The organism is Streptomyces sp. SGAir0957 (assembly GCF_043523415.1).
This window is the reverse complement of record NZ_CP027293.1, coordinates 921,183-1,370,972: the sequence shown is the minus strand read 5'-3', so window position 1 is coordinate 1,370,972 and position 449,790 is coordinate 921,183. Positions and strand designations below refer to the sequence as shown.

The following is a 449,790-nucleotide window of genomic DNA, read 5'->3' as shown; positions in this document are numbered from 1 at the left end:
CACGAGCTTCGACCCGCTGGACCACGTGCGGATCGCGGAGCCCGTCGCCGACTTCCACGCCGCCGCGGGCGCGCTGATGCAGCGGCCGCTCGACCGGGCCCGGCCCCCGTGGGAGGCGCACGTCCTGCCTTCGGCGGACGGCGCGTCCTTCGCCGTGCTCTTCAAGTTCCACCACGCCCTCGCCGACGGACTGCGCGCGCTGACGCTCGCCGCCGCCGTCATGGACCCCGTGGACCTGCCCGCCGCACGGGCGCCGAAGGAGGAGCCCGCGCCCCGGCGCGGCCTGCGCCTGCCCTTCCCCGGCCTGCGCGACCTCACCCTCGGCGATCTCGACCCGCGCCGCTACCCCGGCCACGTCCGCTCCCTGGTGACCAGCACCACACAGGCCGTCTCGATCGGCGCCTCCGTGGCCCGCGCCACCTGGGGCGTGCACACCTCGCCCGCGCTGACCTCCCGGGCCAGCGGCGAGCGGGCCACCGCGGGCGTCGTCCTCGACCTCGACGACGTGCACCGGATCCGCAAGAGCGCGGGCGGCACCGTCAACGACGTCCTCATCGCGATCGTCGCCGGGGCCGTGCGGCGCTGGCTCGACGAGCGCGGCGACGGCAGCGAGGGCGTCGAACCGCGCGCCCTGATCCCCGTCTCGCGGCGCCGCCCGCGCACCGCCCACCCGCAGGGCAACCGGCTCTCCGGCTACCTCCTGCGCCTGCCGGTCGCCGAGCCCGACCCCCGGGCGCGGCTGCGCGTCGTACGGACCGCCATGGACCGGCGCAAGAATTCCGGGCCGAACCGGGGCGCCGGGGCCGTCGCCCTGCTCGCCGACCACGTGCCGCCCCTCGGGCACCGGCTCGGCGGCTCGTTCGTCGGGCAGAACGCGCGCCTCCTCTTCGACCTGCTCGTCACCAGCGTGCCGCTGCCCAGCCTCGGCCTGCGGCTCGGCGGCTGCCCCCTCACCGAGGTCTTCCCGCTGGCGCCGCTCGCCCAGGGCCAGTCCCTGGCCGTCGCGGTCTCGACGTACCGGGGGCGCGTCCACTACGGGCTCGTGGCCGACGCACGGGCCGTCCCGGACCTGGCGACGCTGGCCCGCGCCGTGACGGAGGAGCTGCGCGCGCTGACCGCCGCCTGTGCTCCGTAGGAGGGGAGCGAACCGTACGGGTTTGGAGACTGGACCGGGGCGTTTGTAAAATTTCGCTTTCATAGTTCTCGGCAGCGAGCGCGGACCCCGCGCGGCGCCCGGGATCCACTCCAGAAACGGCAGCGGCGATGACGGTGACAGACGACAACCAGGCCCCGGGGGCCTCTGACCTCTCCGGGGAGAACCCCGGTCCGGGCATCGACCCCGAGCGGCTCGCCGTCTGCCTCAGCGTGCTCGACGAGCTGGACCGGCTCGACGTGGACCACCCCGACGCGATCGCCGTGCGGCGCGCCACCGCCGGGATCTACCGGACCGTGAAGCAGCGCCGCCGCCAGGAGCGCCGCGCCGCCAAGACCGCCCACGACAAGGCCGTCACCGAGGCGACCGCGACGGGCTCCGCGCAGCGCATCGACGACGAGACCGAGGGCCTGCTGCCCCAGTCCCGCACCGAGGAGGGCACCCTCGCGGGGATCCTCCAGCGCCCGCGCTCCTGCTACACCTGCAAGAAGCGGTACGTCGAGGTCGACTACTTCTACCACCAGCTCTGTCCGGACTGCGCCCGCCTGAACCGGACCAAGCGCGACGCCCGCACCGACCTCACCGGCAAGCGGGCCCTGCTCACCGGCGGCCGCGCCAAGATCGGCATGTACATCGCGCTGCGCCTGCTGCGGGACGGCGCGCACACGACGATCACGACGCGCTTCCCCAAGGACGCCATCCGCCGCTTCAAGGCGATGGAGGACTCCGCGGACTGGATCCACCGCCTGGAGGTCGTCGGCATCGACCTGCGCGACCCGGCGCAGTCCGTCGAGCTGGCCGAGCGCCTCGCCGCGCAGGGCCCGCTCGACATCCTCATCAACAACGCCACGCAGACCGTGCGCCGCCTGCCCTCCGCCTACGCCGCCCTGGTCGACGGCGAGAGCGCGCCGCTGCCCGCCGGTGAACTGCCCGCCCACTCCGTCATCGGCGCCTTCAACTCCGGCGCGGTCGACGGCATAGCGGCCCTGCCGATCGGCACCAGCGGCCTCGACGCGCAGAAGGTCGCCGACCTGGCGCTCGTCGCGGGCAACGCGAGCGTCGAGCGGCACCTGGCCGGCACCGCGATCGACGCGGGCGGCCTCGTCCCCGACGTCGTCGACTCCAACACCTGGGTGCAGACCATCGACCAGATCTCCCCGGTCGAGCTGCTCGAGACCCAGCTGTGCAACTACACGTCGCCGTTCATCCTGATCAGCGCCCTGCGCCCGGCCATGGCCGACGCCGCGAAGAAGGCGTCGAGCGGGCGCGCCTACGTCGTCAACGTCTCCGCGATGGAGGGCGTCTTCGGCCGCGGCTACAAGGGCGCGGGCCACCCGAACACCAACGCCGCCAAGGCCGCGATGAACATGGTGACCCGCACCAGCGCCCAGGAGATGTTCCAGAGCGACGGCATCCTCATGACCTCCGTCGACACCGGCTGGATCACCGACGAGCGCCCGCACTACGACAAGCTGCGCCTCGCCGAGGAGGGCTTCCACGCCCCGCTCGACCTGATCGACGGCGCCGCCCGCGTCTACGACCCGGTCGTCCGCGGCGAGGCGGGCGACGACGTGTACGGCGTCTTCCTGAAGGACTACGAACCCGGCAAGTGGTAGCGGAGCCGGCGGCGGACGGCGCCCGCCTCGCCGGCCGGCGAGGCGGCCCGCACCCGAACGCCGTCCGCCGCCCGGCCGGGCCGGCGTCCGCTCAGCCGCTGTGCACGGCAGCCGCGTGCCGCGCCGCGACCAGCTCCAGCACCGGGCGCCAGTCCTCCATGACCCCCGCGTCCAAACCCACCACCTTGCCCGCGTCGTCCGCCTGGCGCAGGGTCACCGCGTCCTCGGCCAGCGGGTCCGCCTCGAACGCGGCGATCTCGCGCGCCGACATCGGGCCGCCCTGCGCGGCGAGGGTCCGGGCGCTCTGCGCCGACAGGCCGCGGCCCGGTTCGAGCGCGCTCAGGTAGCGCTTCGCGGGGACGTGCAGTCGCACCAGGCGCGCCACCCGCTCCCCGAGCAGCCCGCGCACCGCGTCGGCGCCCCGGTCCGCGTGCCCGGCGTCGTCTCCCGGGTACAGCAGATGGCCCAGATCGTGCACAAGCCCCGCGACCTGCAACTCCTTGTCGCTGGGCCGGCCGCGCCTGAGCAGCGCCGCGGTCTGCAGCGCGTGGTCGTGCAGGTCGACCGGGTCGCCGCTGCGGTCCGGGGTGTCCCACGCGCCCCGGCAGGCGTGCAGCGCCGCCATCAGCTCCTCGACGGTGCGCGGTCCGACGCGTTCCCCGCGGTCCATGGACGACTCCTCCCGAAGCTCCTGCGCTGCCCGTGCGTCTGTCCGGAAGGAGACCAGGGGGAGGCCATGCGCAGCGGACCGGCAGTCGACGCGACGGTCAACGGGGCGTTAACGGTCCTTCTTGCGCCGCGGGGCTGAACATCCCGGCCGCCCCGCGCGTATCTTCCCGTACCAGCCACCGGCTCGTCGTACGGGCACCGTACGGGCGGGCCGACGTCGGTCACCAGGAGGACCGCTTGCGTCGCGTGAACGGCACCACCCTCATCCTCGCCGCCCTGGTCGCCACCCTCGGCGCCCTGGCGTTCCCGATCTGGTCGTACGCCGACCGGTCGGGAACCGGCCAGGCCAACCTGGCGGCGGGCACCGTGTCCACCCAGTGGGGCCCGCTGTCGGCGACGGACCGGGACTTCCTCGTCAAGGTCAGGCTCGCCGGGCTCTGGGAGATCCCGGCGGGGCAGCAGGCGATGGAGCGCGCCCCGACGCAGGCGATCCGCGACGCGGGGGACCACCTCGTCATCGGCCACACCGACCTCGACCAGCGGGTCCGCTCGGTGGCCGCGCGGCTCGGCGTCGAACTGCCGAACCAGCCGTCCGCGCAGCAGCAGGGCTGGCTCCGGGAGATGTCCGCGGCGAGCGGCAAGGACTACGAGCGCAAGTTCGCCAATCTGCTCCGGGACTCGCACGGCAAGGTGTTCGCGCTCGTCGCCCAGGTCCGGCACACCACGCGCAACAGTCTCGTACGGGACCTGGCCACCGACGCCAACCAGACGGTCCTGGACCACATCACCATGCTGGAGAACACCGGCGACGTGGACTTCGACGCGATCGCCGACGAGGCCGCGGGCGCCGCCACCGCCAGCCCGTCGGGTCCGCCCCCGCCGGACGGGCAGGCCCCGCGGGACCCGGCCCCCGCCCAGCCCACGGGCTCGCCGGACGCGACGTCCCGCCCGTCGGCGCAGCCCACCGACGGGCCGGGACGCACCATCACCACGGACCGGCCCGCCCCGGACTACTGAGAAAACACCTAAGCGGCCCGAAAACCGCTCGCGCGGCCCGCCCCCACGTGGCTGAATGAACACCCGGCGACCTCTGCGGGACGCACGGGTTTCAGCCCCATCGAGCGGACCCTCGCTCATTTGGTTACTCTGTAGCCGGACGGTTACTGCAAGTGGGTTCCACCCGTACCCACGGAACCGCCCGGGGAGAGGCCGGCCACCACGGTCGATCCCACCAGCGGCAACCGGCGCCACCGCGCCCGAACTGGCCCTCTACCCAAGCCCGATCGGGCGTCCGGTGCCCAGCGCGACGCTGGGCCGGTCACGCCGGAGCGGGTTACCCGACACATGAGGAGTGCGCGGTGACACCAGAGAAGACGAACCACGAACAGCGCCCGAAGGAACGTACGGAGCGCGTCGGCCGCCGCCTGCCGGAGAAGCTCGGCAGTCTCGACGTCTGGGCCCGCTCGGCCCCGATCCGTCTCGCCGGGTACGAGGACGACCTCGCCGAGCCGCACATCCTGCCCAGCGTCGACTGAACCCCGCGGCCCGTCCGGCCGTCCGCCCGTATCCCGAGCCCTGCCTCGGGGTGCGGGCACACGTCTGCCCTCACCCCGGCCCGAACCCCCTGCCGCCCCGTGCGAAGATCGGTTCGCACCACCCCGTTTCGCGCAGGAGGCACAGATGACCGCGCAGGAGCCGACCGTGTCCGCGTGCTGCGCGGCGCCGCGCGGAGCCGGTCCGGCCGCGCCGGTGGTCCTCCCGCCCGCGCCCAGGCGCGCCAAGCCGCTCGGCAAGGGCATGGTCACGCTGCCCGGCGGCACCTTCCTCATGGGCAACGAGGACGAGCGGGCCAACCCGGGCGACGGCGAGGGGCCGGTCAGGGAGGTCACCGTCGCCGCGTTCCGCATCGACGAACACGCCGTCACCAACGCCCAGTTCGCCACCTTCGTGAAGGAGACGGGGTACGTCACCGCCGCCGAGCGGTTCGGCTGGTCGTACGTCTTCGCCGGGTTCCTCGCCCCCGAGCTGGTCCGGGCGACGCAGGCCCCGGCCGGCACCCCGTGGTGGCGCGGCGTCGAGGGCGCGACCTGGCGGGCGCCCGAGGGCCCCGGCTCCGGCGTCGGCGACCGGGCCCGCCACCCCGTCACCCATGTGAGCTGGGACGACGCGAGCACGTACGCGGCCTGGGCGGGCAAGCGGCTGCCGACCGAGGCCGAGTGGGAGTACGCGGCGCGCGGCGGCCTCGAACAGGCCCGCTACCCGTGGGGCGACGAGCTGACCCCGCGCGGCCACTGGCGCTGCAACATCTGGCAGGGCGAGTTCCCCCGCGTCAACACCGGCGAGGACGGGCACGTCGGCACCGCCCCGGTCGACGCCTACCGGCCCAACGCCTACGGCCTGCACAACGTCGTCGGCAACGTGTGGGAGTGGGTCGCCGACCGCTTCACGGCGACCCACGACGCTGCCCCCGCCACCGACCCGAAGGGCCCGGCGGTGGGCGGGAACCGCGTCATGCGCGGCGGCTCGTACCTGTGCCACGACTCGTACTGCAACCGCTACCGGGTCGCCGCCCGCACCGCCAACACCCCGGATTCGAGCAGCGGGAACTGCGGTTTCCGGTGCGCGGCCGACGCCTGACGCCACCGGTTCAGCGGCCGAACACCCGCCGGCCGCCGACGAACGTCTGCTCCACCTTTGTCGCCCCGATCTCCTCCGCCGGGCCCGCGAACGGGTCCCGGTCCAGGACCGCCAGGTCCGCCAGGCGGCCCGGGGCGATGGTCCCGGTCTCCGCGTCCAGACCGTTCACGTACGCGCTGCCCGCCGTGTACGCCGCGAGCGCGTCATGGAGGCCGATCCGCTGTCCGGGCAGGAACACCGGCGTCCCGGCGGGCGCGTCCGGGGCCACCCTGTTCACCGCGACGTGGATGCCCTGCAGCGGGTCCGGGCTGCTCACCGGCCAGTCGCTGCCCGCCGCGAGGGTCGCGCCCGACCGCAGCAGCGCCGCGAACGGATACTGCCGCGCCGCCCGCTCCTCGCCCAGGAACGGGACGGTCAGCTCGTCCATCTGCGGCTCGTGCGCGGCCCACAGCGGCTGGATGTTGGCGGTCGCGCCGAGCGCCCGGAACCGGGGGATGTCGTCCGGGTGCACGACCTGGAGATGGGCGAGGTGCGGCCGGGTGTCGGTCCAGCCGTTGGCCCGCCGCGCCGCCTCCACCGCGTCGAGCGCCTCGCGCACGGCACGGTCGCCGAGCGCGTGGAAGTGCACCTGGAACCCGTGGGCGTCGAGCGCGGTGACGTACGTCCTCAGGTCGCGGGGCTCGACGAAGCTGATGCCGCTGTTGTCGGTGCGGCAGCCGCACGCGTCGAGGTAGGGGTTAAGCAGCGCGGCCGTGCCGTTCTCGGCGACCCCGTCCTGCATGATCTTCACCGTCGTCGAGCGCAGCCGCCCGCGCGTGCCCGCCTCGCGCCGCGCGAGCAGCTCCTCGATCTGCTCGGTGCCGCGCGCCCGGTCCCACCACAGGGCGCCCACCACGCGCGCGGTCAGCCGGCCGTCGTCCGCGCACGCCAGGTAGGCGTCCGTGGGGTCGGTGAGGTTGGCGTGCGAGCCGAGCAGCGCGTCCTGCCAGGCGGTGATGCCGAGCGAGTGCAGCAGCTCCTGGGCGCGCAGCAGACCGGCGATCCGCTCCTCCCGGGTCAGCGGCGGCAGCAGGGCGGCGACCAGATTGGCGGCGCCCTCCTGCAACATGCCGGTGGGCGCGCCGGCGGCGTCGCGCTCGATACGGCCGTCGCCCGGGTCGGGCGTCCGGGCGTCGATCCCCGCGCGGCGCAGGGCCACGGAGTTGACCCACGCCCCGTGATGATCTCGGTTGACGAGGTACACCGGACGGTCCGGCACGAGCGCGTCCAGCTCGGCGGCGGTCGGCAGCCCGCCGGGGAACGCCTCCATCGCCCAGCCGCCCCCGGTGATCCACTCCAGCTCCGGGTGGCGCCCCGCGTACGCGGCGATCCGCTCCCGGTACTCGGCGGGCGTCGTCGCCCCGCTGAGATCGCACTGCCCGAGTTCGAGCCCGCCGCCGACCGGATGCGCGTGCGCGTCCTGGAACCCGGGGATCAGCAACCTGCCCGCCAGGTCGACGACTTCGGTCCGCGGCCCGATCAGCTCCCGTACCTCGTCGTGGCCGACGGCGACGACGCGCTCGCCGCGCACGGCGACGGAGGTGGCGCGGGACCGGGCGGGGGAGCCGGTGTGGACGGGGCCGCCGGTGAGGACGAGGTCGGCGGGGCCGGTGGAGCGGGTGTCGGACATGTGCGGTGACTCCTTGGGGTGGTGGGGTGCTACGGCGCTTCGAGCGCGGTCGGCGGCGGGACGGCGTCGGCGTCGGTGCCACGCCGGGTCGTGAAGTACGGGGAGCGGCGCCGGTACTTGGCGACTGCCGCCATCACGAGACCGGAGACGAGGACGGCCACCGGCACGGACAGCATGAACCAGCCGTTGTCCGGGCCGAGGGCGAAATGGTCGGTCATCGTCGCGTAGTCCCGGGCCAGATAGACGCCGACGCCGAGCAGGACGAGCGCGCTCAGGCCCGGCGCGACGACCGCGCGCAACGCCTCGCCCGGAGAGCCGCGCAGCGCCGTGCGGAACCTGACCGCGCAGGCCAGCGCCGTCAGGCCGTAGTACAGGGCGACGGTCAGACCGATCGAGTTCACCGCCGCCAGGATCATCTCGTTCAGCTTCGGGATGGCGAGGGCGAGGAGCGCGACCGCCGCCGCGACGGCGATGACGAGCACCGTGCCGAGCGCGGGGGAGCCGTACCGGGGGCTGACGCGTGTCCACACGCGGCCCATCGTGCGGTCCCGGCCCATCGCGTACAGGCCGCGCGCCGTCGGGATCACGCTCGACTGCAAGGACGCCACCGCCGAGAACAGCAGCGCGAGCAGCGGCAGACTGGCGACCGGTTCGTCCGCCAGCTTCGCCCCGAGGTACGTGAGCGCCGTCGGACCCTGCTCGATCAGTTCGGGCAGGGACATCTCGCGCTGGAAGGCCATCGACCCGTACAGGAACAGGGCGAGCATCGTGAACAGGGCGATGAAGCCGCCGCGGCCCACGTCCCGGACGTCCTTCGTCTCCTCGGTGACGCTGAACGCGGCGTCCCAGCCCCAGAAGAAGAACACGGCGAGGACGAGGCCCTGCGCGAACGCCGTGCCGTCGTGCACGGCGAAGGGGTTCAGCCATGACCACTGGAAGCCGTGCGCCCCGGTGACCAGACACCAGCCGCAGAACCCGAGCAGCACCGCGTACTCGAAGACGAGCAGCCACGCCTGGAGCCGGGTCGCCTTGCGGACGCCGGTGACCGCCGTGACGGTGACGGCGGCGAGGACGAGGAGCCCGACGACCGTGCTCAGTGCGGTCGAGTTCGGGTCGAGGCCGAGGCCGAACAGGGTGTGCAGATGGGCCTTGTCGGCGAACTGGAGGAAGACCGAGCCGGTCACCGCGCTCGTGTACGCCATGAAGATCACGGTGCCGACGAGGGTGACCCAGCCGGTGAGGAAACCGAGCCACGGGCCGAGCGACGAGGCGACCCACACATAACCGCTGCCCATGTTCGGCTCGTCCCGGTTCAGCCGCGCGTACGCCGTCGCGATGCCCAGGATCGGCAGGAACGCGATCAGCAGCACGGCCGGCGCCTGGAGGCCGACCGTCGCCGCGAGCGTGCCCATCCCGATGCCGATGCTCGTGGTCGCGGCGGTGCTCGACGCGGCGATGGCGACTCCGTCGACGACACCGAGGGAACGGCGCAGACCTGGAGGTTCGCTTCTGGGTGCGCTTCTCATGGGCAGGCTCCTGTGGCCGGAAGGGTGAGGGGTGGGGCGAGGAGGCTGCGATCAAACCGGGGTTGTCAGTGGTGCGTCAATGGTGTTGACATAAGGGGTCGCGTCACCGAGGGAGGGAGCGGACGGATGACGGAAGGACGTGTTCCGCAGGAGCGGCGGCGTCGTCGGCCCACCAAGTCCGGGGTGGTGCTGTCCGAGGACGTGATCGTCGACTGCGCGCTGCGGCTCGTCGAACAGCACGGGGCGGAAGCGCTCAGCGTGCGGCGGCTCGGCGCGGCGCTCGGCTGCGATCCGAGCGCCCTCTACCGGTACTTCCACCACACCGACGACCTCCTCCTCGCCCTCGCGGACCGGATCATCGGCGAGGCGCAGGCGGGGTTCGAACCGGGCGGAATGGCGTGGGACGACGCGCTGCGGGAGATGGGGCGGCGGGTCCACGCGGGGTACCGGCGCCACCCCCGGGTCGCGGCGCTCGCGGCGTACCGCGTCACGCGGCGGCTCAACGAGTTCCGGGCGGTCGACACGGGGCTCGGGCTGTTGCGGCGGGCGGGGTTCGACGGGGCGTCGGCCGTGCGCTACTACGCGGCGTTCATCGACACGGTGCTGGGTCATGCCGCCCTCGACGCCGCGCAGATGGCTCTGCCCGTGGAGCGGCGCGGGGCGGATGATCTGGCGTGGGGCGGGGTGTACGCGGGGCTGTCCGCGGGGGAGTACCCCGAGGTTGCCGCCGTGCGGGGGCACTTGCCGTTGATGGGCGGGAGTTCGTTCGAGGTCGCCTTGGAGCTGATGCTGCGGGCGCTGGTCGCGGCGTCACACGAGGTGCACCCGCGCCCCTGAGAGCGGGCCTCCCGTCGTGGCTGGTCGCGCCGTTCCCCGCGCCCCTGCGGCAAGGGCACCATGTTCGGCGTGCCGACCGGCGTGCTTCTGCTCGGCGTCGTCCGGACCCTGCCCGCCCTGATGATCGCCCGCGTCACCACCGGCCACGCCCAGGACTGATCCGCGTCACCACCGGCCGCGCCCAGGACCGATCCGAGGCCCACCGGCCCCGCCCGAAAGGCATCACGTGTCCGCAACCACCCCGCGCGTCACCGCGGTCGACACCTATGACATCCGGTTCCCGACCTCCCGGGAGCTGGACGGATCCGACGCCATGAACCCCGACCCCGACTACTCCGCCGCCTACGTCGTGCTGCGCACGGACGCCGCCGACGGGCACGAGGGGCACGGCTTCGCGTTCACCATCGGCCGCGGCAACGACGTCCAGGTCGCCGCGATCCGTGCGCTCGTCCCGTACCTCGTCGGCCGCTCCGTCGACGCCCTGTGCGCCGACCCGGGCTCCCTCAGCCGCGACCTGATCGGCGACAGTCAACTCCGCTGGCTGGGACCGGAGAAGGGCGTGATGCACATGGCGATCGGCGCCGTCGTCAACGCGGCCTGGGACCTCGCGGCCAAGCGCGCCGGGAAACCGGTGTGGCGGCTGCTCGCCGAGGCGGAGCCCGCCTGGCTCGTCCGGCAGATCGACTTCCGGTACATCGCGGACGTCCTCACCCCGGAGGAGGCCCTGCGGATGCTGGAGGAGGGCCGGGCGGGCGCCGCCGAGCGCACCGCCCGCCTCCTGGAGCGCGGCTACCCCGCCTACGCCACCTCGCCCGGCTGGCTCGGCTACTCCGACGAGAAGCTCACCCGCCTCGCCCGCCGCGCCGTCGCCGACGGCTTCACCCAGATCAAGCTGAAGGTCGGCGCGGACCTCGCCGACGACGTCCGGCGCTGCCGCACCGCCCGCGAGGCCGTCGGCCCCGGCATCCGGCTGGCCGTCGACGCCAACCAGCGCTGGAACGTCGACGAGGCGATCCGGTGGACGAACGCCCTCGCACCGTTCGACCCCTACTGGATCGAGGAGCCCACGAGCCCCGACGACATCCTCGGCCACGCCGCGATCCGCGCGGCCGTCGCCCCGGTCAGGGTCGCCACCGGCGAACACGTCCAGAACCGCGTCGTGTTCAAGCAGCTCCTCCAGGCCGGCGCCCTCGACGTCCTCCAGATCGACGCCGCCCGCGTCGGCGGCGTCAACGAGAACCTGGCGATCCTGCTGCTCGCCGCGAAGTTCGGCGTCCCCGTCTGCCCGCACGCGGGCGGTGTGGGCCTGTGCGAGCTGGTCCAGCACCTGTCGATGTTCGACTACGTCGCCCTGACGGGGACGACAGAGGACCGTGTCATCGAGTACGTCGACCATCTGCACGACCACTTCCTCGACCCGGTCGTCCTGCGCGAAGGTCACTACACGGCCCCGACCGCACCCGGCTTCTCCGCCACCATGCGCCCGGAGTCCATCGCCGAGTTCACCTGTCCGGACGGCGCGTTCTGGTCGAAGGACCTGGCCGCGCCCGAACCGCCCCACACGAACGGAGCCACAGCATGACCCGTGTTCAGGACTTCGCCGGGCTCAAGGCGCTCGTCACCGGCGGCGCCTCCGGCATCGGCCGCGCCACCGCCGAACTGCTCCTCGCGCGCGGCGCCGACGTCGCCGTCCTCGACCGCGACATCTCCGCCGTGGACAAGCCGCTGCGCGGATACGCCGCCGACGTCACCGACGACGTGAGCGTACGGGCCGCGGTGGCCGCCGCCATCGGCGACCTCGGCGGGCTCGACGTCCTGGTCAACAACGCGGGCATCGGCGCCCAGGGCACCGTCGCCGACAACGACGACGCCGAATGGCACCGCGTCCTGGACGTCAACGTCGTCGGCATGGTGCGCGTGGCCCGCGCCGCCCTGCCCGCGCTGCGGGATTCCGCCCACGCCGCGATCGTCCACACCTGCTCCATCGCCGCCACCGCCGGACTGCCGCAGCGCGCCCTGTACTCCGCGTCGAAGGGCGCCGTGTACTCCCTGACGCTCGCCATGGCCGCCGACCACGTCCGCGAGGGCATCCGCGTCAACTGCGTCAACCCGGGCACGGCGGACACGCCCTGGATCGGGCGGCTCCTCGACAAGGCCGACGACCCGGCCGCCGAACGCGCCGCCCTCGAAGCACGGCAGCCTACCGGACGGCTCGTCTGCGCCGACGAGGTCGCGGGCGCCGTCGCCTATCTGGCGAGCCCGCTCTCCGGCGCGACCACCGGCACCTCCCTCGCCGTCGACGGCGGCATGCAGGGCCTGCGCCCGCGGCCCGCGGGACAGTGACGCCGATGCGGACCCGCACCCTGGGCCGGAGCGACGTCCCGGTCACCGCGCTCGGCTTCGGCGCTGCGGGCATCGGCAACCTGTTCACCCCGGTCCGCGACGACGAGGCGTACGAGGCGCTCGACGCCGCCTGGGACGCCGGGATCCGCTACTTCGACACCGCCCCGCACTACGGCATCGGCCTCTCGGAGCGCCGTCTCGGCGAGTTCCTGCGCTCCCGCCCCACCGGCTCGTACACCCTGTCCACCAAGGTCGGCCGCCGCCTGGAACCGTACGAGGGCGGCGGCGACGACCTGGCCGACGGATTCGCCGTGCCCGCCACACACCGCCGCGTGTGGGACTTCAGCGCGGACGGGGTGCGCCGCTCCATCGAGGAGAGCCTCGGCCGGCTCGGCGTCGACAAGATCGACGTCGTCTACCTGCACGACCCGGACCACCACGCGCGGCAGGCGTTCGGTGAGGCCTGCCCCGAGCTGGAGCGGCTGCGCGGCGAAGGGCTCGTCGGCGCCGTCGGCGCGGGCATGAACCAGGCGCGGATGCTGACCCGGTTCGTCGGCGACACCGACGTCGACGTGGTCCTGTGCGCGGGCCGCTACAGCCTCCTCGACCAGGGCGCCCTGCCCCGGCTGCTGCCCGCGGCGGCCGCGCGCGGCGTCTCCGTCGTCATCGGCGGCGTCTTCAACTCGGGCCTCCTCGCCGACCCGCGCCAAGGTGGCACCTTCGACTACACGCTCGCCGCGCCCGTCATGGTCCGCAAGGCGCTGAAGCTGAAAGAGCTGGCCGAACGGCACGGCACGACCCTGCGGGCCGCCGCGCTCGCCTTCCCGTTCGGCCATCCCGCCGTCACGGGGGTCCTGGTCGGCACCCGCTCGGCGGCCGAAGTCCTGGACACGGTGCAGCAGTTCGAGACCCCGGTGCCGGACGGCTTCTGGGCCGACGCCCGCGCCCGCCACCTCCTCGACCCCGACGCCCCCACCCCCGAACAGAAGGAGCGCGCGTGAGAGTCGCCCTGCACACCAAGGTCCGCGCCGACCGCGACGTGTTCGCCGGGACCGCCCGGCGCGTCTACCTCAGCCGGGTCGGCGCCAGGAACTCCCGTACATAGGTCCGCTCCCACCACGCCCCCGTCGCCCGCAGCTCGCGCCACGTCGAGAAGCGGTAGCGGTACACCAGGACCCGGATGTGGGCGGGCGGCGCGTCGGGGAAGGGGCAGTGGCGCAGCAGGCGGAGCGTGTCCCGGTCGCCTTCGAGGAGGCGCTCCACGAGCCCGTCGAACCACGGCCCGGCGTACGCGGGGGACAGCGCGGCGAACCACATCATCCAGTCGAGCCGCAGATGGTAGGGGGCGAACTGGCGCGGGAGGCGGCGCGGATCGCCCGGCTTGCCCTTGAACTCGTAGGCCCGCCAGTCCGAGTCGGTCCGGGGTGTCGTGTCCGCCGTGCCCTCGATCACCAGCTCCTGCCGGACCCGGCCGACCGTGCCGAAGGCCCCGTACGCGTTGACGAGGTGCAGGGAGTCGTAGGAGCGGTTCATGGACTGGCGGCGGGAGAGCAGATTGCGGGCGGGGCGCCGGCTGAGCACGGCGACCAGGACGGTGAGGGCGAGTACGAGGACCTCGTACCAGAGGGGAGCCTTCGGCAGGTCGGGCGGCGTGTGCAGCGGGGTGAGGTCGAGCGCGGCGGCGGCGATCACCACCGTCAGCCAGTTCAGCCAGGCGAAGTTGCCGGACAGGATCAGCCACAGCTGCGTGACGATCATGATGGCGGCCGCGACGGTCGCGATCGGCTGCGGCGTGAAGAGGAGGAACGGCACGACGAGCTGGGTGACATGGTTCGCCGCCGCCTCCACCCGGTGCACCGGGCGCGGCAGGCGGTGGAAGAACCAGGTCAGCGGTCCCGGCATCGGCTGCGTCTCGTGGTGGAAGTACAGGCAGGTCAGCTTCCGCCAGCAGGCGTCGCCGCGCCACTTGATCAGCCCCGCGCCGAACTCCAGGCGGAACAGCAGCCAGCGCAGCAGGAACAGGACGAGGACCGGCGGCGCCACCTCGTCGTTCCCCAGGAACACCGCGAGGAAGCCGGTCTCCAGGAGCAGGGACTCCCAGCCGAAGCCGTACCAGGTCTGGCCGACGTTCACGATCGACAGATACAGCGCCCAGGGCGCCAGCCAGAGGAGCATCGCGGCCCACAGCGGCAGCAGCCCGTCCGCGCCCGCGAGCAGCGCCACGGCGAGCGCGGCCCCGGCCCAGGCACACCCCGCGAAGAACCGGTCCGAGTAGTGCAGCCGGAACAGCGTCGGCGCCCGCCGCCACGGGACCCGCGCCAGGAACCGCGGCACCGGCTGCATGCCGCGCTCCCCGATCAGGGCGCGGAACTGCAGCGCGGCCCCGACGAACGCGGTCAGATAGACCGCGGCGAGCCCGCGCTGGAAGACCAGGCGGCTCAGCCAGTACTCCCCGTCACCGAACCAGTTCACGCCCCTCAGTGTGCGCCGCGCCGCCCGCGCCCCGCATGCGGCTCTCCGGGGCCCGGCCTAGCGTGGGCTGCATGGACGCGGGTGACGGGGACGGTGTGGAGTCCGGGGAGGGAGCGGAGGACCACCCGCGCGGATTCCTGGAGGCGTACGGGCGCAGCCTGCGCATGGGCGGCTTCGAGTGGGACCTCGACTCCGGGCTCATGCACATGGACAGCAACGCGCACGTCGTCTTCGACATCAGCCCCGAGGAGTACGACGGCCGCCCGGAGAGCCTCGGCGCCCGTGTCCCGCCCGGTGAAGGGGGCCGCCTCGACGCGCTCGTCGCCCAGGCGCTCAAGAGCGGCGAGGAGAACTACGGCGCGTACTTCCGCATCCGCACGCGCGCGGGGGAGCTGCGCTGGACCCACACGCGCGGGTACATCCGCCGCGACGACAGCGGCCGCCCGCGCCGCATCGTCGGCATCGTGCGCGACGCCACCGACGAGCTGAACGACGCCACCGTCCAGCGCGAACGGGCGGCCCGCGAGGCGCTGCGGCGGCGCGAGACCAGCGTCGTGCAGTCCACCACCGCCGCCCTCGCCCACGCCCGCACCGTCACCGAGGTCATCGACGTGCTGCGCGAGACGCACGGCATCGAACACCTCGGCGCGACCAGCTTCGTCATGGGCCTGCTCCGCGCCGGCCGCATCCACCTCGTCGCCGAAGGGCCCGCGGGCAGCTTCGTGCCCGGCACGCACGTCACCCGCGTCGACGACCCGTACCCGATGGGCGAGGTCGTGCGCACCCTCAAGCCGCGCTTCATCGAGTCGCCTGAGGACTTCGCCGCGTCCTTCCCGGTCCTGTGGCCGCACATCACGCACCTGAACATCCGCTCGGCCGCCTACCTGCCGCTCATCGCGCAGGCCCGCCCCATCGGCGCCGTCGGCCTGCTCTACCACGACCGCCAGGGCTTCACGCAGTCCGAACGCAACGTGCTCGTGGCCCTCGGCAGCAGCATCGCGCAGAGCCTCCAGCGCGCCATGTTCTACGAGCAGGAGAAGGACCTCGCCCAGCACCTCCAGCAGGCGATGCTGCCGCGCACCATCCCGGCCGTGCCCGGCGCCGACATCGCCGTTCGTTATCGGGCCGCCTCCGGGCACGCACTCGGCCGCGACATCGGCGGCGACTGGTACGACGTCATCCCGCTGCCCGGCGGCCGTGTCGGCGTCGTCATCGGCGACGTCCAGGGCCACGACCCGCACGCCGCCGCCGTCATGGGCCAGCTCCGCATCGTCCTGCGCGCCTACGCCGCCGAGGGCCACACCCCCGCCACCGTCATGGCCCGCGCCTCGGTCTTCCTGCACGAACTCGACACCCAGCGCTTCGCGACCTGCCTGTACGCGGAGGCCGACCTGTCGACCGGCGTCGTCCAGATCGTCCGCGCCGGACACCTCGACCCGCTGCTCCGCCTGACCGACGGGACCTGCCGCAGACTGCCCGTCGACGGCGGCCTGCCGCTCGGCCTGTCCGCCGAGTTCGGCCGCCTCGCCTACCCGGTCACCACCGCCGAACTCGACCCCGGACAGACCCTGTTGCTCTGCACCGACGGCCTCGTCGAACAGCCGGGCGCCGACCTCGACGACGGCCTCGACGCCCTCACCGCGCTCATCGCCACCGGGCCCGCCGACGTCGACCAGCTCGCCGACCGGCTGTGCGCCTCCGTCGCCGACGGCGGCGGCGAGGACGACGTGGCCCTGCTCCTGCTGCGCCGCCGCGAGGAGGACACCCCGCTCAGCGGCAGCCGCCTCACCGAGCACGTGCCGCCCGGCGACCCGGAGGCGCTGCGGGCGGCCCGGCACATGATCCGCGCCGCCGTCCGCGCCTGGGGCGCACGGGACAGCGCCGACGAGATCGAACTCGTCGCCGACGAACTCGTCACCAACGCCCTCATGCACACCGAGGGCCCGGCCGTGATCACCCTGCGCGTGCTGACCGGCCCCGAGCGCAGGCTCCGCGTCGACGTGGAGGACACCTCCAGCGCCCTGCCCCGCCGCCGCGACGCCGGTGACGCGGGCGTGTCCGGACGCGGCCTCCTCCTCGTCGACCGGCTCGCCGACGTGTGGGGCGTCGAGGCGCGCGGTGGCGGCAAGTGTGTGTGGTGCGAGTTCGTCATGCCCGCCCGGGTGTCACCCGTATGGCGTAATCCGTGAAATGCCCGTGTGCGGGGCCACACCCCCGCTGCCGCACCGCCGACGCCCGTCCCGCTGCTCCGTTCGGCTACCCGCAGTGATGCCCCTTGTTGCACACGAGCGGACGAGGCCGCGCCATGGAGACGAGGCACATGGTCGAAGCGGCGACCTCCGTTCGCCCCCATGTTCCCGGAGGGAGTGATCACGCATGACGCAGGGCGAGACCTTCAACACCCCCGATGCCCTCGTGGGACTCACGGCGTACGACCGCACGGGAGAGAAGATCGGCAGCGTTGAGCGGGTCTATCTCGACGACGCCACGGGCCGCGCCGACTGGGTGACGGTGAAGACCGGCCTCTTCGGCATGAAGGAGAGCTTCGTGCCGCTGGCGGGTGCCAGCCGCGCGGAGGACCAGCTGAAGGTGGCGTACACCAAGGAGGCGGTCAAGGACGCGCCCCGCGTCGATGCCGACCAGCACCTCGACCAGGACGAGAAGCAGGAGCTGTACCGCCACTACGGCCTCTCCTCGCCGTCCGCCGCCCCGACGAACACCGGGCGCACCGGTATGCGGGGCGACGCCGCCGCCGGTACGGCCGCCGGTGCCGGAACGGGCACGAACATGCGCGGCGACGAGCACCACGGGCGCCACGCGGCCGCCGCGGGTGCGGGTGCGGGTGCCGGGCAGCGTGAGCCCGCCATGCGCTCCGGCGCCGACATGGACCGCAAGGACGAGATGATCCGCTCCGAGGAGCGGCTGCGTGTCGGCACCGAGGAGCACGAGGTGGGCCAGGCCCACCTGCGCAAGGTCGTCGAGACGGAGGACGTCACCACGTCCGTGCCGGTCTCCCACGAGGAGGTCCGCGTCGTCCGCGAGCCCATCCGCGAGGGCGACGTGCGGCGGGCCGACATCGGCGAGGCCGAGACCGAGGTGACGCTCCACGAGGAGCGGGCCGTCGTCAGCAAGGAGACGGTCCCGGTCGAGCGCGTCCGCCTGGAGACCGAGAAGGTCACCGAGACGGACGAGGTCTCCGACACCGTCCGCAAGGAGCGGATCGTGTACGACACCCCCGAGAAGACCGACCGCAAGGGCATGCCGCGCGACGGCAAGTCCGGCCCGGGCCAGGGCCCGCGCCACTGACGCCTCCCTCCGGCGGTACGGCGGGCCCGGTCGGAATCTCCGGCCGGGCCCGCCGGCGTCCGCCGTGGCACTCTTGGACGTATGCCGGAATTGCCCGAGGTCGAAGCGTTGACGGACTTCCTCAGCGACCATCTGGTGGGGCACGAGATCACCCGCGTCCTGCCGGTCGCCATCAACGTCCTGAAGACGTACGACCCTCCGCCCATGGCCCTCGAACGCCGCACCGTGACCTCCGTGGCCCGGCACGGCAAGTTCCTCGACATCGACACGGGCGGCCTCCACCTCGTCACGCATCTGGCCCGCGCGGGCTGGCTGCACTGGCGCGACCGGCTGCCCGACGGACCGCCCAAGCCCGGCAAGGGCCCGCTGGCGCTGCGCGTCGCCCTGGAGACGGGGGAGGGCTTCGACCTCACGGAGGCCGGCACGAAAAAGGGCCTGGCCGTCTACGTCGTCGCGGACCCCGCCGACGTCCCCGGCGTCGCCCGCCTCGGCCCCGACCCCCTCGCCGACGACTTCGACGAGGCCACGTTCGCCGGGCTGCTCGGCGGTGTACGCCGCCAGATCAAGGGCGCCCTGCGCGACCAGAGCCTCATCGCGGGCGTCGGCAACGCGTACAGCGACGAGATCCTGCACGTGGCCCGGATGTCCCCCTTCAAGCAGACGGCGGCCCTCACCCCCGAGGACGTCCACACCCTGTACGAGGCGCTGCGCGCCACCCTCAAGGACGCCGTGGAACGCTCCCGCGGCGTCGCGGCCGGCCGCCTCAAGGCCGAGAAGAAGACGGGCCTGCGCGTCCACGGCCGCACCGGCGAACCCTGCCCCGTCTGCGGTGACACCATCCGCGAGGTCAGCTTCAGCGACAGCTCCCTCCAGTACTGCCCGACGTGCCAGACGGGCGGCAAGCCCCTGGCCGACCGGCGCTTGTCACGGCTGTTGAAGTAGGCGGCCCGGTTCTCGTGGCACGCGTCCGGGCCGCCTCAGTCAGCCACCGGCAACGCCAGCAACCGGCCCCCGCCCGCGGCCCGCACCTCGAACCTCCGGATCTCGCCGGGGCGGTCCGCCGCGCCGCCCTGGACCTCCACCCGGCCCCCGCCCCGCACCGTCCAGCTCGCCACCGTCTGCTCGGAGCCGTCGCGGCCCACCGCCACCAGTTCGCAGACGCGGGGCCCGTCCGGGTCGCTGATGTCCAGGGCGACCTGCGAGCCCCAGCCGCGCTCCCGCGCGGTGAGCGTGGCGGCGACCCCGCTCGACGGATCGCGGCCGCGCAGGGTCAGAGGCGCCGGACCCTCACCCGCGCCCTCGGAGAGCAGCGCCGCGCCCTGCCCCGCCGCGCCGAGCAGCAGCACCGCCGCCACGGCCGCGCCCCACAACCGCCGGCGCGTCCGGCGATGCAGCGCCGCGAGCCGGTCCACGGCCCGCTCCACCAGGGTCGGCGCCGGGCGCGCGAACAGCTCCACACAGCGCGGCGTCGCCCGCGCGTACACGTCGAGCACGCTCGCGGCGGGCCCGAGTTCACGCAGGCGCGCCGCACACGTCCCGCACTCGGCGAGATGGTCCTCGAAGCGGAACCGGTCCGCCGCGTCCAGGACCCCCAGCGCGTAGGCGCCGGCGTCGCGATGCCGTTCCAGGGACCTCATGCGTTCCTCCCGCTCTCGCCCACCGGTACGCACCCGACGCCCGAATCACTCAAGCGACCGCCCGGCGAGCACCCGGTTACACTCCGCCGCATGTTGCGCGTACTGGCCGTCGACGACGAGGAACCCGCCCTCGCCGAACTCCTCTACCTCCTGCGCGCCGACCCGCGCGTGCGCACCGCCGAGGGCGCCACCGACGCCACCGAGGCGCTGCGCCGCATCGGCCGCGCCCTGGAGGAGGGGCCCGGCGGCGACGACGCCGTCGACGTCCTCTTCCTCGACATCCAGATGGCGGGCCTGACGGGGCTCGACGTGGCCCGCCTCCTCGCCGGGTTCGCACGCCCGCCGCTCGTCGTCTTCGTCACCGCCCACGAGGACTTCGCCGTCCAGGCCTTCGACCTCAAGGCCGTCGACTACCTGCTCAAACCGGTCCGCAGGGAGCGCCTCGCCGAAGCCCTCCGCCGCGTCGCCGAACGCGTGGCCAGCGCCCCGCCCCCGGCCACCGTCGCCGACCGCATCCCCGTCGAACTCGGCGGCGTGACCCGCCTCGTGGCCGTCTCCGACATCACGTACGCCGAGGCCCAGGGCGACTACGCCCGCCTGCACACCACGGACGGCGCCGGCCACCTGGTCCGTATCCCGCTGAGCACCCTCGAGGAGCGCTGGCAGCCGCTCGGCTTCGTCCGCGTCCACCGCAGCCACCTCGTCTCCCTGCACCGCATCGACGAACTCCGCCTCGACGGCACCGGCATGACCCTGCGCGTCGGCACCGCCGAGATAGCGGTGAGCCGCCGCCACGCCAGCCGCGTACGGGAGCTGCTGATGCGCCGGGCCACCGGCTGACCTGCGCACCCCTTCCTTCGGCGCGCCGCGCCTGCCTACACTCCGCCCGTGTCCGAACCACGGCGGCAGGTGGTGACCGGCGAGCCGCGCACCGTGCACGGCGCGACCGGTCCGCCCGGGCTGCGCACCCAGGGCGAGATCGACGAACAGACCCCGCTCGGCGCGGCCTACGTACGGTCGTTGATGCGCGGCCAGCTGCGCGCGGCGACGGCGGCGTTCGCGGTCCTGGCGCTGCCCGTGGCGGTCCTGCCCCTCATCTTCGACGCCCTGCGCAGCACGGCCGTCCAATGGCTGGTCCTCGGCGTCGGCTGCTACCCCTTCCTCGTGCTCATCGCCTGGTGGTACGTGCGCCGGGCCGAGCGCAACGAACGCGACTTCGCCGACCTCGTGCGCGGCCGCGACGGCGGAGCGCCGTGAACGAGGCGTACGCGATCCCCGCGGTGGCCGTCGTCGTCCTCGCCACCGTCCTCATCGGCGGCTTCGGCCTGCGCATCTCCCGTACGACCTCCGACTTCTACGTGGCCTCGCGCACCGTCGGACCCCGGCTCAACGCGGCGGCGATCAGCGGCGAGTACCTCTCCGCGGCGTCCTTCCTCGGCATCGCGGGCCTGCTCCTGGTGCACGGGCCCGACATGCTCTGGTACCCCGTCGGCTACACGGCGGGCTACCTCGTCCTCCTCGTCTTCGTCGCGGCCCCGCTGCGCCGCTCGGGCGCGTACACGCTGCCCGACTTCGCCGAGGGCCGCCTGGAGTCGCGGCAGGTGCGCCGCGTGGTCAGCGTGTTCGTCGTCGGAGCGGGCTGGCTGTACCTGGTGCCGCAGCTCCAGGGCGCGGGCCTGACCCTGCAGATCCTGACGGGGGCGCCGCGCTGGTTCGGGGGCGCGCTGGTCGCCGCCGTGGTCGTGCTCGCGGTGGCGGCGGGCGGCATGCGCTCGATCACCTTCGTGCAGGCGTTCCAGTACTGGCTGAAGCTGACGGCGCTGCTCGTCCCGGCGTTCTTCCTGCTCCTCGTCTGGCGGGGGAGCGGTGCGCCGGGCGGCGTGGTCCCGGCCGACCTGCCCTCGGCGGGCGTCGGCGCGGGCCAGCCCCTCGCCACCAGCCGCGCCGACCATCCGCTCTACGCCACGTACGGGCTGATCGTCGCCACGTTCCTCGGCACGATGGGGCTTCCGCACGTCGTGGTCCGCTTCTACACGAGCCCCAACGGCCGCGCGGCCCGCCGCACGACGGTGGTGGTCCTCGCCCTGATCGGCGCGTTCTACCTGCTGCCTCCCCTCTACGGCTGGCTGGGCCGCCTCTACGCGCCCGGCCTCGCCGCCACCCACGACGCGGACGCGACCGTGCTGCTGCTGCCGGGCCTGGTGGTGGACGGCGTGGCGGGCGACCTGCTGGGCGCGCTGGTGGCGGGCGGCGCGTTCGCCGCGTTCCTGTCGACGGCGTCCGGTCTGACGATGGCGGTGGCCGGTGTGGTCAGCCAGGACGTGCTGCCGAGGCGCGGAGTACGGCGCGGGGTGCGCCATTTCCGGCTCGCGGTGGCGCTGGCGATGGCGGTGCCGCTGGCCGGGGCGCTCCTGGTGGACGGGGTGCCGGTGGCGGACGCGGTCGGCATGGCGTTCGCGGTCTCGGCGTCCTCCTTCTGCCCCCTGCTGATCCTCGGCATCTGGTGGCGCGGCCTGACCCCGCCGGGTGCCCTGGCCGGGCTGTTCCTGGGCGGCGGCTCGGCGTTCGTCGCGGTGACGTCGACGGTCGCGGGCGCGGCCACGGACGGCTGGCTCCACACGCTCCTGGCCTGGCCGGCCCTCTGGTCGGTCCCGGTCGGCTTCCTGACGATGATCCTGGTCTCCCTGGCCACCCCGCACACGATCCCACCCCACACGACAGCGACGATGACCCGCCTGCACCTCCCTGAATCGCTGTGGTCAGGAGAGCTGAGAGGGCGCGAGCAACGAGGAGTGGGCGGTGCCCCCCAGGGGCGCGGGGAACGGCGCGAGCAACCCGACACGACCCGCACCAGCGAACCCACCACACCTCCCTCGACGGAAGGCCACGCCCGGTGACCGGCACTGTCACAGCCGCCCTCCTGGCCCTCTGCCCCCTCCTCCTCGCGGCCGGCTTCACCGTCGGCAGACGCACCGCCCATCCGGCAGGCCGCAGCGACGTGGGCACCCCCGTGGAACGCGCCACCTTCGAAACCCTGCACACCGCCTCCCTGGCGGCCCCGGCGCTCCGCGCGGGCCTCACGGAGGAAACGGCCCGCAAGTCCGCCCGCCGCCTGCGCACGCTCCTCGGCACGGACGCCCTCGCCGTCACCAACCGCTCGACGGTCCTGGCGTGGGACGGCGCCGCCGAGCACCCGCACACCGACCACGTCATGCCGCACATCGCCCCCGCCCTGGCCGGAGGCCGCTCCGTCGCGTTCGACTGCGGCTGCGACGACCTCGACTGCACGCTCCGCTGGGCGGTGGCCGCCCCGGTGGTGGCGGACGGCCGGGTCCTCGGCGCGGTCGTCGCCTACGCGCCCCGCGAGTCCGCCGTGCTCGCGCGGGCCACGGACGAGGTGGCCCGCTGGGTCTCCGTCCAGCTCGAACTCGCCGAACTGGACCGCTCCCGCACCCGTCTGATCGAGGCCGAGATCAAGGCGCTGCGGGCGCAGATCTCCCCGCACTTCATCTTCAACTCGCTCGCGGCGATCGCCTCGTTCGTCCGGACGGACCCGGAGCGCGCCCGCGAACTGCTCCTGGAGTTCGCCGACTTCACCCGGTACTCGTTCCGCCGCCACGGCGAGTTCACGACGCTGGCCGACGAACTCCACTCCATCGACCAGTATCTGGCCCTGGTCCGCGCCCGCTTCGGCGACCGTCTCTCCGTAACGCTGCAGATAGCCCCGGAGGTCCTCCCGGTCACGCTCCCGTTCCTGTGCCTGCAGCCCCTCGTGGAGAACGCGGTGAAGCACGGCCTGGAGGGCGCCGTGACGAACAGCCGCATCACGATCGGGGCGAAGGACGCGGGCGCCGAGGCCGAGGTGGTCATCGAGGACGACGGCGTCGGCATGGACCCCGACGAGCTGCGGGCGATCCTGCGCGGCGAGGGCGGCGCCTCGCACGGCATCGGCCTGTCGAACGTCGACGAACGCCTGCGCCAGGTCTTCGGCGACGCCTACGGCCTGGTCATCGAGACGGGCATCGGCGCGGGCACGAAGATCACGATCCGCATCCCGAAGTACCGGGCGGGCGTGTACGCGCCCTGAAGGCGCCCGGGGTCAGAACAGGTGGATGGCCAAGTGCCCGAGCGGCAGCCCCAGTTGCCAGGCCGGGGTCCACACCTTCGGCCCGTCCTCCTCCTCCGGCACCGGTACGGCGTCGAGATCGGGCGCGAGCAGTTCGGTCTCCTCCAGCCAGCGCCACGCGGCGGTGGCCAGCTCCAGGTCGGCGGAGGGGGAGCCCGCCGCGCACTGCCGGTCCCGCTCGGCGAACCGCTCCCGGACCCACTCCTGCCACGGCTGGTCGTACGCGGTCAGCGACGACCACGTGTCCAGCTGCGACACCACCCGGATCCCGGACAGTTCGTCGTCCGAGTCGGACAGGAAGATCGTCAGGGCGAGCGCGTCGCGCCCGGCCCGGAACTCGAAGGACGTGGGGGGCATCAGATCCCCGGTACGCAACAGTTCGTCCGCGATGTACTCGGCGTACAACCACGCCATGGGAACGTCGAGTTCCCCGCCGTCGGCGCCCGAGGCACCGCCCTGGCTCTCGTGCAACATCCCTTCCTGCCTTCCTCCGGTCCGTGCGCTTCGCCGGCCCCCGGGCCCCACCCGTGCAACTCGTCCAACTCGCCGGGGAGGACAGCGGATTACTCAACCGAGGAAACACCGCGCCGGGCAAGGCGCTTTACCGATACTTGACCCGACCCACAGTTTCACCGCAGGTCAGGCGCGTATCCCGGAAGCACCCTGCGCAGCGCGCGCAACGCGTAGTACGCGCGGGACTTCACGGTACCCGGGGGGATGCCGAGCGCTCCCGCGGCCTCCGCGACGCTGGCGCCCTTGAAGTAGACCTCCAGGAGCACGGCCCGGTGCTCGGGGCTGAGCGTCGCCACCGCCTCGCGCACGTCGAGCGCGGCGGCGGACCGCTCCGCGTGGTCGGCGCAGACCCGTGCGCTGTCCAGGACGGCGTCGCCGACCTCGGCGGGCCGGGCGAGCCGGGCGCGGCGGGCGTCGATGGCGAGGCGCCGCCCGACCGTGAAGAGCCAGGGCCGCACCGACCCGTAGCGCGAGTCGAGCGCCTCCGGATGCTGCCAGGCCCGTACGTACGTCTCCTGGACCAGGTCCTCCGCGCGCTGGCGGTCCCCGTCGCACAGCCGCAGCAGGAACGAGAACAGCGGTCCGCCGTGCTCCCGCTGGACCTGCGCGAGGTCCTCCTCAGGGGTCGTGGGTGTCGTGAGCGCCGTCGTCATGCGCGTATGCCAGCGCAGGCCGCCGGTCCCGCCCAGAGGGCACGCGCGGCTCTGCGGCAGGCGGTCGATGCCGTCGACGAACGGTGCGGTGAACGGGCCGGGTGGCGCAGCGCGGCACCACCCGTTCCGGGGAGGTGCCCGGTACGGGTGCTTGTGTCCGCCCTTACTCCTCTCCCTAGATACGTACGGCGACGAAGCACCCGGGGCGCGCCCGCGGCCGGGCCCCGCCCCCCCCGAAAGGTCAGACCCATGACACGGAGTACGCGCAGGACGGCCGGAGCGTGCCTGGCCGCGCTGCTCGCCCTCGGCGCCGCCTGCGCCGCCCCGCCGGCCACCCCGCCCCGCACCCCGGGCGTGGCCCCCGCGCCACCCGAGCGGGGCTTCACCCTGGCCGCGTCCGGCGACGTCCTGCCGCACACCTCGATCATCCGGCGGGCCCGCGCCGACGCGGAAGGGCGCGGCTACGACTTCCGCCCCATGCTCGCGGGCGCCAGGTCGGTCGTCGCCCCGGCCGACCTGGCGATCTGCCACATGGAGACGGTGTACGGGGCGCGCGGCGACTACAGCGGCTACCCGGCGTTCAAGTCCCCGCCGCAGGTCGCCGCGGGCCTGCGCGCCACCGGCTACGACTCCTGTTCCACCGCCTCCAACCACACCCTCGACGCGGGCACCGCCGGAGTCGCCCGCACCCTCGGCGCGCTCGACCGCGCCGGGATCGCGCACGCGGGCTCGGGCCGGACGGAGGCCGAGGGGCGCGGCCCGGCGAGGCTGCGCGCGGGCGGGGCCGAGGTCGCCCAGCTCGCGTACACCTACGACACGAACGGCTACGCCCAGCCGCCGGGCCGCCCCTGGACGGTCAACCTGATCGACCGCGGGCGGATCGTCGCCGACGCCCGAGCCGCCCGGCGGGCAGGCGCCGACGTGGTCGTCGTCTCCGTCCACTGGGGCACCGAATGGCAGGACGAGCCGAACGCGCAGCAACTGGCCCTGGGCAGGGAACTCACCGCCTCCCGCACGCACGGCCGCCCCGACATCGACCTGATCCTGGGCACCCACGCCCACGTCCCGCAGGCCTACGAGAAGGTCAACGGCGTCTGGATCGTCTACGGCATGGGCGACCAGATCGCGGGCGAGATGTACGACCCCGAGGGCGCCGTGGACGTCCGGGGCAACCTGGGCACGATCGGCCGCTTCACCTTCACCCGCCCGGCCCGCCCCGGCGAGCGCTGGCGGGTGACGAAGGCGGAGTTCGTCCCGATGCGCTTCGACCTGCGCACCGACCGCGTCGTGAACCTGAACGACGCCCTGGCCCGGGGAGCGGGCCGTGACGTACGAGCCCTGCGGGACAGAATCCGCCGCGTCGTCCTGAGCCGGGACGCCGCCGAGGACGGCCTGACGATGAGCAAGTAACAACCGTGCGGGGGGCCTTGAAGGCACACTGACGCGCATGCCCCTCGCCCTGCACCACATCGTCATCGACGCCCATGACGGCCGCCGCCGGCGATCAGGACGCGGCTAGGCCCTGTCGTCCGGCCGTTCCGTGGCGCGCGCCAGTTCCGACCTCTTGTACGAGTAGCCGAAGTAGACGACCAGGCCGATCAGGAACCACACGGCGAACCGCACCCAGGTTTGCCACTGCAGGAACGTGATCAGCCAGATCGAGAAGACCACGCCCAGCGCGGGTACGAGCGGCATGCCCGGGGTGCGGAACGTGCGGGGCAGGTCCGGCTGGCGGTAGCGGAGCACGATCACCGCGACGCAGACCACGACGAACGCCAACAGGATGCCGATGTTGGTCAGTTCGGCCGCCTCGCCGATGGGGAGGAAACCCGCGATGGCGGCCGACGCGACACCGACGATCCACGTCACACGTGTGGGCACGTGCCGCGTCGGGTGTGTCTTCGCGAACCACTTCGGCAGCAGCCCGTCGCGGGACATGGAGAACCAGACACGTGTGACACCCAGCATGAAGGTGAACATGACGGTGAGGATGCCGATGATGGCGCCCACCGCGATCACGTCCGCGAGCCCGCTGAGGCCGGCCGCCTTGAACGCCGTCGAGAACCCGCTCTCCGGGTCGATGTCCTTGTAGTTCTGCATACCGGTCAGGACCAGGCAGGCGAGGACGTAGAGCACCATCGAGATGGCGAGCGAGTAGAGGATCGCCTTCGGCATGTGGCGCTGCGCGTCCTTGGACTCCTCCGCCGCCGTCGACATGGCGTCGTAGCCGAAGACAGCGAAGAACACGGTCGCCGCACCCGTGAACGCGCCGCTCACCCCGAACGGGAAGAACGGCGTGTAGTTCCCCGTGTTGATGTGGAAGACGCCCACACCGATGACGAGCAGGACCACGAGCACCTTGAGGACGACGACGACCGTCTCGAAGCGGGCCGCGTTGCGGATGCCCAGGGTCAGCAGGTAGGCGATGAGCAGGCACAGTACGGCGGCGAACAGGTCGACCTTGTGGCCGTCGCCGGTGCCGGGCGCGCCCAGCATCCACTTCGGCAGGTCGAGCCCCATCTCACCGAGCAGGAAGCTGAAGTACCCCGAGATGCCGATGGCGACGACCGCGACGATCGCCGTGTACTCCAGGAGCAGGTCCCAGCCGATGAACCAGCCCGCCAGCTCGCCGAGGACCGCGTAGCCGTAGGTGTACGCCGATCCGGCCTTCGGGATGAGGCCCGCGAACTCGGCGTAGGAGAGGGCGGCCGCCGCGCTGGCGACGCCCGCGATGAGGAAGGAGATCAGGACGGCGGGCCCCGCGGTGCCGTTGGCGACCGTTCCCGCGAGCGTGAAGATGCCCGCCCCGATGATGCCGCCGACGCCGATCGCGGTGAGCTGCCACAGGCCGAGCGAGCGGGTGAGCTGCGAGCCGCCCGCCCCGCCCTCGGTGTCCTCGATCTGTTCGATGGGTTTGCGGCGCAGCACGCCCTGTCCCATGCGCGGACGTGGGGGAACGGCCATGAGCTCACCTCTTCGCGGACACGACGGCTGACGGCCGATCATGATGCCCCCGCGACGGCGGTGACGGAAGACGCCGCGCGCTCCCGCGTACTGGCCCGTTATGGCACGACCGTGACCGGCCAGCGCCCCGCCTTCACCAGACGGATCGCGACCGAGCCGACGATGCGGTGACCGGCCTGCTCGGAGGCGCCGACGACGACCGCGTCCGCCTTGAGCTCGTCCGCGGCGGTGACCAGGCCGTTGAACGGGTCGCCCCGGAAGGTGTGGAACTCCCAGCGCACGTCGTATATGTCCTTGACCCGCTCGGTGGCCTCGCGGATCTCCGCGATGAGGCTCTCGGCGATCTCGTCGGTCGTCTCGGCGACGGGGACGCCGAGCGCGGCACCGCCCGCGAGGACGGGCTGCACGTAGACGACGGCGAGCAGCGCACGCTGGCGCCGGGCCAGCCCTCCGGCGTACGCGGCGGCGCGGAAGGAGGAGTCGGAGCCGTCGACCCCGACCACGATCACCTTGGGCCCGTCGGTGCCCCGCTCGAACTGGTGTGGCTGCTGATCGGTCACGCGCAGAGGCTAACGGAAACACCCGGTGAGGTAAGCGGCGGGGCGCCTTCCGGATCGGCCCGGGGTCAGCGCGCGGAGACCAGGCGGGCGAAGACCACCACGTTGCCGTCGTAGCCGTGCTGCTTCGAGTAGCCGCCGCCGCAGGTGATGACCCGCAACTCCGGTACGCCCTTGGACCCGTAGACCTTCCGTCCCGGGAAGTGCGCCTTGTCGAACACCTCGATCCCGTAGACCTCGAAGACGGCGGTGCTGCCGTCCTCGCGCGCGACCTCGACGTGGTTGCCCTTCTTCAGGGAGCCGAGGCCGTAGAAGACGGCGGGGCCCTGCTGGTTGTCGACGTGGCCGACGACGACCGAGGTGCCCTTCTCGCCGGGGGAGACCGCCCCGGTGAACCAGCCCGCCAGGTTCGGGTCCTCGGGCGGCGGCGCGTCCACCCAGCCGTCCGCGTCGAGCCCGACCTGTGTGATCGGCGCGTCCACCTGTATCGCCGGGACCCGGACGCGCTCGGCGGGCGAGAACGGCAGCGCCTCCGCGGCCGCCGGCGCGTCCCGTGCCGCCGTGTGCGCCTCCGCGGCGGCGGCCGACGCGGGTTGCGGCGGCCCGGTGTCGGTCTCGCCCGAGCCGTTGCGGATCAGCGCGAGACCGGCGAGCAGCACCAGGGCGAGGACGCCCCACGGCGCACGCCCCCGGGGCCGCTCCGTCTCCTCGTCGGTCCCTGTGTCGGACATCGGCTCATCCCCTTCCGAGCGTGGCGCTTGCGAGCGTGGCGGCGCGGCGGCGCGGGCCAGGGCCGGTGCGCCATCCGGCCCAGCCCCGAAATGCGGGACCGGGAACGCCGTCTGATGGTGCGTCTGACAACTGTTCGCTGGAGCTGTACTCGCCCCGTCCCCGTGGCCGTCGCCCGGGTTCGCTTTCCCGTGGAGGATCCACATGCGCCGCACCCGTGTCCTGGCGGTGTCCGCCGTCGCCGCCGTCGCGTTCACCCTGGCCGCCCCCGTCGCGTCCGTCGCGTCCGTCGCGTCCGTCGCGTCTGCCGCGTCTGCCGCGTCTGCCGCGTCTGTCGCGTCCGAGCCGCGCGAGCACGTCCGGCACGGCCGTGACAGTGACGACTCCGACGGCGCGCGCCGCCCGGAGGCCACCCCCACCGACATGGCGATCGGCGGCGCCCTCGTCGCCTCCGGTCTGATCGGCGGTGGCGCGTTCTGCCTGCGCCGCCGCGCGGAGGGCAGACGGTGACGGGCAGGGGCCGACGGGCGCAGCCGTACGGGCGCGTGGGTGCCGTCAGCCCTTGTCGTCGCCGGTGCGGCGGCGCGCGAAGTAGTAGGCGGTGCCGAACGCGCCGGTGAGCAGGGCCGCGCCGAGGCCGATCTCGCGCAGGTCGAAACCGCCGACGCTGCCGCCGGCACCCGCGTGGACGCCGTGGTCTGCGGGCTGGTGCGTGGGCTCGTCGGGCTTGCCGCCCGCGATGGTGAGGTCCACGGACCGGTCGGGGCGGCCCTCGCAGGAGAACGTCACGGAGTACATGGCGCCCTGCTTGGCGTCCCAGTCGACGGTGACCGATTTCGAACCGCTTCCGCCGCCCAGCTTCACCGTGTCGAAGATCCCGGCGCTCACCGTGGTCTTGCCGGGGCAGCCGTCCTGCGTGAGCAGCACCTGGCCGCCCGCCGAGATCGTGGTCGGCGAGGCGCTGACGTCGAACTGGCGGTCGTCCCCCGCCGCGGCGGACGGCGCGGCGAGGGTGAGCGCGGTGAGGCCGAGCACGGCGGCGGAAGCGGCGCGTATCGCGTGCATGGGGTTCCTCCGGGTCCACAAGGGGCAGCCGCGGACCGTTTCCGTCCGCTGGGGACAAGCACCTCGATGGTCGAAACCCTATGGATTGCCCCAAATGGGCGCGAGATTTGTCGGGCGAACGGGGGACGCCCCGGCTCCCCGGGGGTCAGTGGGCCCCCGGGAAGAGCATCAGGAACGGTTCCGCGGTGGCCGCCGCGCCACGGCTGTAGGGGGCGTCGAAGTCCCAGATGAGGAAGAGCAGGAACGCGATCAAGGACGAGAAGAGGCCGGCCAGGACGATCTCGCGGCGCGTACGCCGGATCTGCAGCGCGAAGATCATGCCGATGGTCACCAGGCCGCCGGCGATCAGGCCGAACCAGACGACGCCCGGCATCGTCGCCCCGGTCGAGTCCGCGCGGGCGTTGCGCGCGTCGTCCGCCGCCGTCACCTGGTCCAGGAGCGGCTGGTAGGCCTGGGCCTGGAAGTCGTTCTCGGGCTCGAAGTCCGTGACGTCGTGGCGCACCTTGTCGAACAGCTCGGTGCCCTTGTCCGTCAGCTCGCCCTTGGACCGCATCGCATGCCACTCGGTGGTCACGACATGGCTGACATAGGTGTCGACATCCGCCCGGATCCGGTCGCGGACACCGTCGGGGTAGACGCGGACCCGCTCATGGATCTCGTGCAGCGCCTGCGCCTCGTTGCGCACGTGGTCCTCGGCCGCGCTGCGCGCCTCCCAGGCACCCGCGATGGCCAGGCCGAGAACGATCGCGTAGACCACGCCGATCATCATCGTCATGTACTCGATGACGTCCGGGGTCTCGGACGGATCGTCGTCCTCACCGATTCTCCGTTGTTGCAGCACCTGGACGACGAGCACGACCCCGCACACGGCGATCATCGCGAGGGCGAGAACAAGCCATTCCGACATCGAATCTCCACACAGGGTCAGCGGGGGCGCAGCGCGGCGACCGCGAGGATCGCGGGCGCGGTGATGAGCAGGGTGAGCGTGACGAGGGACGGCCCGCCACGAGGCGGCGCGCGGTGCACCGTGGGCCGGTAGGCGGGGTAATGGACGGCCTTCGGCTTCGGGTCCGGTTCCGGGGTCGGCTTGGGTGTCGGTGTCGGTGTCGGTGTCGGTGTCGGTGTCGGCTTCGGGTCCGGCCTGGGTGGGGGCTTCGGCGCGGGTGGCGGCGGGGGAGCGGGCCGCGCGGGCGCGGCGTGCGTCGGCGGCGGGGGCGGAGCGGGGGCCGGCGGTGGCGGCGGAGCCGGCTCGGGCGGGGGAGCGGGCGGCGGCGGCGCCGGTTTCGGCGGGGGCGGCTTCGGGGTCGGCTTCGGCGGGGGCGTACTGGGCCCCGCGCTGCAGTCGACGTCGGAGCCCGCGACCGCGACGCCGCCGCTCGCCCCGCCGTCGACCGAGGCCCACGCGCAGCTGTCGGCCGGGGCGAGAGCGGTCGCGGCCCCGGCCGGCGCGCCGCAGAGCCAGGCGGCGGCCACCACCGCGAGGACTCGGGTGAGCAGGGCGGACCTGGCCCGCTGGGTTCGATGCACGACGAGATGATGAGCAGCCGCGCGGGACGGCACGCCGTATGCGCCCCGCAATGCCCCGAACGGGCGGATCGGTTGCGTTCGAGGTTTGCGCCCTGCCCTGTCCCTCGTCCGTGTGAGCGCGGCCGTCGGACCCGCCGCGCGAGAATTCTGGGCCCGCGTTGAACGCACCCACCGTCCCCGCCCGTACCTAGGGCCATGTGCGGACCCGGCCGGGCCCCCACAACACCCCAGCAACACACGGGAGTTGACGATGAAGACCTCCTGGCGGAACGCCTCGCTCGTAGCGACAGCCGCTGCCCTGCTCGCGCTGACGACGGCGTGCGGTCAGGACAAGGCCGACGGAACCGCGAACGGACAGAACGTGGGCAACGCCGCCCCGGCGCAGGGCGGTTACGGCTCGGACGGCTACGGGTCCGACGGGTACGGCTCGTCGGGCAAGGAGGGGGCCGGCGCGGCCGCCGCGCCCAAGGCCAAGGCCGCCGGGCAGCTGGCCGTGTGGGACAGCAAGAAGCTCGGCAAGGTCGTCACGGACAGCGCCGGGTTCACGCTCTACCGCTTCGACAAGGACACGGCGCAGCCGCCCAAGTCGAACTGCGACGCCACCTGCCTCAAGGCGTGGCCGGCGGTTCCGGCGAGCGGCGCGAAGGCCGCGCCCGGCGTCGACGACGCCCTGATCGGCGAGGTCACCGCGGCCGACGGCACGAAACAGCTGACCGTCGACGGCTGGCCGATGTACCGCTACGCCATGGACACCGCACCCGGCGACGCCAAGGGCCAGGGCGTGGGCGGCACCTGGTACGCCGCCGCGCCCGACGGCAAGAAGGCGAGCCCGGCCGCCGCCGCGCAACCCGCCGACCTCGCGGGCCTGTCCACCCGCAAGGACCCGAAGCTCGGCGAGATCGTCGTCGACAAGAACGGGATGACCGTCTACCGCTTCCTGAAGGACTCGGCCTGGCCGATCAAGTCCAACTGCGTCGGCGCCTGCGCGAAGAAGTGGCCGGCCGTTGCACCCGTCGCCAAGAACGACACCGAGAACATTCCGCTCAAGGGCTACATGACCTTCGACCGGCCCGACGGCACCCAGCAGCAGACGCTGAACTGCTGGCCCGTGTACACCTTCTCCGGCGACAAGAAGCCCGGTGACACCAACGGGCAGGGCGTGGGCGGCACCTGGTACGCGGCCGCGCCCGACGGCAAGCCGGTGGGCCGCCCCGCCCAGTAGGACGCTGGAGAACCGGTCGAGGCCGGTCCGTTCCCCGTACGGCCATGAGAAGGTCGTGCGCCGGGAACGGACCGGCCTCTTCTCGTTCGGGAAAGAGGCGGTTTCGGGGTGGTTTCGGAGCCTCCTCTCATGGCACGTGCCGCAGGCAGTGACCGAGAACGGATGGTCAATTTCCGTTTTGGCTCGTACCTTTGGCGGCTGATCAGTAGCCTCTGCTCGAACACCGGCACGCCTACGCCTTGGAGAGAGTGATGGAGCGTCCTGCCTGGGCCCCGCAGGGCATCGACATCTCGGTGCCCAGCGTGTCCCGGATCTACGACTACTACCTGGGCGGTTCGCACAACTTCGAGGTCGACCGGGAGGCCGCCCGCAGGGCCATGGAGTTCCTGCCGGGCCTGCCGAAGATCATGCAGGCGAACCGGGCGTTCATGCGGCGCGCCGTGCGGTACGCCGTCGACGAGGGCATCACCCAGTTCCTCGACATCGGCTCCGGCATCCCGACCTTCGGCAACGTCCACGAGGTGGCGCAGCGGGCGAGCCCCGGCGCCCGCGTGGTCTACGTCGACCACGACCCGGTCGCCGTCGCCCACAGCCGGGCCGTCCTCGACGGCAACCCGGACACCGCCGTCGTCGCCGCCGACCTGCGCAAGCCGCGCGATATCCTGCGCAGCCCCGACGTCACAGGACTGCTCGACCTGGAGCGCCCCGTGGCGCTCCTCCTCGTCGCCGTCCTGCACTTCATCGAGGACGCCGACGACCCGTACGGGGCGGTCGCCGCACTCGGTGAGGCGCTCGCCCCGGGCTCCATGCTGATCGTCACGCACGCCACCTACGAAGGCATGCCGATACCCGAGGAACAGGCCGGCGGGGCGGTCGACGTCTACCGCGACGACGTCCGCAACCCGCTCATCATGCGCGGCCGCGAGGAGATCGAACGGTTCTTCCAGGGGTACGAGGTGGTCGAGCCGGGCATCGTGCCCATGCCGGTGTGGCGGCCACAGACCGCGCCCGAGGACGAGGACCCGTTCACCTTCGCGGGCTATGTGGGAGTGGGGCGCAAGCCGTGAGCACAGAGCCGGGTGGACCGGAGGACAGACTGCGCAGGTTCGCCACCATCTGGAGCCGGGCCATCTACCCGGTGACGGCGACCTCGCTGACCAGGCCGGAGTTCGAGCAGGTACTCGTGCCGCTCGCCCGCACGATGCGCGACGTGCTCGCCGCACGGGCCCTGGACGCCGCACAGGGCCAGGCCGTCGGCGCGGCCCTCGTCGACGTGCACTGCACCGACCCCGAGGCGCTCAGCCGCACCCTCGACGTCGTCGACGCGTACCTCGTCCTCTACTGCGGCGAAGAGGCGCGCACCGCCGAGCGCGAGGACGACCTGCGGGCCCGCTGCGCCCGCCTCCAGCACACCGTCGCCGCGGGCTTCGCCGCCGCGCTGCGGGAGCGGACGCTCGCCGAGCAGGAGGCCATCTCGGTGGCCGCGCTCAACGCCCGCAGCGCCGTCGCCGAGGCGCTGCACGCCAGCGAGGCCCGGTTCCGCGCCGTCTTCCACGGCGCCGCCATCGGCATCAGCATCGCCTCCCTCGACGGCACCGTCCTGGAGGTCAACGACGCCCTCGTCCGGATGTTCGGCGGCGCCGAGGGCATGCTGCGCGGGCGCAACGTCGCCGAGTGGACCCACCCCGACGACGCCCCCCAGGTCTGGCACCTCTACCACGAGCTGGTGCGCGGCGACCGCGAGCACTACCGCGTCGAGAAGGCGTTCCACCGCCCCGACGGCACGGCCCTGTGGACCAACCTCACGGTCTCCCTGCTCCGCGACGCCGACGGCGTGCCCCAGTACCAGCTGGCGCTCCTGGAGGACACCACCGAGCGCCGCCTGCTCAACCTCCGGCTCCGCTACGAGGCCACGCACGACGCGCTCACCGGCCTGCCCAACCGCACCCTGTTCTTCGAACGCCTGGAGAAGGTGCTCGGCGCGGGCGAAGGCATGCGCTTCGGCCTCTGCTACCTCGACCTCGACGGCTTCAAGACCATCAACGACAGCCTCGGCCACGCGGTCGGCGACCGGCTCCTCGTCGAGGTCGCCGACCGGCTCCAGGCCTGCGCCACCGCCCCCGGCGAGATGGTCGCCCGGCTCGGCGGCGACGAGTTCGTGGCCCTCACCACAGGGCGCGACACCGAGGCCGAGGTCGACGAGCTCGCCGACCGCATCATGGGAGCGCTCGCCACCCCGATCCGCATCGACAACCGCGAGCTGACCGTGCGCGGCTCCATCGGCATCGTCGAAGGCCCCGTCGGCGACCGCAGCCCCGCGGAAGTGCTCCGCAGCGCCGACATCACCATGTACCGGGCCAAGTCCGCGGGCGGCAACCGCTACGAGCTCGCCGACCCCGAGGCCGACGCCCGCGCCATCACCCGGCACGGCCTCACCACCGCGCTGCCCGCCGCGCTCGACCGCGGCGAGTTCTTCATCGAGTACCAGCCGCTCGTCCACCTCGGCGACGGCAGCGTGCGCGGCGCCGAGGCGCTCGTACGGTGGCGCCATCCGCAGCACGGGGTCCTCGGGCCCGACCGGTTCATCCCGCTCGCCGAACACACCGGGCTCATCGTGCCGCTCGGGCGGTGGGTCCTGGAGGAGTCCGTACGCCAGGCCCGCGCCTGGCAGCAGCGCCACGTCGACGCGGGGCCGCTCCGCATCAACGTGAACCTCTCCCCGATGCAGCTCACCCACCCCGGGCTCGTCTCCGACACGGTCGACATCCTCGAACGGTCCGGGCTCGCGCCCGGGGCGTTGTGCCTGGAGGTGACGGAGTCGGCGCTCATCGGGGCGGACGACGACCTCTTGAAGCCGCTGCGTCGCCTCTCGGAGATGGGGGTCGACATAGCCCTCGACGACTTCGGTACGGGGTACTCGAACCTGGCGAACCTGCGGCGGCTGCCGGTGAACGTGCTCAAGCTCGACCGGTCCTTCACGCAGGGCATGCAGCAGTTCCCGGCGGATCCGGTGGACCTGAAGATCGTCGAGGGCATCGTCTCGCTGGCCCACAGCCTTGATCTGGCGGTCACGGTGGAGGGGGTCGAGACGGGGGCTCAGGCCGAGCAGTTGCGGGAGCTGGGGTGCGACACGGCCCAGGGCTGGTACTACGCCCGCCCTGGCCCGCCGGACCGGCTCCACGAGCTGGCACTCGCCGACGCCACCGGCTAGCCGCCGCGGATCGGGTGCCGGGTGCGGGTACGTCGTGGCCGGTCGCGCAGTTCCCCGCGCCCCTGAGCATGCGGCTTCGCCGCGATGCCCTGGGTCGTCGCCACACGTCCCGCCGTCGTGGCCGGTCGCGCAGTTCCCCGCGCCCCTGGGGCGCTGAGATGGCGCACGCAGTGCGCATCTCAGGGGCGCGGGGAACTGCGCGAGCAACCACGACGCGGCGTGCACCCGGCGACGGACGGTGCGGTCCCGCGCTAGGACCCGCCCCGCTCCACAAGCATCCGCTGCAGCTCACGTGCCGCCCGAGGCGGAGCCACATCGGTGCGATGGGCCAGCGCGATCGTCCGGTGCAGGCCGGGCCGGGCCAGCGGCGTGACGTGGAGGTCGAGCCCCGCTCGCAGCGCGACCATGTGCGGAACCACCGCGACCCCGAGCCCGGCCCGGACAAACCCCAGGACCGCGTCCATCTCACCCCCCTCCACCGCGAAATCCGGCTCGAACCCTTCCGCCCGGCACGCCGCGACCGTAAGTTCCCGCAGGTCGTACCCGTGCCGGAACATGACGAGCCGCTCGCCCTCCAGGTCGCAGACGCGGACCGACTTCCGCCCCCGGCCCGGCCGGGGCGCGCTCGGCGAGGAGACCACCACCAGCTCCTCCCGCAACAGCTCCACCGTCGTCAGCGCGGGCGCGGGCGCCGGCAGCGGAAGCACGACGAGGGCCAGATCCACCGCCCCGCGCGCCAGCTCCCGTACGAGGTCGTGCGAGCCGCCTTCCTCGATGAGCAGCTGGATGCCGGGGTAGCGGTCGTGGAAGGCGCGGAGGACGTCCGGGAGGAGGCCCGTGCACAGGGACGGGGTGGCCCCGAGCCGGACCCGCCCGCGCCGCAGCTGCGCCAGTTCCTGGACCTCGTAGCGCGCGGTGTCCGCGTCCGCGAGGATCCGCCGGGCGAGCGGCAGCAGCGCCTCACCGGCGTCGGTGAGCGTGATGTTGCCCCGGGCGCGGTGGAAGAGGTCGGCGCCCAGTTCCCGTTCGAGGGCCCGGATCTGCTGGGACAGCGACGGCTGGGCCACATGGACCAGTTCCGCCGCGTGCGTGAAGTGCCGCGTCTCCGCCACCGCGACGAAGTACTGGAGCTGCTGGAACTGCATGTACACCACGATAGTTCCCTACATAGGCAATGCCTATGGAAATGAGCTGCTCAATGTCTTGGACCGATCGGCCTCCGCCCGCCTACCGTCTGGTGCCATGGCTCTGGCAACGCGGACGGACCGACGACCGTCCATGACGCGCACGCTCTGGGACAGCTCTCTCGGCAAGAAGACCGTGATGGCTGTCAGCGGCATCGTGATGCTGCTGTACCTGGTCGCGCACATGATCGGCAACCTCAAGATCTTCTTCGGTCCCGGGGAGATCAACCACTACGCCCACTGGCTGCGCACCATGGGCGAGCCGGTCCTCCACTACGAGTGGGGCCTGTGGCTCGTGCGCATCGTGCTCGTCGTCGCCGTCGTGGCCCACGCGACCTCCGCGTACCAGCTGAGCCGCCGCGACATCAAGGCGCGCCCCAGCAAGTACGTGCACAAGAAGCCCGGCGCGAGCTACGCCACCCGCACCATGCGCTGGGGCGGCGTCATCCTCGGCCTGTTCATCGTCTGGCACATCCTGGACCTGACGACGGGCACCGTGCACCCGGACGGGTACGAGCACCTGCACCCGTACCAGAACATCATCGACACGTTCTCGACCTGGTACGGGAACGTCATCTACATCGTCGCGATGCTCGCCCTCGGACTCCACGTCCAGCACGGGTTCTGGAGCGCCGCGCAGACTCTCGGTGTCGGCAGCCGGACCCGTGACCGCGTCCTGAAGACGATCGGCAACGTCCTCGCCGTACTGCTCACCCTCGGCTTCATCGCCGTGCCCGTGGGCGTCATGACCGGATTGGTGAGCTGAGGAACGACATGAGCGCCTACACCGACTACTCGACCGGCGAGCCGATCGTCGACACCAAAGCCCCCACCGGGCCCGTCGCCGAGCGCTGGGACACCCGCCGCTTCGAGGCCAAGCTGGTCAACCCCGCGAACCGGCGCAAGCACACCGTCATCGTCGTCGGGACGGGGCTCGCCGGCGGCAGCGCGGGGGCCACGCTCGCCGAGCAGGGGTACCACGTCGTCCAGTTCTGCTACCAGGACTCGCCGCGCCGCGCGCACTCGATCGCCGCGCAGGGCGGTATCAACGCCGCGAAGAACTACCGCAACGACGGCGACTCCGTGCACCGCCTCTTCTACGACACGGTCAAGGGCGGCGACTTCCGCGCCCGCGAGTCGAACGTGCACCGGCTCGCCCAGATCTCCGTCGAGATCATCGACCAGTGCGTGGCGCAGGGCGTGCCGTTCGCCCGCGAGTACGGCGGTCTCCTCGACACCCGGTCCTTCGGCGGCGTCCAGGTGTCGCGCACCTTCTACGCCCGCGGCCAGACGGGGCAGCAGCTGCTGCTCGGCGCCTACCAGGCGCTCAGCCGCCAGGTCGCCGCGGGGAACATCGAGCTGCATCCCCGTACCGAGATGCTCGACCTGATCATCGTCGACGGGAAGGCGCGCGGCATCGTCGCCCGTGACCTCGTCACCGGGAAGATCGACACATACTTCGCGGACGCCGTCGTCCTCGCCTCCGGCGGCTACGGCAACGTCTTCTACCTCTCCACCAACGCGATGAACTCCAACGCGACCGCCGTCTGGCGGGCGCACCGGCGCGGCGCCTATTTCGCCAACCCCTGCTTCACGCAGATCCACCCCACCTGCATCCCGCGCACCGGCGACCACCAGTCGAAGCTGACGCTGATGAGCGAGTCGCTGCGCAACGACGGGCGGATCTGGGTGCCGAAGGCCAAGGGCGACGACCGTCCGGCCAACAAGATCCCCGAGGACGAGCGCGACTACTACCTGGAGCGCATCTACCCGTCCTTCGGCAACCTCGTGCCCCGCGACATCGCCTCCCGCGCCGCGAAGAACGTGTGTGATGAGGGGAGGGGCGTCGGGCCCGGCGGGCAGGGTGTCTACCTCGACTTCGCCGACGCCATCCAGCGCCTGGGCCGCAAGGCCGTCGAGACGAAGTACGGCAACCTCTTCGACATGTACCAGCGGATCACCGACGAGGATCCGTACAAGGTGCCCATGCGGATCTACCCGGCCGTGCACTACACGATGGGCGGCCTGTGGGTCGATTACGACCTTCAGACCACCGTCCCGGGGCTCTTCGCCATCGGTGAGGCCAACTTCTCCGACCACGGTGCCAACCGGCTCGGCGCCTCCGCGCTGATGCAGGGGCTCGCCGACGGCTACTTCGTCCTCCCCGCCACCATCAACGACTACCTCGCCAAGAACCCGCACACCGAGAACGTGGACGCCGCGCACCCCGCGACCGTCGAGGTGGTGCGCGAGACCGAGGAGCGGCTCGCGAAGCTGCTCGCCGTCGACGGGGACCGCACCCCGGACTCCTTCCACCGCGAACTCGGCGAACTCATGTGGGAGTTCTGCGGCATGGCCCGCACCGAGACCGGTCTGCGCAAGGCCCTTGAGCGCATCCCGCAGATCCGCGAGGAGTTCTGGCGCCGCATCAAGGTGCCGGGCACCGGCGAGGAGTTCAACCAGTCCCTGGAGAAGGCCAACCGCATCGTCGACTACATCGAGCTGGCCGAGCTGATGTGCCTCGACGCCCTGCACCGCGCCGAGTCCTGCGGCGGCCACTTCCGCGAGGAGTCGCAGACCCCGGACGGCGAGGCCGAACGCCGCGACGAGGAGTTCTCCTACGCCGCCGCCTGGGAGTTCACCGGCACCGGGGCGGCCCCCGCCCTGCACAAGGAAGACCTCGTCTTCGAGTACGTCCACCCCACTCAGCGGAGCTACGCATGAAGCTCACCCTGCGCGTCTGGCGCCAGAAGAACGCCGGTGCCGAAGGCGCCATGTCCACGTACGAGGTGGACGGGATCTCCCAGGACATGTCGTTCCTGGAGATGCTCGACACCCTCAACGAGGAACTCATCGTCAAGGGCGAGGACCCCGTCGCCTTCGACCACGACTGCCGCGAGGGCATCTGCGGCGCCTGCTCGCTCGTCATCAACGGCGACGCGCACGGCCCGGAGCGCACCACCACCTGCCAGCTCCACATGCGGTCCTTCAAGGACGGCGACACGATCGACATCGAGCCGTGGCGCGCCTCCGCGTTCCCCGTCATCAAGGACCTCGTCGTCGACCGCTCGGCCTTCGACCGGATCATTCAGTCCGGCGGCTACATCACCGCCCCGACCGGCGCCGCCCCGGAGGCCCACTCCACCCCGGTGCCCAAGCCGGACGCGGACTTCGCCTTCGAGAACGCCGAGTGCATCGGCTGCGGCGCCTGCGTGGCCGCCTGCCCGAACGGCGCGGCCATGCTCTTCACCTCCGCCAAGATCAACCACCTGAACGTCCTCCCGCAGGGCGCGCCCGAGCGCGAGACCCGCGTCCTGGACATGGTGGCGCAGATGGACGAGGAGGGCTTCGGCGGCTGCACGCTCACCGGCGAGTGCGCGACGGCCTGCCCGAAGGGCATCCCGCTGTTCTCCATCACCAGCATGAACAAGGAGTGGCTGCGCGCGAACCGCAAGGTCAGCCGCTGAGTCACTGACAGCGTCCCGCGAACAGCGCGGGGTGGGCGGGGCCGGGAGCCGGTGCTCTCCCGGTCCCGTCATCCATCGGGCCGTCGCACAGGTCCGGGCCGCACACATCTGACGTAGCGTCATGCCGGGGCGGTACCGTCGCCGTCATGTACCCGGGAGCGTACGACCGAGCCAGGCCGGCCGTCGTCACGGCGGACGGCGCACACACCCTCACCTACGGCGCGCTGGAGGAGAACTCCCTGCGCCTCGCCGACCATCTGCGCACGGCCGGGCTGCGCAGAGGCGACCATCTCGCCCTGCTGTCCGACAACGACCCGCGGGTGATGGAGGTGTACTGGGCGGCGGTCCGCTCGGGCCTCTACCTCACCGCCGTCAACCACCATCTGACCGCCGGGGAAGCCGCATACATCGTGCGGGACTGCGGCGCCACCGCACTGATCGTCGCCGACGGCACACTCGGCGAACTGGCCATAGCCGTCGCGGAGTTGGCGCCCGAGGTGACACACCGGCTCGGCTTCGACGACGGGACGTACGACGCCGCCCTCGCCGCCGCCTCGCCCGAACCGCCCGCGCACCAGCCGCGCGGCACCGACATGCTCTACTCGTCCGGTACGACGGGCCGCCCCAAAGGGGTTCGGCCGGCACTGCCCGAGGGCGACATCCGCACCGACCCCTCCACGTACCAACTGCTCTTCCAGCCCATGTACGGCTTCGGCGAGGACAGCGTCTACCTCTGCCCGGCGCCGCTCTACCACGCGGCGCCGCTGCGGTTCTGCCACACGGTCACCGCGACGGGCGGCACGGTCGTCCTCATGGAGTCCTTCGACGCGGAGGGCGCGCTGGCGGCGATCGAGCGCCACCGCGTCACCCACAGCCAGTGGGTGCCGACGATGTTCGTGCGCATGCTCAAGCTGCCCGAGGTGGTGCGCGAGCGCTACGACACCGCGTCGCTGAAGGTCGCCGTCCACGCGGCCGCGCCGTGTCCCGTCGAGGTGAAGCGGCGGATGATGGACTGGTGGGGACCCGTCCTGTACGAGTACTACGCCGCGACCGAGGGCAACGGCATCACCTTCATCGGCCCCGAGGAGTGGCTGCGCAGACCCGGCTCCGTGGGCCGCGCCGGGCTCCTCGGTGAGCTGCGGATCTGCGACGAGGAAGGGAAGGTGCTGGCGCCGGGGGAGACCGGCATCGTCTACTTCGAGCGGGACGAGCTGCCGTTCCGCTACCACCACGACGACGACCGCACCCGCGAGGCGCAGCACCCCGTCCACCCCCACTGGACGACGACGGGCGACATCGGCCACGTCGACGAGGACGGCTACCTCTTCCTCACCGACCGCCGGGCCTTCACGATCATCTCCGGCGGCGTCAACATCTACCCGCAGGAGATCGAGGACTGCCTGGTCCTGCACCCGGCCGTCGCCGACGTCGCGGTCGTCGGGGTGCCGGACGAGGAGATGGGGGAGGCGGTACGGGCGTATGTCCAGCCGGCCGAAGGGGCAAGCCCTGGAGCGCAGTTGGCCGCTGACCTAACCGCGTACGTACGTGCCCGCATAGCGAGCTACAAGGTGCCGAGGCAGGTGGACTTCGTGCCCGCCCTCCCGCGCACCCCCACGGGGAAACTGGCCAAGGGAAAGCTCCGCCCGCCCGGGGGCGCGGGGAACCGCGCGACCAGCCACGACGCACCCGCAGTCGAAAAGGCTCAGCCACCCAGCAGACGCTGAAGGTAGGGGGCCGTGCGGCTGACGGGATCGGCCGCCACCACCGCGGGCGGCCCCGCGGCCACCACCCGCCCGCCGGCATGGCCCCCGCCGGGCCCCATGTCGACCACCCAGTCCGCCCCGGCGACCACCGCCATGTCGTGCTCCACGACCACCACGGAGTGCCCCGCGTCGACGAGCCCGTGCAACTGGCGGAGCAGTACCTCCACGTCGGCCGGGTGCAGCCCGGTGGTCGGCTCGTCGAGGAGGTAGAGGGTGTGGCCGCGGCGCACTCGCTGCAGCTCGCTCGCCAGCTTGATGCGCTGGGCCTCGCCGCCGGACAGCTCGGTGGCGGGCTGGCCGAGCCGCAGGTAGCCGAGGCCCACGTCGAGCAGGGTGTGCAGGGAGCGCAGGACCGCCTTGGCCGCGTCGTCGTCGGCGAAGAACGCGGCGGCGGACTCCACGGTCAGGTCGAGCACCTCGGCGATGTTCCGTCCCCGGTACGTCACCTCCAGGGTTTGCGGGTTGTAGCGCGCGCCGCCGCAGTCCGGGCACGGCGCGTACGTGCTCGGCAGGAAGAGGAGTTCGACGCTGACGAAGCCCTCGCCCTGGCAGGTCTCGCAGCGGCCGCCCGCGACGTTGAAGGAGAAGCGGCCGACGCCGTAGCCGCGCTCCTTCGCCTCGGCGGTGCTCGCGAACACCTTGCGGACGATGTCGAAGAGGCCGGTGTACGTGGCCAGGTTGGAGCGCGGGGTGCGGCCGATCGGCTTCTGGTCGACGACCACGAGCCGGCCGACGCCCGGAAGGTCCTCGGTGATCGCGCCGAGCAGCGTCGACTTGCCGGACCCGGAGACCCCGGTGACGGCCGTGAACGCGCCCACCGGCAGTTCGGCCGTCACACCGCGCAGGTTGTGCCGGGTGACCGGGCCGACCTTCAGCCGGCCGCGCGGCTCACGCACCCGGCGCCCGGCGCGGGGCCCGTCGTCGAACAGGTAGCGGGCGGTCGCCGAGGTCTCCACCCCGCGCAGCTCTTCCACCGGGCCGCTGTGCAGCACCTGCCCGCCGTGCTCCCCGGCCAGCGGCCCGACGTCGACGAGCCAGTCCGCGTGCCGCATGACGTCGAGCTGGTGCTCGACGACGAAGACGGAGTTGCCCGCTTCCTTCAGCCGGTCGAGGACGGTCAGGAGGGATTCGGTGTCGGCCGGGTGCAGTCCGGCGGACGGTTCGTCGAGCACGTACACGACGCCGAACAGGCCCGACCGCAACTGCGTGGCCAGGCGCAGGCGTTGCAGCTCCCCGGAGGAGAGGGTGGGCGTCGGGCGGTCGGGGCTCAGGTAGCCGAGGCCCAGCTCGGTGATGGTGGCGATGCGGGCCCGCAGGTCGTCGGTGAGCACCCGCGCCGTCTCGGAGTCGCTCTCGTGCGCCGCCAGGATCTCCGCGAGCTCCGTCAGCGGCAGGCGGGCAAGGTCCGCGATGGTCCGGCCGCCGAACGTCACGGCGAGCGCCTCCGCCCGCAGCCGCGCGCCGCCGCACACCGGGCACGCCTCGCTGCGCAGGAACGTCTCCGCCTTCGCGCGCAGCGCCTGGGACTTGGAGTCGGCGAACGTCTTCAGCACGTACCGGTTGGCGCTCATGTAGGTGCCCTGGTACGGGCGCTGGATGCGGTCCGCGTCCCGTACGGGGTGCACGGTGACCACCGGCTGCTCGTCGGTGAACAGGATCCAGTCGCGGTCCTCCTGGGCCAGGTCGCGCCAGGGGCGGTCCACGTCGTACCCGAGGGCGTCGAGGACGTCGCGCAGGTTCTTGCCCTGCCAGGCGCCCGGCCACGCGGCGATCGCGCCCTCCCGGATCGACAGGGACGGGTCGGGGACCAGAAGTTCCTCGGTCGTGCGGTGCACCTTGCCGAGTCCGTGGCAGTGCGGGCAGGCGCCGGCGGCCGTGTTGGGGGAGAAGGCGTCGGAGTCGAGCCGCTCCGCGCCCGGCGGGTAGGCGCCGGCCCGCGAGAACAGCATCCGCAGGGAGTTGGAGAGCGTGGTGAGCGTGCCGACGGAGGAGCGGGACGTGGGCGCGGAGCGGCTCTGCTGGAGCGACACCGCCGGGGGCAGCCCGCTGATCGCGCCCACCTTCGGGGCGCCGACCTGGTGGATGAGGCGGCGCGCGTACGGGGCGACCGACTCGAAGTAGCGGCGCTGCGCCTCCGCGTAGATCGTGCCGAACGCGAGCGACGACTTGCCCGAGCCCGACACCCCCGTGAAGACCGCGAGGACGTCGCGGGGGACATCCACGTCGACGCCCCTGAGGTTGTGCTCGCGGGCCCCGCGGACCCGGACGAAGCCGTCGTGGCGCGGGTCGGACGGGGACGGCGGCAGCGACATGGGGGCGGCTCCTGAGGTGCGGAGGGGGCGCTTGTGCCGGGGCGGCACAAGGGAGGCGGGCAAATCACACGATTCTAGGCCGCCGCACTCCGGAGTCCGGACGCGGCGTCGCCGAAGCCGGACTCCAGTACCGCTATTGATACTGCGGTGCTATTCTCCGTATCATCGAGACGAGGGAGAGGCCATGCCCGCTGACCGTGCGTTGCCCGGCCCCGACGCCGTCGAGCTGATCGGCCGCGTCCGGGAACTGGCCGCCGATGCGCTCACGCCGTATGCCGCCGAGGCCGAGGCCGCGAGCGCCTTTCCCCGCGACGCCTTCCGCGCCCTCGGCCGCGCCGGACTGCTCGGCCTGGCCTACGGCAGGGAGTACGGGGGCGGCGGCCAGAGCTACGAGGTGTACCTCCAGGCCCTCGAAGAGGTGGCGTCCGCCTGGGCGAGCGTCGGTGTCGGCGTCTCCGTGCACGCCATGTCCTGCTTCCCGCTCGCCGTCTACGGCACCGAGCAGCAGCGCCGCCGCTGGCTGCCCGACATGCTCGGCGGCGACCTCCTCGGCGCCTACTGCCTGTCCGAGCCCGAGGCGGGCTCCGACCCGGCCGCCATGCGCACCCGCGCGGTCCTCGACGGCGACCACTATGTGCTGAACGGCGTGAAGGCCTGGACGACGCACGGCGGCCACGCCGACTTCTACACGGTGATGGCCCGCACCTCCGACGACCGCTCGCACGGCATCTCCTGCTTCCTCGTCCCCGCCACCACGCCGGGCCTGAGCGCCGACCCGCCCGAGCGGAAGATGGGCCTCACCGGCTCCGCCACGGCGGCGATGCGCTTCGAGAACGTCCGCATCCCCGTCGAGCGGCGCATCGGCCGCGAGGGCCAGGGCCTGCAGATCGCCCTCGCCGCGCTCGACTGCGGCCGCATGGGCATCGCCGCCGTCGCCACCGGCCTCGCCCAGGCGGCCCTGGACGAGGCGGTCGCCTACACCCGCGGCCACGAGTTCGCCGGGCAGCCGCTCATCGCCCAGCAGGGCCCGGCCTTCGCCCTCGCCGACCTCGCCGCGTCGGTCGCCGCCGCCCGCGCCACCACGCTCGCCGCCGCCCGCCGCAAGGACCAGGGCCTCCCCTTCGGGCAGGAGGCGTCCATCGCCAAGCTGGTCGCCACCGACCAGGCCATGAAGGTCACCGGCGGCGCCGTGGACCTCCTGGGCGCCGACGGCTGGTCGAGCCGGTACCCGGTCGAGCGCTACCTGCGCGAGGCCAAGGTCATGCAGATCTTCGAGGGCACCAACCAGATCCAGCGCCTCGTCATCAGCCGCGCCCTCGCCAAGGCCGCGCCGGGCGCGCTGACCGCCCCGCCCGTGCGCCGGGAACCGCGTCAGGAAGCGACGGCGTGGACGATGAGCGAGGCCAGCTCGGCGTAGGCCTCGGAGTCGCTGAGCCCGGTGCGGTGGGTGACCTCGCCGCGCTGGATCGCCTGCATGGTGGCGGCGGCGACCTCGCCCACGAACGCCGCGTGCACCTCGCGGAAGGCGCCCGCGGTGACGCCCTCGGTGATGAGCTGCCGGATGCGGTCGGCGGCGAGGCGCGTGTTGGCCTCGTAGACCTCGCGTGTGGCGTCGAACTCGGCCATGTCGTCGAGGAACCGCCGGGACAGCGGCCGCAGTTGCTCCGCCACCGCCGTCAGGTACACGACGACCCGCTCGGCCGGGGCCGTGGTGTCGGCGACCTGCTTCTCGACCGCGGCCGTCGCGTTCTTGAAGTAGTGCTTCACCGCCTCGCGCACCAGGCCCTGCTTGCTCCGCGCGAGCTGGTACAGCGTCGTCTTCGAGCAGCGCAGGCGCTCCGCCAGGTCGTCGAGGGTGAAGGAGGCGAACCCCTCCGCGACGAGGAGCGTCACCAACCGTTCGAGCAGGTCTGTCTGGCGTGCTGTACGGCGGGCGGCTGGCGGCATGTCCCCAGAATATCCGGCCCGCCCGCGCCCACGATCACGGGCCGGACGAGGGCTGCGCCGGACTCAGGCGCGCGACCCGCGCGAGCCGCCGGTAGGACTCCAGCAGATCCTCGCGGTCGTACGTACTGGTCGTGACCAGGACCTCCTGCGCGCCGCTCTCCTTGATGACGCGCTCCAGCTCGTCCGCGACCTGCTGCTCGGTGCCCGCGATGTGGCCGCGCAGCCCCGACTCGTACAGCTCGCGCTCCTTGGCGGTCATCTCCAGGCCGGTGACGCGCTCGGCGGGCGGCAGCGGCGGGAAGGTGCCGTGGGTGCGGGAGTACGCCATCGACCACGCCTCGGGGATCAGCAGGCGCCGGGCCTCCGGTTCGCTGCCCGCGACGGCGACCGTCCCGGAGATCACGACGTACGGTTCCGCGGCCCAGGGCGAGGGGCGGAACCCGGCGCGGTAGCGGTCGATGCCGCGCAGCATCCGCTCCCGGTCGCGGAGGTCGCCGATGACCATGGGCAGGCCGGCGCGGGCCGCGATCGAGGCGCCCTCGCCCATGGCCAGGAGGTACGGCGGCACGGCCAGGCCCTCGCTCGGGCGGGCGTGGGCGTGGGTCGGGGACGTGCCGGTGAAGAAGGCGAGCAGTTCGTCGAGCTGCTCGGCGAAGCCCTCCGCGTCGGCGGCGTCCTTCTCGCGGCCCAGCGCCTTGCGGACGCCGTCCGTGAACCCGACGGAGCGGCCGAGCCCCATGTCGATCCGCCCGGGGAACAGGGACTCCAGGACCCCGAACTGCTCGGCGACGACGAGCGGCCGGTGGTTGGGCAGCATCACGCCGCCGGTGCCGACGCGGAGCGTGCGGGTCGCCGCCGCGACGGCCGCCGCGAGGACGGTCGGGGCGGAGCCCGCGACCCCGGGCACGCCGTGATGCTCGGCGACCCACAGGCGGTGGTAGCCGAGGCGCTCCAGGTCCTGGGCGAGCGCGACGGTGTCGCGCAGCGCCTGCGGGGCGGTTGCGCCCTCCCGGACGCGGGAGCGGTCCAGGACGGAGAAGCGGGTCGACTCGATCACGGTGGTCACGTTCGTTCCAACACGGTGGCTCCGCAGGGATTCCCGGTCGCGCGCCATAGGGTGCCGTCATGACCCGGGACGCGCGGCCGCTGGCCGTCTTCGATCTGGACAACACGCTCGCCGACACCGCCCACCGGCAGCGGTTCCTGGAGCGCAGGCCGCGAGACTGGGACGCGTTCTTCGCCGCGGCGCCCGCCGATCCGCCGCTCGCGCAGGGCGTCGCCATGGTCCTCGACAGCGCCCGCGAGTGCGAGATCGTCTACCTGACGGGGCGCCCCGAGCGGTGCCGTGCCGACACCGAGGCGTGGCTGGCCGCCCAGGGGTTGCCGGCCGCGACGCTGAAGATGCGGCGCGACGACGACCGCAGGCCCGCCCGCCGCACCAAGCTGGACGTGTTGCGCCGCCTTGCGCGCGGCCGCACCGTGCGCATGCTCGTCGACGACGACGAACTGGTCTGCGACGAGGCGGAGCGCGCCGGGTTCCGCGTCGTGCGGGCCCGCTGGGCGAGCACGTCGGCGGCGCTGAAGGACGCCCAGGAGCGCGAGGGGCGGACCTGAGCGGCCGGCGGGCGGCCTCAGACGTCGCCGTCCAGGCGGAAGCCCACCTTGAGGCCCACCTGGTAGTGCTCGACGTCGCCGTCGACGATCTGGCCGCGGACCTGCGTGACCTCGAACCAGTCGAGGTTGCGCAGCGTCTGTGAGGCGCGCGCGATCCCGTTGCGGATCGCCTGGTCGACACCCTCGTGGGAGGTGCCGACGATCTCGGTGACGCGGTAGGTGTGATTCGACATGGTTCCACCGTGCCCCAGGGTGCCCGCGCGCGCGAGGGGGCGGAGAGCGGGCGGGCCGGACGCACGGCTTCCGCCGGACCGCGACTTACTTTCCGGTAACCCTTGACCGCCTCATTGGTACATACCAAAATCCAGCCACATACCCGTACGAGCTGACTGCTCCTCCCCCCACGTCGGGCGATCCGACCTGTTCGCAGGCAGAAAGTGACCCCCCGTGAGATCCCGTCGTGGCGCGCTGTCCCTCTGTTCCCTCGTCGTCGTGACCGGCACACTCGTCACCGCGTGCGGCGTCCTGCCGGGCGGCGGCCCCGAGCGGCGCACGGTCACCGTGTGGCTGATGCGCAACAGCGCGTCGGACGCCTTCGTCGAGCGCTTCACCAAGCAGTTCGAAACCGAGCACACCGACCTCCGCCTCGACGTCCGCGTCCAGGAGTGGACCGGGATCGGCGAGAAGGTCTCCGCCGCCCTGAAGAGCGACAAGGGCGGCGACGACGCCCCCGACGTCATCGAGGTCGGCAACACCCAGGTCCCGCAGTACATCGACCAGGGCGGCCTGACCGACCTGTCCCTGGAGTCCGCCCGCGACCTCGGCATGCAGGACTGGCTGCCCGGCCTCGCCGAACCCGGCGTCGACAACTCCCGCCAGTTCGGCATCCCCTGGTACGCCGCCAACCGCGTCGTCATCTACAACAAGGACCTCTTCGAGCAGGCCGGCGTGAAGAAGCCGCCGAAGACCCGCGACGAGTGGCTGGACGTGACGAGCCGCCTGAGCACCGGCGGAACCCAGGGCATCTACCTCGCCGGACAGGACTGGTACAGCCTCTCCGGATTCATCTGGGACGAGGGCGGCGAACTGGCCCACGAATCGGGCGGCACCTGGACCGGCGCCCTCGACTCACCGGCCGCGCTGCGCGCCATGGACTTCTACGAGCGGCTCCAGGCGCTCGGCGACGGACCGAAGGACGCCGACGAGGAACACCCCTCCCAGGCCGACCAGTTCGCGAAGGGCGACATCGCCCAGATCATCTCGGTCCCCGGCGCCGCCCAGCAGATCGTCGACAAGAACCCGGAGCTGAAGGGCAGGCTCGGCTACTTCCCGATCCCCGGCAGGACGGCCGCGCGGGCGGGCGCCGTCTTCACCGGCGGCTCGGACCTCGTCGTGCCGGGCAACACCGACGACCGGTCCGGCGCGGTGGAGGTCGTGAAGGCCCTGGCGGGCGAGAAGTGGAACACCGACCTCGCCAAGACCATGAACTACGTGCCGAACAAGACGACCCTGGCCGACGCCGTCAGCGGCGAGCCGGGCGTCGCCGCGATGGCGGTCGGCGCCGCGCACGGCAAGGCGACCCCCGCGTCACCGCTCTGGGCCAACGTGGAGGCCGCCGACAACCCCATCAAGTCCTACATGTCCCGGGTCCTGTCCGGGGCGGACCCGGCCACCGAGGCGAAGAGCGCCGCCCGGGAGATCACCCGCCGCCTCGACGACAGCGGCGTGTGACCCCGGGGCCGCAGACCTCTCAGGTGGACGGCACGGTGCTCAGCGACAGGGCGAACCTGCCCTCCGTGTCCGTCCACCACCGCGTCAACTCAAGGTCCGCTGCGGCCAGTTCGCTTCTCACGCCTTCGCGCCGGAACTTCGCCGACACCTCCGTGCGCAGCTCCTCGCCCGCCGCGAAGGTCACCGCGAGATCGAGGGCGGGGATCTTCACGGTCTGCGTGACGGTCGAGCGCAGCCGCATCTCGATCCACTCGCGCTCGGCGTCCCACACGGCCACGTGCCGGTACGCGTCGAGGTCGAAGTCGGCGCCGAGTTCGCGGTTGACCACGCTCAGCACGTTCTTGTCGAACGCCGCGGTGACGCCCGCCGCGTCGTCGTAGGCGGCGACGAGCGTCGCCTCGTCCTTGACCAGATCCGTGCCCAGCAGGAAGAAGTCGCCGGGGGAGAGCAGACCCCGTACGGACGTCAGGAACGCGGCGCGCTCCTCGGGCAGCAGGTTGCCGATGGTGCCGCCGAAGAACGCGACGAGGCGCGGGCCGGGTGTCTCCGGCAGCGCCAGTGCGCGTGTGAAGTCCGCGACCAGGGCGTGGATGGCGAGCGACGGGTGCTCGGTGAGCAGCAGCTTCGCCGCGCCCCGCAGCGCGCTCTCGCTCACGTCCACCGGCACGTAGTGCGTCAGCTCCGTGAACGAGTCGAGGAGGTGGCGGGTCTTGTCGGAGGAGCCCGAACCCAGCTCGACCAGGGTCCGCGCCCCCGTCGCCGCCGCGATCTCCGGTGCGCGCGCGAGGAGGATCTCGCGCTCGGCGCGGGTCGGGTAGTACTCGGGCAGGGTGGTGATCTCGTCGAACAGGTCGCTGCCGCGTGCGTCGTAGAACCACTTCGGCGGCAGCGTCTTGGGGGTGCCGGTCAGGCCGTTCAGGACGTCGGCGCGCAGCGCGGCGTCGGTGGCGTCCTCGGGAAGAGTGCGGGTCAGTGCGTACGGGCTCACGCGGGAGGCTCCTTGAGCGGGGTCAGGAGGACGTCGGTGCGGCTCGCCGCGAGCAGCGTGCGGTCGGGCACCTCGGTCCAGCGCGGGTCGTCGTCGTACGGCTCCGAGGCGACGACGGTGCGCCGCCCCGGCTCGGAGAGGTACCAGAGGGTGTCGCCCCAGGCGGTCGCGGCGATCGTCTCGCCGTCACAGAGCAGGAGGTTGAGGCGGGCGTTCGGCGTGACCTCGGCGACGTCGAGGACGGTGTCGGCCAGGGCCTGCGCCACACCGGTCTCGCGGGCGCCGTCGCGCAGCCGGTGCAGGACGAGGGCCCACAGGAACGCCGCGTCGCAGCGGGCCTCCATGGACAGCAGATCGGCGGCGGGCAGCGCGGAGACCAGCGACGTCAGGGAGCGCGGCCAGCCGGGCACCGCGCCGTTGTGGCTGAACAGCCACGGTCCCGAGGCGTACGGCGCCGCCGCGGCCTCCTGGTCGGCGCCCGGGACGGTGGCGTCCCTGACCGCCGCGAGCAGCGCGCCCGAGCGGACCACGCGGGCCAGGTCCGCGTAGGACGGATCGGCCCAGATGGGCCCGGCCCGGCGGTAGCGGGCGGGCACCGGGTCGCCGTCCGCGTACCAGCCGACGCCGAACCCGTCCGCGTTGACCGTGCCGTGCCGCTGTCTGCGCGGCGCCCAGGACTGCTGGAACAGGCTGTGCGGCGGCGCGTCGAGCACCTCGCCGAGCGCGACGGGCGGTCCGAGATAGGCCAGGTGGCGGCACATCAGACGGCCTCCCGGTGCGCGGCGTCGCGGGCGGTGCGGAAGCCCGCGAAGATCTGCCGCCGCACCGGCAGGTCCCAGTTGCGGAACGTGCCCCGGCACGCCACCGCGTCGACCGCGAACGAGCCGCCGCGCAGCACCTTGTGGCCAGGGCCGAAGAACACCTCCGAGTACTCGCGGTAGGGGTAGGCGACGAAGCCGGGGTAGGGCAGGAAGTCGCTCGCCGTCCACTCCCACACGTCGCCGATCAACTGCCGTACGCCGAGCGGGGAGGCGCCGAGCGGGTAGCTGCCCGCCGGGGCCGGGCGCAGATGGCGCTGGCCGAGGTTGGCGCGCTCCGGCGTCGGGTCGGTGTCGCCCCACGGATAGCGCAGGGAGCGGCCCGTCGCGGGGTCGAAGCGGGCCGCCTTCTCCCACTCCTCCTCGCTCGGCAGGCGGCGCCCCGCCCAGCGGGCGTAGGCGTCGGCCTCGTACCAGCTGACGTGCAGGACGGGCTCGTCGGCGGGGACGACCTCCGTCACCCCGAACCGGCGGCGCAGCCACTGGCCCGCCTCGCGCCGCCAGAACCGGGGCGCCTCGAAACCGCCCTCCTGGACCATCGCCCAGCCGGCCGGGTCCCACCAGCGGGGGTCGCGGTAGCCGCCGTCGGCGATGAACTCCAGGTAGGCGCCGTTCGTCACCGGGGTCGTGTCGATGTGGAAGGCCGGGACGATGCGGGCGTGCGCGGGCCGCTCATTGTCGAGCGCCCAGGGTTCGGCCGTCGTGCCCATGGTGAACGGGCCGCCCGGGACGAGGACCTCGGCCGGGCCGTCGAACGGCTCGGCCGTACGTTCCGGGTCGGGCGCGGTGAGCGCGGCGGCGCCGGTCCGCAGCTGGTGCGTGATCAGCATGGTCTCGTCGTGCTGCTGCTCGTGCTGGGCGATCATCCCGAAGGCGAAGCCCGACCGGGTCAGCCGCTCCGCGCCGTCCGCCTCGAACGACGCACCGCCCAGGATGTCGAGCGCCCGGCCGCGCACCTCGGCCGCGTAACCGCGCGCCTCCCGCGGCTTGAGCAGCGGCAGTCGCGGTCGCTCGGAGCGCGGGTGCTCGAAGGCGTCGTACAGCGGGTCGATCTCGGGCCGCATCGCCTCGCGGCCCGCGACCGCCCGCAGCAGCCACTGCTCCTCCTGGTTGCCGATGTGCGCGAGGTCCCACACCAGCGGTGACATCAACGGTGAGTGCTGCGCGGTGAGTTCGGGCTCCTCCACGCAACTGGTCAGGAGTGTGGTGCGGCGGCGCGCGGTCAGGAGCGCGTCCGCCGCGCGACGGCGCAACGCCTCCGGATCCGTGGTGACGTTCTCCTCGATGGTCATGAGCGGACGGACCTCCCCGGAGCGGGTTCAGGAAGCGGATCGAGCACGTCGTCGGCGGGACATCGGCCGCGCACGACCTGGCGGTGCGTGAAATCCGCGACCGCCTCCAGTACGCGGGCGTCCGCGCCGAGTCTGGGCAGCGCGTCAAGGGCCGTCGTGAAGCAGGCCGTGGCCGCCTCACGCAGCTCGGGGTCGGCGAGGCCCACTCTGGCCGCGTCCCGCCACAGCGGATTGTGCGGCGCCGGAGTCGCGCCGGCCCGCTCGGCGAGCGGTTTGACGGCCCGGTACGCGGTCTCGGCCGCCTGCGGATCGTCGAACAGCGCCGTCGTGACGGCGAGGGGCAGGATCCACCCGTCGTCGCCCGGCTGCGCGTCGATCATCCGCAGTTCGAGGTGCCCGCGCGGCCGCACCGGCGGGAACAGGGTGGTGAGGTGGTAGTCGAGGTCGGCACGGGTCGGTGGCCGCGGCCCCGCGCCCCGGGTCCACTCCCGGAACGACATCGCCTCCGGGACGTGCCACGGGCCGCTGTCCGTGCGCACGCACATCACCGGCGCGTCCAGGACGTGCCGCGCCCACGTCGCGCGCGGCTCACCGTCCAGCGGCGGCGCGCCGGAGCGGCCCACCGCGATGCGGTCCCACAGCAGCTGCCGCGTGGAGCGCCAGCCCGTCGAACGCCCGGACAAAAGCGGTGAGTTGGCGAACGCGGCGACGAGGACGGGCCCGAGCAGATGCGCCAGGCGCCAGCGCCTGCCGAAGCCCAGCGGGCCCGGCTCCTCGTACCCCGCGTCCAGGCACACCTGCACCGAGGCGGACGAGCACATCATGGACCGGCCGGCGGGACCCGCACGGTCGAGGGACGCCTCCAGGGCGTCGTAGCGGGGCTGACGCAGGACGCGTCGCGGAGGACGCCACGGATCGGTGCCGTGGCCGGACAGGACGAGTCCGTGGCCGCGGAGCGCGGCGCGGACGGCGGTCAGATCGGCCCGCATGGCCGAGACACATTCCATCAGCGAGGCGGCGGGGAGCGAGCTGAGCTCCAGCTGGCCGCCGGGTTCCACGGTGAGCGCCGAGCGCAGCGGCAGGGCGCGCAGTGCGGCATACGCCGCGTCGAGCCGTTCGGGAGGTATCGGGAGCCGCGGCCGGCGCGGCTCGTGGACGATCCACTCCAGCTCCACACCCACCGTGCGGGGCGGTCCCGTCTTGAAACAGATGCCCTGAACCAGAGCCTCGGTGCCGGCCTCGGTGATCAGCTCACCGAGCGCCGTACAGTCTCCCTCACCCATGTCGGGCCTCCAGTCCTCGTGGACTCCATGGTCGCCGGTGGCGGCCATGCCGTCATGTCGGTCCGGCGCGGAGCCGTCCCGGGCGGCGGTCGTACCACCCAAGACGCTCGCGGCGGTCCGCACAAGAGTGCCCCGGCGCGCTGCCGGTAAAGCCTCGGAGACGCGGACGTGGACGGGGAGGGATCAGTTCCAGCCGTAGCGCTCCCGCAGCCGGAGCACGACCAGGTTGAAGCGGCCCCGGTCCAGGGCGCACGCCTCGCGCCGCATCCCGCGCTCGTGCACGCGCAGCACCCGGTCGACGTTCACCCACGAATCCCGGCCGCTGCGGTCCCACGGCCCCGCGCCGATCGCGACCCATTCGCGGTCGGCGTCGTGGCGCTTGCTGGACAGCTGCACGGCGAGCAGTGTGCCTGCCGCCTCCCGCGCCACCACGAGGACCGGCCGGTCCTTGCCGCGCCCGTCGTTCTCTTCGTAGGGCACCCACGTCCAGACGATCTCGCCCGGGTCCGGGTCGCCGTCGTGCTCGGGCGCGTACTCGGTCCGCACCCGCCCGACCTGGCGCGGATCGGCCTCGACCGTGGCCGTCGAGCCGTGGCGGCCGGGGTTCTCTTCTGTGGCGTTGTCATCCGTGAAGGCAGTCACGCGGGTCACGTTAGAGCCTGGACGGCGCAATCCGCGCGGCGGGTGCGCCGGACGCCCCGGAGGCTCACCTCATGGCACGACACTTATCCCGAGGCATGGCCTCCGTCCTGGGCGTTCTGGGCGTACTGCTCACCCTGAGCGCCGCCGCCCCCGCGCCTGCGGCGCCGCCCCCGCGCACCGTCTCCGCCTGGCTGCCCTACTGGGACCAGGACGCCGCCCACAAGGACGCGCTCGCCCACGCCGCGCAGCTGCGCACCGTCAGCCCCTTCTGGTACGCGATGAAATCGGCGACCCGCGTCGACGGCTACCCGGGCGCGGGGGAGCGGCGCGTCGTCGACGGCCTGCGCGCCAAGGGCGTCCAGGTCGTCCCGACCGTCAACGACGCGGTGAAGCCCGGCGCCCTGGCGGCCGTCCTGACCCACCCCGACCAGCGCGCGGCCCACGTCAAGGCGCTGCTCGCCGTCGTCCGCGGCCGGGACTACGACGGCCTCGACCTCGACTACGAGACCATCGCGCCGACCCCGGACGCCACGTACGCGGCCGTCCGCGACGGCTACGCCGCCTTCGTCACCGACCTGTGCGCGCGGCTGCACGCCCTGCGCAAGCAGTGCTTCGTCACCGTCACCCCCAAGACCCGCATCAGCGGCCGTGTCTGGGACTACAAGAAGCTCGGCGCCGCCGCCGACCGGCTGCGCATCATGGCGTACAACCTGCACCACGCCCAAGGCGCACCGGGCCCGCTGGCCTCACCCTCCTGGTACGACGAGATCCTGACCCGGGCGACGGCCGAAGTGCCGCCCGCCAAGCTGGAGTTGGGGCTCCCGGCGTACGGGTGGGACTGGGCCGTCGGCAGCAAGGCGCGGGCGAAGGCCGTGACGACGAGAGAGGCCGAGGCGCTGCGCCGCAAGGTCAAGGCGCCCTACGCGCTCGACCCGGACTCCCGCACCCCGCACTTCACCTACAAGGACGGTGGGACGAAGCGCGTCGTCTGGTACCAGGACGCCCGCGGCACCGCCGCCCACCTGCCCGTTCTGCGCAAGCACAAGGTGGCCCACACGGTGCTCTGGGCGCTGGGCTTCGAGCAGCCCGAACTGTGGAAGACACTGGCGACGCCCTAGGCCGTAGGCAGCTGTATGGCCCTCGGACCCGTCTGGAAGGATGCCGGGGGTCATGGTGCAGATACCCGAGCAGCAACCCGTCCCGCCGTCCCCGCCCGCTGACGCCCCCGGCCCCGCCACCGCCCTCGGCGCCACCGGCCCCGCCGACCCCACCGCCCCGGTCAGGCCCGCCCGGGGCACCGTGCCGACCAGCGCCGACGTCGCGCGCCTGGCCGGGGTCTCCCGCGCCACCGTCAGCTACGTGCTGAACAACACCAGCGCCGTCCGCATCAGCGAACCCACCCGCCGCCGCGTCCACGAGGCCGCCAAGGAACTCGGCTACGTCCCGCACGCCGCCGCCCGCAGCCTGCGCGCCGGGCACAGCCGCATCGTCCTGATGCCGACCCCCGACGTCCCCGTCGGCCCGCTCTACAGCGGCTTCCTCAACGCGCTGCAATGGGCGCTCAGCCGCCTCGACTACACCGTGGTGCAGTACGGGAGCGTCGGCCTCGGCGGCGAGGAAGCGGCCCGCGCCTGGGCCGAGCTGCGCCCGGTCGCCGTGCTCGCCCCGGCCGGGATGGGCGCGGGCGGCGTCGACCTGCTGCGCCGGTCGGGTGCGCGGGCCGTCATCACGCTCGGCCCCGAACCCGTCGAGGGCGCCCACGCGCTGATCATGGACCACCGGGAGGTGGGCCGCGCCGCCGGTGCCCACCTGCTGGCCCGCGGCCACACCAGGACCGGCGTCGTCATGCCCCGCGAACAGGGCCTCGGCACCTTCGCCCTGCCCCGCCTCGCGGGCGTCCAGGACAGCGGCGCGGACGCCGTGCCCCTGCCGCTCGCGTACGAGGAGGAGGACGCGGCCCGCGTCGCCGCCCACCTGCGCGACCTGGGCCTGCGCGCCGTGTTCGCCTACAACGACGAGTACGCGATGCTGCTCATGCGCGCACTCCAGGACGCCGGCGCCGACATCCCAGGCGACGTCGCCGTCATCGGCGCCGACGACCTGATGCTCGGCCGCCTGCTGCGGCCCCGCCTCAGCACCGTACGGATCGCCCTGCCGTCGGGCGAGGAGCTGGCCGACCTGGTGGACGGCCTCGTGCGCGACCCGGCGGCCCGGCCGGAGGTGCGCCAGGTGCTCGGCGCGACGGCGGTACCCCGCGACTCCAGTTGAGTCGCGGACCTGGTCCCCTCCACGTGAGTCGCGGACCTGGTCCGCCAGGTCGGCGGCGGCGACGCCGGTACCCCGCGCACCGCACGGGAAAGGGGGCGGCCGCCCCCGGCGACCGCCCCCTTTCCTCGCGCGAGGGGCCTCAGCCCTGCTCGGGCTGCTGTCCTTCCTGCGCCTGCGCCTGTGCCTGCTGCTCGGCGACGGACTTGCGGACCTCGTCCATGTCGAGCCGGCGGGCCTGGCCGATCACGTCGTCCAGAGCCTCCTGCGGCAGCGCGCCGGGCTGGGCGAACACGGCCACCTGGTCACGGACGATCATCAGCGTGGGGATCGACTGGATGCCGAAGGCGGCGGCCAGCTCGGGCTGCGCCTCCGTGTCGACCTTGCCGAAGACGAGGTCGGGGTTGGCCTCGGCCGACTTCTCGTAGACCGGGGCGAACTGCTTGCACGGACCGCACCAGGACGCCCAGAAGTCGATCAGCACGAACTCGTTCTCCGTGACCATCTGATCGAAGTTGTCCTTGGTCAGCTCCACGGTGGTGCTGCTCATGGTGTGTTCCCTCTTCCTGCTTCCTGGATTTCGGGGCGAAGCCGCAAGGGGCAAAGCCGCTGGGCACAACGATCCGTGACACGGACGTATTCCGCGCGCGTACCCATGTGGCCCACCGGCACACCTGCGGTCACACTGACGGGTATGACGGAAGCTATCGAGTACGACGTTGTTGTGGTGGGAGCGGGACCGGTCGGCGAAAATGTCGCGGACCGGGCACGAGCGGGCGGGCTGAGCGCCGCGATCGTGGAGAGCGAACTCGTGGGCGGCGAGTGCTCGTACTGGGCCTGCATGCCCAGCAAGGCCCTGCTGCGCCCCGTGATCGCCCGCGCGGACGCCCGCCGCGTACCGGGGCTGCGCCAGTCGGTGCAGGGCCCCCTCGACACCACCGCCGTGCTCGCCCACCGCGACTACTTCACCTCCCACTGGAAGGACGACGGCCAGGTCGGCTGGCTGGAGTCCATCGGCGTCGACCTCTACCGCGGCCACGGCCGCCTCGCCGGACCCCGCCGTGTCACGGTCACCGCCGACGACGGCACGGTCACCACGCTGGTGGCCCGGCACGCCGTCGCCGTGTGCACCGGCACCCGCGCCGCCCTGCCCGACCTGCCGGGCCTCGCCGACGCCAAGCCCTGGACCAGCCGCGAGGCCACCAGCGCCGACCACGCGCCCGGCCGCCTCGTCGTGGTCGGCGGCGGCGTCGTCGCCACCGAGATGGCCACGGCCTGGCAGGCGCTCGGCTCCCAGGTCACCCTGCTCGTACGCGGCGACGGCCTGCTGAACCGGATGGAGCCGTTCGCCAGTGAGCTGGTCTCGGACGCGCTGCGCGAGGCGGGCGCTGACGTCCGTACGGGCGTCTCCGTGAAGGCCGTGCACCGCCAGGGCGCCACGGTCACCGTCACCCTCGACGACGACTCCACCCTCGAGGCCGACGAGATCCTCTTCGCCACCGGCCGCGCCCCGCGCACCGAGGACATCGGCCTGGACACGGTGGACCTGAAGCCCGGCTCTTGGCTGGAGGTCGACGACACCCTGCGCGTGAAGGGCCACGACTGGCTCTACGCCGTCGGCGACGCCAACCACCGCGCCCTCCTCACCCACCAGGGCAAGTACCAGGCCCGTATCGCGGGCGCCGCCATCACCGCGCGGGCCGCCGGGGTGCCGCTCCTGGAGACCGACCGCTGGGGCGCCCATGTCGCCACCGCCGACATCTCCGCCGTCCCCCAGGTCGTCTTCACCGACCCGGAGGCGGCCAGCGCCGGCCTCACCCTCGCCGAGGCCGAACAGGCGGGCCACCGTGTCCGCGCCGTCGACTACGACATGGCGGGCGTCGCCGGGGCGGGCCTGTACGCCGACGGCTACACCGGCCGCGCCCGCATGATCGTCGACCTCGACCGGGAGATCCTCCTCGGCGTCACCTTCGTCGGCCCCGGCGTCGGCGAACTCATCCACTCGGCGACGATCGCCGTCGCGGGCGAGGTCCCCATCGACCGGCTGTGGCACGCGGTCCCCGCGTACCCGACGGTGAGCGAGGTGTGGCTGCGGCTCCTCGAGACGTACCGGGACCAGAGCAGCTAGGCAGGTGACGGTCCCCGGCACTCCTCAGCCGATCGTGACGACGCGCGCCCAGGGCGGCGGGGCGTCGGGGACGTAGCCGGACCCGCAGCGCGCGTGCGAACCCGGCCCGCAGGTCCGTTCCGCAGCGCACGCCGCGTCAGCACATTGTTCTCGTCAGCCCCTCAGTGCTGCTGCGGCTTCTGCGCGGTGGCCTCGCTCGGGCGGACCACCACGAACCCCTCGCCCTCCAGCATGAGTTGCACCGCCTCGCCGGAGCCGCCGCGCAGCATCGAGCCGACGGACTGGGAGCGGTGCAGGGAGGTGCGCAGGTTGGCGCTCCAGCCGACCACCGCGTCCGTGTCGACGTAGACCGGCTGCTGCGGGGAGACGGGCAGGACGAGCGGGTTGCCCTCGCAGACCAGGCCGAGCTTGCCGTGGCCGGTGAAGACGCTGTTGAACAGGCCGCCGCCGGTCATGCCGGCGCCCTTCACCGTCTTGATCTCGTAGGACAGGGTGGCGTCGAAGCACAGGACGTTGCGGCCGTTGACGGTGAAGACGTCGCCGGGCTCGATGTCGACGACGAAGACGTTCTGCGCTTCCTGCGCGAACCACGCCTCGCCCTGGCCCGTCACCTTCATCAGGGCCAGGCCCTCTCCGGTGACGGCCCGCTTCAGCATGCCGCCGACGCCCTGGCCCTTCCGTTCGAACTGCAGATTCCCCCGGTAGGCGATCATCGATCCCTGGCGGGCCAGCATCTCGCCGTTGACCACGTAACGGATCGACTTGGCGTTCTGGACGGTCATGCCGGGCGCGACAGCGGCCTGCACCATGTACTCACTCGCGAAAAGATCACCCTTCATAGGGGCATCGTCGCCCGGAGGGATTCGTTCCAGCAAGCACGGGGATGCGTCGGCTCGGGAGACCGGCCGCGTCGGCACGGTGGATCCGTCATGGCGGCGCGGCGGATCAGCCGCGCCGGGCCCCCCGCGCGCGGGTGTCCTCGCGCCTCACCGCCCGCAGGACCACGAACTTCGGGTCGCTCGCGACGAGTTCACAGCTGCCGAACAGGCGCCGCAGCTTCAGGTGGTAGCCGAGGTGCCGGTTGCCGACGACCCACAGTTCGCCGCCGGGGCGCAGCGCCGCGTGGGCCTGGCGGAACATGCGCCACGCCGTCGCGTCCGTCGTCGCCTGGTGCGAGTGGAAGGGCGGGTTGTTGAGGACGAGGTCCACGCTCGCGCGGGGCACGTCCGCGAGACCGTCGCCGACGCGGAAGACGGCCTTGCCGGGGCGGTCGGCGCAGTTGTGCGCGTACGTCGCCTCGGCCGACGCCACGGCCTGGTGCGACTCGTCGGTGAACAGGATCTCCGCGCCCGGGGCGGTGAGCGCGGCGCTCGTCCCGACGACGCCGTTGCCGCACCCCAGGTCGACGATCCGGGCGGCGCCGGTGGCCGCCGGAAGGTGCTGGAGGAAGAACCGGGTCCCGATGTCCAGGCGCTCGGCGCAGAACACGCCCGCGTGGTTGACGACCGTACGTCCCGCCAACACGCCGACGTCGTCGGGGAGTCGGTACGAGCGCGGCCAGGGATCGGGGCCGGGCGAGAGGGTGGTCGGGTCCGGTGTGCTGAAGATGAGCCGCGCCTTCTTCTCGGCGAGGGAGGTGCGGGTCGGGCCGATGATCCGCTCGAAGAGGTTCAGCGTCGAGGTGTGGATCTCCTTGACCATGCCGGTGCCGACGACCACGGTGCCCTCGTGCAGGGCGGGCCGCAGCCGGTGCAGCTGGTCCTCCAGGAGCGCCAGGCTCTTCGGTACGCGGACGAGCAGGACGTCCACGCGGTCCGGCGGGGTGTCCTGAGTGGTGAGCAGCCGGGTCCCGCCGGGGGCGGCTCCCGCGCGGGCCAGGTTCTCCTCCGTCGCCCGCTGCCCCAGGTACGAGTCCGAGATCAGCGTCGGCGTGCAGCCCTCGGCCTCGCTGAGGGCCGTGCCGAGCGCGCCCCACCGGTCGCCGACCACCACGACCGCGCCGGACAGCCCGGTGCCGCTCTCGGCCAGGTGCTTCAGCAGATAGGAGTCGGCGGCGTCCCAGGCGCGCAGGGGGTCGCGGGGGTCCGCGGGGAAGCGGGTGAGGTGCGGCTCGCCCCAGGGCGTGCTCATGCGCTGGGCGGGGGCGGGGGTGGTCGGCTCGGTGCGGTTCATCGTCCGACCAGGCTAACCGAGCGGCCGGGCGGCCTCATGGGAGGAGCCGCAGCTCACAGCGGTGTACGCGGTGAGCTGCGGCTCCTGTGGCGCGGGTCCGGACCGGCTCAGTCCTGCGGGAAGTCACCCGCGAGGGCCGACGCCATCCGCAGGTGCGGAGACGCCTCCGCGTCCCGGCCCTGGCGCTCGAGCGTCCGGCCGAGCATCAGGCGGGCGTAGTGCTCGACGGGGTCGCGCTCGACGACGATCCGCAGCTGGTCCTCGGCGCGCCGCAGCTGGGCCGAGTGGTAGTAGGAGCGGGCGAGCAGCAGTCGCGGACCGACCTGCTCGGGAGCCTCCTCGACCAGCCCGTCCAGGATGTGGGCGGCCTTGGTGTACTCCTTCGCGTCGAAGAACATCCGCGCCCGCTCCCACCGCTCGGCGGCCGTCCCGTGCGTGTAGTACTTCTGCTCCACGATTGCCTCCTCGTCGTTCGGGGGCGTCAACCCGGGGTGCGTGCGGCATATTCCCCGGGCTCGGCGGGGGCTCGGCCGGGGCTCGGGCGGGGCTCAACCGGGGCCTTCCCGGACTCGTGCCGGGTGGTCGCAAGGATCCGGCCGTCCCCGCGCGGGGCATCCCCCTCCGCCGCTGCGACCCCTATGTTGCTCTCAGTCCCCTCTACGTCCCGCGCATCGTCCGGTCCCGCACCCCCCCTCTGCGCCCTGGGAGCCCCATGGACACGCCCCGCCTCACCGGTTCCGCCCTCTCGCGCCGCCGTTTCCTCCAGAGCGGCACCGTCGCGGCGGGCGCCGTCGCCGGGGGCGGTGTGCTCGAACTGCCGTCGCTCGCGGCGGTCGGCGCGCGGCCCGCCGTGCTGTCGTTCACCGAGGCCACCAACGGCGCCGCGACCCTCTCCCCGTCCGGTGACCGGCTCGTCGCGGAGGTCCAGAACGTCCTGTGGTCGGTCCCGCGCGACGGCGGCGCCGCGACCGCGCTCACGACACCCGGACTGGAGCCCACCAGGCCGCAGTTCAGCCCGGACGGGGAGCGGATCGTCGTCTGCGCGTACCGGGGCGGCGGGTTCCATCTCTGGCTGCTCGACGCCGACGGGTCCGCGCCGCGGCAGCTCACCGACGGGCCCTGGGACGATCGCGGGCCCGCCTGGTCGCCGGACGGCACCCGGGTCGCGTTCGCCTCCGAGCGCGGGGGCGATCCGGTCGCCGGGAGCCCGTACCGCGTCTGGATCGTCGACGTACGGGACGGGAGCCTGACGCGGCTGACCGGTCTGCCCGGCCAGTCGGGACCCGGGCAGGGCGGCGCGTGGGAGGACTTCGACCCCGCCTGGTCGCCGGACGGGGCCCGGGTCCTCTTCGTCCGCGGTGTCGTACCCGCCGCCGGAGCCGCCTTGCGGGCCTCGACCATCGCCTCCGTCGGCGCGGACGGCACCGGGCCCGTCGTCGTCGAGCGCGTGGACGACTCGGGCGCCCAGGTCATGACCCCGGCGCTGTCGCCGCGCGGCCGCCTCGCCCACCTCCGCACCACCCCGGCACCCGCCGCCGGCTGCACCCTCGTGGTCGACGGGAAACCGGTCGATGTCGGCGGTGACCTGGCGCCCGTGCCGCCGCGCTGGACCGGGGACGACACGCTGCTGCTCACGGTCGACGGCACGTTCCGCATCGTGCGCCCCGACGCGCCCGGGGACGCCGAACGCATCCCCTTCCTCGCCCGCCACACCGTCGACCGGCCGCGCTACCGCGTCAAGCGCTACGACGTCGAGGCCGGGGGAGTGCACCCGGTGCGCGCCCCGCACCTGCCCGCGCTCTCTCCCGACGGCCGCTCGGTCGCCTTCGCCGCCCTCAACTCCCTTTATGTGGCTGCCACTTCGGGCGGCAAGGCGCCCCGCCGCATCGTCCGGGCGCCCGTGACGCGCTACCTCCTCGCCCCCGCCTGGACCCCCGAGGGCGACGCCGTCGTCTACGCGGACGACCGCGCGGGCCTCTTCGCCGTGCGCCGCCACTCCCTCACCACCGGCGAGGAGACCGTCCTGGCGGAGGGCGGCCGGGTCTTTCCGGCGCTGTCGCCGGACGGCACCCGCCTCGCCTGCCTCGACATGTCGGGGAACCTCGTGGTCCGCGACCTCGCGGCGGGCACCGACCGGGTCCTCGCCGCACCGCTCGGCGGCGGCGGACTGCCCGGCCGGCCCTCCTGGTCGCCCGACGGCCGCTATGTCGCCCTGTGCGACCGCAACCGCCTCAACCAGCGCTTCCGCGAGGGCTACAACCTCATCCGCGTCGTCGACACCACCACCGGCACGGCCGTGCTGCACCCGGTCGCCCCGCACGTGTCGCTCGCCGACCGGTACGACTCCGGGCCCGTCTGGTCCCCCGGAGGCCGCACCATGGCCGTCGTCGTCGAGTCCGCGCTGTGGCTGCTGCCCGTCCGCCCCGACGGCACCCCGGACGGGCCGCCCCGCCAGATCACCGAGGAGGCCGCGGACCATCCGAGCTGGGCCGCCGACGGCCGCCGCCTGCTCTACCTGTCGGCGGGGCGGCTCCGCCTCCTGGACGTGGAGCGCGGCATCGCCCGTACCGTCCGCGTCCCGCTCGACCAGCGCCGCCCGCGCCCCGCCGACACCGTGGTGCACGCGGGCCGCCTCTGGGACGGGACGGGGGGCGCCGTCCGCGACGACGTCGACCTCACGATCGAGCGTGGCCGGATCGTCGGCGTGGCCCCGCACCGCGCGGGCGCCCGGCGCCCCGCCGCGCACCGGATCGACGCCTCCGACCGGACGGTCCTGCCGGGCCTGTGGGACGCCCACACCCATCCCTGGCAGTCCACCTACGGCGGCCGTCAGACCGTCCTGCAACTCGCCTACGGCATCACCACCGCGGTCTCCCTCGGCGGATTCGCCTACGAACAGGCCCGCGTCCGGGAAGCGGTGAACGCCGGGGCGCTCGCCGGACCCCGCCTCCTCGCCACCGGCGAACTCCTTGACGGGGCCCGCGTCGCGTACAGCATGTGCCGCGCCCACCGCACCCGCGCGGGCCTGCGCCGCTCCCTCGACCGGGCCGCCGCGCTCGACTGGGACTTCGTGAAGACCTACGTACGGGCGCCGGGCTGGGTGATGGAGGAGGCGGCGCGCTTCGCGCACGAACGGCTCGGGGTGCGCAGCGGAAGCCACCTGTGCACGCCCGGCGTCCAGCTCGGCCAGGATCTGACGACCCATCTGCAGGCGACGCAGCGCCTGGAGTTCGGGCACGCCACGACGGCGGGCGGCCGGTCCTGCGAGGACGTGCGGGAGATCTACACCCGGGCGGGCTTCCACCTCGTCGCGACGCCGTTCACGGCGGCGCCGCTGCTCGGCGCCGACCCCGCCCTCGCGGACGACCCGCGCGTCACGACGCTGATGCCGCCGTGGGACACGGTCGTCGTGGACCAGCTGGCGGCGGCCCCGCCCACGGATGCGCAACTCGCCACCCTGCGCCGGGAAACCGACACCTACCGGCGCGTCCTCGCCGACGGGGGACTGGTCGCCCTGGGCACCGACCAGCCCCTCGTCCCGGTCGGCCTGCACCTGCATCTCGCGCTGCGCGCCCTGCACCGCGGCGGCCTCACCCCGGCCGAGGCGCTGCGCACCGCGACCGTCCTGCCCGCCCGCGTCTTCGGCGCGGACGCCGACCTCGGCACCGTCGAGGAGGGAAAACTCGCCGACCTCACCCTCGTCGACGGCGACCCGTTCACCGACTTCGACGACCTGGTCCGGACGGCCGAAGTCCTGCGCGGCGGACTCCTGTTCCGCCAGGCCGACCTCGTCGGCGCCTTCGAGCCGCTCACCCCGGGCGCCCACGACGACCACTGGCTGGAGGTGAGCCGCCACATGAGGAAGGACGGTTGCTGCGACCCCGGATTCTGACGCCGCCCGGAGGACGGGGGAGAGTAGGGCCATGGACCGTCCCGCCCACCGGCTCCTGCCCGGTGATCCCGCCTCGCCCGTCCTCCTCCACGTCCCGCACGGCTCCCGTACCGTCCCGGCCGATGTCCGCGCCGGCATCCTGCTCGACGACGCCGCCCTGGAGCGCGAGCTGGACCTCATCACCGACGCCCGCACCCAGGACATCGCCGCGCACGCCGCGCGCGCCGCCGCCGTGACCCCGTGGCGGTTCGTCAACGAGCGGTCGCGGCTCGTCGTCGACCCCGAGCGGTTCCCCGACGAACGGGAGGAGATGCGGGCCGTCGGCATGGGCGCCGTCTACACCCGCACCACGCGGCGCGCGCCCCTGCGCCCCGAGCCGCCCGCCGACGAGGCCGACCTCCTCGCCACGTACTTCCACCCCTACGCGGAGGCGATGACCCGGGCCGTCGAGGACCGCCTCGCCGCGACGGGCCGGGCCGTGATCATCGACGTCCACTCCTATCCGAGCCGGGCCCTGCCCTACGAACTGCACGGCACGGACCCGCGCCCCGCCGTCTGCCTGGGCACGGACCCCTTCCACACTCCGGAGGCGCTGGTCGCCCTGGCCCGCGAGGCGTTCGCGCCGCTCGGCGGGCACGGCCTCGACACCCCCTTCGCCGGGGTCTACGTGCCCCTGCGCCACTACGGCAAGGACCCCCGCGTCCACGCCCTGATGCTGGAGCTGCGCCGCGACACCTACCTCGACGAACCCGTCACCCCGGACGACGCGGGGCTGCGCAAGGCCGCGGAGTGCCTCGCCGCGCTGATCGAGGGGGCGCACCATGGCTGAGCCGTTCCTGTACGTCGTCGTCAGCGCGGCCGGGGCCGCCGACGGGGTCGGCGCGCTGATCGGGGAGGCGCGGGCCACGGGCTGGGAGGTCGGCGTGATCGCGACGCCGACCGCGCTCGGCGGCTTCTTCGACCGGGCCGACGCCGAGGAGCGGACCGGGCGTCCGGTGCGGTCCGCCTGGCGGTCGCCCGCGACGCCGCGCCCGTTCCCGCCGGCCGACGCGATCCTGGCCGCGCCCGCCACGTTCAACACGGTCAACAAGTGGGCGGCGGGCATCGCCGACACCCTGGCCGTGGCGACCCTCTGCGAGGCGTACGGCGCGGGCATCCCCGTCGCCGTCGCCCCCTGCGTGAACGGACAACTGGCCCGCCACCCGGCCTACCAGGACAGCGTGCGCCGTTTGAAGGGGATGGGCGTACGGTTCGCCCCCGGCGACTTCAGCTGGCCCGCAGCGACGCGACTCCTCGCGGCGCTGCGGGAGGACGGCTGACGCCGCGACCCGAGGCCGTCAGGCCCCCGCAACCCTGACCAGCGTCCGCGGCGTCAGGTCCGCGAGCGTCGGATATCCGTCCACGGCCATCAGCAGGTCCGCCTCCGCAAGCAGCGTCCGCAGGACGTGGACCAGGCCGTCCTCCCCGCCGACGGCGAGCCCGTACGCGTACGGGCGTCCGACGCCGACCGCCGTCGCGCCGAGCGCCAGCGCCTTGACGACGTCCGTGCCGGAGCGGATGCCGGAGTCGAAGAGGACCGGGAGGCCGTCGGCGGCCTCGACGACGCCGGGGAGGGCGTCGAGCGCGGGCAGGCCGCCGTTGGCCTGCCGGCCGCCGTGGTTGGAGCAGTAGATCCCGTCGACGCCGCCGTCCCGGGCCCGGCGTACGTCCTCCGGATGGCAGATGCCCTTGAGGAGCAGCGGCAGGTCCGTGAGGGAGCGCAGCCAGGGCAGGTCGTCCCAGGTGAGCGGGTTGCCGAAGAGGCCGACCCAGGTGGAGACGGTGTCCATCGGGTCGGTGCCGGGGACCAGTGCGCGAAAGCGCGGGTCCGAGGTGTAGTTGGCGAGGCAGTGGCCGCGCAGCTGCGGGAAGTTGGACGTGGACAGGTCGCGCGGGCGCCAGCCGGTGATGAACGTGTCGAGCGTGACGACGATGCCCTTGTACCCCGCCGCCTCGGCCCGCTTGACGAGGCTCTCGGCGAGCTCCCGGTCGGTCGGCGTGTAGAGCTGGAAGAAGCCGGGCGTGTCACCGAACTCGGCGGCCACGTCCTCCATCGGGTCCACCGACAGGGTCGAGGCGACCATCGGAACGCCCGTGCGCGCGGCGGCCCGCGCCGTCGCCAGATCCCCGTGCCCGTCCTGCGCGCACAGCCCGATCACGCCGACCGGCGCCATGAAGAGGGGCGACGGCAGGCGCAGGCCGAACAGGTCGACCGACAGGTCCCGCCGGGCCGCGCCGACCATCATGCGCGGCATCAGCCCGTACCGCCGGAACGCCTCGACGTTGGCCCGCTGGGTGTGCTCGTCGCCCGCGCCCCCGGCCACGTACGACCACACGGACTCGGGCAGCGCCGCCCGCGCCCGCGCCGCGAGGGCGTCGTACTCCATCGGCATGGTGGGCACGACGCCCCGCAGTCCGTCGAGGTAGATCTCGTACTGGTAGTCGCCGAACTGCGGGCTCATGCGCACACCTCGTCATCGGGGGTATCGGGTCGCGTTTCCTCTGGCGCACCCCAATCTGCCAGCACTTTCGTGCCCGGTACAGAGACGAGGATCATGCGGTCGCGCGCACGAACCCCAGCGACGCCCGGAAGATCTCCGCGACCTCCGCCTCCCCGACGCCGACCCAGCCGTGCTCCGCCCCGGGCACGATGCGCAGCTCGGCGTCCGCCCCGGCCGCCCGCAGCGCCCGCGCCAGATCCCGGCCGTGTCCGCAGGGCACCATGGTGTCGGCGTCGCCGTGCACGACGAGGAACGGGGGCGCGCCCGCGTGGGCGCGGCGGACGGGGCTCGCAGCGGAAGCGCGCTCCGGGACGGTCGCGGGCGCGGCGCCGAGCAGGAGCGCCTCCATCGACGACGGATCGGCCGGGTCGAAGGGCGGCCGCGGCGTCTCCAGGTCCGACGGGCCGTACCAGACGACGGCCCCCGCTAGCGGCGGCTCCGGGTGCGTGAGCGCGAGCAGCGACGCCAGATGGCCGCCCGCGGACTCGCCCCACACCACGACCCGCTCCGGGTCGATGCCCAGCTCCCGCGCCCGCACGCCCAGCCAGCGCAACGCCGCCCGCACGTCGTCCAGTTGCGCGGGGAACACCGCCTCGCCGCTCAGCCGGTAGTCGACGCAGGCGACGGCGAGCCCGGTTGCCGCGATCCGCTCGAACGGGCCCGGCTCCCAGGACCGGGTGCGCACCCCCATGTCGTCCCGGCGGCCGCGTCGCCACGCACCGCCGTGCAGGAAGAGGACGAGGGGAGCGGGGCGTTCGGCCGCCGGCGCGGGCAGCCACAGGTCGAGCTCCAGCGGGCGGCCACCCTCCACCACCCCGTGCGGGACACCGCGCAGCACCCGTACGCCGGCCGCGCGCCCGGCCGCCGGGGGCAGCGGTGCGACGTCCGGGTGCGGGGCGGCGATCAGCGCCCGCAGGCCGGCCGGTGTCACGAGGTCCGCCACTGCTGGCCGGGCAGGAAGCGGACGTCGTACTCCTGGGGCACGGCGGCGAACCGGTGCGGCTCCGGGACGAACGGCCGGTGCGGCAGGCCGTGTTCCTCGGCCGGGGTGCCGAGGCTCTCGAAGAACCGCTCGAAGGTGCCGCCGGGTCCGGCGGCGACGCCGACGATCTGCGTGTGGTGGCGCTCCATGCGGTAGGCGTGCGGGCAGTTCTTGGGCACGAAGCCGAAGTCGCCCGGGGTGAGGAGGCGTTCGGTCTGTGCGCCGTCGGTGTCCTCGACGAAGAGGCGGACCGCGCCGTGCGTGACGTAGAAGACCTCGTAGGTGTCGGCGTGCAGGTGGGCCGGGATGATGTCGCCCTTGGGGCCTTCGCAGGTGAAGAAGTTGAAGGTGTTCTCGGTCTGCTCGCCGCCCGCGTAGACGGTGATCAGGTCGCCGAAGAGGTGGGCCCGGTCGCCCTCGCCCTTCTCGATGACGTAGGGCTTGCCCGGCTCGGGCGGGATGCGGGACGCGTCCCGGTAGCGTGTCGCGAACTCGATGGTCATGTGGGGCCCACCTTCACGTGCCGATCTGCGCTTTGTCAGGTCGCCTGACGATGTACGTCAGGTAGCCTGACATTTGGATGAGGAAGAAGGCAAGACGATGACCGGGGTCCGGCGTGACCGGCGTGATCTGCCGCAGCTGCTCGGCGAGGCCCGGCGCTGGTTCGAGGAGGGGCTGCTCGCCGAGGTGGGCGGCGACGGCGGGCCCGCGGTGACGCCGCCGCAGGTGCAGCTCTTCGCACAGCTCGACGAGGACGGCACCACCGTCGCCGAGCTGGCGCGGCGCATGGGCGTGACCCGGCAGACGGTGCACCAGGCCGTGCACGCGCTCGTCGCCGCCGGGCTGCTGGAGCAGGTGCCGCACCCATCCTCGGCCCGGCAGCGGCTGATCCGCCGCACGGCCGAGGGGCGCCGCGCCCACGAGCGGGCCCGCCACGCCCTCGACCGCCTGGAGAAGCGGCTCGCCGAACGGATCGGCGCGGAGGCGGTCACGGCGCTGCGGTCCGCGCTGGAGGCGGAGTGGGGCGAGCCGCCCCTGAAGCAACCGTAGGGGACTGCTCCCGACTGTCGACCGCTTTCTGCCAACAAGATTGTTGACAATCTTGTTGGCCTAGATTTAGCGTCGACACGCACTCACTCAGGGAGGGCAGATGCCGAAGGACGCCCGTCCAGGCTCCGGAGAGCAGGCCAAGCAGTACGCGCTGGACCGGCTCAGGCAGGCGATCGCGCGCGGCGAGATGGCGCCGGCCCAGCGGCTGGTGGAGAACGAACTCGCCGAGCAGTACGACGTCACCCGCGCCAGCATCAGGGCGGCGCTGCTCGACCTCGCCGCCGAAGGTCTGGTCGAGCGGGTCCGCAACCGCGGATCACGGGTGCGCGTGGTCACGGTCGAGGAGGCCGTGGAGATCACGGAGTGCCGGATGGCGCTCGAAGGGCTGTGCGCGGCCAAAGCGGCGAGGGACGCCACCGACGCGCAACTCGACGAGCTGACCGCGCTGGGCGAGGCCATGTCCAAGGCGGTCGCCGACGGTGATCCGCTCTCCTACTCCGACCTCAACCACGACCTGCACGCCCGCATCCGGGAGATCTCCGGCCAGTACACGGCCCTCGGCCTCCTGGAACGGCTCAACGCCCAACTGGTGCGCCACCGCTTCCAGTTGGCGCTGCGCCCGGGGCGTCCGCAGCAGTCCTTGAGTGAGCACCTGGCGATGATCGAGGCGATCCGCGCCAGGGACCCCGAGGCGGCCGAACGGGCCGTCCGCGCCCACCTCGGCAGCGTGATCGACGCCTTGCGCGCCGGCTGACGCCGCCAAGGGCGGGCGCCTTCCTCGCAGTCAAGGAGACGCAGCATGACCCGAGGCATCCCGCCCGCCGCCCCTCCACGCTCCACACTGGTGATCACCGCCCACGCGGGGGACTTCGTGTGGCGGGCCGGTGGCGCCATCGCCCTGGCCGCCTCCCGGGGCGAGAAGGTCACCCTCGCGTGCCTCACGTTCGGCGAGCGCGGCGAGTCCGCGAAGGCCTGGCGCGAGGGGAAGAAGCTCGACGAGATCAAGGCGCTGCGCCGCGACGAGGCCGAGCGCGCCGCCGCCGAACTCGGCGCCGCCATCCGCTTCTTCGACGCCGGCGACTACCCCCTCGTGCCCACCGCCGAACTGACCGACCGGCTCGTCACGGTCTACCGCGAGACCCAGCCGGACGTCGTCCTGACCCACCCCGCCGAGGACCCGTACAACGGCGACCACCCGGCGGCGCACCGCATGGCCCTGGAGGCGCGCGTCCTCGCGCAGGCCATCGGCTATCCCGGCGAGGGCGAGATCATCGGCGCGCCGCCCGTCTTCTGCTTCGAGCCGCACCAGCCGGAGATGAGCGGTTTCCGGCCCGAGGTGCTGCTCGACATCACCGAGGTGTGGGAGACCAAGCGCCGCGCCATGGAGTGCCTGGCCGCGCAGCGGCACCTCTGGGACTACTACACCGACCTGGCCGTGCGCCGGGGCGTGCAGCTCAGGCGGAACGCGGGCCCGAACCTCGGCCTCGCCCACCACACCCTGGCCGAGGCGTACATGCGCCCGTACCCGCAGATCGCGAAGGAGCTCGCCTGATGCCCGGCGTCATCGTCACCAACCCGCCCAAGGCCACCCGCGAGGAGGTCGAGGATCTTGCCCGGTACGGCGTCGCCACCGTCCACGAGGCGAGGGGCCGCACCGGCCTCCTCGGCAGCCACCTGCGCCCCAACCAGCAGGACACACGGGTCGCCGGGACCGCCGTCACGGTGCTGTCCTGGCCCGGCGACAACCTCATGATCCACGCGGCGGTCGAGCAGTGCGGCGAGGGCGACCTCCTTGTCGTCACCACCACCTCGCCGTCCACGGACGGCATGTTCGGCGAGCTGTTCGCCACCGCCCTCCAGCAGCGCGGGGTACGCGGCATCGTCACGAACGCGGGCATCCGTGACACCGCCGAACTGCGCGAGATGGGCTTTCCCGCCTGGTCGGCGGCCGTGTCCGCGCAAGGCACCGTCAAGGCGACCGGCGGCAGCGTGAACGTCCCCGTCGTGATCGGCGGCGAGATCATCCGGCCCGGCGACGTGATCGTCGCCGACGACGACGGGGTCGTGGTCGTCCCCCGCGAGGAAGCGGCCGAAGCCGCCCGGGCGTCGCAGGCCCGCGAGGAGAAGGAGGCCGCCACCCGCGCCGCCTTCCTGGAGGGCCAACTCGGCCTCGACCGATACGGGTTGCGCAAGACGCTGGCCGATCTCGGCGTCGAGTACCGCACCTACGACGAGCACACCGGGGACGCCTCGTGACCGCGCCCGGCGAGGTGCGCTGCATGCTCATGCGCGGCGGCACCTCCAAGGGCGCCTACTTCCTGGCCGACGACCTCCCCGCCGAACCGGCCGCCCGTGACGACCTGCTGCTGCGGATCATGGGCAGCCCCGACCCGCGCCAGATCGACGGCCTCGGCGGCGCCCACCCCCTGACCAGCAAGGTCGCGGTCGTCGCCCCCGCGGCCGACCCCGGGACGGCCGACGTCGACTACCTCTTCCTCCAGGTCGACGTCGACAAGTCCGAGGTGTCCGACCGGCAGAACTGCGGGAACCTGCTCGCGGGCGTCGGACCGTTCGCCGTCGAACGCGGACTGGTCACCCCCGCGTCCGACGAGACCTCGGTCCGCATCCGCATGGTCAACTCCGGGGACCTCGCCACGGCGACGTTCCCGACCCCAGGCGGGCGCGTCGCCTACGACGGCGACACGGAGATCTCCGGCGTCCCCGGCACCGCCGCCCCGGTCGTCGTCGACTTCCCGCCCGGCGGCGCGCCGTTGCTGCCCACCGGGCACGTCCGCGACACCGTCGGCGGCACCGAGGTGACGTGCGTGGACAACGGGATGCCGACCGTCCTCGTCGACGCCAGGTCCCTCGGCGTCACCGGATACGAGGAGCCGGAGGAGCTGGAGGCGAACGCGGAGCTGGCGGAGCGGGTGCGGCAACTGCGTTACGCGGCAGGGGAATTGATGGGCCTCGGCGACGTCTCCGCGACCACCGTGCCCAAGGTGACCCTGCTCGCCCCGCCCCGGCACGGCGGCGCCGTCACCACCCGCACCTTCATCCCCGTACGCTGCCACACCTCGATCGGCGTCCTCGGCGCCGCGAGCGTGGCCGCCGGGCTGCTCCTGGACCAGGGCGTCGCCGCGAACGTCGTCCGGCCCCCCGCCACGGACCGGGTGCGCATCGAGCACCCCACCGGCTTCACCGACATCGAGAGCAGCCTCACCGCCGGGCCCGACGGGCTGCCGCGCGCCCGCCGCACCGCCGTCGTCCGCACCGCCCGCAAGATCTTCGACGGCGCCGTCTTCCCCCGCCCCGCCACCGCGCCCCCGTCAGGAGGTCCCCGATGACTCCGCCGCTCGGCGACATCGCCCACATCGGCCATGCCCAGCTCTTCACCCCGGACCTGGACGCCAGCGTCGCCTTCTTCACCGACTTCCTCGGCCTCACCGTCGACGGCGAGCACGGGGACACGGTCTATCTGCGGACCTTCGACGACTACGAGCACCACAGCCTCGTCCTCACCGCCCGCGACCGTCCCGGACTCGGCCGGCTCGCCCTGCGCACCTCCAGCGAGGAGGCGCTCCGGCGCCGGGTGCGGGCACTCGAGGCGGCGGGCGGCACAGGGCGGTGGGTCGAGGACGAACCCGGCCTCGGCAAGCTGTACGTCACCACCGACCCCGACGGCCACGAACACGCCCTGTACTGGGAGAGCGAGCACTACCAGGCGCCCGACGAGCTGAAGCCCGCCCTGAAGAACCAGCCGCAGGCCAAACCCGACAAGGGCGTCGGCGTACGCCGCCTGGACCACGTCAACTTCCTCGCCGCCGACGTCCTCACCAACGCCGAGTGGCAGCAGAACGTGCTCGGCGCCCGGCCCACCGAACAGATCCGCCTCGACACCGGACGCGTCGCGGCACGCTGGCTGACCTTCACCGACAAGTCGTACGACGTCGTCTACACCGAGGACTGGACCGGCAGCGCGGGCCGCCTGCACCACATCGCCTTCGCCGCCGACACCCGCGAGGACATCCTCCGCGCCGCCGACCTCGCCATCGACTCCGGCGTCTTCATCGAGACGGGCCCGCACAAGCACGCCATCCAGCAGACGTTCTTCCTCTACGTCTACGAGCCCGGCGGCAACCGCGTCGAACTGTGCAACCCGCTCACGCGCCTCGTCCTCGCGCCCGACTGGCCGCTGATCACCTGGACCGAGGCGGAGCGGGCCAAGGGCCAGGCCTGGGGCCTCAAGACGATCCAGTCGTTCCACACGCACGGCACGCCGCCCGTCGAGACGGTCCGACCCGTCCCACCCGCCCGGACCGCCTGATCCGCCTGGCCGCCTGATCCACCTGGTCCGCGGAGATCTGTATCGGCCCCTTCCGATCGGCCCCGATCGGCCCCGATCGGCCCCGAGAGGAAACAACGATGTCCTCCTCCGTTCCGCACCCACCCGTCCGCCGCGGCATGCGCATGGCCCGGCTCGTCTTCGCCCTGTGCTGGCTCGCCGTCCTCTTCGACGGCCTCGACATGTTCATCTACGGCTCCGTGCTGCCGCACATGCTGGAGTCGAAGGCGCTCGGCCTCGACCCGGACCGGGCCGGCGACCTGGGCAGCTACGCCACCTTCGGCATGTTGATAGGCGCCCTCACCGCGGGCACGGTCTCCGACCGGATCGGCCGCAAGAAGATGATGGTCGGCTGCGTCACCGTCTTCTCCCTCGCCTCCGGACTGTGCGCGCTCGCCCCGGACGTCACGACGTTCGGCCTCGGCCGCACCCTCGCCGGTCTCGGGCTCGGCGGTCTGCTCCCCACCGCGATCACGATGGTCTGCGACTACGCGCCGCGCGGACGCGGCGCCCTGATCGTCGGCGGCCTGATGACCGCGCACCACGCGGGCGGCATCCTCTCCGCGTACGTGGCGACCTGGGTGGTCGAACCCCTCGGCTGGCGCGCCGCGTTCTGGTTCTGCGTCGTCCCGCTGCTGTTCGTGCCGGTCATCGCCAAGGTCATGCCGGAGTCCCTGAGCTTCCTCGTCGCGCGGGGCCGCACCGAGGAGGCCCAGCGGCTCTCCACCACGTACGACGTGGAACTGCCCGCCGTGAAGGCGCGGCGGGCGCAGGGTGCGGGCCGCTGGGACGCGCTGAGCGACCTGTTCCGCGCCCACCAGTGGGTGCAGACGCTGCTGTACTGGCTGGCCTCGTTCGGCGGGCTGCTCCTCGTCTACGGCGTCGCGACCTGGCTGCCCACGCTGATGCGCGCCGAGGGCTACGAGCTGGGCTCCTCGCTCCAGTTCGTCGTCGTCTTCAACCTGGGCGGCATCATCGGGATGCTCGTCGCGGGCCGCGCCTCCGACCGCTTCGGCGCCCCGCGCATCTCGGCGATCTGGTTCCTGCTCACCGCGGTCAGCGTCTACCTGCTGAGCATTCACATGGCGCTCGCGCTCACCTTCGTGGTGGTCTTCCTCGCCGGGGTCTTCCTCAACAGCGCCCAGACCATGATCTACGCGACGGTGTCGATCCGCTCCGCGCCCGAGAGCCGGGCCACGGCGGTCGGCTGGACCTCCGGCATGGGCCGCTTCGGCGCCGTCTTCGGACCCTGGCTCGGCGGCCGGCTCCTCGCCTCCGGCAACGGCGATCGGGGGTTCACCGTCTTCGCCCTGACCGGGCTCTTCTCGATGGTGTTCATCGGCATCGCGTCGCTGCGCAAGGCGCCGCAGGCCGCGCCCCGGGCCACGGACCGGCCGGTGGCCGCCGCGTAGTCGTGGCCGCCGAGTAGTCTGCGGATCATGACGCGCGCCTTGATCCTGCCGACCGTTCTGGTGCTCTGCGGCGCCCTCGCCGCGATCGGCCCGGCTCTGCGGGGAGACGCCGGGCGGGCCGTGGCGTACGCGCTGGTGTTCCTCGCCCTCGCGGCGGTGTTCTCGCCGCTGATCTTCCCGAGGTCGGTCGGCTCCGACGAGGCGCGACGGCGCGGCGCGGCCGACGGGCGGCCCGTCGTCGACTGGCGCCCCGGCTGCACGTACTGCCTGCGGCTCCGCCTCCGACTCGGGCGCAGGGCACGCCAGTTGCACTGGGTGAACATCTGGCGCGACCCGGCGGGCGCGGCGGCCGTGCGGGCGGTCAACGACGGCAACGAGACGGTGCCGACCGTCTTCGTCGCGGACCGCCCGCACACCAACCCGGATCCGCGCTGGGTACGGGAACAGCTCTGAGAGAGCGGTGCTCTTTGTGCTCTTCGGGGGCGGTGCTTCGAGAGCGGTGCTCTGTGCGGGCGGTGCTCCGAGAGCACTGCTCCCACAGAGCACTGCTCTCTCAGAGCACCGCTCCGATCCTCAGTGCCGGACGGCCGCGCCCCGCGTGCGCAGCACCGCCGCCGACGCCACCGCGCCGAGCGCGCACAGCACACCCATCACCAGGACCGCCAGGTGCACGCCGGACATGAACGCCGCGTGGCTGCCCTCGACGACCGCCGCCTTCAGCTGCGCGGGCATCGACTCCGAGACGGGCGCCGCGCCCATCGCCACCGCGTCCTTCGCCTCCGCGAGCTGCCCGGCGGCCCGCTCGGGAACGCCCGCCGAGGTCAGCTCCGTACCGAGCGTCGAGCCGACCCGGCTGCTGATCAGCGACACGAGGACGGACGTGCCGAGCGCGCCGCCCACCTGGAGCGCGGTCGCCTGGAGGCCGCCGGCCACGCCCGCGTCCTCGACCGGCGCGTTGCCCACGATCGCGGCGGACGACGCCGACATCACCATGCCGACACCGAGACCCAGCGCGACGAACGGCGGCCACAGCGCCCCGTACCCGGACTCCGCCGACCAGGTCAGCATCAGGAACGACGCCGCGCCCTGGAGCACCATGCCGAGCGGCATCGTCAGGCGCGGCCCGAACCGGTCGGTGAGCGCCGCGCCCAGCGGTGAGGCGACGACGGACGCGAGGCTCAGCGGCAGCGTGCGGACACCGGCCTCGACGGGGGAGAACCCGCGCACGTTCTGCAGGTACAGCATGACGAAGAAGATGCCGCCGAGCAGGACGAAGAAGTTCAGCGCGGTGACGATCGTGCCGACGGTCACCGCCGGGCTGCGGAACAGGCGCATCGGGAGCAGCGGGTGCGCGACCCGGGACTCATGCGCGCCGAACACGACGAGCAGCACCACACCGGCGGCGATCGCGCCGAGCGTGCCCGCCGAACTCCAGCCCCACGTCTCGCCCTTGACCACGCCGAACACCACGACCAGCATGCCGAGCGCGAGCAGCACGACACCGGCGACGTCGAACTTCTCCCCCGCCGCCGCCGTGTTCCTGCTCTGCGGCAGCACCAGCGCGCTCACGACGATCGCGAGGACGCCGACGGGCGCGTTGATGTAGAAGACGGACTCCCAGTTGACGTGCTCGACGAGCAGGCCGCCCACGATCGGGCCGAGCGCCGTGGACACCGAGGAGACCATGGCCCAGATGCCGACGGCCATGCCGAACTTGCGCGGCGGGAAGACCGCGCGCAGCAGGCCGAGCGTGTTCGGCATGAGCAGCGCGCCGAAGAAGCCCTGCGCGGCGCGGAACGTGATGACGAGCTCGATCGACCCGGACAGACCGATGGCGACCGACGCCACGGTGAAGCCCGCGACGCCGACGAGGTACACGGTGCGCCGGCCGAACCGGTCACCGAGCTTGCCGCCGAGGATCAGCGCGGCGGCGAGCGCCAGCAGGTAGGAGTTGGTCACCCATTGCAGGCCCGCGGTGGAGGCGTTCAGGTCGCGGCCGATCGCCGGGTTCGCGATGGAGACGACGGAACCGTCGAGCCCGACCATGAACAGGCCGAAGGCGACGGCGATCAGTGTCAGCCAGGGGTTGGCGCGCCGCCCCGACGGGGCCGGGTCCGGCGGCGCGGACACCTGGGCGGCGGAGGGGGCGACAGAGGGGGAGGACATACGTGTGCCTTGTCTGGGACGGGGGTGTGAATACGTGAGGGTGCCGGTGGGCACGGAAAGCGCCCCGCCCCGGCACAGGTGTGACGGGAGCAGGGCGCGTGCGCGGCGGACCGGCGGGCGTCAGCCCGCGGTCGGCCGCAGCGACGTGTCGAGCGAGTTCAGCGCGCCGAGGGCGGAGCCGAGCGCGTCCAGCTCGCCGCCGGTCAGACGGCGCAGCGCCGCGGCGAGGTGGCGCCGGGCGATCCCCTCGGCCTCGGCGATCCGCTCCCGGGCCACGGCGGTGGTGTGCAGATGGGCCACACGCCGGTCGGCCGGGTCACCGCGCCGTTCGAGCAGCCCGGAGCGTGTGAGCTGGGAGACGAGCGCGCTGACGTTGTTCGGCTGCATCAGCAGTTCGTGCGCCGCCTCGCGCACGGTGATGCCGTCCCGCTCCGCCACGAGGCGGAGCAGCGCGATCTGCGCCTCGGGCAGCCGGTCGTGCGGGAAGTCCCCGAGGATCCGGCGGTCGAGGGTCCGGTGCAGCGTCGGCAGGGACACCGCGAGCGCGGAGGCCACGCGGTCGACGTCCTGGCGGGCGGCACGGGAGGTGGGCATCAGGCCAAGATAGGTATGAGTTCATAGGTATGTCAAAGCAGCTACCTGGAGGCAGGTACCGGACTGACACGTGTCCTGCCTGCGTCTGCGGGGTGTGGGGTGTACACAAGGCTGCTCCCGGGGTTCTACACACACCACACATCACTCCTCCCCGGGTATGACACACGCCGTCGGCCGCTACCGCGAACGTGGGCCCGTACTCCGGCTCAGAGGCTTACCCGGCGGCCCGGGACGGCGGAGACGATGGAAGCCGATCCTGCCTCACGACCCCGACGGGAGCCCTCTTCGCCGTGGCTACGTTCTTGTACAAGCTCGGGCGGCTGTCCTTCCGGCGCCGCTTCTTCGTGGTGCCGTTGTGGCTGCTGCTCCTCGTCGGGATCGGAGTCGGGGCGTCGTTCGCGCCCGCGCCGCCCGCCGACACGTTCGCGATGCCGGGCACGGAGGCGCAGAAGGCCTTCGACCTGCTCGACGAGAAGTTCCCGGCGGCCGGCGCCGAGGGGGCGACCGCCCGTGTCGTCATCCGCGCCCCGAAGGGCGAGAAGCTGACCGACCCGGCGCCCAAGGCCGACGTCGGAAAGCTGGTGACCGCGCTCGGCAAGGGCGAGGAGGTCTCCTCGGTCGCCGACCCGTTCAAGGCGAACGCCGTCAGCAAGGACGGCTCGACCGCCTACGCCTCCGTCTCCTACAAGGTCCCCTCGACCGAGCTGACGGACGCGTCGCACGAGGCGCTGACCAAGGCCATCGACGACGCCCGCGCCGAGGGCTTCACCGTCGAGGCAGGCGGTGACGCCGTCGAGGCCGAGCAGGAGATGGGCGGCAGCGCCGAGCTGATCGGCATCGCGATCTCCGCCGTCGTCCTGCTCATCACCTTCGGTTCGCTGGTCGCGGCGGGCATGCCGCTGCTCACCGCCATCATCGGCGTCGGTATCGGCATCTCCGGGATCACGGCGCTCGGCAGCGTCCTCGAACTGTCCAGCACCACGTCCACGCTCGCGACGATGATCGGTCTCGCGGTCGGCATCGACTACGCCCTGTTCATCGTGAGCCGCTACCGCGCCGAGATAGCCGAAGGACGCGAACGCGAGGAAGCCGCGGGCCGCGCGGTCGGCACGGCCGGGTCCGCGGTCGTCTTCGCCGGGCTCACCGTGATCGTCGCTCTCGCGGGCCTGTCCGTCGTGAACATCCCGCTCCTGACGAAGATGGGGCTGGCCGCGGCGGCGACCGTCGCCGTCTCCGTCGTCATCGCGCTCACCATGATCCCGGCGCTGCTCGGCTTCGCGGGCAAGAAGGTCCTTCGCCGCAAGGACCGCACGGCCGCGGCCTCCTCGCCGGACACGCCCGAGGGCAGGCCGAACCTGGGCACCCGCTGGTCCCGCTTCGTGATGCGCCGTCCGCTGACCGTCCTGCTCGTCGCCGTCATCGGCCTCGGTACCGTCGCCGTCCCGGCCACGAGCCTCGAACTCGGCCTGCCCGACGAGGGCACCTCCGCGCCGGACAGCACGCAGCGCAAGGCGTACGACATGCTGTCCGAGTCGTTCGGCGCCGGGTTTAACGGCCCGCTGATGGTGACCGTCGACGGCAAGGGCGCGGCGGCGGCCGCCAAGTCGGTGGGCGCCTCGCTCGCCAAGGTCGACGGGGTCGCCGCGGTCGCCCCCGCGCAGGTCAACGAGGCGGGTGACACCGCCATCATGTCCGTCGTCCCGTCCACCGGTCCGAGCGACCACAAGACGGAGGAACTGGTCAAGGAGATCCGCTCCGAGGCCGGGGGCTGGGGCGCGGAGACGGACTCGGACGTCCTGGTCACCGGCCAGACGGCCATGACGATCGACTTCTCGCAGACCCTCAACGACGCGCTCGTGCCGTACCTGCTGCTCGTCGTCGGCCTGGCGTTCCTGCTCCTGATGCTGGTGTTCCGCTCGGTCCTCGTCCCGCTGAAGGCGGCGCTCGGCTTCCTCCTGTCGGTGGCGGCGGCGCTCGGCGCCGTGGTCGCGGTCTTCCAGTGGGGCTGGCTCGCGGACCTGGTCGGCGTCGACCAGCCGGGCCCGATCATGTCGATGATGCCGATCTTCCTGATCGGCGTGGTCTTCGGCCTGGCCATGGACTACGAGGTCTTCCTCGTGACCCGGATGCGCGAGGCGTACGTCCACGGGGCGCGGCCCGGCGAGGCGATCGTGACCGGGTTCCGGCACGGCGGCCGGGTCGTCGGCGCCGCCGCGATCATCATGATCAGCGTCTTCTCCGGCTTCATCATGGAGGACAACGACATGATCAAGATGATGGGCTTCGGCCTCGCCGTCGCCGTGCTCTTCGACGCGTTCGTGGTCCGCATGGCGATCGTGCCCGCGGTCATGGCGCTGCTCGGCAAGGCCGCGTGGTGGCTGCCGCGCTGGCTGGACAAGGCGCTGCCGAACGTCGACGTCGAGGGCGAGAAGCTGCGGCAGTCCCTGGCGCAGGCCCCGTCGGCCGGTGACGAGGACCGGGAGCTGGAGCCCGCGCGGGGCTGAGCCCCGCGGCCTCTTGTAAGCGGCGGCCACGTCGAACACACCCGCACAGTGCCGTGGCCGCCGCTCAGGACGCGCACACCCGGCGTCGCCGGGGCGCGTACACGGACCTCAACTGGCGTGCCGGGCCCGGGGTGACGGGTGTGCGGCGCATCCCCTCAAACGGTTGTCCACTCGCTCGGGTGTCCGAGCGAGTGGACATGGAAGGACAAGCATTCAGTCCGTGTAGACCTCGGCCCGGTCCACGCTGACGAACGCGGCGCCGGACGACGCGTTCCGCTCACCCGTCACCCGCACCTTCAGCGTGTGCGTGCCGCGCGCGAGGCGCGGGCTGAGGTACTGGAGCGTCTCCCCGGTGCGGATCGCGCTGTAGAGGTCGACCCGCTGCTCGGGGCCGCCGTCGACGCTGATCCCCGCGATCCCGTTGCCGGTGTCACGCACCGAGAGCAGTGCGATCCGGGTGCCGGTGAAGGTGAACGTGGCGGTGTTGCCCGCCCGGTCGCTCCAGTGGTCGTCGCTCCAGAAGCACTGGGCGGCGCAGCCGGTCCCGGAGTTCCAGGTGCCGGTGTACGCGACCGATCCGGCGCCGCTGGAGCGGCCGTCGTCGTTGATCCAGTAGTTGCCCGAACCGGGGTCGCCGGAGGGCAGGTCCTGGGTCGCGCCCATCGCGAGCGGCACCCCGAGGTTCGGGCTGCCGTCCGCGTTCCAGGAGATCTTCTGGGCGCGGGTCGTGCGGTTGGAGTAGGTGTTCACCGACGTCGTCTTGGCGTGGTAGATCAGCCAGTCCTGGGTGCCGTCGGGGGACTTGAAGAACGCGTGGTGGCCGGGGCCGAAGACGCCGCGGTCGTCCGCGCGGGAGAAGACGGGCCCCGAGCGCTGCACCCAGTTCCCCGGCACGAGCGGGTCGGCGCCATTGGCCAGGGACAGCTGCCAGACCTGGTAGTCGGGCTTGCCGGTGTCACACGTGGAGTACGTCATCCACGTACGCCCGTTGCGGTTGAGGAACTCGGGGCCTTCGCGGACCTCGGGGCAGCCCCCGGCCGCGTTGATCGCGACCGCGTCGCCGGAGACGGTGTACGGGTTCGACATCGGCGCGATGTTCAGCCCGTTGTGCTGGTACGGGTTGATGCCGCTGTACGCGAGGTAGAGCTTGCCGTTGTGCTGGAGGATGCCCGGGTCGATGGCGAAGTCGTCTCCGTGGTTGGGCGGGGCGAGCTTCGCCTTGAAGTGGTACGGGCCCGCCGGATCGTCCCGGTCCGACTCCAGGACGAACAGGCGGTGATGGTCGTCGGTGCCGTCGTCGGCGGTGTAGTAGAGGTACCAGCGGGAGTTGAAGCGGTAGAACTCCGGCGCCCAGATGTGCTGGTTGCGCGAGGCGTTGGTGTCCGTCCACACCGTGATCGGATCGGCGTCGAGCAGCGTGGCCAGGGACGGCGAGCGCCACATCTTGATGCTGTCGCCTTGCGTGGTGGTGAGGTGGTAGGCCCCGTTCGCGTAGGCCAGGAACGGGTCGGGTCCGGTGTTCAGCGGGTTCCGGAAGGTACCCGAGGCAGCCGCCGCCGCTTCGGGCGCCTGTCTCGCCGCGCCGGCCTGCGGCGCGCAGACCAGTCCGACGAGCAGCGCCAGAAGTGCGGTGACCAGAGCAGTACGGGGCCGGGTGCGCATGAGCGGCTCCTTACATCGATGTAAGTCTCACGGCTTTCAGGACGGTAGGGAAGGGGCGCGGGGCTGTCAACGGGGCGCCCGTGCCGAGGAGTTGCGGGTCACCTCACTGGCCGCCGAGGCCGGTGGTCGCCACCGACTTCACGATGTGCCGCTGGAAGAAGAGGAAGACCACGACGAGCGGCAGCGCGGCGAGCACGGCCGACGCCATCGACTGCGCGTACTGGATGCCGTACGCGTCCTTCACCGTGGTGATGCCGACGGGCAGCGTCATCAAGGACGGGTCGGAGGTCGACACGAACGGCCACAGGAAGTTGTTCCAGGCGCCGATGAACACGAAGATCGCGACGGCGGCGAGCATCGGCCGCGACAGCGGGAGCAGCACCGACCAGAAGATCCGCCAGTGCCCGGCGCCGTCGATCCGGGCGGCCTCCTCCAACTCCTTCGGCAGCGAGTCGAAGTGCTTCTTCAGGATGAACACCATCACGGGCGCGACCGTCTGCGGCAGGATCACCGCCGCGTACGTGTCGAGCAGGTGCAGCGTCAGCATCTGCTGGAACCACGGCACGATCAGGATCTGCGGCGGCACGAGGACCGCCGCGATCGTCAGCACGAACAGCCAGCGGCGCCCGGCGAACACCGTGCGCGAGAACGCGTAGCCGGCCATCGCGGAGACGAGCACCGTGATCACGGTGACGGCGGCCGAGATGAGAAGGCTGTTCAGCATCCACAGCGGCAGGTCGCCGCGCTCCCACACGGCGCTGAACCCGTCGAACGTGAACCCGTGCTCCGGCCAGAACCAGGCCAGCGGATCGCTCGCGTCCTGCTCGGTCTTGAACGCCGTGAGGAGCGCCCACGCCATCGGCAGCAGCCAGATCAGCGCGCCGATCGTGAGCACGGCGAGCGCGAGCACGCGGGCGACGCGGCTCTCGCCGAGCGTCAGGTTCGTGCGCGAGCGCTCGGTGCGCCGGGGCGGTCTCGGTGGCGTGACCGGCCTGCGCCCGTGCGGCTTGGCGGTCGTACGGGCCGGTGCGTCGGTTGCGGTCATGGTCACTTCTCCCGGCTGCGGAGTGCGAAGAACTGAGCGGCGGAGGCGAGGACGACGAGGGCGAAGAAGATGTAGCTGATCGCCGAGGCGTAACCGAGCCGGTAGCCGGTGAAGCCGACGTCGTAGACGTACTCCACGATGGGCCGCGTCGAGTTGTTCGGGCCGCCCTTGGTGAGCAGATAGACCTGGTCGAAGACCTTCAGGGACGCCAGGAGCTGGAGCACGGTGATCACCACGGTGATCCGGCTCAGCTGCGGCAGCGTGATCGAGAACAGGCGCCGCCACGCCCCCGCGCCGTCGATCGCCGCGGCCTCGTAGAGGTGGTCGGGGATCGACTGGAGCGCGGCCAGGTACAGCAGGAAGTTGAAGCCGACCGTCCACCACAGGGTCGCGAGGGCGATGGCCCAGATGGCCACCGACTCGTCGCTCAGCCAGGCGACTTGGCCTAGGCCCAGCTTGTCCAGGAGGTGGTTGTAGAGGCCGAGGTCGGGCTGGTACAGCCAGATCCACAGCAGGCCGACCACGCCGACGGGGAGCAGATACGGGGCGAAGAACGCGAGCCGCCACACCCACTGGCCCGGCACCCCGGTGTGGACGAGCAGCGCCATCCCGAGCGCGACCACGACCAGCGGGACCGTCGAGATGAGGGTGAAGAGGACCGTGTGCCAGAGCGCCTTCCACATCTCGGCGTCCTGGAACGCCTCGGTGAAGTTGTCGACGCCGATGAAGGAGGGCGTGTGCGCGGACAGTGCCCGGTCCGTCAGGGACATCCACAGGCCCTGGCCGAGCGGCCAGATCATGAACACGGCGAACAGGACGAGGAAGGGCAGCGCGAAGAGCAGGCCGGGGGGAAGCAGCCGGCGCACCGCGGGCGCCCCTGGCCGGGGCGAGGCGTGGGGAGAAGAGGACATCGTTGTGCCTCCTAGGGGTGGCGGCGGATCAGGCCGGGCTGGGCTTGGCGAGGAACGTGTCGAGGCGCCGCACCATCGCGCGCGCCGCACGGTCGGGGGCGAGACCGTCGAGCAGGGCCTGCTGGAGCACCTGCGACATGGCGTTCTGGAAGTCGGACCCGGCTCCGGCGAACCAGGCCGCCGGGTCGAGGACGACATGGTCGGCGGCCGCCTTGTAGTGCGCCTGAGGCAGCAGCTTCGCGTACTCCTCGGTCTTGGTGACCGGCACATAGGCGGGGATGTGGCCCGCCGTGCCCCAGATCTGTCCGGCCTTCAGGAGCGCGGCCACCGCGCGGTGCGTACGGCGCCGGTGCTCGGCGTCGGGGCTCGGGTGGTGCGGGAGCACGAAGGAGTGCGAGTCGGCGTAGACGGCCGGGGTGCCGAAGACGGTGGGGAACGGGGCGGCGCCGACGTTCTTGTCCGCGCCGCGGAACGTGCCCAGCTCCCATTCACCGGAGAGGATCATCGCGGTCTGCTTGTTGTTGAAGGCCGCCATGCCCGCCGCGTAGTCGAGCCGCTTGGGGTTCACACGGCCGTCGACCAGCTTGGCCATGAACGCGATGACCTCGGCCATCCGGTCCACGTCCACCTTGGCCGGGCCGCCCTGCGGCACCTCGAAGACACCGCCGGTCTGCTTGTAGAGGCCGTAGAAGAGCCGCCAGCCCTGCGCGGTGTCGGTGACGTAGCCGAAGGCGACACCCTGCTTCCCGGACGCCTTCGCCAGCTCCTTGCTCGCCGCGAGGAATGCGTCCGGCGAGGAGAACGCGTCGGCGTCCAGCGTGCCGTCCGCCGTGAGCAGCCCCGCCTTCTTCACCGGCTCCGGGTGGAAGAACACGATGAACGGGTGGGTGTCGAGCGGGATCGCGTACGTCTTCCCCTCGTACTGCGTACGGGACCACACCGCGTCGGTGAAGTCCTCGCGCCGCACGCCGTACTCGGCCAGGAGGCTCAGGTCCCACGGGTCGACGAGCCCGGTGGGCGCGTAACCGGCCAGCCGCGACATGTGCGAGACCGCGACATCGGGGCCGCGTCCGCCCGCCGAGGCCATGGCGAGCTTCGTGTAATAGGGGGTGCCCCACTCCAGGACGGTGCGTTCGATGCGGGTGCCCGGCATGTCGGGCCCCGCCTTCTTCACCATGTCGTTGAGCAGGCCGCCGTCGGCCCCGCTGAACAGGTCCCACAGGCGGACGGTCGACTCGTCGGCCGCCAGCGCGCTGCCGCAGCCACTGAGCGCTCCGGCGCCGAGGACCGTCGCCCCGGCGGCGAGCGCGGCCGTCAGCGCGCGTCGTCTGGTGAGTGCGGGGCGACCGACGGGTGCGGGTGTGCCGGTCATCTGGCTCCTTCCCCGGGCGACGGCGGCGGCGTCATTCGGCCGCCGCCGTCACCTCGGAACATACATCGATGTAAACAACGGGTACGACGGAATCAGCGCGGGCCCTCGAAGGCCGAGGGGCGGAGCTGGGCGTCGCGCAGCAGCTTCGTGTCGACCTTCTCGGTGCGGTCGAAGCCGTAGACGCCGTTGCGCTCCTGGAAGACGTCCGTGAGCTGCGTGTAGCAGTAGCCGAACATGTCCGGATCGGCGAGCAGCACGCCCGTCAGACCGACGAACCGCTCCACGAACTCCCCGGCGCTGCGCGGCCGTTCGCCATAGCCCCACGACTCGTCGCGGGCCTCGCCCGACACCTCGGCGGCGGCCTGCGCGTCCCACCAGATGCCGCCGAACTCGCTGCAGAAGTACGGCTGCCCGGCGTACGGCACGGACCACGGACGCCCGTCGGGACCGGCGTTCACATAGGGCTTGTCCTCGGCGAGACCGTCCATGATCTTGGCGAACTCGGCGGGGTCCTGCTCGTAGCAGTGCGAGTCGTACACGTCGGTGTGCGGCACCCGGTGCGCGTAGCCGGAGGCGTCGATGACCGGGCGGGTGCCGTCGGCCTGCTTGGTGGCGAGGAACATCGCCTGCGTGACGTCGTCGAGCTGGGTGATGCGGTCGTGCAGGTGCTGGTACGTCTCGTTGAGCGGGCACCAGCCGATGATCGAGGGGTGCGAGTAGTCGCGCTCCACGGCCTCCAGCCACTGGGTGACGTAGGAGGCGTCGGGCCGCTGGTTGTCGTCGCGGACGCCGACCTCGCAGCCCCAGTCGCCGAACTCGCCCCACACCAGGTAGCCGAGCCGGTCCGCGTGGTACAGGAACCGCTCCTCGAAGACCTTCTGGTGCAGGCGCGCCCCGTTGAACCCGGCGGCCAGACCCAGCTCGATGTCGCGGACGAGGGCGGCGTCGCTCGGCGCGGTCATCAGGCCGTCCGGGTAGTAGCCCTGGTCGAGGACGAGCCGCTGGAAGACGGGCTCGCCGTTGAGGAGGAGCCGCTTGCCGTCGATGGAGACGGAGCGCAGACCCGCGTAGGACCGCACCTCGTCCACCACCCCGCCCTGCGCGTCGAGGACCTCGAAGGTGAGGTCGTACAGGTGCGGGTCCTCGGGCGACCACACGCGCTGCCGGTCGGCGGGCACGGCGAGGGCCAGGCGCGGAGTGAGGTCGAGGTCGGCGCGGGCCTCGGCGGTGACGACCGTGCCCCGCTCGTTGGAGAGGGTCGCGCGGACCCGGTGGCCCGGCGCCTTCCCGGTCAGCGGCAGCTCCAGGAAGAAGGAGCCGGAGGCCAGGTCGGGCGTGATGCGCGGGCGCTTCAGGGCGACGGTGCGCGGCACCGGCTCCAGCCACACCGTCTGCCAGATGCCGGTGGTCCGGGTGTAGTGGCAGTGCGTGTTGGCGTACCAGGTGGCCTGCTTGCCGCGGGCCTGCGGGCCGTGCCGGGTGTCCCGGGCCCGCACGACGAGCGTCACCTCGCGCCCCGGCGCGGCGATCTCGCCCAGGTCGGCGGTGAACGGGGTGAAGCCGCCGCGGTGCCGCGCCACCTCCACGCCGTCGGCCCACACGGTGGTGTCGTGGTCGACGGCCCCGAAGTGCAGGAGCACCCGGGAGTCGGTCCACTCGGCCGGCACGGTCACGGTCCTGCGGTACCAGACGGCCTCCAGGAAGTCGGTGTCGCCGATCCCGGACAGCTCCGACTCGGGGCAGAACGGCACGGTGATCCGCCCGCTGAGGTCGCGCTCGCGCAGACCGCGTTCGAGCCCGGTGTCGGCGCGGTCGATCTCGAACTGCCACTCACCGTTGAGATTGAGCCAGGCCTCACGGGCGAACTGCGGCCTCGGGTACTCGGGCCGCGGCAGGTCCTGGTGGTGCGGGACGGGCATGGTGCTCCTTGCCTCCGGGGGCTGCTGCTGTCGTGCGGGGCTCATGGCACCATGGCGATTACATCGTTGTAAATATCCGGGGCGGTGCCAGATCCGGCCCGAAACCGATTCGTGATGCTCGATACGATCGCGGGTGGCAGACGGAAGGAATGAACAGCGTGGCGGCCAGACCCAGGATCAAGGACGTGGCGGAGTACGCGGGCGTCTCGCCCAAGACCGTCTCCAACGTGATCAACGACTACGAGCACGTCTCCGACCGCACCCGTGAAGTGGTGCGGGAGGCGATCGACGCCCTCGGCTACCGCGTCAACATCGCCGGACGCCAGCTCCGCCAGGGCCGCACCGGCATGATCACCCTGGCCGTGCCCGAGCTGGACGTCGCCTACTTCTCCGAGCTGGCCAAGCACGTCATGACCGAGGCCGACAAGCGCGGCCAGACCGTCCTCCTGCACCAGACCGGCGGCGTCCGCGAGCGCGAGCTGGCCGCGCTGCACGGCTTCGACGCCCGCTTCACCGACGGCGTCATCCTCAGCCCGCTCGCCCTGCACCCCCGCGACCTCGCCACCCGCGACCGCGCGCTCCCGGTCGTCCTGCTCGGCGAGCGCCCCGCCGAGGGCACCACGGACCACGTCGCCGTCGACAACGTACGGGCGGCGCGCGAGGCCACCGAACACCTCCTTGCCCGGGGGCGGCGCCGGATCGCCGTCATCGGCGGCCGGGTGCGCGGGCGCCAGGGCACCGACCGGCTGCGCACCGACGGCTACCGCGAAGCGCTGAAGGAGGCCGGGATCCCCTTCGACAGCGCCCTGGTGGTACCGGTGGACGCCTACCACTGGCGGGACGGGGCGCGGGCCGCCGCCGCCCTCGTCGACGCGGGGGACGAACCCGACGCCCTGCTCTGCCTCAACGACCACCTCGCCCTCGGCGCGCTGCGCGCCCTGCACGAGCGGGGCCGCGCCGTCCCCAAGGATCTCGACGTGGTCGGCTTCGACGACATCGAGGCGTCCCGGTTCAGCGTCCCGAGCCTCACCACCGTCGCCCCGGACAAGCGGGAGATCGCACGGGCCGCCGTCGCCCTCCTCCTGGACCGCATCGAGGCCCCGGCGGCCGACGCGCTCCAGGACCACGTCGTGGGCCACGAACTCAAGGTGCGCGAGAGCAGCGGAGGTTGAGCGCCGGGGAGGCTGATCAACGGCTGTTCGGCGGACCCCGCGCGGCGGTACGATGCGGAACTGAGTGAGCCTCACTTTCCGTGGCTTGCGGGGGAGTTCGCGGAGGACGATTGACGAGCGTGCTGTTCATCCACGGCACAGGGGTGCGCGCGCCGGGCTACGCGGAGGCGTTGCGGGCGGTCCGCGCGGGCCTGGCCGCAGTGCGGCCCGACGTGAGCGTGGCGGAGTGCGACTGGGGCTCCGCGCTCGGCGCCTACCTGCGGGCCGACGGCGCGTCCATCCCGGGGTACGTACCCGGGCAGCCGGCGCCCGCGCCGCGCCCGCGCGACGAGGAGCGCGCCCGCTGGGCCCTCCTCTACGTCGACCCGGCCGCGGAACTGCACCTGTTCGCGCTGGCCGGACAGCAGACGACCGCCCCCTTCCTGCCGGGCGCGCTGCCCGCGGGACGACAGCTGTGGGCCTGGACGCGGGAACTCGTCGAGGCACCCGCCGTGCGCGCGGCGTGGCGGGCGGCCGGCCTCGACGCCGGCCTGGCCGCCGACGTGAGCGCGCTGCTCGCCTCCGACGTCTTCCGGCGCGCCTGCGACGCGGCGGACGGCGCCGGCGCGGCGGGCCTCGCCCGGCTGACCGCCCGCGCGCTCACCGCCCGCGCCCTCGCCGGGCACCCCGGCGGCCCCGGCGCGGTCCCCGCCGACGCGCGGGACGCCATGGTCGCCGCCGTCGTCGACCACCTCGGCGGCGAGGAGCGCGGGCTGGCGGACGGGATCGGCCGGGCGCTCGGCGCCACCGCCCGCCTCCTGGAACGGGCGGGCGGCTCCCGGTTCGTCGTGGGCCGCCGCAGCCGCATCAGCGAGCGCTCCCTCGGCTTCGCCGGGGACATCCTCAGCTACCTCGTCCGCGGCGAGGCCGTCCGCGCCTACGTGGCCGACCTCGCCCGGCAGCTCGCGCCCCCGGTCGTGCTGCTCGGGCACAGCCTCGGCGGCATCGTCGCCTTCGACCTCCTCGCGGGCGGCGCGGCCGGCGACCCGCCCGACGTGGCCCAGCTGGTGACCGTCGGCTCCCAGGCCCCGGTCCTCTACGAACTGGACGCGCTCCCCTCACGCCCGTACGGCACCGGGCTCCCGGCCCGCTTCCCGCGCTGGCTCAACATCTACGACCGGCGCGACCTGCTCTCCTTCGTCGGCGCGGACGTCTTCGGGCCCGGCGTGCGCGACATCGAGGTGGACAACGGGCAGCCGGTGTCGGCCGCCCACAGCGCCTACTGGACCAACCGGCACCTGTACGAGGTGCTCGCCCAAGAACTCCCCGGGTGACGCCAGATGGGACGCAGTGCCCGGGGGGCGCACGTGCCGCGGGGCACAGGAGAGCGGCAGGAGCGGCAGCGGATGCTGCGCGAGATGGTCGAGGCGCTCGCCGCCTCCACCCCGCTCGCCGACGAACGCGGCCGCCTGCAGTGGGCCCGTGAACTGGCCGACGAGTTCCCCGACCTCGACCTGGAGGGGTTCCGCACCGCACGGCAGGCGTTCGCCGAGGCGATCCGGCACTGCAGCCGCGTCGAGGAGGACGGGCTCGAACGGCTCGTGGAGGCAACCGAGTTCGTGGCCCCCGCCGTCGCCGGACGGCTGCGGCCGCTGCTCGACGAGTGGCACGCCCTCGACGTCTACCGCGGCCGCGACTGGACCGCCCTGCGCGAAGGGCTCGACCTCGCCCTGCCCGAACTGCCCACCCTCGTCGCCGCCGCCACCCAGGACCGCGTACGGCTGCCCCGATATTGCCGTACGGCCTGGCACGCCTTCACCCATCTGGCCTGCCACAACGCCCCGGTCGGCGGTCTCGAACCCAGCATGGTCCTCCTGGAGCACCTGATGCTGCGCGGCGAGGCCGCGCACGTGATCGGTGAGATACGCGCGTGGAACGACCACTTCGCCCAGGAGTGGGACGCGAGCGAGGGGGCGCAGGGGTTGCGGGCCCTGCGCGCGCGACTCACCGGGCGCCCCGACCCGGCCGCGCGGAGCCGCCCGGAGCCCGCCACGGCGACGGGAGCCGACGCGCTGGGCGAGCCGCGCGTACCGGTCATACGCCTGTTCATCAAGGTCGTCCCGGACCTGCGGCCCTCGGACGCACAGGTCGCCCGGCAAGGGAGGCACGAGGCGCACTACCGGATCTCGTCCCGCGTCCGCTACGCCGAATCCGTAAGACTGCACCGGGAGGACTGCGACCCCGTCGAACCCGTGCCACGGGGCAGGCTCCCGTACGCCGTCGCCGACCTCCTGTCCGCGACGGCCGAGCTGTGGCAGTCTCGGGACGAGAACGTGGTCCTGGAATTCTTCCTGCCGGCGGAGTTGCTCACGGAACCCGTCGAATGGTGGGACCGGAATCCCCGCCTCGGGCATTCCAACCCGCTGTTGAGCAAGTACCCGTGGGTGTACGTGCACAGCCTCGAACGGATGCAGCGGCGCGATCTGCACCACGCCTGGCGCAGACGGTGGACGCGCTTCAGGAGCGACCCGGCCCGCGGGCGCGCCCACTGGTGCGACCCGGAGGGCCGGCCGGACCCCGAGCACCTCGCACTGCTGGATGCCCGGGTCGGCAAGGAGGAGGGGGTGGTCTGCATGGTCCTCAGCGACACTCCGCGGGCCGGTGACGGCACGGGCGCGCGCGAGCTGCGGCTCGGCCTGGACCTCGGCGTGCCGGTGGTGATCTTCCACCGGGCACCCGACGCGGCCGGAACGTCCGACGCGGCCGAGGCCGCCGAGGGTTTCCGGGGTCTTGTGAAGGAGTTGTTGGCCGGTGAGGGTCTGGCGAACCTTCCCGCCGCTGCCCGACAGTGGAGGAGCGACGCGGCGGCGGGGACCGCGGACGTGCGCGACAAGGCGTTGATCCAGCAACTGGGCGTGGTCTGGGACGATCCGCAGCAGCTCCTCGACGGTGACGCATGCGCCCCCGCCGCCTTCGTAGGGGGTACCGAGTGAACGCGCAGGAGACGAACGGACTGCCGTACCGGGGCAGCGGAGCCCCGCGTCCGCAGGGACCGTACGAGGAGCGCGACTGGCCCGAGGGGCCGCGCTGGCGCAGTTTCGACGGGGGGCCGGTCCAGCCCGAGCCGCCGGACGAGGACGAGGCGGACCGCAGGCTCGGCCCGGCCGACGCGCCGCGCACACCCCCGCCGGACGAGGTGCGCCTGGTGAACGCGGCGCTCCTGCTGCGCCGCCCGCTCCTGGTCACGGGCCGCCCCGGCGTCGGCAAATCGGCCCTCGCCTTCCGCATCGCCCGCGAGCTGCAGCTCGGCCGGGTCCTGCAGTGGCCGGTCACCAGCCGCACCACCCTCACCTCCGGCCTGTTCGAGTACGACGTGATCGGCAGGGCGCAGGCAGGTCAGGCGTGGTACCTGGCGCAACAGCAACAGCAACAGCAACAGCAACAGCAACAGCAACAGCGGTCGGCGGACGAACGGCCGGTTGACGAGGGGAAGCCGACGAGCGCGGCGGCTGAACTTGTCGACGATGTAGGGGAGTTCGTGCAGCTGGGGCCCCTGGGGACGGCGTTGCTCCCGCACCGCATCCCGCGCGTGCTGCTCATCGACGAGATCGACAAGTGTGACGTGGACCTGCCGCACGACCTGCTCTCACTGTTCGAGGACGGCCGGTACGCCGTGCCCCCGCTGGTCCGGGTCAGCAAAAAACAACCCCAGGTCACCGTGCACACCGCCGATCCGCGGGGAACCGCTCAGATCACGGACGGCATCGTTCACACGCGCGCGTTTCCGGTCGTGATCATGACCTCCAACGGGGAACAGGAGTTCCCCGAGGCGTTTTTGCGCCGCTGTCTGCGTTTGGACATGCCGGACCCCGATGCGGAAGGCTTGGGCGAACTGCTCTCCGCCCACTTCTCCGACCGACTCGGTGACATGCACTCCCAGTTGATCCAGGACTTCACGTCCCGCAGCGAGCGCACCGACGGTCTGGCCGCCGACATGCTGCTGAACGCGGCACATCTGGCGACCTCGGGCGCCTACACCTACGAGCACGGCGACGACGCCGAATGGCAAGCGGTCCTGCGCGCCATCTGGCACTCGCTGAGGGCCGACGGGGCAGAGATCGGTGACTGAAGGCCCGCCCGCTCCCGAGGGCCGGGGGCCGGACGCGCGCGGCCCGCGTCCGCCCTCCGACCCCGCACGCCTGTCCGTGGGCGAGCTGCGCTGGTGGGAGGTGGCGGACGCGCTGTGGATGGCCGAGCACCACCCCGAACTCCTCGACCCGCACAAGGAGTCCGCGCCGCCGCCCGCCGCGCAGCGGCCCGCGCCGCCGCCGGAGCCGCCGCGGACCCCCGAGCGGCCGGCGCCGGACGTCGCCGGACCCGGACAAGAACCCGGGCGCGAAGCGGTGCTGGACTCCGGTGTGCCGCCACCCCCCGGTCGCGGAGGCCCGGCCGGCGCCGCGCGAGGAGCAGGAGGCGTCCGGAACCGGCGATCCCGGCGCGGCGCCGCGCAGGAGGCGTTCCGCGCGCGTGCGGCGACGGCGCGGGCCCTCGGCCAGGAACCTGGGGCGCGCGTTACGGCCCCTGCGGCAGATCCGCAGGACCTCGCCCGCCGAGGAGGTCGACGAGGAGCGCACGGGGGAGCAGTTCGCCGAGGCGCCCTGGCTGCCCCCGGCCATGCGGCCCTCGCCCGAGGCGCGCTGGGACGTCGTCCTCGTCGTCGACAGCGCCCCCCAGATGGCGGTCTGGCGGGCCACCGCCGACCGGCTCGCCGCCGTGTTGCGCCGCTACGGCGGATTCCGCGACATCGTGCTGCGCCGCCTCGACACCGACGCCACCGGCGGCGTCGTGCTGCGCGCCCCCGGACGGCGCGGCGCCACCCAGCCGGTGCGCAGCCTCGTCGACCAGTCGGGCCGGCGGATCGTCCTCGTCCTCACCGACGGTGTCGCCGCCGCCTGGCGCAGCGGGGCCGTGCACACCGCGCTCGCCCTGTGGGCCAGACATCAGCCGCTCGCCGTCCTGAGCACCCTGCCGCAGCGCCTCTGGCACCGCACCGGCCTGCGGCCCGAACGGGTCCGGCTGCACCTGTCAGGGCGCGGGGCCGCGGGCGAGGCCGTGGACTGGGAGCCCGCGCAGCCCTACGGGGCGGACGCGTGGGCGGTGCCGTTGCGCCGGGCGCGCGCGCTGCCGGTGCCCGTCCTGGAGGTGTCGGGGGAGTGGCTGTCGCCCTGGGCCCGGTTCGTGGCCGGGGAGCAGCCGCGCTGGACCGAGGTCGCCGCCCTGATGGTGCGGCCGGGCGCGGGCCCCGTGGAACCCGAGCCGGCGCCCCGGGACGCCTCGGCGGCCGAGCAGGTCGCCCAGTTCCGCGTGTGGGCCTCGGCGGAGGGCTTCGAGCTGGCCGTGCGCCTTGCCGCCGTGCAGCTGGATCTTCCCGTGATCGCCGCCGTGCAGCGCGCGATGCTGCCCGAGTCGGAGCCCGTGCACCTGGCGGAGCTGCTGATGAGCGGCCTGGTCGAGGCGGTCCCGGGGGACGAGAGCGCGTACGTGTTCCGGCCGGGCGTGCGCGAGGAGCTGCTCGCCGCCGGGACGAAGCGCACCACCTTGCAGGCCTCGCGCCGGGCGGCGGAAGTGCTCGCCTCCCGCAGCGGCGCGGCCCGTGAGCTGCTCGCCCACTACGAAGGGCGGGGCCAGGAGCCCGAACCGGAAGTGACGGCGGAGAACGCGCGCTTCCGGGCGGTCGAGCACGCGGTCCTGAGCGTGCTCGCGGGAGAACACCTGCCGAGGGCGCGACGGCTGGGGCAGCTGATCGCGGCCCACACAAGAACGGCACCACCGACGGACGCTGGGGAGCGTGGCGGAGTGATATCGGACGAATCATCGCAAGGCAGAATGAGTCAAGACAATTCGCTCGAAAGTCCGCGTCGCACCGATCCCCCGTATCCCCCGCAGTCCGCGTCCGCCGAAACCGGCGGCCGGGGACCGGGTGCGCCCGGCCCGCACCAAGGAGGCACGCCAGTGACCACGGTCGTCCCCGGGACCGCCGCCCCCGCCACCCCCGCCTGGGAGGGGCCGGCGGGCGCCGCGCCGCAGACGCGCGCGGTCCGCCCCGCGATCCTCGGCAACATGCCGCCGCGCAACCTGGTCTTCACCGGCCGCGACGACCTTCTGCTACGCCTGGAGGCGGACCTGGGCGAGGGCCCGACCGCCGTGCTGCCGCACACCCTGCACGGCATGGGCGGCGTCGGGAAGTCGCAGCTCGCGCTGGAGTACGTCTACCGCAACGCCGACCGCTACGACGTCGTGTGGTGGATCCCCGCCGAGCGCCCCACCCAGATCGCGCAGGCCCTCGTCGAACTCGCGCTGCGACTGAACCTGCCGGTCACCGCCGAGGCGAGCACCGCCGTTCCCGCTGTCCTGGAGGCGCTGCGAACGGGTGTTCCCTACGCCAATTGGCTCCTCGTCTTCGACAATGCGGAGAGCCCCGAATCGGTGCAGAGCTACTTCCCGCTCACCTCGGGCGGCGGCTCCGCGGGAGCCATCCTCGTCACCTCGCGCAACCCGCAGTGGAACACCCTCGCCCACCCGCTCGAGGTCGACGTCTTCAAGCGCGCCGAATCCATCCAGCTCCTCCAGCGCCGCAACCCGGACCTGCCCGAGGCCGAGGCCGACCAACTCGCGTCCGTCCTCGGCGACTTGCCGCTCGCCGTCGAGCAGGCTTCGGCCTGGCGCGCCGAGACGGGGATGCCCGCCGAGGAATACCTGCGCCTCTTCGAGGAGAAGCGGGCCGAGCTGATGGCGGTGTCCCCGCCCACCCAGTACGAACAGACCGTGGCCACCGCCTGGAACGTCTCGCTCGACCACCTGGAGGGCAAGAACTCCGCGGCTCTCCAACTGCTCCAAGTGTGCTCGTACTTCGCCCCGGAGCCGATCGCGCGCTCGCTCTTCTCCGGCGCCCCCGTCGAGCCGATCGCGCCCGACCTGGACCGCTCGCTGACCGATCCGCTGCGCCTGGGCCGCGCCATCCGCGAGATCAACCGATACTCCCTCGCCAAGATCGACCACCGCACCAACTCGATCCAGATGCACCGTCTGGTCCAGGCCGTGCTCAACGCCCGTATGTCGCAGGAGCAGCGCGAGAGGATGCAGCACGGGGCGCACCTGCTGCTCGCCGCCGCCACTCCGCGCGACCCGCAGGACCCCTCGCACTGGGCGCGGTTCGGCGAGCTGTACCCGCACGTCGTCGTCTCCGACGCGATGCGCTCGCCCTCGCGCCACGTGCGGCAGATGGTCCACGCCGTGGCCGAGTACCTCTACTACTGGGGCGATCACGAGGGATCGCGGGACTTCTCCCAGCGCGCCTACGACGCCTGGACCGAGCTGCACGGCGAGGACGACCGGCAGACCCTGCAGCTCGGCCGCCACCTGCGGTACGTGCTGTGGGTGCTCGGCCGGTTCGGCGAGGCCGCCGCCCTCAGCCGCCGGATGCTCGCCGTTCTGGAGGCCCGGCCCGGCTCCGACGTCGACGACGAGTTCCTGCGCGTACGCGGCCTCGCCGCCTCCGACAGCCGCGCAGGCGGCAAGTTCCCCACCGCCCGCGAGATCAACGCGGAGGTCCACGAGCGCGCCGTGCGGGCCTACGGCGACGACGACCCCGAGACGCTGATGCACGCCCACAACCTCGGCGTGAGCCTGCGCGTCAACGGCGACTTCCGCGGCGCCCTCGAACTGGACCGGCAGACCTGGCAGCGCAAGACGCAGATGTACGGCGAGGACTCGCTGTCCAGCATGCTCACCGAGTCCAGCGTCGCGCTGGACCGCCGTGAGCTGGGCGAGTACATCGAGGCGGTCCGGCTCTTCGAGGACATCACGGAGCGCTACCGGCTGCGGATCGGCGCCAACCACCCCAACACCTTGCGCAATGTGGCCCGGCTCGGGGTCTCCCTGCGCAAGGCGGGGCATCACGCGGAGGCCGCCGAGCTGACCCGGCGCTCCCGCAAGGAGCTGATCGGCCGCTACGGGCCCGAGCACCCGGACTCCCTCGTCGCCTCCCTCAACCTCTCGGTCGACCTGCGCCAGTCCGGTGAACTGACCGACTCGATGAAGCTCGGCGAGGCGACACGCGACCTGTTCGCGCAGGTCTTCGGCGCGGACCACCCGCACACCCTGGAAGCCGAGATGAACCTCGCCATCACCTACCGGCTCCTCGGCAAGGTGGACGAGGCCCGCGCGCTCAACGAGTCGGCCCTTGCGCGGTGTTCGGCTCTGCTGGGCGAGGGGCACCCCGACACCCTGGTGTGCCGGATCAACCTGGCCAGCGACCTGTTCGCGCAGGGTGACACGGCCGGGGCCCTCGCCCTGGACGAGGCGACCCTGGCGGCGGCCGAGGACATCCTGGGCGCGGACCACCCGACCGTCCTCGTGCTGACCAGCAACCTTTCCCAGGACCTGCGGGCGCTGGGCCGCCTCACGGAGTCCGAGGAGCTGCGCCAGGCAGCTGTCCAGGGGATCGGCCGGGTCCTCGGCGAGCAACACCCCGCCTTCGCCGACGCGGTGGCCTCGCGCCGGGCCAACTGCGACATCGACCCGATGCCGATCTAGCCGACGCCGGCCGGGCTCTCAGAGGGCGGGCGCGAGCCCGTCGAGCCAGGCCGGGCGGGCTTTCAGAGAGCGGGCGCGAGCCCGTCGAGCCAGGTGACGAACGCGACGGGGCCCGGCCCCGCCCCGTCGCGGCGGCCCAGGGCGCGGTGCACGGCCCGCGCCAGCTCCGGCTGCTCGCGCGCGACACGGCCGGGCGCCCCGGCTCCCTCCGCGCGCAGGGCCAGCAGGAGATCCGCCCACGAGGACCGCTCGGCGCCGCCGCTCACCAGCGCGGCGACGGCGGCCCCCACCGCTCCCGCCGCGTCCCCGTCCACGTGCAGGGTGTGGGCCGGGCGGGTGCCGCAGGGCGGCTTGGCCGCCGGACCGTCGGACCCGGCCAGACGCGAGCGGTACAGCGCGGCCACGACATCCAGGCGCGGCACCTCGCTGTCCGGGCACAGCCGGGCGGCGGCGGCCGGCATCGGGGTGAGCGGAGCGGGCCAGGCGTCGGCGAGCGCGGCCACCGTGGCGGGGTCGGGCTTCAGGTGGTGCAGCCGCCAGCTCATCGTGTGGTGGTCGGCGGCGTCCCGCGCCATCGCGTCCACCGGGTCGAACCGCGCCGGATGCTCCCCTTCCGCCACGTTCTCCGCGAGCCGTCGCACCAGCCGCCGGCCGAGTTCGGTCAGCCCTTTATGCGTCTCCAAGTCTCCGAGCACACGCAGCAGTTGACGGCGCCACAGGGCGTACTCGAAACGGGCCGGGGCGTGGTCGCGTACGGGGGAGAGGGCGCGGCCGCGCCAGAAACGGGTCACCGCCGTGAACGCGTAGACGCCCTGGAGCAGCCCGCGCAGCGGCCGTGGCTCGTCGCGCCAGGGCGTGTAGAACAGGGTGGTGTCGTCGGGCTCGTACAGCTGGTACAGGTGCATGAGCATGCTCAGCTTGGTGTGCTGGATCTCGTGCGCGAGGACCGCGGCGAGCTGCTCCGCGTCCGGCGGCCGGGCGGCGGCCAGCCGTCCGGCGCCGTCCCCCGCCGTGGCGCTCGGCAGACGTTCGCCGCCCTTGCGCTCCACCGGTTCGAGGCTGCGCAGGAGCACCCCGACATCTGTGGCGGACTGCGCGTCGGCCGACGCGAGCAGGGGAGCGGCCTCGTGCAGCAGCTCGGTCCAGCGCTCCGCCTCCTCCGGGGACAGCCGTCCCGGCGGCCGCCCACCGGCGGTCGGCACGATGCGGTGCGGGCCGAGATCGTCGAGGAGGACGGGGCGGGGGGCGCCCGGCGAGACGAGCGTGATCCGGCGGGCCGGTTCCCAGCCGGGGCCCGGCGCCGTGTACGGGGCCGCGACCCGGACCGTCCGCCCCTCGACCTCGACGGTGACCTCGGCCGCCCCGGCCGTGACGCGGGCCCTGCCCCACGGAGCGCCGCCGGGCACGACGGCGCGGCCGACGCCGGGCAGCGACACCGTGCCGTGCCGCGCGGGCACCCCGAGCGTGAACGCGGCGCCGGTGCGCAGGGCCGCCGCCGCGGCCAGGGCGTGGAAGTGCCCGGTCTCCACCCAGAGTGGCGCGGAAGCCGGCGGCGCGGTGCCGCGCAGGGTGCGCAGGGCGCCACCGAGCCACAGGCCGGTCTCGGGCGCCATGAGCAGCTCCTCGACCGTGTCGTGCGCGCAGCGGTCCGCCTCGACGAGCAGGCGCCACGGCTCGTCCGCCGGGTCGAGGGGGCCGACCAGCCAGGGGCTGTCGCGCAGCAGGTCGAGGAAGAGGTCGATCATGAGGAGGCGGTGGCTGCGCTCGGCCTGCCACAAGCCTTGCAACACGCGGGAGCTGCCGCCACCGCCGGCCAGGGCGTCGAAGTCGGCCTCGGAGAACCCGTGTCGCCGCAGCGGGGCGGCGGGGCGCACGGGCTCAGCGGACATCGTCCGGCCCCGGCCTCCCGCCCGGCGTGTCTAAGGGCGGCTCAACTCTCCTCGCCACCGAAGTTGACGTCGGGGTCGTCGAGCTTGCGCAGAAGACGTCGTTTGCCCAGCGCCCGTTCGGCACCGGTATGCGCGCGTAGCTGCTCAAGCGTCCATCCCCCGAGGTCCACAAGCTCCGACTCGACCGCAGTGTCGGCGTGATCCATGGTGCCCTTGCCCTCCCGGCGTCCGGGCCGCCGGTGACGCCGACGCCGACCCCTGTGCTTCATCATGTCCCCTGCACTCATGCTCGGGAACCCCGTGTCTCAGACATCCTTTCCGGACAACTCGCGTGCTCTGGCCGAGAATTCGTTGTACGCGCGCGTCCCCGCGTCGACCATCTCGACGGCCGCGCACAGCTCATCGAGGCCCCCGGGAAACTCCAGGCACGTGTCGACGAGGTCGAGCAGGGCGGGCCTGGTGATCGTCGACTGGGGCACGCTCGCGGCGATCTCGGACGGCAGCTGCCGGATCACCCGCGCCCGCGCCTCCGGCTCCCGCATCGCCGGTACCCGCTCCAGCGCCACCACCAGCTCCCGGCGCTCGGCCCGCGTCGGCGCGGCCCCCGTCCCGGCGGGCCGTCGCCACTGCTCGCCCTGCCCCTCGGGCCCGGAGTGCCAGAAGTAGGTGGGGCTCTGCGCGCCGCCGCCGCGCGCCACGACCCGCTCCCGCAGCCGCTCGGTGAACCCGCGCGGATCGGCGAACCAGCCGCCTCCGGAGCCCTCCTCGTCCCACACCTCGTGCACGGCGGCGGTGAAGACGCCGGGTCCGCCGGTGCGGCCGCCCCGCGCGGACTGGCCCGGCGCGCACGCGAACAAGGCGTGCTGGCCCGGCCGTTCCCGCAGGGGCCGTACGGGGACGGGGTCGGGCGCGAGGGCGCCGTCGAGGCGGGCCGGGTCCGCGAACAGCTGGCAGGCGTCGAGCAGCCACAGCTGGTGCGGGAAGGCCGGGACGAGGTCGGAGCGCCAGGCGGCGAGCGCCGCGTCGAGGTCCAGGCTGCGCAGGTCGTGGCCGGTGGCGTCGGCGTACAGCAGGCGGCGGTGCCCGTCGGTGTCCACGAGCCCGTGCCCGGACCAGGCGAGGAACAGCAACTCACCGCTTTCGCGCGGCAGTTCGCGGAACAGGGCGCGGTGCACGTCCTCCCGTCCGGCCTCGCGGACCGTGAGCCCCGTCGCCCGGGCGAGCCCCTCGTTGTGCGGGGCGGGGGAGAGGAGCAGGGTGATCCGCTCGGGGGCCACCCCTGCCTTCAGCAGGCGTCGCGCATGTCCGACGGCGTCGCGCACGGGGCCGTCGAGGTCCCAGTCGGCGCCGCCGTCGTAGCGCTCCACTCCCACGATGACGGCGTGCGTCGACGGTGTCCGGTCCGGCATGGAGGGTTCCTCCCCGGGAAAGGGCGGGGCGAACCGTGCGCCGCCCGCCCCGGGCCCGGCCCTGGGCTGCCTCAGGAGCGAGGCGCGGGGCCCGCCCCGCCGTTCCTGACCGGCCTGGTGTGGATCTTCGTGATGCACGCCGGGACCGCGAGCGCGTCGTCATGGACGCGCGCCCGGTACGCGCTCGGCGTCTCCCCGACCAGCTCGGTGAAGCGCGAGCTGAACGAGCCGAGCGAGGTGCATCCCACCTCGAAGCACACCTCGGTCACCGTGAGGTCGCCGCGGCGCAGCAGCGCCTTCGCCCGCTCGATGCGGCGCGTCATCAGGTAGCCGTACGGCGTCTCCCCGTACGCGGCGCGGAAGCTGCGGGAGAAGTGGCCCGGGGACATGAGCGCGATCCGCGCGAGCGCCGTCACGTCGAGCGGCTCGGCGTAGTCCCGGTCCATCCGGTCCCTGGCCCGCCGCAGGCGCACGAGATCGTCCAGCTCAAGCCGTTTCACCCCACGAGTCTCGCACAGGGGGCGCGCACGGGCGCGTGCGCGCTTATGGCACAGTTCGCTGACCGATCGACGTACGGGGGAGCGGTGACGGACGACGCGACCAGGGGCACCTGGGGCCTGATGATGACGTGCCTGGGCGGCGGGCTCGGCGGGGTGCGGATGGTGACCCGGCCCGCGGGGCACGTGAGCGGCACGCGCGCGGAGGCGCACGACGCACTGCGCCGCCATGTCCTCGCCTTCGCGCCGAGACACCCGGCCAACCTGCAGCGCCGCACCGTCTACGAGCACGGCGACGGCTACCTCGTCCTCGCCGAGGGGCTGACCCAGACCTTCGAGTACGAGTTCCACCTCGCCCGGGTCGTGCACGACACCCGCCCCGACATGCCGGTGGTGCCGCCACAGCCGGTCGCACCACCACCCCCCGCCGCGCCGCCGCACCACTGACGCGACGGTGTGCGCCGCCCCGTGCCTCAACCGCCGCCCAGGCGCTTCGCGCCCTCTCTCTGCGCGTGCTGTGCGCCCCCGCGAAGAGGTTCGCTCCCGTCGGACCCTGGTCATAACCGTGGTGACACGGGTCCGGTGGACGGGGTGATGAAAGGAATCGGCATGGCATCTCAGGCAGTGCTGGAGGCGGGGCGGCTGTCCGCCATAGCGAAGATCCTGGACCGGGCGGGCGGTCATCTGAGCGCCGCGGTCCACGACGACGCGGAGACGTCGGGGGTCCAGTCGCTCCTCGCGCTCTCGCGCAGCGCGTCCTACGACGTGACGTGCGCGGTGCGGCACACCGTCACCGGTGAACTCCATCTGGCGCACGCCCATCTGGAGGCGGCACGGACCGCCCCCGCCCAGCACGCGGTGGCGGCCGAGGGGATGCCGACGCCGCTGCCCGCGAAGGTGCGTACCGCGCTGCAACTCCTGCGCGGCATCAAGGGCTTCTTCAGCACGGAGACCGAGGACGCCTTCGTGCGCGCCCTGAGCCTGGACGCCGGCGGGAGCCGCGTCTAGAGCGGCGTGCCGGGGCCCCTGGCGGGCCCTCCCATGACCCGGAGACCTCCACGTGGTGTGGCGGTGGACTACCACCACGCGGAGGTCTTCGCCATGTCCGGGCGCCGGGCGCTCGTCCGCACGGGTCTCTTGACAGGGGCACGGCCGCTTGTATGGTCTAGGCCAAGCAGTAACGGCCGTTCCGCTTACGGGAATTCGCGCTGCGTTCACGTACGCGTGCTGTTCCCCTGTCCCTTCGCGCCTCTTGGCCCCACCCACGAGAGGCCGACCTGACCGCGCGCCCCCACATCTCGCGCGCTGCCAGGAAGACCTGAGTGAAGGAAGTACACATGAACGCCAGAAGGAAGACCGCTGCGCTCATCGGCGCGGCCCTGGCCCCGGCCCTCGCCCTCACCCTTCCCGCCTCCTCGGCGAGCGCTCACGGCTACATCAACACCCCGCCGAGCCGCCAGGCCCAGTGCGCGGCGGGCACGGTGTCCTGCGGGGACATCACCTACGAGCCGCAGAGCGTCGAGGGCCCGAAGGGGCTGACGAGCTGCAGCGGCGGCAACAGCCGGTTCGCCGAGCTCGACGACGACTCCAAGGGCTGGGTCGCCACCTCCGTCCCGAAGAACGCCACGTTCCAGTGGAAGCTGACCGCGCAGCACGCGACCAGCACCTGGCAGTACTTCGTGGGCGGCCAGGAGATCGCCGAGTTCAACGACAACGGTGCCAAGCCGGGCGCGACCGTCACCCACCAGGTCGACTTCGGCTCGCTGACCGGCAAGCAGAAGGTGCTCGCCGTCTGGAACGTCGCGGACACGACGAACGCGTTCTACGCCTGCATCGACGTGAACGTCGGCGGCTGACCCGCGCTCACGACCGGTGGCGCCGCGAGCCACCCCCCCACGGCGCGCCCCCACGCGTCCGGCCCGCGGCGCCCCGCAACCCCCCACCACCGCACCGAACAGGAGCGCTTCATGCGCCGCCGCATCCTCGCCCTGCTGACCGCCACCGCGTCCGCCGCCACCCTCGGCTTCACCCTGGCCGCCCCCGCCTCCGCCGAGAAGGCCGACGCCCAGGCGGACTTCGTGGTCAGCCAGGCCCAGTTCGACCAGATGTTCCCGGGCCGCAACAGCTTCTACACGTACGAGGGCCTGAACGCCGCCCTCGGCGCCTACCCGGGCTTCGCCAACTCCGGCAGCGACACGGTGAAGAAGCAGGAGGCCGCCGCCTTCCTCGCCAACGTCGGCCACGAAACCGGCGGCCTCGTCTACGTCGTCGAGCAGAACACCGCCAACTACCCGCACTACTGCGACACCTCGCAGTCCTACGGCTGCCCCGCGGGCAACGACAAGTACTACGGGCGCGGGCCGATCCAGCTCAGCTGGAACTTCAACTACAAGGCGGCGGGCGACGCCCTCGGCATCGACCTCCTCAACAACCCCGACCTCGTCCAGAACGACGCGGCGGTCGCCTGGAAGACCGGCCTCTGGTACTGGAACACCCAGACCGGCCCCGGCACCATGACGCCGCACAACGCCATGGTCAACGGCTCCGGTTTCGGGGAGACCATCCGCAGCATCAACGGCAGCATCGAGTGCAACGGCGGCAACCCCGGCCAGGTCCAGAGCCGGATCGACAACTACCAGAAGTTCGCGCAGATCCTCGGCGTCGACCCCGGCGCCAACCTGAGCTGCTGACGGCGGGTCACACGTGTGAGGGCCGGACCGGCCCTCACACACCACCCCGTTCATACCTCCGCACCCGGAAAACGCGTGGGCGATTCGTCCGGGTGTGATGTGATCGACCACTATGAGCGCGCAGCAGGACACCTGTGACATGACCGACCTGGCGGGCCGGGCCGAGCGGAACCTCGCCGAGCACGCCGCCCACCTGCACCGCGGCCTCCCCGGCGCGACGGTCACCGAGACCGACGACCTCGTGGTCGCGGACAGCGGCCTCGACGACGACACCTTCAACATCGTCGCCGGGGCCCGCTTCACCCCCGACACCGCACCCGCGCGGATCACGGCGACGACCGCCGCCCTGGCCGCCACTGGCCGCCCCTTCACCTGGTGGGTGGGGCCCGCCTCGACCCCGCCCGACCTGTCGGCCCGGCTGGCGTCCGCCGGTCTGCCGCCCGCCCAGATCGGGACGGCGATGTGGGCCGGGCTGACCGACAGCCTGCCGCAGCCCTATGTGACCGGCCTGGACATCCACCCCGTGACGACACCGGAGCGGCTGCGCGACTACGCCGCCGTCCTCGCCGCGAACTGGGAGCCGCCCGCCGCGACGGTCCGCCGCTTCTTCGAGCTCGTCGCACCGCGGGCACTGGCCGCGGACTGCCCAGCCCGCCTCCTGGTCGGATACGCGGACGGCCGCCCGGTCAGCACGGCCGAGGTCTTCCTGCACGCCGACGTCGCCGGGATCTTCAACATCAGCACGCTGACCGCCCACCGCCGCCGCGGCTACGGCGGCGCCATGACGCTCGCCGCCCTGCACACGGCCCGCAGGAACGGTCATCCGCTCGCCGTCCTCCAGGCCTCGGCCGAGGGCGAACCCGTCTACCGGCGCCTCGGCTTCCGCGCCTTCGGTCACGTCACCGAGCACGCCCTCGTGCCCGGAACCATGCCTTCCGTCAGTGTCGGACCCAGGCTCTAAACTGGGGCGTCGGTCAGCGCGGAAGGGACGGAGAACCACAGTGGCGGCAGGTGCAGGAGGGTCGGCCGAGGCCGGTTACAGCGATCCCTCCGCCGAGGTCCTCGACCGTGCGGCCGAGGCGTTCGGGCTGCTCGCCGCCCCCACGCGGCTGCACATGATGTGGGCCCTCGCCGAGGGCGAGTGCGATGTGACCGGGCTCGCCGAGCGGGTCGGCGGCGCGCTGCCCGCCGTGAGCCAGCACCTGTCCAAACTCAAGCTCGCCGGTCTCGTCCGGGCCCGCCGCGAGGGCCGCCGCCAGGTCTACTACGTCGACGACCCGGACATCGTGACCGTGGTCCGCCTCATGGTCGGCCAGCTCACCGAACGCGCCGAGCAGGCCGAACAGGCCGACGCGACCGTCCGCCGGCTGCGCGGCACCGGCACCTGAAAGACCCCGTGTCCCTCCACGACCCCGCCGTCCCCCGCACCACCGAGGCGCCCGCCCTGAGCCCCGCCCCGGGCGATCTGTCCGCGCTGCAGGTGCTGCGCGCCCTGGACGGCTCGCCGCGCGGGCTCACCGAGGCGGAGGCGGGGGAGCGCCTCGCCCGGCACGGCTCGAACGCCCTGCCCCGCAACCGTCCGCCGTCCCGGGCCGCCCGCCTGTGGCGCAGCCTGCGCGATCCGTTCACCGCCGTCCTGTTCACCCTGGGCCTCGTCTCCGCCCTCGTCGCGGCGTGGGGCACCGCCTGTGTGATCCTCGCCCTGGTCGCCGTCAGCTGTGCGCTGCGCGCGCAGGGTGAGCACCGCGCGGACCGCTCCATGGACCGCCTGCGCGGACTCGTCGCCACCACCGCGAGCGTGCAGCGCCGCACCGCGCCCGACGCCGCGCCCCGGGTCCGCGAGATCCCCGTCGACGACCTCGTCCCCGGCGACGTGATCCGCCTCGCCCCCGGCGACCTGGTCCCCGCCGACGTACGGCTGCTCAGGGCGCGCGGCCTGACCGTGCACCAGGCAGCCCTGACCGGTGAGTCCGCGCCCGTGTCCAAGCGGCCGGCGGACCTTCCCGGCGCGGGGGACAGCGGGCACCTGCTCTTCCAGGGCAGCAGCGTGGCCTCCGGCGCGGCCACCGGGATCGTCGTGGCGACCGGTGCCGACACCCGCTTCGCCGCCGTGCGCACGGCGGGGCGCCGGAGCGCGCCGAGCGCCTTCGACCGCTCCGTGCACGGCATCTCCTGGGTGCTGATCCGCTTCATGCTGCTCACTCCGCCGCTGGTCCTCATGGCCGACGCGGCGCTGCGCGGCCGGGGCCTGGAGACCCTCCCGTTCGCGGTCGCCGTCGCCGTCGGGCTCACTCCGGAGATGCTGCCGGTCATCGTCACCACGTGCCTGGCGCGCGGCGCGGCCCTGCTCGCCCGCGCCCATGGCGTGATCGTCCGGCGGCTGCCCGCCCTGCACGACCTCGGCGCCGTCGACGTCCTGTGCGTCGACAAGACCGGCACCCTCACCCAGGACCGCCCCGTCGTGGACCCCGCCCGGACCGACGCCGAGGCCCTGCACTGGGCGGGCGTCTCCGCCTGGTGGACGCTCCAGACCGCGGGGCCCGCCGACCCCGACCCGCTCGACGAGGCGCTCCTGGCGGCCACCGGGCCCGCGGACTGGGAGGCCTGCGACGGCGTCGACGCGCTCCCCTTCGACCCGGTACGCCGCCTGGCCACCGCCGTCGTACGGGAACCCGGCGCCCTCGGCACCCACACCCTCGCCGTGAAGGGCGCGGTCCCCGACGTCCTGGAGCGCTGCGCCCTCGACGCCGACGAGCGGACCGAGCTGCTGCGCCGGGCCGCCGACCGCGCGGGCGACGGCGTCCGCCTCCTGGCCGTCGCCACCTCGCGCCGCACCGCGCGCACGCGCGCGTACACGCCCGCCGACGAGCGCGGGCTGACCTTCCGCGGCTTCGTCGCCTTCCACGACGCCCCGGCCGACACCGCGCGGGACGCCGTTCGCGCCCTCGCCGCGCGGGGCGTCGAGGTCAAGGTGGTGACCGGCGACGACCCGGCGACCGCCGCCCGCGTCTGCCGCGACCTGGGCATCGACCCGGGTGAGCCCGTCCCGGGCGAGCGGATCAAGGACCTCGGCGAAGAGCGGCTCGGCGCGCTCGCGGCCCGTACGACCGTCTTCGCCCGCTGCACCCCCGAGGACAAGGCCCGCGTCGTCGCGGCCCTGCGCGCGAGCGGCCGCACCACCGGCTACCTCGGCGACGGCGTCAACGACCTGCCCGCCCTGCACGCCGCCGACGTCGGCATCTGCCCCCGCGACGGCGTCGACGTGGCCCGCGAGAGCGCCGACGTCGTCCTCGCGGGCAAGGACCTCACGGCCATCGAGCACGCCGTCGTCGCGGGCCGGCACAGCAGCGCCAACATCGCCTCGTACCTGCGCATCACGCTCTCCAGCAACCTCGGCAACGTGATCGCGATGCTGGTGGCCGCGCTCCTGCTGCCGTTCCTGCCGATGCTGCCCGCGCAGGTCCTCGTGCAGAACCTGTGCTTCGACGGGGCGCAGCTCGCCCTCGCCCACGACCGCCCCGACCCGGCCGCGCTGCGCCGCCCGACCGTCCTGCGGCCGCGCGCCTTCCTGCGCTTCATCACCGGGTTCGGCGCGCTCGGCGCCCTCGCGGACCTCGCCACCTTCGCGGTGCTCGCCCTGTGTCTGCCGGGCGCTCTCGGCCCGCGCGACGAGTCCGCCTTCCATGGGGGCTGGTTCACCGAGAACCTGCTGACCCAGGCGCTCGTCATGCTCCTGCTGCGCACCGGCCGCCGCGCGGCCGAGGGCCGCGCCCCGGGCCCCGTGCGCTGGGCCGCCACCGTGCTCGCGGTCATCGGCGTCCTGCTCCCGCTGACCCCGGCGGGGCCCCTCCTCGGGATGACGGGCCTGCCCGTCCTGTACTACCTGCTGCTCGCCGCCGTCCTCGCGATGTACGCCGGGGCGCTGCGGCTGCTCAGCTCTCCTCCTCCTTCATGGCCCTGGTCTCGCTCTTGAGGATGCGCAGGGACTTGCCCAGGGAGCGGGCGGTGTCCGGGAGTTTCTTCGAGCCGAAGACCAGGATGATGACGAGCCCCAGGATGAGCAGATGCCAGGGCTCCAGTGCGTTGCGGAACATGGTGGGCCTTCCCTTTCGTTGACATGAGGGTGCGTCTTCGCTGACATGGAGTGCCGCGCCGACGTGCCGAGGTCGCTCCCCGGGGCGAGGTGCCCGCACGACGCAGGTACCGCATCCTCAGCATTACTTGCTACATTGCGCAACCGTACAACCCTTCGGACCGACAGAGGGACGCAGAGGATGAGGGCACGTCGATGACGCAGACTCCCGAGGCGCCGACCGGGCGCAGCCGCCACAAGGGGCGGACAGCGCCGGGCGAAGCGCCCCGTCGCGACGGGCGCCGCCGCAAGCGACGCCGCAGCAAGCTGCGCGTCGGCCTCGCCATAGGCCTGTCGTTCCTCGTCCTCCTGGGCGCCGGCGCCGGCTGGCTGTACCTGCGGTTCAACGGCAACATCGACACGTTCTCCGGCGACGGCGTCTCCAAGAACCGGCCCGACGCCGAGGCGTCCAAGGGCGAGAACGTCCTCGTCATCGGCACGGACGCGCGCACCGGCGGCAACAGCGAACTGGGCGGCGGCGACAAGGACGACATCGGCCGCTCCGACACCGCGTTCCTGCTGCACGTCTACGCGGATCACCAGCACGCGGTGGGTGTCTCCGTCCCGCGCGACAGCCTGGTCACCATCCCGCCGTGCAAGCTCCCCGACGGATCATGGAGCGAGACGCGGACCAACACGATGTTCAACGCCGCCTACTCGACGGGCGAGACCGCCGAGGGCAACCCGGCGTGCACCCAGAACACCATCGAGAAGTTGACGGGGCTCCGCGTCGACCACACGGTCGTCGTCGACTTCAAGGGCTTCTCGCAACTGACCGAGGTGGTCAACGGGGTGAAGGTCTGCGTCCCGAACGACGTCTACCAGAACGACCTCAACCCCAAGCGCCCCACCCGCGGCAAGCTCATCTTCAAGAAGGGCGAGCAGGAGGTCGCCGGGCAGCAGGCTTTGGACTACGTCCGCCTCCGGCACGGCATCGGCGACGGCTCCGACATCGGCCGCATCAAGCGCCAGCAGGCGTTCGTCTCCAGCCTCATCAAGAAGATCAAGGACGACGGGTTCACGCCCACCAAGCTGCTGCCGCTGGCCGACGCCGCCACCGAGTCCATGACCGTCGACCCCGGCCTCGGCTCGGCGGACAAGCTGCTCAAGTTCGCGATGAGCCTGAAGAACGTGGACCTGCACAACACCAAGTTCGTCACCGTCCCGTGGCGCTACGAGGGCAGCCGCGTCGCCATCGTGCAGCCCGACGCCGACGCGCTGTGGGCCGCCCTCAAGAACGACCGCACCCTCGACGGCAAGGACGCGGGCGGCAAGAAGGACGGGCAGGACGAGAAGGGCGGGCAGAAAGCTTCCGCCTCGCCCGCTCCGCAGGAGGCCACGAAGGTCTCCGGCGCGGGCGTGGCCGTCGCCGTCTACAACGGCACCACGACCAAGGGCCTGGCCTCCGCCGCCGCCAAGACGCTGGCCGGCCACGACTTCACCGTCACCAGCACCGGCAACGCCAAGGCGCAGGACCACACCACCACCGCCATCGAGTACGGCGCCGGGCGCGAGGCCGATGCCGCCGCGGTCGCCCGACTCTTCCCCGGCGCCGAACTGCGCACAGTAAGTACTGCGGGCGTCGCCGTCGTCCTGGGGTCGGACTACACCGGCGCCGAACCACCGGCGGCCGCCTCCCCGGCCCCCACGAGCGTCCCCTCCGGCGTCGCCGACGACGCCCGCTCGGCCGACGAGGATCTCTGCTCCAACCTCTCCTACGGATAGCCGCCCACCGCCGCTACCAGGGGGAGGGCCAGGTGCCCGGTCCGCCCCCGCGCCAGTCGATGAGGGCCGACGACTCCACGTCGGTCTCGTCCATGTCGAGCCCGGCCCGCCGCAGCAACTCGGCGACGTCGCGCACGTCATGGGCGAGTCCGAGGATCTCGCCGTCCACACGGACCCGGCGGCCGCCCGAGGTCGACGGCTGGTAGACGGTGATCGGTTTGTCCATGCCCCCACGGTCGGGCGTACGGGCGCCGCGTGCATCCCGGGGCGCGGGCCCGGGTGGGCACCGGGCGCGGTCGCCGCGCGGGGCTGGGCGTTTCGGGTGACCCGCCGCGCGTGGCGTCACACGCGGCGAAGCGGCGTTTCCACAATGAGCCGGTGGCCGTCACCCTCGTGCACAACGATCCCGCTCCCGCACCCGAGTCCCGGCGCACGGGCCCACGCCACGAAGCGCTCGCCACCCTGACCGCCGTGGCCCTGCCCGCCCTGGTGATGGCCGCCCTCGGCCTGTGGGGGCTCGACCGGGACGCGGTCTGGGGCGACGAGGGCGTCACCCTGCAGATGGCGCACCGCTCCCTGCCGCAGATCGGCCACCTGGTGTCGCACATCGACGCCGTGCACGGCCTCTACTACACGCTGATGCACTTCGTCCTCGCCCCCTGCCCCGGCGAGACGCTGCTGCGCCTGCCCTCGGTCCTCGGCGCCACCGTGGCGGCCGGTCTGGTGGGCCTCATCGGCGCCCGCCTCGCCCGCCCGCGCGTGGGCCTGTGGGCCGGGCTGCTCTACGCGGTCACCCCCTTCGTCGGCCGCTATGCGCAGGAGGGCCGGTCCTACGCCCTAGTCGCAGCCGGGGCGCTCGCCGCCACCGTCGCCCTCGTCGGCGCCGTGCAAGGCGGGGGCCGCCGACGCTGGCTCCTGTACGCCCTGTCGGCCGCCGGTACGGCATGGCTGCACGAGCTGTCGGTGCTCGTCCTCGCGGCCCACGCGTGCACCCTGTGCTGGGCGCGGGCGCCCTGGAGGGTGTGGCGGGCGTGGCTGGCGGCGGCGGCGTGTGTCCTGGTGTCGCTGGTGCCGCTCGTCCACCTCTCGCGGACCCAGAGCGCCCAGGTCGGCTGGCTCGCCAAGCCCGGCCGCGACCAGGTGCGGGGGCTGGTCGAGGCGTTCGCCGGTCCCGCCGAGGGGGTCTGCGCGGTGGTCCTCGCGCTCGCGCTGCTGGGGGCGTGCGCGCGGACGCCGCATCCGGGGCGTGTGTCGCTGCGCGCGGTGGCGCTGCCCCTTGCGGTGGTGCCGCCCGCGCTCCTGCTCGGCGTGTCCCGGTACGAACCGCTCTACTACGACCGCTACGTCCTGTTCTGTCTGGCCGGGGTGCCCCTGCTCGCCGCCGCGGGCGCGGACCGCGTCGTGCGCCTGCTGCCCGCCGGGCGTAGCTCCCGTACCCCCGGGGCGCGCGGCTTCCTCGCGGCGGGCGGCGCCGCCCTCGCCGGGGTCGCGTTCGCCGCGCAACTGCCGGTGTACGCGCACGAACGCGGGCCGCACGCCCGCTCCGACGACCTGACCGGCCTCGCGGTCCTGGCCGCGCGCGAGCTGGAGCCGGGCGGCGCGCTGCTGTTCCTGCCGTCGCCGGGCGCCCGCCGCGCCGAGGCCGCGTACCCCGCCGACTTCAAGCACCCGTACGACGTCGCGCTGGCCCGCAGCGGCGCGCGGGCGGGCCAGTTGTACGGCGAGGAGACCGACGCGGCGACGCTGGAGCGCAGGCTGCGGAGGGTGGACCGGGTGTGGGTGGTCGTGGACTCCCGCGCCCTGCGCCAAGGCTGGACCCCGTGGGGCGAGACGGAGCGGATGAAGGACGGCATCCTGCGGCGCGACTTCGTCCGGCGCGCCGAGTACCCCGCGCGCAGCGGCGTCCTGCGGCTCTACGAGCGCCGGTTCGCGGCCGGTGTTGGGACGCGGCGAGTGCCGCTGTAGAGCGTCGGCACGCGCGTGCAGTGGTGGCCCGGGTCCTGGGAGGCGTCAGTCGGGCGTGACCGGGAGCAGGCCGCGCTCGGCGAACACCTTCTTCGCCACGGCGGTGGCGTTCAGCGCTTTCGGGAAGCCGCAGTAGCCGGCCGCGTGCAACAGCGTCTCCACGATCTGCTCCGGTGTGAGGCCCGCATTGAGCGAGGTGTGCACATGCACCTCCAGCTGGGCCTCGCAGCCGCCGAGGGCGGTCAGGATGCCGAGCGTCACCAGCTGCCGGTCGCGCGGCGGCAGGGCGGGGCGCCGGTAGATCTCCCCGAACCCCCAGGCCACGATCTGGTGCGCGAGTTCGGGGCTGACGTCCGCGAGCGACTCGACAAGCCGGGGGCCGACCTCGGCGTTGACCTCGTTCAACACTTCCATGCCGCGCTCGAAGCGGGCGTCGCGGCTCTCGCCGCCGGGCGTGCTGCTCATGTCGGGTCCGTCCGTTCCGGTGAGAGGGCGGTGGGGCGGGCGCGTAAGAAGGGGCGCCATGGGAAACCGTAGGGCCATGACAGCGACGCTCGGTGCCTTCGTCCTCGGTACGCCCGATCCGCCCGCCCTGGCCGACTTCTACCGCGCCCTCCTCGGCTGGGAGGAAGTGGTCCGCTCACCCGAGTGGGTCCGGCTGCGCGCCCCGGAGAAGGAGCGGCCCAGCCTCAGCTTCCAGCTGGAGGCGGACCACACGCCCCCGGTGTGGCCGCAGGCCCCCGGTACCCAGCAGATGCAGGCCCACCTCGATCTGGAGGTCGAGGATCTGCGGGCGGAGACGGAGCGTGCCCGCGCGCTCGGCGCGACGCTCGAGGACCATCAGCCGCAGGACGGCGTACGCGTGCTGCGGGACCCGCACGGCCACCCGTTCTGCCTCTTCCTGCCGGGCGCCTGAGCCGCTCTCAGCCCTGGTCGGCGCTCTCCCGCCGCTCGGGGCGGTGCAGGTCCGCGCGGTGCGCCTCGTCCTGGGCCAGCAGGGCGAGGAGGGAGGCGACGGTCAGGCCCGCCTCGGCCTCGGCGGGGTGGCGCAGGGTCTTGCCCGGCGTGATGCGGTAGGCGTTGCCCCGGCCCTCGCGCGTGTGGGAGAGGAAGCTGCTGGCCTCCAGGTCCGCGATGATCTTCTGGACGGCCCGCTCGGTCAGTCTGCAATGCGCGGCGATGTCGCGGATCCGTGCGTTCTGATCGTCGGCGATAACGGCCAGCACCCGTGCGTGATTGGTGATGAACGTCCATCCAGCGTGCGGTTCCGGCACTCCATCCATAGGCGAATCGTAGGCCCATGGGTTCGTGACTTAGAACCCCTGAACTTCGTTTCAGGTATCGCTTGACGTATGTTGCCGCAGGGCGGGAATCTGAGAGCGGACCGCCGGGCCGCAGTGAGGGAGAGGCCATGCCAGAGTCTGCACAGCCCGGGAGCGGGGCGGCCGCCACCTGCGCCGATCCGTCCCCCCAGGCCGGTGCTCACCGGCTGACCGGGCTCACGCTCTTCCACCACTGGGACGGTGAGCAGATGGTCGTCAGCGTGCGCGGCGACCTTCACCTGCACGAGGACCAGGGGCTGAACAGCGTCCTGCGGCCCCTGCTGCTCGCCTCGGACGGCAGCGTCGGCCTCGACCTGAGCCGCGTCGAGACCTGCGGCTGCTCGGCCGTCAACGTCTTCCTGAGCGTCGACCCCCACGCGGCGGACCCGTCCGGCGAGGAGGCCGACGGACACCACGCGGATCTGGGCCGGGAGGTCTCGCAGCTGCGGCGGGCGATGCGGAGCCGCGGCACCATCGACATGGCCCGCGGCGTCCTCGTGGCCGCGTTCGGCATCAGCCCCCACGACGCCTGGGAGGCGCTGGTCGACGTGTCCCAGCGCACCAACATGAAGCTGCACCTGGTCGCCCAGCACCTGGTCGACTCCACCGCGGGCGACCGCGCCCTGCCCAAGAGCGTGCAGAGCCAGCTGTCCGCCGTGATCGCCCGCATCGAGGCCAGGGCCGCCCGCGGGGACACCGCCGACGTCGACCCGGTCGACCCCGAGGCATGGAGCTGGGACGGAACGGGTGAGCCCACGCCCGCGGCGGTCATCGCGGGTCTTGCGGACGCGGCCACGGACCACGGGGACGATGCGTCACGGTAGGGGGACACACCGACGCCGCACCGCTCCACGAGAGAGGCCACGCTCCTGCCGACCCCTGACTGCACCGCCCACCACGCCGTCGCGCATCTGATCGCCACCTACGCGGAACTCGTGGACGACGGCGACTTCGCTGGGCTCGGCCGGCTCTTCGCGGACGCCGACTTCGTCGGCAGCGGCGCCACCTTCAGCGGCGCGGCCGCCGTCGAGCAGATGTTCCGCGACACCCTCGTCGTATATCCCGACGGCACCCCGCGCACCCATCACGTCACGACCAACCTCGTCGTCGACGCCGACGAGGCGACCGGCACCGCCACCGCCCGCTCGTACGTCACCGTCTTCCAGGCGGTGGACGGGCCGGCACTGCGGGCGGTCGCGGCGGGCCGCTACCACGACCGGTTCGCCCGCGGGGACGGCGCGTGGCACTTCACCGAACGGCGCGTGCACATCCGCCTCGTCGGCGACACCAGCCGCCATCTGCGCTGACACCCGAATGGGAACAGGCGCGGCGCGGTAGTCATGCGGCGTGCAGACCTTTCTCCCGTACCCCGAGTTCACCCGGTCCGCCGCCGTCCTGGACCGCGCCCGCCTGGGCAAGCAGCGGGTCGAGGCGCTCCAGGTGCTGCGCGGTCTCACCGTGCCCGGCTACGGATGGCGCAACCACCCCGCCGTCCGCATGTGGATCGGCTACGACGAGGCCCTCGTCCGCTACGGCCTGGACATGTGCGCGGCCTGGGTCGCCGAGGGCCGGGCCGACACCTGCGCCACCACCATGATCACCGACTTCACCCGGCACCACCCCGGCGTCCCCGTCCGCGCACAGGAACAGCTCGCCGCCGCCGGGGAACTGCCGCCCTGGCTGGGCGAGCCCGCCTTCCACCGCAGCCACCAGTCGGCGCTGCTGCGCAAGGCGCCGGAGATCTACGCCCCGGTCTTCCCCGACGTCCCCGACGACATGCCCTACTATTGGCCGGCCTCCGACCGCGACCCCGCGGCCTCCTGAGACCGGCCCCGACGCGGCGGAGCTACGCGGCGGGCGCCGTGCGGACGCCGCCCGGTACGGGCGTCAGGTCCGCGACCCGGGCGGGGCGCGGGCGCAGCAGGGCGTGGGCCGCTCGCCGCGCTTCCGCCACGCCGTGCGTCCCGGTGAGGACGCACAGCGTGTAGGCGCTGTCCTCGCGGGCGCGGGCCGTCTCCGGCGTGGACCGGCGCTCGTCGTCGCCGCAGGTCTCGTCGTGGCGGATCAGCGCCCGGCGCAGCTCGGAAGCGGTGGGAAGCAGCATGGCCATGTCTTTTTCTCCCTGTTTCATCGCCTTTTGCTCCCTCCGTTGTGCCCGCCGGGACGGACGCGTACCGGGACTTTCGTCCCGCCGTTCAGCGGGCCGCCGGACGCCACTCGAACATGACGATGGTCGCGTCGTCGCGCAGCCGGTTGTCCTGGGAGTCGACGACGGAGTGGATGAGGCGGCGCAGCGTCTCCGCCGCCAGCTCGCCCGCGGCGGTGGCCCGGATGACGTACTCGGCGAACCGGTCGAGGCCGAGTTCGCCGCCGCCTCGCGTGCGCGCCTCGGTGACGCCGTCGGTGTACATCAGGACCCGGTCGCCGGGCTCCAGGTCGATCTCGTGCACCCGGCGCGGGGTGGCCGCGAGGGAGGCCGGAAGGCCCAGGGGCGGGTCGGCGTCGCGCTCCATCGCGGCGGGCACCAGCCGGTCGTCGCGGAGGAGGAGCGGCGCGGGATGCCCGCAGTTGACCCAGCGCAGGCCGCCGGTCGCGAGGTCGAGCTGGGCGAGGATCGCGGTGCAGAACTGGTCGGGCAGCCACTGCGTCAGGGCCGCGTCCACGGACTGCACCAGGTCGGGCAGGTCGGCGCCGGTACGCCGGGCGTTGCGGCAGGCGGCGAGGGAGACCACCGTCGTCAGGCCCGACGCCAGGTCGTGCCCCATGGCGTCCATGATCCCGGCGTGCAGCGTCGTCTCGGTCAGCGCGTGGTCGAAGGCGTCGCCCCCGACCTCGTAGGCCGGTTCCATGACGGCGGTCGACACGGCGTGCGTCGTACCGATCGTGCGGGGCGGCAGATAGGCGCGCAGCATCTCGGCGGGCAGTTGCATGGGCTTGGTCCGGGCCCTGCGGACGTAGGTGTCCTTGAACGCCCGCTTCGAGGTGATCATCATGGCGCACAGATGGGCCAGGGTCCGTCCGCGCCGCAGGACGAGCGGGTCGAGGGCGGGGGAGCGCACGGCGAGGACACCGATCCGCTCGGCCCCGTCCACCAGCGGCAGCCAGGCCGTCATCCCGCCGAGGTCGGACTCCTCCACGCGCAGGGACTCCGTGCGGTAGGTCCAGCCGGCCAGTGAACCGTCGATGGGCAGGGTCGGCGCCACCTCGTTCAGCGGGGCCAGCTGGCGCTGCTGCAGATCGGCGAGGTAGATCACGGCGCCCTGCAGACCGAGCGCCTTGGAGCAGCGGGCGACCGTGGTGGTCAGGTCGAGGGGCAGGTTGCGCGGATCGGCCAGGAACTCGCCGAGGGCGCTGTCCCCCGTGCTCGTGGCCTCGGGTGCCGTCACCTCATCACTCCTTGCTCGGCCCGCGCGGACGACTCCCCGGGCAGTCTCGCACCGCCCTGCCGCGACCGCCTCCGCTGACGGCCCGGCCGGGCGGCCTTCGCGCGGGTGGGCGTACGCGAGGTGTGGGACCGGGCCCCACGGGACACCCGATGTCCTGAGATGGGTGCGTTCGCGCAGGTCGGCCCCGGCGAGCAGGGGTGGGACGCGCGGTCGCGCACCGCTCGGACCGGACAGCGCGCACGAAAGGAACACCACCCGATGGGCGGCACCCCGCAGGACCCCACGACGAAGCACCCGCGGCCGGACTTCCCGCAGCAGGACCAGGAACACCCGGGCACCGGCAGGGAGATGGACCCGCGCCCCGACCACGGCGAGGACTCCTACCGGGGCAGCGGCCTGCTGCGCGACCGGGCCGCGGTCGTCACCGGCGGCGACTCCGGGATCGGCCGCGCCGTCGTGCTCGCCTACGCCCGCGAAGGCGCCGATGTCCTCTTCACCCACCTGCCCGAGGAGGCGGAGGACGCCAAGGAGACGGCGCGCCTGGTGGAGGAGGCGGGGCGCAGGGCCGTGCCCGTGGAGTGCGACATCCGCGAGGAGGAGCAGTGCCGGCGGCTCGTCGAGCGGGCCGTCGCCGAGTTCGGCCGGATCGACGTCCTGGTCAACAACGCGGCCTACCAGATGGCGCAGCCGGGCGGCATCGAGGACATCACGACCGAGCAGTTCGACCGCGTCGTGCGCACCAACCTGTACGGCATGTTCTGGCTGTCCAAGATGGCCGTGCCGCACATCCCCGAGGGCGGCTCCATCATCAACACCACCTCGGTGCAGGCGTACAAGCCGAGCCCCCAGCTGCTCGACTACGCCACGACCAAGGGCGCCATCGTCACCTTCACGCAGGGCCTCGCGCAGATGCTGGCCGAGAAGGGCATCCGGGTCAACGCGGTCGCGCCCGGACCGGTGTGGACCCCGCTCATCCCCGCGACGCTCCCCGACACCGAGGAGTTCGGCAAACAGGCGCCGCTCGGCCGCCCGGCGCAGCCCGCGGAGATGGCGCCCGCGTACGTGTTCCTCGCCTCGGAGCACGCGAGCTACATCACCGCCGAGATCATGAACGCCACCGGGGGCACACCGCTCCCGTAGACCGGCGGGCGCCCGGGGGAACCAGTGGGAAGGAGACGGTCACGTGAGTTCCGACGCCGAACTACGGATCGGCCGCCGCACGATCACGATGAAGCGGCCCGACAAGGAGCTGTTCCCGCAGGACGGCATCACCAAGGCCGACCTCGTCGAGCACTACCGCCGGGTCGCCCCGCGGATGGTGCCCGAGCTGCGCGGCCGGCCCCTCATGCTGGAGCGGATGCCGGACGGGATCGACGGGCAGCGCTTCTACCAGAAGGAGGTCGGCGACTACTTCCCCGACTGGATCCATCGCGCGTCGGTGCCCAAGGAGGGCGGCGAGGTGACCCATGTGGTCGGCGACGACGCCGCCACGCTGGTCTACCTCGCGAGCCAGGCGTGCATCACCCCGCACCGCTGGCTCAGCCGCGCCGACCGGCCCCGCCACCCCGACCGGCTGGTCTTCGACCTCGACCCGCCCGCCGACGACTTCGAGCCGGTGCGCCGCGCCGCGCACCAGCTGCGCGAACTGCTCGACGAGCTGGAACTCTCCTCGGGCCTGATGACCACGGGCTCGCGCGGCCTGCACGTCGTGGTGCCGCTCAACCGGCGCGACGACGCCGACGACGTCCTCGCGTTCGCCCGTGCCGCCGCCCGGGAACTCGCCGCGCGCCACCCGGAGGAGCTGACGGTCGAGCCCCGCAAGGACGCCCGCAAGGGCCGGCTCTACCTGGACGTCGCCCGCAACGGCTACGCCCAGACCGTCGTCGCCCCGTTCGCCGTCAGGTCCCGGCCGGGCGCCCCGGTGGCCGCGCCGCTCGGCTGGGACGAGCTGGACGAGCCCGGACTGACCGCGCGCCGCTGGACGGTGGCCGACCTCGGCGACCGTCTGGACACCGACCCGTGGGCGGGGCTCGGCCGCCACGGCAGCGGGGTGGCGGCGGCCGCACGGCGCCTGGAGAAGCTGTCCTGACGCGGCGCGGCCCTACGCCGCCTCCTCCCGCTGCCGCGTCAGCGCCTCGACGAGTTCGTCCCGGGTCATGGCGGAGCGGCCCGGGACGCCGGCGTCGGTGGCGCGACGGTACAGCTCGGCCTTGGTCAGCCCGTCCAGCTCCGCCCTGGCGGACGAACGACCGCTCTTGCCGCCGCCCTTCGTGGATGTGCCGCGCTGCGCGGACTTGCCGGACCCGGTCGATCCGGTCGACTTGGCGGACTTGGCGGACTTGGCGGACTTGGCTGGCTTGGCGGGCTTGGCCGACTTGCCGGGCCTCTTGGGCTTCTTCGCCCGGTCGACGCTCGCCCGCAGCGCGTCCATCAGGTCGACCACATTGGTCGACTCGGCCGGCGGCTCCGCCTTCTCCACCGTCTTGCCGCTCCGCTTGGCCTCGATGAGCGCGTTCACCTGCTCCTGATACGTGTCGTGGAAGTCCTCGGGCTTCCACTCCATGCCGAGCGTGTCGACGAGCTGCCGGGCCATCTTCAGCTCGCGGTCGGTGACCTTCGTGCGGCCCGGCAGGTTGTCGATCTCGCGGCGCGGGTCGCGGATCTCGTCGGCCCAGTGCAGCGTGTGCAGGGTCAGCAGCCCCGCCTCCGCCTTCACCGCGACCAGGTACTGGTGGTTGCGCATGACGAACGTGGCGATCCCGGCCCGGCCCGCCTCCGCGAGCGCCTTCTCCAGGAGTGCGTAGACCTTCGTGTACTGCTCGCCCTTCGGGCCGAGGTAGTACGTCTTGTCGAAGAAGACCGGCTCGACGTCCTCCAGGTCCACGAAGCCCGTGATCTCCAGCGACTTGGAGCGGCCGGGCGCGATGTCGTCCAGCTCGTCCGGCTCGACCATCACGTACTGGTCGCCGTCGTCGAACGCCTTGACCACCTCGTCGAGCGGCACCTCCTCGCCGGTCCGCTCGTTCACCCGCTTGTTGCGCACGCGGTCGCTGGTCCCGCGCTGCACCTGGTGGAACCGCACGGTGTGGTTCTCCGTGGCGGTGTACATCTGTACGGGCAAGGACACGAGACCGAAGGTCAGCGTGCCGCTCCACACCGGACGCGCCATGCGCGGATCCCCTTCCTGCTCCACTCGGTGCCGCTTCCCCTCATGGCACCCCGGCCGGCGCCAAGCCGCATCCCGGGACCGCGTCAGCGCGGTCCAGGCCACCGCCTGGGCGCCGGCGCCGGCGCAGGCGCCCGCGGCCCGGCTCAGCGGGCCGGACGCCAGTCCACGTTGACGGCGAACCGTGCCCCGTCGGGGTCGCACAGCACCGCCTCCGTGCCGTCCTCGGCCATCCGCAGGACGCTGCCGCCCCGGGCGCGGGCCGCCTCGGCGCACGCCTGGACGTCGGGGACCGAGAAGTGCACCTGCCAGCGCGGGCGGATCGACGGGTCGGGCGCGGCCTCCACCGCCCCGGAGTGGATACGGGCCACGATGTCGCCCCGGCTGCGCAGCACGACCTCCTCGTCCTCGTACTGCACGTCGCAGGAGTTGGGGGCGTCGGAGGCCCAGCCGAGCACCTCGCCGTAGAAGATCGCCGCGTCGAACGCGTTGCGGGTGTAGAGCGCCACGAAGGCGGGGGCGGCGCGGCGCCACTCCTCCCAGCCCGCGACCAGCGCGCCCTCCCAGATGCCGAAGACCGCCCCGTCGCGGTCGGCGAGCAGCGCGGCACGGCCGGGCGGGAAGGAGATCGGCCCGACCGCCGTGGTCCCGCCGCGCTCATGGCTGCGGGCCACCGTCTCGTTGGCGCTGGACGCGGCGAAGAACGGGGTCCAGGCGACGGACGTCTGCCCCATGCTCTTGGCCTCGGACACACCCGCCACCGGCACCCCGTTGACGCTCGCGAAGCGGTACTGCTCGCCCATCGCCCCGGTGTGCCACTCCCAGCCGAGCACGGTGCTGTAGAAGTCCTCCGCGACCCGCAGGTCGTACGTGGAAAGGCTGACCCAGCAGGGGGCGCCGAACACCGACCTGCTGGCCGGGGTCTCGCTCACGGGTGTGTTCTCGCTGCTCATGTGCGTACCGTTCCGAGGTCGAAGGAGGCCCCCGCCCTTGTCCCGGTCACCGGCGCCCCGCCCACGGCTGCCCGGACCCCCTCCATTAGACACTGGCGGCCCGCCGGGCGCCCTCAGGCTCATCCTTTCGGTCACCGCCCGCTCGCACCTTCGCCGCGCCCCACGTGGGATGGGAGTAATCCGGGCCCGGGTGGGACACCCGCCGGAGGGTACGCGGAGGTCATCGCAGAGCGGGGCGGACGAGAGTGCCGCGCCCGGTCCGGAAGGAGAACATCCATGCCCCGAGGTTCCAGCCCGAAGCGTGAGCGCCAGTACGAGCACATCAAGGAGGGCGCGGAGAAGCACGGCACCTCCGAGGGGCGCGCGAAGGAGATCGCGGCCCGCACGGTGAACAAGGAGCGGGCCCGCTCCGGCGAGTCGAAGCAGGCGAGCAAGGTCTCGACCCGGGACAAGAAGTCCGCGCCGCAGCGCGGCGGCGAGCGCTCCCACCAGGGGGCCCAGGGGCCGACGAGGGACCAGCTGTACGAAGAGGCGAAGAAGAAGAACGTCGAGGGCCGGTCCTCCATGAACAAGGAGCAGCTGGCGAAGGCCGTCGGCCGCTGAGGCGCCACGGCACGCAGCGCACAGGGGCCGGGCCCCGCGGAACGCGATCCGCGGGGCCCGGCCCCTGTCATGGCGCTGGTGTCACACTGTGGTGCCGAACCGCTCCCAGACGCGGTGCTTGGCGAGCAGTTCCTTCATCCGGGTGAGGACGGCGGGGCCGCTGTCGCCGAGCACGATGCCGGGGTCGGTGGTGGGCAGGCCCGCGGCCTCGATGGTCTGCTCGGCGCCCGCCCAGCCGCCGATGGCCTTGCCGTGGCGGTACGCCTCCTCCAGGAGGAGCCGCACGCGCGGGTCGAGGTCGGCGGTGGCGCTGTCCGCCTTGGCGTCCCGCGCCGGGATGGCGTCGGCGCCCGCGGCGGGCACCCCGACCACGAGGAGCGCGTCGAACTCGATGGAGCGGGCCGTGGCGAACGTCCGCTGGACCGTGACGGGGTCGCCGTCCGCGTCGAGCTTGCCGCCCGCCGGAGCGATGACGAGCGGCACCATCCCGCCGTCGAGCAGGGTCCGGCGGACCGCACGCACCCCGTCGAGGTCGCCCGTCCCGTCGGTCACGATGCCGATGAGCCGGCCGTCCGTCGGCCACTCCTGGCCGATCTGGGAGAGCGCGGGGCTCGGCCGCGGGTCCCGCAGCGGCTCGGTCGGCGCGGGCGCGGGCAGCCCGAGCGAGGCGGCGACCTGCGCGCACAGCTCCGCGTCGATGTTGGCGAGGACCTGCAGGCCGCGCTCCTTGACGGCCTGCTCGTAGCACTTGCCGAGCTCGAAGGAGTAGGCGTTGACGATGTGTTCGCGCTCGGGCGGTGTCATGCTCAGCCAGAACAGCCGGGCCTGGCTGAAGTGGTCGTCGTAGGAGGCGGGCGCCTCCCGGACCTTGCGGGACGCGGGCAGTGCGGCCGGGACCTCGATGTCGGCTCCGTCGGCCGCGCCCGCCAGGAACGGGCAGCCCCCGTCGAGCGAGTTGGGGTGGTACGGGGCGACGCCGCGGTGCACGGCCGTCTGGTGCATGCCGTCGCGGAGCATGTCGTTGACGGGGGCGTGCGGCCGGTTGATGGGCAGCTGGCCGAAGTTGGGGCCGCCGAGCCGGCTGATCTGGGTGTCCAGGTAGGAGAAGAGGCGGCCCTGGAACAGCGGGTCGTCGGTGACGTCGATGCCGGGGACGAGGTGGCCGAGGTGGAAGGCGACCTGCTCGGTCTCGGCGAAGTAGTTGGAGGGGTTGCGGTCGAGGGTGAGCAGGCCGATCGGCTGCACCGGGGCCAGCTCCTCCGGCACGATCTTCGTCGAGTCGAGCAGGTCGATGCCCTCGAAGGTCTGCTCGGGGGTGTCGGGGAAGGTCTGGATGCCCAGCTCCCACTGCGGGTGGGCGCCCGCCTCGATCGCGTCGGCGAGGTCGCGGCGGTGGAAGTCGGGGTCGACGCCGCCCGCGATCTGTGCCTCCTCCCAGACGAGGGAGTGCACGCCGAGCTTCGGCTTCCAGTGGAACTTCACCAGCGTCGTCTCACCGGCCGCGTTCTCCAGGCGGAACGTGTGGACGCCGAAGCCCTCCATCATCCGGTAGGAGCGGGGGATGCCCCGGTCGGACATGTTCCACAGCGTGTGGTGCGTGGCCTCGGTGTGCAGGGTGACGAAGTCCCAGAACGTGTCGTGCGCGCTCTGCGCCTGCGGGATCTCCCGGTCCGGGTGCGGCTTGCCCGCGTGGATGATGTCCGGGAACTTGATGGCGTCCTGGATGAAGAAGACCGGGATGTTGTTGCCGACGAGGTCGAAGGTGCCCTCGGAGGTGTAGAACTTCGTCGCGAAGCCGCGGGTGTCACGGACCGTGTCCGCCGAGCCGCGCGAGCCGAGGACGGTGGAGAACCGGACGAAGACATCGGTCTCGACGTCCTTGCCGAGGAACGCGGCCTTGGTGACGTTCGCCGCGTTGCCGTACCCCTTGAACACCCCGTGGGCGGCGGCGCCGCGCGCGTGGACGACCCGCTCCGGGATCCGCTCGTGGTCGAAGTGGGTGATCTTCTCCCGGAGGTGGTGGTCCTGGAGGAGGACAGGGCCGCGCGGGCCCGCCTTCAGCGAGTGGTCCGTGTCGTAGAGGCGGTCGCCCTGCGCGGTGGTGAGGAACGCGTCCTGCTGGGCGACGGCGTCCTGGCTGTCGCGGGACGGCGCGCCGGTGGGGCTGGTCGGCCGGGGACCGCTCTGGTCGGCTTTGGGCGGCAGGGGCGCGCGGGGCTCGGTGGGCTCGGCGAGCGTCGGCGACTCGACGCCGGGCTTGCCGGGGACGCCGTCCTCCGGGCCTTCGGGGGCCGTCGCGCCGGTCACGGTCTCCTTGACCTTCTCCGCCGCGTCCCGGAAGGGGTGGCCGTCGTCCATCTCAGTCTCTCCTTCGATTGCGCCGCGCGTGTGGTGCGGAGGCGGCCGTCGTGGGGCGAACGGAACAGGGGTACCCGAATCCGTACGTATCGCACGGGGCTGTTCAGTTAGCTTTCGCCCGGCGCCGGTGCAGGGCCGCGACACACCCCAGGACCACGCCGACCGCCAGGACGATCAGGCCCCGGAGCCACACCTCGCCCTCGATCCGCGTGGCCAGGACCACGCAGGAGGCGGCGCCGAGGACGGGGATCACCGTCCACGCGCGAAAGTGCGGCGGCGTCGAGGTTTCGCGGCGCAGCACGAGCACGGCCGTGTTGACGAGGAAGAACACCACGAGCAGCAGCAGGACGAGCGTGGAGGCGAGGGTCTCCACGTCGCCGGTGAGGGCGAGGAGGAAGGACAGCAGCGTCGTGACGGCGATCGCGACCCAGGGGGTGCCGCGGCCGGGCAGGACCTGGGTGAGGACGCGCGGCAGCAGGCCGTCCCGCGCCATGCCGAAGGCGAGCCGTGAACTCATGATGCCGGTGAGCAGCGCGCCGTTGGCGACGGCGACGAGCGCGATGGCGCTGAACAGCTTCGGCGGCACCCCGCCCGCCTCCTTCACCACTTCGAGCAGCGGCCCGCTGGAGTGGGCGAGGGTGTCGGTGGGGACGGCGGCCGAGGCGACGATCCCGACGAGGGCGTAGACGGCGCCCGCCGTGATCAGGGCGCCGAAGAGCGCGCGCGGATAGGAACGGCGCGGATCGCGGGTCTCCTCGGCGACGTTGACGGAGGTCTCGAAGCCGACGAAGGAGTAGTAGGCGAGCACGGTCGCGCTCAGGACACCGGCGGCGGCGCCCGTCCCGGGGGTACCGAGTTGGACGAGCCGTCCCGCGTCACCGTCCCCGCGCACGAAGAGGACCACGCCGAGGGCGACCACGAGGAGCAGGCCGCCCACCTCGATGACGGTCGCGGCGACGTTGGCACGGGTGGACTCGCTGATCCCGCGCGCGTTGAGCAGCGCGAGGGCGCACAGGAAGACGGCGGCCACCAGGACGACGGGCAGGCTGACGAAGGCCGTCAGATAGTCACCGGCGAACCCCCGGGCCAGCGCGGCCACCGAGACGATCCCGGCGGCCAGCATGCAGAACCCCGCGAGGAACCCGGCGAAGGGACCGTAGGCGAGCGTCGTGTAGTGCGAGGCGCCCCCGGCCCTCGGGTACTTGGTGGCCAGTTCGGCGTACGAGGCGGCCGTGAGCAGGGACAGCAGGAGCGCGAGGACGAGCGGCACCCACACGGCGCCGCCCGATTTGGCGGCGACCTGCCCGACGAGGACGTAGACGCCCGCCCCGAGCACGTCCCCGAGGATGAAGAAGTAGAGCAGCGGTGTCGTCAGGGTCTTCTTCAGCCCGCCGCCTTGCGCCGCGCCGGTGGACGAGCCGGCCGGGGCCGTCACCGCTGGGCCTCATCACGTACGTCCATGGTGATCACCCTGCGCCCGTTTCCCGGCGGCGGCCACACGAAACGATCAACGTCGGTGTGCGGTTTCGGCGCGGAACGGGGTACAGGAGCGGCATGCACACTCACAGCCGAATCGTTCTGGCCGCCGAGGGCGGTGGCTCACTCGTGTTCATCGTCGTCGGCCTCGTCGTGGTCCTCGGCCTGCTCGCCATGTTCATCAGCGGGCGCCGCCGCGCGGCCCGCAGGACCCAGCCCAGCAGGCCCGCGCCGGGGACGCCCGTCGAGGGCGCGGAGGCGCAGCGCGGCACCACCTGGCAGACCCCCGGGGACGACCCCGACCAGGGCCATCCTCACCGGTGACGGCGGGTGGGGCGGTGCGTCAGGCGGTTGATGGCCGGCCCCATCTCCTCCAGGGTGAGGACGTGATCGACCTTGCCCGTGCCGATGGCGGACTTCGGCATGCCGAGGAAGTCGGCGGTCTGCGGGTCCTGCACCAGGACCGTCCCGCCGCGCGCCTTGACCGCCTCGATGCCGCGCGCGCCGTCGCTGTCGGAACCCGTGAGGACGCAGCCGACGAGCGGCCCGAGCGCCTCGGCCGCCGACTCGAAGAGCGGGTCGGCGGCGGGGCGGGCGAAGTTGACCCGCTCCTCGCGGGTGAGGGCGAGCGTGCCGTCGCCGCGCACACACAGGTGCCGGTCGGGCGGGGCGATGTGGATCGTCGCGGGGCGCGGGCGCTCCCCGTCCTCGGCGAGCTTGACCCCGAGGGGGGTGACGCGGGACAGGATGGCGACGATGCTCGTCTCGCGGGCCCGGTTGAGGTGCTGGGCGATCAGGACCGGCACCGGTAGCGCGGGGTCGAGGCCGCGCAGGAGGATGCCGAGACCCTGGACGCCGCCCGCGGACGACGCGATGAGGACGGCCTCGTACGGGGCACCGGTCTTCTCCCACGAGCCTGTCTGCACCTGGGCAGACTAACGCGCCTCCCCGTCCCGGCACGGCTCGGCCGCCCCGGGTGAGCGGTGGAAACGGGCCAGTGTCCCCGCGAACTCCTCGGCGCGGGCCAGCTGGGTGCGCAGGTCCGCGATCCGGTCCAGGGTCGCCCGCTCGAACTCCCTTACGCGGGCGAGCAGTTGCTCGTGCTCGGCGCCGGTGGGGCCGTCGGCGGCGTCGAGCCGGTCGGTGACCGCGAGGAGGTCGCGCATCTCGTCGAGGGCGAAGCCGAGCGGTTTCATGCGGCGGATCACCATGAGCCGGGCGACGTCGTCCTCGGTGTAGAGCCGGAAGCCGCCCCGGGAGCGGGCGGAGGGGATGACCAGGCCGGTTTCCTCGTAGTGCCGGATGGTGCGCAGGGACAGCTCGGTCCGTGCGGCGACCTCGCCGATCTGCATGTGCCCGCCGCTCACGCGCCTGCCTCTCCTCGTCGTGTTCGCCCGAACCCTACTCTAACGTTAGGGTAGAGTTCTGTGCTCTTCCCGCACGCCCCGCTGTCGCCGGGCGTGCCCGACCCGACGGGTAGCCGCTTCCCTTGTCCTCCGCCGTTGCCGCCGCGCGCCTGCGCGCCCTCAAGCCCGACTGGCTCTCCGACCCGAAGGTGTGGCGCACCGAGGTGCTCGCCGGTCTCGTCGTCGGGCTCGCGCTGATCCCCGAGGCGATCTCCTTCTCCATCATCGCGGGCGTCGACCCGGCGATCGGCCTCTTCGCCGCGTTCACCATGGCCGTGACGATCTCGGTCGTCGGCGGGCGGCGCGCGATGATCTCCGCCGCCACCGGCGCCGTCGCCCTGGTGATCGCGCCGCTCAACCGTGAGCACGGCTTCGGCTACCTCGTCGCGGCCGTGATCCTCGCCGGGGTCTTCCAGATCGTGCTCGGCGCACTCGGCGTCGCGAAGCTGATGCGGTTCGTGCCGCGCTCGGTGATGGTCGGGTTCGTCAACGCCCTCGCCATCCTGATCTTCATGGCGCAGGTCCCGGAGATGCGCGACGTGCCCTGGGCCGTCTATCCGCTGATCGTCGGCGGTCTGCTGCTCATGGTGTTCTTCCCCAAGGTCACCAAGGTGGTCCCGGCGCCGCTCGTCTCGATCGTCGTCCTCACCGTGATCACCGTCGCCGCCGGGATCTCCGTGCCGACCGTCGGCGACAAGGGCGAGCTGCCCTCCTCGCTGCCGGTGCCGGGCCTGCCCGACGTGCCGTTCACCCTGTCCACGCTGACCACCGTCGCCCCGTACGCGCTCGCCATGGCGCTCGTCGGGCTCATGGAGTCGCTGATGACCGCGCAGCTCGTCGACGACATCACCGACACCCGCTCCAACAAGACCCGCGAGTCGATCGGGCAGGGCATCGCCAACATCGTCACCGGGTTCTTCGGCGGCATGGGCGGCTGCGCCATGATCGGCCAGACGATGATCAACGTACGGGTCTCCGGGGCGCGGACCCGGCTCTCCACCTTCCTCGCGGGCGTCTTCCTGATGGTGCTCTGCGTCGTCTTCGGCCCGGTCGTCTCCGACATCCCGATGGCCGCGCTCGTCGCGGTGATGGTGATGGTCTGCTTCGCGACGTTCGACTGGCACTCCGTCGCGCCGAGGACGCTGAAGCGGATGCCCGCGGGCGAGATCGCCGTCATGGTGATCACCGTCGCCCTCGTGGTCGCCACGTCCAACCTCGCCGTCGGCGTGGTCGTCGGCTCGGTCACCGCCATGGTGATCTTCGCCCGCCGCGTCGCCCACCTCGCCCAGGTCACCCCGGTCCGCGACCCGGACGGCGACCGGATCGTCTACGCGGTCACCGGCGAGCTGTTCTTCGCCTCGTCCAACGACCTGGTGACACAGTTCGACTACGCGGCCGATCCGGACAAGGTCGTCATCGACCTCTCCGCGACCCACATCTGGGACGCCTCCTCGGTCGCGGCGCTCGACGCCATCGAGACCAAGTACGCCCAGCGCGGCAAGAGCGTCGAGATCGTCGGCCTCAACGCACCCAGCGCCGACCTGCACAAAACCCTCAGCGGCACGCTCGGCGGGGGCCACTGAACCGCTCGGATAACATGATCGGTCGCACAGGCGACGCCAAGCCACCTCTCACCAGACGGCCAGTTACGTGAACACGAGCACCCCGCACATATCCTCGCGCCCCGAAGACACCACCTCGCCGTCCTGGTGGCAGCGGCCGCGGGTCCTGCTGTGGGGCGCGGCGGGGGCGGCGACCCTCGTCTTCCTCGTCGCCCTGGAGATCGCCGCCCGCCGCTACGGCATGGCGGGCCCGATCACCCACCAGGCACGCGAAGTGATCTTCGCTCCCGAGTCGGGGCCGCTGCTCTACGCCGGAATGGCGCTGATGCTGGTGGTGCTCACCTGGCGGCAGCGGTTCATCGCGGTCGGCGCCGCCGTCGGCATCGACCTCGTCCTCCTCCTCGTCCGGTGGCTGGCGGGCGCCCGCGTCGAGTTCGGCAACGGCGCGCTGTGGGTGATCATCGGCTGCGCCGTACTCGCCGTCACCCGCCGCACGGGAGCCGAGCGGACCCTGCTCCTCAAGGGCGCCGGCCTCGGCCTCCTCCTCATCGCCGGGCACAAGACCGGCGACACCTGGCTGCTCATCACGTCCAAGGAGCGCCCGAACGTCCTCGACCCGTACGTGGCCACCGCCGACCACGCCCTCGGCAACCCGTCCTGGCTCGTCGGGCAGTTCGTCGACGCGACGGGCCCGGTCGGCGAGGGCATCCTGCACGCCGTCTACGGGCAGCTCCCGCTCGCGGCGGCCATCATCGCCCTGTACCAGCTGCGCCACGTGGGGACCGAGCGCCGCTTCCCGGGCCACCACCTCGTGCGGACCTTCCTGGTCATCGGCCTGGTCGGCCCCGCCATCTACATGATCTTCCCGGTGGTCGGCCCGGTCTTCGCCTACGGCGCCGACGGCGGACAATGGGCCGTCGCCGAGCTGTGGCCCCACACGGCGACGGCGATCGCCGCCCCGCACCCCGTCCCGTTCGACGGCATCACCCCGCGCAACTGCATGCCCAGCCTGCACACCGCCTGGGCCGTCACGATCTTCATCCACTCCCGCAAGGGGGCCCGCTGGCTGCGGTACGCCGGCACCTTCTGGCTCGTCGCCACGCTCACCGCGACCCTCGGCTTCGGCTACCACTACGGCGTGGACCTCGTCGCCGGTGTCGTCTTCGCCCTCACCATCGAGGCGGCCATGCGGGCGTTCGAGCGCGGCTGGGACGCCGACGCCGTCCGCCTGATCTGCCACGGCACGGCCGTCTTCGCCCTGCTCCTGGCGGCCTACCGCTACCTGCCGCTGCAGATGGCCGAGCACCGCTGGCTCTTCGGCCCGCTGCTCCTGCTCGCCATGGGCTCCGTGATCTACGAATACGCCCGCACCACCAGGCGGTGGCAGCCCGAGGCCGCCCCCGCCCCGCTCCCGGAGCCCCAGCTCGCGCAGGCGTGAGCGCCGCTACCCCCGCGCCACCGCGATCGCCCCGGACAGCCGCTCGCCCGCCTCGTACACCATGTACGGCACCCCGCCCATCGTGCCGAACGAGGGGGCGGCGGCGCGGCCGTTCTCCGGTGCCCCGGAACGGGAGTCGTAGAAGACGCCCAGGTGCTTGCGGAGCGAGAAGTCCGCGCCCACCTCGGTGATCATGAGGTCGCCGCCGCTCTCCTTGTCCTTGTTGTAGACGACGTACGCGGAGCCGCCTCGGGTGAGCAGGTGCGGCCCGCCGACGTTCACCGCGCCGACGTCGGAGTGGCGCACGAGCGGCGTCTGGTCGAACGTCCAGGACCGCCCGTCGGCCGACCAGCCCCAGCAGATGTCCCGGTGGTTGCTCGTGTTGTTCAGCATGAACAGCATCACGTAGTGCGCCCCGCGCGCGGGCAGGTCGTGCAGGAAGACGCGGGCGTAGGACGTCTCCGTCGTGCCGGACGGCATCATCGACGTCGACAGGACGACCTTGTCGTAGGTGAAGTGGACGCCGTCCTTGGAGCGGGCGAGCCGCGTCGTGGTGTTCTCGCCGTGGAAGTACAGCCAGAACTCCTTCAGGTCGTCCCGCCACAGCACGTGCGGCGAGGAGACGTGGCTGACCGAGTAGTGCGGGTCCCACTTGTTCGACACGATCGGGTTCGCCGGGTACTCGGTGAAGGGGCCTTCGAGGGAGTCGCCGTACGCGAGGCAGATGCCGCCGGGCGCGTCGTGCGGCGCGTAGTAGAGGTAGTAGCGGCCGAGCGGTGACGCCAGCTTGTCGTAGACGCCGCGCATCGTCGGGAAGATGATCTCGCCCGTCGGGTTGTACTTCAGCTGGTCCGGCGTGAGCAGCGTACGGACGTAGGTGTAGTCCGGGAAGCCGCCGGGGGCGGCCGACGCGGACGGGGCCGGGACGCCGCCGACGGCGAGCGCGGCGCCCGAGACGGCGGTGGCGCGCAGGAACGTACGACGGTCGAGGCCGGACTGCGGCTCATGCATGACAGGCTCCTGGGGTCGGTGATCGTGCGGTGCGGGATCAGAGGCAGGTCGCGGCCGTGACGCACAGGCCGCCCAGCGCCACCGCCCACACATAGGGCAGCGTCCTGACCATCACCTGCTGCGGGGAGACGCCCGCGTACTGCGCGCTCCACACCGTCTGGGTGCTGGTCGGGTCGGCGACGCCGAAGACCTGGTTGTACGAGGTGGCCATGCCGAGGACGGCGACGGCCGGGTAGATGCCGGTGGCGATGAGGACGCCGGCGATGCCCGCGCCGAGGCCGAAGACGTTCAGCGGGCCCCGGTACAGGCACAGCGGCACGAGGAGGGTGAAGACGAGGACGAACAGGACCGCGTTCTGCGGACTGACCGCCTTGACGAGCGGTTCGAGCGCGTCGACCGCGCCGGGCAGCTTCACCGCGGCGAGCAGCACGCCGATCGCGACGAACAAAGTGAGGGGCGGGGCCGCCACCTCGAAGCCGCCGTACAGGGTGCGCAGCAGCCGCCGGTTCATGTCGCGCGGCCGCGTGGTCGTCACGAGGGCGTAGAGCACACCCGCGAGGAGCGAGGGGATGATGGCCAGTTCGAGGCCGAGCGCCAGGACGAGCGGGACCACCGGGGTGAGCAGCGCGTACCAGGGGGCGTCGCCGAGGAGCTGACGGCGGTTCCGCGCGCCCGGCGGCTTCTCCTGCACCGACTTCAGCGACCAGGTGTGCTCCACGCCCCGCCGCCGCGACTCCACCAGGACGTACGCGACCGCCGCGACCAGCGCGAACGGGAACAGCTTGACCATGAAGCCGCGCACCGTGTCGACGGGCAGTTCGAGGGCGGTGGAGAAGAACTGCCACACCGGCAGCTCGAAGGGGATGCCGACCGCGATGCCCATCAGGATCGTGCCCGCGGCCGTCACCTTAGGGATGCCGACCGCGATCATCGCGGGGATGCCGATGAGCCCGGCGAGCATCGCCGCGGGCGCCGAGCCCGTCACCGTGCCGACCAGCGCGGACACCGCGAGGACACCGAGCGCGACGACCACCGGCCGGTCGCCGCCGAACTCGACGATCTTGCGGACGAGGGTGCCCGCGATACCGGTCTCCTCCAGGAGCTTGCCGAGCCACGAGCCGAGCAGAATGGCGATCATCGTCGCGGCGAGCGCGGGCGCGCCCTCCTGGAGCACCGTGTCGAGCACACTGTTCTCGCCGGTCAGCGGCGCGCCCGAGACGAACGCGATGACGACGGCGAGCAGTACGAGCGCGAACGCGGTGGGCAGCTTGCGGCTGAGCATGGCGGCGACTCCCGCCGCCATGACGAGCAGGATGACGACACCCATGGGTCACTTCTCGCTTTCGGAGGGCACATCGGAAGGCACATCGGAGGGCACGGCAGGCACGGAGGGCACGGCAGGCACCGGGTACGCGGCGGCCGCCAGCGCCTCCGTGAGCAGCAGGGGGCTGCGGCCGAGGCCGCAGGCGGCGCGGGCGTAGGCGTGCGCCGCGAGTTCGTCGGCGCCCGCCACATGGGCGTACACGCGGTGCCGTCCGACGCGCAGCGCCGTGTGGCCGAGCGCCCGCTTGAACGCGGCCCGCACGGGGGCCCGGTGCAGCCAGGCGTGCGCCTGTTCATGGGCCAGGGCGGCGGCCCGTACGGAGCCCTCGGGGAACCAGTGGCGCCAGCCCCGCTCGTCGATGAGCCGCTCGGCGCGGGCGACGGTGTCGACGTAGACCTCGACGACCGGCGGCCGGGACCGGTAGCGGGCGAGGAGCCCGGCGGCGAGTCCGCCGTCACGCTCGACGACGCGGACGGAGACCGGACCGGGTGTCATCCGCGCCCCGAAGTCCTGCGCGGCCAGCGCCCACTGACGCAGCGTCAGCGGATCCCGCGCCTCGTGCGTGGGCGTACCCGCGAGGAGCCGTACCGCCAGCTCCAGATCGTGGTCGTCGCTCATGCGCGGGACTCCACGACCGCGACCACCGGCTCCTCGGCGCCCCGGGCGCGCAGTTCGCCGCGCGCCAGGGCGAGCAGCGCCTCCGGTTCCAGGACACCGGACAGGTCGGCGATCCGGCCGCCCACCAGGAGCCGTACCGCGGGGGCCCGGACGCCGCCGTCGCCGTACGTCGTGGCGTCCCGCACCAGCGCCGCGAGCGTCTCGCCCGCCGCGCCGACCGTCGTCGTCTCGACCCGCGCGTCGGCCACCCCGAGCCGCACCACGCCGTCGGCGTCCACGACCCGTACGGGGCGCCGGTCCGCACGCAGTCTCCGGCGCACCTCCGTGCCGTACACCGTGTACGCGTCCGTGCCCGCGAGGACGTCGACCCGCTCCTCGCGGGCCTTCAGGCTGCTCGCGGCGGCCCGCAGCCGCTCCGCGTCGTCGGCGCGGTGGGACCTGTCCTGGGTGCGCAGTTCGGTGGCGCCGGTGGCGACCGCCCGTACGGTGCTGGTCTGCGGGTCGACGGTCACCTCCACCTCTACGCCGTCGGCCGCCGCGCCCTGGGCGACCACCGCCCGCTCGGCCTCCGCGCGGACCGCGAGGATCTGCTCCTGGGTGGCGCCGGGGACGATCCGTTCGACCTGTTCGCGGACGAGGGCGAGGGCCACACCGACCGGGCTGATCACCTCGCTGTGCCGGGCGATACGCCCTTCGAGCCCGGCGCCGGCGGCCAGGTGCGGGGTGACCGAGGCCGCCCCGCCGCCCCCGCCGACCAGGACGGCCGTGTCGCGGTCGAGCCGGTAGTCCTTGATCATCGTGTCCACGACCGACCTCACCCGCGCCGTCCCCGCGTCGAGGACGGCCCGCGCCGCACCGGCCACCTCCGTGCCGAGGGCGGCGGCGAGCGGGGCCATCGCTGCCCGCGCCACCTCCTGGTCGCAGCGGGCGAAGTCGCCCTCGGGGACGCGGCCGAGCGCGTTGGCGGCGCACGTCAGCGTCACCGCGAACCGGCCGCCCGCTGCGTCGAGCACCACGTGATCGGCCGGGTCGCCGTCCATCGGGCGCACCGTCGCGAGCCGCGCGTCCCGCAGGTCGTCGGGCGTGGCGAAGCACGCGTACGGCAGGCCCGCGATGTGCGCGCTGCGCGGCCCGACCCCGACGACCCGGCCACCGGAGATCCGCACCATGGAGCCGCCGCCGACACCGACGGTCCGTACGTCGAGCGCGTTGAGGTAGGAGGACCTGCCGAGGATCGTCGCGTGCCGCACCGTCACCTTGCCGCGCCGCACCACGCTGATGTCGGTCGACGTACCGCCCGTCTCCAGGAACACGCCCTCGCTGATCCGCTCCTGCATGAGCGCGCCCGCGACACCGGCCGCCGGGCCCGACAGAACCGTGAGCAGCGGGCGGCGCCGCATCTCGTCGAGGGACATGACACCGCCGTCGCAGCGCATCACCATCAGCGGCGCCGTGACACCCGCCTTGGTGATGGACGCGTCGACGAGGTCGGCCGTCGCCAGCATCCGGGGCAGGATCGCCGCGTTCACGACGGCGGTCCTGGTCCGCTTCCGCAGCCCGTACAGGGAGGTGATCTCGTGCGCCGCCGCCACGGGCAGCCCGGTGGCCCTGGCCGCTTCGAGCACGGCCCGCTCGCCCTCGGGCCGGTCCACGGCGAACGGCTCGGTGGCGACGACGACCTGGGCGCCCTCCGCCACGACGTGGTCCACGGCCGCGCGCACGGCATCGGCGTCGAACGGGTCGGCCACATGCGCGTAGGCCACGGGAAGGCGTCTGCCCGGGGTGAGTTCGAGCGTGCCGAGGGAGGCGAGCCGGCGCGTGAACAGCGCGCCCGCGCCGCCGCCGACCCCGATCAGACCGACCTTCGCCACATCGCCTTCGAGCAGCGCGTTCGTGGCCTGTGTCGTGCCGTGCGCCAGGAAGGTGACGTCGGCGGCGGTGCGGCCGACCTGGTCCAGGAGCCGTTCGAGGGCCGCGACGATGCCGTGCGCGACACCGTCCTCGTGGTGGTGGCTCGTGGGCACCTTCACCTGGCCCACGAGGGCGAGCGTCGCGGCGTCGACCGCCACGGCGTCGGTGAACGTGCCGCCCACGTCGATGCCGACGCGGACGCGACGGTCAGGGTTCATGTCAGGGCACCTCCTTGTGCGTTGACGTGCGTACGGTGCTGTTGACGTGCGTACGGTGCTGGGGACTGCCTTGTACGAAGGGGGGCGGGCCGGTCAGTAGCCGCGCACGTCGGGCCAGTGCCGCTGCACGCCCGCCCGGTCCAGGACCCGCCCGAACTCCTCGAACCGCTTCTCCTCGGCCTGCACCTGCGCGGGCTCCAGGCCCTCGTCGAGGCAGTGGGCGGCGAGGGCGCCCGCGGCCTCGCCGATGTTCCACTCGACGGGGTGCAGCCGGTAGCAGCCGTTGGTGATGTGCGTGGTGCCGATGTTCTTGCCGGCGGGCAGCAGGTTGCGCACACGCCGGGGCACGAGCGCGCCCAGCGGGATCTCGAACGGCACGGAGCCGATGTCGACGTAGGAGTCGCCGCCCGTGGAGGGGTGCAGGTCGATGCGGTAGCCGCCGACGCCGACCGCGTCGCGGTAGCGGGTCCTGCCGTAGGGGCCGACCACGTCGATGGCGACGTCCTGCTCCACGATCGTCGTCACCGCCTTGATGCGGCGCGACTCACGCACGTACGCCGCCTTGGCGAGGCCGTCCGCCGTCCCCGTCACGTCGGGGCGGATGCGCAGGCCGGGGAAGCCGGTGCCGCCGTCGGCCCGCGGGGCCTCGGTCTGCAGCCAGTACAGGACGGAGAGCGACAACTGCCGTGCCTCGCGCAGCGCTTCCTCCTCCTGGCCGATGTACGGCTTCAGCCAGTAGTCGTTCAGCGGCCAGTTGACGAGCGTGACGTCCGAGTCGAAGGCGCCCGCCCGGTGCATCTTGCGGGCCAGGATGCGGCGGAACCCCCACAGCTCCTTGTCCCCGGCGTCCGCGCTCTGGTCGGCGCTGACGGCGAGCGGGTCCAGCTCCGGGTTCGGCTCGAAGGTGCGCGGCACCGGTTCGAGGGTGCGCGGGTCGGGCGCCTCGAAGCCGAGCAGCGGGCCCGGCCAGAAGTCCGGCCGGTAAGAGCGCCAGAAGGCGTAGTCCTCGGGCCGGTCGATCGTGTGGTCCTGGCCCGCGTGGTGCGAGAGCGCGAAGCAGACGGTGATGCCCTGCTGGTTGCCGGGGTCGGCCTCGGCGGGCGCGTGCGGTTCCAGGAACTCGCCGTACGCCTCAGCCCCGCTCGCGTGCTCCACGTCCGCGAGCGGGAGGAGTTCCCCGGTCTCCGTGGCGTCGACGACGTAGCGGGCGGCGAAGGTGCGCTCGGCCCCGGAGCGCAGGTCGCGGACGGTGACCGCGGTGACGACATCGTTGTCGGCCTCGGCGGAGACCGCCCGGTGCTCGGTCAGGACGGTCAGCAGCCCGGACACCCGGTGCGGGGCGAGCATCGCCTCCAGGACGGCGAGCGCCACCCGCGGCTCGTGGCACAGCTTGCTGACGCGCCCCGCGCCCGGATTGAGGTCCGTGAGGGCCAGCGCCTCCCCGCGCAGCGGATACCACTGCCGGTAGTAGGAGCGGATGCCCTCGCGCAGCGCCCGGTAGGACGCCGTGGTGCCGAACCGCTCCACCCACGGATGCTCGTCCGGCGGCACCGCCTGCGAGGTGAGCTGGCCGCCGATCCAGTCGGTCTCCTCGGTCAGGACGACCCGCCGGCCCGCGCGGCAGGCGGCGAGGGCGGCGGCGACCCCGCCGAGTCCGCCGCCGACGATGAGGATGTCCGGTTCGGATATCACTGTGCTCCCTGTGCTCGTACGTACGTGAACCGCCGTGCGGCTAAACCGGGTTGGTCAAGGTGCTGGGGTGTCGGCGGGGTGTTCAGGTGCTGAGCTGTTGATGGGGTGTTCAGGTGCTGAGCTGTTGATCAGTTGTTCAGGTGCTGAGGTGTCGGATCATGTGCGCGGCCCCGCGGTCCTTCCGCTCCGGAACTCGCACGCCACCAGCGGCTCCTCCGCCTCCTCGCCCGCCACCAGCGCGGCGAGCAGCCGTACGGCCGCCGCGCCGAGCCGGTGCCGGGGGATGTCGAAGCCCATCGGCACCGGCTCCCCGGCCAGGTCCGCGGGCGGGTCCCCGAGCAGCCCGAGCGAGACGTCCCGCGGGCAGGCGAGCCCCGCCTTCCGGACGGCCGCGCTCAGCGCCCGCCACGCGGCGCCGGTGTCGGTCTCCTCGGCGACGAACGCCGTCACGCCCGCGTCGACGAGGGCCCGCACCCGCTCCGCCGTGATCTCCCGCGCCGGGTCCGCGCACCGCAGCACGGCACCGGCCCCGTCCGCCAGGCCCGCCTCCGCGAGCCCGTCGAGGAAGCCCCGCTGGCGGTCGGCGGAGGCGGGGGCGTCGTCGTCCTCCCGTACGAGGACGATGCGGCGGTGGCCCAGACCGGCGAGGTGGGCGATGACCTGGCGGCTGGCGCTCACATAGTCGGCGCCGACCCAGGCGAGCCCCTCCAGCTCCTCGCGGCGGCCCAGGTGCACCACCGGGAAGCCGTCGGCGACGAGCCGTTTCAGCTCGGCGCGCGGAACGTGGCGGCCGAGGAAGAGACACCCGTCGGCCAGGCGGACGCGGCCGAGCGCGTCCGGACCCGTGGCGCCCGCGCCGCCGGTGCTCGACCCGGTGAAGAGGACCAGGTCGTAGCCGCGCGCCGCCGCCTCCCGCTCCACGCCCACCAGGAACGGGTAGTAGGAGTGCTGCACATCGGTCGGGAACGTCGCCGTGAAGCTGAAGACGCCGAGCAGGTTGTTGCGGGCGGCGGCGAGACGCCGGGCGGCCGGGTCGGGGACGTAGCCGAGGTCGCGGGCCGCGTCGAGGACCCGCTGCCGGGTCTCCTCGGAGATGACCGGCCCCTTGCCGTCGGCGCGCGCCGACAGGACCAGGGACACCGTCGCCTGCGAGACCCCCGCGAGCCGCGCCACCTCCGCCTGCCGGGGGCGCGACGTACGGCCCGCGGGCGCCGGGTTGCGCCCCGGCTTCGCCCGCTTCCTCGGTTGCTCCACGCCCGCCGCTCCTTCGCTCACGCTGCCGTTGACGCACTGCTAATGGGCACTGCTAATGCGCATTACTAATGCGCATTAACGAGCACTGTGAGGGTGCCTGCCCGGCGCAGTCAAGAGACGTGACGCGACTTTTCCGTGTTCCTCCGCGCGGATGGCGGAGGGGGTGCTACCGGCCTAGCGTGGAGCTCCAAGGCGCCGGTCCGCCGTCGCGCGGCCCCGGCGGACCCGGCCGAGGGAAGGGGTCCGAGTCATGCCCGCACCACCTGAGGGCGCGCCCGTCTGGGCCGATGCCATGTACCCGGACCTGGAGGCGGCGAAGGCCTTCTACGCCGAGCTGTTCGGCTGGTCCTACGACACGGGCGCCGAGGAGTTCGGCGACTACACGCAGGCGAAGACCGCGGCGGGCAAGCGGGTCGCCGCCCTCATGCCGCAGATGCCCGGCGGGGAGGAGATCCGGCCCGCCTGGAACCTGTACTTCGCCGCTTCGGACGTCGCGGCCACCGCCGAGCGGATCAAGGAGGCCGGCGGCGTCCTCGCGATGGAGCCCATGCGGGTCGGCGACTTCGGCACGATGGTCACCGCGCAGGACCCGGCGGGCTGCTCCTTCAGCGTCTGGCAGCCCGACCGGCACGAGGGGTTCGAGACGGTCAACGAGCCCGGCGCGTTCTGCTGGGCCGAGGTCAACACCCGGGACGCCGCGAAGACCGACGCGTTCTTCACCGCCGTCTTCCCGTACGAGGTGAAGAAGGTCGAGGACGAGCACGTCGACTTCCACGTCTGGCAGCTCGGCGGCCACCCGGCCCTGGGCCGCATGAAGATGACCGACGCGTTCCCCGAACAGGTGCCGTCCTACGTCAACGTGTACTTCGTCGTCGCGGACTGCGACGCGGCGCTCGACACCGTGCGGCGCCTCGGCGGCACGCTGCACTTCGGGCCGGTGGACAGCCCCTTCGGCCGGTTCGCGGCGGTCGCCGACCCGCAGGGCGCGGCGTTCACCGTCATCGACGTCACCGCCGCCAAGGGGCAGATGCCGGACTTCCGCTGACCGCCGCCCCTCAGCCCTCGTCCGGCAGCGTGAAGCCCAGCTCCCGCGCGGCGCGGTGCGGCGTGGGCTGCGCCCACCGCTCCACGGCCTCCTGCGTGAGCGTCGAGGAGAGGGAGCGGGGCTCGGCGCGGTCCAGGTAGAGCGTGCCGTTCAGGTGGTCCGTCTCGTGCTGCACGATCCGCGCGGGCCAGCCGGTGACCTCCTCGTCGACCGCGCGCCCCCGCTCGTCGAGGGCGCGCAGCCGCACCCGCTCGTGCCGGGCGACCACCGCCTGGTACCCCGGCACGCTCAGGCACCCCTCGTAGAACGCCACGTCGCGTCCGCCCGCGTCCTCGTAGACCGGATTGACCAGTACCCGGAACGGCTGCGGGGTGCGGCCGCGCGCGGTGCGGACCTCCTCCGGCACCGTCGCCGGGTCCTCGATCACCGCGATCCGCAGCGCCAGGCCGATCTGCGGCGCGGCGAGCCCGACGCCGGGCGCCGCGTGCATCGTGCGCCGCATCGCCTCGATCAGGCGGGCGAGGAGCGCGTCGGAGAGCTGGCCGTCGTACGGCTCGGCGGGGCGGCGCAGGACGGGGTCGCCCGCGGCGACGATCGGCAGCGGGGCCTCGTCGGCGAGCAGGGCCTCGACGTGGTCGGTCAGTGGCGTGGACGGCATCGCGCCAGCATGCCAACACCGCGCGCCGCCCGGCAACGCGGACCCGCGCCGCGACGCCCACGGATGTGTTGCGCACGTGTGAACACGTTGCGACCTCATGAACACCGTGTGTGTTCGGGAATGTCGGTCCTGACCTGGGGGTTTCATGGCTCGGTAAGGCGAGGGCCGAGGCGTGGGAGAAGGGTCCGGATGACCGGGACGCAGACATACGAGGGGCTCGGGGCGGGGAACGGTGGGCCGCACCCGCTCGACAATCCGGCGTACGCGGCGCTCACCGGGCCGCACGCCCGTTTCGCCGAGCGGCGCGGCCGGGTCCTGCGCTATCCCCTCGACGTCTCGCCCTGGCTGGCGATGCCCGACGACCCGGGGCCCGCGGACTGGACGGACCTCGCCGCGTTCGCGGGGCCCGACGCGGAGGTGCCGCTGCCGGGCACGACCCGCGACCTGCCCGACGGCTGGGAGCTGACGCAGGACATCGCGGGCGTGCAGCTCGTCGACGTGACGGTGGACGCGGCGCACGACCCCGAGGCGGTCCGGATGACCCCGGCCGACGTGCCGGAGATGCTCGACCTCGTCGCCCGTACCCGCCCGGGACCGTTCCTGCCGCGCACCATCGAGCTGGGCACCTACCTCGGCATCCGGCGCGGCGGTGTCCTCGTGGCGATGGCGGGGGAGCGGCTGCACCCGCCGGGCTGGACCGAGATCAGCGCCGTGTGCACGGACGCGGGTCAGCGCGGCCAGGGGCTCGCCGGGCGGCTCGTCCGGGCCGTCGCCGCCGGGATCAGGGAGCGCGGCGAGACCCCGTTCCTGCACACCGGCGAGCACAACACGACGGCGATCCGGCTCTACGAGTCGCTCGGCTTCGAGCTGCGCCGCAGGACCCGCTTCCGCGCGGCGCGGGTACCCGAACTCGTCGCGCAGGTCTAGGAGTTCATCGGGTCCGAAGTCCGAAGTCCGGGGCCCGGGGCCCGGATCCAGGGTCGCGCGGTCCCGGTTCCGGGCGTTCAGTCCTCGCGCGAGGCCTCGTTGTAGCGCGTGAGGTACGCGGCGAACTGCGCGAGGTCCCGCTCGGGCCAGTCCGCGAGGCGCTCGCCGAACATCTTCCGGCGGCTGACGGTCACCTGCTCCAGGATCTCCGCGCCCGCGGGCGTCGGGAGCAGGACCTGGACGCGGTGGTCCTCCGGGTCGACGCGGCGCATGACGAGCCCGGCCCGCTCCAGGGCCGCGACCTGCCGGCTGACGGTGGACTTGTCGAGGGCGTAGTGCGCGGCGAGATCGGTGGCGCGGCAGCCCCCCTGCTCGTCGAGATGGCTGAGCAGGGTGAACGAGACGAGGGACAGTTCGGGGTGCATCCGGGCCGCCGTCGCGCGGGCCCGCCGGGCGAAGGACGTCAGCTCCCGCTGGATGGTCTCCACGGCCGACGCGCGGTCGGCGGAGCGGTCGGGGTCTGCCACGTGCGGTTCCTTTCAGACGCTCACGCGCTGGGCGCTGGTTGCACTCTACAACCCCATCGCCGGCCCGGAGCCGACGGCGGGCGCGGCCCCGCCCCGCGCATTAGCCTCCGGAGCATGAGCCACATCAGTGAGACGCCCGAAGCGCCCACCCGGTACACCGTCGTCCTCAAGCCGCAGATCGCCGACGCGCAGGGCCGCCCGGACCACGGCGACCCGCTGCGGTCCGTGCAGGTGACCGCCACGGGCGAGGAGGGCGCGTCCGGTTATCCGCGGTACGCGGGCGAGGGGGTGCAGGCCGACATCGACCCGCGCACGCGCACGGTGGAGGCGGTGACCGTCGACGGCGAGGAGCTGCCGATCGGGTGGGTGGCCGAGGTCGCCGACGAGTGATCACGACGAGTGATCGGTGACGAGTGATCGCTGACGAGTGGGGGGCCGGCGGAGAAGTCGGGTAAGGGTCGCCTTCCGTGGCGCAGCTCTCTTATGCAACTTGTTGCAAAAGAGTGGTGGCGTCGTCTACAACAGTGACGACGTTCGCCGCGCTCGGAGGGCCCCATGACCCGTTACCCGCACCTGCTCGCCCCGCTCGACCTGGGCTTCACCACCCTGCCCAACCGCGTCCTGATGGGCTCGATGCACGTCGGTCTCGAGGAGGCGGAGAACGGCTTCGCCCGCATGGCCGAGTTCTACGCCACCCGTGCCCGCGGCGGCGTCGGCCTCATGGTCACCGGCGGTATCGCCCCCAACGAGGCGGGGCGCCCCTACGACGGCGGCGCCAAGCTCACCACCGAGGCGGAGGCGGAGCAGCACCGCGAGGTCACCGACGCCGTGCACGCGGCGGGCGGCAGGATCGCGATGCAGATCCTGCACTTCGGCCGCTACGCCTACCACGAGAACCTCGTCGCGCCGAGCCCGCTCCAGGCGCCCATCAGCCCCTTCGTGCCGAACGAGCTGAGCGACGCCGAGGTCGAGCAGACCATCGAGGACTTCGCGCGCGCAGCCGGACTCGCCAAGGCGGCGGGCTACGACGGCGTCGAGGTGATGGGCTCCGAGGGCTACCTCATCAACGAGTTCATCGCCGCCCCGACCAACCGGCGCACCGACCGCTGGGGCGGCTCCTACGAGAACCGCATCCGCTTCCCCGTCGAGATCGTGCGGCGCGTGCGCGAGCGCGTCGGCGCCGACTTCATCGTCATCTACCGGCTCTCCATGCTGGACCTGGTGCCCGGCGGCTCGACCCTCGAAGAGGTCGTGCACCTGGCCAAGGAGATCGAGGCGGCCGGCGCCACGATCATCAACACCGGCATCGGCTGGCACGAGGCCCGTATCCCGACCATCGCGACGTCCGTGCCGCGCGGCGCCTACACCTGGGTCACCAAGAAGGTCATGGGCGAGGTGTCCGTGCCCCTCGTGACCACCAACCGCATCAACACCCCGGAACTGGCCGAGGAGTTGCTCGCCGACGGCGCCGCCGACATGGTCTCCCTCGCGCGGCCGATGCTCGCCGACCCCGACTTCGTGAACAAGGCAGCCGCGGGCCGCTCCGAGGCGATCAACACCTGCATCGGCTGCAACCAGGCCTGCCTCGACCACACCTTCAGCGGCAAGATCACTTCCTGTCTGGTCAACCCGCGCGCCTGCCACGAGACCGAGCTCGTCCTCTCGCCGACCCGGCTGCGCAAGCGCGTCGCCGTCGTCGGCGCCGGACCGGCCGGGCTCGCCTGCGCTGTCACCGCCGCCGAGCGCGGCCACGACGTCACCCTCTACGACGGCGCCGCCGAGATCGGCGGCCAGCTCAACGTCGCGCGCCGCATCCCCGGCAAGGAGGAGTTCGACGAGACGCTCCGCTACTTCCGCACGCGGCTGGACGAGCACGGGGTGCGCGTCGAGCTGGGCACGCGGGTGAGCGCCGCCGACCTCGACACCTACGACGAGATCGTCGTCGCCACCGGGGTCGGGCCGCGCACCCCGGCCATCGACGGCGTCGACCACCCCAGCGTCGTCGGCTACCTCGACGTGCTGCGCGACGGCGCGCCCGTCGGCGACCGCGTCGCCGTCATCGGCGCGGGCGGCATCGGCTTCGACGTCGCCGAGTACCTCACCGACGGCGGCGAGAAGGCGAGCCAGGACCCGGCCACCTACTTCCGGCTCTGGGGCGTCGACATGGACTACGCGGACCGCGGCGGCCTCACCCGCCCCGAGCGGCCCGCGCCGCCCCGCCAGGTCCACCTCGTCCAGCGCAAGACCTCCAAGGTCGGCGCGGGCCTCGGCAAGACCACCGGCTGGATCCACCGCACCGAGCTGCGCCACCGCGGCGTCACGATGATCGCGGGCGCCTCCTACGACCGGATCGACGACGCGGGCCTGCACGTCACCCTCGACGGCGAGCCCACGCTGATCCCCGTCGACACGGTGGTCCTCTGCGCGGGGCAGGAGCCGGAGCGCTCCCTCTACGACGACCTCGTCGCCGCGGGCCGCACCCCGCACCTGATCGGCGGCGCCGACGTCGCCGCCGAACTGGACGCCAAGCGCGCCATCAAGCAGGGCACGGAAGTGGCCGCGGCCCTCTGAGCCCCCCGGACCGGGTGGTCACGTGGCCGGGCCCGCCGGCCGCGTGACCACCCACTTGCACCTAGGCTTGCGCCATGTCACTGCCGCACGCGATCCTCACGGCTCTCCTCGAAAAGCCGTCGTCGGGGCTCGAACTGACCCGCCGCTTCGACAAGTCGTTCGGCTACTTCTGGTCGTCCACGCATCAGCAGATCTACCGTGAGCTGGGCCGGCTGGAGCGCGAAGGGCTGATCCGCGTCCTGCCCGCACCGGTCCCCGCGCGCGGCCAGAAGAAGGAGTACGAGGTCCTGCCCGAGGGCCGCGACGAACTGGCCCGCTGGACGGCGACGCCGCAGGACCCCAGGAACATGCGGGACCCCCTCCCGCTGCGACTGCGCTCCGCCGCGGTGGTCGGCACGGCCGGGTTGGACACCGAGCTGCGCCGCCATCTCACCCTGCACCGTGAGCGGCTGGAGATGTACCGGGAGATCGACAAGCGGGACTTCCCGCCCGAGAAGGACGCGATCCCGGACCGTCTGCAGCACGCGGTGCTGCGCGCCGGGATCGATCTGGAGACGTTCTGGGTGGAGTGGCTGGAGCGGACCCTGGCCGATCTGGCGCGCCCCTGACCTCACAGGGTCGCACTGGTCGGGTCCCAGTCCGCCGGGAGCGGCGCGGGCCGCACCTCCTGCTGGGGGACGCGTGCGAACGCCGCGCGGGACGCCGAGTCCTCCACCGCCGCCATCGTCCGCAGCACATGCAGCGCGAGCGCCCCTGAGGCCCGTGGCGCGGAACCCGAGCGGATCGCCCGCGCCATGTCGACGACGCCCAGACCGCGGCCGTCCGTGCGCCCGCGCACCGGCAGTTCGGCCCAGTCGGACGCGTCGTTGGCGCGCAGCCGCAGCGGCCCGCCGAACGTGTTGGGGTCGGGGACGGCCAGCGTGCCCTCGGTGCCCACTATCTCGAAGTGGATGTGCGGGTGCGCCGAGTCCCAGCTGAACACGGACGTCGCGGTGGGCCCGGCGGCGAAGTCGAGCAGCGCCGAGACGTGGGTGGGCACGGCGACCGGGAACGTCCGCCCGCCCGTCGCTCCCGCACCGGCCGAGCGGATGTCACGGGCCCGCCGCACCGACGCCGCGACCCGCTCCACGCCGCCGAACAGCGCGACCAGGGCCGTCAGGTAGTACGGGCCGAGGTCGAACAGCGGCCCGGCGCCCGGCTGGTAGAAGAACGCCGGGTCCGGGTGCCAGCGCTCGGGGCCCAGGCTGCGCAGCGCCGACGACGCGGCCACCGGCGCCCCGATGTGCCCCGCCTCGACGGCCCGCAGCGCGGACTGCAACCCCGCGCCGAGGAACGTGTCGGGCGCGCTGCCCACGAGCAGCCCCCGCTCGGACGCCTCCGCGAGCAGCTTCTCGCCCTCGCCGGGGTCCAGCGCGACCGGCTTCTCGCCGTACACGTGCCTGCCCGCGCGGAGCGCCGCCCGCGCGACCTCGACGTGCGCGGCCGGGACCGTCAGATTGACGACGATCTCGACTTCGGGCACGGCGAGGACGGTGGCCACGTCCCCGGCGACCGGTATGCCGTGGGCGCTTGCCGCGGCCTCGGCGCGGCGCACGTCGAGATCGGCGACGGCGAGGACCCGTACGTCCGGAAACCCGGACAGGGTGGTGAGGTACTCCTTGCTGATCACGCCCGCCCCGACGACGGCGACCCCCACCGGACCTGAACTCACGCTGCCCCCACGGATGTTCGCGGACGATCACTCGGCTCCGGGGACGGTAAGCCGGGGTGTGCCGCGCCCACAAGAGGGCCCCGGCGCTCGCGCGGGGCGGGGCTACCGGCGGCGCAGGTACCGGGCGCCGCCCGCGACGGCGGTGATGAGCAGCGCGCCGCCCACCGCGTACCGGAACGGCAGGGGGTCCTTGAGGGCGCCGCCGAGCCCGCCCCGTACACCGCCGACCGGGTGCGGTGTGGCGGAGGGCGAGGCGGCGGCCGTGGCGGGGGCCGACGGGGTGGCGGGAGCCGCGGCGGAGGGCGGGGCGGAGGCGGCGGGCGAGGCGGCGGGGGTCGCCGACACGATCACCGGGACGGGGCCCTGGGTCGTCCCGTCGGGGCAGACGATCACCACCTGGTACAGGCCCGTGCGCAGGTTCCGCCAGGCCGCCTCGCCCGCGCGGAGCGGGGTCCGCCGCCCCTGCGTGGCGTCGGCCCGGCCCGAGGAGAGGAGCACGGCGGTGCCGTCGAGCGGGCAGGAGTCCGTAGCGGCCGTCACCGTCGAACCGTCGGCGTGCACCTCGACGCCCTCGCCGGACGCGGTGGCCGGGGCGGCGAGCGTCCAGGGCAGCGCGGTCAGCGCCGCGACGGCGAGGGTACGGCGGACGGTGAGCGGGGCGGTGCGCATGACGCCCAGCCAACCGCGCGGACGCGGGCGGCCGCATGCGCACCGCCGCCGGGCAGGTGACGGGCTCCGCCGTCCGGCCCCGCCGCCCGCTATCCGGCGGTGGTCACCGTCCGCTCCGGGGAGAACGCGCCCCACGTCCCGTCGGGGAGCTGCGCGCGCAGCTTCACCCGGTGCCGGGCGCCCGCCTCCTTGCCGATGTAGAAGCTGTACGCGGACCCGCCCTGCGGCGCGCTCTCGCCCCACATCACGGTCGTCGCCTGCTCCCCGTCGAGGTACACCTGGTACGCCGGGACCTCGCCGCCGGTCTTCGGCGGCGTCCACTTCAGGTCGATGTAGTACGCGCCTTCCGCGCGCCGCGTCGCGGCGCGGAAGTCCGCCGGCGCGGTCCCGGGCCCCTCGTCCTTGCCCTGCGCGGTGGTCAGCCGCACGGTGTCGCTCGCGGGGGAGACATTGTCGGCGGCGTCCCGCGCCCGCACGCTGAACCGGTAGGCCGTGCCCGGCCGCAACCCGGTGAGCAGGGCCCGGGTCTGGGTCCCGTCGACGCTGTGGATCTTCGTGGTGCCCTGGTAGACGTCGTACGAGACGACGCCCTTGTCGTCCGTCGCCCGGCGCCATGTCAGGGACACCGCCCGGCCGCCGTCCACCTGCCCGCGCAACCCCTCGGGGCGGCCCGGCTCGGACCGGTCGGCGGCGACGGCGGCCGGGGTCCTGACGCTGACCCGGCGGCTCACCGGCCCGAGGGCGCCGTCCTTGCCGCGGGCCCGGACCGTGAAGACGTAGCGGGTCTTCGCGCGCAGGCCGGTGACGTCCACCATGTGCTGCTGAGCGGTCAGCTCCTTGACGCGCACCGAGCCGCGGTACACCTCGTACCCGGTGAGGTCCGTGGTGCTCACGGGCCGGTTCCACATGACGTGCACGGAGGTGGCGCTGCCCGCCTGCGCGGTGACGCCGACCGGCGCGGTCAGGGCGGGCCCGTCGGCCCCGGCGTCGTCGTCCGCGAACGGCCCGCAGCCGGTGAGGACCGTGAGCAGCGCGGCGGCGCAGGCCGCGCGGGGGAGCAGAGGGCGTGGGGGGACGCGTCGCACGGGCAATGCCTTCCGCTCGGACCACATTGGTACAGACCTGTACGGAACCTGTATGGCACGAGTGACGCGTCCCCATCAAGGGGCAGGAGCCTGCCTCTTGCAGTACTTACTGCTTGCGATACGTGTAGGCCTCCTGCGCCGACGCCACCACCGCCTCCAGGTCCGCCCCCGCCGACGCCGAGACCACGGCGGCCACCGCGCCCTCCACGAACGGGGCGTCCACCAGGCGGGTGTGCTCGGGCAGTTCGTCGCCCTCGGCGAGCAGCGCCTTCACGGTGAGCACCGCGCTGCCCAGGTCGACGAGGACCGCGACGCCCGAGCCGCGGTCGACCTCGGCCGCGGCCGCCGAGATCCGCTCCGCGCTCGTCCCGAGACCGCCGTCCTCCGTGCCGCCCGCCGGGGCCACGGGCGCGACGGCGCCGCCCCCGGCGAGCCCGGCCGCCAGGCGTGCCACGGACTCCGCGACCTCCTGACTGTGCGACACGAGGACGACGCCGACCGGCTTGTCGGGGGCGCTCACGCGGCGGCCTCCGCGGTCTCGGCCAGCGCGCCGATCAGCAGCGCCGACGACGTGGCCCCGGGATCCTGGTGCCCGATGCTGCGCTCGCCCAGGTAGCTCGCCCGGCCCTTGCGGGCCTGGAGCGGCGTCGTCGCCTCCGCGCCGTGCTCGGCGGCGGTCCGCGCCGCGCCGAAGTCACCGCCGTCGAGCGCGTCCACCGCCGGGACCAGGGCGTCCAGCATCGTCTTGTCGCCCGGCGCGGCCCCGCCGAGCGCGGCCACCGCGTCCACCCCGGCGCGCAGCGCCCGCGCGAAGTCGGCCTCGGTGACCTCGGCCGCGTCGCCGAGCGCCTTGCCGGTGCGGCGCAGCAGGGTCCCGTACAGAGGGCCCGACGCGCCGCCGACCGTCGAGATCAACTGCCGTCCGGCGAGCGCGAGTACGGCTCCGGGCGTGTCGGGCGCGTCCTTGTCGAGCGTGGCCCGCACGGCGGTGAAGCCGCGCTGCAGGTTGCTGCCGTGGTCGGCGTCGCCGATCGGGGAGTCGAGGTCGGTGAGGCGGGCGGCCTCGCGGTCCACGGCGGCGGCGGTCGCCGCCATCCAGCGCCGGAAGAAGTCGGCGTCGAGCACAGGGTCTCCTTGCGTGAGAGGTAGGGGGCGAGAGGTACGGGCGGTCACATGCCCCAGCGCAGGCCCGCCGTGCTGACCGGCGCGTCCCACAGGCGCAGCAGCTCCTCGTCGGCCTGGCACAGGGTGACGGAGGCGCCCGCCATGTCGAGGGAGGTGACGTAGTTGCCGACGAGGGTGCGGGCGACGGGCACCCCGCGCTCGCCGAGCACCCGCTGCACCTCGGCGTTGAACCCGTACAGCTCCAGCAGGGGCGTCGCGCCCATGCCGTTGACGAGCACGAGCACGGGGCTGGTCGGGTCGAGGTCCTCCAGGATGGCGTCGACGGCGAAGTCCGCGATCTCCCCGGACGTCATCATGGGGCGCCGCTCGCGCCCCGGCTCGCCGTGGATGCCGATGCCCAACTCCAGTTCGCCGGGCGGTAGATCGAAGGTCGGGGAGCCCTTCGCGGGGGTGGTGCACGCGCTCAGCGCCACCCCGAGACTCCGCGAGCTCTCGTTGACCTGCCGGGCCAGCGCCTCGACCCGCTCCAGGGGCTGCCCCTCCTCGGCGGCGGCGCCCGCGATCTTCTCGACGAACAGGGTCGCGCCGGTGCCGCGCCGCCCGGCGGTGTAGAGGCTGTCGACGACCGCGATGTCGTCGTTCACGAGCACCTTGGCGACCTGGATGCCCTCGTCCTCGGCGAGTTCGGCCGCCATGTCGAAGTTGAGCACGTCACCGGTGTAGTTCTTCACGATGAACAGGACGCCCGCGCCGCTGTCCACGGCCGCGGCGGCCCGCACCATCTGGTCCGGCACCGGCGACGTGAACACCTCACCGGGACAGGCCGCGGAGAGCATCCCGGGGCCCACGAACCCGCCGTGCAGCGGCTCGTGCCCGGAGCCGCCACCGGACACGAGCGCCACCTTCCCGCTGACCGGCGCGTCCCGGCGCACGATGACCCGGTTCTCGACGTCCACGGTCAGCTCCGGGTGGGCCGCCGCCATCCCGCGCAACGCGTCGGCTACGACGGACTCGGCCACATTGATCAACATTTTCACGGGTGCCTCCGGGTGACGTGGGCAAGGCTTGGCACACGCGGAGCGGCCCGCGCGTGCTGGTCCGACGCCAGTATCGACCGTCTGTTCAATCCCGGGCCAGGACAAGCACCGCGTTGTGCCCGCCGAAACCGAAGGAGTTGCTGACGGCGTACGGGGAGGACACCGGCCGCGCGGCCCCGTTGACCACGTCGACGGCGCACGCCGGGTCGAGGTCGCTCAGGCCCGCGGTCGGCGGGACGAGGCCGGCGTCCAGGGCCAGGACGGTGAGCGCGGCCTCGATCGCGCCGGCCGCGCCGAGGGTGTGGCCGAGCGTCCCCTTCGCGGAGGTGACGGGCGGCCGGTGCGGGAGAACGCGGGCCAGGACGGCCGCCTCCACCGCGTCGCCGCGCGGCGTGGAGGTGCCGTGGGCGTTGACGTGGCCGACCTCGCCCGGGGCGAGCCCCGCCTCGGTGAGCGCCGCCCGCAGGGCCCGCTCCGCGTGCCGTCCCCCGGGGTGCGGGGCCACCAGGTGGTGCGCGTCGCTGGTCGCCCCGTACCCGATGAGCCGGGCGAGCCGGGGCGCCGAGCGGGCCGCCGCATGCGCGGACCGCTCCAGGATCAGGGCGCCCGCGCCCTCGGCGATGACGAAGCCGTCGCGGGCCGCGTCGAAGGGGCGCGAGCCCGTGTCGGACAGCGCTCGCAGCTGCGAGAAGCCGGTGACCATGAGCGGCGTGACGGCCGCGTCCGCGCCGCAGACCACGGCGATGTCGCACTGCCCGGAGGCGAGCAGGTCGCGGGCGGTACCGACGGCGGTGGCCCCCGAGGCGCAGGCGGTCGCGACGTTCAGCGTCGGGCCGGTCGCGCCGAAGTGCTGGGCGAGCGCGCCGCACACCATGTTGGGCAGATAGCCCGTCAGGAAGTACGGAGAGACGCTGCCGGGCCCGTCGGCGGCGAGCCGCCCGGCGGCGGTCCGCAGGCTGCCCGCCCCGCCGACGGAGCAGCCGGTGACGACGGCGACGCGGTCCCCGTCCCACTGCGCCGGGTCGAGCTTCGCCGCGTCCAGCGCCTCCGCGACGGCGGCGAGGCCCATGCGCGCGCACGGGTCGAGGTGCGCCGCGCCCGGTACCCGCGGCCGCAGCCCCGCCACGTCCGGCACACGGCACGTCAGCGAGACGGGCAGGCCCCGCAGTTCGGGGTCGGGCGCGGCGGTCGCGCGGCCCTCGCGGACCGCCGCCCAGGTGCTCGGGGCGTCCGGCCCCGCCGCGGTGACCAGGCCGACGCCGGTCACCGTGACGGCGGTGTCCCGCGTCATGCGGCGCGGTGCGCGTCGACGCGCGCCGAGAACTCGGCGAACGTCAGCTCCCGCAGCTCGTCCTCGGAGACGCCGACGCCCAGCTCGTCCTTGAGCGTGATCGCCATCTCGACGACCATCAGCGAGTCGGCGAGCAGCTCGGTCATCCGCGCGTCGGGGCGGACGGCGGCCGGGTCGACGTCGAACCGGCCGACGAGCAGGCCGGTGATCAGTTCCGCGGTCGTGGGTGAGGCGGAGGTACTCATGGCGGGCCTGGCCTTTCCTACAACAGTGCCCGGAGATCGGGCGCAAGGGAGAGAGACCACCGCAATGGCATCTTTAGGCTTGCGGTTCCCCATGTTCAGCAGAAAGTGGGATCTCGTGACCGAAGCGAACGCGGCGCCGCCGAACGCGCTGGACGAGACCGCCACCGAACTGCTCGACGGCCTCTTCGGCTGGCTGGCCGACGCCTACTTCCGCACCGAGGTGTCGGGCCTGGACCATGTGCCACGCGCCGGACCCGCGCTCCTCGTCGCCAACCACTCGGGCGCCGTCGGCCTTGACGCCTTCGTCCTGCACAAGCTGCTGCACCGGGCGCTCGGCCGGCCGGTGCACGTCTACGCCTCCGCGCTCGTCTTCCGCCTTCCGCCGCTCGCCGCGTACGCCCGCCGCCACGAGGCTTTCAGCGACGATCCGACGCTCGGCCGGGACCGGCTGGCCGCCGGACACCTCGTCGCCGTCTTCCCCGAGGGGCTGGACGGGGTCGGCAAACCGTTCTCCGAGCGCTACCGGCTGCGGCCCTTCAACCCGGGGTTCGCGGCCACCGCCGTACGGACCGGGGCGCCGGTCGTGCCCGTCTCGGTCGTGGGCGCCGAGGAGTCCTGTCCGAAGCTCGGTGAGGTACGGGCGCTTGCCCGCCGGTTCGGCCTGCCGTACTTCCCGCTGACCACGCCGCTGCCGTTCCCGGCGAAATGGCGTGTCACCGTCGGCGAACCGATCCCCGCGCCGGCCGCCGCCGCGTCCTACGCCGCCCGCTCGACGGCCGCGCGGCGGCTCTGCGACGAGGTCTGGTGCACGGTCCAGTCCATGGTCGACCGGGACCGCGAGCGACGTGCATCGCCCTTCTGGTGACCGGTGCTCAGCCGGCCAGCCAGTCGGCGGCGCGCCGCGCGTCGGCCGCCGCACGCGCGCACCGCTCGGCGTGCGCGAGCAGTGTCATCCGGCAGTGCTCGCCGAACGCGTCGTGGTTCCAGCCGTCCAGGCGCGCGCACTCGGCGAGCTTGCGGGCGTGCTGCTCCAGGCCGCGCGCCCCGGCCGCGACGAGTGTGGCGTAGCGGGCCGGACTCTGGCCCGCCTCCGGCGGCGCGTACCCGTCGGACACGGGCCGTGCCCCCGCGGCGCCGGGTGTGTGCTCGGCGTCCGTGAGCGCGAGGCGGAGCGACGCGGCGGGCAGGTCGGCCGGGAGCGCGGCGCCGTCGAGGCGCGGGGCGAGGACGACCGCAGTGGCGTGCAGGGTGAGGGCGCGGACCAGTTCGGCGGCGGCGAACGCGCCGAGTTCGGCCGCCGCGCAGGGTGCGGGCGCCGCGCACAACGATGCCGACGGGCCGCCGTCGCCGTGCCCCCGCGCCTCGTCCAGGTCGCGCAGCCAGGCGGTCGCGCACAGCAGATCGGTGCCCGCCTCGACGGCCACGCCGTGCCAGGTGAACGGCGCGGTCACCGTGTGCACCGTGGCGGCCAGCGGCGGATAGCGGCGCAGCGCCTCGCCCACCGCCCGCTCGGCGCGGTCGTCCGTGGCCGGTCCGGGCTCCACCGTCAGCAGCGCCAGGGCCTGTGCCGCCGTGTCGGCGAGGGCGCGGGTGCAGACCTCCAGGGCGTGCTCGACCACCGCGTCCCGGGCATCCTCGGCGAGGCCGGCGGTGAGCGGCCCCGGGTGCTCCCCGTGCACGTACGGGTCGAGCCGGCGGCGCAGGGCCGCGACGCGGTCGGCGTACTCGGTGCTGTCCTCAGCCCGCGTGACGGCCTCCAGGATGCCGCTGACCAGCGCGTCCTCGGCGCCCTCCGCACCGAGGACGAGCTGCCGGGCGAGCCGCGCGGTGCGGTCGCGCCAGTCGGCGCGGTCGAGGCCGCCGTCCGCGCGGCGCGCGGCGACGAGGGCGGCGGCCGTCTCCTGCGCCGCCGTGCGCACTTGGGCGTGCAGCGCGTCGGGGGTGACGGGCAGCGTGGTGTGCGGGGTGAGCCGCAGGCGGCGGCCCTCGGCGGTCAGCGCGGTGACGGTGGAGCGCGCCCCGGCCTCGTCGGCCCGGCGGACGAGGCTCGTGGCGTCGTCCGCGGTGAGCGGCATCAGGAACGTGCCGAACGCGGTGCGCAGCCGCGTCGGCCGGCCGGACTTGGTGCGCCGCAGGGCCGCCAGGGCCTGCCGGGTGAGCTGCTGCCGGGTGAACGGCTTGAGGCCGAGGGCGCGCGCGGGAGCGTCGATCCAGGAGATGCGCTGGGCCGCGAGGGCGGCGCTGATCAGCGCGTTCTCCAGCGGCCAGGCCGTCGCCGGCGGTCGGGGAGCGGTCGGGGTGGTGTCGGTGGCGGTCATGCGCCGGTCACTTTCGTAGGGGTGCGGGCCTGCGTCACTTGTCGCGCAGCAGATAGGGCTGGTTGCCGACGATCTCGCCGTCGTAGCGGGTGATCAGCTCGTTGACCCGGCCGCGATGCGGGACCTCGCCGGCGCGCAGGGTGTCCGCGTACGCCTGCGGGGCGTGCGAGAGCGGATAGTCGTACGTCTCGTCCAGCCAGGACAGCTCGACCCAGCTCTCGGGGATGTCGTTGGCGGAGGCGGGCCCGCGCCCGTCCAGGCCCGGGATCACGTCGTGCTGGTTGACGAGGCTGATCACCCGGGTCGTCGGGTCGGCGGGCCGCTTGGTGTCGATGGGGGAGCCGACGGTCACCACGTGCGTCAGCCGGTACCGGGAGACGAAGTCCAGGTCGCAGGCGAGGTTCATGGCGGTGATGCCGCCGAGGCTGTGCCCGACGATCATCAGCTCCGCGCCCTCGGGCACGCCCGCCCGCAGCAGCATCCGCTTCGCCGACCTGCTGTACGTGGTGTCGGTGCGAAGGAGCGCGTCGAAGGCGCCGACGAGGTCCTGCGGGGTGGAGTTGCTCAGGCGCCCGAAGCTGGTGCCCGGCAGGAGCACGATATGGCGCTCGGTGCCGTCCGTGCAGGCGACGCGGCGCAGCAGGGCCAGCCCGTGGTTGCCGAGGGCGGAGATGTCGTCGATGTAGCGCACGATGTCGTTGCCGGAGCGGGCGAGGACGCGGGAGAGCATCGCGTCGGGCTCGGTCCGCTCGGCGCGGCCCGCGCCCGGGTTGAGGTGCCGGATGAGCCCGGCGGGCAGCCCGAACAGCGGGTCGGTGGTGGGCACGCCGCCCGCCAGGGTCACCCACGCGAAGCTGTCGTTGGTCGGGTTCTCGTCGAGCAGGCCGCCGAGCGCGAGCAGCTCCATGATCACGGGGCTGATCGTGGTGAGGGTGCGGGTGACGCCGAACAGCTCCACCAAGTCCCGTGCGGCGCGCACCACTTCGACCCTGCGGCCCGCGACGACTGCGTCCGTGAGCCGCTTGGCGAGGGGCGCCGCCAGGTTCGGGTGCTCGCGGGCGGCCGCCTCGATGCGCAGCGCGAACGCGTCCACCGCCATCGCCACGGCGGCGGGCCTGCGGCGGGCCACGGCGCCGAGGGAGCGGACCGTCTCGCCGACCATGCCCCCGTTGGCGGCGATGCCGAGGCCGCCCGGATCCGTCAGCGCGCGCAGCGCCGACAGCGCGGTGCCGAACGCCCACGCGGGGCGGCGCAGCGCCTGCAGGCCGACCCGCCAGCTCCCGGCGGCGGCGGTCAGCTCCGCGCCGGTCCGCCGGGCCGCGAGCGCGGCGTCCGCGAGCAGCACCGAGGCCGCGAGGAGCAGCTCCGCGTCGGTCTCCGCCCGCTCCTGCCGTACGGGCCGCCGTTCGCCCAGGGTGTCGACGGTTTTGGCCGTCATCCCGCCACCTCACTCCGATGTGTTCCGGCGGGACCGCGCGGGGCGCGCGGCGCCTGACCCGTCACCTGCAAGCAGTAGAACCGTCGCGGCGCCGTGCGGCAGGGCCGCTGCCGCTGCTCGGGTGAAACACCGGGCGTGTGGGCGCGCGGGGGCCGTGCGGCCGCCCGGATCCGTGCGCAGCATGCCGGTGTGATGATCGGAGCAGAAGGTGCGAGGGGGCGGCGGCCGCGGCGGGCGGCGCGATGGCTGCTGGCCTGCTTCCTGCTCGCCGGGAGCTGCTGGTCCGCGGGGCCCGCGGGCGCGGACGGCGCCGGAACGCGCGGGCTCGCCCTCACCGTCACCGTGAACACCCGGCCCGGCGTCGGCGCCGTCCGCCCCGGCATCCGCGTCGGCGACACCGTCGTCAAGTCCTACCGCCTGGTCAACCGGGGCGGCGCCGACCTGCACGACGTCCGCCTGCGGGACCCCGCGCTGCCGGGCGTCACCATCCACTGCCCGGGCGCCACCGGCCGCGTGCCGCTCCTCGTCGGGCTGCACTCGGCGCGCTGCACGGCCACCGGCACCGCGCGCCCCGGGAACTGGATCGGCGACGTACGGGCGGCGGGCCAGGCGAGGCTGCGCGCCCTCGTGCAGGCCAGCGCGCGGTCCGGCTACGCCGGGGTCGGCTCGGGACTGACCCTGACCGAGACGGCGCGCGCCACCGGGCCCCGGCGGGCCGAGGTCCGCTACACCGTCACCAACACCGGCAACCGGACCGTCCACGGCGTCCGGCTCACCGACCCGGTGCTCGCCCCCGACCGGATCGGCTGCCCGGGCGGACCGCCCGTCGTCGCCCACCTCAGAGCCAGGGCGAGAGCGACGTGCACCGCCGTGGTGCGGCGCCCGCCCGGCACGTACCAGAGCCGGGGACGGGCCGACGGCAGCGACCGCATCCGCACGCTCGACCCGCGTGGCGGACCGGTTCCGGCCCCGCTGCTCACCGCCCGCGCGGCGGCCCGCTTCACGCTCCGCGCCCCGGCCCCGGCGACCCCCGCGGCGCCGGGGAAACCCCGGCCGCCGAAACCCGCGCCCGCGACGCCCGGGGCGCCCGTGGTGCCCGGCCAGGGCCCGGTCCTCGGACCGCCGGCCGCGCCGCCCGCGGGCGGGCTGCCCGCCCTGCCGCTCGCACCGGGGGTGCCCCCGGGCGGCGAGGCACCGGGCATGGCGGAACCGGGTCTGGCGGCACAAGGCACGGCCGGGCGGGGGATGGCGGCGCCGGGCCTCGCCCCCGGCGTGCCCGCGGTACCCCCGGGGACGGTGCCCGGCGGGATGCCGCCCGGAGGCGTCGCACCGAACGCGGCTGGCCGGCCCCCGGGCGCGCTGCCGCCGCCTGCCGACCGGCCCGGGAAACCGCCCGCCAAGCCGCCCGCCAAGCCACCTGCCAAGCCGGTCAGGCCGCCCGCCAAGCCCCCCGCCGAACCGCCCGCCGAGCAGCCCGACCAGGTCCCCAGAGACGTCCCGAGCACGACGCCGTCGCAGCGCTCACTGCTCGGCCGCTTCATGCGCGAGGACCACACCCCCACCGACCTGGGCGTGCTCTCCGCCCTCTTCCTCATCCTGCTGCCCGCAGCCATCGCGGCCGCCGTCTTCGGCTCCCGCAGACTCTGACCGCCCCACGAACCGGGACCCACCGATGATCGAAACCCTCGCCATCGTCCTCGGCGTCGCCCTGCTCGCCGGGGCGGTCGTCCTGGTCAAACACCGCTTCTGGCCGCTCGGCCCCGACGACGAACCCCGCGAGGACGTCGCCGAGTACATCTCGATGATGGTCGGCGTCCTGTACGCGCTCGTCCTCGGCCTCGCCCTCGTCTCCGTCTGGGACACGCACTCCAGCGCCGAGGGGCACACGGCCACCGAGGCGAGCGCCGCGCACCAGATCCACCTCCTCGCCGCGGGCCTGCCCGCCGAGCAGGCCGGCCGGATGCGCGGCGAGATCGAGACGTACATGCGGCACGTCACCGAGGACGAGTGGCCCGCGATGGCCGGGCAGGCGTCCCTCGGCACCACCGGCTGGCGGATCCTGAACGAGGTGCGCGCCACCGGTCAGGTCCCCGCGAACGCCACCCCCGCCCAGCAGGCCACCGGGCAGGAGACGCTGGCGCAGCTGAGCACCCTCAGCGAGGCGCGCCGCGGCCGGGAGTCCGACGCGGACGAGAAACTGTCACCCGTGATCTGGCTCGGCCTGATCGTCGGCGGTGTCCTCACCATCGCGTTCATGTTCATGTTCGGCGTGAAGCGCAGCTTCAGTCATGTCGTGATGGTGATGGGCCTCTCCGCGCTCATCACCTTCACGGTGCTCCTCATCCACCAGCTGGACAGCCCGTTCGACGGGATGTTCGCCGTCGACCCGAGCCCGTTCGCCCCGTACTCCTGAGGGCACGGGCGCCTCCTGAGGCACCGGGCGAGCTCTCAGGAGGCGGCGCGGGTCGCGCTCGCGGCGTCCGGATGGAGCGCGAACACCTGGTCCAGGCCGACGATGCGCAGGATGCGCAGCGTGTTGGCCGGGACGCCGGCCAGCGCGATGCCGGCGCCCGCGGCCTCGGCGTGGTTGCGCGCGGCGATCAGGGCGCTGATGCCGCTGGAGTCGCAGAACGGCATCCCGGCGAGGTCCAGGACGAAGAGCGAACCCGGCCGCAGGGCGACGGTGGGCAGATAGGTGCGCAGGGTGGGGGAGCTGTCGTGGTCGAGGTCGCCGACGACCTCGAGGACGGGCCCGGTGGCGCTCTCCCGGACGGTGATCTTCAGCGGGTTCATGGCGTGCCCTTCGGGACAGCGGCGGTGATGGGCACGCCCAGGGCGAGCAGGGCGGTGTCGTCGTCGAGCCCTTCGCCGAGGCCGCTCAGGAGGCCGCTCAGCGCGGCTATGACGGACTCGGCGGGGCCCGCGTGCGCGGCGGCGAAGGCGCGCAGGGCGTCGTCGCCGAAGAGGGACGAGCGGTCGGGGCCGGTCCGGGCCTCGAGCACGCCGTCGGTGTAGAGCAGCAGGGTGTCGCCGGGGCCGAGCGTGGTGGTGGCGGCGGCGAAACGCGGGGCGGGCAGGGCGCCCACGAGCAGACCGCCCGGGGTGGGCAGATAGTCGGCCGAGCCGGTGGAGCGCAGGACCAGCGCCGGCGGATGGCCGCCCGAGGCCAGCCGGACCGTGACGTGACCGGCCCCGGGGCCGGGTTCCAGGATGCCGAGGATCGCGGTGCAGAACCGCGGGTCGACCCCCGAATAACGGTCGAAGAGGACCTGGTTGAGCGTGGTCAGCGCGGCCACCGGATCGGCGTCGTGCATCGCGGCCGCGCGCAGCGTGTACCGGGTCAGCGAGGTGACCGCGGCCGCCTCGGGGCCCTTGCCGCACACGTCACCGAGGAAGAACGCGAAGCGCTCCCCGTCCAGCGGGAAGACGTCGTAGAAGTCGCCGCCGAGCCGGTCCGCGGAGGCCGTGTGGTAGTAGGCGGCCGCCTCCATCCCCGGGATCTCCGGCAGCGACGCGGGCAGCAGCGACTGCTGCAGGACGGCGAGCGCCTGCTGGAGACGGGCCCGGTCGGCACGGGCCTGGTGCGCGGCCTCCTCGGCGGCTTTGCGGGCGCGCAGCAGCTCCGTCTCGTAGGCCCGGCGGTCGGTGGCGTCGAAGACGGTGAGGCGGGTCAGCAGCGGTGTCCCCGTCGAGCCGTGCTTGACCACCGCGGAGACCAGCGCGGGCAGCCGGGAGCCGTCGTCCCGCCGCAGCTCAAGGGCCACGCCGCTGATCTCGCCCTGCATCTTCAGCAGCGGCGCGAAGTGCGTCTCGTGGTACAGCTTGCCGCCCACCGTCAGCAGGTCCGCGAAGCTCAGCCGCCCGACGACCGCCTCCCGGTCCAGGCCCAGCCAGCCGAGGAGGGTGTCGTTGACCTTGACGACGGTGCCGTCCATCAGCGTGGAGAGGTAGCCGCAGGGCGCGTGGTCGTACAGGTCCTCTGGGCTGTCCTCCAGGAGCGCGGCGAAGCTGACCGCCGCGGCCGCCGCGCCGTCCGGTCCCTCGGCGCCCGCACCGGTGCGGCACATCATCGCGGCCCCCCGAGGAACGAGGTGAGCGCCGCGTTGGTGGCTTCCGGCGCGGACAGGTGCGGACAGTGCCCGGTCGCGTCGAGCGTGACGAGCCGCGACCCCGGGATCGCGTCGTGCACATAGGCGCCGACCTCGCGCGGCGCGATGGCGTCCTGGGCGCACTCGAGGATGAGCGTCGGCACGCGGATGTCCTTCAGGTCCTCGCGGGCGTCCGAGAGGAACGTGGTCCGGGCGAAGACCCGCGCCATCTCCGGGTCGGTGGCGCAGAAGCTGTTGCGCAGCTCCTCGCCCAGCTCCGGACGGTCCGGGTTGGCCATGATGAGCGGGGCCATCGTCGCCGACCAGCCCAGGTAGTTGGCCTCCAGGGACTCCAACAGCTCCTCGATGTCGCCCTCGCTGAACCCGCCCCGGTACCCCTCGTCGTCGATGTAGCGGGGGGAGGGCGCGACCATCACGAGCGCCCCGATCCGCCCGGGGGCGCGCTTCGCGGCCAGCACACCGATCATCGAGCTGACCGAGTGGCCGACGAACACCGCGTCGCGCAGGTCGAGCCGTTCGCACACCTCCACCACATCGCGCGCGTACCCCTCGAGCGAGCCGTAGCGCTCCGCCGAGAACGCGGACAGGTCCGAGCGGCCCGCCCCCACGTAGTCGAAGAGGACCACCCGGTGGTCGCGCTCCAGCGCGGGCACGGTCAGCCGCCACATGTTCTGGTCACACCCGAAGCCGTGCGCGAGGACCACGGCGGGCCCCTCCGGGTTCCCGGTCACGGTGACGTTGTTCCTGTGGAGGATGTCCATCCCGCCATGATCTCAGGCTCCCGAAATCGATGGCGGCCGCCCTTGTTTGCCCGCCGGGGCCTCGGGCAAGTGGGCGTGAGTGCTTGGGACCACAGGCCTCTGTGAGGGGCGCTGTGCCCGGATGCCGGTCCCGCTGCTTCCTCACGGTCACTTCACCCGGAAGCAGCGACAGGAGGACATCCGCATGGCCGTACGCCGCCTGCACGACGACGCGCCCGAGACCACCGAGGCCTTCCACCGCCTCGCCACCGCTCCCCACGGACCCGAACGCGACCTGCTCCTCCAGGAGTTGGTGGAGGCATGGCTGCCCATGGCCCACCGCCTCGCCGCCAAGTTCCGCAACCGGGGCGAGAACATGGACGACCTCCGGCAGGTCGCCGCCATGGGCCTGGTCAAGGCCGTCGACCGCTACGAGCCCGGCCGCGGCGCCTTCGAGTCCTACGCGGTGCCCACCATCACCGGCGAACTGCGCCGCCACTTCCGCGACCACACCTGGGACGTACGCGTGCCCCGCCGGGTGCAGGACTTGCGCAACAAGGTCCGCGTCGCACGCCGCGAGGTCATGGACAAGCCCGGTCACGCCGGTGAGGCGGGCATGGAGGAGATCGCCGCGCAGGCCGGCCTCACCCTCGACGAGGTCCGCGACGGCATGGAGGCCCTGGAGAGCTACCGCTCCCTCTCGCTCGACGCCGAGGCCGCTGGATCCGCGAGCGACGGCGACGGGCTCAGCCTCGTGGACACCCTGGGCCACACGGAGAGCGGCTTCGACGTCATCACCGACCGCGAAGCCGCCAAGGAGGGGCTGCGGGCCCTGCCCGAACGCGAGCGCACCATCCTCTACCTGCGCTACTTCGAGGACATGACCCAGGCCGGGATAGCCGAGAAGGTCGGCATCTCCCAGATGCACGTCTCCCGCCTCATCAACCGCAGTTGCGCCCAGGTACGGGCCCACGCGAGCGGGCAGGCCGCCGCCTGACCGCCCCGCCGCCCGACCTCAGCGCAGACGCGTACCGGCGCCGCTGCCGCCCCCACTGCCAGCGTCGTCGTCATCATCGTCGTCCGGTACATGTACGTCGAAGACGTTGATGTCCACCTCGGTCACCTCAAGGCCGGTCATCGTCTCGACCGCCTCGACGGCACGGCGGCGGATGTCCTTCGCCAGCTCGTGGATCGGCAGTCCGTACTCGACCTCGACGTCGACCGAGATCGTCACCTCCTCCTCGTCCACCTCCGCCTTCACGGAGCGGCCGGGGGACGAGGAGGAGCCGGGCATCCGGTTCGAGACCGCACCCAGCGCCTTGGACGCGCCCTTGCCGACGGAGCGGACACCCTCCGTCTCCCGGATCGCCACGCCGGCGATGGTGGCCACCACACTGTCGGCGATGGTCGTCGTACCGCGCGTGCCGCTGCTCTGCGCGCTCTTGCGGTGCGCGCCCGCTGTCGTCGTGTTGCCGGTCCCGGTTCCGATGTCGGACATGGCCGCCTCACAGTGAGTCGCCGGCACGGACGGAGGAGCCCGCCCGTGAGGTCCCCTTCCTCACTGTGCGCCCACCCGGCGCGAGCTGCCATTCGAGTGACGCTCAGTCGCGGGGGAGGAGCGAGCCGAGCGGCCCGAGGTCCAGATTGAGATCCTCCGGGCTCAGCCCGTGCTGCTCGCACAGCTCCTGCATCCGCTGGTCGAGCAGCATCAGCGTCGTGCCGATCTCCTCGACCTTCTCGTCGCTCAGACCGCCCTGCTCGACGCGGCGGATCGCCTGCCGCTCCATCAGCTGCCGCACCAGCTCGACCACGGTCAGCACCAGCGCCACCAGATCCCGGCCCACCTTCTCGGAGTCGAGTTCGACCCGCGCGCCGTCCGTCACAGCGGGCCCCCGTCCGCCCACGGCGCGGGCACGCGCTCACTCACCGACGACAACAGCGCGTGCAGCGAGAGCCGTACGAGCGGCACGTCCGCGATGGCGATGACGAGATCCCCGCTGACCACCACCCCGGTCGCGAGGACCCGGTCGAGCAGGTCGACGAGCGGCACCCCGATGGGCCCGCTCAACGGTTCCGGCGTGTCCCAGGGCACCACCTCCCGCTCCACGCTCACACCTCACCGACGAAGGAGTACGGGACCCAGGGCCCCGACAGCTCGATCTGCGCGCCGGTCCGCTCACGCAACACCCCGATCTTCTCCCGGAGTTCGTCCACCCGGTCCTCCGCGACGAGATACGTGGCATTGAGCACGTGCACACGCCGCTCGCCCACCAGCGCCGCACCGTGCGTCCGCAGCCGGCGGGACGCGGCGGCGAGCGAACGCAGCTCGGCGTCGACCGCCTCCGCGACCCCGAGCGCCTCCTCCCTGCCGCGCTCCCTGCGCTCGTGCAGAGTGCGCTTGCGGTTCAGGTAGGCGAGTCCGGCGCCCGGCGTCCGGGCACCCGTGGAGGCGGGCGCGGCCACGACCGGGGTCCGGCGCTCCGGTGACGGCGCGGTCCCGAACACCTTCACGCCCCACTCCGAGTGGTGCGCGACGCGCTTCAACGCCTGGTGGAAGCGCGCGCCCTCGTCATCGAGGACGGCGCGGGCCCGTTCGTCGTCGAGGTACAGCGTGGCGAGCGGCAGCGGCACCGTCGCGCCGTGCGCGGCCACCGCGGACACCACCTCGTGGTGGGCCCGCGCGTACCGCTCCAGCTCAGCGGGGTCCGCGAGGCGGACCTGCCACACGTCGTCGGTGAAGTCGGCGGCCGGCACCGACTGGACGACGGCCGCCAGCGCACCGGACGTCAGCAGCCGCACCGGTCCGCCGCCCGGCATCCCCGCGAGGCCGGAGAAATCGGCCGCGCCGACGGCTCTCGTCGGGCGGCACACGGCGAACACGTAGGTGGTGTCGGCGGAGGCGGGGTGTGTCATGTGCGGTCGTGCTCCTCTTCTTCTCTGTCCTCTTCTCCTTCTCCGCCCTCCAGCGCCTCCAGCCGGGCGCGCAGCTCACGGTTCTCGTCGCGCAGCGCGTCGCGGGCCGCGTGCGAGCTGAGCGCCGGGTCGGTCTCCCACCAGTCGATGCCCGCCTTCTTCGCGGTGTCGACGGAGGCGACGAAGAGCCGGAGCCGGATCGTGAGCAGCTCGATGTCGAGGAGGTCGATCTTGATGTCCCCGGCGATGACGATGCCCTTGTCGAGCACGCGCTCCAGGATGTCGGCGAGGTTGGTGCTCGGAGGGCCGGGCACCGGGGACAGGTCGTGCCGGTGGTCGAGGTCGGTCACCTGGACGCTCCTGTGCGGCGCTTACGGCTCGGGCGTTTGGGCGGGTCCTCCCATTCGTCCTCGTCCTCGTCGTCGTCCTCGCTGTCTTCGCCGTCGTCCTCGTCCTCGTCTTCCTGGTCTTCCTGGTCTTCGTTCTCGGCCTCGTCGTCGTCCTGGCCGTCTTCCTCGTCCTCGTCCTCTTCGGGCTCGTCCTCGTCGTCCTCGTAGCCCTCGTCGTCGTCCTGGTTCTCGCCGTTCTCTTGCTCCTCCTGCTCCTCCTGTTCGACGGCGTCCTCGTGGGAGAGGACGACCTCGCCGTCGCGGATCTCGCCGCGCCAGCCCTCCGGCTCCTCCTCCGTGAGCGTGACGTAGCGCGCGAAGTGCTTGAAGTCCAGGCGCATACGGCGGCCCTGGACGCGCCACAGGTTGCCCGTCTTCTCGAAGAAACCGGCCGGGTAGTACTCGACGACCAGGACGATCCGCGTCAGTGTCGGGGCCAGTTCATGGAAGCTGACCGCGCCGCGTGTACTGCCCTTCGCGCCCTCGGAGGTCCAGACGATCCGGTCGTCCGGGATCTGCTCCTGCACCGTGGCCTTGAAGCTGCGCGAGGACGGGCCGATCTTGACCTTCCAGTCGCTCTCCGTCTCGTCGCTCTTCGACACGGAGCGCACGCCCTTGGTGAAGCCGCTGAACTGGTCGTACTCCGTCCAGGCGTTGTAGGCGGTGCGCAGCGGCACGCCGACGTCCAGGACCTCGACGATGTTCATGGCCTTGCTGTCGCCGGACTTGCGGCCGCCACCGCCACCGCCGCCACCGCCGCCGCCCCCGAAGGCCTGCTTCGCCTTGTCCACCACCGTGTCCTTGGCGCCCTTCGCCTTGTCCGAGACGAACGCCTTGACCGGCGACTCGCCCTGGAGCACACGGGAGCCGATGGACGCCAGCGAACCCGGGTTGTCGGCCGCGTCGCTCAACTTGTCGGTCAGGCCGGTGAGTTTGTCGCCCGCCTTCTCGGTCAACTGCTGCATCTGGGCGCCGGCGAACTTCGTCAGCTCGTCCTTGAGCCGTCCGAGCCCGGAGTCCTCGGGCCCGCCGGACTCGTCCCTGTCGTTCTGTGCCATGACGGGTTACCTCCGCCGATCGGCGCGCTTGGAGGGTGCGCGGTTGGCTGACGCCGACTTCTTCGCGGCGGATTTCTTGGTGGCCGACTTCTTCGCCGGGGCCGTCTTCTTCGCGGCGGACTTCTTGGCGGGAGCCGACTTTTTGGCCGGGGCCGCCTTCTTCGCGGGTGCCGACTTCTTGGCGGGCGCCGCTTTCTTGGAGGGTGCCGATTTCTTGGAGGGCGCGGACTTCTTCGCGGGGCTGGTCTTCTTCGCCGGGGCGGACTTTTTCGCCGGAGCGGACTTCTTGGCGGGAGCCGACTTCTGCGCGGCGGTCTTCTTCGCCGCCGGGGCTGCCTTTTTCGCCGGTGGTGACTTTTTCGCCGGTGCCGGTGGCGCCTTCTTGGCCGGTGGCGCCTTCTTGGCCGGTGGGGCCTTCTTCGCGGGTGGTGACTTCTTCGCCGGGGCGGACTTCTTGGCCGGCGCCGGCTTCTCCGAGGAGCCCGACTTCTCCGACGAGCCGGGCCTCCTCGCCGGGGCGGACTTCTTGGCGCGGGACGGCCGCTTGGCGGGGGACTTCCGGGGCGCGGCGGACGTGCGCTTCGAAGGGGCGTCGCGGTGCGGTGTCCCGCCGCGCTTGGCGGGGGCGGCGGGGGCCCGCTTGCGGCGGGGGCGCGGGGCGGGGGCGTCCTCCTCGGGCCCGTCGTCCTCGCTGTCCTCGTCGTCCTCGTCCTGCTCGTAGCCGTCGTCGTCCTCTTCCTCCTCGTCGTCCTCCCCTCGGGGCTCGTCCTCGTCGTCGTACGCGTCCTCGGCGTCGTCGAAGCCGTCCTCGTCGTCCTCTTCGCCGTCCTGGTCCTGGTCCTCGTCGTCGTACGCGTCTTCGTCTTCGTCGTCGTCCTCGCCGGAGTCGGACCGCTGCCGGTGCCCCCGGTCGTCCCCGGCGTCGTCCTCCGCGTCCTCGTCCTCGGCCTCGTCGTCGTACTCGTCCGCGTCCTCGTAGCCGTCGTCCTCGTCCTCGTCGTTCCCGGCCTCCTGCGAGCCGGTCAGGCGGGCCGTCCGATCGCCGATCGCGTCCGCGAGGGAGTTCATGCCGCGGTTGGCGGCGGCGGTCAGGGCCTGGCGGCCCGCGCCGAGGACCTCACCGCGCAACTGGTCCTGCAACTCCGCGAACTGGGGCGTCTCGCTGAGCTTGCGCATGCCCTGGGCGGCCAGCTGACGGGGGTCGAGGGCGAACCGGCGCCCCGCCAGATAGGTCGCGACGGTCAGAGCCAGCCGGCCCTTCTTGGTCCGGCCCAGTACGTACCCGCCCACCACGGCGGTGGCGAGCGCCACTTTGCTCTGGTCGTCCATGCGTTGTCACCTTCTGTTTGTTGGCGCCGGACCGGACGGGGCCGGACTGGTTGGGGCCGGACTGGTCGGTGCCGGACGGGTCTGCGCGGCGTACAGCCGGTCGAGCAGCCGCTCCTCGCGCGCCTCGAACTCGGAGAGGGAGATGAACCCTTCGTCCAGCTCCTGGTTGAGCAGGGCGAGCTGCGCGCGGATCACCCCGGGGTCGTACAGCTCGCGCTCGGCGGCGTCCCGGAGCCGTTCGGCGACCCAGACGACGCCGCGCGCCGGGGCGAGGGGGAGCAGCAGCACGCCGGAGATGAGGCCCATCGTCAGGCCCCGGTGCCGACGAAGCTGTAGCAGGGGAGCGGCCCGGCGAGGCGGAGTTCGACGTGGTCGCGGTGTGCGGCGGCGAACCGTTCGGCGGCCGCGCGGAACCGCTCGGTGTCCGAACGGGCCACCAGGAACGACACGTTGAGCGCGCATCCCGGCACGTCGGGCCCCGTGGTCACCGCGCGGGCCATCGAGGCGAGGCCGTGCAGCGCCTGCCGTCCGGCGTCGGCCGCGCGGCGGGCCAGAGCGGCGGCGACGGCTTCGCCCAGGCGTACGTCGGCCTCGTAGCCGGGGCGTCGGCGGGCCGCGTCGCGCAGCCGTCGTACGGTCGGCTCACCGGCGACGAGCGCGGCGAGGGCGTCGTCGGCGGGCAGCGCCTTGACGTTGATCTCGACATGTCCGGCGAGCCGTTCGAGCGTGGTGAGGTGTTCGGCCTCCGCCGCGCCGAGCTGCGTGCGCAGGGCGTCCTCGGCGGGTGCCACGGCGCCGAAGCGCATCGGCAGGACGGGGCCGCTCTCGGCGAGCGCCGTCAGCAGATTCTGGTGGGCCATCAGGTCGCGGCGCCGGGCCCGCAGCCGGGCGGGCGCGGCGCTGACGACCGCGTCGAGCGCGCCCTCGCGGAGGGTGTACGGCGCGGCGGGCGGATCGCCGACCCCGGCCGCGCCGACGGGCAGCCGGGTCCCGGCGGGGACGACGGCGTAGACGTACAGGGAACCACCCGTTTCGCCGACCGCACCCGACTCGCCTTTCCCGGTCGACCGGGCCCCGGGCGTCGGCCTCGTCCGTCCTGCCGGCCGGGGCTCACCCTTCCGCCCGGCCGCTCCGGTCGTCCCGTTCCGTTGCGTCATGCTTCCGCCCTGCGCCGTCGAGTCGTGCCGCTGCCACTGCCGGACCTGCTGCCGCCGCGTGCGGGGGCCCGGCGCTTCCTCGGGCGCTCCTCCTGCTCGTCGCCCGAGTCGTCCCTGGTGTCCCTGTCGTCGCCGTCGTCCGCGTGGTCTCCGTCGTCCTCGTCGTCGGAGTGGCCGCTGCCGCCGCCGACCACCTTGCGGACGGTGTCGCCGACGGACTCGGCGGCGTTGCGCACCTTCCGCTTGCCGATCTTCTTCGCGGCGCCGCCGCCGATGAGTTCGGGGACGGTGGTGGAGCCCGAGTCCCGTTCGAGGTCGAGGCGGTTGCACGCCTCAGCGAAGCGGAGATACGTGTCCACACTCGCCACGACTATGCGGGCGTCGATCTTCAGGATCTCGATGCCGACGAGGGAGACCCGCACGAAGACGTCGATCACCATGCCCCGGTCGAGGATGAGTTCCAGGACGTCGTAGAGCGTGCCGGCGCGCGGCGGGCAGGGGGCGATCTCGTCGGCATAGGTCGTGCTGGTCATCGCGGTCCTTCCGTGGACGGGGTGGCGTACGGGCTGGCGTCACTCGTCGGCGGCGCCCCGCCGGTACCGGCGGACCCGGCGGTACTCCTGGAGTTCGCCGTCCGCGTCGAGCAGCACCTCGTAGGAGGCGAGCAGGCTCGTCGTGTCCGGGATACGGGCCACTTCGAGGACGTCCACGACCACGTACCAGCCGCCGTCGTCCGAGCGCTGGACCGCCGAGACGCCCTCGGTGCGGTGGCCGATCAGCTCCTGCAGGGTCCGGCAGGCCGTACGGGCGGCATGGGCGGGACCCCGCGCGGGCGCGGATCTCTTCCGGGTCGCCGTCGAGGAGGCCGCGGCCCGTGCTGAACGTTGCTCTGCCATGACTCCCAGTGTTGTCAATGTGACGCGCGGCGCATCTTGGGAGAGCCACACGGAGAGCCCAGCGCGGAGCCGCGCGCAGGCGCCCGGTGCCGGGGGGTGTGAGACTGCCAGGGGGCGGCGACGCCCGCGGGACGGTGCGGCGGAGAGGAGCGGGGCGTGGTTCCTGAGTCGGCGGACGGCGCCCTGGGCGAATTCCTCGCCGACCCCGCCAACCTGCCCCTCGACCTGGCGACTTCCGTGGCGGGCAGCGCGAAGGCGCTGGGGCTCGCGAACGCGGTGGTCTACCTGGCCGACCTCCAGCAGCGCCGGCTCACCCCGCTCAACGCGACGGTGCCCGCCCTGCCGATCGACGGCTCCCTCGCGGGCTGGAGCTACCGCACCCAGTCCCTGCGCGTGGACGAGCACCACCACGGCGGCATGGTGGCCTGGCTGCCGCTGGTGGACGGGGCGGAGCGGCTCGGCGTCCTCGGGGTGACCGCGCCCTCCCTCGACCCGGAGGCGCTGCGCCGGGGCCGGACGCTCGCGGCGCTGTGCGCCCTGATGATCACGTCGAAGCGGGCCTACGAGGACTCCTTCGCCCGCACCGCGCGGACCGACGCCATGACGCTGCCCGCGGAGATGCTCCGCGCCTATCTGCCGCCGCGCACCATCGGCTGCCCCCGCGCCCTGTCCACCGCGGTCCTGGAGCCCGCCTACCAGCTGGGCGGCGACGCCTTCGAGCACGATCTGACCGACACCGCGCTGCACACCGGGGTCCTGGACGCGGTCGGGCACGATCTGGCGTCGGGGCTCGTCGCGGTGCTCGCGCTCGCCGCCGCCCGCAACGCCCGGCGCGTCGGGGCCGATCTGCACGATCTCGTCGACTGCGTCGACGCGGCGCTGTCCCGGTGGCTGCCCGACAAGTTCTGCACCGCGATCTTCGCCCGGCTCGACCTGGCGACGGGCCGTCTGAGCTGGATCAACTGCGGGCACCCGCCACCGCTGCTCATCCGTGACGGGCGCCTGGTCCGGCACGCCCTCGACCGGGACCCGGAGCCGCCCATGGGGCTGCCCGCCGTCCTGTCCTCCGTACGGCGTCATGTGCACGAGGCCGCTCTCGAACCGGGCGACCGGGTGCTGATGTACACCGACGGGGTGACCGAGGCGCGCAGCGCGGACGGCGGCCAGATGGGTCTCGCCACGTTCGCCGACTACGTCATCAGGGCCGCGGCCTCGGGCGAACCGCCCGCGGAGACGCTGCGCCGCCTCATCCACGCGCTGCTCGAGGCCGAGGAGCACCGGCTGCGGGACGATGCGACGATCCTCATGTTCGAGTGGTGCCCGCAGCCGGACTGACCGGGGCCGGCCGGGCGCCGGCCGTCAGCCCGTGGGGCTGTCCTCCAGGGCGAGCCCGGCGAGGTGGTCGCCGAAGCCGCCGTGTGCGCGCGGGGTGAGGCGGCCGGAGGTGGCGACCGGGCAGTCGGCGGTGCGAAGGACCCGGTGTCCGGTGGCGGTGAGCGCGTCGACGAGGCCGTGGTCCTCGCTCACCGGCACGGGCGGGAAGCCGCCGACGGCGGTGTACGCGTCGGCGCAGACGCCGAGGTTCGCGCCGTGCACGTGCGGGTGGTGCCAGGGCCCGCGCGCCGGACGGGTCGCCGTGTACTGGAGCAGGTGCCGTTCGGCGAGTCCGGGGACGGGCTGCGGCCACCGCTTGACGTCGACGGTGCCGACGACCGCGTCCCAGCCCTCGACGGCGCGCGCGTACTGGAAGGCGAGCCAGCGGGGCGGCACGGTGCTGTCCGCGTCGGTCGAGGCGAACCAGACGCCCGCCGGGCCGTTCAGGATCTCCAGGGCGCGCTCGGCCGCGACCGCGCGGGCCACCCCCACGTTGCCGCTCACGATCCGCACCGTCTGGGCGCCCGCGCGGAGCGCCGCCGCGGCCGTGCCGTCGGAGCAGGTGTCGGCGGTGACTACGGTGAGCACCCGGACCCGCCGCAGGGCGGGGTGGCGCGCGGCGGCGCGGATCGCGTCCAGGGCGCCGGGGAGCAGCGCCTCCTCGTTGTGCGCGGGGACGAGGACGGCGAGGGCACGCGGCCTCACACCAGGCCTTCCGCGGCGGCGGGGGAGGGGGGCGGCGTGCCGTCGGCCCCGCGCCGCCCGAAGGTCTGCAGGACGAAGTCCGGTTCGCGGTGGTCGGAGGCGAGCGCGAGCTCCGGGACCGCGCCGAGGACGCGGGCGAGTTCGTCGCCCGCGTAGAGGTGTTCCGCGACCGGGTGGTTCCAGTGGACGGTGACGAGGGTGCCGCCCGGTTCGAGGGCGTCGACGGCGTGCTTGAGCACGAGGTCGAGTTCGGCGCGGTCGAAGTAGTACAGCAGCTCGGACAGGACGACGAGGTCGAAGGTGCCGGTGGGCCACTGGCCGGGCAGCGTGAGGTGGCGGACCTCGACGTGCGGCAGCCCTGCGGTGCGGCGGGCCGCCGTGTCGACCGCGGACGGTACGCGGTCGCAGGCGAGCAGCGTGTCGCAGCGATCGGCCAGGCGCACGGTCAACTCGCCGACGGAGCAGGCCGGTTCGAAGGCGCGGCGGTAGCGGGGGCGGGGCAGCGCGGCGAGCGTGAGGTCGTACTTGCGCCGCTCGTACCAGCGCTCGGCCAGGTGCCAGGGGTCGGCCGCGCCGCGGTACATGTCCTCGAAGTACGAGGGCGGGGTGCTCACTGGAACAGGACCTCCGTCGGGCGCAGATGATGGGCGAGCTCCTCGGGCGGCAGCACCGCCGCGTCCCCCGGGCCCGGTCCCAGCGGGTGGATCTGGGTGGTGAACCGGTCGATCGCCGCTCGCTTCAACTCCCGCACGTGCGGCGGCAGTTCGATACGCCGGGCGGCGTGCCACGGCACCCTCTCGTCGTCCGGCCGCGCCCAGTGCCACATCCAGACCGGGTAGAGGGAGCAGGGTGTGCCCGTGCGCCGCGCGGCGGTGCGGGCGGCGCGGCCCGCCGCCTCGTGGTCGCTGTGCACGTCGCCGGTCCAGGGCGCGGCGACCAGGTCGGCGCCGCGCAGCAAGGGGGCGAGGGCGTCGGCGAGCTGTTCCTCGTGGTCGGCGACGCCGGTGTCCGGCACGCCGAGCCTGACGATCCCGGCCTCACCGGCGCCGAGTTCGGCGAGGGCGGCACGCAGTTCGTCGGCGCGCAGCCGGGCCAGGGACGCGGGTGTCACGACCTGGCTGTCGGGGTGCGAACCCTCGCCGTCGGTGAGGGAGACGACGGTCAGTCGCACCCCGCGCGCTGCCAGGAGCGCCATCGCGCCGCCGAGGCCGAGCACCTCGTCGTCCGGGTGGGCGGCCACCACCACGACGTGCCCGCTCTCCGGCAGCCGCGCGGCCGGCATCGCGTCCCATCCGCCCCAGGCGCGCCAGAGGGCCTCGTCGGTGCCGGGGGCCTGGATGGCGTTCGCGGGCGCGTCCTGGTGGTCGTCGGATATCGCGGGGCGGGTCACGCGGACTCCTCGGGGCGTGCCAGGAGGGCGCCGAGCGCCGCGAGGTCGCGTTCGCCGTGGTGCTGGCGTGTGTAGACGGTCAGGTCCGCGACGGCGCGCGCGTGGCGCAGGTCGTGGCAGAGGGGGCCCGCGCCGGTGGCCCGGCCGACCCGGGTGAGGACCTCGGCGCACACGGACTCCACGAAGGCACGCACCCGCATGGCCCGTACGCGGGCCTCGCCCCGCCGGTCGAAGGGGTCGGCGTCGATCTCGGCCGCGGCCTGGCGCAGGACCGCGCCCGCCGCGTGCAGCTGTATGTCGACGGCGCCGAGATGGGCGTCGGTGTGCGGTTCGGGGCGCCGGGCGGCGGCGTCGCGCAGGGTGCGGGCGACGGCGACCGCGCCGCCGTACCAGCAGGCGGCGACGCCGATGCCGCCGTGCTCGAAACCGGGCCTGCGCACATAGGACCCGACATCCCCGACGGCGACGGCCGGAACCTGGTGGAAGCGGACGTCGGGTGTGTCACTGCCCGCCATGCCCACCGCCTGCCAGGTGCCCTTCACCGGCACACAGGTGTCCGGGTCGACGGCGACGGCGAAGAGCCGCCGGCCTTCCGCCGTCCGCGCCGTGACGAGGGCGTGGGTGCAGCTCCGCGCGCCCGAGCAGTACGGCTTGAGCCCGTCGAGGACCCAGCCGTCGCCGGAGCGCACGGCCTCGAGCGTGGTGCCGGGGGGTTCGGCGGCCCACACGCCCCAGCGCTGGCCGGACCGGGGTGTGGGGCCGTCGAGTTCGGCGAGGATGGCGAGGGCGTCCACGTGCCCCTCGACCAGGCGCGCCAGACAGAGATCGTCCTCGGCGACGGACTGCAGGGCGGCGAGCCGTTCGGCGGTGCGCCCGGAACCGGGGAGGGGGAACTCCAGCGTGCCCCGGTCCATGAGATCGACCACCGAGGCGAACCCGGCGGCACTCTCCCGCCTCGCCTCGTCCGGCGCGACACCGTCCCGGGCCTCTTCGACCGGTTCGTCGCCGTTCGCCGACGCGGGCGCCAACATGCTGTCCGTCATAGGTGTGTTGTTCCTTGCCACTCAGAAAGCTGATCAGGAAGCCGGCCCGGCCGGCTCGGTCAGCCGGCCGTCAGGGCTCAGGCGACCAACGTCTGATCGGCCTGCTCCTGGCCGGCCGCCGTGCCGGCGACCGCCGCGTCCGCCGGCACGGCGGTCAGGAAGCGTTCGGCCGTGGCGAGAGCGTCCTCGATCTCGCGGGTACCGGTGGTGACACACAGGGTGTAGGCGACGTCCTCCAGGAGACGCCGGTTCGCGAGAGTGTCGTTCTCGACCAGTTGGACGCGCGCCGTCGCGTAGCGGGACAGCAGCGCACGCAGGATCTGCGGGTGAGGAGTGATCATTTCCGAGAGGCTCCTTTTTGTTAAAGCAACTCGTTCCCCGAGTGTCCCGCCCCGCACATTTCATGCACGTGTGCTTCATACGGACACATGGGCGCACAGGGGTCACAGGGCATACGCCCCGGCCCCGCCCGTCACTCGCCCCGCACATCCTCCTGCGCGTGGACGTTGGGCGAGGTGGCGTCGGCGCCCTCGCCGCGGTGCGCGGCCTCGTCGTCGTCCCGCAGCGGGTCCGTCTCCGCGTCCTCGATCTCGTCCAGGACCTCGTCGGTCGCGGTCCGGGCGGGGCGGGAAGCGTCGCGCCCGCCGTCGTCGTGCGTCGTCTTGTCGTGGTCGTGCGTCATGGTGACTCCTTCGGGACAGGGCGACACGTATGCCGCCAGGTATGTGACCGAGGGGTGGAGCAGGTGTGTCGTACGTGGTCGGCGCGTTACGACTGCAACCGTTCCTGTGCGGTCCGGCGTCGCTCGTTGTTCGCGCGGGCCGCCCGGTCGTTCAGGGCGCTGCCCAGGGCGCGCAGCCGCTCGCCGAGGGTGCGTGGGGCCGCCGGCTCGACGTCGATCCCCGGCCGCAGTCCGGGCTCGCCGTCCGCCGTGGGCAGGAACGTGTCGACCGCGTGGCTGAGCCGCGCCGTCAGCGCCGGGGCGAGCCCGTGCACCTTGTCGGCGGCGATCGCCGCCGGGGTGAGCACGAGGCGGACGCGGCGGCGCTCCACGGCGGTGACGATGCGGTCGGCGGCGCGCCGCGCGTCCATCGAGACGAGCGGGGTCCCCGCCAGGGCGGAGAACCACGCGAACTCGCGCCGCCGGTCACCGCCGAACACGGCGTGCAGATGCGAGCCGGTCCGCATGAGACCGGGGTGCACGGCGGTCACCGAGACACCGTCCCGCGCGGCCTCCACGTGCAGCCCCTCGGCCAGCGCGCCGACGGCGGCCTTGGCGCAGGAGTACGGCAGCAGATGCGGCACGGCGAGCAGCCCGCCCACCGAGCCGATCAGCGCGAGCCTGCCGCCCGCCCGACTCTCGCGCAGGTGGGGGAGGGCTTCGAGGCTCGTGTGCAGGGCGCCCTCGAAGATGGTGCTCATCGCGTCGTCGAAGCCGGCCTTGCCGACGGCCTCCGCCGGGGCGACCTGGATGATGCCCGCGTTGGCGACGACCACGTCCACGCTCCCGCACGCCTCCGCCGCGTCCCGGAACAGGTCGGCGACGCTCTCCCGGTCCCGTACGTCGGTCACGGTGGTGCGCACGGCCGCGCCGGGCCGCCGCTGCTGGAGCAGCTCGGCGGCGCGCTTCAGCTCGGCCGCGTCCCGGGCCGCGAGCGTGACGGTGCAGCCGCGCCGCACCAGCTCGTCGGCGATGAGCAGGCCCAGGCCGCGCGAGCCGCCGGTGACCACGGCGGACAGGCCGTGCAGGGATGCGGGCATGGAGGTCACTCCCAGGTCTCAAGGGGGGATGGGGCCGCTGCCGCCAGTACCCGATGGCCGGGCCACCAATCTGGGGCCACCTTAAGTCCGGGCGCCGGTGGCCGCATTGTGCGCGCGGGTGTGCTGAGCGTGGTGTGCGGGTGAGCGATGTGCGGGTGACCTGAGGCCGGCGTGTTTGAGAAGGCGTCGTCAGGACACCCAGTGCAGTGACCGTCCGGACGGCACGGAGCCCCGTGCCCCTCCGGGCTCGGCACCAGGAGAGGAGACCGTCATGCTCAAGGCCATCGCTGATGTACTGCGTTCGATCGGTGGCGCCATCGCCACCGTCGTCACGCTTCCCTTCCGGGCCGTCGCGCGACTGTTCGGCGGCGCCTCGGCCAGTGCGCACGGAAACCACTGACACGGACCACTGACACACCCACCGACACCTCCGGGGGTCCGCAAGGATTCGCCGGCACATGAGTAGAAATATGCATGTGCAGCGAAGAGAGGTGTGCCGGTACCGCACATGCGGCCCGGCGACACACACAAGAAGGGGCGGACACATGATCACCGTGACGGCGCAGGACCAGGGCCTGGCACCGGCCTCGGCGGCCGAGGAGGCTCTGATCCAGCGCGCCTATGCGGACCCGACGTCGCTCGCGCCCAAGGACGCGCGGGAGGTCGGCAGAAGGTTCTTCGACCGGCTCGCCGAGCTGGAGGAGGGCACGCGCGAGTACAGCTACGTGCGCAACTGCCTCATCGAGATGAACCTGTCGCTCGTGCGGTACGCGGCCTCGCGCTTCCGCCACCGCGGCCAGCAGGAGATGGAGGACATCGTCCAGGTCGGCACCATCGGTCTGATCAAGGCGATCGACCGGTTCGAGCTGACCCGCGAGGTGGAGTTCACCTCGTTCGCGGTGCCCTACATCACCGGCGAGATCAAACGATTCTTCCGCGACACGTCATGGGCCGTGCACGTACCGCGACGGCTCCAGGAGGCCCGGCTCGAACTGTCCCGGGCCACCGAGGAGCTGCGCACACGGCTGGGCCGCTCGCCCTCCACCGCGGAGCTGGCCGAGTTGATGCAGCTGGAGCCCGCCGAGGTCGCCCAGGCCCAGATGGCCTCCAACGGCTACAACAGCGTGTCCCTCGACGCGGCCGTCAGCGGCAAGGACGACGAGTCCGACACGATGCTGGCCGACTTCATCGGCTTCGACGAGGACCGCTTCGAGCTCGTCGAGAACTTCCACTCGCTGGCCCCGCTCATCGCGGACCTCGACGACCGTGAGCGCACGATCATCCATCTGCGCTTCGTCGAGGAGCAGACCCAGCAGCAGATCGCCGACGCCCTGGGCTACTCCCAGATGCATGTGTCGCGGCTGATCTCGCGCGTGCTCACCAAGCTGCGCGCCGGTCTGCTGACCAACGACTGATCCGTCCGGCAGCCCCGGCCGCTCAGGCCCCCATTCGCCCCCGGTCTGTCGGCAGACCGGGGGCGGTTCACCGAAAGGGTGGGGTTAAGCCGGAGAAACGGGGTACCGAAACAGCACAAACCGGTATGAGACAGGAGGCTGGACGTTGACTTCCAAGACCACCACCCCCCGCTACACCGTCCCTGGCATCACGGTGAAGGACGCAGCCTCGGTCATCGAGGTCCTGCAGGAGCGGCTGCACAGCCTGAACGACCTGCACCTGACGCTGAAGCACGTCCACTGGAACGTGGTCGGCCCGCACTTCATCGCCGTGCACGAGATGCTCGACCCGCAGGTCGACCGCGTCCGTGACATGGCCGACGACGTGGCCGAGCGCCTCGCCGCCCTCGGCGGTGTCGCCCAGGGCACGCCCGGCGCGCTCGTCGCCGCCCGCAAGTGGGAGGACTACAGCGTCGGCCGCGCCGACGCGATCGCCCACCTCGGCGCCCTCGACCTCGTCTACACGGGCCTCGTCGAGGACCTGCGCAAGGCGATCAAGACGGTCGGGGAGATCGACCCCGCCACCGAGGACCTGCTCATCGAGCAGCTGCGCGACCTGGAGCAGTTCCAGTGGTTCGTGCGCGCACACCTGGAGACGGCGGGCGGCACGCTCACCACGGCCGGGGCCACCAGCGAGAAGGAGGCCGCCGCCAAGTCGGCGTGACGCCGCGCGCGGCGCCCGCCCCGTGGGCACCCGCATGAGAGAGGGCGTGACCGGTCACCGGTCACGCCCTCTCTCATGTGTCTCACGTGTGCACATGTGTGGACCGTTGCGGTGCACGCGCCGTCCGCCGCCCCCGGCCTACGACGTTTGACGCGCACCCGACGGGAGAATCGCCAGCCATGACCACTGCCCCCGGCGCCCGGACGCCGACCGTGCCCCTGAGCGTCCGCGTGCCGCGCCTGCTCCGCTCCTGTCTCGACGCGCTCGACAAGGTCGAGAACGCCGAATCCCTGGACCGCGTCGTCACACCCGTGCAGAAGGCCGTACGGGCGCTGCCGCTCGGCGCGCTCCGCGACGTGCTCCACGGCCGCCCGATGGGCCATCCGCTCCACCCGCTGATGGTGCAGCTGCCCATGGGCGCCTGGCTGTCGTCCTGCCGTCCTCGACTACGTACCCGGCGCCCGCCGCCCCGCCCGGCTCCTGGTCGGCCTGGGCACGGTGACGGCGCTGCCCGCCGCCCTCGCGGGGTGGGCCGACTGGGCCGAGCAGCACGAGCAGCAGATGCGCACGGGGCTCGTGCACGCCGCCGCCAACGCCACCGCCGTCACGCTGTACGGCGCCTCGTTCCTCGCCCGCGGACGCCACCCCGTGCGCGGCAGGGCGCTCGGCCTCGCCGGACTCGCCTGCGCGGGCGTCGGCGGCTTCATCGGCGGCCACCTCGCCTACCGGCAGGGAGCGGGCGCCAACAAGGCGGAGCCCGTGCCGCACCTGATCGAGCCCGGCTGGCACCGGCTGCGCAAGGTCGCCGAACTGACCCCCGGCAAGCCCGCGCGCTGGATGCTCGGCGAGGTACCCCTGCTGGTGGTGCGCGGCGAGGGCGGCACGGTCGACGTCCTCGCCGACCGGTGCAGCCACCTCTCGGGCCCGCTGTCCGACGGGCGGATCGACGACGGCTGCGTGACGTGCCCCTGGCACGGCAGCGTCTTCCGGCTCGCCGACGGCTCCGTGGAGCGGGGACCCGCGACCGCGCCGCAGCCGTGCTTCGAGACACGGATCGAGGAGGACGGCGTGCTCGCGGTCTCCCTGCCCGGAGCCGGGTGACGGCCATGGCGGGCCTACAGATCAACTGCCTCATCATCGACGCCGCCGACCCCGAACGCCTCGCCGCCTTCTGGTCCGAGGTGCTGGAGCGGCCGATCGTGGGCCGCACCGGCCCCTACGTATGGCTGCGCCGCGAGAACGGCCTGGGCGTCGGCATCCAGCGGGGCGCCGCGCCCCGGCCGGGCAAGAACCGCCTCCACCTCGACCTGGGCTGCCCCGACCCCCTGGCGGAACAGTCCCGCATCGAGGCCCTAGGCGGCCGGCGCCTGCACGCGTACGACGACGCCGGCTTCCTGGTCATGTCCGACCCCGAGGGCAACGAGTTCTGCCTCATCCCGGAGGGCGAGGGCGCGGTCGGCCTGGACGACGAGGGTCGGGCGCACTACCTGGACTGAGCGGCGGGCCCCACCAGGTCCGGCGCCCGCAGCATCTCCGGTGGGACGCCCCACGCGTCGACCAGGTCGAGGGCCAGGGGGCGGAGCTTGCGGCAGAGGTCGTTGATCTCGCGGGTGATGGCCTTGGAGCGCTGGCCGGTCAGACGGCCGTGCTCCATGAACCAGGCCCGGTCCGACTCGATCGTCGTCAGGGCGAAGAGGTCGCACAGGAGGCCGAGCGCCACCTTGTCGTCACCGTCGGGAAGGGTGTGCAGCTTCTCGACGAACGCCTCCAGGACCAGTCGCTCCACATGGGCGTGGGCCACCGCGATGACATGGTCCTGCACCTGGGAGAAGACCGTGCCGGGGCTCGCCTCGCCGGCCATGCCGCGCTTGAGGCGGCGGGCCGCGCCCGCCAGCATGTGCTCCTCGCGGAAGCGCAGCATGGCGAGGTGGTACTCGGAGTCGAGCAGCCCCGCCTCCTGGTCCCAGGCGTCGCCGCCGGGCAGCAGGTCACGTACGCGTTCGAGGAGTTTGTGCGCGGAGGTCTTCTCGATCACGGTCTCCACGGCGAGCCCCGCCACGTAGCGGACCGTCTCCAGCTGGTCCATGTCCCCGAACTCGTGCGCGTAGCCCGTGAGCAGGCCCTTCGCGACGAGCTGGAGCAGGACGTGGTTGTCGCCCTCGAACGTCGTGAAGATGTCGCTGTCGGCCTTGAGCGCGGCGAACCGGTTGACGGCGAGGTAGCCCGCGCCACCGCACGCCTCGCGGCACTCCTGGATCACCCGGGTCGCGTGCCAGGTGCCGAGCGCCTTGGTGCCCGCGGCCCGGGACTCCAGCTCCCGCCTGCTCCGCTCGTCGTCGGTGATGCCGGAGAACACGTCGTGCAGCTGTGTACGGACGACGTCCTGCGCGAAGTGCAGCGCGTAGGTGCGGGCGAGGAGCGGCAGCAGGCGGCGCTGGTGCAGCCCGTAGTCGAGGAGGACCTGCTCCTCCTGGTCGGAGGCGGCCTTGAACTGGCGGCGCCGCTCCGCGTACCTGACGGCGATGGCGAGCGCGACCTTCGACGCGTTGATCGCCCCGCCGCCGACGCTGACCCGGCCCTGGACGAGCGTGCCCAGCATGGTGAAGAAGCGGCGGCCCGGGTTCTCGATGCCGCTCTCGTAGACGCCGTCGGGCGTGACGTCGGCGAACCGGTTGAGCAGGGCCTCGCGCGGCACCCGTACGCCGTCGAACCAGATCCGGCCGTTGTCGACGCCGTTGAGCCCCATCTTGCGGCCGTCGTCCTCGATGCGGACGCCCGGCGCGGGCTCGCCGCCGACCCGGACCGGGACGAGGAAGGCGTGCACGCCGTGGGCCTCGCCGGCCACCTCCAGCTGGGCGAAGACGACCGCGAGTTCGGCGTGGCGGGCGGCGTTGCCGATGTAGTCCTTGCGCGCCGCGTCGTCCGGGGTGGTGAGGACGAACTCCTGGGTCGCGGGGTCGTAGACGGCGGTGGTGCCGAGCGCCTGGACGTTGGAGCCGTGGCCGCTCTCCGTCATCGCGAAGCAGCCCATCAGCTTCCCGGTGACGATGTCCGGGAGGTAGGCCTCGTGGTGGCGCTCCGTGCCGAGCTGCAGGACGGCGCCGCCGAAGAGGCCGAACTGCACGCCCACCTTGACGAGGACCGACAGATCGCCGAACGCGAGCGTCTCGAACGCGGCGATCGAGGCGCCGACGGAGCCACCGCCCCCGTACTCCTTCGGGAAGCCCATCCCGGTCTGGCCCGTGGCGGCCATCTCGACGACGAGCTCGCGGACGCGTTCGCGGTACGCGTCGATGCCGAGCGTCTCGGCCTCCTCCAGCACGGAGGCGTAGGTGGCCAGGTTGGCGCGGACCAGATCGCGGACCTCGGCGTACTCGCCGTCGAGGAGCGCGGTGAGCGCGGGGACGTCGACGGCGGGCTGCACGTAGCCGCTCGGGGGTGTGGGCATTTCGGTGGACATGCCGCTCTGTTACCCGTCCGTAGGACGATCAAGCCGACCGGGCGTTCAGGCAGGCGGGCGTTCAGGCAGGCAGGCGCTGAGGCTCGCGGGGCGCTCAGGGGGTGAGCGCCTTGATGCGCCGCAGCGCCTCCTCGTAGGAGCCGGCCGGACCCAGGACGTCGGCGACACCGGTGATGTCGAACAGCCGCTCCACGGCGCTGCCCGCGGCGACCGCCGGCACGAAGGGCCGGTCCGCCTCGTCGTGCTCGGCCTTCGCGCGCAGGATCAGGTTGAGCAGGGTGCTGTCGGCGAAGCCGAGCCCGCTCAGGTCGAGCAGGGTGGCGTCGGCCAGGGGTTCGGTGCACGCGCGCCGGAAGACGTCGGTGACGTCGGCCACGTCCTCCAGGTCGATCTCATGGCGCAACGTGACGACCGCCACCCGCTCCCGCAGGGTGAGTTCGATGCTCTCGCTGTTACTGACCATGTCCCGACCTTGTCATATGCCCCGACCGTTCCGGAACGGGACGGCTGTGTTCCTCGATACCCGTCTCTCGCGCAAAACACCAGGTCGAGCGGGTTTTCACGGGTGTGAACACGACCCGTAGGAGTGGCCCGGCCGCGCGGGTGTGCGGATAGCGGCGCTGGGCAAGCGGAATGGAGCGGAAGCAAGCGGAACGGCAACAGCGACGAAGTGCAGTCTTTGCACGTGTACAGAGAGAGGATCACGTCTTGATGAGTGCTCCCGGGACACCCGCCCCTATGCGCACGACGTGTGCGCAGGCACGGGCGGAGGTCAGCTGGACCCTCCTTGAGGTCTGCTGCGGGCTTCCGCTGGAGGAGGCGCGACGCCTGCACGACGACGCGCTCCTCGTGGCGACCGAGCTGACGTCCAACGCGATCCGGCACGCGGGCGGGACGACCGCCTTCCACGCGGGCCTGAGCGGTGACGCCCTCTGGATGGGGGTGAGCGACCGCAGTACGCAGGTGCCGCGCCGCACCCACGCGGGGCCGGGGGCGCCGGGCGGATACGGCTGGATGGTGGTGCAGCGGCTCAGCTCGCGCGTCACGGTGGATGTGGAGGACGGTGGCAAGACGGTCACCGCCGAACTGCGGCTGCCCGCCGCACCGGGTGGTTCAGGCCGCCTGTGACTCGTCGCCGGAGCGCTCGGCCGCCGCGCGCTCCAGGACGGCGTCCGCCGCCATGAGCGCGTCGTGGACCGTCCGGGTCCCGGTGCTGACGCAGAGCGTGTAGGTGACATCGTCGAGCTGCCACTGCAGTTCCTGCGTCGGACGCTCCGAGAAGCGCAGCTGTATGTCTGCGTAGCGGCTCAGAAGGGTCCGGATGAACATCGGGTCGGGATTCAGCACGAAACGCTCCCTGTTCTGTTGTCCGGTGGGGTCGACGGAACATCAACTGCCCGGGATTCGCCCGGACATGCCTCCTCAGGCCGCGCCGGCTCGCGCGGCCTGCGTCACACAGGTGACCTCGTGTTCCGTGCTGCGCGACACGAACCAGACGGAGCAGCAGGCGGCTTCGAGCTCGGCGCCCGCGTCCGCGTCGAATCCGGGGAGCGCGGGTATGAGGCCGGTCCGGCCGAGGCCGACGAGGGATCGGTGCGGGCTACGGGTCGTCATCTGCGGTCCTCGCATATCGGCTCGGGTGCGCCGCCCGGTGCGGCGGCACCCGAGTGCCCCCGATCCGCCCGCCGACGCCACTCACTCCTGTGAGCAGCGCAACTTTTTGATCAGACGTGTGGGATCAGCGGCGGCGCAGCTTGCCGAGCAGACGACGGGCCTGCTCCCGCTTGCGCGGGTCGGCCGCCGCGCGCCGCGCCGACGCGATGGTCCGCTGCCCCTGCGGAGAGCGGCTGTACTCCTTGATCCGATTGAGAATGCCGGCCATGACGCCTCCGTTGACGGTCGGTTGACTACGGGAACCTATGGAGTTGACTACGGGGACCTATGGAGCGGTTACCCCCTGATCGGGGCGGGACACGGGCGGCTGCACCTGCTGCACGTCGTCCTCGTCCCAGGCGCTGGTGTCCCGCGGCTCGACGAACAGCTCCTCGTCGCTGGAGTGACCGCCGCTGATGGCCCGCTGACGTGCGATCTCCGCGTCGAACTCGAGCCCGAGCAGGATCGCCAGACTGGACAGCCACAGCCATACGAGGAAGACGATGACGCCGGCCATGGTGCCGTAGGTCTTGTTGTAGGAGGCGAACCCGGCCGCGTACAGCGTGAACCCCGCCGAGGCCACCAGCCAGACGAGGAGGGCGAGGAAACCGCCCGGGGTGACCCAGAGCCAGCCGCGCCCCTTCACGTTGGGAGCGGCCCAGTACAGCAGGGCGATCATCAGCACCAGCAGCAGCGCGAGCAGCGGCCACTTGGCGATGGACCACACGGTCAGCGCGGTGTCCCCGACCCCGAACACGGACCCGACGCGCCGCGCTATGCCACCGGTGAAGACGACGACGAGCGCGCTCAGGGTGGCGAGCAGCATCAGCGCCAGGGTGATGCCGAGGCGCAGCGGCAGCAGCTTCCACAGCGGGCGCCCCTCGGGCACGTGGTAGATCTGGTTGGCCGTCCGCATGAACGCGCCCACGTAGCCGGAGGCCGACCACACGGCGAGGAGGATGCCGACGACGGCCATGACCGAGCCGGTGCCCGCGCGCCCCTGCAACTGCTCGACCGCGTTGGTGAGGATCTCGCGCGCGGCGCCCGGAGCGAGCTTCTCCACATTGTCGAGCACCTTCTGGGTGGCGGACTCGCCGACCACGCCGAGCAGCGCCACCAGGACGAGGAGAGCGGGGAAGAGGGAGAGGACGGCGTAGTACGTCAGGCCCGCGGCCCGGTCCGTCAGCTCCTCCTTCTGGAACTCGCGCAGACTGTGCCGCAGCACCTGGCCCCAGGCGTGCCCGGACAGGTCGGTGGGCTTGTCGGGGGCGGCCTCCTCCACCTCGGGGGAGGGGCCGAAGGCCTCCGGCTGATCGTTCTCGGTCCGCTGTTCCGGCGCGGGGCTCCGCTGTTCTGGCATGGGGTCCGGATGTCCGCCGCACGGGAATTCAGACCTGCCCGGCCTGCCCGGCTCTCCCCGGTCCATCCGCTCTCCCCGGCCTGCTCGACCTACCCGGCCTGCTCGACCTGCTCGGCCTGCTCGGCTCCCGTCCACACCGGCGTCGGGCCCCACGGGGTCGGTCCCGAGCCGTCCGCCCAGGCCTGGAGCTCCTCGCCGTCGACGCAGCGGATGCAGCAGCCCTCGGCGTACTCGATGGCGGGCGCCGTGAACTCACTGGTCGTCACCACCACCGCGAGCTGCGCCCCGTGCACCGACCAGCAGGTGCCGCCGAAGCGCTGGAGGTCCTGGGAGCCGACCTTGTTCGTCGGCCCGTACTGCTTGCACTGCACGACGACGCGGCGGCCGTCGGGCGCGGTGGCGAGGACGTCGGCGCCCAGATCGCCCGCGCCGCCGACGACCTGGACGTCCGTGCACCCGTCGCGCTCGCACAGCGCCGCCACGGCCGTCTCGAACTCGTAGGGGTCGAGCGCCGAGAAGTCGGGCGCGAGGTCCGGAAGGACGGCGGTCCGGCCGTCCTGCGGGGGAGCGGCGACCGTGTCGGTGCGCAGCCGGACGGTGTCACGGTCCTGCGGCGGAATGACCGTGACGTCCGCGGCCAGTGCCGTCTCGGCCAGCTCACGGTCGGCCTGGGCCGCGCCCGCCCGTGCGGCACGGCGCAGTTCGCGGGTGCGCGGCATGGCGCGGAACAGGACATAGAGGACGGGGACGGCGAGCAGGGCCAGGAGCACGGCGGCGAGCGGGTGCGCGCCGGCCCACGCGGCGAAGCGCAGGAAGAGCAGAACGACGGCGCAGATCAGGGCGCCGATCAGAGCGAGCGCGACGAGGGGCCCGGAGAGCCGGGCCGGGGCCGCGGTCTGCGGGTGGCCCGCCGCCTGGGGTCGGGCCGCGGTGCGCCTTGTCTTCCGTATCGGCACGGGATCTCCTGCGTGTCGTCGCCTATTCCTTGATCGACGTGTGCCCCGGCCGGTGCGTTCCATGATCGACAAGACGGATCTGGGCGCCAAGTGGCGCGACGCGCATGTCAGTTGACGATCCGGCAGCCAACTGTGAGTCGTAACACGGTGGTTGCGGGGCATTCGGTCGGCGAGGCCGGGGGACGCGGAACGCACCCGGTGAACGGTCCAGAAAAATCGAGCGAACTGTGAAGGTTTGGCCAGGGATTCGCGGGCACGCGGGGTGGAGATCGCTATGACCAACACATCGAATACATCCAACAACACATCTGAAGCCGCGAACGAAGAGTCCGACGGCACTTCCAGGGAAACCGCCAAGAAGAGCGGCGGCAGCGGCACCGGAACACGGACGCGCAAGCGCGCCGCGCCCGAGCGCCCGCAGCGCCCCAAGCGCCTGCGGCCCACCGAGGCGCTGCGCGAGGCGCGGGACCAGCTGACGGAGCTGACCGGCAAGGAGGTCGACTCGGTCGCCTCGTTCCGCGCCACCGACGAGGGGTGGGTGCTCGAGGTCGAGGTCCTGGAGCTGTCCAGGGTGCCCGACACGATGAGCCTGCTCGCCACTTACGAGGTCGCCCTGGATCACGAGGGGATCCTCACCGGCTACCGGCGCGTCAGGCGCTACGAGCGCGGCCGCTCCGACGACCGCCGCTGACCGGCGGACACCCCGAGAAGCGCATGACAGGGAGGAATCGCACATGACAGTCGCAACGACCCAGCAGGGCGGCGGAGGCGGCGGGACCAGTGGTCTCTACGACGTCCTCGAGCTGGTCCTCGACCGCGGCCTGGTGATCGACGCGTTCGTCCGCGTCTCGCTGGTCGGCATCGAGATCCTGAAGATCGACATTCGCGTCGTGGTCGCCAGCGTGGACACGTATCTGCGCTTCGCCGAGGCCTGCAACCGCCTCGACCTGGAGACCGGCAGCAAGAAGCCGTCCGGCCTCACGGACATCATCGGCGACACGATGGAGTCCGGCGCCCACGGCAAGACCAAGGGCGCGCTCTCCGGTGCGGCCGAGACCATATCCGACGCCTTCTCGCAGGCCCGCGAGGAGAACAAGGCCCCGAGCCGGCGCCGCAGCTCGACGAGCCGCCGTAAGGAGGAGCAGGAGTGAGCACGTACGTCTACGGCATCGCCGACGCCGACCACCCGAGCCTGCCCGATGGCATGGAGGGCATCGGAGCCCCCGCGCTGACCGTCCGCATCGTCAAGGGCGGCGGCCTGGCCGCGATCGTCAGCGACGCGCCCGACAACCTCCGGCCCAAGCGGCGCGACCTCCTCGCCCACCAGAACGTCCTGTCCGAGGCGGGCGGCGGCGGCACCGTGCTGCCCATGCGCTTCGGCAGCGTCGCCGAGGACGACGCCGCGGTCGCGACCGCCCTGGAGGAGCGGGTGGCGCACTACCAGGAGCGGCTCGCCGCACTGCGCGACCGCGTCGAGTACAACGTCAAGGTCCAGCACGAGGAAGAGGCCGTGCTGCGCACCGTCATGGCGGAGAACGACGACGTGCGCGCCCTGGCCCTGCGCAACCGTGACGCCGGCGGCGGCAGTCACGAGGACAAGCTCCAGCTCGGCGAGGCCGTCGCCAAGGCCGTGCAGGCGCGCGAGGCGCACGACGGCGCGATGGTCCGCGCGACCCTCGAACCGCGGGCGGACGCCGTCAGCGAGGGGCCCGAGTCCACGGGCTGGATCAGCAACCTCTCCTTCCTCGTCGACCGCGGTTCCTCCGAGAACCTCCTCGGCGCCATCGAGGAGATCCGGCAGTCCTCCCCGCACCTCGTCTTCCGTGTCAACGGCCCGCTGCCGCCCTACAGCTTCGTGGAGGAGACGCCCGCGACCTCCGTCACCTCGGGGTGAGACCCCCGTGGGGCTGCTGAGCCAGGTGCTCCTGCTGCCGCTCGCACCCGTACGGGGCTCCATGTGGGTCCTCGACCAGGTGGTCGCGCAGGCGGAGAGCGAGTACTACGACCCTTCGGCGATCCAGGCGCAACTAGCCGCCCTGGAGAAGCAGTTGGAGGCGGGCGAGATCGACGAGGAGACGTTCGACCGGATGGAGGACGAACTCCTCGACCGGCTGGAGGCCAGCCGGAACAGACAGACAGGCGCGTGACGCCGCAACACCCCTTCGGGCGTCACCTCTAGGCGCGTGAAGCCTTACGTGCAGGAACGGACACACACCATGAACCGAACAGCAGTCGGCCTCGCGGTAGGCGCCGGGTACGTCCTCGGACGTACCAAGAAGATGAAGCTGGCCTTCGCCGTCGGCACCATGGTCGCCGGCAAGAAGCTCCAGCTCAGTCCCAAGGCGGTCATGGACCTGGTCCGTACCCAGTTGGACAAGAACCCTCAGTTCCAGGAGCTCGGCGGACAGCTGCGCGACGACTTCCGGGGCGTCGGCAAGGCCGCCACCGGAGCCATCCTCGAACGGCAGATGGAGGGCCTGGCCAACCGGCTGCACAGCAGCACGGCCGGTGTCCGCGACCGCCTCCAGGGCGGTGGCGGCGGCGGTGACGAGGAGCGGGACGCCGAGGACCGCGCCGACGAGGGCCGCGAGGACGAGGACCGCGACGAGCGGGACGAGCAGGACGCGCCCGAGCAGAAGGAGGAGCGCCCGGCGCCCCGCAAGCGCGCCCCGGCCAAGAAGTCCACGTCGTCCGGCTCGGGCTCGTCGGCTTCGTCGGGTTCGTCCGGCCGCCGCAAGGCGGACCAGGGCGGCCGTTCGCGCGGCACCGCCGCCAAGAAGACCGCGAAGAAGACGGCCTCGTCCGGGACGTCCGGCGCGGCCAAGAAGACCGCCGGGACCGCCCGCCGGTCCTCGCGCACCGCCTCGAAGGGAGGCCGCAGCAATGGCTGAGCAGTCCGGGACGAACCCGCTCAAGGACCTCGCCCGCAGCGAGGCGGCCGACCGCCTGAAGGCCGAGGCGCAGGACTACCTCGCCGCCAAGGCGACGCACCTGCTGACCGGGGTCGGCCGCAAGCTCGGCCAGACCACGGGCAAGCTCAACGACATAGCCGAGGGCAACAGCCCCGGCTTCGCCAAGATGGCCCTCAACGGCGGCCGCAAGCTCGCCGAGGGCAAAGGCCCCGTCCGCGCGGCCGTCGAGACCGGCGCCGGACACCTCAAGGACAACGTGGTCGAGGGGGTGAAGGGCCTCTTCGGCAAGGGCGGCAAGGGCAAGTCCAAGTCCGGCGGCGGGCAGAAGCCGACCGTCATCCTGGAGAGCATCGACGTCGGCGTCGACCTGCGCACCGCCTACGACCAGTGGACCCAGTACCAGGAGTTCTCCACCTTCGCGCGCGGCGTCAAGAACGCCAACCGCGCGGACGACGTGACCTCCGACTGGCAGATGAAGATCTTCTGGTCGAGCCGCAGCTGGAAGGCGCACACCACCGAACAGGTGCCGGACCAGCGCATCAGCTGGAGCTCCGAAGGCGCCAAGGGCACCACGAAGGGTGTCATCACCTTCCACGAACTGGGCGAGAACCTCACCCGGGTGCTCCTTGTCATCGAGTACTACCCGAAGGGCCTCTTCGAGAAGACGGGCAACATCTGGCGTGCCCAGGGCCGCCGCGCCCGCCTCGACCTGAAGAACTTCGCGCGCTTCATCACCATCAAGGGCGAGGCGACGGACGGCTGGCGCGGCGAGATCCGCGACGGCGAGGTCGTCCGCAGCCACGACGACGCGGTGGCGGCGGAGGAAGAGGAACGCTCCCAGGACCAGGACGGGCAGGACCAGGACGAGCAGGAGCAGGGCGAGGACGCGCAGGCCGAGGACGCGTACGACGACGAGGAGGAGTACTCCGAGCCGGAGGACGCCGACGAGGGCGAGTACGCCGACGAGGCCGACGAGGAGCCGGAGGAAGAGGCCGAGGACGCCGAGTACCTCGACGAGGACGAGCCGGCCGACGAGGACCCCGAGGCCGAGGCCGAGGCCGACGACGGCGAGTACGCCGACGAGGACGCCGAGTACGCGGACGAGGCCCCGGAAGAGGACGCCGAGTACGCCGACGAGGAGCCGGAGGAAGAGGCCGAGGAGGCCGAGTACCTCGACGAGGACGAGCCGGCCGACGAGGACGACGAGGAGTCCGACGAGAAGTCCGGCCGGCGTGAGCACGCAGCAGCCCGGAGCCGTTGATGACTACCGCGAGCCGGTTCCCCGATTCCCCCCTCGGCGGGGGGAGTTCGGGGGCCAATCTGGCCGACATCCTGGAGCGGGTGCTCGACAAGGGCATTGTGATCGCGGGTGACATCCGCATCAACCTGCTCGACATCGAGCTGCTCACGATCAAGCTGCGGCTGATCGTCGCCTCCATCGACAAGGCGAAGGAGATGGGCATCGACTGGTGGGAGGACGACCCCGCCCTGTCGTCCGGCGCCCGCCGCAAGGAACTCGCCCGGGAGAACGCCGAGTTGCGCGAGCGCATCGCCGCCCTGGAGGGCGGCGGCACGTCCGAGGCGCTCGACGAGGCCCCCTCGTCCCGGCAGAAGGAACCGCGTGATGAATGAGCAGGAGGAGCCGCGCGATGAGTGAACTGCGGTACGTCTACGCGGTGTGCGGCGCTCTCGAAGCCCCGTTGGCGGCGGACCTGTCCGGCGTCGGCGGGGCCGCGCCGCGCCTGATCGAGCACGCCGGCCTGACCGCCGTCGTCAGCCATGTGCCGGCCGAGGAGTTCTCGGAGGGCGCGCTGCGGCGCAACCTGGAGAACCTCGACTGGCTCGCCGGCACCGCCCGCGCCCACCAGGGCGTCATCGCGGCGCTCGCCTCGCTCACCAGCCCGCTGCCGCTGCGCCTCGCGACCGTGTTCCGCGACGACAGCGGCGTCCGCGCCATGCTGGAGGCGGAGCAGGAGCGTTTCCGCACGTCGCTCGCGCGCATCAGGGACCGGGTCGAGTGGGGTGTGAAGGTCTTCGTCGAGGACCAGCCGAAGGAGACCGGCGCGCCCGCCGCCGACGCGGCCTCCGGGCGCCGCGAGCGGATCTCCGCGCAGGCCCTCGGCGCCGGTTCCGGCCGCGACTACCTGCGCCGGCGCCGCGCCGAACGCGAGGGCCGCGACCAGATCTGGCGCACGGCCGAGACCTTCGCGCAGGAGCTGCACGACCGGCTCGCGGAGCGCAGCGCGGAGACCCGGGTCCACCCGCCGCAGAACCCGGAGCTCGCCAAGAGCTCGGGGCGCAATGTCCTCAACGGGGCCTACCTTGTCGACCGTTCGGAGTCGGAGGCCTTCGTGGAACTCGTCGACGCGACCAAGGACGGACAGCCCGGCCTGCGCGTGGAACTGACCGGGCCCTGGGCCGCGTACTCCTTCTCCACCCCGCCCGAGGAGCGCGAGGATCCGGCCGAGCCGTCGGTGGGAGGTGCGTCATGACCGTCATCGAACGCCGTGAGGTCGCCCTCGTGGACCTCCTCGACCGGCTGCTCGCCGGGGGAGTGGTCCTCGCGGGCGACGTCACGCTGCGCATCGCCGACGTCGACCTGGTGCGCATCGACCTGAACGCACTGATCAGCTCGGTCAACGAGAACGTCCCTTCCCCGTTCGAGGACATGCTGTGAGCACGTACGACGACAGCCCGGCACCCGCCCACCCGGAGGAGAAGCCCGCCCACCCGGAGGAGAAGCAGGCCAGCCCAGAAGAGAAGCAGGTCGAGAAGGCGCGCGGGCGCATCCAGATCGAGCCCGACACGGTGGAACGGGACCTGATGAAGCTCGTCCTGACCATCGTGGAGCTGCTGCGGCAGCTGATGGAGCGGCAGGCCCTGCGCCGGTTCGACACCGGGGACCTGTCCGAGGAGCAGGAGGACCGCATCGGCCTTACGTTGATGCTGCTCGAGGACCGGATGGAGGAGCTGCGCGAACGCTACGACCTGAAGCCCGAGGACCTCAACATCGACCTCGGACCGCTGGGCCCCCTGCTGCCGCGCTGACCCCCGCCCCACACGGTGAGGAGACCGCATGATCTCGGTGGACCTGCTGGGTTTCCTCGGCGTGGTCATGGTGGCCTATCTCGTGCCGGGCCCCGACTTCCTCGTCGTCGTACGGTGCGCCGCCGAGAACTCCGCGAAGGGGCGGGCGGCGGCGCTCGGGGCGCAGAGCGGCCTCTGCGTGCACATGGGCGCCGCCGTCGCCGGTCTCTCCGTGATCGCGGCGCGCTCGGCCATGGTCTTCCAGGCCGTCAAGCTGCTCGGCGCCGCCTATCTGATCTACCTCGGCGTACGGGCGCTGCTCACCGCGCGCAGGACGGCGGAGCCCCACCCGGACCGCCCCTCCCGCACCTCGCGCCCCGGCGGCCGTCGGGCCGGCTTCACCGAGGGATTCCTGACCAACGTGCTCAACCCGAAGGCGGCGCTCTTCTTCCTCAGCGTCCTGCCGCAGTTCGTGCACGGCGGCGGGTCGACGACCCGGCAGATCCTCTTCCTCGGCACCGTGGACATCGCCGTCGGCCTCGTCTACTGGTGCGTCCTGGTGGCGTTCGCCGCGCGGCTGCGGGCCCTGCTCGCCCGCCCCGCGGTCCGCCGCCGCTGGGAGCTGCTGACGGGCTGGTTGTTCATCGCCCTCGGCGGAGGCGTCGCGGCCTCGTCCTGACCGGGTCCGGCCAGGACAGAGCTCAGGATGCGGCACGTCACCCGATCGGCGGGCGTGTTCACGGACGAAGTGGTTACCCGCAGTCCATGGGCAAGCGAACTGATCTCGGTGACGAGCACGACGAGTACAGCGGCGCGAACGCCGGCGCGGAGGGTTTCGGCCCGTCCGAGCAAGTGGAGCGGCGCGCCCCCGACACCCCCACCGACCTGCCCAAACGGTCCTGGATGGCGGTGCTCAAAGGCAGCCTGCGCGAGTTCAAGGACGACGAGCTCACCGACCGGGCCGCCGCACTGACCTACTACGGGGTCCTCGCGCTGTTCCCCGCGCTCCTCGTCCTCGTCTCGCTCCTCGGCATCGCGGGCAAGTCCACCACCGACAAGGTGCTCGACAACCTGCGGCAGCTGGCGCCCGGCTCGGTGCGGAACATCATCACCGACGCGGTGCAGCAGTTGCAGGGCAACGCGGGCACGGGTTCGCTGGTCGCCGTCATCGGCCTGCTCCTGGCAGTGTGGTCGGCCTCCGGCTACGTCGCGGCCTTCATCCGCTCCGCCAACGCCGTCTACGACATGCCCGAGGGCCGGCCCGTGTGGAAGGTCCTGCCCGTACGTGTCGGCGTGACCGTGGTCCTGATGATCCTGGCCGTGGCCAGCGCCCTGATCGTGGTCTTCACCGGCGGGGTGGCGCGGCAGGCGGGCGACATGCTGGGCATCGGCGACACCGCGCTCACGGTGTGGTCGATCGCCAAGTGGCCCGTCCTCGTCCTCCTGGTCACCATCATGATCGCGATCCTGTACTGGGCCACGCCGAACGCCAAGGTCAAGGGCTTCCGGTGGATCACGCCGGGCAGTGTGCTCGCCCTGGTGGTCTGGATGGTCGCCTCCGCCGCGTTCGCCTTCTACGTCGCGAACTTCGCCTCGTACAACAAGACCTACGGGACGATGGCCGGAGTCATCGTCTTCCTGGTCTGGCTGTGGGTCACCAACCTGGCGATCCTCCTCGGCCTGGAGTTCGACGCGGAGACCGCGCGCCAGCGCGCCGTCGCGGGCGGCCATCCGCCGGAGGCGGAGCCCTATGTCGAGCCGAGGGACACGCGCGCGTGGGACGAGCAGGACAAGCGACGGATGGACGAGTCCTGACACGGACAGGCCATGGTCCTGACGAATACAGGCAGGCCCTAGTCCCGCCTAGTCCTGACGAATACAGGCCCTAGTCCTGACGAAGGCAGGGCCCTAGTCCACTTCGATCCCGTAGTCCCGCAGCAGCTCTTCGAGGCCGCCCGGGTAGCCCTTGCCGCCGAGGACGAAGTCCCAGTCGCCGTTGGGCCGGTGGCGGAACGAGCCGAGGACGAGCGCCGTCTCGCCGGGGCGGCCGTCGGAGACGTCGAGTTCGCCCAGCTCGCTCATGCGCGGGTCGAGGAGGCGGATGCGGGCGTCGGAGAACCCGGCCAGGTCGGCGGCCGGGTCGACCGCGGGGTCGACGGCGGCGACGAGGACGAGGCGGTCCGCCTCGGACGGCAGGCTGTCGAAGGAGACGCGGAGCGCGGCCTTGTCGCGGCCGTCCGGCGGGATCTCCTGGACCGAACCGTCCGGGGTGCTCGGGTTGTTGTAGAAGACGAAGTGGTCGTCGCTCAGGACGCGGGTCCCCGCGCAGACGAGGGCGCAGACGTCCAGGGCCACCGCACCCGCCCAGGACATCCCGAGCACGTTGTAGTCGGGCGGCAGCTGCGGGCTCGGCAGGAACATCGTCGGCTCGTCGGGGACGGGCGCGTCCCGTGGGCCGAGGCGACCGCGCAGGCCGTGCCGGTGCAGCAGGTCGACGAGTTCCTCGCCGGAGATCAGCTCCAGCGGCTTGCCGTTGGCGAAGGTGTGGGAGCCGGGACCGAACTTCGACGTCGTCACGAGAACGCCCTTGTTGGCCCCGGCGTCCTGCACGGTGCCGAACAGATCGCGCACGGCGGTCGGCGGCACCGTGGCGCGGTACCGCTTCACCTGGACGACGATCTTGCCGCCGCGGATCGGGGCGGGGTCGAGCGCGTCGACGTCCACGCCCCCGTCGTTCGACCGCTGCGTCGTGACCGCCTGCATCCCCATCGCCCGGAACAGTTCGGCGACGAGCGCCTCGAAGGCGACCGGGTCCATCGCGTACAGATCGGGTTCGCTGTCACCGCCGTGGCTGACCACCCGGTTGCCGACCTCGTCCGGGCGGCGCGCGGGCCGCACGGCCGTCAACTGGTCCGGGCGGGCCGAGAGTTGACCGCGCAGTCCGTCGGCGAGGCAGCTGACCGGGTCGACCTGCGCGAGATGCAGGCCCTCGAAATCCGCTCGGGTGGCCATCACGGTGGCCAGCACGATCTGCCCGGGCCTGCCGGTCACCGGGTCGTGGTCGTCGACGAACCCGTTCAGCGCGACCGAGTCCAGGGCGCCGAGGCCGTCGGCGGAGAACAGGTCGTGCAGCGCGAGCAGCACGCACTGCGCGACGACCTCCCGGTACAGCGCCCGCCGCTGCGTGACCGGGCGCGGGCTCTCCTTGTCCTGGTCGAGGGAGGCCACGTACCGCACCGCCTTCGCCTCCGGGACGACGGCGTAGCCGGGCAGTTCCCAGTCCAGGACCAGCTGGCCCGCGGCCGCGTCGTACGCCGCCGCGACCCGGCGGGGGAACCCGTCCGGCCAGGCGGTGGAGGAGTAGAGCGCGGCCGAGAAGTACTCGACGACGGCCTCCGGCTCCCGGCGGCGGACGCCCTCGACGACCGCCGCGACCCCCGCGTTGTGTCGCCGCACCTCGGCCAGCCGGGCGCCCGCCCACGCGTCGTACTGCTCGCGGTACGCCGCGAGATCCCGCCGCCGCCGGGCCTCGGCCGCCTGCGCCACGCGCAGGTCGTGCTCGTAGCGCGCGTGCGCCTCCGCCTGTGCCTGCGCGCGCCGGTTCGCCGTCCAGCCGGTGTGCGCCTGGTACAGCGCGGGGTCCGGCACGGGTACGGGGTGCGCGAGGGGCCCCGGCGCGAACGGCTCGATCTCCTCGCCGCGCAGCAGTGACTCCGCGCGGAACGCGGGGGCCAGACACCCGGCGGCCAGCAATCCTTGTAACGAGGCGACGTGCGCGTCGAGTTCCTCCGTACGCCGGTGCGCCTCCGCCTGCCGGTACTCGCGGTGGCTCTGCGCGACCCGGCGCTGATAGGCGCGCGCCTGCTGCGCCTCCAGCCTGCGCTGCCTCGCCTCGGCCTCGGACTGGCGCTGCTGCTGCCGCTGCATCTCGGCCCAGACGCCGACGACACCCGTGGAGCGACGACTCATGTAGGAACAACCTCCCCCGCACACATCACCGTCGACGGACCCAGGCTGCCCCCACAGCCGGACGGTGACTTCTTGACCTTACCCAGCAAACGCGGCCACGCATATCCACCTGTCACGAACAACCGGCGCCGACCGTACGGGCCTTGGCGGGTGTGCCGCAGGGTCTTGGCGGGTGTGCCGCGGTGCTCTGTCGGGTGTGCCGCGGTGCTGCCACGGGTGTGCCGCAGCCCCGGCGAAGATCACTCCGCGTACCCTCGACCCCGTGCCCCCACCCCCCTCGCCCCGCCCGCACCGCGTCGCCGTACTCGTCAGCGAAGGGGCGAAACCGCTCGACGTCGGGATTCCGGCGCAGGTGTTCACCACGCGGGCGAGCATGCCGTACGAGGTGCGGGTGTGCGGAGCCGCGCCGGGGCCCGTGACCGGCGGGGACGGTCTCTCGTACGTCGTGGAGCACGGGCTCGAGGCGCTGGAGTGGGCCGATGTCGTGTTCGTGCCCGGATACCGGTTCCCCGACCGGGACGATCCGCCCGCGGCCGTCGTCGACGCGCTGGGCGGCGCGCACGCGCGGGGAGCGCGGCTCGCCGCCATCTCCACCGGCGCCTTCACGCTCGCCGCGACCGGGCTGCTCGACGGGCGCCGGGCCACCACGCACTGGCACTACACCAAGGCGCTCGCGGCCAGGCACCCCCGGGTGCGGGTCGACGAGAACGTGCTGTTCGTCGACGAGGGCTCCGTACTGACCTCCGCCGGCGCCGCCTCCGGCATCGACCTGTGCCTGCACATCCTGCGCGGCGACCTCGGCGTGGCCGCCGCCAACCACGCCGCCCGGCGCCTCGTCGCGGCCCCCTACCGCAGCGGCGGTCAGGCCCAGTACGTGCCGAGGAGCGTGCCCGAGCCGCTCGGGGAACGGTTCGCCGCGACCCGGGAATGGGCCCTGCGCCGCCTCGGCGAACCACTCACCCTGGAGGCGCTCGCCGCGCACGCCGCCGTGTCGCCGCGCACCTTCTCGCGCCGCTTCGTCGACGTCACCGGCTACACGCCCATGCAGTGGGTGATGCGGGCCCGGATCGACGTCGCCCGCGAACTGCTCGAACGGTCGCAGCGCGGGGTCGAGCAGATCGCCGCCGACGTCGGCCTCGGCACCGGCGCCAACCTGCGCCTGCACTTCCAGCGCATCCTCGGGACCACGCCGAGCGAGTACCGGCGCACCTTCGCCAAGGGGGAGTGACCCCCGGGCGCCGCCTGGCGAGATCCTTGCGGACCATGGCGATCGTGCCGCTGTCAGCGGCGTCCGCCGCGCGCGAGCCTTGAGGCGCACCCACGGCAGGGAGAGAAGGGACCTCACCTCATGACCCGTATCGCCATCAACGGATTCGGCCGCATCGGACGCAACGTGCTGCGCGCGCTGCTCGAACGCGACAGCGGCCTCGAAGTCGTCGCCGTCAACGACCTCACCGAGCCCGCCGCCCTCGCGCGGCTGCTCGCCTTCGACTCGACGGCGGGCCGCCTCGGCCGCCCCGTCGGCGTCGACGGCGACACGCTCGTGGTCGACGGCCACCGCATCAAGGTCCTCGCCGAGCGCGAGCCCGCCGACCTCCCGTGGGCCGACCTCGACGTGGACCTCGTCCTGGAGTCGACCGGCCGCTTCACCTCCGCCAAGGCCGCCCGCGCGCACCTCGACGCGGGCGCGCGCAAGGTGCTCGTCTCCGCGCCCTCGGACGGCGCCGACGTCACGCTCGCGTACGGCGTCAACACCGACGCGTACGACCCGGAACTGCACACGGTCGTCTCGAACGCCTCCTGCACGACCAACGCGCTCGCCCCGCTCGCCGCCGTCCTCGACGAACTCGCGGGCATCGAGCACGGGTTCATGACGACGGTGCACGCCTATACCCAGGAGCAGAACCTCCAGGACGGCCCGCACCGCGACGCCCGCCGCGCCCGCGCCGCCGCCGTCAACATCGCCCCGACGACCACGGGCGCCGCCAAGGCGATCGGCCGCGTCCTGCCCAACCTCGACGGGAAGCTCTCGGGCGACTCGATCCGGGTGCCGGTCCCCGTCGGCTCGATCGTCGAACTCAACACCACGGTCGAGCGCGACGTGACGCGCGAGGACGTGCTCGCCGCCTACCGGAGCGCCGCGCAGGGCGCGTTGGCCGGAATCCTCGAGTACTCGGAGGACGCGCTCGTCTCCTCCGACATCACGGGCAACCCCGCGTCGGCCGTCTTCGACTCCGAGCTGACCCGTGTCGACGGCCGCCACATCAAGGTCGTCGCCTGGTACGACAACGAGTGGGGCTTCTCGAACCGGGTCATCGACACGCTCGAACTCCTCGCGCGCGGCTGAGGATTGACATGGTGCGCGGTCGTCTGTTTGTGCGAGCGGATTGCGGCAAACCGCAGACCATGGCTACTCAACGAGACAGCAACGACAACGACAACGGCACCCAGAGCGGTACGCAGAACAAGGCCAAGACGGCGGCCAAGACGGCCACCAAGGCCGCGACCGGCACCGCCTCGAAGGCGGAGTCCGCGGGCGCCAAGGCCGGCCGCGCCGCCGAATCGGCGGGCTCCGGCACCGCGCGCGCCGCGACCGGTGCGGGCCAGGCCGCCGGCCGCGCCGCGCTGACCACGGGCGCCGCCCTGAACACGGCGCGCGAAGGCGTGACGACCGCGGCCACGCAGGTGGCGTCCGTCGCCACCACGGCGTGGACGGTCCTGAAGAACCGCAAGCTGATCGCCGCGGGCGCCACCGCCGGGGCGACCGCCCTGACCGTGGCCTCCTACGCGGCCGGCCGCCGCGCCGAGCGGAGCAACCACGGCCCGCTGACCCGGCTCACCGGAGGCCGCGTCTGACGGCGGCCGCTCCCATGGCCCCGCGCCGACGGGAACCGAGCCGCTTCGCGTGCGACCCGCGCCACGCCCTGCGGCGGGCCGAAGCCGAGCACCCCGTTCCGGGGGTGCAGGACGACGCCCGCCGCCGGGCCGCGATGGCCGGCCATGCGCGTCGGCTCCCGGCCGCCGAGCCGCACGGACGAGCCGGGGGCGGACCGGCTCCCGCGATCATCTTGCCTCGCGCCGAGCTGACGAACCGCCAGGCGCCGCGCCGCGACTCCGTAGGACCCTGTTGACCCCCGCGGAGCTGGTTCACCTCCAGCCGCCGGCCCGCCACTTCGAGGGACCCGGCTGAGCCGCCCATCCCCGCACCCGTGTCACGGCCGCGCCGGATGCAGTCCGTCCAGCGCCTGCCGGTGGCTGTGCCGCCAGCCGTTCGCGACCCGCACCGCGCCCCGCAGATGCGGATGGTCCGGGTCGAGGCCGATGTGATCGTGCACCGGCCCGGTCTGCCCGGGGTCCGGCCCGACGCCCTCGCGGGCCCGCACGGCCCCGATCTCCGCGCCGCCCGCCGGCCACAACCGCACCGCCAGGACCGCCGCCCCCAGCGTCACCGTCCCGAGGACGAGCACCGCCCACGCCAGCCCGGCCGCCGCGCCGACGACACCGGCCAGCGGATACGTGAGCAGCCAGCACGCGTGCGACAGGGAGAACTGCGCGGCGAACGCGGCCGTGCGCGCCCGCTCGGGCGCCGCCCGCCGCACCAGACGCCCGGTCGGCGTCAGCACCATCGACCCGGCGGCGCCGAACGCGCACCACGTCACGAGCAGCCCGGCCGCCTGCCAGGCACCGCCCCCCGCCACGGTGACGGCGCCGAGCGCCACGAACACGGCGGCCAGCAGCAGCGCCCCGCGCAGCATCACCGTCCGGTCGCCGACCCGTTCCAGGAGGCGCGGCAGCGCGAGAGCGACGACCATGGACCCGTCCCCGTACGCGCCGAGCGCCACCGGCACCAGGGCGGCGGATAGGCCGAGGAACTCCCGTACGTACACGACGGTGTTGACCGTCACCATGGCGCTCGCGGCGGCCACGGCGAGGTTGAGGGCGAGCAGTGACCGCAGCGCGGGAACGGTCAGGAACAGCCGGACACCGGATGTCGCGCGGCGCGCACCGGAGGAGCCCGGAGCGGACGCCGCGCGCGGCAGGGCGACGGAGACGACGAGCGCGGCGGAGACGAGGAACCCGGCCATGGTGCCGAGGAACAGCCGGTTGTAGCTGAGCACGGAGAGCAGCGCGGCGGCGAGCGCGGGGCTGAACAGGCTCTCCATGTCGTACGCGAGCCGCGCCAGCGACAGTGCCCGCGTGTAGGCGCGCGCGTCCGGCAGCACCTCCGGAACGAGGGCCTGGAAAGCGGGGGTGAACACCGCCGACGCCGATTGCAGCACGAACACCAGCACGTACACCTGCCCGACCCGGTCCACGAAGGGCAGCGCCGCCGCGACCCCGGCCCGCACCAGATCCGCACCCACGAGCAGCGCCCGGCGCGGCAGCCGGTCGGCGAACGCCCCGACGACCGGGGCCACCGCGACATACGCCGTCATCTTGACGGCCAGGGCGGTCCCGAGGACGGCGCCCGCGTCGGCCCCGGCCAGGTCGTACGCGAGCAGCCCGAGCGCGACGGTGGCCAGACCCGTCCCGACGAGGGCGACGACCTGCGCGGCGAAGAGACGGCGGTAGGTGCGGTGACGCAGTACGGCGAGCATGCGGCGGCCTCATCCGGGAGAGGGGAACAGGCGGTGACGGAGCGCGCGGAGCCTCAGCCTACGCGCACATGTGCGCACCTGTGCACATGTTTGGCGGACGCGTGCACGTGTTTGGCGGACGCGTGCCGCTCCTTCCGTCGCCTACCCTGACCCCATGCCTCCCCGCGACCCGCTCCCCGCCGCGCCGGGCGCCCATCTGCGCGAGCCGGACGGCGCCCGACTCGCCGAGGCCACGCGGGTGTTCGCGCTCCTGTCGGACGCCACCCGGCTGCACCTGTTGTGGTTGCTCGCGCTGGAGGAGTCGGACGTCGGCTCACTGGCCGAACGCGTCACGGCCTCGCGCACGGCCGTCAGCCAGCATCTGGCGAAACTGCGCCTCGCGGGCCTGGTCGAGGCGCGCAGGGACGGCCGCCACATCCACTACCGCCTCACCGACGGCCATCTGCGCCGCCTGGTCATGGAGTCCCTCAGCCACGCGGACCACCGGGTGACCGGCGCGGCCCCGCACGACTGACGGCCGCGTCAGCGCTCGGAGCCGGTGTCGCGCCTGCGCAGGTGGAAGTAGGCCGCGCCCATCGCGCCGGCGATCAGTGCGGCGCCGCCCGCGATGAGGGCCGGGTCCGTGCCGCCCGCACCGCCGCCGACGCCGGCCTTCACGCCGTGGTCCGTGCCGGTGGAGGAATGGCTGTCGCCCGTCGCGATGGTGAGGGTCGTCGTGCCCTTTTCGCCGTCGCAGTCGAAAGTGACGTCGTACTGTGCGCCGGGTTTGGCGTCGGGATATACCTGCGCGGTGGCGGAATGCCCCTCATTGAGTTCGGTGTCGTCGAAAACGGGGGCCGTCACCCGCACCGTGGGGACGTCGCATTCCGTGGCCTGGAGAGTGACGGTGCCGCCGGCCGACACCGTGCTCGGCGTGACGGTGAAACCGAAGGACGTGACGTTCGGCTCCGTGCCGCCGTCGTCCGCCACGGCGACGGGGGTGACCAGGCCGATCGCGGCCAGTGAGACGACTGCGGACGACAGCGCCGATATGCGGCGCGACGTGCGGGACGGCAGGGGGCGCATGCGAGTCCTCCGGGGAATGGGTGACCCCTCAGACGCTAAGCGCGGCATTTCCCGCCGACCATTTCGTAGGGCCGAACGAGGGACGCTCCGGACGGAATGCACCGGGCATTTGCCGGGTTACGCGTGTTGCAGTCGCGGGCGGACTTCCCGATTTGCATATGTTTTGAGCGCGCCCCACGGCGCCCACAACTTCCGCAACTCCGGCAACCGCCGCACGAGAACAGCGAGTTGAATCACATGAACCGCATGAAGTACGCGTCCGCCGCCGCCCTCTCCGCCCTGGCGGTGCTGGCCGGCCCCGCGTCCGCAGCGATCTCCGCCCCGCCCGCCTCCGCGGTCCAGGCCGCGCGCCCGTCGATCAGCGCGAAGGCGACCGTCGGCAGCGTACGGGCGTGGCAGCAGTTCCGCGTCTACGGCACCACGCAGCACCTGCGCGCGGGCACCCGCGTGACGCTGCAGCAGATGCAGGGCAAGAACAAGCGCTGGGTGTCGCTGCCCATCACCATGACCACCAACCGCAGGGGCGCCTACAACCTGCGCGTCAAGCTCGGCCTGATCGGCCAGAACTCCCTGCGCATCGTCGGCGGCGGCGCCACCTCCCCGGTCGTGAAGGTCAACGTCCACCGCTGAGCGCCCACCGCGGCTGACATGAGCGGGTCGAGGGCCGGGGAAACGGCGCCGCGGCCCGCTCAGCGCGGTGCGCGCCGCCGCTTCCGCAACAGGTGCGCGCGGACGAGCAGGGGCGCGCAGCACAGGGCGAACAGCGCGCCCGCCGCGCCGAGGTGCCGGGTCAGCCCAGGACCGGCGTCGGACGGCCCCGGCGTGGCGGTGGGCGCGGCGGCGGCGACGGCCGACGCGGTCAACTTGCGCACGCCTTCCGGGCGTTGCTTCGCGTGCGGATCCATGTGTTGCGGGCCCGCCCCGTGCACATGCCGCAGCGGCGCGGCGACGAAACCCCAGTCGAGCAGCGACCGGCTCTCCTCGTAGACCGCGTTGAACGTGCCCTGCTGCGGATTCATCACCGTCACCAGGATCGTGCGGCCCTTGCGGCTCGCGGCGCTCACGAGAGTGCTCCCGGCCTGCGACGTGTAGCCGTTCTTGACGCCGATGAGCCCCGCGTACGGCGTCACCCCGTGCGAGCCCACCAGGAGCCGGTTCGTGTTCTGGATGCCGAACGCCTTCGGGCCGCCGGACGCCGGGAACTGGGCCCACTTGGTCCCCATGTAGCGCCGGAAGTCCCGGTTCTTGAACCCTTCCTTGGCGATGAGCGCGAGATCGTGCGCCGACGAGTACTGCCCGGGGGTGTCGAAACCGTCCGGCGACCGCACCTGTGTGTCGCGGGCCCCGATCCGGCGCGCGGTGTCCTGCATCTCGGCGAGGGTGCGCGCCACCCCGCCGTTCATGTGCGCGAGGGTGTGCACGGCGTCGTTGCCCGAGCTGAGGAACACCCCGCGCCACAGGTCCGCGACCGTGTACCGGCTGCCCTCGTCGACCCCGACCAGGCTGCTGCCCGCCGCGACCTCGGCCAGATCCGTGTACGTGGCCCTGTGCACGGCGTCCTGGCGCAGCTTCGGCAGGAGCGCCACCGCGAACAGGGTCTTCAGCGTGCTCGCGGGCGGCAGATGACGGTGCGGCGCCTTCGCCGCGAGGACGTCGCCCGTGTCCGCGTCCATGACCTCCCAGGACAGCGCGGACAGGGACGGCGCGGCGGGCGGCGCGGGAGCGGGGGCATGGGCCGGCGCCGGGCCATGGGCCGGTGCGGGGTCGTGCGCCAGGGTGAGGGGCTGGGTCGGGGTGAGGGTATGGGCCGGGGCGGGCCCGGCGACCGCACCGACGGTGACCGCCGCGAGCAGCCCGGACGTCGCAAAGCCGAGGAATGTCGCCATGCCGGAAACGTAGAAGCGTCACCGCCGCGTCGCGCTCCGCTTACGCCACCTGGTCCAGATGCGCCGAACGGGTGAGGGAACTAGCCTTTTCGGGCGACGGTCCGCCCCCTCGGCAACGAGCGCCGCGTACGTACGCTGGAGAGACACGACGGTGGAGGTGTGGCGCCATGACGGCTCGGACACGACTGCTGAACCGGCTTCCGCGTGCGTATCGCGACCGGCTGATGGCCCTGGCCACGGAGGTCTCGTTCGCCCAGGACACCCGCATCTTCGACGAGGGGGACCGCGCCGACCGGTTCTGGATCATCAGGACGGGCATGGTCACCCTCGACGTACGGGTCTCCGACCGCACGACCCTGCCCATCGACCCGCTCGGGCCCGGCGACCTGCTCGGCTGGTCCTGGCTCTTCCCGCCCTACGAGTGGGACTTCGGCGCCGAGGCGTTCAGCCCGGTGCGCGCCTACGAGTTCGACGCCGGGCCCGTGCGCGCCCTCTGCGACCTGGAACCCGCCCTGGGCATGACCCTGCTGCACGGCGTGGCCGAGGTGATGGCGCACCGGCTGGAGTCGGCCCGTACGGCCCTGGTCGACGCACACCGCTCGCACGGCCACCTCTGAGCCCGCCCGGACCTGACACCGCACGCGGGGTCACTCGTGGGCGCGCCGCCCTTCACCCGCCTCGACGCCCCGACGGGCGGCGCGCGCCGCGAGGGGGTTGGCTCGGCCGGGAACACCGTCCGTGGCCACACCGCCCGAGGGGCCCCTCATGCGCCGCACCACGTCCTGGCCCGCCACCGCTGTCGCCACCGCGGCGCTGCTCACGCTCGCCCTTCCGGTGTGCGGGCCCGCCTGGGCGGGGGAGGAGGGCCCGGGCGCCTTGGAGCTGACCCCCGCCGACGCCGGACCCGGTGCCACCGTCACCGCGAACACGACCGAGTGCGGCGAGGACGAACGCGCGACCGGCGACGCGAACAGCCTCGGCGCCGGTGACTTCCCCTTGCGGGCCGGAACCCACGAGGGCGATCTGGCCGGTCGGTTCCAGGTGCCGTCCGGGGCGCGCCCGGGAACGTACCCGGTCACGGTGGACTGCGAGAGCGGCGGCACCGTTGTACGCCAGCTCCTCACCGTGTCGGCCCGAGGCTCCACCGAACTGCACGGCGTACGCGCGGGCGACGGTGGTTCGCTGGGCCGCCTCGACACGGCCCAGCTCGTCCTCGGCGGAGCGCTGGTCGCGGGCTCCCTGGGCGCGGCCGGGTACTACCTGCGCCGACGCGCCCAGGAGCGCTGAGACCGGTCAGCCCTTGCGGGTCCTGACCTCGTCGGTGAGTTGCGGGACGACGTCGAAGAGGTCGCCGACGACGCCGTAGTCGACCAGGTCGAAGATCGGGGCCTCGGCGTCCTTGTTCACCGCGACGATCGTCTTCGAGGTCTGCATACCGGCCCGGTGCTGGATCGCGCCGGAGATGCCGTTGGCGATGTACAGCTGCGGCGAGACACTCTTGCCGGTCTGGCCGACCTGGTTGGAGTGCGGGTACCAGCCCGCGTCCACCGCGGCGCGGGAGGCGCCCACGGCCGCGCCGAGAGAGTCGGCGAGCGCCTCGATCAGCGCGAAGTTCTCCGCGCCGTTCACGCCCCGGCCGCCGGAGACCACGATCGCGGCCTCGGTCAGGTCCGGACGCCCGGTCGACTCGCGCGGGGTCCGGCCGGTGACCTTCGTACCGGTCGCGGCCTGCGAGAAGGACACCTCGAGCGCCTCGACCGCACCGGCCGCCGGGGCCGCCTCGACGGCCGCGCTGTTCGGCTTCACGGTGATCACCGGGGTGCCGGTCGAGATCCGGGACTTGGTGGTGTAGGACGCGGCGAACACCGACTGGGTCGCCACCGGGCCCTCCGCGCCGGCCTCCAGGTCGACGGCGTCGGTGATGATGCCCGACTTGATCCGCAGCGCCAGACGCGCGGCGATCTCCTTGCCCTCCGCCGAGGACGGCACCAGCACCGCGGCCGGGGAGACCGCGGCGACGGCGGCCTGCAGCGCCTCCACCTTCGGCACCACCAGGTAGTCGGCGTACTCGGCGGCCTCGTGGGTGAGCACCCGGGTCGCCCCGTGCTCGGCCAGGGCGGCGGCGGTGTCACCGGCACCGCTGCCCAGCGCCACCGCGACCGGCTCGCCGATCCGGCGGGCCAGCGTCAGCAGCTCCAGGGTGGGCTTGCGGACGGCACCGTCCACGTGGTCGACGTAGACCAGAACTTCAGCCATGAATCCGTACTCCTTGAATGAAACCGAGTGAACTTCTGGTCCTAGAGGAACTTCTGGCCCGCGAGGAACTCGGCGAGCTGCTTGCCGCCCTCACCCTCGTCCCGCACGATCGTGCCCGCGGTCCGCGCCGGACGCTCGGCCGCCGACTCGACCTTCGTCCAGGCACCCTCGAGACCGACCTCCTCGGCCTCGATGTCCAGGTCGGACAGGTCCCAGGACTCCACCGGCTTCTTCTTCGCCGCCATGATCCCCTTGAACGAGGGGTAACGCGCCTCACCGGACTGGTCGGTCACCGACACCACCGCCGGCAGCGAGGCCTCCAGCTGCTCGGAAGCGGTGTCACCGTCACGGCGCCCCTTGACGACACCGCCCTCGACCGCGACCTCCGACAGCAGCGTCACCTGCGGCACACCCAGCCGCTCGGCCACCAGCGCGGGCACGATGCCCATCGTGCCGTCGGTCGAGGCCATGCCGGAGACCACCAGGTCGTAGCCGGCCTTCTCGATCGCCTTGGCCAGCACCAGCGAGGTGCCAAGCGCGTCCGTGCCGTGCAGGTCGTCGTCCTCGACGTGGATCGCCTTGTCCGCGCCCATCGACAGCGCCTTGCGCAGCGCGTCCTTGGCGTCCTCCGGACCCACGGTCAGAACAGTGATCTCCACGTCGTCGTCCGCGCCCTCATAGTTTTCCGAGATCTGCAGCGCCTGCTCCACCGCGTACTCGTCCAGCTCCGAGAGCAGCCCGTCCACGTCATCACGGTCGACGGTCAGGTCATCGGCGAAGTGCCGGTCGCCGGTGGCGTCGGGCACGTACTTCACGGTGACAACGATCCTCAGACTCACGCCGGCTCTCCTCGCGCGCAGGACATCCACATACTCGTACGACCGCCAACGTATGGTACTCAGTTCCCTCTGTAAAGGTACGTAGTGCCAAAAGGGTCCGCGCGGTGTTACGTTCCCGGCATGAGCGAGGCGCGCGGGGCCAACGGGTCACAGAAGAAGGCACCCATGCGGGAGGTGCTGGCCGAGGCGGCGTTCCAGCTGTACCTGGAGCGCGGGTTCGAGCGGACGACCGTGGACGACATCGTGGCGCGGGCCGGGGTCGGGCGGCGCTCGTTCTTCCGGTACTTCCCGTCCAAGGAGGACGCCGTCTTCCCGGACCACGAGAGCTGCCTGGCCGACATGACCGCGTACCTCGCCGCCGCGCGCCCGGACCGGGACGCCGTCGAGGTGGTGTGCGGGGCCGCGCGTCTCGTCCTGCGGATGTACGCCGCGAACCCCGAATTCTCCGTCCAGCGCTACCGGTTGACCCGCGAGGTGCCCGGTCTGCGCACCTACGAGCTCTCCGTCGTCCGGCGCTACGAGCGCACCCTCGCCGGTTATCTCGGCGGGCGCTGGGCCGACACCCCGGACGGCGCGCTGCGCGCCGAGGTCGTGGCGGCGTCGGTGGTCGCCGCGCACAACAACGGGCTGCGCACCTGGCTGCGTTCGGGTGGCGAGGGCGACGCCGAGGCGGCCGTGGACCACGCCCTCGGCCTCGTGCGGCAGGTGTGGGGCGAGGCGCCGGCGCAACCCGCGCCCCCGGTCGCGGCCGGGGGCGAGGAGGAGGAGGTCGTGGTCATGGTCGCCGCCAAGGGGGCTCCCATGTGGCGCGTCATCCAGCAGGTGGAATCGGCCTTGAGGGACGACTGACGCCCGCTTCGGGGCCGTTCGAAAGGTACTTGGTGTCTTTACGGGCGGCACTGAGTGTCATACGCTGCGAAGGCGTCGCGGCGGCAGCCCGGCGCGGCGGACGAGCGCGGGGAGACCGAGTGATGTCAGCGACAACCGGGATGTCCGGGGCCGGCGGCGCCGGCCTCATGACGCCGGCGGACGAGGCCGGCACGACGGGCTTCGCCCACCAGCGGTGCCGATGGTGCGGCACCACGTCGTTCCGGCGGCTGCTGTGTCCGGTCTGCGCGTCGAGCGACCTGACGACGCAGGTCAGCGCGGGTCCGGGCATCGTCGTGCAGACACGGGTCGTCCACCGCGGCTCCGGGGTCGCGCGCAACGAGGCGCTGGTGCGCTTCCCCGAGGACTTCGTCGTGCCGTGCCGGATCGTGGGCACGGCGCCGCACATGGTGTGGGTCGGGGCCACGGTGCGCCCCGCGCGCGCGATCCACGCGGGTGTCCACGCCGGCGCCGAGTCCGGGGAAGTCCTGTTCGAGCTGTGCGACCCGATCGGCGACGACGACCTGCGCTGAAGATCTGTGCGGAGAGGGCACGTACACGGGCACGTTCCGGGCGGGGCCGAACCGTTCCGGTCCTATTGTCACAGCCATGACGCCGCAGACTTCCTTCGCCCGCCTCCACCACCGGTCCGCCCCGCTGCTGCTGCCCAACGCCTGGGACCACGCCTCCGCCGCCGCCCTCGCGGCGCAGGGCTTCGAGGCCGTCGGCACCACCAGCCTCGGTGTCGCCGCCGCCGCCGGGCTGCCGGACGGGGCGGAGGCCACCCTCGACGCGACGGTGGCCCTGGCCCGCGTCCTCGGCAAGGGCGGATTCCTGTTCACCGTCGACGCCGAGGGCGGTTTCGGCGACGACGCCCAGGACGTCGCGGGGCTCGCCCGCACGCTGTACGAGGCGGGCGCCGCGGGCATCAACCTGGAGGACGGCCGCGCCGACGGCACCCTCGCCCCCGCGGAGCTGCACGCCGAGAAGATCGCCGCCGTGAAGTCCGCCGTGCCCGGGCTGTTCGTGAACGCGCGCACCGACACGTACTGGCTGGACCGCGACAAGACGGAGACCCGGGCGCGCCTCGCCGCCTACGAACGGGCGGGCGCGGACGGGGTGTTCGTGCCCGGCCTGTCGGACCCGGAGCGGATCGCCGGCCTCGCGGCGGCTTGCGCGACACCGCTGAACATCCTCTACAGCCCGGCCGGCCCCTCGCTCGCCGAACTCGGCGCGCTCGGCGTCCGCCGGGTCAGCCTCGGCTCGCTCCTCTACCGCCAGGCCCTGGCGGCGGCGGTGACGACGGCGACGGCCGTCCGGGACGGCCGCCCCGCGGACACTTCCCCGGCCCTGCCCACCTACGCCGAGGTGCAGCGGCTGGCCGCAGAGCGCCCTTAGCCCTCCACCCCCGGGGCCTCTCAGGCCCCGGCGGCCTCCTCCTCGATCCGGCCGAACTGTGCTCCCATCGCCGCCGCCAGCGCCTGCGCCCCGGAGAGCGGCCGGACCATCACCATGAGGTCGTCGATGAGCCCGTCCTCGTTCACGTGCAGGAAGTCGCAACCGGTGATCGTCCGGTCGCCGACCCGCGCCTCGAAGACCAGCGCGTGGTCGCGTCCGTCCTGGCTGCCGAACTCGCGGACGTAGCGGAAGTCCTCCAGGACCCGGGTGACGCCGCGCAGGATGGCGGCGGTGATCGCCTTGCCCGGGTAGGGCTTGAACACGACGGGGCTGGTGAAGACCACGTCCTCGGCCAGCAGGTCCTCGACGGCCGACAGGTCGCCCTTCTCCACGGCGGCACGGAAGGCGTGCACGGCTCCCACCTCATCTCTCATAGGCACCTCATAGGCACCCCATGGGCACCTCATAGGCACGGATTAAGCAATTAGTTGACTAGGTGCGGATGAGAATAATCGCCGGGCTGTAGGGTGTCCACATGTCTCTCAAGTACGCCGTCCTGGCCGCCCTGTTGGAGGGCGAGGCGTCCGGGTACGACCTGGCGAAGATCTTCGATGTCTCGGTGTCGAACTTCTGGGCCGCGACGCCCCAGCAGCTCTACCGCGAGCTGGACCGGCTGGCCGCGGAGGGACTGGTCGACGCGCGCGTCATGCCGCAGGAACGCAGGCCCAACAAGCGGATGTTCACGCTCTCGCGGACGGGCCGGGCGGATCTGGCCGCGTTCACGGCGCGGCAGCCGAAGCCGATGGCGATGCGCGACGAACTGATGGTGAAGGTGCAGGCCGCCGACGTCGGCGACCTCGACGCGGTGCGCGCCCACGTGGAGGAGCGCATGGCCTGGGCGCACGGCAAGCTCGCCCGCTACGAGCGCGTGCGCGGACACCTGCTCGGCGATCTCGACGAGGACACGTTCCTCGCGGAGGGTGAGCGGGTCGGCCCGTACCTGACCCTGCTCGGCGGCATCGCCCTCGAGCAGGAGTACCTGCGCTGGGGCAGGCGCGTCCTGGATGTGCTGGAGCGTCGCAGGGCGACCGCGGAGAAGGGCTCATAGGTACGCGACCGGGTACGCGACGGTTGCCGGGGCTGGTCCTCCAGGTGAAGCGTGCGCAAGGATGGAGGCATGACCGCGGCCCAGCGCGCCATGACCGAACTCGGGACATGGCCGCACCTGGTAAGTGGCCCGCCCCGGTGCTCGGTTGGGCACGCTTTCGGCGCTGAGGGCCACGAACTCGTCCATTTCCACGCCGACGACTGCGCAGATCTGTATCTCACGTCGACGGCGGTCGAGCGGCTGCTGCCGCAACTGCGGCACAGCAGCGCCATCCGCGTCCAGCCGGGCGCCTCCTGGATCACCGTGCTCCTGGAGTGCGACACGGACGTCGAACTGCTCCTCAGCCTGGTGAGCCTGGCCCTGAAGGAGCACGACGCGCACGCGTACCCCTCGGGTCCGTGCGACTGGGAACGCCCGCAGGCCTGCTGACGCCGCCGGGGCCGGGGCCGGGGCGCCGATATCGCCCTGGGCGAAGCCCGTTCGCCGTCCGGGGCGCCCGCCTTAACCTGGGCCGATGAGCACACAGGAGACCCCCAGGCCCCGTCCCGTCCGCGCTCAGGAGCCGCTGTGGCGGCATGTCGTCGGAGACGTGCTGCGCCGCGGGCGCCGGGCCCAGGGGCGGACCTTGCAGGACGTGGCCGACGTCGCGGGGATCTCCATGGCCTACCTCTCCGAGGTGGAGCGGGGCCGCAAGGAGGCGTCCTCGGAGATGCTCGCCGCCGCCGCGGGCGCGCTAGGCCTCGGCCTCGTCGACCTCCTGGCGCTCGCGCAGGGCGAGTTGGCGCGGGCCGCGCACCGCCGCCGCCCGGTCTCCGTCACCGCCGTCACCGCCGTCACCGCCGTCACGTCGCTCGGCTCGACGACGACGGCGGCGGGCGGCGCGCGCGGTGGCGACGGCCGGGGCACGGTGTGCCTGGCCGCGTGAGCGGTCGAGCCGTCGCGGGCCGTGCACCGTCGCTCACCCGTTCACTCGTTCGGCCCAGTCCCGCTGGCATGTGCCGCACCTCGGTGCGAACAGTCGGACATGACCCAAGCACCGCACGAACCGCAGAGTCCGCACCGCAGCCACCGCGCCGAGGACGAGCGAACGCGCCGTCCCGAGGGTCCGCTCGGCAGACTCGCCTCCGCCGCGTGGCAGGCGGTCCTCCTCGCCGGCGTCGCCGCCCTGATCCTCGGCGTGCTGGTCCTCGCCTGGCCGGGCGCCTCCTTGTGGGCCGCGGGCGTCCTCTTCGGCGTCTACCTCGTGGTCAGCGGCGTCTTCCAGCTGGTCACGGCGTTCGGCACGCATGTGACGACGGGGCTGCGCGTCATGGCGTTCATCAGCGGCGCCGTCTCCGTCCTGCTCGGCCTGTTCTGCTTCCGCGGCGCCATGCAGTCGATCCTGCTGCTCGCCCTGTGGATCGGCATCGGCTGGCTGTTCCGCGGGATCACGCAGACCGCGGCGGCCGCGTCCGATCCGGGGATGCCCGCGCGCGGCTGGCAGGTCTTCCTCGGGATCGTCAGCGCGATGGCGGGCATCGTGCTCATCGTGTCGCCGTTCGAGTCCGTCGCCGTCCTCACCCTGGTCGGCGGCTGCTGGCTGGTGGCGATGGGCGTCGTCGAGATCGTCGAGGCGTTTCTCCTCCGGAGCCGGGCGAAGAAGGTGCCGCACGGCGTGTGAGACCCCGGCCTGGCGGCACTGTGCCCCGCGCTCAGGACGAGCGCGGGGCACAGTGCCGCCAGGAAGCCTTCAGGGGCTTGAGCGGGAGCCGTCACTTCAGGGGCCTGCGCGGGAGCCGTCAGGGGCGCGGGTCAGACGCCCACGGCCTCCTCCAGTTCCTCCTCCACGCCCTCCGGCGCCGCAGGTACGAGCGCCCGCCTCCGCCGCCGCTCGGCGACGCCCGCGACCCCGATCGCGACCGCTCCCACGGCGAGCCACGCCACCAGCGTCCATACATGTCGACCCAGGCCGTACTGGTCGAAGTAGAGGAGGCTGCGGGCGCCCTCGACGAATCCCGCGCCGTTCCAGAAGGCGTGCAGGGAGGCGAAGAAGCCGTTCTGCAGCTCGGGGCGGAAGACCCCGCCGGAGCTGGTGAAGTTGAGCATCACGAACAGCACCATGACGGCGAGCGTCGTCCAGCGCTTGAGGAACGTGTGCAGGCCGACACCGATCAGCAGGATGCCCGCGGAGTACAGCCAGGCCATGCCCCACACGCCCCACAGGTGGGTGTGGGCGAGGTGGAAGACGGGCCCGGCGAAGGCGGCCCCCAGCAGGCCGACCACCGCGGAGACGCCGACCGCGAGGAGCGCCCGTGTCCGCATCCGCAGCGCGGCGCCCGCACCGCCGAGGACGGCCACCGACGCGTACGAGCCGATGCTCACCGCGACGAGCAGGAAGAACAGGCCCTGCCCCGTCGGGTCGTCGGAGACGGTCGGCGCCACATCGGTGACCTTGAGCGGTGCGCCCTGCCGCGCTGCGACCGGCGTGAAGATCTTCTGGACGACGGAGACGGTGGTGTCGGACCCGGCCGAGGCCACGATCAGCTCGGGCGCCTTCCCGCCCAGGACGTACGCGCCGTCGATGTGCCGCGTCCTGAGCTGGTCGACCGCCGCGTCGCGGGTGGCGAGCGTCCGCACGTCGAGGGCGTCGCCCGCCTTGTCCTCCACGGTCTGCGCGAAGACCTTCGCCTCCGGCCCCGCGCCGACGACGGCCACCGGCAGATGGTGCGGCTCCGGCGCGGCGAACGCGCCGAGGTAGGCGAGGCCCATGCCGACGCACATCAGGAGCGGGGTCAGCAGGTGGGTCAGGACGTGGCGCAGCGCCGCTCGCTGATCGGCGGGCATGAGCAGGACCTCCATGGGGCGCATCGAACAGGTTGGCTTATACAACTCTCAGACAAGTTGTACACTACAACCACATGGGAAGGGTGCGGTCCGGGGCGGGTGTGAGCATCGACACCCGAGGTGCTCTCGGGCGCGATCAGGCCGGTCGCGGCAGTGGGCGGTCCTCAAAGCGGGGGGCCGGGGGAGCGGAGCCGCCCTCGTCCTCGCCCTCATGCATCCGCAGACGCTCCCGCAGGGCACGGATGCGCAGGCTCGTCTCGTACAGATAGCGGACCTTCGTCCGCATCACCCACGGTTCCACCGGTTTGACGACGTAGTCGGCGACCCCGAGTTCGAAGGCCTTGACGGCGAGCGCGGGGTCCTGGCCCGCGCCCGTGATCATCATGATCGGGATGTCCTGCGTCTGTTCCAGGCGCGTCATGTAGTGGGCCACCTCGAACCCGCTGACGTCGGGCATCAGCACGTCGAGGAGGACCACCGCTATGCCGCCGCGCAGGACCGCCTTCAGGGCGTCGTCACCCGTGCTGGCGCGGTCGAGCGGGTAACGGAGCGGGGCGAGGGCGCTCTCCATCGCGAAGAGCGTGTCCTCGCGGTCGTCGACGACCAGGATTTTGGGCCGTGCAGCGGTGGGCATCGCCGGGTGCCTCCCCTCGTCGGCACCGACAGCATATGCCCGTACGCGCGCGGCGGAAGGGGCCTTCAATCCTCTCCGCGCACCAGATTCCAGTCGGTCTCCCGCTCGGACTCGGGCTCGACGGTGTCGCGGCCCTCGCGGCGGGCCGGGCGGCACGTGCGCACAGCTCCCCTGACCTCGTGTTTGGTCTCTTCGGGGTGGGGGGCGCGCGGCCGGGTGCTCATGGGGGAACCTCTTTTCGGACAGAAAGGATCTGATGCGGCCTGTAGACGGCTGGACAACGGACGGCCCGCGGGAGACCGGGTGCATCCGATCGCGGTCACGGCATATGACCGGGCGTGAGCCGGTGTGCGGTCAACTCGCCTTCGGCTTCGCCGGCTGCCGTGCGTTGCGCAGCGAGAACGGGTGCCCGGCGGGGTCGGCGTACAGCCGCGAAGCCGTACGGCCGCCATTGCCGCGGGTCTCCAGCGGACGGGCGTCGAGCCCGACGACCTGCCGCTCCACGGCGTCCAGGTGCTCCGGCGCCACCAGCAGGTCCAGATGCGCCTGCTGGGAGTCGTCGGGGCGCGGCCAGCTCGCGGGGGCGGCGTTGAGGTCGCGGCGGAACGCGAGGTGTGTGCCGTTCGCGCCGACCAGCTCGATCCGGTCGCCACCGTCGGGCGGCTGGACCTCCCCGTCGAGGAGCACCCGGTAGAACTCGCACAGTTCTTCCGGCTCCGCGCAGTCGAAGACCAGCACCGCCGCTTCCACGTGGCTCATCGGACCTCCCCGGTCTCGCCGTCCGTCGCTCCGCGAGTACCCCTGAACCCATGTCCGAATCGTCGGCCTTCGGTGTCGGCACCGGTATCCGTCACCACCGGCCTCCGCTGTTCACTCGCGTACGCGCTGCGGTATGTCGACCACGTCGAGGAAGACCTGGTCCGCCGTCGGCCAGGTCTCCTGGATCGACTTCTTGATGCGCTCGCTGACCAGCTCCAGGTGCTCGCTGTCGATGCCGGGCGTCAGGTCGATGCGGGCCGCGACGAGCGTGGAGTCCATGCCCAGCTGCATGGTGTGCAGCGCCGCCACGTAGTCGATCTCCGGCTGCTCCTGCAGGAGTCCGAGGATGCCCTCGCGCAGCTCGGGGTCGACGGCCTCGCCGATCAGCTGCTCGCGGGCGCTCTTGCCGAGCCCGAAGGCCACGTAGACCAGGAGCGCGCCGATCGCGAGGGACGCCGAGCCCTCCCAGACGACGTTGCCGGTGACCATGTGCAGGACCATGCCGCCGGCGGCGAGGAGCACGCCGAGCACGGCCGTGCTGTCCTCGGCGAGGACCGTGCGCAGCGCCGGGTCGGAGCCGATGCCCTTGCCGGGCTGGGCGCGGACCTGGAGGATCGCGCGGATCAGGGAGGCGCCCTCGGCGAGGAGGGCGACGCCGAGGACGACGAGCCCGGCCGTGTAGCCGCTGTGGGACTCCGTGGTGTTCGGGCCCGTCAGCGCTTCGAAGCCCTGGAAGAAGGAGAAGCAGCCGCCCATCACGAAGATGCCCACGGCAGCGAGCAGCGACCAGAAGAACCGCTCCTTGCCGTAGCCGAACGGGTGCTGGCGGTCCGCGGGGCGGCGGCTGCGGTGCAGCGCCGCGAGGAGGAAGACCTCGTTGAGGCTGTCGGCCACGGAGTGGGCCGCCTCCGAGAGCAGGGCGGGCGAGGCCGCGATGACGCCGCCGACCGCCTTGGCGACGGCGATGAGCAGATTCGCGGCGAGCGCCACAAGCACCGTCAGCCGGGTCTTGCGGTCCTCCTGCTCGCCGGACTTCTCGGTCTCGCTCACGTGTCAACTCACAGGGTGTGAAGGGTGGTTACCAAGGATGTGCGGCGGCCTCGGCGGGCCGGGGACCGGCGGGCCGTGACCGCGCGCCGTACCCCGTCCCCGATAACCGGCGCCCCCGCCCCGTAAACCCCGTGGACCAGCGCGAAGGACCCTCGCGGCCCGATGTCACAGGTCCAGCTGGTACTGGCACGAGCGATGCGTCGGTACGTAACCGAGCGCGTCGTTCACGGCGCGCATCGGGCGGTTGCTGTCCGCGGTGTCCGTGACGAGACCCGTCAGGCCCGGGTGGCGTGCGCGTACCCGCAGGATCTGGTCGGCCTTCATCCAGCGGGCGAGCCCCCTGCCGCGGTGCCGGGGGAGCACACCGGTGCCGTAGTGCTGGGCGTCGCCCTCACGGGAGCCCGGCACGACCAGCTCGGTGAAGGCGGCGACCGAACCGTCGCGCTCGTCGAGGGCGGCGACCGTGTGCAGCAGGTCGCCGCGGTCCGCGACGGCGGCGGCGACGGCCCGGACCCGCTCCACGTCCCAGTCGACGCGGCCGTGGTCGGCGTCGTCCATCGGCATGTCGTCCATGGCCCGGCGCGCGGCGGTGAAGGACTCCGCCAGGCCGTCGGGGACCGTGCCGTCCCATTCCGTCAACCGGTAACCCGGGCAGGGGTGTTGGGCCGTCGCCGTGAGGGCCGGGAGGTCGGCTTCGGCCAGGACCAGGCGCGTGTACGTGAGCCGCAGCACCCGCCGGAACTTCCGTGCCGTCAGGAAGACTTCGCCGGGGGAGTCGTCGTCGGCACCGGCGAGCAGCGAGCGGCGGCCGTCGGCGCGGGCCGCCTCGACCGCCGCCGCGAGCAGTTCCGTGCCGATCCCCGCGCGCCGCCCGGCCGGATGGACCCGGAGCGTCAGCTCGGCGAGGTGCCGCTGCCCGTCGCGGTCGAAGAGGCGCAGGAACGCCGAGCCGACCGGGTTGCCGTCCGCGTCCTGCGCCAGCCAGGCGAGGCGGCGCGTACCGGCGGTGGCGTGCGGGTCGACGAGCGGTGTCGGCCGGGCCCGTACCTGCGACACGTGGGACAAGAGCGCTCCAGGGGGAGGAAAGGTGGACGCACGCTGGGGGCGCGCGGGCGTGAAAGGCGCGCCGAAAGTACCCCCGTGCGCCGCCCGTCGCAAAGGAATTAGGGGGTCTCGCGCCGTCGAGCCGGTTTGGCCCCCGGCGATCCGGCTACCCGGCGCGGACGCAGACGTTTCCCGAAAGGAGCCGGGCCGGTGACCCCCCTGGCGAAGCAGTCGCACCCCCGCGCCGAGACCACCGAGGCCGCAGATCACGCCCTGATGACCGAACCGCCGAAGGACGCCCTGGTGCGCTTCCTCGAGAGCCGCTTCGCCTGCGCCCAGGCCTGCACCGAGTGCGCCCGCGCCAGCGCCCTGCGCGTCAGCTTCCTCGAGCCGGGCCCGCTCGCCCCTCCGTTGCAGGGCGGCCCCGTCCGGCGCCCCTCGGTCATGGACGCCGAGCGCGAGGGGCAGCGGCACGACCTGCGGCGCTCGCTGCTGCTCTGCGTCGAGGTCTGCGACGCGACCTGCCGGCTGCTCTCCGAGGAGACGCACCAGGACGAGTACGGGCTGCGGCTCCAGGTCGAGTGGTGCCGGGCGGTCGCCCTGGAGTGCGCGCACGCCTGCGACGGCGTCCCGGACGGCGCGGAGTGCGCCGAACAGTGCCGCGCGTGCGCACGCGCGTGCACCGACTTCCTCGCCGTGCTGGGCTGAACCCGAGCTCTACCGGGCATTCCCTATTTCTGGAACGGGTTCTACTGTGTGCGCCGACGCCGACCGGTCGACCGCCAGGAGGGGCCGTGCACCTCGCCTACACGCCCGAGCAACAGCAGCTGCGCACCGAGCTGCGCGCCTACTTCGCCGATCTCGTCCCCGACCACGCCTACGCCCGCTACGCCGAACCCGCCGCTCAGAAGCGCTTCTACCGGGAGACCGTGCGCCGCCTCGGCGCCGACGGCTGGCTCGGGGTCGGCTGGCCCGAGGAGTACGGCGGACGCGGTCTCACCCCCGTCGAGCAGTTCGTCTTCTTCGACGAGGCGGCCCAGGCGGGCGTCCCGCTGCCGCTCATGGCGCTCAACACCGTCGGCCCGACGATCATGCAGTTCGGCACGGACGAGCAGAAGGAGTTCTTCCTTCCGAAGATCCTCTCCGGCGAACTCGACTTCGCCATCGGCTACAGCGAACCGGACGCCGGCACCGACCTCGCCGCCCTGCGGACCCGCGCCGTCCGCGAGGGCGACACCTACGTCGTGAACGGGCAGAAGATCTGGACCACCAACGGCGACACCGCCGACTGGGTCTGGCTCGCCGTCCGCACCGACCCGCAGGCCCCGGCGCACAAGGGCATCACCATGCTGCTCGTGCCGACCTCCGACCCCGGCTACTCCTGCACCCTCATCACCACGCTCGCCTCGCACGACACCACCGCGAGCTACTACGAGAACATCCGCGTCCCCGTCTCGCGCCGCGTCGGCGAGGAGAACAAGGGCTGGCGCCTGATCACCAACCAGCTCAACCACGAACGCGTCACCCTCGCCGCCCACGGCACCATGGCGATCCGCGCCCTCCACGACGTCCAGCGCTGGGCCATGGAGACCAAGCTCGCCGACGGCCGCCGCGTCATCGACCTCGGCTGGGTCAGGAAACGCCTCGCCCGGACCCACACCAGGCTGGACGCCATGAAACTCCTCAACTGGCAGATGGTGAGCGCCCTCCAGGAGTCCACCCTCACCCCGCAGGACGCCTCCGCCGTCAAGGTCTACGGCTCCGAGGCGCGCCGCGACGCGTACGCCTGGCTGATGGAGGTCGTCGGGGCGGCGGGCGCCCTGAAGGAGGGCAGCGCCGGGGCGGTCCTCCACGGGGAACTGGAGCGCGGCTACCGCTCGGCCGTCATCTTCACCTTCGGCGGCGGCAATAACGAGATCCAGCGCGAGATCATCTCCTGGATCGGGCTCGGGATGCCACGGGTACGCCGCTGAACCCGCGCCGTCCCGCACACTTGCCGGAGTGACGGCCACGATCAGGAGGCGCGAGTGACGGGGACGAGCACGGCGGACCCGGGGCTCTTCGGCCCCGACTCGGTGACCTGGCACCTGCACGCCGACCCCATGATGTGGGTGGCGGGCATCCGCGCCCTGTACCTCCAGGCGCTGCACCCGCGCGCCGTGCGCGGCGTCCTGCAGAACTCCGACTTCCGGCGCGACGCGTGGGGCCGCCTCATGCGCACCGCGGGCTTCGTCGGCACGACGACGTACGGGACCACGGAGGCGGCCGAGAAAGCGGGCGCGCGGGTCCGCAAGATCCACCGCATGGTGTCGGCCACCGACCCGGAGACCGGGGAACGCTACGGCGTCGACGAACCCGCGCTGCTGCTCTGGGTGCACTGCGCCGAGATCGACTCCTACCTCCACACCGCCCGGCGCTCCGGCTTCCCGCTCACCGACTCCCAGGCCGACCGCTATCTGGCCGAACACCGCACCAGCGCCCGCCTCGTCGGTCTCGATCCGGCCGAAGTGCCCGCCAGTCGCGGGGAGCTGGCGGACTACTTCGCCTCCGTGCGGCCCGATCTCGCCGCCGGTCCCGATGCCCGCGTCGTCGACGACTTCCTGCGACGCCCGCCCACGAACCCCTTCCTCGTCCCGGCCCGCGACCTGCTGTGGCGGCGCGTCGCCAACCTCGCCTACGCCTCGCTGCCGCCCTTCGCCCACGAGCTGTACGGGCGGCCCGCCCCCGCCCCCGCCGTCGTCACCCGGCGCCTGCGCGCCACCGGCACCGCGCTGCGCGCCGTCCCCGCACGCCTGCGCTGGCAGCTGCCCCCGAAACACATCCTGCGGGCCATGGCTCGACTGGGCCCCCACACCCGCCCGGCCCCGTACAAAGTCGGCACCCCCGTGGCCATACTGGAACGGGGGAGCGCGGGGCGAGGTGACGGGGGCGACAGCGGGACATGTCAAAGCCGGGGCAGAGCGGGAACGACACCCTGATCCACGGGCGGTACCGGCTGCTCGACCTGATCGGCCGGGGCGGAATGGGCGAGGTGTGGCGCGCCCGCGACGAATCGCTCGGCCGGCACGTCGCCGTCAAATGCCTCAAGCCGCTGGCGCCCCAGCGGGACCCGGCCTTCACCCGGGTGCTGCGGGAGCGCTTCCGCCGGGAGGCGCGGGTCGCGGCGGCGCTCCAGCACCGCGGCATCACCGTCGTCCACGACTTCGGCGAGTACGAGGGGCTCCTGTACCTGGTGATGGAGCTGTTGGAAGGCAGGAACCTGAGCCAGCTCCTGGAGGACAACCGGCACCACCCGCTGCCCGTCGACGACGTCGTCGACATGGCCGAACAGATCGCCGCCGCCCTCGCCTACACGCACGAACAAGGCATCGTGCACCGGGACCTGAAACCCGCCAACATCGTGCGCCTCGCCGACGGCACGGTGAAGATCTGCGACTTCGGCATCGCCCGGCTCGGCGCCGACATCGGCTTCAGCGCCCGCCTCACCGGCACCGGCATCGCCATGGGCACCCCGCACTACATGTCGCCCGAGCAGATCGGCGGCGCCCAGGTCGACCAGCGCAGCGACCTCTACTCGCTCGGCTGCGTGCTCTACGAGATGGCCACCGGCGCGCCCCCGTTCGACCTGGACGACGCCTGGGCCGTGCTCGTCGGCCACCGCGACACCCCGCCCGCGCCGCCGCGCAGGCACCGCCCGGACCTGCCCGCCTACGTCGAGCGGATCATCCTCGACCTGCTCGCCAAGAAACCCGAGCAACGCCCGCCCGACGCGCGCGAGCTGGGCCGCCGCATCGCCACCGGACGCACCGCGCGCGGCGCGTACGTGCCCACCGTGCGCACCCCGCGGGTCCTCCCGCACCCGGACACCCAGGTCGTCACCGGACAGCCCCTCTCGCGCGAGCCGAGGCTGCCCTCGTGGACCCGCGGCATGACCACGGGCCACAAGGCCACCGCCGGCGCGGGGCCGCGCGCGGGCCCGCCCGATCCGGCGGCCGGGCTCTCCGGCGAGTGGATCCCGCGCCCCACCACCGGACGCCCCACCACCGGACCCGGCGCCACCGGACCCCCGGCCGTCGAACGGCCCACGCCCGCGCCGGAGTTGCTCGCCACCCTCCTCTCCCGGCACAACGCGGGCCTCAGCCTCGGCCGGCTCGGCCGCTGGACCGAGGCCGGCGAGGTCCACCGCGCGGTCGCCGCCGAACGCGAGCACGCCCTCGGCCCCGACCACCCCGACACCCTCGCCAGCCACTACGAGACCGCCTTCGCGCTGAGCCGCACCGGCCGCGCCGCCGACGCGCTGCGCACCTACCGGCACGTCGCCGAGGGCCGCGAGCGCGTCCTCGGCCCCGACCACCCCGACACCCTCGGCGCCCGCCAGGAGGTGGCGTACGTCCTCGGCAAGCTGGGCCGCCACTTGGAGGCGCACCAGGCGTACACGTCCGTCCTCGCCGCCCGCGAGCGGGTGATGGGCGCCGACCACCCCGACACCCTGCGCTGCCGCCACAACCTCGCCTTCAACCTCAGCCGTCTCGGCCGCCCGGGAGACTCGTACCGCATGGCGAAGGAGGTCGTCGACGCGCGCGCCCGCGTCCTCGGCCCCGACCATCCGGACACGCTCGTCACCCGCTGCGAAGTCGGCTACACGCTCGGCAAGTTGGGGCGCTGGAGCGAGGCGCTGGAGGTCTACCGCGAGGTGGCGCGGGCCCGGGCGCGGGCGCTCGGCCCCGACCATCCGGACACCCTCGCCGCGCGCTACGAGGCCGGCATCGGTTTGGGGCGGCTCGGCCGCAGCGCGGAGGCGCTCACCCTCTACCGCGACCTGGTCGACGACCGCGTCCGGGTCAGCGGCCCCACCGACCCGGAGACCCTGCGCGCCCGGCACGGCCTCGGCGTCAACCTCGGCCGCCTCTCCCGCTGGGAGGAGGCGCTCGCCGAGGCCCGCGACGTGTGCGCGATCCGCGAGCGCGTCCTCGGCCCCGACCACCTGGACACCCTCATCAGCCGCCGGGAGGTCGCGGTCGGGCTCGGCTGGCTGGGGCGCTGGCAGGACGCGCTCGCCGAGTACCGGAGCGTGGCCGCCGCCCGCGAACGGGTCCTCGGCGCGACCCACCCCGACACACTGGCCAGCCGCAACGACGAGGCGCAGTGTCTGGAGCAATTGGGCCGGGGCGCGGAGGCGGCGGAGCTGTACCGTCGAGTCGCCGCGTTGCGCCAGCGGGGACGGCCGCGCGGCTGAGCGCACGGGCCCCGCCCGGGAACAGAGGGGCCCGTCTTGGACCAGCTCGATCAGCAGCACACCGCGTACGACGTCGTCATCGTCGGCGGGGGCCACAACGGTCTCGTCGCCGCCGCCTACCTGGCCCGCGCGGGCCGCACCGTCGCCGTGCTCGAACGGCTCGGCGCGACCGGCGGCGCCGCCGTCTCCACCCGCCCCTTCACCGGCGTGGACGCCCGCCTCTCCCGCTACTCCTACCTCGTCAGCCTCCTGCCGAAGAAGATCGTCGACGACCTCGGGCTCGACTTCGCCGTGCGGCGGCGCACCGTCTCCTCGTACACGCCGACCGTCCGCGCCGGGCGTCCGACCGGGCTCCTGGTCGGCGGCGGTCAGGACCGTACGCGCGAGGCGTTCGCCCGCCTCACGGGCGGCGAGCATACGTACGAGACGTGGAGCGGTTTCTACGAGCTGACGCGGCACGTCGCCGAACGGGTCTTCCCCACCCTCACCGAACCCCTGCCGAGCCGCGCCGCCCTGCGCGAGCGCGTCGGCGACGACGCGGCGTGGCGGCTGCTGTTCGAGGAGCCGATCGGCGTCGGCATCGAGGAGCGCTTCTCGGACGACCTGGTGCGCGGCATCGTCCTCACGGACGCGCTGATCGGCACCTTCGCCGACGCCCACGACCCGTCGCTCGCCCAGAACCGCTGTTTCCTCTACCACGTGATCGGCAACGGCACCGGCGACTGGGACGTGCCCGTCGGCGGCATGGGCGCGCTCACCGACGCCCTCGCCGCCACGGCCCGCGCGGCGGGCGCGCACCTCGTCACCGGACACGAGGCGACCCGCGTCGAGACGGACGGCCGACGCGCGGAGGTCACGTACCGGACGGCGGACGGGGAAGGCACGGTCGCCGCCTCGCACGTCCTCGTCAACGTCTCCCCGCAGGACCTCGCCCGCCTCCTCGACACCCCCGCGCCCGCCCCCGCCGAGGGCGCCCAGCTCAAGGTGAACATGCTGCTCAAGCGGCTGCCGCGGCTCAAGGACACGTCCGTCGACCCGCGCGAGGCGTTCGCGGGGACGTTCCACATCGCCGAGGGGTACGAGGAACTCGCGACGGCGTACGCGGAGGCGGCCGCCGGGGCGCTGCCCACCGCGCCGCCCTCGGAGATCTACTGCCACTCCCTGACCGACCCGACGATCCTCGGACCCGAGCTCGCCGCACGCGGCTACCAGACCCTCACCCTCTTCGGCCTGCACACCCCGGCGCGCCTGTTCACCGAAAACAACGAGGCCGCCCGCGCCGCCCTTCTGACCGCGACCCTGGCCCAGCTCGACGCCCACCTCGCCGAACCGCTCGCCGACTGCCTCGCCGAGGACGCCGAAGGCCGCCCCTGCATCGAGGCGAAGACCCCGCTCGACCTCGAACGCGACCTGCGCCTCCCCGGCGGCCACATCTTCCACGGCGACCTGTCCTTCCCGTACGCGCGGGACGGGGAGGGGGACGGCGCGGGCCGCTGGGGTGTGGAGACCGGCCACGCGAACGTGCTGCTGTGCGGCGCGGGCGCGGTGCGCGGCGGCGGGGTCAGCGGCATCGCCGGGCACAACGCCGCGATGGCGGTGCTCGGCCGCTGAACCCCGGCGCGGCGCTCCCCAGTCCCCAGTCCCTAGTCCTTAGTCCTTGGAGGACGTCCAGCCGACCGCCTCGATCCGGGAGGCGTCGGCCGGGCGCGCCTCGTCGAAGGCGACCGCCCGGCGGCCGTCGGTGACCCGTACGCCGTCCACGTAGACGCCGCGCCCGACGTACAACTGGTCCGTCGTGTACCGCCATCGCACGCGCGTGGAGGCGGAGGCGAAGCCGCCGAGGTCCGCGGTGAGGCGGTGCCAGGCGCGGCCCGCCCAGCCGTCGGCCGTGCCCTTCGGGTGGGCGTCCGCGCCGTCGGTGGTGAAGGGGAGCGGTGCCCAGGTGGCGCCGCCGTCCGTCGAGGCCTCCAGGAAGAGCAGGTCGGAGCGCGGTTCGGTGTCCCACCACAGGGAGCAGGTCAGGCGGGCGTCGGCGGAGGTCAGACGCAGGTCGGGCAAGGTCAGCGTGGCCGTGGCCGCGCTCGTCATGCCGGAGAACCAGGCGGTGCGCCCGTGCGCGGGGCGGACCGCGACCGCCCGCGCGAGGTGATTGCCCGCGGCGACCCGGGGTGCGGAGCCGGACCGCCAACTGCGCACGGGATGCACGGAGTTGCCGAGGACGATGAGGAACGAGTCGGTCGTCGGGTCGAGGACGATCGAGGTGCCGGTGAACCCGGTGTGCCCGGCGGTGCGCGGAGTCGCCATCGCGCCCATGTACCAGTGCTGGTAGAGCTCGAAGCCGAGGCCGTGCTCATCGCCGGGGAAGGCCGTGTTGAAGTCGGTGAACATCAGTTCCACCGACTTCTCGGAGAGGATGCGGGCGCTGCCGTACACCCCTCCGTTCAGGAGCGTCCGGCCGAGGACCGCGAGGTCCCAGGCGCTGGAGAACACGCCCGCGTGGCCCGCGACGCCGCCGAGACCGAACGCGTTCTCGTCGTGCACCTCGCCCCACACCAGCCCGCGTTCAAGGCCCGACCAGGGCGCCCGCTCGTCCTCCGTCGCCGCGATCCCCGGCTTCCAGGACGCGGGCGGGTTGTAGCGGGTGCGGTCCATGCCGAGCGGCCGGGTGATCCGCTCGCGCAGGAGGACGTCGAGGCTCTTGCCGGTGAGCTTCTCCAGAACCAGCTGGAGCGAGATGAGGTTGAGGTCGGAGTAGAGGTAGACGGTGCCGGGCGGGTTGAGCGGCGCCTCGTTCCAGATCAGCCTGAGCTGTCCCTCGCGCGTGGGCTCCTTGTAGAGCGGGATCCAGGAACGGAATCCGGAGGTATGGGTGAGGAGCTGCCGGACGGTCACGTCCTGCTTGCCCGCGCCCGCGAAGTCGGGCAGGTAGGAGGCGACCTTGCCCTCCAGCTCCAGGTGGCCGCGCTCGATCTCCTGCACGGCGAGGATCGACGTGAACAGCTTCGAGACGGACGCCAGGTCGAAGACGGTGTCCTCCGCCATGTCGATCTGCTGGTCGGCCGGGAACTCGACACCGGTGTCGGTCGCGTCGTCGTAGCGCGCGTAACGCACCGCCTTGCCGATCGGCTGGTGCAGGGCGACCGTGCCGCCGCGCCCCGCGAGCAGTACGGCGCCCGCGTACCACGGGTGCTTGGGGGAGGGGCCGAGGAACTTCTCCGCGTCGGCGACCAGTTGCCGCAGGTGACCGGCGAGCAGGCCCGCGCGTTCGGGGGAGCCGTGGCGCAGGGTGGGGCGGTGGGGTGCCCCCGCCTCCGTCGCCGCCGCCGCGGGCCCCGCCGGGAAAGGGGCGAGGGCGAGCGCGCCGCCCAAGGCGATTCCCAGTCCGCCCAGTTGGCGCCGGGTGAGGCCGCCCCGCGATCTGTCCCGGTCCGGTGCGTTCATGAGCAGCCTCCTGAAAGTATCTTTCGGGATCTCCTTGGACGGGTGAAACTTTCATGTCAGTACTGCCTCGTGTCAACCACCGCGAATCGCGTACGCGGCTCGTACACGGATCGCGAAGAATCTGACGCTGCATCAGAAAAGCTCTTCCGTCGTCCGGCCCGCTGCGGCATCCTGCGCGCATGCAGACGGAGCTGAGCAACAGACTGGGGATCGAACACGCCGTCTTCGGCTTCACCCCGTTCCCCGCGGTGGCCGCCGCCATCAGCAGGGCCGGCGGCCTCGGCGTCCTCGGCGCCGTCCGCTACACGGCCCCCGACGACCTCACCCGCGACCTCGACTGGCTGCACGCGCACGCCGACGGCCGCCCCTACGGGCTCGACGTCGTCATGCCCGCGAAAAAGGTCGAAGGCGTCACCGAGGCCGACGTCGAGGCGATGATCCCCGAAGGCCACCGGCAGTTCGTCCGGGACACGCTCGCCAAACACGGCGTGCCCGAACTCGCCGAGGGCGAGGCGGCCGGCTGGCGCATCACCGGCTGGATGGAACAGGTCGCCCGCGGCCAGCTCGACGTCGCCTTCGACTACCCGATCACACTCCTCGCCAACGCGCTCGGCTCACCCCCGGCCGACGTCATCGCCCGCGCCCACGACCACGACGTCCTCGTCGCCGCGCTCGCGGGCAGCGCGCACCACGCCCGCAAACACGCCGCCGCGGGGATCGACATCGTCGTCGCCCAGGGCTACGAGGCCGGGGGCCACACCGGCGAGATCGCGTCCATGGTGCTCACCCCCGAGGCGGTCGAGGCGGTCGCGCCCCTGCCCGTCCTCGCGGCCGGCGGCATCGGGAGCGGGCAGCAGGCCGCGGCGGCGTTCGCGCTCGGCGCGCAAGGGGTGTGGCTCGGCTCCGTCTGGCTGACCACCACCGAGGCGGACCTCAGCTCACCCGCCCTGACCCGCAAACTCCTCGCAGCGGGCTCCGGCGACACGGTGCGCTCGCGCGCGCTCACCGGGAAACCGGCGCGGCAGTTGCGCACGGAGTGGACGGACGCCTGGGACGACCCCGCCGGGCCCGGGACCCTGCCCATGCCCTTGCAGGGGCTGCTGGTCGCCGAGGCCGTGTCCCGGATACAGAAGTACGAGGTCGAGCCGTTGCTCGGGACTCCTGTGGGGCAGATCGTGGGGCGGATGAACTCGGAGCGCAGCGTGCGGGTTGTCTTCGACGAGTTGACCCGGGGGTTCGAGGAGGCGATCGGCCGCCTGAACCGGATCGCCGGGGCGGCGTAGGGGGTGGGCGCGCTGGCGTGCGGTACGGGTCCCCCCGGCTCCCCGCCATGCGTCCCACCGTTGTGGCTGGTCGCGCAGTTCCCCGCGCCCCTCGGGCTTGCGGCTGCGCCGCGACGCCTCGGATCGTCGTCATGCGTCCCACCGTCGTGGCTGGTCGCGCAGTTCCCCGCGCCCCTCGGGCTTGCGGCTGCGCCGCGACGCCTCGGATCTCCGTCATGCGTCCCACCGTCGTGGCTGGTCGCGCAGTTCCCCGCGCCCCTGGGGCGTGCGGCTGCGCCGCGACGCCTCTGCCGTTGGGGGCGCGCCCGCTGGGAGATGTCGCACGGAGTGCGCATCTCAGGGGCGCGGGGAACTGCGCGACCAGCCACGACGAGACGTGCACCCGGCAACGGACAGACCCCGCACCCCGCACCCCGCACCCCGCACCCCGCCCCAGAGAGGAGCCCCATGCCAGACGCACCCCCGCCGAACGGTTTCTGGGCCCAGGCCGCCGCGAACCCGGATCGCCCGATCCTCGCCACCCCGGACGCGGACACCTGGTCCGCGGGACGCCTGCACGCCGCCGCGAACCAAATGGCGCACGGCCTGCGCCGGGCCGGCCTGAAGAAGGGAGACGTGTTCGCCGTCGTCCTCCCGAACGGCGTCGAGTTCTTCACCGCCTACCTCGCCGCCTCCCAGGCCGGCTTCTACCTGGTCCCGGTCAACCACCACCTCGTGGGCCCGGAGATCGCCTGGATCGTCGCGGACTCGGGCGCGAAGGTCCTGATCGCCCACGAACGCTTCGCGGAGCAGGCCCGTACCGCCGCCGACGAGGCGAACCTCCCCCCGACCCACCGCTACCTCGTCGCCAGCGGCGACCACGGCATCGAGACTTTCCGGCCGTACGCCGAACTCCTCGAAGGGCAGCCGGAGTCACCCCCGCAGGACCGCACCCTCGGCTGGGTCATGAACTACACGTCCGGCACGACGGGCCGCCCGCGCGGCATCAGGCGCCCCCTCCAGAACAAGCTCCCCGAGGAGGCGTACCTCGGCGGGTTCCTCGGAATCTTCGGGATCAAGCCCTTCGAAGGCAACGTGCACCTGGTGTGCTCGCCGCTCTACCACACGGCGGTGCTCCAGTTCGCGGGCGCGGCGCTGAACATCGGCCACCCGGTCGTCCTGATGGACAAGTGGACCCCGGAGGGAATGCTCCGCGCCATCGACACGTATCGCTGCACGCACACACACATGGTCCCGACCCAGTTCCACCGCCTCCTCGCGCTGCCGCAGGAGGTGAAGGACCGGTACGACGTGTCGTCCATGCGGCACGCCATCCATGGCGCGGCGCCCTGCCCCGACCACGTCAAACGCGCGATGATCGACTGGTGGGGCACGTGCGTGGAGGAGTACTACGCGGCGAGCGAGGGCGGCGGCACGTTCGCGACCGCCGAGGAGTGGCTGAAGAAGCCGGGGACGGTCGGCAAGGCGTGGCCCATCAGCGAGCTGGCCGTCTTCGACGACGACGGGAACCGGCTGCCCGCCGGCCGGCTCGGCACCGTCTACATGCAGATGAGGACCGGCGGTTTCGCTTACCACAAGGACGAGGGCAAGACGAGGAAGAACCGCATCGGCGACTTCTTCACCGTCGGCGACCTCGGCGTGCTCGACGAGGACGGCTATCTCTTCCTCCGCGACCGGAAGATCGACATGATCATCTCCGGGGGTGTGAACATCTACCCCGCCGAGATCGAGTCCGCGCTCCTGACCCACCCCGCCGTCGCCGACGCGGCCGCGTTCGGCATCCCGCACGACGACTGGGGCGAGGAGGTCAAGGCCGTCGTCGAGGTCGCCGACGGCCATACGGCCGACGACGCCCTCGCGTCCGACATCCTCGCCCACTGCGAGGCACACCTAGCGGGCTACAAACGCCCCAAGAGCGTCGACTTCGTCGAGACGATGCCCCGCGACCCCAACGGCAAGCTCTACAAACGCCGCCTGCGGGACCCGTACTGGGAGGGGAGAACGCGGCCGCTGTGACCCCTATCCGCGCACCCGCACCACCTTCAGCGCGGGTGAGCGCAGGATGTCCTGTTCGCAGAAGCGTTCCGTGACCCACTTCTTCCGCGCGTAGAGGTGGGTCTGGTCGGCGTAGTGCGGGGAGTTCGGGTTCGAGGACTGGGAGTAGGTGAGGAGGGTGCGGGCCACAGGGCAGTGGCCGCCGTCCCAGCCCACGGCCTGGATGTAGCTGGAGCCGTGGGCCACCTCGGTGTAGCCGCCGCCCCGCGCGTCCCAGACCGGCTCGACCTTGTTCCAGACGCCGAGCGACTCGGTGCCGCCGTGCACCGGGATCCGGTCGCCGCCGCGCACCACGACCTGGTGCTCGCCGAGCCGCGCGTCCAGGGCGATGCCCGCGTCCCGCAGTTCGGTGACCGTGTCGGCGAGCGCGGTCGCGAACCCGGGCTGCGCGGTGTCGAGCGTGTTCGGTGTGCGTACCGGGTCGGCGGCGGAGAAGGGCACTTTCCACAGCGTGGCCGCCGGGACCGCCGCCGTCAGCTTCCGCCAGAACCGGTCGAAGAGCAGCGCGCCCCGGCTGCCGGTGTCCATGGTGCGGTCCCAGCGCGCCAGGACCCCGCAGGCACGGGACACGTCGACGGCCTGGCCGTCACTCCCCGTCGCCTTGCCGCCCGGCAGCGCCGCGCACGCCTTCGCCGTGTCCGCCGCCGTCAGGTCACCGGCCGGTACCCGGTCGGTGAACTGCTGCTGTTGGAGGTCTGCGACGCGCAGACCGCCCTGGTCCGCCATCGCCGTCACGTCCTCGATCGCGCCGCGCGTCCGCATGGAGCGCTGCGTGCCGACCGTGCCGAAGATCCGCTCGTACCCGGTCAGCGGCCGGTCCGCGTTGGCCAGCCAGGCGCTGTCGTTGGAGTTCTCCGCGTAGGGAGCGTCCTTGAGGACCGGCATCTTCGACGGGCCGAAGATCCCCGGCTGCACCGCGTCCTTGTCCCGGCCGAGCGCGCAGTCCCCGCGCGAACCGTCGAGCACCGCGACGCCGGAGGCCGGGTACGTGGCCTTGCCGAGCGGCGTCGAGCAGCGCGCCGCCAGATCGTCCGTGATCCGCGGCAGGACCTGCGACTGCGTGAAGAGGGAGTGGCCCTGGGAGTCGGCGGCGATCGTGTTCACCCACGGGATGCCCTGGGTGCGGCGCAGCGCCCGCAGTACGTCGTCCGTCGAGCGCGCCTTGCTGAAGCCGAGCGCGGTGTCGGAGGCCCGCATGTTGACCGCGTTGGGGTCGTTGAGCGCGTACGCGGTCGTCGCCGTCCAGGGCAGCGGGAGTTGCGCGCCGAGCGAGGTGACGACGGGGCCGTACCGGGTCCACCACTGCGTGCGGGTCACGTCCGCGCCGTCCCGCACGGGGACCGTCACGCGCCGCTGCACCATCTTCTCCCGTTTCCCGTCGACCACGTACGCGGTGGGGTCGGACGGGTCGAGGGTCAGCTGGTGCAGGTTGAAGGTGACGCCGGTCGCGACCGTGTGGCTCCACGCGACACGGGAGTTGTGCCCGATGGAGATCGTGGTGGTGCCGAGCAACGAGCCGCCCATGACGTCCAGTTCACCGGGGATCGTCTGCTGCGACTGCCAGAAGCGGCGACCGCCCTGCCAGGGGTAGTGCGGGTTGCCGAGCAGGAGCCCGCGCCCGTTCGCGGTCGTGGCCCCGCTGAAGGCGACGGCGTTCGATCCCATGTCGGAACCGTCCTGTGCGAACAACTCCCGCGCTGCGTCGGCCAGTTGTCGTCGGGTCGGCTGTTCCTCGGGCGGCGTCGCGCTCGCCCGCCCGCCGGCCGTCGGTGGTTGCGCGGCCGTGATCCCGTCGACCCCGCGCCCCTGCCCGCCGAGCACCGATATCGCGAACCCGCGCGCCGCCACGTCGAGCGTCGTCACCGGCTTCACCCACGCGGCGCCCTTGCACGCCGGGTCGGTGACGCGGTTCTGCCTCAGCCACGCGTTGTATCCGGCGGCCCAGCCGCGCATCGCGTCCTCGACATCCCTGCTGGGCCCGGCCGGAGCGGGCGTGGCGAGCAGTTTCTCCACGGTGCGCGCCTCGCGTACGCCACGGAAGTAAAGGTCGCTGGCGAGGTTCTCGGTGGCCGAGGAGAGCGAGCCGTCGGGCGCCGCGTCCGGTCCGAACCAGCGCGAACGCTCGCCCCGTACGGTGAGGAACCCGTCGGCGAGGGTGCACACCTGGTCGGCGGCCTGCGCCCAGCCGGTGCCGAAGCCCAGGTTCGTGTAGTCCTTGGCGACGATGTGCGGAATGCCGTACTCGGTGTAGCGGACGGTGGCGGACAGGCCGCCGCCGTGCGGGCGCTCGTGCCCGTGCCGCCCGGCCGCGGCCGACGGAAGCGCGGCCGTGGTGACGAACGCGGTCAGCAAGGCGATCCCGGCGACCGTGCGGCGCCGTGGTCTCGGACGAATGCGCATCGTGCTCCCAACGGGTGTCGCGGGCAGGAGCGGCTGAGCGTACCAAGCGGTATGTCACCTGCCGAGGGGGCTGCACGGACGCGCCCGTACCTGCTGTGCCCATGCGCCGCACCCGCCGTGCACGTGTCTTGACCCGGCGGTCCCGGGCGCAGAGGATCACGCCATGACGAGGTCACCGGCGTCCGCAGCGGCAGTCAGCACCGTGGACGGAGTGCTGCGGCGCAGCGCCCGCCGCACCCCGGCGCGGGTCGCCCTGCGCTACGGGCCGCGCTCATGGACGTACGGGGAACTCGACGACGCGGTCTCGCGCGCGGCCGGCGTCCTGCGCGGCCTGGACCTCGCGCCCGGCGACCGGGTCGGCGCCTACGGGCACAACTCCGACGCCTACCTCATCGGTTTCCTGGCCTGCGCCCGCGCGGGCCTCGTGCACGTCCCCGTCAACCAGAACCTGACCGGCGACGACCTCGCCTACATCGTCGGGCAGTCCGGCAGCGCGCTCGTGCTCACCGACCCGGACCTCGCGGACCGGCTCCCGCAGGACGTGCCGACGCTGGCGCTGCGCGACGCCGACGACTCCCTCCTCGCCCGGCTGCCGGGCGCCGCGCCCCACGACGGTGCACAGCCCGGCGCCGACGACCTCGCGCAACTCCTCTACACCTCCGGCACGACGGCCCTGCCGAAGGGTGCCCGGATGTCCCACCGGGCCCTCGTCCACGAGTACGTCAGCGCGATCCACGCGCTCGACCTCAAGGACACGGACCGGCCGGTGCACGCGCTGCCGCTGTACCACTCGGCGCAGATGCACGTGTTCCTGCTGCCGTACCTCGCGGTCGGCGCCACCAGCACACTCCTCGACGCGCCCGACGCCGCCCGGATCCTCGATCTCGTGGAGGCGGGCGAGGCCGACAGCCTCTTCGCGCCGCCCACCGTGTGGATCGGCCTGTCCCGGCACCCGGACTTCGCGACCCGCGACCTCGGCGGCCTGCGCAAGGCCTACTACGGCGCGTCGATCATGCCGGTGCCCGTCCTGGAGCGGCTGCGCGAACGCCTCCCCGGCCTCGCCTTCTACAACTGTTTCGGGCAGAGCGAGATCGGCCCGCTCGCGACCGTGCTCGGGCCGGGCGAGCACGAGGGGCGGATGGACTCCTGCGGGCGGCCCGTCCTGTTCGTCGAGGCGAAGGTCGTCGACGAGGACGGCGAGGAGGTGCCCGACGGCACGCCCGGCGAGGTCGTCTACCGCTCCCCGCAACTGTGCGACGGCTACTGGGACAAGCCCGAGGAGACCGCGCAGGCCTTCCGGGACGGCTGGTTCCGCTCCGGTGACCTGGCGGTGCGCGACGCCGAGGGCTACTTCACCGTCGTCGACCGGGTGAAGGACGTCATCAACTCCGGTGGTGTGCTCGTCGCCTCCCGCCAGGTCGAGGACGCGCTCTACACGCATCCGGCCGTCGCCGAGGCGGCCGTGATCGGGCTGCCGGACGAGCGGTGGATCGAGGCGGTGACGGCGGTCGTCGTCCGGGCGCGGGGCATCGCCGTCACCGAGGAGGAACTCCTCGCCCACGCGCGCGAGAAGCTCGCCCACTTCAAGGCGCCCAAACGGATCGTCTTCGTGGACGAGCTGCCGCGCAACGCGAGCGGGAAGATCCTCAAGCGGGAGCTGAGAGACGTGCTGTGACCGGCGTGCTGTGACCGGCGTGCTGTCACCGACGTGCTGTCACCGACGTGCTGTGAACGACGCGCTCTGAATGATCCGCTCTGAACGACGCGCTCTGAATGACCCACCCTGAACGACCCGCTGTGAACCCTACGGGTGGTTCCGGAGATCCACGATCCGCTTGATCTTGCCGACCGAGCGCTCCAGCGTCTCCGGGTCGACGATCTCGACGGCCACGCTCACCCCGACCCCGTCCTTCATCCGCGCGGCGATGGTCCGCGCCGCCGCCTCCCGCTCGTCCGGCGTCGCGTCGGGCCGGGCCTCCGCGCGCACCGTCAGCGCGTCCATCCGCCCCTCCCTGGTGAGGCGGAGCTGGAAGTGCGGGGCGACACCGGGGGTGCGCAGCACGACCTCCTCGACCTGCGTCGGGAACAGGTTCACCCCGCGCAGGATCACCATGTCGTCGCTGCGCCCGGTGATCTTCTCCATGCGGCGGAACGCGGGCCGCGCCGTCCCCGGAAGGAGCCGCGTCAGATCCCGCGTCCGGTACCGGATCACCGGCATCGCCTGCTTGGTGAGGGAGGTGAAGACCAGCTCGCCCTCCGCACCGTCGGGCAGCACCTCACCGGTGAACGGGTCGACGATCTCCGGATAGAAGTGGTCCTCCCAGATGTGCAGCCCGTCCTTCGTCTCCACGCACTCCTGCGCGACCCCCGGGCCCACGACCTCGGAGAGCCCGTAGATGTCCACGGCGTCGATCCCGCACCGCTCCTCGATCTCCCGCCGCATGGCCTCGGTCCACGGCTCCGCGCCGAACACACCGACCCGCAAGGACGTGGAGCGCGGATCGACGCCCTGGCGCTCGAACTCGTCGAGGAGGGTCAGCATGTACGACGGCGTCACCATGATGATCTCGGGCCGCAGGTCCTGGATCAGCCGGACCTGGCGCGCGGTCATGCCGCCGGACGCCGGGATCACCGTGCAGCCGAGCCGCTCCGCGCCGTAGTGCGCGCCGAGCCCGCCCGTGAACAGGCCGTACCCGTACGCCACGTGCACCTTGTGCCCCGGCCTGCCGCCCGCCGCGCGGATCGCGCGCGCCACCATGTCGGCCCACATCGACAGATCGTCCTCGGTGTACCCGACGACCGTGGGCTGCCCCGTCGTCCCGCTCGACGCGTGCAGCCGCCGCACCTCGGCCTGGTCCACGGCGAACATCCCGAACGGGTAGTTGTCCCGCAGGTCCGCCTTGGTCGTGAGCGGAAAACGCGCCAGATCCGCGAGCGAGGCGCAGTCCTGCGGGCGCACACCCGCCCTGTCGAAGGCGTCCCGGTAGAACGGCACCCTTTCGTACACCCGGCTCAGCGTCGCCCGCAGCCGCTCCAGCTGGAGCGCCCGCAACGCGTCCGCGCCCAGGCGCTCGCCCTCGTCCCACCACCGCGTCGTCGTCGACGTCATCGACCGCACTCCCGCACTCGTACTTCGCCGCCAGCTACCGACCGATCATTCGGTTGACCTGCTGTGCGTCAGTAATTCAAGGCGAAGCCCTTCACGTCAAGAGATGAGACACGGCCGGACAGGCGGCATTGCCCGCGCGGGCGCCCGGCTGTGATGATCACGCCATGTTCACGTTCACCGCGCCGGACGGCACCGAACTGGCCTGTCACGTACGGGGCTCGGGCCCGCCCCTCGTGTGTCTGCCCGGCGGCCCGATGCGCGCCTCCGAGTACCTCGGTGACCTCGGCGGCCTCACCGCCCACCGCACCCTGTACCTCCTCGACCTCCGCGGTACCGGCGCGTCCGCGGTCCCGGCCGACGAGTCGACCTACCGCTGCGACCGGCAGGTCGCCGACGTCGAGGCGCTCCGCGCCCACCTCAACCTCGACCGCATGGACGTCCTCGCCCACTCGGCGGGCTGCAACCTCGCCGTCCTGCACGCCGCCCGCCACCTCGAACGGATCGCCGGCTCGTCCTCGTCACCTCCGCGCAATGGGCGCTCGGCCTGCGCGCCGGCCCCGACGACCGGCGCGCCGCCGCCCAACTCCGGCGCCACGAACCCTGGTTCGAGGCAGCCCACGCCGAGTACGAGAAATTCCTGGCCGGCCGGGACGACGCCGACTACTCCCTCTACGACGCCTTCTTCTACGGGCGCTGGGACGAGCGCGCCCAAGCCCACGCGGCCCGCACCGACGCCCAGACCAACGAACGCGCCGAAGCGCTCTACGCCGCCGAGGGCGCCTACGACCCGGCCGCGACCCGCGCCGCCCTGTCCCGCCTCCATGCCCCGGTGCTGCTCCTCGCGGGCGAACTGGACGGCGGCCCGCGCCCCGAACTCGTCCACCGCGCCGCCAAGTGCTACCCGCGCGGACGCGTCGAGGTGCAGCCGGGCGCGGCGCACTACCCCTGGCTGGACGACGAGAAGTTCTTCGTGGAGCGAGTGGCGGAGTTCCTGGCCGGTTAGGGCTTCAGCACATACGGGGTCGTCGTCCCCAGCGCCGCGAAGCCGAGCCGCTCCAGGATGGGCCTGCTGTATGCGGTGGCGTCGACCTGCACATACGTGAATCCGCGCGCGGCGGCGATCCGCGCCCGGAACGCCACGAGCGCCCGGTAGACGCCGCGCCCCCGCCACCCGGGGACGGTGCCGCCGCCCCACAGGCTCGCGAAGTCCGTGCCCGCGTGGAGTTCGAGGCGCGCGGCGCCGACCGGTTCGGCGCCGTGCAGCGCCACCACGGCCGGCACGGTTCCCGGGGCGTGCGCGAGCTGTTGCCGCACCTGGTGCCCGATCGAGGAGCGCCCGCTGTCGAAGGCCCGCGCGTGGACGCGTTCGACCAGCTCGACGTGGGCCTCCTCGGTGACGGGCAGCAGCGTGATCCCCTCCGGCGGCTCCACGTCCAGCGCGAGCCCGGCCGTCTCCGCCACGAGCAGCGTCTCCGGCTCCTCGGCCACGAACCCGGCGGCCGTCAGCCGCGCGCCCAGATCGCCGGGCAGATCGTGCCCGTACGCCTTCCACTCCGCCTCGACGCCCGCCGCGCGGAAGAAGGCGGCCTGCGCACCGATCGCGGCGTCCGCGCTGTCCGCGTCCAGGTCCAACCAGAGCACCCCGGTCCACCCACCGCCCGGCGCGACATGCCGCACGACGTCCCCCACCCGCTCGACCCGGGCCCCCGGCTCCTCGGCCCGCGCCCCGCGCCGCAACTGCCGGTCGAACAGCTCCAGCACCACCTCAAGATCCACCCACCCACTCCACCAGCGGACCCGGCGTCCGGCAACCGGATTAGGGCGCGCGCACGACGCCCTCGGCGCGGACGTGCGCGCCGCACCGACCGGCCGGTGCCGCGCGCTCCGCGAAGGCGGTCAGCCGGATGCGGCGGCGGCCGTCGCGCGCGCCCAGCGGTAGTCCGCCTTGCCGCTCGGGGAGCGTTGGATGGTGTCGGTCAGGACCAGTTGGCGGGGGATCTTGTAGCCCGCGAGGTGGGTGCGGCAGTGGGTCTGGACGGCGTCCAGGGAGAGGGCGGGGGCGCCGGTCCTGAGCTGGACGACGGCGGCCACGTGGTTGCCCCACTTCGCGTCGGGGACCCCGGCGACCAGGGCGTCGTAGACGTCCGGATGGGACTTGAGCGCCTGCTCGACCTCTTCCGGATAGACCTTCTCGCCGCCCGTGTTGATGCATTGCGAGCCGCGGCCGAGGACGGTGACGATGCCCTCCTCGTCGACCGTGGCCATGTCCCCGAGCAGCACCCAGCGCTCGTCGCCCTTCTGGAAGAAGGTCTCGGCCGTTTTCTTCGGGTCGTTGTAGTAGCCGAGGGGGACGTGGCCGCGCTGCGCGATCCGGCCCACCTCGCCGACGGCGACCGGCTCGTACGTGGCCAGATCGACGACCTGCGTACGGGCGTTGACGCGGAGGCGGAACCCCTGGCCCGCCCCGGAGTCGTCCGTCGCCGTGCCGTTGAAGCCGGACTCCGAGGAGCCGAAGTTGTTGAGCAGCGTCACATGCGGCACCAGCGCCTGGAACTGCGCGCGGACCGTGTCCGACATGATCGCCCCCGACGACGAGACGCTGAACAGCGACGAGCAGTCCGTCCCCTTCAGCGGCCCGCTCAGCGCGTCGATGAGCGGGCGCAGCATCGCGTCGCCGACCAGCGACACGCTCGTCACCTGCTCCTTCTCGATCGTGCGCAGCACCTCCTCCGGCACGAACTTGCGGTGGACGACGACCCGCTGGCCGAAATGGAAACCGATGAACGCGGTGAGGGTGGAGGTGCCGTGCATCAGCGGAGGCGTGGGGAAGAACGTGATGCCGGCACCTCCCGCCGCCACCCGCTCGGCGAGCTCCTCGGGGCGCGTGACCGGCTCACCGGTCGGCGCGCCGCCTCCGAGCCCCGAGAAGAACAGATCCTCCTGGCGCCACATCACACCCTTCGGCATGCCCGTGGTGCCGCCGGTGTAGATGATGAACTGGTCGTCGGCCGAACGCGGCCCGAACCCGCGCCCGTCCGGCGCGCCCGCGACCGCCTCGGCGAAGTCGACGGCTTCGAGGGGGTGCGCAGCGGGCGCCGGGGCCCCCGCCCGCCCCACCCGTAAGAGATGCCGCAGCTTCTCCGTGCGGGGCAGGGCGGCCGCGACGCGCTCGGTGAACTCGGCGTCGAAGACGAGCGCGACGAGATCGGCGTCGCGGTAGAGGTAGACCAGTTCCTCCTCCACGTACCGGTAGTTGACGTTGACGGGGACGACGCGCGCCTTCAGGCAGCCGAGCACCGTCTGCAGGTACTCGACGCCGTTGTAGAGGTGCAGGCCGAGATGTTCGCCGGGCCGCACACCGCTGTCGATGAGGTGATGGGCGACCCGGTTGGCGGCGGCGTCGAGTTCCGCGTACGTCAGTCTGCGCTCCGCGCCCGTACCGGGATGGTCGAGGTGGACGAGCGCCTCGCGGTCGGGAACCACGTCGACGACCGACTCGAACAGGTCGGCAAGGTTGTACTCCACCGCTCCTCCTGACCGTCGCACCGTCTCGGTGGCCGTCACTAGAGCAGAGACGCGGAGAAGGGGGAAGGGGCCTCGCGGAAACAATCTGACTGAGTGTCAGAAAACTCTTGAACTGGCTCGCCCCCTCCTGCAACCTGTTCTGGTCCCAGGGGCGTTACGGCGCCGCCGACAGGAGGTCAGCCATGGACGGGACCGAACATCTCGACGTGCGGCGCGAAGGCGCCACGCTCGTACTCACACTCAACCGGCCCGAGGCCAGGAACGCCTTGTCCCTGCCGATGCTCGTCGGCTTGTACGACGGCTGGCTCGCGGCCGACGCGGACGACTCCGTCCGCTCGATCGTGCTCACCGGGGCCGGCGGGACGTTCTGCGCGGGCATGGACCTCAAGGCGCTCGCCGGCGGCGGCATGGCGGGCGAGCAGTACCGCGACCGGCTTCGCGCCGACCCCGACCTGCACTGGAAGGCGATGCTGCGCCATCACCGGCCGCGCAAGCCCGTGATCGCCGCCGTGGAGGGGTATTGCGTCGCGGGCGGCACGGAGATCCTCCAGGGTACGGACATCCGGGTCGCGGGGGAGTCGGCGACGTTCGGGCTGTTCGAGGTGGTGCGGGGGCTGTTCCCGATCGGCGGCTCGACGGTGCGGCTGCCGCGGCAGATCCCCCGCACGCACGCGCTGGAGATGCTGCTTACGGGGCGCCCCTACCCGGCGCCGGAAGCGGCCGCGATCGGGTTGATCGGGCGCGTCGTCCCGGACGGTACGGCGCTGGACGCGGCGCTGGAGATCGCCGAACGCGTCAACGCGTGTGGGCCGCTGGCCGTCGAGGCGGTGAAAGCGTCCGTGTACGAGAACGCGGGGGTTCCGGAGGCGGAGGGGCTCGCCGCGGAGCTGAAGCGCGGGTGGCCGGTTTTCGACACGGCCGATGCGAAGGAGGGGGCTCGGGCGTTCGCGGAGCGGCGCGTGCCACGGTTTCGGCGGGAGTGAGCAACCCGGAGCCGCTTCGGCCCGGCTCTGCGTCCGCCCCGCCGGCCCGGTACCCGGGTGCGGACGCGTCGTGGCTGGTCGCGCAGTTCCCCGCGCCCCTGAAACATGCGGCTCCGCCGCCACCCCAGAACCGGACACGCGGGGAACAGCGCGAGCAACCACGACGCAACGTGCACCCGCGACGAAACAGCAGCCGCGTCGCCCCCCCCACCCCCCCCGAACCCCGAAGGAGCCCCGATGAAGAACCCGGCCCCCCAGACGTGCTGCGCGCAGCGCTGATCGTGGAGTTCCCCTTCACCCGCTCCCTGGGCCCGGTCCAGAGCGCTTTCCTGACCGGCCTGAAACACAAGGCATGCCTGGGAGCCCGCACAAAGAGCGGCAGCGTCCTCGTTCCGCCGGTCGAGTACGACCCCGTCACCGCGGACGAACTCCGCGACCTCGTGGAGGTCGGTACCACCGGCACGGTCACCACCTGGGCCTGGAACCCGGAGCCCCGCAGGGGCCAGCCCCTGGGCACCCCCTTCGCCTGGGTGCTGGTGAGGCTCGACGGCGCGGACACCGCCCTGCTGCACGTTCTGGACGCCCCGGGGCCGGAGGCCGTCCGTACGGGGATGCGGGTCCGTATCCGCTGGGCCCCGGACGGGGACCGCACGGGCGCGATCACCGACATCGCCTGTTTCGAGCCGGACGACACCGGACCCGGCCCCGCCCTCCCACCCCGTACGCACACCGGCAGGTTCGGCGGCGCTACGGAGGACAGGGTCACCGGCATCGTCGCCCCCGCCCGCCTCGACTACATCTACAGTCCGGGCGCGGCCCAGAGCCGCTACATCAACGCCCTCGCCGACAACCGCACCGTGGGGGAGCGCTGCCCTGCCTGCCGCAAGGTCTACGTCCCGCCCCGCGGCGCCTGCCCCACGTGCGGCATCGCCACGACGGAGCAGGTGGAGGTCGGCCCGGCCGGCACGGTCACCACGTTCTGCATCGTCAACGTCAAGGCGAAGAACCTCGACATCGAACTGCCCTACGTCTACGCGCACATCGCCCTGGACGGCGCCGACCTCGCCCTGCACGGCCGCATCGCCGGCATCCGGTACGACGAGGTGCGCATGGGTCTGCGGGTCGAACCCGTGTGGGCGGAGGGCGGGCGGTATCCGGACCATTACCGGCCGACCGGTGAGCCGGACGCGGACTACGACGCGTACAAGGAGCTGATCTGAATGCGGCGACCGCCGATCAGGGACATCGCCGTGGTCGCCTTCGGGCAGACCGACCACCGGCGCACCTCCGACGAGCAGTCGGAGGTGGAGATGCTGATGCCGGTCCTGCACGAGGTGCTCGACGCGACGGGGTTGAGGACGAGTGACATCGGGTTCACCTGCTCGGGGTCGAGCGACTACCTCGCGGGGCGCGCGTTCTCGTTCACGATGGCGCTGGACGGTGTCGGCGCGTGGCCGCCGATCTCCGAGTCGCACGTCGAGATGGACGGGGCGTGGGCGCTGTACGAGGCGTGGACGAAGCTGCTGACCGGGGACGCCGACACCGCGCTCGTGTACTCCTACGGGAAGTCGTCGCCGGGTTCGGTGCGGGACGTGCTGACGCGCCAGCTCGACCCGTACTACGTGGCACCGCTGTGGCCCGATTCCGTCGCCCTCGCCGCCTTGCAGGCGCAGGCGCTCATCGACGCGGGCCACACCGACGAGCCCGCCCTGGCCGGGGTCGCCGCCCGCAGCCGCGAGGCCGCCGCGGGCAATCCGCACGCCCAGCTCCGCGGCCCCGACGTGGCGCACGGCGACCATCTCGTCCATCCGTTGCGCACCGGCGACTGCCCGCCGATCGGGGACGGCGCCGCCGCCGTGGTCCTCGCCGCCGGGGAGCGGGCCCGTGAACTGTGCGAGCGGCCCGCCTGGATCCGCGGCATCGATCACCGCATCGAGGCGCACAGTCTCGGCGTGCGCGACCTCACCGACTCCCCGTCGACGCGGCTCGCCGCCGAGAACGCCGGGGCCTTCGAACCCGCGGACCATCCTCTCGACACCGCCGAGCTGCATGCCCCCTTCACCTCGCAGGAGGTCGTCCTGCGCCGGGCGCTGCGGCTCGGTGACGACGTCCTCGTCAATCCGTCCGGCGGCGCTCTCGCCGCCAACCCGGTCATGGCGGCCGGGCTCATCCGGATCGGTGAGGCGGCCGCCCGTATCCACCGCGGCGCGTCCCGTCGGGCGCTCGCCCACGCCACCTCGGGGCCCTGCCTCCAGCAGAACCTCGTCGCCGTACTCGAAGCGCGCGAAGCTGTCGAAGGGGAGGGGCCGCGATGAGCAGCAGCCGCACCGGCAAGGAGCCCGTGGCCGTCGTCGGGGTCGGGCAGACCAAGCACGTCGCCGCCCGCCGTGACGTCTCCATCGCCGGTCTCGTGCGCGAGGCGGCGCGCCGTGCCCTGGACGACGCCGAGCTGACCTGGGCCGACATCGACGCCGTCGTCATCGGCAAGGCGCCCGACTTCTTCGAGGGCGTCATGATGCCGGAGCTGTACCTCGCCGACGCGCTCGGCGCCGTCGGCAAGCCCATGCTGCGCGTTCACACCGCCGGGTCCGTCGGCGGCTCGACCGCGCTCGTCGCCACCAACCTCGTCGCGGGCCGCGTCCACGGCACCGTCCTCACCCTCGCCTTCGAAAAGCAGTCGGAATCCAACGCCATGTGGGGGCTCTCCCTCCCCATCCCCTTCCAGCAACCGCTGCTCGCCGGGGCGGGCGGGTTCTTCGCCCCGCACGTACGTGCCTACATGCGGCGCACCGGCGCGCCCGACACCGTCGGCTCCCTCGTCGCGTACAAGGACCGGCGCAACGCCCTGAAGAACCCGTACGCCCACCTCCACGAACACGACCTCACCCTGGCGAAGGTCCAGGCGTCGCCCATGCTGTGGGACCCGATCCGGTACTCCGAGACGTGCCCGTCCTCCGACGGGGCCTGCGCGATGATCCTCACCGACCGGGCCGGAGCGGCGCGTTCGCCGAGGCCGCCCGCCTGGCTGCTCGGCGGCGCCATGCGCAGCGAGCCGACCCTCTTCGCGGGCAAGGACTTCGTCTCCCCGCAGGCCGGCAAGGACTGCGCGGCCGACGTGTACCGGCAGGCGGGCATCGCGGACCCGCGCCGGGAGATCGACGCCGTCGAGATGTACGTGCCGTTCTCCTGGTACGAGCCGATGTGGCTGGAGAACCTGGGCTTCGCCGACGAGGGCGAGGGCTGGAAGCTCACCGAGGCGGGCGTCACCGCACTCGACGGCGACCTGCCCGTCAACATGTCGGGCGGTGTCCTGTCCACCAATCCCATCGGCGCCTCCGGCATGATCCGCTTCGCCGAGGCGGCCCTCCAGGTCCGCGGTCAGGCCGGGGAGCACCAGGTCGACGGCGCCCGCAAGGTCCTCGGGCACGCCTACGGAGGCGGCTCGCAGTTCTTCGCCATGTGGCTGGTCGGCGCCGAGCCGCCCACCCGGTGAACGATCGCCGCCTTCGCGGCCTGTCCGCCGTAGGCACCGATCGCTAGGCTGGCGCACGGACGACGAACCGGGAGGAGCACGGACGTGGCCGAGAGCACCATCGACCAGCACCCGTTCGCGGGATGGGACAAGCCGGACCTTGATCTGAGCAATGCGGACTGGCGCTCCAGCAGCCGGGGAGCGGGCGATGTCCAGATCGCCTTCGTGGAGGGGTTCATCGCGATGCGCAACAGCGGCAGCCCGCAGAGCCCGTCGCTGATCTTCACACCGGACGAGTGGGGTGCGTTCGTGCTCGGCGCCCGGGAGGGCGAGTTCGATCTGACGTAGGAGGCGTCCCGCGGTCGCCCGCGGTGCATCCGCCCCGGTTTCCGACACGCGACCTTCGGCCCTGTCCCGCGGCGCTCGTGTGCGCGAGCCTGGACAGAGGAACAGCTGGTCAATGAGGGCACGGTCCGCGTGCCCCCGTGCGTGTCGGAGGCGAAGAAGTCATGAGTACGCCGCACCCCCTGCCCGTCGTCGCCGCGGTCGACGGGTCCGACGACAGCAGGCGCGCCCTGGAGTGGGCGCTCGCCGAGGCGGCCAGGCGCGGGGTCGAACTGCGCATCGTGCATGTGCGGCAGTACGCGCCCCAACTCCAGGCGGACGTGCTCGTCGCCGGGCCCGACGAACCCGCCGACGACCGGGTCATCGGGGACGTGCGCAAGGCGCTGGAGGGCCGGGAGGGGCTGCCGCCCCTGGAGTTCATCAGCCGCGACGGGCTGCCCGCCGCCGTGCTGCCCGAGATGAGCAGGGAGGCCCAGCTCCTGGTGCTCGGCTCGCGCGGGCGCGGCGGGTTCGCGAGCCTGCTGCTCGGCTCGAACGGGGTGGCCGCCGCCCGCGACGCGCACTGCCCCGTCGTCGTCGTGCCGCCGCCGGGCCGCGCGGTGCACGGCGACACGCCCGTGCCGCCGGGGCCGCGCGTCGTCGTGGGCCTGCAGACGGACGACCCGGACGACACCGTGCTCGGCTTCGCCTTCGACCACGCGGCGCGCAGCGGCGCGCGGCTCCAGATCGTCGCCGCCTATCCGTGGCCGGTGCTCGCCTGGTCCGCGTTCGGCGACTTCGCGCCGACCACCGTCGACCAGGAGGCCGCCGAGCAGGAGACCCTGCACCTGGCGGAGGCCGCCGTCGCCGCACGGCGCAAGGCCCAGCCCGACGTCGAGGTCGACCTCTACGTGGCGCCCGGGGACGCGGCGGGGCATCTCGTGGCCAACTCGCGCGACGCCGACCTCGTCGTGGTCGGCCGCCACCGCCGCCGCTTCACCCGCCCCGCGCCGATCCTCGGCTCGGTCACCCAGGCGGTCCTGCTGCACGCCGCGAGCCCGGTCGCGATCGTGCCGCCCGCTGCCGCGCCCGCCGACAAGGACTGAGAGCCCCTCGTTCGCGTCTTCGAGCGGCGCCTCAGCGCAGCACGACACACCCGCGCCCGGTCAGCTCGTCGAGCAGGCCGGGCGCGACACGTAGGCCGTCGTTCCAGCGCAGATCGAGCTTCTCCAGAGCAGACAACTCCCCGACCCAGCCGGGCACCTCCCGCAACCGGTTGCTCCGCAGGTCCAGCTTCCGCAGCAGCGGAAGCCCGCGCACCGCTTCGGGGACGGCGTCGAAGGAGTTCTCCCGCAGGTCCAGCTCCCGCAGCGCGCGCAGGTGGCGCACGGAACCGGGAAGCGCCGTCAGCCTGTTGCCGCGCAACCACAGTTCGCGCAGCGCGGTGAGGCCGCCGATGCCGTCGGGCAGTGCGGTCAGGTGGTTGTGCTGCGCGCGCAGCTCCACGAGGGCGCTCATCGCGCCCAGCGCGTCCGGCAGCGCTGTCAGCCGGTTCTCGCCGACGTTCAGGTACGCGAGCCGGTCCAGTCGGCCGAGGCTGTCCGGCAGCTCGGTCAGGTCGTTGTCGTGCAGGTAGAGGAAACGGGCCAGCCCCGTGAGGTCGCCGAGGGTGTCCGGCACCGTCGTCAGCCGGTTGTGACCGAGGTCCAGGGTGTGGAGCGCGGTCAGGGTGCCGATGCGGTCCGGGAGGTGCGTGAGGTGGTTGTCGGGCAGGAGCAGGGTCCGCAGGGCGGGGTGGTGCCACACCTCGTCCGGTACGGAGTCCAGACCTGCCCGCCAGTACGAGAGCGTGCCGTCACCGTCCATGAGCCCCCTCCGGCGTTCCCGGACACCCTTAATGGTTGACGCGGAACCTATCATTAGCCGCATGTCTGACCTCAGCCCGGCGGGGCCCGACCGTACCCGGCTCGTTCTCGACCTCGTCCTCACCATCCGGCACGACGGCAACGGGGGTGTCGTCGACGACCTTCGCACGGCCGAGGGGGTCGGCGCCTGGGTCCACGCCCATGCCGCCGCGCTGCCGCTGGACGCGGGATTCGCCGGTGACGAGGCGGGGGTGGGGGAGGTTCGCGCCGTGCGGGAGGCCGTGCGCGCCCTGTTCGCGCGCGCCGTGCGGCCGGGGGAGCCGAGCCCCGCCGACGCACAGCGGCTGCTGCCGGTCGCCGATGCCGTGGCCCGGCTGAACGAGGCGGCCGCGCGCGTGGCCACCGCCCCCGTGCTGAGCTGGCCCGACGGCGACGGCGCCGCGCCGGCCGTGCGGGACACGGTCGTCAGCGGCGGGGCGTCCGACGCCGACCTGCTCGTCTCCGCGCTCGCCCGTGCCGCACTCGCCTTCCTCGCGAGCGCAGACCGGCAGCGGCTGCGCGCCTGCCACGCGCCCCGCTGCGTGCGGTACTTCCTCAAGGAGCACCCGCGGCAGGAGTGGTGCAAGCCGTCCTGCGGGAACCGGGCCCGCGTGGCCCGCCATCACGAGCGTCACCTAGCGACCGTCAACTCCCGCGCACAGAAGGGCACATGACGCTCCGCAGGGGACGGTCCGGCGTACGCTGAGCGCATGGTGCAGCAGCGCGGCGGCTGGGGCAGGCGCCCCCTGCTCGAACGCGAAAGCGAACTCGCCGTCGTGGACGAGGCGCTCGACGAACTGACCGGGCTCCGCCCCGGCGGCGTCGAGGCGCCCGAGCGGCCGCACGGCGCACTGCTCGCCGTCGCCGCGCCCGCGGGCCTCGGCAAGACCTCCCTCCTGGCCGAGGTCCGTCGGCGCGCCGCCGCCAAAGGCTGCACCGTCCTCCACGCCCGCGGCGGCGACCAGGAACAGGGCGTCGCCTTCCACGTGGCACGCCAGCTCGTACAGCCCCAGCTCGCCGGGGTGCCGGAGGCGGAACTCCGCTCCCGGCTCGGCAGCTGGTACGCCATCGTCGGCCCCGCCCTCGGCCTGTGCGCCACCGCCGACGGGGCGCCGCCCGACCCGCAGGGCCTGCGCGACGGGCTCGACTGGGTGCTCACCCACCTCGCCGTGGACCGCGCCCCGATGGTCCTCGTCCTCGACGACGCGCACTGGGCCGACCCGGAGTCCCTGAGCTGGCTCGCCGCGTTCGCGCCGCGCGCCGAGGAGCTGCCGCTGCTCCTCGTCGTCGCCTACCGGCCCGAGGAACTCCCCGAGCACGCCGAGGCGTTGCGCGGCCTGCCGGACCGCGCGGGCCGCCGCCCCCTCGGCCTCGAACCGCTCAGCGCGCCCGCCATCGCCCTCATGGTCCGCGAGTCCGTCGGCGCCCACGCCGACGACGCGTTCTGCCGCGAGTGCTGGGCCGTCACCGCCGGCAACCCCTTCGTCGCCGTCGAACTGACCGCGAAGGTGCACGACCGGGGCCTCGCCCCGACCGAGACCGCCGCGCACCTGCTGCGCGACCTGGCCGCCGCCGTCAAGGGCAGCGGACTCGTCGCCCGCCTCGAACGCCTCGGTACCTCCACCGTCCGCTTCGCCTGGGCCTGCGCCGTCCTCGGCACCGAGATCGGCCCCGAACTCGCCGCGGGGGTCGCGGGGCTCGGCGCCGAGGAGGCCGCCGACGCCGCCGACCGGCTCCGCACCGCGCGCATCCTCACCGGCGTCGACACCCTGGAGTTCGTCCACCCGCTGATCGCCACCGCCGTCTACCGCGCCATCCCCAGCGGCATTCGCGTCGCCCTGCACGGCCAGGCCGCCTGGACCCTGGTCAACGCGGGACTCGGCCCGTCCGCCGCCGCCCGCCACCTCCTGGAGACCCATCCCGACGGCGACGGCTGGGTCGTCCATCAGCTGCGCTCCGCCGCCCGCGAGACCGTCCGCGCGGGCGCCCCCGACGCCGCCCGCCGCTATCTGGCCCGCGCGCTGCGCGAACCCCCGCCCTTCGAGGACCGCGCCGTCGTCCTCTACGAACTCGGCAGCGCCTCCCTGCTCACCGAGCCCGCGACCACCGTCAACCATCTGCGCGCCGCCCTGGAGGAGCCGATCGCCGACCCGGCCCTGCGCCAGGGCATCGTCTACCGGCTCTCCCAGGTCCTGGCCCACAGCGACCGGCTCGCCGAGGCCTCGGAGACCCTCGCCCGGGAGATGCGGCGCACCACGGACCCCCGCGTCCGCCTTCGCATGCAGGCCGAACAGTTCATGTGGGACGCCTTCCGCGCCGACGAACCCGACTCCCCGGCCCGCTCCCGGCGCCTCACCAAACTCGCCGACCGGCTGACCGGGCGCGACCTCACCGAGCGCTACATCATCGGCCTGCGCACCTGGGACGCCACCCTGCGCGGCGAACCCGCCACCACCGTCGTCCACCACGCCGAACGCGCCCTCGCGGGCGGCCTGCGCTGGGCCGCCGACGAGGACCGCGGTTTCGAGGTGCCCGCCCTCGTCGCCCTGTCCTTCCTCTACGCCGACCGGCCGGGGCGCACCGAGGAGCTCTTCGTCGAGGGCATCGCCGACTTCGAGCACGCGGGCTGGCGCGGCGCACACCTCTCCTTCGCGTACACCCTGCTCGGTTACGTCCGCTTCCGGCGCGGCCGGCTCGCCGAGGCCGAGGACTTCGCCCGTGCGGGCCTGCGCCTCGCCGGGCGCGTCGGACCCGGCACGCCCGCCCACTGGTACGCCGTCGGCACCCTCGTCGAGGTGCTGCTCGCGCGCGGTCGCGTCCAGGAGGCCCGCACGGTCGCGGAGACGTACTCCTTCGGACAGCCGTTCCCCGCCGCCGTCGTCTTCCCCGACGCGCAGACCGTCCACGGGGAACTCCTCCTCGCCCTCGGCCGCACCAAGGACGCCGCCACCGAGCTGGCCGCCGCCGGGCGCCGGCTCGACCCGCGCGGCATGCGCAACCCGGCCTGGTGCCCCTGGCAGCTGCACCTCGCCCGCGCCGAGGCGCACGACGCCCCGGGCCGCGCCCTCGCCACCGCCCAGGACGCGGTCGAACGCGCCCGGCACTTCGGCGCTCCCTCCGCGATCGGGCAGGCGCTGCGCGCCGCCGCCGAGGTCTCCACGGGCGCGGCGCGCGGCAAGCTCCTGGAGGAGTCCGTCACCCACCTCGAACGCTCACCCGCCGGGTACGAGCTGGCCTGCTCGCTCGTCGCCCTCGGCACGGAGCAGCGCCGCGCGGGCCACGGAACCGACGCCGCCGACCAGCTCTACCGGGGCCTGGAGGCGGCGGCCACCTGCGGCGCCGACGGCCTCGCCGAGCGGGCCCGCGACGAACTCGCCGCCGCGGGGCTGCGGCCCCGGCCCCTGCGCAGCCCGGCGACGGACGCGCTCACCTCACGCGAACGCGCGGCGGCGGGCTGCGCCGCGCGCGGCCTCCGCCCCGCCGAGACAGCCGCCGAGCTGCACCTCGCCGAGCAGACCGTGATCCGCCTCCTGTCGGCCGTCTACCGCAAGATCGGCACAGACCAGACGGGCCTGGCGGCAGCGCTGGGCGCGTGAGACGGCGGCCCACGGCCCCCAAAACGGCCACCTTCCGCGCCCGGAAACAGAGCCGCCCTCCCGCCCGCGAACGGCCACCTTCCGCGCCCGGGTACAGAGCCGCCCTCCCGCCCGCGAACGGCCACCCTCCCGCCCCCGAACGGCCACCCTCCGCGCCCGGGAACAGAGCCGCCCTCCCGCCCCCGAACGGCCACCCTCCGCGCCCGGGAACAGCCACCCTCCGCGCCCGGCAACAGAGCTGCCCTCCCGCCCCCGAACGGCCACCCTCCGCGCCCGGGTCCAGCCGCCCTCCGCGCCCGGAAACAGCCTCCCCCCGCGCCTCCCGCGGCAGCGCTCCGCGCCCGCCCCTGTCGTCCCGGCCCGATCATTCGGTTGCCAAACCCCGAGGCGGGTATCGCGGCGCGCGCGACGTACGATGGACGGCATGTCCTTCCTCCGCCGCCGCGCAGCGACCCCCGCGGGCCCCGACTTCGACGTCCTGGCCATGGATCCGGGCGACTGGCCGGGCAATCTCGGCGCGGGTCTGCTGCCCGCCCCCGACGGCAGCTGCCAGGGCGTGTTCCTGCGCTACGACCTGTTCGGCGGCCGCGGCCCCGCGATGATCATCGGCAATCTGCCCGAGGGCTCCCCGGCCCGTGACACCGCCGAGGGCGAGATCCCCTTCGAGGTCGCCCAGCTCCTCATCGCGCTGGAGAACGAGGAGGAGGTCACGGTCACCGGCGTCGAGGACGTCCCGGTGATGCAGGGCGACAACCTGCTGATCGTGCGGCGCCTCAAGCTCTCCGAGACGCGGATCTCCTGCGTCCAGTTCGACCGCAGCGACAATGTCCTGGTGACCATCGCGTCCTGGGACCGTCCGATCACGGACGACCTGTACGCGCTGCTCAAGCCGCTGCCCGCGGAGCTGTTCCAGCAGGCGTGACCCCGTGAGCGACAAGGGCCCGGATCCGCTCCCGCGCGGATCCGGGCCCTTTCTCCTGGGTGGCCGTGGGCGTCACGACACCTTCGACGACACCACCTGGACGTCCGCCGCCCGCACGTACGCGACCCGGTGCGCGAACTGGATCTCGTAGTACACGTCCTTGCCCTTGACCACCTTGTGCGTCGACGTGTCGAACGTGGGGGAGTAGAAGTACTCACCCGTGATCCGCCCGCCGCTCACATAGCGCTGCCCGGCGAGGAGCTTGTAGGGCAGTGGGGAGATCGCCTGCGGCGTCATCCCGGCCGGGTACGCGGACGCCTCCGGGTAGGCCCGCCCGTACACCGGGATCTCGCTCGTGCCCTCCTTCGGCGTGACGACGAGCGCCTTGGCGTCGACGGCGGTCGGCTGCTTGCGCGGGTTCTTGAACCACGCCTTCTGGCCGAGGTACCAGATCGCCGTCCAGTCGCCCTGACGGTCGGCGACCGCGTACTGCTGGCCCGTCGACACCCGTGACGCCATGTCGTTCACGTCGATCGTCGACTCCTGGCCGCCCGGCCGCAGCCCGATGTCCTTGACGAGCGGCGCGTCCTCGCTCGGCGCCGTGTAGACGCGCACCGCGCTGGAGCCGTGCGGCGCGCACGGCTCGCCCGCCTTCGTGCAGCCGGTGAACTCCGGCTGGTTCGCCGCGAAGTCGGGCCGAATGGTGACAGCCCCGCCGCGCGGCCCCGCCGACGGGTGGAAGGGCTTGCCCATCAGCGCGAAGTAGTGCGCCCAGTCCCAGTACGGGCCGGGGTCGGTGTGCATCGAGGGGATGGTCGACGCCGTCGGGCCCGGCACCGTGTCATGGCCGAGGATGTGCTGCCGGTCCAGCGGGATGTCGTACTTCTTGGACAGGTAGCGCACCAGGCGCGCCGAGGAGCGGTACATCTCCTCCGTGTACCAGGAGTCGGGCTGCGCGAGGAAACCTTCGTGCTCCAGGCCGATCGACTTGGCGTTCACGTACCAGTTGCCCGCGTGCCAGCCGACGTCCTTCGCCTTGATGGACTGCACGATGTGCCCGTCGGTCGAGCGCAGCGAGTAGTGCCAGGCCAGGTAGGTCGGGTCCTGGACCAGCTTGAGCGTCTGCTCCCACGTCGCCTCCGTGTCATGGATGACGATGTAGTCGATGCTCTGGTCGTTGGGCCGGTCCGCCAGGTCGTGGTTGCCGTAGTCGCCGTCGCCGAACTCCTCGTACGGCGCCGGGATCCACTCGCACGACACCGTCCGCGGGCACTCGGTCTCCGAGGCGTCCGTGCGGCGCAGGCCCATGGACTCCAACTGCGCGGCCTGCGGCTTCGCCCCCGGATCGGCGGCGAGCGTCACCCGCTGACCGTCGTCCGTCGTGCGCCGCTCGCCGTCGCGGATCACCGCGAAGACATCGTTGGCGTACGTGGCCGCGGTCGCCTTGTCGTCGGCGCCGGAGAACGCGGCGACCGCCCCGTACCAGTCGGCCGGGGTGTCGCTCAGCGGCTTGCCGAGGCGCTTCTGCGCGGCGGCCAGCAGCGCGGCACCACCGCGCACATTGGCCGCGGAGTCGCTGCGCAGCCGCTCGGCGGGCAGCCCCGTCAGCTCGGCGGCGCGCGGCAGTGTCCGCAGTCGGAGCGGGAGTTGGTTGTCGAGCGGCACGGCCCGGGAGGCCTTGAGCGGGTCGCGGGAGTCGTCGCCGCGCGCGTCGCCCTCCGCGTGGTCGTGCGCGAGGGTGTCCGCGATCGCGGTGCGCGCGTCGGTGAGGTGCATGGGGCCGTAGCCGCCGGTCACACTCGGCGCGCCGTCGTGCGCGTCCCACCGCGACTGCAGGTACGAGACGCCGAGCAGCACGCTCTGCGGCACCCGGTACTCGGCCGCCGCCGCGGCGAACGCCCCTTGCAGCCCGGCCTGCGTGTCGTTCCCCGCCGCCCCGGGCGGTGCCGCGCCGAGCAGCGGAAGGAGCAGGGCCGCGGTGGCGAGCGTGCCCGCCGCCCGGACCGCCGTACGGGGACGTCTGCCGGAGGTGGAACGGGTGGACCGGTGCAACGGTGCCTCCTGGAAGCGCTGGTGGTCGCACCAGTGGTATCGGCTCACCACCGAACAGTCAATCATCCCAGGGGCGCCGGAACGCCGCCTGCGACGCGTCACCGGAGTAGACCAATGCACAGGGAGAGGCGGGAAGTTGGGCCGGTGCGTGTCCGGCCCCGGAACGACGAAGATCCGCGGTGCGCCACTCTCTCCGGCGCGCCGCGGAACCACGTCCCCGTCAGCGAGTGCCGACCGCCGCGCGGACCGCTTTGCGGGCCATGTTGCAGTCGTCGTGCAGGCGGCGCAGCAACAACCGCTGCTCCTCGCCGGACGGCGCAGCACCGGGGTGGGCCGGTCCCGGTGCCGCCGGGGTCTGCTCGCGCAGCGAACGCTGCACGGCCGTCTCGTACGTACGGATCTCCCTGGTCAGGATCAGCATCAGATTGACCAGGAACGCATCGCGCGAGGCGGGGCCGCCGGACTGCGCGAGCTGGCTGATCTGCCGGCGCGCCACCGGGGCGTCACCGAGGACCGCCCACAGCGTCGCCAGGTCGTATCCCGGCAGGTACCAGCCCGCGTGCTCCCAGTCCACGAGCACAGGACCGGCGGGCGAGAGCAGGATGTTGGAGAGCAGGGCGTCGCCGTGACAGAACTGGCCCATGCCGCCGCGGCCCGCCGTGTGGGCGATGCCGTGCAGCAGTTTTTGCAGGTCGCCCATGTCACGGTCGGTCAGCAGACCCAGATCGTGGAACTTGTTGATCCGCTCCGCGTAGTCCAGGGGCGCGTCGAACGTGCCCGCCGGGGGCCGCCACTGGTTGAGCCGGCAGATCGCGCCGAGCGTGGCGCGGATGTCCGCCCGGGGCGGAGCCTCGGCCGGGTGGCGCTGCAGGGCCGCCACCCGGCCGGGCATCCGCTCGATCACCAGCGTGCCGTTGTCCGGGTCCGCCGCGATGAGACGCGGCACCCGCACCGGCGGCCGGTGTCGGACGAACGAGCGGTATGCGGCTATTTCGTGCCTGACCCGCGCGGCCCACGCAGGGGAGTGGTCCAGTAAACACTTGGCCACGGCGGTGCTGCGCCCGGTCGTTCCGACGAGCAGGACGGAGCGGGGGCTGCGCCGCAGCACCTGGACCGGATGGAACTCCGGGCAGATCCGGTGCACGGTGGCGATCGCCGTGCGCAACTGGGCGCCCTGGGGGCCGGACAAGTCGAGTCTCCCGCTGAGCGGTGGTGTGCCGAGCCCCGGGGCGCGACGCGGTCGGCCGACGCCACCGAGCGCCGGGCCCGCGGGCCGCGCGGGGTCGAGGTACGGGCCGCTGCCGGGCACCACCGGACGGAGGGGACGGGGCGACCGGGGCGGAGCGGACACGGAGGACGATGCTGCGTACATGGGCGAGACAGATCCCTTCGCGTGCCGACGAGTTGCGTGCGCTGCCCCGGCCCGGCCGACCGGTACACCCTGGGGAATGCCCCTGCGTCGACCGGGTCGGGGTGGCGCATTCCTACCTGACACCCCAGGGGCAGGAGCCCAACAGCTGGCGCACCCTGGCGAACCCTGGCGAATAGTCGCTCAGCAACTGACAGAGGGCTACTGTCGATTGCAGCCGAGAACCTGGGGGCTCACGTGAACGGACAACCCAACACCCGCCTGAGTGACCTGTTCGGCCTGGCCGGCTGGTCCAAGGGCGAACTCGCGCGGCTCGTCAACCGGCAGGCGGCGGCCATGGGCCACCCCCAGCTGGCGACGGACACCTCGCGGGTGCGGCGCTGGATCGACATGGGAGAGATCCCGCGCGATCCCGTACCGCGGGTGCTGGCGGCGCTGTTCACCGAGCGACTCGGCCGTGTCGTGACCATCGAGGATCTCGGTCTCGTCCGACGCGGGCGCGCAGGAAGACGGCAGGGCCCGGAGCAACAGGGCCCCGACGGAGTGCCTTGGGCGCCCGAGCGGACAGCCGCGGTCCTCACCGAATTCACGGGAATGGACCTCATGCTCAACCGACGCGGCTTGGTGGGCGCGGGTGCCGCGCTCGCCGCAGGTTCCGCACTCAGCAGCGCCATGCACGACTGGCTGCACACCGACCCGGTCCTCGCGGCCGACGCCCCTGTCTCCCACGATCCCCTGCACGCCGACCCCGCTGGGTTCGACCGCTACGAGGCCGCCCCCATCGGGTCGCAGGAGATCGAGGAGCTGGAGCGCTCGGTCGAGGTGTTCCGGGCCTGGGACGCATCCCGCGGCGGCGGGTTGCAGCGCAAGGCGGTCGTCGGCCAGCTCAACGAGGTCGGCGGGATGCTCTCCTACCGACACCCTGTCCATCTGCAGCGGCGCCTGTGGGGCGTCGCCGCCAACCTCGCCGTCCTCGCGGGCTGGATGTCCCACGACGTCGGCCTCGAACCCACGGCCCAGAAGTACTTCGTCATCGCCGCGCATGCCGCGCGCGAGGGCGGCGACCGGCCGAGAGCGGGCGAAGCCCTCTCCCGGGCCGCCCGCCAGAAGATCCACCTGGGCGCCCCCGACGAGGCGCTCGACCTGATGAAGCTCGCCAAGTCCGGCTCGGGCGACGAGGTGCTGCCCCGCACCAAGGCCATGCTCTACACGATCGAGGCCTGGGCACAGGCGTCGCTCGGCAAGGGCCAGGCCATGCGCCGCACCCTCGGCGAGGCGGAGGACCTCTTCGTCTCCGACCGGGGCGACGTGGCGCCGCCGACCTGGATGCAGATGTTCGACGAGGCGGACCTGCACGGTATGCAGGCCCTCGCCTACCGCACCCTCGCCGAGCACGAACCGGGCGCCGCGATCATCGCGCAACGCCACGCCAAGGAGGCCCTCGCGCTCCGCGCGGGCGGCCGTGACCGCTCGAAGATCTTCGACCATCTGTCCATGGCGTCGGCCTGCTTCATCGCCGACGACCCCGAACAGGCGGACCGGTACGCGCGCCTCGCCCTGTCGTCGATGGGGTCGAACTCGTCCCATCGCACCTGGGACCGGCTGCGTGAGATGTACCGGCTCACCGGCCAGTTCGCCGGCTATCCGAAGATCGAGGACCTGCGTACGGAGATCAAACTGGCCCTGCCGAAGCCGTCGAAGCCGTCGGTGAGGCGAGCCCGGGCCTGAAGCGTTCTCAGCGGCCGATCCGGGCGACCAGGACGCAGGCGTCGTCCTCACGCTCACCCGTGCCCAGCTCGTCCACGACCACGTCCACGCACGCCTGTGCGCTGGGGGCCGTGGCCAGTTCGGGCGCGAGCGCGAGCAGTCGTTCCGCGGCGATGTCCCCGTTGTGCTGGGGTACGAGTCCGGCGGTGTGCAGGAGCAGGACGTCACCGGGGCGCAGTGTCGCGCCCGCGTGCCCGTAGCGGGCGCCGGAGGCTGCTCCGAGGAGCGCGCCTTCGGGCGGCGTGAGCGCACGCCCCGACCCGTCACGGAAGAGCAGCGGGGCGGGGTGTCCCGCCTGCGCCCACGCCAGTGTGCGGGCCGCCGGGTCGTACCGGCAGCACAGGGCGCTGGCCAGGGAGGGGCCCGGGGAAGCGAGGAGGAGGTGGTTGAGCCGGGCGAGGATCTCGTCCGGGGCGGTGCCGCAGACCGCCATGCCGCGGACCGTGCCGAGCAGCGTCGCCATGCCCGAGGCGGCGGCGACGCCGTGCCCGGAGAGATCGCCGACGGACAACAGGGCCTGCTGGTCCGGTAGTTCGAGGACGTCGTACCAGTCGCCGCCGACGAGGCCGCCGACGGGGGAGGGGAGGTAGCGGGCGGCCACGTCGAGTCCGTGCGGGAGCCGCAGGGAGCCACGCCACGGCGGCAGCACGGCTTCCTGCAGCTCGACCGCGAGCCGGTGCTCGGTCTGCGCGATGTGCCGCTGGCGCTGGAGCGAGTCACGGGTCTCGCTCACCGCGCGCTGGCTGCGGCGCAGTGCGCTGACGTCGCGCACGACCGCCCACATCGAGGCGGTCGAGCCGTCGGCGTCGAGCACGGGCTCGCCCATCATGTGCACCGTGCGCGCGGAACCGTCCGGGCGCACGACGCGGAACTGCCCGTCGATCGACTTGCCGTCGATGAGGCAGTCCGTGACCATCGCGGTCAGTCGCGGCTGGTCGTCGCGGTGCACGAGCGCCGGCAGCTCGTCGAGGGTCAGGGCGGGGGCGGACCGGTCGCGGCCGAGGATTCCGTACAGCTCGTCGGACCAGGTGACCTCGTCGGTCAGCAGGTTCCACTCGGCGCTGCCGACCCGGTCGACCAGGGAGCCGTGCCGCCGCTCGTCGGGGGCGGGCCGGAGCGCGGGGCCCTCGCGCAGCTGGGCCAAGTGCCGGTCCAGATCGCTGAGTTGGTGCACCGCCAGCTCGTACAGGGCGCGCTGCCAGCGGAACTCGGCGTCCGCCTCGCCGTCGACGGGGCCCGGGGTCTCACGGCGCACCGCGTCGACGTCACCGAGCAGCCGACGCGTCTGCGAGATCAGCGCGTCGACCGTGCCACGCTCCGGCGGCTGGCCGGTGGGGCGGTCCGCGAAGACATGGGGAGACATGACGAACTCCGATGCAGGCGCCGAGGGCCACGGCGAACGGGAGGACCGTCTACGACTGTGGCACAGGCCGCGTCGCCCCGTAAGGCATTTCGCCATACACGATGCGGTGGTGCTTCTGGCATATGTCGTTGTCCTTCGGAACGCCCCTCCCGGCCGCCGCAGTCGAACTGACGGCCGGGAGGGGCGTAGGAAGCGGCGTAGACGTGTTCGACCGTGCGCCGAGGCGCGGGAGATCGAACGACGTAGGGAAGGCTACGCCTGCGAAGTCGCCCGGGGAGCCGTGCGGAGCCACACCGCGGTGTCGCTCGGCAAACGGCCGTCCGCGTCGAGGGCGTCGCTCGACAGCAACAGCCGCTCGTACGACGGCAGTTGCACCGGCTCGGCGGCGCCGAGATTCACGACGCAGACAAGGCCGTCCTCGCGGGCGAACGCCAGTGCGCCGTCGGGGGCGGGGAGCCAGGTCAGGTCCAGGCCCCCGAACCCCGGCTCGGCGGCGCGCAGCCGCAGCGCCGCGCGGTACAGCGCCAGCATCGAGGCGGGGTCCGCGTCCTGGTTCTCGACGGAGTACGTGCCCCAGTCGTCCGGCTGCGGCAGCCACGGCTCGCCCGCGTTCCCGAAGCCGCATGACACTCCTCGCGCGGCCCACGGCAGCGGCACCCGGCACCCGTCGCGCCCCGGGTCGACGCCGCCGGAGCGGAAGTGCATCGGGTCCTCGATGCGGTCGCGCGCCACCTCCACCTCGGGCAGGCCCAGCTCCTCACCCTGGTACAGGTATACGGAGCCCGGCAGGGCGAGCGAGAGCAGGGCGGCGGCGCGGGCGCGGCGCAGGCCGCGGCTGAGGTCCGTCGGGGTGCCGAACCGCTTGGCCGCGAAGTCGAAACGGGTGTCCTCGCGGCCGTAGCGGGTGACGGTGCGGGTCACGTCGTGGTTGCACAGGACCCAGGTCGCGGGCGCGCCGACCGGCGCGTGGTAGGCGAGGGTGTTGTCGATGGAGGCCCGCAGCTCGGCCGCGTCCCAGGAGCGGGACATGAAGTCGAAGTTGAAGGCGGTGTGCAGCTCGTCGGGGCGCAGGTAGCGGGCGAACCGCTCGGGGTCGGGCACCCACAGCTCGCCGATCAGGACGCCGTCGTACTCGTCGGCGACGGCGCGCCAGGAGCGGTAGATGTCGTGGAGCTCGTCGCGGTCCACGTACCCGGTCTCGTCGCCGTCGGCGGCGTCGGCGAGGGCCGGGTCCTTGGCGAGGAGGGCGGCGGAGTCGATGCGGACGCCGGCCGCGCCGCGCTGGAACCAGAACCTGAGCACGTCCTCGTGCTCCTGGCGCACGGCCGGGTGCGCCCAGTTGAGGTCCGGCTGCTGGGCGGTGAACAGGTGCAGGTACCACTCGCCGTCGGGCACCCGGGTCCAGGTCTCGCCGGAGAACTGCGAGGGCCAGTTGTTGGGCGGCAGCTCGCCGTTCTCACCGCGGCCCGGCCGGAAGTGGAACAGCTCCCGCTCGGGGCTGCCGGGGCCCGCCGCGAGCGCCGCCCGGAACCAAGGGTGCTGGTCGGAGACGTGGTTGGGCACGATGTCGACGATGGTGCGGATGCCCAGGTCCCGGGCCTCCGCGATCAGCTTCTCGGCCTCGGCGAGGGTGCCGAACGCCGGGTCGATCACACGGTAGTCGGCGACGTCGTAGCCGCCGTCGGCGAGGGGGGAGCGGTACCACGGTGTGAACCAGATGGCGTCGACGCCGAGTTCGGCCAGGTAGGGCAGGCGTGCTCTGACCCCGGCGAGGTCTCCCGTCCCGTCGCCGTCACCGTCGGCGAAGCTGCGGACGTACACCTGATAGATGGCTGCGGAACGCCACCAGTCGTCGGCCACGAGGGGTCCTTTCGGGCAGGGCGGTGCGCGCCGCGCCCCGGTGCGGGGGTACGCGGCGGCACACGACAGAGAGTGGGCAGTGCGGGCGGGCCGGGATCAGCCTTTGAGGCCGCCGGCGGTCAGGCCGCCCATGATGTTGCGCTGGAAGAGCAGGAAGAGGATCAGCGTCGGCACCGAGGCGATGGTGAGGGCGGCGATCAGCTGGTTCTGCGGGACGCCGTTGGACAGCGAGTAGATCCCGACGTTCAGGGTCTGCTTGGCCGGGTCGGGCAGCGTCAGCATCGGCCAGAGGAAGTCCTTCCACACGCCGACCACCGCGAAGATGGAGACGACGCCGAGGATCGGCCGGGAGATCGGCAGCACGATGGAGCGCAGGGTGCGCATGGGGGAGGCGCCGTCGATGGAGGCCGCGTCGAGGAGTTCCTGCGGGATCGAGTCGAAGAACCGCTTGAGCAGGAAGATGTTGAACGCGTTGGTGACGGACGGCAGCCAGATCGCCCACGGGCTGTTGAGGAGGTTCCGCTCGAAGATCGGCACGTCGAGCACGGTCAGGTACTGCGGGACGACGAGGACGGTCGCCGGGATCATCAGCGTCGCCAGCATCATGCCGAGGACGACGTTGCCGAAGACCGGCCGGAGTTTGGAGAGGGAGTACGCGGCGGCGACGTCCAGGACGAGCTGGAAGGCGAGCGCGCCGAACGCGTAGTAGAGGGTGTTGAAGAGGAGCTTGGCCAGGTCCATGACCTGCCAGGCGTCCTTGTAGTTGCCGGGGTGCGAGCTGTGCGGGACAAGGGTCGGCGGGGACTGGACGATCTCCGCGGTGGTCTTGAGGCCGCCGGTGACCATCCAGTACAGCGGGCCGAGGAAGACCAGCGTGAAGAGGCCCATCGTCACGCCGAAGACGGTCCAGTAGAGAATCCTCCCGCGGCGCCGGCCGAGCTGGGCCGGCGAGATCAGGGTGCGGGGGCGCATCGTGTCGGTAGCCATGTCGGTGAGATCCCAACTCCTTCGACGCTCAGTCGTCCTGCGAACGGCTGAGGCGGACGTACACCGCGGAGAAGGCCGCGAGCAGGACGAGCAGGAGGAGGCCGAGGGCCGCCGCGCCGCCGTAGTTGTTGAAGTTGAAGGCGTACTGGTAGATGAGGTAGACGACGGTGGTGGTGGAGCCCTCCGGGCCCGCGCCGTTGGTCAGCAGGAACGGCTCGGTGAAGACCTGCATCGTCGCGATGATCTGCATGAGGAACATCAGCGAGAGGATCAGCCGCGTCTGCGGGATCGTCACGTGCCAGATCTTGCGCCACAGGCCCGCGCCGTCCAGCTCCGCCGCCTCGTACAGCTCGCCGGGGATGCCCTGGAGCGAGGCGAGGTAGATGAGGGTGGCGCCGCCCATGTTCATCCACGTCGCCGCGATGACGACGGAGAGCATCGCGGTGTCGGTGGATTGCAGCCATTGCTGTTCGGGGATGCCGAAGATCCCGAGGATGCGGTTGAAGAGGCCGTAGCCGGGGTCGTAGAAGTACTTGAAGAGCAGGACAGAGGCGACCGGCGGGAGCATCACCGGCAGGTAGACGAGCATCCGCAGATAGCCCTGGCCGTGCCGGAACTCGTTGAGCAGGACCGCCACGAAGAACGGGACGGCGAAGCCGAGGACCAGGGCGAGCGCGGTGTAGAGCAGGGTGTTGCGCCAGGCCTGCCCGAAGGCCGGGTCGTTGAAGACGTACGTGAGGTTGGACCAGCCGGCCCAGGTGGTGCGGCCGTCCTTCGTCTTCTGGAAGGCCAGGACGAACTCCCTGACCATGGGATACCAGGAGAAGAAGGAGAAGCAGAGCACCGCGCCGATCAGGAAGCCGTGAGCGGTCAGATTGCGTCTCACGGCGCGCGCCAGCGAACCGCTCGGGGTGCTGAGTTGGCGCTTGGCGGGCGGTGCGGCCTGCTGGGACTTCGCGGGCAGCGTCGGGGCCGACATGGTCACTCCTCGGATCACAGGTACCGGTGGGGCGAGAGCCTGGTGGTCGGGCTCCTACTGGTTGGCCAGCACCTGGTTGACCTGCTGCTCGGCGGTGGACAGGAGCTTGTCGACGTCGGCGTTCTTGTTGGTGAGGACGCCCGACATGACGTTGTCGAGAACCTTGTAGATCTCCTGCGCCTTCGGCGGCTCGGCCTTGCCGGGCACCGGGTTGTCCATGAACGCCTTGAAGTTCTCGACGGGCATGGTGGCGTTGTCGGTACGGGACTTGAGGTCCTGCGCCTTGATGTCACCGGTGAAGAAGTTGGGCTGCGGCAGGCCGACGGGCAGCTTGTCGGCCTTCGTGCGCTCCCACTGGAACTGGCCCTTGCCGGGGGTGAGCGTCTTGAAGTTCAGCCAGGCGATGGCCGCCTTGATCTTGTCGGGCGACGAGCCCTTCTTGATCATGTAGTCGTTGCCGCCGAACAGCGTCGCCTTGCCGCCGGGGATCGGCCCCATGCCGAAGTTCTCGTACTCGGCGCCGAGCTGCTGGACCATGTACGTCACGTCGTCGGGCGCGGCGAGGAACATGCCGAGCTTGTCGGAGGCGATCTGCTTCTGCAGGTCGCCCCACTTGAGCAGCTGCGTCTTGCCCATGCTGTCATCGGTCCAGCGCATGTCGTGCAGCTGCTGGACGACCTGCTTGCCGGTGGCGTCGTTGAACGCGGCCTTCTTGCCGTCGGCCGTGACCATGTCGCCGCCGAGGCTGTACTGGGCCGCCGCGAAGTGCCAGCCGCCGGTGTTCTCCGCGCTGTACTCGCCGTACCCGGCGATGCCGTTGCCGAGCCCGGCTATCTTCTTGGCCGCGGTGCGGACCTCGTCCCAGGTCGTCGGCGGCTTGTTGGGGTCGAGCCCGGCCTGCTTGAACAGCTTGCGGTTGATGAGCAGGCCCATGGTGTAGTTGCTGGTCGGCAGGCCGTAGAGCTTGCCGTCCTTCTTCAGGGCGTTCATCACGTTCGGGTCGATGGAGTCGATCGCCGGAACGGTCTTGGGGGTGACGTACGCCGTGATGTCCTCGGCGCCGTTGTTGTCCAGGACCTGCTGGAGGTCGGTGAAGTAGGTGTAGAAGACGTCGGGCTGCGACTTCGCCTTGAGGGCGGCGGTGAACCGGGCCGGCTCCTCGCACTGGCCCGCGGTCGACTTACCGTCGATCGTGACGTTCGGGTACTTCTTGTTGAACTCCTCGACGTCCTCCTTCCACTCCTTCAGCTCCGCCGCCTTGTTCTTCGGTGGCATACAGTCGATGGTCAGCGTGACCTTGGTCTTCGGGTCGAGCGGTGCGCTGATGTCGGCCTTCGACCCGGTGCCGCCCGAACCGCCGTCGTCGGAGCTGCTGCTGGTGCCGCAAGCGGCGAGCGAGCCCAGGGCGAGGGCGGTGGCGACGGCGACCGCGGACGTGCGGCGTACTGGACGTGACCAGGTGGTGCTTCTCATCGGTTGAGTCCCCTTCGGGCCTGAGCCTGATGCAGGCAGGAACGTGGAGGCCCACGGCACTGGCTGCACGGGGAGGTGCGTGCCGGGGGCGTGCCACACTCAAGCACCGTCGACGGATCTCCGCAAGATGTCGCGCGTACTCCGCAAAAAATGAACAGGTTGAAGTCAGCCCTCGGTACGCGTCACGGGCCCGCCGTCGTACGGCGGACCCGTGGCGTCCGGTTCTTGCGTCGGGTTGCGCTTGATCGCGCCATCACCCGGCGGGCGGCGGCGCCGTCGACCCCCGCACCACCAGCTCGGGCTCGAAGAGCAGCTCGCCCGCCGGCACGGCGCCGCCCTGGATCTGTGCCACGAGGAGTTCGACCGCGGCACGCCCCATCGCCTCGATCGGCTGGCGCTCCGTCGTCAGCGGCGGCTCCGTGCAGTTCATGAACGCCGAGTCGTCGTAGCCGACCACCGACACGTCCCGCGGCACCGAGAGCCCGGCCCGGCGGGCGGCGCGCACGGCGCCGAGCGCGAGCGGGTCGCTGGCGCAGATGATGCCGGTGATGCCGCGCTCCAGGAGTCGGGTCGTCGCCGCGTGCCCGCCCTCGAGGGAGAACATGGCGCGTTCGATGGCGTCGTCCGGGAGTTTGCCGCCGGTGGCGCGGGCGACGGCGCGGGCCGCGGTGAGCTTGCGGCGCGAGGGCATGTGGTCCTCGGGGCCGAGGACGAGGCCGATCCGCTCGTGGCCGAGCGAGGCCAGATGGCGCCACGCCTGCTCGACGGCGACCGCGTCGTCACAGGCCACCCGCGGGAAGCCGAGCCGCTCGATGGAGGCGTTGACCAGGACCACCGGGACGTTGCGCTCCGCGAGGCGCTGGTAGTGCCCGTGCTCGGCGCCCGCCTGCGCGAACAGACCACCGGCGAACACCACCCCGGAGACCTGCTGCTGGAGGAGCAGCTCCACGTAGTCCGCCTCGGAGACGCCGCCCTTGGTCTGGGTGCACAGGACCGGTGTGAGGCCCTGCTGGGCGAGGGCGCCGCCGATCACTTCCGCGAAGGCGGGGAAGATCGGGTTCTGCAGCTCCGGCAGGACCAGGCCGACCAGACGGGCGCGCTCCCCGCGCAGCTGGGTCGGCCGCTCGTAGCCGAGTACGTCGAGTGCGGTGAGTACCGCTTGTCGCGTGGCCTCCGAGACGCCGGGTTTGTTGTTGAGCACCCGGCTGACCGTGGCCTCACTGACTCCGACCTTCTTCGCCACCTGAGCAAGTCTGCGCGTCATGTGCGCAAGATTAGCGCAAAAGATTGCGGCCAGTTTGCGTGATGGTGACATCCGGTCACGGGTTCGGGCCGTCCCGCACGCCGCCGCCGTGACCACATGTCTCAGTCCGTCGTCAGGGCGAGGACGCCGTACCCGAACCCGTCCGCCTCGACGGCCGCGCCGTCCTCGGACACCCTCACCCCGGACACCTCCACGGGCCGCGCCCCGGCGAGGCGCCCGGGCTCGGCCGCGGCCCAGCTCCGCCGCTCCGCGGCCGGGTTCACCACGACGAGGAACTGCTCCCCGCGCAGGTAGACGAACGGATGCCCCTCGTGCAGCACCTCGACGGGGGAGCGGGCGCCGAGCGCCGGGGTGGTGGTGCGCAGGCGGACGAGCCGGCGCACGAGGTGGAGCAGCGAGCCCTCGTCGGCCCGTTGCGCGGCGACCGACGGACGCCCGGGGTCCGGGTCGAGCGGCAGGTAGAACCGCTCCTCGGGCGCGGTGGAGAACCCCGCCCCCGGCCCGTCGTCCCACTGCATCGGCGTACGGGAACCCGCCCGGTTGTAGTACGGCCCGAGGACGCTGCCCTCGGTGTCGGGCAGGCCCGGCACGTACCGCATCCCGATCTCGTCGCCGTAGTAGATCGCGGGCAGGGTGGGCCAGGTCAGCTGGAAGGCGAACGCCGCCGGGAGCTGCTCGGCCGTGCGCGGGCCGCAGTTGAGGCGGGAGAAGTCGTGGTTGGACGTGGGCAGGGAGACGAAACCGGTGTCGCCGAGCGCGGTGTCCGCCGCGCGCCACGCCTCGACGAACGGGCGGGGCGAGCCGAGCCCCGACGCGTCGAAGAAGCAGTCGAGCGGCGCCCACGCCTCGTTCCGTGTGCCCGCCCCGTTGTTCCACAGCGAGCGCATCGCCAGGCCGTCCGTCGGGCCGCCGAACTGGAGGAAGAAGTCGGCGTGGAACCCGGCCGGCACCGACACCCGCGGATCGCCCCACTCGGAGAGCAGTACGGCGTCGGGGTGGGCCCCATCGAGCCAGTGCCGCAGCTCCGTCCAGATCAGGGCCGTGGCCCGCTTGTCCGGGTCGTCCTTCACCAGGGACGCCGCCATGTCGACCCGGAACCCGGACACCCCGCGCCGCAGCCAGTGGTCCATGACGGCGCGCAGCGCCTCCCGGTTGGCGCGCGGGCCGTCGGCGTCGACCGGGAGGCGCCAGGGCTCGGCCGGGTCCTCGCGCGCGTAGCCGAAGTTGAGGGCGGGCTGCGAGTCGAAGAAGTTCGGCAGGTAGCCGCCGGGCCGGGACCCGGGCGAGCGCACGAAACCGTCGGGGACGCCGTCCGCGCTCCAGATGTAGCGGTGGTCGCCGGGATCGTCCGCGGACGCGCGGAACCACGGGTGCCGGTCGGAGGTGTGCCCGGCGACCAGGTCGAGCAGGACCCGGATGCCGCGCCGCCCGGCGAGGTCCACGAGGGCGGCCAGATCGTCGTCGGTGCCGTAGCGGGGCGCGAGCGTGAAGTAGTCGGCGACGTCGTAGCCCGCGTCGCGGAAGGGGGAGGCGAAGCACGGGTTGATCCAGACCGTGTCGACCCCGAGCCAGGACAGATGGTCGAGCCGCTCGGTGATGCCGCCGAAGTCCCCGATCCCGTCCCCGTTCGAGTCCGCGAACGACTGCGGGTAGATCTGGTAGAACACGGCGTCGGACAGCCAGGCGGGGGCGGGGCGGAACGAAGTCATGGACGCGGGCTGCCTCTCGGTCGGGAAAGGCCGGGCGTCCGCGCCTCACGTGTGCGGGACCACGGCCACCGGACTGGTCACATGGTGCACCACCGAGTGTGCCGTGCGGCCCAGTTCGGCCGCGTCCGCGTCGCGCCCGATCACCGTCAGGCTCGCCCCGGTCGACGCCTTCAGGAGATGGTGGCCCGGCTGCCCGTAGAGGAGGCGCCGCACCACGGGCACCTCCGGATACTTCGCCTGCCACACCTTCAGCGCGCTCGCCAGCGCGGCACGGCGCAGCGACTCCTGGCGCGCCGCGTCACCCGGCTGCGCCGCCGTGCCCGGCGTCCCGGCGCCGAGCGGCGGCAGCGTCCAGGCGTGCAGCGCGTGCAGCTCCGTGCCGCGCAGGGCCGCCGCCTCGAACGCGTAGGACAGCACCTCGTCCGCGGGCCGCGTCACGTCCAGGCCGACGACCACCGGCAGGTACCCGTCCCCGTCCGGCGCCCGCTCGTCCCGCGGGAGCCCGCCCGCCCGTACGAGGACGACCGGCCGGTCCGCGCGCGCCGTCACGGCAAGCGCCACCGGGCCGACGAGGAACCCGGGGTACCCGGTGAAGCCGCGCGAGCCGAGGACGAGCGTCTCGGATTCGGTGACCGCCTCGAGCAGCGCGGTGACCGGCGGCGCGGGACGGCGGCGCGCCACGATCTCCAACGCCGGATGCTGGTAGCCCAGTTGGAGCGCCATCCGGTCGAGCACGCCGCGCCCCGGCAGGTCCACGTCCGGGGGTGGCGGCGCGAGGCGGTCACCGCTGTCGGCGTGCAGCAGCCGCAGCGGCAGGCCGCGTCGCAGGGCCTCGCGGGCCGCCCAGTCGGCGGCGTCCAGACTCTCGCGTGAACCGTCCGTCCCGACGGTCAGGACACGCATATGGACCATGACGGAACCTCCCGAAGGCAGCGGGCATGGAATTCCGGGCTCCGTCGCGGGTTCCACGCAAGAGAGCGGTCACGCGTGCCCGTTCCGGGAACCGGATGCACGGCAAGGCGCGTGCGCCGGGCGCGTTCCGGACCCTGCCACCCCCGTCGTCCGCCCCGGGAGAGGCGGACCGGCCCTGGATCCGGGGTCGTTCGGCCCCTGTCCCGCGCCCGGGGGCGCGCGCGAGCGTGGAGCGAGGAGGCCGCCATGAGCATGCGCAGGCCGAGTCGTCGGGCAGCGCGGGACAACCCGCTGCGCCGCAGGTCGGACGTGTTCGAGGCCTGGGCGGCGCTGCTCCTCGCGGTGTTCGCCGTCCTGGTGGCGCCCGCCGCGGGCGCGGCCGGCGGCTGGGCGGCCCACGAGGACGCCCTGGACCATGCCCGTGCGCAGCAGCAGTCCCGGCAGCCGCAGCGGGCCCGGCTGATCGAGGACGCCCCGGACTACGTCCCCGCCGCCACGGGCGTCCAGACGACGGTCACCTACCCGGTCGCGGTCCGCTGGACCGACGCGGAGGGCCGTACGGTCACCGCCGTCGCCCCTGTCACGGCCGGGCTCGAACGCGGCGACGCCACGACGGTCTGGCTGGACCGGCGCGGTGCGGTCACCGCGGCGCCCTGGGGCGGCGACGACGTCTGGTCGCACACCCTCGCCGCGGGCTTCCTGGTCGCCGCGGCCACCGCGGGCCTCGCCCTCGTCACCCGCCTCGTGCTGCGCGCGGCCCTCGACCGCCGCCGCCTGGCCGCGTGGGAACGGGAGTGGAGCCGGGTGGAGCCGGTCTGGGGGCGGCGGCACGCCTAGACTCTCTCGGGCTCCGCCGTGTCGGGCCACGCCACGTCGTCGACCTGGAGCCACGGGGCCGACGCCACCCCCGCCGGGGTGAGGCCCGTGAAGTCCCGTACCTCGCGGTGCAGATGGGACTGGTCCACGTAGCCGCTGTCCGCCGCGACCGCGGCCGGGGCACGGCCCGCCGCGAGGAGGTGGGCGGCGCGGTCGAAGCGGACGAGACGGGCGGCGCGTTTGGGGGCGATGCCGAGCTGCGCGCCGAAACGTGCCGTCAGGCGTTTGCGGTCCCAGCCGACCTCGTCCGCGAGGCCGTCGACCCGGACCCGGCCCCGGGTGCGGAGCAGGCGGCGCCAGCAGTGGGCGACCTCGGGGTCGACCCGGCGCCGGGCCTGCGGCGGCCGGAGCAACTCCCCGGCGACCGCGAACCGTTCGTCCCAGGACGCCGCGGCGCGCAGCCGCTCCTCGGCCCGCTCCGCCGCACGGCCCCACACGTCGGCGAGCGGCACGATCGCGCCGCTCAGCTCGCCCGGCGCGCCGAGCACCGCCGCCGCCACGGCCGGCTCCAGGCGGATCTGGAGGCAGGCGCCGACCCGGCCGGCCGCCCGCAGTTCGCCCGGCAGGAGCCCGATGACGGCGCTGCCGCGCTCCCGGTGCCCCCGGGCGTCGTAGACGATGCCGTCCCCGTCGCTCAGGTCGAGGAGGAGGGTGACCGACGGGTGCGCGACCATCGCGATGTCCAGCGGCGCGGGCACCCGCTGCCGGAACCCGGCCATGCTGACCCCGGGCAGCCGCTGGGCCGGGCGCGGCACCGCGATGGTCACGGACCCCCAGTCGGGCGGCGCGCTTCCTGTCACCGGCATACGGTCCAGCCTAGGACGCGTCGGCGCCCGACGCCGCGAACGCGAGCAACAGTTCGCCGGTCGCCCCGGGCGCTTCGAGCAGCGGGATGTGACCGACCCCGGGCAGCATCTCGATCCGCGCCCCGGGCACCGCCGCGTACTGGCGCGCCGATCCCGGGTCCCAGCGCGGATCGGCCGCGCCGAAGACGACCAGGACCGGCACACGGCCCGCGAGCGCGGCGAGCCGCTCGGGCACGGTCCGCTCGACGATGTACGCGGTGTTCTCCCGCAGCACCGCGCGGAAGGCGCCGTACGCTATCCCGCGCACCCCGGCGACCAGGTCCTCCGGCACGTCCACCGGGGCCGCCGTCGTCGCCCTGATCCCGCCCCGGATCCACCCGTCCGACCGCAGCGCCCAGAGCAGCCGCCCGAGCGGCGGCCCGAGCAGGAGCCGCAGGAGCGGCGGCTGTGGGGAGAGGGCCGCCATGCCCGGCCCCGTACTGATCAACGTGAGCGAACGCACCAGGTCGGGGCGGAGTTCGGCCAGCGCCGTGGCGACGTACCCGCCGCTGGAGTGGCCGGCCACGGGGACACCGCGCAGCCCGAGCGTGTCGAGGAGCGCCGCCACCCGGCCCGCCTGGGCGGGCACCGCGTAGGACCGCGCGGGCGGGGAGTGCCCGCACCCCGGCAGGTCGACCCGGACGACGTGGTGGCGTCGGGCGAGCGCCGGGACCATCGGGTCCCAGCAGGCGCCCGCGGCGCCCGAACCGTGGATGAGCAGCAGGGGCGGCGCCCCGGGTGAGCCGTCCCGTACGACGTGCATCCCGTGCCGGACTTCGCCGCCGTGTTCCTTCTCGTGGACCGTCATGCGCCCGATGGTGCGCAGGTCCGTACCGCCCCGTCTTGTACGAATGTCGGGCCTGCCGTCCGATCCGACAGGCCCCCTGGCCGGGGCCGTTCGGCCCCTCGCCGAAGGGGGGCGCGGGCGGCGATCGTCGAGGTATCGCACGACGGCGGTCCGGCCAGTGCGACGACCGCCGCCCGGGCAGGACGCCGACCCACGCGGCCCGGGCGGGCGGTTACCGGAGGGAAGTGTTCCCGGCCGTCGTGGCGCGCCCCCGGAAGGAGGCAGCTCATGACCACCATGGCCCCGCGCATGAGCCAGACCCTGCCCGAGGAACACCGCGGCCGGCTGATGCGCATCGCCCGTGAGGTCACCTTCCCGCAGAACGCCAGGCTCTTCGACGAGGGCGCACGCGCGGACCGCTTCTGGATCCTGCGCAGCGGCAGCGTCGCCCTGGACGTGCGGGTGCCGGGCCGGCGGGCCCCGGTCATCGAGTCGCTCGGCCGCGGCGAGCTGATCGGCTGGTCCTGGCTGTTCCCGCCCTACGTGTGGCAGCTCGGGGCGCAGGCCGAGACCCCGGTGCGCGCCGACGAGTTCGACGCGTTCACCGTGCGTCTGATGTGCGCCTCCGACCCGGGGCTGGGCTCGTTCGTCGCCCAGTGGGTCGGCCAGGTCCTCGCCCACCGCCTCAGCGTCACCCGCTCCCGCCTCCTCGACCTCTACGTTCCCGAGATCCCCTACGGGTACGACGCCGCCTGACGGTCCCCGGCGGCAGGGCCGTCCGGAGTCGTTCGGGGCCGTTCGGCCCTGGCGGATCACCCCGGTCGGCCTTCAGGATCTAGGGACACCACAGCCGAGGGGGATCCATGCCCGAGCCATCCGGTTTCTCCGCGGACCGTCCCATCCGGATCCTGCTCCTCGACGACCACGAGGTGGTCCGCCGCGGGCTGCGGGACCTGCTCGGCGCCGAACCCGACATGGAGGTCGTCGGGGAGGCCGCCACCGCCGCACAGGCCCTCGTCAGGGGGCCCGCGCTCCGCCCGGACGTCGCCGTGCTCGACGTCCGCCTCCCGGACGGGGACGGCATCACCGTCTGCCGTGAACTGCGCGGCCTGCTGCCCGGGTTGAGCTGTCTGATGCTGACCTCGTTCGACGACGACGACGCGCTGCTCGACGCCATCATGGCGGGCGCGGCCGGGTATGTGCTGAAGCAGATCAAGGGCTCCGATCTGGTCTCCGCCGTACGGACCGTCGCCTCCGGGCAGTCCATGCTCGACCCGGCGACGACGGCCCGGCTGATGCGCAGCCTGCGCGGACCCGAGTCCTACGACGCGGGGCAGGGCGGCGTGGACGCCTCGGCGGACCACCGGATCGCCGATCTCACCGAGCGGGAGCGGGACATCCTCGCGCTCGTGGGGGAGGGGCTCACCAACCGGCAGATCGGCCTGCGCCTCTTCCTGTCCGAGAAGACCGTGAAGAACAACATCTCGCGGCTCCTCGCCAAACTCGGCGTGGAGCGGCGCATCCAGGCGGCGGTGATGGCCAGCAGGCTGCCCCCGCGCCCGCAGTGACACCCGGCAGGCCTTGGCGGTCAGCCTTCCTTGCGCAGCGGCACGTACCACTCCAGACGGGTGCCGTTGCCCTCCGGCCGGGCGAGGGTCAGCGTGCCGCCTCGGCCACGGGCGCGCGCCGCCATGTTGGCCAGGCCGCTGCGGTGCTCGTCCGCCACGTCCGGGACGCCGACGCCGTCGTCCTCCACGATCAGGGTGAGGGCCCGGCCGCGGACGAGGAGCGCCACCTCCGCCTTGGAGGCGCGCGCGTGCCGTGCCACGTTCGTCAGCGCCTCGCCGAGCACCGCCACCGCGTCGTCGGCGATGGCCGTGGGCACGTCCACGTCGATCAGGCCCTCCATGCGCAGGGCCGGGGTGAAGCCGAGGACCCGCGCCGCGTCCTCGACGGCCCGCACCGTCCGGATCCGCAGACCGGTCCCCGACGGCGGGGTCTCCTGTTCGCGCAGGCCGAAGATGGTGGAACGGATGATCTTGATGGTGGTGTCGAGATCGTCCACCGCCCGCATCAGGCGCTCGGCGGCCTCCGGGTGCTGCACGAACCGCTGCGCGCTCTGCAGCGTCATCCCGGTCGCGAACAGCCGCTGGATCGCCAGGTCGTGCAGGTCCCGGGCGATCCGGTCACGGTCCTCCAGGAGGCTCATCTGCTCCGCGTCGCGGCGGCGCTCCGCCAGCTCCAGGGCGAGCGCGGCCTGCCCGGCGAAGCCGACCAGCGGCACGAGTTCGGCGGCCGAGAAGCGCTGCCGCTCCGCCCGGCGGGCGAGCGTCAGGACCCCGCGCACCGTCTCGGGCGTGCCGATCGGGACGGCGACGGCGGGGCCGAGCCCGTCCCAGCGGCCCGGCTGGTAGGTGATCCGCGGGTCCTTGCGCACGTCGTCCGAGGTGACCAGTTCGCCGGCGGCGAGGGCGGCGCCCGCGAAGGTGCCCTTGCGGGGCACCGTCACGTCGTGGTGCGGCTCGGAGTGCTCGCCGAGGGCGAGCGTCTCGTGCAGGTTCTCGGTGCCGGGGATGACGAGCGCCACCATGCCGAGGTCGGCGGCCGCGATCTCGCGCGCCCGCTCCACCATGAGCCGCAGGACCGGTATCTCCGCCGCGCCCGACAGCAGGCTCCCGGTGAACTCGGCGCTCAACGACAGCCAGCGCTCGCGCAGTTGCACCTCCTCGTACAGGCGGGCGTTCTCGATCGCGACGCCCGCGGCGGCGCCGAGGGTCTGCAGCACCGCCACGTCCTCGTCGTCGAAGTCCATGCCGCCGCGCTTCTGCGTGAGGTACAAATTGCCGAACACGTCGTCGCGGACCCGGATGGGGACGCCGACGAAGGTGTGCATCGGCGGATGGTGCGGCGGGAACCCCGAGGACGCCGGGTGGTCGGCCAGCTCGGGCAGGCGCAGCGGCTCGGGGTGGCGGATCAGTTCGCCGAGCAGGCCGTGCCCGGAGGGCAGGTCGCCGATCCTGGCCTGCAACTCCGCGTCGATGCCGACCGGCAGGAACTGCGACAGCTTGAGCCGGTCCTCGCCGATCACGCCGAGGGCGCCGTACTCCGCGTCGACGAGCACCACCGCCGCCTCGACGATGCGCCGCAGCACCTGCGAGAGGTTCAGCTCCTGGCCGACCGACAGGACCGCTTCCAGGAGGCCCTGGAGGCGGTCGCGGGTGCCGCGCACGGCATCGATGCGGACCTGGAGTTCTTCGAGCAGTTCGTCGAGCCGCAGCCTCGGCAGCGGCCCGGGCCCCCGTGCAGCTTCGTCGCCCATCCGGCCTCCGCGGGACCTCGGGTGCATGTCCCTTGGTCTCACCGTAGCGGCTGCGGCCTCCGCCATGACCTGGTTCGTCACACCTGGGACGGCGGAATGACGGCGTCCGGCGCCCCGGGCGCGCGCAGCGCCGCGATCTGGGCACGGGAGGTGAAACCGAGCTTGGTGAGGATGTGCTCCACATGGGAATCGACGGTCCGTTTCGAGACCGCCAGCTCGGCGGCGACCTCCCGGTTCGTCAGGCCGTCACCGACGAGGGCGGACACCTGCCGCTCCCGGGGCGTGAGCGCGTCGGCGGGGCCGCAGGCCGGGGAGCCCGCGGCCGTGGCGGCCCCCGGCCCGACGGTGAGCGCCAGCTCCACCACCGCGTCCAGCGGCAGCAGACCGCCCTCGGCGAAGGCGTCGCGGCAGCCCTCGTCGCCCAGCGCGGAGCGGGCCTGCGCGGCCGCCTCCGCGTGCAGTTCGTGCAGCACCGGGATGCCGAACCGCGCCTCCTTCGCCGACCGCCGCCACAACGCGTCCGCCGCGCCCTGGAGCGCGGCGACCCGGTCGAAGCGGCGCACCCGCGCCGCGTACCAGGCGAGCCCCTCCAGGCAGTGCGCGATGCCCATCAGGTCGTGCAGCACCGCCTTGCTGCGCAGTCCCTCCCGCGAGCAGGCGACGGCCTCCTCGTGGTCGCCGCGCAGCCACAGGCCGACGCTCTTGACCCACAGCGCCCAGCCGCGCGCCCACTGCTCGCCGGGGTGCGCGGCGCTGCGCGCGAGCGAGTCGTCACACCAGGCGATGCCCCGCTCGTGGTCGCCGGAGAGGACGAGCATGAAGCCGCCGTAGAAGCCGATCATCATCAGGCCGGTGTCGTCGCCGAGCGCGGCCATGCGCTCGCGCGCCTCGCCGAAGTCCTCGACGCAGCCGTCCATGAGGCCGGAGAAGTAGCGGCGGTGCGCCTGGAACGAGAGCGTCCACGCCGCGCCGGCCTGGTCGTCGATGCGCTCGGCGATCGCCTCGGCCTCCTTCAGCAGCTCCTCGTTGCCGCCTCGTTCGCCCTGGAGGTCCATGTACCAGCTGCTCAGCCAGAGCGCCTTGACGCGTACGGGCGTCTCGTCGCGGCATCCGTCCAGGGTGCGGCGCAGCCAGTAACGGCCCTCGGTCAGCAGGCCCGTGGTGTGCCAGTAGCCCCACAGGGCCGTCGCCATCCGCAGCCCCTGCCCGTGCAGCCGGGGCGAGGACACGCAGTGCTCCAGGGCGGCCCGGACGTCGGCCCGGTCGCGCGCCAGGGCCCGGAGCAGCGGGACCTGCGCGTCGCCCGTCCACTCCTCGTCGAAGGAGCGGGCCGCCTCCGCGAAGTAGGCGAGGTGGCGTCGCCGGACCGTTTCCTCCCCGCCGAGGGCCGACAGCCGCTCGGCGCCGAATTCGCGGATCGTGTCGAGGAGGCGGTAGCGGGTGCCCTCGGGCGTCTCCACGCGGATCACGACGGACTTCTCGACCAGGCCGATGAGCGCGATCAGCACCTCCTCCACGGGCAGCGCGACGCCGGGCACGGGGCCCGCGCGCTCGACCGGGTCGGCGCACACCGCCTCCGCCGCCTGGAGGCTGAACTCGCCCGCGAACACGGAGACGCGGGCCCACAGCAGCCGCTCCGGCGCGGTCGACAGGTCGTGGCTCCAGCCGATCGCGGTCCGCAGCGTCTGGTGGCGCGGTACCGAGGTGCGCCGCCCGCCCGTCAGGAGGCGGAAGCGGTCGTCGAGCCGGGCGAGCACCTCGCCGAGGGAGAGCGCCCGCAGCCGGGACACCGCCAGCTCGATGGCGAGGGGGATGCCGTCGAGGCGGCGGCACAGGGCCAGCGCGTCGGCCCGGTTGCCCTCGTCGACGGTGAAGCCGGGCACGGCCGCCGACGCCCGGTCCGCGAACAGGTCGAGGGCCTCGCTCGCCCGCCCGGGACCCGCGGCGTCCGCCTCGGGCACGCTCAGCGGCCCGAGGGCGAGGACGTGCTCGCCGGCCACGTCGAGCGGCTGCCTGCTGGTCGCCAGAACGCGCAACCCCGGTGCGGCGCGCAGGAGTTCGTCGCAGAGCAGCGCACACGCGTCGACCAGGTGCTCACACGTGTCGAGCAGCAACAGCAGCTCCCGCTCCGCCAGATACTCCGCGATCACCTCGATCGGCGGGCGGGCCGTCTGCTCGGGCAGGTCCAGCGCCGCGGCGACGGTGTTCGCGAGCAGCGCGGGGTCGCTCAGCGCGGACAGCTCCACCAGCTGCACCCCGGAGGGGAAGGTGGGGCGCAGTTCGTACGCGGCGCGCACCGCGGTCCGGGTCTTGCCGACCCCGCCGGGCCCCGTCACCGTCACCAGGCGGGCCCGCCCGAGAACGTCGCCCAGCCGCGCCAGTTCGCGTCGCCGTCCGACGAAACTGGTGGTCTCCGCGGGCAGTTCGCCCCACGTGCTCCGGCCCGGGCTGCGGTTCATGTGCGGTCTCACTTCGTGCGGTGCGATCGGCGCCGGAACGGGACGACGCGTCTTGTCCCGCCACGGTAGAGGCGTTCCGCCCCGCATCCGACGGCTTCACCGGATCACCCCGCACGAGAGCGGCGGAGGTGGGACACTGCTCTCCCGCGGTCGGGTCCGCGCCACGGGCCACATGCCGCAGGCACATTCCGGATGCCGCAGGCACATGCTGTACGCACTTCCGGGGAAGACGTCACACACGGCACCCGGCTGACTACACTTCCCGGCACCCCTCGTGATCACCGCGGCCCCAACCGCTGCCGTGGCCGCCCAGGAAGGCACTCATGACCACCCGTCCGCGTACGACAAGCCCGATCCCGGAGACGGTCGGCACCCTGAGTGTGAGCGCGTGCCGGGTCACCACGGGCGCCGGCCCCGGGGGCGTGGGCGGCGATGTGTACGGCGCCGTCGCCACTCCGTTCGGCACCCGGCTGCTCATCGGGGATGTCATGGGCAAGGGCCCCGAACTGTCCCGCACCGCCGACTCCGTGCTCACCGTCTGGCGCGAACTCGCGCACAGGCAGCGGTCGTTGGAGGTCCTCGCGGTCCGGCTGCACGCCCTGGTCGCCCACTCCGACGAACCCGACCGGTTCGTCACCGCCACCCTCGTCTCCGTAGCTCCTGACGGCTCGGCCGAACTGGTCTGCTGCGGCCACCCGCCGCCCTTGCTGCTGCGCGGCGGCGGTGCCGTTCCGGCCGCGGTGCCCGCGCCCGCGCCCCCGCTCGGGCTGCTCGACCTCGCGCACGGCTGGTGCGCGGCCCAGCCCGTGCCCCACACGGCGTGGGACCGGATGCTGCTGCACACGGACGGTGTCTCCGAGGCCCGCGACGCCGCGGGCGCCTTCTACCCCCTCGCCGAACGCGCCGCCGAGCTGGGCCGGGTCCCGCTCGCCGCGTTCACGGCGGCGCTCGCCGCCGACCTGCTCCACCATGCCGGGGGCCGGCTCCAGGACGACGCCTCACTCCTCGCGGTGGAACCGGTCACCGCCGCGCCGTCCTAGGGCGTGTGCGAAGGTCCCGAGGGCGGCCGGGGCGCCGTCGCACGTGGTGCACCGCCGCCTGCCGACCGTTCCGAACCGTCCTGCCGGTGCGATCATTTCGGCTGTTTGCGGCCGAATCGGCAGGGCACACGGGCCAGGCGACCCCGTGACATCCGCGGCGTCCGCGACGACAAGGAGCCCCGACGATGCTGCTGGCCCACCCCGCTCTGCTGGCCGATCTCGTCCGTGAGTACGAGACGCTCAGCGCGCTCGACGCCGGGGAGGGCGGCCCCGAGGCGCGCCGCCGCCTCGACGACATCTCGTACACGCTCTGCGTGGCCACCGGCACCCGCGACATCGACACCGCGCTCGTCGCGGCCCGGCACCGGCTGCCCGGCGCCCGGGTCCACGACGAGTCGCTCATCGGCGCGGCCCGCCCCCGTACGGAGGAGCGGATGTCAGGGGTATGACACCACCGTCGACGGCACCGTGGAATCGCCGGACGTGGCGGACCCGATGTCGTTGATGACGTGGTCGTACTGGCCCTTGCCGCCGAGCGAGACCACGAGCAGGCCGTGGAACTTCACGCCTGAGGTGTTCGGCGCGGCGAAGCCGTGCCCCTGCTGGATCGTCGAGTCCGACGTGTAGTTGCAGTAGGAGCCGAGCCCCCAGCCCTCGTGCGTGGTCACGTTGTCGGCGACCTTGTAGGCGGCGAAGCCCTTGACCGAGCCGTTCTGGATCGCGGCCTGGTTCGGGGCGTCGTACGCCTTCTCGTTCTGGTAGAAGATCGTGCGTCCGCGCTCGCCGTTCCACTGCACGTCGTACTTGTTGAAGTGCTCGACGAACAGGCCGGTGGCGAGCACGTCGGCGCCGTTGACGACGACGCCGTAGTCGGCGCGGTTGGTCTCCCAGCCGACGCCCTCGCCGTGGTCGGCGCGCCACACCCAGGTGTGGTCGACGATCGTGTGCCGCGCGTTGATCACCATGCTGGTGGTCGCCTTGCCCGCGCCCGCGCCGCCGATCCGCACGAACACGTCCTGCACGGTGATCGGGTCCGCCGAGTGGTCCGCGGACGCGCCCTGCGGGCCGACTTCGAGCAACGTCTCGGAGTTGGTCGTGCCCGCGTCGATCAGGAACCCGGCGAGCCGCACCCCATCCACGTCGGCGACCTTGACCGCGGTGGCCCCGCCGTCCGGGATGAGCGTGGCGTAGCCGAGGCCGAGGACGACCGTGCCCGCGTGGTCCACCTGGATCGGGGCGTCCACGTGGTAGACGCCGGGGGTCAGGAGCAGGTGCAGGCCGTCGGAGAGCGCCGCGTTGATCGTGGCCGCGCTGTCGCCGGGCTTCGCCACGTAGAACTGGTCGAGCGGTACCGAGGTGCCGCGCGGGGTGCCGTTGCCCCAGCTCACGCCGCGCGCGCCCGTCCGCTTCTCGGGCACGAACACCTTGTAGTCCGCGCCATCGAGGTAGAGGAACGGCTTCTCGCGGGAGACCGGCGTCGTGTCGAGCGTGGTGTAGGGCGGGTCGGGGAAGCTCTGCGCGGGCGCGCCCTCGACGCCGGAGAACACCATGTTCCAGACGGCGTTCTCCCAGCCGCCGACGGACGAGTCACGGGTGTACCACTGCTGCTGCGAGTACGGGGCGACCTTGCCGTCGATCCGGCTGTCGGCGATGTAGCCGCCGCTGGCCCAGCCGTAGCCGTCGGGCGCCAGGTTGAGCCCGCCCCGTACGTGCATCCGGCGGAACGGCGCGGCTTGCGCGACCGCCCACCGGTTGGTGCCGTTGACCGGGACGAGCGCGAGGTTCTCCGCGCTGCGCCAGAAGTTCTGCGTGGCGTTGCCGTTGAACCAGCCCGCGTCGACCGTCACGTCGCCGTTGATGGTCGTGTCGTCGGGGGAGAGGCCGAGGCCCGCTATCGAGGTGTAGAAGCCGAGCTGCGCGTTGAGCCCGTTGTAGGTGCCCGGCTTGAACAGCAGCGCGTAGCGGCCCGCGCCGAACTGGGCGGACTCCTGCTGCTTGAAGATCTCGTCGAGCTTGGACTGGATGCCGGGGGTCGAGGGGTCGAAGACGATCACGTTGGGGCCGAGATCGCCGCCGCCGGCGGCGGCCGCCTTGCGGGGCGCCGACTCCTTCGCGGAGGCGACGGCGGTCCCGAGCACGGGCACCGTCGCGGCGACGGCGGCCGCCGCGCCGAGGACCGTGCGGCGGGTGGGGCGGGTGGTGCGTGCGTGGCGTGGGGGGAGGTCGGACACGCGGCTCTCCTGGTTCATGAAGTGAACGAGTGGGGGTGTGGGAGCGCTCTCCTGGCCAGGCATGTTTCAGGTGTGAGACGCGGGCGTCAAGAGTTGTGACCGAAGTTCGGAGAGATCGCGGGGTGCACACGCAACATAGCGCGCACAACGGGCAGTTGGCGTTTCAGGAAGTGACGGAATGCGTCCGCTCCTTGACAGTCGGGAGGCGCGCCCATACGTTCCGCCCGGAGCGCTCTCCTTCCGCCCCGTCCGGCACGGCTTCGAAGGAGAGACACATGCGTCGCCCCCTCCTGCTGCTCAGCACCACCGCGGTCCTCGCGACCCTCACCGCCTGGTCCGCGTATGTCGCACCCCCGACCACCGCCGCCCCGCGCGCCACCGCCTCGGCCGCGGCGGCGGCCGACTGGAACACCGACCTGGCCGCCGCCGCCTACGCGGCGAACCCGGCCTCCGCCACGGCGTCGGGCAGCGAGAACGGCTCCCTCGCCCCGGGCGCCGCCGTCGACGGCAACGCCGGCACCCGGTGGAGCAGCGACTTCTCCGACGGCGCCTGGCTGCGCGTCGACCTCGGTTCGACCCTGCGCATCGACCGCGTCACCCTCGACTGGGAGGCCGCGTACGGCAAGAGATACGTGCTGGAGGTTTCCAGGAACGGCAGCGACTGGCAGCCGTTCTACACCGAGGACGCGGGCACCGGTGGCAGCGTCACCGCGCACACGTATCCCCAGGAGGTGACGGGCCGCTACGTCCGTATGCGCGGCATCGAGCGCGCGACGCCGTACGGGTACTCTCTCTTCTCGTTCAAGGTCTACGGCGGCGCCCCGGCCCCGGCCTCCACCACCCGCACCAACCTCGCCCTGCACCACCCCGCCTTCAGCAACTACTACCAGCACGCGGGCAACTCACCGGCGTTCGTCACCGACGGCGGCAGACCCGCCGACCTCAAGGCCGACCAGAGCCGCTGGTCCAGCGACTGGAACGCCGACCGCTGGGTCTCCGTCGACCTCGGCGCCACCTCCACCGTCGACACCGTCGAGCTGTACTGGGAGGCCGCGTACGCCGTCGACTACGAGGTCCAGATCTCCGACGACAACCGGACCTGGCGCACCGTGTACCGCCCGAGCGCGAGTGAGGTCGCCGCGCGCCGCGCCGACGTCAAGTCGCCGGGCGACGCGGTCGGCCGCCGCGACACGGTCCGGCTGCCCTCACCCGCCACCGGCCGCTACGTGCGGATGCTCGGCAAGGAGCGCCGCTCGTTCTACAACCCGGCGCCGTCCACCGCCCAGTTCGGTTACTCCCTCTACGAGTTCGAGGTGTGGGGGACCGGCGGCAGCGCGAACGCCGCGTACCCGGCGCTGCCGGGCGAGCAGTCCGGCACGTACCGCACGACGTTCTTCGACGACTTCACCAGCTCCTCGCTCGACCGCTCCAAGTGGCGCGTGGTGCGGACCGGGCAGGAGATGGGCCCGGTCAACGGCGAGTCGCAGGCGTACGTCGACTCCACCGACACCATCCGCACCCAGAACGGCAACCTGGTCCTCGCCGCCAAGTACTGCAAGGGCTGCACCCAGGCGGGCGGCACCACCTACGACTTCACCTCCGGCCGCATCGACACCCACACCAAGCTCGACTTCACCTACGGCAAGGTCAGCGCACGGATGAAGCTGCCGGTCGGGGACGGTTTCTGGCCCGCGTTCTGGCTGCTCGGCAGTGACGTCGACGACCCGTCCGTCTCCTGGCCCGCCTCGGGCGAGACCGACATCATGGAGAACATCGGCTACGCGGACTGGACCAGCTCCGCGCTGCACGGCCCCGGCTACTCCGCCGACGGCAACATCGGCGCCCAGCAGCACTATCCGAACGGGGGCCGCGCCGACCAGTGGCACACCTATGGCGTCGAGTGGACCCCCACCGAACTGCGTTTCACGGTCGACGACCAGCTCGTGCAGCGCACCACCCGCACCAAGCTGGAGTCGACCCGCGGCCAGTGGGTGTTCGGCCACAACCAGTACCTGATCCTCAACCTCGCGCTCGGCGGCGCCTACCCGGCCGGCTGGAACAAGGTCACCCAGCCCTACTGGGGGCTGCCGCAGTCCAGCGTGGACGCCATCGCGCGCGGCGGCGTCCAGGCGGAGGTGGACTGGGTGCGGGTGGAGCAGAAGGGATGAGGGCGCGGCCCGGGAACTAGGCGGCGAACATGCCCCGGCCGGTCGTCTGTTCCTCCAGGACCGTCTCCGCGCGGTGGGCCGACGACTGCCACAGCGTCGTCACCGGCTCGTATACGCGCACCCCGGCCGGGGCACCCAGCTTCAGCGCCTGGAACGTCCGCCCGTCGTGCTCGGGGACGGTGACCACGTGCACGGAGAGCACGGTGCGGGCCCCGTCCTCGGCGTCCTTCGAGTCCGACAGGGAGCGGACCGCCGCGTACACGGTGGTGTGCGCGGCGAGGGTGCGCCCCGCGTGCGGCACGGTCGGCACCGGCAGCGCGGCGCCGTCGAGGTCGGCGTAGGTGACGGTCGGGACGCGGTCGACGAGGCAGTCCCGCGCCGCGTCGTTGCGCAGGCTCAGCTTCAGCACGCCGTCGCTGTCGTCGGACGGCGCGGCGCGCAGGGTCAGGTCCTTCTCCGCGCAGCGGGGGAGCGCCGCGGCCGAGGCGCCCGACGAGGCGGCCACCGGGGCGGCGAGGGCGGCCACGGCGACCGCGGCCGCCGTGACGAGACGGGTCCATGCGCGCATCGGAGCCCCCAGTTCGTGGTGCGGGGCGGAACCGATCCCCGCGGAAATGCGGACATAAGAGGGTATCCCGGATGGTCGGTGTCGCGCATCCGGACGGCCCTGCGCCCCAGTGATCAGGGGCGGAGACGCAGAGCGTGAGCCGTACCCCCGACGAGCCACTCCCCGTCCGTACGGCGTTCCGGGTCTGCCCGAGGGGCCGGCGTCGCAGCCGCCCGCGGGAGGTCCGCGGCTCGGGCCGGTCAGGCGGGTGGTGCCGCGTAACACCGCACGTCGACCAGATCGGCCGGGCCCCACTCCTGCCGTCCCTCGGCGAGGAACTCCCAGCCCAGCCGCTCGTACAGGGCGATGGCCGCGGTGTCGGTGGTGACGACGTCGAGGACGGCGCGCGCCCCGCGCCGCCGGGCCTCGCGCGCGGCCGCGTCGAGAAGCAGCGCGCCGATCCGCTGCCCCCGCGCGGCGGGGTCGACGAACAGCCGGCTGACGACGGCCGTCGCCGCGTCCGGCACCAGGCCGGGCGCCACGTCGCTTCCGTCGGGCCGGACGAGCAGCACATGCCCGAGGACCCGCCCGTCCCGGTGGGCGACCCAGCTCGTGTCGTCCGCGGCGTGGGCCAGCCAGCCCGCGGGGTCGGCCGGCCACCTGGTGGGGTACCGGTCCTGCTCGTGCACCGCCCGCAGCACGGTGACGCAGGCGGGCAGATCCTCCGCCACCCGCACTCTGACCCGTGGACCGGAACTCTCCTGGCTGTCGTTCGTCTCTCGCACGGCCTCATGAAAACACGCGGGGTGCGGGTGTGCCGAGCGAGTTACCTCGGCACCTCCTGCCCCACCCCCCGACCCGCCGCCTGGACCCGCCCTCGCACCCCGTGCCGTGCCACCAACGCCCGTCGCCATCCGGGGAGTTCCTGCGTCGGGGCGGGTTCCGCGCGCCGGCCGCCGCGTGCGAAGAACCCCGCGAGGGGGAGCGTGGCCGCGCCGACCGTCACCGCGTCCGGGCCGAGGCGGCCCAGCTCGACGCCGACCCGGCCGACCGGGTAGTGCAGGGCGTACGTGCCGATGTGGCGGCGCACCGAGTCCAGGAACCGGGGACCGAGCCGCAGCCCCGCCCAGCCGCCGATCAGGATGCGCTCGGGCTGGAAGAGATTGATCAGGTCGGAGAGCCCGGCCCCCAGGTACTCGGCGGTCTCCTCCAGGACGGAGAGCGCGAGGGCCCGCTCCAGGGGGGAGGGGGCTCCAGGGGTAGGGCCCGCGTCGGGGTCACCGGGGCCGGGGTGTGGGGCGGGGTCACCGGGGCCGGGGTGTGTGGCGGGGTCGCCGGGGCCGGGGTGTGGGGCGGGAGCACCGGGGCCTGGATGTGGGGCGGGAGCGCCGGGGCCTGGATGTGGGGTGGGAGCGCCGGAGCCGGGATGCGTTCCTGGGTCGCCGAGACCGGGGCGTGTGCCCAGGTCGCCGGGGCCGAAGTGGCGATCGGGGCCCCCGGGGCCGGCCTCCTCGCCCCCGTACGCCGTCTCCAGGAGCTCCGTGAGCGCCGCCTCCTCCCCGCCGTCCCCGCTCGGCGCCCCGCCCGCCTCCCGCCACCGTTCGACGAGCGCCTGCGCCCCCGCGTACGCCTCCAGGCAGCCGAGCGCCCCGCAGCGGCAGCGCCGTCCCCGTACCCGTACGGTCAGGTGTCCCCACTCGACGGCCCGGCCCTCCGCCCCGTCCTCGGCGACGACGCACGCGCCGACGCCCGAGCCGAAGAGGACGACGACCGCGCTGCCCGCGCCGCGTCCGGCGCCGAACCACATCTCGGCCTGGCCGAGCGTCTTGGCTCCGTTGTCGATGAAGTACGGTACTTCCGGCGGGAGTTGAGAGGTTTCGCGGAGCAGTTGCTCCAGCGGGACCTCGGGCCAGCCGATGGTCTGGCCGTGCACGACGGCCCCGCGCTCCGGCTCGCGCGCCACGATGCCGGGCACGCCGACGCCCACGCCGAGCAGCTGCCCGGGGTCGGCGTCCGCCGCCGCCAGGACCTCGGCGATGCCGTCGCGGATGTGACCCACGACGAGGTCGACGTCGTAGCGGTCGCGCTCGGCCAACGGCAGTTCCACGCGCGCCAGTTCGGTCAGGACGAGGTCGAACAGCTCGACGCGGACCAGGTTCTCGCCGACGTCCACGCCGATGAGCAGCCCGCAGTCCGGCGCGATCCGCAGCAGCGTGCGCGGCCTGCCGCCGTCGGACTCGACGCTGCCCGCCTCCTCCACCAGCCCCTCGGCGGCCAGCTCGGCCACCACATTGCTGACGGAACCTGAACTCAGCCCGGTGGCCGGGCCCAGCTCGTACCGGCTCAGCGGACCATCGAAATACAACTGTTGCAAAAGGGCCGCGCGATTCTCGCGCCGCAGGTCGTGCACCGTACGCCCGTTCCGCCCGGCCATGATCTCCCTCTCCCTGCGCCCTGGGGACGCCAACAACCCCCGCCTCGCGCAAGATACCCGTGTCCGATCTCTTGACGCCCTCTTCTTGTGCGGCTTAACTCACAGCCTAAATTAAGCCCTGAGGGCGTTCACTACTTGAAGCCTGTCGGGGTTCCTCCGGATAAGGGACACCTGGAGCCATGAGCAGAATCCGAGCCGCAGCCGTCGGCGCTGCCACCCTCTCGCTCGCCCTCGCCGCGACCGCCTGCGGCGGCGGCTCGTCCTCGGGCGGCGGGTCCAACGACTCCCCGAAGACGCTGACGTACTGGGCGTCGAACCAGGGCGCGAGCATCTCGGTGGACAAGAAGGTCCTCCAGCCCGAGCTCGACAAGTTCGAGAAGCAGACCGGCATCAAGGTCAAGCTCGAAGTCATCCCGTGGTCGGACCTGCTCAACCGGATCCTCACCGCGACCACCTCGGGACAGGGCCCCGACGTCCTCAACATCGGCAACACCTGGAGCGCCTCCCTCCAGGCCAGCGGCGCGCTGCTGCCCTGGGACGCGAAGAACTTCGAGAAGATCGGCGGCAAGGACCGCTTCGTCGAGTCCGCGCTCGGCTCGGCCGGCGCCCAGGGCAAGGACCCGGCCGCGGTCCCGCTGTACTCGATGTCGTACGCGCTCTACTACAACAAGAAGATGTTCAAGGACGCGGGGATCGCCAAGCCCCCGACGACCTGGGACGAGATCGTCGCCGCGGGCAAGAAGATCTCCAAGGACGGCAAGTGGGGCCTCGCCGCCGAGGGCTCCAACCTCTCCAACAACATCCACCAGGTCTTCGTCCTCGCCAAGCAGCGCGGCGCCGACTGGTTCACCGCCGACGGCAAGCCGGACTTCACCTCGGACGGCGCCGTCGCGGCCGTCAAGCAGTATGTCGACCTGATGGCCAAGGACAAGATCATCGCGCCCGGCAACGCCGAGTACGCGCAGAACCAGTCCCTGAGCGACTTCTCCAAGAACAAGACCGCGATGGTCCTGTGGCAGGCCGCCGCCTCCACCTTCAAGTCGCAGGGCATGAAGGACAGCGACTACGGCGTCGTGCCCGCGCCCGTCCAGTCCGGCGCCCCCGGTCAGGGCCAGTCCGTGAACTCCATGGTCGCCGGCATCAACATCGCCGTCTTCAAGAACACCAAGAACCTCGACGGCGCCGCGAAGTTCGTGAAGTTCATGACCAGCACCGAGGAGTCCACGCTCCTCAACAAGACCTACGGCTCCATCCCGCCGGTCAAGGACGCCCAGTCCGACCCGGCGTTCAACGCGCAGGCCACCGCCGTCCTCAAGGACACCCTCGCCAAGAGCGCGGCCCCGCTGCCGCAGGTCGCCGACGAGTCGCAGTTCGAGACCGCCGTCGGCACGGCCGTGAAGGAGCTCTTCGCGGACGCCGCCGCCGGCAAGCCGGTCACCACGGAGTCCGTGAAGGCCGCGCTGAGCAAGGCACAGCAGTCGATGCCGAACAAGTGAGTGCGGAGAACCTCATGACCACGACCGCCACCACCCCCGCCACCGAGGCGGGGGAGGGGCGGGCCCCCGGCAAGAACTCCCCCGGGGCGGCGCGCGGCAAGAGCCGCCGCCCCGGGCGGATCCGCCGGATCGGCCTGCCGTACCTGCTCCTCCTGCCGGCCCTGGCCCTCGAACTCCTCGTCCACCTCATCCCGATGGTCATCGGCATCGTGATGAGCTTCCGCGAGCTCACGCAGTTCTACATCCGCGACTGGGGCACCGCCCCCTGGTCGGGCCTCGACAACTTCAAGATCGCCGTCGACTTCGACGCCCCCGTCGGCCAGGCGCTGCTCCACTCCTTCTTCGTCACCTGCCTGTTCACCGTCCTGTCCGTCGGCCTGTGCTGGGCCATCGGCACGGCCGCCGCGATCTACATGCAGGAGACGTTCAAGGGCCGCGGCATCCTGCGCGCCCTCTTCCTCATCCCGTACGCGCTGCCCGTCTACGCCGCCGTCATCACCTGGGTCTTCATGTTCCAGCACGACAACGGCCTGGTGAACCACGTCCTGCACGACCAGCTCGGCGTCACCGACAAGCCCTCGTTCTGGCTCATCGGCGACAACAGCTTCTACGCGCTGCTCACCGTCTCCGTGTGGAAGGGCTGGCCGTTCGCCTTCCTCATCGTGATGGCCGGACTGCAGAACATCCCGAAGGAGATGTACGAGGCCGCCGCCCTCGACGGCGCGGGCCTGTGGCAGCAGCTGCGCCGCATCACCCTGCCCTCGCTGCGCCCGGTCAACCAGGTCCTCGTCCTCGTCCTGTTCCTGTGGACGTTCAACGACTTCAACACGCCGTACGTGATGTTCGGCAAGGCGGCGCCCGAGGCCGCGGACCTCATCTCGGTGCACATCTACCAGTCGTCGTTCGTCACCTGGAACTTCGGCACCGGCTCCGCCATGTCCGTCCTGCTCCTGCTGTTCCTGCTCGTCGTGACGGGCGTGTACCTGGCGCTCACCTCGCGGGGAAGGAAGACCGCCGATGTCTGACACCCAGCTCGCCGCCCCAGCGCGGCACCGGTCGCCGATGGCGGCGCCGCGCTCCTTCGTGTGGTCCCGCCGGATCTTCCTGACGCTGCTCGCGGGCTTCGTGCTGCTCCCCGTGTTCGTCATGGTGTCCAGCTCGCTCAAGCCGCTCCAGGACGTGCAGGGCGAGTTCCGCTGGATCCCGAGCGGGCTGACGATCCGCCCCTACATCGACATCTGGTCGACGGTCCCGCTCGCCAAGTACTTCATGAACTCGGTGATCGTGGCGGGCGCGGCGACGGTCTGCTCCGTCATCATCGCCGTCTTCGCCGCCTACGCGGTCAGCCGCTACCGCTTCCGCGGCAAGCGCGTCTTCACCGTGACCGTCCTGTCGACGCAGATGCTGCCCGGCATCCTCTTCCTGCTGCCGCTGTTCCTCATCTACGTGAACATCGGCAACGCCACCGGGATCGCCCTGTTCGGCTCGCGCGGCGGACTGATCCTCACCTACATGACGTTCACGCTGCCGTTCTCGATCTGGATGCTGATCGGGTACTTCGAGTCGGTGCCGCGCGACCTCGACGAGGCCGCCCTCGTCGACGGCTGCGGACCGCTCGGCGCGCTGTTCCGGATCATCGTGCCCGCCGCCATCCCCGGCATCGTCGCGGTCGCCGTCTACTCCTTCATGACCGCCTGGGGCGAGGTCCTGTTCGCCTCCGTCATGACCAACGACACCACCCGCACCCTCTCGGTCGGCCTCGGCGCCTACGCCAACCTCAACGACGTGTACTGGAACCAGATCATGGCCGCGTCCCTCGTGGTCAGCGTGCCCGTCGTCGCCGGCTTCCTGCTCCTCCAGCGCTACCTCGTCACCGGCCTGACCGCCGGCGCCGTCAAGTGAGCGCGTTCCGCTGTGACTTCTTGTGACTCCTTTTGAAAGGAACCCCGTGTCCGACCCCCTTGACCTTGCCGCCTTCCCGCACGACTTCCTGTGGGGCACGGCCACGTCCGCGTACCAGATCGAGGGCGCCGTCGCCGAGGACGGCCGCTCGCCCTCCATCTGGGACACCTTCTCGCACACCCCCGGCAAGGTCGACAACGACGACCACGGCGACGTCGCCTGCGACCACTACCACCGCTGGCGCGACGACATCGGCCTCATGCGCGAACTGGGCACCAATGCCTACCGGCTCTCCGTCGCCTGGCCGCGCGTGATGCCGGGCGGCGACGGCGCCGTCAACGCCAAGGGCCTCGACTTCTACGACGAGATCATCGACGCGCTGCTCGCGGAGGGCATCACCCCCTCCGTCACCCTCTACCACTGGGACCTGCCGCAGGTGCTCCAGGACCGCGGCGGCTGGCCCGCCCGCGAGACCGCCGAGCACTTCGCCGCCTACGCGGCCGTCGTCGCCGAGCGCCTCGGTGACCGCGTCAAGCACTGGACGCCGCTCAACGAACCGCTGTGCTCGGCGTGGATCGGCCACCTCGAAGGCCGCATGGCCCCCGGCTGGACCGACCTGACCGCCGCCGTCCAGACCTCCTACCACCTTCTCCTCGGCCACGGCCTCGCCACGCAGGCGATCCGCGCCGCCGTCCCGGACGCCGAGGTCGGCATCGTCAACAACCTCGCCTACGTCGAACCCGCCACCGACCGCCCCGAGGACATCGCCGCGACCCGTCGCATGGACGGCCACGCCAACCGCTGGTGGCTCGACCCGGTGCACGGCCGCGGCTTCCCCGCCGACATGCTCGAGGTCTACGGGGTCGAACTCCCCGAGAAGCCGGGCGACTTGAAGACCATCGCAGAGCCCCTCGACTGGCTGGGCCTCAACTACTACTTCCCGTCCGCCATCGCCGACCACCCGGCGGGCCCCGCCCCGTACGCGGACGCGGTGCGCCGCCTCGGCGTCCCCCGCACCGGCATGGACTGGGAGGTCGACGCGAACGGCATCGAGTCGCTGCTCCTGCGCCTCACCCACGAGTACGGCGCCCGCAAGCTGTACATCACCGAGAACGGCTCGGCCTACCCGGACGTCGTCCGCCCCGACGGCACGGTCGACGACCCGGAGCGCGAGGAGTACCTCGTCAACCACATCGCGGCCTGCGCCCGCGCCGTCCGCAAGGGCGCCCCGCTCGCCGGGTACTTCGCCTGGTCCCTGCTCGACAACTTCGAGTGGGCGTACGGCTACGACAAGCGGTTCGGCCTCGTCCACGTCGACTACGCGACGCAGAAGCGCACCATCAAGGGCAGCGGGCACCGGTACGCGGACATCGTGCGCCGCCACGGCTCGCGCTCCCGGCGCGCCGCCTGACCCGCACCGTTGCGGCGGGCCGTCCCCGAACGGCCCGCCTCGGCGATAAGCCGGACAGAAGATGTCCGGATTCGCGGGGATGCTCGACGCGTACACGCAGGACGACGCGGAGAGCACCAGGAGAGCGACGTGAACCACTCACCCCAGCAGGACACCCGGCACCAGGGCCCCGACGGCGGGCGGACACCACTCGACGGCAAGGTCGCGCTGGTCGCCGGGGCCACGCGCGGCGCGGGCCGCGGCATCGCCGTGGAACTGGGCGCGGCCGGCGCCACCGTCTACGTCACCGGCCGCACGACCCGCGCACAACGCTCCGAGTACGACCGCGCCGAGACCATCGAGGACACCGCGGACCTCGTCACGGCGGCGGGCGGGCGCGGCATCGCCGTCCCCACCGACCACCTGGAGCCGGACCGGGTCCGCGCCCTCGTCGAGCGGATCGACACCGAACAGGGCCGTCTCGATCTCCTCGTCAACGACATCTGGGGCGGGGAACACCTCTTCGCCTGGTCCAAGCCGGTCTGGGAGCACGACCTCGACGACGGCCTCAGACTGCACCGCCTCGCCGTCGAGACCCACGCGATCACCAGCCACTTCGCGCTGCCGCTGCTGCTGCGCAGGCCGGGCGGCCTCGTCGTGGAGATGACCGACGGCACCGCCGAGTACAACGCCGCGAACTACCGCAACTCCTTCTTCTACGACCTGGCGAAGAGCGCCGTCCTGCGCATGGCCTTCTCCCTCGGCCACGAACTCGGCCCGCGCGGCGCCACCGCCGTCGCCCTCACCCCGGGCTGGATGCGCTCGGAGATCATGCTCGACGCGTTCGGCGTCACCGAGGAGACCTGGCGCGACGCCCTCGAGGCCGAACCGCACTTCGCGATCTCCGAGACGCCGCGCTACGTCGGCCGCGCGGTCGCCGCCCTGGCCGCCGACCCGGACGTGGCCCGCTTCAACGGCACCTCGCACTCCAGCGGCGGCCTCGCCCAGGTCTACGGCTTCACCGACCTCGACGGCAGCAGCCCCGACGCCTGGCGCTACGTCGTCGAGGTCCAGGACACGGGAAAGCCCGCCGACACCACCGGTTACCGGTGAACGGCTTCCCGTGACGCCCTAGATGCCGTCGTCCGGGCTGCTCGTCAGGGCGGGCCAGACCGCGCTGCCGCCGCCGCGCCACTCGATGACGTCCGGGTCGTCGAGGGGCGTGTCGGCGAGTCCGGCGCGGCGCAGCAGCTCCACGACGTCCGCGCGCGAGGTCGCGAGCCCGGCGACCTCGCCGTGAATGGCGACCCGGCGCCCGCCGGGCTGCGCCGCGTGCACGACGACCGAGGGGTAGGCGTTCACTTCGTCCGCTCTGTCCATGCCTCTCAGCTTCGTGGCCCGGCGGGCGGTTCGCACGTTCAGACGGCCGGCGGCGCCCCGGGCGCAATCCGCTCGCCCTCGTCCGCCGCGGCCCGCACCAGCACCTTCGCCACCTCCGCCGGGGCGGACAGCATCGGCCAGTGGCCGGTCGCCAGCTCGAAGTAGCCGACGGTCGGCCGGGCCAGGACGGCGAACCGCGGATCGCCCGTCGCCGCCAGCGAGGCGATCGTCGCGATCCCCGGGCCGCCGCCGAGCGTGCAGAAGATCCCGGTCGTCGGCAGTTCGGGCGGCAGCGCCGACTCCATCCGCAGCGGCTGCGTCAGGACGCCGAGGGGCATCGGGGCCGCGAAGCCAATGAGCCGCTCGCGCTCGGCGGGCCCGAGGTCCTGTACGTCGCCCCAGATGGCCCGCTCCGACAGCTCGGGCGGCGGCACCCGCACCCCGTCGCCCTCCGCGGCCGCCCGCGCGAGCAGATACTCCCGTACCTCCGCCGTCACCAGGTCCATGGCGCTGTCCCCGGCACCGGGCAGCCCCGCGTCGAGGTAGACGAGGCGCGCGATCCGCTCCGGGCGGCGCGAGGCGGCACCCAGCGCCGGGTGGATGCCGTAGCAGTGCCCGACGAGGACGACCTCGGGCTCGTCCACATGGTCGACGAGCTGCACCAGATCCTCGATGTGTGTGTCCAAGTCGGTCGCGCGGGAGGCGAGATGGCGCCGGTCGCCGAGCCCGGTCAGCGTCGCCGGGTACACCTGGTGCCCGTCCGCGCGCAGCGCCGCCGCGACGTCCCGCCAGATCCAGCCCGCCGTGTAGCCCCCTGACACCAGCACATATGCCGTCATGATGGGTGTGCCCTTCCGTGGACGAGTTCTCGACACGTGCGGCCGTACCGTAGGAACTCCCCCCACGGGAGATTCAAGCGCGAGCGACGCGGTCGCCCGCCCGGCCGCGCCCCCGGCCATGGGCGCCGCGCACGACCGGCTGTACGCGGCGCCGCGCGCCGGCCCCGAAGCTGCGCGCCGACCCCGAAGGGGCCGCGACCGGCTGAGCGGGGCGCGGCCCGCGCCGGACAGCGGTTACGGTGCTGGTGTGATCAACGCGCAAGGCACCCACGAGGAACATCCCACCGAGCCGGGGACGGCGCTGCTGCTCGCGGCCGCGCCCGCGGGCAAGGGATGCCTCATCGACGCGGCCGCCGTGCTGCCGGCGCTCGCGGCGGTCCCGCCGAGCGCCCTGACCGGCACGGCGGCGGCCACCGTCGTCGAACTCGCCGACCCGCTCGACCCGCAGGCGGTCCTCACCCGCCTCCGCACGGCCGCGACGCTGCCCGGACCGCTCCACCTCTACATCGTCGGGCAGCTCCACCTCGACCACCGCCAGCGCCTGCTCCACTTCGCGCTGGCCCGCACCACCCCGTCCACCCTGCGCTACACCGCCCTGCCCTGGCACTGGCTCACCGGCGAACTCGCGCTGCGCCGCCCGCACACCACGACCGTGACCGTCGACCTCGTCGCCGACGCGGCCGCCTGGGACCATGTCCGCACCGGGGGACTCGGCCTCGGGCACGGGGTGCGCCTGTACGGGCGCGTCTGCCCGCCCCCGCCCCGCCGCACCCTCGCCGCGCCCGACTACCTCAAGTCCTACGCCGACATCTGGCGCACCGGCGAACGCCCCACCCGGGCCCGCCTCCACGAGGCGATCGCCCTGCACGCGGGCCCACCGAACGCACTCTTCCTGACCCAGGACCAGCCGGCTCCGCCGGTCGCGGCGACGGCCGGGCAACCTGCGCCGGACGCGCCCACCCCGGCGGCTCCGGCGGGGCCCGGTCGCTCCGTGCCGCACCCGACCGGCACCGTCGCTCCGGTGCGGCCCGGCCGGTCGGCGCCGATCACGCCCACCCCGGCGGCTCCGGCGCAGCCCGCCTCGGCCCTGCCGGCGCAGCCCACCTCGGCTCCACCGGCCCAGCCGACCGCGCCTGCGCCGACCCCACCCGCGCAAGCCCCCACCCCCACCCCCACCCCCACCCCCACCCCCGCTGCCACAGCGCACCCCGCCCCGGCCGGGGGACCGGCCATGGCCGGAGGGGATCCGCACCCCGTGCTGCTCGCCGCCGCCCAAGCCGGGCGGCACGGTGAGGCCGCTGCCATAGCGGCGATGTGGGAGAGCGAGGCGTTGCGGGCGCACGGCGTCGGCTCGCCCGAGGCCATCCACTGGCTGGAGGTGCGGGCGGATCTGGCCCGGCTCGCGCAGGATCCGCCGCGCAGCTGCGAGTTGTGGACGGCGGTGGCGCAGGCGCGGCTCGCCCGCGGTGAGGCGGGGGGCGACGAGGACGTGGAGGCGGCCGTCGACCGGGCCCACCACCAGTGGGAGCAGATCGCCGACCCGGCCCGCGCGAAGGACCGGGCCGCCGCGCTGGCCGCGTTGCGCCGGCAGGTCCCGGGCTGCCGCCCCGGCGCGCTGGAGGCGATCCAGCGCCGCCTGGACGCGCTCGGCCCGGCCTCCCCGACCCCCTGACGGGGCCTGCCTCAGCAGGACTTGCGTACGTATCCGTCGGCGCCCGCGGGCACGACGTCGAGGTCGCGCTCCACGATGGACAGCCGGTCGCCCCACGTACGGCAGGCGCGGGTGAAGTCGGCGGCCCGGTACTCGATGACGAAGACCCGGTCGTCGTACGCGTCCGCGTAGGCGCCGCATTCGTCGTAGCGCGCGCACTCCTCGGCCACCGCGAAGTCGAACCCCATGGCGGCGTGCTTCGGCAGGAGGTCGGCCGTGTTCTTCTGCCCCGCGGCGAGTCCGGCGCCGTGCGCGCGGTCGGCGATCAGCTTGCCGAAGGCGACGGCGTCGGCGGGCGCGAGGAGGCCGTCGGAGCGTTCGTAGGAGTCGAGGTTGTCGGGTTCGACGGCCTGGTAGCCGTCGTCCGCGCAACCGTCGATCCACGGCCCGACGATCTTCGCGAGCCGGGCCCGCTTGTCCGCCGTGGAGATGTCGAGGAGCGCCTCGTCCCAGTCCTCGTCGATGACGAGGTCGCCGTCCTCGTCGCGAAGCAGCAGGTCGGGGTGGTTGCTCCGCCACCACTTCAGCGCGTCGGGCTGGGCCTGGAACGCGTTGACGTAGCAGACGTTGTAGAGCCCCTTCGCCGGTGCCGCGCTCCGGTCGCGGGACACGGCCCGCACCCCGGACGGCGGCGCGTAGGGCCCGCCGATCTGGTAGTCGAACTCCATGTCGGCGGCGGGCCGCTCGACGCGCGCCGACGGACGCCCCTCGGGCTCCTGGGACGAGGACGAGGCCGAGGACGAGGCTGAAGACGGGGACGGGGATGACGACGACGAGCAGGCGGACAGCGCAGCGGCGGCGGCCAGGGCGCAACACATCGCGGAGAGTCGGCGAGCGGAAAGACGCGAAAACGGGGCGAAGATCACCGGAGCACTCTACGGCGCGCCGGACGCCCGTCCGGGACGGCCGTCCGCCCTGGTGAGCGGGGTCTCACGGACCGTGACCCACCTCACGCCCCCGGCCGGAGGGGCGGGGAACAACTCCGGCCATTCACCCGTTGAACCCACCGTGGACGCGGATGGAACAGTGTCCCCGGGCCTCACCTATCGCCCGCAGGGAAGATCGTTCGGCTGAAGCCCTGCGGAGCCCCCCGCCGAGAGGCGACCGCCATCCGTGTCCACCTCCCAGCCGCCCCGGCCGTGGTCCCCCGTCACGGCCGGGGCTTCGTCTTCCCGTGTCCGGTTCCGAGGAGAACGACGATCGCCGACCGTGCCCGCCCCGCGCCATCGGGGCACCCGGCCGGTCCGTGCGGGGGACGACCCCCGTTACAGTGCGGCCATGTCGCGTGCCCAGGAGACCAGACACCGCCTCGTCACGACGTTCCAGCGCCGGGTCGCCAACCCGCTGTCGCTCCGGATGCCGGGGCAGGTGATCATCGAGACCACCGGCCGCACCTCGGGCCTGGCCCGGCGCACCCCGGTCGGCGGGCGCCGTGTCGGCGACTCGTTCTGGCTGGTCTCCGAGTTCGGGTTCGCCTCGCAGTACGTGCGCAACATCCAGGCCGACCCGAACGTCCGGGTCCGGCTGCGCGGCCACTGGCACCACGGCACCGCGCACCTGCTCCCGGAGGACGACACCCGCGCCCGCCTGAAAACCCTGCCGCGCTACAACAGCGCCGCCGTCCGCGCCTTCGGCACCGGGCTCCTGACCGTCCGGATCGACCTGACGGACTGAGCCCGGAACCGGCAGGGCCCTCCCGTGCCACGCCCCTTGTTGAAGCAATGAATCAGTGCTTCACTCCTTGACGTGCCCTACCGACGAACCCCCGCCGTGCAGGCCCGTATCGACGCCCAGCGCGCCACCGTCCTCGACGCGGCCACCGCGCTGCTCGCCGAGCACGGGTACGCGGGCTGCTCCATGTCCGCCGTCGCCGCACGCGCGGGCATCGCCACCGGCAGCGTGTACCGGCACTTCCCCAGCAAGGCCGACCTGTCCGTCGAGCTGTTCCGGCGCGTCGTCACCCGTGAGGTGGCCGCCGTACGGGAGGCGGCGGCCCGGCCCGCGGGGACCCCGGCCGAGCGGGTCGTCGCCGTCGTGGAGACCTTCGCCCGCCGCGCCCTGAAGGCGCCGCGCCTGGCGTACGCGCTGCTCGCCGAGCCCGTCGACCCGGCGGTGGACGCCGAGCGCCTCGTGTTCCGGCGCGCGTTCCGCGACGTGTTCGCCGAGCACATCGCCGACGGCGTACGGACCGGCCGGCTGCCGCCGCAGGACGCCCAGGTGACGGCCGCCGCGCTGGTCGGCGCGGGCGCCGAGGCGCTCATCGGCCCGCTCTCGGACCCGGAGCGGGGCCCGGACGCCGTCCCCGCCCTGCTGACCTTCACCCTGCGAGCCCTCGGAACCCCAGGAGCCGTCGATGCCGACCCCGCATGAAGCCACGCAGCCGGCCACCCGTGCCGCCGCCACGCACGAAGTCACCAACCAGGTACCGCCGCTGACAGGGCACGACGTCGCCGCCGACCCCGCCCTCCTGGAGGCGCTGCGCCGCGAGGGCGCCGCCTGGGCCGAGCCCGAGCTGCACGACCTCGGCCTCCTCGCCGGTTCGCAGGAGGCGCAGGAGTGGGGGCGCCTCGCCGAGCGGAACCACCCCGTGCTGCACACCCACGACCGCTACGGCCACCGCGTCGACGAGGTCGAGTTCCACCCGTACTGGCACCGGCTGATGACCGTCGCCGTGGAGCGCGGTCTGCACGCCGCGCCCTGGGCCGACGACCGCCCCGGCGCCCATGTCGCCCGCGCCGCCAAGGTCTATGTCTGGGGGCAGGCGGACCCGGGCCACCTCTGCCCGGTCTCCATGACGTACGCGGCCGTCCCCGCCCTGCGTACGTCACCTCAACTGGCCTCCGTGTACGAGCCGTTGCTCACCTCCACCGTCTACGACTTCGGGCTGCGCGAGCCCACCGGCAAGCGCGGGATCATCGCCGGGATGTCGATGACGGAGAAGCAGGGCGGCTCCGACGTCCGCGCGGGCACCACGCGCGCGGTGCCGACGGGGGAGGCGGGCCAGTACGCGCTGACCGGCCACAAGTGGTTCACGTCCGCGCCCATGTCGGACGTCTTCCTCGCCCTCGCCCAGGCGCCCGGCGGCCTCTCCTGCTTCCTGGTCCCGCGCGTCCTGCCCGACGGGACCCGCAACGCGATCCGGCTCCAGCGCCTCAAGGACAAACTCGGCAACCGCTCGAACGCCTCCTCCGAGATCGAGTACGAGGGCGCGCTCGGCACCCTCGTCGGCGAGGAGGGCCGGGGCGTCGCCACGATCATCAAGATGGTCAACATGACCCGCCTCGACTGCGCGGTCAGCTCCGCCTCCGGGATGCGTCAGGGCCTCGTCCAGGCCGTGCACCATGCCACGCACCGCAGCGCCTTCGGGGCCCGGCTCATCGAGCAGCCGCTGATGACCAACGTCCTCGCCGACCTGGCCGTCGAGGCGGAGGCGGCCACCGTCGCCGCCCTGCGTCTCGCGGGCGCCGTCGACCGCTCCGCGCGCGGCGACGACTCCGAGGACCACCTGCGCCGCCTCGCCCTCGCCGTCACCAAGTACTGGGTGTGCAAGCGCGCCCCCGCGCACGCCGCCGAGGCCCTGGAGTGCCTCGGCGGCAACGGCTACGTGGAGGACTCCGGCCTGCCGCGCCTGTACCGGGAGGCGCCGCTGCCCTCGATCTGGGAGGGCTCGGGCAACGTCGCCGCGCTCGACGTGCTGCGCGCCATGGCCCGGCAGCCCGCGACCGTCGAGGCGTATTTCGCGGAGGTCGACCTCGCGGCCGGTGCCGACCGGCGGCTCGACGAGGCCACCGCCCGCCTGCGCAAGGAGCTGGCCTCGCTCGGCGGCGACCCCGACGCCCTCCAGTTCCGCGCCCGCCGCCTCGTGGAGACGCTCGCCCTCGTCTTCCAGGGCTCCCTCCTCGTCCGGCACGGGGCGCCCGCCGTCGCGGACGCGTTCTGCGCCTCCCGGCTCGACCGCGACTGGGGTGTGGCCTTCGGCACGCTCCCGTTCGGCGTGGACACGTCAGCAATCCTCGATCGGGCGAAGACCCTGGCATGATCGGGGCATGGCAGAACGTGTGATCGCCGCGTGTGACGGCGCGTCGAAAGGAAACCCCGGACCCGCGGGATGGGCGTACGTCGTCGCGGACGGTGACGAGCGGCCCGTCCAGTGGGAGGCCGGCGCGCTGGGCACGGCGACGAACAACGTCGCCGAACTCACGGCGTTGGAGCGGCTGTTGACCACCGTCGGCCGCGAGGTCGAGCTCGAGGTCCGGATGGACTCGCAGTACGCGATGAAGGCCGTCACGACGTGGCTGCCCGGCTGGAAGCGCAAGGGCTGGAAGACCGCCTCCGGCAAGCCCGTCGCCAACCAGGAGCTGGTCGCCCGGATCGACGCGCTGCTCGAAGGCCGCAAGGTCGAGTTCAAGTACGTGCCCGCGCACCAGGTCGACGGCGATCCGCTCAACGACTTCGCCGACCGCGCCGCCAGCCAGGCCGCGATCCAGCAGCAGGACGCGGGCAGCGCCCTCGGCTCGCCCGTGCCGCCGCCCTCGGCGCCGTCGACGAAGAAGGCGGCGGGCAAGGCGTCGTCCGGCGGCTCGACCCGGGCCGCCACCGCCAGGAAGGGCGCGTCGAGCGGCTCGTCGCGCACGCTCAAGGCCAAGTTCCCCGGCCGCTGCCGCTGCGGACGCTCGTACGCCGCGGGCGAGGAGATCGCCAAGAACCCCGACGGGTGGGGTCACCCGGAGTGCCGCACGTCGGCCTGAGACATGCCACGGCCCCGCCCGGCCGCCCTCGTAGGGAGGCGGTCGGGCGGGGCCGAGCGGTCAGCTGGAGACCCGCACGTAGTCCACGACCAGTTGGTTCGGGAACTGCGTGTTGCCGTCCGGGTCGCCCGGCCAGTAGCCGCCGACCGCCAGGTTCAGGATGACGAAGAACGGCTTCTCGAAGACCCACTGGTTGCCGCCGACGTCGGCGGGCGTCCGCGTCTGGTAGACGGTGCCGTCCACCGACCACTTGATGGAGTTCGGGGACCAGTCGACGGCGAACGTGTGGAAGTCGTCCGCGAACGCCTGGCCGCCGGGGAGCGAGTAGCCCGCGCCGATGCCGCCCGAGCCGGAGTAGCCGGGCCCGTGGATCGTGCCGTGCACGGTGTTCGGCTCGAAGCCGACGTTCTCCATGATGTCGATCTCGCCCGAGTTGGGCCAGCCCGCCGAGCCGATGTCGTCGCCGAGCATCCAGAACGCCGGCCACATGCCCTGCCCGCGCGGGATCTTCATCCGCGCCTCGACGTGGCCGTGCGTCGTCGAGAACTTGCCCGAGGTGTTCAGGCGGGCGGAGGTGTACTCGCAGGTGCCGTACCAGCACTGGTAGTTGGCCGGGTTCTCCTTGCGGGCGGTGATGACCAGATGGCCCTGGCCGTCGAGCGCCGCGTTGCTGTTGCCCGCCGTGTAGTACTGCCGCTCGTGGTTGTTGACGTTGTCGCCGGTCTCGATCTGCCACTTCGACCCGTCGACCGCCGAGCCCGCGGGCCCGTCGAACTCGTCGGCGAAGGTGACCGCGGCGGCGCCGGTCTCGGCGGCGTGCGCCGACGGCAGGGCGGCGGCGCCCAGACACAGGAGCGCGGCGGCGGCCAGGGGAAGCTTGTGGCGCAGAGGTATGCGCATGGAGGATCACATCACTTCGGGTAGGGGGATCGCGCCTGTCCGGGGCGCGCCGAATAGTGAGGACAGCTGAAGACAAGTGAAGGCAGTGGGGGTGTGCCCGGTTCCTTGACTTCAAGAGTTGATTTAAGAGAGGTGACGAAGGCACGTCAAGGCATGTGTACGGACCAAGTCCGCGAACCCCTGTATTCGCGGGGTGATACTGGTGCGCATGTTGCGTTGTGCCGTACTCGACGATTTTCAGGACGTCGCCCGTGGAAGCGCCGACTGGGCGCGCCTCGCGGACCGCGTCGACGTCCGCTTCCTCCACGACCACCTCACCGCGCACGACGCGCTCGTCGAGGCGATCGGTGACTGCGAGATCTTGATCGTGATGCGGGAACGGACCCCGTTCCCGGCCGAGTTGTTCGCCCGGCTGCCCAAGCTGCGCCTGCTGATCACCTCGGGAATGCGCAACGCCTCCATCGACCTGGGCGCCGCGGCCGCGCACGGAGTCACCGTCTGCGGAACGCCGAGCGGCTCGGAACCGCCCGTCGAGCTGACCTGGGCCCTCCTCCTCGGCCTGGCGCGCGGTGTCGTCACCGAGAACGACAACCTGCGCTCGGGCGGCCCCTGGCAGTCCACGCTCGGCGCCGACCTGCACGGCCGCCGCCTCGGCCTGCTCGGGCTCGGCAAGATCGGCGCCCGGGTGGCGCGGGTCGGCGCCGCGTTCGGGATGGACGTCGCCGCCTGGAGCCGGAATCTGACCGCGGAGCGCGCCGCCGAGGTCGGGGTCACGCTCGCCGCCTCCAAGGAGGAGCTGCTCGCCACCAGCGACTTCGTCTCCGTGCACCTCGTGCTGAGCGAGCGGACCCGGGGCCTCGTCGGCGCGGCGGAACTGCGCCGGATGCGCCCCACCGCCTATCTGGTGAACACCTCGCGCGCGGCGATCGTCGACCAGGAGGCGCTGGTACGAGCCCTGCGCGAGGGCTGGATCGCCGGTGCGGGCAGCGACGTCTTCGAGACCGAGCCCCTGCCCCTGGACGACCCGCTGCGCACGGCCCCGAACTTCCTCGGCCTGCCCCACCTCGGCTATGTCACCCGCCGCAACTACGACGGGTACTTCCAGGGCGCGGTCGAGGACATCGAGGCGTACCTCGCGGGGAGCCCCGTCCGCACCCTCGGCTGAACGCCTACGGGCGGCGTACGAACTCCCGCAACTCAGCCGCCAGGTGCGGGAGTTCGTCCAGGAGGCCGGGCCGGGCGAACTCGTGGTCGGCGTAGTCGAACCCGGGTGTCACGACCTCCGCCACCAGGCCGTGCCCGGCGCCGTCGATCAGGTGGGACGCCTTCCACCAGCCGCCGGGCACGAGCAGGAAGCGTGCGGCGTCGGCGCCGAGGACGGTGCGGGCGAGCGTGCCCTCCGGGTCGACGGTGACGTACTCCAGCGGGCCGCCGTCGATCAGGAAGTGCAGGATGTCGCTGCGGTTGCGGTGCAGCAGGCCGCTGGGCTGTGCCGCGTCGAGGAGGTAGTAGATGGAGGTGGCCGAGGGGCGAGGGCCGTGCGCGGTCTCCATCTCCTGCGGGGCCGAGTAGATGAGCCGGAAGTGACCCCCTTCCTCGTGCGGTTCGAGGCCGAGTTCCTGTCGCCAGTCGCGCACGGCGGGTCCTTTCAGCGAGGGTTCCGATGCGGTCGGTGTACGGTCCGCTGTCGGCACCGTACTGGCGGTGAACCCCCAACGCCGGGATCGACCCGCGTAGTTGACATGGCAGACTGAGCCCAAGGTCATCCGCCTTGTCCCGCCCTCGCGACGATGGAGTCCGCCCATGACGGCATCCGCCCCCCGGCCGAAGATCGACACCAGCCAGGCGCACCCCGCACGGGTCTACGACTGGCTGCTCGGCGGCAAGGACAACTACCCCGTCGACGAGGCCGTCGGATCGCACCTGCCGCCCGAGGCGCGGGACGCGGCGCGGCAGAACCGGGAGTTCATGCACCGGGCGGCGGCCTGGCTCGCCTCCGAGGGCGTCGACCAGTTCCTGGACGTCGGCACCGGTATCCCGACCGCGCCGAACCTGCACCAGATAGTGCAGCGGGTCGTCCCCGCCGCGAAGGTCGTCTACACGGACAACGACCCCATCGTGCTGCGGCACGCGGAGGCGCTCCTCGTCTCCACCCCCGAGGGCAGGACCGACTACATCCAGGCCGACGTGCGCGATCCGAAGGCGATCCTGGAGCACGCCCGCACGATCCTCGACTTCGACCGGCCGATCGCGCTGTCGCTGATCGCGCTCATGCACTTCATCTCCGACGAGCAGCACCCCTACGACATCGTCTCCACGCTCGTCGACGCCCTGCCCTCCGGCAGCCACCTCGTCCTCTCGCACGCCTCCTCCGACATCTTCCCCGAGCTCTCGGACCAGGTGACCGCCGAGTACGCGAAGGGCGGCATCAAGCTCGGCTTCCGTACGCGCGACGGGGTGGCCCGGTTCCTGGAGGGCCTCGACCCCGTGGAGCCCGGTCTGGTGACGGCGCCCGAGTGGTACCGCGCGGAGCCGGCGCCGCGGGCCGAGTCCAGCGGGATCTACGCGGTGGTGGCGCGCAAGCCCTGACCCGGGCGGGGCGGGACCCCGGGACCGCACGGAGCGGCGTGGCGAGGTGATCGCCACGCCGCTCCGTCGTTGTGTCGGCGCAACGCACGGAACGTTACCTATTGGTATGCATCGACTTGTGTCGCGATCAACAGTAGAACTCGTTCCCATTCCGTCGAGAGTGAGGAACCCAGAATGAATGACTCGACCCGTCCTGAAGTGGCCCGCAACGGAATCTCGCGCCGCGGCTTCCTCGCAGGAACAGGTTCTGTTCTCGGCGCCGTGGCGCTGAGCGGGCACGCCGCCGCCGCGGAGCGCGGCGCCACCTCCGCCGTCGCCGACGGCGCCCGTATCCCCGCCCTCGTCATCGGCACCGGGTACGGCGGATCCGTCGCCGCGCTGCGGCTCGCCGAGGCGGGCGTCGATGTGCGGATGGTGGAGATGGGCATGGCCTGGGACACCCCGGGCTCGGATGGCAAGATCTTCGCCAACACGACCAGCCCCGACCACCGGTCGTTCTGGCTGAGAACCAGAACGAAGCAGCCCCTGAGCAACTTCCTCGGCTTCCCCATCGACAAGGACGTGCCGAAGTACACCGGCATCCTCGACGCCGAGGACTTCGCGGGCATCACCGTCTACCAGGGGCGCGGCGTCGGCGGCGGCTCACTGGTCAACGGCGGCATGGCCGTCACGCCGAAGCGGGAGAACTTCGGCGCCATCCTCCCGACCGTCGACGCGAACGAGATGTACGGCACGTACTACCCGCGCGCCAACGCCGGGCTCGGCGTCACCACCATCGACCCGGACTGGTTCGAGACCGCCGAGTGCTACCAGTACGCGCGCGTCGGCCGCAAGCACGCCCAGCGCTCGAACTTCCCGTTCGTGTTCGTGCCCGACGTGTACGACTGGGACTACATGAAGCAGGAGCAGGCGGGCACGGCGCCGAAATCGGCGCTGGCCGGGGAGATCCTGTACGGCAACAACTACGGCAAGAAGTCGCTCCAGAAGACCTACCTCCCGCGCGCCAAGGCCACGGGAAGGGTCACCATCTCCCCTCTGCACAAGGTCACTTCGGTCACCCCGGCCTCCGGCGGCGGCTACACCGTGCGCATCGAGCAGCTCTCCACCACCGGGGCCGTCGCGGCCACGAAGGAGATCACCGCGGACCGTGTCTTCTTCGCGGCGGGCAGCGTAGGCACGAGCAAGCTCCTCACCAAGCTGAAGGCGACCGGCGCGCTGCCCGCGCTCAACGGCGAGATCGGCAAGGGCTGGGGCGACAACGGCAACGTGATGTGCGGCCGCGCCAACCACCTGTGGGACCCGACCGGTTCGCTCCAGGCGTCCATCCCGACCGCCGGCATCGACAACTGGGCGGCGGGCGGCGCCTTCGCCGAGGTCGCCCCGCTGCCGACGGGCATCGAGACCTACGCGTCGTTCTATCTGTCCATCACCAAGAACCCGAACCGCGCGCAGTTCACGTACAACCCGTCGACCGGCGGCGTCGACCTGAACTGGCAGACCGCGTGGAAGCAACCCGGGATCAACGCGGCCAAGACCATCTTCGACAAGATCAACGCCAAGGAGGGCACGATCTACCGCACGGACCTCTTCGGGGTCTACAAGATCTGGGGCGACCACCTCACGTACCACCCGCTGGGCGGCGCCGTTCTCGGCAAGGCGACCGACAACTACGGCCGCCTGTACGGCTATCCGGGCCTCTACGTCATCGACGGCGCGCTGATCCCGGGCAATACCAGCGTCAACCCGTTCGTGACGATCACGGCGCTCGCCGAGCGCAACATCGAGAAGATCATCTCCGCTGATCTGTGACGGCCGCGCCCTGCCCGACCCCTCAGCCGGGCTCGGGCAGGGCGCACACAGTGTCGAGGCCGAGCACGTGGTTGAGGCGGCCGAACGCCAGCCACGATCCGATGGCCATGCTCAGCTCCACGATCTCCGCCTGGCTGTACTGGCCGGTCATCCGCTGCCAGAACGCGTCGTCGAGCCCGTGGTGGTCGAGGGTGTACCGCTCCGCGTACTCGGCGGCGAGCCGCGTCCGCTCGTCGAAGGCGGCGGTGGTCCGCCACTCCTCCACCGCGTCGGCGAAGGACGCCTCGACCTTCTCGCCGTCCCGCTCGGTGCGCCAGTCCAGGCAGAACAGACAGCCGTTGAGCTGGGCGACGCGCAGCCGGGCCGCCTCGAACTCGCGCAGGCCGAGGGAGGAGTGGTCGTAGACGGCCATCGAGAACTGGGCCGCCGCGGGCCCGATCCCGGGCACCATCTCGCCCCACACGTACGGGATCGGTTCCTCGCCGTCGGGGATGTCGATCCTCATGGCTGCTTCCTCCCGAGTCGGCCGGTGGCGGGGGATACGGGCACGTCGAGGGCGTCGTAGAGGCCGGGCGGCTGTTCCACGAGCCAGCCGATCGCGCCGACGAGGCGTCCCACGGCGGTCGCGTTGCCGCCCGCCGCGTGGTTGCCGCCCTCGTCGGTGGCCTGCACGGTGACCTCGATGCGCGGGCGGCCCTCCACGACGACGCGGTGCGCGCCCGCCCCGCCGCCGGGCGGCAGCGGCCAGTCCGGGGCGCACGAGGGGTGGATGCGGGTCACGTGCTCGACGACGATGCGGACCTCGCCGTCCACGATCCCCTGCACCTCGAAGCGGACCGCGCCCTGGGTGCCCGCCGCGAAGTCGCCCATGGCGGCGGTCGTCACATCGGCTTCCAGGGGACGCCGCTCCAACGTCTCTCGTATCTCGTCGAGTTCGACGCCGAGCGCGCGGGCCATGAGGCGCAGCTGCCCGCCCCACACCATGGTGGGGATCGTCTCGGCGAGCATCAGCGGCTCGTACTCCATGGGATGGCCCATGCCGACGAGATCGCGGACCGCGTCCGGCTGGTCGTAGGTCGAGTAGTCGAAGATCTCCTGGCAGCGCAGCACGTCGACGCGGGTGCCGAGGCCGCTGACGAGGAGGGGCAGTACGTCGTTGGCCCAGCCGGGGTCGACGCCGGAGACGAACAGGGAGCCGCCGCCCGCCTCGATCGCGGCGTGCACCGGGTCGGTGAACTCCGGCGGCGCGCTCCGGTGGTCGTAGAGGGGGTAGAGGGCCGGGCTGACGACGACCGCGCCGGTGCGCAGGGCGCGGCAGATGTCGGCGAGGGCCTCGTCGGGGCGCAGATCGCCGGAGGCGGCGTAGAGGACGGCGCCTGGCCGGGCCGCGAGCACCGCGTCGACGTCGGTCGTCGCGGTGACACCGAGGGCGCGGCCGAGACCGGCCAGGTCGCCCGCGTCGCGGCCGTCCTTGGCGGGGTCGTGCACGAGCACGCCGGAGAGTTCGAGCCCGGGGTGGGCGTCGACGGCCCGGATCGCCGCGCGGCCCACGTTCCCGGTGCCCCAGACCACCGTGGAAGTCATGCGCCGGAGCGTAACCTGACGGGCCGTCAGTTCATAGTCCTGGGACGCCGGTTGATGCGTGATAGCGCGCCAGTTGCCGCCGGGCGGCGGTCAGGGACTGCTCGGCGTACCCGCGCCCGAAGAGGACGGTGTGCACGAGCAGCGGGAAGAGCTGGTGCAGCGGGACGCGGTCGCGCCAGCCGTCCGCGAGCGGCGCCGCCTCCTGGTAGCCGTCGACGATCCGGTCCAGGTGCGGGGCGCCGAACAGGTGCAGCATCGCGAGGTCGGTCTCGCGATGACCGCCATGCGCGGCGGGGTCGATGAGCCACGCGGCGCCGTCCGGGCCCCACAGCACATTGCCGTTCCACAGGTCGCCGTGGAGCCGGGCGGGCGGTTCGGCGGGGCCGGCCAGGGCGGGGAGCCGGTCGAGAACCTGCTCGATGGTGCGGGACTCGGCGGGCGTGAGGGTGCCGCCGTCGACCGCGAGCCGTACGTAGGGGAGGACGCGGTGCTCGGCGTACCAGCGCGGCCACTCCTCGCCGGGGACGTTGCGCATCGGGGCGAGACCGATGGCCGCGTCCGTCGGGCCGCCGGGCGGCGGGGCGCCGAACTCGGGGGCGCCCGTGGCGTGCAGCACGGCGAGATCCCGCCCGAACCGTCGCGCGCCGTCGGCGGTCGCCCGCCCCTCGGCCACCCGGTCGAGGACCAGCCACCCGTCGTCGGCGCCGTCGTCGGCGCCGTCGTCCGGCCCGTGCACCTCGGGTACGGCGACGGCGTGCGCGGCGGCGAGCCAGCGCAACCCCGCCGCCTCGGCGCGGAGCGCGCCCGGGGTGCCGTCGCTGTCGGCCCGCTTGACCATCACGACCCGTCCGTCGTCGAGCGTGACCTCGCTGAGCTGGACGGACCGGCGGCGCTCCGCGACGGCCCGGCGACCGGTGCGACGTGCTGCGACGGCTGCGGCGTCTGAGGGGTGGGACATGCGTCTCACCCTACGGGTGCGGCCGGTGGTTGACGGGGCGCGCCGGGCCCTGATCTCCTGCGCCGGGAGAGAAGGAGAGGGAGTCGCACATGTCGGTGGACGTGCACGGTCACATGCCGGTCCTGATGGTTCAGCACACCCCGGGCGGCGGCCCCGGCCGGGTCGGGACCTGGCTGCGCGAGGCGGGCCTCGACGTGCGGGTCCTGCACCCGTACGCGGGTGAGGACCTGCCCGCCGTGCTCGGCGGACGCCCGCTGGTCGTGCTCGGGGGCGGCTACCTGCCCGACGACGACGCCCGCGCCCCCTGGCTCCCCGCCACCCGCGCCCTGGCGCGGCAGGCGCTCGCCGACGCCACCCCCTTCCTCGGCATCTGTCTCGGCGGGCAGCTGCTTGCGCGGGTGGCGGGCGGCGCCGTACGCGCCGAACACGGCCGGCCCGAGTACGGCAGCACGCCGATCCGGCTGCGCCCGGAGGCGGCGGGGGACACGCTGCTGCACGGTCTGGGCGACACGGTCCCGGCGATCGAACGCCACGTGGACGCGATCACCGAACTCCCGCCGGGCGCGGTGTGGCTGGCGTCCAGCGAGGCATGCCCGCACCAGGCGTTCCGGGTCGGCGCGCGGGCCTGGGGCGTCCAGTTCCACCCGGAGGCGGAGGCGTCCCGCATCGCGACGTGGGACCGGGACCGGCTCGCGGCGCGGGGCATGGACCGGGAGGCGCTGCACGCGCGGGCGGTGGCGGACGAGGGGGCGATGATCGCGGCGTGGGGGGAGTTCACGCGGCGGTTCGCGCAGGTGTGTGCGGCGGCCGGGGCCGGCACGAGGTGACCGGGGTCGGCACGAGGTGACCGGGGGAACGCCCCGCCGTGCCTCAGGCCTCCGTTCGCGCGGGCGCCCCGGGTGCGTCGGGCGCCGGGGCGGCGGGGGCCCCCTTTCGGCGGTCGCGGCGGCTCAGGGTGGCGACCGCGCTCGTCAGGACACCGGCAAGCAGCCCCCAGAACGCCGAGCCGATTCCCAGGAGCGTCACGCCGGAGGCCGTCGCCAGGAACGTGACCACCGCGGCCTCGCGGGACGCCGGGTCGGAGACGGCGGAGGCCAGGGACGCCTCGATGGTGGCGAGGAGGCCGATGCCCGCGATGGCCAGGACGAGGGCGTGCGGCATCGCGACGAGCAGCGAGGCCACGGTGGCGCCGAGCAGACCGACGCAGAGGTAGAAGACGCCGGCCCAGACAGCGGCCAGGTAGCGGCGTTCGCGGTCCGGGTGGGCCTCCTCGCCCGTGCAGATCGCGGCCGTGATCGCCGCGAGGTTGATGCCGAACGCGCCGAACGGGGCGAGCACCGCCTGCACCGCGCCGGTCCACGTCAGCAGCGGTGAGACGGGGACGTCGTACCCGGAGCCGCGCAGGACCGCGACGCCCGGCAGGTTCTGCGAAGCCATCGTGACCACGAAGAGCGGGACGCCGACGCTGATCAGCACCTTCCAGTCGAACTCCGGTGCCGTGAACACCGGGTGCGCCAGGGAGAGATGGAGCCGGTCCAGGTGCCAGCCCCCGGTCAGGGCGGACGCCACGACGCCGCCGCCCAGGGCGAGCAGCACCGCGTACCGGGGGAGCAGGCGCCGCGCGAGGAGGTACAGGACGAACATGGGGAACGCCACGGCGAAGGAGCCGTCCATCTCCGTGAAGAGGCCCGTGCCGAACTGCAGCAGCACGCCCGCGAGCAGCGCCGCCGCGAGCGGCACGGGGATCCGGTCCATGACGCGGGCGAACCATCCGGTGACCCCGCTGACCAGGATCAGCACCGCGCTGAAGACGAACGCCCCGACCGCCTTCCCCATCGACACCCCGCTGAGCCCGGTGGCGAGGAGCGCCGCGCCCGGCGTCGACCAGGCGGTCACCACGGGCGCCCGGAACCGCAGCGAGAGCCCGGCGCACGTCACGGCGAGGCCGATGCCGAGCGCGAGCATCCACGACGAGATCTCCCGCGCGTCCGCCCCCGCGGCCCGCGCCGCCGTGAAGACGAGCGCCGCCGAGCTGGTCACGCCGACGGTGACGGCGATCAGTCCCGCCGCCACCGCCGAGGGCGGGGCGAGGGCGCGTACGCGGGTGAGGAGGGACGGGGGTGAGGGGCGGGACATCGGGCATCCACTTCCATGCGCTCCGGGCGTTCCATAAATGGAACGTTCTGTATGTGGAACACTAGGGAGGTCGATGTCGAACCGTCAACCAAAAAGGCCGGAGGGGCACAGCGATGGGTCTCCACGACGAAGTGGGGCGCAGGCTCAAGGCGCTGCGCCAGGAGCGCGGCCTGTCCCTGTCGGAGCTGGCCCGCCGCTCGGGCGTGGGCAAAGGCACCCTCTCCGAGCTGGAGAGCGGCCTGCGCAACCCCACCCTGGAGACGCTGTACGCCCTGACCACCGCCCTGGACAGCCCGCTCTCCGCCGTCCTGGACGATCCGCCGCCGGGCGTGCGCGAGGGCGCGGGCGGCGTCTCCGGAAGCGCCGTCACCGCCGTACTCCTTGAGCGGTACGAGGACGCCGAAGCCGCCACCGACGTCTTCCGCGTCACCATCGCCGACGGCGCGACCCAGGATTCGACGGCACACGTCGCGCGCACCACGGAGAGCCTGATGGTCCTCTCCGGTACGGCCGTCGTCGGCCTGCCCGACGCCCCGCAGGCGGTCGGCCCGGGCGGCCACGCGCACTGGCGCGCCGACGCCCCGCACCGCTACGCCGCCCCGCACGGCGAGGTCCACGGCATCCTGTTCGTCCGTTACCCCAAGAGCGGTGATTGAGGCAGCACCTGGCTCCCCCCGCACACCCGGAGCCCCACCGGCGTCCCGCACGGCAGATGGCCGTGGGCGGCGACCACGCCCTTGCCGGTCCCGTCGTCGACGGCGTACGCGAGGAAGCTGGACGCCAGCGAGTTCGCGGGCGGGCGGCCGTAGGTGTACGCGTACTCGATCTCGCGGTACGGATAGCCGCCCTCGGAGAGCCGGTCCGGGTCGGGCGTGCGGCCGTCGAGCGTGACCGGGTGCAGCCCGCCCGGCGCGTCCGGGGGTGACGCGGCGCGCAGTTCGCTGTAGCCGATGGCGCCCGGGGTGCGGGCCACCGTGTCGAGGACCTGCTCCGTCGAGTCGAGCTCGCAACGCAGCATGGGCGCGGCGCGGGCCGTGCGCGTCACGCAGTCGTCGGACGAGGCGGGCGGTTCGTCGGCGCCCGCGAGGACCCGGGCGGCGAGCGCGCTGCGGGTGCCGGACCCGGAGGTGCGGCTGACGAGGACGACGGGCAGGTCGGGGCCGCCGAGCCGGCGCCAGTCGCGGATCTCGCCGCGGTAGAGGCGCCGCACGTCGGCCACGGACAGGTCCGTCAGGCGTACGTCGTCGTGGACGACCAGCGTGAACAGGGACACGGCGACGCGGCTCTCGCCGAGCCGCCGGTAGCTCGCGGGGCGCGGTCCGTCCGAGAACGCGACGACGGTCGCCCCCTCGTCGTCCGTCCCGCCGCCGGACAGGGCCAGTTCACGGACCCCGGCGCGGCTGCCGTGCGCGCTCACCGTGATCCGCGGCCGGTCGTCGCAGTGCTCCCGGTACGTGGCGGCCAGCTCGGCCATGACCGGCGCGAACGCCGTCGACCCCGTCAGGCGCAGCGACCCGGTCGCGCAGTCGTCCGGCAGCGGCGGCGGCACGAGCAGCGGCAGCGTGGCCGCCGCGATCAGCGCGAGGCCGAGCCCGACCGTCGTCCAGCGGGCCCGCCTGCTGAACACCGGCGGCTTCTCGTCCGGGGTGAGGCTGTGGTTCTCGTGGAGGGTGCCGTCCTTGAGGTCGCCGGTGACGGTGACCCGGCCGCCCTCCCGGCCCCCGGTGAGAAGCACCAGGATCTTGTAGTGCGCGCCCGGCTTCAGCGGTACGCGCGGGATGCGCAGGGTGCTGGGTCCGGCGACGAGCAGCCCCGGCTGGTTCTCGAAGTAGCCCATCAGGTTGGCGTGTTCCCCGGGCAGCGTGACGTCCTGCGCCTGGACGCGCCGGCCCGGGAACTCGGCGGTGAGCCCGTACTGCGTCGACGGGTCGATGTAGTCCGACTCCTCGATGTGGCGCGAGCCGTCGTTCTCGATCCGCAGGAGCACGAGCGTCGCGTCCCGCATCGCGGGCAGGTCGTTGAACAGGCCGAGCCGCGGATCGACGCCGCCGACCTGACCGTTGTGCCCTATCGCGATGTCCATCTGCTTGCGGAACCCGATCCGCCTGCTGCGCCGCGCCCGCCGGTCCGCGACGAACGGCGTCACGATGGAGACGGCACCGAGCAGCAGCCCCGCGGCGGTGAGACAGATCTCCAGCCAGCTCATGAAGCGACGGTACGGACCCGCCGGGCGCGGCGGCGGGCCCTGCCGCCGGGCTTCGCCGAGTGTTCGTCAGGTGTTCAACCGGTCGCGGCCGTGTTCAACCGGTCGCGGCGGGAACGGTCGCGGCCAGCCGCCGCTCGGCCAAGAGCCCACCGACCCCGGGGACCAGCGCGTACGCCTTGGTGGCGCCGTCCGCCCGCCGCAGCCGCCAGGTGGCCCCGATGACGAAGAGGTACGCGAAGCCGTGCGCGGGCCCGAGGACGGACGAGAGGGCCGGAAGGTGGACGGTGACGAGATTCGTCAAAAGCAGGATCAGGGAGGCGAGTTCGGCGCGTGCCGCGAGACGAAGGGGCCGCAGGGGGCTCGGAGGTGTCGGCCGCACGATCACGCCCCCGTGGTCGAGCCGGGACGGACGATCATCAGGATGGTGACCGTGGCCCACAACAGATTGAACACCCCGGTGAGAGCGGCCAGTTGGGCCGTGCCACGGGGGAGCGGCGGCGCCTCGGGCTGCCGCGCCGCGTCGAGCGCCGTCTCCTGCGCGGGCAGGATCAGCAGCGCGAGGACGGCGGCCGCCGCGGCCGTCAGCACGATCGAGGCGATCAGCCACGCGCTGCCGAGCACCCCCATGCTGCTCGCCGTCGCGAACCCGAAGAGCGGTACGGCGACGCCGATCCCGGCGTACACCCGGCAGATGCGGTGCAGCGTCCCCAGTGTCGACACCGGTTCGGCCTCGCCCGGCGACGCGAGCGCCTGCCGCCAGGTCCTCGGGAACATGCTCGCGGCGACGGTGACCGGCCCCACGGTCAGGACAGCGGCGATGACGTGCAGGCTGAGCAGGAACTTCGTCATGGTCAGTGGCCCGCGCCCAGGCCCGCCGCGCGCCACACCGTGCCGCGCCGCTCGTAGGCGAACAACTCCTCGACCGCGAGCGCCACTTGGGGACCCACCTCGCGTTCGAGGAGATACAGGGCCAGGTCGAGCCCGGAGGTGACGCCCGCGCCGGTGACGAGGTCGCCGTCGTCGACGACCCGGGCGTGCACCGCGTGGACGCCGGCTTCGTCGAGCTGGTCCAGGCCCAGATGGTGCGTGGTGGCATGGCGGCCCCCGATGAGCCCGGCGAGGGCAAGGACGAGCGACCCGCCGCAGACGGAGGCGGTCGTGACCTCGGGGTTCTTCATCGCGGCCCCGAGCAGCGCGGGCAGCCCCGTGGTCAGGGTGCGGCCCAGCAGGACGGGGATGCTGGGCTCCGCCCCGCCGGTCTCCTCCAGCGGCCCCGCCGCGCCGGGCACGAGGACGACCCCGGCGCGCTCCGGGCTGAGCGTGCCCGTCGCCCGCAGCGCGAGCCCGCCGGCGCCGCCGACCACCTCGCGCGGCCCCTCGGCGGAGACCAGCTCCACGCCGACGGCGCCACCGGACGCGGCGCCGCCCGCGTGCAGGACCTCGAACGGGGCGACGACATCGAGGGGATCGAATCCGTCGAAGAGGACGATCTGGACGTGCATGGGAGAGGTTCCTCCGTGGGTGCGAGGGGCCCGGTCCGCGCCGGGCTCGACACCGACGCTATGCAGTGGCGGACACCTCTCCCAGTGGCATTATCGCCGAGTGTCAACGGGATAGCGCCAGCCATGACAGGGGCACCTTTCCGCTGCTGACAGCTGTACAGGGAGGTGTCCGTTTCCCGGCGCCGCGCTATGTTCTCGCCATGCACATCGTCGCCGTCCTCGCCCTTGACCACGTGATCCCCTTCGACCTGTCCACCCCGATCGAGGTCTTCAGCCGTACCCGGCTCCCGGACGGCAGGCCCGGGTACCAGGTCCGGGTGTGCGCCGAGCGGGAGGAGGTGGACGCGGGCACGTTCACGCTCCGCGCGCACCGGGGGCTCGACGGTCTGAAGGGCGCGGACACCATCATCGTGCCCGGCACCTCGGCGCCGACCGCCCCGCTGTCACCGGCCGTCCGCGAGGCCCTCGGGGACGCGGCCGCGCACGGCACCCGTATCGCCTCCATCTGCGCGGGCACCTTCCCGCTCGCCGCCACCGGGCTCCTGGACGGGCTGCGGGCGACGACACACTGGATCGCGGCGGACCTGCTCGCCGCCACGTACCCGAAGGTCGAGGTCGACGCCGACGTGCTCTATGTCGACAACGGGCAGATCCTCACCTCGGCGGGCGCCGCCGCCGGGCTCGATCTGTGCCTGCACATGATCCGCCGTGACTACGGTTCGGCGGTGGCCGCCGACGCGGCCCGGCTCTCCGTCATGCCGCTCGAACGGGAGGGCGGCCAGGCGCAGTTCATCGTCCACGACCACACGCCGGCCCCCGCGCCGCGGGGCGCCTCCTTCGAGCCGTTGCTCGACTGGCTCCGGGATCACCTGGACAGCGATCTGACCCTCGCCGACATCGCCGCCCGCGCCGGCGTCAGTACACGTACGCTCATGCGCCGTTTCCGCGAACAGACCGGCACCACGCCGCTGCAGTGGCTGCACCGGGCCCGCATCCGGCAGGCCCAGCACCTGCTCGAGACGACCGGGCACCCCGTGGAGCGGATCGCGGCGCAGGTCGGCTTCGGTTCGCCGACCGCGTTCCGCGACCGCTTCAAGCGCACGACGGGCGTGAGCCCGCAGGCGTACCGTCGCACCTTCAGCTAGCGCCCGGCCGGGACCCGTCCTCGACCGACTCGCGCAGCCGCGCGCTCGCCATCCGCATGTGTTCGGCCATCGCCCGGTCCGCGCCCTCCGGGTCCCGGTCGCGGATGGCCTTGAGCACGGCGTCGTGCTCGCACAGGGTGCCGCTGACCGTGCCCTCGATGTCGCTGACGCGCTCCATCCACACCTGGAGCAGCGCCCGGATGGAGTGCAGGATGTCGCTCAGGACGGTGTTGCGCGCGATGCTCGCGCACTCCAGGTGGAAGGCGATGTCGGCGTCGATGAACGCCTTGACGTCGCTGCCCGCCTCCCGCATGTGCCGCAGGTGTTCCTCCAGGCGCGCCACGTCCCCGTCCGTCGCCCGCTCGGCGGCGAGCCGCGCCGACACGCCCTCCATGTAGGTGCGGACCTCGACCAGGTCCTTCGTCCGGCGCTGGCCCAGCATGAGGCCCCAGTTGATGGCGCGCGGCAGGAACTCCGAGGTGCCCTCGCGCACGTACGAGCCCGAGCCGGGGCGGATCTCGATGATGCCGAGCACGTCGAGCGCGGACAGCGCGCCGCGGACGCTGGAGCGGGCGACGCCGAGCGCCTCGGCGAGCTGGCGCTCGGCGGGCAGCCGGGTGCCGGGCCGGATGTTGCCCGCGGAGAGGTGGTCGAGGAGGCGCTTGGCGACCTCGCTCACCGAGGACTCGCGCACGACGGGGCGCAGGAGTTGGGCGAGGTCGGGCTGGTCACCGGGCGTGGCGGAGGCGGGCTGACTGGTCACGGTCACCAGTAGACCAGACGGCCGCCCGCCCCTCGCGCGTCGTCCCTGGTGACCGGTTTTGTCAAGGGTTCAACCGGCAGTCACCAGTGCGACGCTCGCCACATTGGTAAATTGGTGACCAATTTGAGAATCAGGCATAGCGTGACACGCAGATCGGCCCCCACCGGCGTGGACAGCCCCTGCCGCCCGCCGTGTGCGCCGAGAGTGACCCAAGTCCGGACAGAGCTGTCCGGCGAGCCGAGGAGTCGCCATGCCTGCCAGCACCGCGCCGCCCGTGACGACGGAGACGAGACCAGCCGTCGAGACGTCGGCGATCAAGAAGATCTCGATCCGTCTCGTCCCGTTCGTGGCCCTGATGTTCTTCGTGAACTATCTGGACCGCACCGCGGTGTCGTTCGCCGAGCCCAACGGGATGGGCCAGGACCTGGCCCTGACCGCCGCCCAGTTCGGCTTCGCCTCCGGGATCTTCTTCCTCGGCTACATCGTGCTCGAAGTCCCGAGCAACATGGCGCTGCACCGCTTCGGCGCCCGCCGCTGGCTGGCCCGGATCATGGTCACCTGGGGCATCGTGTCGCTCCTCTTCACCTGGGTGAACAGCAGCGGCGGCCTCTACACCCTGCGCTTCCTGCTCGGCGTCGCCGAGGCCGGGTTCTTCCCCGGCGCGATCCTCTTCCTGAGCCAGTGGGTGCCGAGCCGCCACCGCACGAAGATCCTCGGCCTCTTCTACCTCGCCCAGCCGCTGACCACGGTCTTCGGCGCCCCGCTCGCGGGCTGGCTGATCGGCCACCACGGCCTGTTCGGGCTCGAGGGCTGGCGCGTGATGTTCCTGTTCGTGTCGATCCCGGCGATCCTGCTCGGCGTCATCGCCTGGTTCTACCTGATCGACCGCCCCGCCGACGCCAAGTGGCTGACGCCGGACGAGCGCGACTGGCTCACCAAGGAGCTGGCCGCCGAGAACGCCGGGAAGACCGGCCACGAGGGCGGCCACGCCAAGGGCGATCTGAGGTCGGCGTTCACCAACACCCGCGTGTGGATCCTCGCCGTCGTCTACTTCGGCTTCGTCTACGGGCTCTACGCGCTCGCGTTCTTCCTGCCGACCATCATCAACGGCTTCCAGGACCAGTACGACACCACGTTCAGCGTCATGGACAAGGCGTGGATCACCGCGATCCCGTACCTGCCCGCCGCCGTCGTCCTCTTCTTCTGGACCCGGCACGCCACCCGGCACGGCACCCGCACCTGGCACGTGGCAGGACCCGCGATCGTCGGCGGTGTCACCATCCCGCTCGCCCTCTCCATGGGCTCGCCCGCCGCCACCGTCGCCGTCATCACCGTCACCGCCTGCTCGATCTTCGCCGCGCTGCCGGTCTTCTGGGCCGTCCCCTCCCGCTTCCTCACGGGCGCGGCGGCGGCAGCGGGCATCGCCCTGATCAACACGGCGGGCAACATCGCCGGGTTCGCCTCCAGCTACGTCACCGGCTGGCTCAAGGACTGGACCGGCGCCTACTACGTGCCGCTCTACCTCGTCGGCGCCTTCATGCTGCTCTCCGCCGCGCTGATGATCTGGCTCGCCGCCCGCACACCCCCGTCCCCGTCCACCGCCACGACCCCCGCGGAGAACCAGCGATGACCCGCCTGTTCAACGACCCCGCCGCCTTCGCCGACGAAGCCCTCGAAGGGTTCGCCGCCGCCCACCGCCGCTGGGTGCGGCCCGTGCCCGGCGGCGTGGTGCGGGCCACCGGGAAGACCCCGGGCCAGGTCGCCGTCGTCATCGGCGGCGGCTCCGGGCACTACCCGGCCTTCTCCGGCCTGGTCGGCCAGGGCCTCGCGCACGGCGCCGCCGTCGGCAACGTCTTCGCCTCGCCCTCCGCCCAGCAGATACGGGGCGTCGCGCGGGCCGCCGAGTCCGGCGGCGGTGTCCTCCTCCTCTACGGCAACTACGCGGGCGACGTCCTCCACTTCGGCCAGGCCGCCGAACGCCTCACCGCCGACGGCGTCCCCACCCGCACCTTCGCCGTCACCGACGACCTCTCCAGCGCCGCCCCCGAGGAGGCCCACAAGCGCCGCGGGATCGCGGGCGACCTGCCCGTCTTCAAGGCCGCCGCGGCCGCCGCCGAACAGGGCCTCGGCCTGGACGAGGTGGCCGACGTCGCCGCCCGCGCGGGCGCCCGCACCCGCTCCTTCGGCATCGCCTTCTCCGGCTGCACCCTGCCCGGCGCCGACCACCCCCTCTTCTCCGTCCCCGAGGACCGGATGGCCGTCGGCCTCGGCATCCACGGCGAACCCGGCATCGGCGAAGCCGCCGTCCCCACCGCCGACGAGGCCGCCGAACTCCTCGTCTCGGCCCTCCTGAAGGAACTCCCCGAGGGTGTCGACACCCCGGACGGGCAGCGCGCCGCCGTCATCCTCAACGGCCTCGGCTCCGTCAAGTACGAGGAGCTCTTCGTCGTCTACCGGCGCGTGGCCCAGCTCCTCGCCGAGGCGGGCGTACAGGCCGTCGACCCCGAGGTCGGCGAACTCGTCACCAGCTTCGACATGGCCGGTGTCTCCCTCACCCTGACCTGGCTCGACGCCACCCTCGAACCCCTGTGGACCGCCCCGGCCGACACGCCCGCCTACCGCAAGGGCGCCGTCCCGGCCACGGCCCTCGCCCCCGAGGAGGAGGCGGCCGCCTCTGAGCCCGACGCCGCGCCTCACGAGGAGGCGAGCGCGGAGTCCCGCCGGGCCGCCGCCACCGCCCTGGACGCCCTGCGTGTGCTCGCCGAGACCGTCGACACGCACGCCGACGAACTCGGCCGCATCGACGCCGTCGCCGGGGACGGCGACCACGGCATCGGTATGCGGCGCGGCGCCGGCGCCGCCCACGCCGCCGCACGCGAGGCCGACGAGGCGGGAGCAGGCGCCCGTACGCTCCTGACCGCCGCCGGTGACGCCTGGGCCGACAAGGCGGGTGGCACCTCGGGCGCGCTGTGGGGCATCGTCCTGCGCGCCCTCGCCGACGCGCTCGGCGACACCGGACGGCCGACCCCGGCGTCCGTCGCCCACGGAGTCCTGAAGGCGTCCGACGACGTCCGCAGGACCGGCGGCGCCGAGGTCGGCGACAAGACGATGGTGGACGTCCTCGTGCCCTTCGCCGAGACGCTCGGCCGGCGGGTCTCCGAAGGCGCCGACCTCCCCACGGCCTGGTCCGAGGCGGCCGACGAGGCCGAGCGCGCCGCCCGCGCCACCGCCGACCTGCTGCCCCGCATGGGCCGCGCACGGCCGCACGCCGAGAAGTCGCTGGGCACCCCCGACGCGGGCGCGCACTCCCTCGCCCTCATCGTCCGCGCCGTGCACGGCGCCCTCACCCCCTGCAAGTAACTCCCGCTAAGGACACGCGACATGAGTGAGAAGCTGCGGATCGTCGTCGGCTGCGACGACGCCGGATTCCAGTACAAGGAAGCCCTGAAGGCCGACCTGGAGGCGAGCGGCCTGGTCTCCTCCGTCACCGACGTCGGCGTGGACGCCGACGGGCACACCGCCTACCCCAAGGTCGCCATCGCCGCCGCCGAACTGGTCGCGCGCGGCGAGGCCGACCGGGCGCTCCTCGTCTGCGGCACCGGACTCGGCGTCGCCATCGCCGCCAACAAGGTCAAGGGCGTCCGCGCCGTCACCGCCCACGACTCCTTCTCCGTGGAGCGCGCGGTGCTCTCCAACAACGCGCAGGTCCTCACCTTCGGCCAGCGCGTCGTCGGCCTCGAACTGGCGCGCCGCCTCGCCGCCGAGTGGCTGACCTACCGCTTCGATGCCTCCTCGCCGTCCGCCGCGAAGGTCCGCCTCATGAGCGACTACGAGAACGAGTCCGGGAACGACTCCGAGGCGGCCGCCTGATGTCCGGCCCCGTCCTGCTCGGGGTGAGCCTGAAGATGTACTTCGGCCACCACGAGACCCTCAACTGGGCGCGGCGGATAGTCCAGCTGGCCGACCGGCACCCCGCCGTCACCAGCGGCGCGGCCCGGCTCTTCGTACTCCCCGCCTTCCCCGCGATCGTGCCCGTGGCGGGGATCCTCGCGCGAAGCGGCGTCGACGTCGGCGCCCAGGACGTCGCCACGGAGGACGTCGGCGCGTACACGGGCGAGGTGTCGGGCCCGTACCTGAAGGAGATCGGCTGCCGCTACGCCGAGGTCGGCCACGCCGAGCGCCGCCGCCTCTACGGCGAGGGGGACACGGTCGTCGCCGCGAAGACCGCCGCCGCCCTGCGCAGCGGGCTCACCCCGGTCCTGTGCGTCGGCGAACTCGACCCGGTCGACCCGGCCGAGGCCGCGCGCCGCACCGTCGCCGAGGCCGCCCGCCTCCTCTACGGCATGCGCGGCAAGGTCGTCCTCGCCTACGAGCCGCAATGGGCCATCGGCGCACCCGAACCCGCCTCGCCCGAGCACATCACCACGGTGTGCGCGGCGCTGGGGGAGTGGCTCGACTCCCGCCCCCAGCACGCCGGTTCGGCCGTCATCTACGGCGGCAGCGCCGGACCCGGACTGCTCACCCGCCTCGGCGGCGCCGCGGGCGGACTCTTCCTGGGCCGCTTCGCGCATGACCCGGCGGCGGTCGCGGCGATCCTCGACGAGGTCGAGGCGCTCACCCCCCGTACGGCGGTGGCGTGATGGCGTACGGCATCAGCACCTACGCCTACTTCTGGCGGATCTCCGGGCGCGCGCCCAAGCCGCTCTCCCTGCTCGACATGCTCGTCGACACCAAGGAGCTGGGCGGTCAGGTCTTCCAGATCTGCGACTACCCGGACATCGAGACCTACGACGCCGCCCGCCTCGCCGACGTCCGGGACGCCGCGCGCGACCTGGGCCTGCGCCTGGAACTCGGCACACGGGGCGTTGGCCCCGCACATCTGGCGAAGTACCTGGACATGGCGCGGCAACTGGACGTGACCCTCGTCCGCTCGATGATGAACACGGCCGACCACCGGCCGTCCGTCGACGAGGCCGTCACCCTGTTGCGGCAGGCGCTGCCCGCATATGTGTCGGCAGGTGTGACCCTCGGCCTGGAGACCTATGAGCAGGTGTCCACCGACGACCTCCTCGCCGTCGTCAAGGGTGTCGACACCCCACACCTCGGTGTCGTCCTCGACCCCGGCAACAGCGTGGCACGCCTCGAACGCCCCGCCGACGTGGTGGCGGCGACCGCCCCCCACGTGGTGAACATCCACGTCAAGGACTTCGCCTTCACCCGCCGCGACGGCTGGGTCGGCTTCACCTACGCGGGCTGCCCGCTCGGTACGGGCCTGCTCGACTACGACGCCATGATCGCCGCGGTCCGGCCCGACGAGCGCGGCCTCCACCAGATCGTGGAGCACTGGCTCCCGTGGCAGGACGAGGGCTTCGACGCCACCGCCCGGCTCGAACACCAGTGGACGCGGCACAGCATCACCACCCTTCTGAGCAACACCCCCCTGAGCAACACCCTTCCGCACACCCCTCTGAGGAGCGAATGACCATGGCCACCGAGAACAAGACAGTCGCCGTCATCGGGGCCGCGGGCAAGATGGGCCAGCGTGTCTCCAACAACCTGGTCGACAGCGACTTCCGGGTCCTGTTCAGCGAGGCGTCCCCGAAGGGACAGGAGCTGATCCGCTCCCTCGGCCGCGACCTCACCGATTCCGGCGTCGCCGCCAAGGAGGCCGACGTCGTGATCCTCGCGGTGCCGGACATCGTCCTCGGCACCGTCTCCGAGGAACTGGTCCCGCTGATGAAGCCGGGCGCCGTCGTCCTCACCCTCGACCCGGCCGCCGCGTACGCGGGCCTGCTCTTCGCCCGCGACGACGTGCACTACGCCTGCGCGCACCCCTGCCACCCGTCCGTCTTCCTGGAGCGCACCACCAAGGAGGAGTGGCAGGACACCTTCGGCGGCATCGCCGCGCCGCAGGAGGTCGTCGCGGCGTACGAGGGCGGGGACGCGGGCAGGCAGGAGCTCGCCGAGGCCGTCATCCGCGTCATGTACGCGCCCGTCGTCGACGTCCACTGGGTCACCGTCAAGCAGCTCGCCGTGCTGGAGCCGACGCTCGTCGAGACCATCGCCTGCATGGTCGGCGCGCTGCTCACCGAGGCGCTGCACGAGACCGTGCACACCGTCGGCGTCCCCGAGAAGGCGGCCCGCGCGATGCTCCTCGGCCACACCCAGGTCGCCCTCGCCAACACGCTGAAGGGCTCCAACCCGTTCTCCGACGCCTGCCTCATCGCGATGGACTACGGCCGTGAGTCGATCGTCCGCGACGACTGGAAGAAGGTCTTCGACGACGCGGAGCTGGACAAGGTCATCACGCGCATGCTGAAGATCAAGGAGATCAAGCGCTGACCCCGAGCGTGTCCCGGTACCAGGCGAGGGTCGCGTCCAGCGCCTCCGCGAGGGGCGTCGGGCGGACACCGAAGCGGTGCTCGAACGCCGACGAGTCCATGATCTGCGCCTCGGTGTGCTGGTAGAACATCTCGGCGTACTCGGCCATGAACACCTCGTCGAACGGGCCGAACGGGCGCGGCTCCGCCACGACCGTGAGGGCCGTCGGCCGGCCCGTGCGCCGCTCCACCATCGCCAGGGTCTCGCGGGTGGGCAGGGCGGGAGCGGTCGGCAGGTGCCAGACGCGGCCGTCGCCGTCGGGGCGTTCGCCGAGGGTGGCGAGCCCGGCGGCGACATCGCCGATGTAGGTGTAGCTGTGCGGCAGGTCGATGTCGCCGAACGCCGGGATCTCGCCGCCGCCCAGCGCGGCCGGGAAGACGGCGCCGCCGAGCGTCGAGTTCAGGACGCCGGGCCCGAAGAAGTCGGCGGAGCGGCCGAGCACCACCCGGGCGCGCCCCGCGCGGTGCGCCGCCAGGTACTTCTCGTCGAGGTCCGCGCGCATCCGGCCCTTGCGGGACGTGGCGTTCCAGGGCGAGTCCTCGGTCATGACGGCGCCGCCGGTCTCGCCGTACGGGTACAGCGTGTCGAGCACGACGAGGCGCGCCCCGCTCTCCTCGACGGCGCCGAGGACGGCCTCCTGGAAGCGCGGCATGGCGTCGACCTGGAGGTGATAGGCGACGTTGACGCAGTGGTACGCGACGGCGGCCCCGGCCACGGCGGCCCGTGCCCCCTGGGCCGTGCCGACGTCGGCGGCGAACCGCTCGACGCCCGCCGGCCCGGGCCCCTCGCCCTTGCGGTCGACGAGCCGGACGGGGTGCCCGCGGCGCGCCAGCTCCTCGGCGAGAGCGGTTCCGGCCGGGCCGGAGCCGAGGACGACGTGCAGGGCGGGAGTGCTGGTCATGATGGTCCCCTCGTGGGCGCTACTGGCGCTTGCTTCCGTTAGAGACTCTAACTCTCGCGCACATCTATAGCAATGGGCCCGTCATCGAGTGGGTGTCGGGGGGGAATCGAGGGGGTGTCGAGGGGAGGGGTCAGCTCTCGGCCGGTGCCGGTGCCGCCTTGCGTGTCCACGCGTACAGCACCACGGAGCACACCGCCGCCGCCGCGCACCACGTCGACACGAACTCCCAGCGCCACAGCGCCGTGCACACCGCGGCGGCGGCCCCGACCAGGCCGCCGAGCAGCATCAGACCCTTCTCGCCGGACAGGAGCAGGGAGCCGATCGTGGCCAGGAGGTAGCCGGCGACGAGCAGTCCCGCGTGCGGCAGGCCGATCGCGTAGGCCATGGTATGGCCGCGCACGGTGGCCGTGACGGTTCTCGTGGCCAGCACGTACGCGAGGGCCGCGGAGGTCACGGCCCCGCACGCGAGCAGGGGCCACAGCCGCCGACGGGCCCGTGGCCGCGCCACGCACAGCACGCCCGCCGGGACCCAGAGCGGAAGCAGCGGCAGGGCGATCACCGCCCAGGCGAGGACGGCGGGGCCGCGGCCGCCGCTGTCGTTCCAGATCACCGCCTCGATGATCTGGTGCGCGCCGAGCAGCAGCGGGAGCGCCGCGAGCGGCAGGGCGCGCGGCCGGACGCGGGCGGCGCGGGCCACACAGGCGATCCCCACCGCGGTGATCGCGCTCCCCGCCACGAGGTCGGCCGTCGCGCTCCAGCACATGCGGCCACGCTACGGTCCCCGGCCCCGCCCGGCGCGTCGACGGCCGAACCCGTCCGGTCGGGGACGGGGCCGCACCGGTCCGGTCGGATGCGGGGCCGCACCGGTCCGGTCAGGCGCCGGGACCCGGGTCCGGCTCGATGTTCTGGTTGAGGCGGAACACGTTCTCCGGGTCGAGCGCCGCCTTCACCCGGGCGAGCCGCGCGTAGTTGCCCTGATAACCGGCCCGCACGCGCTCCTGCCCCTCGTCCATCATCATGTTCACGTAGGCGCCGCCCGCCGAGAACGGGTGCAGCGCCTCGAAGTAGTCGACCGTCCAGCGCTTGATCAGCCCTGCGTTGGCCGGGTCCGGGTCGACGCCCGCGAAGACGCTCGCCCACCGGGAGCCCCGGTAGGCGAAGGCGGTGTCGGACGCGGCGCGGTCGTGCACGGCGCCGTCGATCGGATACAGGTGCATCGTGGACTGCGCGGTCGGCACCTCGGCCCCGAACTTGGCGTGCAGCGCCACCGCCTCGTCGGGGATGTCCCGCACGAAGTCCGCCCGCCAGTACCACTGGTCGCCGGGCGGGTAGAGCCCGTCGAACATCGACTGGAGCGCCGGGTGCGGCATCGGGGCGACGGCGTGCAACAGCGGTTCGGGGAGCGCGTCGAGGAGCGGGGCCATCGCACGGGCCGCCGCCTCCGGGTCGTCGTGGGTGTGGCACCAGACGACGGCGCACACCTTGCGCAGACGCAGTTCCTCGGGGAAGGGCGGCGCGGGCGGCACGGTCGCGAACATGAAGAAGCCGCCTGCGTCGCGGGGCGCGGACGGGATGAAGTCCCGGTAGGCGGCCAGGACTTCGGCGCCCTGCTCGGCGGGCCAGAAGGTGGGGCCCGCGACGACCGTGGCCAGCTCGTGCAGGCGGAACGTGAACGAGGTGACGACGCCGAAGTTGCCGCCGCCGCCCCGCAGCGCCCAGAACAGGTCGGTGTTCTCCTCGGCGTCCGCGCGCACCCGGGTGCCGTCGGCGAGGACGACCTCCGCGGCCAGGATGTTGTCGACGGTCAGACCGAAGCGGCGGGTGAGGTGGCCGAGGCCGCCGCCGAGCGTGAGCCCGCCGACGCCGGTGGTGGAGATGATGCCGCTGGGCGTGGCGAGGCCGTGCTCGTGCGTGGCCGCGTCGACCGGGCCCCAGGTGGCGCCGCCGCCGACGCGTACGGTGCGGGCGGCGGCGTCGACCTCGACCGTGTTCATCGGCGACAGGTCCGCGACGACCCCGCCGTCGCAGGTGCCGAGCCCCGCGCCGTGGTGGCCCCCGCCGCGCACGGCGAGCGGAAGGCCGTGGCGGCGGGCGAAGCCGATGACGCGGGCGACGTCATCCGCGTCGGCGCAGCGCGCCACGAGCGCCGGACGCCGGTCGATCATGGCGTTGTAGACGCTGCGCGCCTCGCCGTACGCCGCGTCCTGCGGGCCGATCAACCGCCCGCCGAAAGCGGTGAGTTCGCGCGCTGCCGCCTGGGCAGGTGTGATGGTCATGCGGGCCCCCCGGAGACGAATGAGTGTGGTGCGCCCGTTCTACGGGCGTGGAGCGGGTTCCGGTATGCGCGCCGGGCACTCACCTTTAGCTGTCCGGCTACCTATGTTCTGTCCGCGTCGAGCAGTCCGAGTTCCCGGGCGCGCGCGGCGGCCCGCTGCCGGGTGGGCGCGCCGAGCTTCTCCAGGATCGCGCGGACGTGGTTGTCGACCGTGCGGACGGAGACGACGAGCCGGTCCGCGATCTCCTGGTTGGTGAGCCCGTCCGCCAGGAACCGCACGACCTGGAGCTGGCGTGCCGTGAGGCCCGCCGGATTGCGGCGCGTCGCCGCGTGCGGGCCGCGCGGCACGTGCCGCACCCCGAGTCCGCGCAGCTCGGCCCTGATCCGGCGGGCGAGCGGCAGCGCGCCGAGCGCGTCCAGGGCGGCGAGCGCGCTCAGCTTGTCCGCCGGGTCCGGGCTCTCGGCGAGGGCCGCCGCATGTTCGTACGGGCACCCGGCCTCCTGCCAGAGCCGGGCCGCCTTGTCCCACTGGCCCGCCGCCTGGAGCGCGAACGGGTGTCCGGAGCGGCTCGGTGCGACGCTCCGGCCCGCTTTGGTCAGCCAGTAGCCGAGTTCGGGCAGGTGCGGCGGGGCGGGCAGCTCCCGCGCGTGGGCGCGGACCGGTTCGACGGCGGCGACGACGCCCGCCGGGTCGCCGCGCAGCCAGGCGGCCTCCGCGCGGGCCGCCGCCACCGGCGCCGTCCGCTGGAGCTCCCGGGTGCCGACCGCGATCCGCCACGCCTTGTCGAGCAGGTCGTCGCCGCCGGGTGTGCCGCGCCGGATCCGGATGCGGGCGAGGACGGTGAGCGCGGGGCAGCGGGCGGGCGGGAACACATCGGTGCCGAGCAGCGCGAATCGTTCGGCCGCTCCCCAGTCGCCCGCGGCGAACCGGTGCAGCGCCCGCTCGACCTCGAAGTAGGTGAGGAAGCCCAGGTGCTCGGCGCGGTCGGCCAGCTCGATCGCGGGCGTCAGGAAGCGGTCGGCGTCGGCGAGGCGCAGGTCGTCCAGGAGGAACCAGACGATGTTCGCGTAGGCGCGGCACGCGTGGTCGACCTCACCGGCGGCAAGCGCCACCCGCAGGCTCTCCTCCAGCTGCCGCTGCCCGGACGGGTCGCCCGAGCGCCAGCGGGCGCTGCCGACATTGTTGAGCGCGTGCGTGAGGATCGCCTTGTCGTCGACGGCGCGGGCGAGCGCCATGGCCCGCTCGCCGTACTCGACGGCCTGCGCGTACTCGTCGGCCAGCATCCGCAGTTGCGCGGTGTTGCTGAGGGCGAGCGCGAGGAGCCGCTCGTCACCGGCCTGTTCGAGCACGGTGAGCGCCTCGCGGGCGGCGGCCTCCGCGGCGGCCGCGTCCCCCGCCCACCAGTGGATGCGCGACAGCCAGCGCAGATCCGCGCCGAGCGCCCGCAGGTCGCCGAGGTCGCGGCGGAGCGCCACCGCGTCGCCCTGCGCGCCGACGGCGGCCTCCGAGTCCCCGATGGTGTAGCTCTCCACGGCGAACTGCTCGAAAAGCTCGGCCCGTTCGGCCGGGCCGAAACGGTGCCGGTGGCGCAGGACGAGCCGCAGATGGGCGGCGGCCTCGCGGTGCGCGCCCGCCCGCGTGGCGTCCCGGGCGGCCCCCGGCCCGAACCGGGTCACCGCCTCGGCGTCCCCGGCCGCCGCCGCGTGGTGCACGATGCGGGACGGGTCGGCGCCGGGGGCGGCGGTGAGGGCGGCGAGCACGGCCCGGTCGAGCGCGATGCGCCGCGCCGCGGGCAGCGAGTCGGCGATCGCGCGCCGGATGATCTCGTGCCGGAACGCCACCCGGTCCACGGCCACGACGAGCAGCCCGGCCTGCTCGGCCGCCGCGAGCGCCTCGTCGCCCCGGGCCAGCAGGGTGTCCACGAGCGGCCGCTCCACCGCCGAGGGCACCACCGCCAGCTGTTCAAGCGCGTCCCTGGTGGCGTCGGTGAGGCCGCGCAGCCGGGCCAGTACCGCGTCGACGACGGTCGGCGGCACGTCGCCCGTGTCGCCCGCCGCGATCACCTCGGCGACGAAGAACGGATTGCCCGACGTCACCGTGTAGACGTGCGCCGGATCGAGGTCGGCCGCCGCGCTCAGGACACGGACCGCGTCGGGCGAGAGCGGGGCCAGCGGCAGCCGGTGGACCCGGGCCGCCCCGGACACGAGCCCGAGGAGCTGGCGGAGCGGATGGCCGCGGCCGAGCTGGTCGTCGCGGTAGGTGAGGACGAGCACGGCGGGCAGCTTCTCGACGCGGCGCACCAGATAGCGCAGGGCGTCCAGGGACGCCTCGTCGGCCCAGTGCACGTCCTCGACGACGAGGACGGCGGGGTGGGGGGCGCCGGCCAGCTCGGCACGGAGCGCCTCGTGGACCCGGTGCCGGTCGCTCGCGTCGCGCAGCGCCCGCGCCAGCTCGGCGCCGACGCTGCCGACGAGGTCGCGCAGGGGACCGAGGGGGCGGCCCGTGGCCAGGTCGTCGCACTGGCCGACCAGGAATCGCGCGCCGGGCGGCAGTACCCCGGGTACCGCCCGTACCAGGGACGACTTGCCTATCCCGGCCTCTCCGAGGACGAGCACGACGGAGCCCGTACCGGACGTGGCGTCGCGCACGGCGCGTGCCAGCCGGTCCAGTTCGAGATCCCGTTCGAGGATCCCTCCGTCCACGCCGGGATTCTCCCACCGCGCGGGCGGCCGGGGGAGTGGTCGGTCCTCCGTCACGGGCGGCCGTGCCCCGCGTGAAGTGTTTGTATGTGGCATGTATATAATTTCTATATGCATCTATCCTCGGAGCCCGCCGGAGCGCTGCGCATCGAGGGCGCCGCCCGCGGCCTGCTGCGCGGGATCGGACACCTCACCCAGACCCTCTTCCGGGCCGGGGACTACGGGCTCACCCGCAGCCAGGTCGCCCTGCTCGACGCACTCGATGCGGGCCCGCGCCGGGTGACCGAACTCGCGGCCGCGACCGGCATGGCACAGCCCCGGGTCACCGTGATCCTGCAGAAGCTCGAAGAGGCCGGTCTCGTCGAGCGGCAGCGCTGCCCCGACGACCGGCGCGCGGTGCGGACCTCGCTCACGTCCGCAGGCCGCGACCTGCTCGAACGGGGCCGCCGGCGCATGGCGCAGGCCCTGCTCACCGCCCTCGACGGCGGCATCGACGACTCGGAGCGCGCGGTCCGCACCGCGCGGGAAGCCATCGCCGTCCTTGTGAACTCCATGGAATCGGAGGCCAGTTGACCACCCCGGACACACTGCCGGAGACCGCCGTCCCCACCCCGCGCACGGCCGCGGCCGACCTCGCCCCCCGCCGGGTCGCGGGCCCCCGCAGAGGGTGGGACTGGGTGCTCGCGGCCGACCCGGGGCTCGGCCAGCTCCAGGCGGGCTGGCGCTCCCTCGTCGCCATGGTCACCTCCCTCGCCGTCGGCCACGTCATGGCCGGGGCGCTCCACATCCCGGACATGATCGGCATGATGGTCGCCGGGATGATGGGCCTGATGAGCGCGTTCGCCGTCGCCGAGAACACCTGGGACCGGCTCGCCCGCGCCATCCTGTGGATGCCGTTCCCGTACAGCGCCGTCCTGTGGCTGTGCGCGAGCCTGAACGGGCAGCGCACCGCGCAGATGGTCCTCATGATCAGCGCCCTCGCGCTGACCTTCTTCCTCGCGCGCTTCGGCCCGATGGCCCTGCTCACCGGCATGATGCTGTTCAACGGCCTGATGGTCGGCATGCTCGCGGGCATCCCCGCCGCGCTCGTCGGCAAGGCGTTCACCGTCGCCCTGGTCTCCGCCGCCGCCGTCCTCGCGACCCGCCTCCTGCTCTGCTACCCGATGCCCCGCGAGGACCTGCTCCGTACGCAGCGCGCCTTCGTCGTGGAGGCCCGCCGGGTCGCCGACGCCGCCGTCGACGCGCTCGACCCCGACGCCGACCCCGAGCGCGCGGTACGCCGCATGGACCGCGCCCTGCGCCGCCTGAACATCACCACCGTCACCATCGACGGCCGCCTCGCCCAGCCCGAGGTCGCCGCCGACCCGGCCGCCGCGGAACTCCTGCACCGCCACCTCTTCGACGCCGAACTCGCCCTGCGCGGCATCGGCCAGGCCACCACCGAACTGACCCGCCGCCCCGTCCCCGAGCCGCTGCGCGAAGCCCTCGCCGTCGGCCTCGTCCTGGCCCGCGACACCCCGCTCGGCCAGGCGGAGGGGCTCCGCCCGGTCGCCGCCCGCATCCAGGACGGGGCCGAGGCGGTCCTGCGGGACCCCGCCGCACCGGCCGACCACGTCGAGGCCGCCGTGCTGACCCGCCGCATCGGCCACCTCCTGGACACGCTCGCCGACTCGCTGCGCAACTGGCTCACCCTCGGCCACACCACCTCCACCAGCGCCGCGGACGTCCCCTTCCAGCCGACCGTCGCCCTGGAGAACGACCGGCTGCCCGGCTCGGCGGGCCCCGCGCGGCGCGTCCTCGCCGCGGGCTCCGAGACCGGCTGGCGCCGTGTCGTCCCCTTCATCCGCGTCCCCGCGCACGCCGCCGTGGCCGCCGCCGTCGTCTGCCCGATCGCCGACGCCATCGACCCGCACCGCTTCTACTGGGGCCTGGTCGGCGTCATGATCACGCTGTTCGGCACCAACACCACCCACGAACGCCTGCGCAAGTTCGGCCACCGCATGGTCGGCACCGCCGTCGGAGCCGTCCTCGGCATCGTCGTCCTGCACCTCATCGGCCGCGACCACGTCTACGCCACCCTCGCCGTCATCGTCGCCGGACTCACCTTCGGCGCCTGGGGCATGCAGCGCGCCTACGCCTGCTGGGTCGTCGGCCTCGTCGTCGCGCTCGTCCAGCTCTACGCCCTGACCACGCCCGACAGCGGCATGAACCACCTGCTCGGCGAGCGGCTCCTCGACAACGGCATCGGCGTACTCGTCGCCACCGCCTGCGCCGCCCTGATCTTCCCGCTGTCGCGCCGCACCGTCGTCAAGGAGGCCGAACGCGGCTACGTCGACGCGCTCGCCCAAGTCGTCATCCAGGTCGAACAGCGCTGGTCCCGGCCGGACGAGCCGGTCCGCCTGCGCGGCGCCGCCCGCGCCGTGGACGCCGCCCTCAGCCAGGTGCGGAGCGTCGTCCGCCCCCTCGTGCGGATGCCGCTCGGCGTGCGCGGGCCCGCCGCCGAGCACCGCGCCGCGCTCCTGGCCACCGCGACCGGACACGCCAGGGCGCTCGCCGTCGCCGCCGACATCGACGTGGACCTGGCCCCGCGGCTCGCCGAACGCGCCCGGCTGATCACCACCACCCTGACCGCGTCGCTCAAGGAACTGGACCGGTTCTTCGCGAGCGGCGAGGCGGAGGGTGTGGGTGTGGGTGTGGGTGTGGAAGCGGGTGCGGGTGCGGGAGCGGGTGCCGGAACAGGTACAGGTGCAGGTGCTGGTACCAGCACCTGCACCAGTGCAGGCGCCTGCACAGGCACCTCCTGCACAGGCACCGGCGTCTGGCGTCGTATCAGCCCGCTCGTGCGCGAACTGGAGGCCGAACTCGCCCCCGCCGCACCCGGCCCCCGCGCCCGGCGCCTGGCCACCGCGCTGCGCGAGCTCGACGCCCTCGACGAGACCATGGCCGCCTACGCCGAACAGGCCGGCCTCCCCGTCGCCGCCGAAGGCCGCACCGCGCAGCCCCCGCTCACCCCGATGCAGCGGCGCACCGGCTCCGTCATGGCCGCCTGGAGCGAACCGCGGCACCGCGAGCCCGCCCGTACCGGCGCCGCCCGCGTCGAGGGCGGCGTCCACTGTGCCGCGCACCCCGACGGCTGCCCCGCCTGGGTCACGGTCATCAGCGCCCGCGGCAAGCGCCTCGCCAAGTCGCCGGTCACGGCCGGACGGTACGTCGTGGAGGCGCTGCCCCCGGGTACGCACACCCTGGTGGTCTCCGCCTCCCACCACCCGCCGCGCGCCGAACTCGTCACCGTCACGGGGCCCTCGGGGACGGTCCGCCACGATGTCGACCTGGGGGCGGGCGCCCGGATCTGACGTCGGCGTCCCGGCGGCCGTGGCTCAGCCGAGGCCCGGCACCACGAACGCCAGCCACACCGCCGCCGGGGCCACGACGACGACCCCGGCGCCGTAGAGCATCAGCTGCCGGAAGAACCGGTCCCGGTCGACGTCCTCCGCGTTGGCGAGGACCAGCGCCCCGTTGGTGGAGAACGGGCTGACGTCGACCACCGTCGCCGAGACGGCGAGCGCCGCGACCATGCCCACCGCGCCGACCTCGCCCGCCGCGAGGAACGGCACCGCCAGTGGGATCAGCGCGCCCATGATGCCGACGGACGAGGCGAACGCGGAGACGATGGCGCCGATGTAGCAGAGCAGCAGCGCCGCGAGCAGCGGGGCCCCGATGCCGCCGACGCCCTCCCCGGCCCACTTGATCGTGCCCATCTCGTCGAGCACGCCGACATAGGTGAGGACGCCGCAGATCAGGAAGACGGTGGTCCAGGAGATGTCGGCGACCGCCGTCCTGCTCGTCGCGGGCCACACGACGCTGAGCACCACCGCGATCGTGATGGCCGTCAGACCGACATCGAGGTCGAACACGAGCGCGCCGACGACCAGCGCGACAAGACCCGTGAGGGTGGCGATCCGGGGCCCGTCCAGACGCGGGGCATCGGGGAGCGCCGGCACCTCACCGGGCGCGACCGGTCCGACCTCCGCGACCATCTCCCCGGAGCCCCCGGAGCCCCCGGAGCCCCCGGAGCCCCCGGAGCCCCCGGAGCCCCCGGAGCCCCCGGAGCCCCCGGAGCCAGCAGGGCCCCTGGAATCGCCGGGCTCGCCGGGGTCACCGGACCCGCCCACCGCCACTGCCACCGCGACCCGCCCCGGCACCCGCGCCGGGACGCCGCCGCGCCGCATCAGGACCACGTACACGATGCCCGCGACGACCGTGTTCACGACGAGGCTGGCGAGGAAGAGGGCGCCCTCGTTGCCGGGCAGGTGCTCGCGGTCGACGATGCTGTTCACCGTCGAGCCGTAGACGCTGGTCGGCGAGAAACCGCCCGCCTGCGCCCCGTGCACCACCATGATCCCCATGAGCAGCGGGCTGATCCCGTACTGCGCGGCGAAGCCGAGCGCGAGCGGTGCCACGATCGCCACCGCCCCCGGACTGACCGCGCCGATCGCGGTGAGCGCGGCGGTCACGGCGAACATGACCCACGGGATGAGCGCGACCCGGCCGCCCACCATGCGGACCGAGGCGTGGACCAGCCACTCGGTCGTGCCGTTGGCGCGGGCAATGGCGAACAGGTACGTGACCCCGGCGAGGACCACGAACAGGTCTCCGGGGAACCCCGCGAACACGGCGTCCGCGTCGAGGTCGGCGGCGAGCCCGCCCACGGCGAACGCGGCGGCGAAGGCGAGGGCTCCCATGTTGACGGAGCGGGTGGTGGCGATGGCGAAGATGACGGCCAGGACGAGGATGGAGAGCAGCTCTGCGGACATCGGCGACTCCGGATTGGTCGAGTGGCTCAGCCAATTTCCCCACCTTGCATGAGCCTGTCAATGAGATGGACGTGAAAAGATCGCCCGATGACGACCGAGTACGCGCGCTACGAAGCGGCCACGCCCGACGAACACGGCCACCACAAGGGCGTGTTCGGCCTGGTCAACAACCTCGGCCGGGCCGGCCGGCTCACCCCGGAGCAGGAGCGCTTCCGGCGTGCGAACAACGCCTGGTACGACACCGCGTACACCGACCCCTCCACCGTCGACCCGACCGTCTACGACCCGGCGGTCAACCCGGGAGCCGCCGCCTGGTTCAAACCGGCGGCCACGCATCTCTTCGCGCGGCTCCCCGGCTATCTGGAGATCCTCGACGCGCACGGCGTCGCCTGGCGCCGGGCGGTCTCGGCCGACCCGGGGCGCGTCGTCTACGAGGACGAGGTGCAGGTCGTCGTAGTGCCGCACGAACTCTGAGCCTCATGTGACGTGAGGTGATTGCGCCCCGGATGAGCGGATAAGCGGCCGACATGCGTGACCTGGCGCAGGCTGGTTACGTGACCGGAACGGGGCACGTGCCCCTGCGGGGCGAAGAGAGACGAGGTGACACGGCATGACCGACGGGAACGACGACGCGCTCATGGGCGACGAGGTCTACCAGCCGAGCGATGAGCCGGAGGCGCGCGACGACGAAGGCGCCCTGGAGGCGGAGGACACCCTGACGGACCGCGGCGTCGACCCGCACGACGAGGGCTACTCGCCGCCCGAGCGCCCGCTCGGCGTCGACCACAAGGGCACCACGGCCGCCGAGCAGCGCGAGGGCGAGACCCTCGACGAGCGCCTCGCCGAGGAGCGCCCGGACCCCGTCGTCGACGCGTACGAGGCCCTGGAGTCCGGCGAGGAGGAGGACGACGAGATCGGCGACCTGGAGGGCGGCGAGGGCGAGCCCCTCGACGACGAGGTCGGCGACGACCGGGCGGGCCGCCTCCTGGCCCCCGACGAGGGCGCCCACGAGGACGCCGAGAAGGACATACTGGCCGAGGACGTCGGCATCGACGGCGGCGCCGCGTCGGCCGAGGAGGCCGCGGTGCACGTGGTCGACGAGGACGAGGACGCCGGCCGGCTCTGACCCGCTCCGGGCGGCTCAGTGCCCGTACGCGGTGGCGGTCAGCATCAGCGCGACCGAGGTGAAGGCCGCCACGAGCGCGAGCACCGGCGGGCCGAGGGTGATGTCGTCCGTCGCGCACCGGCGGGCGATGACACCCACGCAGACCACGCTGAGCGCGCCCAGGACCATCGCGGCGATGATGAGCACGGCGTCGGCCTCCTCGGCTCGGTTGCGCCCCCTCGGTCCCCATCCTCGCCCGTCCCCGCGGCCCCCGCAAAGGACACGGAACAAAGGACACGGAACATGCAGATCGATCTCAAGGGGCGCACCGCCCTCGTCACCGGCTCCACGCAGGGCATCGGCGCGGCCATCGCCACGGGCCTCGCGCGGGCCGGGGCGCGTGTCGGCGTCAACGGCCGTTCGGCCGGCCGGGTGGAGGAGGCGATCGCCGAACTCGCCGCGCGGGTGCCCGGCGCCGACCTGGTGCCGGTCGTCGCGGACCTCGCCACCGAGGACGGCGCCCGCAGTGTCGCCGAGGCGCTCCCGGAGACCGACATCCTCGTCAACAACCTCGGCATCTTCGGCTCCGCCGAACCCCTTGAGATCAGCGACGACGAGTGGCGGCGCTACTTCGAGGTCAACGTCCTCGCGGGCGTCCGCCTCACCCGCATGTTCCTGCCCGGCATGATGGAGCGCGGCTGGGGCCGGGTGCAGTACATCGCCAGCGACTCGGCCGTCGTGGTCCCCGCCGAGATGATCCACTACGGCATGTCCAAGACGGCCCTGCTCTCCGTGAGCCGCGGCTTCGCCAAGCGGGCCGCGGGCACCGGTGTCACGGTGAACTCGGTCCTCGCGGGCCCCACCCACACCGGCGGCGTCGAGGACTTCGTGTACGAACTCGTCGACCGGGACCTGCCCTGGGACGAGGCACAGCGGGCCTTCATGCGCGAGCACCGCCCGCAGTCGCTGCTCCAGCGCCTGATCGAGCCCGAGGAGATCGCCAACATGGTCGTCTACCTCAGCTCCGAGCAGGCTTCGGCGACCACCGGAGGTGCGGTCCGGGTCGACGGCGGGTACGTGGACTCCATCCTGCCGTGAGCGCGGGTGTCCGAGGCGGAACCGGGACAGGGGTGGACGACTGATGGACGGCAAAACGTGGTTCGTCGTCGCCACGGTGGCGGCCGTGGTGATGCTGGTGGCCGCGCTCTACCTCCTCGTACGTGTCTTCCAGGCGCGCAAGCTGCTGCTGGACGCGGGGATCCCGCTGCGCAGCAAGGCCCTGTTCTGGACCGCCGTGATCTACACGATCTCCCCGGTCGACCTGCTTCCCGACCCCATCTACCTCGACGACATCGGGATCCTCCTCGTCGCGCTGAAGTCACTGCACTCGGCGGCGCGCGCGGTCAAGCCGCCGTCGGAGCGGGTACGCCCTTGACGGGTACGCCCTCGGTCGCAGGGCCGGAACGGCCTGCCGAACACTCCGCACTGCGATCGGATAACGACATCGCGCGAGACTCATCAAGCCCCAAGAAAACACGCATACGCTCAGGAACCGACGGAAGCGACTGACCAGGCGACCGGGCGGGGGAGCGATGCGATGAACGTGCCGACGAGCCGTGACGGGCGGGTGCTGCCGGCCCTGCCGTACTGCGTGATGGTGCTGGTGGCCCTCGTCGAGATGGGGACCCCCGCCGGGTTCGGGCTGCTCCCTCTGATGTCGCTCGGCCCGGCCTTCGCGGGCCTCGTCGGCACCAAGCGGCGCACCGCCCGCATCGGCGTCCTCGCCGTCCTGCTCTGCGTCCTGCTCGCCGCCTGCGACGGCGAACTCGGCAAACGACGCCTCTACATCGCCTCGATCAGCATCGCGGGCGTCACCGCGGCGGGCCTGCTCGCCGTCGCGCTGCGGGAGCGGCGCGACGCCGAACTGGCCAGTGTCCGCTCCATCGCCGAGGTCGCCCAGCGCGTCCTGCTGCGGCCCGTGCCCCGCGTCGCGGGCGAACTGCGCGTCGCCGTCTCCTACACCTCGGCCGTCGCCCAGGCCCGCATCGGCGGCGACCTGTACGAGGTCGTGGCCGCCGCCGGTGCGACGCGGGCCCTCATCGGCGACGTACAGGGCAAAGGCCTCGAAGCGGTGGAGACGGCGGCGCTCGTCCTCGGCGCCTTCCGCGAAGCCGCCCACGACGAACCCGAACTGGAAGGGCTGGGGCGGCGGTTGGCGCGCGCCGTCGACCGGGAGCTGGAGGGCGAGCGGTTCGTCAGCGCCCTCCTCGTCGAGATCCCGGCGGGCGGCCGCCACGTCACGTTCCTCAACTTCGGCCACCCCGCCCCGCTGATCGTCCGCGCCGACGGCTCCACCCTCTTCCCGGAACCGCCCGCGTACGCGCTGCCGCTCGGGATTGGCGTGGAGGGCGGGGAGCGGCCCGCCCCGTACTCCGTCGACTTCGCCCCCGGCGACCAGCTCCTCCTCTACACGGACGGGGTGAGCGAGGCGCGCGACGGCGCCGGGGACTTCTATCCGCTCGCCGACCGCGTCGCCCTGCTCAAGGACCCCGACGCGGAGGCCGCCATCGAGCGCCTGCGCACCGACCTCGTCGACCACGCGAAGGGGCCGCTGCACGACGACGCGGCGATGCTGCTGCTCCGCCACCGCGAGGGCTGACCCCGCTAGCGGTCCCGGACCTGTTCGGCCAGGTTCTGGAGCCGGTCGCGGTAGGCGCGCCAGAACGCCGGGTCCCGCGATGGCAGGCTGTCGTTGTCCTCGCGCCAGCCCACCGCCCCGTCCAGGTTCTCCCGCAGGATGTCCGCGTGCCCGGCGTGGCGCTGGGTGTCACCGAGCACCCGGACCAGGACGTGATGGAGCGTCACCTCCCGCTTCCCCTCCTCCCACCACGGCACCGAGCCGACCGTGTCGAGCGGCAGCTCGCGCACCGAGGCGTCGGCATGGGTCCACGCCCGCCGGTAGTGCTCCACGATCAGCTCGCGCGACTCGTCGGCGGTGGCGTACGAGTCCTCCTCCGGGTCCGGCATCGGCACGTCGTGGGGCCTGCCGAACGTCACGCAGAGGTAGCCGAGCTCCACCATGGTCACGTGCTTGACCAGGCCGAGCAGGTTCGTGCCCGTCGAGGTCAGGGGCCGCCGGAGGTCGTACTCCGACAGCCCTTCGAGCTTCCACAGCAGGGCGTCACGGGCCTGCTGCAGATAGAAAAGCAGGTCATTCTTCTGTTCGATCTGGCTCATGGCGGCAGTCTGCCCGACCGTCAGTCCGCCCGACCGGCAGTCCGTCCGACCGGCCGTTGTCAGTGGCGGCTGCGAGGGTGGGGGTATGGACGAACAGGAGTTCCTGCGCGGCAGGGTGTACGGCGCGGACCACGAGGACGCGGGCCCCCGGCCCGGCCGTACCTACGCGCAATTGATCGGCGGCCCGCTGGACGGGCTCCTCCTGGACGTCACGGACCGGTCCGCCGGGCGGGGGTCCGCCGCGATCGCCCTGCCGACCGAGCTGGGCGCGTTCGGACCGGGCGGCCGCGCCCTGTACGGGCCCCTGGACACCGACCGGCGCCGCTTCCTCTGGCAGGGGGACACCCCCTGAGCCAAGGGTCTGGCGCGGAGCGGGAACGTCGCCATAATGACCGCGTGACCCCCTCCGAGAGCCACGAGAGCCACGAGGAGCACGTACCGGCCGTGATCGTGGGAGCCGGCCCGGCCGGGCTCACCGTCGGCAACATCCTGCGCGCGGCCGGCATCGACTGCGTGGTCCTGGAGTGCGAGACCCGCGCCTTCATCGAGCGGCGGCCGCGGGCCGGAGTCATCGAGGAGTGGGCGGTGCGCGCCCTCGACCGGCGCGGCCTCGCCGCGAACCTGCTCGCCCGCGCGGAGCGCCACACCGCCTGCGAGTTCCGCTTCGAGGGGGAGCGCCACCCCTTCTCCTACGGTGAACTGACGGGCAGTCACCACTTCGTCTACCCGCAACCCCTCCTGGTCACCGACCTCGTGCGTGAGTACGCCGACGTGCGCGGCGGCGACATCCGCTTCGCCGCCCGCGACGTCCGGCCGCACGACATCGACACCGACCACCCCTCGGTCGCGTACACCTGCCCCGACACGGGCCGCCGCACCGTCCTGCGCTGTGACGTCGTCGCCGGGTGCGACGGCGCGCGCGGAGCGAGCCGCGGCGCGCTGCCCGCGGGCCGGGTCCGCGTCGCCCGCCACGACTACGGCATCGGCTGGCTGGCGCTGCTCGCGCAGGCGCCGCCCTCGGCGGACCGCGTGCTGTTCGGCATGCACCCCGACGGGTTCGCCGGCCAGATGCCGCGCGGCCCCGAGATGACCCGCTACTACCTCCAGTGCCCGCCCGGCGACGATCCGGACCGCTGGTCCGATGAGCGCGTCTGGGACCAGCTGCACCGGCGGCTCGCGGCGGACGGCGCCGCGCCCCTCGTCGAGGGTCCGCTCATCGAGAAGCGCGTCCTCGACATGCACGACTACGTGGTCGAACCGATGCGCCACGGCCGCCTCTTCCTCGCCGGGGACGCCGCGCACCTGGTGGCCCCGATCGCCGCGAAGGGCATGAACCTGGCCCTGCACGACGCCTTCCGCCTCGGCGACGCCCTCACCGCCCGCTTCCACGGCAGGCCGGACGCCGACGACCTGCTGGAGGGGTACTCCCGGTCCTGCCTGCGCCGCGTCTGGGACTACCAGGAGTTCTCGCAGTGGCTCTCGGAGCTGTACCACGGCACGGCCACGGGCGACCCGTTCCGCACGGGCACCACACTGGCCCGGCTGCGCCGCCTGTTCACCTCGCGCCACGCCGCCGCCGCGTTCGCCGAGCAGTATCTGGGCACGGCGGAGCGGTACTGACGCGGCTAGCCTTGGGCCATGTACGAGACGCGGATGTCCTGGCACGTCACCGCCCCGCCCGCCGCCGTCTACCGGGCGCTCGTCGACGCCGAGGCGGTCGCCGTGTGGCGGACGCCGGACGGGATGCGCGGCCATGTCCACACCTTCGAGGCGCGCGAGGGCGGCCGGTTCCGCATCTCGCTCACCTACGACACCGCGACGGGCACCGGGAAGTCGGACGCGCACACCGACACCTACTCCGGCACCTTCGTCCGGCTCGTCGCGGACGAACTGGTCGTCGAGGAGTCCGTCTTCGAGACCGGCGACCCCGCGCTGCGCACCACCATGACGCTCACCACCACCCTGACCCCGGCCGGCGGCGGCACCGACGTACTCCTCGTGCACACGGGCGTCCCGGACGCCGTTCCCCCCGCCGACAACGAGACGGGCACCCGGATGGCGCTCGCGCACCTCGCCCGCTACGTGGAGGAGCGCGAACGCCCCCGGTGACCGAGCCCTGCACACACGTGTGCCCCGGCCGGTTCGGGGCCGGGGCACACGTGTCGGGGGTCAGGCCCCGGGCAGCCGCTCCGCCGTGAGCCGCGCGTGCAGCTCCCGCCCGTGGTCGACCTCCCGTACCGCCCCGGTCAGCGTCACCCGCGCCGTCAGCAGGGGGCGCGTGCTCGACGCGCTCAGGCGCAGTTCCAGATCGCCGGGCTCGACGACGCGCCGCCCCGCCCGGCCGGTGAACGAGGCCAGGTCCGCGGGGATCCGCGCGCGGACCCGGACCGCCTCGCCCGGCGCCAGTTCGTCGAGGCGCACGTAGCCGATGAGCCGCTGGACCGGCTGCACGACCGAGGCGACGGGGTCGTGCAGGTACAGCTGCACGACTTCGGTGCCGGGCCGCGCGCCGGTGTTGCGGACCGTGCACGCCAGCTCGAACTCCCCGTCGGTGGGCGCCACTTGCGCGGGCACCTCCAGGTCCGTCCACGCGAACGTCGTGTACGTGAGCCCGTGCCCGAAGCCGAAGGCCGGGCCCGGGTCCAGGTTCGACACCTCCGAGGCGTGCCCGAGCCGCGCCGCGAGATATGTGGCGGGCTGCGCCCCGGACTGCCGCGGCACACCGACCGGCAGCCGTCCCGACGGGCGCACCCGGCCGCTGAGGACGCCGGCGATCGCGCGCGTGCCCTCCTCGCCGGGGAAGAAGGTCTGCACGACGGCGGCGGCCTCCTCCACCGCCCGGCCGAGGACGTAGGGGCGGCCCGCGAGCAGGGTCGCGACCACGGGGGTGCCGGTGTCCAGGAGCGCGTCGAGCAGCTCCTGCTGTGCGCCGGGCAGGGTGAGCGAGGCGACGTCGCAGCCTTCGCCGCTGGTGCCGCGCCCGAAGAGTCCGGCACGGTCGCCGAGCGCGGTGACGACCACGTCGGCGCCGCGCGCGAGTTCGACGGCGGCGGCGAAACCGTCCCCGCGTCCGGCGTCCACGGCGTCGAGCCCCGGGGCCGAGACGATCTCGCTCTGCGGGAACTCCGCCGCCAACGCCTCGCGCAGCGTGGGCAGTTCGATGCCGAGCGGCTTGTCGGGCGTACGGCTGCCGACGTGCACGGGGAAGGAGTAGCAGCCGAGGACCGCCGTGGGCACGTCCGCGAGCGGGCCGATCACGGCGATGCGACGTGCCGGGGGCGGGGCGAGGGGGAGTGTGCCGTCGTTGGTCAGGAGGACCACGGCCTCCTCGGCGACCCGGCGGGCCAGCTCGCGGTTGCCCTCGGTGTCGAGGTCGACCGTCCCGCGCGCCTGCTCGGCCGCCGCGCCGGTGAGGGCCGCGGGGGACGGGTCCCAGTCCGGGTCGAGCAGGCCCAGCTCGGCCTTCTGCGCGAGGACCCGGCGGGCCGCGCGGTCCACCAGCGCCTCGGGCACGAGCCCGTCGGCGATCGCCTTGCGCAGCGGTTCGCCGAACGCCTTGACGGTCGGGAGCTCCACGTCGACACCGGCCGTGAGCGCCGTACCGGCCGCATCGCCGAGCGACCCGGCGACGCCGTGCAGGGTCTGGAGGAACGCGACGGCGAAGTAGTCGGCGACGACCGTACCGGTGAAGCCCCAGGTGTCGCGGAGCAGCCCGGTCAGGAGCCGCTCGTCGGCGGCGGAGGGCATACCGTCGGTGTCGGTGTAGGCGTGCATCACCGACCGCACGCCGCTCTCCCGCACGGCCATCTCGAACGGCGCGAGCACCACGTCCGCGAACTCGCGCGGCCCCATCGAGACCGGCGCGAGGTTGCGCCCGGCCCGGGACGCCGCGTACCCGGCGAAGTGCTTCAGGGTGGCGACGACGCCCGCCGACTCCAGGCCCTGGACGTAGGCGGTGGCGACGGTGCCGACGAGGTAGGGGTCCTCGCCGATCGTCTCCTCGACGCGGCCCCAGCGGACGTCGCGTATGACGTCGAGGACCGGGGCGAGCCCCTGGTGGACGCCGACCGAGCGCATGTCGCGGCCGATCGCCGCCGCCATCTCCCGTACGAGGTCCGGGTCGAAGGTGGCGCCCCAGGAGAGCGGCACCGGGTAGGCGGTCGCGCCCCAGGCGGCGAATCCGGCGAGGCACTCCTCGTGGGCGAGGGCCGGGATGGAGAACCGGCCCGCGGCCGCGATGCGGCGCTGGGTGCGGGCGAGGGAGAGCGCGCCGAGCGCCGGGTCGACGGGCGCGGACCCGAACGGCCGGGTCAGCTGGCCGAGCCCGTGCGGGAGGAGTTCGTCGAGGTCGACCGGCTCCTCCATGTCGTGCTGGTGCGGGGCGACGTCGCCGCCCTCCGCGGAGGCGCCCACCCAGACGCCGTAGAGCTGGGCGATCTTCTCTTCGAGGGTCATCTCGGCGAGCAGGGCGTCGGCCCGGTCTCCCGGGGCGGCGCTCGGGTCGCGCCACAGCGGGGTGGCGGACGGGCCGGGTTCTCGGGCCGCTCGGGTCATGTGGTCGGTCACTTTCCTCCGACTCCCATCAGCCCCTGGACCAGGGCGCGACGGGCGAACAGGTAGACGATCAGGATGGGGAGCATGGACAGCACGACCGCGGAGAGCAGGCCCGGGATGTCGACACCGTGCTCGGTCTGGAAGTCGTAGAGACCCATGGTGATGACCTTGGTGTCCGCGGACTGCGTGAGCACCAGCGGGAACAGGAAGCCGTTCCACGCCTGGAGCGCGGAGTACACGGTGATGGTCGACAGGCCGCTGCGGGACAGCGGGAGGACGAGGCGGAAGAAGATCCGCCACGGTGTCGCGCCGTCCATCGTCATGGCCTCGTACAGCTCGGGCGTGATGTCCCGCATGGCGCCGGTCAGGATCAACGTGCACACGGGCATGGCGAACGCGGCCGTCGGCAGGATGACACCGATGAGGTTGTCGTAGAGCCCGGCCTCGCTGATCACGTAGAACATGGGCACGATGACGGCCTGCGCGGGGATCGCGAGGCCGAGCAGGAACAGCCGGAACACCCCGCCGGTCAGCCGGCCCGTGCCGCGCACGATGGCGTACGCGAGCGGCGGCACGAGCAGGAGCACGATGCCGACCACGCAGACCGTGACGACGAACGTGTTGAAGAAGTACTGCCCGAAACCGCTGCTGAAATTGGCGGTGTAGTTGTCGAACGTGAAGTGGTGGGGCAGGGACAACGGCCCGTTCGCACCGTAGTCGGAGCGCGACTGGAACGTGGCCACCAGCATCACGTACAGCGGGAGCCCGACCAGGAACAGCCAGACCAGCGAGCCGAATCCGGCGAGGACGTTGGGCCGCTCGCGGCGGCCCGGCGCCCGCGTCTTCGTCGTGGGGACGGTCGTCACAGGCCCTCCATCTGGCTGCGCATCTTGTCGTAGCCGGACAGCCGCACCATGACGAGCGAGACGAGCGTGGCGACGAGGACCAGGAGGAGGCCGACCGCGGAAGCCGCGCCGTAGTCGAAGCTCTTGAACGCCTTTTGGTACATGTAGTACGCGCTGATGGTGGTGTCCGTGCCGGGGCCGCCCTGGGTGAGGATCAGCACCGTGTCGAACGTGGTGAGGCCGCCGACCACCATCAGGATCATCGAGGTGATGATGCTGTTGCGCAGCTGCGGCAGGGTGATGTGGAAGAACTGGCGCACCGTGCCCGCGCCGTCGATCTGTGCCGCCTGGTAGAGCACCGGCGGCACCGCGCGGGCCGCGCCCTGGTAGATCAGCGTGTGCAGCGGGGTGAACTGCCAGGTGCTGACGAAGACCAGGACGCCGATGGCGCTGGCCTGGTGGCCGAAGAGGTTGCCGTCGCCGAACAGCCAGGTGGCCTGCGCCGGTACGCCGAAGTTCGGGTCGAGCACCGCGCGCCACAGGACGGACACGGCGGCGGCGGACAGGAGCAGCGGCACGAAGTAGATGGCGGACAGGACGGCCCGGTTGCGCTGGTGGCCCGCCGCCCAGACGCCGAGGAGGAGGCTGAGCGGTGTCTGGACGACGACGCCGAGCACGGTGAGCAGCACGCTGAGCCAGAGGCTCTTGAGCAGCACCGGATCGTCGAAGATCTTGCGCCAGTTGTCGAGCCCGGTGAACTCCGGGTCGGTCAGCCCGTTCCAGCTGGTGAAGGAGAGGACGGCGACCAGGAGGAGCGGGACGAGGGCGAACAGGCCGAAGAAGACGGCGGCGGGGACGGCCCAGCCGACGCCGGGCCGGCCCACCCCGGCGCCGTGGCCCCTGTCCCGGCGCGGGGGCGCCGCGGGGGCGCCCCCGCCGGTGCGGGCGGGGCGCCGTCCGGTGCGGAGGTCGCTGGTCAGTTCGCTGGTCATGACGTGGGCAGGGCCTGCATCGCCTTGACGAAGCCGTCCTCGTCGATGGAGCCGTTGAAGAACTGCTGCACGGCCTGGTGCATGGCGGTCGACGCGGACTGCGGATAGGCCTGGTCCCACGACAGCTGGAAGGACGGCGCCTTCTTCACCAGGTCGTACTGGAACTTGGCGTACTCGGGGCTCGTGGCCTCGTCCAGGTGGTCGGCGGTGTTGGTCGTGGTCGGCAGGTTGCCGATGCCGAGGTGGGCCTTCACGAACTCCTCGCTGTACTGCAGCTTCAGGAACTCGGCGACGGCCTCGGGGTGCTTCGTCTTCTTCAGCACCGAGTAGAAGTTGTTGGTGTTGCCGACGAGGTTGTCCGCCTCGCCCTTGCCGCCGCCGACGGTCGGGAACGCGGTGTAGCCGAAGTCCTTCTTGGCGAAGTCCGGGTGCGCCTCCTGCTGGGTCGAGTACTCCCAGGAGCCCATCAGTTCGAAGCCGGCCTTGCCGGTGGCGAGCAGGGTGGGCGAGCCCTGGTCGGTGAACTTCACCGAGTCGTAGTTCGTGCCGAAGGCCCCGGCGTCGACCAGCTCGCGGATCATCGAGAGCGCCTTCTTGCTGTCGGCGCTCTCCCAGGCCGACTTGTCGCCCTTGAGCGCCTTGTCGAAGAGGCCGGGTCCGGCGATGCGGTCGTAGAGGTACTCGAACCACATGAGCGTCGGCCACTGGTCGCCGCCGCCGAGGGCGATCGGCGTGACGCCCTCGGCCTTCAGCTCCTTGACCGTCGAGAGCAGTTCGTCCCAGGTCTTCGGCGGGGTGACGCCCGCCTTGTCGAGGACCTTCTTGTTGTGGAAGAGCAGCACCGGCTGGGTGCCGCGCATCGGGACGCCGTACGGCTTGCCGTCGACCACGGCGCTGTTGAAGACCGAGGGCAGGAAGTTCGACTTGAGCTTCGGGTCCTTGGCGATGAAGTCGTCGAGGGGGAGCAGCAGACCGGCGTCGACGAACGGCTTGATGGAGCCGCCGCCCCAGTTGAAGAAGACGTCGGGGGCCTGCTTGCTGCTGATGATCGTCTGCAGCTTGGCCTGGTAGTCGGCGCCGGGGATGGTGTCGAGGACCGCCTTGACGTCGGACTTCTTGTTGAAGTCGGCGATCAGCTGCTTCTCGACCTTGTTGGCCGAGTCCCCGTAGACCAGGACGTGAATCTTCCCGTCACCGTCACCGACCGAGTCGGAGCCGCCGCACCCGGCGAGGGTGAGCAGCAGGGTCAGAGCGGCACCGCCGGCGACGACAGTTCTCGGCAACCGTACGCGTGGAGTCATGGTTTCGCCTCTCGAAACTCTTTCGGCCTCGGCGCCGAAAGTTCACACGCCGGGACGCTAGGTGTAGCCCATAGAGGGGTCAACCCCGCGTCGGCGAGTTATCAAAGCGTTACGAGGCGGGGGAAGTTGGCGGTGCCTTATGCTCCTCACCATGCGAGAGGACGAAGAGCTGGGCCGCATCACCCTGGCGCAAGTGGCCCAGGAGGCGGGGGTCTCCATTTCGACAGTTTCGAAAGTGCTCAACGGGCGCCAGGACGTCGCGGGGCAGACCCGCGTCAAGGTGGAGCGCCTCCTGGAGGAGCACGCCTACCGGCGCACGACCCGCGCCGCCCGCGAGGCCCCGCTCATCGAGCTGGTCTTCCACGAGCTGGAGAGCGTCTGGGCCCTCGAGCTGATCCGCGGTGTGGAGAAGGTCGCCAAGGCGCACCAGGCGAGCGTGGTCCTGACCGAGAGCGGTACGCGGCAGGCGCCGGGCCCCGAGTGGATCGAGGGGGTGCTCCAGCGCAGGCCGCGCGGCGTCGTCCTGGTCTTCTCCGCGCTGCCCACCGAGGTCAAGCAGCGGCTGCGCTCGCGCTCCATCCCGTTCGTCATCGTCGACCCGGCGGGCGACCCCGACCCGGACGTGCCCTCCGTCGGCTCGGCCAACTGGAACGGCGGCCTGGTCGCCACCCGGCACCTCATCGAACTCGGCCACCGCCGCATCGGCATCATCACCGGGCCCGGCGACATGCTCTGCTCCCTGGCCCGGCTCGACGGCTACCGCTCGGCGCTCAGCATGGCGGGGCTCCCCGCCGACCCCGCGCTCGTGCGCTACGGCGACTTCCACGTCGAGGGCGGCCGCGAGCGCGCCGTCGACCTGCTCGACCTGGACGATCCGCCGACCGCCATCTTCGCGGGCAGCGACCTCCAGGCGCTCGGCGCCCTGGAGGCCGCCCGCCTGCGCGGCCTGCGCGTCCCCGAGGACCTGTCGATCGTCGGCTACGACGACGTGCCCCTGGCCCAGTGGTCGAGCCCCGCCCTGACCACCGTGCACCAGCCGCTGCGGCAGATGGCCGAGGAGGCGGTGCAGATGCTGATGCGGCTCCGTGTGCGCGAGCCCGTGACGACGCGGCTCGAACTGGCGACGAGCCTGGTCGTGCGCAAGAGCACGGCACCGCCGGCCGGGTAGGCGACCGCGCGGGGACCGGCGCCCGTCGCCCGCATGAATTGCGTGTACATGCCTTGACTGCCGGTCTCGACCACCCGCACCGTTGCGGGGACTTTCGTGACGTCCGTCGAGCGGTGTTCCCTGGGGGATTCGTGCACAGGAGATGGTTCGGCGCGGGCGCGGCACTGTCGGTCGTCGCGGTACTCGGCGCGGGCACGGCCCCGGCGCCCGCCGCGCCGCGGCACGGCCTCCCGCTCGGCGCCGCCGGTCTGACCGAGACCCGCACCACGCGCACGCTCCAGCCGGGCGTCACCCTGACCCGGATCGTGCGCGGCGCCGAGGCGCCCGCGCTCGCGTGGACGGTCGAGATGTCCATCCCGGGCGGCGCCACGTCCCCCGACCCCGACGCGCCCCCGGCCGCCCTGAAGGACCGGGCCAGCGCCGCCGAACTCACCGCCCGGCTGCGGGCCGAGGGCTTCGACGCGCGTGCCGAGGAGGTCGTCACCCCGGCGGTCACCGACCACCCCGGCGGCCCGCTCGGCTGGCGGGTCCGGGTCGGCCGCCTGCCCTCGCAGGCCGGGGCGGTGGCCGAGCGCGCCCGCCTGGTCGCCGCCGGGTACACCGGCTCCGCCACGTACACCGGCTGGGACGGGGACCCCGGCGACCGCGGGCCGTGGCGGATCGACGTGCTCACCATCGACCCGCACACGTTCCGCGGCGCGCTCAAGGCGTCGTACGGGCCCGACCTGGAGCGGCGCGAGACGACCAGCGCCCTCGCCGCGGCGGCCGGGGCGAGCGCCGGGGTCAACGCCGGTTTCTTCGTCCTCGACCCGAAGGCGGGCGCCCCGGGCGACCCGGCCGGGGCCGGGGTCTACGACGGCCGTCTGCTGAGCGAGGCGGTGAACGGCCGCCCCGGCCTCGTGGTCCGGGACTCCGCACGCGGCACCCGCGTCGAGCGGTTCACCTGGCGCGGCACCGTCACGGGCGGGGGCGGGACCCTCGCGCTCGACGGCGTCGACCGCGTCCCGGGACTGATCCGAAACTGTGGCGGCACGGCCGACGACAGCCCCACCTCCCGGCCGCTGCACGACGCGACCTGCACCGACCCGGACGAACTCGTCGCCTTCACACCCGAGTTCGGTGCGCGCACCCCGCGGGGCGAGGGCGTCGAGGCCGTCCTCGACCGCCACGGCCGCGTCCTCGACGTGCGCACCCCGCGCGGCGGCACGCTGCCCGCCGGCGGCAGCTCCGTCCAGGCCACCGGCAAGGAGGCGGACCGGCTCAAGGCCCTCGCCGAGGCCGGACGGCGGCTGCGCGTCGACAGCGGCCTGCGCGACGGCCGGGGCCGCCCGGTCGCCACCCGCGGCATCAGCGTCCTCAACGGCGGCCCCGAACTCGTCCGCGACGGCCGCCTCCACACCACCCCCGCCGCCGACGGCATGGTGCAGCCGGACAATCCGAGCTTCTACTACGGCTGGGTCCACAAGCGGAACCCGCGCACCCTCGCCGGGGTCGACGCCCACGGCAGGACCGTGCTCGTCACCGCCGACGGACGCGGCACCGACGCGCTCGGCCTGAGCATCCCGGAGAGCGCCGCCGTCGCGCGGGCGCTCGGCCTGCGCGACGCGGTCAACCTCGACGGCGGCGGCTCCACGACGATGGTCGCCGACGGCCGCGTCGTCAACGAACCGTCGGACGCCACCGGCGAACGCCCGGTCGGCGACGCGCTGCTGATCACCCCGGACCGCGCCCCACGCACCTGACCCCCGACAGGAGCCGCCATGAACGCCGCCACGATCCGCCGCTCCAGATCCCTGCTGCTCGTCCTCGCCGCCCTGCTGTGCACCCTCCTGCCGCACGCGCCCGCCGTCGCCGCGAAGGACCGGGGCGGCGCCGAGGTCGTCGCGGTCACCCAGGTCGCCGAACGGCAGGTGGACCTGTCCGTCCGCTCCGCCGCCCTCGGCGACCGCACCGTCAAGGTCCGCCTGCTCACGCCCGACGGCTGGAACCCGGAGGACCACCGCAGGCACTGGCCGACGCTCTGGCTGCTGCACGGCTGCTGCGGTGACTACACGTCATGGACGCACGCGACCGACGTCGCCGCGATCGAGAGCCTGCGCGACGTCCTCGTCGTCATGCCGGAGGCCGGCTGGAACGGCTGGTACAGCGACTGGTGGAACTACGGGAAGGGCTCCGCCCCCGCCTGGGAGACCTTCCACACCCGGGAGCTGCGCCGCCTCCTGGAGAGCGACTGGGGCGCGGGCGCCCGCCGCGTCGTCGCGGGCCTGTCCATGGGCGGCCAAGGCGCGCTCCTGTACGCCGCCCGGCACCCGGGCATGTTCCGGGCGGCCGCGGCCTACTCCGGCTCCGCGCACCCGCTCCTGAACGACGAGTCCGTGCAGCGCATCATGGGCTTCTTCGCGGGCCAGGGCGACGACCCGCGCAAGGTGTGGGGCGACCCGGTCGCACAGCGCGCCGTCTGGGCCGCCCACGACCCGTACCACCTGGCCCGGCGCCTCACGTCGCTGCCCGTCTACCTCTCGTGCGGCGACGGCACCGCCGGCCCGCTGGACGAGCCGGGCGCCACCGACGCCCTCGAAGCCGACTTCGACCGGCAGAACCACGCCCTCGCCGACGCACTGCACCGCCTCGGCGCCCGCCGTCTGACCACCCACTTCTACGGCGCGGGAACGCACACCTGGGCGTACTGGCAGCGAGAACTGCACGCCTCGCTGCCGATGCTCCTGCGAGGGCTCGGCGTACGCGCCTGAAGCGGGCCGCTACGGCTTGCGGCCGACGCCGCCGTAGCTGCTGACCGGCGCCGGGGCCCCGGCGCCGGTCACCGCGGCCCGCCACTGCGAGACGGAGGCCAGCCCGGGCTCGACGAGGGTGAACCCGTCGAAGAACCGGGCGATCTGCCCCGGGCTTCGGTTGACCCGCGGATTGTCACTGGTGTTGTTCCACTGCTCGACCATCGCCCGGGTCGCCTCGGGGTGATACTCCGCCGTGCTGTCGCACAGGACGAGGTGACTGCCGCCGGGCAGCGCCGCCTTCAACTCCTCGACAAGGGTGTAGGCATGATCGTCGGTGACATGGGCGACGACGCCGAGCAGCATCAGCGCGACCGGCCGGTCGAAGTCCAGGGTGTGGGCCGCCTGGCGCAGGATGTTCGCCGGGTCGCGCAGATCGGCCTCGATGTAGTCCGTCGCCCCCTGCGGCGTACTCGTCAGGAGCGCCTCGGCGTGCCGCAGGACGACCGGGTCGTGGTCCACGTAGACGATCCGGGCGCCCGGATCGTGGCGCTGGGCGACGTCATGCGTGTTGTCGATGGTCGGCAGCCCCGTACCGATGTCGAGGAACTGCGCGATGCCCGCGTCCTGGACGAGGTAGGAGACGGCCCGCGCGAGAAACGCCCGCTGCGCCCGTGCCACGTGCACGATCTCGGGGTTGACCGCCTGGATGGCGTCGCCCACCTCGCGGTCGACCTCGTAGCAGTCCTTGCCGCCGAGCCAGTAGTTCCAGATCCGGGCCGAGTGCGGTGCGGAGCTGTCCGCGACGGACTTGTCCTGCGTCATGAGCTGCCTCCGGGTGGTCGTTCCGGCGTGCCTCAAGGTCGCAACAGCCTAATACGCTGATCACGCCACGCACCGGGAACGGGCCCCGCCCCCGGATCTCAGCGCCCGCGCCGCACCCGGGCCGCCTTGCGCGCCTCGGCGAGCTTGCGGGCCTCGGCGGACTTGCGGGAGGTGCCGCGCGCGGAGGTGTCCTTGCTGGTGCCGATGCCCCGGAAGGGCTTGTTGGTGTTCGTCCTCGCGGTCTCGGTGCCGCCGTCGAGCGGCTTGCCCGCCGGTGCCTTCGCCCCGGTGATCCGGCTCAGCTCGGCCTCGCCCGAGCGGACCTTGCTGACCTTCGCCTCGACCCCCGCCTCGGCCATGACCGCGCTCAGCTCGCGGCGCTGCCCGGAGAGGACCAGAGTGACGACCCGGCCGGACTCGCCGGCGCGTGCCGTACGCCCCGCGCGGTGCAGATAGTCCTTGGGGTCGGTGGGCGGGTCGACGTTCACGACGAGGTCGAGGTCGTCGATGTGCAGGCCGCGCGCCGCGACATTGGTGGCCACGAGGACGGGCACCTGGCCGCTCTTGAACTGCGCGAGGGTCCGCGTCCGCTGCGGCTGCGACTTGCCGCTGTGCAGCCCGGCCGCGTCCACGCCGCTGGCCCGCAGATGCCGGGTGAGCTGGTCGACGCCGTGCTTGGTGTCCAGGAACAGCAGGACGCGGCCGTCACGGGCGGCGATCTCGGTCGTCACGGCCCAGCGGTCGGGCCCGTGCACGACAAGGACGTGGTGGTCCATCGTCGTGACCGCGCTCGTCGACGGATCGGCGCTGTGCTCGACGGGGGAGTGCAGATAGTCGCCGACCAGCCGCTCGACGTCGCGGTCCAGGGTCGCCGAGAACAACATGCGCTGACCGTCGGCGTGCACCTGGTCCAGCGCCTCGGTGACCTGCGGAAGGAACCCCATGTCGCACATCTGGTCCGCCTCGTCGAGGACGGTGATCCGCACCCGGCCCAGGCGGCACGCCTTGCGCTCGATCAGGTCGTGCAACCGGCCCGGGGTGGCGACGACGACCTCGGCCCCGTCCCGCAGCTCGGCGACTTGTCGACCGATCGACATACCGCCCACGACCGTGGCCATCCGCAGCCGCAGCGCCCGGGCGTACGGCGCGAGCGCCTCCGTCACCTGCTGCGCCAGCTCGCGCGTCGGTACGAGGACGAGCGCGAGCGGCTGCTTCGCCTCGGCCCGCCGCCCGGCCGTGCGCACGAGCAGCGGCAGGCCGAAGGCGAGCGTCTTGCCGGAGCCGGTGCGCCCGCGCCCCAGGACGTCACGGCCGGCGAGCGCGTCGGGGATCGTGGCCGCCTGGATCGGGAACGGCTCGCTCACCCCCCGCTCGCCGAGCGTGCGCAGCACATCGGCGGGCAGGCCGAGGTCGGCGAAGGAGACGTTCATGGGGAGCCTTCCGTCTGAGGAACGTACCGGGGACGTCACAGGAAGGCCCGGTCGACCGCGCAAACGGCTGACAGTAACACAGAGCGACCTGCGGCCCAGCCGCTGTCGAACGAGAGGTCAGCCGCTCCTGAAGGCGGCCAGGATGCGTTCGGCGGCCAGCGTGGCGGTCAGTTCCCCGTCCCGCACCTGCCGCTCCAGGCCGGGCGCGAGCGACCGCACCGCCGGGTCCGCGCGCAGGCTGCCGAGCAGCTCGTCGCGGACCATCGTCCAGGCCCAGTCGACCTGCTGCTCCCTGCGCCGCTCCGCGAGCCGTCCCGTGGAGTCGAGCAGCGCCCGGTGCTGTTCGAGCCGCTCCCAGACCGTGTCCAGGCCGGTCGACTCGCGGGCGCTGCAACTGAGCACGGGCGGCGTCCAGAAGGCGTCCTTGCCGTGCATGAGGCGCAGGGCGCCCGAGAGTTCCCGCGCGGCGGCGCGGGCGTCGCGCTCGTGCGGCCCGTCGGCCTTGTTGACGCTGACCACGTCGGCCAGTTCCAGGACGCCCTTCTTGATGCCCTGCAACTGGTCGCCCGTCCGCGCCAGTGTGAGCAGCAGGAACGAGTCGACCATGTTGGCGACGGCCGTCTCGGACTGTCCGACGCCGACCGTCTCCACGAGCACCACGTCGTACCCGGCGGCCTCCATCACGACGATCGACTCGCGGGTGGCCTTCGCGACGCCGCCGAGCGTCCCGGCGGTGGGGGAGGGGCGCACGAACGCCGCCGGGTCGACGGCGAGCCGCTCCATCCGCGTCTTGTCGCCGAGGATCGACCCGCCGGTCCTGCTGGACGACGGGTCGACCGCGAGGACGGCCACCCGGTGCCCGAGCCCGGTCAGCATCGTGCCGAAGGCGTCGATGAACGTCGACTTGCCGACACCCGGCACGCCGCTCACACCGATGCGCCGCGCCCGCCCGCTGTGCGGAAGCAGCTCGGTCAGCAGCGCCTGCGCCAGCGCCCGGTGCTGGGGCCGGGTGGACTCGACGAGAGTGATCGCGCGGGCGACGACCGCCCGCTTCCCGTCGAGCACACCTTTGACATACGTGTCGAGGTCGATGGCCATGGACGTCACCGGCTCACAGGTCGTCGTGCCCGAGGTCGGCCGCGAGGCGTTCCACCAGGTCGTGGGCGGCGTCCGGGATGACGGTGCCGGGCGGGAACACGGCGGCGGCGCCCATCTCCCGGAGGGTCGCCACGTCCTGCGGCGGGATCACCCCGCCGACCACGACCATGATGTCCTCGCGCCCCTCCTCGGCGAGCGCCTCGCGCAGCGCCGGTACGAGGGTGAGGTGACCGGCGGCGAGCGAGGACACCCCGACGATGTGCACGTCCGCCTCGACGGCCTGCCGCGCGACCTCGCCCGGGGTCTGGAACAGCGGGCCGACGTCGACGTCGAAGCCCAGGTCGGCGAAGGCGGTGGCGATCACCTTCTGGCCGCGGTCGTGCCCGTCCTGGCCCATCTTGGCGACGAGGATGCGCGGCCGGCGCCCCTCGGCCTCGGCGAACTCCTCGACACGGCTCCGTGTGCGCTCCACGGCCCCGGACTCACCTGCTTCGTTGCGGTACACGCCGGAGATCGTACGGATCTGCCCGGCGTGACGCCCGTACACCTTCTCCAGGGCGTCGGAGATCTCGCCGACGGTCGCCTTCGCGCGGGCCGCGCGCACGGCCAGTTCGAGGAGGTTGCCCTCGCCGCCGGCGGCGCGGGTGAGCGCGGTGAGCGCGTCCTGGCAGGCGGTTTCGTCGCGCTCCTCGCGCAGGCGGCGCAGCTTGGCGATCTGCTGGGCGCGCACGGAGGAGTTGTCGACCTTGAGCACGTCGATCTGCTCGTCGGAGTCGACCCGGTACTTGTTGACGCCGATGACCGGCTGCCGCCCGGAGTCGATACGGGCCTGGGTGCGGGCCGCGGCCTCCTCGATGCGGAGCTTGGGGATGCCCGCGTCGATGGCCTTGGCCATGCCGCCCGCCTGCTCCACCTCCTGGATGTGCTGCCAGGCGCGGCGCGCGAGGTCGTAGGTCAGCTTCTCCACGTACGCGCTGCCGCCCCACGGGTCGATGACCCGTGCCGTGCCGGACTCCTGCTGGAGCAGGAGCTGGGTGTTGCGGGCGATGCGCGCGGAGAAGTCGGTCGGCAGGGCGAGCGCCTCGTCCAGCGCGTTGGTGTGCAGGGACTGGGTGTGACCCTGGGTCGCCGCCATCGCCTCGACACAGGTACGGGTGACGTTGTTGAACACGTCCTGCGCCGTCAGCGACCAGCCCGACGTCTGCGAATGGGTGCGCAGGGAGAGGGACTTGCTGTTCCGCGGGTCGAACTGCTTGACCAGCTTCGCCCACAGCAGGCGGGCCGCGCGGAGCTTCGCGATCTCCATGAAGAAGTTCATGCCGATCGCCCAGAAGAACGACAGGCGCGGTGCGAACGCGTCCACGTCGAGGCCCGCCTCGCGCCCCGCCCGGATGTACTCGACCCCGTCGGCCAGCGTGTACGCCAGCTCCAGGTCGGCCGTCGCGCCCGCCTCCTGGATGTGGTAGCCGGAGATGGAGATGGAGTTGTAGCGCGGCATCCGCTGCGAGGTGAAGGCGAAGATGTCGGAGATGATCCGCATCGACGGCTTCGGCGGATAGATGTAGGTGTTGCGGACCATGAACTCCTTGAGGATGTCGTTCTGGATGGTCCCGGCCAGCTTCTCGGGCGGTACGCCCTGTTCCTCGGCCGCCACGATGTAGAGCGCGAGGACGGGAAGGACGGCGCCGTTCATCGTCATCGACACCGACATCCGGTCCAGCGGGATGCCGTCGAAGAGCTGGCGCATGTCGTAGATCGAGTCGATGGCGACCCCCGCCATGCCGACGTCGCCGGTGACCCGCGGGTGGTCGCTGTCGTAGCCGCGGTGGGTCGGCAGGTCGAAGGCGACCGACAGGCCCTTCTGGCCCGCCGCGAGGTTGCGCCGGTAGAAGGCGTTGGACTCCTCGGCCGTGGAGAAACCCGCGTACTGCCGGATCGTCCAGGGCTGGTTCACGTACATCGTCGGGTACGGGCCGCGCAGGTACGGGGCCGTGCCCGGATAGGTGCGCAGGAAGTCGAGGCCCGCGAGGTCGTCACCGGTGTAGAGCGGCTTGACCGGGATGCCCTCGGGGGTCTCCCACAGCAGGTCGGCGCCGTCGGCGGCGCCCTTCACGGCGGCGCTCCACTCGTCGGTCCCGGTGTCGGGCGCCGGGGTGCCGAGGTCGATCGCGGAGAAGTCCGGGATACGGGGGCCGGTCATGAGGAGACTCCCAAACGGTCGAGCGTGGCGGTGAGCACGTCCACGGCGTCACAGCCCGCGTAGACGTAGGTGTCGACTCCGGCATACGTGTGCGGGCGGCCCGCGAGGAACACGTGCCGGGCACCGGCCGCCCGCAGCTCCCGCACGGCGGCCTCGGCCTGCTCCTCGTAGACCGCGTCGTTGGAGCACAGGCACACGTCCCGCGCGCCGCTCTCCGCGAACCCGCCCTCGGTGACGGCCTCGACGCCGCCCGCCTGGAACAGGTTGGCCGCGAAGGTGAGGCGGGCGGTGTGCGCGGAGGCCGAGCCGAGCGCGGCGAGATACACCCGCGGCCGGGCCCCGGTCTCGGCGAGATGGGTGTCGGAGCGGGCCCGCAGCTCCTCGAACGCCTCGTCCCTGCGCACCCGGGGCAGACCCCCGGACGCGGGCGCGGGCACCGGCTCGCGCATCACCGGCTTCTCGGCCAGGTGCGGGAACTCGCTGACCCCGGTGACCGGTTCGCGGCGGGTGGCGAGCCTCTTGCTCCGCGCGGCCCAGGTGGCGGCGAGCCGGTCGTGGACCAGCCCTGAGCGCAGGGCGGCGGCCTGGCCGCCCGCCCGCTCGATCTCCTGGAAGAACTCCCAGGCCGCGCGCGCGAGTTCGTCGGTGAGCCGCTCCACGTACCAGGAGCCGCCCGCCGGGTCGATGACGCGGGCGAGGTGCGACTCCTCGATGAGGATGCCGGAGGTGTTGCGGGCGATGCGCCGGGCGAACGCGTCGGGCAGACCGAGCGCGTGGTCGAAGGGGAGCACCGTCACCGCGTCGGCGCCGCCCACCCCGGCGGCCAGCGTCGCGATCGTCGTGCGCAGCATGTTCACCCACGGGTCGCGGCGCGTCATCATCACCGGCGAGGTCACGGCGTGCTGGAGCTGCGCGCCCGAGCCCGGCGCCCCGCACGCCTCGGCGACGCGCGCCCACAGGCGGCGGGCGGCGCGGAAGGTGGCGATGGTGAGGAACTGGTCGGCCCCGGCGGCGTAGCGGAACTCCAGTTGCGCGAGGGCCTGTTCGACGCTCAGGCCCGCGTCGGTCAGCTCGCGCAGGTAGGCGACGCCGGTGGCGAGGGAGCAGCCGAGCTCCTGCGCGGCCGAGGCACCGGCCTCGTGGTACGGCAGCGCGTCCACGGTGAGCGCGCGCAGCCCCGGGTACCGCTCGGCGCACAGCCGGGCGAGGTCCCGTACGGGCGCGGTGTCGTACGACTCCCCGGTGCGGGCCTCGTGGCCGAGCGGGTCGGCGCCCAGGTTGCCGCGGACGGCGTCGGGGGCGACGCCCTTCTCCTCGTACAGCGCCAGCAACGCGCGGGCGGCGGCGCCGACTTCGGCGCCCGCGTCGAGCACGACGGGGGCCAGGTCGAGCAGGACGCCGTCGAGCGCCCCGGGCAGCGCGGAGACGGGGAAGAGGGTGTCGTCCCCGGTCGTCAGCCACAGGGAGGTGACGCCGTTCTCCAGGTCGGCGAGGAGCCCGCCGGAGTCGGCGACCGTGTGCCGCTGGCGCACGTCCCAGCCGCCGACGGTGTTGCCCTCGGCCCGGCCGCCCCGTACGAACGGCGCGAATCCGGGCAGCCCGGCGGGGGCCGCGGTGTCGTCGGCCGTATACAAGGGGCGGGCGCGCAGCCCGTCCTCCAACGCGGTGGACAGGGCGTCTTCCGCCTCGGCGGCCGTGACTTCCTTGCCCGACTTGCGCAGCACACCCGCGACCAGGTGCTGCCACTGCTCATGTGTCGCGTCAGGGAACTCGGCGGCGAGGGAAAGCCCGTCGTCAGGCAGGACCGTCATGGTCGGGATGCTAGGGCAGACCGGCGCCCGGGCAGCAGGTGGGGCACGTGTGACCTTGTTCTCCTTGCCTCGCGGGCGCCGAGCCTCTAGAGCCTGCGCCGCGCACCGTCCGCGCCCCGGCATCAGCAAAATATGTCGTAACCGTTGACAGCCCTTACTCGTACCGCGAATCTGTGCAGCGATTGAACGCAAAAAATTAACAGAGCAACTCAATACTTGGACGACGGGAGCGTCATGACGCATATGTCAGGGGCACGTCATAGATGGCGATGGCTCGCCGGGACGGTGACGGCGGGGCTGCTGACCGTCGGTCTGGTGCCGGCCACGGCCCAGGCCGCGGCGGCGGACGAGAACGTGGCACTCGGCAGGCCGGTCACGACCGGCGGGGCGCATGACGGCTACCCCGCGAGCAATGTGACCGACGGCAGCCAGGCCACGTACTGGGAAGGGCCGACCGGCTCGTTCCCGCAGTGGGTGCAGATCGACCTCGGCCGCACGGTCGACGTCAGCGGCGTCGTGCTCAAGCTGCCCGCGTCCTGGGAGGCCCGCACCGAGACCGTCGCGGTGCAGGGCAGCGCCGACGGGGGCACCTTCAGCACCCTGTCGGCCGCCGCGAAGCGGAGCTTCGCACCCGGCTCCGGCAACAGCGTGGCCGTCGGCGTCACCGCCGAGACCCGGTACGTCCGGGTGCAGGTCGGTGACAACTCCGGCTGGAACGCCGCCCAGTTGTCCGAGGTCGAGGTCCTCGGCAGCCCCGAGGGCGGGGGAGAGGACCCGCAGGAGCCGCCCGCCGGGACCAACCTCGCCCTGCGCAAGCCGATCGAGGCGACCTCCGTCACCCAGAACTACGTCGCGGCCAACGCCAACGACGGCAGCACCGACACGTACTGGGAGGCGAGCGGTCAGTCCTCCTCCCTGACCGCGAAGCTCGGCGCCGACGCGGACCTCAGCGGCGTCGTCCTCAAGCTCAACCCGAACGCCGCCTGGGGCACCCGCACCCAGACCCTCCAGGTCCTCGGCCGCAAGGCGGGCGCCACCGACTTCACGTCCCTGAAGGCGAGCGCCCAGTACACCTTCAACCCGGCCACCAACAAGAACACGGTCACGATCCCGGTCTCCGGCCGCTACGCCGACGTACGCCTGCAGTTCTCCGGGAACACCGGGGCGGGCGGCGGCCAGATCGCCGAGTTCGAGGTCGTCGGCGCGGCGGCCCCCGCCCCCGACCTGACCGTCACCGGGCTGACCTGGTCGCCCACCTCCCCGTCCGAGGCGGACGCGGTCACCGTCGAGGCGACCGTCCGCAACGCCGGGACCGCCGCGTCCCCCGCCACCACGGTCGACGTCAGCCTCGAAGGCACCGTCGCGGGCAGCGCGTCCGTCGGCGCCCTCGCCGCGGGCGCCTCGGCGAAGGTCCCCGTCAAGGTCGGCACCCACCCGACGGGCAGCTACACCGTCTCCGCCGTCGTGGACCCGACGGACGCCGTCGCCGAACTGGACAACACCAACAACAGCCGCAACGCCGACTCCAAGCTCGTCGTCGCCCAGGCGCCGGGCCCCGACCTGGAGGTCACCGGCATCACCTCCAACCCGGCCAACCCCGCCGTCGGCGCTAAGGTCTCCTTCGGCGTCACCGTGCACAACCGGGGCACGAGCCAGGCGGCGGCCGGCACCGTCACCCAGCTCACCGTCGGCGGCACCACCCTGACCGGCACCACCGACGCCGTCGCCGCCGGTGCCTCGACCACCGTCGCCCTCGGCGGCACCTGGACCGCCACCAACGGCGGCGCCGCGCTCACCGCGACCGCCGACGCCACGAACAAGGTCACCGAGACCAACGAGAACAACAACACCTACGCCCGCACCCTCGTCGTCGGACGCGGCGCCGCCGTGCCCTACACCGAGTACGAGGCCGAGGACGGCAGGACCAACGGCACCGTCCTGACGGCGGACGCCAAGCGCACCTTCGGCCACACCAACTTCGCCACCGAGTCCTCGGGCCGCAAGTCGGTCCGGCTCAACTCCACCGGTCAGTACGTGGAGTTCACCTCGACGACGCCGACCAACTCCCTCGTCGTCCGCAACTCGATCCCCGACTCCGCGTCGGGCGGCGGCCAGGAGGCGACCCTCAGCCTCTACGCCAATGGCACCTTCGTCCGCAAGCTCAACCTGTCGTCCAAGCACAGCTGGCTCTACGGCACCACCGACGACCCGGAGGGGCTCACCAACCGGCCCGGCGGCGACGCCCGGCGCCTGTTCGACGAGGCCCACGCGCTGCTCACCGACACCTACCCCGAGGGCACCACGTTCCGCCTCCAGCGCGACAGCGGGGACACGGCCGCCTTCTACATCGTCGACCTGATCGACCTGGAGCAGGTCGCCGCCCCGGCCACGAAGCCGTCCGACTGCGTCTCCATCACCCAGTACGGGGCCGTGCCCAACGACGGCATCGACGACGCCGACGCCATCCAGCGCGCCGTCACCGCCGACCAGGCCGGACAGATCCCGTGCGTGTGGATCCCGGCGGGCCAGTGGCGCCAGGAGAAGAAGATCCTCACCGACGACCCGCTCAACCGGGGCCAGTACAACCAGGTCGGCATCCGCGACGTCACCGTCAAGGGCGCCGGCATGTGGCACTCGCAGCTGTACTCCCTCATCGCGCCGCAGGACGCGGGCGGCATCAACCACCCCCACGAGGGCAACTTCGGCTTCGACATCGACGACAACACCAAGATCTCCGACATCGCCATCTTCGGCTCCGGCACCATCCGGGGCGGTGACGGCAACGCGGAGGGCGGCGTCGCGCTCAACGGCCGCTTCGGCAAGAACACCAAAATCACCAACGTGTGGATCGAGCACGCCAACGTGGCCGCCTGGGTCGGCCGCGACTACTCCAACATCCCCGAGCTGTGGGGCCCCGGCGACGGCGTCGAGTTCAACGGCGTCCGGATCCGCGACACCTATGCCGACGGCGTCAACTTCGCCAACGGCACCCGCAACTCGACCGTCTACAACTCCACGTTCCGCAACACCGGCGACGACGCCATGGCCGTCTGGGCCAGCAAGTACGTCAAGGACACATCCGTCGACGTCGGCCACGACAACCACTTCCGCAACAACACCGTCCAGCTGCCCTGGCGGGCCAACGGCATCGCGGTCTACGGCGGCTACGGCAACACCATCGAGAACAACCTGATCTCGGACACCATGAACTACCCCGGGATCATGCTCGCCACCGACCACGACCCGCTGCCCTTCACCGGCTCGACCCTGATCGCCAACAACGGCCTGTACCGCACCGGCGGAGCCTTCTGGAACGAGGACCAGGAGTTCGGCGCGATCACCCTGTTCGCGCAAGGTCAGCCCATCCCGGGCGTCACGATCCGCGACACCGACATACGTGACTCCACGTATGACGGCATCCAGTTCAAGACGGGTGGTGGTGAGATGCCCGATGTGCAGATCAGCAACGTCACCATCGACAAGTCGAACAACGGCTCCGGCATCCTGGCCATGTCCGGCGCGCGCGGCAGCGCCACGCTCAAGGGCGTGACCATCACCAACTCGGCGCAGGGCGACATCCTGACCGAGCCCGGATCGCAGTTCGTCATCAAGCAGGGCTGATCCCGGCCCTCCGCCGAACCTTCGTCGCCGGCGTGTCCGACGCCCCGCTGTCCACGCCGGCGGCGAAGCCCCCTCGCGTAAACGAGTGGCGGGCCCTCGGCCCCGAGGCCGACCATGGCCCCCATGACTGACCAACCCGCACGATGGACCCGCGCGACCACGTACCCCGACATGTGGGTGGACCCGCAGGACGACCCGCGCGACAGCGACGGGCCCGAGCCCGAGGGCGAACTCGCCACCCTTGAGGACTACCTCTCCGGCTACCGCGCGACCCTCCGCATGAAGTGCGACGGCCTGGACGCGGAGCAGCTAGCCCGCCGTTCGGTACCGCCCTCCACGATGTCGCTGCTCGGCCTCGTCCGCCACCTCGCCGAGGTGGAGCGCGACTGGCGCAACTGGATCGCCGACGAGGATGCGCTCCCCAAGCTGTACGGGCGGCGCGACGCCGACTTCGACGACGCCGTTCCCGAACCGGCCGTCGTGGACGCCGCCTTCGCCGACCTGGAGCGGGAGCAGGCGGCGACCGACGCGGCCTTCGCCGCCCACCCCGACCTCGGCGAACGCCTCGGCAAGGACGGCATCTCGGTCCGCAGCCTCCTCGTCCACCGCGTCGAGGAGTACGCCCGCCACTGCGGGCACGCCGACCTGCTGCGCGAATGCGTCGACGGCAGGGTCGGTCAGTAGCTCCAGTAGCTCCCTTGGCCTAGTTCCTCACACGGTGACGGCGATCCCGATGTTCGGCTTCTTGCGGATACGCAGGAGCTTGAGGAACCCGTTGCCGATCCGGGAGAGCACGTATCTCTTGGCGAGCAGCGCCTGCGCGTCCTCGGTACCCGCCTCGTCGAGCAGGCGGGCGGTGCCGGTGACGGGGGTGGCGTCCGGGGCGGTGCGGCCGCGCAGGTCGCACACGGTCACCGTCACCGCGCTGTTGTTGCGCAGCCGCTTCACCTTCCAGGAGTCGGCGGGTGTGACCACGAGCAACGTGTGCTCGTCACGCACCACATGCCAGACAGGTGTCGGGACCGGTGTCCCGTCCTTCCGGTACGTCGTGAGGCTGATGTATTTGCTGCGACGGAGCTCGTCCATGGCTGACACACCCGGAGTCTATCGAGGGGGTGACGGCGTCGAGGATCTTGTGACGTTTCGGCCCCGGCCGGGCAGGTACCCGGTGCGCGTCCGCGCTGCGCGTGCGGACCCCTGCCGGGTGACGAACAATGGAGGCTGCTGTGACTGATCATCGGCTCGACGACCGGAACGAGGCACCCGTCCCCAGGGATCTGCCGGACCAGCAGGCCGGCGAGGGCGACGACGCGCTCGACCTGCCCGCGGAGCGCGGTGACGACGTCCCCGACACGGACGAGGCGGGCACACGGCGGCGCGGAGCCGAAGGCTCGGACACCGTGCATCCGGAGCACCCCGACCCCGACGAGTCACCGGCCTGAACCCCGCCCCCCCGCCTAGGAGTCCGCATGGGTGTCACCGACCGATTCCGTGGCTGGCCCGTCTACCGGCAGTTGACCGGTGACGACCCACTCGGCCGGGGGAGCGCCGCCAAGTCGCGGCACACGGCGAACCTGCGGCCCCGCACCGACAGCGCCGACCGGGTGACGCAGTCCGTCTGCCCGTACTGCGCCGTCGGCTGCGGCCAGCAGGTGTACGTCAAGGACGAGAAGGTCGTCCAGATCGAGGGCGACCCGGCGTCCCCGGTCAGCCGCGGGCGGCTCTGCCCCAAGGGCTCCGCGACGCTCCAGCTGACCACCGGACCGGCCCGCCACCACCAGGTGCTCTACCGGCGCCCGCACGGCACCGACTGGGAACCGCTCGACCTCGACACCGCCATGGACATGGTGGCCGAACGGGTGATCCGCACCCGGCGCGAGACCTGGGAGTGGGAGAAGGACGGCGTCCGCACCAACCGCACCATGGGCATCGCGAGCCTCGGCGGCGCCACGCTCGACAACGAAGAGAACTACCTGATCAAAAAGTTGCTGACCGGCCTCGGCGTCGTCCAGGTGGAGAACCAGGCGCGCGTCTGCCACAGCTCCACCGTCTCCGGGCTCGGCACCTCGTTCGGCCGCGGCGGCGCCACCACCTTCATGCAGGACCAGCAGCACTCCGACTGCATCGTCATCCAGGGCTCCAACTACGCCGAGGCCCACCCGGTCGGCTTCCAGTGGGTGATGGAGGCCAAGGCGCGCGGCGCGACCATCATCCACGTGGACCCCCGCTTCACCCGGACGAGCGCCCTCGCCGACCTCCATGTACCGCTGCGGGCGGGCAGCGACATCGCGTTCATCGGCGGCATCATCCACCACGTCCTCACCGAGGAGAAGGACTTCCGCGAGTACGTCCTGAACTACACCAACGCGGCGACGCTGGTCAGCGAGGACTTCCAGGACACCGAGGACCTCGACGGCGTCTTCTCCGGGCTCGACGAGGACAAGCCGAAGTACGACCCGCACAGCTGGCAGTACGAGGGCGCCCAGGTGCAGCAGCCGACCGGCGACGTCGACCGGCAGTACGAGGACCGCATCGGCTCCGCGGGCCGCTCCGAGACCCATGGCTCCGGCGGCGCCCGCACCCGGCCCGACGCCCCCACCGACCCCACGCTGCAACACCCGCGCTGCGTGTACCAGGTGCTGAAGCGGCACTTCGCCCGCTACACCCCCGAGATGGTCGAGGAGGTGTGCGGCGTCCCGCGCGACACGTTTCTCCGGGTGTGCGACGCGCTCACCGCCAACTCCGGCCGCGACCGCACCAGTTGCCTCGTCTACGCGGTCGGCTGGACCCAGCACTCCACCGGCTCCCAGAACATCCGCGCCGCCTCCATCCTCCAACTGCTCCTCGGCAACATCGGACGGCCCGGCGGCGGCATCCAGGCGCTGCGCGGCCACGCCTCCATCCAGGGCTCCAGCGACATCCCCACCCTCTACAACCTGCTCCCCGGCTACCTCCCGATGCCGCACGCGCACAAGGAGATGAGCCTGGAGAACTTCATCGCGACGTCCCGCACCGAGAAGGGCTTCTGGGCCGAGATGCGGTCCTACTTCGTGAGCCTGCTGAAGGCCTACTACGGGGACGCGGCCACCGCGGACAACGACTTCTGCTTCGACCACCTGCCGCGCCTCACCGGCTCGCACGCCACCTACGAGACGGTGATGTCGCAGCTCGACGGCGAGTGCAAGGGCTACTTCCTGATGGGCGAGAACCCCGCCGTCGGCTCGGCCAACACCCGCTTGCAGCGCCTCGGCATGGCGAACCTCGACTGGCTCGTCGTCCGCGACTTCTCCCTCATCGAGTCCGCCACCTGGTGGCAGGACGGTCCCGAGATCGAGACCGGGGAGCTGCGCACCGAGGACATCGGCACCGAGGTCTTCTTCTTCCCCGCCGCCGCGCACACCGAGAAGTCCGGCTCGTTCACCAACACCAACCGGTGGGTGCAGTGGCACCACGCCGCCGTCGAACCCGACGGGGACGCGCGCAGCGACCTGTGGTTCATGTACCACCTGGGCCGGCGCATCAAGGAGCGCCTGGCCCACTCCACCGACCCGATGGACCGCCCGGTGCGCGACCTCGCCTGGGACTACCCCGTCGACGGGCCCCTGGAGGAGCCGGTCGCCGCCACCGTGCTCGCCGAGATCAACGGCCACGGCCCCGACGGCGCCCCGCTCTCCGCGTACACGGAGCTGAAGGACGACGGCTCGACCAGCTGCGGCTGCTGGATCTACTGCGGCGTCTACGCCGACGGCGTCAACCAGGCCGCCCGCAAGAAGCCGGGGCAGGAGCAGGACTGGGTGGCCGCCGAATGGGCCTGGGCCTGGCCCGCCAACCGGCGCATCCTCTACAACCGGGCCTCCGCCGAGGCGGGGCGCTGGACCGGCTACGACATCCCCGACTTCATCCCCGACCGCGCCCCCGACTACGTGCCCGAGGACGACTCGAGCGGACCCGACGCGCTGCGCGGCGACGACCCGTTCATCATGCAGGCCGACGGCAAGGGCTGGCTGTACGCGCCCGCGGGCCTGGAGGACGGCCCGCTGCCCGCGCACTACGAGCCGCAGGACTCGCCGTTCACCAACGCCCTCTATCCGAGCACCCCGCGCTCCCCGGTCCGCAAGGCGATGCCGCACGAGGGCAACCGCTACCACCCGAGCGGGAACGAGCCCGGCGCCGGCGTCTACCCGTACATCCTCACCACCCACCGGCTCACCGAGCACTTCACGGCGGGCGGCATGAGCCGCTGGTCCCCCTACCTGTCCGAGCTGCAGCCCGAGCTGTTCTGCGAACTGTCCCCGCAGCTCGCCGCCGAACGCTCCCTGGAGCACGGCGGATGGGCCACCATCGTCACCGCGCGCAACGCCATCGAGGCGCGCGTCATGGTCACCGACCGCATCAGGCCGCTGACCGTGCAGGGCCGCACCGTCCACCAGATCGGTCTGCCCTTCCACTGGGGGCCCAACGGCGTGGTCACCGGCGACGCCGCCAACGAACTCATGGCCATCACGCTCGACCCCAACGCGCACATCCAGGAGGACAAGGCGCTCACCGCCGACATCCGGCCGGGCCGCCGCCCCCGCGGGCCCGAACTGCCGCGCCTGGTCGCCGCGTACCGACGCCGTGCGGGCATCACGGACACCACCGGGACGGAGACCCGCGCATGAGCCAGGACACGAGCCAGATCACGGGGCAGGACACGAGCCAGGGCACGGATCAGGAGCGGATGGGGTTCTTCACCGACACGTCCGTGTGCATCGGCTGCAAGGCGTGCGAGGTGGCGTGCAAGGAGTGGAACGCCATCCCCGAGGACGGCCTGTCGCTGTCAGGTATGTCGTACGACAACACACAGGGGCTCGGCGCCTCCACCTGGCGCCATGTCGCGTTCATCGAGCAGCCCGCGCCGGAGGGCCGTACCCAACTGCCCCTCGCCGACGACGTGTCGATCGCCTCCGGGCAGCAGAAGACCGGCTCCGACATGCGCTGGCTCATGTCCTCCGACGTGTGCAAACACTGCACCCATGCCGCATGTCTCGACGTGTGCCCGACGGGTGCCCTGTTCCGCACCGAGTTCGGCACCGTCGTCGTCCAGGAGGACGTGTGCAACGGCTGCGGCTACTGCGTGCCCGCCTGCCCCTACGGCGTCATCGAGCAGCGCCCCACCGACGGCCGTGTCTTCAAGTGCACCATGTGCTACGACCGGCTCGGCGCGGGCCAGGAACCGGCGTGCGCGAAGGCGTGCCCGACGGACTCCATCCAGTTCGGCCCGCTCGACGAGCTGCGCGAACGGGCGGCCCTGCGCGTCGACGAACTGCAGAGGGCGGGCGTCGCGGAGGCGCACCTGTACGGCAACGACCCCGAGGACGGTGTCGGCGGCGACGGGGCGTTCTTCCTGCTCCTGGACCGCCCCGAGGTGTACGGGCTGCCACCGGACCCCGTCGTCACCACCCGGGACCTGCCGACGATGTGGAAGCACGCGGGCGGGGCGGCGCTCGCCCTGCTCGGCGGCGTCGCGGCGTCCTTCGCGCTGGCGGCCGGGAGGCAGCGATGACGACGCGGGACGACCGCGCGGCGGGCCCCGGACCCACAGGCGGCACCAACGGCACCAACGGCAAGAACGGCAAGGGTGGTAAGAACGGCAAGGGCCGTAAAGGCCGCAAGGGCGAGCAGCTCATGGTGCCGAAGGCGGACTTCGACTCGTACTACGGTCGCCCCGTCATCAAGCCGCCGTCGTGGGAGGCGCGCGACATCGCCGGGTACTTCTTCCTCGGCGGTCTCGCCGGGGCGGGCTCGGTCCTCGCGGCGGGGGCCCAGTGCACCGGCCGCAAGCACACCGCCACCACGCTGAAGGTCTCCTCGCTCGCCGCGATCTCCCTGTCGGCGGCGGCCCTCGTCCACGACCTGGGCCGCCCGTCCCGGTTCGTGAACATGCTCCGCGTCTTCAAGCCCACGTCCCCGATGAGCATGGGGTCCTGGCTGCTCAGCGCCTACGGGCCCGCCGCCGGAGCCGCCGCGGCCAGCGCCGTCACCGGCCGCCTGCCCCGGGCGGGCGCCGTGGCCACCGGCGCGGCCGCGCTCCTCGGGCCGATGGTCGCCTCGTACACCGCGGTCCTCGCGGCCGACACCGCCGTGCCCGCGTGGCACGGGGCCCACCGCGAACTGCCCTATCTCTTCACGGCGTCGGCGACGGCGGCGGCCTCCGGCATGGCGCTCGTCGTCGCGCCGCTCCACGAGAACGCGCCCGCGCGCTGCGCCGCCGCCGTCGCGGCGCTCGCGGACACCGCGGCCATGAGGGCGGCCGAGCGGCGGCTCGGCCCCGTCGCCGAGACCTACCGGCAGGGCAGGGCGGGCACGCTCCTTCGCACCGCGCAGGCGCTCACCCTCACGGGCGCGGCCGGCGCGGCCCTCCTCGGACGCGGCCGGCCGACCGCGATCGCCTCGGGCCTCGCTCTCCTCGCGGGCTCGGCCTGCACCCGCTTCGGCATCTTCCAGGCGGGCGTCGCCTCGGCCGAGGACCCGAAATACACGGTGGGCCCGCAGCGCGCACGCCTGGAGGAGCGTGAGCGGCGGGCCCGGTGACCGTGGCGACCGTGTGTGTCAGCGCGGGGAGAGCGTGAACTGGCTGTCGAGCTCCTGGTCGCCGGAGGCCGAACCGGCGTCCTTGACCTCGTAGGCCTCCGCGAGGACCTTGCGGACGGCGTTCACCTCGTGCGGCACGCCCTGGGCGTCGACGGTGACGTCGCCCTCGATCGGCTCGGCGTTCTTGCCCGAGGTGCCCGAGGTGCCCGAGGCGGAGGAGCCCGCGCTCACGTCGAGCTGCGCGGTCCACACCGTGGTGGGCTCGCTGTCCGTGCCGGGCCCGCTGTCCGTGGGCGCGCGGTCGGGGAAGACCGAGCCGAGGTAGGACAGGACGCGCTGGGCGTCCCGCTCCGCGCAGTTGCTCAGGTTCACGGTGACGAGCGTGTGGTCGGCGTCGGTGGTGCCGGTCATGAAGACCTCCTGGAACGAGTGGATGAGTGGGGGGTCGGGGGTGCGTGAGGGGGACGGGTCACAGGGCTTCGCGCAGGGCGGGAAGCAGTTCGTTCTGTGCCCAGGGGAAGAAGGAGTCCTGGTGGTCGCCGCCGATCTGGACGAGGGCGACCTCGGTGAACCCCGCGTCGGCGAAGGGCCGCAGCGCCTCGACGAACTCCGCGACGTCGTCGCCGCACGGGATCGACTTGGCGACGTCCTCGGGGGACACCAGCTCGGTCGCCCCGGCGAACGAGACCGGGTGCGGCAGCTCGGCGTTGACCCGCCAGCCGCCCGCGAACCAGCGGAACTGCTCGTGGGCCCGCTTGACCGCGGCGTCCCGGTCGGGGTCGTAACAGATGGGGAGCTGGCCGACGCGGGGCTTTCCCGCGCCGCCCGCGCGGTCGAAGGCGTCGAGCAGGTCGCCGCGCGGCTCGGTGGCGATGACCAGGTCCGCGACGCGGCCCGCGAGTGCGCAGGAGACCGGCCCCGAGACGGCGACACCGATCGGGGGCGAGGTGTCGGGCAGGTCCCACAGGCGGGCCCGGTCGACCTCGAAGTGGCGCCCGCGATGAGTGAGTTCCCTGCCCTCGAACAGCGCCCGGATGATGCCGACGGCCTCCTCGAACTTCTCCAGTCGCACACCGGGCGCGGGCCAGCCGCCGCCCACGACGTGCTCGTTGAGGTTCTCGCCCGAGCCGAGCCCGAGCCGGAACCGGCCCTCGGACAGCAGTTGCAGCGTGGCGGCCTTCTGCGCGACCACGGCCGGGTGGTAGCGGGTGGTCGGGCAGGTCACGTACGTCATGAGCGGGATGCGCGAGGTCGCCTGCGCGGCGGCGCCGAGCACGGCCCAGGCGTACGGGGAGTGCCCTTGTTCGGCCAGCCAGGGGGAGTAGTGGTCGGACGTGACGGAGAAGTCGAAACCCGCCTCCTCCGCCGCCACGACGTGCCGCACCAGGTCCCGGGGGCCGGCCTGCTCGGTCATCATCGTGTAGCCGATCTGCACGATGTCACCTCCATGTCGAGTGTCGAGTGTCGGGTGTCAGGTGTCGGGGTTCAGGTGTCAGGTGTCTGGTGTCAGGTGTCTGGTGTCTGGTGTCAGGTGTCAGGTATCGGGTGTCGGGCGGGGATCACGGGTTCTCTTCCTCGGTGTGCTGTCTGCGCGCCCAGGCCGGGAGGACGAACCAGCACAGCAGGTACCAGGCGAGCACCGCCGCCACGAGCACCGGGACGATCGGGTCGCGCATCGCCACGCGCAGGATCAGGAGCAGCGCCGACGTCAGCGTGCACAGCAGCAGCACCAGACCGACGAAGGTCAGCCGGGAGGACCACAGCACCGCCTGCGGTTTGATCCGCCGCCCCGCCACCTGCCGGTGGATGGCGACGGGCCCGATCAGGGCGCCCGTCGCCGCCGAACCGAGGAGCACCGTGATGATGTAGACGGTGCGGTCGGTGTCGGACAGCTGCGGGAAGCGCGGCGTGAACACCACGGTGAGCAGGAACCCGAAGAGGATCTGCACACCGGTCAGGGCGACCCGCAGCTCCTGGATGATCTCCGCCCACTGCCGGTCGGCCCGCTCCTCGACCGTCTCCGACCGGCCGCGCCGCCCGGGCACCGGGCCGTCGCCGCTCAGCCCGGCCACTGCCACTCCAGGACCTCGGGCAGGTCGGTGCCGTGCTCCTGGATCCAGCGGTGGTGCCGGGTGCGGGCGTCGGCCATCCTCTGCCGGACCGCCGCCGCCTTGACGGAGAGTCCGGGCACCCGGTCGATGACGTCCATGACCAGGCGGTAGCGGTCCAGGTCGTTGCGGACGACCATGTCGAACGGGGTGGTCGTGGTGCCGGACTCCTTGTAGCCGCGGACGTGCAGGTTGTCGTGGCCCGCCCGCTTGTAGGTGAGGCGGTGGATGAGCCACGGATAGCCGTGGTAGCCGAAGATGACCGGCTTGTCGGCGGTGAACAGGCCCTCGTACTCGGCGTCCCGCATGCCGTTGGGGTGCTCCGTGGCCGGCAGGAGCGTCGTCATGTCGACGACGTTCACGACCCGTACGGCCAGGTCGGGCAGGTGGCGGCGGAGGAGTCCGGCCGCGGCGAGGATCTCCTGCGTCGGGATGTCGCCCGCGCAGCCGAGCACCACGTCGGGGCCCTCGCCGCTCTCCGTGCCCGCCCAGTCCCAGACCCCGGCGCCGCGCGCGACGTGGGCGCGCGCCTGGTCGAGGGGGAGCCAGTCGGGTCCCGGGTTCTTGCCCGCGACGATGACGTTGACGTGGTCGCGGCTGGTCAGCGCGGACTCGGCCACCGTGAGCAGGGTGTTGGCGTCCGGCGGCAGGAACACCTGGACGACCTGCGGGCTCTTGTTGAGCACATGGTCGATGAAGCCCGGGTCCTGGTGCGAGAAACCGTTGTGGTCCTGGCGCCACACGTGTGAGCTGAGCAGGTAGTTGAGCGAGGCGACGGGCGCCCGCCACGGCAGCTCCCGGGACGTCTTCAGCCACTTGATGTGCTGGTTGACCATCGAGTCGACGATGTGCACGAACGCCTCGTAGCAGGAGAAGAGCCCGTGCCGGCCGGTGAGGAGATACCCCTCCAGCCAGCCCTGGCACATGTGCTCCGAGAGCACCTCCATGACGCGGCCGTGCCGGTCCAGGTTCTCGTCGACCGGCAGCAGCCCCTCCTGCCAGGTCTTGCCGCTCGCCCCGTAGACGGCCTGCAGGCGGTTGGAGGCCGTCTCGTCGGGGCCGACGAGCCGGAAGTTCCTCTCCCGCGCCGTGTCCGCCATGAGGCGTTCCAGATACTCGCCGAGGAGTCCGGTGGGGGAGTGCAGGGTGGCGCCGGGCTTCTCGACGGGCACGGCGAAGTCGTCGAGCGGCGGCAGCGGCAGGCTCCGCAGCCGCAGACCGCCGTTGGCGTACGTCGTCGAGCCGAGGCGGCGCGTGCCCTGCGGGACACAGGCGAGCACCGCGTCGCCGGGGCGGCCGTCCTCGTCGAAGAGCTCGTCCGGCCGGTACGAGCGCAGCCAGCCCTCCAGCTGGGCGAGGTGCTCCGGGTTCTCGCGGACCTCGGGCAGCGGGACCTGGTGGGCGCGCCAGGTGTTCTCCACGGGCTTGCCGTCGACCTCGGCGGGGCCGGTCCAGCCCTTGGGGGTGCGCAGCACGATCATGGGCCAGCGGACGGGCTGCGTCGCCTCGCCGGTCCTGGCCGCGCGCTGGTGGTCGGTGATGAGGTCGATCGCCTGGTCCAGGGTGCGGGCCAGGTCCTGGTGGATCCGCTCGGGGTCGTCGCCCTCCACGTAGAGGGGGAGGTGGCCGTAGCCGCGCAGGAGGGCGTCCAGCTCGTCGTGCGGCATCCGGGCGAGGACCGTCGGGTTGGCGATCTTGTAGCCGTTGAGGTGCAGGATCGGCAGGACGGCGCCGTCGTTCACGGGGTCGAGGAAGCGGCCCGAGTGCCAGGACGCGGCCAGCGGGCCCGTCTCCGCCTCGCCGTCGCCGACGACACAGGCGACGAGCAGGTTCGGGTGGTCGAAGGCGGCGCCGTAGGCGTGCGCGAGGGAGTAGCCCAGCTCGCCGCCCTCGTGGATGGAGCCCGGCACCTCCGGCGCCACATGGCTGGGGACCCCGCCGGGGAAGGAGAACTGCTTGAAGAGGCGGGCCATGCCCGACGCGTCGCGCGTCACGTCCGGATAGATCTCGCTGTAGCTGCCCTCGAGCCAGGAACCCGCGAGCACCGCCGGGCCGCCGTGCCCCGGGCCCCACACGCAGAGCGCCTCCAGGTCACGTTTCTTGATCACCCGGTTCAGGTGGGTGTAGACGAGGTTGAGGCCGGGGGAGGTGCCCCAGTGGCCGAGCAGGCGCGGCTTCACGTGCTCGGGACGGAGCGGCTCGCGCAGCAGCGGATTGGACATCAGATAGATCTGGCCGACGGCCAGGTAGTTGGCGGCGCGCCAGTGGGCGTCCACCTCGCGCAGTTCGTCGGCGGTCAGGACCGGGGCGTCGGGGTCGGCCGTAGTCATCAGTGCTCCAGAACCGTGTCGGCGGGCGTCGTCGGACGGATGCGGTGGCGGGCCCGGCGGGTCCGCCCTCCACGCGTTCCCACACATTTCAGCGGCACTCACCCTTTTCCGCGCCTTCTCCATCGTGACCTGCGCCGATGGGCGACGCATGTGCTGCGCGGCGCCGTGCATCCCCCGGGCGGCACGGGGGTACCCGGGGCGACCGTCGGCACAGGGGGCCGTGTGGCGCAGGTGTCACATGTGTGTCCAGCCTGGTAGAGCCGCTGCGCAACGAAAGAAGGTACGTGTGATGTCCGGAGAAGCCACGGAACGGCGGACGTGCGCCCTGATCGTCATCGACATGATCAACACGTACGACCATCCGGACGCGGACGCGCTCCTGCCCTCGGCGCGCAAGATCGTGCCGGTGGTGGCCGACCTGATCCACTCGGCGCGCGAGAAGGACGTGCCCGTGATCTACGTCAACGACAACTTCGGGCAGTGGCGCTCCCACCAGGGCGCCCTCGTCGACGCGGCGCTCGCCGGGCCGCACGCGGAGCTGGTCGAGCCGCTCCGGCCGGACGACGAGGCCTTGTTCGTCCTGAAGGCGCGGCACTCGATCTTCTACGAGACGCCGCTGACGTATCTGCTGTGGGAGCTGGGTGTGCGCGAGGTCGTCCTGACCGGCCAGGTCACCGAGCAATGTGTGCTGTACTCGGCGCTCGACGCCCACATCCGGCACCTGGACGTCACCGTGGTCTCCGACGCCGTCGCCCACATCCACCCGCAACTGGCCGACTCCGCGCTGGAGATGATGCGCAGGAACATGGGCGCCCGGATCGTCACCGGCGACGAGGTCGCCTTCCCCGACCAGGGTTGAGGGGACCGGCCGCCGATTGCCTGGGCTGGAGCGGTTGTTGTCGCTGAGGTTGTGGGTACCCGCGCTGCTTCCGACACCCATGAGGAGGCGCGAGATGGACGAGATGGCGTGGCTGAACAGGGCGGCGTGCGTCTGGGAGGACCCGGAGCTGTTCTTCCCCGTCGGCGGCAGCGGCCCCGCGCTGCAGGACGAGCACGACGCGAAGGAGATCTGCCACCGGTGCCCGGTGATGTCCGAGTGCCTGGAGTGGGCCCTGGACACGAAGCAGACGACCGGGGTCTGGGGCGGCACGTCCGAGACCGAACGCGCCGCCCTGCTGAAGGCGCGCCGCAGGAACCGGCAGAAGGCGCACGCCGGTTGAGAGCCGGTCCTAGGGGCGGGCGCGGCTCGTTCAGGACCCGAGGAACTCGATGAGGTCCTTGTTGAACTTCTCCTTGTCGCCGGGCACGAGCGCGATGCCGTGGGAGCCGCCCTCGTAGACCTTGAGCTGCGCGCCGGGCACCAGCTCGGCGGTCTTGCGACCGGTGGCGTCGAGGGGGACGACCTGGTCGTCGTCGCCGTGCACCACCAGGAGCGGGATGTCGAACTTCCGCAGGTCGTCGTGGAAGTCGGTGTACGCGAAGGCGTCCACGCAGGCGACGCCGCCCTCGATGGTCTCGGCCATCGCCATGTACCAGAAGGCGTCCTTGTTGCCTTCGGTGACCTTGTTGTCCGGCCGGTTCGCGGAGAAGAAGCCGACGGCGGTGTCCTTCCAGAACTGTGAGCGCTCGTTCAGGATGCCGGCCTTGAGGTCGTCGAAGACGCTCGCGGGGACGCCCTCCGGGTTGTCCGGGCCCTGGACCATGAGCGGCGGGATCGCCGACAGCAGCACCGCCGACCTGATCCGGGACGTGCCGTGGCGCCCGATGTAGCGGGCGAGTTCGCCGCCGCCCATGGAGTGTGCCACCAGGGTGACGTCCCGCAGGTCGAGGCCGGTGAGGAGGTCGTTCAGGTCGTCGGCGAAGGTGTCGAAGTCGTAGCCGTCGAACACCGGGGTGGAGCGTCCGTGGCCCCGGCGGTCGTGCGCGATGCCGCGGAACCCCGCGTCGGCGACCGCCTTCAGCTGGTCCTGCCAGGCGTCTCCGTTGAGCGGCCAGCCGTGGATGAACACGACCGGACGGCCGCTTCCCCAGTCCTTGTAGAAGATCTCGACACCGTCACGGGTGTTGCAGATGGGCACGATGTTCTCCTCGCCGGTCGGCGGGTGGTGGGGGACAGCACGCCGCATCTCGCACAGCTGTACGGGCGGCGCGCACGCACCTCATTGAACCGGCTCGCCGCATACGCCGCATGTCGGACGTGCGCGGCCGTCCGGCGCCCGGCCGGTGATGATGGATCACATGGATGTGACCTACGAAGAAGAGCTGCCGCCCGCCCTCGCGCGGGCCGAGGGCGCCCTTGACAGCCTGCTGGCGCGCTACGACGAGCGGATCGGCCGGCACCGGGACGCAGCGGCCCCCGACGCGGAGCGCCTCGCGCAACTGGTCGCCGAGCGGGAGGAGCTCCTCACCGACAAGGACCTCCTGCGCGGCCTGAGCGAGGAACAGCTGGTGCAGGTGACCGCCATCTACGAGACCCGCAACGACTCCCTCGACTCCCCGCAGCCCGACGCCCGGTGAGGGCCCCGGCCCCGTAGGCTCCCCGCATGTTGCGACTCGGATATCCCGTCATCGGCGTCACGGACCTGCCCCGCGCGCTGGCCTTCTGGACGCGGGCGCTGCCCGTGGTCGACACCGGGGAGTGGGCGAGCGACACCTGGCGGACCCTCCACCACGCCGACGGTTCCGGACGCGCCCTGGCCCTCATGGTCAGCGCGTCGCCCGCCGAACCCCGCCCCCGGCTCCACCTGGACCTGTTCACGGACTCGGCCGAGGAGCAGCGGGCGGAGGTCGAGCGGCTCGTGGGGCTCGGCGCCCGGACCGTCGACTGGGAGTACCCGCCCGACCCCGACTTCGTCGTCCTCGCCGACCCCGACGGCAACGTGTTCTGCGTCGTCGACCTGAGCAGCGCGCCCAGCGGCAGCGGCAGCGGAGGCCCGGCCGCCTGACGCGGGAGACGGCAGAGACCAGGGCGGGGTGAGGGGTCAGCCCGTCAGCCCGTCAGCCCGTGTCGATCCGGCGCAGCGCGAGCAGCGTCGCGTCGTCCGTGCGGTGCGGCCCGTCGAGCCGGGTGACGAGCCGCTCCGCGAAGTCCTGCAGCGCGGCGTGGCCGGCCGGCGGCGCCGCCTCGGCCAGGCACTCCTCCGCGGCGTCGAGCAGCCGCCGGGTGTCCAGATCGGGGTCGGAGTCCCGGCGCTCGGTCAGCCCGTCCGAGTACATCAGCACGATGTCGCCGACCCGCAGGGTGGCGGTCGCGGCGGTGTACTCCGTGTCGCACAGGACGCCGAGCGTGAGCCCCGGGCCGCCGTCGGGGTCCGGCAGCTGTTCGGCGCGGCCGTCCCGCAGCAGGACGGGGCGCGGATGCCCGGCGCAGGTCCAGCGCAGCAGGGTGCGCTCGGGGTGGTAGCGGGCGATGATCGCGGTGGCGGTGGACTCGGTGCCGTCGGCGCAGGCCACCTCGTTGAGCCAGTGCGTGAGGCGCTCCACGGGCTGTTCGGTGTAGGCGAGCCCGGCGAGCGCGTAGCGGAGTTTGGCCATGAGCGTGGCCGCCTCGAGGCCGTGCCCGCGCGCGTCGCCGAGGGCGATCAGCGGATGCCCGTCGGGTGTCTTGCGGGCCTTGTACCAGTCGCCGCCGACCCGGGCCTCGCGCGCGTCGGGCCGGTACACCGCCGCCGCGTCGAGCCCGAACGCGGCGAGTTCGTCCTGGAAGTGCGGCAGGACGACGTCGCGCAGGACGTCGGCGACCTCCGTGACGGCCTCCACGCGTTCGAGCTGGCGGTGGGCCTCGCGCGCGGCGCTCTCCGCGCTCTCCCGCCGCCGCCGTTCGGCGGTGACGTCGATGAGGACCGCCCGCACCGCCCACACCAGGCTGCCGGGAGCGATCCGCACCGGCTCGGCGACCATCCGGAACACCCGCGCCCCCGACCCGGCGAACCGCAGCTCGCACTCGGTCTTGCGCTTGCGCAGGATGACGTCGTACAGCGTCTGGTAGAGCCGGGGCAGGCTGTCCGGGGTGACGAGTCCCGCCAGGTCGTAGAGGGTCGGCACGGAGGCGCAGCCGGTGAGCCCGAGCACGTCGCGGAAGCCGAGGGACGGTTCGACGTGCAGGTCCCCGAGGTTCCACTCCGCCCAGCAGGTCAGCACCAGTTCCTGGGCCGCCTCGGCCATCCGCGGGCGGTGCCCGCGCTCCCAGGTGAGCAGCAGATGGTCGCCGCACGGGGCGACCCGCACCTCGTCGTTGATCCGTACCGGGCCCGCGGCCGTGCTGACCAGCCACTCCACCGTCTCGGGCCCCTGCGGCGCGCGGTCGCGGCGGGCGCGGGCCAGCATCGCGGGAACCGCCGTGTCCGCGAGCGCCGGAAAGTGCTCGAACAGGGAGAGCGGGCCCGCCCAGCGCGGCAGCCGCGCGTCCGGCAGCCGGCTCGCCCCGTAGGCGCGGGAGGCGGCGTTCTGCCCGAGGTAGAAGACGTCACGGATCTCGCCGTCGGGGCCGACGACGGGCGCGACGAGCAGTGCGGGCAGCGGGAACGCGTCGAGCACCTCCTGCCCGGACGGGGTGGAGGGGTCCGCCGGCGGGGCCGGGGCGCTGTCGCACGCGCGCGCGAAGGGCCGCTGCAGTTCGGTGTAGGCCTGGATGCGCCGCCGCTGGGAGTCGAGCAGCGCGTGGATCGCCCGCAGCTCCAGGCGTGCGCGCGCGTCGCGTCTGGTGGAGGCTGCGTCCATGGGCGTCATGCCTTCTGTCCGGGCGGGGTCTGCGGTGACGCGGGGGCCGGGTCTTCGTCGACGTACGGGCGGGGGCGGTGTCGAACACGATCGGCGCGGCAGGCGCGCGGGGCCAGTCGGCCTCCGCCATGTGGCGGTGTCCTGTTCCGGTGCCGCACCGTCCCGCCGCCCTGCTCCTCGCACACCGTCCCGCCGCCCTGCTCCTCGCACACCGTCCCGCCGCCTTGCTCCTCGCACCGCTCGTGTGCGCGGGCCCCGCGCGCGGACCGCTGGGTTCAGCCCCGGGCCCTGCGGCCGCTGCGGCGGGGGGGGGGCGGCGCCGTTGAGCAGGGTCCGGCGCCGGTCCTCGCCCTCCTCCTCGACCTGCTGCACGACGCGCCGCAGGCCGTCGGCGAGGCCGCGGCACTCGGCGTCGCTCAGCCGGGAGGTGACGAAGGCCTCCTCCTCGTTGAACGCGGGGAACACCTCGCGCATGAACTCCTCGCCCTCATCGGTGAGGCCGAGCAGCACGAGCCGCCCGTCGCTCGGATGCCCGGTGCGGCGCAGCAGCCCGCGTGATTCGAGGGTGCGGGAGACGCCGGTCAGGGTCCCCTTGGAGATGCCGGCCTCCTCGGCGACGTGCCGGGTCTCGGACTCGCCCCACACCCAGACGACCCACAGGACCACGAAGCCGGTCCAGGTCAGGTCCGAGCCGCGCAGCACGGAGTTCTCCAGGTGCTGGCGGACGGCGGACGCGGCGCGGTAGATGTTGGCCACGGCCGCCATCTGCTCCCGCCGGACGGGGATGCCGCCGAGTTTGGCCTCGGCGAGCCGCTCCGCCTGGCTGATGGACCGCTGGCTGGGCACGGGCGCTCCTGTCGCGAGTCGGTTCGTTGAGCACCGCATCATACGGGGGCGTCCCCGCGCGGCCCGCCCCCGTCACGGGCCGCGCATCCAGGGCGGTCAGGTGGGCGTCACCGTCACGGGCAGCTCTTTGACTCCATTGACGAAGTTGGAGCGGACCCGGCGGACCGGACCGCTGAGGCGCACGTCGGCGAGGCGCGGGATCAGCTCCTCGAACATGATGCGGATCTCGGTACGGGCCAGGAGGTTGCCCAGGCACAGGTGCGGGCTGGTCTTGCCGAAGGTGACGTGATCGTTCGGGGTGCGCCGCACGTCGAACGCGTAGGGGTCCGGGAACACGTCCTCGTCGCGGTTGCCGGAGGCGTACCACATGACGACCTTGTCGCCCTCCTTGATGCGCCGGCCCCCGAGTTCGGTGTCGCGGGTCGCGGTGCGGCGGAAGTGGTAGACGGGGGAGGCCCAGCGCAGGAACTCCTCGACGGCGGCCGGGATCAGCGCGGGGTCGCGGCGCAGCAGGTCGAGCTGGTCGGGGTGTTCGGTGAGGGCCAGCATGGAGTGGCTGATGGCGTGGCGCGTCGTCTCGTTGCCCGCGACGACCAGGAGCAGGAAGTAGTTGTCGAAGTCCTGCGCGGAGAGCGGCACACCGTCGCGCGGGGTCTGGTTGACGAGCCGGGAGACCAGGTCGTCGCCGTCCTTGCCGTGGCGCTCCCGGGCCAGTTCACGCCCGTACGCGAAGACCTCGGTGGCGGCGGGGGAGCGGAAGGGCAGGTCGCGGTAGCGCTCGCTGTCCGGGTCGGAGAGGAGGACGTCGGCGTAGTCGGGGTCGGTGTTGCCGATGAGCCGGTTGCCCCAGTCGATGAGCTGCCGGTTGTCCTCGGGCGGTACGTCGAGGAGCCGGGCGAGGACGTTGATGGGGAAGTCGGCGGCGACATGGGTGACGAAGTCGAAGTCCTTCAGGGGGAGCGCCGCGTCCAGGGTGCGGGCGGTCAGGCCACGCAGGAAGTCGGTGTAGCGGCTGATGACGCTGTGCCCGAACTGCCGTTGCAGCAGGGCGCGCAGGGCGCGGTGGCGGACGCCGTCGAGCTCCAGGATGGAGGCGCGCTTGGCGATCTGGTCGTCGTCGACCTCTTCGAGGTTGACGAACCGTGTCGAGGTGAAGGTCTCCGGGTCCCGGTCGACGGCGACGATGTCGGCGTGCCGGGTCACCGCCCAGAAGCCGGAGTTGGGCGCCTCCTCGGGCTGCCAGTGCACCGGGTCCTCGTGGCGCAGGGTGTGGAACATGCGCCAGGGCGCGCTGCCGTCGGTGAAGCGGTCGAGGTCGGTGAGGTCGACCGCGTCGAGAGGCAGCGGCTCGACCTGGGCGGGTGCCGTCATCGAGGGCTCTCCTTGGGTCCGCGGAACGTGCACATGGGGATCACAGGTGGTCGGCGTACTCGGCGAACTCCCAGTCCGTGACGTGCTGCTGGAAGCGGGCCACCTCGTCGCGCTTGTAGGTGAGGTAGGCGGCGGTGAAGTCCTTGCCGAGGAGGTGGGTGAGGCCGGTGTCCGCCTCCAGGGCGTCGAGCGCGGCGGGCAGGCTCATCGGAAGCAGCGCCGCCCGCGCGGTGTCGTACCCGTAGCCCTCCAGGGGCGCGGGCGGTTCGGCCGCGTCGACGACGCCGAGCAGGGCGGCCGCGCACGCGCCCGCGATCAGCAGGTACGGGTTGGCGGAGGCGTCCCCGAGCCGGAGTTCGAGGCGGGCGCCCGCGCCGCGCTCGGGCGGCACGCGGACCATGGCGCTGCGGTTGTCGAGCCCCCAGTCGATCAGCCAGGGCGCGAGGGTGTCGGGCCCGAACCGCTTGTAGGAGTTGACGGTGGGGTTGAGCAGGGCGGCCAGCGCCGGGGCGTGCGCGAGCAGCCCGGCGACGGCGTGGCGCGCGGTGTCCGAGAGGCCGTACGCGTCCGCCGGGCCGTCGAAGGTGTTGCCGCCGTCGCCGCCGGCGGACGACAGGTGGAGGTGGAAACCGGAACCGCCCGCGTCGTTGAAGGGCTTGGCCATGAAGGTGGCGAGCCTGCCCTCCTTGCGGGCGAGTTCCTTGACGGCGGACTTGAGACGGAACGCCCGGTCGGCGGCGTCGAGGGCCGCGGAGTGGCGCAGGTTGATCTCGAACTGCGCCCCGTCGAACTCGTGGTTCCCGGTGGTGACCCCGATGCCGAGATCGCGCAGCGGGCGCAGGACGCGCAGCAGGTGGTTGTCCGGGTCGGCGCGCAGCCCGGCCGTGTAGACGATGCCGGTGGCCGTGGAGTAGCGGCGCCAGCCGTCGGCGACTCCGGGCTCCGGCTCGCACAGGAAGTACTCCAGCTCGGGCCCGGCCACCGGGGCGAGGCCGTGCTCCGCGCAGCGCGCGAGGACCGTGCGCAGCAGGTCGCGCGGCGACTCGGCGGCGGGCGCCCCGGTCCGCGCGTCGGTGACGTCGCCCAGACAGGAGGCCACGCCCGGCTCCCAGGGCAGCGGGGCGAGGGTTTCGAGGTCGGGCCGGACGACCATGTCGGGCAGGCCCGCGTCGAGGCCGCCGGCGACCGGGACCACGTCGCCGCGCGGGGTGGTGTGGTAGACGGCGCGGCAGAACGCGAGCCCGTGCGCGCAGGCCGTCGGCAGATGGTCGAGCAGCACGTCGCGGGCGCGGTCGGTGCCGAGCAGGTCGGGGTAGACGACCCGGACCACGTCGATGCCCGCCTCCTGGAGCCGCTCGGTGTGCCGGCGGAGCTGAGTGGGGTCGTGTGCGCTCACCGCTGCCTCCTCGGACACCACTTGTTTGATGCCAAACGGTAGCTCGACCGTAGGAACTCCGCGGGCTCCCGGCAAGCCCTTCTGCCCAACTCCGCGCGGAACGACGGGGATTGACCCCATCGGACGGCTCACCTATGTTGTTTGGCACCAAACGAACTTCCGGTCGTGTCCGGTGCCCCACCGACCACCGAGGAGCCGGGATGTCGGCCCAGACCCCGCAACGCCCCGTCACCGAGCGCCGTCTGCGGCGCGACGCCCTCGGTGTCGTCGGCGTCCTCTTCCTCGTCCTGTCCGCGCAGGCCCCGCTGACCGGCATCGCGGGCGCCGTCCCGCTCTCCGTCGCGCTCGGCAACGGGCCGGGCGTCCCGGCCGCCTACGTCGCCGCGGGCGCCGTCGTCCTGCTCTTCTCCGTCGGCTTCGTCGCGATGAGCCGCTACGTGGTCGACCCCGGCGCGTTCTACACGTACATCGGCACCGGGCTCGGCCGGGCCGCGGGCACGGGCAGTGCCGCCGTCGCGCTCTTCGCGTACTGCACGATCCAGGCGGCGATGTACGGGCTGTACGGAGCGACCGTCTCCCACCTCCTCGACACGCACACCGGCCTGGACCGGCCGTGGTGGGTGTGGGCCCTGCTCACCATGGCGGTGGTGCAGCTGCTCGGGGTCGCGGGGATCGACATGGGCGCGCGCGTCCTCGCCGTGTTCGTGGTCGCCGAGACCAGCATCCTGCTGGCGTTCGCCCTCGTCACCCTGGTGCGGGGCGGCGGCCCCGAAGGGCTCGGCATCACCGAGAGCTTCTCGCCGTCCGCCGCACTCGACGGCGCGCCCGGGGTGGCCATGATGTTCGCCGTCGCCTCCATGTTCGGCTTCGAGGCCACCGCAATCTACGGCGAGGAGGCCCGCGAACCGGCCCGGACCGTGCCCCGCGCCACCTATCTCTCCATCACGCTGATCACCGGATTCTTCGCCCTCACCTCCTGGATGGTGATCTCCGCCCACGGCGCCTCGCACGCCGCCGGAGCCGCGGCCGGCGCCCTGGAGAGCGGTGACGCGTCGGCGTTCGTCTTCAAGCCCATCGAGGACCTCTTCGGCTCCTGGGCGGGCGACCTGCTGCCCGTCCTGCTCGCCACCTCCCTCTTCGCCGGCATCCTCGCCTTCCACAACTCCGCCAACCGCTACCTGTTCGCCCTGGGCCGCGAGCGCCGCCTCCCGCACGCGCTGAGCGGCCTCAACCGGCGCGGCGCGCCCTGGGTCGCGGGCGTCGTCCAGACGGCCGTCGCGGTGCTCCTCGTCGTCCCCTTCGCCCTGGCGCACAAGGACCCGGTCGTGACGCTGTTCTCCTGGTTCAGCGGCGTCGCCGTCCTCGCGATCATGCTCCTGTACTTCCTGACGTCCGTCTCCGTCGTCGTCTTCTTCCGCCGCGCCCGCCTGGACCGGCGCCCGTGGCACACCGCCGTCGCGCCCGCCCTCGGGGCCCTCGGCATCGCCGGGGCGATCTGGCTCGTCCTGGCCAACCTCACCACCCTCATCGGCGGCGACCGCACCACCGCCACCTGGCTCGCCCTGGCCGTCCCCGCGGTCTGGCTCCTGGGCGCCGCCGCCCACCTCCTGCGCCCGGGCCCGCCCGGGCCCGCGCGCTCCGCCCACCCGGAGGACCGCCCGTGACCTGACACCCCCTGCACCGAACTCCCCGAGGAATGCCCGTGACCCGTCCCGTCCCCCCTGCCCGTCCCCTCATCGCCATCCCCGCCCGCTTCGCCGTCTCCACGTCCGCGCTGCGGTACGCCGCCGAGGTCGTCGGGCGCGCACTGGTCGAAGCCGTCTGGCGGGCGGGCGGCGAGCCCGTGACGCTCCATCCGCACGCCCCGAACGGCAGCTGCGACCCCGCGCTCGTCGCCGACCGTTTGACGCGCTTCGACGGTGTCCTGCTGCCGGGCGGCGGCGAACTGGCGGCGGGCCGCTACGGGGACGCCAGGACGCATGGCACCACCTACGACGCCGACGCCGAGCAGGACGGATTCGACCTGGCCCTGGCCCACCACGTGCTCCGCACCGAACTGCCACTTCTGGCCATCTGCCGCGGTCTCCAGGCCGTCAACGTGGCGCTCGGCGGTACGTTGCAGGAGCACCTCGCGGGCTGGCGCCGCGAGCACCACAACCTCGTCCACCAGATCTCCGTCGAACCCGCGACGCTCCTCGAACTGAGCATGGGGGCCCAGGTGGTGACCGCCTCCTGCCTGCACCACCGCCGGGTGGACCGGGTGGGCGCGGGCCTCAAGGTCAGCGCGCAGGCGGCCGACGGCACCCGCGAGGCGCTCGAACTCCCGCACCGCCGCGCCTGGTTCGCCGGTGTGCAGTGGCACCCGGAGCACACCGCCGTGCACGACCCGGCGCAGCAGGCGCTGTTCGAGGCGTTCGTGCGGGCGACGGGGGCGCCCCGATGAGATCAACCACCAGCACCGAAGGACAGAAAGGAACCGGCACCATGAAACGTGCCCTGTTGGTCATCGACGTCCAGAACGAGTACGTGACGGGCGGCATGCCGATCGCCTTCCCCGCGCTCCAGGAGAGCCTCGGCAACATCGCCGTGGCCATGGACACCGCCGCCGCGGAGGGCGTCCCCGTCGTGGTCGTGCAGCACGCGGCCCCGGCGGGTTCGCCGATGTTCGCGCGTGGCTCGCACGGGTTCGCCCTGCACGACGTGGTGGCGTCCCGGCCGCACGACCACCTCGTGGAGAAGACGCTGCCGTCGTCCTTCGCCGGCACCGACCTCGACGCGTGGCTGCGGCGCGAGGGCGTCGACACGCTCACCATCGTCGGCTACATGACGCAGACCTGCGACGAGTCGACCACCCGTGACGCCGTGCACCGCGGCTACCAGGTCGAGGTGCTCGCGGACGCCACCGGCACCCTGCCGCTGTCCAACCGGACGGGCACGCTGTCGGCCGCGCAGATCCACCACACCGTGCTCGTGGTCCTTCAGTCGTTCTTCGCGTTCGTCGCCTCGACCGCCGAATGGGTCGGCGCGGTCCGTACGAAGACACCGCTCGGCCGTCCGGACTTTGCGGCTGCGACAGATGCGGGACACGTTTAGGTCATGGGCTGACTTCTCATCAGCGCGCGGGCCCCGGCGAACTTCGCCGGGGCCCTTCCTTATGCAAGCGCTTGAATTTCGAAAAGTTGTCCGACGGGCCATTGTTCATGGCCGGAAAAGCGTGCAGGAATCTGTGAAGCGTGATCGCGCGGCGCGTCCCGCGCCGACCGCCCGTCCGGCGCCCCGTTGGCAGGAAACGTCCTCTTGCCGAGTCCGGCTTGCGCTCCACTGCGGTACGGCCGCCTGCGGGTTCCGCTGTCATATGCGGCGGAATCCGTAATTCGCCTTGCCTGAATACGGCACCTGATGCGGACGCGTTCATGACAGAACTACTCATCGGTTCTGCGAGGTGATCGGGCCAAATCAAGATAGTAGAAGGCGAATTGTATATTTCCGTGTCGCGGGGATCTACGGTGGTGCCGCTCACTGCTCCTAGGTCGACTGGTTTCGTTGCGCTCTGAACCATCAGGCGGACGGTAGGGAATGTGCGAGGGAGGCCCCTGTGGCGGAATCGTTGCACAGTGGATTGTTGATCGAGGCATTCGACGTACAACTGTTCCGGGAAAATGCCGAATCCGTTCTCGCCAAACTGGAGAAGCATCTGGCCGATCTCTCCATCCGCGGCCTCGAACTCGTCGAACCCGCCCAGCTGACCCGGGCGGCGAGGGCGCTGATGACCAAGGAGCGCGAGCGGCCCGCCGCGTTCGACGAGGCACGGCTCGCGGAGATCGTCGACCTCTACCTCAGGACCGGCATCCAGGTGCACTCGCCGGGCTACATGGGCCGCCAGTTCTCCGGCGTCGTCCCGCTCTCCGGGGTGATCGACTTCGTCGGCTCCGTCGTGAACCAGCCCTCGTCCTTCTACGAGGCGGCCCAGCTGCCCAACGTCGTCGAGCGGATCATGGCCGACGAGCTGAACAAGTTCATCGGCTATCCGCCCGGCACCTTCGCCATGCTGACCACCTCCGGCGGTTCCCTCGCCAACCTGACCGCCCTGCTCACCGCCCGGAACAGGGCTTTTCCCGGGATCTGGGGGCGGGGCAGCTCAGCGCTCGGGGATTCGGCGCGGCCCGCCGTCGCGGTCGGCGCCGACGTGCACTACAGCGTCGCGCGGGCCGCCGGCATCCTCGGCATCGGCGAGGACCGCGTCGTGCGGCTCCCGCTGGACGCCGAGCGCCGCATCGACGTCGCCCGGGTCCGCCCCGCCCTCGACGAGGCCGCCCGGCAGGGCCTGCACGTGTTCTGCCTGGTCGCGTCCGCGGGCACGACGCCGGTCGGCGCCTTCGACCCGCTCGACGAACTGGCCGCCGTCGCCCGGGAACGCGATCTGTGGCTCCACGTGGACGGCGCCCACGGCGCGAGCCTGCTCGTCTCGGACACCCTGCGCCACAAACTGCGCGGCATCGAACAGGCCGACTCCCTCGCCTGGGACGCGCACAAGATGATGTTCGTGCCCGCGCCGTGCACGCTGCTTTTCTACCGGGACCGGGAACGCAGCCGCGACGCATTCCGGCAGACCGCGAGCTACGTATTCGACGCCCAGCCGTCCGTGTACACCGAACTCGACAACGGCGACAAGAACTTCGAATGCACGAAGCGCCCCATGATCATGGGCCTGTGGGTGCTCTGGGCGATGTACGGCCCCGCCCTCTTCGCCGAGAAGATCGAATATCTCTGCCGGTTGACGAGGTACGTTCACGCCATCCTGGAGGAAGAGCCGGACTTCGAGACCGTGCACCGGCCCGAGGCGAATATCATCTGCTTCCGTTACCGGCCGGAATGGATCGGCGAGGACGAGGTGTCCGATTTCCAGGTACAGATAAGGGATCGGATCAAACACCGCGGGCAATTCTTCATCTCGAAAGTCGACGTGGACGGGGTGGCCGCCCTCCGCGTGGTCATGATGAACCATCAGATAACCACCGGGCACTTCCATATGTTGCTCGACGAGATACGAAAGGCAGGAAAGGCACAGTGACGGATTTGTATACGGCCACGACGCCCCCCGCCGACGTCCAAGCCATGGTCGACTGGCTCATCCCGGACGCGGAACTGGCGCCACAGAGCCCCGAAGCGGTGACGCTTCTTCCGCCCTTCGCCGAGAAGATGCGCGAATGCGAACGGCTCTGCGGGCTGCCGTACAGCGAGATCTCCCACCAGATCCAGGACGCCCTCGTGCTGCGCCGGCTGCAGCAGATGATCCACACGATCCGGCTCAACCCGCTCTGGCGCGCCCGCCTGGACGCCGCCGGGGTGATCAGGCCGCCCGAGGACTACAAGGAGTGGCAGCACATCCCCCTCTCCGACAAGGAGACCCAGCGCGACTTCTTCATGGGCGGCAGGGAAGGGCTCGTCGTCCCGCACGGCGGCGGCGGGTTCGAGGTCGTCGCCAGCGGCGGCACCACCACCGGCAAACCGCTGGAGGTCGTCTACTCGCTGCGCGAGCTGCGCGACACCTACGAGATCGCCGGCCGCTTCCTGGGCGCCTACCAGCTCGCGGGACACCTCGCGGGCGGCGACCCCAAGTGGCTCCTCACCACGCTCGCCGACTACCAGATGTGGAGCAGCGGCACCATGGTCGGCGGGGTGCTGCAGAGCGTGCCGGGCGTCAACTACATCGGCGCGGGGCCCGTCACCGCCCCCGTCCTCGAGCACCTCTTCTCCTACCGCGGCCCGAAGGCGCTCATGGGCATCTCGGCGGGCATCGCCATCCTCGCCGAGCTGGGCGCGGGCATGAGCCGGCAGGCCAGGGAGAGCTTCCGCGTCGCGCTGTACGGCAGCGGCGTCCTCGCCCAGCGCAACCGGGCCGAACTCAAGGCGCTCTACCCGAACCTGGCGATCCTCAGCTACTTCGCCGCCACCCAGGCCGAGACCATCGGACTCCAGCTGGACGAGGAGAGCCCCGCCCTGACCGCCGTACCGGGCCTGCACTTCATCGAGATCGTCGACGAGGCCGGGTACTGGGTGCCCGAGGGCGAGGAGGGCGAACTGGTCGTCACCCGGCTGCACGCCCACGAGGCGCCCCTGCTGCGGCTCAAGCTCGGCGACCGCATGATCCGCAGGCCGCGCCTGGACGGGCCGGCCGGGCCCAGGGCGCCGCAGTTCGAGTTCGCCGGCCGGACCGGGGACATCCTGCACCTCAACGACAGCCAGTACTCCGCGGTCCGCGCCTACGGCGCGCTGCGCGACGAGCTGAAGGAGGCCGGCGTCGTCGACCTGGACCAGTCGGCCCACGAGATCCAGTTCGCCAACCACCGCGAGAAGCGCACCCTCACCCTGTACGCGGCCGTCGACGACGTACTCGGCCTGACCTACCGCGTCGACTCCCTGCTCGGCGCGGAGGGGCTGCACAAGGTGCTCGTCACCGCACTGCCGCGCTCCCTGTCGCTGTTCAACGACGGCGAGGCCAACCCGGCCTCCATCGCGAAGACCGGCTACCGGCTCAAGGTCAGGTTCGTGCCCCGCCACTCGCCCGACATCGAGCGCACGGCGGTCGGCAAGGTGCCGCTGGTCCGCGACCACGCCTGAGAGGCCGTCACCCGAGAGTCCGTTCCCGCACCCCAGACACCCCGCAGGAGGAACGAGTGGCATACAAACCGCAGGTCAACATCATCGCCGTGGTCGACGTCATCGGCGCCCTCTCCGGAGGGACCCTGCTCAACGGCAAGCTCTGCATGATGGACAACAGCGACCACGACAGCACCGGCCAGGGCACGCCGTACCTGTGCACCGCCGTCCGCCCCGGCCAGGTCGTGCAGTGGACCGTCCTCGCCGTCGACCTGCAGACGCCGGTCGAGATCAAGAGCATCACCTTCCTCGGGCAGAACGGCGACGAGGCGGTGCCGGGCGAGCGCATGTCCGAGAGCGACGGCGACACGCTCGACCTGGCGCACTGGGCGGGCATGGTCCCGCCGTCCCTGTCGCCGGGCACGCCCCACAAGTACCGCCTGGAACTGCAGATGTACGAAGGCGCGCACAGCGTGCTCCACGTCGACTCACCGGCCCTCATGGGGGTGTGAGCGGGGGCGAGCGGCTCACGGGGGACCGGCCCACCGGCGACCAACCAGAACGACGAGGTGAAGCATGGCTCAACAGCTGGCGATCATCGTGCTCGTGGACATCGGAAATGCCCTGGAGACCAACACCTTGCAGGGCAACACATATCTCTTCGACAACATGAAGCTGCACGGCTCGGAAGGACAGGGCACCGGCGATCTCGTCACCGCCATCCACGGCGCCTACTGGCGCGACGGCTCCCAGGCCACCGAGCAGGTGCTCAACTGGCTGCCCTACAGCCTGGGGTCCATCCCGCCGACGGTGCCGCGCGGCTACGAGGCCGACCGCGCCCGGCAGAGCGACAGCGAGGCGCTCGCGGAACTGGACGACCTCACGGCCAAGCCCGGCGCGCTCAGCGCGGACCCGGCGGCCGACCTGCGCAAGATCCGGCAGACCGTGGGCACCCGGGTCAAGACGACCCGGCGCACCAGGGGCCGCCTCTCGGGCCAGAAGGTCCTCGACGTCACCGGTGAGGTCGTCTCCGACGCCACCGCGGGCGCCTACAGCTACCCCGGTCCGGTGATCACCGACATCTACGGCCAGGCCGTCGACGAGAAGATCATGTATCCGGCCGAGTACGGCTCTCCCGACCTGGTCACCGACGGCTGGTACTGGTCCGCCACCGTCGACTCCTCCCGGCCCGGCACGTACGCCTACTCGATGCGCATCCAGCTCCACAAGCTGGTGCAGCGGGGCGGCGAGACGCTCTGGGAGCCGGTGAACATGGTCTGCGAGTCCAAGCTCAAGGTCACCACCCAGCCCAAGGTCAACGGCTTCACGGGGGCGGGCCTCGGCCTGCTGCCCATCCCGCCGTCCGGCCGGGGGTCCGCGTTCACGCCGGGCTCCGGTCCGCAGGACACCACCGCCTAGCGAAGGAGCGGCAGATGACCACCAAAAAGAGGCTGGAGACCAGCGTCGGCAAGCGCCCCATCTCCATCACCGCGGTGGTGGACGCCGTGGGCGCCCTCGCCACCGGTTCCCTCCACGGCAACCTGTACTTCTACGACACCAACAAGGCCGGTGGCTCCACCGGGTTCGGCACCGAGGAGCTGCGCACCCGCGTCCGCGCCGGAGACCAGCTCCTGTGGGGCGTGCTCGCCCTGGAGTGCGAGGCGTACCTCGCCATCGACGGCATCATCGTCGACCCCGAGCTGATCGAGCCCGAGCGCAGGGTCTACCCGGGCACCGACGTCGCGTACTGGATCGGGACGGTGAAGAAGAACACCACGGGCGCGGTCCCGTACCAGGTCAAGTTCAAGGTCGGTTCCCGGGACGAGGCGCTCACCACCCCGCTGTCCCCGAGCCTCGTCGGCTAGCCCAGGAGGAGCCATGAGTACGAGCACAGCCCCGCGCACCAGCGGCAATCTCGAACAGAAGCAGAACCCGGGCCAGCTGAACTCGGTCCAGCTCAACATCGTCACCCTGATCGACATGGAACGGGCGGCGGCGACCGGTTCGCTCGAGGACTCCATGTGGATGGTGGACAACAGCATCGGCGGCGACGGCCAGGGCACCCATCATCTGCAGACGGTCTGCAAGCAGGGGCAGGTCCTGAACTGGATCATCCGCCCCGTCGACATGGAGAAGCGGCTCGACAACACCTGGCCGCCCATGCCGAAGATCAACAGCATCGTCTTCCTCGACACGGAGTCCGGGGACGAGGAGGACGTGGCCGAGCGCAAGATATTCACCGAGCTGAAGATCTACGGAGCACCGGACCGTATGCGCGACAAGTTCACCCCGGTGTACTACTACTGGGCCGGCACCATCCTGAGCACCGCCAGGCCCGGCATGTACCGCTACCGCCTGGTCCTGGAGCTGGAGCAGGAGAACACCCGCGAGAAGCTCTATCTGAACACCGTCCAGCACCCCTCGATCCGCGTCCTCGCGGTGTGAGGGGACGGCCGGGGCGGTGAGGAACGACCGGCGGGGCGGTGACGACCGAAGTCTTCACCGCCCCGCCGGGTGCGTCACGCCGTGATGGCTCAGCCGCGGACGATGTTCTCCGCCTGCGGGCCCTTCTGGCCCTGCGTGATGTCGAAGGTGACGGTCTCACCCTCGACGAGCTCGCGGTAGCCGTTGCCGGCGATGTTGCTGTAGTGGGCGAACACGTCGGGGCCGCCCCCGCTCTGCTCGATGAAGCCGAAGCCCTTTTCGGAGTTGAACCACTTCACGGTGCCGCTGGCCATACTGCTGTCCTTCTTCTCACGCCCGAACCCGGGCGAGCTGGAATGATGTGGCCGCTCTCCAAGATCGGATCGCGCCCTGCTCCGTCCTACCCCCGTTCGCCCGCTGTCACACCCACCGGTCCGAACTCCGGAAAGTATTCGCGCAGAGGGCGGCCACCCGATGCCCCGCGCGGGTGGCCTCGGGGGAGGAGGAGGGGCGGCACTTCCCGAGCGCCGGGTCGTAGGCGGCCATGACGACGCCCGCGTGGTCGGTGTCCGGCAGCACCGTGAGAGCGGCGTCCCGGCGCCGTTCCCGGAGGGCTCGCAGCAGCTCCCGTGAGCGCTCGGCCGGGACCTGCTCGTCGGCGTCGCCGTGCACGAGCCGCACGGGGACGGCGGGCCCGTCGGGCGCGGCCGTCCCGGTGAGGCTGTCGAGGGGCGGGCGGCCCGTGGTGCGGGCGGGCACGTCGTAGCGGCCCGCCACGGCGACCACGGCCGCGGGCCGCCACCCCGCCACCGCCTCGGGGTGCAGGGCGACGCTGACGGCCGCCCCGGCCCCGGCCGACCAGCCGGCCAGGAGGAGACGTTCCGGGTCGCCGCCCAGGGCGGCGGCGTGCTCACGCGCGTGGGCGAGGGACGCGAGAAGGTGGGAGCGGCCGCCGTCCGGCGCGTCGGGGCGCCAGTCGGGCACGAGCACGAGCAGCCCCTCCCGGGCGATCCGCTCCGCGAGCGCGCCCATCACGTCCTTCTCGTCCGGTCCGAGCCCGTGCCACAGCAGCACCACCGGGACGGGCCCGTCGGCGGCGGGCGCGTAGACGTCGAGGCGCTGAGGGGGGCCGTCGTCGGCGCCGGTGTAGGGGACATCGCGCTGGACGGTGATCTCGTGCATGGCGGGGCGGCGTCCGTTCCTGTCGTGGTCGTGGTCGTGGTCGTGTGCGGGGTCGTGGTCGTGTGCCGGGGCGTGACCGTGTGCCGGGTCGTGATCATGTGCGGGCGTCCGTCACCGTAGCGTCCGAGCGGCATTGTCAGTGGTGGGCGGCAGGATGGAGGGCATGACGACGACTTCTGCCGTTCCTTCCGCGCTGCCCGCGTTCACCGACGCCGCCGCCTACGCCCAGGCCGTCGAGGAGGCCACGACGGCTGCCGCCGCGTACTACGAGGGCGGCACCTCGCGCCTCGACGACGACGCCTACGACCGGCTCGTGCGCGCGATCACCGCCTACGAGGACGCGCACCCGGACCAGGTGCTTCCCGATTCGCCCTCCGGGAAGGTCGCGGGCGGCGCGGTCGAGGGGGACGTGCCGCACACGGTGCCCATGCTGAGCCTGGACAATGTGTTCTCGGACGAGGAGTTCACCGCCTGGACCGCCTCGCTCACGCGCCGCATCGGCCGCGAGGTGGCGTCGTGGAACGTGCAGCCGAAGCTCGACGGGCTCGCCATCGCCGCCCGCTACGAGGACGGCCGCCTCGCCCGCCTGATCACCCGGGGCGACGGCACCGCGGGAGAGGACGTCTCGCACGCCGTCGGCACCATCGAGGGCCTGCCCGCCGAACTCCCCGAGCCGGTCACGGTCGAGGTGCGCGGCGAAGTGCTGATGACGACCGCGCAGTTCGAGTACGCCAACGAGGCGCGCACGGAGCACGGCGGCGACCCGTTCGCGAACCCGCGCAACGCGGCGGCGGGCACCCTGCGCGCCAAGGACCGGGCGTACAAGGTGCCGATGACGTTCTTCTGCTACGGGCTGCTCCCGCTGCCCGGCACGGGCGAGGCGCTCACCGCGGAGCTGACCGGGGCGGCGCACGGCGCGCTCATGGACCGTGCGGCCGGGTACGGCATCAACACGCCCGCCAGTACGCGCGTCGCGGGGGTCGTCGTCGCCACGGTCGAGGAGGTCCTCGCGCGGGTGAAGGAGATCGCCGCGCTCCGCGCCGAGCTGCCCTTCGGTATCGACGGGATCGTCGTCAAGGCCGATCTCGCCGCCGACCAGCAGGCGGCGGGCACCGGTACACGGGCGCCGCGCTGGGCCGTCGCCTTCAAGCTCCCGGCCGTCGAGAAGATCACCAAGCTGGTCGGCGTGGAGTGGAACGTGGGGCGGACCGGCATCATCGCCCCGCGCGCGGTCCTGGAGCCCGTGGAGATCGACGGCTCCACCGTCACCTACGCCACCCTGCACAACCCGGCCGACATCACCCGCCGCGACCTGCGCCTCGGCGATCACGTCATGGTCTACAAGGCGGGCGACATCATCCCCCGCATCGAGGCCCCCGTCGCCCATCTGCGCACCGGCGAGGAGCAGGAGATCGCCTTCCCCGCCGAGTGCCCGCAGTGCGGCTCCGGCATCGACACCAGCGAGCAGCGCTGGCGGTGCGAGCGCGGCCGCAACTGCTATCTCGTCGCCTCGATCAGTTACGCGGCCGGGCGCGACCAGCTCGACATCGAGGGACTGGGCCACACCCGGGTGGTGCAACTGGTCGAGGCGGGGCTCGTGGAGAGCCTGCCCGATCTCTTCGACCGGCTGACCCGGGAGCAGCTGCTCGCCCTGGACCGCATGGGCGAGACGAGCACCGACAAGCTGATGGCCGCCCTGGAGGCCGCCAAGCGGCAGCCGCTCTCGCGGGTCCTGTGCGCGCTCGGCATCCGCGGCACGGGGCGCTCCATGTCGCGCCGCATCGCCCGGTACTTCGCCACGATGGACCTCATCAGAGCCGCCGACGCGGAGGCGATGCAGCGGGTCGAGGGGATCGGCGCGGAGAAGGCGCCGGTCATCGTCGCCGAACTCGCCGAGCTGAGCGGGCAGATCGACCGGCTCACGGCCGCCGGGCTCACCATGACGGAGCCGGGCGCCACGCCGCCCCCGCCGCCCGGGGAGGAGTCCGAGGAGGGCGCGGGACCGCTGGCCGGGATGAAGGTCGTCGTCACCGGCGCGATGACCGGCCCCCTCGCGGACCTCTCCCGCAACCAGATGAACGAGCTGATCGAGCGGGCCGGCGGCAAGTCCTCGGGCAGCGTCTCCAAGAACACCAGCCTGGTCGTCGCGGGCGAGGGCGCGGGCTCCAAGCGCGCGAAGGCCGAGTCCCTCGGTGTCCGCCTCGCCACCCCCGACGAGTTCGCCGGGATGGTGGCCGAACTGATCGAGTGACGGACCGTCAGGCCGCCGCCACCTCGTCGGCGATCAGACGGTCCTCGCCCGCCGGATGCGTCACATGGTGGACGAGCGCCGCGAGGAGACCGCCGACCAGGGGCGCGACGATGAACAGCCACAGCTGCGACAGGGCGGAACCGCCGGCGAACAGGGCCGGTCCGAGACTGCGCGCCGGGTTCACCGACGTACCGGTCAGCGGGATGCCGATGAGGTGGATGACGGCGAGGGCGATGCCGATCGGAAGGCCGTCGAAGCCGACGACCGCGACCCGGTGCGTCACCCCGAGCACCACGAACACGAGGAGGAAGGTCAGGACGACCTCGGCGAGGAAGGCGCCGCCGGTGTTGATGTGCACGGCGGACCGGTCCCCGTAGCCGTTGCTGCCGAAGGCACCGTCGGGCTGGAAGCCGGGCACCTGCTTGGCGAGAAGGTAGAGCAGGGCCGCGCCGGCGATACCGCCGACGAACTGCGCGATCCAGTAGCCGATCGCCGTGGCCACGTCGATGCGGCGGGCGCACAACATGCCGAGCGTCACCGCCGGATTGACGTGGCACCCGGAGATCGGCCCGAGCGCGTAGGCCAGGGCGAGCAGCACGAAGCCGAAGGCGAGCGCGATACCGAGGGTGCCGATGAACTCGACCCCCAGGACCGCGCAGCCCACGGCGAAGAAGACCAGAAGCAGAGTCCCGAGGAACTCCGACGCCAACGCCCGTGTGCGCATCGCCATCGCCACCACTCTCACCTACGTCGATTTCGGTCGTGTCGTAAGGAGAGCGTCGGCCGGACGGGGGACGCGCGCCCGCCGGGGACGGCGTCGCGGGGGCCGAAGGAGTGAATCCGGGGGCGCGGCCGGGTGGTGCTCAGAGGTCCTGGGGCGGCAGCGCGTGCAGCTTCGGCAGGTTCACCACGATCGCCTCCTGCGTGCTGCGCGCGATGACGACGACGGCCTCGTCGGAGGGGTCCGGGTTCTCCTCGCGGTGCGGCACGTACGGCGGTACGAAGATGTAGTCGCCCGGCGAGGTGCGCAGCCGGATCTCCCGCTCGCCCCCGCCGGTGTCCTCGAGGAACACGAACTCGGGGTGCCCGCTGACGACGTAGATGGCGGTCTCGGACTCGCCGTGGTGGTGGTCGGACGATGACGTCGAGGGGGCGACGTGGGTCTGGCCCATCCACAGCTTCTCCGAGCCGACGGCCCGCCCGCTGACGGCGGCGAAGCGGCGCATGCCGCCCGTCTGCGCCGTGTCGCCGTCCAGGGCGTCGGCGCGGATGTGGTGCAGACGGCTCCGCAGCGGGGCCGCCGAGGCGTCCGGCGCGTCAGGGAGGTGGGGGTGGAAACCTTCGCCGGGGGTGGTCAGCGGATCGCTCATGGCCCGGACGCTAGAGCGCCCGCGAAAAGGATGTCAAGAGGTGTCCATTGGCTCTCACCTGCGGCAATGTTCCCGCAACAAAGGAGCGGGGGAGGGCGAAGCGCCGTGGCGCGGCCGATGGTTCAGGCATGATGGGCGCATGCATATCTCCGCGAAGGCGGACTACGCCACGCGCGCGCTCCTGGAGCTGGCCCGCGCCCCCGAACACCCGCTGACCTGTGAGGCCATCGCCTCCTCGCAAGGGGTCCCGTTCCGTTTCCTGAAGTCCGTGGTGGGCGAGTTGCGCAAGGCGGGCCTCGTGCGCAGCCAGCGCGGCTGCGAGGGCGGCTACTGGCTCGGCCGCCGCGCCGGGGAGATCACCCTCCTCGATGTCGCGCGCGCCGTCGACGGTGACCTGCTCACCCTGCGCGGCGCGCCGCTGGACGGCCTGGACTATCCGGGCGCCGCCGCCGGTCTGCCCGACGTGTACCGCCGTATCGAGGCCGACGCGTCGGCGGTCCTGGCCGGGGTCACGCTCGCCTCGCTGCTCCCGGCCGGGGCCGCCGTCGAGCCGCGGCCGGACAGGAGCGCCGCGTGACGTCCGCGTCCGGCGCGCCGGAGCTCGAAGTCGTCGAGTACACCGACCCGTTCTGCCCGTGGGCCTGGGGTTCGGAGCCCACGTTCCGCCGGTTGCGGGCCGCCCTCGACGGACGGGCCCGCTGGCGCCGCGTCCACGGCATCCTGTTCGACGACGACGATGACCAGCCGCCCGATCCGCAGGCGGAGGTCCGCTGGTACAACGGCTACGTGGAGCGGATCAGCGCCCACACGGGGGCGCCGCGCCCCGCCGTCATGTTCCACGTGCCCGACAGTTCGTGGGACGCGTCCTGCGTGGCCAAGGCGGCCGAGGAGCAGGGGAGCGACGTCGGCGACCGGGTGCTGCGACGGCTGCGCGAGGTCATGTTCCTGCACGGCCACCCGCCCGCCTCCCTCGACAGCGCCCTGTTCGCCGTGGAGACGCTGCCCGGTATCGACCCGGACCGGCTGCGCGCCGACGCCACCTCCGACGCCGTACGCGAGCGGGTGCGGGCCGACCATGCCGAGGCGCGTAGGCCGCTCCCCGAGGCGCTCCGGGTCGACTCCGACTCGCCGCATCCGGGCGCGGCCAAGGAGACGCATGACGGCCAACTCCGTTACGCCATGCCGACGTTGCTGTTCCGAACGCCGCACGGCCATCGGGTCGTCCCCGGCTGGCGCCCCTACGAGGAGTACGCGGCGGCCGTCGAGGAGTTGTGCCCCGGCCTGCTGCCGGAGGTCCCGCCGAGGCTGCCCGCGGCCGAGGCGCTGCGGCGCTGGGCGACCCTGACCGGGCCCGAGATCGAGGCGCTGGCGACCGGGCCGTGGCCGCCGCCCGGGGCGGTGCGCCACGACACGGCGGGCGGCCCGCTCTGGTTGCGGCCGGAGGAGCGGGTGGGCGGCATCCACGCCTACCCGCAAGCAGCGGGCGACCCGTCCGGCGCGGCCGTGACCAGCGAGGAAAGTCCGTCCGCCGAATGAGACACCTTTTGGTGTCCATTGACAGGGGCCGATGAGCGGCCCCAGGATGTGGCACATGCTTACGACGCACCCCGGTGTGGTGTGCCGCTACGTGGACCTGCGGCGCACGTGCAGCGCTCTCTGTCGCTGACCGACCGAGTCCCTCGTCTCCGCGCTGCCCGCGCGACGCACAGGCCGTGCGCAACTCCCGCCGCGCCGCCGCTCCCTCACTCCGCGGTAGTGCTGACTCCGCAGCAGTGATGTCCCGCTTCCCGGTCCGTCCCGTGACCCGCTGACGCTCGCGCCCCGTTCCGCCGTGCCCGCATGTCCGTGCGTGCCGGCCCGCGTCCGTGCCGGTTCCCGGGGTGCCGCCGCCCGCCCACGCCTCCGTGGGCCATCGACGAAAGAGAACCATGTCCGGACGCCGCACGCCCCGTCGCCCCGCCGGCCTTGTCCGCCCCGCCGCCCGGCTGCGTACCGCAGGTCTCGTGACCGGCCTGGCCGCCCTCCTCGTACCGGCGCTCAGCGCCTGCGGCGGCGACGCCGCGTCGGCGGGCGGGGGCTCCGCCCTGAAGTGGACCTCCTCCTACTTCCCGACCCACTGGGACCCCGTCGTCGGCGGCAGTGGCGCCCAGTTCCGCGAACTCGCCCTCGTGTACGCCTCGTTGACGCGCACCGACGAGAAGGGCGACGCGGTGCCCGACCTCGCCAAGAGCTGGGAGTACAACGCCAAGGGCGACGAGATCACCTTCCATCTGCGCGCGGGGCTGAGGTTCAGCGACGGCGAACCGGTGAACGGCGCCGCCGTGAAGGCCGCGATCGAGCGGGCCAAGAAACAGAAGAACTCCGCCCTCTTCGGCGACCTCACGTCGATCGAGTCGGTGGAGGCCAAGGGGTTGGACGCGGTGGTCCACCTCAACCAAGTCGACTACCAGATACCGCAGTTGTTCGGTCAGCGCGTCCTGCAGATCGCCAGCCCCAAGGCGGCGAAGTCCCCGGCGAAGCTGGACCAGAACCCGGTCGGCGCCGGGCCGTTCACCGTCACCCAGATCGTCCCCGGCACCAAGGCGGTCCTGAAGAAGAACCCGGACTACTGGGACGCCGAGCACATCCACATCGACACCGTCGAACTGACCTCGGCGCCCGACGCCGCCACCGTCATCTCCGGCCTCCAGACCGGCGTCTACAACTTCGCCGACATCGAACCGAGTCAGGCGTCCGCCGCGAAGAAGGCCGGTCTCGACGTCTTCGTGCAGCCCGGCTTCAACGCCTCCAACATCAGCCTGAACATCAACAAGAAGCCGTTCGACAACGACAAGGTCGTCGACGCCGTCCGCTACGCGGTCGACCGCCAGGAGTTCGTCGACAAGCTCACCTTCGGCTACGGCGAGACCACCGACCAGCCCTTCCCCAAGGGCTACGTCGCCTATGACCCGCGGTCCGCGAACGCCTACCCGCACGACGTGGCGAAGGCGAAGAAGCTCCTGGCCGAGGCGGGGTACAAGCCGGGCGACCTCAAGCTGAAGCTGGTCATCCCCGCCGAGGACCCGCAGGCCGAGATCGTCCAGTCGCAGCTCGCGAAGGCCGGCATCACCGTCGACATCAAGATAGACAAGAACTGGGCGACGCCGTTCTTCGCCAAGGACCTCACCTTCTCCCTGTACTCGACGACAGGGCGCGACTCCGCCGCGCAGACGCTCACCGCCCACTTCGGCCCGAACGGCCCGCTCAACCTCTCCTCGCCCTACGAGCCCGACGGCTTCGAGGCCGCCATCGCCAAGGTCCGCAAGACGCCGCTCGACGCCGCCGACTACGCCGAGACCTTGCAGGCGGCGACCCGGGCCGGGCTCGAGAGCAAGGCGCTCGTCTTCACCTACTCCCAGCCCAACCTCATCGCCAAGAGCAAGACGATCTCGAAGCTGCCCGCGAACCCGGCCCACATCGACTGGACCGGCGTCACCATCGGCGGCGCCAAGTGACGGCCGCGCGCTCCCGGACCCGGCACGCCCTGGGCCGCGTCCTCGCCGCGCTCGGCCGCTCGGTCGCCCTCTTCGTGCCCGTCTTCCTGGTCGCCACGTTCGTCACGTTCGCCCTGCGCTCGCTCAGCGGACTCAGCCCGGCGCGCATCCAGCTGGGCGAGGAGGCGACCCCGGAGGCCGTCGCCCGCGTCGAGGCCGAGTGGGGGCTCGACCGGCCCTTCCTCGTCCAGTACGGGGACTGGTTCAACGGCATCCTCCACGGCGACCTCGGCACCAGCTGGACCAACGGCGCCGACATCTCCACCCTCATCGGCGTCGGACTCGGCGTCAGCCTGTCCATCGCGACGTTCGCCCTCCTGATCGGGGTCGTCGTCGGCTTCGCCCTCGGCACGCTCGCCGCGCTGCGCCGCACCACCTGGATCGACCGGGCCGTCACCGGCTTCGTCACCGTCATCTCGGTGATGCCCGCGTTCGTCGTCGGCATCGTCCTGGTCGCCGTGTTCGCGGTGGGGCTCCACCTGTTCCCGTCCGCCGGGTACGTACCCGCCGCCCAGGGCGTCGGACCGTGGCTCGCCCACATCACCCTGCCCGCGCTCGCCCTCAGCTTCGACGTCATCGCGGACGTGGCCCGGCAGTTGCGCACCAGCCTCATCGCCGCGTACAGCGAGAACTACGTGACCGGAGCGGTCGTCCGGGGCCTCGGTCCGCGCCGGATCTTCTTCGGCCACGTCCTGCGCAACGGCCTCGGCCCGACGCTGGCCACGCTCGGCCTGAAGTTCCCAGCGCTCGTCGGCGCCTCCGTCGTCACCGAGTGGATCTTCGGCCTGCAAGGGTTCGGGCGGTTCGCCAACGACGCCGCCCAGTCCGGGGACGTACCCGCCGTGCAAGGCGTCCTCGTCGTGTCGATCGTCCTGGTCGTCACCTTCAACCTGATCGTCAACCTCGTCCTGGCCCGGGTGACCCCGGCCTCGCAGAGGGGAGTGTGAACCGTGGTGCGCCGCGTCCTCAGCCTGACCTCCGGACGGATCGCCGTCACCCTCCTCACCGTCGTCGCCCTGCTCGCGGTCCTCGGCCCGCTGCTCGCCCCGCAGGACCCCCTCGCCACCAGCACGCACACCCTCGCCGACGCCTCGTCCGCGCACTGGCTCGGCACCGACTACCTCGGCCGCGACACGTTCAGCCGCCTCCTCGACGGCTCCCGCGTCAGCGTCCTCGGCTCCCTCGAAGTCGCCGTCACCGCGCTGGTGGTGGGCGCCGTCCCCGGCATCCTGTCGGTCTACCTCGGCCGCGCCTTCGAGTGGGTCACCCTGCGGCTGACCGACACCCTGGTCGCCCTGCCGTTCCTGCTGTTCGCCGTCGCCGTCATCGCCCTGCTCGGCAACGGCATCACCCAGGCCATGCTCGTCACCGGCGTCCTCGTCTCGCCGCTGTTCTACCGGGTGGCCCGCGCCGCGACCCTCACCGTCGCCCGCTCGCAGTACGTCGAAGCGGCGCTCGTCTCCGGCGCCTCGCTCGGCTGGATCGTCCGCCGCCATGTGTGGACGAAGGTGCTGCCGCCGCTCGCGGTCGCCCTCGCGCAGACCATCGGCGTCGGTTTCGTCATCGTCTCCTCCCTCACCTTCCTCGGGATCGGCGTCCAGCCACCGGCCCCGACCTGGGGCGGACTGCTCGCCTCCGACCTCGCCTACCTCAGCCACCAGCCGTGGGCACCCGTCGCCCCCGCCCTGCTGATCATGGTGACGGTCTGGGCCGCCAATCTGCTCGCCGACGCCGTCCGGGACGTCTCCGGGGAGTCGGGACGCGCCCTCGTCAACCACCGCAAGGCCCGCGCCCACCGCGCCGAGCCCACCCCCGCCGGAGGTGCCCGATGAGCCAGAAGACCCTCGCGGAGCCGGTCGCCGCGCCCCCGTCGCGGCAGGACGACCCCGCGCCGCCCGTGCTCCGCGTACGCGACCTGCGCGTCAGCGACCTCGCCGGCGGACGCGAGATCGTGCGCGGGGTGAGCTTCGAGCTGACCCCGGGCAAGACCGTCGGCATCGTCGGCGAGTCCGGCAGCGGCAAGACCCTCACCTGCCGCGCCGCCCTCGGCATCCTGCCCCCGCACTTCGAGATCACCGGCGGCTCCGTCGAGATCGCGGGCACCGACATCGCCACCCTCACGCAGGCGCGGTGGACCGCACTGCGGGGCACCACCATCAGCGCGGTCTTCCAGGACCCCGCCTCCTACCTCAACCCCTCGATCCGCGTCGGCGCCCAACTCGCCGAAGTGCTGCGGGTGAAGCTGGGGCTCAAGCGCCGCGAGGCCCGCGCACGCGCCGTCGAGCTGCTGCGCGCGGTCCACCTGCGCGACCCCGAACTCGTCCACGGCCAGTACCCGTACGAACTCTCCGGCGGCATGTTGCAACGCGTCCTCATCGCCGCCGCCATCGCGGCGCGGCCGCGCGTCCTCATCGCCGACGAGGCCACCACCGCCCTCGACGTCACCGTGCAGGCCGAGATCCTCGATCTCCTCGCCGACCTGCGCACCCGGGACGGGCTCGCGCTCGTCGTCGTCTCCCACGACCTCGCCGTCGTCGCCCAGCTCTGCGACGAGGTGCTGGTCATGCGCCAGGGCGAGGTCGTCGAACACGGACCGACCCGCACGGTCCTGCACGCGCCGCGCCACGCCTACACGCGGCTGCTGATCGCCGAGCACGAGAGCTACGGCCTGGACCGGTTCCGCAAGCCGTCGGCCACCGAAGCGAAGGAGGACGTGTGAGCGCCGACGAGAGGGCCCGGGAACCGGTCTTGCGGATCACCGGCCTCGACGTGCACTACGGGCACCGCCGACGCCGCCGCCAGGCCTTGCACGGCGTCTCGCTGAGCGTCGCGCCGGGCGAGACCGTCGGCCTCATCGGCGAGACCGGCTCCGGCAAGTCCACCCTCGCCCGTGCCGTCCTCGGCCTGGTCCCGGCGACGCGCGGCTCGATCACCGTCGGGGGAGCGGACGTCAGCTCCTTCGGCCGCCGGCAGTGGCGCGAGCTGCGCAGGAGCGGGGTCGTCCAGTACGTCTTCCAGGACCCGCTGCGCAGCCTCGACCCGGACCTCACCGTCGAGGACTCGCTCGGCGAACCCCTCCTCGTGCGGGGCGTCGCACGCGCCGAGGCGGCCGACCGGGTCAGGGAGTTCCTCGACCGGGTCCGCCTCACCGAGGACCTGCTCGGGCGGCTGCCCGGCGAACTCTCCGGCGGCCAGCGCCAACGCGTCGCCGTGGCGCGGGCGCTGGTCACCCGGCCGCGCGTCGTCCTCCTCGACGAACCCGTCAGCGCCCTCGACTCCGCCAACCGCGTCCAGATCCTGGAGATCCTCAAGGAGCTGCGCGCCGAGGGCACGGCGCTCGTCCTCATCTCCCACGACCTCGGCTCCGTCGCCGGGGTCGCCGACCGCATCGCCGTCCTGTACCGGGGCGAACTCGTCGAGACCGGCGCCGCCCGCGCCCTCGTCGACGCACCCCGGCACCCGTACACCCGCCTCCTGCTCGGCTCCGCCCCGACCCTGCACGGCGCCCCGGCCGACCGCGCCGAACGGGACGCGCTGCGCGCCCTGCTGCACACGTAGTCCCTCACACAGACAGGAACACACATGTCCCGCAAGAAGATCCACCTCGCGCTGCACCCCTACGGCGTCGGCGGCCCCGGCCAGCACGGACTGTGGAAGGACCCGCGCGTCGCCAAGAACGCCAGCATCGACATCGGCTACTACATCCGGCAGGCACAGGCGGCCGAACACGCGCTCTTCGACGCGCTGTTCATCGTCGACAGCCAGTTCATCAACGCGACCTACCCCTCGCACTACCTGAACCGGCTCGAACCCCTCACCCTGCTGTCCGCCGTCGCCACCCACACCCGCCACATCGGCCTGGTCGGCACGGCCAGCTCCACGTACAACTCACCGTTCAACCTCGCCCGCCGCTTCGCCTCCCTCGACCACATCAGCGGCGGCCGCGCCGGCTGGAACGTCGTCACCAGCTTCGACACCGGCACCTCCAGGAACTACGGCCTCGACGAACACCTCGACTACGCGACGCGCTACGGGCGCGCCCTGGAGTTCGTACAGGTCGCCCAGGGCCTGTGGGACTCCTACGAGGACGACGCGTTCCCCGCCGACGCCGAGCGCAACGTCTTCCTCGACCCGGCCAAGCTCCACGCGCTCGACCACGAGGGCGAGCACTTCAAGGTCGCCGGACCGCTGAACATCTCCCGCTCGCCGCAAGGACAGCCGGTCATCTTCCAGGCCGGTGTCTCCGAGGAGGGCCGCGACCTCGCCGCACGCGTCGCCGAAGGCATCTACGCACCCGGCGGCCCGCTCCAGCAGGCGCGGGAGTACTACGCCGACATCAAGCGCCGCACCGCCGCGTACGGCCGCGACCCCGAGCACATCAAGATCTTCATCCACGGCGGCCCGGTCGTGGCGTCGACCGACGAGGCCGCGCGCCGCCGCGAGCGGGAGATCTTCGAGGAGGACAACGACTTCGACCGCCACCTCGCCCTGCTCGGCCGGTCCTTCGGCGCGTACGACTTCAGCGCGCACGACCTGGACGCGCCGTTCCCCGACGTCGCGCACCTCGCCGAGAAGGGCGGGCGCACGGGAGCCGCGAAGATCATCGAGCGGGCGCAGGAAGAAGGGCTGACGCTGCGTCAAGTGGCGCAGTCACTGGCCGAGTTCCGGCGTTCGCCGTTCGTCGGAGCGCCTGAGACCGTCGCCGACCGCATCGAGGAGTGGTTCGACGCCGGCACCTTCGACGGCATCAACCTCGCCTTCCGCACCGAGGAGGAGCTGGAGCTGTTCGTCGACGGCGTCGTGCCGATCCTCCAGAAGCGCGACCTGTTCCGCACCGCGTACGAGGCCGACACCCTGCGCGGCAACCTCGGCCTGCCGATCCCGGCCAACCGCCACACCGTCCCCGTGGGAGAGACCGCATGAGCCACCAGAAGCCCGCCGCGCCCGCCGCCACTGTCGCGCCCCCCTCCTCGGCCGCGTACGACGAGCACCCCGTGCCCGAGGGGCTGCTCACCCGCGGCACCGTCGTCGTGGTGCCCGGCCGGGGCGAGACCCGGGCCGCCTACCGCCGGCTCGGCAAGCGCCTCGCCGCCGACGCCTACCGGGTCCGCGTGGTCGACGCGGCGGAAGCGGACGGCGACCTCCTCCCCGCGGCCCTCGACGCCCTCCGTGCCCGGATCGCGGGGGCCGTCCCCGAGGACGACCCCGCGCGCCCGCTCGTTCTCATCGGCTCCGACACGGGCGCCGCCGCGCTCGCCGCCCTGTTCGGCGGCGAGGAAAGCGTCCCGGGGCCGCGCCCCGACGCCCTCGTGCTCGCCGGTCTGCCCGGGAACGGCGCCGCCGCCACCGGCACCACCTGGGAGGAGGAACTCGACGTACGGACGACGTGCCCCACGCACCGCGGCGTCCTCACCGACGACGGGCAAGTGCGGCGCGGCGCCCTCGACGCACCCGTGCCGGAGGCCCTTCTCGACGCGGCCCACGCGGGCACCTCCGACCTGCCCCGCCTGCTGCTCGTCGGCGAGAGCGACCCGCTCGCCGACCACGACGCGCTCACCGGGCTCGCGAAGACCCTGCCGCGTGCCCGCCTCGCCGTCGTCCGCGGCGCACGGCACGACGTCCTCAACGACCAGCAGCACCGCTCGGTGGCCGCCGAGATCGTCACGTTCCTGGAGGCACTGCGGGGCGGACTCACGCCGATCGTCACCGTACGGACGAGTTCCTGGTAAGCGCCGCCCCGGCCGTCCGGTCCACCGCATGGTCCCCGCAGGCCCCCGCATGGTCCACCTCTCGGTCCACCTCCTGGTCAACCGAACGCCGCACCGCACCCGAAAGGTTCACCCATGGCCGCAGTCCTCACCGTCTCCGGAAGCCCGTCAGCCACCTCACGCACCGGCCGCCTCCTGCGCCACATCGACGCCCGGCTCGTCGCGAGCGGCCACGACGTGAGCCCGCTCGACGTCCGTGACCTGCCCGCCGACGCGCTCCTGCGGGCCGACTTCGGCCACCCGGCGATCATCGACGCCGCGGAGCGGTTCGCCCGCGCCGACGGGATCGTCATCGGCACACCCGTCTACAAGGCGGCGTACAGCGGGCTGCTCAAGGCGCTGCTCGACCTGCTCCCGCAGTACGCCCTCGCCGGGAAGACGGTGCTGCCGCTCGCCACCGGCGGCAGCGTCGCGCACGTCCTGGCCATCGACTACGCGCTGCGCCCCGTCCTGACCTCGATGGGGGCGGCGCACATCGTGCCCGGCTGGTTCACCCTGGACAAGGACATCACCGTCGAGGGCGACCGCACGGTCATCGCGCCCGCGTCCGCGGCGGCCCTGGAGCAGGCCGCCGACGTGTTCTCCGCCGAGCTGCGGGGGAGGGTGAGCGTTCTCACGCCGTGACGGACGGGCGTCGTCTTGGACACACCCGGGGTCTGTCTGGCAAGGTCGCCCGTCCGTTGCCCTTTGCAGACCGGAAGGAGTGGCGCGGTGACCGAGGTGAGCACGCGCAGTGTCCAGGACGTCGTGGCGGTGGAGGAACTGCGGGCCAGGACGACGACGCTCGCCGTCCCCCAGGGCCTCGACCTGTGGCAGCCCGAGGACATGGAGGACTGGCTGAACGAGGTGGAGGACGACCCGGACGTCTCGGACTCGGATTTCTACGAGGCGCGCCAGGCCGTCCACCGCGTGCTCGGCAGGGACGCCGACTGAGGGAGCGGGCCCGGCCTCAGCTCTTCGGCATGAGCACCGAGTCGATGATGTAGACGTTGGCGTTGGCGGTCTTGACGTTGCCGCAGACCACGTTCGCCGAGTCGTTGACCTTGTAGGACTCGCCCGAGCCCGAGGTCGTCAGCTTGGACTTCTCCAGCGTCTCGAACGAGCCCTTCTCCAGGTCCTTCGGCGCCAGCTTCTGGCCCACGACGTGGTAGGTCAGGACCTTGGTGAGCATGGCCTTGTCGTTGAGGACCTTGTCCAGGTCGGCCTTCGGGATCTTGGCGAAGGCGTCGTTGGTGGGCGCGAAGACGGTGATGTCCTTCGCGTTGTTGAGGGTGTCGACGAGGCCCGCCTTCTTCACGGCGGTGACCAGCGTCGACAGCGCGGGGTTGTTCGAGGCGGCGGTGGCGACGGGGTCCTGGGCCATGCCGTCGAACGAGCCGGCGCCGTCCTTCGGCACCGACGAACAGGCCGGGCCGAACGGCTCCGACATCGACCCCATGGAGTCGGAGTCGGACGGGCTGGCCATGTCCGATCCCTTGGAGGAGCCGGCGGAGGCGCTGTCCGACGCCTTGTCCTTGGAGTCGCTGTCCGAGCAGGCGGTCAGGGCCAGGGGCAGGACGGCGCTGACGGTCACGGCTACGGCGATACGACGGATTCCGGTACGCATGGCAACTCCTCGACGAGTTCGTGCAACTAGCTGGTTCGCAAAGGCGATCTGCCTTCGTCGTGGGGAATCCGGACCTGATCGCCGGGCGGATTGGTGGATCTTTCGCGGATTCCCCGGACGAGTGACATCGGCTGCGCGAAGGTGACGCGGACCGGCGGGAAACGCCCTGGTCAGTCGACCGTGACGACGACCGAATGCCACCCGGAAGCGCCGTCGGGAATGGTCGGCACGCGCTTCTCCGTCTGCGTCTCGCCCGTGCGGTCGGTGGCCCGGACCGTCAGCGTGTGGCCGCCCTTCGTGGCCTGCCACGCGTACGACCACTGGCGCCAGGTGTCACGGGTGTCCTCGGCGGCCAGGCGCGCCTCTTCCCAGGGCCCGTCGTCGACGCGCACCTCGACCTTGTCGATGCCCCGGTGCTGGGCCCACGCCACCCCCGCCACCATCACGGCGCCCGACTTCGGCCGGGCGAAGGGCTTCGGCGTGTCGATCCGCGACTCGGTCTTGATGGGCGCCCGCCGCGCCCAGTCCCGCTGGACCCAGTAGGGGTCGTAGGCGTCGAAGGTGGTCAGCTCGATGTCCTGGATCCACTTGCAGGCGGACACGTAGCCGTACAGGCCGGGGACGACCATGCGGACGGGGAAGCCGTGGGCGAAGGGGAGGGGCTCCCCGTTCATGCCGACGGCGAGCAGCGCGTCACGCCCGTCCATCACGTCGTCGACGGGGCTGCCGATGGTCATGCCGTCGACGGAGCGGGCCACGAGCTGATCGGCGGGGCCGCCCTCGGACGGCGGCTTCACCCCGCACTGCCGGAGCAGGTCGGCCAGACGGACCCCGATCCAGCGGGCGTTGCCCACGTAGGGGCCGCCGACCTCGTTGGAGACACAGGTGAGGGTGATGTCGCGCTCGACGAGCGGCATCCGCAGCAACTCGGCGAAGGACAGCGTGCGTTCGCGGGTGACCCCCTTGCCGTGGATGCGCAGGCGCCAGCTGTCGGCGTCGACCTTCGGCACGGTCAGGGCGGTGTCGACGCGGTAGAAGTCGCCGTTCGGCGTCATGAACGGGCTGACGCCGCCGATCCGCAGCGCCGCCCCGCGCGGCACGGCGGCGGCCTTCGACGCGGGGGCGGGCAGGACGACGCTGTTGCGGGAGGCGACGGCGGACTTGCCGCGGGACCCGCTGAGGGCCCGGCCCGCGGCGCCCGCGCCGGTCGACGCCACGGCGGCGGCCGTGGCGGCGATCAGGAAGCCGCGACGGTCCCAGCCCGTCTCGTCGGGCCCGGCCGTCTCGCGCTGCGCCGTCAGCCGCCCCGCCAGCCAGTACAGCAGAGCGGCGCCCGCCACCGCCCCGACGACGGAGGGCAGGGCGTCCGTGAAGCTCGTCGAGTCGGGCCGGGTCACGGCCGCCAGCGCGCCGACGACACCGAACACCAGGACTCCGGCCGCGCCGGCCCGCCGCCTCCGGGTCGCGACGACGCCGAGGGCGAGGGCCAGCAGGGTCAGCACGGCGAGGATGCCGAGTTGCAGCACGAGCTTGTCGTCCGTGCCGAACTGGCGGATCGCCCAGTCCTTCACCGCCGGCGGTGTCCGGTCGATCGCCGCGCCGCCGACCGCGACGACCGGCCCGGACTCCGGGCGGACGGCGGCGGCGACCAGTTCGGCGACGGCGATCGCCGCGTATCCGGCGAGCAGACCGCTCAGCGCGCCCAGGGACACACGTGCGAGACGGGAGAGCGGTGGTGATGTGGTGTCGTCCATGTCCCGGAATCCGTCCCCGCGGGCCACTTGGATTGGTTTCGCGACCCGAAGGGTCACGGACGACACCCTTTCGGGCTCTCGCGGTCGCGCGGATCAGGCGGGCAGCGGCATCAGCGCCACCGGCGCCGAGGTCGGCTCCTTCGAGCCGCCCGCCGGTTCCACCGTGATGCCCATACCGGTCGCCTTGCCGACCGAACCGGCCATGAGAACGCTCTGCGCGCTGCGCCCGGGGTCCATGAGCCCCGCCGAACGCATCGTGCCACCGTCGTCGAACCACAGCTGATACACCTTGCCGCCCGGCGGCCGCGCCATGGACGCCGCCACGAACACGGCCTTGTCGCGCTCCTGCGACACGACGACGGTACCGCTCGCGCCGCCCGCGAGGCGTGCCGTCCGCGTCCTGGCGTCGGGCGCCGCGAGGACGTCGGCCACCTGGTCCGTGGCCCGCTGCGCCGCGCGCGCCTCCTGCCGGGCGTCCTCGGCCTCCTGGTGCTGCCACACGGTCGTCCCGCCGAGCGCGGCGACCGCGGCGAGGCAGGCGGCGAGCGCCCACCGGGACAGCCGCCGGCCGCGCCGCACGGCGGCGGGGACGGCCGTGGCCGCGGCGGTGCGCGGCGGCTCCTGGCGGACGCCGTCGATGCGCCGCAGGACCGACTCCTTGAACCCGTCCGGCGGAACGATGGTGACCGCGCGCCCGAGCCGGGCCGCCGTCGCCGACAGCTCCCGCACCTCCTGGGCGCAGGCCGGGCACGCGTCGAGGTGCCGCTCGAACGCGGCCTGCTCCTCCGGGTCGAGCGCGTGCAGCGCGTAGGCCCCGGTCAGCGTGTGCAGATCGGCGGTGTTCACGCACTCACCCCCAGGCAGTCGCGCAGGCGGATCAACCCGTCGCGCAGTCGGGTCTTGACCGTGCCGAGCGGCACGGCGAGGAGTTCGGCGACCTGGCTGTAGGTGAGGCCGCGGTAATACGCCAACGACACGGACTGGCGCTGGAGTTCCGTCAGCGTACGCAGACAGCGCCGCAGCTGCTCGGCCTCCAGACGGTTCTCGACCGCCTCGGTCACCTCGTCGAACTCGGGGGTGCGGTCGAGCAGCGCCGCCTTGTGGTCCCGCGCGACGGCGGCCTCCACCGAGCGGACCCGGTCGATGGCGCGGCGGTGGGCGAGGGTGAGCACCCAGTTGATGACGGTGCCGCGGTCGGTGCGGTAGCGGGCCGCGTTGCCCCACACCTCGACGAGCACCTCCTGGGCGACCTCCTCCGACTGGGCGCGGTCGCGCAGGACGCCGCGCACGACGCCCAGGACCGAACCGGCCACGGCGTCGTACACGGAGGAGAAGGCGTCTTTGTCTCCCTTCGCCACATCGGCCATGAGTTCCTCAAGGCTGGGCCCCGCCTCCGGCGGGGGCCCGATGTGGACGGCTTCCTTCACGTTCGCAGACCTCCGAGCTCTGTGGGCGTGCCCCATGCGATCACGGGTGCGGTGGTAATACGGAGCCGGGGCGCGGGTGGATGGGTCCGGAGGGGAACAGATTTTCCGGTGTGCGGTCCGGCGGTGTCAGGGGCGGCCTGCACCTCGCTCGGCGGCGCGCGCGATGTTGCGGGCCATCCCGCCGAAGACCACGGCGTGAAAGGGCGCCACGCTCCACCAGTACGCCTGTCCCGCCAGGCCGTGGGGGTGGAACAGAGCACGCTGGCGGTAGCGGGAGCGGCCGTCCCCCAGGGGTTCCACGGACAGCTCCAGCCAGGCGAGTCCCGGCAGCCGCATCTCGGCGCGCAGCCGGAGCAGCCGCCCGGATTCGATCTCCTCGACGCGCCAGAAGTCCAGGGAGTCGCCGACGCGGAGCCGGGCCGCGTCGCGCCGCCCGCGCCGCAGGCCCACGCCGCCCATCGCCCGGTCGAGCCAGCCGCGCACGGACCAGGCCACCGGCAGGGAGTACCAGCCGTGCTCGCCGCCGATGCCCTCGACGACGTCCCAGAGCCGCCCCGCGTCGGCGTTCACCTCGCGCTCCCGCTCGTCCGTGTAGAGGGAGCCGCCCGCCCAGTCCGGGTCGGTGGGCAGCGGATCGCTGGGCGCGCCGGGGTAGGAGGCCGACGACCAGCGCGTGGAGACCGCCGCCTGCTGGACGCGGCGCAGCGCGAGCGTCACGGCCTCGTCGAAGGGGATGAGCCCGCTCGGCGGGTCCGGCACGTACCGGGCGATGTCGTGTTCGTGGCAGACCACCTCGTGGCGCAGCGATTCGCACAGCGGCCGGGCGATGGACGCGGGCACGGGCGTCACCAGGCCGACCCAGTGGCTGGACAGGCGCGGGGTGAGCATGGGCACCGGGAGCAGGAGCCGTTTGGGCAGCCGGGCTTCGGCCGCGTACCGGACCATCATGGCGCGGTAGGTGAGGACGTCGGGGCCGCCGATGTCGAAGGCGCGGTTGACGTCCGGGGGCATGGTGGCGCTGCCGACGAGGGTGCGCAGCACGTCGCGCACGGCGATCGGCTGGATCCGGGTCCGCACCCAGCTCGGCGTCACCATCACCGGGAGCCGCTCGGTCAGGTAGCGCAGCATCTCGAAGGACGCCGAGCCCGAGCCGATGATGACAGCGGCCCGCAGGACGGTCGTCGGCACCCCCGAGTCGAGCAGGATGTGCCCGACCTCGGCGCGCGAGCGCAGGTGCGGGGAGAGCTCGTGCTCGGGGACGCCCGCCGGGGTGAGGCCGCCGAGGTAGACGATGCGCTTCACCCCGGCCTCGCGGGCCTGCTCGGCGAAGATCCGCGCGGCCTTGCGGTCGGTCTGCTCGAAGGAGTCGCCGGTGCCGAGGGCGTGCACCAGGTAGTAGGCGACGTCGACGCCGGTCAGCGCCTCCCCGACGGAGGCGGCGTCCATGACGTCGCCGCGCACGATCTCCACGTCCTCGGCCCAGGGATGATCGCGCAGTTTGGCGGGGGTGCGGGCCAGGCAGCGCACCTTGTGCCCCGCGTCCAGCAGCTCGGGCACGAGCCGGCCGCCGATGTAGCCGCTCGCCCCGGTCACCAGGCAGCGCATCCCCTCGTCGGGCACCGCGTCCACGACCACTCCCTCGCTCGGTCTCGCTGTTGCCTCCACCTTGTGGTGCGGGGGTCCGCAGCGCCAGCGGACCCGCCGCACCGGCTCCGCCCGGCGGTCGGGGCGAAGGAGACCGGGGGCTCCGCCGTGGCGTAGTGGAGGGTGATCGTCCGGGTGCCCCCGCTGCCGCCGCCGACACCCCGGAGGGTGAGGCGGCTCGCGGTGGCCGACACCTCCGGCCGCACCACCCCGCGGCCGAACACGGGGAACGGCCCCGCCCGCGAAGGGCGGGGCCGTCAGCGAAGGGCGGGGCCGTCAGCGCGTCAAGGTGCCCACGGCGCCTCCACCGCCCATGTCGTGTCCTCGGTGAACAGGCCCGGGTTGTCCGCGGCCCGCGAACCGCCGGGGACGGCGAGATAGAGCTCGGCGTTGTAGTGCCGCAGGTACTGGCCCGGATAGTTCTGGGCCATCAGCCGGACCCCGCCTTGCCCCTGCACGGCGCAGAAGGTGGCGTCCGCGCGGAACAGCGCCGAGCCGTCACCGGCCTCCCGGTGCACCCGGAACTCGCGGTGGCGCAGGTACTCGCCCGGATAGTTGCGGGACTCGAAGGAGTAGCAGGCGCTGTCCGCGAGGCCGGGCACGACGCGCCAGGTGGCGTCGTTCTTCAGCAGGTCGCTGCTGGAGCTGTTGACGACCTCCGTGTACGCGAGCGCGTCCTTGTGCCGGATGTAGCGGTCGGTGTAGCCGGGCGTGGTGACGCGCAGCGACCTGTACCCGGTGGGCAGCGTGACCGGTGCCGCCGGGCTCCTGGAGGCGTTGATCAGGGCCTGGTTCGCCGCCTTGACCCGGGCCTGGTCGACCTTGGTCACCTGCCGGTTGTAGGTCAGGAGGCCGTTGACCTCGTTCTCGACGTCCGTGATCTCCGTGTAGACGGAGGCGGAGAGGCCGGTCGGCATCTGCTGGAGGCGCAGCGCGTCGATGAGGCCGATGAACCGGTTGTTCAGGTGGGCCGCGTCGGCCTGGTCCTCGTACGAGAACCCGTTGCCCGGCGACCACTCGTGCCCGGACACCCGGAGCCCGAGCCCGCCGAACTCACCGAGGACGGCGGCACGGGTCGACGACGGGCGGGTGACCCCCGGTCCCACGTAGTTGTGGTGGTCGATGACGTCACCGTTGCCGCCGTCGACCGCGCCGCAGCAGTTGATGCCGCTCATGTTGTCGACGAGGCGGGAGGGGTCGGCCGCCTTCACCTTGTCGGCGATGCGGGCCTGGTCGTACTGGCCCCAGCCCTCGTTCTCGTCGACCCACATGACGAGCGAGGGCGAGCTGCGGTGCTCGTCGATGATCTGGTCGAACTCGGCCTCCCACTGGGTGCGGGCGGCGGAGTCCGGGGTGCGGGTGTCCATGGCGGGCATGTCCTGCCAGACGAGGAGCCCGAGCCGGTCGGCCCAGTAGAACCAGCGCTGCGGCTCGACCTTGATGTGCTTGCGGACCATGTTGAAGCCGAGGTCCTTGTGCTTCTGGAGGTCGTACTTGAGGGCCTCGTCGGTGGGCGCGGTGTAGATCCCGTCGGGCCAGTACCCCTGGTCGAGGGTGCCGGTCTGGAACACGAACTGGCCGTTGAGCAGGAGTCGTTGCTTGCCGTCGACCGTGCCGCGCGAGATCGAGCGCATACCGGCGTACGAGCCGACGCCGTCGACCACGGCGGAGCCGGAGACGAGTTCGGCCTTCACGTCGTACAGGAACGGATCGTCCGGCGACCACAGACGCGGGCTGGTGATGCGCACCGACAGCTGCGAGCCGACCGCGCCGGTCGCCGTGCCCACGGTCGTGCCGCCGGAGCTGACGGTGACGCGGGCGCTCTGGCCGCTGACCCCGTCGCCCCGGACGGTGACGCGGAGGGTCGAGTCGGACAGGTTCGGCACCATGTCGAGGCGGGTGATGTGGGCCGGGGCGGTCGGTTCCAGCCACACGGTCTGCCAGATCCCGGAGGCGGCGGTGTAGAAGATGCCGCCACCGGGGTGCGGCGTCACATCGTTGATGCGCTGCTTGCCGACGGCCTGGCCGCCGGTCTGTGTCGGGTCGAAGACGGAGACCACGAGGGTGTTCGTACCGCCGTTGAGCAGGGGGGTGATGTCGTAGCCGAAGGCGTCGTAGCCGCCGCTGTGCACGGCGCCCGCCTGCTGCCCGTTGACCCACACCGTCGTACGCCAGTCGCTGGCGCCGAAGTTGAGCTGGACCCGGCGGCCGTTCCAGTTGGACGGCACGGTGAAGGTGCGCTTGTACCAGAGCTTGTCATTCTGGGTGATCTTGCGCTGGATGCCGGAGAGCGCGGACTCCGCGACGAACGGGACCCGGATCTGCTCGGTGAACGACGCCGGCTGCCCGGCGCTCGCCGAGGTGACGGCGAAGTCCCAGATGCCGTTGAGGTTCGCCCAGTCGGGCCTGGTCAGCTGGGGTCTCGGATATTCGGGGAGCGGATTGTTCTGGGAGACCTGATCGGTCCACGGCGTGGTCATCGGCGCCGGTTTGGGGGTCCAGGCGGTGGGCGCCGCCTGCGTGGCGGGGGCCAGGGCGGTGGCGCCGCCCAGGAGCAGGGCGAGGGTGGAGAGCAGGACGCCGAGCGCGTGGCGCGCCGGTCTGCGGCGGGTGGACGAGCGGAGGGGGACGGGCTGATGGCGCATCGGAGCTCCTCGTGTCGCGGGGCGCGGCCGGGTGGATCCGTGAAGGGGTGCCGAAGGTGTGCCGGGGCGTGCGGCGCTGCGACAGGGGCGTGCAGCGCGTTCTTACATCGTTGTAAGGGCAGTTTTTACGCACTCGCCAGGAACACGTCAACGCTTCGGACGCGCCAATTCCCGTACGGGGCCGACTGCGGCCGGATTTCGCCTACGCGCTCGGCGCTCGATGCGGCCCCAGTTCGCCGAGCACAGCGCCCAGTTGTTCAGGGGTGAGAGCCGGGGAGGGGAGGGGCGGCGTGGCGGGCGCGGCGCGCAGGCCGTCCAGGAACAGGGCGAGTGGGCGGCGCCACGCCTCGGTTGAGGTCGCGGCCGACAGCGCCGGGACGGCCCGGCCGAGGGCGGCCAGGGCGAAGAGGACGTCCTCGGGGGTGAGGTCGGGGCGTACGGTGCCCTGCTCGCGGCCGCGTTCGAGGAGGAGTTCCAGGGTGCGGCGGTTGTGCGCGTGCACGGCCTCCAGCGCCTCGACGCCCCGCAGCGGCGTCGTCATGAGGTCGTTGGTGCCGCGGTCGGAGGCGAGGACGGTGAAGACGGCGTCGAGGTAGGCGGTCAGCCCCGCCCACGCGTCGGCGGCGCGGCGGGCCTCCTCGCCCGCGGTCATCGTGTCGGCCAGCGGCTCGTGGAAGACGGCGTCGACGAGGGCGACGCGGGTCGGGAAGTGGCGGTACAGCGTCGCGTTGCCGACCCCGGCCCTGCGCGCGATGACGTCGAGGGGTGCCTCGAGGCCCTGCTCGCGGAAGACCTCGCGGGCCGCCTCGGTCAGCAGCTCGCGATTGCGGCGCGCGTCGCGCCGGCGCGGAGCCGCTCCGCGGTCTGCGCCGTCAGTCATCGTCGTCCTCCGGAGGTCGTGCCAGGAACTGGGGAGTATTCCCCGGAGGAGATGTTATCGTCTGGTCGGTAAACGGGGAGCATTCCCCACTTGAGTGGACGCGGGTCCGCCGATCCCGGGGCGGCGAGTGCGGCCCCACGAGGGGAGGGCCGCACTCGCTCCCGCTCAGTGCCGGGACGCCAGCGCGGGCGGCGCCGTTCCGGTGCCCCAGTTCGTCGGCCGCTCCGAGAGCCCGACCTTGATCGTGCCGGAGCGGAGCAGGTCCTTGTGCGAGAGCCAGCTCTGGCGCAGCGCGCCCTTGCCGGTCCGCACCGAGGACACGTACTGCTGCTTCGAGGCGTCGGCGCCCGGCGCCTCGACGGTGATGCGGCGGCCGTGCGCGGGCCGGATCTCGACCTTGTCGAACATGGGCGCCGAGACGATGTAGTTCGCCGAGCCGGGCTGCGCCTCGAAGACGCCCGCCATGGCGAAGACGAGCAGCGACGACGTCGAGCCGAGGTCGTCATTGCCGGGCATGCCGTACGCGTCGTCGGTGTAGAGCGTCCGCAGCGCGCGCAGCACCGCCGAGGTCTTCCACGGGGAGCCGGTCCACGCGTACATCCACGGCGCGTGGAAGTCGGGCTCGTTGTTCGGGTTGAAGGCGAAGTTGTTGTGGTAGTCGTAGGCGCCCGTCACCCAGGACTCCGAGGCGGCCTTCGCCGGGTCGGTGAGCACGGTCGGCAGGTCGAAGAACGTGTCGAGCCGCTGCTCGGCGCTCTTCTGACCACCCATCAGGCCGAAGAGGGTCTTCGGGTCCTGCTGCGCGAGCCACTGGTACTGCCAGGCGGTGCCCTCGTGGAAGGCGCCGGACTGGGTCGGGTCGGGGTCACCGGCGACGCTGCCGTCGGCGTTCCTCGTGACCGGGAACCCGGTGAAGCCCTGCGACGTGACGGAGGTGTCCCACAACGTGGCGAAGTTGTCGCAGCGCGCGGCGAGCGTCGCCGCCTTGTCCTGGTGGCCGAGGCCCGACGCCATCGTGGACAGGGAGCAGTCGGCGAGCGCGTACTCGAGAGTCGCCGAGCCCGCCTGACGGCTGTCGCCGAACTTGTAGCCCGGCAGGTTCTGGTAGCCGACGAAGCCGTTCTTCACGTAGGTCGGATTGCCGTCGCGGCCGCGGAAGAGCGACTGGTCGGCGGGGACCTCGTTGGCGTTCTTCCACAGTGCGTCGAACAGCTTGGCCGACGTGCGCTTGTCGAGCAGACCGCGGTGGTACAGATCGACGACCCACGGGGTGACGGGGTCGCCGCTCATCACGTTGGTCTCACCGCCGCCGAGCCCCCAGCGCGGCAGCCAGCCGCCGTCCTCGTAGATCCGCAGGACCGACTTGGCCATGTCCGTGGCCCTGTCCGGTTCGAGCAACGCGACCAACTGGTTCTGCGAACGGTAGGTGTCCCACAGGGAGAACATCTGGTAGTACGGCGCGTCCGCCCGGTGCACCTTGTCGTCGAAGCCGCGGTAGCGGTTGTCGACGTCGGAACCTATCGAGGGGTGCAGGAGCGAGTGGTAGAGCGCGCTGTAGTACGTGCGCTGGTCGGCGGTGGAGCCACCGGCCACCCGCATCCGGTTCAGCTCGTCCCGCCAGGTGTCATGTGCGCTAGAGCGCGCCTTGTCGAACGAACGGGGCTGCTCCGCCTTGCGGTTGAGCCGCGCCCCGTCGACCGAGGTGTAGGAGAGCCCCACCGAGGAGCCGACGCGGTCGCCCTTGGCCGGGTCGAACGACAGCCAGGCACCGGCGCGCTTGCTGCCGCGCGACGCCTCGCGCTGTCCAGGGGTGAGCGTGGAGTCCGTCCACGTGCCGAACGTCTTGAACGTCCGGTCGAACTTCGCGCTGAAGTAGACGCGGTAGCGCTCCTTGCCGGTCTCCCCGCAGAAGTTGCCGCCCTGGACCCAGCCCTCGACGGTGTCGTTCCCGACGACCTTGATGTCGCCGGCGTAGGTGCTGCCGTTGCTCTCGCCGGCCTCGATGAGCACGTTCTGCGCGGCGGAGGAGGCGGGGAAGGTGTAGCGGTGCTGGCCGGTGCGCTGGGTGGCGCTCAGCTCGGCCTCGATGCCGTTGTCGAACGTCACGCCGTAGTAGCCGGGCGACCGGTCCTCGTCGGCGTGGCTGAACTTGGCGGCGTACCGGGCCGGGTCGGACGAGGTGACCGCGCCCGTGGTCGGCATGAACCGGATGTTGCCCATCGTCTGGCAGCCGACGCCCGACAGGTGGGTGTGGCTGAAGCCGAGGATGGTGTCCTGCGCGTAGTCGTAGGACGCGTACTTGTTCAGCTGGGTGTCGGGGCTGAGCTGCACCATGCCGAACGGGGTCGTGGCGCCCGGGAACGTGGTGCCGTCACCGTTGTTGCCGATCGACGTGTCGACCAGGGTGGTGGGGTCCTTGGCGAACTGCGGCCCCTGCTCGTGCGCGCTCGCGACGCCGGTCGTGGTGGCGGTGGCGGTGGCCATGGTGGCGATGACCAAGAAGGCGGTGGACAGGCGTTTCCACGCTCGCATCGCGATCCTCTCGTGCGACAACGTTGTCATACGTGCCCGTCGATCTTTGTGCCTCGGATGCCGTCCCGTCAATGCATCGTTGCAAAACCGATGCCGTCACCGGAACGGGTGTCCCGGTGACGGCATATGTGTGAACAGGTGTGAGCTACCGGCGCTTGCGCCTGCCCTCGGTCTCGCCCGGTGGGCGGGACAGCACGACCAGGCTCCGCTCCGTCACGAGCAGCGAGGTCCCCGCCTTGTGCTCCCGCTCGTCGGCCGCGCCGTTCGGTTCGGCGGTGTCGATGAGCGTGGTCCAGCGCGTCCCGAAGCAGGCCGCGGGCAGCACGAACTCCATCGGCTCCCAGAAGCCGTTGAACAGCAGCAGGAAGGAGTCGTCGACGGCCGTACGGTTGCGTGACGCCGGTGCCGAGATCTCGTCGCCGTTCAGGAACACGCCGATCGCGTGCGCGTCCGGCCGGCCCCAGTCCTTCGGGGTCATCTCGGCGGCGTCCGGCCGCAGCCAGACCAGGTCGGGAAGGTGCCCGTCCTGCTGCGGGACGCCCTCGAAGAAGTGGCGGCGGCGCAGCACCGGATGGGCCTTGCGCAGGGCGATCAGCTCCCGGGTGAAGCCGAGCAGCTCCCGCTCCTCCTCGCCGAGGTCCCAGTCGATCCAGCTCAGCTCGTTGTCCTGGCAGTAGGCGTTGTTGTTGCCGTCCTGGGTGCGGCTCAGCTCGTCGCCGTGGCTCAGCATCGGGATGCCCTGCGACAGCATCAGCGTGGTCAGGAAGTTGCGCTGCTGGCGGGCGCGCAGTTCCTGGACCGCCGGGTCCTTCGTGGGGCCCTCGGCGCCGCAGTTCCAGGACCGGTTGTGGCTCTCGCCGTCCTGGTTGTCCTCGCCGTTGGCGTCGTTGTGCTTGTCGTTGTACGAGACCAGGTCGCGCAGGGTGAACCCGTCGTGCGCGGTGATGAAGTTGACGCTCGCGCGCGGCCGGCGCCCTTCGTGCTCGTACAGGTCGGCGGAGCCGGTGAGGCGGGAGGCGAACTCCGGCAGGGAGTGGTCGGTGGTGCGCCAGAAGTCGCGTACGCAGTCGCGGTACTTGCCGTTCCACTCGGACCACAGCGGGGGGAAGTTGCCGACCTGGTAGCCGCCGTCGCCGAGGTCCCACGGCTCCGCGATCAGCTTGACGCGGCTGATCACCGGGTCCTGCTGGATGACGTCGAAGAACGCGGACAGCCGGTCCACCTCGTGGAACTGGCGGGCCAGGGTCGCCGCCAGGTCGAAGCGGAAGCCGTCGACATGGCATTCGGTGACCCAGTACCGCAGGGAGTCCATGATGAGCTGGAGGACGTTCGGGTGGCGCACGAGCAGGCTGTTGCCGGTGCCCGTGGTGTCGTAGTAGCGGCTGAAGTCCTCGTCGGACAGGCGGTAGTACGAGGCGTTGTCGATGCCGCGGAAGGAGAGCGTCGGCCCGTTCTCGTTGCCCTCGGCCGTGTGGTTGTAGACCACGTCGAGGATTACTTCGAGCCCGGCGGCGTGCAGGTCCTTCACCATCTGCTTGAACTCGGTGACCTGTTCGCCGAGCGTGCCCCGGGCGGCGTACTCGTGGTGCGGCGCGAAGAAGCCGATCGTGTTGTAGCCCCAGTAGTTGGAGAGGCCCTGGTCGAGCAGGAACCCGTCCTGGAGGAACTGGTGCACCGGCATCAGCTCGACCGCGGTCACGCCAAGGGACTTCAGGTGCTCGACGACGGCCGGGTGCGCGAGCCCCGCGTAGGTGCCGCGCAACTCCTCGGGCACCCCCGGATGGGTGCGGGAGAGCCCCCGTACGTGTGCCTCGTAGATGACCGAGTCGGTGTACGAGTACGACGGCGGCTTGTCGTCGCCCCAGTCGAAGGAGCGGTCGACGACGACCCCGCACAGCCCGTGCCCGGCCTCGCCCTCGCGCTTCGGCTGCTCGTGCACGGCGAGGGCGTAGGGGTCGAGGAGGAACGCCGAGGAGTCGCAGCGGTGTCCCGAGCTGGGCTCCCACGGGCCGTGCACGCGGTAGCCGTACCGTCGGCGCGGGCCGACGTCCGGCAGGTAGCCGTGCCACACGCTGCCGTCGACCTCGGGCAGCGTCACCGTCCGTTCGCCGCCGTCCTCGTCGAGGAGGACCAGGTCGACCTGGTCGGCGACCGCGCTGAACAAAGCGAAGTTCGTGCCGTGGCCGTCATAGGTGGCGCCGAGCGGGTAGGGACGTCCCGCCTGGACGCCCCCGTCCCCGGAGTTCTTCCCCCGGCCCGTCACGAGGCGGTTCCGGCGGGCGCGCTCTCCAGGGCGCGGGCGATCTCGCGCACCGCGCTCCCGGGCGCCACCGGGGTCTGCGGCAAGGTCAGCGCCTCACTGGACCACGGCGCGGGTTCCTTGCCGGCGAGCGGCTCACGGTCGTGGTCGGACTTGCGCAGGGAGAACCAGATGATGCGCCGGCTGTTCGTCGTGCAGCTGCCCCAGCCGTCGCTCAATGTCGCTATTTCCAGCAGGTGGGACTCCGGGTCCTCGGGCCGCTCGGCCTCGGAGGCGTCGTGGTGCGACACCGCGGTGATCAGATGCTGGCCGGTCCACCACGTCTCGATCTCCACGCGCTCGACCGGCCCTTCGGCGGCCGCGTGCAGCAGCAGACCGACCCCGCGGGTCGCCGACGTCACCAGCTTCTGCAGCCCCCAGTAGCGGAGGTGGGCCGCGACGACGCGCTGCATCTGCGCGACGCGCTCCGGCGAGGACTCCACCTCGACGTGGTAGTAGCGGGGCTCTGTCCGGTTCATGGTTCGTGCTCCTCACCGCGTGACTCACGCCTGGACGCGACGACTTCCCGTGCGCACGTCGCGTGAGCTCTGCTCGCTCGGGAGTCAGGACCAGCGTCAACCGCATACTCCATTGGTGCAACACGAGCGTGACCGGCCCATCACGCTGCGCTCAACAGGACGGATCGCCGATCACCCCGCACCATGGTGGGGAGCGGCCCTGAGTGACGGTCCGCTCTCACTCCGTGCATGTTCGGCAACCCGTGGAGTCATGTCTCCATGGATTCCAGGAGGTCGACGGATGCCATGGACGCATCACAGGTCGGCGAGGAGATCGAGGGACAGCTGAAGCGATACCGGTGGTGGGAGCGGCGTTTCCTGGCGGCTCCCACAGACGCGAGGGTCCGCGCGCGGTTCGAGCTGGCCGTCGAGGCGCTGTGCGCCGCGACCGGCGAGCGATGCGGCCGCGAGGCGGCGTCCACGGCCGAGCGCCATGTGCGCGCCGTCCGTCCCCCGGGCGGGACGGACGGCGGACGACGGAGCCGACCGCACGAGTCCGACCGCCGAGCAGAGCACTGGAGGTGAGAGCGATGACGAACAGGGCACAGCTGGTTCCCGTGCAGATCGAGGACGTGCGCCCCCGGGTCGGGGGCGGCCGCGGCATGGCGAAGGCCGTCGTCGGTGAGTCTTTCCCGGTCACGGCCCTGGTGTTCGCCGAGGGGTCCGCCGTCGTACGGGCGCACGCCGTCCTGCGCGACCCGGAAGGACGCACCGTCGACTGTGCCCCGATGCGCGAACTGGTCCCGGGCGAGGACCGGTGGAGCGCCCAGGTCACCCCCACCTCCACCGGCAGGTGGAGCTACTGCGTGCAGGCGCATGTCGACCCGGTCGCCGCCTGGCAGCGCGACGCCGCCATAAAGGTGCCCGCCGGCGTGGACAGCGACATCACCCTCGAAGAGGGCGCCGAGCACCTGGAGCGCGCCCTCGGCCGGGTCGCCGACGAGGCGGCCAGGCGTACGTTGTTCGAGGCGATCCGCGTCCTGGCGGACGGCGCGCGGGACGACGCCGAGCGGCTCGCCGCGGCCACGGCGCCCGAGGTGTGCGCGGTCCTCGCGGCCCACCCGCTGCTGCACCGGCTCACCGAGAGCCCGCCGCTGCCCCTTCTCGTGGAGCGCGAACGCGCCCTGTACGGCGCCTGGTACGAGTTCTTCCCGCGCTCGGAGGGCGCCGTCGTCGAGCCGGGCTCCGCGCCGGTCAGCGGCACCTTCGCCACGGCCGCGCGCCGTCTGCCCGCCATCGCGGCGATGGGCTTCGACGTCGTCTACCTGCCGCCGGTCCACCCCATCGGCACCACCCACCGCAAAGGGCCGGACAACAGCCTGACCCCCGGCCCGCACGACGTCGGCGTGCCCTGGGCCGTCGGCTCCGCGGAGGGCGGGCACGACGCGATCCACCCCGACCTCGGCACCCTCGACGACTTCGACGCGTTCGTGGCGCGGGCCCGCGGTGAGGGCCTGGAGGTCGCGCTCGACTTCGCCCTCCAGTGCTCACCGGACCACCCCTGGGTGGAGAAGCACCCGGAGTGGTTCCACCACCGCCCCGACGGCACGATCGCCTACGCGGAGAACCCGCCGAAGAAGTACCAGGACATCTACCCGATCGCCTTCGACCGCGACCTGCCCGGCCTGGTCGCGGAGACGGTGCGGGTGCTCCGCCACTGGATGGCGCACGGAGTGCGCATCTTCCGCGTCGACAACCCGCACACGAAGCCGGTCGCGTTCTGGGAGCAGATCATCACGGAGATCGGCCGCACCGACCCCGACGTCGTCTTCCTGGCCGAGGCGTTCACCCGTCCGGCGATGATGCGGTCCCTGGCCGAGGCGGGCTTCCAGCAGTCCTACACGTACTTCACCTGGCGCAACACCAAGGAGGAGCTCACCCGGTACGTGCGGGAGCTCGCGGGGGAGTCGGCCGCCGCGATGCGGCCCAACTTCTTCGTCAACACCCCGGACATCCTGCACGAGTTCCTGCAGCACGGCGGCCGTCCCGCGTTCGAACTGCGCGCCGTCCTCGCCGCGACCCTCTCGCCCGCCTGGGGTGTCTACAGCGGTTACGAACTCTGCGAGAACACCCCGCTGCGCCCCGGCAGCGAGGAGTACCTGCACTCCGAGAAGTACGAACTGCGCCCGCGGGACTGGGCGGCGGCCGAGCGCGAGGGGCGCACCATCGCCCCGCTGATCACCGCGCTGAACGACATCCGGCGCCGCAACCCGGCGCTGCGCGGGCTGCGCGACGTGCACTTCCATCACGCCGACAACGAGGCCGTGATCGTGTACTCCAAACGCAGTGGCCCGAACACGGTCCTGGTGGTGGTCAACCTGGACCCGCACCACACTCAGGAGGCGACGGTCCGCCTCGACCTCGCGCGGCTGAACGACGGCGGCGACGCCCCGTTCCCCGTACGGGACGAGCTCACCGGTGCCACCTACACCTGGGGAGCGAGCAACTACGTGCGCCTCGTGCCGGGGGAGTCGCCGGCCCACGTCTTCACCGTCGGCTGAGACCGCGCCGGCCGAACCGCCCGATCACCTCACCTCACCTCATCCGCGTCCTCGGAGGCAGACCCGAATGTCCACGGACGACATGGCGCAGGCCGCACAGTCCTCGTACCTGCCCACCAAGTCACCCGACCCCGAGTGGTTCAAGCGCGCCGTCTTCTACGAGGTGCTCGTCCGCTCCTTCTGCGACAGCAACGGCGACGGCGTCGGTGACCTGAAGGGCATCACGTCCAAGCTGGACTATCTGCAATGGCTGGGCGTGGACTGCCTGTGGCTGCCGCCGTTCTACACGAGCCCCCTGCGGGACGGCGGCTACGACGTGGCGAACTACATCGTCACGCTCCCCGAGTTCGGGGACCTCGCGGACTTCGTCGAGTTCGTGGACGCCGCCCACCAGCGGGGCATGCGCGTCATCGTCGACTTCGTCATGAACCACACGAGCGATCAGCACGAGTGGTTCCAGCAGTCGCGCAGCGACCCGGAAGGACCCTACGGCGACTACTACGTCTGGTCCGACGACGACAAGAAGTACGAGGACGCGCGGATCATCTTCGTCGACACCGAGGTCTCCAACTGGACCTTCGACCCGGTCCGCAAGCAGTACTTCTGGCACCGCTTCTTCTCCCACCAGCCGGACCTCAACTTCGAGAACGCGGCGGTGCAGGAGGAGATGATCGCCGCGCTGCGGTTCTGGCTCGACCTGGGCATCGACGGGTTCCGCCTCGACGCGGTGCCCTACCTCTACGCGGAGGACGGCACCGACTGCGAGAACCTGCCCGCCTCCCACGAGTTCCTCAAGCGGGTCCGCAAGGAGATCGACGCCAACTACCCGGACGTGGTGCTCCTCGCCGAGGCGAACCAGTGGCCCGAGGACGTCGTCGACTACTTCGGTGACTTCGCGTCGGGCGGCGACGAATGCCATATGGCGTTCCACTTCCCGGTGATGCCGCGCATCTTCATGGCGGTCCGCCGCGAGTCCGCCGAACCGATCTCCGAGATCCTCGCCAAGACCCCGGCCATCCCGTCGGGCTGCCAGTGGGGCATCTTCCTGCGCAACCACGACGAGCTGACCCTGGAGATGGTCAGCGACGAAGAGCGCGACTACATGTACGCGGAGTACGCGAAAGAGCCGCGGATGCGGGCGAACATCGGGATCCGCCGCCGCCTCGCGCCCCTGCTCGACAACGACCGCAACCAGATCGAGCTGTTCACCGCGCTGCTGATGTCACTCCCCGGCTCGCCGATCCTGTACTACGGCGACGAGATCGGCATGGGCGACAACATCTGGCTCGGCGACCGCGACTCGGTACGCACCCCCATGCAGTGGACCCCCGACCGCAACGCCGGCTTCTCCTCCAGCGACCCCGGCCGCCTCTCCCTGCCGACCATCATGGACCCGGTCTACGGCTACCAGGTCACCAACGTCGAGGCGCAGATGGCGTCGCCGTCCTCACTGCTGCACTGGACGCGCCGCATGATCGAGGTCCGCAAGCAGAACCCGGCGTTCGGCCTCGGCTCCTACACCGAACTCTCCTCCTCCAACCCGGCCGTGCTCGCCTTCCTGCGCGAGTACAAGGACGACCTCGTGCTGTGCGTGCACAACTTCTCGCGCTTCGCCCAGCCCACCGAGCTCGACCTCCGGGCCTACGACGGACGCCACCCGGTCGAACTGATCGGCAACGTCCGCTTCCCCGCGATCGGAGAACTGCCCTATCTCCTGACCCTGGCGGGACACGGCTTCTACTGGTTCCGGCTGCGGGGCACCAGCATGACGCCCCGCATGGCACACCACGATTGGACCTGATCCATGACTTCGCCTCTGCTGTCCGATACGGCCGTCGGTCCCGCCCAGGTGCCCGCCTCCTCCCTCGCGGCGCTCCTGGCGCGCTGGCTCCCCCGCCAGCGATGGTTCACCGGGCAAGGCCGTGATGTCACGGGTGTCTCGGTGGCCGCCGCGACAGCGCTGACGACCGACTGCTACCACCTCCTGGTCCGCGTCGACCAGCGGGGCGCGGCGGACGGCGCGCACTATCAGGTCCTCCTCGGCGTGGCGACGCACGTGCCGCCGCGCATGAGCCCGCACATGATCGGTGAGGTCGAGGCGCGGCCCGGCGAGCGGCTCATGGTCTACGACGCCGTCCATGACCACCGCGCCGCGATCGTGCTCCTCGAACGGCTGCGCAGGGGCGGCTCCGCGGGGCATCTGCGCTTCGAGTCGCTGCCGCGCACCTCGGTGCCGTGCGGACTGACCCCGCGCGTCCTCGACGTGGAGCAGTCCAACACCTCGATCGTCTACGGCGACGAACTCATCCTGAAACTGTTCCGCCACATCCAGCCCGGCATCAACCCCGACCTGGAGGTCACCGGAGCGCTCGCCCGGCACGGCTTCACCCAGGTCCCCGCGCCGATCGGCTGGTTCCAGACGGAGGCCCCGTTCTGGTCGACGCTCGGCATGGTGCAGCCGTTCCTCACCGAGTCGACGGACGGCTGGACACTGGCCCTGGAATCCAGCCGCCGCCGCACGGGCTTCACCGACGAGGCGCGCGAACTGGGCAGGATCACGGGTGAGCTGCACGTGGCCCTCGCCAAGGCGTTCCCGAGCGACTCGCGGCCCGCGGACCAGGCGGCGGGGCTCGCCGACGCGATGACGCACCGGCTGCTGCGCGCCGCCGCGAGCGTCCCCGAGCTGCGCCCGTACGTGCCCGACCTCCAGGACGTCTACACCGCGGTCGTCACCGAGGGCGGCGACGCGCCGCTCCAGCGCACCCACGGCGACTTCCACCTGGGCCAGGTCCTGAAGGCCCACGGCCGCTGGCACATCGTCGACTTCGAGGGCGAGCCCGCCAAGCCCGTCCCCGAGCGCCGCGCCGACCGCTCGCCGATCGCGGACGTCGCCGGGATGCTCCGCTCCTTCGACTACGCCGCCCGCTCCGGCGGGGAGTTCCACCCCCGCTGGGCCGACCTGTGCCGGGACGCCTTCTGCGCCGGATACGGCGAGTCGGGCGGCTTCGACCCGCGCGCCGTCCCCGCCGCGCTCCGCGCGCACGAGGCGGACCGCGCCGTCTACGAGGTGGTCTACGAGTCGGTGTACCGCCCCGAACTGCTCTCGGTCCCGATGAACGCGGTGGCCCGCCTGTGCGCGGGCGGCACCGCGGGCACCGGCGCCCCGCACATGTCCGACCGACGTCCCGTCCAGGAGGCCTGACATGTCCGTCGCCGATCCCGTAGCCCTGGAACCGGTCGACCCGGTCGACCCGGTCGCCCCGACTGTCGCGGTGGATCCGGCAGCGCCGGTGGACCCGGTGCGGCCGGTCACGTCGCTCGACGAGCCGGTCGCCGAGCCGGTGGACCGGGTGCCCGGCACCGCCCCGCTCGCCCCTCTCGACGACGACGTACGCGCCCGGCTCCTCTGCGGCGCCCATCACGACCCGCACTCCGTGCTCGGTGCCCACCCCGTGCGCGGCGGGCTCGCCGTGCGCGCTCTGCGCCCGCACGCGACACACGTGTCCGTGGTCATCGGCGCACGGGTGCGGGACCTGCACGACGAGGGCGACGGCCTGTTCGCGGGCCGGATCCCCGGCCAGGGCCACGCGCCCTACCGGCTGCGCGTGACCTACCCCGACGGCGTCGTCGAGACGGCGGACCCCTACAGCTTCCCGCCCGCCCTCGGCGACCTCGACCTGCACCTCATCGCCGAGGGGCGCCACGAGGAACTCTGGACGGCCCTCGGCTCACATGTGCTCGAACGCGGCGGCGTCCTCGGCACACGTTTCACCGTCTGGGCGCCGAACGCGCGCGGCGTCCGTGTCCGCGGCGACTTCAACCACTGGGACGGCACCGCCCTGCCCATGCGCTCCCTCGGCTCCTCGGGCGTGTGGGAGCTGTTCGTCCCCGGGATCGGCCCCGGCGCCACGTACAAGTACGAGCTGACCGGCCCCGACGGGCAGCGCCTGGAGCGGGCCGACCCGATGGCCCGGCGCACGGAGGTGCCCCCGGCGACGGCGTCGATCGTGTGCGACAGCGACTACGAGTGGGGCGACGGGACATGGCTGCGCCACCGCGCGGACCGCCCGGTGCACACCGCCCCCATGTCCGTCTACGAGGTGCACCTCGGCTCCTGGAAACCCGGGGCCACCTACCGTCGCCTCGCCCACGAACTGACGGAATACGTGTCGGCGCTCGGCTTCACCCATGTCGAGCTGATGCCGGTCGCCGAGCACCCCTTCGGCGGCTCCTGGGGCTACCAGGTCACCGGCTTCTACGCACCGACCGCCCGGCTCGGCGGCCCCGACGACTTCAAGTACCTCGTCGACACCCTCCACCAGGCCGGTATCGGCGTCATCCTCGACTGGGTGCCCGCGCACTTCCCGCGCGACGAGTGGGCGCTCGCCGAGTTCGACGGCCGCCACCTGTACGAGCACGAGGACCCGCGCCGCTCGGCCCACCCCGACTGGGGCACGCTCGTCTTCGACTACGGCCGCAAGGAGGTCCGCAACTTCCTCGTCGCCAACGCCCTGTACTGGTGCGAGGAGTTCCACATCGACGGGCTCCGCGTCGACGCCGTCGCCTCCATGCTCTACCTCGACTACTCGCGCGAGGAAGGGCAGTGGGCCCCCAACGAGTTCGGCGGCCGGGAGAACCTCGACGCGGTCGCCTTCCTCCAGGAGATGAACGCCACCCTGTACCGGCGCGTCCCGGGTGTCGTCACCATCGCCGAGGAGTCCACCGCCTGGAACGGTGTCACCCGGGCCACCCACGAGACCGGCCCCGACGGCTTCGGCGGGCTCGGCTTCGGCCTCAAATGGAACATGGGCTGGATGCACGACTCGCTCGAATACGTCGCGCACGAACCCGTGCACCGCAAGTACCACCACAACGAGATGACCTTCTCGATGGTGTACGCCTACAGCGAGAACTACGTGCTGCCGATCTCGCACGACGAGGTGGTGCACGGCAAGCAGGCCCTGGTGTCGAAGATGCCGGGCGACTGGTGGCAGCGGCGCGCCAACCACCGCGCCTACCTCGCCCACATGTGGGCCCACCCCGGCAAACAGCTCCTCTTCATGGGCCAGGAGTTCGCGCAGGGCGCCGAGTGGGTCGAGGACGAGGGGCCGCAGTGGTGGGTTCTCGACGAGAGCAACCCGGCCGCCGGTGACCACCGCGGGGTCCAGCGGCTCGTCGGCGACCTCAACCGGCTGTACGTGTCGCACCCCGCGCTGTGGGAGCAGGACACGCGCCCCGAGGGGTTCCGGTGGAGCACGGCCGACGCGGCCGAGGACAACGTCTTCGCGTTCGTCCGGCACGCCGCCGACGGCACCCCGCTGCTCGCGGTGGTGAACTTCTCCCCGGTGGTGCGCGAGAACTACCGGCTCGGCGTGCCGCCCGCCGCGGGTTCCTGGCGGGAGATCCTCAACACCGACGCGACGCGGTACGGCGGCAGCGACGTCCGCAACGCCGAGCCGGTGCGGCCGGAGCCCGAGCCGTACAACGGCTTCCCCGCCTCCCTCACGCTGCGCCTGCCGCCGCTGGCGGCGGTCTGGCTCACTCCGATGTGACGGGGGCGGGCGTCAGCCCGTTCTCGATGACCTCCCGGGCCACCTCGTTGAGCAGGACGCGGTGGTGCCGGGCGTGCCGCCGCAGCGCCTCGAACGCCTGGTTGAGGGTGATGCCGCTGCGGGCCGCGAGGATGCCCTTGGCCTGCTCGATGACGATGCGGGTCTGCAGGGCGGTGTGCAGCTGCTCGTTGACCGTGTGCTGCTCGCGGATGACGCGCGCCTGGAGCAGCCCGATGGTGGCGGCGTCGGCGAGCGCCTGCGCCAGGGCGAGGTCGTCGGCCCTCAGCGGCCGGTCCCCGGTGCGCAGCAGGAGGAGGGCCCCGAGGTTGTCCTGGCGCAGCCGCATCGGCAGTGCGGTGGCGAGCGTGTACCCGGCGTCGGCGCGGACCCGGTCGAACTCGGTCCGGTGCGCGTCCGCCCCGGCCGGGCCCGGCGCGGTGACCGCCCGGGCGGTGCGGTGGGCCTCCACGGCCGGGCCCTCGGCGCAGGCGACGTCGAGCACCCGCTGCAGGGCGGGGCTGGGGTCGCACGGGGCGGGGCTGTGCAGATGCGCGCCCGGGTGGGCCAGGAGGACCGCGGCGTCGGTGACGTCCAGGAGCTCCTGGCAGCGGACGGTCATCTGGTGCAGGAAGTCGATGACGTCGAAGTCCTCCACCAAGGTGTCGGCCAGCTCCACGAAGGTCCTGGCGATGTGTTGTTCCCTGCTCATGCGTCTACTCCTTGACTGCCGCGCGGAACGTGCCCGGCACGGTCGGCCGGATCAGTTCGGATCGGGCGGCAGTTCCCGCTGGATGATGCCGTGGGCGGTCTCGGACAGGGACTCGCCCGACGCGTAGGCCTGGGCGCGCAACCGGTCCAGCGCCTCGGCCAGCGGAACCCCGAGGCGCTCGCTGAGCACCCCGGTCGCCTGGTGCACCTCGGCCCGGTGCAGGCCCACCGTCCCCGCGAGGCCGGGGACGGCGCCGCTGTCGCCGGGCTTGGGCCAGCGGTTGAGGACCTGTTGCGCCAGCGCGTCCGCGACCAGCCGGCCGTTGGTGGACTGCAGCGCCGTGAGCGGGCCCTGCGCGCGCCGGTAGCCCGTCATCGTGCCGACCTGGACGGCCCCGATCCGGACCGGCCAGATGAACAGCGCCGCGATGCCCAGTTCCTCGGCCTCGGCGGCGAACTGCGGCCACTGGCGGGTCAGCAGCCGCCCCAGGTCGGGCACTTCGTGTACCTCCGTCTCGTCCTTGCGGAAGAGCCGGCTCGGGCCCTGACCGAGGATGAACTGGAGGTCCTCGATGCGGGCGCTGGTCGCATCGCTGAACCACACCAGCTCCTGACCGAAGGTGACGGCGATGCCGCCGAGGCCGAGCGCCCGCGCGGACGCCTCGGCCCACGACCGGCGGTCCTCGTCGCTCGTCGCCGCGTGCAGACCCGCCAGCAGCTCCCGCACTGTGGAACCCATCTCCGCACACGCTTTCCTCGGTGCTCCCCCGGCGGCGCGGCGTCCGCCGGCTGCACCTTGTCAGGGTAGTGGAGGCGGCCCCGGCAGGAGGCCGCCGGGCACAACCGGCCCTACTCGGCCGCGGGCTCGGGCGACTTCGCCTGCTCCGGCGTGCTGTAGAAGACCGACGAACCCTGCTTGCTGCGCTGGGCGAGGCCCTTGGCGACCAGCCCCTCGACCGTGGTGCGCACGACGGGCTTCTTGAACGTGCGCTCCGGGTGCGCCGCGGCGAGCGCGTCGGCCAGCTCCGCCGCCGAACGCGGCTCCTTCTGCTCCTTGAGGTACTCCTGTACGAGGGTGACCAGCGTCGGCTGCGCACTCGCCGACGCCTTGCGCGCGGGGCGCGCCGGCGAAGTGGCCTTGGTGGACGTCGCCTTCTCGGACGTCGCCTTCTCGGACGTCGCCTTCTCGGACGTCGCCTTGGCGGACGGGGCCTTCGCGGAGGGGGCGGCCTTGGCGGACGTCGTCTTCGCGGACGCGGTCTTCGTGGCGCGCGGCTGCTTGCGCTTGGGCGCGGCGCTCTTCGCACCTGTGCCCGCAGCGGACTTGCGGCGCTGCGGCTTGGCCACCGCGGCGGCGGCCTCCTCGGCGCCGAGCGCCTGCTGCATGCTGACCAGGATCGCCTGGTCCTCCTGGAGCGCCTGCAACTTGGCCTGCAAGGTCTCCAGTTCGGTGCCGATCTCCTCCTGCTCCTTGGCGTTGCGCTCGAGGTCGGCGGCGACCTGGGCCGCGTACTGCGCCTTGACGTTCGGGTTACCGGGCTTGGGATCCGTCACGAGTAGCTCCTGGGTTCACTGGTCCGGCGATGAGCGGATACGGCTGAGGCCCTGATGATTGACCGAGTCTAGGACAGTGCCTACCGCATGACGTAGAAACGCCGTACATCGCGGTGCGAGGCACGTGTGCACAGGCGCGGCGGGCATGGGGAGTGCCTCGTGCGACGGGCGCAGGGCCCGTCGCCCCGGTCCGCCGCACCTCAGGCGGTTTCTCAGGGAGTGAGCCATGTCGCAGCCCACCGCTTTCCATGACTTCGGGGCCCTGCACTTCGGCAGCCGGGCCCAGTTCGAGCCCGCTGACGTGGAAAGTGTGTGCGAGGAGGTCCGGGGGAGTGACGTACGTGACCTGTACGTGGTGGTGCACGGGGTCCACAACGACAAGGAGGCCGCCGAAGCCACCGACGCGGCGTTCCGGCAGTTGCTCACCGAGGCGTGGGACGGCGCGACACATGAGGTGGGATTCCTGGGTGTGCGCTGGCCGTCGTTGTGTTTCAGGGACGAGGGCGCACCCGGCCTCGCCGGACAGGACGGCGACGAGGCGGGTGTCACCGACGCCACGGCCGACGACCTGCGCCGCCAACTCCCGGACAGCGAAGGCCCTTTGAACGAAATCGTCGCCCTGCTGAACGAGCGGCCCGAACGCGGGCTGGCCTTCGACGACTTCGGCTCCGCGCTGCGCCGCCTCGCGGAGATTCCGTTGCAGGACCCGGTCGCCGAGTTCGCCGCCGACACGGAGGGCGAGGTGCTGCCCCAGGCCGACCCCCTCATGTTGTTCGAGGACACCCGGACGGTGTGCGCGGAGTTCGCGGGTGCGCTGCGGGACCTGCGCCGCGCCCTGACGCTAGAGGCGGGGGAGCCCGCGCACCACGAGAAGGGCGCCAAGACGTCCGAGGTGTCCGAGGAGGGGACGCTCGTGGAGACCCGGTCCGCGGGACCGCGCCCCGCGCGCCCGCTCAGCGACCGGGTGAACCGGGCCGGCACGGTCGCCTCGGGCGGCCCGGTGGGGGAGACGGCCCGCTCGGCGGACTTCGCCGAACTGTGGACGGGCGCGCGCGAACTCTTCCGTCAGGTCGTCCGCCATGTCCTGCGCCGCAGGGCCGGGTTGATCGGGCAGGCGGGCCTCGGCCCCTGCCTGCCGATGCTGGTGCGGGGCAGCGATGTACGGCTGCACCTCGTCGGGCACGGGCTCGGCGCCCGCCTCGCCGGGTTCGCGCTGCGCGGCCTGGAGGAGAGCGGCGCGGACCCCGTCACCCTGTCCTCCCTCACCTTCCTGCAGGGCGAGATGTCCCACTTCGCCTTCGCCGACAGCCTGCCGCAGCAGGTGTCGGGGCACGGCGCGCTGTGGAGCCGCCGGCGCCTCGTGCAGGGCCCGCTGCTCTGCACGTTCTCGCACCTCGATTCCCACCTCGGCGTGCTCTACCCGCTGTCGGCCCAGATGATCGGCGACTCCAGCGAACTGGCGACGACCGCGCGCAAGTGGGGCGCGCTCGGCTTCGACGGCATCCAGGGGGTCGACGGGCCCCCGCCGGTCGACCTGGAGGAGGCGCCGGAGCAGGACGGCCGGCAGGCGCCCTATCTGAACGTGGACGTGTCCGACGTGATCCGCTGCGACGACATGCCCATGGGCGGGCATCACCAGGTGTTCCACCCCGAGATCGGCCGGCTGCTGCGGTGTGCGGCGGAGTGGGCGTGAGGGTCAGCTCTTCGCGGCGCGCACCGGATGCTTGCTGAGGACGGAGACCCGGTTGAACGCGTTGATCGTGACGGCCACCCATATCACCGCGGAGATCTCGTCCTCGGTGAGGCGGGCGCGGGCCGCCGCATAGGCGCTCTCCTGAGCCGCGGCGTCCGCGGGGTGCGTGGTGGCCTCGGCGAGCGCGAGCGCGGCCCGCTCCCGGTCCGTGAACAGTTCGGTGTCGCGCCATGCGGCGAGCGTGCCGAGGCGCCGGGTGGACTCACCCGCGCGAAGAGCGGCCCGTGTGTGCACGTCGAGGCAGTAGGCGCAGCCGTTCAGCTGGGAGACGCGTAGATTGATGAGCTCGACGAGGAGCCGGTCGAGCCCGGCGTCGGCGGCGGTCGCCCGGACGGCCTCCGACGTCTGTACGAGGGCCTGGTACGCCTTGGGGCTCTGCTTGTCGATGTAGACACGTGTGAGGTCGCTGTGGTGGTCGGTGGGGGTGCTGCGGTCGGTGTGGTCGCTGCGGTCGCTGCGGTCGCTCAACTCGGTCTCCTTCGGGGGCCGTCGCGCGGCCGGGCTCGCCTCGCGGTGCGCCGGGCCTTATGATCGACCATAGTTGTTGAATCTCAAAATACTTGAGAACACATGAGACCACTGAGAACACTCGGGGTAGGAGGGGCAGGGATGAGCGACACCGTAGAGGTGCTCACCGCCCGGGACGTGCCGCTGGGCGGCCCGCGCGCGATGCCGGTCCGGCGGACGCTGCCGCAGCGGGCCCGCACGCTGATCGGGGCCTGGTGCTTCGTCGACCACTACGGCCCCGACGACGTGGCGCGCACCGGCGGCATGGATGTCGCGCCGCACCCCCACACCGGCCTGCAGACCGTCAGCTGGCTCTTCACCGGCGAGATCGAGCACCGGGACAGCATGGGCAACCACGCCATGGTCCGCCCCGGCGAGCTCAACCTCATGACCGGCGGCCACGGCATCGCCCACTCCGAGGTCTCCACCCCGGACACCACCGTCCTGCACGGCGTCCAGCTGTGGGTGGCGCTGCCCGACGCGCACCGCCACACCGACCGCGACTTCCAGCACCACGTGCCCGAGCCCGTCCCCCTCGACGGCGCCGAGGCCCGGGTCTTTCTCGGCACCCTGGCCGGCGCGACCTCACCGGTCCACACCTTCACCCCCCTGCTCGGCGCCGAACTCCTCCTGGCCCCGCACGCGACCGTCACCCTCGACGTCGACAGCTCCTTCGAACACGGCGTCCTCGTCGACCAGGGCACGGTCACCCTGTCCGGCACGTCACTGGAGCGCGCGGCGCTCGGCTACCTCGCCCCGGGCACCACGACCCTGACCCTCACCAACGAGACGGACGCCACGGCCCGCCTGATCGTCCTGGGCGGACCGCCGTTCGGCGAGGAGATCGTGATGTGGTGGAACTTCATCGGACGGTCGACGCAGGACATCGCGCAGGCGCGCCAGGACTGGGCGCAAGGGCGGCGCTTCGGTGAGGTGAAGGGGTACGACGGGGATCCGCTGCCCGCTCCTGAGCTGCCGAACGTGCCCCTGAAGCCGCGCAGGAACAGTCGCTGACCTGGTTCACCTGTCACGGCGGTTCTGTTCCGGCACATGTGCCGCCTCCGCGGTGGTCGTGGCCAGGTCGAGCATCGTGCTCATGGCGCCCAGGTGGATGCCGTACTCGGTGCGCTGGCCCGGCAGGAGATCGGTGCGCAGGGCGCGGGCGTAGTAGTGGGCGGCCTCGGGGTGGTTGATCTGGCGCAGGGCCACGGCGTGGGCGGCCGGGGAGAGCGTGGAGCCGTGCACCGTGCGGCGGAGGTAGTGCTCCACGGTGCGGAGCCAGGTGCCGGGGGTGCGGTCGTAGCCGAGGCGGGCGAGGACGGCGAGGGTGCGTTCGGTGCCGAGGACGGTGGCCAGCATCAAGGTGTCGGCCTGCTTGGCGAGCTGGTAGTTGCGCGGGTGGTCGCCGTCCTCCTCCATCAGCCGGTCCAGGCGGCCGAGGTCGCGACCGTAGCGGTCGGCGAGTTGGTCCAGGCTGATCCGGCGGAGGCCGTCGTAGCGGGCGAACTGTGAGATGACGCCGTCGTGGTGGGGGACGAACATCCGGCGGGAGACGTGCTCCCAGGCCTCCGCCTGGGCGTGGCCGAGGCCCGTGGTCTCCTGGACGTCCTCGCGGCGGTGGCCGGGGAGCCGGTGCCAGAGCCGGGCGGCGAGTTCGAGGGTGCTGGCGGCCGCGATGTTGGTGTAGGCGTTGTCGTCGACGCCGGGTTCGCCGCTGTCCGGGAGCCTGTCGTGGAACTCGTCGGGGCCGATGACGCTCCGCAGGTGATGGCGGTCCGTGTGCGGGTCGCGGGTGCTGGCCGTCGTGTAGAACTGCGCGATCTGGAAGATCATCGCCGCGCCCTTGGTGTGCAGGTATTCGAGGTCCCCGCTGTGCCGGGCGTACCGCAGGATGCTGTGCGCGAGAGCGGCGCCGACATGTTGCTGCAGGGCGGTGTGGTCGCGCTGCCAGTGGCCGGTCAGGGGGTTGCGCACCCAGGGAACGGTGACCTCGTCGCCGCCGGCACCGCTCTGCCAGGGGTAGCGGGCGCCGCCGCTGCCGTGCCGCCGGGCCTCCCGGGTCGCGGCCGCCAGCCGGCGGTGCCGGTAGTCGAGGGCCGCACGCGCCGCCGCCGGGAAGGTGCGCGACAGCCAGGCGATCGCCGGGGCCTCGTCCCAGAAGACGCGGCCCTGGTACTCCTCGCCGTGCAGGCCGCGCGCGGGGATTCCGGCGTCCCGCGCCTGTCCGGCTGTGCCGACGACCTGGTGCAGGTGGAAGCGGTAGAGGCGGAGCACCTCGGCGTGGTCGAGGCGGGGCGGCAGGGGGCTCGTGGCCCATTGCCGGTGCCAGGACCGGCTGTGCGCGGCCAGGAGGTGCTCGCAAGCGGCCGGGAGGGCCAGGTCGGCCAGGACCTGGCCGCGAAGCTCCTCCATGGAGGAGGAGCGGTCGCACCGCAGCGCGGTCACCTTCCACACGGTGAGGGGGCTGTCGGGGGTGACCTCGCCGTCGAGGCGCGCGGATGCCGCATGGGCCAGACGGGCGCCGGGGGCGGCCGGGGCGGTGGCGCGGCGGTTTGCCGGGAGCAGGGTGCAGGCGAGGGCGATGCCGATGAGCGACTGCGTGGTGTGGCAGGTCAGCCATGCGGTGCGGGCCTGGGGTGCGGCGGCGGTGACCCCGGCGAGGTGCTGGGTGTCCACATACCGTCCGACCTGTGTGTTGCTCACCTGTGCGTCGATGGTGGCCGTCGCGGTCAGGGGGCCGCTCCAGTTCTCCGCGTGGACGGTCACCTTCTGCAGCGCCAAGGAGGCGTGTGCGGCGTGGACGACACGTTGTTCGTGGATACGTGTGCGCCGCCCCGAGGTGTCGAGCAGCGCGCGGTGATGGTGCAGGATGCCGTGGCGGAGGTCGAGGACGAAGCGTTCGTCCCGTACGGCGCAGTGCGGGCCGGGGGCGAGCGCCTCTCCCCGCCGCCCGTCGGCTTCGCGGTGGTGGAGGACCAGGGGCAGCCAGTTGGGCAGGCGGACGACGGCTTCCATGTCGACGTGGTCGCCCTCGATGACGGCCTGGGCGACGTTGTAGACGCCGGCCGCGTAGGTGCCCGGGTAACAGGGGGCGCAGTGGTCGTCGGTGGCGGTGGCGCCGCGGACGGCGAACACGCCGTTGCCCAGCGTGCACAGGGTGGCGTGCCGGGCGGCCTGTTCCGGGGCGCCGGGGTCGGCGCGGAACTCCCAGAGCCACGGCCGGATGCTGGACATGCCGTAGGCGGGGGCAGGTTGAGGGGTGGGGGCCGAGGGGCCGGAGGGATGTCCGGCGGCTCTGTGGATCATGGTGTGTCCGTCAGAGTAGTTGGGCGAGGTCGCAGACGAGAACGTCCGGGTTCTCGCGGGTCAGATGGTGCGCGGAGCCGGAGCGGTGCACGGCCACCACGGTGCGGAACCCGCCGCCGACGGCCGCCTGGACTCCGCTGGGCGCGTCCTCGAAGACGGCGCAATGCCGTGCGTGTACGCCGATGCGCTCCGCCGCGGCGAGGAAGCTGTCGGGAGCGGGTTTGCCCGCGAGGTGTGCGCGGGTGATCTCGGGGCCGTCGAGCACGACCGGGAAGAAGTCGCTCAGTCCGGCGAGCCGCAGCACGTCCCGGCACGAGGAACTCGCGGACACCACCGCCAGCGGTATTCCTCTGGTCCGCAGGTGGGAGAGGAGCCGCAGGGAACCGGGATAAGCCTCGGCCCCTTCGGCGGTGAGCATGGAGCGGTACATGTCTCTTTTGCGTGCGACGATCGCGCGCAAGGTGGCCCGGTCCTGGGTGTCGTCGTCCGAGCCTTCCGGGACGCTTATACCGCGCCGCTCGAAGAATGCGGCGGCCGCGGCGAGAGGCGCGAGGCCGTCGAGTTCGTGATAGTCGGCGGCGGTGAAAAGATCCGGGTCGTCGAAGGCGGAGTTGATCGCCTCCTGCCAGGCCCGCCGGTGCTGGATCTCCGTTTTGGTCAAGGTGCCGTCGAGGTCGAAGACGCACCCCGCGATACCTTCGAGCAAGCGCTCGCGGTCTGCCGTCACCGCGACTCCCTAATGCGAGGTCGAACCTCGCAGGACGAAATCCGGGCCCGCGGCATAACGCTGCACCTCGGCCAGGAACTCTTTGGCGGGCGGGGCCTCGACATGCGTGCGGAAGGCCCGTTCGTCCGCGTAGGCCTCAAGGACGTAGAAGCGGCTCGGATTCCATTCGTCCGCGACCACGTCGAACCTCTCGGTGCCGGGCTCCGTCTCCAGAATCCGCTCCCGGGCCCGCACGGCGGCGTCGCGGAACGCGTCACGGTGGTCGTTCTCGACGGTGAAGGAGACAACGACTTCGTACACGGCTTCTCCTCAACTCGAACTGGAAAACGTGGGGTTGGCATGGAGTTGCCGAGAAAGGACATTCCAAGCGCGCAGCACGCGGAATGTCCAACGTACGAGGGAAGTCGCTAGGCCGTCCGGGTGAACGGATGACTGGCCCCGGCCGACCGCGCAACCCGTACTCCGTGAATGGCAAGGTGACTCGTTCAGACGGCGCCGCACCTACCGCGGGCCATACGACCACGACGACCACACCCCCCACCCAATTCATCGCCGACGCGGGCGCTTTGCGCCGCGTCGCCCTCGCCCTCGTCAAGGACCACGTCGTGCGGGTCTGGGCCCGGGAAAAGAAACGACAGGCGTCCGCGCACGACGGTGACTACCACCAGGACCACGGATACGAACTGCCCGAGGGGCGCGCGCTGGACGATCTGGCGCGACGGATCCACGAACAGGCCGACATCCTGACCGCCGAGTTCCCGCACCACGCGGATCTCGCCGAGCGCAGCAGACGCTGCGCGCGGCAATGCGCCGATTCCGGCACGGACATCACCGCCCAATGGGAAGAGTTGCGGGCTTTCCTGCGCGGCCTTCCGGAACAGGAGAACGTCTTTTCCGAGGGGCCGGGGCTGGCCCGGCTGACCGTGGACGACGACCATGTGCGGATCCTGCTGGGGCCGCCGGAGCGGGCGTGGGACCCGGGCTTGGCACCGGCGTCGGCACCGAAGTACCTGCGTGCCGTGTCCCGGCTCCTCGCGGCGGTCAGGGCCGAGGGCCGGCCGCCGACCCGGGGCGAGCAGGTCGCCGTGCAGTTCGCCTACCTCCTGCTGGACCAAAGGGAGCGGATCGACGGGGAGTTCGTGGCATGGGGTGTCCCGGGGCTCCCATCAGACGCTCCTGTCGCTCACGGACCCCGGCGAAGGCCATGTCCTCGGCAGCACCCTGTGCACCCCCTACCTCGACGGAACCGTCGTCCACATCGAGCACATCGAGCGCGCGGAGAGCGAGGACCGTGAGGCGTGCGAGCCCTACCGGCTGCCCTCGGTGCGGACGATCGCGCGGGTGCGCCTGCACACCGGGGTGTCCGCGCCAGTCTCCGTGTATGTCGGACGCCCCATGTTCGAGAGCGACTTCGACCTGTCCCTGGTGAAGTCGGTGCGCTTCATGGCCGCCACCTGTTCCACCCTGTTCCAGGCAGGTGTCGCGGAATGCAAGATCTCCATGGAACACATGACGGCACGTCAGACGGTCCGTTTCATGCGCGCGGTGGCCGCCGACACCCTCATGGACCCGCACCGGCACGTCCTCGCCGCCGCCTTCAACCTCAACGACCCGTTCACCGACGACCGCGACAAGGACGCCCCGGCCCGGGTCACGGACCGGCTCGCCCTCGGACGGCTGGCGATCGAACTGACCAGGCTCGGCGGCTTCGCCAAGGTGGCCTGGGACGGCGCCGACGACTCCCAGCCGAGCGACCCCGTCATCGTCCAACTGGGCCACCGCGACGCGGCCACCCTGGTGCACGAGGCACATACCGCGGGGCTGCTGACCTACATGTCGGCAGGTATCAGCTTCGACACCCTCGCCGAGGTCGTCCACACCGGTGTCGACGCCGTCGGCATCGGCAGCGCCCTGCACCACAAGGACGCCGACACGGGCTTCCACGGCCCCTTCATCGAGGAACGTCTCGCCCGGCTGCACACCGTCCGCGACGAGGCCGAGAACTCCGTACGCGGCCGGGCCGCCCGCGTGCTGGCGCGGCTCGACCGCATGCACTACGAGGGGTCCCTCGGCGTCGCCGACGCCGGACTGCGCGACGCCCTGGCGAACGCCGTGACCGGCCGCGGCGCACATGTCGACGTGGCACACCTGTCCGGGCTGCTGTGCCGCCTTGAGCACATCGCCGCACTGCCCGCCGACACCCGTCACCCCTACCTCACCTGGACGAGCCGGCTCCTCCAGGCCGGCGAGGAGAGCCTGGCCGCCCGCCGCCACCGGGGCGCGTGGCAGGAGCGGGCGGCGCTGCTCGGCGCGCTCGCCCGCGACGAGGACCTGGAGGAACTGCACACCCGGCTGCGGGACTTCTCCGCCGTGCCGCCCCCACGCGCCGGGTCCTGACCTCGGTCACGTCACCGGCATCTCACATCCGTCCCGTTCCTCTCAGGAGGCGAACAACGCATGAAACACACGGACACCAGCCGGCTCATCCGGCAGGACGTCGAGATCGGCGTCCTCGGCCTGGGCGGTGTCGCCCTGGCCGGCCTCTACGAACCCGTCGGCCACGACCAGGCCGTCGCCACCGTCCGCACCGCGCTCGACCACGGCGTGCGCTACCTGGACGTGGCCCCCTTCTACGGCACCGGCCTCGCCGAACTCCGCTACGGCGACGCCCTGCGCGGCGCCGACCGGGGCCGCTTCGCCCTGTCCACCAAGGTCGGCAGGCGGCTGGAGAAACTCCCCAACGGCCGCCAACGGGAGCCCGACGCCATGTTCGAGGGCAGCACCCCGTACGCCTTCACCTGGGACTGGTCCCGCGACGGACTCACACGCGGACTGGAGGGCTCCCTCGAACGCCTCGGCACCGACCACGTCGACATCGTCTACTGCCACGACTGCGACTTCTACGAGCAGGAGGAGGACACCGTCTTCGACGACCGCACCGCCCACGAGGTCTTCGAGACCCTCGACGACCTCCGCTCCCAGGGCATGCTCAAGGCCATCGGCTTCGGCCTCAACCGCGACGACTTCCTTCTGCGCATGGTCGAGAACCTCGACCTCGACGTCATCCTCTGCGCCGGCCGCTACACGCTCCTCGAACAGCCCGCCGCCCGCAAGCTGCTGCCGCTGTGCGAGGAGCGCGGCGTGTCCGTCGTCGTGGGCGGGCCCTACAACTCCGGCCTGCTCGCCGACCCCGACGACGCCCACTACGAGTACGACGACGCGCCCGAGGACAAGGTCGCCCGCGCCCGCGCGCTCGCCAGGATCTGCGAGGACCACCACGTGTCATTGCGGGCCGCCGCCCTCCAGTACCCGCTGCGCCACCACCAGATCGCCAGCGTCCTCGTCGGCTGCAAGAGCCCGCGGGAAGTCACCGACAACCTCGACCACTTCCGGACCGAGATCCCCGACGAGGCATGGTCCGACCTCGACCGCTTCAACGAAGAGGACCGATGACCCCGCCCGACGCGGCCCCCGTACGCCACCGGCGCCCGCTGCCGCCCTCGGAGGCGCCGGCCCGCGCCCACGACTGGGCCTTCCTCGACCTCGACGGAGTCCTCTACCTCGGTTCGCGGCCGGTCGACGGCGCGGCCCGCGCGGTCGCTGCCGCACGCGCCGACGGCATGCGCCTGGCGTTCCTCACCAACAACGCCCTGCGCACCCCGGGGGAGGTCGCCGAGAAGCTGCGCCGGTACGACGTCGCCGCGGCGGAAGCGGACATCGTCACCTCCTCCCAGGCCGTGGCCGCCGTGATCGCCGCACGCCACGGGGAAGGGGCCCGCGTCCTCGTCGTGGGAGGCGAAGGGCTGGTCGCGGCGCTGCGCGAAGCACGCGTGAGCGTCGTCGACTCCGCCGACGACGAGCCCGAGGCCGTCGCCCAGGGGTTCGGCGGACCCGACATGCCCTTCAGCCGCTTCACGGAAGCCTGCCACGCGATCGACGCGGGAGCCGCCTGGTACGCGACCAACCCGGACCCCACGATCCCGACCGACCGGGGAGCGGCCCCCGGCAACGGAGCCGCCATCGACCTGCTGCGCACCAGCACGGGCCGCGCCCCGTTCGTCGCCGGGAAGCCGTTCCCGCCGATCCACCGGCTGGCCCTCAGCCGTACCGGAGCCGCCCGGCCCCTGTACGTCGGCGACCGCCTCGACACGGACATCGCGGCGGGCCACCACAACGACTGCGACACGCTGCTGGTCCTCACCGGAGTCACCTCCCCGGCGGATCTCGTCGCGGCGGCGCCGCACGAACGCCCCACGTACATCGCCGACGACTTGCGTACGGGTCTGCTCCGCGCCCACCCCGCCACCGAGACGGTCGACGGGGGCGCGCGGTGCAACGGGTGGACCGCGCGGCGGAGTTCGGCGACGGGGCTTTCACTGACGGGATCGGGCAGCGCGCTCGACGCGCTGCGGGCGCTCTGCCATGCGGCGTGGACGGCGTCCCCCGCCGCACCCACCACGCTCGCCTGCGGGGATGCCCTGCGGGTCGTCGAGTCGTTGTCGGCCGAGGACGGGACCCGGCGCTACAGGCGGTAGGTCTCGCCGGCGCGTGGAAGCAGCCAAGTACGCTCTGCGCTGTGGAGCGTCACCGGCCCGCGGCCTGTGAACACCCGCGCACGCACCCGCCCGGCACCGAGAGGCCCCGCATGACCGAGCCCACCACCCCGTCGACCCCCACCGTCGAGCGCGTCGACGCCCGGCACCGCTACGCGATCCAGGTCGACGGTGCCACCGCCGGGTTCACCGCGTACCGCGACCGCGAGGACCGGCGGGTCTTCTTCCACACCGAGATCGACGACGCCTACGCGGGACAGGGCCTCGCCTCGATCCTCGTACGTGAGGCGCTGGACGACGTGCGCCGTGCGGGGCTGCGCATCGTGCCGGTGTGCCCGTACGTGGCGAAGTTCCTGAAGAAGCACGAGGAGTACGCGGACATCACGGACCCGGTGACCCCCGAGGTGCTCGCGTGGCTGGACGGGCAGCTGAAGCGCTGACGTTCAGCGCTTCTCGGGGCCGGGAGGCTCCGGGTCCTCGTTCTCGTTGAGGTCGAAGACGCTCTCGCGCAGGGCGCGGATGACCCCGTCGAGTTCGTCGACCCCGCGCATCAGCCGGGTGTGCGCGGGGCCCTCGCCGATCATCGCGGCCGTGCTGTGCAGGCTGAGCCCGGCCTCGAAGATCCTGCGGACGACGCTCTCCCTGAGGTCGGCGGCGATCCGGTCCCGCTCACGGGCCAGGGAGAGTTCGCGCACCTCGGCCTGGAGCGCCGCGTTGGCCACGAGGGACGCGTTGATCCGGTCCCGCAGACCGTGCGCGGCCACCGCGATCAGCAGGCTGAGGACGCCCCAGAGCACGACGCGTCTGCCGGTCACGGCGGCGGGCGTGTCCTGCGCGACCGACGACGCGGCCTGGACGGCCACGACCGCCACCACTACGCACCCCGTCTCCCAGCGGCGGTGGAACAGCGCCGACCAGATCAGCGGGACGAGGAGCACGAGGCCGAGCCCGGCGACCGTGCCCGAGGCCAGGATCAGCTGGAGGACGGAAGCGGTGTAGAGCAGCGGCACCAGGACCGGCGTCCAGGCGGGCAGCCGCCGCCACGGCAGCAGGAAGGTGCCCGCGCACAGGACGAGGAGGGCGACGCTGGACAGGTAGACCGGCCAGGACTCGAAGCCCGCGCCCGGCACCAGGGCGCTGACCACCGCGATCAGGGCGACGAGACCGAACGGGCCGGCCCGCAGCGCCAGGCCCGGCCGCCGGAACTGCCAGCCGACGCCGACACCGGCGCCGTCGGGGTCGGGGTCGGTCAGTGCCTGCCAGGGATCGGTCGGTGACTTCACGACACACCCCCGTCGGGCCCGAGCGCTCAGAGACCCCCACCGAAGGGCATGTGCGGCCGTGCCCCATCGTATCGACGCAGCGGAACGACAGACAGGTATCCGGAAAGTCGTCAGGCCCGGTTGACGTTGGCGGTGAGCAGCCGGAGCAACTGCTTCGCCGTGGCGTCCTGTTCGGGCGTCAGGCCCATCGCCTCGCCGATGGCGAGCGGGACGGCCTCGGCCTTCTCCCGCAGCCTCGCGCCGGTGTCGGTGAGGGTGATGGAGACCGAGCGCTCGTCGTCCGTGCGCCGCCGCCGGCGGATCAGGCCGGCGCTCTCGAGGCGCTTGAGGAGCGGCGAGAGGGTGCTGGACTCCAGTTGCAACGCGGTGCCCAACTCCCGTACGGACGCCGTCTGTTGGTCCCAGAGCACCAGCATGACCAGGTACTGCGGATAGGTGAGTTCCAGCGCGTCGAGCAGCGGTCGGTACCGCGCGACGACGGAGCGCGAGGCGGCGTACAGGGCGAAGCACAACTGGTCCTGGAGGAGGAGGGAGCCCTTGGGCTCCGCGGCGTCGTCCACGCTGCGGTCCTTACGTCGGATTCTCGGCAACCGCTCACCCTACCATTCCGGCCGCTCGCGATCGTATACCGCTCGATTCAGTTGTGCGCGACTGAATCGAGCGGTACGTTTCTCTCGTCGCCGGGCGGCCGCCCAGGCCGCCGGCACGATCGTGAGGAGCATCCAGATGTCCGAGCCCGTCGCGTCCGCCGCGTCCGTCACGCCCCCGGTCCTCGAACCCGCCGCCGCCGCGTTCGCCGAGGCCACCGCCAATCCGCCCTACCTCTTCGACCTCGGCCCCGTCGAGGGCCGCAAGACCGTCGACGAGGTGCAGTCCGGGGAGATCGACAAGCCGGAGATCGCCGAGGAGTGGGTCACCGTCGAGGGCGGCCCCACCGGATCGGTCCGCGTCCGCGTCGTCCGGCCGCTCGACGCCCCGGCGACCCTGCCGGTGATCGTCTACGTCCACGGCGCGGGCTGGGTCTTCGGCAACGCCCACACGCACGACCGTCTCGTGCGCGAACTCGCCGTCGGCGCCCGCGCGGCCGTCGTCTTCCCCGAGTACGACCTGTCGCCCGAGGCCCGCTACCCGGTGGCCATCGAGCAGATCTACACCGTCGCCCAGTGGGTCGTCCGGGAGGGCGCCGACAACGGCTTCGACACCGGCCGCGTCGCCGTGGCCGGCGACTCCGTCGGCGGCAACATGTCCGCGGCGCTGACCCTCATGGCCAAGGAGCGCGGTGACGTCCCCCTGGTGCAGCAGGTGCTGTTCTACCCGGTCACCGACGCCTCGTTCGACACGCCGTCCTACCACCAGTTCGCCGAGGGCTACTTCCTGCGCCGCGACGGCATGCAGTGGTTCTGGGACCAGTACACGACCGACGAGAAGCAGCGCGCCGAGATCACCGCCTCCCCGCTGCGCGCCACCGTCGAGCAGCTCAAGGACCTGCCCCCGGCCCTGGTCATCACCGGTGAGGCCGACGTGCTGCGCGACGAGGGCGAGGCCTACGCCAACAAGCTCCGCGAGGCCGGTGTCCCCGTCACCGCCGTGCGCTACCAGGGCGTCATCCACGACTTCGTCATGCTGAACGCGCTGCGCGAAACGCACGCGGCCGAGGCCGCGATCGGTCAGGCCGTCGCCACCCTGCGGACGGCCCTCGGCACCGCGTGAACACATGACGGGGCCCGGACGGCGGTCCTACGCCGTCCGGGCCCCGACCTGTGGTGTGCCGCGCGCTACGGGACGCGGGCCACGGCCACGTAGAAGCCGGACAGCTCCTCGCGCGGAGCGGGTGTGTCCTTGTACCACTTGGTGGCGGTGACCAGGCCGGGCTCCACCAGCTCCAGGCCCTCGAAGAACGGCTCGATCTCCTCGCGCGTCCGCATCCGCAGCGGGATCTCGCCCTCGCGGTAGGTCGTCGTCACCGACTTCACCAGGTGCGGGTGCTCGTCGGTGGTGCCGTGCGAGAACATCAGGTAACTGCCCGGGGGCAGCGCCTCGACGAGCTTGCGGGTCAGGCCGTAGGGGTCCTGCTCGTCGGTGATGAAGTGCATGAGGGCGATCATCGACAGGGCGATCGGCCGCTCGAAGTCCAGGAACCTGCGCGCGTGCTCCAGGATGACCGCGGGCTCGCGGACGTCCGCCTCCAGGTAGTCGGTGGCCCCCGCCGGGTCGCTGACGAGGAGCGCCTCCGCGTGGCGCAGCACGATCGGGTCGTTGTCGGCGTACGCGATCCGTGCCGTCGGCACGATGCCCTGCACGATCTGGTGCAGATTCGGCTTGGTCGGGATGCCCGTGCCGATGTCGAGGTACTGATCGATGCTTTGGTGCGCCAGCCAGGCCGCCGCGCGGTGCATGAACGCCCGGTTGCGCATGGCGTTGAGCCGCGCCTCGGCGGGCAGCTTCTCCGCCACCGCCTGGTCGACGGGGTAGTTGTCCTTGCCGCCGAGCAGCCAGTCGTAGACCCGTGCCGGGTGGGGCTTGCTCGTGTCGATACGACCTGCGGAGGACTGTGCCGTCATACGTGACTCCAACGCGCGCGGGATGAGGTGGTGGCGATTATGCCACTGGAACGGGCCCCGGATTCCGATGAGTTCGCCCCGCTCCGGAGGTCTCCCCTCGTGACAGGTGTGACGCTGGTGTGAGCGGGACAAGGGCGAGCGGGAGGCAGTCGTGCGGGACACGGACATGAGGAGCGAAGTCTGGCGGATGGTGCACGCCGAGCGCGCTGCCCTCGTCGACGACCTGACGGGGCTCGACGCCGCGCAGTGGGAGACGCCCTCGCTGTGCGCGGGGTGGTCCGTGCACGACGTGGTCGCCCATCTGGTCGACACGGCGCTCACCACCCGCACACGTTTCGTCGTCGGCCTCGCGCGGGCGCGGTTCGACTTCGACCGGCTCAACGAGCGCGGAGTGCGGCGTGAGCGCGGGGCCACACCTCGGGAAACACTGGCGCGGCTGCGCGAGGTGGCGGCACGCACCTCGACGCCACCGGCCCCGCTCGACACCCGGCTCGTCGAGGAGGTCGTCCACGGTGAGGACATCCGCAGGCCGCTCGGCCTGACACACACGTATCAGCCGGAGGCCGTGGCCAGGTCGCTGCGTCTCCTCGCGCGCACCCCGGAGGCGTTCGGCGGCGCCGGACAGCTCACGTCCCGCGTCCGGCTCACGGCGACGGACACGGACCTGTCGGTCGGTGACGGGGCGTCGGAGGTCACCGGCACGGCCCTGTCCCTGCTCATGGCCGTCTCCGGGCGTGAGGTCATGCCGCCCGGCCGCGGCGGTGGGCGGTGACCGGCTCCTCGCGGCGGCCGTCACGGGCGTGACCGGTGACGAGCCGGAGATGGCGGCCCCGGTGGCGGCCCGCCGGTGGCCGGGCGTCACCGCGCAGGCGGTCCTCTATCCGGTCCATGCAGAGCAGCAGCAGCCCCATGACGGGCAGCAGTGCGACAGCGACTATCAGCATCAGCGGCGTCCTCCCCGCAGCGTCACCTGCCGGTTGCCCGGCCTTCACGCCTTCACGGACCCCGCGATGTGAAGGTCCCGCAACGGTCGGGAGGGGGCGGTCAACTGGCCCCTTCGAGAGCGGCGTTGTCACCCGCCGGGGGACGTTTCGGCGCAGACGGCCGGGACATGTGGGGAGGCAGAACGAGCCGAGCGGAAAGGACCGCTGTGATGACCGACAGAGTTGTCCACCCCTATGACCCCAGCCACGCGCAGACCACGTACGACCCCGGTCACGCGCAGACCTCCTACGACCCCGGTCACGCGCACGCCGCGTACGACCAGGGCCACGCGCAGGCCACCGCGGCGCCCCTCAGCCCCACCGAGCCCACCGGCTCCCACCTGACCCACGCGGACCTCCTCGGCTACGCCGTCGAGGCGAGCGACGGCTCGATCGGCACGGTCGACGCCTACTCCGCGGAGGTGGCCCCGAACCACCTCGTCGTCGACACGGGCGGCCCGCTCCTCAGCAAGAAGGTGCTGCTGCCGCGCTGGGTCATCGCCCGCGTCGACGAGGCGGACCGCACCCTGTACGTCGCCCGCCCGCGCGACCTGATCAAGGCGGCCCCCCGGTTCGACCGGGACATGCGCGTCACCGACCCGGGCTACCGCGCGCGGATCGACGAGCACTACCGCGCGGAGCACCAACAGCGCTGAGCCCAAGGTCACTCACGTTCCAAGGCACCGGGACGGGGCACGCGGTGGGGGCGGCCGGACGACACGGCGGACATGCCGTTCGCGGCGCCCGGCCGCAGTATGAGCGACAAGGATGCGGAGGCAGCAATGAACATGATCAAGATCGCCTACAAACCGTTCGGCATCGGCCTCGGGATGGCGGCGGGTGCGGTCAGCGGCGCCGTCTTCGGGCAGGTCTGGAAGCGGCTCGGGCACGACGACGACGCGCCCGACGCCACCGACGAGGAGCGCCAGTGGCGCGAGATCCTGCTGGCCGCCGCTCTCCAGGGTGCGATCTTCGCCGTCGTGCGGGCGGCCGTCGTCCGGGGTGGCGCGCGGACGACGAAGAAGCTGACCGGCGTCTGGCCGGACTGACCGCCCCGCGCGCACGGAACGTCCCGCGCGCACGGAACGTACGGAACCAAGGAACGCGGGAGGCGGAATGGCGCGGCGGCAACGAGTGATCAAGGCGACCCCGGCGGCGGTCTGGGCCGTCCTCGCGGACGGCACCAAGTACGCGGACTGGGTGGTCGGCACGGCGTCGTCCGAGCCGGTCCGCGGGCAGTGGCCGGAGGTCGGCGCGAGCCTGCGGTACGAGGTGCAGCTCGGCCCCGTCCACCTGACCAACGAGACGGTCGTCCGGTACTGCGAGGAGGGCGCCCTCCTCGAACTGGAGGCGAAGGCCGGCCCGCTGGGCACGGCCCGGATCTCCCTGCAGCTGCGGCCGTGGGGCGAGGACTGTCTGGTGATGGTAGACGAACACCCGCTGGCCGGTGCGGCGGGCGCCCTGCACAACTTCGGGGTGGAAGCCGTGATACAGCTGCGCCACCGCGCGATGCTCGCCCGACTGGCCCAGGTCTGCGAGGAGGAGCAGGCGCACCCGAAGACCGCGGGGGACGCCGCGCGGTACCGGGCGAGCGGGGCGCACCGTGCCTGACGCCGTGGTGATCGGGGCCGGACCCAACGGCCTGGTGGCCGCCAACGTCCTCGCGGACGCCGGGTGGGCCGTGACCGTCCTGGAGGAGCAGCCGGAGCCGGGCGGCGCGGTCCGCCACGACCGCGGCGTCGACCCGGAGTTCGTCAGCGACCTGTTCAGCTCCTTCTACCCGCTCGCCGCCGCCTCCCCGGTCCTGAAGGGGCTCCGCCTCGACGAGCACGGGCTGCGCTGGAGCCACGCGCCCAGCGTGCTCGCGCACCCGCTGACCGACGGCCGGTGCGCGGTCCTCAACCGCAGGGTCGAGGTCACGGCCGACTCCCTGGAGAAGTTCTCCCCGGGGGACGGTGACGCCTGGCACCGCCTGCACGACGTGTGGGAGGACGTCAGGCCGGACATCCTGAACGCGCTGTTCACCCCGTTCCCGCCGGTCAAGGCGGGCGCGAAGCTCGCCTACCGGCTCCGCTCGGCGGGCGGTCTGCGCCTCGCCCGTTCGCTGGTGCTCCCCGCCCGCCGCCTCGGCGAGGAGGAGTTCACCGGCGAGGGCGGCCGCATCCTCCTCGCGGGCAACGCGCTCCACGCCGACCTCGCGCCCGAGGCGGCCGGCAGCGGCGGCTTCGGCTGGCTCATGGCGATGCTGGGCCAGACCTACGGCTTCCCCGTCCCGGTCGGCGGCTCCGGCGAACTCGTACGGGCCCTGGTCGCACGCCTCGAATCGCGCGGCGGCACCGTGCAGTGCGGCCGCAAGGTCACGGAGGTCGTCGTGCGCGGCCGGCGGGCCGTCGGCGTGCGCACCGCCGACGGCGAGGCCGTGCCCGCCTCCCGCGCCGTCCTCGCCGACGTCTCCGTACCCACGCTGTACGGGGGCCTGGTCGCGGCCGAGCACCTGCCGGCCCAGCTCGCCGACGACCTGCGCCGCTTCCAGTGGGACTTCGCCACCTTCAAGGTGGACTGGGCGCTCGACGGCCCGGTGCCGTGGGAGGCGCCGGAGGCCGCGCACGCGGGCACCGTCCACCTCGCCGACGGCGTCGACGAACTCACCGCGTTCGCCGCGCAGATCGCCATGGGCCAGGTGCCCGGCAAGCCGTTCCTGCTCTTCGGCCAGATGACCACCTCCGACGCCTCACGCTCGCCGGACGGGACCGAGTCGGCCTGGGCCTACACGCACATCCCGCAGCACATCCGCGGCGACGCGGGCGACGAGAACCTGACCGGCTCCTGGGACCCGCGCGAGCAGGAGGTCATGGCCGACCGGGTCGAGCGGCAGGTCGAGCGCTTCGCCCCCGGCTTCCGCGACCGGATCCGGGCCCGCCGCATCCTCGCGCCGCCCACCCTGCAGTCCCTCGACAGCAACCTGCACGGCGGCGCCATCAACGGCGGCACCGCCGCCATGCACCAGCAGCTCGTCTTCCGTCCCGCGCCGGGGACCGGCCGCGCGGAGACCCCCGTGCCAGGACTGTTCCTCGCCTCGGCGGGCGCCCACCCCGGCGGCGGCGTCCACGGCGCCCCCGGCGCCAACGCGGCCCGCGCCGCGCTGCGCCGCCACGCGCCGGCCCCGCTCGCCGCGGCCCAGCGGCTGCTCGCGGGCCGGGACCGTACGGGGCGCAAGCGCTCATGAGCGACAGCCCGCTGACCGGCCGGACGGTCGTCGTGACCGGGGCCGCGCGGGGCATCGGCGCCGACGTCGCCCGTGCACTGGCCGACCGGGGCGCCCGGGTCGCTCTCATCGGCCACGAGAAGGGGCCGCTCGACCGGGTGGCGGACACTCTGGCGACGCCCTCGCTGACCCTGGCGACGGACATCACCGATACCGGGGCGCTGCAATCCGCGGCGCACACGGTGCGGACCCGGCTCGGGCGGCCGTCCGCCGTCGTCGCCAACGCGGGCGTCGCGGAGGCCGGGCCGCTGCGCACGGCCGACCCGGAATCCTGGCGCCGGGTCATCGACGTGAACCTCACCGGCAGCGCCTTCACCGCCCAGACCTTCCTGCCCGATCTGCTGCACACCCGCGGCTACTACCTGCAGGTGGCGTCGCTCGCCTCCATCGGCGCCGTCCCCATGATGAGCGCGTACTGCGCCTCCAAGGCGGGAGCGGAGGCGTTCGCGCACGCCCTGCGGGCCGAGACCGCGCACCGCGGCGTCGCGGTCGGCATCGCCTACCTCAACTGGGTCGACACCGACATGATCCGTGACGCCGACGACCACCCCGCACTCAGCGACATGCGCTCCATGCTGCCGCCGCCCGCCCGCAGGGTGATGGCCCCAGGCCCGGTCGCCGAGCGGCTCGTCCGCGCCGTGGAGCAGCGCAAAGTGGCGGTCTACGCGCCGGGATGGGTGCGCCTCGCCCAGCTGGGGCGCGGATTCCTGCCGCCCGTCATCAGCCGCCGCGCCCGCGCGCACTACGCCCGCCTCGCGGCCGGCCGGACCCTGGACCAGACCGGCCCGCTGGGCCGGGGCGGCCTCGCCGACCACACCCTCCCGGACAGGTAGAGCGCATGGAAGGCACCACCTCCGACGGGTTCGTCCACGTACGCGGCGCGAGCGAGCACAATCTGCGCACCGTGGACGTCGACGTGCCGCGCGACGCCATGGTCGCCTTCACCGGAGTATCCGGTTCGGGCAAGTCCTCGCTCGCCTTCGGCACGCTCTACGCCGAGGCGCAGCGCCGGTACTTCGAGTCCGTCGCGCCGTACGCCCGCAGGCTGCTGCAGCAGGTCGGCGCGCCGCACGTGCAGGAGATCACCGGCCTTCCGCCCGCCGTGGCGCTCCAGCAGCGGCGCGGCGCCCCCAGCTCCCGCTCGACCGTCGGCACCCTGACCACCCTCTCCAACCTCCTGCGCATGCTGTACTCGCGCGCCGGGAGCTATCCGAAGGGCGTCGAACGCCTGGAGGCGGAGGCGTTCTCGCCCAACACGGCGGCGGGCGCCTGCCCCAACTGCCACGGGCTCGGCGTCGTGCACGACGTGGCCGAGGACCTGCTCGTCCCCGATCCGTCGCTCAGCATCCGCGACGGCGCGATCGCCGCCTGGCCGGGCGCCTGGCAGGGGGCGAACCTGCGCTCCATCGTGAGCGGCCTGGGCATCGACATCGACAAGCCGTGGCGCAGACTCCGCAAGAAGGACCGCGACTGGCTCCTCTACACGGACGAACAGCCCTCCGTCCTCATCGAGCCGGAGGAGGGCCGCGTCGACTACGGCTACTACGGCAAGTTCTGGAGCGCGCGCAGCCACGTCATGCACGTCCTCGCCGACTCCAAGAGCGAGCGGATGCGGGAGCGGGCGCTGCGGTTCGTCCGCGGTGTGCCGTGCCCGGAGTGCGAGGGGAGCGGGCTCAGACCCGAGGCGCTCGCGGTGACGTTCGCCGGGCACAGCATCGCCGCCATGAACGCGCTGCCCCTGCACGACCTGGTCAAGCTGTTGCGCCCCGTCGCCGAGATGTCCGACGCCGCGGCCGCCACGGAGGACGCAGGGTCAGGGGAGCGGACCGAGGTGGCGGTGCGGATCTGCGCCGACGTCGTCGCGCGCGTGCGGGTCCTGCTCGACCTCGGCCTGGGCTATCTCAGCCTCGGCCGCCGCTCCACGACCCTGTCACCGGGCGAGGCCCAGCGCCTGCGCATCGCCACCCAGCTGCGCTCGGGCCTCTTCGGCGTGGTGTACGTGCTCGACGAGCCGTCGGCGGGCCTGCACCCGGCGGACGCGGAGCCCCTGCTCGACGTCCTGGAGCGGCTGAAGGCCGCGGGCAACTCGCTGTTCGTCGTGGAGCACGACATGGACGTCGTCCGCCGGGCGGACTGGGTCGTCGACATCGGCCCGGGGGCGGGCGAGGGCGGCGGCCGCGTCCTCTACAGTGGTCCGGTGCCCGGCCTCGAACAGGTCGAGGAGTCGGCGACGAGCCGCCACCTGTTCGGCCGCGCGGAGCCGTTCGAGCACAGTCCGCGCACACCGCAAGGCTGGCTGCGCCTCGCGGACGTCTCCCGGCACAACCTGCACGACGTGTCCGTGGCCGTCCCCCTGTGCGTGCTCACGGCGGTCACCGGGGTGTCGGGTTCGGGGAAGTCGACACTGGTCACCCAGGTCCTCGCCGACGTCGTTCGGGAGCATCTCGCCCTGGCGCCCGAGGAGGACGACCCCGTGGTGGCCGAGGGCGAGGTGGGCGAGGTCTGCGGGGTGGAGGCGTTCGACCGGCTCGTCCTCGTCGACCAGCGGCCCATCGGCCGTACGCCCCGCTCCAACCTGGCCACGTACACCGGCATGTTCGACGCGGTGCGCAAGCTGTACGCGGCGACGGACGAGGCCGTCGCCCGCGGGTACACGGCCGGGCGGTTCTCCTTCAACGTGCCCGAGGGCCGGTGCGGGACCTGCCAGGGCGAGGGGTTCGTCGCCGTCGAGCTGCTGTTCCTGCCCGGCACCTACGCGCCCTGCCCGACCTGCGGGGGCACGCGGTACGACGCCGAGACGCTCGACGTCACCTACCGGGGAAAGAACATCGCGGACGTGCTCGCGATGTCCGTCGACGTGGCGGCCGACTTCCTCGCCGACGTGCCGGGCGCCGCGCGCAGCCTGGAGACGCTGCGCGACGTCGGCCTCGGATACCTGCGCCTCGGGCAGCCCGCCACCGAACTCAGCGGCGGCGAGGCCCAGCGCATCAAGCTCGCCACCGAACTGCAGCGGGCCCGCCGCGGCCACGCGCTCTACCTGCTCGACGAGCCGACCGCGGGGCTGCACCCCGCCGACATCGCACTCCTGCTGCGCCAGCTGCACCGGCTCGTCGACGCGGGCAACACGGTCGTCCTGGTCGAGCACGACCTGCCCACGATCGCCTCGGCGGACTGGGTCGTCGACCTCGGGCCCGGCGGCGGCGACGCGGGCGGCCGGGTGATCGCCACGGGGCCGCCCGCGAAGATCGCCCGGTCGAAGCGGAGCGCCACGGCCCCGTATCTGGCGCGCGCGATCGCCGCCCGCGGCGCGCGGGTGTGACGAACGCCGCCCGTACCCGGCCCGAGACGAGGCCGGGTCGGGCCCTGTAGGCTCGTGGACCGTCGACCCCACTTTCGGACGGGAGGGTGCTGGGACATGCCCCGGAGTCTGCCCTTCCGCAGCGCTGAACACGTGGCCCAGACCGCCTGCCGGGTCTCCGAACTCCTCGACGTGCTGTGGGGGCGCGGGCAGGAGGCCACTTTGGCGGGACCGCTCCCGCCGTCGCAGTTCCGGGCCCTCACCGTGATCGAGGAGCAGCAGGGCGTCAACCAGCGGGCCCTCGGCGAGGCGCTCGGGTCCCGTCCTTCCTCGGTGAGCCGCCTGTGCGACCGCCTGGAGGCCGCGGGTCTGGTGGAGCGGCTGACCAGTGCGACGAGCCGCCGCGAGGTGGTGCTGCGCCTGAGTCGGCGCGGTGCGGCCGTCCTCGACGATTTCCGGGCTTCGCGGGCGCGGGAGATCGAGGCGGTCCTGCAGTCCATGTCCCCGGCCCACCTGCGCACGCTGGCCGAGGGCCTCGAACAGTTCCAGAACGCCGCGGCGGCGCACATCGCTCCGGGTCCGGTGCCGGGCGAAGCCGGAGGATCCTCCGAAGCCATCGCCTGACCTCGCCCGCCCGGAGGGCGGCGCGGGGGATACACTTCGTCAACAGTTGCCCCATGGCAATCGTTACTGTGCTTCTGCGTTCCCGCTCGGCTCGTAGGTGCGGAGCGTTTTCCCGCTCGGCAGCCGGCTCGACCCTCTGAAGAAGGCTGCTGTGAAGAATTTCCTCGCTGTGGAAAAGGCTGTCCGCGCCGCCGCGCCGTTCGCGCTGCTCGACGCGGTGCGCGCCGCGCTGACCGAGCACTACGGGGCTCTCCGCGTCGACCTGCTGATGGCCGACTACGGGCTCACCGTCCTGCAGCAGGTGACGGAGCTGCCGCACACCGCGGAGGCGCTCCCGCTCCGCGACACCCCGGCGGGCCGGGCGTTCGAGAGCCAGGACCCGCGCAGCCACGTCGTGCGCGGCTCCGGAGCGGTCGACCTCTACCTGCCGGTGACCGTGCACGGCGACAGACTCGGCATCCTCTCCGTGCGCGTGCCGGAACGAAGATGCACGCCCGAGGAGATCGAGGAGCTCACCGCCCTCGCCGAGATCCTGGGCCGGGAGATCGTCGTCGCCGACCGGGACACCGACGTCTACCTCCAGGCGCGCCGCGCCAGCCGGCTGACCCTCGCGGCCGAGATGCAGTGGCAGCTCCTGCCGGGGCGGTCCTGCACCCGTACCGAGTACGCGATCGGCGCCCAGCTGGAGCCCGCGTACGCCATCCACGGCGACAACTTCGACTGGGCCGTGACCAGCGAGGCGCTCACCCTCACCATCACCAACGGCAAGGGGGAGGGGATCGGCGCGGCGCTCCTGACCAACCTCGCCGTGAACGCGCTGCGCAACGCCCGCCGGGCGGGAATCGGCATCGCGGACCAGGCGGCCCTCGCCGACCAGGCGCTGTACGCGCAGCACCGGGGCGAGGAGTACGTCTCGACCCTGCTGCTCTCCTTCGACCTGGAGACCGGCCGGGTGCAGGTGGTGGACGCCGGTTCGCCGCAGCTGTGGCGCCAGCGCGGCATGGCGGTCGAGCAGGTGCCCTTCGACGCCCAGCTGCCCCTCGGCATGTTCGAGGAGACCGACTACGTCGTACAGGATTTCGAGGTTCGCCGGGGTGACCGTCTGCTCTTCGTCAGTGACGGTGTCTACGCGGCGCTGTCGGCGACGGGCGAGGAGTACGGCGAGCGTATGCTCGCGCGGGCGATCCAGCGCGCGAGCCTGCTGCCCGCGTCGGCGGTGCCCCGGGCGATCCTCCAGGAGTTGGCCGCACATGTGAACGCGGTGGCCGACGACGACGCCCTCGTGGTGTGCCTGGACTGGTTCGGACGCGCCGCGGAGGCATGATTGCGGCGCTTCGCGGTACTCGCCACGGGTTCGCCTCCTCGTTGGAGTGGGCCTGGTTGCCCCGGCCCCCTTGGCCGTGCAACTGTTGCCTTATGGAAACTGTGACCGTCGGTGCTGATGCCGGGCTCTCGCAAGCCCACTGTCCTCAACAGCGGTTGCTGTCCTAGAGATTCCCAGCGAAGGGTGGTGGGGACCTGCGCAGCGGGTCCCACGTGATGGTTTCCTCCACGGAGCCGATGAGCTCCCGAGGCGTAGAGGTCGACACGGCCGCGGGGCCGCGTAACCCGTACCCGACGGTCACCGTGGACCGGGCAGGCCGCGTCCTGTCCCGCAATGCACAGGCCGGTGCGCTCCTCCCGGGGCTCGACACCGGCACCCGGCTCGCGGACGCCGCCCCCGCCTGGCTCGCCGGGGCGCACGCCGCGGTGGCCGCCGGTGAAGGACCCGACCTGCCGGTGGCCTCGGGCCGCCTCGGGGACAGGTCGGTCGACGCCTTTCCCAGCCGCGGCGCCGACGGCGTAGTGTCCTGGTGGCTGGTCGACGACGGCGATCTGCGGTTCGCCCGCGAGCAGCTGGAGAGCGAGCGCACCCGCTCGCGCGTCCTGCAAGAGGTCTCCAGCGAGCTTCTCGCCTCGCTGAACGCCGAGCGCTGCATGGAGGTGACCGCCCGCATGGCCGCACAGCACCTCGCGGACGCGGCGGTCATCGTCGGCGTCCGCGCAGGGCGCACCTACCCCGTCACCCGCTGCACGACCGGGGAGCCGGTGGTGCAGGAGAGGATCCCCCTCGACCCGTCGGAGCTGCCCGGCCTCTCCGAGGCGCTGCTCGGCTTCCCGCCGGTGCCCTCGCGCTGGATCGACCCGGCGCAGGTCCCCGCGTGGGCGATCCCGGCCGAGTTCGCCGCGGACGGCGGACAGATCGGCTCGGTCGTCGTCGTGCCCCTGCCCGGACACGGCCTGCCGGCCGGTGCCATCGTGATGATGCGCCACAGCCGCGAGGCCGCGTTCACCGAGGCCGAGGAGGCGTTCGCCCGGCTCTTCGCCGCGCGCGCGGGCGCCGCCCTGTCGGCCGCCCGGATATACGCCGAGCAGTCGCACATCACCGACGTCCTGATGCGGGAGCTGCTGCCGCCCGTCCTGGAGGGCGTGCGCGGCGTCGACTTCTCCGGCCGCTACCGGGCCGCCGCCGCGGGCGAGCGGATCGGCGGCGACTTCTACGACGTCTACCCCGCCGACAGCGACGACGCCGAGACCTTCGCCGTCCTCGGCGACGTGTGCGGCAAGGGGCTCGAGGCCGCCGTGCTCACCGGCAAGATCCGCAACACGATCGAGGCGCTGCTGCCGTTCGCGCCGGACCACCACCGGCTGCTCACGCTGCTCAACAACGCGCTGCTGACCTCGCACCACACCCGGTTCGCCACGCTCGCCCTCGCCTCGGTGAAGCGTGCGGGCAGCCGCGTGCGCCTGCGGATCTCCAGCGCCGGGCACCCCACCCCGCTCATCGTGCGCAGCGACGGGCGGGTCGAGGCGGCGGACACGATGGGCATGCTGATCGGCGCCCTGCCGACGGAGATGCTCAAGATCACCACGGCGACCGTGGACCTCGCGCCGGGGGAGACGTGCCTGCTGTACTCCGACGGCATCACGGAGGCGCACGGCGGTCCGCTCGGCGACACCATGTTCGGTGAACAGCGGCTGCGCCACGCGCTCGGCCAGTGCGCCGGGCTGCCCGCCGAAGCGGTCACCGAATACGTACAGATGATCGCATCCCGGTGGATCGACGGCGGTCCGCACGACGACATGGCTCTCCTGGCCATCACCGCGCCGCGCAACAATCACCTCACCGCGGTGGATGGACATACTCGGGGCAGGTTTACAGCATGACGACAGGTGAGACGAGCGCGGGAACCTCCGCGCTGCCGACCTTCAGCGACCTCCGCGAGCAGTTGTGGAGCGCGCTGATCGACTGCGACGACACGCACGCGGTCGCCCTCGTGCGCTTCGCCGCGGGCGAGGGCACCGCGGCCCACGGACCGGCGACGGCGGAGCGCGTGCTCCTGGAGCTGATCGCGCCGGTGCAGGAGCGGGTCGGCGTCGAGTGGGCGGCCAACCGGATCACGGTCGCGCAGGAGCACGCGGCCACCGCGATCAACGAGCGGTGCATCTCCGCCATCGCCGACGCGGCCGCGCCCGCCCCGCACCGGGGCCGCCTCACGGTGGCGTGCGTGGACGGCGAATGGCACGCGCTGCCCGCCCGCCTGGTCGCCGAGATCCTGCGCCTGCGCGGCTGGAGCGTCGACTACCTGGGCGCACAGGTCCCCACCGAGCACCTGATCGCCCACCTCCACCAGCGCACCCCCGAAGCGGTGCTGCTGTCCTCCTCGATCCCCTCGCACCTGCCCGCGGCGCACACGGCGATCAGCTCCTGCCAGACCACCGGCACCCCCGTCATGGCGGGCGGCGCCGCGTTCGGCACGGACGGCAAGTACGCCCGCCGGATGCAGGCGGTGTGGGCGCCGGACGCGCTCAGCGCCCACGCGCTCCTGGAGAAGGGGCTGAAGCGGCCGACGATCGACGCGGCCCGGCTGCCCGACCTGGATCTGCCGCACCTGACCGACCAGGAGTACACCCTGGTCAGACAGACGAAGCGGCGGCTGGTCAAACAGACCCTCGCCGATGTCGAAGAGGCCTTCCCGCCGATGCGCTCGTACACCGAGTTGCAGATGGAGCGCACGGCCGAGGACATCGACCACATCGTCACGTACCTGATCACGGCGCTCTACGTCGACGACCCCGCGCTCTTCAGGACCTTCGTCAGCTGGACCGCCGACATCCTCCAGGCCCGCGGCGTCCCGCCGCAGTCCCTGCTGCCCGCCCTGGACTCCCTGCTGCACCAGCTCAACGATTTCCCGCGCGCCCTCGGCATCCTGACCGCGGCCCGCAAGATTCTGACCGTCCCCGGACCCGGGCAGCCCGCATGACCACATACGCCGCACTGCATCTCACCGCCTCCGGACCGCGTGACGGAGTGCTCACGCTCGCGGTCGAGGGGGCCCTGGACTACGACACCAGCGGGTACTTCACCGACCACGCGGGACGCGCCCTCCTGGACCACCCCGGCATACGCGTCCTGCGCCTGGACTGCTCCGCTCTGAGCGGTGTCGACTCCATGGGCCTGTCCACGCTCCTCGGCCTGCGCCGCCGTCTCGACACCCTGGGCGCGGGCCTGCGGATCGTCGAGCGCTCCGCGCGCCTGGACCGCCTCCTCACCATCACCGGCACCTTCGAGTACCTCGTCGGCGCCGAGGAAGCGGCCCAGAAGGAGCAGGATTCCGCCGGCACCGCCTCCGCGGCCGAGGCGGAACCCCCCTCCGCCACCGGTGACGAGCAGGCACGGCAGCGCCGGTGAGCGCCGGCGCGTCGCGCAAGGCACGCTGGCTCCTGCCCCTCGTCCTCCTCGTCGTCTGGCTCGGCGTCGGCGGCACGCTCGGACCGTACGCGGGCAAGCTCGGTGAGGTCTCCACCAACGACCAGGCGGCGTTCCTGCCGCGCAACGCCGAGTCGACCCGTGTGATCGACGCGCAGAAGGCGTTTCAGCAGGACGAGACGGTGCCCGCGATCGTCGTGTGGACCGCGGACGACGAGGGCACCGTCTCGGCCGCGCAGCGGGAGCGGGCCACGCGCGCGCTCGCCGGGCTGCGCGGCAGCCCCGGCGTGGTCGGCCAGGTGTCGCCCGCGGTCCCCTCGAAGGACGGCAAGGCGCTCCAGGGCATCGTCCAGCTCCGGCCCGACCTCGGGGACGACCTCGCGCCCACCATCGACCGGATCGCCGCGGCCGCCAAGGCGCCGGGCACCACCGTGGCCGTCGCCGGGCCCGCCGCGAGCCAGGCCGACCTCTCGGGCGCGTTCGCCGGGATCGACGGACTGCTGCTCGTCGTCGCCCTGGTCACGGTCCTGGTGATCCTGCTCCTCGTCTACCGCAGCGTCCTGCTGCCCTTCGTGATCATCCTGGGCGCGGTCTTCGCCCTCGGCGTCGCCTGCGCGGTCGTCTACGCCCTCGCGGACCACGACGTCGTCCGCGTCGACGGACAGGTGCAGGGCATCCTCTCGATCCTCGTGATCGGCGCGGCCACCGACTACGCCCTGCTCCTGACCGCCCGCTACCGCGAGGAACTCGCCGGGCGCACCGACCGGTTCGCCGCGATGCGCGCCGCCCTGCGCCGCTCGGTCGGGGCCGTCGTCGCGAGCGCCGCCACCGTCGCCCTCGGGCTGCTCGCCCTGCTGCTCAGCGACCTCACCAACAACCGCGCCCTCGGCCCGGTCGGCGCGATCGGCATCGTCTGCGCGGTCCTGAGCACGCTGACGTTCCTGCCCGCCGTCCTGGTGCTGCTGGGCAATGCCGCGTACTGGCCGGCCCGTCCGCGGCCCGCCGGCGCGGAGGGCGGTCGCGGCCCCTGGCCCCGCATCGCCCACGCCGTGAAGACCTCGCCGCGCAAGATCTGGGCGATCGCGCTCGGTGGGCTTCTCGTGTGCGCGGCGTTCGCCCCGACCCTGAACTCCAAGGGCGTGCCGCTCGACGAGATCTTCGTCAACGACGCCCCGTCGGTCGCGGCCCAGGCGACCCTGGCCGAGCACTTCCCCGGCGGCGCGGGCAACCCGGCCGTCGTCATCGCCGGGGCGGACCGCGCGCGCGAGGTCACCGAGCGGGCCGAGAAGACCGAGGGGGTGGCCAGTGCGGCGACCCTGAACCAGCAGGGGAGGCCCGGCGGCGGCCCCGCCCGCGTCGTCGACGGCAAGGTCCGCCTCGACGTCACGCTCGACGACCCCGCCGACAGCGACGCGGCCAAGGCCACGGTCGCCCGTCTGCGCACCGCGCTGCACGCGGTCGACGGGGCCGACGCCCTGGTCGGCGGCTACACGGCGCAGCAGTACGACACCCAGCACACGGCGGAGCGGGACCGGACGCTGATCGTGCCCGTTGTCCTGCTGATCATCCTGGTCATCCTGATCGGGCTGCTGCGCTCCCTGCTGATGCCGCTGCTCCTGGTGGCGACGGTCGCGCTCAACTTCGTCGCCACCCTCGGCATCTCCTCGCTGGTGTTCACGCACGTGTTCGGCTTCACGGGCACGGACGCGTCGGTGCCGCTGTACGGGTTCGTGTTCCTCGTCGCGCTCGGCGTGGACTACAACATCTTCCTGATGTCCAGGGCCCGCGAGGAGTCCCTTGCCCACGGGGTGCGCGACGGCATCCTCAAGGCCCTCGTCGCCACCGGCGGGGTGATCACCTCGGCGGGCGTGGTCCTCGCCGCGACGTTCGCCGCGCTCGGCGTGATCCCGCTGGCGTTCCTCGTGCAGATCGCGTTCATCGTGGCGTTCGGTGTCCTGCTCGACACCCTGGTCGTACGGTCCCTGCTCGTCCCCGCGCTCGTCCGGGACATCGGGCCGAAGGCGTGGTGGCCAGGCCGGCTGAGCCGCGAGGAGCGGTAGCGGGACTCAGGGCTGCCCGGTCACCGGGCAGCCCCGGGTCAGTTTGCCGAGGAACGCGTTCGGGTCGTAGAAGTGCTCGACCTCGAGCAGGCGCAGGTCGTCGTCGACGCGGGCCACGCTCATCCCGTACATCTCGACCTGCTTGCCGTCCGGCTCGAAACCCTTGTACGGGCCCTCGAACGCGCCCCAGTGGCGCCACTTGAACGCGATGGACGGCGGCGCGGAGAGCACCTCCGTAACCTCCCAGTAGAAGCCGCCGGGGAACGCCTCGTGGAAGACGTGGTGCGAGGAGCGGAAGTCCTCGGCGCCGTAGAAGACGCTGTCGCCGATCAGGACGTTGTAGCTGCCACGGTCGGCGATCTCGGCGGCGTCGGCCCAGGGCCCGCCGTTGATCCGGGTGCGGAACCGGTCGGTGACCATGGAGACCCACTTCGCCGGGTCGTGCTTGTGCGAGACCTCCATCTCGAAGACCTGGACGAGCCCCTCGACGATCGCCTCGAGGGACCCGGGCGCGTGCTCGATGGTGCGCTGGGCGGGCATCACCGTGTGCGAGAGGTGATAGTCCGGTACGCCCTCGCGCCAGTCGGCGGCGTCCGCGGCGTCGATCACCGCGGAGCGGCCCTGGAGCCACAGCGGGGGCAGTGCTTCGGGCATGACGAACCCCTTCGGGAAGAGGAGGGTGCGGGCGGGCGGGAGGAGCACGAAGCGCAGAAGGCGCCCCCATCCTGATTCGCTCACACGTTCAACACAACCCGTTCGTGGAAACTCCACAGGTCAACTTCCGCTTCCGCGCCGCCCCTTGCCCTACTTCGTGGCC

General features: G+C 72.7%; 427 protein-coding genes and 3 pseudogenes (2 of these 430 running past the window's edge). 226 read left to right on the top strand and 204 right to left on the bottom strand.

Features of this window, described 5'->3' with window-relative positions:
* Both C1N81_RS11560 and C1N81_RS11555 read left to right on the top strand, forming a co-directional pair.
* Positions 1-1,135: the 3' portion of a wax ester/triacylglycerol synthase family O-acyltransferase gene (locus tag C1N81_RS11560; RefSeq protein WP_394428696.1), read on the top strand. The gene continues 233 nt to the left of window position 1, outside the view; 1,135 of the gene's 1,368 nt are visible here — the last part of the coding sequence; its start codon lies beyond the left edge, outside the window; the stop codon is at positions 1,133-1,135.
* Between the two features lie 128 nt (positions 1,136-1,263).
* Positions 1,264-2,769, top strand: a complete 1,506-nt coding sequence (locus tag C1N81_RS11555; protein WP_394428695.1) for an SDR family NAD(P)-dependent oxidoreductase — start codon at positions 1,264-1,266, stop codon at positions 2,767-2,769.
* 91 nt (positions 2,770-2,860) lie between these two features.
* Here C1N81_RS11555 and C1N81_RS11550 read toward each other — a convergent pair whose 3' ends face one another.
* On the bottom strand, positions 2,861-3,439 hold the full coding sequence (locus C1N81_RS11550) for an HD domain-containing protein (protein WP_394428694.1): 579 nt from the start codon (positions 3,437-3,439) through the stop codon (positions 2,861-2,863).
* A 236-nt stretch (positions 3,440-3,675) separates the two neighbouring features.
* On the opposite strand from C1N81_RS11550, the gene C1N81_RS11545 reads away from it, so the two are divergent.
* From C1N81_RS11545 to C1N81_RS11535, 3 genes are all read left to right on the top strand, one after another.
* Entirely contained in the window at positions 3,676-4,455 is a 780-nt protein-coding gene (locus C1N81_RS11545) for a DUF4142 domain-containing protein (protein ID WP_394428693.1), read from the top strand.
* A 341-nt stretch (positions 4,456-4,796) separates the two neighbouring features.
* Complete coding sequence (locus tag C1N81_RS11540; RefSeq protein WP_394428692.1) at positions 4,797-4,973, top strand: hypothetical protein; 177 nt, start codon at positions 4,797-4,799, stop codon at positions 4,971-4,973.
* Between the two features lie 145 nt (positions 4,974-5,118).
* Entirely contained in the window at positions 5,119-6,075 is a 957-nt protein-coding gene (locus C1N81_RS11535) for a formylglycine-generating enzyme family protein (RefSeq protein WP_394428691.1), read from the top strand.
* A gap of 10 nt (positions 6,076-6,085) precedes the next feature.
* Here the strand turns inward: C1N81_RS11535 and C1N81_RS11530 are convergent, their stop codons facing one another.
* Positions 6,086-7,744 (bottom strand): amidohydrolase, encoded by a 1,659-nt coding sequence (locus tag C1N81_RS11530; protein WP_394428690.1) that lies wholly within the window; start codon positions 7,742-7,744, stop codon positions 6,086-6,088.
* A gap of 29 nt (positions 7,745-7,773) precedes the next feature.
* Positions 7,774-9,270: an APC family permease gene (locus C1N81_RS11525; RefSeq protein ID WP_394428689.1), complete on the bottom strand. Its 1,497-nt coding sequence runs from the start codon at positions 9,268-9,270 to the stop codon at positions 7,774-7,776.
* 126 nt (positions 9,271-9,396) lie between these two features.
* Between C1N81_RS11525 and C1N81_RS11520 the strand changes: the two genes are divergently transcribed.
* From C1N81_RS11520 to C1N81_RS11505, 4 genes are all read left to right on the top strand, one after another.
* Positions 9,397-10,107 carry a TetR/AcrR family transcriptional regulator gene (locus tag C1N81_RS11520; RefSeq protein ID WP_394428688.1) on the top strand — a complete coding sequence of 237 codons (711 nt, stop codon included), beginning with the start codon at positions 9,397-9,399 and terminating at the stop codon, positions 10,105-10,107.
* Positions 10,108-10,333: 226 nt separating this feature from the next.
* Positions 10,334-11,689 (top strand): L-fuconate dehydratase, encoded by a 1,356-nt coding sequence (locus tag C1N81_RS11515; protein WP_394428687.1) that lies wholly within the window; start codon positions 10,334-10,336, stop codon positions 11,687-11,689.
* Positions 11,686-12,450, top strand: a complete 765-nt coding sequence (locus tag C1N81_RS11510; protein ID WP_394428686.1) for an SDR family NAD(P)-dependent oxidoreductase — start codon at positions 11,686-11,688, stop codon at positions 12,448-12,450. Before C1N81_RS11515 ends, C1N81_RS11510 begins: the two co-directional genes overlap by 4 nt.
* Positions 12,451-12,455: 5 nt before the next feature.
* Positions 12,456-13,451, top strand: a complete 996-nt coding sequence (locus C1N81_RS11505; protein WP_394428685.1) for an aldo/keto reductase — start codon at positions 12,456-12,458, stop codon at positions 13,449-13,451.
* Positions 13,452-13,515: 64 nt separating this feature from the next.
* Here C1N81_RS11505 and C1N81_RS11500 read toward each other — a convergent pair whose 3' ends face one another.
* Positions 13,516-14,922, bottom strand: a complete 1,407-nt coding sequence (locus C1N81_RS11500) for a lipase maturation factor family protein (RefSeq protein ID WP_394428684.1) — start codon at positions 14,920-14,922, stop codon at positions 13,516-13,518.
* A gap of 71 nt (positions 14,923-14,993) precedes the next feature.
* Between C1N81_RS11500 and C1N81_RS11495 the strand changes: the two genes are divergently transcribed.
* The 3 genes from C1N81_RS11495 to C1N81_RS11485 all read left to right on the top strand — a co-directional run bounded on the left by C1N81_RS11495 (position 14,994) and on the right by C1N81_RS11485 (position 19,170).
* Entirely contained in the window at positions 14,994-17,111 is a 2,118-nt protein-coding gene (locus C1N81_RS11495; RefSeq protein ID WP_394428683.1) for a SpoIIE family protein phosphatase, read from the top strand.
* Positions 17,112-17,298: 187 nt separating this feature from the next.
* The gene (locus tag C1N81_RS11490; RefSeq protein ID WP_394428682.1) at positions 17,299-18,228 is read left to right on the top strand and encodes a DUF2382 domain-containing protein; all 930 of its coding nucleotides are present in this window, start codon (positions 17,299-17,301) and stop codon (positions 18,226-18,228) included.
* 81 nt (positions 18,229-18,309) lie between these two features.
* Entirely contained in the window at positions 18,310-19,170 is an 861-nt protein-coding gene (locus C1N81_RS11485) for an Fpg/Nei family DNA glycosylase (RefSeq protein WP_394428681.1), read from the top strand.
* Positions 19,171-19,205: 35 nt separating this feature from the next.
* Here C1N81_RS11485 and C1N81_RS11480 read toward each other — a convergent pair whose 3' ends face one another.
* On the bottom strand, positions 19,206-19,865 hold the full coding sequence (locus C1N81_RS11480; protein WP_394428680.1) for a zf-HC2 domain-containing protein: 660 nt from the start codon (positions 19,863-19,865) through the stop codon (positions 19,206-19,208).
* A 90-nt stretch (positions 19,866-19,955) separates the two neighbouring features.
* Between C1N81_RS11480 and C1N81_RS11475 the strand changes: the two genes are divergently transcribed.
* From C1N81_RS11475 to C1N81_RS11460, 4 genes are read left to right on the top strand one after another with little or no spacing between them, the layout of a single operon-like run.
* Positions 19,956-20,705, top strand: a complete 750-nt coding sequence (locus C1N81_RS11475; RefSeq protein ID WP_394428679.1) for a LytR/AlgR family response regulator transcription factor — start codon at positions 19,956-19,958, stop codon at positions 20,703-20,705.
* Positions 20,706-20,753: 48 nt separating this feature from the next.
* Positions 20,754-21,122 carry a hypothetical protein gene (locus C1N81_RS11470; RefSeq protein ID WP_394428678.1) on the top strand — a complete coding sequence of 123 codons (369 nt, stop codon included), beginning with the start codon at positions 20,754-20,756 and terminating at the stop codon, positions 21,120-21,122.
* On the top strand, positions 21,119-22,762 hold the full coding sequence (locus C1N81_RS11465; protein ID WP_394428677.1) for a sodium/solute symporter: 1,644 nt from the start codon (positions 21,119-21,121) through the stop codon (positions 22,760-22,762). Before C1N81_RS11470 ends, C1N81_RS11465 begins: the two co-directional genes overlap by 4 nt.
* The gene (locus C1N81_RS11460; RefSeq protein WP_394428676.1) at positions 22,759-23,952 is read left to right on the top strand and encodes a sensor histidine kinase; all 1,194 of its coding nucleotides are present in this window, start codon (positions 22,759-22,761) and stop codon (positions 23,950-23,952) included. Before C1N81_RS11465 ends, C1N81_RS11460 begins: the two co-directional genes overlap by 4 nt.
* A gap of 12 nt (positions 23,953-23,964) precedes the next feature.
* On the opposite strand, the gene C1N81_RS11455 is transcribed toward C1N81_RS11460, so the two are convergent.
* Both C1N81_RS11455 and C1N81_RS11450 read right to left on the bottom strand, forming a co-directional pair.
* A complete protein-coding gene (locus tag C1N81_RS11455) occupies positions 23,965-24,465 on the bottom strand; it encodes a hypothetical protein (protein WP_394428675.1) in 501 nt (166 codons plus the stop codon).
* A gap of 155 nt (positions 24,466-24,620) precedes the next feature.
* Positions 24,621-25,157, bottom strand: coding sequence for a sigma-70 family RNA polymerase sigma factor (locus C1N81_RS11450; protein WP_394428674.1), 537 nt, complete (start codon positions 25,155-25,157; stop codon positions 24,621-24,623).
* A 249-nt stretch (positions 25,158-25,406) separates the two neighbouring features.
* Between C1N81_RS11450 and C1N81_RS11445 the strand changes: the two genes are divergently transcribed.
* The gene (locus tag C1N81_RS11445; protein WP_394428673.1) at positions 25,407-26,567 is read left to right on the top strand and encodes a CapA family protein; all 1,161 of its coding nucleotides are present in this window, start codon (positions 25,407-25,409) and stop codon (positions 26,565-26,567) included.
* A 105-nt stretch (positions 26,568-26,672) separates the two neighbouring features.
* Here C1N81_RS11445 and C1N81_RS11440 read toward each other — a convergent pair whose 3' ends face one another.
* From C1N81_RS11440 to C1N81_RS11430, 3 genes are all read right to left on the bottom strand, one after another.
* On the bottom strand, positions 26,673-28,121 hold the full coding sequence (locus C1N81_RS11440) for an amino acid permease (RefSeq protein WP_394428672.1): 1,449 nt from the start codon (positions 28,119-28,121) through the stop codon (positions 26,673-26,675).
* 98 nt (positions 28,122-28,219) lie between these two features.
* Entirely contained in the window at positions 28,220-28,681 is a 462-nt protein-coding gene (locus C1N81_RS11435; protein ID WP_394428671.1) for a universal stress protein, read from the bottom strand.
* Positions 28,682-28,746: 65 nt separating this feature from the next.
* Positions 28,747-29,409 (bottom strand): class F sortase, encoded by a 663-nt coding sequence (locus C1N81_RS11430; protein WP_394428670.1) that lies wholly within the window; start codon positions 29,407-29,409, stop codon positions 28,747-28,749.
* A gap of 202 nt (positions 29,410-29,611) precedes the next feature.
* Between C1N81_RS11430 and C1N81_RS11425 the strand changes: the two genes are divergently transcribed.
* Positions 29,612-29,917 carry a hypothetical protein gene (locus tag C1N81_RS11425; RefSeq protein ID WP_394428669.1) on the top strand — a complete coding sequence of 102 codons (306 nt, stop codon included), beginning with the start codon at positions 29,612-29,614 and terminating at the stop codon, positions 29,915-29,917.
* Positions 29,918-29,962: 45 nt separating this feature from the next.
* Here C1N81_RS11425 and C1N81_RS11420 read toward each other — a convergent pair whose 3' ends face one another.
* The 3 genes from C1N81_RS11420 to C1N81_RS11410 all read right to left on the bottom strand — a co-directional run bounded on the left by C1N81_RS11420 (position 29,963) and on the right by C1N81_RS11410 (position 31,999).
* Complete coding sequence (locus C1N81_RS11420; protein ID WP_394428668.1) at positions 29,963-30,472, bottom strand: hypothetical protein; 510 nt, start codon at positions 30,470-30,472, stop codon at positions 29,963-29,965.
* A 145-nt stretch (positions 30,473-30,617) separates the two neighbouring features.
* A complete protein-coding gene (locus tag C1N81_RS11415; protein ID WP_394428667.1) occupies positions 30,618-31,379 on the bottom strand; it encodes a bestrophin-like domain in 762 nt (253 codons plus the stop codon).
* A gap of 17 nt (positions 31,380-31,396) precedes the next feature.
* A complete protein-coding gene (locus tag C1N81_RS11410) occupies positions 31,397-31,999 on the bottom strand; it encodes a hypothetical protein (RefSeq protein ID WP_394428666.1) in 603 nt (200 codons plus the stop codon).
* Positions 32,000-32,249: 250 nt separating this feature from the next.
* Between C1N81_RS11410 and C1N81_RS11405 the strand changes: the two genes are divergently transcribed.
* The 3 genes from C1N81_RS11405 (at position 32,250) to C1N81_RS11395 (ending at position 36,432) form a co-directional block, all read left to right on the top strand.
* The gene (locus tag C1N81_RS11405) at positions 32,250-33,221 is read left to right on the top strand and encodes an SCO0930 family lipoprotein (RefSeq protein ID WP_394428665.1); all 972 of its coding nucleotides are present in this window, start codon (positions 32,250-32,252) and stop codon (positions 33,219-33,221) included.
* A 251-nt stretch (positions 33,222-33,472) separates the two neighbouring features.
* A complete protein-coding gene (locus C1N81_RS11400; protein ID WP_394428664.1) occupies positions 33,473-34,288 on the top strand; it encodes an SAM-dependent methyltransferase in 816 nt (271 codons plus the stop codon).
* Positions 34,285-36,432, top strand: coding sequence for a putative bifunctional diguanylate cyclase/phosphodiesterase (locus C1N81_RS11395; protein WP_394428663.1), 2,148 nt, complete (start codon positions 34,285-34,287; stop codon positions 36,430-36,432). The genes C1N81_RS11400 and C1N81_RS11395 overlap by 4 nt, the downstream gene beginning before the upstream one ends.
* Before the next feature lie 251 nt (positions 36,433-36,683).
* On the opposite strand, the gene C1N81_RS11390 is transcribed toward C1N81_RS11395, so the two are convergent.
* On the bottom strand, positions 36,684-37,577 hold the full coding sequence (locus C1N81_RS11390; RefSeq protein ID WP_394428662.1) for a LysR family transcriptional regulator: 894 nt from the start codon (positions 37,575-37,577) through the stop codon (positions 36,684-36,686).
* A gap of 133 nt (positions 37,578-37,710) precedes the next feature.
* Between C1N81_RS11390 and C1N81_RS11385 the strand changes: the two genes are divergently transcribed.
* The 4 genes from C1N81_RS11385 to C1N81_RS11370 all read left to right on the top strand — a co-directional run bounded on the left by C1N81_RS11385 (position 37,711) and on the right by C1N81_RS11370 (position 42,807).
* Entirely contained in the window at positions 37,711-38,382 is a 672-nt protein-coding gene (locus C1N81_RS11385; protein WP_394437866.1) for a succinate dehydrogenase, read from the top strand.
* An 8-nt stretch (positions 38,383-38,390) separates the two neighbouring features.
* The gene (locus C1N81_RS11380; RefSeq protein ID WP_394428661.1) at positions 38,391-40,340 is read left to right on the top strand and encodes a fumarate reductase/succinate dehydrogenase flavoprotein subunit; all 1,950 of its coding nucleotides are present in this window, start codon (positions 38,391-38,393) and stop codon (positions 40,338-40,340) included.
* The gene (locus C1N81_RS11375; protein WP_394428660.1) at positions 40,337-41,083 is read left to right on the top strand and encodes a succinate dehydrogenase/fumarate reductase iron-sulfur subunit; all 747 of its coding nucleotides are present in this window, start codon (positions 40,337-40,339) and stop codon (positions 41,081-41,083) included. The genes C1N81_RS11380 and C1N81_RS11375 overlap by 4 nt, the downstream gene beginning before the upstream one ends.
* A 146-nt stretch (positions 41,084-41,229) precedes the next feature.
* Positions 41,230-42,807, top strand: a complete 1,578-nt coding sequence (locus tag C1N81_RS11370; RefSeq protein ID WP_394428659.1) for an acyl-CoA synthetase — start codon at positions 41,230-41,232, stop codon at positions 42,805-42,807.
* On the opposite strand, the gene C1N81_RS11365 is transcribed toward C1N81_RS11370, so the two are convergent.
* Positions 42,786-45,158: an ATP-binding cassette domain-containing protein gene (locus C1N81_RS11365; RefSeq protein WP_394428658.1), complete on the bottom strand. Its 2,373-nt coding sequence runs from the start codon at positions 45,156-45,158 to the stop codon at positions 42,786-42,788. The two genes, C1N81_RS11370 and C1N81_RS11365, sit on opposite strands and share 22 nt — an antisense overlap.
* 184 nt (positions 45,159-45,342) lie before the next feature.
* Between C1N81_RS11365 and C1N81_RS11360 the strand changes: the two genes are divergently transcribed.
* Complete coding sequence (locus tag C1N81_RS11360) at positions 45,343-46,575, top strand: acyl-CoA dehydrogenase family protein (protein WP_394428657.1); 1,233 nt, start codon at positions 45,343-45,345, stop codon at positions 46,573-46,575.
* Here C1N81_RS11360 and C1N81_RS11355 read toward each other — a convergent pair.
* Positions 46,530-47,105 (bottom strand): TetR/AcrR family transcriptional regulator, encoded by a 576-nt coding sequence (locus tag C1N81_RS11355; RefSeq protein WP_394428656.1) that lies wholly within the window; start codon positions 47,103-47,105, stop codon positions 46,530-46,532. The genes C1N81_RS11360 and C1N81_RS11355 overlap by 46 nt on opposite strands.
* 34 nt (positions 47,106-47,139) lie before the next feature.
* Positions 47,140-48,171 (bottom strand): LLM class flavin-dependent oxidoreductase, encoded by a 1,032-nt coding sequence (locus C1N81_RS11350; protein ID WP_394428655.1) that lies wholly within the window; start codon positions 48,169-48,171, stop codon positions 47,140-47,142.
* Positions 48,172-48,230: 59 nt separating this feature from the next.
* On the opposite strand from C1N81_RS11350, the gene C1N81_RS11345 reads away from it, so the two are divergent.
* Positions 48,231-48,719, top strand: coding sequence for a phosphatase domain-containing protein (locus C1N81_RS11345; protein ID WP_394428654.1), 489 nt, complete (start codon positions 48,231-48,233; stop codon positions 48,717-48,719).
* Positions 48,720-48,736: 17 nt separating this feature from the next.
* Here C1N81_RS11345 and C1N81_RS11340 read toward each other — a convergent pair whose 3' ends face one another.
* The gene (locus C1N81_RS11340; RefSeq protein WP_394428653.1) at positions 48,737-48,952 is read right to left on the bottom strand and encodes a dodecin; all 216 of its coding nucleotides are present in this window, start codon (positions 48,950-48,952) and stop codon (positions 48,737-48,739) included.
* Positions 48,953-49,211: 259 nt separating this feature from the next.
* Here C1N81_RS11340 and C1N81_RS11335 point away from each other — a divergent pair, with 259 nt between their 5' ends.
* A complete protein-coding gene (locus C1N81_RS11335; RefSeq protein ID WP_394428652.1) occupies positions 49,212-50,450 on the top strand; it encodes an extracellular solute-binding protein in 1,239 nt (412 codons plus the stop codon).
* 19 nt (positions 50,451-50,469) lie between these two features.
* Here the strand turns inward: C1N81_RS11335 and egtD are convergent, their stop codons facing one another.
* From egtD to C1N81_RS11310, 5 genes are all read right to left on the bottom strand, one after another.
* Positions 50,470-51,438, bottom strand: a complete 969-nt coding sequence (egtD, locus tag C1N81_RS11330; RefSeq protein ID WP_394428651.1) for an L-histidine N(alpha)-methyltransferase — start codon at positions 51,436-51,438, stop codon at positions 50,470-50,472.
* Positions 51,435-52,199, bottom strand: a complete 765-nt coding sequence (gene egtC, locus C1N81_RS11325; protein ID WP_394428650.1) for an ergothioneine biosynthesis protein EgtC — start codon at positions 52,197-52,199, stop codon at positions 51,435-51,437. Before egtC ends, egtD begins: the two co-directional genes overlap by 4 nt.
* The gene (egtB, locus tag C1N81_RS11320; RefSeq protein ID WP_394428649.1) at positions 52,199-53,548 is read right to left on the bottom strand and encodes an ergothioneine biosynthesis protein EgtB; all 1,350 of its coding nucleotides are present in this window, start codon (positions 53,546-53,548) and stop codon (positions 52,199-52,201) included. Before egtB ends, egtC begins: the two co-directional genes overlap by 1 nt.
* A complete protein-coding gene (gene egtA / locus C1N81_RS11315; RefSeq protein WP_394428648.1) occupies positions 53,545-54,831 on the bottom strand; it encodes an ergothioneine biosynthesis glutamate--cysteine ligase EgtA in 1,287 nt (428 codons plus the stop codon). The genes egtB and egtA overlap by 4 nt, the downstream gene beginning before the upstream one ends.
* Before the next feature lie 183 nt (positions 54,832-55,014).
* The gene (locus tag C1N81_RS11310; RefSeq protein ID WP_394428647.1) at positions 55,015-55,473 is read right to left on the bottom strand and encodes a type II toxin-antitoxin system PemK/MazF family toxin; all 459 of its coding nucleotides are present in this window, start codon (positions 55,471-55,473) and stop codon (positions 55,015-55,017) included.
* Positions 55,474-55,544: 71 nt separating this feature from the next.
* Here C1N81_RS11310 and C1N81_RS11305 point away from each other — a divergent pair, with 71 nt between their 5' ends.
* Positions 55,545-56,591, top strand: a complete 1,047-nt coding sequence (locus tag C1N81_RS11305; RefSeq protein ID WP_394428646.1) for a glycosyl hydrolase family 18 protein — start codon at positions 55,545-55,547, stop codon at positions 56,589-56,591.
* A 40-nt stretch (positions 56,592-56,631) separates the two neighbouring features.
* Positions 56,632-57,741, top strand: a complete 1,110-nt coding sequence (locus tag C1N81_RS11300) for a LacI family DNA-binding transcriptional regulator (protein WP_394428645.1) — start codon at positions 56,632-56,634, stop codon at positions 57,739-57,741.
* Between the two features lie 139 nt (positions 57,742-57,880).
* Here C1N81_RS11300 and trxA read toward each other — a convergent pair whose 3' ends face one another.
* Positions 57,881-58,288, bottom strand: coding sequence for a thioredoxin (gene trxA / locus C1N81_RS11295; RefSeq protein ID WP_394428644.1), 408 nt, complete (start codon positions 58,286-58,288; stop codon positions 57,881-57,883).
* Between the two features lie 144 nt (positions 58,289-58,432).
* Between trxA and C1N81_RS11290 the strand changes: the two genes are divergently transcribed.
* The gene (locus tag C1N81_RS11290) at positions 58,433-59,866 is read left to right on the top strand and encodes a dihydrolipoyl dehydrogenase family protein (protein WP_394428643.1); all 1,434 of its coding nucleotides are present in this window, start codon (positions 58,433-58,435) and stop codon (positions 59,864-59,866) included.
* 161 nt (positions 59,867-60,027) lie between these two features.
* Here C1N81_RS11290 and C1N81_RS11285 read toward each other — a convergent pair whose 3' ends face one another.
* The 3 genes from C1N81_RS11285 to C1N81_RS11275 form a co-directional block, all read right to left on the bottom strand.
* Complete coding sequence (locus C1N81_RS11285; protein WP_394428642.1) at positions 60,028-60,705, bottom strand: AIM24 family protein; 678 nt, start codon at positions 60,703-60,705, stop codon at positions 60,028-60,030.
* Positions 60,706-60,811: 106 nt separating this feature from the next.
* Positions 60,812-61,996, bottom strand: coding sequence for a methyltransferase (locus C1N81_RS11280; protein ID WP_394437863.1), 1,185 nt, complete (start codon positions 61,994-61,996; stop codon positions 60,812-60,814).
* Positions 61,997-62,145: 149 nt separating this feature from the next.
* Positions 62,146-62,436: a tetratricopeptide repeat protein gene (locus C1N81_RS11275; RefSeq protein WP_394437860.1), complete on the bottom strand. Its 291-nt coding sequence runs from the start codon at positions 62,434-62,436 to the stop codon at positions 62,146-62,148.
* Between the two features lie 314 nt (positions 62,437-62,750).
* Between C1N81_RS11275 and C1N81_RS11270 the strand changes: the two genes are divergently transcribed.
* From C1N81_RS11270 to C1N81_RS11260, 3 genes are read left to right on the top strand one after another with little or no spacing between them, the layout of a single operon-like run.
* Positions 62,751-65,930, top strand: a complete 3,180-nt coding sequence (locus C1N81_RS11270; RefSeq protein ID WP_394428641.1) for an amidohydrolase family protein — start codon at positions 62,751-62,753, stop codon at positions 65,928-65,930.
* 31 nt (positions 65,931-65,961) lie between these two features.
* A complete protein-coding gene (locus C1N81_RS11265; RefSeq protein ID WP_394428640.1) occupies positions 65,962-66,759 on the top strand; it encodes an N-formylglutamate amidohydrolase in 798 nt (265 codons plus the stop codon).
* Positions 66,752-67,249, top strand: coding sequence for a flavoprotein (locus C1N81_RS11260; protein ID WP_394428639.1), 498 nt, complete (start codon positions 66,752-66,754; stop codon positions 67,247-67,249). Before C1N81_RS11265 ends, C1N81_RS11260 begins: the two co-directional genes overlap by 8 nt.
* Positions 67,250-67,267: 18 nt before the next feature.
* Here the strand turns inward: C1N81_RS11260 and C1N81_RS11255 are convergent, their stop codons facing one another.
* From C1N81_RS11255 to C1N81_RS11245, 3 genes are all read right to left on the bottom strand, one after another.
* A complete protein-coding gene (locus C1N81_RS11255) occupies positions 67,268-68,431 on the bottom strand; it encodes an alpha-hydroxy-acid oxidizing protein (RefSeq protein ID WP_394428638.1) in 1,164 nt (387 codons plus the stop codon).
* 91 nt (positions 68,432-68,522) lie between these two features.
* A complete protein-coding gene (locus C1N81_RS11250) occupies positions 68,523-69,413 on the bottom strand; it encodes an alpha/beta hydrolase fold domain-containing protein (RefSeq protein WP_394428637.1) in 891 nt (296 codons plus the stop codon).
* Positions 69,398-69,955, bottom strand: coding sequence for a quercetin 2,3-dioxygenase (locus tag C1N81_RS11245; RefSeq protein WP_394428636.1), 558 nt, complete (start codon positions 69,953-69,955; stop codon positions 69,398-69,400). Before C1N81_RS11245 ends, C1N81_RS11250 begins: the two co-directional genes overlap by 16 nt.
* A gap of 97 nt (positions 69,956-70,052) precedes the next feature.
* Between C1N81_RS11245 and C1N81_RS11240 the strand changes: the two genes are divergently transcribed.
* From C1N81_RS11240 to C1N81_RS11205, 8 genes are all read left to right on the top strand, one after another.
* Positions 70,053-70,502: a MarR family winged helix-turn-helix transcriptional regulator gene (locus tag C1N81_RS11240; RefSeq protein ID WP_394428635.1), complete on the top strand. Its 450-nt coding sequence runs from the start codon at positions 70,053-70,055 to the stop codon at positions 70,500-70,502.
* A gap of 100 nt (positions 70,503-70,602) precedes the next feature.
* The gene (locus tag C1N81_RS11235; RefSeq protein WP_394428634.1) at positions 70,603-71,256 is read left to right on the top strand and encodes a GntR family transcriptional regulator; all 654 of its coding nucleotides are present in this window, start codon (positions 70,603-70,605) and stop codon (positions 71,254-71,256) included.
* Between the two features lie 45 nt (positions 71,257-71,301).
* Positions 71,302-72,054 carry a PIG-L deacetylase family protein gene (locus C1N81_RS11230; RefSeq protein ID WP_394428633.1) on the top strand — a complete coding sequence of 251 codons (753 nt, stop codon included), beginning with the start codon at positions 71,302-71,304 and terminating at the stop codon, positions 72,052-72,054.
* On the top strand, positions 72,054-72,758 hold the full coding sequence (locus tag C1N81_RS11225; protein WP_394428632.1) for a 4-carboxy-4-hydroxy-2-oxoadipate aldolase/oxaloacetate decarboxylase: 705 nt from the start codon (positions 72,054-72,056) through the stop codon (positions 72,756-72,758). The genes C1N81_RS11230 and C1N81_RS11225 overlap by 1 nt, the downstream gene beginning before the upstream one ends.
* On the top strand, positions 72,755-73,849 hold the full coding sequence (locus C1N81_RS11220) for a 4-oxalomesaconate tautomerase (protein WP_394428631.1): 1,095 nt from the start codon (positions 72,755-72,757) through the stop codon (positions 73,847-73,849). Before C1N81_RS11225 ends, C1N81_RS11220 begins: the two co-directional genes overlap by 4 nt.
* The gene (locus tag C1N81_RS11215; RefSeq protein ID WP_394428630.1) at positions 73,846-74,829 is read left to right on the top strand and encodes a VOC family protein; all 984 of its coding nucleotides are present in this window, start codon (positions 73,846-73,848) and stop codon (positions 74,827-74,829) included. Before C1N81_RS11220 ends, C1N81_RS11215 begins: the two co-directional genes overlap by 4 nt.
* A gap of 98 nt (positions 74,830-74,927) precedes the next feature.
* Entirely contained in the window at positions 74,928-76,259 is a 1,332-nt protein-coding gene (locus C1N81_RS11210; RefSeq protein ID WP_394428629.1) for an MFS transporter, read from the top strand.
* A 27-nt stretch (positions 76,260-76,286) separates the two neighbouring features.
* A complete protein-coding gene (locus tag C1N81_RS11205; RefSeq protein ID WP_394428628.1) occupies positions 76,287-76,712 on the top strand; it encodes a glutaredoxin domain-containing protein in 426 nt (141 codons plus the stop codon).
* Positions 76,713-76,832: 120 nt separating this feature from the next.
* On the opposite strand, the gene C1N81_RS11200 is transcribed toward C1N81_RS11205, so the two are convergent.
* Together C1N81_RS11200 and C1N81_RS11195 are read right to left on the bottom strand one after the other, a co-directional pair.
* Positions 76,833-78,425 (bottom strand): DHA2 family efflux MFS transporter permease subunit, encoded by a 1,593-nt coding sequence (locus C1N81_RS11200; RefSeq protein WP_394428627.1) that lies wholly within the window; start codon positions 78,423-78,425, stop codon positions 76,833-76,835.
* A gap of 120 nt (positions 78,426-78,545) precedes the next feature.
* Complete coding sequence (locus C1N81_RS11195; RefSeq protein WP_394428626.1) at positions 78,546-79,019, bottom strand: MarR family winged helix-turn-helix transcriptional regulator; 474 nt, start codon at positions 79,017-79,019, stop codon at positions 78,546-78,548.
* A gap of 290 nt (positions 79,020-79,309) precedes the next feature.
* Here C1N81_RS11195 and C1N81_RS11190 point away from each other — a divergent pair, with 290 nt between their 5' ends.
* On the top strand, positions 79,310-81,523 hold the full coding sequence (locus C1N81_RS11190; RefSeq protein ID WP_394428625.1) for an MMPL family transporter: 2,214 nt from the start codon (positions 79,310-79,312) through the stop codon (positions 81,521-81,523).
* 213 nt (positions 81,524-81,736) lie between these two features.
* On the opposite strand, the gene C1N81_RS11185 is transcribed toward C1N81_RS11190, so the two are convergent.
* From C1N81_RS11185 to C1N81_RS11165, 5 genes are all read right to left on the bottom strand, one after another.
* Positions 81,737-83,185, bottom strand: coding sequence for a family 43 glycosylhydrolase (locus C1N81_RS11185; RefSeq protein ID WP_394428624.1), 1,449 nt, complete (start codon positions 83,183-83,185; stop codon positions 81,737-81,739).
* A 103-nt stretch (positions 83,186-83,288) separates the two neighbouring features.
* Positions 83,289-84,230, bottom strand: coding sequence for a carbohydrate ABC transporter permease (locus C1N81_RS11180; RefSeq protein ID WP_394428623.1), 942 nt, complete (start codon positions 84,228-84,230; stop codon positions 83,289-83,291).
* Between the two features lie 2 nt (positions 84,231-84,232).
* The gene (locus C1N81_RS11175) at positions 84,233-85,141 is read right to left on the bottom strand and encodes a carbohydrate ABC transporter permease (protein WP_394428622.1); all 909 of its coding nucleotides are present in this window, start codon (positions 85,139-85,141) and stop codon (positions 84,233-84,235) included.
* Positions 85,142-85,169: 28 nt separating this feature from the next.
* On the bottom strand, positions 85,170-86,513 hold the full coding sequence (locus C1N81_RS11170) for an extracellular solute-binding protein (protein WP_394428621.1): 1,344 nt from the start codon (positions 86,511-86,513) through the stop codon (positions 85,170-85,172).
* 92 nt (positions 86,514-86,605) lie between these two features.
* A complete protein-coding gene (locus tag C1N81_RS11165) occupies positions 86,606-88,432 on the bottom strand; it encodes a glycoside hydrolase family 2 protein (RefSeq protein ID WP_394428620.1) in 1,827 nt (608 codons plus the stop codon).
* 149 nt (positions 88,433-88,581) lie between these two features.
* On the opposite strand from C1N81_RS11165, the gene C1N81_RS11160 reads away from it, so the two are divergent.
* From C1N81_RS11160 to fxsT, 5 genes are all read left to right on the top strand, one after another.
* Positions 88,582-89,604 (top strand): LacI family DNA-binding transcriptional regulator, encoded by a 1,023-nt coding sequence (locus tag C1N81_RS11160; RefSeq protein WP_394428619.1) that lies wholly within the window; start codon positions 88,582-88,584, stop codon positions 89,602-89,604.
* Between the two features lie 110 nt (positions 89,605-89,714).
* Positions 89,715-90,917 carry a lipase family protein gene (locus C1N81_RS11155; protein WP_394428618.1) on the top strand — a complete coding sequence of 401 codons (1,203 nt, stop codon included), beginning with the start codon at positions 89,715-89,717 and terminating at the stop codon, positions 90,915-90,917.
* A 33-nt stretch (positions 90,918-90,950) separates the two neighbouring features.
* The gene (locus tag C1N81_RS11150) at positions 90,951-92,576 is read left to right on the top strand and encodes a VMAP-C domain-containing protein (RefSeq protein ID WP_394428617.1); all 1,626 of its coding nucleotides are present in this window, start codon (positions 90,951-90,953) and stop codon (positions 92,574-92,576) included.
* Positions 92,573-93,712, top strand: coding sequence for an AAA family ATPase (locus C1N81_RS11145; RefSeq protein WP_394428616.1), 1,140 nt, complete (start codon positions 92,573-92,575; stop codon positions 93,710-93,712). Before C1N81_RS11150 ends, C1N81_RS11145 begins: the two co-directional genes overlap by 4 nt.
* Positions 93,709-98,178 carry an FxSxx-COOH system tetratricopeptide repeat protein gene (fxsT, locus tag C1N81_RS11140; RefSeq protein ID WP_394437859.1) on the top strand — a complete coding sequence of 1,490 codons (4,470 nt, stop codon included), beginning with the start codon at positions 93,709-93,711 and terminating at the stop codon, positions 98,176-98,178. Before C1N81_RS11145 ends, fxsT begins: the two co-directional genes overlap by 4 nt.
* A gap of 62 nt (positions 98,179-98,240) precedes the next feature.
* On the opposite strand, the gene C1N81_RS11135 is transcribed toward fxsT, so the two are convergent.
* From C1N81_RS11135 to C1N81_RS11120, 4 genes are all read right to left on the bottom strand, one after another.
* Positions 98,241-100,067, bottom strand: a complete 1,827-nt coding sequence (locus C1N81_RS11135; RefSeq protein WP_394428615.1) for an HEXXH motif domain-containing protein — start codon at positions 100,065-100,067, stop codon at positions 98,241-98,243.
* A gap of 41 nt (positions 100,068-100,108) precedes the next feature.
* A complete protein-coding gene (locus C1N81_RS11130) occupies positions 100,109-100,273 on the bottom strand; it encodes a hypothetical protein (protein WP_394428614.1) in 165 nt (54 codons plus the stop codon).
* Between the two features lie 99 nt (positions 100,274-100,372).
* Positions 100,373-101,476: an effector-associated domain 2-containing protein gene (locus C1N81_RS11125; RefSeq protein ID WP_394428613.1), complete on the bottom strand. Its 1,104-nt coding sequence runs from the start codon at positions 101,474-101,476 to the stop codon at positions 100,373-100,375.
* A 71-nt stretch (positions 101,477-101,547) separates the two neighbouring features.
* Positions 101,548-101,922 (bottom strand): helix-turn-helix transcriptional regulator, encoded by a 375-nt coding sequence (locus C1N81_RS11120; protein ID WP_394437857.1) that lies wholly within the window; start codon positions 101,920-101,922, stop codon positions 101,548-101,550.
* A gap of 138 nt (positions 101,923-102,060) precedes the next feature.
* On the opposite strand from C1N81_RS11120, the gene C1N81_RS11115 reads away from it, so the two are divergent.
* From C1N81_RS11115 to mgtA, 7 genes are all read left to right on the top strand, one after another.
* Positions 102,061-102,420 (top strand): hypothetical protein, encoded by a 360-nt coding sequence (locus tag C1N81_RS11115; RefSeq protein WP_394428612.1) that lies wholly within the window; start codon positions 102,061-102,063, stop codon positions 102,418-102,420.
* A gap of 162 nt (positions 102,421-102,582) precedes the next feature.
* Positions 102,583-102,981, top strand: coding sequence for a hypothetical protein (locus C1N81_RS11110; protein ID WP_394428611.1), 399 nt, complete (start codon positions 102,583-102,585; stop codon positions 102,979-102,981).
* A gap of 329 nt (positions 102,982-103,310) precedes the next feature.
* On the top strand, positions 103,311-103,829 hold the full coding sequence (locus C1N81_RS11105; RefSeq protein ID WP_394428610.1) for a lytic polysaccharide monooxygenase auxiliary activity family 9 protein: 519 nt from the start codon (positions 103,311-103,313) through the stop codon (positions 103,827-103,829).
* Positions 103,830-103,940: 111 nt separating this feature from the next.
* Entirely contained in the window at positions 103,941-104,663 is a 723-nt protein-coding gene (locus C1N81_RS11100) for a chitinase (protein ID WP_394428609.1), read from the top strand.
* Positions 104,664-104,775: 112 nt separating this feature from the next.
* Positions 104,776-105,624: a GNAT family N-acetyltransferase gene (locus C1N81_RS11095; RefSeq protein ID WP_394428608.1), complete on the top strand. Its 849-nt coding sequence runs from the start codon at positions 104,776-104,778 to the stop codon at positions 105,622-105,624.
* A gap of 40 nt (positions 105,625-105,664) precedes the next feature.
* Positions 105,665-106,051, top strand: coding sequence for an ArsR/SmtB family transcription factor (locus tag C1N81_RS11090; protein ID WP_394428607.1), 387 nt, complete (start codon positions 105,665-105,667; stop codon positions 106,049-106,051).
* An 8-nt stretch (positions 106,052-106,059) separates the two neighbouring features.
* On the top strand, positions 106,060-108,636 hold the full coding sequence (mgtA, locus tag C1N81_RS11085; protein WP_394428606.1) for a magnesium-translocating P-type ATPase: 2,577 nt from the start codon (positions 106,060-106,062) through the stop codon (positions 108,634-108,636).
* On the opposite strand, the gene tatA is transcribed toward mgtA, so the two are convergent.
* A complete protein-coding gene (tatA, locus tag C1N81_RS11080; RefSeq protein WP_394428605.1) occupies positions 108,596-108,757 on the bottom strand; it encodes a Sec-independent protein translocase subunit TatA in 162 nt (53 codons plus the stop codon). The genes mgtA and tatA overlap by 41 nt on opposite strands.
* A gap of 194 nt (positions 108,758-108,951) precedes the next feature.
* Between tatA and C1N81_RS11075 the strand changes: the two genes are divergently transcribed.
* Entirely contained in the window at positions 108,952-110,520 is a 1,569-nt protein-coding gene (locus C1N81_RS11075; RefSeq protein ID WP_394428604.1) for an LCP family protein, read from the top strand.
* A gap of 13 nt (positions 110,521-110,533) precedes the next feature.
* On the opposite strand, the gene C1N81_RS11070 is transcribed toward C1N81_RS11075, so the two are convergent.
* A complete protein-coding gene (locus C1N81_RS11070) occupies positions 110,534-110,746 on the bottom strand; it encodes a hypothetical protein (RefSeq protein ID WP_394428603.1) in 213 nt (70 codons plus the stop codon).
* Between the two features lie 152 nt (positions 110,747-110,898).
* Here C1N81_RS11070 and C1N81_RS11065 point away from each other — a divergent pair, with 152 nt between their 5' ends.
* On the top strand, positions 110,899-112,485 hold the full coding sequence (locus tag C1N81_RS11065; RefSeq protein WP_394428602.1) for a glycosyltransferase family 39 protein: 1,587 nt from the start codon (positions 110,899-110,901) through the stop codon (positions 112,483-112,485).
* A 45-nt stretch (positions 112,486-112,530) separates the two neighbouring features.
* Here C1N81_RS11065 and C1N81_RS11060 read toward each other — a convergent pair whose 3' ends face one another.
* The gene (locus tag C1N81_RS11060) at positions 112,531-112,950 is read right to left on the bottom strand and encodes a carboxymuconolactone decarboxylase family protein (protein ID WP_394428601.1); all 420 of its coding nucleotides are present in this window, start codon (positions 112,948-112,950) and stop codon (positions 112,531-112,533) included.
* A gap of 76 nt (positions 112,951-113,026) precedes the next feature.
* On the opposite strand from C1N81_RS11060, the gene C1N81_RS11055 reads away from it, so the two are divergent.
* The gene (locus C1N81_RS11055) at positions 113,027-113,401 is read left to right on the top strand and encodes a VOC family protein (protein WP_394428600.1); all 375 of its coding nucleotides are present in this window, start codon (positions 113,027-113,029) and stop codon (positions 113,399-113,401) included.
* Between the two features lie 7 nt (positions 113,402-113,408).
* On the opposite strand, the gene C1N81_RS11050 is transcribed toward C1N81_RS11055, so the two are convergent.
* Positions 113,409-113,768, bottom strand: a complete 360-nt coding sequence (locus tag C1N81_RS11050) for an ArsR family transcriptional regulator (protein WP_394428599.1) — start codon at positions 113,766-113,768, stop codon at positions 113,409-113,411.
* Between the two features lie 128 nt (positions 113,769-113,896).
* Between C1N81_RS11050 and C1N81_RS11045 the strand changes: the two genes are divergently transcribed.
* The 3 genes from C1N81_RS11045 to C1N81_RS11035 are packed head-to-tail and all read left to right on the top strand — an operon-like array spanning position 113,897 to position 115,631.
* Positions 113,897-114,631: an ANTAR domain-containing protein gene (locus tag C1N81_RS11045; RefSeq protein WP_394428598.1), complete on the top strand. Its 735-nt coding sequence runs from the start codon at positions 113,897-113,899 to the stop codon at positions 114,629-114,631.
* A gap of 45 nt (positions 114,632-114,676) precedes the next feature.
* Entirely contained in the window at positions 114,677-115,114 is a 438-nt protein-coding gene (locus C1N81_RS11040; RefSeq protein WP_394437855.1) for a nuclear transport factor 2 family protein, read from the top strand.
* 40 nt (positions 115,115-115,154) lie between these two features.
* Positions 115,155-115,631 carry an MSMEG_6728 family protein gene (locus C1N81_RS11035; protein WP_394428597.1) on the top strand — a complete coding sequence of 159 codons (477 nt, stop codon included), beginning with the start codon at positions 115,155-115,157 and terminating at the stop codon, positions 115,629-115,631.
* A 22-nt stretch (positions 115,632-115,653) separates the two neighbouring features.
* Here C1N81_RS11035 and C1N81_RS11030 read toward each other — a convergent pair whose 3' ends face one another.
* Together C1N81_RS11030 and C1N81_RS11025 are read right to left on the bottom strand one after the other, a co-directional pair.
* Positions 115,654-115,917, bottom strand: coding sequence for a DUF5133 domain-containing protein (locus C1N81_RS11030; protein WP_394428596.1), 264 nt, complete (start codon positions 115,915-115,917; stop codon positions 115,654-115,656).
* A gap of 85 nt (positions 115,918-116,002) precedes the next feature.
* The gene (locus C1N81_RS11025; RefSeq protein WP_394428595.1) at positions 116,003-117,193 is read right to left on the bottom strand and encodes a PP2C family protein-serine/threonine phosphatase; all 1,191 of its coding nucleotides are present in this window, start codon (positions 117,191-117,193) and stop codon (positions 116,003-116,005) included.
* Between the two features lie 258 nt (positions 117,194-117,451).
* On the opposite strand from C1N81_RS11025, the gene C1N81_RS11020 reads away from it, so the two are divergent.
* Both C1N81_RS11020 and ligD read left to right on the top strand, forming a co-directional pair.
* Positions 117,452-118,333 carry an SDR family oxidoreductase gene (locus C1N81_RS11020; protein WP_394428594.1) on the top strand — a complete coding sequence of 294 codons (882 nt, stop codon included), beginning with the start codon at positions 117,452-117,454 and terminating at the stop codon, positions 118,331-118,333.
* Between the two features lie 88 nt (positions 118,334-118,421).
* The gene (gene ligD, locus C1N81_RS11015) at positions 118,422-119,282 is read left to right on the top strand and encodes a non-homologous end-joining DNA ligase (protein ID WP_394437854.1); all 861 of its coding nucleotides are present in this window, start codon (positions 118,422-118,424) and stop codon (positions 119,280-119,282) included.
* Between the two features lie 12 nt (positions 119,283-119,294).
* Here the strand turns inward: ligD and C1N81_RS11010 are convergent, their stop codons facing one another.
* Together C1N81_RS11010 and C1N81_RS11005 are read right to left on the bottom strand one after the other, a co-directional pair.
* A complete protein-coding gene (locus tag C1N81_RS11010) occupies positions 119,295-120,362 on the bottom strand; it encodes a non-homologous end joining protein Ku (RefSeq protein WP_394428593.1) in 1,068 nt (355 codons plus the stop codon).
* Between the two features lie 143 nt (positions 120,363-120,505).
* Positions 120,506-121,312 carry a VOC family protein gene (locus C1N81_RS11005; protein ID WP_394428592.1) on the bottom strand — a complete coding sequence of 269 codons (807 nt, stop codon included), beginning with the start codon at positions 121,310-121,312 and terminating at the stop codon, positions 120,506-120,508.
* Positions 121,313-121,588: 276 nt separating this feature from the next.
* Here C1N81_RS11005 and C1N81_RS11000 point away from each other — a divergent pair, with 276 nt between their 5' ends.
* Complete coding sequence (locus C1N81_RS11000) at positions 121,589-121,915, top strand: plasmid stabilization protein (RefSeq protein ID WP_394428591.1); 327 nt, start codon at positions 121,589-121,591, stop codon at positions 121,913-121,915.
* 81 nt (positions 121,916-121,996) lie between these two features.
* Here the strand turns inward: C1N81_RS11000 and C1N81_RS10995 are convergent, their stop codons facing one another.
* Both C1N81_RS10995 and C1N81_RS10990 read right to left on the bottom strand, forming a co-directional pair.
* Positions 121,997-124,273: a catalase gene (locus tag C1N81_RS10995; RefSeq protein WP_394428590.1), complete on the bottom strand. Its 2,277-nt coding sequence runs from the start codon at positions 124,271-124,273 to the stop codon at positions 121,997-121,999.
* 103 nt (positions 124,274-124,376) lie between these two features.
* The gene (locus C1N81_RS10990; RefSeq protein ID WP_394428589.1) at positions 124,377-125,708 is read right to left on the bottom strand and encodes an APC family permease; all 1,332 of its coding nucleotides are present in this window, start codon (positions 125,706-125,708) and stop codon (positions 124,377-124,379) included.
* A gap of 119 nt (positions 125,709-125,827) precedes the next feature.
* On the opposite strand from C1N81_RS10990, the gene C1N81_RS10985 reads away from it, so the two are divergent.
* On the top strand, positions 125,828-126,073 hold the full coding sequence (locus C1N81_RS10985; RefSeq protein WP_394428588.1) for a DUF6479 family protein: 246 nt from the start codon (positions 125,828-125,830) through the stop codon (positions 126,071-126,073).
* Here C1N81_RS10985 and C1N81_RS10980 read toward each other — a convergent pair.
* Entirely contained in the window at positions 126,064-126,675 is a 612-nt protein-coding gene (locus C1N81_RS10980; RefSeq protein WP_394428587.1) for a chemotaxis protein CheB, read from the bottom strand. The genes C1N81_RS10985 and C1N81_RS10980 overlap by 10 nt on opposite strands.
* Positions 126,676-126,684: 9 nt before the next feature.
* On the bottom strand, positions 126,685-127,116 hold the full coding sequence (locus C1N81_RS10975; RefSeq protein WP_394428586.1) for a MerR family transcriptional regulator: 432 nt from the start codon (positions 127,114-127,116) through the stop codon (positions 126,685-126,687).
* A 122-nt stretch (positions 127,117-127,238) separates the two neighbouring features.
* Between C1N81_RS10975 and C1N81_RS10970 the strand changes: the two genes are divergently transcribed.
* Positions 127,239-128,738 carry a SulP family inorganic anion transporter gene (locus C1N81_RS10970; protein WP_394428585.1) on the top strand — a complete coding sequence of 500 codons (1,500 nt, stop codon included), beginning with the start codon at positions 127,239-127,241 and terminating at the stop codon, positions 128,736-128,738.
* Positions 128,739-128,883: 145 nt separating this feature from the next.
* Positions 128,884-130,155: a phosphatase PAP2 family protein gene (locus tag C1N81_RS10965; protein WP_394437852.1), complete on the top strand. Its 1,272-nt coding sequence runs from the start codon at positions 128,884-128,886 to the stop codon at positions 130,153-130,155.
* 6 nt (positions 130,156-130,161) lie between these two features.
* On the opposite strand, the gene C1N81_RS10960 is transcribed toward C1N81_RS10965, so the two are convergent.
* The 6 genes from C1N81_RS10960 to C1N81_RS10935 all read right to left on the bottom strand — a co-directional run bounded on the left by C1N81_RS10960 (position 130,162) and on the right by C1N81_RS10935 (position 138,183).
* Positions 130,162-131,166, bottom strand: coding sequence for a twin-arginine translocation signal domain-containing protein (locus C1N81_RS10960; protein WP_394428584.1), 1,005 nt, complete (start codon positions 131,164-131,166; stop codon positions 130,162-130,164).
* 37 nt (positions 131,167-131,203) lie between these two features.
* Complete coding sequence (locus C1N81_RS10955) at positions 131,204-132,493, bottom strand: TRAP transporter large permease (RefSeq protein ID WP_394428583.1); 1,290 nt, start codon at positions 132,491-132,493, stop codon at positions 131,204-131,206.
* A 3-nt stretch (positions 132,494-132,496) separates the two neighbouring features.
* Positions 132,497-133,108, bottom strand: a complete 612-nt coding sequence (locus C1N81_RS10950; protein ID WP_394428582.1) for a hypothetical protein — start codon at positions 133,106-133,108, stop codon at positions 132,497-132,499.
* Entirely contained in the window at positions 133,105-135,237 is a 2,133-nt protein-coding gene (locus C1N81_RS10945; protein ID WP_394428581.1) for a hydantoinase/oxoprolinase family protein, read from the bottom strand. The genes C1N81_RS10950 and C1N81_RS10945 overlap by 4 nt, the downstream gene beginning before the upstream one ends.
* 93 nt (positions 135,238-135,330) lie before the next feature.
* Complete coding sequence (locus C1N81_RS10940; RefSeq protein ID WP_394428580.1) at positions 135,331-136,929, bottom strand: FAD-dependent oxidoreductase; 1,599 nt, start codon at positions 136,927-136,929, stop codon at positions 135,331-135,333.
* Between the two features lie 156 nt (positions 136,930-137,085).
* Positions 137,086-138,183 (bottom strand): LacI family DNA-binding transcriptional regulator, encoded by a 1,098-nt coding sequence (locus C1N81_RS10935; protein WP_394428579.1) that lies wholly within the window; start codon positions 138,181-138,183, stop codon positions 137,086-137,088.
* A 250-nt stretch (positions 138,184-138,433) separates the two neighbouring features.
* Here C1N81_RS10935 and C1N81_RS10930 point away from each other — a divergent pair, with 250 nt between their 5' ends.
* The gene (locus tag C1N81_RS10930) at positions 138,434-139,228 is read left to right on the top strand and encodes a VOC family protein (RefSeq protein ID WP_394428578.1); all 795 of its coding nucleotides are present in this window, start codon (positions 138,434-138,436) and stop codon (positions 139,226-139,228) included.
* Between the two features lie 10 nt (positions 139,229-139,238).
* Here C1N81_RS10930 and def read toward each other — a convergent pair whose 3' ends face one another.
* Positions 139,239-139,886 carry a peptide deformylase gene (def, locus tag C1N81_RS10925; protein WP_394428577.1) on the bottom strand — a complete coding sequence of 216 codons (648 nt, stop codon included), beginning with the start codon at positions 139,884-139,886 and terminating at the stop codon, positions 139,239-139,241.
* Positions 139,887-140,075: 189 nt separating this feature from the next.
* Here def and C1N81_RS10920 point away from each other — a divergent pair, with 189 nt between their 5' ends.
* Complete coding sequence (locus C1N81_RS10920) at positions 140,076-140,813, top strand: GNAT family N-acetyltransferase (RefSeq protein ID WP_394428576.1); 738 nt, start codon at positions 140,076-140,078, stop codon at positions 140,811-140,813.
* Positions 140,814-140,890: 77 nt separating this feature from the next.
* Here C1N81_RS10920 and C1N81_RS10915 read toward each other — a convergent pair whose 3' ends face one another.
* The gene (locus tag C1N81_RS10915) at positions 140,891-141,340 is read right to left on the bottom strand and encodes a MarR family winged helix-turn-helix transcriptional regulator (protein ID WP_394428575.1); all 450 of its coding nucleotides are present in this window, start codon (positions 141,338-141,340) and stop codon (positions 140,891-140,893) included.
* A gap of 114 nt (positions 141,341-141,454) precedes the next feature.
* Between C1N81_RS10915 and C1N81_RS10910 the strand changes: the two genes are divergently transcribed.
* The 3 genes from C1N81_RS10910 (at position 141,455) to C1N81_RS10900 (ending at position 144,519) form a co-directional block, all read left to right on the top strand.
* On the top strand, positions 141,455-141,730 hold the full coding sequence (locus C1N81_RS10910; protein ID WP_394428574.1) for a hypothetical protein: 276 nt from the start codon (positions 141,455-141,457) through the stop codon (positions 141,728-141,730).
* Between the two features lie 165 nt (positions 141,731-141,895).
* Complete coding sequence (locus C1N81_RS10905) at positions 141,896-143,911, top strand: oxidoreductase (RefSeq protein ID WP_394428573.1); 2,016 nt, start codon at positions 141,896-141,898, stop codon at positions 143,909-143,911.
* A gap of 74 nt (positions 143,912-143,985) precedes the next feature.
* Positions 143,986-144,519 (top strand): PadR family transcriptional regulator, encoded by a 534-nt coding sequence (locus tag C1N81_RS10900; RefSeq protein ID WP_394428572.1) that lies wholly within the window; start codon positions 143,986-143,988, stop codon positions 144,517-144,519.
* A 2-nt stretch (positions 144,520-144,521) separates the two neighbouring features.
* On the opposite strand, the gene C1N81_RS10895 is transcribed toward C1N81_RS10900, so the two are convergent.
* From C1N81_RS10895 to C1N81_RS10860, 8 genes are all read right to left on the bottom strand, one after another.
* Positions 144,522-145,622: a Gfo/Idh/MocA family protein gene (locus C1N81_RS10895; protein ID WP_394428571.1), complete on the bottom strand. Its 1,101-nt coding sequence runs from the start codon at positions 145,620-145,622 to the stop codon at positions 144,522-144,524.
* Positions 145,623-145,724: 102 nt separating this feature from the next.
* Positions 145,725-146,291, bottom strand: coding sequence for a hypothetical protein (locus tag C1N81_RS10890; RefSeq protein ID WP_394428570.1), 567 nt, complete (start codon positions 146,289-146,291; stop codon positions 145,725-145,727).
* A gap of 89 nt (positions 146,292-146,380) precedes the next feature.
* Positions 146,381-147,376 carry a fibronectin type III domain-containing protein gene (locus C1N81_RS10885; protein ID WP_394428569.1) on the bottom strand — a complete coding sequence of 332 codons (996 nt, stop codon included), beginning with the start codon at positions 147,374-147,376 and terminating at the stop codon, positions 146,381-146,383.
* A 106-nt stretch (positions 147,377-147,482) separates the two neighbouring features.
* Positions 147,483-147,896: a dihydroxyacetone kinase phosphoryl donor subunit DhaM gene (dhaM, locus tag C1N81_RS10880; RefSeq protein ID WP_394428568.1), complete on the bottom strand. Its 414-nt coding sequence runs from the start codon at positions 147,894-147,896 to the stop codon at positions 147,483-147,485.
* Positions 147,893-148,501 (bottom strand): dihydroxyacetone kinase subunit DhaL, encoded by a 609-nt coding sequence (gene dhaL, locus C1N81_RS10875; protein WP_394428567.1) that lies wholly within the window; start codon positions 148,499-148,501, stop codon positions 147,893-147,895. The genes dhaM and dhaL overlap by 4 nt, the downstream gene beginning before the upstream one ends.
* Positions 148,502-148,545: 44 nt before the next feature.
* Entirely contained in the window at positions 148,546-149,538 is a 993-nt protein-coding gene (gene dhaK / locus C1N81_RS10870; RefSeq protein ID WP_394428566.1) for a dihydroxyacetone kinase subunit DhaK, read from the bottom strand.
* Positions 149,539-149,623: 85 nt separating this feature from the next.
* Entirely contained in the window at positions 149,624-150,829 is a 1,206-nt protein-coding gene (locus C1N81_RS10865) for a beta-ketoacyl-[acyl-carrier-protein] synthase family protein (RefSeq protein ID WP_394428565.1), read from the bottom strand.
* Entirely contained in the window at positions 150,826-151,074 is a 249-nt protein-coding gene (locus tag C1N81_RS10860; RefSeq protein ID WP_394428564.1) for an acyl carrier protein, read from the bottom strand. Before C1N81_RS10860 ends, C1N81_RS10865 begins: the two co-directional genes overlap by 4 nt.
* Positions 151,075-151,189: 115 nt before the next feature.
* On the opposite strand from C1N81_RS10860, the gene C1N81_RS10855 reads away from it, so the two are divergent.
* Positions 151,190-151,939, top strand: a complete 750-nt coding sequence (locus tag C1N81_RS10855; protein ID WP_394428563.1) for a lysophospholipid acyltransferase family protein — start codon at positions 151,190-151,192, stop codon at positions 151,937-151,939.
* Positions 151,940-151,946: 7 nt separating this feature from the next.
* Here the strand turns inward: C1N81_RS10855 and C1N81_RS10850 are convergent, their stop codons facing one another.
* Together C1N81_RS10850 and C1N81_RS10845 are read right to left on the bottom strand one after the other, a co-directional pair.
* Complete coding sequence (locus C1N81_RS10850) at positions 151,947-153,392, bottom strand: hypothetical protein (RefSeq protein WP_394428562.1); 1,446 nt, start codon at positions 153,390-153,392, stop codon at positions 151,947-151,949.
* Between the two features lie 34 nt (positions 153,393-153,426).
* Positions 153,427-154,830 carry a lipase family protein gene (locus C1N81_RS10845; protein ID WP_394428561.1) on the bottom strand — a complete coding sequence of 468 codons (1,404 nt, stop codon included), beginning with the start codon at positions 154,828-154,830 and terminating at the stop codon, positions 153,427-153,429.
* A gap of 189 nt (positions 154,831-155,019) precedes the next feature.
* Between C1N81_RS10845 and C1N81_RS10840 the strand changes: the two genes are divergently transcribed.
* Both C1N81_RS10840 and C1N81_RS10835 read left to right on the top strand, forming a co-directional pair.
* Complete coding sequence (locus C1N81_RS10840; protein WP_394428560.1) at positions 155,020-156,477, top strand: hypothetical protein; 1,458 nt, start codon at positions 155,020-155,022, stop codon at positions 156,475-156,477.
* Between the two features lie 25 nt (positions 156,478-156,502).
* On the top strand, positions 156,503-157,243 hold the full coding sequence (locus C1N81_RS10835; RefSeq protein WP_394428559.1) for a bestrophin-like domain: 741 nt from the start codon (positions 156,503-156,505) through the stop codon (positions 157,241-157,243).
* Positions 157,244-157,278: 35 nt separating this feature from the next.
* On the opposite strand, the gene C1N81_RS10830 is transcribed toward C1N81_RS10835, so the two are convergent.
* The 3 genes from C1N81_RS10830 to C1N81_RS10820 are packed head-to-tail and all read right to left on the bottom strand — an operon-like array spanning position 157,279 to position 159,700.
* Complete coding sequence (locus tag C1N81_RS10830) at positions 157,279-157,623, bottom strand: STAS domain-containing protein (protein ID WP_394428558.1); 345 nt, start codon at positions 157,621-157,623, stop codon at positions 157,279-157,281.
* Complete coding sequence (locus C1N81_RS10825; protein WP_394437850.1) at positions 157,620-158,897, bottom strand: PP2C family protein-serine/threonine phosphatase; 1,278 nt, start codon at positions 158,895-158,897, stop codon at positions 157,620-157,622. Before C1N81_RS10825 ends, C1N81_RS10830 begins: the two co-directional genes overlap by 4 nt.
* On the bottom strand, positions 158,897-159,700 hold the full coding sequence (locus tag C1N81_RS10820; protein WP_394428557.1) for an alpha/beta fold hydrolase: 804 nt from the start codon (positions 159,698-159,700) through the stop codon (positions 158,897-158,899). The genes C1N81_RS10825 and C1N81_RS10820 overlap by 1 nt, the downstream gene beginning before the upstream one ends.
* 184 nt (positions 159,701-159,884) lie before the next feature.
* On the opposite strand from C1N81_RS10820, the gene C1N81_RS10815 reads away from it, so the two are divergent.
* The gene (locus tag C1N81_RS10815; RefSeq protein ID WP_394428556.1) at positions 159,885-160,676 is read left to right on the top strand and encodes a SigB/SigF/SigG family RNA polymerase sigma factor; all 792 of its coding nucleotides are present in this window, start codon (positions 159,885-159,887) and stop codon (positions 160,674-160,676) included.
* A gap of 18 nt (positions 160,677-160,694) precedes the next feature.
* Here C1N81_RS10815 and C1N81_RS10810 read toward each other — a convergent pair whose 3' ends face one another.
* From C1N81_RS10810 to C1N81_RS10760, 11 genes are all read right to left on the bottom strand, one after another.
* On the bottom strand, positions 160,695-161,177 hold the full coding sequence (locus C1N81_RS10810) for an Asp23/Gls24 family envelope stress response protein (RefSeq protein ID WP_394428555.1): 483 nt from the start codon (positions 161,175-161,177) through the stop codon (positions 160,695-160,697).
* Positions 161,178-161,280: 103 nt separating this feature from the next.
* The gene (locus C1N81_RS10805; RefSeq protein WP_394428554.1) at positions 161,281-161,562 is read right to left on the bottom strand and encodes a gas vesicle protein K; all 282 of its coding nucleotides are present in this window, start codon (positions 161,560-161,562) and stop codon (positions 161,281-161,283) included.
* Positions 161,559-161,786: a gas vesicle protein gene (locus tag C1N81_RS10800; RefSeq protein ID WP_394428553.1), complete on the bottom strand. Its 228-nt coding sequence runs from the start codon at positions 161,784-161,786 to the stop codon at positions 161,559-161,561. The genes C1N81_RS10805 and C1N81_RS10800 overlap by 4 nt, the downstream gene beginning before the upstream one ends.
* A 2-nt stretch (positions 161,787-161,788) precedes the next feature.
* Positions 161,789-162,592 (bottom strand): GvpL/GvpF family gas vesicle protein, encoded by an 804-nt coding sequence (locus C1N81_RS10795; protein ID WP_394428552.1) that lies wholly within the window; start codon positions 162,590-162,592, stop codon positions 161,789-161,791.
* Positions 162,589-162,942 carry a gas vesicle protein GvpJ gene (gvpJ, locus tag C1N81_RS10790; RefSeq protein WP_394428551.1) on the bottom strand — a complete coding sequence of 118 codons (354 nt, stop codon included), beginning with the start codon at positions 162,940-162,942 and terminating at the stop codon, positions 162,589-162,591. Before gvpJ ends, C1N81_RS10795 begins: the two co-directional genes overlap by 4 nt.
* Positions 162,939-164,039 carry an SRPBCC family protein gene (locus C1N81_RS10785; protein WP_394428550.1) on the bottom strand — a complete coding sequence of 367 codons (1,101 nt, stop codon included), beginning with the start codon at positions 164,037-164,039 and terminating at the stop codon, positions 162,939-162,941. Before C1N81_RS10785 ends, gvpJ begins: the two co-directional genes overlap by 4 nt.
* 6 nt (positions 164,040-164,045) lie before the next feature.
* On the bottom strand, positions 164,046-165,368 hold the full coding sequence (locus C1N81_RS10780; RefSeq protein WP_394428549.1) for a histone protein: 1,323 nt from the start codon (positions 165,366-165,368) through the stop codon (positions 164,046-164,048).
* 6 nt (positions 165,369-165,374) lie between these two features.
* A complete protein-coding gene (locus C1N81_RS10775; RefSeq protein WP_394428548.1) occupies positions 165,375-165,674 on the bottom strand; it encodes a gas vesicle protein GvpG in 300 nt (99 codons plus the stop codon).
* 2 nt (positions 165,675-165,676) lie between these two features.
* Positions 165,677-166,525 carry a GvpL/GvpF family gas vesicle protein gene (locus tag C1N81_RS10770; RefSeq protein ID WP_394428547.1) on the bottom strand — a complete coding sequence of 283 codons (849 nt, stop codon included), beginning with the start codon at positions 166,523-166,525 and terminating at the stop codon, positions 165,677-165,679.
* Entirely contained in the window at positions 166,522-167,058 is a 537-nt protein-coding gene (locus tag C1N81_RS10765) for a gas vesicle structural protein GvpA (RefSeq protein WP_394428546.1), read from the bottom strand. The genes C1N81_RS10770 and C1N81_RS10765 overlap by 4 nt, the downstream gene beginning before the upstream one ends.
* A 39-nt stretch (positions 167,059-167,097) precedes the next feature.
* Positions 167,098-167,421, bottom strand: a complete 324-nt coding sequence (locus C1N81_RS10760; RefSeq protein WP_394428545.1) for a gas vesicle protein GvpO — start codon at positions 167,419-167,421, stop codon at positions 167,098-167,100.
* A gap of 156 nt (positions 167,422-167,577) precedes the next feature.
* On the opposite strand from C1N81_RS10760, the gene C1N81_RS10755 reads away from it, so the two are divergent.
* Positions 167,578-168,756, top strand: a complete 1,179-nt coding sequence (locus C1N81_RS10755) for a PP2C family protein-serine/threonine phosphatase (protein ID WP_394428544.1) — start codon at positions 167,578-167,580, stop codon at positions 168,754-168,756.
* Positions 168,757-168,780: 24 nt separating this feature from the next.
* On the opposite strand, the gene C1N81_RS10750 is transcribed toward C1N81_RS10755, so the two are convergent.
* From C1N81_RS10750 to C1N81_RS10720, 7 genes are all read right to left on the bottom strand, one after another.
* A complete protein-coding gene (locus C1N81_RS10750) occupies positions 168,781-169,500 on the bottom strand; it encodes a glycosyltransferase (RefSeq protein WP_394428543.1) in 720 nt (239 codons plus the stop codon).
* On the bottom strand, positions 169,497-170,114 hold the full coding sequence (locus C1N81_RS10745; RefSeq protein ID WP_394428542.1) for a class I SAM-dependent DNA methyltransferase: 618 nt from the start codon (positions 170,112-170,114) through the stop codon (positions 169,497-169,499). Before C1N81_RS10745 ends, C1N81_RS10750 begins: the two co-directional genes overlap by 4 nt.
* Positions 170,111-170,890, bottom strand: a complete 780-nt coding sequence (locus tag C1N81_RS10740; RefSeq protein WP_394428541.1) for a PIG-L deacetylase family protein — start codon at positions 170,888-170,890, stop codon at positions 170,111-170,113. The genes C1N81_RS10745 and C1N81_RS10740 overlap by 4 nt, the downstream gene beginning before the upstream one ends.
* Positions 170,887-171,933 (bottom strand): acyl-CoA dehydrogenase family protein, encoded by a 1,047-nt coding sequence (locus C1N81_RS10735; protein ID WP_394428540.1) that lies wholly within the window; start codon positions 171,931-171,933, stop codon positions 170,887-170,889. Before C1N81_RS10735 ends, C1N81_RS10740 begins: the two co-directional genes overlap by 4 nt.
* Before the next feature lie 77 nt (positions 171,934-172,010).
* Positions 172,011-172,274, bottom strand: coding sequence for a DUF5133 domain-containing protein (locus C1N81_RS10730; protein WP_394428539.1), 264 nt, complete (start codon positions 172,272-172,274; stop codon positions 172,011-172,013).
* A gap of 131 nt (positions 172,275-172,405) precedes the next feature.
* Positions 172,406-172,615, bottom strand: coding sequence for a hypothetical protein (locus tag C1N81_RS10725; protein WP_394428538.1), 210 nt, complete (start codon positions 172,613-172,615; stop codon positions 172,406-172,408).
* Positions 172,616-172,701: 86 nt separating this feature from the next.
* Entirely contained in the window at positions 172,702-173,694 is a 993-nt protein-coding gene (locus C1N81_RS10720) for an SDR family NAD(P)-dependent oxidoreductase (RefSeq protein WP_394428537.1), read from the bottom strand.
* 271 nt (positions 173,695-173,965) lie between these two features.
* Between C1N81_RS10720 and C1N81_RS10715 the strand changes: the two genes are divergently transcribed.
* The 5 genes from C1N81_RS10715 to C1N81_RS10695 all read left to right on the top strand — a co-directional run bounded on the left by C1N81_RS10715 (position 173,966) and on the right by C1N81_RS10695 (position 177,308).
* Positions 173,966-174,094: an LPFR motif small protein gene (locus C1N81_RS10715; RefSeq protein ID WP_275410205.1), complete on the top strand. Its 129-nt coding sequence runs from the start codon at positions 173,966-173,968 to the stop codon at positions 174,092-174,094.
* A 145-nt stretch (positions 174,095-174,239) separates the two neighbouring features.
* Entirely contained in the window at positions 174,240-175,109 is an 870-nt protein-coding gene (locus C1N81_RS10710) for a SigB/SigF/SigG family RNA polymerase sigma factor (protein ID WP_394428536.1), read from the top strand.
* A gap of 145 nt (positions 175,110-175,254) precedes the next feature.
* Positions 175,255-175,812 (top strand): DNA starvation/stationary phase protection protein Dps, encoded by a 558-nt coding sequence (dps, locus tag C1N81_RS10705; RefSeq protein ID WP_394428535.1) that lies wholly within the window; start codon positions 175,255-175,257, stop codon positions 175,810-175,812.
* A 498-nt stretch (positions 175,813-176,310) separates the two neighbouring features.
* Entirely contained in the window at positions 176,311-176,913 is a 603-nt protein-coding gene (locus C1N81_RS10700; RefSeq protein ID WP_394428534.1) for a Rieske (2Fe-2S) protein, read from the top strand.
* A 5-nt stretch (positions 176,914-176,918) separates the two neighbouring features.
* The gene (locus C1N81_RS10695) at positions 176,919-177,308 is read left to right on the top strand and encodes a VOC family protein (RefSeq protein WP_394428533.1); all 390 of its coding nucleotides are present in this window, start codon (positions 176,919-176,921) and stop codon (positions 177,306-177,308) included.
* Here the strand turns inward: C1N81_RS10695 and C1N81_RS10690 are convergent.
* Entirely contained in the window at positions 177,296-179,272 is a 1,977-nt protein-coding gene (locus C1N81_RS10690) for an acyl-CoA dehydrogenase family protein (RefSeq protein WP_394428532.1), read from the bottom strand. The genes C1N81_RS10695 and C1N81_RS10690 overlap by 13 nt on opposite strands.
* Before the next feature lie 94 nt (positions 179,273-179,366).
* Complete coding sequence (locus C1N81_RS10685) at positions 179,367-179,735, bottom strand: STAS domain-containing protein (RefSeq protein ID WP_394428531.1); 369 nt, start codon at positions 179,733-179,735, stop codon at positions 179,367-179,369.
* Positions 179,736-180,010: 275 nt separating this feature from the next.
* Here C1N81_RS10685 and C1N81_RS10680 point away from each other — a divergent pair, with 275 nt between their 5' ends.
* Positions 180,011-180,400, top strand: coding sequence for an ATP-binding protein (locus C1N81_RS10680; protein ID WP_394428530.1), 390 nt, complete (start codon positions 180,011-180,013; stop codon positions 180,398-180,400).
* On the opposite strand, the gene C1N81_RS10675 is transcribed toward C1N81_RS10680, so the two are convergent.
* From C1N81_RS10675 to C1N81_RS10655, 5 genes are all read right to left on the bottom strand, one after another.
* Positions 180,386-180,619 (bottom strand): DUF5133 domain-containing protein, encoded by a 234-nt coding sequence (locus C1N81_RS10675; RefSeq protein WP_394428529.1) that lies wholly within the window; start codon positions 180,617-180,619, stop codon positions 180,386-180,388. The two genes, C1N81_RS10680 and C1N81_RS10675, sit on opposite strands and share 15 nt — an antisense overlap.
* 75 nt (positions 180,620-180,694) lie before the next feature.
* Positions 180,695-180,886 carry a hypothetical protein gene (locus tag C1N81_RS10670; RefSeq protein WP_394428528.1) on the bottom strand — a complete coding sequence of 64 codons (192 nt, stop codon included), beginning with the start codon at positions 180,884-180,886 and terminating at the stop codon, positions 180,695-180,697.
* A 124-nt stretch (positions 180,887-181,010) separates the two neighbouring features.
* Positions 181,011-181,154: a hypothetical protein gene (locus C1N81_RS10665; RefSeq protein WP_394428527.1), complete on the bottom strand. Its 144-nt coding sequence runs from the start codon at positions 181,152-181,154 to the stop codon at positions 181,011-181,013.
* A gap of 57 nt (positions 181,155-181,211) precedes the next feature.
* Complete coding sequence (locus tag C1N81_RS10660) at positions 181,212-182,285, bottom strand: YihY/virulence factor BrkB family protein (RefSeq protein ID WP_394428526.1); 1,074 nt, start codon at positions 182,283-182,285, stop codon at positions 181,212-181,214.
* An 89-nt stretch (positions 182,286-182,374) separates the two neighbouring features.
* Positions 182,375-183,241 carry a restriction endonuclease gene (locus C1N81_RS10655; protein WP_394428525.1) on the bottom strand — a complete coding sequence of 289 codons (867 nt, stop codon included), beginning with the start codon at positions 183,239-183,241 and terminating at the stop codon, positions 182,375-182,377.
* Between the two features lie 274 nt (positions 183,242-183,515).
* Between C1N81_RS10655 and gvpO the strand changes: the two genes are divergently transcribed.
* The 12 genes from gvpO to C1N81_RS10595 all read left to right on the top strand — a co-directional run bounded on the left by gvpO (position 183,516) and on the right by C1N81_RS10595 (position 190,995).
* Positions 183,516-183,932, top strand: coding sequence for a gas vesicle protein GvpO (gene gvpO / locus C1N81_RS10650; protein ID WP_394428524.1), 417 nt, complete (start codon positions 183,516-183,518; stop codon positions 183,930-183,932).
* A gap of 43 nt (positions 183,933-183,975) precedes the next feature.
* Positions 183,976-184,392 (top strand): gas vesicle structural protein GvpA, encoded by a 417-nt coding sequence (locus tag C1N81_RS10645; RefSeq protein WP_394428523.1) that lies wholly within the window; start codon positions 183,976-183,978, stop codon positions 184,390-184,392.
* Positions 184,389-185,135: a GvpL/GvpF family gas vesicle protein gene (locus tag C1N81_RS10640; protein ID WP_394428522.1), complete on the top strand. Its 747-nt coding sequence runs from the start codon at positions 184,389-184,391 to the stop codon at positions 185,133-185,135. Before C1N81_RS10645 ends, C1N81_RS10640 begins: the two co-directional genes overlap by 4 nt.
* A 7-nt stretch (positions 185,136-185,142) precedes the next feature.
* On the top strand, positions 185,143-185,388 hold the full coding sequence (locus C1N81_RS10635) for a gas vesicle protein GvpG (protein ID WP_394428521.1): 246 nt from the start codon (positions 185,143-185,145) through the stop codon (positions 185,386-185,388).
* A gap of 69 nt (positions 185,389-185,457) precedes the next feature.
* Positions 185,458-186,132, top strand: a complete 675-nt coding sequence (locus C1N81_RS10630) for a DNA primase (RefSeq protein ID WP_394428520.1) — start codon at positions 185,458-185,460, stop codon at positions 186,130-186,132.
* Positions 186,125-187,414, top strand: coding sequence for an SRPBCC family protein (locus C1N81_RS10625; RefSeq protein ID WP_394428519.1), 1,290 nt, complete (start codon positions 186,125-186,127; stop codon positions 187,412-187,414). Before C1N81_RS10630 ends, C1N81_RS10625 begins: the two co-directional genes overlap by 8 nt.
* Positions 187,414-187,785: a gas vesicle protein gene (locus tag C1N81_RS10620; protein WP_394428518.1), complete on the top strand. Its 372-nt coding sequence runs from the start codon at positions 187,414-187,416 to the stop codon at positions 187,783-187,785. The genes C1N81_RS10625 and C1N81_RS10620 overlap by 1 nt, the downstream gene beginning before the upstream one ends.
* 17 nt (positions 187,786-187,802) lie before the next feature.
* Positions 187,803-188,645 (top strand): GvpL/GvpF family gas vesicle protein, encoded by an 843-nt coding sequence (locus C1N81_RS10615; RefSeq protein ID WP_394428517.1) that lies wholly within the window; start codon positions 187,803-187,805, stop codon positions 188,643-188,645.
* Positions 188,642-188,830 (top strand): gas vesicle protein, encoded by a 189-nt coding sequence (locus C1N81_RS10610; protein WP_324768917.1) that lies wholly within the window; start codon positions 188,642-188,644, stop codon positions 188,828-188,830. The genes C1N81_RS10615 and C1N81_RS10610 overlap by 4 nt, the downstream gene beginning before the upstream one ends.
* The gene (locus C1N81_RS10605) at positions 188,827-189,201 is read left to right on the top strand and encodes a gas vesicle protein K (protein ID WP_394428516.1); all 375 of its coding nucleotides are present in this window, start codon (positions 188,827-188,829) and stop codon (positions 189,199-189,201) included. The genes C1N81_RS10610 and C1N81_RS10605 overlap by 4 nt, the downstream gene beginning before the upstream one ends.
* 28 nt (positions 189,202-189,229) lie before the next feature.
* On the top strand, positions 189,230-189,859 hold the full coding sequence (locus tag C1N81_RS10600; RefSeq protein WP_394428515.1) for a LysE family translocator: 630 nt from the start codon (positions 189,230-189,232) through the stop codon (positions 189,857-189,859).
* Between the two features lie 86 nt (positions 189,860-189,945).
* Positions 189,946-190,995 carry a YihY/virulence factor BrkB family protein gene (locus C1N81_RS10595; protein WP_394428514.1) on the top strand — a complete coding sequence of 350 codons (1,050 nt, stop codon included), beginning with the start codon at positions 189,946-189,948 and terminating at the stop codon, positions 190,993-190,995.
* Positions 190,996-191,088: 93 nt separating this feature from the next.
* Here the strand turns inward: C1N81_RS10595 and C1N81_RS10590 are convergent, their stop codons facing one another.
* Positions 191,089-193,149: a restriction endonuclease gene (locus C1N81_RS10590; RefSeq protein ID WP_394428513.1), complete on the bottom strand. Its 2,061-nt coding sequence runs from the start codon at positions 193,147-193,149 to the stop codon at positions 191,089-191,091.
* 262 nt (positions 193,150-193,411) lie between these two features.
* Between C1N81_RS10590 and C1N81_RS10585 the strand changes: the two genes are divergently transcribed.
* From C1N81_RS10585 to C1N81_RS10575, 3 genes are all read left to right on the top strand, one after another.
* The gene (locus C1N81_RS10585) at positions 193,412-194,377 is read left to right on the top strand and encodes a GlxA family transcriptional regulator (protein ID WP_394428512.1); all 966 of its coding nucleotides are present in this window, start codon (positions 193,412-193,414) and stop codon (positions 194,375-194,377) included.
* A gap of 120 nt (positions 194,378-194,497) precedes the next feature.
* A complete protein-coding gene (gene gap / locus C1N81_RS10580; protein ID WP_394428511.1) occupies positions 194,498-195,496 on the top strand; it encodes a type I glyceraldehyde-3-phosphate dehydrogenase in 999 nt (332 codons plus the stop codon).
* A gap of 59 nt (positions 195,497-195,555) precedes the next feature.
* On the top strand, positions 195,556-196,005 hold the full coding sequence (locus C1N81_RS10575; RefSeq protein ID WP_394428510.1) for a hypothetical protein: 450 nt from the start codon (positions 195,556-195,558) through the stop codon (positions 196,003-196,005).
* Between the two features lie 356 nt (positions 196,006-196,361).
* On the opposite strand, the gene C1N81_RS10570 is transcribed toward C1N81_RS10575, so the two are convergent.
* Positions 196,362-197,747 carry an MFS transporter gene (locus C1N81_RS10570; protein ID WP_394428509.1) on the bottom strand — a complete coding sequence of 462 codons (1,386 nt, stop codon included), beginning with the start codon at positions 197,745-197,747 and terminating at the stop codon, positions 196,362-196,364.
* Between the two features lie 154 nt (positions 197,748-197,901).
* Here C1N81_RS10570 and C1N81_RS10565 point away from each other — a divergent pair, with 154 nt between their 5' ends.
* A complete protein-coding gene (locus C1N81_RS10565; RefSeq protein ID WP_394428508.1) occupies positions 197,902-198,261 on the top strand; it encodes an ArsR/SmtB family transcription factor in 360 nt (119 codons plus the stop codon).
* An 8-nt stretch (positions 198,262-198,269) separates the two neighbouring features.
* On the opposite strand, the gene C1N81_RS10560 is transcribed toward C1N81_RS10565, so the two are convergent.
* Positions 198,270-198,812, bottom strand: a complete 543-nt coding sequence (locus tag C1N81_RS10560) for a hypothetical protein (protein ID WP_394428507.1) — start codon at positions 198,810-198,812, stop codon at positions 198,270-198,272.
* Between the two features lie 237 nt (positions 198,813-199,049).
* Here C1N81_RS10560 and C1N81_RS10555 point away from each other — a divergent pair, with 237 nt between their 5' ends.
* Positions 199,050-199,442 carry a hypothetical protein gene (locus tag C1N81_RS10555; protein WP_394428506.1) on the top strand — a complete coding sequence of 131 codons (393 nt, stop codon included), beginning with the start codon at positions 199,050-199,052 and terminating at the stop codon, positions 199,440-199,442.
* Between the two features lie 59 nt (positions 199,443-199,501).
* Here the strand turns inward: C1N81_RS10555 and C1N81_RS10550 are convergent, their stop codons facing one another.
* On the bottom strand, positions 199,502-200,698 hold the full coding sequence (locus tag C1N81_RS10550) for a D-alanyl-D-alanine carboxypeptidase family protein (protein WP_394428505.1): 1,197 nt from the start codon (positions 200,696-200,698) through the stop codon (positions 199,502-199,504).
* A 167-nt stretch (positions 200,699-200,865) separates the two neighbouring features.
* On the opposite strand from C1N81_RS10550, the gene C1N81_RS10545 reads away from it, so the two are divergent.
* Together C1N81_RS10545 and C1N81_RS10540 are read left to right on the top strand one after the other, a co-directional pair.
* Positions 200,866-201,315: a cyclic nucleotide-binding domain-containing protein gene (locus C1N81_RS10545; protein WP_394428504.1), complete on the top strand. Its 450-nt coding sequence runs from the start codon at positions 200,866-200,868 to the stop codon at positions 201,313-201,315.
* Between the two features lie 148 nt (positions 201,316-201,463).
* Positions 201,464-201,985 carry a COG1361 family protein gene (locus C1N81_RS10540; protein WP_394428503.1) on the top strand — a complete coding sequence of 174 codons (522 nt, stop codon included), beginning with the start codon at positions 201,464-201,466 and terminating at the stop codon, positions 201,983-201,985.
* A gap of 6 nt (positions 201,986-201,991) precedes the next feature.
* On the opposite strand, the gene C1N81_RS10535 is transcribed toward C1N81_RS10540, so the two are convergent.
* Positions 201,992-202,954 (bottom strand): electron transfer flavoprotein subunit alpha/FixB family protein, encoded by a 963-nt coding sequence (locus C1N81_RS10535; RefSeq protein ID WP_394428502.1) that lies wholly within the window; start codon positions 202,952-202,954, stop codon positions 201,992-201,994.
* Positions 202,955-202,995: 41 nt separating this feature from the next.
* Complete coding sequence (locus tag C1N81_RS10530) at positions 202,996-203,793, bottom strand: electron transfer flavoprotein subunit beta/FixA family protein (protein ID WP_394428501.1); 798 nt, start codon at positions 203,791-203,793, stop codon at positions 202,996-202,998.
* Positions 203,794-203,958: 165 nt separating this feature from the next.
* On the opposite strand from C1N81_RS10530, the gene C1N81_RS10525 reads away from it, so the two are divergent.
* The 3 genes and pseudogenes from C1N81_RS10525 to C1N81_RS10515 all read left to right on the top strand — a co-directional run.
* Positions 203,959-204,642, top strand: coding sequence for a TetR family transcriptional regulator (locus C1N81_RS10525; protein WP_394437848.1), 684 nt, complete (start codon positions 203,959-203,961; stop codon positions 204,640-204,642).
* Positions 204,643-204,764: 122 nt separating this feature from the next.
* Positions 204,765-205,193 carry a Zn-ribbon domain-containing OB-fold protein gene (locus C1N81_RS10520; protein ID WP_394428500.1) on the top strand — a complete coding sequence of 143 codons (429 nt, stop codon included), beginning with the start codon at positions 204,765-204,767 and terminating at the stop codon, positions 205,191-205,193.
* Positions 205,194-205,275: 82 nt separating this feature from the next.
* Positions 205,276-206,043 (top strand): annotated as a pseudogene (locus C1N81_RS10515) (isocitrate lyase/phosphoenolpyruvate mutase family protein); the annotation flags it as partial.
* Between the two features lie 35 nt (positions 206,044-206,078).
* Here C1N81_RS10515 and C1N81_RS10510 read toward each other — a convergent pair.
* A complete protein-coding gene (locus C1N81_RS10510) occupies positions 206,079-206,471 on the bottom strand; it encodes a nuclear transport factor 2 family protein (RefSeq protein WP_394428499.1) in 393 nt (130 codons plus the stop codon).
* A 122-nt stretch (positions 206,472-206,593) separates the two neighbouring features.
* On the opposite strand from C1N81_RS10510, the gene C1N81_RS10505 reads away from it, so the two are divergent.
* The 4 genes from C1N81_RS10505 to C1N81_RS10490 all read left to right on the top strand — a co-directional run bounded on the left by C1N81_RS10505 (position 206,594) and on the right by C1N81_RS10490 (position 208,826).
* Positions 206,594-207,166 carry a PadR family transcriptional regulator gene (locus C1N81_RS10505; RefSeq protein ID WP_394428498.1) on the top strand — a complete coding sequence of 191 codons (573 nt, stop codon included), beginning with the start codon at positions 206,594-206,596 and terminating at the stop codon, positions 207,164-207,166.
* A 69-nt stretch (positions 207,167-207,235) separates the two neighbouring features.
* Positions 207,236-207,595 (top strand): luciferase domain-containing protein, encoded by a 360-nt coding sequence (locus C1N81_RS10500; RefSeq protein ID WP_394428497.1) that lies wholly within the window; start codon positions 207,236-207,238, stop codon positions 207,593-207,595.
* Between the two features lie 85 nt (positions 207,596-207,680).
* A complete protein-coding gene (locus tag C1N81_RS10495; protein ID WP_394428496.1) occupies positions 207,681-208,091 on the top strand; it encodes a helix-turn-helix domain-containing protein in 411 nt (136 codons plus the stop codon).
* A gap of 99 nt (positions 208,092-208,190) precedes the next feature.
* Positions 208,191-208,826, top strand: coding sequence for an HdeD family acid-resistance protein (locus C1N81_RS10490; protein ID WP_394428495.1), 636 nt, complete (start codon positions 208,191-208,193; stop codon positions 208,824-208,826).
* A gap of 131 nt (positions 208,827-208,957) precedes the next feature.
* On the opposite strand, the gene C1N81_RS10485 is transcribed toward C1N81_RS10490, so the two are convergent.
* The 6 genes from C1N81_RS10485 to C1N81_RS10460 form a co-directional block, all read right to left on the bottom strand.
* Positions 208,958-210,004 carry an ABC-2 transporter permease gene (locus tag C1N81_RS10485; protein WP_394428494.1) on the bottom strand — a complete coding sequence of 349 codons (1,047 nt, stop codon included), beginning with the start codon at positions 210,002-210,004 and terminating at the stop codon, positions 208,958-208,960.
* 121 nt (positions 210,005-210,125) lie between these two features.
* On the bottom strand, positions 210,126-210,623 hold the full coding sequence (locus C1N81_RS10480) for a response regulator (protein WP_394428493.1): 498 nt from the start codon (positions 210,621-210,623) through the stop codon (positions 210,126-210,128).
* A 65-nt stretch (positions 210,624-210,688) separates the two neighbouring features.
* Positions 210,689-210,847: a hypothetical protein gene (locus tag C1N81_RS10475; RefSeq protein WP_394428492.1), complete on the bottom strand. Its 159-nt coding sequence runs from the start codon at positions 210,845-210,847 to the stop codon at positions 210,689-210,691.
* Between the two features lie 130 nt (positions 210,848-210,977).
* Complete coding sequence (locus C1N81_RS10470; RefSeq protein ID WP_394428491.1) at positions 210,978-211,382, bottom strand: VOC family protein; 405 nt, start codon at positions 211,380-211,382, stop codon at positions 210,978-210,980.
* Between the two features lie 111 nt (positions 211,383-211,493).
* Positions 211,494-212,432, bottom strand: a complete 939-nt coding sequence (locus tag C1N81_RS10465) for a cation diffusion facilitator family transporter (protein ID WP_394428490.1) — start codon at positions 212,430-212,432, stop codon at positions 211,494-211,496.
* A gap of 165 nt (positions 212,433-212,597) precedes the next feature.
* Positions 212,598-213,497, bottom strand: a complete 900-nt coding sequence (locus C1N81_RS10460; protein WP_394428489.1) for a GNAT family N-acetyltransferase — start codon at positions 213,495-213,497, stop codon at positions 212,598-212,600.
* Between the two features lie 255 nt (positions 213,498-213,752).
* On the opposite strand from C1N81_RS10460, the gene C1N81_RS10455 reads away from it, so the two are divergent.
* The 5 genes from C1N81_RS10455 (at position 213,753) to C1N81_RS10435 (ending at position 220,323) form a co-directional block, all read left to right on the top strand.
* Positions 213,753-214,184, top strand: a complete 432-nt coding sequence (locus C1N81_RS10455) for a ferredoxin (protein ID WP_394437846.1) — start codon at positions 213,753-213,755, stop codon at positions 214,182-214,184.
* A gap of 86 nt (positions 214,185-214,270) precedes the next feature.
* Entirely contained in the window at positions 214,271-215,449 is a 1,179-nt protein-coding gene (locus tag C1N81_RS10450) for an acyl-CoA dehydrogenase family protein (RefSeq protein WP_394428488.1), read from the top strand.
* A 54-nt stretch (positions 215,450-215,503) separates the two neighbouring features.
* On the top strand, positions 215,504-216,454 hold the full coding sequence (locus tag C1N81_RS10445; protein ID WP_394428487.1) for an oxygenase MpaB family protein: 951 nt from the start codon (positions 215,504-215,506) through the stop codon (positions 216,452-216,454).
* Positions 216,418-218,712 carry a serine/threonine-protein kinase gene (locus C1N81_RS10440; protein ID WP_394428486.1) on the top strand — a complete coding sequence of 765 codons (2,295 nt, stop codon included), beginning with the start codon at positions 216,418-216,420 and terminating at the stop codon, positions 218,710-218,712. The genes C1N81_RS10445 and C1N81_RS10440 overlap by 37 nt, the downstream gene beginning before the upstream one ends.
* Positions 218,713-218,748: 36 nt before the next feature.
* Positions 218,749-220,323: a phytoene desaturase family protein gene (locus C1N81_RS10435; protein WP_394428485.1), complete on the top strand. Its 1,575-nt coding sequence runs from the start codon at positions 218,749-218,751 to the stop codon at positions 220,321-220,323.
* Between the two features lie 39 nt (positions 220,324-220,362).
* Here C1N81_RS10435 and C1N81_RS10430 read toward each other — a convergent pair whose 3' ends face one another.
* A complete protein-coding gene (locus tag C1N81_RS10430; RefSeq protein ID WP_394428484.1) occupies positions 220,363-222,153 on the bottom strand; it encodes a serine hydrolase in 1,791 nt (596 codons plus the stop codon).
* Between the two features lie 179 nt (positions 222,154-222,332).
* Between C1N81_RS10430 and C1N81_RS10425 the strand changes: the two genes are divergently transcribed.
* Both C1N81_RS10425 and C1N81_RS10420 read left to right on the top strand, forming a co-directional pair.
* Positions 222,333-223,436 (top strand): NAD(P)H-dependent flavin oxidoreductase, encoded by a 1,104-nt coding sequence (locus C1N81_RS10425; protein WP_394428483.1) that lies wholly within the window; start codon positions 222,333-222,335, stop codon positions 223,434-223,436.
* A 447-nt stretch (positions 223,437-223,883) separates the two neighbouring features.
* Positions 223,884-225,452 carry an acyl-CoA synthetase gene (locus C1N81_RS10420; RefSeq protein ID WP_394428482.1) on the top strand — a complete coding sequence of 523 codons (1,569 nt, stop codon included), beginning with the start codon at positions 223,884-223,886 and terminating at the stop codon, positions 225,450-225,452.
* 3 nt (positions 225,453-225,455) lie between these two features.
* Here the strand turns inward: C1N81_RS10420 and C1N81_RS10415 are convergent, their stop codons facing one another.
* Positions 225,456-227,891 (bottom strand): penicillin acylase family protein, encoded by a 2,436-nt coding sequence (locus tag C1N81_RS10415; protein WP_394428481.1) that lies wholly within the window; start codon positions 227,889-227,891, stop codon positions 225,456-225,458.
* Between the two features lie 163 nt (positions 227,892-228,054).
* On the opposite strand from C1N81_RS10415, the gene C1N81_RS10410 reads away from it, so the two are divergent.
* Positions 228,055-229,566 (top strand): acyl-CoA synthetase, encoded by a 1,512-nt coding sequence (locus C1N81_RS10410; RefSeq protein ID WP_394428480.1) that lies wholly within the window; start codon positions 228,055-228,057, stop codon positions 229,564-229,566.
* A 129-nt stretch (positions 229,567-229,695) separates the two neighbouring features.
* Here the strand turns inward: C1N81_RS10410 and paaK are convergent, their stop codons facing one another.
* A complete protein-coding gene (gene paaK / locus C1N81_RS10405) occupies positions 229,696-231,000 on the bottom strand; it encodes a phenylacetate--CoA ligase PaaK (protein WP_394428479.1) in 1,305 nt (434 codons plus the stop codon).
* Positions 231,001-231,164: 164 nt separating this feature from the next.
* On the opposite strand from paaK, the pseudogene C1N81_RS10400 reads away from it, so the two are divergent.
* Both C1N81_RS10400 and C1N81_RS10395 read left to right on the top strand, forming a co-directional pair.
* Positions 231,165-231,614 (top strand): annotated as a pseudogene (locus C1N81_RS10400) (alpha/beta fold hydrolase); the annotation flags it as partial.
* A 215-nt stretch (positions 231,615-231,829) separates the two neighbouring features.
* Positions 231,830-232,003: an alpha/beta fold hydrolase gene (locus C1N81_RS10395; protein ID WP_394438604.1), complete on the top strand. Its 174-nt coding sequence runs from the start codon at positions 231,830-231,832 to the stop codon at positions 232,001-232,003.
* On the opposite strand, the gene C1N81_RS10390 is transcribed toward C1N81_RS10395, so the two are convergent.
* Both C1N81_RS10390 and C1N81_RS10385 read right to left on the bottom strand, forming a co-directional pair.
* Positions 232,000-232,776: a GNAT family N-acetyltransferase gene (locus tag C1N81_RS10390; RefSeq protein WP_394428478.1), complete on the bottom strand. Its 777-nt coding sequence runs from the start codon at positions 232,774-232,776 to the stop codon at positions 232,000-232,002. The genes C1N81_RS10395 and C1N81_RS10390 overlap by 4 nt on opposite strands.
* 120 nt (positions 232,777-232,896) lie before the next feature.
* Positions 232,897-234,525 (bottom strand): acyl-CoA synthetase, encoded by a 1,629-nt coding sequence (locus tag C1N81_RS10385; protein WP_394428477.1) that lies wholly within the window; start codon positions 234,523-234,525, stop codon positions 232,897-232,899.
* 182 nt (positions 234,526-234,707) lie between these two features.
* Between C1N81_RS10385 and C1N81_RS10380 the strand changes: the two genes are divergently transcribed.
* The 6 genes from C1N81_RS10380 to C1N81_RS10355 all read left to right on the top strand — a co-directional run bounded on the left by C1N81_RS10380 (position 234,708) and on the right by C1N81_RS10355 (position 240,410).
* Positions 234,708-235,508, top strand: coding sequence for a crotonase/enoyl-CoA hydratase family protein (locus tag C1N81_RS10380; protein WP_394428476.1), 801 nt, complete (start codon positions 234,708-234,710; stop codon positions 235,506-235,508).
* A gap of 260 nt (positions 235,509-235,768) precedes the next feature.
* On the top strand, positions 235,769-236,728 hold the full coding sequence (locus tag C1N81_RS10375) for an OB-fold nucleic acid binding domain-containing protein (protein ID WP_394428475.1): 960 nt from the start codon (positions 235,769-235,771) through the stop codon (positions 236,726-236,728).
* The gene (locus C1N81_RS10370; protein WP_394428474.1) at positions 236,729-237,823 is read left to right on the top strand and encodes a thiolase domain-containing protein; all 1,095 of its coding nucleotides are present in this window, start codon (positions 236,729-236,731) and stop codon (positions 237,821-237,823) included.
* Positions 237,820-239,001, top strand: a complete 1,182-nt coding sequence (locus tag C1N81_RS10365) for a thiolase domain-containing protein (RefSeq protein ID WP_394428473.1) — start codon at positions 237,820-237,822, stop codon at positions 238,999-239,001. The genes C1N81_RS10370 and C1N81_RS10365 overlap by 4 nt, the downstream gene beginning before the upstream one ends.
* 84 nt (positions 239,002-239,085) lie before the next feature.
* Positions 239,086-239,328 (top strand): DUF397 domain-containing protein, encoded by a 243-nt coding sequence (locus C1N81_RS10360; protein ID WP_394428472.1) that lies wholly within the window; start codon positions 239,086-239,088, stop codon positions 239,326-239,328.
* Between the two features lie 161 nt (positions 239,329-239,489).
* A complete protein-coding gene (locus C1N81_RS10355) occupies positions 239,490-240,410 on the top strand; it encodes a universal stress protein (protein WP_394428471.1) in 921 nt (306 codons plus the stop codon).
* A gap of 31 nt (positions 240,411-240,441) precedes the next feature.
* Here C1N81_RS10355 and C1N81_RS10350 read toward each other — a convergent pair whose 3' ends face one another.
* Positions 240,442-241,170: a leucine-rich repeat domain-containing protein gene (locus C1N81_RS10350; protein ID WP_394428470.1), complete on the bottom strand. Its 729-nt coding sequence runs from the start codon at positions 241,168-241,170 to the stop codon at positions 240,442-240,444.
* Positions 241,171-241,231: 61 nt separating this feature from the next.
* Between C1N81_RS10350 and C1N81_RS10345 the strand changes: the two genes are divergently transcribed.
* The 3 genes from C1N81_RS10345 (at position 241,232) to C1N81_RS10335 (ending at position 245,726) form a co-directional block, all read left to right on the top strand.
* Entirely contained in the window at positions 241,232-241,882 is a 651-nt protein-coding gene (locus C1N81_RS10345) for a CGNR zinc finger domain-containing protein (protein WP_394428469.1), read from the top strand.
* A 36-nt stretch (positions 241,883-241,918) separates the two neighbouring features.
* A complete protein-coding gene (locus C1N81_RS10340) occupies positions 241,919-244,804 on the top strand; it encodes an ATP-binding protein (protein ID WP_394428468.1) in 2,886 nt (961 codons plus the stop codon).
* A 424-nt stretch (positions 244,805-245,228) separates the two neighbouring features.
* Entirely contained in the window at positions 245,229-245,726 is a 498-nt protein-coding gene (locus tag C1N81_RS10335) for a hypothetical protein (RefSeq protein WP_361061644.1), read from the top strand.
* Positions 245,727-245,798: 72 nt separating this feature from the next.
* Here C1N81_RS10335 and C1N81_RS10330 read toward each other — a convergent pair whose 3' ends face one another.
* Positions 245,799-247,778, bottom strand: coding sequence for an N-acetylmuramoyl-L-alanine amidase (locus tag C1N81_RS10330; RefSeq protein ID WP_394437844.1), 1,980 nt, complete (start codon positions 247,776-247,778; stop codon positions 245,799-245,801).
* Positions 247,779-247,998: 220 nt separating this feature from the next.
* Complete coding sequence (locus tag C1N81_RS10325) at positions 247,999-249,150, bottom strand: aminoglycoside phosphotransferase family protein (protein WP_394428467.1); 1,152 nt, start codon at positions 249,148-249,150, stop codon at positions 247,999-248,001.
* Positions 249,151-249,384: 234 nt separating this feature from the next.
* Between C1N81_RS10325 and C1N81_RS10320 the strand changes: the two genes are divergently transcribed.
* Positions 249,385-250,875, top strand: coding sequence for a DNA-binding protein NsdB (locus tag C1N81_RS10320; RefSeq protein ID WP_394428466.1), 1,491 nt, complete (start codon positions 249,385-249,387; stop codon positions 250,873-250,875).
* A 7-nt stretch (positions 250,876-250,882) separates the two neighbouring features.
* Here the strand turns inward: C1N81_RS10320 and C1N81_RS10315 are convergent, their stop codons facing one another.
* The 8 genes from C1N81_RS10315 to C1N81_RS10280 all read right to left on the bottom strand — a co-directional run bounded on the left by C1N81_RS10315 (position 250,883) and on the right by C1N81_RS10280 (position 261,461).
* Positions 250,883-252,277, bottom strand: a complete 1,395-nt coding sequence (locus C1N81_RS10315; RefSeq protein WP_394428465.1) for a PP2C family protein-serine/threonine phosphatase — start codon at positions 252,275-252,277, stop codon at positions 250,883-250,885.
* Between the two features lie 252 nt (positions 252,278-252,529).
* Positions 252,530-254,137 (bottom strand): glycoside hydrolase family 13 protein, encoded by a 1,608-nt coding sequence (locus C1N81_RS10310; protein ID WP_394428464.1) that lies wholly within the window; start codon positions 254,135-254,137, stop codon positions 252,530-252,532.
* A 96-nt stretch (positions 254,138-254,233) separates the two neighbouring features.
* Positions 254,234-255,109: a carbohydrate ABC transporter permease gene (locus tag C1N81_RS10305; protein ID WP_394437842.1), complete on the bottom strand. Its 876-nt coding sequence runs from the start codon at positions 255,107-255,109 to the stop codon at positions 254,234-254,236.
* Positions 255,110-255,152: 43 nt separating this feature from the next.
* Positions 255,153-256,103 carry a carbohydrate ABC transporter permease gene (locus C1N81_RS10300; protein WP_394428463.1) on the bottom strand — a complete coding sequence of 317 codons (951 nt, stop codon included), beginning with the start codon at positions 256,101-256,103 and terminating at the stop codon, positions 255,153-255,155.
* A gap of 54 nt (positions 256,104-256,157) precedes the next feature.
* Positions 256,158-257,576: an extracellular solute-binding protein gene (locus tag C1N81_RS10295; RefSeq protein ID WP_394428462.1), complete on the bottom strand. Its 1,419-nt coding sequence runs from the start codon at positions 257,574-257,576 to the stop codon at positions 256,158-256,160.
* Between the two features lie 253 nt (positions 257,577-257,829).
* Positions 257,830-258,840: a LacI family DNA-binding transcriptional regulator gene (locus C1N81_RS10290; protein ID WP_394428461.1), complete on the bottom strand. Its 1,011-nt coding sequence runs from the start codon at positions 258,838-258,840 to the stop codon at positions 257,830-257,832.
* Positions 258,841-258,941: 101 nt separating this feature from the next.
* Entirely contained in the window at positions 258,942-260,549 is a 1,608-nt protein-coding gene (locus tag C1N81_RS10285; protein ID WP_394428460.1) for an alpha-amylase family glycosyl hydrolase, read from the bottom strand.
* Between the two features lie 45 nt (positions 260,550-260,594).
* A complete protein-coding gene (locus tag C1N81_RS10280) occupies positions 260,595-261,461 on the bottom strand; it encodes a universal stress protein (protein WP_394428459.1) in 867 nt (288 codons plus the stop codon).
* A 246-nt stretch (positions 261,462-261,707) separates the two neighbouring features.
* Here C1N81_RS10280 and C1N81_RS10275 point away from each other — a divergent pair, with 246 nt between their 5' ends.
* Entirely contained in the window at positions 261,708-262,298 is a 591-nt protein-coding gene (locus C1N81_RS10275; protein ID WP_394428458.1) for an Rv1733c family protein, read from the top strand.
* Here C1N81_RS10275 and C1N81_RS10270 read toward each other — a convergent pair.
* Positions 262,295-263,143, bottom strand: a complete 849-nt coding sequence (locus C1N81_RS10270) for a helix-turn-helix domain-containing protein (RefSeq protein ID WP_394428457.1) — start codon at positions 263,141-263,143, stop codon at positions 262,295-262,297. The genes C1N81_RS10275 and C1N81_RS10270 overlap by 4 nt on opposite strands.
* Before the next feature lie 10 nt (positions 263,144-263,153).
* Positions 263,154-263,990, bottom strand: coding sequence for an alpha/beta fold hydrolase (locus C1N81_RS10265; RefSeq protein ID WP_394428456.1), 837 nt, complete (start codon positions 263,988-263,990; stop codon positions 263,154-263,156).
* Positions 263,991-264,257: 267 nt separating this feature from the next.
* Here C1N81_RS10265 and C1N81_RS10260 point away from each other — a divergent pair, with 267 nt between their 5' ends.
* Both C1N81_RS10260 and C1N81_RS10255 read left to right on the top strand, forming a co-directional pair.
* A complete protein-coding gene (locus C1N81_RS10260; protein ID WP_394428455.1) occupies positions 264,258-264,725 on the top strand; it encodes a Crp/Fnr family transcriptional regulator in 468 nt (155 codons plus the stop codon).
* Positions 264,726-264,832: 107 nt separating this feature from the next.
* Positions 264,833-265,537 (top strand): response regulator, encoded by a 705-nt coding sequence (locus C1N81_RS10255; protein ID WP_394428454.1) that lies wholly within the window; start codon positions 264,833-264,835, stop codon positions 265,535-265,537.
* A 20-nt stretch (positions 265,538-265,557) separates the two neighbouring features.
* Here the strand turns inward: C1N81_RS10255 and C1N81_RS10250 are convergent, their stop codons facing one another.
* Together C1N81_RS10250 and C1N81_RS10245 are read right to left on the bottom strand one after the other, a co-directional pair.
* Positions 265,558-267,288, bottom strand: coding sequence for a sensor histidine kinase (locus C1N81_RS10250; protein WP_394428453.1), 1,731 nt, complete (start codon positions 267,286-267,288; stop codon positions 265,558-265,560).
* A 77-nt stretch (positions 267,289-267,365) separates the two neighbouring features.
* On the bottom strand, positions 267,366-269,747 hold the full coding sequence (locus tag C1N81_RS10245; protein ID WP_394428452.1) for an ATP-binding protein: 2,382 nt from the start codon (positions 269,745-269,747) through the stop codon (positions 267,366-267,368).
* Positions 269,748-270,070: 323 nt separating this feature from the next.
* Between C1N81_RS10245 and C1N81_RS10240 the strand changes: the two genes are divergently transcribed.
* Together C1N81_RS10240 and C1N81_RS10235 are read left to right on the top strand one after the other, a co-directional pair.
* Complete coding sequence (locus C1N81_RS10240; RefSeq protein ID WP_394428451.1) at positions 270,071-270,787, top strand: PP2C family protein-serine/threonine phosphatase; 717 nt, start codon at positions 270,071-270,073, stop codon at positions 270,785-270,787.
* A gap of 185 nt (positions 270,788-270,972) precedes the next feature.
* On the top strand, positions 270,973-271,236 hold the full coding sequence (locus C1N81_RS10235; RefSeq protein WP_394428450.1) for a DUF5133 domain-containing protein: 264 nt from the start codon (positions 270,973-270,975) through the stop codon (positions 271,234-271,236).
* Here the strand turns inward: C1N81_RS10235 and C1N81_RS10230 are convergent.
* The gene (locus tag C1N81_RS10230; RefSeq protein WP_394428449.1) at positions 271,225-273,036 is read right to left on the bottom strand and encodes a coagulation factor 5/8 type domain-containing protein; all 1,812 of its coding nucleotides are present in this window, start codon (positions 273,034-273,036) and stop codon (positions 271,225-271,227) included. The two genes, C1N81_RS10235 and C1N81_RS10230, sit on opposite strands and share 12 nt — an antisense overlap.
* Before the next feature lie 257 nt (positions 273,037-273,293).
* On the opposite strand from C1N81_RS10230, the gene C1N81_RS10225 reads away from it, so the two are divergent.
* Positions 273,294-275,186, top strand: a complete 1,893-nt coding sequence (locus tag C1N81_RS10225) for a discoidin domain-containing protein (protein WP_394428448.1) — start codon at positions 273,294-273,296, stop codon at positions 275,184-275,186.
* A gap of 16 nt (positions 275,187-275,202) precedes the next feature.
* Here C1N81_RS10225 and C1N81_RS10220 read toward each other — a convergent pair whose 3' ends face one another.
* The 3 genes from C1N81_RS10220 to C1N81_RS10210 form a co-directional block, all read right to left on the bottom strand.
* Complete coding sequence (locus C1N81_RS10220) at positions 275,203-275,754, bottom strand: DUF4232 domain-containing protein (protein WP_394428447.1); 552 nt, start codon at positions 275,752-275,754, stop codon at positions 275,203-275,205.
* 239 nt (positions 275,755-275,993) lie between these two features.
* The gene (locus C1N81_RS10215; protein WP_394428446.1) at positions 275,994-276,518 is read right to left on the bottom strand and encodes a GNAT family N-acetyltransferase; all 525 of its coding nucleotides are present in this window, start codon (positions 276,516-276,518) and stop codon (positions 275,994-275,996) included.
* 41 nt (positions 276,519-276,559) lie between these two features.
* Positions 276,560-278,167, bottom strand: coding sequence for an ROK family transcriptional regulator (locus C1N81_RS10210; RefSeq protein ID WP_394428445.1), 1,608 nt, complete (start codon positions 278,165-278,167; stop codon positions 276,560-276,562).
* A gap of 179 nt (positions 278,168-278,346) precedes the next feature.
* On the opposite strand from C1N81_RS10210, the gene C1N81_RS10205 reads away from it, so the two are divergent.
* The 5 genes from C1N81_RS10205 to C1N81_RS10185 all read left to right on the top strand — a co-directional run bounded on the left by C1N81_RS10205 (position 278,347) and on the right by C1N81_RS10185 (position 284,068).
* Positions 278,347-279,663, top strand: a complete 1,317-nt coding sequence (locus C1N81_RS10205; protein WP_394428444.1) for an ABC transporter substrate-binding protein — start codon at positions 278,347-278,349, stop codon at positions 279,661-279,663.
* Positions 279,664-279,677: 14 nt separating this feature from the next.
* Entirely contained in the window at positions 279,678-280,688 is a 1,011-nt protein-coding gene (locus C1N81_RS10200) for a carbohydrate ABC transporter permease (RefSeq protein WP_394428443.1), read from the top strand.
* Positions 280,681-281,565 carry a carbohydrate ABC transporter permease gene (locus tag C1N81_RS10195; protein ID WP_394428442.1) on the top strand — a complete coding sequence of 295 codons (885 nt, stop codon included), beginning with the start codon at positions 280,681-280,683 and terminating at the stop codon, positions 281,563-281,565. Before C1N81_RS10200 ends, C1N81_RS10195 begins: the two co-directional genes overlap by 8 nt.
* A 46-nt stretch (positions 281,566-281,611) precedes the next feature.
* Positions 281,612-282,976: a GH1 family beta-glucosidase gene (locus C1N81_RS10190; protein WP_394428441.1), complete on the top strand. Its 1,365-nt coding sequence runs from the start codon at positions 281,612-281,614 to the stop codon at positions 282,974-282,976.
* A gap of 129 nt (positions 282,977-283,105) precedes the next feature.
* The gene (locus C1N81_RS10185; protein ID WP_394428440.1) at positions 283,106-284,068 is read left to right on the top strand and encodes an SDR family oxidoreductase; all 963 of its coding nucleotides are present in this window, start codon (positions 283,106-283,108) and stop codon (positions 284,066-284,068) included.
* Positions 284,069-284,086: 18 nt separating this feature from the next.
* Here the strand turns inward: C1N81_RS10185 and C1N81_RS10180 are convergent, their stop codons facing one another.
* Positions 284,087-284,335, bottom strand: coding sequence for a hypothetical protein (locus tag C1N81_RS10180; protein WP_394428439.1), 249 nt, complete (start codon positions 284,333-284,335; stop codon positions 284,087-284,089).
* A 38-nt stretch (positions 284,336-284,373) separates the two neighbouring features.
* Positions 284,374-285,174 carry an alpha/beta fold hydrolase gene (locus C1N81_RS10175; RefSeq protein WP_394428438.1) on the bottom strand — a complete coding sequence of 267 codons (801 nt, stop codon included), beginning with the start codon at positions 285,172-285,174 and terminating at the stop codon, positions 284,374-284,376.
* 247 nt (positions 285,175-285,421) lie between these two features.
* Here C1N81_RS10175 and C1N81_RS10170 point away from each other — a divergent pair, with 247 nt between their 5' ends.
* Positions 285,422-286,846: a hypothetical protein gene (locus C1N81_RS10170; protein ID WP_394428437.1), complete on the top strand. Its 1,425-nt coding sequence runs from the start codon at positions 285,422-285,424 to the stop codon at positions 286,844-286,846.
* A gap of 11 nt (positions 286,847-286,857) precedes the next feature.
* On the opposite strand, the gene C1N81_RS10165 is transcribed toward C1N81_RS10170, so the two are convergent.
* Entirely contained in the window at positions 286,858-287,703 is an 846-nt protein-coding gene (locus C1N81_RS10165) for an endo alpha-1,4 polygalactosaminidase (protein ID WP_394428436.1), read from the bottom strand.
* Between the two features lie 460 nt (positions 287,704-288,163).
* Between C1N81_RS10165 and C1N81_RS10160 the strand changes: the two genes are divergently transcribed.
* The 4 genes from C1N81_RS10160 to C1N81_RS10145 all read left to right on the top strand — a co-directional run bounded on the left by C1N81_RS10160 (position 288,164) and on the right by C1N81_RS10145 (position 291,633).
* Positions 288,164-288,559, top strand: coding sequence for a nitroreductase/quinone reductase family protein (locus C1N81_RS10160; protein WP_394428435.1), 396 nt, complete (start codon positions 288,164-288,166; stop codon positions 288,557-288,559).
* 72 nt (positions 288,560-288,631) lie between these two features.
* Positions 288,632-289,255, top strand: coding sequence for a TetR family transcriptional regulator (locus C1N81_RS10155; protein WP_394428434.1), 624 nt, complete (start codon positions 288,632-288,634; stop codon positions 289,253-289,255).
* Entirely contained in the window at positions 289,239-290,924 is a 1,686-nt protein-coding gene (locus tag C1N81_RS10150) for an acyl-CoA dehydrogenase family protein (RefSeq protein WP_394428433.1), read from the top strand. The genes C1N81_RS10155 and C1N81_RS10150 overlap by 17 nt, the downstream gene beginning before the upstream one ends.
* A 7-nt stretch (positions 290,925-290,931) precedes the next feature.
* On the top strand, positions 290,932-291,633 hold the full coding sequence (locus C1N81_RS10145) for a ribonuclease H family protein (RefSeq protein WP_394428432.1): 702 nt from the start codon (positions 290,932-290,934) through the stop codon (positions 291,631-291,633).
* A 60-nt stretch (positions 291,634-291,693) separates the two neighbouring features.
* Here C1N81_RS10145 and C1N81_RS10140 read toward each other — a convergent pair whose 3' ends face one another.
* Positions 291,694-292,533 carry a glycoside hydrolase family 16 protein gene (locus C1N81_RS10140; protein ID WP_394428431.1) on the bottom strand — a complete coding sequence of 280 codons (840 nt, stop codon included), beginning with the start codon at positions 292,531-292,533 and terminating at the stop codon, positions 291,694-291,696.
* A 208-nt stretch (positions 292,534-292,741) separates the two neighbouring features.
* Between C1N81_RS10140 and C1N81_RS10135 the strand changes: the two genes are divergently transcribed.
* The gene (locus C1N81_RS10135) at positions 292,742-293,698 is read left to right on the top strand and encodes a D-2-hydroxyacid dehydrogenase family protein (RefSeq protein ID WP_394428430.1); all 957 of its coding nucleotides are present in this window, start codon (positions 292,742-292,744) and stop codon (positions 293,696-293,698) included.
* A 4-nt stretch (positions 293,699-293,702) separates the two neighbouring features.
* Here C1N81_RS10135 and C1N81_RS10130 read toward each other — a convergent pair whose 3' ends face one another.
* Positions 293,703-294,170: a cupin domain-containing protein gene (locus C1N81_RS10130; protein ID WP_394428429.1), complete on the bottom strand. Its 468-nt coding sequence runs from the start codon at positions 294,168-294,170 to the stop codon at positions 293,703-293,705.
* A 166-nt stretch (positions 294,171-294,336) separates the two neighbouring features.
* Here C1N81_RS10130 and C1N81_RS10125 point away from each other — a divergent pair, with 166 nt between their 5' ends.
* Positions 294,337-295,122: an SAM-dependent methyltransferase gene (locus C1N81_RS10125; RefSeq protein ID WP_394428428.1), complete on the top strand. Its 786-nt coding sequence runs from the start codon at positions 294,337-294,339 to the stop codon at positions 295,120-295,122.
* Positions 295,123-295,296: 174 nt separating this feature from the next.
* The gene (locus C1N81_RS10120; protein ID WP_394428427.1) at positions 295,297-296,931 is read left to right on the top strand and encodes a GMC oxidoreductase; all 1,635 of its coding nucleotides are present in this window, start codon (positions 295,297-295,299) and stop codon (positions 296,929-296,931) included.
* A gap of 22 nt (positions 296,932-296,953) precedes the next feature.
* Here the strand turns inward: C1N81_RS10120 and C1N81_RS10115 are convergent, their stop codons facing one another.
* Genes C1N81_RS10115 through C1N81_RS10105 form a run of 3 tightly spaced genes read right to left on the bottom strand, consistent with a single transcriptional unit; the run spans position 296,954 to position 299,473 of the window.
* A complete protein-coding gene (locus C1N81_RS10115) occupies positions 296,954-297,436 on the bottom strand; it encodes a carboxymuconolactone decarboxylase family protein (protein ID WP_394428426.1) in 483 nt (160 codons plus the stop codon).
* Positions 297,433-298,515 carry an NAD(P)H-dependent amine dehydrogenase family protein gene (locus C1N81_RS10110; RefSeq protein ID WP_394428425.1) on the bottom strand — a complete coding sequence of 361 codons (1,083 nt, stop codon included), beginning with the start codon at positions 298,513-298,515 and terminating at the stop codon, positions 297,433-297,435. Before C1N81_RS10110 ends, C1N81_RS10115 begins: the two co-directional genes overlap by 4 nt.
* 31 nt (positions 298,516-298,546) lie before the next feature.
* Entirely contained in the window at positions 298,547-299,473 is a 927-nt protein-coding gene (locus C1N81_RS10105; RefSeq protein WP_394428424.1) for a fructosamine kinase family protein, read from the bottom strand.
* Between the two features lie 89 nt (positions 299,474-299,562).
* Here C1N81_RS10105 and C1N81_RS10100 point away from each other — a divergent pair, with 89 nt between their 5' ends.
* A complete protein-coding gene (locus C1N81_RS10100; protein ID WP_394428423.1) occupies positions 299,563-300,300 on the top strand; it encodes a type 1 glutamine amidotransferase in 738 nt (245 codons plus the stop codon).
* Positions 300,301-300,343: 43 nt separating this feature from the next.
* Here the strand turns inward: C1N81_RS10100 and C1N81_RS10095 are convergent, their stop codons facing one another.
* Positions 300,344-301,609: a benzoate/H(+) symporter BenE family transporter gene (locus C1N81_RS10095; protein WP_394428422.1), complete on the bottom strand. Its 1,266-nt coding sequence runs from the start codon at positions 301,607-301,609 to the stop codon at positions 300,344-300,346.
* Positions 301,610-301,722: 113 nt separating this feature from the next.
* On the opposite strand from C1N81_RS10095, the gene C1N81_RS10090 reads away from it, so the two are divergent.
* On the top strand, positions 301,723-302,265 hold the full coding sequence (locus tag C1N81_RS10090) for a helix-turn-helix domain-containing protein (protein WP_394428421.1): 543 nt from the start codon (positions 301,723-301,725) through the stop codon (positions 302,263-302,265).
* Here the strand turns inward: C1N81_RS10090 and C1N81_RS10085 are convergent.
* The 4 genes from C1N81_RS10085 to C1N81_RS10070 all read right to left on the bottom strand — a co-directional run bounded on the left by C1N81_RS10085 (position 302,244) and on the right by C1N81_RS10070 (position 305,317).
* Entirely contained in the window at positions 302,244-303,815 is a 1,572-nt protein-coding gene (locus C1N81_RS10085; protein WP_394428420.1) for a substrate-binding domain-containing protein, read from the bottom strand. The two genes, C1N81_RS10090 and C1N81_RS10085, sit on opposite strands and share 22 nt — an antisense overlap.
* 94 nt (positions 303,816-303,909) lie before the next feature.
* Positions 303,910-304,194, bottom strand: a complete 285-nt coding sequence (locus C1N81_RS10080) for a DUF3817 domain-containing protein (protein ID WP_394428419.1) — start codon at positions 304,192-304,194, stop codon at positions 303,910-303,912.
* A 2-nt stretch (positions 304,195-304,196) separates the two neighbouring features.
* Positions 304,197-304,664, bottom strand: a complete 468-nt coding sequence (locus C1N81_RS10075) for a DUF2269 family protein (protein ID WP_394428418.1) — start codon at positions 304,662-304,664, stop codon at positions 304,197-304,199.
* Positions 304,665-304,666: 2 nt separating this feature from the next.
* Complete coding sequence (locus tag C1N81_RS10070; RefSeq protein ID WP_394428417.1) at positions 304,667-305,317, bottom strand: DJ-1/PfpI family protein; 651 nt, start codon at positions 305,315-305,317, stop codon at positions 304,667-304,669.
* Between the two features lie 200 nt (positions 305,318-305,517).
* Between C1N81_RS10070 and C1N81_RS10065 the strand changes: the two genes are divergently transcribed.
* Entirely contained in the window at positions 305,518-306,462 is a 945-nt protein-coding gene (locus tag C1N81_RS10065; RefSeq protein WP_394428416.1) for a GlxA family transcriptional regulator, read from the top strand.
* Here the strand turns inward: C1N81_RS10065 and C1N81_RS10060 are convergent.
* Entirely contained in the window at positions 306,455-307,231 is a 777-nt protein-coding gene (locus tag C1N81_RS10060; protein ID WP_394428415.1) for a FadR/GntR family transcriptional regulator, read from the bottom strand. The genes C1N81_RS10065 and C1N81_RS10060 overlap by 8 nt on opposite strands.
* Before the next feature lie 244 nt (positions 307,232-307,475).
* Here C1N81_RS10060 and C1N81_RS10055 point away from each other — a divergent pair, with 244 nt between their 5' ends.
* Genes C1N81_RS10055 through C1N81_RS10030 form a run of 6 tightly spaced genes read left to right on the top strand, consistent with a single transcriptional unit; the run spans position 307,476 to position 313,567 of the window.
* Entirely contained in the window at positions 307,476-308,855 is a 1,380-nt protein-coding gene (locus C1N81_RS10055; RefSeq protein ID WP_394428414.1) for an MFS transporter, read from the top strand.
* Positions 308,852-310,585: a dihydroxyacetone kinase family protein gene (locus C1N81_RS10050; protein ID WP_394428413.1), complete on the top strand. Its 1,734-nt coding sequence runs from the start codon at positions 308,852-308,854 to the stop codon at positions 310,583-310,585. Before C1N81_RS10055 ends, C1N81_RS10050 begins: the two co-directional genes overlap by 4 nt.
* Positions 310,586-310,606: 21 nt before the next feature.
* Positions 310,607-311,095 carry a ribose-5-phosphate isomerase gene (locus C1N81_RS10045; protein WP_394428412.1) on the top strand — a complete coding sequence of 163 codons (489 nt, stop codon included), beginning with the start codon at positions 310,607-310,609 and terminating at the stop codon, positions 311,093-311,095.
* Positions 311,095-311,865 (top strand): triose-phosphate isomerase, encoded by a 771-nt coding sequence (locus C1N81_RS10040; RefSeq protein WP_394428411.1) that lies wholly within the window; start codon positions 311,095-311,097, stop codon positions 311,863-311,865. The genes C1N81_RS10045 and C1N81_RS10040 overlap by 1 nt, the downstream gene beginning before the upstream one ends.
* Positions 311,865-312,707 (top strand): sugar phosphate isomerase/epimerase family protein, encoded by an 843-nt coding sequence (locus tag C1N81_RS10035; protein ID WP_394428410.1) that lies wholly within the window; start codon positions 311,865-311,867, stop codon positions 312,705-312,707. Before C1N81_RS10040 ends, C1N81_RS10035 begins: the two co-directional genes overlap by 1 nt.
* A 2-nt stretch (positions 312,708-312,709) precedes the next feature.
* Positions 312,710-313,567, top strand: coding sequence for a phosphogluconate dehydrogenase C-terminal domain-containing protein (locus tag C1N81_RS10030; protein ID WP_394428409.1), 858 nt, complete (start codon positions 312,710-312,712; stop codon positions 313,565-313,567).
* Here the strand turns inward: C1N81_RS10030 and C1N81_RS10025 are convergent.
* The 4 genes from C1N81_RS10025 to C1N81_RS10010 form a co-directional block, all read right to left on the bottom strand.
* The gene (locus C1N81_RS10025) at positions 313,557-314,507 is read right to left on the bottom strand and encodes an NAD-dependent epimerase/dehydratase family protein (RefSeq protein ID WP_394428408.1); all 951 of its coding nucleotides are present in this window, start codon (positions 314,505-314,507) and stop codon (positions 313,557-313,559) included. The genes C1N81_RS10030 and C1N81_RS10025 overlap by 11 nt on opposite strands.
* 130 nt (positions 314,508-314,637) lie before the next feature.
* The gene (locus C1N81_RS10020) at positions 314,638-315,270 is read right to left on the bottom strand and encodes a DUF6629 family protein (protein WP_394428407.1); all 633 of its coding nucleotides are present in this window, start codon (positions 315,268-315,270) and stop codon (positions 314,638-314,640) included.
* A 109-nt stretch (positions 315,271-315,379) separates the two neighbouring features.
* Positions 315,380-316,783 (bottom strand): FAD-binding oxidoreductase, encoded by a 1,404-nt coding sequence (locus C1N81_RS10015; protein WP_394428406.1) that lies wholly within the window; start codon positions 316,781-316,783, stop codon positions 315,380-315,382.
* A gap of 101 nt (positions 316,784-316,884) precedes the next feature.
* Positions 316,885-319,485 (bottom strand): ATP-binding protein, encoded by a 2,601-nt coding sequence (locus tag C1N81_RS10010; protein WP_394428405.1) that lies wholly within the window; start codon positions 319,483-319,485, stop codon positions 316,885-316,887.
* Positions 319,486-319,593: 108 nt separating this feature from the next.
* Between C1N81_RS10010 and C1N81_RS10005 the strand changes: the two genes are divergently transcribed.
* Both C1N81_RS10005 and C1N81_RS10000 read left to right on the top strand, forming a co-directional pair.
* A complete protein-coding gene (locus C1N81_RS10005) occupies positions 319,594-320,055 on the top strand; it encodes a MarR family winged helix-turn-helix transcriptional regulator (protein ID WP_394428404.1) in 462 nt (153 codons plus the stop codon).
* Entirely contained in the window at positions 320,052-322,835 is a 2,784-nt protein-coding gene (locus tag C1N81_RS10000) for an FUSC family protein (protein ID WP_394428403.1), read from the top strand. The genes C1N81_RS10005 and C1N81_RS10000 overlap by 4 nt, the downstream gene beginning before the upstream one ends.
* 24 nt (positions 322,836-322,859) lie before the next feature.
* Here the strand turns inward: C1N81_RS10000 and C1N81_RS09995 are convergent, their stop codons facing one another.
* On the bottom strand, positions 322,860-324,296 hold the full coding sequence (locus tag C1N81_RS09995) for an SLC13 family permease (protein WP_394428402.1): 1,437 nt from the start codon (positions 324,294-324,296) through the stop codon (positions 322,860-322,862).
* An 87-nt stretch (positions 324,297-324,383) separates the two neighbouring features.
* Here C1N81_RS09995 and C1N81_RS09990 point away from each other — a divergent pair, with 87 nt between their 5' ends.
* A complete protein-coding gene (locus C1N81_RS09990) occupies positions 324,384-324,770 on the top strand; it encodes a hypothetical protein (RefSeq protein ID WP_394428401.1) in 387 nt (128 codons plus the stop codon).
* Between the two features lie 136 nt (positions 324,771-324,906).
* Entirely contained in the window at positions 324,907-325,422 is a 516-nt protein-coding gene (locus tag C1N81_RS09985) for a DUF5709 domain-containing protein (protein ID WP_394428400.1), read from the top strand.
* A gap of 15 nt (positions 325,423-325,437) precedes the next feature.
* On the opposite strand, the gene C1N81_RS09980 is transcribed toward C1N81_RS09985, so the two are convergent.
* Positions 325,438-325,608 (bottom strand): hypothetical protein, encoded by a 171-nt coding sequence (locus C1N81_RS09980; RefSeq protein WP_394428399.1) that lies wholly within the window; start codon positions 325,606-325,608, stop codon positions 325,438-325,440.
* Between the two features lie 96 nt (positions 325,609-325,704).
* Here C1N81_RS09980 and C1N81_RS09975 point away from each other — a divergent pair, with 96 nt between their 5' ends.
* The 3 genes from C1N81_RS09975 to C1N81_RS09965 all read left to right on the top strand — a co-directional run bounded on the left by C1N81_RS09975 (position 325,705) and on the right by C1N81_RS09965 (position 328,060).
* The gene (locus C1N81_RS09975; RefSeq protein WP_394428398.1) at positions 325,705-326,499 is read left to right on the top strand and encodes an SDR family NAD(P)-dependent oxidoreductase; all 795 of its coding nucleotides are present in this window, start codon (positions 325,705-325,707) and stop codon (positions 326,497-326,499) included.
* A 43-nt stretch (positions 326,500-326,542) separates the two neighbouring features.
* Positions 326,543-326,836 carry a YkvA family protein gene (locus tag C1N81_RS09970; protein ID WP_394428397.1) on the top strand — a complete coding sequence of 98 codons (294 nt, stop codon included), beginning with the start codon at positions 326,543-326,545 and terminating at the stop codon, positions 326,834-326,836.
* A 162-nt stretch (positions 326,837-326,998) separates the two neighbouring features.
* Positions 326,999-328,060 (top strand): PP2C family protein-serine/threonine phosphatase, encoded by a 1,062-nt coding sequence (locus C1N81_RS09965; protein ID WP_394428396.1) that lies wholly within the window; start codon positions 326,999-327,001, stop codon positions 328,058-328,060.
* 5 nt (positions 328,061-328,065) lie between these two features.
* Here the strand turns inward: C1N81_RS09965 and C1N81_RS09960 are convergent, their stop codons facing one another.
* Positions 328,066-328,638, bottom strand: a complete 573-nt coding sequence (locus tag C1N81_RS09960; RefSeq protein ID WP_394428395.1) for a DinB family protein — start codon at positions 328,636-328,638, stop codon at positions 328,066-328,068.
* Between the two features lie 85 nt (positions 328,639-328,723).
* On the opposite strand from C1N81_RS09960, the gene C1N81_RS09955 reads away from it, so the two are divergent.
* Genes C1N81_RS09955 through C1N81_RS09945 form a run of 3 tightly spaced genes read left to right on the top strand, consistent with a single transcriptional unit; the run spans position 328,724 to position 330,747 of the window.
* Positions 328,724-328,990: a hypothetical protein gene (locus C1N81_RS09955; protein ID WP_394428394.1), complete on the top strand. Its 267-nt coding sequence runs from the start codon at positions 328,724-328,726 to the stop codon at positions 328,988-328,990.
* Between the two features lie 44 nt (positions 328,991-329,034).
* A complete protein-coding gene (locus C1N81_RS09950) occupies positions 329,035-330,258 on the top strand; it encodes a 4-hydroxybenzoate 3-monooxygenase (RefSeq protein WP_394428393.1) in 1,224 nt (407 codons plus the stop codon).
* 18 nt (positions 330,259-330,276) lie between these two features.
* Positions 330,277-330,747: an SRPBCC domain-containing protein gene (locus tag C1N81_RS09945; protein WP_394428392.1), complete on the top strand. Its 471-nt coding sequence runs from the start codon at positions 330,277-330,279 to the stop codon at positions 330,745-330,747.
* Positions 330,748-330,807: 60 nt separating this feature from the next.
* Here C1N81_RS09945 and C1N81_RS09940 read toward each other — a convergent pair whose 3' ends face one another.
* From C1N81_RS09940 to C1N81_RS09925, 4 genes are read right to left on the bottom strand one after another with little or no spacing between them, the layout of a single operon-like run.
* Positions 330,808-333,192 carry a beta-xylosidase/alpha-l-arabinosidase gene (locus tag C1N81_RS09940; protein ID WP_394428391.1) on the bottom strand — a complete coding sequence of 795 codons (2,385 nt, stop codon included), beginning with the start codon at positions 333,190-333,192 and terminating at the stop codon, positions 330,808-330,810.
* An 8-nt stretch (positions 333,193-333,200) separates the two neighbouring features.
* On the bottom strand, positions 333,201-334,058 hold the full coding sequence (locus C1N81_RS09935; protein WP_394428390.1) for a carbohydrate ABC transporter permease: 858 nt from the start codon (positions 334,056-334,058) through the stop codon (positions 333,201-333,203).
* Complete coding sequence (locus C1N81_RS09930; RefSeq protein WP_394428389.1) at positions 334,055-335,029, bottom strand: carbohydrate ABC transporter permease; 975 nt, start codon at positions 335,027-335,029, stop codon at positions 334,055-334,057. The genes C1N81_RS09935 and C1N81_RS09930 overlap by 4 nt, the downstream gene beginning before the upstream one ends.
* Positions 335,026-336,330: an ABC transporter substrate-binding protein gene (locus tag C1N81_RS09925; RefSeq protein ID WP_394428388.1), complete on the bottom strand. Its 1,305-nt coding sequence runs from the start codon at positions 336,328-336,330 to the stop codon at positions 335,026-335,028. The genes C1N81_RS09930 and C1N81_RS09925 overlap by 4 nt, the downstream gene beginning before the upstream one ends.
* Positions 336,331-336,469: 139 nt before the next feature.
* Here C1N81_RS09925 and C1N81_RS09920 point away from each other — a divergent pair, with 139 nt between their 5' ends.
* The 3 genes from C1N81_RS09920 to C1N81_RS09910 all read left to right on the top strand — a co-directional run bounded on the left by C1N81_RS09920 (position 336,470) and on the right by C1N81_RS09910 (position 340,248).
* Positions 336,470-337,498 (top strand): LacI family DNA-binding transcriptional regulator, encoded by a 1,029-nt coding sequence (locus C1N81_RS09920; protein ID WP_394428387.1) that lies wholly within the window; start codon positions 336,470-336,472, stop codon positions 337,496-337,498.
* Between the two features lie 131 nt (positions 337,499-337,629).
* Positions 337,630-339,240, top strand: coding sequence for a phosphodiester glycosidase family protein (locus C1N81_RS09915; RefSeq protein WP_394428386.1), 1,611 nt, complete (start codon positions 337,630-337,632; stop codon positions 339,238-339,240).
* 18 nt (positions 339,241-339,258) lie between these two features.
* A complete protein-coding gene (locus C1N81_RS09910; RefSeq protein ID WP_394428385.1) occupies positions 339,259-340,248 on the top strand; it encodes an alpha/beta hydrolase in 990 nt (329 codons plus the stop codon).
* Positions 340,249-340,257: 9 nt separating this feature from the next.
* On the opposite strand, the gene C1N81_RS09905 is transcribed toward C1N81_RS09910, so the two are convergent.
* The 5 genes from C1N81_RS09905 to C1N81_RS09885 all read right to left on the bottom strand — a co-directional run bounded on the left by C1N81_RS09905 (position 340,258) and on the right by C1N81_RS09885 (position 347,591).
* A complete protein-coding gene (locus C1N81_RS09905; protein ID WP_394428384.1) occupies positions 340,258-341,052 on the bottom strand; it encodes an SAM-dependent methyltransferase in 795 nt (264 codons plus the stop codon).
* Between the two features lie 98 nt (positions 341,053-341,150).
* Positions 341,151-342,482, bottom strand: coding sequence for a DEAD/DEAH box helicase (locus tag C1N81_RS09900; protein WP_394428383.1), 1,332 nt, complete (start codon positions 342,480-342,482; stop codon positions 341,151-341,153).
* Between the two features lie 117 nt (positions 342,483-342,599).
* Entirely contained in the window at positions 342,600-343,580 is a 981-nt protein-coding gene (gene meaB, locus C1N81_RS09895; protein WP_394428382.1) for a methylmalonyl Co-A mutase-associated GTPase MeaB, read from the bottom strand.
* A 13-nt stretch (positions 343,581-343,593) separates the two neighbouring features.
* The gene (scpA, locus tag C1N81_RS09890) at positions 343,594-345,780 is read right to left on the bottom strand and encodes a methylmalonyl-CoA mutase (protein ID WP_394428381.1); all 2,187 of its coding nucleotides are present in this window, start codon (positions 345,778-345,780) and stop codon (positions 343,594-343,596) included.
* On the bottom strand, positions 345,777-347,591 hold the full coding sequence (locus tag C1N81_RS09885; RefSeq protein ID WP_394428380.1) for a methylmalonyl-CoA mutase family protein: 1,815 nt from the start codon (positions 347,589-347,591) through the stop codon (positions 345,777-345,779). Before C1N81_RS09885 ends, scpA begins: the two co-directional genes overlap by 4 nt.
* Positions 347,592-347,825: 234 nt before the next feature.
* Between C1N81_RS09885 and C1N81_RS09880 the strand changes: the two genes are divergently transcribed.
* Together C1N81_RS09880 and C1N81_RS09875 are read left to right on the top strand one after the other, a co-directional pair.
* Complete coding sequence (locus tag C1N81_RS09880; protein ID WP_394428379.1) at positions 347,826-351,212, top strand: CARDB domain-containing protein; 3,387 nt, start codon at positions 347,826-347,828, stop codon at positions 351,210-351,212.
* A gap of 123 nt (positions 351,213-351,335) precedes the next feature.
* On the top strand, positions 351,336-351,896 hold the full coding sequence (locus tag C1N81_RS09875; protein WP_394428378.1) for a DinB family protein: 561 nt from the start codon (positions 351,336-351,338) through the stop codon (positions 351,894-351,896).
* A 27-nt stretch (positions 351,897-351,923) separates the two neighbouring features.
* Here the strand turns inward: C1N81_RS09875 and C1N81_RS09870 are convergent, their stop codons facing one another.
* Entirely contained in the window at positions 351,924-352,298 is a 375-nt protein-coding gene (locus tag C1N81_RS09870) for a PPOX class F420-dependent oxidoreductase (RefSeq protein ID WP_394428377.1), read from the bottom strand.
* Between the two features lie 140 nt (positions 352,299-352,438).
* Between C1N81_RS09870 and C1N81_RS09865 the strand changes: the two genes are divergently transcribed.
* From C1N81_RS09865 to nrfD, 4 genes are all read left to right on the top strand, one after another.
* On the top strand, positions 352,439-352,654 hold the full coding sequence (locus tag C1N81_RS09865; protein ID WP_394428376.1) for a hypothetical protein: 216 nt from the start codon (positions 352,439-352,441) through the stop codon (positions 352,652-352,654).
* Between the two features lie 27 nt (positions 352,655-352,681).
* Positions 352,682-355,873 (top strand): formate dehydrogenase, encoded by a 3,192-nt coding sequence (gene fdh / locus C1N81_RS09860; RefSeq protein WP_394428375.1) that lies wholly within the window; start codon positions 352,682-352,684, stop codon positions 355,871-355,873.
* Positions 355,870-356,757, top strand: a complete 888-nt coding sequence (locus C1N81_RS09855) for a 4Fe-4S dicluster domain-containing protein (protein ID WP_394428374.1) — start codon at positions 355,870-355,872, stop codon at positions 356,755-356,757. Before fdh ends, C1N81_RS09855 begins: the two co-directional genes overlap by 4 nt.
* A 122-nt stretch (positions 356,758-356,879) precedes the next feature.
* Positions 356,880-357,785: an NrfD/PsrC family molybdoenzyme membrane anchor subunit gene (nrfD, locus tag C1N81_RS09850; RefSeq protein WP_394437840.1), complete on the top strand. Its 906-nt coding sequence runs from the start codon at positions 356,880-356,882 to the stop codon at positions 357,783-357,785.
* Positions 357,786-357,803: 18 nt separating this feature from the next.
* Here nrfD and C1N81_RS09845 read toward each other — a convergent pair whose 3' ends face one another.
* The 4 genes from C1N81_RS09845 to C1N81_RS09830 form a co-directional block, all read right to left on the bottom strand.
* Positions 357,804-358,196: a hypothetical protein gene (locus C1N81_RS09845; RefSeq protein ID WP_394428373.1), complete on the bottom strand. Its 393-nt coding sequence runs from the start codon at positions 358,194-358,196 to the stop codon at positions 357,804-357,806.
* A gap of 58 nt (positions 358,197-358,254) precedes the next feature.
* A complete protein-coding gene (locus tag C1N81_RS09840; RefSeq protein WP_394437839.1) occupies positions 358,255-359,223 on the bottom strand; it encodes an LLM class F420-dependent oxidoreductase in 969 nt (322 codons plus the stop codon).
* 121 nt (positions 359,224-359,344) lie between these two features.
* Entirely contained in the window at positions 359,345-359,863 is a 519-nt protein-coding gene (locus C1N81_RS09835; protein ID WP_394428372.1) for a DUF6328 family protein, read from the bottom strand.
* Entirely contained in the window at positions 359,845-362,223 is a 2,379-nt protein-coding gene (locus C1N81_RS09830) for a phosphoketolase family protein (protein WP_394428371.1), read from the bottom strand. Before C1N81_RS09830 ends, C1N81_RS09835 begins: the two co-directional genes overlap by 19 nt.
* 289 nt (positions 362,224-362,512) lie before the next feature.
* On the opposite strand from C1N81_RS09830, the gene C1N81_RS09825 reads away from it, so the two are divergent.
* A complete protein-coding gene (locus C1N81_RS09825) occupies positions 362,513-363,082 on the top strand; it encodes a cysteine hydrolase family protein (protein ID WP_394428370.1) in 570 nt (189 codons plus the stop codon).
* A 103-nt stretch (positions 363,083-363,185) separates the two neighbouring features.
* Positions 363,186-363,443: a WhiB family transcriptional regulator gene (locus C1N81_RS09820; protein WP_394437837.1), complete on the top strand. Its 258-nt coding sequence runs from the start codon at positions 363,186-363,188 to the stop codon at positions 363,441-363,443.
* A 30-nt stretch (positions 363,444-363,473) separates the two neighbouring features.
* Here C1N81_RS09820 and C1N81_RS09815 read toward each other — a convergent pair whose 3' ends face one another.
* On the bottom strand, positions 363,474-364,301 hold the full coding sequence (locus C1N81_RS09815) for an alpha/beta fold hydrolase (protein WP_394428369.1): 828 nt from the start codon (positions 364,299-364,301) through the stop codon (positions 363,474-363,476).
* A 160-nt stretch (positions 364,302-364,461) separates the two neighbouring features.
* Here C1N81_RS09815 and C1N81_RS09810 point away from each other — a divergent pair, with 160 nt between their 5' ends.
* Positions 364,462-364,740, top strand: a complete 279-nt coding sequence (locus C1N81_RS09810) for a hypothetical protein (protein ID WP_394428368.1) — start codon at positions 364,462-364,464, stop codon at positions 364,738-364,740.
* 26 nt (positions 364,741-364,766) lie between these two features.
* The gene (locus tag C1N81_RS09805; protein WP_394428367.1) at positions 364,767-365,168 is read left to right on the top strand and encodes a VOC family protein; all 402 of its coding nucleotides are present in this window, start codon (positions 364,767-364,769) and stop codon (positions 365,166-365,168) included.
* A 52-nt stretch (positions 365,169-365,220) separates the two neighbouring features.
* On the opposite strand, the gene C1N81_RS09800 is transcribed toward C1N81_RS09805, so the two are convergent.
* The 4 genes and pseudogenes from C1N81_RS09800 to C1N81_RS09785 form a co-directional block, all read right to left on the bottom strand.
* A complete protein-coding gene (locus C1N81_RS09800) occupies positions 365,221-366,942 on the bottom strand; it encodes a PP2C family protein-serine/threonine phosphatase (protein WP_394428366.1) in 1,722 nt (573 codons plus the stop codon).
* A 275-nt stretch (positions 366,943-367,217) separates the two neighbouring features.
* Positions 367,218-367,788, bottom strand: a pseudogene (locus C1N81_RS09795) (MarR family winged helix-turn-helix transcriptional regulator).
* A 96-nt stretch (positions 367,789-367,884) separates the two neighbouring features.
* On the bottom strand, positions 367,885-369,159 hold the full coding sequence (locus C1N81_RS09790) for a cytochrome P450 (protein ID WP_394428365.1): 1,275 nt from the start codon (positions 369,157-369,159) through the stop codon (positions 367,885-367,887).
* A gap of 40 nt (positions 369,160-369,199) precedes the next feature.
* A complete protein-coding gene (locus tag C1N81_RS09785) occupies positions 369,200-370,555 on the bottom strand; it encodes a glutamine synthetase family protein (RefSeq protein WP_394428364.1) in 1,356 nt (451 codons plus the stop codon).
* 200 nt (positions 370,556-370,755) lie between these two features.
* Here C1N81_RS09785 and C1N81_RS09780 point away from each other — a divergent pair, with 200 nt between their 5' ends.
* From C1N81_RS09780 to C1N81_RS09740, 9 genes are all read left to right on the top strand, one after another.
* Positions 370,756-372,219: an APC family permease gene (locus C1N81_RS09780; protein ID WP_394428363.1), complete on the top strand. Its 1,464-nt coding sequence runs from the start codon at positions 370,756-370,758 to the stop codon at positions 372,217-372,219.
* A gap of 38 nt (positions 372,220-372,257) precedes the next feature.
* Positions 372,258-372,998, top strand: a complete 741-nt coding sequence (locus C1N81_RS09775) for a gamma-glutamyl-gamma-aminobutyrate hydrolase family protein (RefSeq protein WP_394428362.1) — start codon at positions 372,258-372,260, stop codon at positions 372,996-372,998.
* 41 nt (positions 372,999-373,039) lie between these two features.
* Positions 373,040-373,648, top strand: coding sequence for a cysteine hydrolase family protein (locus tag C1N81_RS09770; RefSeq protein ID WP_394428361.1), 609 nt, complete (start codon positions 373,040-373,042; stop codon positions 373,646-373,648).
* Between the two features lie 529 nt (positions 373,649-374,177).
* Positions 374,178-375,626 (top strand): pyridoxal phosphate-dependent decarboxylase family protein, encoded by a 1,449-nt coding sequence (locus C1N81_RS09765; protein WP_394428360.1) that lies wholly within the window; start codon positions 374,178-374,180, stop codon positions 375,624-375,626.
* Entirely contained in the window at positions 375,623-377,176 is a 1,554-nt protein-coding gene (locus C1N81_RS09760; protein ID WP_394428359.1) for a phenylacetate--CoA ligase family protein, read from the top strand. The genes C1N81_RS09765 and C1N81_RS09760 overlap by 4 nt, the downstream gene beginning before the upstream one ends.
* Positions 377,177-377,232: 56 nt before the next feature.
* Positions 377,233-377,667: a hypothetical protein gene (locus C1N81_RS09755; RefSeq protein ID WP_394428358.1), complete on the top strand. Its 435-nt coding sequence runs from the start codon at positions 377,233-377,235 to the stop codon at positions 377,665-377,667.
* 64 nt (positions 377,668-377,731) lie between these two features.
* Entirely contained in the window at positions 377,732-378,574 is an 843-nt protein-coding gene (locus C1N81_RS09750) for a hypothetical protein (RefSeq protein WP_394428357.1), read from the top strand.
* Positions 378,575-378,588: 14 nt separating this feature from the next.
* Positions 378,589-379,020 carry a hypothetical protein gene (locus C1N81_RS09745; RefSeq protein ID WP_394428356.1) on the top strand — a complete coding sequence of 144 codons (432 nt, stop codon included), beginning with the start codon at positions 378,589-378,591 and terminating at the stop codon, positions 379,018-379,020.
* A gap of 13 nt (positions 379,021-379,033) precedes the next feature.
* A complete protein-coding gene (locus C1N81_RS09740; RefSeq protein WP_394428355.1) occupies positions 379,034-379,600 on the top strand; it encodes a hypothetical protein in 567 nt (188 codons plus the stop codon).
* Between the two features lie 89 nt (positions 379,601-379,689).
* On the opposite strand, the gene C1N81_RS09735 is transcribed toward C1N81_RS09740, so the two are convergent.
* On the bottom strand, positions 379,690-379,893 hold the full coding sequence (locus C1N81_RS09735; protein ID WP_324768226.1) for a cold-shock protein: 204 nt from the start codon (positions 379,891-379,893) through the stop codon (positions 379,690-379,692).
* Between the two features lie 106 nt (positions 379,894-379,999).
* A complete protein-coding gene (locus C1N81_RS09730; RefSeq protein ID WP_394428354.1) occupies positions 380,000-380,761 on the bottom strand; it encodes a prolyl oligopeptidase family serine peptidase in 762 nt (253 codons plus the stop codon).
* A 154-nt stretch (positions 380,762-380,915) separates the two neighbouring features.
* Between C1N81_RS09730 and ligA the strand changes: the two genes are divergently transcribed.
* Positions 380,916-383,012, top strand: a complete 2,097-nt coding sequence (gene ligA / locus C1N81_RS09725) for an NAD-dependent DNA ligase LigA (RefSeq protein ID WP_394428353.1) — start codon at positions 380,916-380,918, stop codon at positions 383,010-383,012.
* A 7-nt stretch (positions 383,013-383,019) separates the two neighbouring features.
* On the opposite strand, the gene C1N81_RS09720 is transcribed toward ligA, so the two are convergent.
* Positions 383,020-383,736 (bottom strand): MIP family channel protein, encoded by a 717-nt coding sequence (locus tag C1N81_RS09720; protein WP_394437835.1) that lies wholly within the window; start codon positions 383,734-383,736, stop codon positions 383,020-383,022.
* A 139-nt stretch (positions 383,737-383,875) separates the two neighbouring features.
* Positions 383,876-384,382 (bottom strand): cupin domain-containing protein, encoded by a 507-nt coding sequence (locus tag C1N81_RS09715; protein ID WP_394428352.1) that lies wholly within the window; start codon positions 384,380-384,382, stop codon positions 383,876-383,878.
* Between the two features lie 139 nt (positions 384,383-384,521).
* On the opposite strand from C1N81_RS09715, the gene C1N81_RS09710 reads away from it, so the two are divergent.
* The 11 genes from C1N81_RS09710 to C1N81_RS09660 all read left to right on the top strand — a co-directional run bounded on the left by C1N81_RS09710 (position 384,522) and on the right by C1N81_RS09660 (position 394,616).
* Positions 384,522-384,959 (top strand): RrF2 family transcriptional regulator, encoded by a 438-nt coding sequence (locus tag C1N81_RS09710; RefSeq protein WP_394428351.1) that lies wholly within the window; start codon positions 384,522-384,524, stop codon positions 384,957-384,959.
* Positions 384,956-385,918, top strand: coding sequence for a DsbA family oxidoreductase (locus C1N81_RS09705; protein WP_394428350.1), 963 nt, complete (start codon positions 384,956-384,958; stop codon positions 385,916-385,918). Before C1N81_RS09710 ends, C1N81_RS09705 begins: the two co-directional genes overlap by 4 nt.
* Positions 385,919-386,310: 392 nt before the next feature.
* The gene (locus C1N81_RS09700) at positions 386,311-387,876 is read left to right on the top strand and encodes an ABC transporter substrate-binding protein (protein WP_394428349.1); all 1,566 of its coding nucleotides are present in this window, start codon (positions 386,311-386,313) and stop codon (positions 387,874-387,876) included.
* Positions 387,873-388,862, top strand: a complete 990-nt coding sequence (locus C1N81_RS09695; protein ID WP_394428348.1) for an ABC transporter permease — start codon at positions 387,873-387,875, stop codon at positions 388,860-388,862. Before C1N81_RS09700 ends, C1N81_RS09695 begins: the two co-directional genes overlap by 4 nt.
* 3 nt (positions 388,863-388,865) lie before the next feature.
* Complete coding sequence (locus tag C1N81_RS09690) at positions 388,866-389,747, top strand: ABC transporter permease (RefSeq protein WP_394428347.1); 882 nt, start codon at positions 388,866-388,868, stop codon at positions 389,745-389,747.
* The gene (locus C1N81_RS09685) at positions 389,744-390,634 is read left to right on the top strand and encodes an ABC transporter ATP-binding protein (protein ID WP_394428346.1); all 891 of its coding nucleotides are present in this window, start codon (positions 389,744-389,746) and stop codon (positions 390,632-390,634) included. The genes C1N81_RS09690 and C1N81_RS09685 overlap by 4 nt, the downstream gene beginning before the upstream one ends.
* On the top strand, positions 390,631-391,473 hold the full coding sequence (locus C1N81_RS09680; RefSeq protein ID WP_394428345.1) for an ABC transporter ATP-binding protein: 843 nt from the start codon (positions 390,631-390,633) through the stop codon (positions 391,471-391,473). Before C1N81_RS09685 ends, C1N81_RS09680 begins: the two co-directional genes overlap by 4 nt.
* A 24-nt stretch (positions 391,474-391,497) precedes the next feature.
* Positions 391,498-392,838: an LLM class flavin-dependent oxidoreductase gene (locus C1N81_RS09675; protein WP_394428344.1), complete on the top strand. Its 1,341-nt coding sequence runs from the start codon at positions 391,498-391,500 to the stop codon at positions 392,836-392,838.
* A complete protein-coding gene (locus C1N81_RS09670) occupies positions 392,835-393,644 on the top strand; it encodes an alpha/beta hydrolase (protein ID WP_394428343.1) in 810 nt (269 codons plus the stop codon). Before C1N81_RS09675 ends, C1N81_RS09670 begins: the two co-directional genes overlap by 4 nt.
* A 114-nt stretch (positions 393,645-393,758) precedes the next feature.
* The gene (gene ssuE / locus C1N81_RS09665) at positions 393,759-394,307 is read left to right on the top strand and encodes an NADPH-dependent FMN reductase (RefSeq protein WP_394428342.1); all 549 of its coding nucleotides are present in this window, start codon (positions 393,759-393,761) and stop codon (positions 394,305-394,307) included.
* Positions 394,308-394,394: 87 nt separating this feature from the next.
* Entirely contained in the window at positions 394,395-394,616 is a 222-nt protein-coding gene (locus C1N81_RS09660; protein ID WP_394428341.1) for a hypothetical protein, read from the top strand.
* 16 nt (positions 394,617-394,632) lie between these two features.
* On the opposite strand, the gene C1N81_RS09655 is transcribed toward C1N81_RS09660, so the two are convergent.
* The 10 genes from C1N81_RS09655 to C1N81_RS09610 all read right to left on the bottom strand — a co-directional run bounded on the left by C1N81_RS09655 (position 394,633) and on the right by C1N81_RS09610 (position 408,949).
* Positions 394,633-395,289 (bottom strand): fasciclin domain-containing protein, encoded by a 657-nt coding sequence (locus tag C1N81_RS09655; RefSeq protein ID WP_394428340.1) that lies wholly within the window; start codon positions 395,287-395,289, stop codon positions 394,633-394,635.
* Positions 395,290-395,459: 170 nt separating this feature from the next.
* Entirely contained in the window at positions 395,460-397,043 is a 1,584-nt protein-coding gene (locus tag C1N81_RS09650) for a sulfite oxidase (protein WP_394428339.1), read from the bottom strand.
* Between the two features lie 93 nt (positions 397,044-397,136).
* Complete coding sequence (locus C1N81_RS09645; protein ID WP_394428338.1) at positions 397,137-397,889, bottom strand: anti-sigma factor; 753 nt, start codon at positions 397,887-397,889, stop codon at positions 397,137-397,139.
* Positions 397,886-398,470 (bottom strand): sigma-70 family RNA polymerase sigma factor, encoded by a 585-nt coding sequence (locus tag C1N81_RS09640; RefSeq protein ID WP_394428337.1) that lies wholly within the window; start codon positions 398,468-398,470, stop codon positions 397,886-397,888. Before C1N81_RS09640 ends, C1N81_RS09645 begins: the two co-directional genes overlap by 4 nt.
* A 126-nt stretch (positions 398,471-398,596) precedes the next feature.
* A complete protein-coding gene (locus C1N81_RS09635; RefSeq protein WP_394437833.1) occupies positions 398,597-400,075 on the bottom strand; it encodes an SDR family oxidoreductase in 1,479 nt (492 codons plus the stop codon).
* A 323-nt stretch (positions 400,076-400,398) separates the two neighbouring features.
* The gene (locus tag C1N81_RS09630; RefSeq protein ID WP_394428336.1) at positions 400,399-402,759 is read right to left on the bottom strand and encodes an AbfB domain-containing protein; all 2,361 of its coding nucleotides are present in this window, start codon (positions 402,757-402,759) and stop codon (positions 400,399-400,401) included.
* Positions 402,760-402,961: 202 nt separating this feature from the next.
* Complete coding sequence (locus tag C1N81_RS09625) at positions 402,962-403,639, bottom strand: TetR/AcrR family transcriptional regulator (protein ID WP_394428335.1); 678 nt, start codon at positions 403,637-403,639, stop codon at positions 402,962-402,964.
* 165 nt (positions 403,640-403,804) lie between these two features.
* Entirely contained in the window at positions 403,805-406,171 is a 2,367-nt protein-coding gene (locus C1N81_RS09620; RefSeq protein ID WP_394428334.1) for a GH92 family glycosyl hydrolase, read from the bottom strand.
* A gap of 145 nt (positions 406,172-406,316) precedes the next feature.
* Complete coding sequence (glgX, locus tag C1N81_RS09615) at positions 406,317-408,434, bottom strand: glycogen debranching protein GlgX (protein WP_394428333.1); 2,118 nt, start codon at positions 408,432-408,434, stop codon at positions 406,317-406,319.
* A complete protein-coding gene (locus C1N81_RS09610; protein ID WP_394428332.1) occupies positions 408,431-408,949 on the bottom strand; it encodes a pep a2 in 519 nt (172 codons plus the stop codon). The genes glgX and C1N81_RS09610 overlap by 4 nt, the downstream gene beginning before the upstream one ends.
* A gap of 285 nt (positions 408,950-409,234) precedes the next feature.
* On the opposite strand from C1N81_RS09610, the gene C1N81_RS09605 reads away from it, so the two are divergent.
* From C1N81_RS09605 to glgB, 5 genes are all read left to right on the top strand, one after another.
* On the top strand, positions 409,235-409,513 hold the full coding sequence (locus C1N81_RS09605) for a DUF5133 domain-containing protein (RefSeq protein ID WP_394428331.1): 279 nt from the start codon (positions 409,235-409,237) through the stop codon (positions 409,511-409,513).
* A gap of 5 nt (positions 409,514-409,518) precedes the next feature.
* Positions 409,519-411,489 (top strand): alpha-1,4-glucan--maltose-1-phosphate maltosyltransferase, encoded by a 1,971-nt coding sequence (locus tag C1N81_RS09600; protein ID WP_394428330.1) that lies wholly within the window; start codon positions 409,519-409,521, stop codon positions 411,487-411,489.
* Positions 411,490-411,556: 67 nt separating this feature from the next.
* A complete protein-coding gene (treS, locus tag C1N81_RS09595; protein WP_394428329.1) occupies positions 411,557-413,290 on the top strand; it encodes a maltose alpha-D-glucosyltransferase in 1,734 nt (577 codons plus the stop codon).
* A 3-nt stretch (positions 413,291-413,293) separates the two neighbouring features.
* Complete coding sequence (locus tag C1N81_RS09590; protein ID WP_394428328.1) at positions 413,294-414,691, top strand: maltokinase N-terminal cap-like domain-containing protein; 1,398 nt, start codon at positions 413,294-413,296, stop codon at positions 414,689-414,691.
* A 1-nt stretch (position 414,692) separates the two neighbouring features.
* Positions 414,693-417,041, top strand: coding sequence for a 1,4-alpha-glucan branching enzyme (glgB, locus tag C1N81_RS09585; RefSeq protein WP_394428327.1), 2,349 nt, complete (start codon positions 414,693-414,695; stop codon positions 417,039-417,041).
* Here the strand turns inward: glgB and C1N81_RS09580 are convergent.
* From C1N81_RS09580 to C1N81_RS09570, 3 genes are all read right to left on the bottom strand, one after another.
* The gene (locus C1N81_RS09580; RefSeq protein ID WP_394428326.1) at positions 417,028-417,750 is read right to left on the bottom strand and encodes an ANTAR domain-containing protein; all 723 of its coding nucleotides are present in this window, start codon (positions 417,748-417,750) and stop codon (positions 417,028-417,030) included. The two genes, glgB and C1N81_RS09580, sit on opposite strands and share 14 nt — an antisense overlap.
* 51 nt (positions 417,751-417,801) lie before the next feature.
* Complete coding sequence (locus C1N81_RS09575) at positions 417,802-418,488, bottom strand: ANTAR domain-containing protein (RefSeq protein ID WP_394428325.1); 687 nt, start codon at positions 418,486-418,488, stop codon at positions 417,802-417,804.
* 110 nt (positions 418,489-418,598) lie between these two features.
* Positions 418,599-419,303: a hypothetical protein gene (locus tag C1N81_RS09570; protein ID WP_394428324.1), complete on the bottom strand. Its 705-nt coding sequence runs from the start codon at positions 419,301-419,303 to the stop codon at positions 418,599-418,601.
* A gap of 226 nt (positions 419,304-419,529) precedes the next feature.
* On the opposite strand from C1N81_RS09570, the gene C1N81_RS09565 reads away from it, so the two are divergent.
* On the top strand, positions 419,530-420,996 hold the full coding sequence (locus tag C1N81_RS09565; protein WP_394428323.1) for a hypothetical protein: 1,467 nt from the start codon (positions 419,530-419,532) through the stop codon (positions 420,994-420,996).
* 3 nt (positions 420,997-420,999) lie between these two features.
* On the opposite strand, the gene C1N81_RS09560 is transcribed toward C1N81_RS09565, so the two are convergent.
* Complete coding sequence (locus C1N81_RS09560) at positions 421,000-421,443, bottom strand: carboxymuconolactone decarboxylase family protein (protein ID WP_394437831.1); 444 nt, start codon at positions 421,441-421,443, stop codon at positions 421,000-421,002.
* Positions 421,444-421,665: 222 nt separating this feature from the next.
* Between C1N81_RS09560 and C1N81_RS09555 the strand changes: the two genes are divergently transcribed.
* Positions 421,666-422,577: a pirin family protein gene (locus C1N81_RS09555; RefSeq protein ID WP_394428322.1), complete on the top strand. Its 912-nt coding sequence runs from the start codon at positions 421,666-421,668 to the stop codon at positions 422,575-422,577.
* Between the two features lie 6 nt (positions 422,578-422,583).
* On the opposite strand, the gene C1N81_RS09550 is transcribed toward C1N81_RS09555, so the two are convergent.
* The 4 genes from C1N81_RS09550 to C1N81_RS09535 all read right to left on the bottom strand — a co-directional run bounded on the left by C1N81_RS09550 (position 422,584) and on the right by C1N81_RS09535 (position 426,534).
* On the bottom strand, positions 422,584-424,869 hold the full coding sequence (locus C1N81_RS09550; protein ID WP_394428321.1) for a glycoside hydrolase family 65 protein: 2,286 nt from the start codon (positions 424,867-424,869) through the stop codon (positions 422,584-422,586).
* Between the two features lie 10 nt (positions 424,870-424,879).
* Positions 424,880-425,596 (bottom strand): HAD family hydrolase, encoded by a 717-nt coding sequence (locus C1N81_RS09545; RefSeq protein ID WP_394428320.1) that lies wholly within the window; start codon positions 425,594-425,596, stop codon positions 424,880-424,882.
* A 9-nt stretch (positions 425,597-425,605) separates the two neighbouring features.
* A complete protein-coding gene (locus tag C1N81_RS09540; RefSeq protein WP_394428319.1) occupies positions 425,606-425,896 on the bottom strand; it encodes a putative quinol monooxygenase in 291 nt (96 codons plus the stop codon).
* A gap of 185 nt (positions 425,897-426,081) precedes the next feature.
* Positions 426,082-426,534 (bottom strand): hypothetical protein, encoded by a 453-nt coding sequence (locus C1N81_RS09535; protein ID WP_394428318.1) that lies wholly within the window; start codon positions 426,532-426,534, stop codon positions 426,082-426,084.
* A gap of 211 nt (positions 426,535-426,745) precedes the next feature.
* On the opposite strand from C1N81_RS09535, the gene C1N81_RS09530 reads away from it, so the two are divergent.
* From C1N81_RS09530 to C1N81_RS09515, 4 genes are all read left to right on the top strand, one after another.
* Entirely contained in the window at positions 426,746-427,993 is a 1,248-nt protein-coding gene (locus tag C1N81_RS09530; RefSeq protein WP_394428317.1) for a hypothetical protein, read from the top strand.
* 60 nt (positions 427,994-428,053) lie between these two features.
* Positions 428,054-429,049, top strand: coding sequence for an aldo/keto reductase (locus C1N81_RS09525; protein WP_394428316.1), 996 nt, complete (start codon positions 428,054-428,056; stop codon positions 429,047-429,049).
* Positions 429,046-430,131 carry an HAD-IIA family hydrolase gene (locus C1N81_RS09520; RefSeq protein ID WP_394428315.1) on the top strand — a complete coding sequence of 362 codons (1,086 nt, stop codon included), beginning with the start codon at positions 429,046-429,048 and terminating at the stop codon, positions 430,129-430,131. The genes C1N81_RS09525 and C1N81_RS09520 overlap by 4 nt, the downstream gene beginning before the upstream one ends.
* A 110-nt stretch (positions 430,132-430,241) precedes the next feature.
* Positions 430,242-430,589, top strand: a complete 348-nt coding sequence (locus C1N81_RS09515; RefSeq protein ID WP_394428314.1) for a GNAT family N-acetyltransferase — start codon at positions 430,242-430,244, stop codon at positions 430,587-430,589.
* A gap of 3 nt (positions 430,590-430,592) precedes the next feature.
* Here C1N81_RS09515 and C1N81_RS09510 read toward each other — a convergent pair whose 3' ends face one another.
* Positions 430,593-431,432: a sensor histidine kinase gene (locus tag C1N81_RS09510; RefSeq protein ID WP_394428313.1), complete on the bottom strand. Its 840-nt coding sequence runs from the start codon at positions 431,430-431,432 to the stop codon at positions 430,593-430,595.
* A gap of 110 nt (positions 431,433-431,542) precedes the next feature.
* Positions 431,543-431,992: a MarR family winged helix-turn-helix transcriptional regulator gene (locus tag C1N81_RS09505; protein ID WP_394428312.1), complete on the bottom strand. Its 450-nt coding sequence runs from the start codon at positions 431,990-431,992 to the stop codon at positions 431,543-431,545.
* A gap of 166 nt (positions 431,993-432,158) precedes the next feature.
* Here C1N81_RS09505 and C1N81_RS09500 point away from each other — a divergent pair, with 166 nt between their 5' ends.
* Positions 432,159-433,142, top strand: a complete 984-nt coding sequence (locus C1N81_RS09500) for an alpha/beta hydrolase (RefSeq protein ID WP_394428311.1) — start codon at positions 432,159-432,161, stop codon at positions 433,140-433,142.
* 65 nt (positions 433,143-433,207) lie between these two features.
* On the opposite strand, the gene C1N81_RS09495 is transcribed toward C1N81_RS09500, so the two are convergent.
* Complete coding sequence (locus tag C1N81_RS09495; protein WP_394428310.1) at positions 433,208-433,993, bottom strand: SAM-dependent methyltransferase; 786 nt, start codon at positions 433,991-433,993, stop codon at positions 433,208-433,210.
* A 166-nt stretch (positions 433,994-434,159) separates the two neighbouring features.
* Here C1N81_RS09495 and C1N81_RS09490 point away from each other — a divergent pair, with 166 nt between their 5' ends.
* A complete protein-coding gene (locus tag C1N81_RS09490) occupies positions 434,160-434,765 on the top strand; it encodes a maleylpyruvate isomerase family mycothiol-dependent enzyme (RefSeq protein WP_394428309.1) in 606 nt (201 codons plus the stop codon).
* Here C1N81_RS09490 and C1N81_RS09485 read toward each other — a convergent pair.
* Positions 434,734-434,937, bottom strand: a complete 204-nt coding sequence (locus C1N81_RS09485; RefSeq protein ID WP_394428308.1) for a hypothetical protein — start codon at positions 434,935-434,937, stop codon at positions 434,734-434,736. The genes C1N81_RS09490 and C1N81_RS09485 overlap by 32 nt on opposite strands.
* Positions 434,938-435,146: 209 nt before the next feature.
* On the opposite strand from C1N81_RS09485, the gene C1N81_RS09480 reads away from it, so the two are divergent.
* The 12 genes from C1N81_RS09480 to C1N81_RS09425 all read left to right on the top strand — a co-directional run bounded on the left by C1N81_RS09480 (position 435,147) and on the right by C1N81_RS09425 (position 448,973).
* A complete protein-coding gene (locus C1N81_RS09480; protein WP_394428307.1) occupies positions 435,147-435,632 on the top strand; it encodes a PRC-barrel domain-containing protein in 486 nt (161 codons plus the stop codon).
* A 126-nt stretch (positions 435,633-435,758) separates the two neighbouring features.
* Positions 435,759-436,025 carry a DUF4235 domain-containing protein gene (locus C1N81_RS09475; protein ID WP_394428306.1) on the top strand — a complete coding sequence of 89 codons (267 nt, stop codon included), beginning with the start codon at positions 435,759-435,761 and terminating at the stop codon, positions 436,023-436,025.
* Between the two features lie 67 nt (positions 436,026-436,092).
* Positions 436,093-436,587: an SRPBCC family protein gene (locus C1N81_RS09470; RefSeq protein WP_394428305.1), complete on the top strand. Its 495-nt coding sequence runs from the start codon at positions 436,093-436,095 to the stop codon at positions 436,585-436,587.
* Complete coding sequence (locus C1N81_RS09465) at positions 436,580-438,202, top strand: phytoene desaturase family protein (RefSeq protein ID WP_394428304.1); 1,623 nt, start codon at positions 436,580-436,582, stop codon at positions 438,200-438,202. The genes C1N81_RS09470 and C1N81_RS09465 overlap by 8 nt, the downstream gene beginning before the upstream one ends.
* On the top strand, positions 438,199-439,074 hold the full coding sequence (locus C1N81_RS09460; protein WP_394428303.1) for an SDR family oxidoreductase: 876 nt from the start codon (positions 438,199-438,201) through the stop codon (positions 439,072-439,074). Before C1N81_RS09465 ends, C1N81_RS09460 begins: the two co-directional genes overlap by 4 nt.
* Before the next feature lie 5 nt (positions 439,075-439,079).
* Positions 439,080-441,560, top strand: a complete 2,481-nt coding sequence (gene uvrA / locus C1N81_RS09455) for an excinuclease ABC subunit UvrA (RefSeq protein ID WP_394428302.1) — start codon at positions 439,080-439,082, stop codon at positions 441,558-441,560.
* A gap of 96 nt (positions 441,561-441,656) precedes the next feature.
* Positions 441,657-442,163 carry a MarR family winged helix-turn-helix transcriptional regulator gene (locus C1N81_RS09450; protein WP_394428301.1) on the top strand — a complete coding sequence of 169 codons (507 nt, stop codon included), beginning with the start codon at positions 441,657-441,659 and terminating at the stop codon, positions 442,161-442,163.
* A gap of 151 nt (positions 442,164-442,314) precedes the next feature.
* Positions 442,315-443,487: a PP2C family protein-serine/threonine phosphatase gene (locus tag C1N81_RS09445; RefSeq protein WP_394428300.1), complete on the top strand. Its 1,173-nt coding sequence runs from the start codon at positions 442,315-442,317 to the stop codon at positions 443,485-443,487.
* 236 nt (positions 443,488-443,723) lie between these two features.
* Positions 443,724-445,370 (top strand): PP2C family protein-serine/threonine phosphatase, encoded by a 1,647-nt coding sequence (locus C1N81_RS09440; protein WP_394428299.1) that lies wholly within the window; start codon positions 443,724-443,726, stop codon positions 445,368-445,370.
* Entirely contained in the window at positions 445,367-446,467 is a 1,101-nt protein-coding gene (locus tag C1N81_RS09435; protein ID WP_394428298.1) for a cobalamin B12-binding domain-containing protein, read from the top strand. Before C1N81_RS09440 ends, C1N81_RS09435 begins: the two co-directional genes overlap by 4 nt.
* On the top strand, positions 446,464-446,895 hold the full coding sequence (locus C1N81_RS09430) for an STAS domain-containing protein (RefSeq protein ID WP_394428297.1): 432 nt from the start codon (positions 446,464-446,466) through the stop codon (positions 446,893-446,895). Before C1N81_RS09435 ends, C1N81_RS09430 begins: the two co-directional genes overlap by 4 nt.
* Complete coding sequence (locus C1N81_RS09425; RefSeq protein ID WP_394428296.1) at positions 446,892-448,973, top strand: MMPL family transporter; 2,082 nt, start codon at positions 446,892-446,894, stop codon at positions 448,971-448,973. Before C1N81_RS09430 ends, C1N81_RS09425 begins: the two co-directional genes overlap by 4 nt.
* A gap of 6 nt (positions 448,974-448,979) precedes the next feature.
* Here C1N81_RS09425 and C1N81_RS09420 read toward each other — a convergent pair whose 3' ends face one another.
* Both C1N81_RS09420 and C1N81_RS09415 read right to left on the bottom strand, forming a co-directional pair.
* Positions 448,980-449,711 (bottom strand): ester cyclase, encoded by a 732-nt coding sequence (locus C1N81_RS09420; RefSeq protein WP_394428295.1) that lies wholly within the window; start codon positions 449,709-449,711, stop codon positions 448,980-448,982.
* A 66-nt stretch (positions 449,712-449,777) separates the two neighbouring features.
* Positions 449,778-449,790, bottom strand: partial view of a carbohydrate ABC transporter permease gene (locus C1N81_RS09415; RefSeq protein ID WP_394428294.1) — the end only. It continues 851 nt past the right edge of the window; only the last 13 of its 864 coding nucleotides appear in the window; the start codon falls outside the window, past its right edge — the gene reads right to left on this strand; its stop codon occupies positions 449,778-449,780.

What these genes read in the sequence shown, in the direction of transcription:
- C1N81_RS10070 (WP_394428417.1), bottom strand. Translation starts at nt 305,317, where the DNA reads ATGCACGTCCAGATCGTCCTCTTCGACGGATTCGATCCCCTCGATGTC.
- C1N81_RS10535 (WP_394428502.1), bottom strand. Translation starts at nt 202,954, where the DNA reads ATGGCTGAAGTTCTGGTCTACGTCGACCACGTGGACGGTGCCGTCCGC.
- C1N81_RS10075 (WP_394428418.1), bottom strand. Translation starts at nt 304,664, where the DNA reads ATGACGAAGTTCCTGCTCAGCCTGCACGTCATCGCCGCTGTCCTGACC.
- C1N81_RS11060 (WP_394428601.1), bottom strand. Translation starts at nt 112,950, where the DNA reads ATGAGCAGCACGCCCGGCGGCGAGAGCCGCGACGCCCGCTTCGAGCGC.
- C1N81_RS11125 (WP_394428613.1), bottom strand. Translation starts at nt 101,476, where the DNA reads ATGCCGGACCGGACACCGTCGACGCACGCCGTCATCGTGGGAGTGGAG.
- C1N81_RS10055 (WP_394428414.1), top strand. Translation starts at nt 307,476, where the DNA reads ATGCCTGCCAGCACCGCGCCGCCCGTGACGACGGAGACGAGACCAGCC.
- C1N81_RS10475 (WP_394428492.1), bottom strand. Translation starts at nt 210,847, where the DNA reads ATGAGCACCCGGCCGCGCGCCCCCCACCCCGAAGAGACCAAACACGAG.
- C1N81_RS09590 (WP_394428328.1), top strand. Translation starts at nt 413,294, where the DNA reads ATGACTTCGCCTCTGCTGTCCGATACGGCCGTCGGTCCCGCCCAGGTG.
- C1N81_RS09620 (WP_394428334.1), bottom strand. Translation starts at nt 406,171, where the DNA reads ATGCGAGCGTGGAAACGCCTGTCCACCGCCTTCTTGGTCATCGCCACC.
- C1N81_RS11345 (WP_394428654.1), top strand. Translation starts at nt 48,231, where the DNA reads ATGACCCGGGACGCGCGGCCGCTGGCCGTCTTCGATCTGGACAACACG.
- C1N81_RS09480 (WP_394428307.1), top strand. Translation starts at nt 435,147, where the DNA reads ATGACCGACAGAGTTGTCCACCCCTATGACCCCAGCCACGCGCAGACC.
- C1N81_RS09800 (WP_394428366.1), bottom strand. Translation starts at nt 366,942, where the DNA reads ATGGACGCAGCCTCCACCAGACGCGACGCGCGCGCACGCCTGGAGCTG.
- meaB (WP_394428382.1), bottom strand. Translation starts at nt 343,580, where the DNA reads ATGGCCATCGACCTCGACACGTATGTCAAAGGTGTGCTCGACGGGAAG.
- C1N81_RS11525 (WP_394428689.1), bottom strand. Translation starts at nt 9,270, where the DNA reads ATGAGAAGCGCACCCAGAAGCGAACCTCCAGGTCTGCGCCGTTCCCTC.
- C1N81_RS11000 (WP_394428591.1), top strand. Translation starts at nt 121,589, where the DNA reads ATGCCCCGAGGTTCCAGCCCGAAGCGTGAGCGCCAGTACGAGCACATC.
- C1N81_RS11495 (WP_394428683.1), top strand. Translation starts at nt 14,994, where the DNA reads ATGGACGCGGGTGACGGGGACGGTGTGGAGTCCGGGGAGGGAGCGGAG.
- C1N81_RS09625 (WP_394428335.1), bottom strand. Translation starts at nt 403,639, where the DNA reads ATGACTGACGGCGCAGACCGCGGAGCGGCTCCGCGCCGGCGCGACGCG.
- C1N81_RS09650 (WP_394428339.1), bottom strand. Translation starts at nt 397,043, where the DNA reads ATGGACGACACCACATCACCACCGCTCTCCCGTCTCGCACGTGTGTCC.
- C1N81_RS11100 (WP_394428609.1), top strand. Translation starts at nt 103,941, where the DNA reads ATGCGCCGCCGCATCCTCGCCCTGCTGACCGCCACCGCGTCCGCCGCC.
- C1N81_RS09475 (WP_394428306.1), top strand. Translation starts at nt 435,759, where the DNA reads ATGAACATGATCAAGATCGCCTACAAACCGTTCGGCATCGGCCTCGGG.
- C1N81_RS09605 (WP_394428331.1), top strand. Translation starts at nt 409,235, where the DNA reads ATGGACGCATCACAGGTCGGCGAGGAGATCGAGGGACAGCTGAAGCGA.
- C1N81_RS10950 (WP_394428582.1), bottom strand. Translation starts at nt 133,108, where the DNA reads ATGAGCGACGACCACGATCTGGAGCTGGCGGTACGGCTCCTCGCGGGT.
- C1N81_RS11010 (WP_394428593.1), bottom strand. Translation starts at nt 120,362, where the DNA reads ATGGCGCGTCCGGTGTGGAGCGGCACGCTGACCTTCGGTCTCGTGTCC.
- C1N81_RS11255 (WP_394428638.1), bottom strand. Translation starts at nt 68,431, where the DNA reads ATGAGCCCGCAGTTCGGCGACTACCAGTACGAGATCTACCTCGACGGA.
- C1N81_RS11110 (WP_394428611.1), top strand. Translation starts at nt 102,583, where the DNA reads ATGGCATCTCAGGCAGTGCTGGAGGCGGGGCGGCTGTCCGCCATAGCG.
- C1N81_RS10145 (WP_394428432.1), top strand. Translation starts at nt 290,932, where the DNA reads ATGGCAGAACGTGTGATCGCCGCGTGTGACGGCGCGTCGAAAGGAAAC.
- C1N81_RS10505 (WP_394428498.1), top strand. Translation starts at nt 206,594, where the DNA reads ATGTCTCTCAAGTACGCCGTCCTGGCCGCCCTGTTGGAGGGCGAGGCG.
- C1N81_RS09575 (WP_394428325.1), bottom strand. Translation starts at nt 418,488, where the DNA reads ATGGGTTCCACAGTGCGGGAGCTGCTGGCGGGTCTGCACGCGGCGACG.
- C1N81_RS09735 (WP_324768226.1), bottom strand. Translation starts at nt 379,893, where the DNA reads ATGGCCAGCGGCACCGTGAAGTGGTTCAACTCCGAAAAGGGCTTCGGC.
- C1N81_RS11380 (WP_394428661.1), top strand. Translation starts at nt 38,391, where the DNA reads ATGAGCGCCTACACCGACTACTCGACCGGCGAGCCGATCGTCGACACC.
- C1N81_RS10470 (WP_394428491.1), bottom strand. Translation starts at nt 211,382, where the DNA reads ATGAGCCACGTGGAAGCGGCGGTGCTGGTCTTCGACTGCGCGGAGCCG.
- C1N81_RS11305 (WP_394428646.1), top strand. Translation starts at nt 55,545, where the DNA reads ATGGCACGACACTTATCCCGAGGCATGGCCTCCGTCCTGGGCGTTCTG.
- C1N81_RS09930 (WP_394428389.1), bottom strand. Translation starts at nt 335,029, where the DNA reads ATGACCAGCGAACTGACCAGCGACCTCCGCACCGGACGGCGCCCCGCC.
- C1N81_RS11405 (WP_394428665.1), top strand. Translation starts at nt 32,250, where the DNA reads ATGAAGACCTCCTGGCGGAACGCCTCGCTCGTAGCGACAGCCGCTGCC.
- C1N81_RS10590 (WP_394428513.1), bottom strand. Translation starts at nt 193,149, where the DNA reads ATGAGTCGTCGCTCCACGGGTGTCGTCGGCGTCTGGGCCGAGATGCAG.
- C1N81_RS11275 (WP_394437860.1), bottom strand. Translation starts at nt 62,436, where the DNA reads ATGTTCTTCGACGCGAAGGAGTACACCAAGGCCGCCCACATCCTGGAC.
- C1N81_RS10480 (WP_394428493.1), bottom strand. Translation starts at nt 210,623, where the DNA reads ATGCCCACCGCTGCACGGCCCAAAATCCTGGTCGTCGACGACCGCGAG.
- C1N81_RS10225 (WP_394428448.1), top strand. Translation starts at nt 273,294, where the DNA reads ATGCGTCGCCCCCTCCTGCTGCTCAGCACCACCGCGGTCCTCGCGACC.
- C1N81_RS11390 (WP_394428662.1), bottom strand. Translation starts at nt 37,577, where the DNA reads ATGCAGTTCCAGCAGCTCCAGTACTTCGTCGCGGTGGCGGAGACGCGG.
- C1N81_RS11430 (WP_394428670.1), bottom strand. Translation starts at nt 29,409, where the DNA reads ATGTCCGACACAGGGACCGACGAGGAGACGGAGCGGCCCCGGGGGCGT.
- C1N81_RS09720 (WP_394437835.1), bottom strand. Translation starts at nt 383,736, where the DNA reads ATGCGCACACGGGCGTTGGCGTCGGAGTTCCTCGGGACTCTGCTTCTG.
- C1N81_RS10890 (WP_394428570.1), bottom strand. Translation starts at nt 146,291, where the DNA reads ATGCGCACCGCCCCGCTCACCGTCCGCCGTACCCTCGCCGTCGCGGCG.
- C1N81_RS09845 (WP_394428373.1), bottom strand. Translation starts at nt 358,196, where the DNA reads ATGACCGGCACCACCGACGCCGACCACACGCTCGTCACCGTGAACCTG.
- C1N81_RS09875 (WP_394428378.1), top strand. Translation starts at nt 351,336, where the DNA reads ATGACTGACCAACCCGCACGATGGACCCGCGCGACCACGTACCCCGAC.
- C1N81_RS10845 (WP_394428561.1), bottom strand. Translation starts at nt 154,830, where the DNA reads ATGACGGCCAAAACCGTCGACACCCTGGGCGAACGGCGGCCCGTACGG.
- C1N81_RS09555 (WP_394428322.1), top strand. Translation starts at nt 421,666, where the DNA reads ATGAGCGACACCGTAGAGGTGCTCACCGCCCGGGACGTGCCGCTGGGC.
- C1N81_RS09710 (WP_394428351.1), top strand. Translation starts at nt 384,522, where the DNA reads ATGCATATCTCCGCGAAGGCGGACTACGCCACGCGCGCGCTCCTGGAG.
- C1N81_RS11440 (WP_394428672.1), bottom strand. Translation starts at nt 28,121, where the DNA reads ATGGCCGTTCCCCCACGTCCGCGCATGGGACAGGGCGTGCTGCGCCGC.
- C1N81_RS09825 (WP_394428370.1), top strand. Translation starts at nt 362,513, where the DNA reads ATGTCCGGAGAAGCCACGGAACGGCGGACGTGCGCCCTGATCGTCATC.
- C1N81_RS11485 (WP_394428681.1), top strand. Translation starts at nt 18,310, where the DNA reads ATGCCGGAATTGCCCGAGGTCGAAGCGTTGACGGACTTCCTCAGCGAC.
- C1N81_RS10255 (WP_394428454.1), top strand. Translation starts at nt 264,833, where the DNA reads ATGCCCGAGCCATCCGGTTTCTCCGCGGACCGTCCCATCCGGATCCTG.
- C1N81_RS10205 (WP_394428444.1), top strand. Translation starts at nt 278,347, where the DNA reads ATGAGCAGAATCCGAGCCGCAGCCGTCGGCGCTGCCACCCTCTCGCTC.
- C1N81_RS11355 (WP_394428656.1), bottom strand. Translation starts at nt 47,105, where the DNA reads ATGCCGCCAGCCGCCCGCCGTACAGCACGCCAGACAGACCTGCTCGAA.
- C1N81_RS11270 (WP_394428641.1), top strand. Translation starts at nt 62,751, where the DNA reads ATGGACACGCCCCGCCTCACCGGTTCCGCCCTCTCGCGCCGCCGTTTC.
- C1N81_RS11360 (WP_394428657.1), top strand. Translation starts at nt 45,343, where the DNA reads ATGCCCGCTGACCGTGCGTTGCCCGGCCCCGACGCCGTCGAGCTGATC.
- C1N81_RS11375 (WP_394428660.1), top strand. Translation starts at nt 40,337, where the DNA reads ATGAAGCTCACCCTGCGCGTCTGGCGCCAGAAGAACGCCGGTGCCGAA.
- C1N81_RS11260 (WP_394428639.1), top strand. Translation starts at nt 66,752, where the DNA reads ATGGCTGAGCCGTTCCTGTACGTCGTCGTCAGCGCGGCCGGGGCCGCC.
- C1N81_RS09995 (WP_394428402.1), bottom strand. Translation starts at nt 324,296, where the DNA reads ATGTCCGCAGAGCTGCTCTCCATCCTCGTCCTGGCCGTCATCTTCGCC.
- C1N81_RS10005 (WP_394428404.1), top strand. Translation starts at nt 319,594, where the DNA reads ATGCATCTATCCTCGGAGCCCGCCGGAGCGCTGCGCATCGAGGGCGCC.
- C1N81_RS09990 (WP_394428401.1), top strand. Translation starts at nt 324,384, where the DNA reads ATGACGACCGAGTACGCGCGCTACGAAGCGGCCACGCCCGACGAACAC.
- C1N81_RS10345 (WP_394428469.1), top strand. Translation starts at nt 241,232, where the DNA reads ATGTCTGACCTCAGCCCGGCGGGGCCCGACCGTACCCGGCTCGTTCTC.
- C1N81_RS10165 (WP_394428436.1), bottom strand. Translation starts at nt 287,703, where the DNA reads ATGTGTTGCGCCCTGGCCGCCGCCGCTGCGCTGTCCGCCTGCTCGTCG.
- C1N81_RS11235 (WP_394428634.1), top strand. Translation starts at nt 70,603, where the DNA reads ATGCCGAAGGACGCCCGTCCAGGCTCCGGAGAGCAGGCCAAGCAGTAC.
- C1N81_RS11425 (WP_394428669.1), top strand. Translation starts at nt 29,612, where the DNA reads ATGCGCCGCACCCGTGTCCTGGCGGTGTCCGCCGTCGCCGCCGTCGCG.
- C1N81_RS10045 (WP_394428412.1), top strand. Translation starts at nt 310,607, where the DNA reads ATGAGTGAGAAGCTGCGGATCGTCGTCGGCTGCGACGACGCCGGATTC.
- C1N81_RS10240 (WP_394428451.1), top strand. Translation starts at nt 270,071, where the DNA reads ATGACCACCCGTCCGCGTACGACAAGCCCGATCCCGGAGACGGTCGGC.
- C1N81_RS11045 (WP_394428598.1), top strand. Translation starts at nt 113,897, where the DNA reads ATGCCAGAGTCTGCACAGCCCGGGAGCGGGGCGGCCGCCACCTGCGCC.
- C1N81_RS10025 (WP_394428408.1), bottom strand. Translation starts at nt 314,507, where the DNA reads ATGACCAGCACTCCCGCCCTGCACGTCGTCCTCGGCTCCGGCCCGGCC.
- C1N81_RS10835 (WP_394428559.1), top strand. Translation starts at nt 156,503, where the DNA reads ATGATCGAAACCCTCGCCATCGTCCTCGGCGTCGCCCTGCTCGCCGGG.
- ligD (WP_394437854.1), top strand. Translation starts at nt 118,422, where the DNA reads ATGAAGCGGCCCGACAAGGAGCTGTTCCCGCAGGACGGCATCACCAAG.
- C1N81_RS10900 (WP_394428572.1), top strand. Translation starts at nt 143,986, where the DNA reads ATGTCACTGCCGCACGCGATCCTCACGGCTCTCCTCGAAAAGCCGTCG.
- C1N81_RS09730 (WP_394428354.1), bottom strand. Translation starts at nt 380,761, where the DNA reads ATGCACGAGATCACCGTCCAGCGCGATGTCCCCTACACCGGCGCCGAC.
- C1N81_RS10175 (WP_394428438.1), bottom strand. Translation starts at nt 285,174, where the DNA reads ATGACGGCATATGTGCTGGTGTCAGGGGGCTACACGGCGGGCTGGATC.
- C1N81_RS10685 (WP_394428531.1), bottom strand. Translation starts at nt 179,735, where the DNA reads ATGGTCAGTAACAGCGAGAGCATCGAACTCACCCTGCGGGAGCGGGTG.
- egtB (WP_394428649.1), bottom strand. Translation starts at nt 53,548, where the DNA reads ATGACCATCGAGGAGAACGTCACCACGGATCCGGAGGCGTTGCGCCGT.
- C1N81_RS10115 (WP_394428426.1), bottom strand. Translation starts at nt 297,436, where the DNA reads ATGAGGATCGACATCCCCGACGGCGAGGAACCGATCCCGTACGTGTGG.
- C1N81_RS09490 (WP_394428309.1), top strand. Translation starts at nt 434,160, where the DNA reads ATGAGGAGCGAAGTCTGGCGGATGGTGCACGCCGAGCGCGCTGCCCTC.
- C1N81_RS09820 (WP_394437837.1), top strand. Translation starts at nt 363,186, where the DNA reads ATGGCGTGGCTGAACAGGGCGGCGTGCGTCTGGGAGGACCCGGAGCTG.
- scpA (WP_394428381.1), bottom strand. Translation starts at nt 345,780, where the DNA reads ATGACCGGCCCCCGTATCCCGGACTTCTCCGCGATCGACCTCGGCACC.
- C1N81_RS10245 (WP_394428452.1), bottom strand. Translation starts at nt 269,747, where the DNA reads ATGAACCGCAGCCCGGGCCGGAGCACGTGGGGCGAACTGCCCGCGGAG.
- C1N81_RS09430 (WP_394428297.1), top strand. Translation starts at nt 446,464, where the DNA reads ATGACCACATACGCCGCACTGCATCTCACCGCCTCCGGACCGCGTGAC.
- C1N81_RS09460 (WP_394428303.1), top strand. Translation starts at nt 438,199, where the DNA reads ATGAGCGACAGCCCGCTGACCGGCCGGACGGTCGTCGTGACCGGGGCC.
- C1N81_RS10095 (WP_394428422.1), bottom strand. Translation starts at nt 301,609, where the DNA reads ATGTCCCGCCCCTCACCCCCGTCCCTCCTCACCCGCGTACGCGCCCTC.
- C1N81_RS09745 (WP_394428356.1), top strand. Translation starts at nt 378,589, where the DNA reads ATGACCACCAAAAAGAGGCTGGAGACCAGCGTCGGCAAGCGCCCCATC.
- C1N81_RS10595 (WP_394428514.1), top strand. Translation starts at nt 189,946, where the DNA reads ATGGGCAAGCGAACTGATCTCGGTGACGAGCACGACGAGTACAGCGGC.
- C1N81_RS10160 (WP_394428435.1), top strand. Translation starts at nt 288,164, where the DNA reads ATGTCGCGTGCCCAGGAGACCAGACACCGCCTCGTCACGACGTTCCAG.
- C1N81_RS10560 (WP_394428507.1), bottom strand. Translation starts at nt 198,812, where the DNA reads ATGCGCCCCCTGCCGTCCCGCACGTCGCGCCGCATATCGGCGCTGTCG.
- C1N81_RS11300 (WP_394428645.1), top strand. Translation starts at nt 56,632, where the DNA reads ATGCCGGGGGTCATGGTGCAGATACCCGAGCAGCAACCCGTCCCGCCG.
- C1N81_RS10680 (WP_394428530.1), top strand. Translation starts at nt 180,011, where the DNA reads ATGCGCACGACGTGTGCGCAGGCACGGGCGGAGGTCAGCTGGACCCTC.
- C1N81_RS10905 (WP_394428573.1), top strand. Translation starts at nt 141,896, where the DNA reads ATGACCCGTTACCCGCACCTGCTCGCCCCGCTCGACCTGGGCTTCACC.
- C1N81_RS10770 (WP_394428547.1), bottom strand. Translation starts at nt 166,525, where the DNA reads ATGACGCAACGGAACGGGACGACCGGAGCGGCCGGGCGGAAGGGTGAG.
- C1N81_RS10440 (WP_394428486.1), top strand. Translation starts at nt 216,418, where the DNA reads ATGTCAAAGCCGGGGCAGAGCGGGAACGACACCCTGATCCACGGGCGG.
- C1N81_RS10695 (WP_394428533.1), top strand. Translation starts at nt 176,919, where the DNA reads ATGGCGGGCCTACAGATCAACTGCCTCATCATCGACGCCGCCGACCCC.
- C1N81_RS10265 (WP_394428456.1), bottom strand. Translation starts at nt 263,990, where the DNA reads ATGACGGTCCACGAGAAGGAACACGGCGGCGAAGTCCGGCACGGGATG.
- C1N81_RS10295 (WP_394428462.1), bottom strand. Translation starts at nt 257,576, where the DNA reads ATGAGAAGCACCACCTGGTCACGTCCAGTACGCCGCACGTCCGCGGTC.
- C1N81_RS09675 (WP_394428344.1), top strand. Translation starts at nt 391,498, where the DNA reads ATGTCCCGCAAGAAGATCCACCTCGCGCTGCACCCCTACGGCGTCGGC.
- C1N81_RS10415 (WP_394428481.1), bottom strand. Translation starts at nt 227,891, where the DNA reads ATGCGCATTCGTCCGAGACCACGGCGCCGCACGGTCGCCGGGATCGCC.
- C1N81_RS10920 (WP_394428576.1), top strand. Translation starts at nt 140,076, where the DNA reads ATGACCGGGACGCAGACATACGAGGGGCTCGGGGCGGGGAACGGTGGG.
- C1N81_RS11215 (WP_394428630.1), top strand. Translation starts at nt 73,846, where the DNA reads ATGACTCCGCCGCTCGGCGACATCGCCCACATCGGCCATGCCCAGCTC.
- C1N81_RS10725 (WP_394428538.1), bottom strand. Translation starts at nt 172,615, where the DNA reads ATGACGCACGACCACGACAAGACGACGCACGACGACGGCGGGCGCGAC.
- C1N81_RS09905 (WP_394428384.1), bottom strand. Translation starts at nt 341,052, where the DNA reads ATGACGCAGGACAAGTCCGTCGCGGACAGCTCCGCACCGCACTCGGCC.
- C1N81_RS10325 (WP_394428467.1), bottom strand. Translation starts at nt 249,150, where the DNA reads ATGTACGCAGCATCGTCCTCCGTGTCCGCTCCGCCCCGGTCGCCCCGT.
- C1N81_RS10305 (WP_394437842.1), bottom strand. Translation starts at nt 255,109, where the DNA reads ATGCGCCCCCGCACCCTGATCTCGCCGGCCCAGCTCGGCCGGCGCCGC.
- C1N81_RS09700 (WP_394428349.1), top strand. Translation starts at nt 386,311, where the DNA reads ATGTCCGGACGCCGCACGCCCCGTCGCCCCGCCGGCCTTGTCCGCCCC.
- C1N81_RS09780 (WP_394428363.1), top strand. Translation starts at nt 370,756, where the DNA reads ATGTCGGCCCAGACCCCGCAACGCCCCGTCACCGAGCGCCGTCTGCGG.
- C1N81_RS10780 (WP_394428549.1), bottom strand. Translation starts at nt 165,368, where the DNA reads ATGGACGACCAGAGCAAAGTGGCGCTCGCCACCGCCGTGGTGGGCGGG.
- C1N81_RS11290 (WP_394428643.1), top strand. Translation starts at nt 58,433, where the DNA reads ATGACGGAAGCTATCGAGTACGACGTTGTTGTGGTGGGAGCGGGACCG.
- C1N81_RS11030 (WP_394428596.1), bottom strand. Translation starts at nt 115,917, where the DNA reads ATGGCCATGCTGCTTCCCACCGCTTCCGAGCTGCGCCGGGCGCTGATC.
- C1N81_RS10715 (WP_275410205.1), top strand. Translation starts at nt 173,966, where the DNA reads ATGCTCAAGGCCATCGCTGATGTACTGCGTTCGATCGGTGGCGCCATC.
- C1N81_RS10795 (WP_394428552.1), bottom strand. Translation starts at nt 162,592, where the DNA reads ATGACACACCCCGCCTCCGCCGACACCACCTACGTGTTCGCCGTGTGC.
- C1N81_RS10350 (WP_394428470.1), bottom strand. Translation starts at nt 241,170, where the DNA reads ATGGACGGTGACGGCACGCTCTCGTACTGGCGGGCAGGTCTGGACTCC.
- C1N81_RS10230 (WP_394428449.1), bottom strand. Translation starts at nt 273,036, where the DNA reads ATGAACCAGGAGAGCCGCGTGTCCGACCTCCCCCCACGCCACGCACGC.
- C1N81_RS10280 (WP_394428459.1), bottom strand. Translation starts at nt 261,461, where the DNA reads ATGGTCCATATGCGTGTCCTGACCGTCGGGACGGACGGTTCACGCGAG.
- C1N81_RS09975 (WP_394428398.1), top strand. Translation starts at nt 325,705, where the DNA reads ATGCAGATCGATCTCAAGGGGCGCACCGCCCTCGTCACCGGCTCCACG.
- C1N81_RS10785 (WP_394428550.1), bottom strand. Translation starts at nt 164,039, where the DNA reads ATGGCACAGAACGACAGGGACGAGTCCGGCGGGCCCGAGGACTCCGGG.
- C1N81_RS09630 (WP_394428336.1), bottom strand. Translation starts at nt 402,759, where the DNA reads ATGCGCCATCAGCCCGTCCCCCTCCGCTCGTCCACCCGCCGCAGACCG.
- C1N81_RS10565 (WP_394428508.1), top strand. Translation starts at nt 197,902, where the DNA reads ATGCCTCCCCGCGACCCGCTCCCCGCCGCGCCGGGCGCCCATCTGCGC.
- C1N81_RS11130 (WP_394428614.1), bottom strand. Translation starts at nt 100,273, where the DNA reads ATGGATCACGCCGACACTGCGGTCGAGTCGGAGCTTGTGGACCTCGGG.
- C1N81_RS09965 (WP_394428396.1), top strand. Translation starts at nt 326,999, where the DNA reads ATGAACGTGCCGACGAGCCGTGACGGGCGGGTGCTGCCGGCCCTGCCG.
- C1N81_RS10030 (WP_394428409.1), top strand. Translation starts at nt 312,710, where the DNA reads ATGGCCACCGAGAACAAGACAGTCGCCGTCATCGGGGCCGCGGGCAAG.
- C1N81_RS10180 (WP_394428439.1), bottom strand. Translation starts at nt 284,335, where the DNA reads ATGGACAGAGCGGACGAAGTGAACGCCTACCCCTCGGTCGTCGTGCAC.
- C1N81_RS10630 (WP_394428520.1), top strand. Translation starts at nt 185,458, where the DNA reads ATGAACCGAACAGCAGTCGGCCTCGCGGTAGGCGCCGGGTACGTCCTC.
- C1N81_RS10090 (WP_394428421.1), top strand. Translation starts at nt 301,723, where the DNA reads ATGGGTCTCCACGACGAAGTGGGGCGCAGGCTCAAGGCGCTGCGCCAG.
- C1N81_RS10985 (WP_394428588.1), top strand. Translation starts at nt 125,828, where the DNA reads ATGCACACTCACAGCCGAATCGTTCTGGCCGCCGAGGGCGGTGGCTCA.
- C1N81_RS10815 (WP_394428556.1), top strand. Translation starts at nt 159,885, where the DNA reads ATGGCCGTACGCCGCCTGCACGACGACGCGCCCGAGACCACCGAGGCC.
- C1N81_RS11535 (WP_394428691.1), top strand. Translation starts at nt 5,119, where the DNA reads ATGACCGCGCAGGAGCCGACCGTGTCCGCGTGCTGCGCGGCGCCGCGC.
- C1N81_RS10710 (WP_394428536.1), top strand. Translation starts at nt 174,240, where the DNA reads ATGATCACCGTGACGGCGCAGGACCAGGGCCTGGCACCGGCCTCGGCG.
- C1N81_RS09805 (WP_394428367.1), top strand. Translation starts at nt 364,767, where the DNA reads ATGTTGCGACTCGGATATCCCGTCATCGGCGTCACGGACCTGCCCCGC.
- C1N81_RS11340 (WP_394428653.1), bottom strand. Translation starts at nt 48,952, where the DNA reads ATGTCGAATCACACCTACCGCGTCACCGAGATCGTCGGCACCTCCCAC.
- C1N81_RS10365 (WP_394428473.1), top strand. Translation starts at nt 237,820, where the DNA reads ATGAGCAGCAGCCGCACCGGCAAGGAGCCCGTGGCCGTCGTCGGGGTC.
- C1N81_RS10065 (WP_394428416.1), top strand. Translation starts at nt 305,518, where the DNA reads ATGCACATCGTCGCCGTCCTCGCCCTTGACCACGTGATCCCCTTCGAC.
- C1N81_RS09520 (WP_394428315.1), top strand. Translation starts at nt 429,046, where the DNA reads ATGACCCCGCCCGACGCGGCCCCCGTACGCCACCGGCGCCCGCTGCCG.
- C1N81_RS11240 (WP_394428635.1), top strand. Translation starts at nt 70,053, where the DNA reads ATGACCGGGGTCCGGCGTGACCGGCGTGATCTGCCGCAGCTGCTCGGC.
- C1N81_RS11365 (WP_394428658.1), bottom strand. Translation starts at nt 45,158, where the DNA reads ATGTCGCTGCCGCCGTCCCCGTCCGACCCGCGCCACGACGGCTTCGTC.
- C1N81_RS10150 (WP_394428433.1), top strand. Translation starts at nt 289,239, where the DNA reads ATGCCGACCCCGCATGAAGCCACGCAGCCGGCCACCCGTGCCGCCGCC.
- C1N81_RS09655 (WP_394428340.1), bottom strand. Translation starts at nt 395,289, where the DNA reads ATGCGTACCGGAATCCGTCGTATCGCCGTAGCCGTGACCGTCAGCGCC.
- C1N81_RS09535 (WP_394428318.1), bottom strand. Translation starts at nt 426,534, where the DNA reads ATGGTCGTCGTCCACGGTCAGCCGGGCCAGCCCCGGCCCCTCGGAAAA.
- C1N81_RS10735 (WP_394428540.1), bottom strand. Translation starts at nt 171,933, where the DNA reads ATGACGGACAGCATGTTGGCGCCCGCGTCGGCGAACGGCGACGAACCG.
- C1N81_RS10600 (WP_394428515.1), top strand. Translation starts at nt 189,230, where the DNA reads ATGATCTCGGTGGACCTGCTGGGTTTCCTCGGCGTGGTCATGGTGGCC.
- C1N81_RS11120 (WP_394437857.1), bottom strand. Translation starts at nt 101,922, where the DNA reads ATGGACCGGGACTACGCCGAGCCGCTCGACGTGACGGCGCTCGCGCGG.
- C1N81_RS10550 (WP_394428505.1), bottom strand. Translation starts at nt 200,698, where the DNA reads ATGGCGACATTCCTCGGCTTTGCGACGTCCGGGCTGCTCGCGGCGGTC.
- C1N81_RS11265 (WP_394428640.1), top strand. Translation starts at nt 65,962, where the DNA reads ATGGACCGTCCCGCCCACCGGCTCCTGCCCGGTGATCCCGCCTCGCCC.
- C1N81_RS10260 (WP_394428455.1), top strand. Translation starts at nt 264,258, where the DNA reads ATGACCACCATGGCCCCGCGCATGAGCCAGACCCTGCCCGAGGAACAC.
- C1N81_RS09985 (WP_394428400.1), top strand. Translation starts at nt 324,907, where the DNA reads ATGACCGACGGGAACGACGACGCGCTCATGGGCGACGAGGTCTACCAG.
- C1N81_RS11170 (WP_394428621.1), bottom strand. Translation starts at nt 86,513, where the DNA reads ATGACCGGCACACCCGCACCCGTCGGTCGCCCCGCACTCACCAGACGA.
- C1N81_RS09635 (WP_394437833.1), bottom strand. Translation starts at nt 400,075, where the DNA reads ATGCGCTGCCTGGTGACCGGGGCGAGCGGCTACATCGGCGGCCGGCTC.
- C1N81_RS10765 (WP_394428546.1), bottom strand. Translation starts at nt 167,058, where the DNA reads ATGACCAGCACGACCTATGCCGACGAGATCGCCCCCTGCCCGCCGCGC.
- C1N81_RS11555 (WP_394428695.1), top strand. Translation starts at nt 1,264, where the DNA reads ATGACGGTGACAGACGACAACCAGGCCCCGGGGGCCTCTGACCTCTCC.
- C1N81_RS11095 (WP_394428608.1), top strand. Translation starts at nt 104,776, where the DNA reads ATGAGCGCGCAGCAGGACACCTGTGACATGACCGACCTGGCGGGCCGG.
- tatA (WP_394428605.1), bottom strand. Translation starts at nt 108,757, where the DNA reads ATGTTCCGCAACGCACTGGAGCCCTGGCATCTGCTCATCCTGGGGCTC.
- C1N81_RS10690 (WP_394428532.1), bottom strand. Translation starts at nt 179,272, where the DNA reads ATGTCCACCGAAATGCCCACACCCCCGAGCGGCTACGTGCAGCCCGCC.
- C1N81_RS10775 (WP_394428548.1), bottom strand. Translation starts at nt 165,674, where the DNA reads ATGGGCCTCATCTCCGGCGTGCTGCTGCTCCCCCTCGCCCCGGCGCGC.
- C1N81_RS09810 (WP_394428368.1), top strand. Translation starts at nt 364,462, where the DNA reads ATGGATGTGACCTACGAAGAAGAGCTGCCGCCCGCCCTCGCGCGGGCC.
- C1N81_RS11050 (WP_394428599.1), bottom strand. Translation starts at nt 113,768, where the DNA reads ATGGATGGAGTGCCGGAACCGCACGCTGGATGGACGTTCATCACCAAT.
- C1N81_RS10370 (WP_394428474.1), top strand. Translation starts at nt 236,729, where the DNA reads ATGCGGCGACCGCCGATCAGGGACATCGCCGTGGTCGCCTTCGGGCAG.
- C1N81_RS10105 (WP_394428424.1), bottom strand. Translation starts at nt 299,473, where the DNA reads ATGTCCCACCCCTCAGACGCCGCAGCCGTCGCAGCACGTCGCACCGGT.
- C1N81_RS11200 (WP_394428627.1), bottom strand. Translation starts at nt 78,425, where the DNA reads ATGTCCTCCCCCTCTGTCGCCCCCTCCGCCGCCCAGGTGTCCGCGCCG.
- C1N81_RS11165 (WP_394428620.1), bottom strand. Translation starts at nt 88,432, where the DNA reads ATGCCCGTCCCGCACCACCAGGACCTGCCGCGGCCCGAGTACCCGAGG.
- C1N81_RS09500 (WP_394428311.1), top strand. Translation starts at nt 432,159, where the DNA reads ATGTCCGAGCCCGTCGCGTCCGCCGCGTCCGTCACGCCCCCGGTCCTC.
- C1N81_RS09790 (WP_394428365.1), bottom strand. Translation starts at nt 369,159, where the DNA reads ATGACGGCACCCGCCCAGGTCGAGCCGCTGCCTCTCGACGCGGTCGAC.
- uvrA (WP_394428302.1), top strand. Translation starts at nt 439,080, where the DNA reads ATGGAAGGCACCACCTCCGACGGGTTCGTCCACGTACGCGGCGCGAGC.
- C1N81_RS11475 (WP_394428679.1), top strand. Translation starts at nt 19,956, where the DNA reads ATGTTGCGCGTACTGGCCGTCGACGACGAGGAACCCGCCCTCGCCGAA.
- C1N81_RS09885 (WP_394428380.1), bottom strand. Translation starts at nt 347,591, where the DNA reads ATGACGGTCCTGCCTGACGACGGGCTTTCCCTCGCCGCCGAGTTCCCT.
- C1N81_RS09450 (WP_394428301.1), top strand. Translation starts at nt 441,657, where the DNA reads ATGCCCCGGAGTCTGCCCTTCCGCAGCGCTGAACACGTGGCCCAGACC.
- C1N81_RS10355 (WP_394428471.1), top strand. Translation starts at nt 239,490, where the DNA reads ATGAGTACGCCGCACCCCCTGCCCGTCGTCGCCGCGGTCGACGGGTCC.
- C1N81_RS11135 (WP_394428615.1), bottom strand. Translation starts at nt 100,067, where the DNA reads ATGTCCGCTGAGCCCGTGCGCCCCGCCGCCCCGCTGCGGCGACACGGG.
- C1N81_RS09740 (WP_394428355.1), top strand. Translation starts at nt 379,034, where the DNA reads ATGAGTACGAGCACAGCCCCGCGCACCAGCGGCAATCTCGAACAGAAG.
- C1N81_RS09880 (WP_394428379.1), top strand. Translation starts at nt 347,826, where the DNA reads ATGACGCATATGTCAGGGGCACGTCATAGATGGCGATGGCTCGCCGGG.
- C1N81_RS09970 (WP_394428397.1), top strand. Translation starts at nt 326,543, where the DNA reads ATGGACGGCAAAACGTGGTTCGTCGTCGCCACGGTGGCGGCCGTGGTG.
- C1N81_RS11530 (WP_394428690.1), bottom strand. Translation starts at nt 7,744, where the DNA reads ATGTCCGACACCCGCTCCACCGGCCCCGCCGACCTCGTCCTCACCGGC.
- C1N81_RS10995 (WP_394428590.1), bottom strand. Translation starts at nt 124,273, where the DNA reads ATGGACGACGGCCACCCCTTCCGGGACGCGGCGGAGAAGGTCAAGGAG.
- C1N81_RS10455 (WP_394437846.1), top strand. Translation starts at nt 213,753, where the DNA reads ATGACCGAACCGCCGAAGGACGCCCTGGTGCGCTTCCTCGAGAGCCGC.
- C1N81_RS10410 (WP_394428480.1), top strand. Translation starts at nt 228,055, where the DNA reads ATGACGAGGTCACCGGCGTCCGCAGCGGCAGTCAGCACCGTGGACGGA.
- C1N81_RS09750 (WP_394428357.1), top strand. Translation starts at nt 377,732, where the DNA reads ATGGCTCAACAGCTGGCGATCATCGTGCTCGTGGACATCGGAAATGCC.
- C1N81_RS10200 (WP_394428443.1), top strand. Translation starts at nt 279,678, where the DNA reads ATGACCACGACCGCCACCACCCCCGCCACCGAGGCGGGGGAGGGGCGG.
- def (WP_394428577.1), bottom strand. Translation starts at nt 139,886, where the DNA reads ATGCCGTCCACGCCACTGACCGACCACGTCGAGGCCCTGCTCGCCGAC.
- C1N81_RS09565 (WP_394428323.1), top strand. Translation starts at nt 419,530, where the DNA reads ATGTCGCAGCCCACCGCTTTCCATGACTTCGGGGCCCTGCACTTCGGC.
- C1N81_RS09920 (WP_394428387.1), top strand. Translation starts at nt 336,470, where the DNA reads ATGCTCCTCACCATGCGAGAGGACGAAGAGCTGGGCCGCATCACCCTG.
- C1N81_RS11400 (WP_394428664.1), top strand. Translation starts at nt 33,473, where the DNA reads ATGGAGCGTCCTGCCTGGGCCCCGCAGGGCATCGACATCTCGGTGCCC.
- C1N81_RS10865 (WP_394428565.1), bottom strand. Translation starts at nt 150,829, where the DNA reads ATGACGCGGGACACCGCCGTCACGGTGACCGGCGTCGGCCTGGTCACC.
- C1N81_RS11075 (WP_394428604.1), top strand. Translation starts at nt 108,952, where the DNA reads ATGACGCAGACTCCCGAGGCGCCGACCGGGCGCAGCCGCCACAAGGGG.
- C1N81_RS10420 (WP_394428482.1), top strand. Translation starts at nt 223,884, where the DNA reads ATGCCAGACGCACCCCCGCCGAACGGTTTCTGGGCCCAGGCCGCCGCG.
- C1N81_RS10210 (WP_394428445.1), bottom strand. Translation starts at nt 278,167, where the DNA reads ATGGCCGGGCGGAACGGGCGTACGGTGCACGACCTGCGGCGCGAGAAT.
- C1N81_RS09440 (WP_394428299.1), top strand. Translation starts at nt 443,724, where the DNA reads ATGAGCTCCCGAGGCGTAGAGGTCGACACGGCCGCGGGGCCGCGTAAC.
- C1N81_RS09685 (WP_394428346.1), top strand. Translation starts at nt 389,744, where the DNA reads ATGAGCCAGAAGACCCTCGCGGAGCCGGTCGCCGCGCCCCCGTCGCGG.
- C1N81_RS10850 (WP_394428562.1), bottom strand. Translation starts at nt 153,392, where the DNA reads ATGACCGCCACCGACACCACCCCGACCGCTCCCCGACCGCCGGCGACG.
- C1N81_RS09940 (WP_394428391.1), bottom strand. Translation starts at nt 333,192, where the DNA reads ATGACCCGAGCGGCCCGAGAACCCGGCCCGTCCGCCACCCCGCTGTGG.
- C1N81_RS11285 (WP_394428642.1), bottom strand. Translation starts at nt 60,705, where the DNA reads ATGAAGGGTGATCTTTTCGCGAGTGAGTACATGGTGCAGGCCGCTGTC.
- C1N81_RS10620 (WP_394428518.1), top strand. Translation starts at nt 187,414, where the DNA reads ATGACTACCGCGAGCCGGTTCCCCGATTCCCCCCTCGGCGGGGGGAGT.
- C1N81_RS10125 (WP_394428428.1), top strand. Translation starts at nt 294,337, where the DNA reads ATGACGGCATCCGCCCCCCGGCCGAAGATCGACACCAGCCAGGCGCAC.
- C1N81_RS11070 (WP_394428603.1), bottom strand. Translation starts at nt 110,746, where the DNA reads ATGGACAAACCGATCACCGTCTACCAGCCGTCGACCTCGGGCGGCCGC.
- C1N81_RS10570 (WP_394428509.1), bottom strand. Translation starts at nt 197,747, where the DNA reads ATGCTCGCCGTACTGCGTCACCGCACCTACCGCCGTCTCTTCGCCGCG.
- C1N81_RS11160 (WP_394428619.1), top strand. Translation starts at nt 88,582, where the DNA reads ATGAACAGCGTGGCGGCCAGACCCAGGATCAAGGACGTGGCGGAGTAC.
- C1N81_RS09925 (WP_394428388.1), bottom strand. Translation starts at nt 336,330, where the DNA reads ATGACTCCACGCGTACGGTTGCCGAGAACTGTCGTCGCCGGCGGTGCC.
- C1N81_RS10110 (WP_394428425.1), bottom strand. Translation starts at nt 298,515, where the DNA reads ATGACTTCCACGGTGGTCTGGGGCACCGGGAACGTGGGCCGCGCGGCG.
- C1N81_RS10575 (WP_394428510.1), top strand. Translation starts at nt 195,556, where the DNA reads ATGGCTACTCAACGAGACAGCAACGACAACGACAACGGCACCCAGAGC.
- C1N81_RS10490 (WP_394428495.1), top strand. Translation starts at nt 208,191, where the DNA reads ATGACCCAAGCACCGCACGAACCGCAGAGTCCGCACCGCAGCCACCGC.
- C1N81_RS11105 (WP_394428610.1), top strand. Translation starts at nt 103,311, where the DNA reads ATGAACGCCAGAAGGAAGACCGCTGCGCTCATCGGCGCGGCCCTGGCC.
- C1N81_RS11180 (WP_394428623.1), bottom strand. Translation starts at nt 84,230, where the DNA reads ATGACCGCAACCGACGCACCGGCCCGTACGACCGCCAAGCCGCACGGG.
- C1N81_RS10645 (WP_394428523.1), top strand. Translation starts at nt 183,976, where the DNA reads ATGACAGTCGCAACGACCCAGCAGGGCGGCGGAGGCGGCGGGACCAGT.
- C1N81_RS09870 (WP_394428377.1), bottom strand. Translation starts at nt 352,298, where the DNA reads ATGGACGAGCTCCGTCGCAGCAAATACATCAGCCTCACGACGTACCGG.
- nrfD (WP_394437840.1), top strand. Translation starts at nt 356,880, where the DNA reads ATGGTGCCGAAGGCGGACTTCGACTCGTACTACGGTCGCCCCGTCATC.
- C1N81_RS09945 (WP_394428392.1), top strand. Translation starts at nt 330,277, where the DNA reads ATGTACGAGACGCGGATGTCCTGGCACGTCACCGCCCCGCCCGCCGCC.
- C1N81_RS10615 (WP_394428517.1), top strand. Translation starts at nt 187,803, where the DNA reads ATGAGTGAACTGCGGTACGTCTACGCGGTGTGCGGCGCTCTCGAAGCC.
- C1N81_RS10285 (WP_394428460.1), bottom strand. Translation starts at nt 260,549, where the DNA reads ATGACTTCGTTCCGCCCCGCCCCCGCCTGGCTGTCCGACGCCGTGTTC.
- C1N81_RS11550 (WP_394428694.1), bottom strand. Translation starts at nt 3,439, where the DNA reads ATGGACCGCGGGGAACGCGTCGGACCGCGCACCGTCGAGGAGCTGATG.
- C1N81_RS09910 (WP_394428385.1), top strand. Translation starts at nt 339,259, where the DNA reads ATGAACGCCGCCACGATCCGCCGCTCCAGATCCCTGCTGCTCGTCCTC.
- C1N81_RS10425 (WP_394428483.1), top strand. Translation starts at nt 222,333, where the DNA reads ATGCAGACGGAGCTGAGCAACAGACTGGGGATCGAACACGCCGTCTTC.
- C1N81_RS10120 (WP_394428427.1), top strand. Translation starts at nt 295,297, where the DNA reads ATGAATGACTCGACCCGTCCTGAAGTGGCCCGCAACGGAATCTCGCGC.
- C1N81_RS10220 (WP_394428447.1), bottom strand. Translation starts at nt 275,754, where the DNA reads ATGCGCGCATGGACCCGTCTCGTCACGGCGGCCGCGGTCGCCGTGGCC.
- C1N81_RS11490 (WP_394428682.1), top strand. Translation starts at nt 17,299, where the DNA reads ATGACGCAGGGCGAGACCTTCAACACCCCCGATGCCCTCGTGGGACTC.
- C1N81_RS11420 (WP_394428668.1), bottom strand. Translation starts at nt 30,472, where the DNA reads ATGCACGCGATACGCGCCGCTTCCGCCGCCGTGCTCGGCCTCACCGCG.
- C1N81_RS10430 (WP_394428484.1), bottom strand. Translation starts at nt 222,153, where the DNA reads ATGAACGCACCGGACCGGGACAGATCGCGGGGCGGCCTCACCCGGCGC.
- C1N81_RS10335 (WP_361061644.1), top strand. Translation starts at nt 245,229, where the DNA reads ATGTCCTTCCTCCGCCGCCGCGCAGCGACCCCCGCGGGCCCCGACTTC.
- C1N81_RS11205 (WP_394428628.1), top strand. Translation starts at nt 76,287, where the DNA reads ATGACGCGCGCCTTGATCCTGCCGACCGTTCTGGTGCTCTGCGGCGCC.
- C1N81_RS11510 (WP_394428686.1), top strand. Translation starts at nt 11,686, where the DNA reads ATGACCCGTGTTCAGGACTTCGCCGGGCTCAAGGCGCTCGTCACCGGC.
- C1N81_RS10195 (WP_394428442.1), top strand. Translation starts at nt 280,681, where the DNA reads ATGTCTGACACCCAGCTCGCCGCCCCAGCGCGGCACCGGTCGCCGATG.
- C1N81_RS10955 (WP_394428583.1), bottom strand. Translation starts at nt 132,493, where the DNA reads ATGGGTGTCGTCATCCTGCTCGTCATGGCGGCGGGAGTCGCCGCCATG.
- C1N81_RS10545 (WP_394428504.1), top strand. Translation starts at nt 200,866, where the DNA reads ATGACGGCTCGGACACGACTGCTGAACCGGCTTCCGCGTGCGTATCGC.
- C1N81_RS10315 (WP_394428465.1), bottom strand. Translation starts at nt 252,277, where the DNA reads ATGTCTCCCCATGTCTTCGCGGACCGCCCCACCGGCCAGCCGCCGGAG.
- glgB (WP_394428327.1), top strand. Translation starts at nt 414,693, where the DNA reads ATGTCCGTCGCCGATCCCGTAGCCCTGGAACCGGTCGACCCGGTCGAC.
- C1N81_RS11385 (WP_394437866.1), top strand. Translation starts at nt 37,711, where the DNA reads ATGACGCGCACGCTCTGGGACAGCTCTCTCGGCAAGAAGACCGTGATG.
- C1N81_RS10820 (WP_394428557.1), bottom strand. Translation starts at nt 159,700, where the DNA reads ATGGACATCCTCCACAGGAACAACGTCACCGTGACCGGGAACCCGGAG.
- C1N81_RS09670 (WP_394428343.1), top strand. Translation starts at nt 392,835, where the DNA reads ATGAGCCACCAGAAGCCCGCCGCGCCCGCCGCCACTGTCGCGCCCCCC.
- C1N81_RS09580 (WP_394428326.1), bottom strand. Translation starts at nt 417,750, where the DNA reads ATGAGCAGGGAACAACACATCGCCAGGACCTTCGTGGAGCTGGCCGAC.
- C1N81_RS11055 (WP_394428600.1), top strand. Translation starts at nt 113,027, where the DNA reads ATGACAGCGACGCTCGGTGCCTTCGTCCTCGGTACGCCCGATCCGCCC.
- C1N81_RS10035 (WP_394428410.1), top strand. Translation starts at nt 311,865, where the DNA reads ATGGCGTACGGCATCAGCACCTACGCCTACTTCTGGCGGATCTCCGGG.
- C1N81_RS10015 (WP_394428406.1), bottom strand. Translation starts at nt 316,783, where the DNA reads ATGACCATCACACCTGCCCAGGCGGCAGCGCGCGAACTCACCGCTTTC.
- C1N81_RS10825 (WP_394437850.1), bottom strand. Translation starts at nt 158,897, where the DNA reads ATGTGCCGCACCGGTGCGGGCGCCGAGGGACCGGACGGCGCGGCGGCC.
- C1N81_RS10540 (WP_394428503.1), top strand. Translation starts at nt 201,464, where the DNA reads ATGCGCCGCACCACGTCCTGGCCCGCCACCGCTGTCGCCACCGCGGCG.
- C1N81_RS10495 (WP_394428496.1), top strand. Translation starts at nt 207,681, where the DNA reads ATGAGCACACAGGAGACCCCCAGGCCCCGTCCCGTCCGCGCTCAGGAG.
- C1N81_RS11520 (WP_394428688.1), top strand. Translation starts at nt 9,397, where the DNA reads ATGACGGAAGGACGTGTTCCGCAGGAGCGGCGGCGTCGTCGGCCCACC.
- C1N81_RS09470 (WP_394428305.1), top strand. Translation starts at nt 436,093, where the DNA reads ATGGCGCGGCGGCAACGAGTGATCAAGGCGACCCCGGCGGCGGTCTGG.
- C1N81_RS11505 (WP_394428685.1), top strand. Translation starts at nt 12,456, where the DNA reads ATGCGGACCCGCACCCTGGGCCGGAGCGACGTCCCGGTCACCGCGCTC.
- C1N81_RS10525 (WP_394437848.1), top strand. Translation starts at nt 203,959, where the DNA reads ATGCGGGAGGTGCTGGCCGAGGCGGCGTTCCAGCTGTACCTGGAGCGC.
- paaK (WP_394428479.1), bottom strand. Translation starts at nt 231,000, where the DNA reads ATGACGTCGACGACGACGCGGTGGTGGGACGAGGGCGAGCGCCTGGGC.
- C1N81_RS09900 (WP_394428383.1), bottom strand. Translation starts at nt 342,482, where the DNA reads ATGAACGTCTCCTTCGCCGACCTCGGCCTGCCCGCCGATGTGCTGCGC.
- C1N81_RS10910 (WP_394428574.1), top strand. Translation starts at nt 141,455, where the DNA reads ATGAGCCACATCAGTGAGACGCCCGAAGCGCCCACCCGGTACACCGTC.
- C1N81_RS10810 (WP_394428555.1), bottom strand. Translation starts at nt 161,177, where the DNA reads ATGTCCGACATCGGAACCGGGACCGGCAACACGACGACAGCGGGCGCG.
- ssuE (WP_394428342.1), top strand. Translation starts at nt 393,759, where the DNA reads ATGGCCGCAGTCCTCACCGTCTCCGGAAGCCCGTCAGCCACCTCACGC.
- C1N81_RS11195 (WP_394428626.1), bottom strand. Translation starts at nt 79,019, where the DNA reads ATGCCCACCTCCCGTGCCGCCCGCCAGGACGTCGACCGCGTGGCCTCC.
- trxA (WP_394428644.1), bottom strand. Translation starts at nt 58,288, where the DNA reads ATGAGCAGCACCACCGTGGAGCTGACCAAGGACAACTTCGATCAGATG.
- C1N81_RS11280 (WP_394437863.1), bottom strand. Translation starts at nt 61,996, where the DNA reads ATGAGCACGCCCTGGGGCGAGCCGCACCTCACCCGCTTCCCCGCGGAC.
- C1N81_RS10250 (WP_394428453.1), bottom strand. Translation starts at nt 267,288, where the DNA reads ATGGGCGACGAAGCTGCACGGGGGCCCGGGCCGCTGCCGAGGCTGCGG.
- C1N81_RS10235 (WP_394428450.1), top strand. Translation starts at nt 270,973, where the DNA reads ATGCTGCTGGCCCACCCCGCTCTGCTGGCCGATCTCGTCCGTGAGTAC.
- C1N81_RS10760 (WP_394428545.1), bottom strand. Translation starts at nt 167,421, where the DNA reads ATGGCAGAGCAACGTTCAGCACGGGCCGCGGCCTCCTCGACGGCGACC.
- C1N81_RS09525 (WP_394428316.1), top strand. Translation starts at nt 428,054, where the DNA reads ATGAAACACACGGACACCAGCCGGCTCATCCGGCAGGACGTCGAGATC.
- C1N81_RS11210 (WP_394428629.1), top strand. Translation starts at nt 74,928, where the DNA reads ATGTCCTCCTCCGTTCCGCACCCACCCGTCCGCCGCGGCATGCGCATG.
- C1N81_RS09715 (WP_394428352.1), bottom strand. Translation starts at nt 384,382, where the DNA reads ATGAGCGATCCGCTGACCACCCCCGGCGAAGGTTTCCACCCCCACCTC.
- C1N81_RS10275 (WP_394428458.1), top strand. Translation starts at nt 261,708, where the DNA reads ATGAGCATGCGCAGGCCGAGTCGTCGGGCAGCGCGGGACAACCCGCTG.
- C1N81_RS10100 (WP_394428423.1), top strand. Translation starts at nt 299,563, where the DNA reads ATGTCGGTGGACGTGCACGGTCACATGCCGGTCCTGATGGTTCAGCAC.
- C1N81_RS11020 (WP_394428594.1), top strand. Translation starts at nt 117,452, where the DNA reads ATGGGCGGCACCCCGCAGGACCCCACGACGAAGCACCCGCGGCCGGAC.
- C1N81_RS10930 (WP_394428578.1), top strand. Translation starts at nt 138,434, where the DNA reads ATGCCCGCACCACCTGAGGGCGCGCCCGTCTGGGCCGATGCCATGTAC.
- C1N81_RS09770 (WP_394428361.1), top strand. Translation starts at nt 373,040, where the DNA reads ATGAAACGTGCCCTGTTGGTCATCGACGTCCAGAACGAGTACGTGACG.
- C1N81_RS10270 (WP_394428457.1), bottom strand. Translation starts at nt 263,143, where the DNA reads ATGCCGGTGACAGGAAGCGCGCCGCCCGACTGGGGGTCCGTGACCATC.
- C1N81_RS10290 (WP_394428461.1), bottom strand. Translation starts at nt 258,840, where the DNA reads ATGACGCGCAGACTTGCTCAGGTGGCGAAGAAGGTCGGAGTCAGTGAG.
- C1N81_RS10830 (WP_394428558.1), bottom strand. Translation starts at nt 157,623, where the DNA reads ATGAACCCGCTGAAGATCACCGTCCGGGAGAGCGCCACCGGGCCCGTC.
- C1N81_RS09960 (WP_394428395.1), bottom strand. Translation starts at nt 328,638, where the DNA reads ATGAGCCAGATCGAACAGAAGAATGACCTGCTTTTCTATCTGCAGCAG.
- egtA (WP_394428648.1), bottom strand. Translation starts at nt 54,831, where the DNA reads ATGGGTGAGGGAGACTGTACGGCGCTCGGTGAGCTGATCACCGAGGCC.
- C1N81_RS10300 (WP_394428463.1), bottom strand. Translation starts at nt 256,103, where the DNA reads ATGTCGGCCCCGACGCTGCCCGCGAAGTCCCAGCAGGCCGCACCGCCC.
- C1N81_RS09515 (WP_394428314.1), top strand. Translation starts at nt 430,242, where the DNA reads ATGACCGAGCCCACCACCCCGTCGACCCCCACCGTCGAGCGCGTCGAC.
- C1N81_RS10135 (WP_394428430.1), top strand. Translation starts at nt 292,742, where the DNA reads ATGTTGCGTTGTGCCGTACTCGACGATTTTCAGGACGTCGCCCGTGGA.
- C1N81_RS11225 (WP_394428632.1), top strand. Translation starts at nt 72,054, where the DNA reads ATGCCCGGCGTCATCGTCACCAACCCGCCCAAGGCCACCCGCGAGGAG.
- fdh (WP_394428375.1), top strand. Translation starts at nt 352,682, where the DNA reads ATGGGTGTCACCGACCGATTCCGTGGCTGGCCCGTCTACCGGCAGTTG.
- C1N81_RS10625 (WP_394428519.1), top strand. Translation starts at nt 186,125, where the DNA reads ATGGCTGAGCAGTCCGGGACGAACCCGCTCAAGGACCTCGCCCGCAGC.
- C1N81_RS10945 (WP_394428581.1), bottom strand. Translation starts at nt 135,237, where the DNA reads ATGAACCCTGACCGTCGCGTCCGCGTCGGCATCGACGTGGGCGGCACG.
- C1N81_RS10670 (WP_394428528.1), bottom strand. Translation starts at nt 180,886, where the DNA reads ATGACGACCCGTAGCCCGCACCGATCCCTCGTCGGCCTCGGCCGGACC.
- C1N81_RS11370 (WP_394428659.1), top strand. Translation starts at nt 41,230, where the DNA reads ATGTACCCGGGAGCGTACGACCGAGCCAGGCCGGCCGTCGTCACGGCG.
- C1N81_RS11185 (WP_394428624.1), bottom strand. Translation starts at nt 83,185, where the DNA reads ATGCGCACCCGGCCCCGTACTGCTCTGGTCACCGCACTTCTGGCGCTG.
- C1N81_RS11445 (WP_394428673.1), top strand. Translation starts at nt 25,407, where the DNA reads ATGACACGGAGTACGCGCAGGACGGCCGGAGCGTGCCTGGCCGCGCTG.
- C1N81_RS10555 (WP_394428506.1), top strand. Translation starts at nt 199,050, where the DNA reads ATGAACCGCATGAAGTACGCGTCCGCCGCCGCCCTCTCCGCCCTGGCG.
- C1N81_RS11175 (WP_394428622.1), bottom strand. Translation starts at nt 85,141, where the DNA reads ATGTCCTCTTCTCCCCACGCCTCGCCCCGGCCAGGGGCGCCCGCGGTG.
- C1N81_RS10040 (WP_394428411.1), top strand. Translation starts at nt 311,095, where the DNA reads ATGTCCGGCCCCGTCCTGCTCGGGGTGAGCCTGAAGATGTACTTCGGC.
- C1N81_RS10340 (WP_394428468.1), top strand. Translation starts at nt 241,919, where the DNA reads ATGGTGCAGCAGCGCGGCGGCTGGGGCAGGCGCCCCCTGCTCGAACGC.
- C1N81_RS10720 (WP_394428537.1), bottom strand. Translation starts at nt 173,694, where the DNA reads ATGCCCGCATCCCTGCACGGCCTGTCCGCCGTGGTCACCGGCGGCTCG.
- ligA (WP_394428353.1), top strand. Translation starts at nt 380,916, where the DNA reads ATGGAGGGCATGACGACGACTTCTGCCGTTCCTTCCGCGCTGCCCGCG.
- C1N81_RS11480 (WP_394428680.1), bottom strand. Translation starts at nt 19,865, where the DNA reads ATGAGGTCCCTGGAACGGCATCGCGACGCCGGCGCCTACGCGCTGGGG.
- C1N81_RS10610 (WP_324768917.1), top strand. Translation starts at nt 188,642, where the DNA reads ATGACCGTCATCGAACGCCGTGAGGTCGCCCTCGTGGACCTCCTCGAC.
- C1N81_RS10860 (WP_394428564.1), bottom strand. Translation starts at nt 151,074, where the DNA reads ATGAGTACCTCCGCCTCACCCACGACCGCGGAACTGATCACCGGCCTG.
- gvpO (WP_394428524.1), top strand. Translation starts at nt 183,516, where the DNA reads ATGACCAACACATCGAATACATCCAACAACACATCTGAAGCCGCGAAC.
- C1N81_RS09830 (WP_394428371.1), bottom strand. Translation starts at nt 362,223, where the DNA reads ATGACTACGGCCGACCCCGACGCCCCGGTCCTGACCGCCGACGAACTG.
- C1N81_RS11415 (WP_394428667.1), bottom strand. Translation starts at nt 31,379, where the DNA reads ATGTCGGAATGGCTTGTTCTCGCCCTCGCGATGATCGCCGTGTGCGGG.
- C1N81_RS10500 (WP_394428497.1), top strand. Translation starts at nt 207,236, where the DNA reads ATGACCGCGGCCCAGCGCGCCATGACCGAACTCGGGACATGGCCGCAC.
- C1N81_RS09495 (WP_394428310.1), bottom strand. Translation starts at nt 433,993, where the DNA reads ATGACGGCACAGTCCTCCGCAGGTCGTATCGACACGAGCAAGCCCCAC.
- C1N81_RS09855 (WP_394428374.1), top strand. Translation starts at nt 355,870, where the DNA reads ATGAGCCAGGACACGAGCCAGATCACGGGGCAGGACACGAGCCAGGGC.
- C1N81_RS10020 (WP_394428407.1), bottom strand. Translation starts at nt 315,270, where the DNA reads ATGTGCTGGAGCGCGACGGCCGACCTCGTGGCGGGGAGCGCGATCACC.
- C1N81_RS09600 (WP_394428330.1), top strand. Translation starts at nt 409,519, where the DNA reads ATGACGAACAGGGCACAGCTGGTTCCCGTGCAGATCGAGGACGTGCGC.
- C1N81_RS09435 (WP_394428298.1), top strand. Translation starts at nt 445,367, where the DNA reads ATGACGACAGGTGAGACGAGCGCGGGAACCTCCGCGCTGCCGACCTTC.
- C1N81_RS10085 (WP_394428420.1), bottom strand. Translation starts at nt 303,815, where the DNA reads ATGAGCTGGCTGGAGATCTGTCTCACCGCCGCGGGGCTGCTGCTCGGT.
- gap (WP_394428511.1), top strand. Translation starts at nt 194,498, where the DNA reads ATGACCCGTATCGCCATCAACGGATTCGGCCGCATCGGACGCAACGTG.
- C1N81_RS10960 (WP_394428584.1), bottom strand. Translation starts at nt 131,166, where the DNA reads ATGCATGAGCCGCAGTCCGGCCTCGACCGTCGTACGTTCCTGCGCGCC.
- C1N81_RS11450 (WP_394428674.1), bottom strand. Translation starts at nt 25,157, where the DNA reads ATGACGACGGCGCTCACGACACCCACGACCCCTGAGGAGGACCTCGCG.
- C1N81_RS10050 (WP_394428413.1), top strand. Translation starts at nt 308,852, where the DNA reads ATGACCCGCCTGTTCAACGACCCCGCCGCCTTCGCCGACGAAGCCCTC.
- C1N81_RS09485 (WP_394428308.1), bottom strand. Translation starts at nt 434,937, where the DNA reads ATGCTGATAGTCGCTGTCGCACTGCTGCCCGTCATGGGGCTGCTGCTG.
- C1N81_RS10380 (WP_394428476.1), top strand. Translation starts at nt 234,708, where the DNA reads ATGGACGGGACCGAACATCTCGACGTGCGGCGCGAAGGCGCCACGCTC.
- C1N81_RS10665 (WP_394428527.1), bottom strand. Translation starts at nt 181,154, where the DNA reads ATGGCCGGCATTCTCAATCGGATCAAGGAGTACAGCCGCTCTCCGCAG.
- C1N81_RS10140 (WP_394428431.1), bottom strand. Translation starts at nt 292,533, where the DNA reads ATGCGCATACCTCTGCGCCACAAGCTTCCCCTGGCCGCCGCCGCGCTC.
- C1N81_RS09610 (WP_394428332.1), bottom strand. Translation starts at nt 408,949, where the DNA reads ATGAACCGGACAGAGCCCCGCTACTACCACGTCGAGGTGGAGTCCTCG.
- egtC (WP_394428650.1), bottom strand. Translation starts at nt 52,199, where the DNA reads ATGTGCCGCCACCTGGCCTATCTCGGACCGCCCGTCGCGCTCGGCGAG.
- C1N81_RS10485 (WP_394428494.1), bottom strand. Translation starts at nt 210,004, where the DNA reads ATGGAGGTCCTGCTCATGCCCGCCGATCAGCGAGCGGCGCTGCGCCAC.
- C1N81_RS11005 (WP_394428592.1), bottom strand. Translation starts at nt 121,312, where the DNA reads ATGAGCAGCGAGAACACACCCGTGAGCGAGACCCCGGCCAGCAGGTCG.
- C1N81_RS09955 (WP_394428394.1), top strand. Translation starts at nt 328,724, where the DNA reads ATGGACGAACAGGAGTTCCTGCGCGGCAGGGTGTACGGCGCGGACCAC.
- treS (WP_394428329.1), top strand. Translation starts at nt 411,557, where the DNA reads ATGTCCACGGACGACATGGCGCAGGCCGCACAGTCCTCGTACCTGCCC.
- C1N81_RS10660 (WP_394428526.1), bottom strand. Translation starts at nt 182,285, where the DNA reads ATGCCAGAACAGCGGAGCCCCGCGCCGGAACAGCGGACCGAGAACGAT.
- C1N81_RS09550 (WP_394428321.1), bottom strand. Translation starts at nt 424,869, where the DNA reads ATGATCCACAGAGCCGCCGGACATCCCTCCGGCCCCTCGGCCCCCACC.
- C1N81_RS10520 (WP_394428500.1), top strand. Translation starts at nt 204,765, where the DNA reads ATGTCAGCGACAACCGGGATGTCCGGGGCCGGCGGCGCCGGCCTCATG.
- C1N81_RS10730 (WP_394428539.1), bottom strand. Translation starts at nt 172,274, where the DNA reads ATGATCACTCCTCACCCGCAGATCCTGCGTGCGCTGCTGTCCCGCTAC.
- C1N81_RS11230 (WP_394428633.1), top strand. Translation starts at nt 71,302, where the DNA reads ATGACCCGAGGCATCCCGCCCGCCGCCCCTCCACGCTCCACACTGGTG.
- C1N81_RS11245 (WP_394428636.1), bottom strand. Translation starts at nt 69,955, where the DNA reads ATGACCATCGAGTTCGCGACACGCTACCGGGACGCGTCCCGCATCCCG.
- C1N81_RS11455 (WP_394428675.1), bottom strand. Translation starts at nt 24,465, where the DNA reads ATGTTGCACGAGAGCCAGGGCGGTGCCTCGGGCGCCGACGGCGGGGAA.